The sequence below is a fragment of the Enterococcus sp. BWR-S5 genome (genome assembly GCF_016745255.1).
Lineage (GTDB): Bacteria > Bacillota > Bacilli > Lactobacillales > Enterococcaceae > Enterococcus_L.
Map to the genome: position 1 here is coordinate 1 of NZ_JADOEQ010000002.1, position 457,505 is coordinate 457,505.

At 40.2% G+C, this 457,505-nt stretch carries 410 protein-coding genes, 2 tRNA genes, 2 pseudogenes and 1 other annotated feature; of the genes and pseudogenes, 108 read left to right on the forward strand and 306 right to left on the reverse strand.

The features are described 5' to 3' along the window. Positions 1–209: 209 nt before the first annotated feature. Positions 210–1,505, reverse strand: a complete 1,296-nt coding sequence (locus tag IW510_RS02670; protein WP_202056613.1) for a PcsB-like coiled-coil domain-containing protein — start codon at positions 1,503–1,505, stop codon at positions 210–212. 728 nt (positions 1,506–2,233) lie between these two features. On the opposite strand from IW510_RS02670, the gene IW510_RS02675 reads away from it, so the two are divergent. From IW510_RS02675 to IW510_RS02685, 3 genes are all read left to right on the forward strand, one after another. After that, positions 2,234–3,883, forward strand: a complete 1,650-nt coding sequence (locus IW510_RS02675; RefSeq protein WP_202056615.1) for a hypothetical protein — start codon at positions 2,234–2,236, stop codon at positions 3,881–3,883. 269 nt (positions 3,884–4,152) lie between these two features. Beyond that, positions 4,153–4,824 (forward strand): hypothetical protein, encoded by a 672-nt coding sequence (locus IW510_RS02680; protein ID WP_202056616.1) that lies wholly within the window; start codon positions 4,153–4,155, stop codon positions 4,822–4,824. Further along, positions 4,825–5,688: a sce7725 family protein gene (locus tag IW510_RS02685; protein ID WP_202056617.1), complete on the forward strand. Its 864-nt coding sequence runs from the start codon at positions 4,825–4,827 to the stop codon at positions 5,686–5,688. It begins immediately after the preceding gene. 60 nt (positions 5,689–5,748) lie between these two features. Here the strand turns inward: IW510_RS02685 and IW510_RS02690 are convergent, their stop codons facing one another. The 9 genes from IW510_RS02690 to IW510_RS02730 form a co-directional block, all read right to left on the reverse strand. Further along, complete coding sequence (locus IW510_RS02690) at positions 5,749–6,339, reverse strand: YczE/YyaS/YitT family protein (protein WP_202056618.1); 591 nt, start codon at positions 6,337–6,339, stop codon at positions 5,749–5,751. A gap of 3 nt (positions 6,340–6,342) precedes the next feature. Continuing rightward, on the reverse strand, positions 6,343–8,247 hold the full coding sequence (locus IW510_RS02695; protein WP_202056619.1) for a BglG family transcription antiterminator: 1,905 nt from the start codon (positions 8,245–8,247) through the stop codon (positions 6,343–6,345). 77 nt (positions 8,248–8,324) lie between these two features. Further along, positions 8,325–9,770 (reverse strand): glycoside hydrolase family 1 protein, encoded by a 1,446-nt coding sequence (locus IW510_RS02700; RefSeq protein WP_202056620.1) that lies wholly within the window; start codon positions 9,768–9,770, stop codon positions 8,325–8,327. 11 nt (positions 9,771–9,781) lie between these two features. After that, positions 9,782–10,123 carry a PTS lactose/cellobiose transporter subunit IIA gene (locus IW510_RS02705; RefSeq protein ID WP_202056621.1) on the reverse strand — a complete coding sequence of 114 codons (342 nt, stop codon included), beginning with the start codon at positions 10,121–10,123 and terminating at the stop codon, positions 9,782–9,784. A 22-nt stretch (positions 10,124–10,145) separates the two neighbouring features. Further along, positions 10,146–11,408, reverse strand: a complete 1,263-nt coding sequence (locus tag IW510_RS02710) for a PTS sugar transporter subunit IIC (RefSeq protein WP_202056623.1) — start codon at positions 11,406–11,408, stop codon at positions 10,146–10,148. Between the two features lie 3 nt (positions 11,409–11,411). Further along, positions 11,412–11,717 carry a PTS sugar transporter subunit IIB gene (locus IW510_RS02715; RefSeq protein ID WP_202056624.1) on the reverse strand — a complete coding sequence of 102 codons (306 nt, stop codon included), beginning with the start codon at positions 11,715–11,717 and terminating at the stop codon, positions 11,412–11,414. Positions 11,718–12,041: 324 nt separating this feature from the next. Further along, positions 12,042–12,959 (reverse strand): pseudouridine-5'-phosphate glycosidase, encoded by a 918-nt coding sequence (locus IW510_RS02720; RefSeq protein WP_202056625.1) that lies wholly within the window; start codon positions 12,957–12,959, stop codon positions 12,042–12,044. Beyond that, positions 12,956–14,074, reverse strand: a complete 1,119-nt coding sequence (locus tag IW510_RS02725) for a carbohydrate kinase (protein ID WP_202056627.1) — start codon at positions 14,072–14,074, stop codon at positions 12,956–12,958. The genes IW510_RS02720 and IW510_RS02725 overlap by 4 nt, the downstream gene beginning before the upstream one ends. Before the next feature lie 172 nt (positions 14,075–14,246). Next, complete coding sequence (locus IW510_RS02730) at positions 14,247–14,882, reverse strand: sugar O-acetyltransferase (RefSeq protein ID WP_202056628.1); 636 nt, start codon at positions 14,880–14,882, stop codon at positions 14,247–14,249. A gap of 235 nt (positions 14,883–15,117) precedes the next feature. Between IW510_RS02730 and IW510_RS02735 the strand changes: the two genes are divergently transcribed. Next, positions 15,118–15,717 carry a hypothetical protein gene (locus IW510_RS02735; RefSeq protein ID WP_202056630.1) on the forward strand — a complete coding sequence of 200 codons (600 nt, stop codon included), beginning with the start codon at positions 15,118–15,120 and terminating at the stop codon, positions 15,715–15,717. 112 nt (positions 15,718–15,829) lie between these two features. Here IW510_RS02735 and IW510_RS02740 read toward each other — a convergent pair whose 3' ends face one another. The 9 genes from IW510_RS02740 to IW510_RS02780 all read right to left on the reverse strand — a co-directional run bounded on the left by IW510_RS02740 (position 15,830) and on the right by IW510_RS02780 (position 22,482). Continuing rightward, entirely contained in the window at positions 15,830–16,084 is a 255-nt protein-coding gene (locus tag IW510_RS02740; RefSeq protein ID WP_202056633.1) for a hypothetical protein, read from the reverse strand. A 49-nt stretch (positions 16,085–16,133) separates the two neighbouring features. Next, the gene (locus IW510_RS02745; RefSeq protein ID WP_202056634.1) at positions 16,134–16,340 is read right to left on the reverse strand and encodes a hypothetical protein; all 207 of its coding nucleotides are present in this window, start codon (positions 16,338–16,340) and stop codon (positions 16,134–16,136) included. Between the two features lie 59 nt (positions 16,341–16,399). After that, positions 16,400–16,606: a hypothetical protein gene (locus IW510_RS02750; protein ID WP_202056635.1), complete on the reverse strand. Its 207-nt coding sequence runs from the start codon at positions 16,604–16,606 to the stop codon at positions 16,400–16,402. A 59-nt stretch (positions 16,607–16,665) separates the two neighbouring features. Then, the gene (locus IW510_RS02755) at positions 16,666–16,872 is read right to left on the reverse strand and encodes a hypothetical protein (protein ID WP_202056636.1); all 207 of its coding nucleotides are present in this window, start codon (positions 16,870–16,872) and stop codon (positions 16,666–16,668) included. A 26-nt stretch (positions 16,873–16,898) separates the two neighbouring features. Next, positions 16,899–17,180 carry a hypothetical protein gene (locus tag IW510_RS02760; RefSeq protein WP_202056637.1) on the reverse strand — a complete coding sequence of 94 codons (282 nt, stop codon included), beginning with the start codon at positions 17,178–17,180 and terminating at the stop codon, positions 16,899–16,901. A gap of 73 nt (positions 17,181–17,253) precedes the next feature. Then, on the reverse strand, positions 17,254–17,898 hold the full coding sequence (locus tag IW510_RS02765) for a TetR/AcrR family transcriptional regulator (RefSeq protein WP_202056638.1): 645 nt from the start codon (positions 17,896–17,898) through the stop codon (positions 17,254–17,256). 313 nt (positions 17,899–18,211) lie between these two features. Next, positions 18,212–19,051 (reverse strand): BglG family transcription antiterminator LicT, encoded by an 840-nt coding sequence (licT, locus tag IW510_RS02770; protein WP_202056641.1) that lies wholly within the window; start codon positions 19,049–19,051, stop codon positions 18,212–18,214. A gap of 21 nt (positions 19,052–19,072) precedes the next feature. After that, a complete protein-coding gene (locus IW510_RS02775) occupies positions 19,073–20,536 on the reverse strand; it encodes a glycoside hydrolase family 1 protein (RefSeq protein WP_202056642.1) in 1,464 nt (487 codons plus the stop codon). 104 nt (positions 20,537–20,640) lie between these two features. After that, positions 20,641–22,482 carry a beta-glucoside-specific PTS transporter subunit IIABC gene (locus IW510_RS02780; protein ID WP_202056649.1) on the reverse strand — a complete coding sequence of 614 codons (1,842 nt, stop codon included), beginning with the start codon at positions 22,480–22,482 and terminating at the stop codon, positions 20,641–20,643. A gap of 364 nt (positions 22,483–22,846) precedes the next feature. Here IW510_RS02780 and IW510_RS02785 point away from each other — a divergent pair, with 364 nt between their 5' ends. The 3 genes from IW510_RS02785 to IW510_RS02790 all read left to right on the forward strand — a co-directional run bounded on the left by IW510_RS02785 (position 22,847) and on the right by IW510_RS02790 (position 27,231). Further along, a complete protein-coding gene (locus IW510_RS02785) occupies positions 22,847–23,212 on the forward strand; it encodes a YxeA family protein (RefSeq protein ID WP_202056651.1) in 366 nt (121 codons plus the stop codon). Positions 23,213–23,225: 13 nt separating this feature from the next. After that, positions 23,226–23,348 (forward strand): hypothetical protein, encoded by a 123-nt coding sequence (locus IW510_RS21435; protein WP_269091997.1) that lies wholly within the window; start codon positions 23,226–23,228, stop codon positions 23,346–23,348. A 199-nt stretch (positions 23,349–23,547) separates the two neighbouring features. Further along, complete coding sequence (locus IW510_RS02790; protein WP_202056660.1) at positions 23,548–27,231, forward strand: Ig-like domain-containing protein; 3,684 nt, start codon at positions 23,548–23,550, stop codon at positions 27,229–27,231. A gap of 357 nt (positions 27,232–27,588) precedes the next feature. Here the strand turns inward: IW510_RS02790 and IW510_RS02795 are convergent, their stop codons facing one another. The 4 genes from IW510_RS02795 to IW510_RS02810 are packed head-to-tail and all read right to left on the reverse strand — an operon-like array spanning position 27,589 to position 30,598. Continuing rightward, complete coding sequence (locus IW510_RS02795) at positions 27,589–28,641, reverse strand: tyrosine-protein phosphatase (protein WP_202056662.1); 1,053 nt, start codon at positions 28,639–28,641, stop codon at positions 27,589–27,591. Between the two features lie 2 nt (positions 28,642–28,643). After that, positions 28,644–29,939: a PTS sugar transporter subunit IIC gene (locus tag IW510_RS02800; protein ID WP_202056666.1), complete on the reverse strand. Its 1,296-nt coding sequence runs from the start codon at positions 29,937–29,939 to the stop codon at positions 28,644–28,646. A 15-nt stretch (positions 29,940–29,954) separates the two neighbouring features. Then, the gene (locus IW510_RS02805) at positions 29,955–30,257 is read right to left on the reverse strand and encodes a PTS sugar transporter subunit IIB (protein WP_202056668.1); all 303 of its coding nucleotides are present in this window, start codon (positions 30,255–30,257) and stop codon (positions 29,955–29,957) included. Beyond that, positions 30,254–30,598 (reverse strand): PTS lactose/cellobiose transporter subunit IIA, encoded by a 345-nt coding sequence (locus tag IW510_RS02810; RefSeq protein WP_202056669.1) that lies wholly within the window; start codon positions 30,596–30,598, stop codon positions 30,254–30,256. Before IW510_RS02810 ends, IW510_RS02805 begins: the two co-directional genes overlap by 4 nt. Positions 30,599–30,937: 339 nt before the next feature. Between IW510_RS02810 and IW510_RS02815 the strand changes: the two genes are divergently transcribed. Continuing rightward, positions 30,938–33,574: a sigma-54-dependent transcriptional regulator gene (locus IW510_RS02815; RefSeq protein WP_202056671.1), complete on the forward strand. Its 2,637-nt coding sequence runs from the start codon at positions 30,938–30,940 to the stop codon at positions 33,572–33,574. A gap of 99 nt (positions 33,575–33,673) precedes the next feature. On the opposite strand, the gene IW510_RS02820 is transcribed toward IW510_RS02815, so the two are convergent. Then, positions 33,674–34,696 carry an ADP-ribosylglycohydrolase family protein gene (locus IW510_RS02820; RefSeq protein WP_202056674.1) on the reverse strand — a complete coding sequence of 341 codons (1,023 nt, stop codon included), beginning with the start codon at positions 34,694–34,696 and terminating at the stop codon, positions 33,674–33,676. After that, positions 34,689–35,981, reverse strand: coding sequence for a PTS sugar transporter subunit IIC (locus IW510_RS02825; protein WP_202056676.1), 1,293 nt, complete (start codon positions 35,979–35,981; stop codon positions 34,689–34,691). The genes IW510_RS02820 and IW510_RS02825 overlap by 8 nt, the downstream gene beginning before the upstream one ends. Before the next feature lie 151 nt (positions 35,982–36,132). Here IW510_RS02825 and IW510_RS02830 point away from each other — a divergent pair, with 151 nt between their 5' ends. Next, on the forward strand, positions 36,133–36,861 hold the full coding sequence (locus tag IW510_RS02830; RefSeq protein ID WP_202056678.1) for a GntR family transcriptional regulator: 729 nt from the start codon (positions 36,133–36,135) through the stop codon (positions 36,859–36,861). A gap of 33 nt (positions 36,862–36,894) precedes the next feature. Here the strand turns inward: IW510_RS02830 and IW510_RS02835 are convergent, their stop codons facing one another. Then, on the reverse strand, positions 36,895–37,761 hold the full coding sequence (locus IW510_RS02835) for a MerR family transcriptional regulator (RefSeq protein ID WP_202056681.1): 867 nt from the start codon (positions 37,759–37,761) through the stop codon (positions 36,895–36,897). 360 nt (positions 37,762–38,121) lie between these two features. Between IW510_RS02835 and IW510_RS02840 the strand changes: the two genes are divergently transcribed. Then, complete coding sequence (locus IW510_RS02840) at positions 38,122–39,858, forward strand: ABC transporter ATP-binding protein (protein WP_202056683.1); 1,737 nt, start codon at positions 38,122–38,124, stop codon at positions 39,856–39,858. After that, on the forward strand, positions 39,845–41,644 hold the full coding sequence (locus IW510_RS02845; RefSeq protein WP_202056685.1) for an ABC transporter ATP-binding protein: 1,800 nt from the start codon (positions 39,845–39,847) through the stop codon (positions 41,642–41,644). The genes IW510_RS02840 and IW510_RS02845 overlap by 14 nt, the downstream gene beginning before the upstream one ends. Positions 41,645–41,856: 212 nt before the next feature. Here the strand turns inward: IW510_RS02845 and IW510_RS02850 are convergent, their stop codons facing one another. The 6 genes from IW510_RS02850 to IW510_RS02875 all read right to left on the reverse strand — a co-directional run bounded on the left by IW510_RS02850 (position 41,857) and on the right by IW510_RS02875 (position 47,822). Beyond that, entirely contained in the window at positions 41,857–42,114 is a 258-nt protein-coding gene (locus IW510_RS02850) for a hypothetical protein (RefSeq protein ID WP_202056687.1), read from the reverse strand. Further along, a complete protein-coding gene (locus tag IW510_RS02855; RefSeq protein WP_202056690.1) occupies positions 42,108–42,455 on the reverse strand; it encodes a hypothetical protein in 348 nt (115 codons plus the stop codon). Before IW510_RS02855 ends, IW510_RS02850 begins: the two co-directional genes overlap by 7 nt. A gap of 19 nt (positions 42,456–42,474) precedes the next feature. Beyond that, positions 42,475–43,674, reverse strand: a complete 1,200-nt coding sequence (locus IW510_RS02860; RefSeq protein ID WP_202056699.1) for a hypothetical protein — start codon at positions 43,672–43,674, stop codon at positions 42,475–42,477. Next, positions 43,675–44,061, reverse strand: coding sequence for a hypothetical protein (locus tag IW510_RS02865; protein ID WP_202056700.1), 387 nt, complete (start codon positions 44,059–44,061; stop codon positions 43,675–43,677). It abuts the gene before it with no gap. A 268-nt stretch (positions 44,062–44,329) separates the two neighbouring features. Next, positions 44,330–46,501, reverse strand: a complete 2,172-nt coding sequence (locus tag IW510_RS02870) for a HelD family protein (RefSeq protein ID WP_202056701.1) — start codon at positions 46,499–46,501, stop codon at positions 44,330–44,332. 301 nt (positions 46,502–46,802) lie between these two features. Further along, entirely contained in the window at positions 46,803–47,822 is a 1,020-nt protein-coding gene (locus IW510_RS02875; protein WP_202056702.1) for a YdcF family protein, read from the reverse strand. 309 nt (positions 47,823–48,131) lie between these two features. Here IW510_RS02875 and IW510_RS02880 point away from each other — a divergent pair, with 309 nt between their 5' ends. Then, a complete protein-coding gene (locus IW510_RS02880) occupies positions 48,132–48,731 on the forward strand; it encodes a lipoprotein BA_5634 family protein (RefSeq protein ID WP_202056703.1) in 600 nt (199 codons plus the stop codon). Between the two features lie 159 nt (positions 48,732–48,890). Here the strand turns inward: IW510_RS02880 and IW510_RS02885 are convergent, their stop codons facing one another. The 5 genes from IW510_RS02885 to IW510_RS02905 all read right to left on the reverse strand — a co-directional run bounded on the left by IW510_RS02885 (position 48,891) and on the right by IW510_RS02905 (position 52,829). Beyond that, a complete protein-coding gene (locus IW510_RS02885; RefSeq protein ID WP_202056704.1) occupies positions 48,891–49,250 on the reverse strand; it encodes a DUF1827 family protein in 360 nt (119 codons plus the stop codon). Positions 49,251–49,327: 77 nt separating this feature from the next. Then, positions 49,328–49,954, reverse strand: a complete 627-nt coding sequence (locus IW510_RS02890; RefSeq protein ID WP_202056705.1) for a class I SAM-dependent methyltransferase — start codon at positions 49,952–49,954, stop codon at positions 49,328–49,330. A 200-nt stretch (positions 49,955–50,154) separates the two neighbouring features. Further along, the gene (locus IW510_RS02895) at positions 50,155–50,508 is read right to left on the reverse strand and encodes a DUF2200 domain-containing protein (RefSeq protein WP_202056715.1); all 354 of its coding nucleotides are present in this window, start codon (positions 50,506–50,508) and stop codon (positions 50,155–50,157) included. 126 nt (positions 50,509–50,634) lie between these two features. Next, positions 50,635–51,972 (reverse strand): PTS sugar transporter subunit IIC, encoded by a 1,338-nt coding sequence (locus IW510_RS02900; protein WP_202056718.1) that lies wholly within the window; start codon positions 51,970–51,972, stop codon positions 50,635–50,637. 143 nt (positions 51,973–52,115) lie between these two features. Then, complete coding sequence (locus IW510_RS02905) at positions 52,116–52,829, reverse strand: GntR family transcriptional regulator (protein WP_202056720.1); 714 nt, start codon at positions 52,827–52,829, stop codon at positions 52,116–52,118. Between the two features lie 181 nt (positions 52,830–53,010). On the opposite strand from IW510_RS02905, the gene IW510_RS02910 reads away from it, so the two are divergent. Next, positions 53,011–54,432 (forward strand): glycoside hydrolase family 1 protein, encoded by a 1,422-nt coding sequence (locus IW510_RS02910; protein ID WP_202056722.1) that lies wholly within the window; start codon positions 53,011–53,013, stop codon positions 54,430–54,432. Between the two features lie 75 nt (positions 54,433–54,507). Here the strand turns inward: IW510_RS02910 and IW510_RS02915 are convergent, their stop codons facing one another. Further along, a complete protein-coding gene (locus IW510_RS02915; protein WP_202056724.1) occupies positions 54,508–55,698 on the reverse strand; it encodes a DUF998 domain-containing protein in 1,191 nt (396 codons plus the stop codon). A 286-nt stretch (positions 55,699–55,984) separates the two neighbouring features. Between IW510_RS02915 and IW510_RS02920 the strand changes: the two genes are divergently transcribed. Further along, complete coding sequence (locus IW510_RS02920) at positions 55,985–56,962, forward strand: choloylglycine hydrolase family protein (protein ID WP_202056726.1); 978 nt, start codon at positions 55,985–55,987, stop codon at positions 56,960–56,962. 76 nt (positions 56,963–57,038) lie between these two features. On the opposite strand, the gene IW510_RS02925 is transcribed toward IW510_RS02920, so the two are convergent. The 15 genes from IW510_RS02925 to IW510_RS02995 all read right to left on the reverse strand — a co-directional run bounded on the left by IW510_RS02925 (position 57,039) and on the right by IW510_RS02995 (position 74,905). Then, positions 57,039–58,496: an amidase gene (locus IW510_RS02925; protein WP_202056728.1), complete on the reverse strand. Its 1,458-nt coding sequence runs from the start codon at positions 58,494–58,496 to the stop codon at positions 57,039–57,041. A gap of 42 nt (positions 58,497–58,538) precedes the next feature. Beyond that, positions 58,539–59,111, reverse strand: coding sequence for a PadR family transcriptional regulator (locus IW510_RS02930; RefSeq protein ID WP_202056729.1), 573 nt, complete (start codon positions 59,109–59,111; stop codon positions 58,539–58,541). A 161-nt stretch (positions 59,112–59,272) separates the two neighbouring features. After that, the gene (locus tag IW510_RS02935) at positions 59,273–60,007 is read right to left on the reverse strand and encodes a hypothetical protein (RefSeq protein ID WP_202056733.1); all 735 of its coding nucleotides are present in this window, start codon (positions 60,005–60,007) and stop codon (positions 59,273–59,275) included. Positions 60,008–60,020: 13 nt separating this feature from the next. Beyond that, on the reverse strand, positions 60,021–60,962 hold the full coding sequence (locus tag IW510_RS02940; RefSeq protein ID WP_202056735.1) for a DUF5067 domain-containing protein: 942 nt from the start codon (positions 60,960–60,962) through the stop codon (positions 60,021–60,023). Further along, positions 60,959–63,586 (reverse strand): YfhO family protein, encoded by a 2,628-nt coding sequence (locus IW510_RS02945; RefSeq protein WP_202056737.1) that lies wholly within the window; start codon positions 63,584–63,586, stop codon positions 60,959–60,961. Before IW510_RS02945 ends, IW510_RS02940 begins: the two co-directional genes overlap by 4 nt. 28 nt (positions 63,587–63,614) lie before the next feature. Next, positions 63,615–64,340: a signal peptidase I gene (gene lepB / locus IW510_RS02950; RefSeq protein WP_202056739.1), complete on the reverse strand. Its 726-nt coding sequence runs from the start codon at positions 64,338–64,340 to the stop codon at positions 63,615–63,617. Between the two features lie 110 nt (positions 64,341–64,450). Beyond that, positions 64,451–65,164: a signal peptidase I gene (gene lepB, locus IW510_RS02955; RefSeq protein WP_202056742.1), complete on the reverse strand. Its 714-nt coding sequence runs from the start codon at positions 65,162–65,164 to the stop codon at positions 64,451–64,453. A 21-nt stretch (positions 65,165–65,185) separates the two neighbouring features. Next, positions 65,186–65,854, reverse strand: coding sequence for a hypothetical protein (locus IW510_RS02960; RefSeq protein ID WP_202056743.1), 669 nt, complete (start codon positions 65,852–65,854; stop codon positions 65,186–65,188). A gap of 22 nt (positions 65,855–65,876) precedes the next feature. Further along, a complete protein-coding gene (locus IW510_RS02965) occupies positions 65,877–66,920 on the reverse strand; it encodes a DUF916 and DUF3324 domain-containing protein (protein WP_202056744.1) in 1,044 nt (347 codons plus the stop codon). An 89-nt stretch (positions 66,921–67,009) separates the two neighbouring features. Then, positions 67,010–67,762, reverse strand: coding sequence for a WxL domain-containing protein (locus tag IW510_RS02970; protein WP_202056748.1), 753 nt, complete (start codon positions 67,760–67,762; stop codon positions 67,010–67,012). Between the two features lie 32 nt (positions 67,763–67,794). After that, a complete protein-coding gene (locus IW510_RS02975) occupies positions 67,795–68,610 on the reverse strand; it encodes a WxL domain-containing protein (protein WP_202056750.1) in 816 nt (271 codons plus the stop codon). Next, the gene (locus tag IW510_RS02980) at positions 68,611–68,967 is read right to left on the reverse strand and encodes an LPXTG cell wall anchor domain-containing protein (RefSeq protein WP_202056757.1); all 357 of its coding nucleotides are present in this window, start codon (positions 68,965–68,967) and stop codon (positions 68,611–68,613) included. A gap of 16 nt (positions 68,968–68,983) precedes the next feature. Continuing rightward, positions 68,984–72,688 carry a MucBP domain-containing protein gene (locus tag IW510_RS02985; protein ID WP_202056764.1) on the reverse strand — a complete coding sequence of 1,235 codons (3,705 nt, stop codon included), beginning with the start codon at positions 72,686–72,688 and terminating at the stop codon, positions 68,984–68,986. Positions 72,689–72,758: 70 nt separating this feature from the next. Continuing rightward, a complete protein-coding gene (locus tag IW510_RS02990; protein WP_202056765.1) occupies positions 72,759–73,481 on the reverse strand; it encodes a response regulator transcription factor in 723 nt (240 codons plus the stop codon). A gap of 305 nt (positions 73,482–73,786) precedes the next feature. Further along, positions 73,787–74,905 (reverse strand): site-specific integrase, encoded by a 1,119-nt coding sequence (locus IW510_RS02995; RefSeq protein ID WP_202056766.1) that lies wholly within the window; start codon positions 74,903–74,905, stop codon positions 73,787–73,789. 506 nt (positions 74,906–75,411) lie between these two features. Between IW510_RS02995 and IW510_RS03000 the strand changes: the two genes are divergently transcribed. Beyond that, positions 75,412–76,944 carry a helix-turn-helix domain-containing protein gene (locus tag IW510_RS03000; protein WP_202056768.1) on the forward strand — a complete coding sequence of 511 codons (1,533 nt, stop codon included), beginning with the start codon at positions 75,412–75,414 and terminating at the stop codon, positions 76,942–76,944. Positions 76,945–77,010: 66 nt separating this feature from the next. On the opposite strand, the gene IW510_RS03005 is transcribed toward IW510_RS03000, so the two are convergent. From IW510_RS03005 to IW510_RS03070, 14 genes are all read right to left on the reverse strand, one after another. After that, positions 77,011–77,652 (reverse strand): hypothetical protein, encoded by a 642-nt coding sequence (locus tag IW510_RS03005; protein ID WP_202056771.1) that lies wholly within the window; start codon positions 77,650–77,652, stop codon positions 77,011–77,013. Positions 77,653–77,729: 77 nt separating this feature from the next. Next, the gene (locus tag IW510_RS03010) at positions 77,730–78,131 is read right to left on the reverse strand and encodes a DUF2871 domain-containing protein (protein ID WP_202056773.1); all 402 of its coding nucleotides are present in this window, start codon (positions 78,129–78,131) and stop codon (positions 77,730–77,732) included. 102 nt (positions 78,132–78,233) lie between these two features. Further along, on the reverse strand, positions 78,234–78,620 hold the full coding sequence (locus tag IW510_RS03015; RefSeq protein WP_202056775.1) for an HsmA family protein: 387 nt from the start codon (positions 78,618–78,620) through the stop codon (positions 78,234–78,236). Between the two features lie 24 nt (positions 78,621–78,644). Continuing rightward, positions 78,645–79,241: a TetR/AcrR family transcriptional regulator gene (locus IW510_RS03020; protein WP_202056777.1), complete on the reverse strand. Its 597-nt coding sequence runs from the start codon at positions 79,239–79,241 to the stop codon at positions 78,645–78,647. A 417-nt stretch (positions 79,242–79,658) separates the two neighbouring features. After that, positions 79,659–81,623, reverse strand: a complete 1,965-nt coding sequence (locus IW510_RS03025; RefSeq protein WP_202056779.1) for a J domain-containing protein — start codon at positions 81,621–81,623, stop codon at positions 79,659–79,661. A gap of 327 nt (positions 81,624–81,950) precedes the next feature. Continuing rightward, positions 81,951–82,595 carry a bifunctional 4-hydroxy-2-oxoglutarate aldolase/2-dehydro-3-deoxy-phosphogluconate aldolase gene (locus IW510_RS03030; protein WP_202056780.1) on the reverse strand — a complete coding sequence of 215 codons (645 nt, stop codon included), beginning with the start codon at positions 82,593–82,595 and terminating at the stop codon, positions 81,951–81,953. 130 nt (positions 82,596–82,725) lie between these two features. Next, positions 82,726–83,793 (reverse strand): mannonate dehydratase, encoded by a 1,068-nt coding sequence (uxuA, locus tag IW510_RS03035; protein ID WP_202056781.1) that lies wholly within the window; start codon positions 83,791–83,793, stop codon positions 82,726–82,728. A 70-nt stretch (positions 83,794–83,863) separates the two neighbouring features. Then, entirely contained in the window at positions 83,864–84,319 is a 456-nt protein-coding gene (locus tag IW510_RS03040) for a PTS sugar transporter subunit IIA (protein ID WP_202056783.1), read from the reverse strand. 105 nt (positions 84,320–84,424) lie between these two features. Then, the gene (locus IW510_RS03045; protein WP_236674601.1) at positions 84,425–85,321 is read right to left on the reverse strand and encodes a hypothetical protein; all 897 of its coding nucleotides are present in this window, start codon (positions 85,319–85,321) and stop codon (positions 84,425–84,427) included. Positions 85,322–85,407: 86 nt separating this feature from the next. Then, a complete protein-coding gene (locus IW510_RS03050; RefSeq protein WP_202056785.1) occupies positions 85,408–85,914 on the reverse strand; it encodes a PTS system mannose/fructose/N-acetylgalactosamine-transporter subunit IIB in 507 nt (168 codons plus the stop codon). A gap of 164 nt (positions 85,915–86,078) precedes the next feature. Beyond that, a complete protein-coding gene (locus tag IW510_RS03055; protein ID WP_202056787.1) occupies positions 86,079–86,936 on the reverse strand; it encodes a PTS system mannose/fructose/sorbose family transporter subunit IID in 858 nt (285 codons plus the stop codon). Positions 86,937–86,997: 61 nt separating this feature from the next. Next, on the reverse strand, positions 86,998–87,843 hold the full coding sequence (locus IW510_RS03060; protein WP_202056790.1) for a PTS mannose/fructose/sorbose/N-acetylgalactosamine transporter subunit IIC: 846 nt from the start codon (positions 87,841–87,843) through the stop codon (positions 86,998–87,000). 492 nt (positions 87,844–88,335) lie between these two features. Further along, positions 88,336–89,442, reverse strand: a complete 1,107-nt coding sequence (locus IW510_RS03065) for an iron-containing alcohol dehydrogenase family protein (RefSeq protein WP_202056792.1) — start codon at positions 89,440–89,442, stop codon at positions 88,336–88,338. Continuing rightward, on the reverse strand, positions 89,436–90,455 hold the full coding sequence (locus IW510_RS03070) for a D-isomer specific 2-hydroxyacid dehydrogenase family protein (RefSeq protein WP_202056794.1): 1,020 nt from the start codon (positions 90,453–90,455) through the stop codon (positions 89,436–89,438). Before IW510_RS03070 ends, IW510_RS03065 begins: the two co-directional genes overlap by 7 nt. Before the next feature lie 1,217 nt (positions 90,456–91,672). On the opposite strand from IW510_RS03070, the gene IW510_RS03075 reads away from it, so the two are divergent. Beyond that, a complete protein-coding gene (locus IW510_RS03075) occupies positions 91,673–92,563 on the forward strand; it encodes a MurR/RpiR family transcriptional regulator (RefSeq protein WP_202056795.1) in 891 nt (296 codons plus the stop codon). Positions 92,564–92,750: 187 nt separating this feature from the next. Here the strand turns inward: IW510_RS03075 and IW510_RS03080 are convergent, their stop codons facing one another. After that, positions 92,751–93,713 (reverse strand): peptidase, encoded by a 963-nt coding sequence (locus IW510_RS03080; protein ID WP_202056797.1) that lies wholly within the window; start codon positions 93,711–93,713, stop codon positions 92,751–92,753. A gap of 253 nt (positions 93,714–93,966) precedes the next feature. Here IW510_RS03080 and IW510_RS03085 point away from each other — a divergent pair, with 253 nt between their 5' ends. Beyond that, positions 93,967–95,487, forward strand: coding sequence for a helix-turn-helix domain-containing protein (locus IW510_RS03085; protein ID WP_202056807.1), 1,521 nt, complete (start codon positions 93,967–93,969; stop codon positions 95,485–95,487). Between the two features lie 74 nt (positions 95,488–95,561). On the opposite strand, the gene IW510_RS03090 is transcribed toward IW510_RS03085, so the two are convergent. From IW510_RS03090 to IW510_RS03115, 6 genes are all read right to left on the reverse strand, one after another. Continuing rightward, a complete protein-coding gene (locus IW510_RS03090) occupies positions 95,562–96,086 on the reverse strand; it encodes a helix-turn-helix domain-containing protein (RefSeq protein WP_202056809.1) in 525 nt (174 codons plus the stop codon). A 214-nt stretch (positions 96,087–96,300) separates the two neighbouring features. Continuing rightward, entirely contained in the window at positions 96,301–97,494 is a 1,194-nt protein-coding gene (locus IW510_RS03095; RefSeq protein ID WP_202056810.1) for an MFS transporter, read from the reverse strand. 303 nt (positions 97,495–97,797) lie between these two features. Next, positions 97,798–98,442: an ABC-2 transporter permease gene (locus IW510_RS03100; protein WP_202056811.1), complete on the reverse strand. Its 645-nt coding sequence runs from the start codon at positions 98,440–98,442 to the stop codon at positions 97,798–97,800. Further along, a complete protein-coding gene (locus tag IW510_RS03105; protein ID WP_202056812.1) occupies positions 98,432–99,178 on the reverse strand; it encodes an ABC transporter ATP-binding protein in 747 nt (248 codons plus the stop codon). The genes IW510_RS03100 and IW510_RS03105 overlap by 11 nt, the downstream gene beginning before the upstream one ends. 1 nt (position 99,179) lies before the next feature. Continuing rightward, a complete protein-coding gene (locus tag IW510_RS03110) occupies positions 99,180–99,665 on the reverse strand; it encodes a helix-turn-helix domain-containing protein (protein ID WP_236674586.1) in 486 nt (161 codons plus the stop codon). 182 nt (positions 99,666–99,847) lie between these two features. Then, positions 99,848–100,825 (reverse strand): dimethylarginine dimethylaminohydrolase family protein, encoded by a 978-nt coding sequence (locus tag IW510_RS03115; protein WP_202056813.1) that lies wholly within the window; start codon positions 100,823–100,825, stop codon positions 99,848–99,850. A 486-nt stretch (positions 100,826–101,311) separates the two neighbouring features. On the opposite strand from IW510_RS03115, the gene IW510_RS03120 reads away from it, so the two are divergent. Next, complete coding sequence (locus IW510_RS03120; protein WP_202056814.1) at positions 101,312–102,682, forward strand: MFS transporter; 1,371 nt, start codon at positions 101,312–101,314, stop codon at positions 102,680–102,682. A gap of 94 nt (positions 102,683–102,776) precedes the next feature. Here IW510_RS03120 and IW510_RS03125 read toward each other — a convergent pair whose 3' ends face one another. Beyond that, the gene (locus IW510_RS03125) at positions 102,777–103,766 is read right to left on the reverse strand and encodes a sialidase family protein (protein ID WP_202056815.1); all 990 of its coding nucleotides are present in this window, start codon (positions 103,764–103,766) and stop codon (positions 102,777–102,779) included. 510 nt (positions 103,767–104,276) lie between these two features. On the opposite strand from IW510_RS03125, the gene IW510_RS03130 reads away from it, so the two are divergent. Together IW510_RS03130 and IW510_RS03135 are read left to right on the forward strand one after the other, a co-directional pair. Further along, positions 104,277–104,957, forward strand: coding sequence for a response regulator transcription factor (locus IW510_RS03130; protein ID WP_202056816.1), 681 nt, complete (start codon positions 104,277–104,279; stop codon positions 104,955–104,957). 3 nt (positions 104,958–104,960) lie between these two features. Then, positions 104,961–106,265 (forward strand): sensor histidine kinase, encoded by a 1,305-nt coding sequence (locus tag IW510_RS03135; RefSeq protein WP_202056818.1) that lies wholly within the window; start codon positions 104,961–104,963, stop codon positions 106,263–106,265. A gap of 85 nt (positions 106,266–106,350) precedes the next feature. Here IW510_RS03135 and IW510_RS03140 read toward each other — a convergent pair whose 3' ends face one another. Beyond that, positions 106,351–107,118 carry a hypothetical protein gene (locus IW510_RS03140; protein WP_202056820.1) on the reverse strand — a complete coding sequence of 256 codons (768 nt, stop codon included), beginning with the start codon at positions 107,116–107,118 and terminating at the stop codon, positions 106,351–106,353. A 150-nt stretch (positions 107,119–107,268) separates the two neighbouring features. On the opposite strand from IW510_RS03140, the gene IW510_RS03145 reads away from it, so the two are divergent. Next, positions 107,269–108,063, forward strand: coding sequence for a hypothetical protein (locus tag IW510_RS03145; RefSeq protein ID WP_202056822.1), 795 nt, complete (start codon positions 107,269–107,271; stop codon positions 108,061–108,063). A 352-nt stretch (positions 108,064–108,415) separates the two neighbouring features. On the opposite strand, the gene IW510_RS03150 is transcribed toward IW510_RS03145, so the two are convergent. The 6 genes from IW510_RS03150 to IW510_RS03175 all read right to left on the reverse strand — a co-directional run bounded on the left by IW510_RS03150 (position 108,416) and on the right by IW510_RS03175 (position 116,569). Next, positions 108,416–109,396, reverse strand: coding sequence for an aldo/keto reductase (locus IW510_RS03150; protein WP_202056824.1), 981 nt, complete (start codon positions 109,394–109,396; stop codon positions 108,416–108,418). Positions 109,397–109,410: 14 nt separating this feature from the next. Then, positions 109,411–110,256, reverse strand: a complete 846-nt coding sequence (locus IW510_RS03155) for an SDR family oxidoreductase (RefSeq protein ID WP_202056826.1) — start codon at positions 110,254–110,256, stop codon at positions 109,411–109,413. A 3-nt stretch (positions 110,257–110,259) separates the two neighbouring features. Continuing rightward, positions 110,260–111,030, reverse strand: a complete 771-nt coding sequence (locus IW510_RS03160; protein ID WP_202056828.1) for a carboxymuconolactone decarboxylase family protein — start codon at positions 111,028–111,030, stop codon at positions 110,260–110,262. A 224-nt stretch (positions 111,031–111,254) separates the two neighbouring features. Further along, on the reverse strand, positions 111,255–112,145 hold the full coding sequence (locus IW510_RS03165) for a LysR family transcriptional regulator (RefSeq protein WP_202056829.1): 891 nt from the start codon (positions 112,143–112,145) through the stop codon (positions 111,255–111,257). A gap of 217 nt (positions 112,146–112,362) precedes the next feature. Then, on the reverse strand, positions 112,363–115,947 hold the full coding sequence (locus tag IW510_RS03170) for a TrmO family methyltransferase domain-containing protein (protein WP_202056835.1): 3,585 nt from the start codon (positions 115,945–115,947) through the stop codon (positions 112,363–112,365). A gap of 184 nt (positions 115,948–116,131) precedes the next feature. Beyond that, on the reverse strand, positions 116,132–116,569 hold the full coding sequence (locus IW510_RS03175) for a GNAT family N-acetyltransferase (RefSeq protein WP_202056843.1): 438 nt from the start codon (positions 116,567–116,569) through the stop codon (positions 116,132–116,134). Between the two features lie 272 nt (positions 116,570–116,841). On the opposite strand from IW510_RS03175, the gene IW510_RS03180 reads away from it, so the two are divergent. The 3 genes from IW510_RS03180 (at position 116,842) to IW510_RS03190 (ending at position 121,160) form a co-directional block, all read left to right on the forward strand. Then, positions 116,842–118,563, forward strand: coding sequence for an ABC transporter ATP-binding protein (locus IW510_RS03180; RefSeq protein ID WP_202056845.1), 1,722 nt, complete (start codon positions 116,842–116,844; stop codon positions 118,561–118,563). After that, positions 118,563–120,392, forward strand: coding sequence for an ABC transporter ATP-binding protein (locus IW510_RS03185; RefSeq protein WP_236674587.1), 1,830 nt, complete (start codon positions 118,563–118,565; stop codon positions 120,390–120,392). The genes IW510_RS03180 and IW510_RS03185 overlap by 1 nt, the downstream gene beginning before the upstream one ends. Positions 120,393–120,497: 105 nt before the next feature. Then, a complete protein-coding gene (locus tag IW510_RS03190; RefSeq protein ID WP_202056847.1) occupies positions 120,498–121,160 on the forward strand; it encodes a MarR family winged helix-turn-helix transcriptional regulator in 663 nt (220 codons plus the stop codon). A gap of 220 nt (positions 121,161–121,380) precedes the next feature. On the opposite strand, the gene IW510_RS03195 is transcribed toward IW510_RS03190, so the two are convergent. The 15 genes from IW510_RS03195 to IW510_RS03265 form a co-directional block, all read right to left on the reverse strand. Continuing rightward, positions 121,381–122,316, reverse strand: a complete 936-nt coding sequence (locus IW510_RS03195; RefSeq protein ID WP_202057396.1) for an ROK family protein — start codon at positions 122,314–122,316, stop codon at positions 121,381–121,383. A 20-nt stretch (positions 122,317–122,336) separates the two neighbouring features. Beyond that, positions 122,337–122,954, reverse strand: coding sequence for a YesL family protein (locus tag IW510_RS03200; RefSeq protein ID WP_202056849.1), 618 nt, complete (start codon positions 122,952–122,954; stop codon positions 122,337–122,339). 61 nt (positions 122,955–123,015) lie between these two features. Continuing rightward, positions 123,016–124,671: a sugar ABC transporter substrate-binding protein gene (locus IW510_RS03205; protein ID WP_202056851.1), complete on the reverse strand. Its 1,656-nt coding sequence runs from the start codon at positions 124,669–124,671 to the stop codon at positions 123,016–123,018. Positions 124,672–124,894: 223 nt separating this feature from the next. Then, positions 124,895–125,818, reverse strand: coding sequence for a carbohydrate ABC transporter permease (locus IW510_RS03210; protein WP_202056853.1), 924 nt, complete (start codon positions 125,816–125,818; stop codon positions 124,895–124,897). A 10-nt stretch (positions 125,819–125,828) separates the two neighbouring features. After that, the gene (locus IW510_RS03215) at positions 125,829–126,734 is read right to left on the reverse strand and encodes an ABC transporter permease (RefSeq protein ID WP_202057397.1); all 906 of its coding nucleotides are present in this window, start codon (positions 126,732–126,734) and stop codon (positions 125,829–125,831) included. A 165-nt stretch (positions 126,735–126,899) separates the two neighbouring features. Then, positions 126,900–127,907 carry a LacI family DNA-binding transcriptional regulator gene (locus IW510_RS03220; RefSeq protein ID WP_442896387.1) on the reverse strand — a complete coding sequence of 336 codons (1,008 nt, stop codon included), beginning with the start codon at positions 127,905–127,907 and terminating at the stop codon, positions 126,900–126,902. Between the two features lie 178 nt (positions 127,908–128,085). Then, positions 128,086–130,236: a glycoside hydrolase family 3 N-terminal domain-containing protein gene (locus tag IW510_RS03225; RefSeq protein ID WP_202056855.1), complete on the reverse strand. Its 2,151-nt coding sequence runs from the start codon at positions 130,234–130,236 to the stop codon at positions 128,086–128,088. Between the two features lie 10 nt (positions 130,237–130,246). Continuing rightward, entirely contained in the window at positions 130,247–131,689 is a 1,443-nt protein-coding gene (locus IW510_RS03230; protein ID WP_202056856.1) for a 6-phospho-beta-glucosidase, read from the reverse strand. Between the two features lie 146 nt (positions 131,690–131,835). Next, positions 131,836–132,558, reverse strand: a complete 723-nt coding sequence (locus tag IW510_RS03235) for a MurR/RpiR family transcriptional regulator (RefSeq protein ID WP_202056857.1) — start codon at positions 132,556–132,558, stop codon at positions 131,836–131,838. Positions 132,559–132,794: 236 nt separating this feature from the next. Beyond that, positions 132,795–133,547: a type I methionyl aminopeptidase gene (map, locus tag IW510_RS03240; RefSeq protein ID WP_202056859.1), complete on the reverse strand. Its 753-nt coding sequence runs from the start codon at positions 133,545–133,547 to the stop codon at positions 132,795–132,797. A 143-nt stretch (positions 133,548–133,690) separates the two neighbouring features. Next, positions 133,691–134,332: a DUF998 domain-containing protein gene (locus IW510_RS03245; protein ID WP_202056861.1), complete on the reverse strand. Its 642-nt coding sequence runs from the start codon at positions 134,330–134,332 to the stop codon at positions 133,691–133,693. A gap of 147 nt (positions 134,333–134,479) precedes the next feature. Continuing rightward, a complete protein-coding gene (locus tag IW510_RS03250) occupies positions 134,480–135,451 on the reverse strand; it encodes a diaminopimelate dehydrogenase (protein WP_202056863.1) in 972 nt (323 codons plus the stop codon). Positions 135,452–135,869: 418 nt separating this feature from the next. Beyond that, positions 135,870–141,197 (reverse strand): SpaA isopeptide-forming pilin-related protein, encoded by a 5,328-nt coding sequence (locus tag IW510_RS03255; RefSeq protein WP_202056870.1) that lies wholly within the window; start codon positions 141,195–141,197, stop codon positions 135,870–135,872. A gap of 320 nt (positions 141,198–141,517) precedes the next feature. After that, positions 141,518–142,312, reverse strand: a complete 795-nt coding sequence (locus IW510_RS03260; RefSeq protein WP_202056871.1) for an SDR family NAD(P)-dependent oxidoreductase — start codon at positions 142,310–142,312, stop codon at positions 141,518–141,520. A gap of 18 nt (positions 142,313–142,330) precedes the next feature. Further along, entirely contained in the window at positions 142,331–143,170 is an 840-nt protein-coding gene (locus IW510_RS03265) for an aldo/keto reductase (protein WP_202056874.1), read from the reverse strand. Between the two features lie 132 nt (positions 143,171–143,302). Here IW510_RS03265 and IW510_RS03270 point away from each other — a divergent pair, with 132 nt between their 5' ends. After that, complete coding sequence (locus IW510_RS03270; RefSeq protein ID WP_202056875.1) at positions 143,303–143,659, forward strand: winged helix-turn-helix transcriptional regulator; 357 nt, start codon at positions 143,303–143,305, stop codon at positions 143,657–143,659. A 350-nt stretch (positions 143,660–144,009) separates the two neighbouring features. Here the strand turns inward: IW510_RS03270 and IW510_RS03275 are convergent, their stop codons facing one another. The 5 genes from IW510_RS03275 to metE all read right to left on the reverse strand — a co-directional run bounded on the left by IW510_RS03275 (position 144,010) and on the right by metE (position 150,323). After that, entirely contained in the window at positions 144,010–144,783 is a 774-nt protein-coding gene (locus IW510_RS03275) for a DUF1295 domain-containing protein (protein ID WP_202056877.1), read from the reverse strand. Then, positions 144,783–146,564 (reverse strand): DegV family EDD domain-containing protein, encoded by a 1,782-nt coding sequence (locus IW510_RS03280; RefSeq protein ID WP_202056879.1) that lies wholly within the window; start codon positions 146,562–146,564, stop codon positions 144,783–144,785. Before IW510_RS03280 ends, IW510_RS03275 begins: the two co-directional genes overlap by 1 nt. Continuing rightward, positions 146,564–146,974, reverse strand: a complete 411-nt coding sequence (locus tag IW510_RS03285) for a DUF2177 family protein (protein WP_202056881.1) — start codon at positions 146,972–146,974, stop codon at positions 146,564–146,566. Before IW510_RS03285 ends, IW510_RS03280 begins: the two co-directional genes overlap by 1 nt. A gap of 198 nt (positions 146,975–147,172) precedes the next feature. Beyond that, entirely contained in the window at positions 147,173–148,060 is an 888-nt protein-coding gene (gene metF / locus IW510_RS03290; RefSeq protein WP_202056882.1) for a methylenetetrahydrofolate reductase [NAD(P)H], read from the reverse strand. Further along, the gene (gene metE, locus IW510_RS03295; RefSeq protein ID WP_202056883.1) at positions 148,041–150,323 is read right to left on the reverse strand and encodes a 5-methyltetrahydropteroyltriglutamate--homocysteine S-methyltransferase; all 2,283 of its coding nucleotides are present in this window, start codon (positions 150,321–150,323) and stop codon (positions 148,041–148,043) included. Before metE ends, metF begins: the two co-directional genes overlap by 20 nt. A gap of 160 nt (positions 150,324–150,483) precedes the next feature. Continuing rightward, positions 150,484–150,729 (forward strand) — a binding site (T-box leader). 53 nt (positions 150,730–150,782) lie between these two features. On the opposite strand from metE, the gene IW510_RS03300 reads away from it, so the two are divergent. Both IW510_RS03300 and IW510_RS03305 read left to right on the forward strand, forming a co-directional pair. Further along, positions 150,783–151,730: a LysR family transcriptional regulator gene (locus IW510_RS03300; protein WP_202056884.1), complete on the forward strand. Its 948-nt coding sequence runs from the start codon at positions 150,783–150,785 to the stop codon at positions 151,728–151,730. After that, positions 151,714–152,835, forward strand: coding sequence for a PLP-dependent transferase (locus IW510_RS03305; protein ID WP_202056888.1), 1,122 nt, complete (start codon positions 151,714–151,716; stop codon positions 152,833–152,835). The genes IW510_RS03300 and IW510_RS03305 overlap by 17 nt, the downstream gene beginning before the upstream one ends. 128 nt (positions 152,836–152,963) lie before the next feature. Here the strand turns inward: IW510_RS03305 and IW510_RS03310 are convergent, their stop codons facing one another. The 6 genes from IW510_RS03310 to IW510_RS03335 form a co-directional block, all read right to left on the reverse strand. Further along, complete coding sequence (locus IW510_RS03310; protein WP_202056890.1) at positions 152,964–153,572, reverse strand: hypothetical protein; 609 nt, start codon at positions 153,570–153,572, stop codon at positions 152,964–152,966. Between the two features lie 89 nt (positions 153,573–153,661). After that, on the reverse strand, positions 153,662–153,985 hold the full coding sequence (locus IW510_RS03315; protein ID WP_202056892.1) for a winged helix-turn-helix transcriptional regulator: 324 nt from the start codon (positions 153,983–153,985) through the stop codon (positions 153,662–153,664). A 203-nt stretch (positions 153,986–154,188) separates the two neighbouring features. Next, positions 154,189–156,225 carry a beta-galactosidase gene (locus tag IW510_RS03320; RefSeq protein WP_330932573.1) on the reverse strand — a complete coding sequence of 679 codons (2,037 nt, stop codon included), beginning with the start codon at positions 156,223–156,225 and terminating at the stop codon, positions 154,189–154,191. 9 nt (positions 156,226–156,234) lie between these two features. Next, on the reverse strand, positions 156,235–157,095 hold the full coding sequence (locus IW510_RS03325) for a sugar ABC transporter permease (protein ID WP_202056894.1): 861 nt from the start codon (positions 157,093–157,095) through the stop codon (positions 156,235–156,237). Between the two features lies 1 nt (position 157,096). Then, the gene (locus IW510_RS03330) at positions 157,097–158,374 is read right to left on the reverse strand and encodes a carbohydrate ABC transporter permease (RefSeq protein WP_202056901.1); all 1,278 of its coding nucleotides are present in this window, start codon (positions 158,372–158,374) and stop codon (positions 157,097–157,099) included. A gap of 266 nt (positions 158,375–158,640) precedes the next feature. Then, positions 158,641–159,906, reverse strand: a complete 1,266-nt coding sequence (locus IW510_RS03335) for an extracellular solute-binding protein (RefSeq protein WP_202056904.1) — start codon at positions 159,904–159,906, stop codon at positions 158,641–158,643. 294 nt (positions 159,907–160,200) lie between these two features. On the opposite strand from IW510_RS03335, the gene IW510_RS03340 reads away from it, so the two are divergent. Beyond that, positions 160,201–161,220: a LacI family DNA-binding transcriptional regulator gene (locus IW510_RS03340; RefSeq protein WP_202056905.1), complete on the forward strand. Its 1,020-nt coding sequence runs from the start codon at positions 160,201–160,203 to the stop codon at positions 161,218–161,220. Between the two features lie 78 nt (positions 161,221–161,298). On the opposite strand, the gene IW510_RS03345 is transcribed toward IW510_RS03340, so the two are convergent. The 8 genes from IW510_RS03345 to IW510_RS03380 form a co-directional block, all read right to left on the reverse strand. Next, positions 161,299–162,006, reverse strand: coding sequence for an alpha/beta hydrolase (locus IW510_RS03345; RefSeq protein WP_202056906.1), 708 nt, complete (start codon positions 162,004–162,006; stop codon positions 161,299–161,301). A 179-nt stretch (positions 162,007–162,185) separates the two neighbouring features. Further along, entirely contained in the window at positions 162,186–162,989 is an 804-nt protein-coding gene (locus tag IW510_RS03350) for an ankyrin repeat domain-containing protein (RefSeq protein WP_202056908.1), read from the reverse strand. A gap of 207 nt (positions 162,990–163,196) precedes the next feature. Beyond that, entirely contained in the window at positions 163,197–163,865 is a 669-nt protein-coding gene (locus tag IW510_RS03355; RefSeq protein WP_202056910.1) for an NAD(P)H-dependent oxidoreductase, read from the reverse strand. Between the two features lie 195 nt (positions 163,866–164,060). Further along, positions 164,061–164,426 (reverse strand): winged helix-turn-helix transcriptional regulator, encoded by a 366-nt coding sequence (locus IW510_RS03360; RefSeq protein ID WP_202056912.1) that lies wholly within the window; start codon positions 164,424–164,426, stop codon positions 164,061–164,063. 106 nt (positions 164,427–164,532) lie between these two features. Then, positions 164,533–165,273 carry a tRNA pseudouridine(38-40) synthase TruA gene (gene truA / locus IW510_RS03365; RefSeq protein ID WP_202057400.1) on the reverse strand — a complete coding sequence of 247 codons (741 nt, stop codon included), beginning with the start codon at positions 165,271–165,273 and terminating at the stop codon, positions 164,533–164,535. 106 nt (positions 165,274–165,379) lie between these two features. Then, on the reverse strand, positions 165,380–166,000 hold the full coding sequence (locus tag IW510_RS03370) for a hypothetical protein (protein WP_202056914.1): 621 nt from the start codon (positions 165,998–166,000) through the stop codon (positions 165,380–165,382). 69 nt (positions 166,001–166,069) lie between these two features. Beyond that, positions 166,070–166,711, reverse strand: coding sequence for a hypothetical protein (locus IW510_RS03375; RefSeq protein ID WP_202056916.1), 642 nt, complete (start codon positions 166,709–166,711; stop codon positions 166,070–166,072). A 131-nt stretch (positions 166,712–166,842) separates the two neighbouring features. Then, positions 166,843–167,283: a hypothetical protein gene (locus IW510_RS03380; RefSeq protein ID WP_202056917.1), complete on the reverse strand. Its 441-nt coding sequence runs from the start codon at positions 167,281–167,283 to the stop codon at positions 166,843–166,845. A 180-nt stretch (positions 167,284–167,463) separates the two neighbouring features. Between IW510_RS03380 and IW510_RS03385 the strand changes: the two genes are divergently transcribed. Next, the gene (locus IW510_RS03385) at positions 167,464–167,913 is read left to right on the forward strand and encodes a hypothetical protein (RefSeq protein WP_202056918.1); all 450 of its coding nucleotides are present in this window, start codon (positions 167,464–167,466) and stop codon (positions 167,911–167,913) included. A 140-nt stretch (positions 167,914–168,053) separates the two neighbouring features. Here IW510_RS03385 and IW510_RS03390 read toward each other — a convergent pair whose 3' ends face one another. The 7 genes from IW510_RS03390 to IW510_RS03420 form a co-directional block, all read right to left on the reverse strand. Further along, positions 168,054–168,353: a hypothetical protein gene (locus IW510_RS03390; protein ID WP_202056920.1), complete on the reverse strand. Its 300-nt coding sequence runs from the start codon at positions 168,351–168,353 to the stop codon at positions 168,054–168,056. Then, positions 168,354–168,710, reverse strand: a complete 357-nt coding sequence (locus IW510_RS03395) for a hypothetical protein (RefSeq protein ID WP_202056922.1) — start codon at positions 168,708–168,710, stop codon at positions 168,354–168,356. A 9-nt stretch (positions 168,711–168,719) separates the two neighbouring features. After that, entirely contained in the window at positions 168,720–170,030 is a 1,311-nt protein-coding gene (locus IW510_RS03400; protein WP_202056924.1) for a hypothetical protein, read from the reverse strand. Continuing rightward, entirely contained in the window at positions 170,027–170,788 is a 762-nt protein-coding gene (locus IW510_RS03405) for a tandem-type lipoprotein (RefSeq protein ID WP_202056926.1), read from the reverse strand. Before IW510_RS03405 ends, IW510_RS03400 begins: the two co-directional genes overlap by 4 nt. 248 nt (positions 170,789–171,036) lie before the next feature. After that, positions 171,037–171,777 carry a tandem-type lipoprotein gene (locus tag IW510_RS03410; RefSeq protein ID WP_202056928.1) on the reverse strand — a complete coding sequence of 247 codons (741 nt, stop codon included), beginning with the start codon at positions 171,775–171,777 and terminating at the stop codon, positions 171,037–171,039. A gap of 35 nt (positions 171,778–171,812) precedes the next feature. Beyond that, the gene (locus IW510_RS03415) at positions 171,813–172,676 is read right to left on the reverse strand and encodes a tandem-type lipoprotein (protein WP_236674589.1); all 864 of its coding nucleotides are present in this window, start codon (positions 172,674–172,676) and stop codon (positions 171,813–171,815) included. Positions 172,677–173,027: 351 nt separating this feature from the next. After that, positions 173,028–175,718, reverse strand: coding sequence for an Ig-like domain-containing protein (locus IW510_RS03420; protein WP_202056932.1), 2,691 nt, complete (start codon positions 175,716–175,718; stop codon positions 173,028–173,030). A gap of 433 nt (positions 175,719–176,151) precedes the next feature. On the opposite strand from IW510_RS03420, the gene IW510_RS03425 reads away from it, so the two are divergent. The 3 genes from IW510_RS03425 (at position 176,152) to IW510_RS03435 (ending at position 178,730) form a co-directional block, all read left to right on the forward strand. Next, the gene (locus IW510_RS03425) at positions 176,152–177,090 is read left to right on the forward strand and encodes an ABC transporter ATP-binding protein (RefSeq protein WP_202056939.1); all 939 of its coding nucleotides are present in this window, start codon (positions 176,152–176,154) and stop codon (positions 177,088–177,090) included. Between the two features lie 86 nt (positions 177,091–177,176). Continuing rightward, positions 177,177–177,947 carry an ABC transporter permease gene (locus tag IW510_RS03430; RefSeq protein WP_202056941.1) on the forward strand — a complete coding sequence of 257 codons (771 nt, stop codon included), beginning with the start codon at positions 177,177–177,179 and terminating at the stop codon, positions 177,945–177,947. A 162-nt stretch (positions 177,948–178,109) separates the two neighbouring features. Beyond that, on the forward strand, positions 178,110–178,730 hold the full coding sequence (locus tag IW510_RS03435) for a DUF6273 domain-containing protein (protein ID WP_202056949.1): 621 nt from the start codon (positions 178,110–178,112) through the stop codon (positions 178,728–178,730). A 101-nt stretch (positions 178,731–178,831) separates the two neighbouring features. Here IW510_RS03435 and IW510_RS03440 read toward each other — a convergent pair whose 3' ends face one another. From IW510_RS03440 to IW510_RS03495, 12 genes are all read right to left on the reverse strand, one after another. Further along, complete coding sequence (locus tag IW510_RS03440) at positions 178,832–179,320, reverse strand: DinB family protein (RefSeq protein WP_442896388.1); 489 nt, start codon at positions 179,318–179,320, stop codon at positions 178,832–178,834. 212 nt (positions 179,321–179,532) lie between these two features. Then, complete coding sequence (locus IW510_RS03445) at positions 179,533–179,808, reverse strand: hypothetical protein (RefSeq protein ID WP_202056952.1); 276 nt, start codon at positions 179,806–179,808, stop codon at positions 179,533–179,535. A 146-nt stretch (positions 179,809–179,954) separates the two neighbouring features. Then, entirely contained in the window at positions 179,955–180,830 is an 876-nt protein-coding gene (locus IW510_RS03450; RefSeq protein ID WP_202056954.1) for a hypothetical protein, read from the reverse strand. Positions 180,831–180,848: 18 nt separating this feature from the next. Beyond that, entirely contained in the window at positions 180,849–181,112 is a 264-nt protein-coding gene (locus tag IW510_RS03455) for a hypothetical protein (protein WP_202056956.1), read from the reverse strand. A gap of 203 nt (positions 181,113–181,315) precedes the next feature. Beyond that, positions 181,316–181,801, reverse strand: coding sequence for a hypothetical protein (locus IW510_RS03460; RefSeq protein ID WP_202056957.1), 486 nt, complete (start codon positions 181,799–181,801; stop codon positions 181,316–181,318). Positions 181,802–181,862: 61 nt separating this feature from the next. Next, complete coding sequence (locus IW510_RS03465) at positions 181,863–182,363, reverse strand: hypothetical protein (protein WP_202056959.1); 501 nt, start codon at positions 182,361–182,363, stop codon at positions 181,863–181,865. Between the two features lie 16 nt (positions 182,364–182,379). After that, entirely contained in the window at positions 182,380–182,496 is a 117-nt protein-coding gene (locus IW510_RS21635; RefSeq protein WP_202056961.1) for a DUF3114 domain-containing protein, read from the reverse strand. 45 nt (positions 182,497–182,541) lie between these two features. Further along, positions 182,542–182,964 (reverse strand): hypothetical protein, encoded by a 423-nt coding sequence (locus IW510_RS03475; RefSeq protein WP_202056963.1) that lies wholly within the window; start codon positions 182,962–182,964, stop codon positions 182,542–182,544. Positions 182,965–183,032: 68 nt separating this feature from the next. After that, entirely contained in the window at positions 183,033–183,479 is a 447-nt protein-coding gene (locus IW510_RS03480) for a hypothetical protein (protein ID WP_202056965.1), read from the reverse strand. Next, positions 183,448–185,229, reverse strand: coding sequence for a DUF3114 domain-containing protein (locus tag IW510_RS03485; RefSeq protein ID WP_202056971.1), 1,782 nt, complete (start codon positions 185,227–185,229; stop codon positions 183,448–183,450). Before IW510_RS03485 ends, IW510_RS03480 begins: the two co-directional genes overlap by 32 nt. Then, entirely contained in the window at positions 185,226–185,576 is a 351-nt protein-coding gene (locus tag IW510_RS03490; RefSeq protein WP_236674606.1) for a DUF3958 family protein, read from the reverse strand. Before IW510_RS03490 ends, IW510_RS03485 begins: the two co-directional genes overlap by 4 nt. 2 nt (positions 185,577–185,578) lie before the next feature. Further along, positions 185,579–185,881, reverse strand: coding sequence for a TIGR04197 family type VII secretion effector (locus IW510_RS03495; protein WP_202056975.1), 303 nt, complete (start codon positions 185,879–185,881; stop codon positions 185,579–185,581). 427 nt (positions 185,882–186,308) lie between these two features. On the opposite strand from IW510_RS03495, the gene IW510_RS03500 reads away from it, so the two are divergent. Beyond that, a complete protein-coding gene (locus IW510_RS03500) occupies positions 186,309–186,800 on the forward strand; it encodes a pyridoxamine 5'-phosphate oxidase family protein (RefSeq protein ID WP_202056976.1) in 492 nt (163 codons plus the stop codon). 112 nt (positions 186,801–186,912) lie between these two features. Here the strand turns inward: IW510_RS03500 and IW510_RS03505 are convergent, their stop codons facing one another. The 10 genes from IW510_RS03505 to IW510_RS03550 form a co-directional block, all read right to left on the reverse strand. Beyond that, the gene (locus IW510_RS03505) at positions 186,913–187,431 is read right to left on the reverse strand and encodes a DUF1456 family protein (protein WP_202056977.1); all 519 of its coding nucleotides are present in this window, start codon (positions 187,429–187,431) and stop codon (positions 186,913–186,915) included. A 166-nt stretch (positions 187,432–187,597) separates the two neighbouring features. Continuing rightward, positions 187,598–188,200, reverse strand: coding sequence for an ABC transporter permease (locus IW510_RS03510; protein WP_202057402.1), 603 nt, complete (start codon positions 188,198–188,200; stop codon positions 187,598–187,600). A gap of 11 nt (positions 188,201–188,211) precedes the next feature. Next, on the reverse strand, positions 188,212–189,123 hold the full coding sequence (locus IW510_RS03515; protein ID WP_202056978.1) for an osmoprotectant ABC transporter substrate-binding protein: 912 nt from the start codon (positions 189,121–189,123) through the stop codon (positions 188,212–188,214). 4 nt (positions 189,124–189,127) lie between these two features. Further along, entirely contained in the window at positions 189,128–189,751 is a 624-nt protein-coding gene (locus IW510_RS03520; RefSeq protein WP_202057403.1) for an ABC transporter permease, read from the reverse strand. An 8-nt stretch (positions 189,752–189,759) separates the two neighbouring features. Beyond that, positions 189,760–190,869 carry an ABC transporter ATP-binding protein gene (locus IW510_RS03525; protein WP_202056979.1) on the reverse strand — a complete coding sequence of 370 codons (1,110 nt, stop codon included), beginning with the start codon at positions 190,867–190,869 and terminating at the stop codon, positions 189,760–189,762. Between the two features lie 126 nt (positions 190,870–190,995). Continuing rightward, positions 190,996–192,435, reverse strand: coding sequence for an FGGY-family carbohydrate kinase (locus IW510_RS03530; protein WP_202056980.1), 1,440 nt, complete (start codon positions 192,433–192,435; stop codon positions 190,996–190,998). A gap of 122 nt (positions 192,436–192,557) precedes the next feature. Beyond that, a complete protein-coding gene (locus IW510_RS03535) occupies positions 192,558–193,334 on the reverse strand; it encodes an SDR family oxidoreductase (protein ID WP_202056982.1) in 777 nt (258 codons plus the stop codon). A 246-nt stretch (positions 193,335–193,580) separates the two neighbouring features. Continuing rightward, positions 193,581–194,507, reverse strand: coding sequence for an electron transfer flavoprotein subunit alpha/FixB family protein (locus IW510_RS03540; protein WP_202056983.1), 927 nt, complete (start codon positions 194,505–194,507; stop codon positions 193,581–193,583). Further along, positions 194,507–195,295 carry an electron transfer flavoprotein subunit beta/FixA family protein gene (locus IW510_RS03545; protein ID WP_202056984.1) on the reverse strand — a complete coding sequence of 263 codons (789 nt, stop codon included), beginning with the start codon at positions 195,293–195,295 and terminating at the stop codon, positions 194,507–194,509. Before IW510_RS03545 ends, IW510_RS03540 begins: the two co-directional genes overlap by 1 nt. Positions 195,296–195,646: 351 nt before the next feature. After that, positions 195,647–197,134 (reverse strand): FAD-binding oxidoreductase, encoded by a 1,488-nt coding sequence (locus tag IW510_RS03550; protein ID WP_202056985.1) that lies wholly within the window; start codon positions 197,132–197,134, stop codon positions 195,647–195,649. A 206-nt stretch (positions 197,135–197,340) separates the two neighbouring features. On the opposite strand from IW510_RS03550, the gene IW510_RS03555 reads away from it, so the two are divergent. Beyond that, the gene (locus IW510_RS03555) at positions 197,341–198,039 is read left to right on the forward strand and encodes a MurR/RpiR family transcriptional regulator (protein ID WP_202056986.1); all 699 of its coding nucleotides are present in this window, start codon (positions 197,341–197,343) and stop codon (positions 198,037–198,039) included. A 462-nt stretch (positions 198,040–198,501) separates the two neighbouring features. Beyond that, positions 198,502–199,737, forward strand: coding sequence for an MFS transporter (locus IW510_RS03560; RefSeq protein ID WP_202056988.1), 1,236 nt, complete (start codon positions 198,502–198,504; stop codon positions 199,735–199,737). 136 nt (positions 199,738–199,873) lie between these two features. Here IW510_RS03560 and IW510_RS03565 read toward each other — a convergent pair whose 3' ends face one another. From IW510_RS03565 to IW510_RS03640, 16 genes are all read right to left on the reverse strand, one after another. After that, complete coding sequence (locus tag IW510_RS03565) at positions 199,874–201,172, reverse strand: hypothetical protein (RefSeq protein ID WP_202056990.1); 1,299 nt, start codon at positions 201,170–201,172, stop codon at positions 199,874–199,876. Between the two features lie 201 nt (positions 201,173–201,373). Then, entirely contained in the window at positions 201,374–201,982 is a 609-nt protein-coding gene (locus tag IW510_RS03570) for a hypothetical protein (RefSeq protein WP_202056992.1), read from the reverse strand. A 76-nt stretch (positions 201,983–202,058) separates the two neighbouring features. After that, positions 202,059–202,298, reverse strand: a complete 240-nt coding sequence (locus IW510_RS03575) for a hypothetical protein (protein WP_202056994.1) — start codon at positions 202,296–202,298, stop codon at positions 202,059–202,061. Positions 202,299–202,366: 68 nt separating this feature from the next. Continuing rightward, positions 202,367–203,041, reverse strand: coding sequence for a hypothetical protein (locus IW510_RS03580; RefSeq protein ID WP_202056996.1), 675 nt, complete (start codon positions 203,039–203,041; stop codon positions 202,367–202,369). A gap of 10 nt (positions 203,042–203,051) precedes the next feature. Beyond that, positions 203,052–203,291 (reverse strand): hypothetical protein, encoded by a 240-nt coding sequence (locus IW510_RS03585; RefSeq protein WP_202056997.1) that lies wholly within the window; start codon positions 203,289–203,291, stop codon positions 203,052–203,054. A 70-nt stretch (positions 203,292–203,361) separates the two neighbouring features. After that, positions 203,362–204,051 carry a hypothetical protein gene (locus IW510_RS03590; RefSeq protein WP_202056998.1) on the reverse strand — a complete coding sequence of 230 codons (690 nt, stop codon included), beginning with the start codon at positions 204,049–204,051 and terminating at the stop codon, positions 203,362–203,364. An 11-nt stretch (positions 204,052–204,062) separates the two neighbouring features. Continuing rightward, positions 204,063–205,757, reverse strand: a complete 1,695-nt coding sequence (locus tag IW510_RS03595; RefSeq protein WP_202056999.1) for a hypothetical protein — start codon at positions 205,755–205,757, stop codon at positions 204,063–204,065. A gap of 1 nt (position 205,758) precedes the next feature. After that, positions 205,759–206,112 carry a hypothetical protein gene (locus IW510_RS03600; protein ID WP_202057000.1) on the reverse strand — a complete coding sequence of 118 codons (354 nt, stop codon included), beginning with the start codon at positions 206,110–206,112 and terminating at the stop codon, positions 205,759–205,761. Between the two features lie 24 nt (positions 206,113–206,136). Next, positions 206,137–206,412, reverse strand: coding sequence for a TIGR04197 family type VII secretion effector (locus tag IW510_RS03605; RefSeq protein ID WP_202057002.1), 276 nt, complete (start codon positions 206,410–206,412; stop codon positions 206,137–206,139). A 583-nt stretch (positions 206,413–206,995) separates the two neighbouring features. Then, positions 206,996–207,862 (reverse strand): hypothetical protein, encoded by an 867-nt coding sequence (locus tag IW510_RS03610; RefSeq protein ID WP_202057004.1) that lies wholly within the window; start codon positions 207,860–207,862, stop codon positions 206,996–206,998. A 129-nt stretch (positions 207,863–207,991) separates the two neighbouring features. Further along, complete coding sequence (locus IW510_RS03615; RefSeq protein ID WP_202057006.1) at positions 207,992–208,705, reverse strand: DUF5131 family protein; 714 nt, start codon at positions 208,703–208,705, stop codon at positions 207,992–207,994. 148 nt (positions 208,706–208,853) lie between these two features. Next, the gene (locus IW510_RS03620; protein WP_202057008.1) at positions 208,854–209,315 is read right to left on the reverse strand and encodes an S-ribosylhomocysteine lyase; all 462 of its coding nucleotides are present in this window, start codon (positions 209,313–209,315) and stop codon (positions 208,854–208,856) included. 16 nt (positions 209,316–209,331) lie between these two features. Then, positions 209,332–209,973, reverse strand: a complete 642-nt coding sequence (locus tag IW510_RS03625; protein WP_202057010.1) for a class I SAM-dependent DNA methyltransferase — start codon at positions 209,971–209,973, stop codon at positions 209,332–209,334. Between the two features lie 2 nt (positions 209,974–209,975). Next, positions 209,976–211,121 (reverse strand): cystathionine gamma-synthase, encoded by a 1,146-nt coding sequence (locus tag IW510_RS03630; protein ID WP_202057012.1) that lies wholly within the window; start codon positions 211,119–211,121, stop codon positions 209,976–209,978. 1 nt (position 211,122) lies between these two features. After that, complete coding sequence (locus IW510_RS03635) at positions 211,123–212,055, reverse strand: PLP-dependent cysteine synthase family protein (protein ID WP_202057014.1); 933 nt, start codon at positions 212,053–212,055, stop codon at positions 211,123–211,125. 396 nt (positions 212,056–212,451) lie between these two features. Continuing rightward, positions 212,452–213,384, reverse strand: coding sequence for a helix-turn-helix transcriptional regulator (locus IW510_RS03640; protein ID WP_202057016.1), 933 nt, complete (start codon positions 213,382–213,384; stop codon positions 212,452–212,454). Positions 213,385–213,541: 157 nt separating this feature from the next. Between IW510_RS03640 and IW510_RS03645 the strand changes: the two genes are divergently transcribed. Continuing rightward, positions 213,542–214,033 carry a cysteine hydrolase family protein gene (locus IW510_RS03645; protein ID WP_202057022.1) on the forward strand — a complete coding sequence of 164 codons (492 nt, stop codon included), beginning with the start codon at positions 213,542–213,544 and terminating at the stop codon, positions 214,031–214,033. A gap of 110 nt (positions 214,034–214,143) precedes the next feature. On the opposite strand, the gene IW510_RS03650 is transcribed toward IW510_RS03645, so the two are convergent. Continuing rightward, positions 214,144–214,770 (reverse strand): FusB/FusC family EF-G-binding protein, encoded by a 627-nt coding sequence (locus tag IW510_RS03650; RefSeq protein ID WP_202057024.1) that lies wholly within the window; start codon positions 214,768–214,770, stop codon positions 214,144–214,146. A 336-nt stretch (positions 214,771–215,106) separates the two neighbouring features. Here IW510_RS03650 and IW510_RS03655 point away from each other — a divergent pair, with 336 nt between their 5' ends. The 4 genes from IW510_RS03655 to IW510_RS03670 all read left to right on the forward strand — a co-directional run bounded on the left by IW510_RS03655 (position 215,107) and on the right by IW510_RS03670 (position 219,311). Then, a complete protein-coding gene (locus tag IW510_RS03655; protein WP_236674590.1) occupies positions 215,107–216,600 on the forward strand; it encodes a helix-turn-helix domain-containing protein in 1,494 nt (497 codons plus the stop codon). A 184-nt stretch (positions 216,601–216,784) separates the two neighbouring features. After that, entirely contained in the window at positions 216,785–217,735 is a 951-nt protein-coding gene (locus tag IW510_RS03660; protein WP_202057026.1) for an immunoglobulin-like domain-containing protein, read from the forward strand. 293 nt (positions 217,736–218,028) lie between these two features. Further along, entirely contained in the window at positions 218,029–218,931 is a 903-nt protein-coding gene (locus tag IW510_RS03665; protein ID WP_202057028.1) for a helix-turn-helix transcriptional regulator, read from the forward strand. A gap of 80 nt (positions 218,932–219,011) precedes the next feature. Next, a complete protein-coding gene (locus IW510_RS03670) occupies positions 219,012–219,311 on the forward strand; it encodes a hypothetical protein (protein WP_202057029.1) in 300 nt (99 codons plus the stop codon). A 46-nt stretch (positions 219,312–219,357) separates the two neighbouring features. Here IW510_RS03670 and IW510_RS03675 read toward each other — a convergent pair. Next, a pseudogene (locus IW510_RS03675) lies at positions 219,358–219,585 on the reverse strand (restriction endonuclease); the annotation flags it as partial. Positions 219,586–219,861: 276 nt separating this feature from the next. Between IW510_RS03675 and IW510_RS03680 the strand changes: the two are divergent. Continuing rightward, entirely contained in the window at positions 219,862–221,121 is a 1,260-nt protein-coding gene (locus IW510_RS03680; RefSeq protein ID WP_202057030.1) for a zinc ribbon domain-containing protein, read from the forward strand. 464 nt (positions 221,122–221,585) lie between these two features. Here the strand turns inward: IW510_RS03680 and catA are convergent, their stop codons facing one another. Then, a complete protein-coding gene (gene catA, locus IW510_RS03685; RefSeq protein ID WP_202057031.1) occupies positions 221,586–222,230 on the reverse strand; it encodes a type A chloramphenicol O-acetyltransferase in 645 nt (214 codons plus the stop codon). Between the two features lie 309 nt (positions 222,231–222,539). Beyond that, a complete protein-coding gene (locus IW510_RS03690) occupies positions 222,540–224,951 on the reverse strand; it encodes a helix-turn-helix transcriptional regulator (protein ID WP_202057032.1) in 2,412 nt (803 codons plus the stop codon). A 261-nt stretch (positions 224,952–225,212) separates the two neighbouring features. On the opposite strand from IW510_RS03690, the gene IW510_RS03695 reads away from it, so the two are divergent. From IW510_RS03695 to IW510_RS03710, 4 genes are all read left to right on the forward strand, one after another. Further along, positions 225,213–226,364 carry a hypothetical protein gene (locus IW510_RS03695; protein ID WP_202057033.1) on the forward strand — a complete coding sequence of 384 codons (1,152 nt, stop codon included), beginning with the start codon at positions 225,213–225,215 and terminating at the stop codon, positions 226,362–226,364. A 34-nt stretch (positions 226,365–226,398) separates the two neighbouring features. Continuing rightward, complete coding sequence (locus tag IW510_RS03700) at positions 226,399–226,809, forward strand: hypothetical protein (RefSeq protein WP_202057035.1); 411 nt, start codon at positions 226,399–226,401, stop codon at positions 226,807–226,809. A gap of 61 nt (positions 226,810–226,870) precedes the next feature. After that, positions 226,871–230,059, forward strand: a complete 3,189-nt coding sequence (locus IW510_RS03705) for an InlB B-repeat-containing protein (protein WP_202057037.1) — start codon at positions 226,871–226,873, stop codon at positions 230,057–230,059. Between the two features lie 13 nt (positions 230,060–230,072). After that, positions 230,073–230,630: a hypothetical protein gene (locus tag IW510_RS03710; protein WP_202057038.1), complete on the forward strand. Its 558-nt coding sequence runs from the start codon at positions 230,073–230,075 to the stop codon at positions 230,628–230,630. 742 nt (positions 230,631–231,372) lie between these two features. Here the strand turns inward: IW510_RS03710 and IW510_RS03715 are convergent. The 4 genes from IW510_RS03715 to IW510_RS03730 all read right to left on the reverse strand — a co-directional run bounded on the left by IW510_RS03715 (position 231,373) and on the right by IW510_RS03730 (position 235,538). Then, positions 231,373–231,747, reverse strand: coding sequence for a DUF6960 family protein (locus IW510_RS03715; RefSeq protein WP_202057039.1), 375 nt, complete (start codon positions 231,745–231,747; stop codon positions 231,373–231,375). Positions 231,748–232,165: 418 nt separating this feature from the next. Next, on the reverse strand, positions 232,166–233,038 hold the full coding sequence (locus IW510_RS03720; protein ID WP_202057041.1) for an ROK family protein: 873 nt from the start codon (positions 233,036–233,038) through the stop codon (positions 232,166–232,168). Positions 233,039–233,059: 21 nt separating this feature from the next. After that, positions 233,060–234,043, reverse strand: coding sequence for a LacI family DNA-binding transcriptional regulator (locus IW510_RS03725; RefSeq protein WP_202057043.1), 984 nt, complete (start codon positions 234,041–234,043; stop codon positions 233,060–233,062). A 13-nt stretch (positions 234,044–234,056) separates the two neighbouring features. After that, positions 234,057–235,538 (reverse strand): sucrose-6-phosphate hydrolase, encoded by a 1,482-nt coding sequence (locus IW510_RS03730; protein ID WP_202057045.1) that lies wholly within the window; start codon positions 235,536–235,538, stop codon positions 234,057–234,059. 253 nt (positions 235,539–235,791) lie between these two features. Between IW510_RS03730 and IW510_RS03735 the strand changes: the two genes are divergently transcribed. Together IW510_RS03735 and IW510_RS03740 are read left to right on the forward strand one after the other, a co-directional pair. Then, positions 235,792–237,753: a sucrose-specific PTS transporter subunit IIBC gene (locus tag IW510_RS03735; RefSeq protein ID WP_202057047.1), complete on the forward strand. Its 1,962-nt coding sequence runs from the start codon at positions 235,792–235,794 to the stop codon at positions 237,751–237,753. Further along, a complete protein-coding gene (locus tag IW510_RS03740) occupies positions 237,743–239,356 on the forward strand; it encodes a glycoside hydrolase family 13 protein (RefSeq protein WP_202057049.1) in 1,614 nt (537 codons plus the stop codon). The genes IW510_RS03735 and IW510_RS03740 overlap by 11 nt, the downstream gene beginning before the upstream one ends. A gap of 189 nt (positions 239,357–239,545) precedes the next feature. Here IW510_RS03740 and IW510_RS03745 read toward each other — a convergent pair whose 3' ends face one another. Continuing rightward, positions 239,546–241,720 (reverse strand): alpha-galactosidase, encoded by a 2,175-nt coding sequence (locus IW510_RS03745; protein ID WP_202057051.1) that lies wholly within the window; start codon positions 241,718–241,720, stop codon positions 239,546–239,548. Between the two features lie 88 nt (positions 241,721–241,808). Here IW510_RS03745 and IW510_RS03750 point away from each other — a divergent pair, with 88 nt between their 5' ends. Beyond that, positions 241,809–242,600 carry a helix-turn-helix domain-containing protein gene (locus tag IW510_RS03750; RefSeq protein ID WP_202057052.1) on the forward strand — a complete coding sequence of 264 codons (792 nt, stop codon included), beginning with the start codon at positions 241,809–241,811 and terminating at the stop codon, positions 242,598–242,600. A 410-nt stretch (positions 242,601–243,010) separates the two neighbouring features. Here IW510_RS03750 and IW510_RS03755 read toward each other — a convergent pair whose 3' ends face one another. From IW510_RS03755 to IW510_RS03775, 5 genes are all read right to left on the reverse strand, one after another. Continuing rightward, positions 243,011–243,799, reverse strand: coding sequence for a MurR/RpiR family transcriptional regulator (locus IW510_RS03755; RefSeq protein ID WP_202057053.1), 789 nt, complete (start codon positions 243,797–243,799; stop codon positions 243,011–243,013). Positions 243,800–243,971: 172 nt separating this feature from the next. Then, the gene (locus tag IW510_RS03760) at positions 243,972–245,306 is read right to left on the reverse strand and encodes a PTS sugar transporter subunit IIC (RefSeq protein WP_202057054.1); all 1,335 of its coding nucleotides are present in this window, start codon (positions 245,304–245,306) and stop codon (positions 243,972–243,974) included. 93 nt (positions 245,307–245,399) lie between these two features. Beyond that, positions 245,400–246,404 carry a Gfo/Idh/MocA family protein gene (locus IW510_RS03765; protein WP_202057055.1) on the reverse strand — a complete coding sequence of 335 codons (1,005 nt, stop codon included), beginning with the start codon at positions 246,402–246,404 and terminating at the stop codon, positions 245,400–245,402. After that, on the reverse strand, positions 246,404–247,429 hold the full coding sequence (locus IW510_RS03770; protein ID WP_202057058.1) for a Gfo/Idh/MocA family oxidoreductase: 1,026 nt from the start codon (positions 247,427–247,429) through the stop codon (positions 246,404–246,406). Before IW510_RS03770 ends, IW510_RS03765 begins: the two co-directional genes overlap by 1 nt. A gap of 1,337 nt (positions 247,430–248,766) precedes the next feature. Next, complete coding sequence (locus IW510_RS03775) at positions 248,767–249,000, reverse strand: hypothetical protein (RefSeq protein WP_202057060.1); 234 nt, start codon at positions 248,998–249,000, stop codon at positions 248,767–248,769. A 134-nt stretch (positions 249,001–249,134) separates the two neighbouring features. Here IW510_RS03775 and IW510_RS03780 point away from each other — a divergent pair, with 134 nt between their 5' ends. Both IW510_RS03780 and IW510_RS03785 read left to right on the forward strand, forming a co-directional pair. Beyond that, on the forward strand, positions 249,135–251,810 hold the full coding sequence (locus IW510_RS03780) for a DEAD/DEAH box helicase (protein WP_202057062.1): 2,676 nt from the start codon (positions 249,135–249,137) through the stop codon (positions 251,808–251,810). Between the two features lies 1 nt (position 251,811). After that, positions 251,812–252,594: a DNA-methyltransferase gene (locus IW510_RS03785; protein ID WP_202057065.1), complete on the forward strand. Its 783-nt coding sequence runs from the start codon at positions 251,812–251,814 to the stop codon at positions 252,592–252,594. A gap of 42 nt (positions 252,595–252,636) precedes the next feature. On the opposite strand, the gene IW510_RS03790 is transcribed toward IW510_RS03785, so the two are convergent. From IW510_RS03790 to rlmH, 17 genes are all read right to left on the reverse strand, one after another. Then, on the reverse strand, positions 252,637–254,406 hold the full coding sequence (locus tag IW510_RS03790; RefSeq protein WP_202057067.1) for a DNA methyltransferase: 1,770 nt from the start codon (positions 254,404–254,406) through the stop codon (positions 252,637–252,639). A gap of 429 nt (positions 254,407–254,835) precedes the next feature. Further along, the gene (locus IW510_RS03795; protein WP_202057069.1) at positions 254,836–256,509 is read right to left on the reverse strand and encodes a recombinase family protein; all 1,674 of its coding nucleotides are present in this window, start codon (positions 256,507–256,509) and stop codon (positions 254,836–254,838) included. 5 nt (positions 256,510–256,514) lie between these two features. After that, positions 256,515–257,888, reverse strand: coding sequence for a recombinase family protein (locus tag IW510_RS03800; RefSeq protein ID WP_202057071.1), 1,374 nt, complete (start codon positions 257,886–257,888; stop codon positions 256,515–256,517). 300 nt (positions 257,889–258,188) lie between these two features. After that, entirely contained in the window at positions 258,189–261,020 is a 2,832-nt protein-coding gene (locus tag IW510_RS03805) for a DUF927 domain-containing protein (RefSeq protein ID WP_202057077.1), read from the reverse strand. A gap of 218 nt (positions 261,021–261,238) precedes the next feature. Beyond that, the gene (locus IW510_RS03810; RefSeq protein ID WP_202057083.1) at positions 261,239–261,643 is read right to left on the reverse strand and encodes a hypothetical protein; all 405 of its coding nucleotides are present in this window, start codon (positions 261,641–261,643) and stop codon (positions 261,239–261,241) included. A gap of 175 nt (positions 261,644–261,818) precedes the next feature. Next, the gene (locus IW510_RS03815; protein ID WP_202057084.1) at positions 261,819–263,618 is read right to left on the reverse strand and encodes a hypothetical protein; all 1,800 of its coding nucleotides are present in this window, start codon (positions 263,616–263,618) and stop codon (positions 261,819–261,821) included. A gap of 114 nt (positions 263,619–263,732) precedes the next feature. Then, complete coding sequence (locus tag IW510_RS03820; protein WP_202057086.1) at positions 263,733–264,497, reverse strand: hypothetical protein; 765 nt, start codon at positions 264,495–264,497, stop codon at positions 263,733–263,735. A 78-nt stretch (positions 264,498–264,575) separates the two neighbouring features. Further along, positions 264,576–265,046 carry a double zinc ribbon domain-containing protein gene (locus IW510_RS03825; RefSeq protein WP_202057088.1) on the reverse strand — a complete coding sequence of 157 codons (471 nt, stop codon included), beginning with the start codon at positions 265,044–265,046 and terminating at the stop codon, positions 264,576–264,578. Further along, positions 265,036–265,419: a hypothetical protein gene (locus IW510_RS03830; RefSeq protein ID WP_202057089.1), complete on the reverse strand. Its 384-nt coding sequence runs from the start codon at positions 265,417–265,419 to the stop codon at positions 265,036–265,038. The genes IW510_RS03825 and IW510_RS03830 overlap by 11 nt, the downstream gene beginning before the upstream one ends. Before the next feature lie 75 nt (positions 265,420–265,494). Then, on the reverse strand, positions 265,495–266,079 hold the full coding sequence (locus IW510_RS03835; protein WP_202057091.1) for a DUF1643 domain-containing protein: 585 nt from the start codon (positions 266,077–266,079) through the stop codon (positions 265,495–265,497). Positions 266,080–266,235: 156 nt separating this feature from the next. Next, complete coding sequence (locus IW510_RS03840) at positions 266,236–266,547, reverse strand: 4'-phosphopantetheinyl transferase (RefSeq protein ID WP_202057092.1); 312 nt, start codon at positions 266,545–266,547, stop codon at positions 266,236–266,238. Positions 266,548–266,650: 103 nt separating this feature from the next. Beyond that, positions 266,651–266,911, reverse strand: a complete 261-nt coding sequence (locus IW510_RS03845) for a hypothetical protein (protein WP_202057094.1) — start codon at positions 266,909–266,911, stop codon at positions 266,651–266,653. Positions 266,912–266,928: 17 nt separating this feature from the next. Further along, positions 266,929–267,249 (reverse strand): DUF960 family protein, encoded by a 321-nt coding sequence (locus tag IW510_RS03850; RefSeq protein WP_202057096.1) that lies wholly within the window; start codon positions 267,247–267,249, stop codon positions 266,929–266,931. 94 nt (positions 267,250–267,343) lie between these two features. Continuing rightward, a complete protein-coding gene (locus IW510_RS21440) occupies positions 267,344–267,472 on the reverse strand; it encodes a hypothetical protein (RefSeq protein ID WP_269091999.1) in 129 nt (42 codons plus the stop codon). Between the two features lie 121 nt (positions 267,473–267,593). Then, entirely contained in the window at positions 267,594–268,568 is a 975-nt protein-coding gene (locus tag IW510_RS03855; RefSeq protein ID WP_202057097.1) for a hypothetical protein, read from the reverse strand. 93 nt (positions 268,569–268,661) lie between these two features. Continuing rightward, entirely contained in the window at positions 268,662–269,114 is a 453-nt protein-coding gene (locus IW510_RS03860) for a hypothetical protein (protein WP_202057099.1), read from the reverse strand. A 24-nt stretch (positions 269,115–269,138) separates the two neighbouring features. Next, a complete protein-coding gene (rlmH, locus tag IW510_RS03865; protein WP_202057407.1) occupies positions 269,139–269,618 on the reverse strand; it encodes a 23S rRNA (pseudouridine(1915)-N(3))-methyltransferase RlmH in 480 nt (159 codons plus the stop codon). A 558-nt stretch (positions 269,619–270,176) separates the two neighbouring features. Here rlmH and IW510_RS03870 point away from each other — a divergent pair. Continuing rightward, on the forward strand, positions 270,177–271,475 hold the full coding sequence (locus IW510_RS03870) for a S1C family serine protease (protein WP_202057101.1): 1,299 nt from the start codon (positions 270,177–270,179) through the stop codon (positions 271,473–271,475). 225 nt (positions 271,476–271,700) lie between these two features. Here the strand turns inward: IW510_RS03870 and IW510_RS03875 are convergent, their stop codons facing one another. The 3 genes from IW510_RS03875 to IW510_RS03885 form a co-directional block, all read right to left on the reverse strand. After that, positions 271,701–273,026 carry a glucosaminidase domain-containing protein gene (locus IW510_RS03875; protein WP_202057105.1) on the reverse strand — a complete coding sequence of 442 codons (1,326 nt, stop codon included), beginning with the start codon at positions 273,024–273,026 and terminating at the stop codon, positions 271,701–271,703. A 34-nt stretch (positions 273,027–273,060) separates the two neighbouring features. After that, complete coding sequence (locus IW510_RS03880; protein ID WP_202057110.1) at positions 273,061–275,985, reverse strand: LPXTG cell wall anchor domain-containing protein; 2,925 nt, start codon at positions 275,983–275,985, stop codon at positions 273,061–273,063. 584 nt (positions 275,986–276,569) lie between these two features. Then, positions 276,570–276,977: a hypothetical protein gene (locus tag IW510_RS03885; protein WP_202057112.1), complete on the reverse strand. Its 408-nt coding sequence runs from the start codon at positions 276,975–276,977 to the stop codon at positions 276,570–276,572. Positions 276,978–277,636: 659 nt separating this feature from the next. Here IW510_RS03885 and IW510_RS03890 point away from each other — a divergent pair. Further along, a complete protein-coding gene (locus IW510_RS03890) occupies positions 277,637–278,530 on the forward strand; it encodes a helix-turn-helix domain-containing protein (RefSeq protein ID WP_202057114.1) in 894 nt (297 codons plus the stop codon). Positions 278,531–278,669: 139 nt separating this feature from the next. Here the strand turns inward: IW510_RS03890 and IW510_RS03895 are convergent, their stop codons facing one another. The 5 genes from IW510_RS03895 to pepA all read right to left on the reverse strand — a co-directional run bounded on the left by IW510_RS03895 (position 278,670) and on the right by pepA (position 281,644). Then, on the reverse strand, positions 278,670–278,915 hold the full coding sequence (locus IW510_RS03895; protein WP_202057116.1) for a helix-turn-helix transcriptional regulator: 246 nt from the start codon (positions 278,913–278,915) through the stop codon (positions 278,670–278,672). 161 nt (positions 278,916–279,076) lie between these two features. Continuing rightward, positions 279,077–279,370 (reverse strand): hypothetical protein, encoded by a 294-nt coding sequence (locus tag IW510_RS03900; protein ID WP_202057117.1) that lies wholly within the window; start codon positions 279,368–279,370, stop codon positions 279,077–279,079. A 69-nt stretch (positions 279,371–279,439) separates the two neighbouring features. Continuing rightward, complete coding sequence (ytpR, locus tag IW510_RS03905; protein WP_202057119.1) at positions 279,440–280,051, reverse strand: YtpR family tRNA-binding protein; 612 nt, start codon at positions 280,049–280,051, stop codon at positions 279,440–279,442. 189 nt (positions 280,052–280,240) lie between these two features. Next, positions 280,241–280,558: a thioredoxin family protein gene (locus IW510_RS03910; RefSeq protein WP_202057120.1), complete on the reverse strand. Its 318-nt coding sequence runs from the start codon at positions 280,556–280,558 to the stop codon at positions 280,241–280,243. Between the two features lie 9 nt (positions 280,559–280,567). Further along, the gene (gene pepA, locus IW510_RS03915) at positions 280,568–281,644 is read right to left on the reverse strand and encodes a glutamyl aminopeptidase (RefSeq protein ID WP_202057121.1); all 1,077 of its coding nucleotides are present in this window, start codon (positions 281,642–281,644) and stop codon (positions 280,568–280,570) included. A 216-nt stretch (positions 281,645–281,860) separates the two neighbouring features. Here pepA and IW510_RS03920 point away from each other — a divergent pair, with 216 nt between their 5' ends. Both IW510_RS03920 and IW510_RS03925 read left to right on the forward strand, forming a co-directional pair. Next, positions 281,861–282,196 (forward strand): peptidase, encoded by a 336-nt coding sequence (locus IW510_RS03920; protein WP_202057122.1) that lies wholly within the window; start codon positions 281,861–281,863, stop codon positions 282,194–282,196. A gap of 95 nt (positions 282,197–282,291) precedes the next feature. Then, complete coding sequence (locus IW510_RS03925; RefSeq protein ID WP_202057123.1) at positions 282,292–282,792, forward strand: LURP-one-related/scramblase family protein; 501 nt, start codon at positions 282,292–282,294, stop codon at positions 282,790–282,792. Between the two features lie 121 nt (positions 282,793–282,913). Here IW510_RS03925 and trmB read toward each other — a convergent pair whose 3' ends face one another. The 4 genes from trmB to IW510_RS03945 all read right to left on the reverse strand — a co-directional run bounded on the left by trmB (position 282,914) and on the right by IW510_RS03945 (position 286,546). After that, a complete protein-coding gene (trmB, locus tag IW510_RS03930; protein WP_202057125.1) occupies positions 282,914–283,561 on the reverse strand; it encodes a tRNA (guanosine(46)-N7)-methyltransferase TrmB in 648 nt (215 codons plus the stop codon). Positions 283,562–283,739: 178 nt separating this feature from the next. Next, the gene (gene dat, locus IW510_RS03935) at positions 283,740–284,585 is read right to left on the reverse strand and encodes a D-amino-acid transaminase (protein WP_202057127.1); all 846 of its coding nucleotides are present in this window, start codon (positions 284,583–284,585) and stop codon (positions 283,740–283,742) included. A gap of 3 nt (positions 284,586–284,588) precedes the next feature. Continuing rightward, positions 284,589–285,806 (reverse strand): ABC transporter permease, encoded by a 1,218-nt coding sequence (locus tag IW510_RS03940; RefSeq protein WP_202057128.1) that lies wholly within the window; start codon positions 285,804–285,806, stop codon positions 284,589–284,591. A gap of 2 nt (positions 285,807–285,808) precedes the next feature. Further along, complete coding sequence (locus IW510_RS03945; protein WP_202057129.1) at positions 285,809–286,546, reverse strand: ABC transporter ATP-binding protein; 738 nt, start codon at positions 286,544–286,546, stop codon at positions 285,809–285,811. A 417-nt stretch (positions 286,547–286,963) separates the two neighbouring features. On the opposite strand from IW510_RS03945, the gene IW510_RS03950 reads away from it, so the two are divergent. The 3 genes from IW510_RS03950 (at position 286,964) to IW510_RS03960 (ending at position 289,019) form a co-directional block, all read left to right on the forward strand. Continuing rightward, a complete protein-coding gene (locus tag IW510_RS03950; protein ID WP_202057130.1) occupies positions 286,964–287,392 on the forward strand; it encodes an HIT family protein in 429 nt (142 codons plus the stop codon). Then, positions 287,389–287,748 carry a YtxH domain-containing protein gene (locus IW510_RS03955; RefSeq protein WP_202057408.1) on the forward strand — a complete coding sequence of 120 codons (360 nt, stop codon included), beginning with the start codon at positions 287,389–287,391 and terminating at the stop codon, positions 287,746–287,748. Before IW510_RS03950 ends, IW510_RS03955 begins: the two co-directional genes overlap by 4 nt. A 242-nt stretch (positions 287,749–287,990) precedes the next feature. Continuing rightward, on the forward strand, positions 287,991–289,019 hold the full coding sequence (locus IW510_RS03960; protein WP_202057131.1) for a peptidylprolyl isomerase: 1,029 nt from the start codon (positions 287,991–287,993) through the stop codon (positions 289,017–289,019). Between the two features lie 222 nt (positions 289,020–289,241). Here IW510_RS03960 and IW510_RS03965 read toward each other — a convergent pair whose 3' ends face one another. From IW510_RS03965 to IW510_RS04060, 20 genes are all read right to left on the reverse strand, one after another. Beyond that, the gene (locus IW510_RS03965) at positions 289,242–290,327 is read right to left on the reverse strand and encodes a DUF916 and DUF3324 domain-containing protein (RefSeq protein WP_202057132.1); all 1,086 of its coding nucleotides are present in this window, start codon (positions 290,325–290,327) and stop codon (positions 289,242–289,244) included. A gap of 55 nt (positions 290,328–290,382) precedes the next feature. Continuing rightward, entirely contained in the window at positions 290,383–290,946 is a 564-nt protein-coding gene (locus IW510_RS03970; RefSeq protein ID WP_202057133.1) for a hypothetical protein, read from the reverse strand. A 19-nt stretch (positions 290,947–290,965) separates the two neighbouring features. Next, positions 290,966–291,544, reverse strand: coding sequence for a WxL domain-containing protein (locus IW510_RS03975; protein ID WP_202057138.1), 579 nt, complete (start codon positions 291,542–291,544; stop codon positions 290,966–290,968). Next, a complete protein-coding gene (locus IW510_RS03980) occupies positions 291,537–291,878 on the reverse strand; it encodes a hypothetical protein (RefSeq protein ID WP_202057140.1) in 342 nt (113 codons plus the stop codon). The genes IW510_RS03975 and IW510_RS03980 overlap by 8 nt, the downstream gene beginning before the upstream one ends. 14 nt (positions 291,879–291,892) lie before the next feature. Continuing rightward, the gene (locus tag IW510_RS03985; RefSeq protein ID WP_202057141.1) at positions 291,893–293,575 is read right to left on the reverse strand and encodes a hypothetical protein; all 1,683 of its coding nucleotides are present in this window, start codon (positions 293,573–293,575) and stop codon (positions 291,893–291,895) included. Between the two features lie 457 nt (positions 293,576–294,032). Then, positions 294,033–295,154: a DUF916 and DUF3324 domain-containing protein gene (locus tag IW510_RS03990; RefSeq protein ID WP_202057143.1), complete on the reverse strand. Its 1,122-nt coding sequence runs from the start codon at positions 295,152–295,154 to the stop codon at positions 294,033–294,035. A gap of 98 nt (positions 295,155–295,252) precedes the next feature. Further along, a complete protein-coding gene (locus IW510_RS03995; protein ID WP_202057144.1) occupies positions 295,253–295,867 on the reverse strand; it encodes a WxL domain-containing protein in 615 nt (204 codons plus the stop codon). Between the two features lie 12 nt (positions 295,868–295,879). Beyond that, positions 295,880–296,347 (reverse strand): hypothetical protein, encoded by a 468-nt coding sequence (locus IW510_RS04000; RefSeq protein ID WP_202057145.1) that lies wholly within the window; start codon positions 296,345–296,347, stop codon positions 295,880–295,882. A 10-nt stretch (positions 296,348–296,357) separates the two neighbouring features. Then, positions 296,358–297,869: an adhesive domain-containing protein gene (locus IW510_RS21540; protein ID WP_202057148.1), complete on the reverse strand. Its 1,512-nt coding sequence runs from the start codon at positions 297,867–297,869 to the stop codon at positions 296,358–296,360. Between the two features lie 540 nt (positions 297,870–298,409). Further along, complete coding sequence (locus tag IW510_RS04010; RefSeq protein ID WP_202057149.1) at positions 298,410–298,868, reverse strand: ASCH domain-containing protein; 459 nt, start codon at positions 298,866–298,868, stop codon at positions 298,410–298,412. Positions 298,869–299,090: 222 nt separating this feature from the next. Continuing rightward, positions 299,091–300,035: a 3'-5' exoribonuclease YhaM family protein gene (locus IW510_RS04015; protein ID WP_202057151.1), complete on the reverse strand. Its 945-nt coding sequence runs from the start codon at positions 300,033–300,035 to the stop codon at positions 299,091–299,093. Beyond that, complete coding sequence (locus IW510_RS04020) at positions 300,019–302,754, reverse strand: ATP-binding protein (protein WP_202057153.1); 2,736 nt, start codon at positions 302,752–302,754, stop codon at positions 300,019–300,021. The genes IW510_RS04015 and IW510_RS04020 overlap by 17 nt, the downstream gene beginning before the upstream one ends. Continuing rightward, positions 302,751–303,977 (reverse strand): metallophosphoesterase family protein, encoded by a 1,227-nt coding sequence (locus IW510_RS04025; protein WP_202057155.1) that lies wholly within the window; start codon positions 303,975–303,977, stop codon positions 302,751–302,753. Before IW510_RS04025 ends, IW510_RS04020 begins: the two co-directional genes overlap by 4 nt. A 420-nt stretch (positions 303,978–304,397) precedes the next feature. Beyond that, positions 304,398–304,763 (reverse strand): hypothetical protein, encoded by a 366-nt coding sequence (locus IW510_RS04030; protein WP_202057156.1) that lies wholly within the window; start codon positions 304,761–304,763, stop codon positions 304,398–304,400. A 482-nt stretch (positions 304,764–305,245) separates the two neighbouring features. After that, a complete protein-coding gene (locus IW510_RS04035) occupies positions 305,246–305,683 on the reverse strand; it encodes a hypothetical protein (RefSeq protein WP_202057157.1) in 438 nt (145 codons plus the stop codon). Between the two features lie 15 nt (positions 305,684–305,698). Beyond that, entirely contained in the window at positions 305,699–307,246 is a 1,548-nt protein-coding gene (locus tag IW510_RS04040; protein ID WP_202057158.1) for a hypothetical protein, read from the reverse strand. Next, on the reverse strand, positions 307,236–307,598 hold the full coding sequence (locus IW510_RS04045) for a DUF3958 family protein (protein ID WP_202057160.1): 363 nt from the start codon (positions 307,596–307,598) through the stop codon (positions 307,236–307,238). The genes IW510_RS04040 and IW510_RS04045 overlap by 11 nt, the downstream gene beginning before the upstream one ends. Further along, on the reverse strand, positions 307,595–307,903 hold the full coding sequence (locus IW510_RS04050) for a TIGR04197 family type VII secretion effector (RefSeq protein ID WP_202057162.1): 309 nt from the start codon (positions 307,901–307,903) through the stop codon (positions 307,595–307,597). Before IW510_RS04050 ends, IW510_RS04045 begins: the two co-directional genes overlap by 4 nt. A 241-nt stretch (positions 307,904–308,144) precedes the next feature. Beyond that, entirely contained in the window at positions 308,145–308,486 is a 342-nt protein-coding gene (locus IW510_RS04055; protein ID WP_202057164.1) for a YlbF family regulator, read from the reverse strand. A 68-nt stretch (positions 308,487–308,554) separates the two neighbouring features. Beyond that, on the reverse strand, positions 308,555–310,711 hold the full coding sequence (locus tag IW510_RS04060; protein WP_202057165.1) for a PBP1A family penicillin-binding protein: 2,157 nt from the start codon (positions 310,709–310,711) through the stop codon (positions 308,555–308,557). A gap of 1,394 nt (positions 310,712–312,105) precedes the next feature. On the opposite strand from IW510_RS04060, the gene IW510_RS04065 reads away from it, so the two are divergent. The 4 genes from IW510_RS04065 to IW510_RS04080 all read left to right on the forward strand — a co-directional run bounded on the left by IW510_RS04065 (position 312,106) and on the right by IW510_RS04080 (position 315,759). After that, positions 312,106–312,672 carry a TetR/AcrR family transcriptional regulator gene (locus tag IW510_RS04065; RefSeq protein ID WP_202057167.1) on the forward strand — a complete coding sequence of 189 codons (567 nt, stop codon included), beginning with the start codon at positions 312,106–312,108 and terminating at the stop codon, positions 312,670–312,672. Positions 312,673–312,717: 45 nt separating this feature from the next. Continuing rightward, the gene (locus IW510_RS04070) at positions 312,718–313,158 is read left to right on the forward strand and encodes a hypothetical protein (protein ID WP_202057169.1); all 441 of its coding nucleotides are present in this window, start codon (positions 312,718–312,720) and stop codon (positions 313,156–313,158) included. A gap of 112 nt (positions 313,159–313,270) precedes the next feature. Then, positions 313,271–314,029: an alpha/beta hydrolase gene (locus tag IW510_RS04075; protein ID WP_202057171.1), complete on the forward strand. Its 759-nt coding sequence runs from the start codon at positions 313,271–313,273 to the stop codon at positions 314,027–314,029. Positions 314,030–314,895: 866 nt separating this feature from the next. After that, positions 314,896–315,759: an RluA family pseudouridine synthase gene (locus IW510_RS04080; protein ID WP_202057173.1), complete on the forward strand. Its 864-nt coding sequence runs from the start codon at positions 314,896–314,898 to the stop codon at positions 315,757–315,759. A 785-nt stretch (positions 315,760–316,544) separates the two neighbouring features. Here IW510_RS04080 and IW510_RS04085 read toward each other — a convergent pair. The 3 genes from IW510_RS04085 to argR form a co-directional block, all read right to left on the reverse strand. Then, complete coding sequence (locus IW510_RS04085) at positions 316,545–316,880, reverse strand: hypothetical protein (protein ID WP_202057174.1); 336 nt, start codon at positions 316,878–316,880, stop codon at positions 316,545–316,547. Between the two features lie 97 nt (positions 316,881–316,977). Continuing rightward, positions 316,978–318,498 carry a phosphomannomutase/phosphoglucomutase gene (locus tag IW510_RS04090; protein ID WP_202057176.1) on the reverse strand — a complete coding sequence of 507 codons (1,521 nt, stop codon included), beginning with the start codon at positions 318,496–318,498 and terminating at the stop codon, positions 316,978–316,980. Positions 318,499–318,576: 78 nt separating this feature from the next. Further along, positions 318,577–319,038, reverse strand: coding sequence for an arginine repressor (argR, locus tag IW510_RS04095; RefSeq protein WP_202057178.1), 462 nt, complete (start codon positions 319,036–319,038; stop codon positions 318,577–318,579). A gap of 627 nt (positions 319,039–319,665) precedes the next feature. On the opposite strand from argR, the gene IW510_RS04100 reads away from it, so the two are divergent. The 5 genes from IW510_RS04100 (at position 319,666) to IW510_RS04120 (ending at position 322,967) form a co-directional block, all read left to right on the forward strand. After that, positions 319,666–319,986, forward strand: a complete 321-nt coding sequence (locus tag IW510_RS04100; RefSeq protein WP_202057179.1) for a DUF4176 domain-containing protein — start codon at positions 319,666–319,668, stop codon at positions 319,984–319,986. Between the two features lie 4 nt (positions 319,987–319,990). Further along, positions 319,991–320,413, forward strand: a complete 423-nt coding sequence (locus tag IW510_RS04105) for a YwqH-like family protein (RefSeq protein ID WP_202057181.1) — start codon at positions 319,991–319,993, stop codon at positions 320,411–320,413. 15 nt (positions 320,414–320,428) lie between these two features. Continuing rightward, on the forward strand, positions 320,429–320,692 hold the full coding sequence (locus tag IW510_RS04110) for a TIGR04197 family type VII secretion effector (protein ID WP_202057182.1): 264 nt from the start codon (positions 320,429–320,431) through the stop codon (positions 320,690–320,692). Positions 320,693–320,705: 13 nt separating this feature from the next. Next, the gene (locus tag IW510_RS04115) at positions 320,706–322,457 is read left to right on the forward strand and encodes a polymorphic toxin type 30 domain-containing protein (protein WP_202057184.1); all 1,752 of its coding nucleotides are present in this window, start codon (positions 320,706–320,708) and stop codon (positions 322,455–322,457) included. A 63-nt stretch (positions 322,458–322,520) separates the two neighbouring features. Next, positions 322,521–322,967 (forward strand): hypothetical protein, encoded by a 447-nt coding sequence (locus IW510_RS04120; RefSeq protein ID WP_202057186.1) that lies wholly within the window; start codon positions 322,521–322,523, stop codon positions 322,965–322,967. 217 nt (positions 322,968–323,184) lie between these two features. Here the strand turns inward: IW510_RS04120 and IW510_RS04125 are convergent, their stop codons facing one another. The 3 genes from IW510_RS04125 to IW510_RS04135 form a co-directional block, all read right to left on the reverse strand. Beyond that, positions 323,185–325,209 carry an alpha/beta hydrolase gene (locus tag IW510_RS04125; protein ID WP_202057187.1) on the reverse strand — a complete coding sequence of 675 codons (2,025 nt, stop codon included), beginning with the start codon at positions 325,207–325,209 and terminating at the stop codon, positions 323,185–323,187. A gap of 220 nt (positions 325,210–325,429) precedes the next feature. Continuing rightward, positions 325,430–326,947, reverse strand: a complete 1,518-nt coding sequence (locus IW510_RS04130; protein ID WP_202057188.1) for an ABC transporter permease/substrate-binding protein — start codon at positions 326,945–326,947, stop codon at positions 325,430–325,432. Further along, the gene (locus IW510_RS04135; RefSeq protein ID WP_202057189.1) at positions 326,940–327,902 is read right to left on the reverse strand and encodes an ABC transporter ATP-binding protein; all 963 of its coding nucleotides are present in this window, start codon (positions 327,900–327,902) and stop codon (positions 326,940–326,942) included. The genes IW510_RS04130 and IW510_RS04135 overlap by 8 nt, the downstream gene beginning before the upstream one ends. A 292-nt stretch (positions 327,903–328,194) precedes the next feature. Between IW510_RS04135 and IW510_RS04140 the strand changes: the two genes are divergently transcribed. The 4 genes from IW510_RS04140 to IW510_RS04155 all read left to right on the forward strand — a co-directional run bounded on the left by IW510_RS04140 (position 328,195) and on the right by IW510_RS04155 (position 330,959). Next, a complete protein-coding gene (locus tag IW510_RS04140; RefSeq protein ID WP_202057190.1) occupies positions 328,195–328,878 on the forward strand; it encodes a DUF1538 domain-containing protein in 684 nt (227 codons plus the stop codon). After that, a complete protein-coding gene (locus IW510_RS04145) occupies positions 328,875–329,660 on the forward strand; it encodes a DUF1538 domain-containing protein (RefSeq protein WP_202057191.1) in 786 nt (261 codons plus the stop codon). Before IW510_RS04140 ends, IW510_RS04145 begins: the two co-directional genes overlap by 4 nt. Before the next feature lie 4 nt (positions 329,661–329,664). Further along, positions 329,665–330,045, forward strand: a complete 381-nt coding sequence (locus IW510_RS04150; RefSeq protein ID WP_202057192.1) for a P-II family nitrogen regulator — start codon at positions 329,665–329,667, stop codon at positions 330,043–330,045. A gap of 206 nt (positions 330,046–330,251) precedes the next feature. Then, positions 330,252–330,959 (forward strand): GntR family transcriptional regulator, encoded by a 708-nt coding sequence (locus IW510_RS04155; RefSeq protein ID WP_202057193.1) that lies wholly within the window; start codon positions 330,252–330,254, stop codon positions 330,957–330,959. A gap of 35 nt (positions 330,960–330,994) precedes the next feature. Here the strand turns inward: IW510_RS04155 and IW510_RS04160 are convergent, their stop codons facing one another. Then, complete coding sequence (locus tag IW510_RS04160; protein WP_202057195.1) at positions 330,995–332,194, reverse strand: enolase C-terminal domain-like protein; 1,200 nt, start codon at positions 332,192–332,194, stop codon at positions 330,995–330,997. Between the two features lie 270 nt (positions 332,195–332,464). Here IW510_RS04160 and IW510_RS04165 point away from each other — a divergent pair, with 270 nt between their 5' ends. Continuing rightward, a complete protein-coding gene (locus IW510_RS04165; RefSeq protein ID WP_202057196.1) occupies positions 332,465–334,288 on the forward strand; it encodes a glucose PTS transporter subunit IIA in 1,824 nt (607 codons plus the stop codon). A gap of 97 nt (positions 334,289–334,385) precedes the next feature. Here IW510_RS04165 and IW510_RS04170 read toward each other — a convergent pair whose 3' ends face one another. The 4 genes from IW510_RS04170 to pepV all read right to left on the reverse strand — a co-directional run bounded on the left by IW510_RS04170 (position 334,386) and on the right by pepV (position 337,741). Further along, complete coding sequence (locus IW510_RS04170; protein WP_202057197.1) at positions 334,386–334,892, reverse strand: QueT transporter family protein; 507 nt, start codon at positions 334,890–334,892, stop codon at positions 334,386–334,388. Between the two features lie 203 nt (positions 334,893–335,095). Continuing rightward, positions 335,096–335,851 (reverse strand): 3-oxoacyl-ACP reductase, encoded by a 756-nt coding sequence (locus IW510_RS04175; RefSeq protein WP_202057198.1) that lies wholly within the window; start codon positions 335,849–335,851, stop codon positions 335,096–335,098. Next, positions 335,848–336,069, reverse strand: coding sequence for a DUF2829 domain-containing protein (locus IW510_RS04180; RefSeq protein ID WP_202057199.1), 222 nt, complete (start codon positions 336,067–336,069; stop codon positions 335,848–335,850). The genes IW510_RS04175 and IW510_RS04180 overlap by 4 nt, the downstream gene beginning before the upstream one ends. Before the next feature lie 259 nt (positions 336,070–336,328). Then, positions 336,329–337,741 (reverse strand): dipeptidase PepV, encoded by a 1,413-nt coding sequence (gene pepV, locus IW510_RS04185; protein WP_202057201.1) that lies wholly within the window; start codon positions 337,739–337,741, stop codon positions 336,329–336,331. Between the two features lie 142 nt (positions 337,742–337,883). Here pepV and IW510_RS04190 point away from each other — a divergent pair, with 142 nt between their 5' ends. Beyond that, positions 337,884–338,711 carry an NAD(P)H-hydrate dehydratase gene (locus tag IW510_RS04190; RefSeq protein WP_202057202.1) on the forward strand — a complete coding sequence of 276 codons (828 nt, stop codon included), beginning with the start codon at positions 337,884–337,886 and terminating at the stop codon, positions 338,709–338,711. Between the two features lie 142 nt (positions 338,712–338,853). Here IW510_RS04190 and IW510_RS04195 read toward each other — a convergent pair whose 3' ends face one another. From IW510_RS04195 to IW510_RS04205, 3 genes are all read right to left on the reverse strand, one after another. Beyond that, positions 338,854–339,576 (reverse strand): pseudouridine synthase, encoded by a 723-nt coding sequence (locus tag IW510_RS04195; protein ID WP_202057203.1) that lies wholly within the window; start codon positions 339,574–339,576, stop codon positions 338,854–338,856. A gap of 113 nt (positions 339,577–339,689) precedes the next feature. Then, on the reverse strand, positions 339,690–341,339 hold the full coding sequence (locus IW510_RS04200; protein ID WP_202057204.1) for a putative polysaccharide biosynthesis protein: 1,650 nt from the start codon (positions 341,337–341,339) through the stop codon (positions 339,690–339,692). Positions 341,340–341,597: 258 nt separating this feature from the next. Continuing rightward, entirely contained in the window at positions 341,598–342,476 is an 879-nt protein-coding gene (locus IW510_RS04205) for an Rgg family transcriptional regulator (protein WP_202057205.1), read from the reverse strand. Between the two features lie 644 nt (positions 342,477–343,120). Here IW510_RS04205 and IW510_RS04210 point away from each other — a divergent pair. Together IW510_RS04210 and IW510_RS04215 are read left to right on the forward strand one after the other, a co-directional pair. Beyond that, complete coding sequence (locus IW510_RS04210; RefSeq protein ID WP_202057206.1) at positions 343,121–343,804, forward strand: DUF3862 domain-containing protein; 684 nt, start codon at positions 343,121–343,123, stop codon at positions 343,802–343,804. 218 nt (positions 343,805–344,022) lie between these two features. Next, complete coding sequence (locus IW510_RS04215; protein WP_202057208.1) at positions 344,023–345,546, forward strand: UDP-N-acetylmuramoyl-L-alanyl-D-glutamate--L-lysine ligase; 1,524 nt, start codon at positions 344,023–344,025, stop codon at positions 345,544–345,546. 85 nt (positions 345,547–345,631) lie between these two features. Here the strand turns inward: IW510_RS04215 and IW510_RS04220 are convergent, their stop codons facing one another. The 7 genes from IW510_RS04220 to IW510_RS04250 all read right to left on the reverse strand — a co-directional run bounded on the left by IW510_RS04220 (position 345,632) and on the right by IW510_RS04250 (position 353,195). Then, positions 345,632–346,252 carry an AAA family ATPase gene (locus tag IW510_RS04220; protein ID WP_202057209.1) on the reverse strand — a complete coding sequence of 207 codons (621 nt, stop codon included), beginning with the start codon at positions 346,250–346,252 and terminating at the stop codon, positions 345,632–345,634. Between the two features lie 5 nt (positions 346,253–346,257). Further along, positions 346,258–347,124 carry a class II fructose-bisphosphate aldolase gene (locus IW510_RS04225; RefSeq protein ID WP_202057211.1) on the reverse strand — a complete coding sequence of 289 codons (867 nt, stop codon included), beginning with the start codon at positions 347,122–347,124 and terminating at the stop codon, positions 346,258–346,260. Positions 347,125–347,147: 23 nt separating this feature from the next. Further along, positions 347,148–347,543: a tetratricopeptide repeat protein gene (locus tag IW510_RS04230; RefSeq protein ID WP_202057215.1), complete on the reverse strand. Its 396-nt coding sequence runs from the start codon at positions 347,541–347,543 to the stop codon at positions 347,148–347,150. A 20-nt stretch (positions 347,544–347,563) separates the two neighbouring features. Next, a complete protein-coding gene (locus tag IW510_RS04235) occupies positions 347,564–348,853 on the reverse strand; it encodes a PTS sugar transporter subunit IIC (protein ID WP_202057217.1) in 1,290 nt (429 codons plus the stop codon). A gap of 24 nt (positions 348,854–348,877) precedes the next feature. Then, positions 348,878–349,180, reverse strand: coding sequence for a PTS sugar transporter subunit IIB (locus tag IW510_RS04240; protein ID WP_202057219.1), 303 nt, complete (start codon positions 349,178–349,180; stop codon positions 348,878–348,880). A 159-nt stretch (positions 349,181–349,339) separates the two neighbouring features. Beyond that, positions 349,340–351,433 carry a BglG family transcription antiterminator gene (locus IW510_RS04245; protein WP_202057220.1) on the reverse strand — a complete coding sequence of 698 codons (2,094 nt, stop codon included), beginning with the start codon at positions 351,431–351,433 and terminating at the stop codon, positions 349,340–349,342. A 391-nt stretch (positions 351,434–351,824) separates the two neighbouring features. Continuing rightward, positions 351,825–353,195, reverse strand: a complete 1,371-nt coding sequence (locus tag IW510_RS04250) for a DUF6056 family protein (RefSeq protein WP_202057222.1) — start codon at positions 353,193–353,195, stop codon at positions 351,825–351,827. A 648-nt stretch (positions 353,196–353,843) separates the two neighbouring features. Here IW510_RS04250 and IW510_RS04255 point away from each other — a divergent pair. Both IW510_RS04255 and IW510_RS04260 read left to right on the forward strand, forming a co-directional pair. Then, the gene (locus IW510_RS04255; protein WP_236674593.1) at positions 353,844–354,263 is read left to right on the forward strand and encodes a hypothetical protein; all 420 of its coding nucleotides are present in this window, start codon (positions 353,844–353,846) and stop codon (positions 354,261–354,263) included. Between the two features lie 37 nt (positions 354,264–354,300). Next, positions 354,301–354,882 carry a GNAT family N-acetyltransferase gene (locus IW510_RS04260; RefSeq protein ID WP_202057223.1) on the forward strand — a complete coding sequence of 194 codons (582 nt, stop codon included), beginning with the start codon at positions 354,301–354,303 and terminating at the stop codon, positions 354,880–354,882. Positions 354,883–354,932: 50 nt separating this feature from the next. Here IW510_RS04260 and ald read toward each other — a convergent pair whose 3' ends face one another. From ald to lacD (IW510_RS04325), 13 genes are all read right to left on the reverse strand, one after another. Then, a complete protein-coding gene (ald, locus tag IW510_RS04265) occupies positions 354,933–356,048 on the reverse strand; it encodes an alanine dehydrogenase (RefSeq protein WP_202057224.1) in 1,116 nt (371 codons plus the stop codon). Between the two features lie 123 nt (positions 356,049–356,171). Then, positions 356,172–357,110 carry a hexose kinase gene (locus tag IW510_RS04270; RefSeq protein ID WP_202057225.1) on the reverse strand — a complete coding sequence of 313 codons (939 nt, stop codon included), beginning with the start codon at positions 357,108–357,110 and terminating at the stop codon, positions 356,172–356,174. A gap of 118 nt (positions 357,111–357,228) precedes the next feature. Further along, complete coding sequence (gene lacD / locus IW510_RS04275; protein ID WP_202057226.1) at positions 357,229–358,224, reverse strand: tagatose-bisphosphate aldolase; 996 nt, start codon at positions 358,222–358,224, stop codon at positions 357,229–357,231. A 15-nt stretch (positions 358,225–358,239) separates the two neighbouring features. Continuing rightward, positions 358,240–359,400 (reverse strand): N-acetylglucosamine-6-phosphate deacetylase, encoded by a 1,161-nt coding sequence (gene nagA, locus IW510_RS04280; protein WP_202057228.1) that lies wholly within the window; start codon positions 359,398–359,400, stop codon positions 358,240–358,242. A 511-nt stretch (positions 359,401–359,911) separates the two neighbouring features. Further along, on the reverse strand, positions 359,912–361,078 hold the full coding sequence (locus tag IW510_RS04285) for an SIS domain-containing protein (RefSeq protein WP_202057233.1): 1,167 nt from the start codon (positions 361,076–361,078) through the stop codon (positions 359,912–359,914). Positions 361,079–361,102: 24 nt separating this feature from the next. After that, positions 361,103–361,825 carry a GntR family transcriptional regulator gene (locus IW510_RS04290; RefSeq protein ID WP_202057234.1) on the reverse strand — a complete coding sequence of 241 codons (723 nt, stop codon included), beginning with the start codon at positions 361,823–361,825 and terminating at the stop codon, positions 361,103–361,105. Positions 361,826–362,204: 379 nt separating this feature from the next. After that, positions 362,205–362,345: a hypothetical protein gene (locus tag IW510_RS04295; protein WP_202057235.1), complete on the reverse strand. Its 141-nt coding sequence runs from the start codon at positions 362,343–362,345 to the stop codon at positions 362,205–362,207. After that, positions 362,324–363,367 (reverse strand): PTS system mannose/fructose/sorbose family transporter subunit IID, encoded by a 1,044-nt coding sequence (locus tag IW510_RS04300; protein WP_202057237.1) that lies wholly within the window; start codon positions 363,365–363,367, stop codon positions 362,324–362,326. Before IW510_RS04300 ends, IW510_RS04295 begins: the two co-directional genes overlap by 22 nt. Beyond that, complete coding sequence (locus IW510_RS04305; RefSeq protein ID WP_202057239.1) at positions 363,357–364,157, reverse strand: PTS mannose/fructose/sorbose/N-acetylgalactosamine transporter subunit IIC; 801 nt, start codon at positions 364,155–364,157, stop codon at positions 363,357–363,359. Before IW510_RS04305 ends, IW510_RS04300 begins: the two co-directional genes overlap by 11 nt. Before the next feature lie 21 nt (positions 364,158–364,178). Then, positions 364,179–364,655 (reverse strand): PTS N-acetylgalactosamine transporter subunit IIB, encoded by a 477-nt coding sequence (agaV, locus tag IW510_RS04310; protein WP_202057243.1) that lies wholly within the window; start codon positions 364,653–364,655, stop codon positions 364,179–364,181. A gap of 153 nt (positions 364,656–364,808) precedes the next feature. Continuing rightward, a complete protein-coding gene (gene yajC, locus IW510_RS04315; protein WP_202057251.1) occupies positions 364,809–365,093 on the reverse strand; it encodes a preprotein translocase subunit YajC in 285 nt (94 codons plus the stop codon). A 2-nt stretch (positions 365,094–365,095) separates the two neighbouring features. Continuing rightward, positions 365,096–365,533 (reverse strand): PTS galactosamine/N-acetylgalactosamine transporter subunit IIA, encoded by a 438-nt coding sequence (agaF, locus tag IW510_RS04320; RefSeq protein WP_202057252.1) that lies wholly within the window; start codon positions 365,531–365,533, stop codon positions 365,096–365,098. A 521-nt stretch (positions 365,534–366,054) separates the two neighbouring features. Beyond that, complete coding sequence (gene lacD / locus IW510_RS04325; RefSeq protein ID WP_202057254.1) at positions 366,055–367,038, reverse strand: tagatose-bisphosphate aldolase; 984 nt, start codon at positions 367,036–367,038, stop codon at positions 366,055–366,057. 149 nt (positions 367,039–367,187) lie between these two features. On the opposite strand from lacD (IW510_RS04325), the gene IW510_RS04330 reads away from it, so the two are divergent. Continuing rightward, positions 367,188–367,472: a hypothetical protein gene (locus IW510_RS04330; protein ID WP_202057256.1), complete on the forward strand. Its 285-nt coding sequence runs from the start codon at positions 367,188–367,190 to the stop codon at positions 367,470–367,472. Between the two features lie 132 nt (positions 367,473–367,604). Further along, the gene (locus IW510_RS04335; protein WP_202057258.1) at positions 367,605–368,531 is read left to right on the forward strand and encodes a LacI family DNA-binding transcriptional regulator; all 927 of its coding nucleotides are present in this window, start codon (positions 367,605–367,607) and stop codon (positions 368,529–368,531) included. Between the two features lie 138 nt (positions 368,532–368,669). Here IW510_RS04335 and IW510_RS04340 read toward each other — a convergent pair whose 3' ends face one another. The 5 genes from IW510_RS04340 to IW510_RS04360 form a co-directional block, all read right to left on the reverse strand. Continuing rightward, positions 368,670–370,655, reverse strand: a complete 1,986-nt coding sequence (locus tag IW510_RS04340) for a hypothetical protein (protein ID WP_202057260.1) — start codon at positions 370,653–370,655, stop codon at positions 368,670–368,672. Between the two features lie 232 nt (positions 370,656–370,887). Beyond that, positions 370,888–372,015 (reverse strand): DUF4349 domain-containing protein, encoded by a 1,128-nt coding sequence (locus IW510_RS04345; protein ID WP_202057261.1) that lies wholly within the window; start codon positions 372,013–372,015, stop codon positions 370,888–370,890. Further along, positions 372,012–372,524 (reverse strand): sigma-70 family RNA polymerase sigma factor, encoded by a 513-nt coding sequence (locus tag IW510_RS04350; protein WP_202057263.1) that lies wholly within the window; start codon positions 372,522–372,524, stop codon positions 372,012–372,014. Before IW510_RS04350 ends, IW510_RS04345 begins: the two co-directional genes overlap by 4 nt. 394 nt (positions 372,525–372,918) lie before the next feature. Next, the gene (locus IW510_RS04355; RefSeq protein ID WP_202057264.1) at positions 372,919–373,644 is read right to left on the reverse strand and encodes a YebC/PmpR family DNA-binding transcriptional regulator; all 726 of its coding nucleotides are present in this window, start codon (positions 373,642–373,644) and stop codon (positions 372,919–372,921) included. Between the two features lie 319 nt (positions 373,645–373,963). Then, on the reverse strand, positions 373,964–374,464 hold the full coding sequence (locus IW510_RS04360; RefSeq protein ID WP_202057266.1) for a VanZ family protein: 501 nt from the start codon (positions 374,462–374,464) through the stop codon (positions 373,964–373,966). A 103-nt stretch (positions 374,465–374,567) separates the two neighbouring features. Between IW510_RS04360 and IW510_RS04365 the strand changes: the two genes are divergently transcribed. Then, positions 374,568–376,373, forward strand: a complete 1,806-nt coding sequence (locus tag IW510_RS04365) for a M3 family oligoendopeptidase (RefSeq protein ID WP_202057267.1) — start codon at positions 374,568–374,570, stop codon at positions 376,371–376,373. A 139-nt stretch (positions 376,374–376,512) separates the two neighbouring features. On the opposite strand, the gene IW510_RS04370 is transcribed toward IW510_RS04365, so the two are convergent. The 6 genes from IW510_RS04370 to rpsO all read right to left on the reverse strand — a co-directional run bounded on the left by IW510_RS04370 (position 376,513) and on the right by rpsO (position 384,099). Then, positions 376,513–377,823 carry a C40 family peptidase gene (locus IW510_RS04370; RefSeq protein ID WP_202057269.1) on the reverse strand — a complete coding sequence of 437 codons (1,311 nt, stop codon included), beginning with the start codon at positions 377,821–377,823 and terminating at the stop codon, positions 376,513–376,515. 282 nt (positions 377,824–378,105) lie between these two features. Then, the gene (locus IW510_RS04375; RefSeq protein WP_202057410.1) at positions 378,106–379,362 is read right to left on the reverse strand and encodes a coiled-coil domain-containing protein; all 1,257 of its coding nucleotides are present in this window, start codon (positions 379,360–379,362) and stop codon (positions 378,106–378,108) included. 225 nt (positions 379,363–379,587) lie between these two features. Next, on the reverse strand, positions 379,588–380,097 hold the full coding sequence (gene mreD / locus IW510_RS04380) for a rod shape-determining protein MreD (protein WP_202057270.1): 510 nt from the start codon (positions 380,095–380,097) through the stop codon (positions 379,588–379,590). Beyond that, a complete protein-coding gene (gene mreC, locus IW510_RS04385; RefSeq protein WP_202057272.1) occupies positions 380,094–380,951 on the reverse strand; it encodes a rod shape-determining protein MreC in 858 nt (285 codons plus the stop codon). The genes mreD and mreC overlap by 4 nt, the downstream gene beginning before the upstream one ends. Positions 380,952–381,235: 284 nt before the next feature. Next, complete coding sequence (gene pnp / locus IW510_RS04390; protein ID WP_202057278.1) at positions 381,236–383,350, reverse strand: polyribonucleotide nucleotidyltransferase; 2,115 nt, start codon at positions 383,348–383,350, stop codon at positions 381,236–381,238. Positions 383,351–383,829: 479 nt separating this feature from the next. Next, a complete protein-coding gene (rpsO, locus tag IW510_RS04395; protein ID WP_086349479.1) occupies positions 383,830–384,099 on the reverse strand; it encodes a 30S ribosomal protein S15 in 270 nt (89 codons plus the stop codon). Between the two features lie 274 nt (positions 384,100–384,373). Here rpsO and def point away from each other — a divergent pair, with 274 nt between their 5' ends. Both def and IW510_RS04405 read left to right on the forward strand, forming a co-directional pair. Then, entirely contained in the window at positions 384,374–384,937 is a 564-nt protein-coding gene (gene def / locus IW510_RS04400) for a peptide deformylase (RefSeq protein ID WP_202057279.1), read from the forward strand. A gap of 160 nt (positions 384,938–385,097) precedes the next feature. After that, positions 385,098–385,322 (forward strand): hypothetical protein, encoded by a 225-nt coding sequence (locus IW510_RS04405; RefSeq protein WP_321388815.1) that lies wholly within the window; start codon positions 385,098–385,100, stop codon positions 385,320–385,322. Between the two features lie 213 nt (positions 385,323–385,535). Here the strand turns inward: IW510_RS04405 and IW510_RS04410 are convergent, their stop codons facing one another. From IW510_RS04410 to IW510_RS04420, 3 genes are all read right to left on the reverse strand, one after another. Continuing rightward, positions 385,536–386,000: a pyridoxamine 5'-phosphate oxidase family protein gene (locus IW510_RS04410; protein ID WP_202057280.1), complete on the reverse strand. Its 465-nt coding sequence runs from the start codon at positions 385,998–386,000 to the stop codon at positions 385,536–385,538. A gap of 13 nt (positions 386,001–386,013) precedes the next feature. After that, complete coding sequence (locus tag IW510_RS04415) at positions 386,014–386,697, reverse strand: DUF5680 domain-containing protein (protein WP_202057281.1); 684 nt, start codon at positions 386,695–386,697, stop codon at positions 386,014–386,016. A 210-nt stretch (positions 386,698–386,907) separates the two neighbouring features. After that, positions 386,908–387,684 carry a Cof-type HAD-IIB family hydrolase gene (locus IW510_RS04420; protein WP_202057285.1) on the reverse strand — a complete coding sequence of 259 codons (777 nt, stop codon included), beginning with the start codon at positions 387,682–387,684 and terminating at the stop codon, positions 386,908–386,910. 440 nt (positions 387,685–388,124) lie between these two features. Here IW510_RS04420 and IW510_RS04425 point away from each other — a divergent pair, with 440 nt between their 5' ends. From IW510_RS04425 to IW510_RS04440, 4 genes are read left to right on the forward strand one after another with little or no spacing between them, the layout of a single operon-like run. Next, positions 388,125–388,436 carry a TIGR04197 family type VII secretion effector gene (locus tag IW510_RS04425; RefSeq protein ID WP_202057287.1) on the forward strand — a complete coding sequence of 104 codons (312 nt, stop codon included), beginning with the start codon at positions 388,125–388,127 and terminating at the stop codon, positions 388,434–388,436. After that, complete coding sequence (locus tag IW510_RS04430; RefSeq protein ID WP_202057289.1) at positions 388,436–388,807, forward strand: DUF3958 family protein; 372 nt, start codon at positions 388,436–388,438, stop codon at positions 388,805–388,807. Before IW510_RS04425 ends, IW510_RS04430 begins: the two co-directional genes overlap by 1 nt. After that, positions 388,797–390,200, forward strand: a complete 1,404-nt coding sequence (locus IW510_RS04435) for a T7SS effector LXG polymorphic toxin (RefSeq protein ID WP_202057290.1) — start codon at positions 388,797–388,799, stop codon at positions 390,198–390,200. The genes IW510_RS04430 and IW510_RS04435 overlap by 11 nt, the downstream gene beginning before the upstream one ends. Beyond that, a complete protein-coding gene (locus IW510_RS04440) occupies positions 390,197–390,565 on the forward strand; it encodes a hypothetical protein (protein WP_202057292.1) in 369 nt (122 codons plus the stop codon). The genes IW510_RS04435 and IW510_RS04440 overlap by 4 nt, the downstream gene beginning before the upstream one ends. Before the next feature lie 283 nt (positions 390,566–390,848). On the opposite strand, the gene IW510_RS04445 is transcribed toward IW510_RS04440, so the two are convergent. Next, a complete protein-coding gene (locus IW510_RS04445; protein WP_202057294.1) occupies positions 390,849–391,646 on the reverse strand; it encodes a formate/nitrite transporter family protein in 798 nt (265 codons plus the stop codon). A 370-nt stretch (positions 391,647–392,016) separates the two neighbouring features. Here IW510_RS04445 and rpsD point away from each other — a divergent pair, with 370 nt between their 5' ends. Next, positions 392,017–392,628 (forward strand): 30S ribosomal protein S4, encoded by a 612-nt coding sequence (gene rpsD / locus IW510_RS04450; RefSeq protein WP_202057298.1) that lies wholly within the window; start codon positions 392,017–392,019, stop codon positions 392,626–392,628. A gap of 129 nt (positions 392,629–392,757) precedes the next feature. On the opposite strand, the gene IW510_RS04455 is transcribed toward rpsD, so the two are convergent. The 6 genes from IW510_RS04455 to IW510_RS04480 all read right to left on the reverse strand — a co-directional run bounded on the left by IW510_RS04455 (position 392,758) and on the right by IW510_RS04480 (position 398,190). Further along, a complete protein-coding gene (locus IW510_RS04455; RefSeq protein ID WP_202057300.1) occupies positions 392,758–393,171 on the reverse strand; it encodes a hypothetical protein in 414 nt (137 codons plus the stop codon). After that, a complete protein-coding gene (locus IW510_RS04460) occupies positions 393,168–393,614 on the reverse strand; it encodes a LytTR family DNA-binding domain-containing protein (RefSeq protein WP_202057302.1) in 447 nt (148 codons plus the stop codon). Before IW510_RS04460 ends, IW510_RS04455 begins: the two co-directional genes overlap by 4 nt. 206 nt (positions 393,615–393,820) lie before the next feature. Further along, complete coding sequence (locus IW510_RS04465) at positions 393,821–394,510, reverse strand: hydrolase (RefSeq protein WP_202057308.1); 690 nt, start codon at positions 394,508–394,510, stop codon at positions 393,821–393,823. A 158-nt stretch (positions 394,511–394,668) separates the two neighbouring features. Then, positions 394,669–396,360: a vWA domain-containing protein gene (locus IW510_RS04470; RefSeq protein ID WP_236674594.1), complete on the reverse strand. Its 1,692-nt coding sequence runs from the start codon at positions 396,358–396,360 to the stop codon at positions 394,669–394,671. 18 nt (positions 396,361–396,378) lie between these two features. Continuing rightward, entirely contained in the window at positions 396,379–397,068 is a 690-nt protein-coding gene (locus IW510_RS04475) for a hypothetical protein (protein WP_202057309.1), read from the reverse strand. Positions 397,069–397,080: 12 nt separating this feature from the next. Then, the gene (locus tag IW510_RS04480) at positions 397,081–398,190 is read right to left on the reverse strand and encodes a toxic anion resistance protein (protein ID WP_202057310.1); all 1,110 of its coding nucleotides are present in this window, start codon (positions 398,188–398,190) and stop codon (positions 397,081–397,083) included. 684 nt (positions 398,191–398,874) lie between these two features. Between IW510_RS04480 and IW510_RS04485 the strand changes: the two genes are divergently transcribed. Both IW510_RS04485 and IW510_RS04490 read left to right on the forward strand, forming a co-directional pair. After that, positions 398,875–399,201, forward strand: a complete 327-nt coding sequence (locus IW510_RS04485; protein WP_202057312.1) for a hypothetical protein — start codon at positions 398,875–398,877, stop codon at positions 399,199–399,201. A gap of 26 nt (positions 399,202–399,227) precedes the next feature. Next, entirely contained in the window at positions 399,228–399,542 is a 315-nt protein-coding gene (locus IW510_RS04490; protein WP_202057313.1) for a YciI family protein, read from the forward strand. 85 nt (positions 399,543–399,627) lie between these two features. Here the strand turns inward: IW510_RS04490 and IW510_RS04495 are convergent, their stop codons facing one another. Both IW510_RS04495 and IW510_RS04500 read right to left on the reverse strand, forming a co-directional pair. Continuing rightward, positions 399,628–400,302, reverse strand: coding sequence for an ABC transporter ATP-binding protein (locus tag IW510_RS04495; protein WP_202057315.1), 675 nt, complete (start codon positions 400,300–400,302; stop codon positions 399,628–399,630). Between the two features lie 17 nt (positions 400,303–400,319). Next, positions 400,320–401,405, reverse strand: a complete 1,086-nt coding sequence (locus IW510_RS04500; protein ID WP_202057316.1) for an ABC transporter permease — start codon at positions 401,403–401,405, stop codon at positions 400,320–400,322. A gap of 174 nt (positions 401,406–401,579) precedes the next feature. On the opposite strand from IW510_RS04500, the gene IW510_RS04505 reads away from it, so the two are divergent. Both IW510_RS04505 and lepB (IW510_RS04510) read left to right on the forward strand, forming a co-directional pair. After that, positions 401,580–402,137 (forward strand): biotin transporter BioY, encoded by a 558-nt coding sequence (locus tag IW510_RS04505; protein WP_202057318.1) that lies wholly within the window; start codon positions 401,580–401,582, stop codon positions 402,135–402,137. A 131-nt stretch (positions 402,138–402,268) separates the two neighbouring features. Further along, positions 402,269–402,817 carry a signal peptidase I gene (gene lepB / locus IW510_RS04510; protein WP_330932574.1) on the forward strand — a complete coding sequence of 183 codons (549 nt, stop codon included), beginning with the start codon at positions 402,269–402,271 and terminating at the stop codon, positions 402,815–402,817. A gap of 77 nt (positions 402,818–402,894) precedes the next feature. On the opposite strand, the gene IW510_RS04515 is transcribed toward lepB (IW510_RS04510), so the two are convergent. From IW510_RS04515 to IW510_RS04530, 4 genes are all read right to left on the reverse strand, one after another. After that, complete coding sequence (locus IW510_RS04515; RefSeq protein ID WP_202057320.1) at positions 402,895–405,438, reverse strand: lectin-like domain-containing protein; 2,544 nt, start codon at positions 405,436–405,438, stop codon at positions 402,895–402,897. A gap of 187 nt (positions 405,439–405,625) precedes the next feature. Next, positions 405,626–406,324, reverse strand: a complete 699-nt coding sequence (locus tag IW510_RS04520) for a response regulator transcription factor (protein WP_202057322.1) — start codon at positions 406,322–406,324, stop codon at positions 405,626–405,628. Between the two features lie 311 nt (positions 406,325–406,635). Beyond that, positions 406,636–407,766, reverse strand: coding sequence for a tyrosine-type recombinase/integrase (locus tag IW510_RS04525; protein WP_202057324.1), 1,131 nt, complete (start codon positions 407,764–407,766; stop codon positions 406,636–406,638). A gap of 1,012 nt (positions 407,767–408,778) precedes the next feature. Further along, positions 408,779–409,384: a DUF1054 domain-containing protein gene (locus IW510_RS04530; protein WP_202057325.1), complete on the reverse strand. Its 606-nt coding sequence runs from the start codon at positions 409,382–409,384 to the stop codon at positions 408,779–408,781. A 343-nt stretch (positions 409,385–409,727) separates the two neighbouring features. Here IW510_RS04530 and IW510_RS04535 point away from each other — a divergent pair, with 343 nt between their 5' ends. Both IW510_RS04535 and IW510_RS04540 read left to right on the forward strand, forming a co-directional pair. Beyond that, on the forward strand, positions 409,728–410,033 hold the full coding sequence (locus tag IW510_RS04535; RefSeq protein WP_202057326.1) for a PadR family transcriptional regulator: 306 nt from the start codon (positions 409,728–409,730) through the stop codon (positions 410,031–410,033). Positions 410,034–410,037: 4 nt separating this feature from the next. After that, entirely contained in the window at positions 410,038–410,604 is a 567-nt protein-coding gene (locus tag IW510_RS04540) for a DUF2812 domain-containing protein (protein WP_202057327.1), read from the forward strand. An 815-nt stretch (positions 410,605–411,419) separates the two neighbouring features. Here IW510_RS04540 and IW510_RS21225 read toward each other — a convergent pair. Further along, positions 411,420–411,630: pseudogene (locus IW510_RS21225) on the reverse strand (helix-turn-helix domain-containing protein); the annotation flags it as partial. A gap of 557 nt (positions 411,631–412,187) precedes the next feature. Here IW510_RS21225 and IW510_RS04550 point away from each other — a divergent pair. Together IW510_RS04550 and argH are read left to right on the forward strand one after the other, a co-directional pair. Then, positions 412,188–413,393: an argininosuccinate synthase gene (locus IW510_RS04550; protein ID WP_330932575.1), complete on the forward strand. Its 1,206-nt coding sequence runs from the start codon at positions 412,188–412,190 to the stop codon at positions 413,391–413,393. Positions 413,394–413,674: 281 nt separating this feature from the next. Continuing rightward, on the forward strand, positions 413,675–415,054 hold the full coding sequence (argH, locus tag IW510_RS04555; protein ID WP_202057330.1) for an argininosuccinate lyase: 1,380 nt from the start codon (positions 413,675–413,677) through the stop codon (positions 415,052–415,054). A 78-nt stretch (positions 415,055–415,132) separates the two neighbouring features. Here argH and IW510_RS04560 read toward each other — a convergent pair whose 3' ends face one another. Together IW510_RS04560 and IW510_RS04565 are read right to left on the reverse strand one after the other, a co-directional pair. Beyond that, positions 415,133–415,621, reverse strand: a complete 489-nt coding sequence (locus IW510_RS04560; protein WP_202057332.1) for a Dps family protein — start codon at positions 415,619–415,621, stop codon at positions 415,133–415,135. Positions 415,622–415,805: 184 nt separating this feature from the next. Continuing rightward, positions 415,806–416,654: a DUF5105 domain-containing protein gene (locus IW510_RS04565; RefSeq protein WP_202057333.1), complete on the reverse strand. Its 849-nt coding sequence runs from the start codon at positions 416,652–416,654 to the stop codon at positions 415,806–415,808. A gap of 150 nt (positions 416,655–416,804) precedes the next feature. Here IW510_RS04565 and IW510_RS04570 point away from each other — a divergent pair, with 150 nt between their 5' ends. Continuing rightward, the gene (locus IW510_RS04570) at positions 416,805–417,500 is read left to right on the forward strand and encodes a prepilin peptidase (RefSeq protein ID WP_202057334.1); all 696 of its coding nucleotides are present in this window, start codon (positions 416,805–416,807) and stop codon (positions 417,498–417,500) included. A 173-nt stretch (positions 417,501–417,673) separates the two neighbouring features. Here the strand turns inward: IW510_RS04570 and msrA are convergent, their stop codons facing one another. Beyond that, complete coding sequence (gene msrA, locus IW510_RS04575; protein WP_202057337.1) at positions 417,674–418,204, reverse strand: peptide-methionine (S)-S-oxide reductase MsrA; 531 nt, start codon at positions 418,202–418,204, stop codon at positions 417,674–417,676. 119 nt (positions 418,205–418,323) lie between these two features. After that, positions 418,324–419,154 carry a MurR/RpiR family transcriptional regulator gene (locus IW510_RS04580; RefSeq protein ID WP_202057339.1) on the reverse strand — a complete coding sequence of 277 codons (831 nt, stop codon included), beginning with the start codon at positions 419,152–419,154 and terminating at the stop codon, positions 418,324–418,326. A gap of 156 nt (positions 419,155–419,310) precedes the next feature. Between IW510_RS04580 and IW510_RS04585 the strand changes: the two genes are divergently transcribed. Next, positions 419,311–420,000, forward strand: coding sequence for an N-acetylmannosamine-6-phosphate 2-epimerase (locus IW510_RS04585; protein ID WP_202057340.1), 690 nt, complete (start codon positions 419,311–419,313; stop codon positions 419,998–420,000). A gap of 31 nt (positions 420,001–420,031) precedes the next feature. After that, complete coding sequence (locus IW510_RS04590; protein WP_202057341.1) at positions 420,032–421,534, forward strand: PTS transporter subunit EIIC; 1,503 nt, start codon at positions 420,032–420,034, stop codon at positions 421,532–421,534. Between the two features lie 73 nt (positions 421,535–421,607). Here IW510_RS04590 and IW510_RS04595 read toward each other — a convergent pair whose 3' ends face one another. Both IW510_RS04595 and IW510_RS04600 read right to left on the reverse strand, forming a co-directional pair. Next, a complete protein-coding gene (locus IW510_RS04595; protein WP_236674595.1) occupies positions 421,608–424,007 on the reverse strand; it encodes a DEAD/DEAH box helicase family protein in 2,400 nt (799 codons plus the stop codon). A 26-nt stretch (positions 424,008–424,033) separates the two neighbouring features. After that, entirely contained in the window at positions 424,034–425,158 is a 1,125-nt protein-coding gene (locus IW510_RS04600) for a glycerate kinase (RefSeq protein WP_202057342.1), read from the reverse strand. Between the two features lie 262 nt (positions 425,159–425,420). Between IW510_RS04600 and IW510_RS04605 the strand changes: the two genes are divergently transcribed. Further along, on the forward strand, positions 425,421–426,326 hold the full coding sequence (locus IW510_RS04605; protein ID WP_202057343.1) for a magnesium transporter CorA family protein: 906 nt from the start codon (positions 425,421–425,423) through the stop codon (positions 426,324–426,326). Between the two features lie 216 nt (positions 426,327–426,542). Here the strand turns inward: IW510_RS04605 and rpoC are convergent, their stop codons facing one another. Together rpoC and rpoB are read right to left on the reverse strand one after the other, a co-directional pair. Next, positions 426,543–430,196, reverse strand: a complete 3,654-nt coding sequence (gene rpoC, locus IW510_RS04610; protein WP_269092003.1) for a DNA-directed RNA polymerase subunit beta' — start codon at positions 430,194–430,196, stop codon at positions 426,543–426,545. Between the two features lie 351 nt (positions 430,197–430,547). Continuing rightward, complete coding sequence (gene rpoB, locus IW510_RS04615; RefSeq protein WP_202057344.1) at positions 430,548–434,165, reverse strand: DNA-directed RNA polymerase subunit beta; 3,618 nt, start codon at positions 434,163–434,165, stop codon at positions 430,548–430,550. Positions 434,166–434,960: 795 nt separating this feature from the next. On the opposite strand from rpoB, the gene IW510_RS04620 reads away from it, so the two are divergent. From IW510_RS04620 to IW510_RS04630, 3 genes are all read left to right on the forward strand, one after another. After that, complete coding sequence (locus IW510_RS04620) at positions 434,961–435,935, forward strand: ABC transporter substrate-binding protein (RefSeq protein WP_202057345.1); 975 nt, start codon at positions 434,961–434,963, stop codon at positions 435,933–435,935. Positions 435,936–436,109: 174 nt separating this feature from the next. After that, on the forward strand, positions 436,110–437,057 hold the full coding sequence (locus IW510_RS04625; RefSeq protein ID WP_202057420.1) for an ABC transporter permease: 948 nt from the start codon (positions 436,110–436,112) through the stop codon (positions 437,055–437,057). Next, the gene (locus IW510_RS04630) at positions 437,057–437,860 is read left to right on the forward strand and encodes an ABC transporter ATP-binding protein (RefSeq protein ID WP_202057346.1); all 804 of its coding nucleotides are present in this window, start codon (positions 437,057–437,059) and stop codon (positions 437,858–437,860) included. The genes IW510_RS04625 and IW510_RS04630 overlap by 1 nt, the downstream gene beginning before the upstream one ends. Positions 437,861–437,928: 68 nt before the next feature. Here IW510_RS04630 and IW510_RS04635 read toward each other — a convergent pair whose 3' ends face one another. Then, positions 437,929–438,141: a zinc ribbon domain-containing protein gene (locus tag IW510_RS04635; protein ID WP_202057347.1), complete on the reverse strand. Its 213-nt coding sequence runs from the start codon at positions 438,139–438,141 to the stop codon at positions 437,929–437,931. 184 nt (positions 438,142–438,325) lie between these two features. Here IW510_RS04635 and IW510_RS04640 point away from each other — a divergent pair, with 184 nt between their 5' ends. Further along, positions 438,326–439,297 carry a biotin--[acetyl-CoA-carboxylase] ligase gene (locus tag IW510_RS04640; protein ID WP_202057348.1) on the forward strand — a complete coding sequence of 324 codons (972 nt, stop codon included), beginning with the start codon at positions 438,326–438,328 and terminating at the stop codon, positions 439,295–439,297. Positions 439,298–439,375: 78 nt separating this feature from the next. Here IW510_RS04640 and IW510_RS04645 read toward each other — a convergent pair whose 3' ends face one another. The 4 genes from IW510_RS04645 to pplA all read right to left on the reverse strand — a co-directional run bounded on the left by IW510_RS04645 (position 439,376) and on the right by pplA (position 444,148). Beyond that, a complete protein-coding gene (locus tag IW510_RS04645; RefSeq protein WP_202057350.1) occupies positions 439,376–440,464 on the reverse strand; it encodes a DUF5105 domain-containing protein in 1,089 nt (362 codons plus the stop codon). A 210-nt stretch (positions 440,465–440,674) separates the two neighbouring features. Continuing rightward, complete coding sequence (menA, locus tag IW510_RS04650; RefSeq protein WP_202057351.1) at positions 440,675–441,631, reverse strand: 1,4-dihydroxy-2-naphthoate polyprenyltransferase; 957 nt, start codon at positions 441,629–441,631, stop codon at positions 440,675–440,677. 12 nt (positions 441,632–441,643) lie between these two features. Next, positions 441,644–442,669, reverse strand: coding sequence for an FAD:protein FMN transferase (locus IW510_RS04655; RefSeq protein ID WP_236674614.1), 1,026 nt, complete (start codon positions 442,667–442,669; stop codon positions 441,644–441,646). 543 nt (positions 442,670–443,212) lie between these two features. After that, positions 443,213–444,148: an extracellular electron transfer flavoprotein PplA gene (gene pplA / locus IW510_RS04660; RefSeq protein WP_202057361.1), complete on the reverse strand. Its 936-nt coding sequence runs from the start codon at positions 444,146–444,148 to the stop codon at positions 443,213–443,215. Between the two features lie 392 nt (positions 444,149–444,540). On the opposite strand from pplA, the gene IW510_RS04665 reads away from it, so the two are divergent. From IW510_RS04665 to IW510_RS04680, 4 genes are all read left to right on the forward strand, one after another. After that, positions 444,541–446,469, forward strand: coding sequence for an NAD(P)/FAD-dependent oxidoreductase (locus IW510_RS04665; RefSeq protein WP_202057362.1), 1,929 nt, complete (start codon positions 444,541–444,543; stop codon positions 446,467–446,469). 448 nt (positions 446,470–446,917) lie between these two features. Continuing rightward, positions 446,918–447,328, forward strand: coding sequence for a NusG domain II-containing protein (locus tag IW510_RS04670; RefSeq protein ID WP_202057365.1), 411 nt, complete (start codon positions 446,918–446,920; stop codon positions 447,326–447,328). Between the two features lie 17 nt (positions 447,329–447,345). After that, positions 447,346–447,900, forward strand: a complete 555-nt coding sequence (locus IW510_RS04675) for a Gx transporter family protein (protein ID WP_202057366.1) — start codon at positions 447,346–447,348, stop codon at positions 447,898–447,900. A 22-nt stretch (positions 447,901–447,922) separates the two neighbouring features. Further along, entirely contained in the window at positions 447,923–448,909 is a 987-nt protein-coding gene (locus IW510_RS04680) for a polyprenyl synthetase family protein (RefSeq protein WP_202057368.1), read from the forward strand. 67 nt (positions 448,910–448,976) lie between these two features. On the opposite strand, the gene gor is transcribed toward IW510_RS04680, so the two are convergent. From gor to IW510_RS04705, 5 genes are all read right to left on the reverse strand, one after another. Continuing rightward, positions 448,977–450,329 (reverse strand): glutathione-disulfide reductase, encoded by a 1,353-nt coding sequence (gene gor / locus IW510_RS04685; protein ID WP_202057372.1) that lies wholly within the window; start codon positions 450,327–450,329, stop codon positions 448,977–448,979. A gap of 162 nt (positions 450,330–450,491) precedes the next feature. Beyond that, positions 450,492–451,733 (reverse strand): peptidase U32 family protein, encoded by a 1,242-nt coding sequence (locus tag IW510_RS04690; protein ID WP_202057373.1) that lies wholly within the window; start codon positions 451,731–451,733, stop codon positions 450,492–450,494. A gap of 19 nt (positions 451,734–451,752) precedes the next feature. Beyond that, entirely contained in the window at positions 451,753–452,673 is a 921-nt protein-coding gene (locus IW510_RS04695) for a peptidase U32 family protein (RefSeq protein ID WP_202057374.1), read from the reverse strand. A gap of 281 nt (positions 452,674–452,954) precedes the next feature. Further along, positions 452,955–455,444: an ATP-dependent Clp protease ATP-binding subunit gene (locus IW510_RS04700; RefSeq protein WP_202057375.1), complete on the reverse strand. Its 2,490-nt coding sequence runs from the start codon at positions 455,442–455,444 to the stop codon at positions 452,955–452,957. Positions 455,445–455,446: 2 nt separating this feature from the next. After that, positions 455,447–455,914 carry a CtsR family transcriptional regulator gene (locus tag IW510_RS04705; protein ID WP_202057377.1) on the reverse strand — a complete coding sequence of 156 codons (468 nt, stop codon included), beginning with the start codon at positions 455,912–455,914 and terminating at the stop codon, positions 455,447–455,449. A 178-nt stretch (positions 455,915–456,092) separates the two neighbouring features. On the opposite strand from IW510_RS04705, the gene IW510_RS04710 reads away from it, so the two are divergent. Together IW510_RS04710 and IW510_RS04715 are read left to right on the forward strand one after the other, a co-directional pair. After that, positions 456,093–456,554 (forward strand): MerR family transcriptional regulator, encoded by a 462-nt coding sequence (locus IW510_RS04710; RefSeq protein WP_202057379.1) that lies wholly within the window; start codon positions 456,093–456,095, stop codon positions 456,552–456,554. Beyond that, positions 456,541–457,203: an MBL fold metallo-hydrolase gene (locus IW510_RS04715; RefSeq protein WP_202057386.1), complete on the forward strand. Its 663-nt coding sequence runs from the start codon at positions 456,541–456,543 to the stop codon at positions 457,201–457,203. The genes IW510_RS04710 and IW510_RS04715 overlap by 14 nt, the downstream gene beginning before the upstream one ends. A gap of 52 nt (positions 457,204–457,255) precedes the next feature. On the opposite strand, the gene IW510_RS04720 is transcribed toward IW510_RS04715, so the two are convergent. After that, positions 457,256–457,329: transfer RNA gene (locus tag IW510_RS04720), tRNA-Pro, on the reverse strand. 54 nt (positions 457,330–457,383) lie between these two features. Continuing rightward, positions 457,384–457,457 (reverse strand) — tRNA-Arg (locus IW510_RS04725). Between the last annotated feature and the right edge of the window lie 48 nt (positions 457,458–457,505).

Genomic DNA, 457,505 nt, shown 5'->3' on the forward strand with positions numbered 1-457,505 from the left:
CGCTGTTTCCCTTTTCTCTAAAAAAGAACTTGAAACAAAATCAGAGGTTTCTCTGTTCTTTTGTTCCAAGCTCTATCATTTTATTCAGTTTTTTGTCCTACCAACACAATTTGACGTAGAACCAAGAAAAGTTGACCCATTTTATTCCCAACAAAAAAACAGATTCCATTATTTGGAATCTGTTTTTGATTATTATCTAACTAAATTAATTATGCTGAGTGTCCAACAATTGTACTACCGCTGTAACCAAAGCCTACGCGAGTGATTGTTGGGTTGATTTCCCAGTCACGGTGACCACTACCTGTAGCAGTTGTCATACCTGTTTCATTGTACCAAGCCATGATAACTGAGTTACCTGGTGCCCACATGATTGCGATTACTTCGTCACCACGAGACCAGTGATCAGAAGGGATTTGCCAACCGTTGCCTTCGACAACTGCCGCACGAGCTGTTGCTGTTGCTGCCAATCCGGCATCCCAGCTAACTGCACTCAAACCTAATGATGTACGTAATGCATTCAATGCATTCAACGTTGGATCTGATGAAGTAGGAGGAGTTACAGTATTGCCGCCTGAAGAACCGCCTGTACTTCCTGTACCACTGTTGTTATTGTTTGAAGAAGAACCATTTGAGCTTCCTGCACCTGTATCTGTAGCAGTTGATTGCTCTGTATCTTGTGTTGTGTCAGTTGATGTTGTTGTGTTTGCAGTTTCTGAGCTTGCTGATGTTTCAGAAGATGAACTGCTTGCTGCTGCTTCTTGAGCTGCTTTTTCTTGAGCCGCTTTTTCAGATGCTGCTTTTTGTTCTGCTGCAATACGCGCTTGTTCAGCTTCAGCGTCCGCTTTCTGTTGCAATAACGCTGCTTTTGAACCTTCCGCACTTTCCTGATCTAGCTCTAAAGAAGTCTTCAAGACAGTTAAATCTGCTTGTTTTGACACAAGGTCTTGTTTTTTCACTTCTAGTTCAGCCTTTGTATCTTCGATTTCTTGTAATTTTTCTTCATTTTCAGCTTGCTTTGTTACTACAGCGTCTTTGTCTGCTTTTTGCTGAGTAACCAAATCATTGTTAGCATTCACAATTGTCGCAGCTGCATAAACACGACCAATCGCATCAGAGAAAGACTCTGCGCTTAGAACTGCATCCATAATTGTTGTGCTTTGACCATTCACTTGTACGTCACGCGCCTGATTCTTGATGGCTTCTGAACGTTTTTCAATACGTACATTCAAGTCTTCAATTTCTTGCTTCAGCTCAGCTGATTTTGTTTCCAATGTTGTTTGTTGCGCTCTTAATTCCTGACCTTCATCAAGAATATCTGTAATTGTAGATTCTAAAGAAGCGATTTGTGTTTGAACATCGCTTTGTTGAGTTTTCAAATTTGAAATTTCACTGTCTTTTTGTTGGATCTTTTCATCAATGCTTTCTGCAAAAGCTGTACCTGGAATTACTATAGTTGTAAGTGCCAATGAACATAACAGTAATGATGCAAATATGCGTTTCTTCACTCTTAATTCCTCCGACCGATTTTTTCCATTTTTTATTTAATCAAAAATATAACTTTTTTAACGACAAATTGATTCTATCATACTCATGTTTCAGTTAGAACAAATAAATATTACAAGAATATTTCATATTTGAGGAGAAATTTCCTGTTAAAATTTTGGCGTTCCTCCTGATTCGATAAAAGAACAACCGTTATAATGCTTGCCCTGTATCGTTTTAATTACTTTTCATAAAAAAAACAACTTTTTTCACTCTATCCTTTGATTACAAATTTTTCAATATTACTTGATTCATCAAAAATCTGAGTGAACTATTTCATTCTAATCCTCTAGTCATTTTGATGCATTCTATTGAATGAATCGAAAACAACATTGCTCACACTCAATATAAATTTTACTATACCAAGCTAAAGCAGTTCTCTAATCAAAAGATACGTTAAGCATCATAGCACGATTTCCCTACTAAAACAAAAGAAAACAGCCGGAACTGAAAAACGTCCCGACTATCATAGATAGCGTATGACCAATTATTGACTATCGATTATGTCTAGAGGCTCAGAAATTACAAAAAAGGAAAGAGAATAATTGTTTTTTGTTTATTTTTAACATTTTTAAAGCAATGTAAAGGTTTTCTTTTTGAAGTTTCTATATTATTTTTGAGTCAAATTGCATTGAACTTCCGGTTTAAAATATACTATAATGGTTAGTATAAATGAATTGGAGTGAATATAATGAAAAAGTTAAGGACTATAGCGATTGTTCTATTGGGGATGCTGCTAGTTTCAGGCTGTGGAAGTCAGAAGAAAGCAGAAGATACGGGTAAAGAAACAACAACATCCGAAAAAAAGGAAAAATCGGAAGACAAGCTAAAAACAATTGTTTATGTGCCTAAAAAAGATGGCTCTGGTATGGAAACAAAATATGAGATTAAATATGACAAGGATAAAAATGTCAAAGAAGTCGTCTACGATCAAAAGATTACCTATAGCAAAAGTACTGTGACGAAAAGCGAAGTAGCTTCAAAAGCTGAATCATTTACTGAAGCGATTGAAGAAGAAGACGGCATTGTCTACAGCTATAAGGATGGCGATAAAGAATTTTCCCATGATTTTGTTTATAATATCGCAGATATTTTAGAAGGTGACAGCGGCGACTACAGCAGCTGGTTGTACGATCTGGCAGATGATGATGATAATGTTCCATTAGAAGACGTGGAGGCTTGGTTACAGTCCGAAGGATATATCACAGAAGAGGAAAGAGACGAAGTAGACGCTGCCAGAAAAGAACGAAAAGACAAGGACTATGAGATTAAAGACGGAGATGTTGCAACGCTGCTAAAAGAAGCGGGCTATACGGTTTCTTTGGGAAGCTCCAGTTCAGCTTCATATACGTATGTTACTTTAGAGAATTTAGAAGACAGAATTAACTTGGAAACCATTGTTAACGACGACGGTCAAATTCATGAAGTCAAATACTCTAATAGAGCAGATGACATCAGCAATAAAGATGTTTATTATGCCGGTGATTACAGTAAAGATATTGATTTGACTGGAAGCTATATTGATGCAATCAGAAGCATTGGTATCACTATTCCGGATTTCTACGATTTCCTAGTTGATTATGCAACGAAAAACTTTAAAGAAGCTGCTCCAAACCGAGTAGCAGCAAAAGATATCAAAGTATTAGACAGCAAAGTTGCCAAAGCCTTTCTTGATAATGGCTATGTATTCCATACAGACCCTATTCCGACATACTTCAAATTGAACATAGCGAATATTGAAGACGGACTTGAATTCCGAACAACAACGAAGGAAACCGGCGTTCATGAAATCCAGTACAGTAATTTTGAAGACGGTATAAGTGGAGAAATTTTTTACAGCGACAAGCATACATCAAACGATGCATTGCTTGATGACTATATGGCATCACTTAAAGAATTAGGTATCACAGCAGAAGAGTTTCGTGACTTCCTTAAGACGTACCAAGAACAGTACCGTGCACTAATGCCGGCAGAAACAAAAGAATCCACTCCAAAGGCTGATGAACAGACAACCACTGAAAGCAGCAATGCCGGAAACAGCAGCAGCACAGGCAGTACCAGTGTTGCAAGCGTGGAAGAAGCAATTAAGAGTGTGGATGCTAAATATGATGCAATGATTGCTAAAGCACAAGGCTATGTAGATAACCCAAGCACCTTCACAGATGCAGCAAGCTTAACGTTCTTAACAGATTACACGGAACTAATGGCTGAATATGCGAAGCTGGGCGAATCAATCACAGCTGCCGGGGATGACCTATCTTCTTCCTCAGCACTTACCATTTACACAAATATGCTGACAAAAACTGCTAAGCTGACAGAGCTATACGGTCAACTAAACTAACAGCAATATAGAGCTGGCCATTACTCAGAAATAATCTGAGTAATGGTCGGTTTTTTATTTTCAATAGGCGCAATAAGCATTAGACGAAAAAAAACTATTATCTGCAAAAAGTTCCAGTCAACAAAGAAATTATTTTATTGAAATAATCAGCTTTCCTCTTCACATAAGCGAACGTATGTTTTATAGTATAAGAATAACATTTATTCAAATCTACATTGATTGTCTACATAGCTATGCAAGTAAATACTTAAAAATTAAAGGAGTCTGTCATGAAAACATCGTTGACGATTCAAATGGAAGAAGCGTTATATTATTATTGTCGGGAAAATGGCGATATCGTCATTGAAGAGGTAGGAATGCCGGATGATCAGGGCATCGTTGATACATTAGGCTGTCGACTGTTGCCGAACAATCAATTGGAATGGCGCTGCTATGAGCTGAAGGTCAGCAAAGCCGACTTCCGTTCAAAGGCAAAGCTTTCATTCATCGGTCATTACAACTATTTCGTTTTACCGGAAGCCCTATTTGAGAAAGTAAAGGAAGAAATCCCCGCTCATATTGGCGTCATGGTCTATCATCAATATCTATCCCCGGAGGAACAGCCGTTGCCGGGCTACTTCACAATAGAGAAAAAGCCGAAAAAACAAGAGCTGCTGGTCAATGAGCAAGCATTACTATTTCGTTTGATTGGTGCTCAAGCCAGAGAAGTCGGAAAAGCGAAGCAAACAGCACGTGGCCTGCGCGTCTTCTCTACCGACCAGCTCTACAAAGAGCTGAAAAAACGCCAACCGGACTATGATCTATTTGGCGGAGGGATAAATTTTTATGACCGATTTATCGAAGATATTCAGAATCAAGCCGTCGAAGCATTGAAAGAGGAGCTGGAAGCCACACGTACTGCCTATTTTGAGTTGGAGCAGCAACTATTGGAGGAGGACTAAATGTATTATCCCTATTTCAGAGGAAAACAATATGATTTATTTGCCCTGACTGCTCTTTTGGAAAACGATTTGCTTTCTCCCGCTATTCAGCCAATCATCGAGCCGGTCAAAAATTCTAACGCATTGAAAAAATTCATCCACCTTTCTCAGGAGAAGAGCCAACCTTTCTATCTGGTTCAGAATCCTCAAGCCGGTGATTTTCTGACTGCCGAAGGAATGAAGCAACTGCATGCACTGGAAATGACAAAAGCCTTGATTGTTGAACAGCCTCTTGAAACACTAACTGAATCACCAGAGCTGTTCATCGTCACCAATTCTGCTCCGGCACTAGAAAGTGATTGGCAAAGCAATCAAACAAAAGTGCTTGTACCGGAAGAATTTCGACTATTGGAAAAAATCAAAGGACAGCGAATTCTCTCTCAAGATGTTTTCACCCGTCTGCCTCGTTCCAGTTTCTATCAGGAATGTCAGGATGAACTCTTTTCAACCACTCATTTAACCTATCAAAAAAGAAACTTTGTCGGCTTTAGCGACTTTTCAATCGATAGTCGGATTTATTATGAGCACAGCTACCCATCCAAAATTTTGAGTCTTCATTTGGTTTATTTTGATAGCGATACATTACGAATTCATCATTTTCTTTCAAGCGAAGAAGCTCCTACTCAAAAGGAAAAGTTCTTTGAAATGATGGCTGAAATCACCACATGGCTGGAACGTTTATGCGGAAATCAAGTAACTCTCGGTCTTCAATTGCTGTTGGATGCCGCAGCAATCGATAAGTTCCCCGGCATGGGTGTCATGCGCAAAGCTGCCGTTATGCACCATATGGAATTGATGGCACGCTACTTAAACAAAGCATTTTAAACCGATTGCCTACTGTAAACAAGAAAAGCTAACAGCAGACAATCGGTTTGTTTCTTATAACTATTTTTTATATTTACTGAGTATTATTAAAAACCACTCGATCATTGGTCCCAATAAAAACACTGCAAATAGCGTGCCTATCCCAACGCGACCTCCTAATGCCAAGCCTGCCGCAACGATTACAAAGTCCAAAACGATCCGCCCCTTTTTCAAGGAAAGCTTAAGAATACCGCAAACACTCAACATCATTCCTTCCAACGGACCAGACCCGAAATCAGCAGATAAATAAATCGCTGTTCCCAATGCCATAAGAGCAAATCCAAGAAAAGAGGCAATCAGACTGTTTTGAATGAATGACAGCTCTGAAAGAATTGGTTCACTCACCCGAATAGCTTCCCCAACAAATACCGCATTAATCAGACTTCCAAAACCAAGCAGCTGCTTATCATACAAAAAAGTAATCAGCAAAAATAGCAAGCTGAGCAGTTGACTCCAACGGCTAAAGGGAATGGTTGTATGCTTAACCAGTCCAAGGATTAGTGTACTTACCGAATCAAACCCCTGATTCGCGGTTACAATCAGCTGAATGGCAACGCCCATCAAGATTGTTCCCAGAAGAACAATCCATACTTTACAAACAAACTGTTTCATCCCTTATTCATCGGCAGCCACCATCAGCTTTAGTTTTGAAATAAATTCATCGTAATCTTCTGTCAAGCTCAACTGTCTGGTATTAATAGGCTCGGAGACAATTTCAATAAACCTTTCGAAGAACTCATTAAATTCTGCTGCCTCTTCCTTGTTGATTGCAACCATGCCAACCAGCTTGATAGCATACGTCGACCAAACAATTGTATCCTGTAAGGTCATAATCGCCACTCCACTCTTCAATGCATCAACCTCTACAGAATGGGGCACAGCGATGCCTGATGGAAAGCTGGTAGGCGACATTTGTTCTCTCTTCTCTACCTTCTGAGAAAAGCCCTGATTCACATAATGGTAGTCAACCATTCTCTGGTTAATCTGCTCACGAATTTCTTGTGGAGTGAGCTCAGAAGGATCGATTTGATTGAAGTATAATTCTCTGGAAATAAATTGATCAATATAACGATACATACGCTCTTTTTCTTTTTTTGCCTTTAGTGCAGATAGTCGCTTTTCAATTCTTTTACTATCTTTCTCAGTTAGAAACGGGTGGATAAATACTGCTCCTTCATATTGAGAGGCCAACTGACGATCTGTCGTCAACAAAATATCGTATAGCTCCCGGTTCATCCGCTCACGTTCACCAATTGTCAAACGAATCGCTGTTCCAAAATCCTGATTTATTTTTTTCTCCAACTGCTCCTTAAGGTCGTGATAGTCATTGACGACTAGTAGAGCGGTAATAGTATCCTGGTGCTGTTTTCGTGTTTCCAAAAAAGAACCAATGTGCAGAGCGATAAAAGAAATCTCATCATCATTAAACCAGATATCCAGTTCATCCTGAAGTAACGACGAAATGTAAACAGATAAATCATAGGTTAACGGATACCCTGTCTTCAAATCCAGCAAGCTGCTGTTTCTTGTGAAGGTCTCATAATGAGAGCGATAGTACAGACTCTGAACATGAATGGCCAGTTTGTTAAAAAATTCCGAATCATCCAGCTTGATTAGATAGGTCTTCTCTACTTTTGCCAACACCGAATGCAGGGTCTCAATAATCCGTTGATCAACAAACTCTGCCAGCTTCTCATCCTCTTTGTTCGCCAGCTCCTCATTTTGCATGCCAATAAACAATAAGGACAGCTGTTCCAGCTCTGCTTGAGAAAAGTGAATTTCATAATCACCTGCCAGCATTTCCGCAATTTCCTCAGCCAACTGGTACTCCTTTCGTTCTACCAGATTGACATACTCTTTATTCCGTTTAATGATATGCCCCTGTCGAATACGCTCAATGCTGATTGCGTAGTGGAGTACGATGTTATTTAATGAATATTGATTGATGCGAATATTTTCTTTTCGTAATACAGCCAAAATCGTCTGCTGCAGCTGTTCCAAGGAAATATACCCTATCATTTCCTGAATCGTCTGTTTTAGTTGTTCCTGTAAATCACTTTCATTATATAAAAGGGAAATCATGTAACGTCGCTTGGAACGTTCGGGTCCGCTTAGCTTGATTCGATTCTGTTCAATAATAATTTGGATTGCTTTATCTGTAATTTCCAGCTTCAATTGTTGGATATCACTTTTAAGGGTAGACTCTGAGATAAATAATCGTTCTGATAAATCAAAGATATCTACTCCTTCAGCTGAGCCTTTCAGCAGCTCTAAAAATATTCGAGATTTTCGCTCTTCATTTTCATTGGATAAAGCAGACAATTGGATTGTCGGGTTGATTTGATACCCTTGATTACTTGCCTGAATGAGGTTTTCAACCTCCTGATTCATTTTTGCAATATGATTCCGAATTGTCCGAGTCGTACAGCCGCAGTAATCAGATAGCTGTCCGGCAGTGACCCATCGCTCATGATTTTTCGTCAGGAAGGCGATTATTTCTTTTTGTTTTACATGCCACATAGTAACAGCTCCTACTACAAAGAAAGCTGATTGCTACGCTCTTTTTTCAAAGTCCCGCAACCAGCTTCTTCATTTATTTACAACAACTCACCATTCGACTCAATTACCTTTTTGTACCAGTGGAAGCTATCCTTCTTAATTCTTTCACCGGAACCTTTGCCTTCATTATCTAAATCAACATAGATAAAACCATAACGCTTCTCCATCTGGGCAGAGGAGCAGCTGACAATATCAATTGGTCCCCAAGCGCAGTAGGCAATAACCTCTACTCCGTCATACATGGCATGCTTCATTTCTGCGATATGCTCAGAAAGATAGGCGATTCGGTAATCATCATGAACTGTTCCATCTTCCAATTTGTCATACATACCAAAACCATTTTCAGCAACAATGATTGCTTTATGATACCTATCCCAATATTGAGAAAGTGTATTGTATAAGCCTTTGGGATCAACTGCCCAGCCCCATGGATTGGCTTTCAAGTTGGGATTAGGCGTCACAGAAGCTGGATTTAACGTATTTTTTGTTGAATCAACCATTTGCGAGTAATAGTAGGAAATCGCTAGATAATCCATCGTGTTCTCCTTCAGCAAGCGGCAATCCTCTTCTGTTATATCAATCGTAAGATTATTTTCTGCGAAATAATTCAAGGCGTATTGCGGATATTCACCATTAAACTGAACATCGGTATAAAAATACTCCATGCGATTCCGCTTCATTGCCAGAATCACATCATCCGGATTACAGGAGAACGGATAGGCTGTACAATCTGCCACCATCGTTCCAATCATCATTTCCGGATTAATCTTATGACCAAACGCAGCCAGCTTGGCACTTGCAACAAACTGATTATGAACAGCCTGATAGCTGGCTTCTTCGTAATTGTCCACGGTGTCGTAAGGAACAGCCGTAGAGTTGAAGGGTTCAAACTGAATAAGATTGATTTGATTGATAACAATCCAATACTTTACTTTATCCTTATAGCGCTCCAAGACAACCTCGCCGTATTTCACAAATAAATCAATCACTGCCCGATTATTCCAGCCACCATACTTCAAGGTGATTTCTACCGGTGTTTCGTAATGCAAAATCGTAATAATCGGCTCCATACCAAGCGCAATAATTTTATCGATTAAGCGGTCATAATAAGCCAAGCCTGCCTCATTCGGCTCAGTCTCTTCCCCTGTTGGAAAAATCCGTGTCCAATCAATGGAGGTTCGAAAGTTTTTGAACCCCATCTCGCTTAACAGCTCCAGATCCTGCTCAAAGGTATGATAAAAATCAATCCCATGACGTTTTGGATAGTAGCCCTCTTGATCGGCCAAATTCTCTTTGACCTCAGCCAAGCTCATGCCTTGATGCTGGGCAGCACTGATTTCTTCATTAGATTTTTCAGGGTAATACTTGTGTAAATCAGCCAAGCTGATACCCTTGCCAGCTACCTTGAAAGCTCCCTCTGCTTGATTAGCTGCAATCGCTCCACCCCATAAAAAGTTTTCCGGCATCTTGTATTCTTTTAACATCGAAACGCCTCCTAATTTTCTTTATTGAATCGCTCAAATAACTTGATTAGATGCTCACCAATCAAAATCTCGCTTTGCGCTGTCATCAAGGTATCCTGTGCATGACAGAACAATGTAGAGTAACGAATCTGCTCGCCGGAAGCCTCCAGCTGTAAGGTATCCGTTTGTAATCCATGAGCAACAACAACCTCACTGCGTGCTTCTTTAATCTCCATTTTTGCTAGGTCAAAATCCATTACTTCCAGCTTTTCCAGCGCTTGAACTAAATGGTCTCTGGCATTTCCCGCATGAACCAAAATATTCATCGAGAGCTGATTCAGCTGGTCATTTTCTTCAATATAGTCTTTTTCCATTGTGTCGTCCTCCAGTAATTGATTATGCTGTTTCTACCGCTCCTTCTTCCATCGCTTCCAGTTCTTCCTGTTTGATTAATGAATTGTCATACGCTTTGAAGAATGGTAGGAAAACCAGCCAAGTCACGATGAAAATTACGATACAAACGATAATTGCCCGCCAATCCTGTGTTGCCAAATAAGAGGTGATTGGATAAGGCATGTACCACAATAGGAAGGTTTGAGAAGGGATGTTCACAAAACCGAAATACATTGCTGCATAAGCAATACTTGGTACCAGTAGTCCATTAATCCACATCGGTACCATCAAATAAGGATTGAACGCAATCGGTGCGCCAAATACCAGTGGTTCATTGATATTGAAAATTGACGGTATGATGACTGCACGACCAATGGCTTTCAGCTGTGCCGACTTACTTAATAAGAACATCATGACAGATAATGCCAGTGTCGTTCCTACTCCTCCCATTGAAGAAAAAGCATAACAGGTTTCCTGTGTAGCAATATTTACTGCCTGACCACCAGCTGCTACTGCTTCAGCATTGGCAGCCAGTCCAGCCATGTATACCGGATAAATTGCCGGCATCATTACCCAGCCAGAAATACCAAAGGTGTATAAGAAGATTGGAATAAATACTGAGAGCACAAACCCCGGATATGACTGCACGATTTTTGCCAACGGACTGAACACCAGAATCACGACATCAAAGAAATCAATATTAAACTGGACAGTAATCAGCCAGCCAATCAGCAAAACAATTGTGATTGGCAATAAGCTATTGAACCAGCCAACAACAAAATCCGGAATAGGTGTATCTTCATCAAAAAAGGATTTTTGTGCCGCTAAATTCATCACAAAGGCGACAAATAAACCCGTGATGATAGAGAGGAACATCCCCGTTGCGCCAAATCTTGATAAAATAAATGTTATTTCGCCTTCAGCCGTAATCGTTGGAAAAATTAACATCATGAACAGCACGAGAGCGGTTGCTCCTGAAATCAGTTTTTGACCGCTATGTCCCTTCTTCTCCATCAGATAATATGGAATCAAAAATGCCACAACCAGACCGAACATTCCAAACGAAAAGGTACTGATAAGAGAGAAGTCCGGCATCCCCTTAAACACATTCTGCAAAAGCGACACAACTGTCACAAGAGAACCCACAAATACCAGAGGCAGCGCCGCCATGATTGAATCCTGAATAGCAGACACCCATGGATTTTTCACTACCTTATTGACTTTCGGTGCAAACGTATTTGTCATAAAACCCATAATTTTGTCCATTTTCTATTCCTCCAAACTTACGATCAGATCCAGTGCCTTCTCCCCATTCAATGACCCATAGGTACTTTGCGGAATCACTGCTGCCTTGACCTTTTTATCTTTTGTCTGTTCTTGGATATCCGCCAGCATATACGATAAGTGCGGACCAATCAACAGGTAATCGATTTCATTTATCCGCTCGTCCAGCTGCGATTCACTGGCAGCTTTGACAGTCAACGTCATTCCTCTTTTCTTCGCAGCTTTACGAATCGCCGCCGCCATAAAACCGCTGGATGCACCCGAACCACAAATCAATAAAATATTTTTCAATTCCTTCACCACTTTCTGTTCTTTATAGCTTTATTATAGGAATCAGGCACACCACTTACAAACCGACTTTTTTCCTAGTGGTAGGAAATTGGCTGTTATATCCAAATTTTTTGTTCCGTTATTTGCTCGAAATACCCAAATAGGTCGTTTTAACTAGAATGCTTAACAAAAAAATGAAGAAGACTCCTTTCTTTTGAGAGAAGGAACTGCACAAAAAAACAGCCAAATCGCCCCCACGATTTGACTGTCTGCTATTAAAAACACTATTTCAATACCCCTTTATACCTAACTATCTCTTAAGGAAATCAACTTTTTACCCAGCAGTTATTTGCTTAAGTTATTGAAGTCCACTGCCAATTTCGAACCGATAACCGCATTGTTCTTCACTAACGCGATATTAGATTCCAAGCTCTTACCGTCCGTTACATCCTTGATTTTACCAAGTAGGAATGGTGTAATGTCTTTGCCTGAGACGCCTTGTTCATCTGCTTCTTTAAGCGCTGTTTCAATGGCATCATTGATAAAGGCTTCATCCATAGAGTATTCTTCCGGAATCGGGTTGGCAATAATTGCGCCGCCGTCGATGGCTAAATCCCATTTTGCTTTCAATGATTGCGCCAGTAATGCTGTATCATCAATGTTGTTCTCTAATTCGATACTACTTGTTCTAGAGAAGAAAGATGGCAATACATCTGTTTTATAACCGAAAACAGGTACACCCTTTGTTTCCAGATATTCCATTGTCAGGTTCAAATCAAGAATTGATTTTGCTCCGGCACAGATAACTGCAACATTGGTTTTCGCCAGTTCTTCCAAATCAGCGGAAATATCCATTGTTGTCTCCGCACCACGGTGAACACCACCGATACCACCTGTCACAAAGATATGAATGTCTGCTAAGGCTGCACAAATCATTGTTGCAGCAACGGTTGTCGCCCCAAGTTTTTTAGAAGCCAACAGGAAGCCGATATCACGACGTGACACCTTCGCCACTCCTGTACTGCTGCCGAACATTTCCAACTCTTCATCAGAAAGACCAATTTTTATTTTTCCATCAATTAAAGCGATGGTCGCTGGTACGGCGCCATTTTCACGAACGATTGCTTCTACTTCTCTCGCTGTTTGAACATTTTGCGGATAAGGCATGCCATGAGAGATGATTGTTGATTCCAATGCAACGATAGGAAGTCCCTGTTCTTTCGCTTTCTTTACTTCTTCTGATAATACAACATATTCTTTCATTGATTCCATTCCTCCATGTCTTTGATTAATTGATTTTTTGTCAGCTCCGGTCGAACGGTATACTTCGATTCAATTGTTTTTACTGCATTAATTGTTGCTTGCTTGAGTGAGTCGCTTAAGGAGTGGTTTTCCAGCCAAGCATCAATCACAGCAGCACAGAAAGCATCTCCTGCACCTGTCACATCTACTACATTGGCAGTCGAAAGTGTCGGCTGGTAAATCAACTCGCCTTCTTTATTCCCAGCCAATACGCCATCCGTGCCCTTCGTAACAATCACATTTTCGATTCCCAGCTCCAACCACGACTGTACGACCTGCTCCCACTCCTCGTTAGAGGTTATCTGGCAGTTAAAATAGGTCTCTGATTCATCACAGTTCGTAATCAACCAGGTTAAACCACTTAACTTCTCCGGCAAATGCTTAATCTTCGGTGAAGAAACAGGAATCAAGATTATCGGCTTCTGATGCTTGTTGGCAAAATGCAACAGGTAATCCAAGCTGCTTTGTGGGCAATTTAAATCAGCGATAATACACTTGGCGTTTTGCAGCAGCTTCTCCTTTTGAACTAACAATTCAGGCTTCAAATGCAGATACGCATCCATGTCCGCCAGTGCCACCAGCAAATTCCCCGTCTCATCGAGAACAGCGGTATAAGAGCCAGTCGTTACTTGTTCCGATTGTTCTACATGGGAAAAGTCCATAAAGCCTGATGACTGCCGCTTAATCAAGTCAAAATCCGAATCTCTTCCGGCAACAGTAATCATCGAAACGTCCCAGCCCAATCTGCCTAGATTTTCCCCAATATTTCTGGCTACACCACCAACACTTTGACTGGAATTTGCCGGATTCGATGTATGAAGCTGAATGGCTTCTTTACTGTAAATCTTACGGTCAACATTGGCTCCGCCAATACAAACAATCTGTTCGCATTCATTCACCACATAAGCCTTTCCAAGTAAGAATCCCTTGTCAATCAAGCTTGATGTAATATTCGCTACCGCTGACCGAGACAGCTTCACGACATCCGCAAGCTCTTGTTGAGTGATGTACGGATCGTTTTTTATCTGATCCAGCACCTTCTTCTCATTCTCATTCAGTCTCTCTGAATTCAGCACGTGTTCCTCCTTTCCGGACTTTTGTCCTAAAGAAAAACTTTTGTCCTTTCCATTGTAATCGCTTTTCTTCTATTCGTCAAGAACAGAAGAAAATAAAAAACTGAGATCATTGACCTCAGCTAAAATATATAAATGAAACAAATAGATAAAGAGATGTAAAGCCTCAGCATTTTTATGAATCAGATGCCTGGTTCAGCCGATGAACCTCTGCCAGCTCTTCTTCTGTAAACGCACGGTTCTTATAATAATATTGTAAATCCGTGTCATTAATTTCTCGAATGACCTTACAGGGGTTGCCCACCGCAACTGAATTGGCGGGAATGCTTTTGTTCACGATACTGCCGGCACCAATGACACTATTTTTCCCAATGGTTACACCAGGACAAATCGTTGTATTTGCACCTATCCAGCAATTTTCTTCAATAACAACCGGATCACCATACATCAAGCGTCGATGGTCGGGATGTATCGGGTGTCCAACTGTCGCAATGGTAACTCCCGGTCCAAAAGCAACTTTATTACCAATAGTGATTTTGGCATCATCAATAAAGTTGCACCCCATATTCAAGTAACACTCTTCCCCAAGTTCAATATTACTGCCGTAGCAAAAATAGAACGGCGGCTCAATCCATGCCTTCACTTCTCTGCCAAAAATTTCCTCCAGCAATCGAAATCTCTTTTCCAACTCATCAGGCATCGTTTGATTAAACTGCATCATTCTTTTTTTCGCCTGTAGCCGTTCCTCCGGTAATCCTTCACAATCATCCAGAAATAATTTTCCAGCGGCAATTCGTTCCCTCATAGTCATTAGTATCGATTCCTCCAAATTCTTTTAATTTTTTATTTACTCATTACCTTATCACTTCTTAATCCTCTTACCATTTTTTAAAACGGTTTCATTAAGTATAAAAGAAAAATGAGCTGTCGTCACCCTTTTCTATAGCAGTTGGCTCATGCTACCCCTTTTATTCTTTGCTGGCCATTACAACATCTACTTGCTTCAAACAATTGGCTAAATTAAACTATAAAAAAGGAGTGGTCAAATGAAGGTCGTTCGCATCGAATACCCTACAACACTGGACAAGATTGAAGATACCACAAATGATAACATTGATGTATTTGTAACGCTGGATGACGATTTTACCTATGTGATTGAAGTCGCAACAATCAAAAACATTGCCGAGCTGATGGAAGACGGCTTTTTGGGTAGTCGCTGCCCGTTTATTATTGTTGATGAGCTGAGGGAGGAGATAATCTGGAAAGCAATGGAGGAGCATGCTCAGGAGGATGCCTTCTGGTTGAAGATGAACGCCATGGCTCATACCTTTACTACAGATGAGCTGCAAATAAAGATAGACGAAGTAAAAGAATATCATAAGGAGTTAGATGAGCTTGAGCGAGTGGCGTTCGAGGAACGAGCACTCATAATTGCTGAAGCATTAGCTGGTATTGAAACGCTTGAATCCGGAGAACTTTTCACGTTGGAAACAGTCACTCCAAGCATAAATTGGAATGAGCTATATGAAAGTCAGCGTATCTTAGCGAATAAAACGATTGTCAGAAGAATTACTGAAGATGTGTATAAAGACTTCGAGGTAGTCAGATACCTTAGCGAATTCATTCCTGAATATAGAAAGAAATAGAGAAAAAAATGGACAGGTAAACTCACTTGATTTTCAAGCCCCTACCTGTCTATTTGATCTGCCTGTAAAATAAAATTACAGCTTTTTGAACTAGCTTGTGCTTCCAAAGCTATCACATAGATCGCAGCTTCTTTTTGATTTGCTCTTCCAACAAATCGAAATAGCTCTCCATAACCGCCTGACACACCAAGTAATCAATTAATTCTTCATTGGAAATATACTCCACGATAGCTTTCATATGCTTTTTCGAGGTTTGGGTAAGGTTTCGTTCACAATATTTTTCATAGCTTCTGATGACCGTCTCACAGATTGCCTCGCTCTTACTGCTTCTTTCTGAAATTGTCTGGATAACTTCTTTATGGTTCATGATTGGTTTCCTCCTTAAATAGTAGATATATCTCTCGTCAATTCTTCGCCTAAAAACCGATTCTTTCTATAAAGCTTTCTTCTTTCTTATCACCAATTTCAAAATTGATTGAGCTTTCCTTCTCATCTTGCTCTTTAACATTCTCGGTCAAATATTCTTTTAGCCCTTCTTTATCGATTGAACTTTCTACTACCTGAGATGCTGCGCCTAAACAGATAAATGCTCCTACGATTGCTGCGATTGTTTTTGTTTTCATGATGATTTCCTCTTTTCATAAGTTTTAGTTGTTTTGATTCTTCCTATTCCTGTTAAGCGTTAGAAGCCAACCCATTCTAAAAAGCTGCGCTCTTCCTTATCTCCGATTTCAAAATTGATTGAGCTGTCCTTTTCATCTTGCTCTTTAACATTCTCGGTCAAATATTCTTTTAGCCCTTCTTTGTCAATTGAACTTTCTACTGTCTGAGATGCGATACTTAAGCAGATAAATGCTCCTACGATTGCTGCGATTGTTTTTGTTTTCATGATGATTTCCTCTTTTCTTAAGTTTTAGTTGTTTTGATTTTTCCTATTCCTGTTAACCGTTAGAAGCCAACCCATTCTAAGAAGCTGCGTTCTTCCTTATCTCCGATTTCAAAATTGATTGAGCTGTCCTTTTCATCTTGCTCTTTAACATTCTCTGTCAAATATTCCTTTAGTCCTTCTTTGTCGATTGAATGTTCTACTACCTGAGATGCTGCACCTAAACAGATAACGGCTCCTACGATTGCTGCGATTGTTTTTGTTTTCATGATGATTTCCTCTTTTCTTTTATAATTTAAGCTTTCTTATTTCGTTTGATATGTCTTATAAAGGGCATTTTTGATTTGATTTGTTCCTTCATCAAGTCGAAAAAGTTTTCCATTACCGCTTGGCACGTTAGGTTATCAATCAACGTCTCATTTGATAAATGACCGATAATTGCTTTCATATGCTTTCGTGAGGTACGGGTAAGGTTGTCCTCGCAATATTTTTCATAACCCTTGATGATTTGTTGACAGGTTAAAAAGTCACTGTTGCTTCTTTCTGCGATTGCTTGAACTACTTCTGTATGATTCATAATTAATCTCCTCTTCATTTGACCGACCGTCGGTCATTTTTAGTTTATTTTTTAAACCCAACTACTGTTGAGTTTAATTGGCAAATACTGACATGATTTTAGCTTCCGCCATTTTTCTATCTATTTTTTCTGTAATTCCAATCACCCTAAAGATGATATCAATAAAAGACTGAATTCTTCTTTTCATTGTCTCTTCATCCGGTGTCATCATCCGTTCATCCAATAAAGTTTGAATTCCCGCAATTAAGAATTGGATAGCTTCTAAAGGAAATGGTGTTTGGAATTCTCCTTTTTTGTTTCCTTCTTCAATAATCTCAGCTAGTATTGGACAAATATGTTGTAATGTTCCTTCCATTGCCCGCTGCTTCATCAAAGCATTTTCTACGTTGGGAAATTGCTCGATCATATCGCTTTTCTCGTCATTCTCATTAGGAAGCTGGGCTAGTAGATATTGGATAATTTTATCTAATGCACTAAGTTCGGTGTTTGCTGCGATTTCTCTGGCAATGACCATATCTTGCTCGATGACTCTCATTACGACAGCCTCCATCACTTCTTCCTTGGATTTGAAATAGTGATAAAAGGTTCCTTTCGCTATGCCGATAGCTTTAAGAATATCGTTGATTGTTGTCTTGTCGTATCCTTTAGAGAGGAACAAGCTTTTCGCTGTATCTAATATCTCTGTTTTTCTTTCATCGTGTTCCTTCACAGTTCTCATGTTTGACCTCCTCTCTTTTATCGACCGACCGTCGGTCTTATTATGTCTTTATAATATACTCCTTCTATATTTTTGTCAACATCTTTTTTGAACTTTTTTATTTTTCTACTCTCTATATGATTTCATGACCTAAAAACAAGAGTCTGGGACAAAAATAGTTTCCCAGACTCTTAGTGTATCCATATCCGAATAAACGGTGGGACAGAAGCAACTTCTTCGACAATAAGCCGAAATTTAGCAAAAATTTGTAATACAATTTTCGTAAATTCCGTCTTATTGCTTGAAGCTAACCGCTTCTGTTCCAACCTCTTTACTATGTCGAGTGCTTCATTAAGCGATTGATATGGACACCTAGATAAACGATTTCTTCATCAGGAATGGTTGCATGATATACCTTTTCGATATATTCCTTAACCTTTGTCGCAGTTTCCATTGCTGATGGATACAATGTCCACATTTGTCGATACAGCTCTCCCTCTGTATCTTCAAGCAGTCCATCAGAATAATATCTTTCAACAAAGAAACGGACATGGGTGATAAATCGAGTGTAGTGAATCGAATTCGTATCGATTTCCTTTTGAATCGAATAGCGAACCATGTTGACGATTCCACCAATCATCTTCGCATATTTAAAGCCATTGCCATTTTCTGTATCCTCTGATTGTGCATTAATTAGATGGAAAGCAATATTACTCGCTTCTTCCTTCGGTAATTCAATCGCATATTTCTCATTAAGCAGCTCTAATGCTCGCTGTCCTACTTGAAACTCCTGCGGATAGTAGCTTTTGATTTCCCAATATAAGCGGTTGGCTACTGTCAGACCTTGCTGTGCGCGTTCCACTGCAAAATGTAAATGATCTGTCAAGGTAAGATAGAGGTTGCTGTTGAGCTTCTTCCCCAACTGAGCTTCCGCTTCTGTAATGATGTCTCTGGTGACTTCAAAAAATTCAAAAGGAATCTCTCCCACCAGTTCAACAATTTGAACTGATTTCTGTTCCTCAACTTCAAGAAAAATCTTATCTACCTGCTCATCCGGAATCTGGTCACCGATTTTTTTACCAAATCCGATGCCCTTCCCCAAAGCAATCATTTCTTTGCCATTATTTTCAACAAGAACAACACTGGAGTTCAAAACCTTTTTTATTGAAATCACCTGTCATCCTCCCCTTACCTTCTACTCATATAGTGATGCACCATTGGTCGTAATTACTTTTTGATACCAGAAGAAAGAATCCTTCCTCATCCGATCATAAGTACCGTTGCCCTCATCGTCAGCATCTACATAGATGAATCCGTAACGCTTAGACATTTGTGACGTTCCGGCACTGACTAAATCAATAGGTCCCCAACTAGTATAGCCAATTAGATTGACACCTTCATCAATCGCTTCTTTCATTTGCTTGAAGTGCTCTTCAAAATACTTCATACGGTACGTATCGTGAATTTTTCCTTCTTCGATTTTATCTACTGCGCCCATACCATTTTCAACAATCATCAATGGTAAATTGTAGCGATCATATAACTCAATCAAAGATATTTTCAGCCCTTTTGGATCTATCTGCCAGCCCCACTCTGTCGAAGGAAGGTATGGATTCTTAACCCCCAACACTGTATTTCCCGGTGTTCTTTCAGCATCTGGATTCCCTGACTCCGCCATAGACATATAGTAACTGAAAGATACAAAATCAACCGTATGCTCTTTAAGAATAACTAAATCTTCCTCTGTCATATCCAAATGAATGCCACGGTTTTTCAAGTCCTTCAAAATCATTTGAGGATAAACACCTTTAACCTGTACATCCGCGTAAAAATTGTTTTCCAAATTTTTCTTCAGGGTCAATTCTACATCAATCGGTGCACAAGTCAATGGATACGTCATCAGTTTCGTCAGCATACAGCCAACCTGACTACCTGGAATTTTTTCATGAGCTGACTTGGTAACTAAAGCACTTGCTACAAATTGATGGTGCAATGCTTGATACACATCTTGTTCAAGCTGGCCCTCTTTGCTCTTATCAGGAATAATTCCAGCTGTTGTAAATGGATGGCGGTGAATACTATCAATTTCATTAAATGTCAGCCAATACTTCACGTATTCTCCAAAGCGATCATAGCAAACATCTGCAAAACGAACAAAATCGTCAATTACCTTGCGTTCCACCCAGCCATTGTATTTCAAACTCAGAAATACCGGCATCTCATAATGTGAAAGTGTTACGATTGGCTCGATATTTAATCGTTTCATTTCCTTGAAGACTGCCTCATAAAAAGCGACACCCTTTTCATTCGGCTCCAACTCTTCACCTGTTGGAAAAAGTCTTGTCCATGCAATCGACAAGCGTAAGGTCTTAAAGCCCATTTCGGCAAACAATGCTAAATCCTCTTTATAACGATGATAAAAATCAATGCCGCGACGTTTAGGGTACCAGTCGTCACTCAAATCAGCAACAGCTTGCTCTACACTTTCCGTCGTCACGCCCATATGTGCTGCGTAATCTTTATTGTCTACATTTGGTTTGTAGGTAGCCATATCTGCGACAGAAAGGCCTTTTCCGTCGAGATTCCAACCGCCTTCTACCTGATTGGCAGCTACTGCGCCGCCCCATAAAAAGTTTTCCGGAAATGTATGTTTGTTCATGATAAGCCCCTTTTCTTCTTTGTGGAAACAACTCAAGTTGTTGACCTGTTTCTTCATTCTTGTAATTGAATACTCATTATCTATTTCTACTAATTTCTTTATTATTATATTGTCGCTACTGCCAGCAGGTCTGAGTCATTCGTCACTTCCTGTTCGATATTGAAAGAGCTGACATTAAATTGCTCTTGGTTGGTAACAACACAAATCACAGTTGGATCAAACCCTGCTTCGATAATTTTCTGCAAATCAAATTCGATTAGCTTCTGTCCTCGTTTGACATAATCGCCGGATTTTACAAAGGAAACAAACCCTGCGCCTTCCATTTGTACCGTATCGATTCCAATATGAAACAGCAATTCTGCCCCATTTTCCAGCTTCATCCCTACTGCGTGATTGGTCTCAAACAGCATCGTGATTTCACCGGACTCAGGAGCAACCAGCTCACCGATTTCAGGAACAATACCAACTCCTGCACCAACCATTCCGCTGGCAAATACTTCATCCTTCACTTCTGTCAATGGAATCACTTTTCCAATAACCGGACTAGATAATAGTTCCACACCAGCTGCTTTTTCCAACTCAACAGCTTCTTTCGTTGTCTCTTCTACTTTTTTATCTTTGAACAATACTAAAACAGCGATAAACGCTACTACAAAGGATAGTCCTAATGTTGCGAAGGCCCAAATCAAATTCATTGAGTTTTCCTTGTCTGCAAACATTGTAATACTTGCCAGTCCAGGACCAACTAAAGCAAAGGCTTTGATAGCCATAACCCCAGCAAAGCCGCCGCCAATCAGGCTGGCTCCCATAACGCCATATAATACTCGTTTATTTAAGATTGTTACACCATACAACGCCGGTTCTGTAATCCCGAACATCGCAGAAATACCTGCTGAAATCGCTGTTGAACGTAATTTTTTATCCTTGGTCTTGATACTTACCGCAAAACACGCACCTGATTCTGCGATATTATGTGCCAGAGAAGCCGGTAAATACAGCAACTCCATACCTAACTCACTCATAGAAGATACCGCATAAGGAATCATTGCTTTGTGCATTCCTGTTACAACCATCAATGGCAAGATTGCTGCCAGTATGGCTGTTGCCAACCAACCGAATTGATTATACAATGCGACAATTGCGGAAGAGAAAACTGTTCCGACATTATAGCCCAATGGACCTAAAATCAACAACGCAACGGGTACTGTAATCAACAAGCTCATCATTGGAACGAAAAAGATTCGAATCGACTTAAGCGAGAACCTTGTAAATAGCTTTTCCATTTGCGCATAGAATAATACAGTCAAAATTGCCGGAAATACTTGAGACGCATAGGCAATGTTTTCGATATTGAAGGACATAAAGGCTGCACCTTCTGCCAGCATGGCAGTCATACCAGGCAGAATCAATGCACCAACAGCTGACACAGCTACCAACTGATTGACCTTTAATTTATTCGCTGTTGTCATTGCAACCAGAATCGGTAGGAAGTACAATGGTGCACCACCAATTAAGTCAAGAATCTGATAAGTCTGACTTTGGTCGCTCATCACACCTGATATCGAAGCCAGCATCAGCAAGGATTTCAATATTCCACCGCCGGCAATGGCTGGGACTAACGGCTGGAACACAGAAATAACAAAATCAAGAATAATTGCACCAATTTTTTGCTTTTCCTTTGGCTGATTGCCGTTATCGTTCAGTTCACCTAACATTTTTCTCACTTCGTCATAGACTTCAACCACATCATTTCCGATGATGACCTGACACTGGACATTTTGCCTTACGCCCATAACACCATCTATTGCTTCAAGCTTTTCAATATTCGCCTTACTCTTGTCCTTCAATGTAAAGCGCAAGCGCGTGGAACAGTGCTCCAGATGAGAAACATTTTCTTTCCCGCCGACCTGCAAAACAACTTGTTCAGCTATTTCTTTATAATTCATTTTATTATCCTCTTTTCCTTATCGATTTCACTTGTATTCTCTCGGCCGAAAAAAATACAAAAAGACAGGACTTAAATAAATCGACATTCCATATCTACACAAATAAGATATAGAATAACAACTTATTTAGGTCCTGCCTGCACTACCAGTCACATGCCTGTCTATTTGAGTGTATTCTATCACAGAAAAATGAAACCGTAAACATAAAAATAAAATTTTCTCAAAATTCTATCAAAACTAACAAGATAAACAGTGTGACAATCCCCTATGATTCACCTTACAAAGCTGTTAGTCTCAGCTCAGACCAAAGATGGATTTCATCTTAACAGTTTCATTGTATGATTACTTCGAAAGGATGATTGCTATGAAAAAAACATTAACTGGTTTAGGAATTTTTGCTGTTATCTCAGGTATCTTAATCTTTGGAATTAATTTTGCTATGAACAAATATATGGAAGAAAATTACGGTGGCCCCAGCTATTACACGAAAATAGATAATGATCCTGTTGCCAGCGGTATTGCTGACGGCACACAATTCTATGAGTACGATCAAGTTTCCTATGATGAAAAGGGCGTTGAAAAGACAGTCCACTTAAAAGAATACCGCCAAAAGCCTTTAAGAAAATCCGCCTATCTAAAAATGGTCGTTAACGATGAAAAGGGCGTCACCTCGTGGGAAGAAGTGAATGAAAAGGATTTGCCAAATGCTGTAAAAGAAAAATTAGCCTAGAGGAGGAAAGTACATGCTGACTATGATAATGGATATACTGACAAGCTTTATCGAATCAATGGTTCATCTTTTTATGAGCTTTTTGATTATTCCTTTTGAGGTATTTAGCGATATGTTGAATACATTATTCAGTTAAATGGAGCAAGCTCAGTTGCAACTATTGGAAAGATGTCAATAGTCGCAATTGAGCTTTTTCTTTTATTTTCTAACTCTTTATATAAGTAACCTCGTTCAATGGATAAAAAAATCTTTTTTTGTAACTTTTCTGCAGAAATAAAAAAAACAAATGTCATTGAATCTATTATATAATTATATCCAACAAAAGGAGGAAAAAAATGAAAAAGAAATTGTTTTTTGGGGTTTTATTGAGTAGCTTATTTACAAGTTTAGCTTTTGGGAACAGCGTGCAGGTTCATGCTACGTTTCCGAATGACACAGAGAAAGGCTTAATCTCCGTACAAGAACACGATGCAATCAAAGCATTTTCACCAGTCGAAACACAGGCAGTTTCCAAGTGGGACCCTCAGCAAAATCTTCTAGTTGTGTTAGTAGAATTTGAAGATGTCGCACTTTCTTCTGATGAAGAAGACTGGTATAACAAATTTTTTGGTGATGAAAAATCCTTAAAAGCCTATTATCAAGAACAAACTGGAGGTTTCATTAACATTACCCCTGCCAATGAAACCTATGGAAAAAATAACGGAATTGTAAAGGTAAAAGTCAATCAGAAACACCCAAATGCTGGGCAAAGTGTGAGCGTCTGGCCAACAATGGAAAATGTGCTGAATCAGGCAGATTCATATATTAACTTCGCTGAGTATGATACCAAGCCTGGGATTACTAATGCTGTCACACAAGATGAATTACACGTTATGGCGATTTTTGCGGGTAAAGAACTAAGCCGGAAAAACGATAGTGTGAACATTCCCGCCGTTTGGGGACACAAAGGAGATTTTGGACAATGGACTCTCACTGAAGATGGAAAATACATTCTTGACTATACCGTATTTGGTGAAAAGATGTTTTTCGACAATCAAGGGACTCTATCAACTTTAGGCGTGATTGCTCATGAGTTTGGGCACGACTTAAAACTTCCTGATTTGTATAATACAACTTACAATGGCTTAGGATTAGGCTATGGGAGCCTTATGGCTTGGGGTGGTAACAATAATCTTCCAGGAGAATATAATGGTGAGACACCTACAGGCTTCTCTGCTTATTCGAAACAGTTATTGGGACTTCCTGTAGAAACCGTTGATATTAGTAAAGAAGATCAGATTTATACTGTCAAAACCATCACAAACGATAGCGATAACCCGACTGTTTTAAGAATCAATACTGACAATCCTAAAGAATACTTTTTAATTGAGAATCGGCAATTTGAAGGATTCGATAAAGGAATGTACCGACCTCAAATTTATTCAGGCGGTATCGCTATTTATAAAGTCAATACAGCTTTTAGCGGAAACCACAGTGTTGGCAAACAGATGGTTACACTTCTGGAAGCAGAACAAAATATCGTCGGCTATTCAAAAATGGATGCCTATGAGCCTTGGTTTGGCGATCCATTTTATTATGTAGGGACCGGTCGAAACAAACAACCGCAGGCTACAATGGTCAATGGTTCAACCAATCCATCGACTAAGCTGGTGGACGGCAGTATTCCAGATTTTTCTATTGAGGTACTCGACGCCCCCGCTTCAACCATGCGCGTGAAGATTAGTAAAAACCGATCAGTTGAATCCATCGCGTTTGATTATGAGTCAAAGGAATTGGAAGTGGGTCAGACATTTGATGCAATTCCGACTTTTACTCCAAAAAATGCCACAAATCAGGCAGTTAGTTGGAAAACTTCGGATAAGTCATTGGCTTCGGTTGACGCGAATGGAACGATTACTGCTTTAAAAGAAGGCAAAGTGACCATCACTGCGACCACTCAGGATGGACAAAAAACAGCAGACTTCCAACTGACAGTGGTAAGAGCAAAAATTACGATTGAAGATATTATCGTCGAGCAGCAAATCCATGTTCCGCTAAATGAAGAAGTTGTCATCCCTGTCACATTAGTACCTGGAAATGCCTATAAAGAAGATTTGATATGGACAGTTAGTGATTCAAGCATAGCTGTTGTAGATGCAAATGGTACTTTATCTGGAAAAAAATATGGTCAAACGAAGCTAACTATCTCAACAACTGATGGAAAAATAGCAAAAGAAGTCATTATTCTTGTTGGAGATGACCATGGAAATTCAGGTATAGCACCTACACTACTTGAAGTTGGACAGAAAACTCATTTCCGAACAGATTACTTAAATGACTACGACTGCTTCTCGTTTACAGCACCAGAAGAAGGCTATTACGCTATCAAAGTTACAACAACAAACAAAGTTAATGATCAAGTGGCCGGTCTATGGATGAATGGTGCTACTTGGACAAATGATGAACAAACAGAGTTTTGGAGCGTTGGTAAATACAAAGCCGGAGAAACAAACCGGAAGAATATCGCAACATCAGCCAGCCATACACAATGTCCGCCTATAGGAACGGAAGGAGATATTGAGGTAGTGAAGCTGCCGGGAAACGTTGAAATCACTGCAACGGCGACCGAGCTGCGATTGAATGAAGGAGAAAGCAAACCGTCTCCTATCTCTGTTGAGGTTCCAAAAGAATTGCCGGGTGCCTATCTGACATTCACTTCAAGAAATCCAGAAGTTGCCACTGTCGACAGTCAAGGAAATGTGACTGCAAAGGCGAAAGGACAAACATGGATTGACGTCGCATCCAAGTTCCATCCATATAATCGGACAACTATCACTATCACCGTGGGAGACGATCATGGAAATTCAGGTACGGCAGCGACACTACTAAACGTAGGGCAAAAAACTCATTTCCGAACAGATTACTTGAATGACTACGATTGCTTCTCATTTACAGCACCCGAAGAAGGCTACTATGCTATCAAAGTTACAACAACGAACAAAGTTAATAATCAAGTAGCCGGTCTATGGATGAATGGTGCCACTTGGACAAATGATGAACAAACAGAATTTTGGAGTGTTGGTAAATACGCAGCTGGGGAAACGAATCGAAAGAATATTGCTACATTAGCCAGCCATACACAATGTCCACCTATAGGGACAGAAGGGGATATCGAGGTAGTGAAGCTGCCGGGAACTGTTGAAATCACTGCAACAGCAAAAGAGCTTCGGCTAAATGAAGGCGAAAGCCAGGCAGCTCCTATATCCGTTGAAGTTCCAAAAGAATTACCAGAGGCCTATCTAACATTTACTTCAAGAAATCCAGAGGTTGCCACTGTCGACAGTCAAGGAAATGTGACCGCAAAGGCGAAAGGACAAACATGGATTGACATCGTATCCAAATTTAATCCAGCTAATCGCATAATTATCACTATCACTGTGGGAGACGATCATGGAAATTCAGGTACAGCAGCTACACTACTTGAAATCGGGCAAAAAATACCGTTTCGAACAGATTACTTGAATGACTACGACTGCTTCTCGTTTACAGCTCCGGAAGAAGGTTACTACGCTGTCAAAGTTACAACAACGAACAAAGTTAATAATCAAGTAGCAGGCTTATGGATGAATGGTGCTACCTGGACAAATGATGCAAAAACAGAGTTTTGGAGCATCGGTAAATACGCCGCCGGGGAGACGAATCGAAAGAATATTGCTACATCAGCCAGCCATACACAATGTCCGCCTATAGGGACGGAAGGGGACATTGAGGTAGTGAAGCTGCCCGGAACTGTTGAAATCACAGCGACTGCAAAAGAATTGCGACTAACAGAAGGCGAAAGCCAACCATTTCCAATGACTGTAGACATTCCGGAGGAACTGCCAACCGCGGGACTAATATTTACCTCAAGTAATCCAGAGATTGCTAGTGTAGACAGCCAAGGAAATGTATTCGCTCAGTCAACTGGGCAAACATATATCGATGTCATATCCAAGTTTAATCCAACAAAAAGATTTATTATTACCGTCACAATCGCTTAGTATGTTCTATGCACTAACACTCCTAATGAAAATGAACTGCTTTATTACGCATGAAGCTGGTAACTATGATTATGTAGATTAATCAGGTAGCAATAAAAATAATGCGTATGACTACCGCTTCACTGATATAAAAGATGTCTTGAGTGAAGAAAAAATACTTTTAGTCTGAGCTCCTTTCTTTTTAAAACAGAATAAATAATTAAAACAGATTAGTTCATTTTTTTTGATAGGTTATTAGGAAAGAAGACAGGACAACGATTGAAAAAATAATCGTTGTCCTGTCTTCAGTTATTGACCTAGCGAATTGCATCATGGATTACCAGCACTTGCTTAAAACCGAATAAGTAACAGTTCAATCTAATACAAATATAACCCCTGTAATTTCTCAATCCCTGCTTCCGTCATCTCTAATGCTTGAATAGCGTAGTTTTCCATCGTACCATAGGTCTCCTCCATTGCTTGAAAGGCACTATCAAGGTACTCTGCTTTTGTGTGCTGTAACGAAGCCAGATAGTCCAAAACAAAAGAATCATCTGTATATTGTTTGTATATCGCCATCCGTTTTTCATTTCTTGGATGATTATATTGCTCAGTCAAAAAGTAATCGGCATAGATGGTTGCCTTATCAACACCCAGCAATCCTAGAATGATGGCGGCAGCCCAGCCAGTGCGGTCTTTTCCTCCCTGACAATGAAACAAATCAGGAACTTCCCCTCTTAGCAAAACCTGTAAGAAATCGATATAGGCTTTCTGCGCTTTTTCAGAAAGAACCAGCTCCCGCATTTGACCGACCATCTGCTGCTGCATCTGAATCAGCTTCTCTTGTCCTTCTTTTGTTTTCGACAGCTCAACCAGCTTTTCAACCTTCTGCTTATCCTTATTTGATGTATTGGAAGGCGTCTCACTTGCCTTCCGAGCTACTAACGCATGCGGATCAAAATTGTAGTGATACTTCTCACCCACAGTGATATCTGGATTTAATTCGATTTCCGCTGGAGAACGCAGGTCGATGACCGACGAAATCTTCATGTTCTTGAGGTATGTCCAGTCAGCACTAGCTAAGTGATCCGGCGCATCTGAACGATAAATTAAGCCCCATTTTGTCATTCGTCCATCAACTGTCAGGTATCCCCCAAGATCCCGACAGTTGTATAGCCCTGTAATTGGAAGCCGACGCTCAGCCCCCAGGTAGATCACCTCGTCTATTACTGTTTTATAAAATATCCTTTTCATTTTCTGTTCAGGTACAGGACCTGATACACCCTTTTTGAATGGATAAAGCTTCTCCCTTATTTCATGCTCCTCATCAGGCTCACTAGTGATATATACAGGCAGCTCACCTGTAAAATCTGTCTTCAAATCTAAAAATAATTCATCATTTTCTCTATATACTTCAATTGGTTTCATCATAATTACAGTGTACCTTGCTCAGTCTCTAAATCAACTGTTTTTTCAGCTTCTTCAAGTACCGCTTCTTCTTGCGCTGATTCCTGAAGATCCAGCTTTTTCATGAATGGCAGGTATAAAAGAACCACTGCGACAAACTGTATCAGCTGAACAACCAAACCTTGCCAGCCTCCTGCCATAAAGCCGGTCAGAAATGTCGGCAGATTACGTGGAACACTCAGACTGGTGATTGGCAGAAAACCGATGATTGTCGCGACATAAGCAATTCCGATACACAATGGTGCTGCCAAGGTTAACGGGATAAACAGAACAGGATTCAGTATCTGTGGAATACCAAATTTCATTGGCTCCGTGATACCGAAAACACTTGGTACAATCGACACTTTTCCGATTGATTTAAATTTCTCACTGCGACATACAAAGATTAGAATCACTGCTAATGCCAACGCGCGCGGTCCTTTATACGCATCTAAGAAAAAGGAGTTGATGACATTCTGTGCAGTTTCACCAGCCGCAACAGCTTCCATATTTGCATACGCCTGAGAGGCATAAAGGACAGTGATAATAGATGCGGTCACATTGCTTCCGTGAATACCGAACCACCATAGCAGCTCTGACAAGAACATAATGAACAATGCCGACCAGATTGTGCCCCCTAAGGTTTGTAGCGGCGCCTGTAAAATTGTATAGATAAAGTCATGGACATTTCCATATGACGTGTTGGAGAATAATAGACTGATAATAATTGCCAGAACAAATAAAATCGCTGCCGGTACAATTGCCTCGAAGGTCTTAGAAATAAATGGCGGAACACTGTCAGGCATCTTTGGCGAAAGCTTCATATCAGAAAGCTTTGCAAAGGCCCATGTAATAAAAATAGCGACAATCATACCGACAAAAATACCTTTTGACCCTAAGTACCCCAGCTCAATTGCCTGTACAGGCTTTTCAGCACCAACATCAAAATTAGTGATTGGTGTGACGATTAAAAAGCTGGCGACAGATAAAATCATGGATGCCGGTACATCACTTTTGATTTCTCTTGCTAAAACATAGGACATCCCTAACACAATATAAAGGGCAATAAAATTACTGGTGATCGTTGTACCAATCGTACAAGCTTGATTGATAATATCCGGAAGATTCGGAATCATCTGTACTACCATCAATAGACTACCGACAATCGTGATTGGCAATGTCAGCATCATCCCATTTGCCACGGTTTTGATAATCAGATTATTTGAGAATTTGACAATCATTTTATTCAACTTTGGTCCGAATGAACTTTTTTCTTTTGCCATGTTTACACTCCTTTTTTAGTTGTTCTCGATGACTGACTGTGCAATTTTAAACACTTTCTCACCATTCATCATGCCGTAATCCATCATGTCAATCACTTCGATTGGAATACTTGGATATTTCTGCTGTACCTCTTCCTTTTGAAAACCAATTTGCGGTCCTAAAAGAATAACGTCTGTCCCAGCAACGTAATCCTCCAGCTCGCTTAGTCCATAGGCTTCGATATCAGCTTCAATCGCTGCTTTTGCTGCATACTCCTTCATCCGATTCACTAACATCCCTGTTGACATGCCACCTGCACAGGCCAATATAATTTTCATACCTTTTCCTCCTTCATTAACCTTACACATTCCCGTAACTCCTTCAGTTCTCCATGAACTGCTGTAAACTCCTTTGCTAAATCGATTGTTGTTACCGCAGACATCAAGTGATCCTCCCCGTGAACCATAAAGAGCGTCAAATCAATCTGCTGCTTTTCGTCTGAAGCGACACTTAAAATCTTCGCATGTGTATGATGTGCTTCCTTTAGGTTCCTTTCCGCCTCAGCCATTAGACGATCACCTTCTGAAAATTCGCCCTGCTTTGATGCACGAATACTTTGCATCGCTAACGAACGAGCATTTCCGGCATAGACAATAATCTGCATCACTTCGTTTTCCATTTATTTCCTCCTCTCATCTCTACACTTTCTTATAAAGCAATTCTTGTGCCAACACACTAAAAACTAAAATAAATCTACCGCTGCCATTCTCCAGTCAATAATCTTTTTACTCTTTGTCCTCATAAGAATCGCTTTCTTATCAGCATTTCATCCCTAGTTGAAAACTTTTCAGTGGGAGTGTTCAATCCATTTTTTTCATTTCTCCGTACTTCAACTAAACGCAGCTTCGAAAGTGGGTTGTCAACGACACACTTCTCTGAAAAAGAAACACATGACTTTGACAGCCCGAAGAAAAACGCTTACAATCTAATTTATCAGAGCACACTAGGAGGAACAATCGTGGGAAGAAGCGATAGAATTTATACCTATATAAAAAATTTACCTGCGGGAACTGCCGTTTCCGCTCAGGAAATCGCCAGTCACTTACAGCTTGATCGAGCAAATGCAAGCAGTGACCTAAACGCATTGGTAAAACAAGACTTATTAACGAAAGAAGGCAGTCGTCCTGTTCGTTTTTCATTACCCAACCAGCCAAAGCAAAATGATGTTGATACATTTACTCAAAAAAATCCCAGCTTGAAAAACAGTATCGAACAAGCAAAAGCCGCCGTACTCTATCCACCACAACGTATGCATATTTTACTTAGCGGGCAGACTGGCGTTGGGAAAAGCATGTTCGCGGAAATCATCTATCGCTTTTCACAAGAAGAGGGCCGGATTGCCGGGAATGCCAAGCTGGTTACCTTCAATTGTGCCGATTACGCAAACAATCCACAGCTGATTCTCGGTCAGCTTTTTGGCGTCCGTGAAGGTGCGTATACAGGTGCGGTAGCCAGTAGAAGCGGACTGATTGAAGAGGCTGATGGCGGTATCCTCTTTTTAGACGAGATCCATCGGCTTAGCCCAGAGGCTCAGGAAATGTTATTCACTTTTATCGATAAAAAAGTATTCCATGCGCTCGGTGAGACTAGCTTTGACAGAACAGCTGATGTTCAGCTGATTTGTGCAACTACAGAAGATATAAGCTCAGCGCTTTTACAGACTTTTACTCGACGAATTCCCATGAAAATCCACCTACCTGCTTTAGACGAGCGTGGACTGAATGAACGATTGAATTTAATTAGCGGATTCTTTGACGATGAGGCTCATAACCTAAATAGAGATATAAAGGTATCCATGAATTCGTTGCGCAGCCTGTTGAGTTATAAGTGTCCAAGTAATATCGGCCAGCTAAAAACAGATGTCCAGCTGTTATGCGCGCAAGGCTATGCTCGTTCTCTTTCAGAAAAGCAACCTGCATTGACCATTACCAGCTATGATTTACCCGATACAATCAAGGAGGGGTTGTATTCTTCTGAAAAAAGAAGCGACTTGTGGAAGCTCACTTCCGCCTACCCAAGTCGCTTTATTGAGTTTCAAAAGGATCGGGAAAATCAACTTCCCTTCTCTGAAAATGACACACATGATATTTATCAGCTGATTGACCATAAAATCACGGATATGGAGAAAATTGGTTTAAATGCACAAGCCACAAAAGAAGTTGTTGATATGACGATTCAGGATTTCTTTCAAACTATAGGGACAGCAGCTACCACTAACGAGAGTGTCGTCAACCTTGTCGGAAATGAAGTATTCAGTACGGCTAAACGCTTTTTGACAGCTGCTGCAATGCATTCTGACAGCTACTCGGACAGTCTCCTTTCAGGCTTGGCAATCCACTTGCATAATTTACTGTCTCGTGTTAAAAACGGTCAGCGTATCATCAATCCAAAGCTTGAGGAAATCCAACACCAACATCCGCTCTATTACGAACTGGCGGAAAAGAATAAAAGTATCATCGAAGAAGAGTTGGCAATCCAGCTGCCTGATGATGAAATAGGCTTCTTGACTTTGTTTTTGGTTCCGCAAATTATTGATGAAGAAACCGCAAAGGTCAAAGTGTTGGTTGTTGCTCATGGGGAAGCAACTGCCTCCAGTATGGCAGACCTCGTAAATGAATTGCTGGGAAATCGTGCTGTCGTAGCATTTAACATGCCTCTTACCTGTAAACCTAAAAGTATGCTGATGGAAGTTGACGCTTATTTAAAACAAATCCAAAATAGTAATATTCTAATTTTATCCGACATGGGCTCTTTGACAAATTTCGCGGCGGAGCTTAAAAGAAGTACCGAAAAACAGGTCAAGTGTGTCGACCTTGTCAGTACGCTTCACGTGCTTGAAGCCAGTCGGAAAGCACAGCTGGGCTATACACTGGAGGAAATTTTTCTCGATATTAGAAAAATCACACACATCGATGAACAGCTCAAAACATCGCATACCATTGCTACTCAAAAGAAAAGCTTTATCCTTACAGCCTGTACGACAGGTAGCGGTTCTGCTCGACTGCTTAAAGAGCTTCTGAATAAACAGCTGAACCTCTATGATGACTATATAGAAATTCGCTCGTTTCAGATGACTGATGAAGTGATGCTTGAGAAAGAGTTGTCGAACATGAAGAAGCAAGGGGACATCCTTTGTTATGTAAGTACCTTTAATATCCCGACACTCCGCTGTCCGTATTTTAACGTTTCGCAAGCATTTAGTACAACGTCGCTGGAACGAATTCAGCAGCTGATTGATTTTGACTATACATCCACCTTAGCTATTCAGAATGTTGCACCAATGATCCAAACCTTAGATGGAACAATCCTGTTAGAAAATATCAAGAATTGGATTGTTTCCGTAGAGCGACAGTTGGCCTTGGAAATCACCTCCGAGATAAAAATTGGTTTGATGTGTCACCTTGCCAGTGTCATTGATAATTTAAAATTGGAGGGTACGCCCTTGACCGATCAGACGCTTTCTTTTGAAACGGCTCAAGAACAATCGCTTTATACGGAGCTTCGTTCTCTCGAAATGATTTATGGTATCACTTTTTCACAGGAAAATTTTGAGCACATCCTTGCATATGTCTTTAAACAGAAATTTTCTTTATAAGCTTTACAGGACCAAAAGCTGTTCCTCTACAAAAATCTAAATAAACAGCAAAAACACTCCTGAGACAGGTGCTCTCAGGAGTGTTTAATCTAATCTAAATTATTCAGCGCATAGGGCTGCAAAGTCCTCAATCGTTGCTTTGATATCCAATAGAGGATTACTTTTTATCACCTGCTCGACCAAATCAGCCGGGATACTCTCAAGACCATTCAAGCCGCCTAATATGCCGCCCAGCATTGAAGCAATCGTATCTGTATCACCACCGACATTCACGCTGGCATAAATTCCCTCCATGGTATGACCTTTTACACCGACCATCAACGAGAACACTGCAGGAATGGATTCTTGAACCAAAAAATTTGTTCCAACTTTATCACTGGTATCCTTTAGTAATTGCTCGAAATCTGCTGCCTGTTTCCCGATGCAGACCGCTTCTCGAATTTTATAACCGATATCTGGCCCTACAGAAATATGCTTATGCCGCTCTCCGTATTCTCGCCCCTGCTTCGCGCCCCAAAGAGCCGCCTCTATAACTGAATCCACACTTGCAGAAGCGTTCAATGCTTCCGTTGCACTGCAGCAAACCGCCGCTGCTGCAGAAATGGCATTACTGTTGAAGTGCGTAGGTTTACACATTGCAATCGTATATTCCAATGCTTTCTGCCAATTTCCTTTTGCCAGAATAGCTAACGGAATCGTCTTCATCGCACCGCCGTTAGTTGCAAAGCCACTGTAGTTAATCAGACCAAAAGGATCGATATCCGTTGGACGACCCGCTTTGATATTTTCTATCGCAGTTCTCGTTGTTGGACCAGCAAATTTGTCAAAGTAATAGTCATCTGCTCCCCACGCAACGATAGCCTCCTTTGCAACCTCTTCATTAAATTCTCCATGATGTGCAATGATTGCTTTCATCAAATAACAGGACATACTGAAATCATCCGTCACCGTTCCTGCTGGATAGTCTCTGGCAAAGGTATCTGGCGGTGCAGGTGTAAAGGTCTTTACGTACCCGCCAAAGGTATCAATGATTTGTTGTGTCGTTCTTAATTCAGTTGGTGCACCTAACGCATCGCCAAGTGCAGCACCATACAAGGCGCCATAGATAGTCGTTCTATTCACTACTCATCTGCTCCTTCATTTGATTTTGATTGTCCATTACCCGTAAGAAGATGTACCACATGATTGTTAAAATCACCAGCAGCACTAGCTGTAAGACAGCGCCCATCAGAGAATTCGTTACAATTGCTCCACTAATCACCAAGGGCATCGTATAGGGCAACACTACTCCCGTTGTATAAGGAACCAAGCCGACCGCCATGGAGAAATAGGAAATGACTGTCGTGATGATTGGCGTCAAAATTAACGGAATGAATAATAGTGGGTTCAACATGACAGGCAAACCAAAAATCAGTGGTTCATACACACCAAATATTCCAGGAGCTAAAGCGATTTTACCAAGGTCGCGCCAATCACTTCTTTTCTTAAAAAAGAACAGCAAGGAAATCAATATCGGAATCGATAAGTAACCGCCATTCAAAACAAAGAAATCTGTAAATTGTCCTGTTACGATATGAGGCAGCTCGGCACCATTTTGGAACGCCTCTAAGTTATCAAAGGACTGTGCATTCCAGATTGGCACCATCGCACTTCCAACAATTACATGACCGTGTAAACCAAAGAACCAGAAAAGATTAACCAACACTCCCACAATAATCGTTGCAGGAAGTGATGTTCCTAACGAAGTCAACGGCTTTTGTAGAATTTCATAAATCAGATTATTAAACGTTTCGAACGTTGTCCCTTCAAAAATCACACGAATCGCAAAGGCAGACAATAAGGCAATCGCAATCGGGATAAAGGAAAAGAAGGAATCTGATACTAGCTTCGGAACACTGCTGGGCATTTTTATCGTCCAATTATGCTGAATCGCAAAGCGATAAATCTCTGTTGAAAGAATCGAAACAATGATTGCTGTAAACATTCCCACTGCCCCAATTTCAGAAAGCGGAATAACACTGCCAATCATCTCACCGGACTCACTCACAACAGTATTCGGTGTTACCATGATAAATGACAGCAGCCCCACAATTGCACCATAAATCTGATTTACACCATAGTGCTTGGACAAGCTGTAACCAATTCCCGCAGAAACGATAAAGGAAATGACTCCCATCGTCAGAGAAAAGGTTGGTGAAACAAACTGTTGAAATTGCGTGACCTTACTATCTCCAATCAAATTAGATAAAAAAGGGAGATTCGCAATAGCTGTAAAAATAGAGCTGAAAATCGTGAATGGCAGAGAAATCAGAAATGCATCCTTGATAGCAACGAGGTACCTGTTTTTACTGAACACGTCCGCAAAAGGTAAAAGATATTTTTCCAAAAAAGCGGTAATCTTATTCATGGGTTTTCTCCTTAGTTTTTTTAGAAATCGATTTCATCTTTATTAAACCACCAAAACAAACTAGAGTCAACCAATTTTCATATTGGTACGTTCCAGTTCATTTTTATGGTTGTATGCTATAATAAAACTGATTATGTACAGGAGGTCAATCATGGAGGAATCATTGCATCAAAAAATTACAGCTAAATTGAGAAAAAACATTTTAGAAGAAGCTTATCCAACCGGAAAATTGCCGAATGAGCGTTTGTTGAGTGAAGAATTTGAGGTCAGCCGAAGTACAATGAAGAAAGCAATCGATACATTGGTTGAAGAAGGGTTATTATTTAGAAAGGCGCGTTCCGGCACATTCGTGAATCAGTTGTTTAAAAAGAACTATGATAATTTCAGCCATCAGCAAAAAGGGCCGATTGGTTTGACAAATTCATTCCTTGAACAAAATCGTCAGGTCACATCGGAGATTCTTTTTTTCGAGGTCATTCAACCTCCGGAAGAAGTACAGCAAGGGCTATTGCTGAATCCAGCTGATTTCACCTATCATGTAAAACGAGTACGCTTCTTAGACGATAAGCCAATTTCGATTGAAACAGACTATATACCAATCCAGCTTTTCCCCCATCTTTCTGTAGAAATGATTCAGGACTCTATCTACAATTCTGCTCAAAAAGAAATGGGGATTACACTGAAAAATTCCTATATCTCTATTTTTTCTGAGCCTTCCACTGAGGAAGATCAAAAAAAATTAGGCCTGTTGCCAACCGAACCTGTTACAGTAACCGAGGAGATTGTCTTCACTGATACCGGTATTCCCTTTGAATATACAACTGTACGAAATCATTATAAGAAGTTTACCTATAATACATCTGTTACTTCACTGCTATAACAACATGCACGACATAAAAAACGATTCCCTTTACTAATGGGAATCGTTTTTTTCATCTAGTGGAGTTCCAGACTGCTTTTTAACTGGAAGCATCACTTCAAATATCTGCTGCTCACGATTTGCCGTAGCAATTTCATCCTGCCACATCAGCTCCCAAATGTCGCCATCAATCACTAATTCGTGCTCTTTGAGATAATTTTTAAATCGAGTACTGAAATCAGTCAATTGATGAATCTCATCTCGGACAAAACCGGAGACATAATAACCTGATGGGCGAGTGATTAGCTGATTTTCAGCATACAGATTCAGACGCTCTTTCGGAATCCTGACCAATGCCCGATAAGGAGAAAGATGAATATGTCCCTCATCAAGAACACGACCGTCAACTAAAAAACCAATGGGATAACCACTGAATATATCTCTGGACTGAATCAAAGAGTAAAAACGAGAATATATCTGAAATGTTGACGAATCATCACTGGGTTCGATTAATTCGGACACAACAAAGTATTCCTCTTCGCGATACTCAAAGCTCAACGTTTCAAAGTCGACCTCTGCCAGTTTTTCATAACGGTTCATATAGCCATCCAATGCATCCCGTATCTGCTCCAGCTCTTGAATTTTAGCAGTTACTTTTTCTCTCTGCTTTAACAGCTCTTTTTGTGTATAGTCCGGATTACGCCGCTTAAGAAAGCTGCGAATTTCATCCAACGGCATATTCAAGGCCTTTAAAATCAAGATAGCATCAATTTCTCCATACTGGTCAAAGCTGTAATAACGATAGCCGTTTTCTCCAATTTTTTCAGGCTTAAACAAGTCAATCTGATCGTAATAAATCAAGGTACGTCGACTGACACCGGCATATTCCGCAATCTCACTGATTGATAAAAATTTTTCCAAAAAAAATCACCTCTACCTCTTGACTGTAACGTAACGTTACAGTTTATTCTATATGAATCGCACGAAATTGTACACTACGCGAAAAGCGGCTATTGCTTTAGTTTAAACAATAGCAATCTTCTTTTTCGTCGTATTCATATAAATGAATCGCACGAAAAAATCCATTGCACGAAAAATTGCCATTCGACTCGGATATTTTTACAGCTATATGGTACACATGCAAAGATAAGACTGAAGGTTCGGTAAAACATTCGATGCATTTCTATAAGCTAGTCACCTAAGTGCAATAGCAATCTTTTCTTTGTCCTATGTTTCGTTGCGTATAAATAACAAGCACTGCCGAAAAAAGGAGGAATAACTATGAATCAACTGAAATTATTTTCTAAAAATCATTCCAGAGTAGTGGTTGGTGTCGTTGTTCTGATGGTTTTACAATCTTTCGGAACACTACTGGTTCCCCACTTTGTCGCAAACATTATCGACTACGGAATACTGGAAAAGGACCGACAGGCGATTTTAATCTATGGCGGCTGGATGCTGCTGACCGCATTGCTTACGGGTGTTCTTTCCATTTTATCCAGCTATTACTCTGCGCATCTGGCCGGTAAATTCGGTCATTTTTTGAGAGAAAAACTATTTCGTAAAACACAGGAGTTGTCCGTAACAGATGTCGAAGAATTCGGCACACCGACGCTGTTGGCACGAACAACCAGTGATATCAATAACATTCAACAAATTCTTATGATGACGTTGCAAATGATTTTGCCGGCTCCTTTGATTGTTCTCGCTTCAATCATACTAACCGGAACAGTCTCGATAACCATGATTTGGATACCGATTGGCGCCATTATCCTATTCTCTGCTATTGCCTTAGTAGTCATTCGCCGAGCAGTTCCGCTGGCAGAAGTCATGCAGAAAAATGTGGATAAAATGATGCGTATCCTAAGAGAAATGTACACAGGGGTCAAAGTGATTCGAGCATTTAATAAGAGTACGGATGAGAAACAGCGAACAGATGAAGCATTTACGGATTACTCGAAGGTAATGATTCGTGTCAATAAACTGTTTGCTGTTCTTAATCCCACCGTTAACCTCGTCATGGGTCTATCAATGACAGCGATTCTTGCCTTTGGCGGCTGGCTTAGCGGTGCAGGCCAGCTTCCCGTCGGTAGTATTACAGCTATCATCGAATACACCGTCCTAAGCTTATGGTTCATGACAATGGCAGCTATGGTTATCGTTATGATTCCTAAAGCACTGACTTCTCTAAACAGAATCGAAGAGGTTTTGACTACGGATAATGAAATCACAGATGGCAGTGAACAATTCACTGAACAACCGACAAGTCTCGTCGCAGCTTTCAAGCATGTTGACTTTGCCTATGACGGTGCAGAAGAACCCGTCTTGAAGGATATCCACTTCGACATTCATCGAGGACAAATAACAGCGATTGTCGGCGGTACAGGCTCCGGGAAAAGCACCATCGCTAAAGCCCTGCTTCGCTTAAAGGATGCGGCACAAGGTTCTGTTGAATTTCTCGGTAAAGATGTTCGAGCGGTCACTCAACATGAGCTGCGAAATAGAATCAGCTATGTTCCTCAAAAGGCATTACTTTTCAGCGGAACAATTATGGATAATTTTCTTTTCGGTAACCCTACTGCCACAATGGAGGAGATTACACTCACCGCAGAGGTCGCCCAAGCAAAAGCCTTTATTGAGGGCCTTCCCAACCAATACCAATCAACTGTTGCTCAAAAAGGAAGTAATTTTTCCGGTGGTCAAAAGCAGCGTCTAAGTATTGCACGAGCATTGATTAAACCGGCAGACCTCTACTTCTTCGATGACAGCTTCTCAGCATTGGATTACCAAACAGATGCCAAGTTACGAAAAGCATTAAAAACCTATTTGAAGGATACAGCTGTCGTTATTGTGGCTCAGCGTATCTCTACAATCAAGGATGCTGATCAGATTATCGTGTTGGATGAAGGAAAAATCGTTGGTAAAGGAACGCATACACAGCTGCTGGAAACCTGCCAAACCTATCAGGAATTCGCCCTATCACAAGGAATGGAGGAAAGTACCCATGACAAAACATGAACAACAAGAATCAATGGATTCACCGAAAGAACTGAAACAGACCAGTCGCCGACTTTTAAAGCTTCTAGGTCAACAGAAAAGTAAGTTCCTGTTAATTATTTTCTCAGCTTTTTGCTTTGCCACACTCATGGCTGTCACTCCTTTAATTCTAGGCTGGGGATTGGACAATCTGATTGCTTTGATTCGTTCCGGAGACTTTTCTCTCGAAACATTCATCAGTGAATTGAAGCTGCCAGTTCTATTGCTTCTTCTGAGCTGGGGAATGATTAGTCTTTTCTCCCTTTTACAGGAGTATACGATGGCGAGTGTCAGTGAAACACTCATATTGACGCTTCGTAAGCAAATTACCGGAAAGCTGAATAAGCTACCCATCCGTTTTTACGACCAATATAAGACAGGGGATATCCTCAGTCGGACGATTCTAGACCTTGATAAGGTTTCAGAAGTCTTACAAGTTGGTCTGATGCAACTGATTACTTCAGTTATCAGCATTGTCTTCGGCGTTATCGCCATGCTGATTTTAAGTCCCCTTTTGACACTCGGCATTTTATTCATTTTGCTGCTGAGCAGTTACGTGACGAAAAAGCTGGCGATGAAAAACCAGGCTTATTTTGCTGAAAATCAACTTGCGTTGGGTGAAGTCGGAGCTAAGGCTGAAGAGTTGTATTCAGGAAATCTGGTCATCAAGGCGTACAATCAGCAGCACATGGTTCAAGAAGAAATGGATGCGCTAAATGACAGACAGTTTGAAGCCTTCCGCAAAGCGCAGTTTGTCAGCTTTGCCATCAATCCGCTAATTCGTTTCATCAATCAAATCGGCTTCGTAATCAGTGCCGTTGTTGGTGGCTTTCTGGTCATCAGCGGACAGCTTTCGATTGGTTTGATACAAGCTTACTTGCAATATATCAATCAAGTATCCGAGCCAGTCACACAAGCATCCTATATCATCAATACACTGCAAAGTGCATTAGCTGCGTTGGAAAGGATTTTTGAAATCTTAGATGCCGCTGAAGAAGTGGAAACAGCTGAACCGCTGCCAGTACCGGAAACAATTAATGGCGATGTCTCTTTTCAGCACATCGCTTTTGGCTACACACCGGAAAAACAGCTGATGAAGGATGTTAGTTTTACAGTCAAGCCTAAGCAAAGTGTAGCGATTGTCGGTCCTACCGGTGCCGGAAAAACAACGATGATTAATTTGCTGATGCGTTTCTATCCATTGAATGGCGGGCAAATCAACGTTGACAACATCGATATTTCCAGATTTTCATCTGCTGACATTCGCCAAAAATTCGGCATGGTCCTTCAAGATACTTGGCTTTATCAAGGTACAATTGCCGAAAACATCGCTTATGGAAAACCAAATGCCTCCAGACCTGAAGTCATTGCGGCTGCCAAAGCAGCTCAGTGTGATCATTTTATCCGCACATTGCCTCAGGGATATGACACATTGATTTCTTCTGAAGGAAATGAGATTTCTCAAGGACAGCAACAGCTATTAACCATTGCCAGAGCAATTTTAGCTGATCCAAGTATTCTGATTTTGGATGAAGCGACTTCCAGCGTAGACACACGTACAGAAAAGCTCATCCAACAAGCGATGGATCATCTGACCCAGGGACGAACCAGCTTCATTATCGCTCACCGTTTGTCCACAATTAAAAATGCGGACTTGATTCTTGTCATGAAGGATGGCGATATCATTGAAAAAGGTACCCATCAACAGCTGTTGAGTCAAGAATCCTTTTATGCCAATCTCTATAATAGTCAATTCGCTTCGACCTAAAAAGCAGAGGTTGTGATAAAAGCGTCTGGGATATAAATAGTTTCCCAGACTCATCATGTACTCATATCCGAATAAACGGTGGGACAGAAGCAACTTCTTCGACAATAAGCCGAAATTTAGCAAAAATTTGTGATACAATTTTCGTAAATTCAGTCTTATTGCTTGAAGCTAACCGCTTCTGTTCCAACCTCTTTTTCTATCTCATCCAAATTTCAAACTCCTTTGAACGATTCGCTATGTTTTTCCAAAGACTCCTGGGCCTTCTTTCCGAATTGTCCTTTTATTGAACTGCCGAGGCTTTCAGCCGTTCCTTGGATACTTTTCTTTAAGGACTCAATTTCTTCTTCTGTAGAGTCTTCAATTTCTTTATTATTCTTGGCGCTTTCTTGGCAAGCAGAACCAGCAGCTGACACTCGAATCATTAGCTTTTCGCCCGTCTTGCGTAATTCTTTTAATACATCATCTACCACCCAGAAGTTTCCTCCTTTTTATCTTCTTTCTGTTCCGATACTTTCAGATAATTGCGGCGATAATCCGATTCTATATCCTCTAACTCATTATCCAATTTTTTAATTTCTCTCTGGCAGTTATCTTGAAAATCGTCTCCAAGCCCAGCTAACACTCGTAAGCCATCGTAAAGGGCTGATTGGTCATCTGAAATCATTTTTATGTAGTATCTACTGGACTCAGCGATATCTTCCAAAATCTGTACGCCTTTTTGTTTTGCCTGTCGCAGCTCATCTAGTCTGTCTTCATAATGCTTCTTTTGCTTTGAATAATCTTCTTCTAACTGTTCGACCGTCTGTCTCAATCGTCTGCCTCCTTTATCCTTAAATCTGACTGGCTAACTCCTGATCGCTGCTAACTAATTTTGAAATACTGGCTTTTATCTCTGTGATAAGAGAAGTATATTCAACGGTTTGGCTGTCGATTTTAGCGATTTTCTCCTTGTATTTTGAGGCAGGTGCGTCAACGATTGTTTGCTTGGAAGCACCTCCCGATTCCAACGCCTCAATCTCTTCTGCATAACTTAGGGTTGTGCCAATATTTTGTGCCGCTTGTTCTGTTTTTTGCCAGAGTTCCTCGGCCTTCGTGATACCATCTTGATATTTCTTTTTGAGTGATGTTGAAATAGTTTCGTTCATTCTTGCAACTGTCTCCACCACAAGAAGTGCCTCACTGTCATCTAAATAAATCTGTTCATTGGCAGACAATCCACCACTAGCAGTAAATTTCTGTTTTAATTGAAACAATGCCCATTTACCTAAAGAAGCCTGATAAGCAATTTGGGACATTTTTACGGTTGGGCTACTCGTTTCTTCAAAAATGACAGCGCCGTTTTTATCGAATTTCCAGTCTTTGATACCGTGACTATCTCCATCAAACCAAAAGACAGTGCCAAAATCTGTAATTTTTTCTCGATTATTCCCATCTAAATAGTTAACAGTAGAATCATCTAATCTGCGGTAATTTTTGAATAGATGAGGATTTTCCATCATGAATTTCTTTTCATCTTCATCAAGTGAGTCATACAAAAACCAGCCATTAAAAACAGTTGTCGGAATTTTATATTTTGCGCCAACTTTGAGCATATATGCACCTTGACTGTACCCACTTAATTGAGTTACGTTATATCCTTGTGTGTTGATTACAAAATTCACGAAATCATCCGCTTGTTTAGTTTGGAGTGAACCACCGCCACTAGTGTTTTTTGCAGTAACTGCTGTAACCAAATCAACAGGGTTTTTCCAATCTGGGTTTGTGCCTGCCGAGATAATGGCTACGTTATTAATATCTCCTTGCGGATATTCTTTCGTGATAGGCGCAACCGCAAATCCTTGGTAACCGTTGTTGTCGATATCGGCTGAGGCAACGACTTTAAAATCTTTTCCTACAACTGTCAACTGATTTTCTTCTTTGCCCGTTAACTCATTGTCTGGTTTTGCAACATAAGTTATTTTTTTATCATAATCTGGGTCGGCATAATAAGCCTCTTGATTCAATTTATTTAGGACTTCATCTGTATACAATCAGATTTCCTCCTCACTCGAATCGCTATAAACGACTTTAATTTTATTTTCTGTTAGACCTTTTTCTGGAGCTTTCCCGCCGTATGTTTGTAAGGAAGTATCCTCAAAATCTGGAGGTAAAACAATACTTAGATTTTTATTGTCCTTATCCGTAATAATATTCACACTTACCCCAGTGATATTAGCAAGCCAATTTTCACTTGTAACTTCCGAAAAACGAATCTCTTCAATATCTACAAAAGTATTTTTTATCTGTTTTGCTACAACCTTTTCCCACTCAACAACTTGAGCCTCCTTTTTTTTCTGTTGAAACATATAAAAACCTCCCCCAACACTCGCTATTAGTAATAACACAACAATTGCGCTTATAATCATTTTTTTCTTCATCGAATTATCCTTAATGTTATTTTTTTAATTCGCAAACAGTAATTTTATTATACTTATAGTTAAAGTTAAAGTCTATCTATCAAAAATCGTCAGTTTTGTTAGTACGTTAGATGATTTAGATTTAACAGCATAAAAAGACCAGACAAGAGTTCATTTCTTGTCTGGTTATTTGTCTGGCTATAAATTAAATATTTAGTGTTTTAACTGTAGGCTTCATTCGGTTTTAAAGGACCAGGACATATTAATATCCCAGTCTCTTTTCATTCTTCTATTCCGCCAACAATGCCGGCAACTCTTTTCGATACGTTACAAACAGCTGTTTCATCGCACGGGAAATCGCCGTATAAAGAATTTTGATTTCTCTATCTGTTTGATAATTTTCTGCCGATACATCATAAAGCAGGACATGGTCGAATTCCAAGCCTTTAGATAAGCTGATTGGTAAAATAGCTGTATTCGGCAGCTTCAAGCCTTTATCAGCCAGCGCGGCTTCAATCGCTTCAACCTCTTCTTCATCTTTTGTGATAATCGTCAGTTGCGCATCGGCCTCATCTAACTGTTTGATAACCTCTGATATCAATTGGATAAATTCCTCCATCGAATCGAAGGACAGAAATTCCGGTTCCGTCCCATCTTTTCTAATCGGAATAATGTCCATTTTTCGCTCATCAGTCACTAATTGACTAAACAGTTTGGTAATGGAACCGCTGGAGCGGTAGCTGTACAATAAATCATAGCGTTGAACCGACAGCTCACGTTCAGTAAAGGCTGCTTTGATTGTTTCAAAGGAAATACTAGAATTGAAAATCGCCTGATTCTCATCTCCTACCATAGTGAATGCACTCTTCTCAAACAAGTCAAACAGCAGACTGAGCTGTGCCGGTGTATAATCCTGTACCTCGTCAATCAAAATGAACTTCATCGGCTCTACTTCAGCTTTCTCGACCAAATTATGTTGGATTGTTTGTAGCACGACTGCTTCATCTAACGTCAAACTATCTTGATATGTGTACTCATAGGGATGTCCCTCATAACTCTCAAAGATTTTTTCAAAGAAAAATGCGGTATCCAGCCAACGATTCTCTTCAATCGCCTTGGTGATACTACGGTATCTTTTTCGCAGCAGCTTTTTCCCATAGCTATAGAGATTGCGCTCCGTATCCTCTGAAATGATTTCGCCAAAGTATTTCTGTTGCAGCTCTTCTGATAACGATAAAATTTGATTTTGAATTTCATGGCTCTTCGCTTGCTTGAGTAAGCGGCTCTCCCAGTAGCTTTTAAGCTGTGTCTTTGTCGCTTGAATCTTGTCGATTAGGCGTGGATAGTTCGGTGTTGCATGGTAAATTTCGGCAATTTTTTCTTTTGAAATAACCGTTTTTCCTTTTCGATCCAGTCCTTTGATGAAATCATCGCTTGAAAGAAACAGCTCATCCGCTTGCTTGATGTAATCGACATACTCTTGACTGCGTAAAATATCCGTATGCTTGTCATGCTTCGCCTGGCTGATCCGATGGAAGTATTCTTCCTCTTGCTCGAGCTCCTCCGCTGAAAGGCGTTGGATGAATTGAAGAACCGTCAAGTTTAATGGGTTTCGCTCCCCTAAAGAAGGTAGGACATTTGAGATATACTCAATGAATTTTCTATTTGGAGACAAAATCAAAATATTATCGACAGTAATCGTTTGACGATACAGATACAGCAAATACGCAATCCGCTGCATAATCGTCGATGTTTTTCCGCTTCCGGCAATCCCATTAACCAAAATATTCTTATTTTTCGTATCACGGATAATCACATTCTGTTCTTTTTGAATCGTCGACGTGATATCCTTCATTTCATTGGTGGAATCCTGCTCCAAGGCCTCCAAAAGTACATCATCTTGAATCGCAACAGATGTATCAAAGAACTTAATCAGCCGATCTCTTTCTAAAATGAATTGACGTCTGTTCTCTATCGCTACCTCGATATCGTTTTTATTCACTGAATAAGAAGACGGTCCAATTGTGTTATTGTAGAACAGCTCAGCAATCGGGGAGCGCCAATCATAAATCAGATTGTTGCTCTGCTCGTCCGCAAAATTATTGATACCGATGTAAAAATCCTCTAGCTCCTCATCATCCAAAAAATCAACCGTAATTTTCCCAAAGTAAGGAGCTGACAGTAATCTTTTTACTTTCTCCAGCAGTACTGTTGCAGTTTGCAGCTTAATGTTCATCTGATCGATTTCCCGATTTTTCATTTCCAATACCGCAAAGGTGTCCAGATTATCGGTGATATTTTCAAAGTTGAGGCTGATATCACTCGTCATTCCTTTGAGTGAATTGACACCATCTTCCTTTGCATGCTCCAGAAGCTCTTCCAGCTCCACTTGCTTTTCCAACAGCTTCGTGTAGACCCTTTTCAAATACTGCTCTTCCAATTGTTTTTCTGTGATGGACATAAGCACGCTCCTTTGTTTTTCGACAGCACATTGCTAAAACAGGCACTGTCTCCTTGTCAATTTAACGTTTTAAATAAATAGATACGACACCAATGAGCGATTACCCAAGTGCCAATAAATCACTCTATCTTTTAAAACAGGTGGACTGATTAGAATACTCCTTTTTAGCAGGAAAAGCAACTATTTTCGTTGATATATGTAAAAATCGCTCCTTCTTTCTTTATACACAAAGTAATATAGTTGCAATTAAAAGGACTTTTCAGTATAAACCAAAAAGCCCTTCATTTTTCTCCTCATGTACTTAAAACGGCAAGAATGAATGTGTCGTAAACAGCAGTGACAGCAAAATTAAACCAATACTAAACCATTTATAATGAATTAATAGAGCAATGAATTCTCGAATCAAGGCTGTGGGAAGAAAATACAGCGCAGTTGGCGCACCCACTCCATCCGCCTTCAATCCAACTTTTCCGGCATATAAAGCTCCTCGTAACACATGATAGTTATTTGTCGTGAAAATCACAGATGGTCTTTGCTGACCTTGCCAATCCGCAAGAATTTTTTCTTTAGAAAACTGCATATTTTCCAAGGTTGTCCGAGAACGATCCTCCAAAATAATTCTATCTTTCGGAATATTCTGCGAGAGTAAATAGTTCCCCATTGCAAATGCCTCTGAAACAGGCTCATCCGCCCCTTGCCCCCCGCTGACAATAAAGCATGCTTCCGGATTTTTTTGATAATACTCAATCCCTTTATCCAGCCTGCTCTTTAGGAGAGGCGGCACCTCTTCGCTACGAATGCCTGAACCCAGCACAATAATATAGTCGACTTTTCGCTTGATTGGAAATTTCTGAGTGAACCACGAATACACCAGATAGGCACCAAAGAGTAAAGTAAAAAGAAGGTCTACTAAAAGAAAGGTGAAAACCAGAATAGAAACAACCAGTGGCCATTTCAACGGAGTTCCCATCACCAGCAAATAGAAGGTCAATGGAACAACAATCAGAATGTTGAGCCCGAGAACTGCGGAGAGCTTCGCCGTAACCGACCGTCCTTCCTTGGTACTCATGATATGTGTGTTGATAATAAAGTAGAGACAAGTTCCTAAAAATAGTAATAGACCGACTCCATATACACCGATAAAGATAAGACTCTCAGATAATGGAGATACAGCTGAAGCTTTGTCCAAGAGTACGTAAAGCAGAAAAAGGATGAAGAAAAAAGCACCTGTGACAAATAACGTCCCACCAATAAAGCTCCTTTTTTTCCTTATCAATATCACTCCGCCAATAGCTAGTAAAAACAATGAAAGATAAAACATGAACCTACACCCACTCCTACTATTTCTTTTATAAATCCGTTATACACATTCTCTTCAATTTTTACCATTAAATAGGAATGAACGCAATTGATTCACTTTGGTAAGAGCTAAATGACAAAATTGTTCGTTCACTGTTCGTTGAAACCCACGCCTTGATTCAATATTATCTGTAAAATAAAGCTATATAAATCCTATTAAGATTTATCACATGAAAAGTGACCGTTGCCGAAAGTTCTCGTAAAGGAAATTAGGAGTCATTGGCATTTAATTAATAGGAGCTATATATACTTAAGAAAGATAGGTGAACGAATGAAAAAGATACCATTAATGCTAATAACACTTGGAGTAATCGGCGCGCTAGGCTATGGCGGTTATTCAATGGTGATGAAACTTATGCATAAAGAAGTATATGGGATAATTTTAGTTGATAAGGATGGGGCTAAGCTGCAAGCCTTGGCACAACAGCAAGAAGCCGATATTAATCAAAAATCAGAAGTAACAGGCAAATGGGTAGCTGAAACAAAAACACTCGCTTTGACAAAAGAGCAGGCAGAACAATTGATACGACAAAAAGCATTGAAATCTGTCACTCAAAAAGGGGACGATTTTGACTTTACAGCGATTCAACAAATCGACGGTGAATTACCAATCCTCTACTCAAAAAATCCGGTCAATAGTATTACGGATGCCGTAGGATCAGAATATCCTATACAATCTAATAAATATGTCGTCCTAGGCGAATCCTCTAATGGCGTCTCAGCCATCGCTATCTTGAACGAGGCAGATTACAACAGCTTCAACGGCGAAGCCATGACGGTTCAAGCGCTCGATCAAAAAGTCGATGCCTCCAAAGCTCTGTCGAAATATACCTCCGCAGAAATGCTGCAGATTTATGATTTGAAGAAGTAAAAAGACAACAGATTCATCGAAAACCGGAACTACTCATTTTGTTGGAGCCCTTCGCGCACTCCCTTGCTGCTGAACAAGCGGCTCCAACAAAATAACGCCCTCCTCTAAAGCAAGCTACGGCTTTAGAGGAGGGCGTTGTCTGTTATTAACGTCAGTCAATTAATCTAAGGTATATTGCTTCAACAGGACAATATCCTTGTATTGCTTGTCATGTTGTTTTTCGTACTTCTCTCTTACTTCGTGCGGAATATGCAACTTGTCTGCATCTCCTTCTGCCAACAGTTTTTCTTTAACAAAATCAACCTCAGCTTCATTAATCTTTACTTTGGGATTTGCCAGCAACACAACCGTCTCTACATTGTTCTTAACAAAAATGACCGTTGTATGATTAACTGTGTATACCTTCCAATAGGTCACTGTTTTGCAGTATTCTCTTAAGATTTCATCCAAGACAGGGAACATTGTCTTCAACTTCACCTTTGCCTGAATCGGTGTTTCAAAAAGTCTCAGCTTAGCCATCCGTCATCCTTCTTTCTCGTTTTTCACTTCAAGCATAGCACAAAGAGACGGTTTTGAAAGAAATGACGCACTCATGCCTAGACATCATTATTTACATGTTCTATTTTATAAAGAATCCAGCCGGTATTTTGTTCGATATCTACCAGCTTTAACCCCAATGTATTCAGATATGCTTGAAACCTTTCTACAGCTATAAAATCAGGTAAGTAGTATTTTATTTTGGATATCTCGCAGGCAATAACAATTATTCCTTCATTTGCCAAAATACGGTTGAGCTCACCCAAGCCCTTTTCTAAATCAGACCAATGAAAGTGATTCTGATACACACAAATCAACTCAAAATAGGCCGACGGATAAGATGTTTTTATGACATCCTTTACTTCAAAAGTAATCATCGAACCTTTATACAGCTGTTTCGCCTGCTCTATTGCTTTCTGAGAAATATCAATCCCATATATTTCTGAATCCGAAAAAGCAGCCGCCAGCCTCTGTGTAGACCTGCCATTGCCGACACCTACATCCAATATCCGCTTACTACCCGTTCGAGGGATATAGGTCAGACTCCAATCCACCATCGGCAAATACACGCGATTCCACAATCGCATCATATAGACACCAACAATTCCAGTTGGCTCTTTTGATTGCTTCAGCAAATAAAAAAATAGACTTGCTAAAACAGCTATTGATAACACAACATAAACCATAGTCATAAAACTCCTTTGATTGAGGCAAACATCTTCTCTCTAGCTCAAATAACCTCACTCACATCGTATCACACCGGCTGCTTTGATAGATAGATTTTTCAAAAAATAGATTACTTGCATAGCATTTGCCTTATTTTTAATCTGAATACATAAAGAAAGCAGACCCGAAAAATACCTGGTCTGCTCCCTTCTTTTCTTCCTCACACATCACTACGAAGAATCTTTTCCATTTTTTTGCCTTTCGCCAATTCGTCAATCAGCTTATCCAGATAACGAATTTTTTGCATCAGCGGTTCTTCAATATCTTCTACTCGAACACCACAAACGACTCCTTTGATAAGGGATACATTTGGATTCATTTCAGGTGCCTGTTCGAAAAATGTCTCGAAATCATGCTGCTTATCCAGCTGTTCCTGTAGTCCGGCTTGGTTATAACCTGTTAACCAGAAAATAATCTCATCTACTTCTTCCTTTGTGCGATTCTTTCGTTCTGCTTTTTTTATGTATAGCGGATAAACACTGGCAAAGCTCATTTTATATATACGCTGTGTCATATAGCACCTCTTTCTTTTCACTGTCACTGATAGTATAACAAAAAAAGCGTCAACATCAAGACAATAGCAACAGCTGGCATTGTCTTGATGCACGCTTTTTCAATCTGTTTTACTTTTCAAGGCGTCTTATTCTGCCGCCTCTTCTTTCCCCATCTTCGCTGTAACCTTCTCATCAATTCGCAGAAACGGCAAGTAGATGAAGACACAGCCTATGATAATTAGGATTTGCAGCACCGCGGCTTTCCAGTCACCACCTGTAGCCAGAAAGGCAGAGATAATCGGCGGAGTTGTCCACGGAATCTGTACAACCACATGATTTATCAAGCCAACAGCTGTCGCAAAATAAGCAATCGTCAAAGAAAAAATTGGTGCAAGCACGAAAGGTATAATCAAGCTCAGATTAAATACAATCGGCAGTCCGAAAATGATTGGCTCACTAATGTTGAAAATTGCGGGAGCAACAGACAGCTTGGCAAAATCCTTGTAGTCTTTTCTTCTACTGAAAATAAAAATTGCAATTAGCAAAGCAATGGTATTACCGGAACCCCCCATAACAGCGAAGGTATCCTTAAAAGCCATATTGATGATATGAGGGATTTCTTCTTTATTGGCATAGGCAGCCATATTTTCCTGCATATTCTGAATCAAAAATGGATCAAGCAGAGACCCTGAGATAACTGCCTGATGAATGCCGAAGCCAAAGAACAGGTTGGCAATCGATGTGATTAGTAAAAAGCCCGGCAGTCCGGTAGTTACTTTACTTAACGGTACAGTAACAATCTGAGTGATTAAGCCATTTACATCCATACTGAACAGTTGATTGACTGCGAATGACAGAATTGAAAAGCTTGTTACAGTGATGATTATCGGAATCAAGACGTTAAATGATTTTAAAACAGCCGGCGGAATATTACCTGACAGCTTAATCTGCAGTTTTTCATTATTAGATAATTTAATAAATAGCTCAGTTGCCAGCAGACCAACAAAAATCCCAACAAACATTCCTGAAGCCCCTGTATGAGACACAGGAATCACACCACTTACTTCGATGGCCTCTCCGGCACCTTCCGGAGTAAACATTGTCTTCATCGGTGTTAATACGACAAACGTAGAAATAGCGACAAGAACTGCTGCAATATGATTTGAATAATTGCGGCTGACACACATGTGATAAGAAACAGCAGCGACAACCAATAGCGTGGTGATGCTCAACGTTCCATTTCCAATCGATATACCGATTTCCTGAATCGTCATTAATGTTTCGGGAGCAATAATTTTCCCCATAAATCCGGTAGGCTCAAGTATGACGTAATTAATCAGAGTGACAAATCCGGCAAGCATCATGAATGGCATGAAGGTGGCAAACGCATCACGTAATGTTCGTAAATGAATCTGGTTCCCCAATTTTGTTGCAACCATTCCGAATTTCTCAAAAAGCTGATCTTTTTTATTCGTTTTTTCCATGATTGATCTCCTTCTATTTTTTGTAAGCACTTACTGATTATCATCATACTACCAAAAAACAATAAAGTAAATAACTTTATTTAAAAATATATACTTTTATTAAATTCAAAAAATAAAAAGCCTGTAGAGGCTTTTTAAATCTACTAATTTTCCACAAAAACGGCTTCAAAAATAAAATCTTCGTACAGATGTCGGGTAATAGAGTACTCAAAGGGTGTACCACTGGTCAACGATACGACCTTCTCCACCTCTATCATGAACTCATCCCTTGCTATACCAAGAATTTTCGCATCAAATTCTGTCGCCTTCACGCCCTTTATCCATATATGAGAGGCTTTTATTTCCAGACCTAAATCCGCAGTAATATACGAGTACACTGACTTTTGCAGATGCTTTGGCTCTAACCCGGGAATAATTGACAAGGGCATAAACGTTTGCTCTAATGAGTATGGCTTGTGATCAATAAAACGGCTGCGGACAATGTTGTAGATGTATTCCTTCTCCCCAATCTTCAGCATATTCTGCACCTTTTTTGAAGGCAGCTCAATAGAAAAGGTATGAATCTCTGAGTGAACATGCTCTTCTCCAACAACATTGAACAGCCCGTCGCTGGGACCAAAAACCTTTGAATTATCAATTGGCTTACGCAGAACCTCTGTGCCAAAGCCGCTGCGACTATGCAGGATACCTTCTGAAACCAATAAATCCAACCCTTTTTTTACTGTCAGTTTACTCGTTTCATAATTTTTCGCCAGCACCTCACCTGATGGCAGCTTCTCACCGATTTTATAAACATCTTCTTCTATTTTTTTCTTGATATCGATATATACTTCCATATACTTTGGTAATTTCTTCATCATTTTCTCTCCATATTCTGTCATTAAAACTATACTTAATTATATACCTTTTTTTTTGTTTTTCAACACCTACACACAATAACACTCACCCTTTAACTAAAATTATACATCTTTTATAAAAAGTGTTTATTTTTAGTTTTTTTGATGGTATGATACCTCTTGAGAACGAAGGAGGGCTATCATGAATAAACAGACATTAACCTTTCCAGAGGATTTCTGGTGGGGCTCCGCCTGGTCGGCAGAACAGGCAGAAGGACGCGGTGAAACAGGAAAAGCAGAAACTGTATGGGAACGTTGGTACCAGAAAGAGCCTTATCGCTTCTATCATCGTATCGGCTCAGACGTGACGACAGACCATATTCATCGCTATAAAGAAGATATTCAGCTAATGAAAAAAACAGGCCACAACTCATTTCGTGTGTCGATTTCCTGGGCAAGAATGTTTCCTAACGATGGTGTTGGCGAGGTCAATCAGCAGGCAATCGTGTTTTATCGTGACCTCTTTTCTGAAATGAAGACACAAGGTATTAAAGTTTTCGCAAACCTTTACCATTTCGATATGCCAGCAAAGCTGCAGGACAAGGGCGGTTGGGAATCCCGTGAGGTGGTGGATGCCTATGTTCATTTTGCGGATACTTGCTTTAAAGAATTCGGCGATTTAGTCTATCATTGGTTTACCTTCAATGAGCCTTTAGGTCCAATCCTCGGCAGCTATCTTGAAGATTTTCATTACCCAAATCTCATTGATTTTAAACGTGGTGCTCAAGCAGCTTTCTTCACTATTTTGGCACATGCCAAGGCTATTGCTGCGCATAAAAAACACCAATTATCCAGTAAAATAGGTGTGATTCTGAACCTTAGCCCAACCTTTCCAAGAAGTCAAAATCCCGCCGATGTAAAGGCAGCGGAAATCGCGGATCTTTTTTATACACGTAGCTTCCTTGATCCCATGGTAAAAGGCGCATTTCCCGAAAAATTGACTGCACTCTTGAAAGAGTATAATCAGCTGCCGGAGGATATGACAGAAGAAGACTTACAAATTATCAAAGAAAATACTGCGCAGATACTGGGATTGAACTATTACGAACCTCGTCGGGTGAAAGCTCGTCTCACCGCAATCAATCCAGAAGGACCGTTTCTTCCAGAGTGGTTCTTTGAGCCGCATATCATGCCAGGGCGAAAAATGAATGAATACCGTGGGTGGGAAATCTACGAAAAGGGCATTTATGACCTATGTATGGATATCAAAAATAATTATGGAAATATTGAAGCCTTCATTTCTGAAAATGGGATGGGCGTTGCTGATGAAGAACGGTTTATGGATGAGCAGGGACAGGTAATTGATGACTACCGCATCGCATATATTCAAGACCATTTAGCTTACCTATGGAAAGCTATCCAGGAAGGCTGCAATATTAAGGGCTACCATTTATGGACCTTTATCGACTGCTGGTCATGGATTAATGCCTATAAAAACCGCTACGGTCTCGTGTCACTGGACTTATCTACCCAAAAACGAACCATCAAAAAAAGCGGAGAGTTTTATAAACAGCTAAGTGATGCCAACGGCTTCGACTATGATACCGATTTACTGGTTGACTGATTACGTTTGTTAAAATAAGAAAAGCATCGAAAGCAAGACTAGCACGGTCCTGTTTTCGATGCTTTTCTATTGTTTTCAGCTTACTTCTTTTTCAGTATTTTCCAAATAAATCGTAATTTGTTCTTTTTCTGTATTTTCAATGACCAGCTTTTGCAGATACTGGAAGAGCATCAACAGCCAGACAAAGGCAATCATAAAGGAAACCAGCTCAAAAGCTGTCAAAGAAAAATAATGTACGCCTTGGAATAACACTACAGTCAGAACAAGTAATCCCATAATGACATAAGAGGTCACCTTAAATTCTTTCGTAACCTTCGGCAGCAGCCAATGCATGCCGATAATCAAAATAATAATTAGGTAAACCAAATTGGCCGCAACCTGATTATGAATCGTGCCATAAATTGAATCATCCTGATAAGGAAATGCTCCCACCCCACCAAGATTCAACGCAACAAGAATCAACAGCCAACGAAGAATCGTCAATTTGATTCCACTATATTTTTGCTTAAGATTGACGAATAAATAGTCGATTAGTGCAATCATCAAGACGGCCGATAAAATCAATGTCAGATTGAACTGCCATCTGCTGGTCGCTTCCACGGTTCCTAAAAAACTGAAATTATGCTGCCACCATTGTTTTTCTCGATTGGTAAGCATTGCACCCAAGGCACCACCCACAATGACAATAGTCAGGATATTCGTCAAGAGCATCGGCGTCAGCTCCAAGACCAGATAAATCATCAAGTAATTAATGACTGCCATCATCACAAAGAAAAACAAGGTCGCTGTAAATAAATCAAAAGCAATTCCCGGGAACATATAGCCTAACAGTCTAGAGAGAAACAATGACCCAAGAAATAAAATAATCAGGAAGGAAATAACCAATGCAGGAAAATTTCGCCAATACAGATTTTTCGCCTGAGATTGTGTTCGACCTTTCTTCACACCAACAAATGTAATAATCAGCGTAAGAATTCCAGTTATTACTCCAACTGTACTGACCAGCTCACCAATAGAAGGACGTCCGACTAAAGGAACATAAGTATATTTCTTTAAATAGAAAAACAGAAAAAAGATAATTGTCGCAATAACCGTCGGCAATAAGAAGCCTCTCAGAGAAATCGCCTGTTTTTCCATCCCTCCCTTTTCTTTTTTTCTAATTGTTAGTTTGCCTGTCTGCACATCCAAATCCATCTCATTTTGCTGATCAATATCAATTTCTTTTAGTATCTCCTCCGGTAACTGAAACTCTGATTCATTTTTCATTGTTATCCCTTCCCTTTACCCTAAACTTTGCTCGCTCTCGAATCATTCGTTATTCGAACAGCTATCAATCACTCTATAGAATAACGTTTGTACACAAAATCTTCAAATAATTTCAACCGACTAAACCGTTATTTATTTTTTATCGTTCCTTTTTAGCAATAGTGACGACTGGTTATCAATTCATCAGGCTTCGGTTACACAACACACAACTAATTTTACCGCCATCATCTTTGTTGTGATTTTCAATAATCAAGCGTATACTTTTGGGCATAAAGGAGGGAATAGTATGTGCACTAGTATCACTTTAGCAAATGAACAAACGAATTTTCTTGCCAGAACGATGGATTTTGGCTTTGAGCTGGATGGACGACCAACCATAATTCCAAGGAACTACAGCTTTACCACTGATTTAGGTGAACAGCTCACATTTCCATTAGGCTTTGTCGGTACCGGAAGAAAGCTGAATTCCTATTTATTCGCAGATGGCGTAAATGAGCACGGCTTAGCCATTGCTGAACTGTACTTTCCCACAGAAGCCAGCTATATGAAAAAAGCCGTGCCTGAAAAAATTGCACTGGCTCCCCACGAGTTTATTATGTGGGTATTAGGAAATATCGGCTCTATCGAAGAACTGAAGACACGAATTAACGAAGTAGTTGTGGTAAATAGGGAGAACAAATTATTAGGTATTGTCCTACCGCTGCACTTCATCGTTACAGATTCCAGCGGAAATACAGTGGTTATTGAGACTCATGATGAAACACTGACAATCAAAGAAAACCCAGTTCATGTGATGACTAACAGCCCACGCTTTGAGTGGCACCTGCAGAATTTGAACAATTATCTGTTTTTACAACCGACAAATTTTGCAGCCAAATCCTTTGGTGATATGCCCGCTGCGCCTTTCGGACAAGGTTCCGGTACGTATGGCTTACCAGGTGGCTACACCTCCCCTGAAAGATTTGTACGTGCGGCCTTTTTGAGAAGCTATGTATCAAATACAGAAACTGTAGATGGTGCCTTAACCGGTATTTTTCATGTTTTAGATAACGTGACGATTCCTAAAGGGGTCAATATAAAAAATGATGGCGCCACTGACTATACACAATATCGAGCAGTATTCGATACAAAAAACCGCTGTTACTACTTCAACCCTTACCATACTCAAGAAGTATTCAAGGTTCAATTGACAGAAGAGAGATTAACTGCGTCTGAACCGATTGAACTGACAGTTTCATCTAGTTTCAGTACGACAGAATTATAAAAGAAATGGGAAAGTAATTTGCCTAGGCAAGTCACTCTCCCATTTTTTTATTTTGATTATTCTTGTTGGATTTTTTCTACGTATTTTTATAGAAGTCCGGAAGCTTGAATAATTGTTGCGATTCAAGCTGTTTACCAATTGCAAACAGCAAATCTTCTCTTCCCTTAGAAGCAATAAACTGCAGTCCAAACGGTAGCCCGCTTTGGGTCAGGTGCAGAGGCAGACTAATCGCCGGCTGTCCTGTTAGATTCGCCAGCTGCGTATACGGTGTGAGTGCCAAGCCTTTCTCAAACATATCATAAACCAGCTGTGCCAATTCAGCTTCATTTAGATTTTCGGAGTGATGGAGTGCTGTCCGGATTTCATCACTTTGAAACTCTTGATTAATTTTTGGTGCAGAATCAGCGGCCGTTGGTGTTAAAAGCAAATCATACTCTGAAAACAGGTTTTCCATCCTTAATGCGATTGCATCCCATACATTCAGAGCATGAATATACCTTTTTACGGGAATCGATTCGCCATACTGATAAAGCCCCCAAGATAACAGCTCCATATCATTAGCAGTCAGCTTACGGGACATCCCCTGTTGCATGCCGGAGAACATCGCCGACGTTTCTGCTCCGTTCATCACATAGTAGCTTTCAATCATTTCTCTACCATCAAACGGCCACGTAACCTCCGTCAGCTCATGACCTAACCTGCTCAACTCTGCAATCGTCTGTTTAAGTGCCAGCTCCGCTTCAATAGAAACCGGTGTTCCTACAGGCGATGCCGATAAATAAGCAATTTTCAGAGTCTTATTATTCGTGTGCTCCTGCCATTCTTCACGAGGCGGATGATACGGTGAAGCCTTATGATTTCCTCTAAGTGCATAAAAAAGTGCCTCAGTATCTCTCATAGAAACCGTAACTGCAAAATCGATGGCTGCTCCTTGCCAGCCACGCCAGCCATTTGGTCCAGATGGCATGGCTCCTCTTGTCGGCTTCAAGCCAATCAAGCCACAGAAAGACGCCGGTATTCGGATTGAACCGCCACCATCACTGGCTCCGGCAATTGGAAACAGTCCACTTGCCACAGCTGCGGCAGCACCTCCGCTTGACCCACCGGGAGAATGAGCAAGATTCCACGGGTTGCGAGCAGGGCCATACAACAATGGATCGGTAATATTTTTAAACCCAAACTCCGGTGAATTGGTCTGTCCTACAGGAACAAAGCCAACACTCTCCAATCTTGATGTAAAGTTGGATGTTCTTGATGCACGATGCTCTGAAAGCAATCGTGAACCAAAGGTGCTTTTCCAGCCCGCTTTTTCCTGACCGAGCATTTTTAGCGGTATCGGCATTCCAGCGAAGGGCTGATCTTCTGTTATAGAATACGCCTTTATTTTTTCAAGCTGTTCATCCAGCGTCCATTCAACCAACGCATTCAGCTCAGGATTCCTCTCCTTGACCTTCTTATCCAGCTCAGTGTAATACTCTAACAGACTAATTTCTTTTTTCTTGAACTTTTCTATCCAATATAATGCATCCTTCATCCTTTTTTACCCTCCTTCATTTTAAAATCAATTATCTGGTCATTAAGTAGCTTCATGCTTTTTTTCATCTTTCAACAAAAAAATCGCCTGCTCTACCCAATCAAGCGCCGCACGACATTGACTTTCTCCATACATGACTGTCAATTCCCAGTATTTGACGCGCTTTTCATGTGCCGCAGCAGCACCATAATGCGCAATGGCCTCTCGGTTAGAGGCAAAAGAGCCTAACGTCTTCAGACATTCTTCTTTAAAGTGTTGAAGCATAGTAAGCACTTCCTCCTCCGGCATTTCGCCGGCTAGAAATACCCGCATAAGAAATGCACTTCGAACAACCACTGCTTTCGCAACATCCGTCTCTGGTGTTGAAAGCCAGCGCTGCAGCTCCTCATTTCCAGCTTCTGTTAAGGAGTATACTCGTTTATTAGGTTTCTCTGTTTGAATGACCTCTTCGCTTTGCAGCCAGCCCTTCTCCTCCATCGCTGTTAACTCCCGATAAATTTGACTGGTTTGCGCTTGCCAAAAATGAGCAAGCGACCGCTTAAACGAGCGATCCAGCTCATAGCCGGTCATTGGTCCCGCATTCAATAAGCCTAAAAGTCCATGCTTTAATGACATTTCCCTCACCTCTCTATATTCCACAAGTTGAATATAACATAAACTAGATAGAACAGCAAATACACACTTTTTACATCAAACAAGAGCACCTATGGATGCTGCAACATCCATAGGTGCTCTTGTTTTTTCATTGTGCCTTTATTCTTTAGTTGCTCCCTCTTCTAATAGCGATAATCCTCAGTTCCTAAAAAGATATTTTGCGGAATGCCTTTATCATCATATTGAACAATCAAATATTTTCCAAAGGTCTGTTCTTCTTTACCAGTTGGTCGGCTATCATATACGCTAACTGATTGTCCGGCAAGTGATTTTTCGTCCTCCCCATTCTTCTTTTCAAAAGATTTGACTGATTTTTCAGAAGCAGAAATATCCATCAATGCCATCAAATGTTTAATAAACGCTTCTAAATCTTTCCCTAGGTAGGCACCATCACCAGTCGCTGTTCTGATTTCCGTTGCTTGGCTTGCCAATTTACTTTTTCCACTATCTTGATAATATTCGTATTCTATTGTTGATTTCATACTTACCAGATTCTCACCCTCTTTGTTCGCAAAAAAAGCAGAACGCGTAAGCCTGAACGTCCGTTCAAATGCTACTACAGCAATTTTTTCTTCCATTGTCAAATCATCCTGACTGAACTCTTCGTCAATCACTCCATTTGCAGCCTCAAAAAGTGGTAAGAGCTTCTGCCCGTATTTCTCCTCTACAACCTCTTTGATTTCATCTTCTGAGATTGTATACTCAGATTGTCCAAAATTTCTAGTCCGTTCTCCCCACCAGACAAATGCTGCATCCTCTTCCGGCAGCTCCACATCCGCTGTTGATTTTTGCTTTGAGCAAGCAGTCAACAACACAAATGCACTTAAACAAAATAGTAGCGTTATATATTTTCTCATACATTTCCTCCTATTAGTCAACTTGAATGGTTATTGGCTTCTTGTTAGGAAATTCAGTCTGATCAAAGGTAATAATTATCAGCTCTCTGCTATCCGCCTCCAGCGAATAAACGGCAGCTGCCTCGATGACTTCATTTTTATTGAGTTCCTTTTGACTGTTCTCTGCCAGATAAGCCAAGGTGTCATCAGATAGATTTTCATGACCGGCTTCCTTCAACGCATGGTCATCCTGTGTAACTTTCACAAACTCCTGCCACTTATCTATCGGGCGATAAGCTTTACGTTCCTTATTTGTATACACATACCGAATCACGAGTAATTGACCAGCTTCTTCAGTTTCAATCTTGTAACTGCTCAGCTGCATGGACAAGGTATCATTTTGAACCTTGTTGTTCAATTCTTCTGAAGAATCCTCCGTCACCTCTCCAGTAACCTTTTCGGACAGGGTTTCTACAGAATCATCAAAGGCTTCTTTTCTTTTCTCATAGGAATTATCCACTTGGCTATAAAAGAAAAATTCAAGAACACCATTCTCTGTTGATACATAATAAATATCTAACCATGAATCCTTTTCTTCGTAATCTGCTCGGAAGGTGTAATGAATCCCCGGTCGCTTATTGGCAGTAAAACTGTCCATTTCTGTGCTGTTTACATCATAGTAGTTCTTCAAATATTTCTTTGCGTGCTTTTCCAACGCTTCCTTACTTAAATCAGCCTCTTTATCCGCTCGAATGAACATGACTGAATTGCTGTTTCTATCCTTTGCACCAAATACCGATGAACCATTCAAAGTTGCTTTAGAATCTTCTTCCGCTTCCCAGCCAGCTGGCAGCTTTAATGAGTACTCACTGCCGTTAAAAGAAAAATCATCGGCACTCTCTCTTAAAGAATATTTTTGGCAGCCGCTTAATAAAAACAAGCTGCAAATAATCATCAAAAATCCTTTTCCCCTCATTCTTCCACTTCTCCTTGATTTCCAGCAATTGCTTGCTGTTTTTCATGGCGACGCCGCCAAAACAAGTAGACACTAAAAATAAGAATACAACAGACAAATAGAATGGCACCTACCTTAAAGCCCTGTGGTAGATAAACGAATTCCAATTCATGCGTTCCTGCCGGCATCGTAACCGTCAAAAAGGCTTCTTTAAATGGCTCGATCTCCACTTTTTCTCCATCAATATACGCTGACCAGCCCTTTTCATAAGGAATCGTCGTTAAGAGAACTTGCTCTTCCTTAGACTCTACTGTTGCCCTTGCTTTTCTGCCTTGAACATCAAAATCGACCCCTTTTTCCTGCATCTTCTCTACGTCTTCAGCAAATTTCTCAGTATTAAGGAATACCGCATCCGGTCGATAGACACCTATCGTTTGCATACCGCCTGTAAAGGTTAATTCAAGCTCTACAGCTGTCGTTTTTTCATGATAGCCTAAATCATAATATTGCCCAGTATCAGAGATTCTATTGGATACCGCTTCGCCATTGATTTCCGCCGTCACGGTTGTTCTTCCGAATTTCCCTAAATCGGTCGGAACGATGCTGACATAGCCCTGACTTTTTGCCGGAACCGTCACTAACAGCTTAATTGTTCTTGAATGAGCAATCTCTTCTTCCCCTAGCTCAATCACATTTTCTGATTCAGTAATAATCACATTTTGTGAATCGATAATCGGTGCATCACCAAAGCTGAACAGTTCTCCCTCAGTCTCTGATAAATAATTGAACAGCTCCGTCTGATTCTTTACAGCATCCTTTTCATAAATTCTATCATCAGTCATAATCCCCAAAGGCAGTGCATATTGGTTTTCATATAGAGTATAGTCTCCACTTTTTCCAACCGCTTCATAACCGAACTTGTTGAAGCCTTTATTGCTCGAAAGATTGTACTTCATTCCTACCAGCGTATCTGCCAACAAGGTATTGTTCTTATAATCAATCAGCAGGTTCGTTCCCAATGAGCGATACCCCAGCGCGTTCATATATTGAGAAGAGTGACGGTTTCTGATTGAAGAAAACATTGAAACACCATGATAGCCATATCTAAAGCTATCATTCGCGGAAGCAGAGGTCAGGTTCTCCATTCTGAAAAATGAATCATTGTTCTCTGTTTGCGCAACAAGTTTCTCGATATCCTCAGATTGATCCTGATAATATTGAGCATACGAATATCCCCAGTCACGGCTGATACCTGAAATCATTTGTTGTGCGTTAAAACCAGTTTCTCCGATCATAATCAGCAGTAAACCAATGTATACGAACTTTTTCCATTGTGGTTTATGCACATAAATCAACCCAACAGATAGGTAGATACCTAGCAGAATTATTGTAATGATTAACGATTCTGTCGTAATCAAACCGTATCTCTTCTTACTTGATAGAAGGACAAAGGCTAAAAAGATTCCGGCCAACGTTAGAATCACATTTATCAGGTCATTGATGTCTTCCTTAGAAAAAGCCTCTAGGCTATAGCCGGCAAGTAAAATAATCAGGAAGGACAGAATAAAACTAAATCGGAATAGGAACATATACGGCGCATGCATGCCATGCCAAAACAGATTCAACGGATCAATATAGATACTTGCAATCATCACAGCGAATAATGACCCGTAAATCAGCTTATTCTTAAGCGGAAATTTCTTCGTGACAAAATAGTAAATACAAAAAATCAGCGGAAGCAAACCAATGTAAATGAACGGCATACTCTTATATTTACTCGTATCGTAAACGCCGACCATATTCTTAGCAATTAAATCCCAGATACCAGTATCTACAGTCCAAAATTTACTAATTTGGCTCAGGCTTTCCCCATTCGTCATCAAATCAATAATCGTAGGTAGAATCACAATCATCGAAGCTCCACCAGCTAAGAACGAAGTGAAGAGATATAATCCGATAGATTTTTTATACCTTTGCCAGTTCGTAAAGGTTCGGGCAAAAAAATACATGAATGAAAAGACCCCTACCATGAATGCCATATAAAAATTCGATACGAATAGCATCAGGTAGCTGACAAACAACAACACAGGTTTTCTTTTATCCATTAAACGATGAATCCCTAAGATAATCAGCGGCAGATACACAAAGGTGTCCAGCCACATGATAACTTCTGAATAAGCAACCGCATAAGACATCAATGCATAGCTGACGCTCAGCCCGGAAATTAGCCAACGGTTCAATTTATATGTATTATGTGAAAATATCCAAAAGGATAAACCACTCGCACCAAATTTGAGCAGTGTTAAGTAATACAGCGTATCCGGCATATTATTGTTATTAAAGAAGGCTACCAAGGGCGTGAAAATCCCGTTTAAATAATAGGCTGACAGCGCCCAGTAGTTTAATCCCAAAGATCCGGACCATGTGTAAAAAATACTTTGTTTTCCATCCAACACATTTTTGAAGCTCGCATGGAAATTCGAGTATTGCGAAAAGGAATCTGAAGCCATGATTGATGCCTTACTTCCCGGGTAGACCCCTACCGTATAGTACGCAACAATCATGATTAATACAGGAATAATGAAGCTGATACTCATTGAAAAAGAGTTCTTTTTCAAAAACTCTTTTATTTTTTCAATCGTCATATAAAATTACTCACTTTCTTTCTATTTATTAATGCGGTATTCCCAGCTTGTTAAATGGAAAATACCGATAACAGACAACCCCTTCAATTTGTTCACTATTCACTAAACCAAAGTCACGGCTGTCGTTGGAATGATTGCGATTATCACCTTGGACAAAGTACTGATTTTTCGGAATCATTTTATATTGTGACAATTCTTCCGCTGCTGCATCTGATATAGTGATTTTCAACATGTTGTCCAGCATATCCCCGCTGCTCGTCGGCGCCTCCGCACGTCTTTCTGCTCCTCCTTCCTGTAAGAGAAACAAACTATTACCGACAACCCATATGTAATCTCCCGGAATTCCTATGACCCGTTTAATATAAGAAGTATTCTCCACTCCTTTTGGTTGAAAGGTGATGATTTCATAACGTGTCACCTCTTGTCTCTTCTTTAGAAGAATGCGATCATTTTCTTTGAAGGTCGGTTCCATAGATATTCCATCCACGCGATGTGCAGAAAAATTCCAGAAAAAGTAGCCAAACAGAAAAAGCACAAGAATGAGCATAACCGTACTTCCATTTGCCAGAGAATGCAGGATTTCTCTCAACGTCCTCTTTTGATTGTTTTTTTGCTTCCTTTTACGCACCTTTTTCGGAATCGAGCTTTGCTGTTTTCGTCTCCCCTTTGAAGAACTGACAGTTCTTACAGTCGACTGCCCCGTTTTCCTTCGCTTTTTTCGTGGCGTAGTTCGTTGTTGTTCTATTTTCGTCATCGTTCACTACCTTCTATATAGCCTTGTAAAAATAATCATTGCACGACAGGTGCCTTCATGATTGGCTAAGCAATGGTGCATAAAACTAATTCGCTCATAGGTTATATTTGTCAGAACTGTCTCATATCATAGAATGGAAAAATTCTAGCTTTGACTATTCCTATAATATCTTCTTCATTTACACAGCCGTAAAACCTGCTATCTGTGGCGTACTCTCTGTTATCCCCTAAAACAAAATATTCTTTGTCAGGAACTTGTGCTGACTCTAATACATCGGAGAGTTTAAAATCCGCTGTTAAGGGTTCGTCTGACTCCCCCTTAGTTACTGTAGATAAAAAACGCTCAGCCTTCAGCTCATTATTGACATACAGCTCGCCATTTCGATAGTCGATTTCTTCTCCCGGAAGTCCGATTACTCGACGAATACTTCGTTCTCCATTGGCATTTTTCATGTAGACCAGATCAAATCGTTTGATGCTTCCCCATCGGTAAACAAACAAGCGCTCCTTGTCATTCAACGTGGGAACCATGGAATAACCAGTCGTTTTCGGAAGTACAAAGACCGAAACGGTTACCGCATACAATAGAATAATCGATATACTAAAGGTCAGAGCCAGCTCTATAATCAACTTCCGTTGTTTCCTTCTTTTGTTTGCTTTTCGTTTCTCGGCATTCATTTTGCCTTTTTTCCGTGTACTTTTCCCTGACGCTTTTGCTCTTTTTTTAGGAACAGCTTTATTGCCGCTAGTTGTCTTTTTTTTCGGAAAGGTGTCCTTTTTTCCTTGCAATGCAGGTAATCTTTTTTTCTTTCTCGGCTTGTCCATAAAACTCACCTCAGGTTGTTCTTACTGCTTTTGCTTTAGAGCAGCCTCGTTAATCTTAAATTGCTTGAATATCTCTTTCTGACTGTCTTCCATTTTCTTGATATCGTTCATATAGCCGGAAAAAATATCTTCTTGCTGCAACGCTTCTACTGTCTGTTCATTCAAATTCGTTCCCAGCTGCTTCATCGTGTTAAAATACCTATTTAACAGCACCTGTTTTTCTTCCTTCAGCGTTGCCGATGATTTAGTAAATCCAAAGCTCACCATTTTCGCCGAAAGGTTCCTGATATTTTTGATGGATTTTTGTGGGTTTTCATTTTTATTGACGTTTTCAAGCTGTACCGCCAGTTCATCAAGTATGTAGTATCCTTGCACAATTGCTTCTGATTCTTCTCCGTTCAACCTATTTTGCTGATAATAGCGTGAATACATCGCTCCTCCTGAACAAAGACCTGCAAATACTAGCAGTAATAGGCCCCATGTTAACTGCTTTCTAAATGAACGTGCCAATTTTCGTTTTGCTTGCATAAAGCGTCTCCGCTTCTTTTTGTTCTTTGGCGGACGTTTTTTCTTAAACAATCGTAGTTTTTTCCTACTCTTAATAGCAATAAAAAGCAAAACCAGTCCAAAAAAAGCGAAGAGAAGTACCCCAGATACAAGGGCAACAAATGACCAATCCAAAGTACTCATTATTCCTCATCTCCTCGTCTTTTTATTTTTTCTTCTTTCTCTTCTTTTTCTTCTTCTTTTTAATGTTCATTGACACACGAACGATGACAAAAACGAGTAGAAAGACGAGTAATACGCCAACAATGATTATCGCAATGGTCTTCCAGTCGATTCCCTGCTCTTGTACTAGATTCACATCTTGGTCGTTGAATTTATCTGCTTCTTCGTCGGTAATTGTAAAATCTTGATCCCATTCCCATCTTCTATCCTTCGTACTGGCTACAATGTGTGCGTGGTAGTCCCCAGGCACCATTTTTTCTCCATTCATTGACACTGGAAAATCAACCATGCTATTAGGCGCGACACGCATACTTGCCTTTTTCGCATCATAAATCACCGCTTCTGAGCCTTTTTGGTTAATTTGAACATCCATTGTCATATCTTCCAAATAGGCAGCTTCAACATTGGAAAAGTTTACAAAAATACTATTCCGATAATTATTTAAGCCAGCTCCTACACTATTTAATTCCAGCTCCGGCAAAACAACAGTATCAGTTTCTGATAAAACCATACCAATAACATACGCATATTCATTGATTACCCCTTGCTGCTTCGCACGTTCCTCTTCGTCCGCTTGGGCCTTTAACTCAATCCCCCCCGAAATGACCCCATCATAGGTAGCTTCCGGCATATTAATTTCCAAGGTAAGAGGAACGGTTGTCCTGGCAGGTAAAGTAACCGTCTCCGGTGCCTTTACAATATCTACAAAGTCGTATTTCAATGATTTATCGTTATCGATTGCCATCGGACCATATTCTATTACCCCATTTCCATTGGTCTTTGCGCCACTTAGAGTCACTACAGCGATGACTTCCGCATCTGATTCATTGGTCAGATCAACCGTGACTGTCTGGGTTTGTCCGGCAGCCATCCGCAGATCAAAATATCCAACTTCCTTATTCATTTGGTTTTCAGGTTGATTCACCTTGTATGTAAATCCTACCGCTGCATCAGCAGTTAAGCTAAAAGAAAATACTCCTAATATGTATAAAATAGCAATGAATAATGTGTTTTTGATTTTTTTCATTCCCTGTTGCCTCATTTCTTTTTTTCATGAGAGGGGTTCACCGGCTGAATAGCCGATGAACCCACATCAGTCATTTTAATTTTTTTTGCTTATAGAGTTTCTGATAATGTCCAAGTGATTACTGCATTGTAATCCCCTGCAACAACAACCGCGTTTTGTGCTTTTGGAATTGTCAATGTTACAGATTTATCTGCATTGGCAGCTCCAGCTTTTTCACCAAATACTAGGTCATGCTGTCCGTATCCGGCGTTAGTAGCTCCGGCATTATTTGTGATAAATGGTGTTGAACCAGTTGTAGCAACAATACCTGAAGCAGCTAAACCATTTGCTCCAACAGAGTTAGCATATGAGTTAATCCAAGTATTCTTATATTCGATTGTTGAACCGTTCAATTCTTTTCCGGCAGCTGATTTAAACTGTTGTGTCAATTGAGCACTCAATTTATAGTCACGCTTGTCAGCACGTTTATCCAAGAATGATACAAGGTTGGCTGTTTTTACGTTGTTCCCATTATCATATAATGACGCATTGAAGTTTTCTTGTGATGCAGTCAATACTGAATGTGTTTCAAATTCCAATGGTGTTACAGCGAAGATACCGAATGTACCGGGATCAGTGATTGTGAATGTTGAGTTTTCAGTAATTGTTGTTCCTGTACCAGTAGAACCGCCTGAATCAGTTGATGTACTGTTATCTGTAATTGTTGGTTTACCTGTTTGTTCAGTAAATCCGATGTGGCCCTTTCCTTCAATAGAGTTTGCCTTTGTTGTACTTGGTACTGCTAAACTTACTCCGGCAAGTGCTACTAAAGCTGCTCCGCCTAATTTGTGTGATAATTTCATGTGTGTTTCCTCCTAAGATTTGTGTTTGTAATTTATGGTAGCTCGGATAAAATCCAAGTTAACACCGTTGAATAGGTTCCCGAATTGATTTTCGTCGCTGCAGGAATGTTTAATGTGATTGCACTGTTTTCATAGATTTGCTTATTGGCAAACGTTGGATCAAGCATTGCTTCACCCTTCTGATTTTGCCTTGGTGACAAGGTATTCTCCAATTGAAGCGGATTATTCTCCGATGCGCCAAAGGAGATGGACCAAGTACCTAGCCCGTTACCGGATTGTGCAGTGGCAAGCGTATAGGTTTCACCAATATTATTTATCTCAATGACTTCTTTAGAAACTAAAGGAGCATGAGTTAAATCTTCTGTAGAGTTTGCCCAAGATTTATCAAACGAAAGCATGGCACCAGTCAGCTGGCTATTTGCGGCTGCGGCATTTTGAAATTGATTGACTTGACGCAGCTCCAGCTTCCACCCAAAAGCCTCTGTGCGCTCATCTGTTACCTGGATAAAATTTCCTCTCGCCGGGGTTTCATCATGAAACAGCTGAGCATTGACTGGATAACTCATTTCTTTATTCGTAATTTTATTGACAGAAAAATTCAGCTGAGGAACAAAATCAATACGTAAATCCCCCGTCGTGCTGGGACTTGGTCCCGGATCGACAATCGTATCCGGATATTCTGGATCCCTGATACCTTCATTGCCGTTTCCATCCCTATCTCCCGTAAAGCTGATATGTCCTGACCCTTGTTTACTTGCTTCTGCAAATACTTGGTTCTCTTCGAATAAAGAACCTGAAATTCCACTAAAAACAGTTAGTGCTGCTAGGCAAAAAATAAATTTTTTCATTTATTTCTCAACCCCCTTTATTTTTCTAAAGAGAGCAAATAACAACACTGCACCAAGGATGATGCCACCACTGATTGATAAACTTTTTTCAAAAAGATCGCCAGTTGATGGATACTTCCCCTCTGGCTTTGAACCACCTATTGTATCAGGCAATTTTGACCCGCTTGTTTCAGTATCAGGCAATTGTGATCCACTTGTTTCTGTACTATCTGACGACTCTGTAGTTTCATCAAAAAATGTAATCTGACCGTTTGTTTGTACAGCTCCGCCTTCGGCATTTACCGGTTGAAAACCACTTCCACCCATTATCATCACCAGTAAGGCAGATAATAGTAGATAGCTCAATTTATTTTTCATTACTATTACCTCCTTACTATGGTGCTTCCTCTAATGTGAATTGTATGGTTCCGTCGTAATCATCAATCTGTCTAAATTGTTTATCTGACAATTTGAACTGGAAGCCGTTGGTTTTATCTTCCCACTCAGCCTTACTTACGTTGACATCACCAGTATCATTATGTTTACCGGTAATGATAGGCTCGGAAGATGTCGAGTTGATTGCGATATTTTCTGAACCATTTTGATAGTACAGAACATTCGTAAGAATAAATGTTGGGTCTTTTCTTGAATGCATATCTTCCGTCAACTTCGCTTTGATTTTCCAATTTGTTAAAGTGGAACGAGTATCTGTTACTGTCAACGGCTCTTTATAAGTTGGTCGCTCTGATTCAAATGCCCCGTAGTGCATGATCGTATGGTCATCACCAAACTCCAATAATTTTGGTGCCGAAGATAAGAACAATGTCCCTCTAAATTTATAGGTTACCGTTGTATCTTTATTTGGAATCACATACGCACCATCATTTGCCGGAAACTCATACAGCTCATAAGAAGAAAGCAGTTCGTTGAGTTTTGCCGTAACATCACTGTAGGTATTTCTCAAATCAATCGTCGTTCCAATTTTCTGATCGGCTTTAACAAACTTGGCAAGTTCCTCACCGTTATCCTTTTCAAAGATAATTGTTAGTGTGATTTCTGTAATTGGGATATAATATAACGTCACTGTTTGATCCGCTACTTTGTATTGCAATGTTGCCCATTCATCTTGTCCAGGCAGCGAGTAGGCAAAATTATATCCATCAATCGCAGGAGGCGTGCCAATATTGGCTGTTGTTCCGATTTGTCCGGTGAATTCCTTGGAGGTTTGCCCTTCATATTGAATTGCAGTCCCCTTCGTCGCATCCACGTATTTAACAGTTATTTTTCCTTGTCCAACTTTATAAAATAGCGTAACAGTAGTTGTTTCGCCAAACTTCACCGTGGACAAGTCATCTGGAGTCGAGTATAGGAAATCGTATCCCTCAACCGTTTTATCAATAGTTGGAGTAGTTCCTATCAGCCCTTCAATCGACTTATCAGCTTGGATTTTCGTTCCATCACTGGAGTTTCTATAAACGATAGTCATCGTTGCTGTTTTAGGTATTTCGTTATAATACAGTTTGACTGTCTTATTCGTTGCACCGTAGGTAACACTTGCCAACGGTTCTGAATCCGAATCTACATACGTGTAGCCTGAAATCGTCGTTGGTGTGATATTCGCTGCTGTACCAATTGTTCCGGTTTTCGTCAAATCCACCTGTTCTGATGCAGAAATCTTCGCACCACCTTTGATCCAATGTTCAATTGTGATGGTTGATGTTTTAGGTATTTCGTTATAATACAATTTGACTGTCTTATTCGTTGCACCATAAGTAACACTTGCCAACGGTTCTGAATCTGAATCCACATACGTGTAACCTGAAATCGTCGTTGGTGTGATGTTCGCTGCTGTACCAATTGTTCCGGTTTTCGTCAAATCCACCTGTTCTGATGCAGAAATCTTCGCACCGTCTTTGATCCAGTGTTCAATTGTGATGGTTGATGTTTTAGGTATTTCGTTATAATACAGCTTCACTGTCTTATCTGTTGCACCATAAGTAACACTTGCCAATGGCTCTGAATCTGAATCTACATACGTATACCCTGAAATCGTCGTTGGTGTGATATTCGCTAATGCATCAATTGTTCCCGTTTTCGTTAAATCCACCTGTTCTGATGCAGAAATCTTCGCACCGCCTTTGATCCAGTGTTCAATTGTGATGGTACTTTCGGTGGGCGCTTCCTTCGCATAAATCTTATACACGTTTTTACTAGCATCAAAGCTTACAGTAAGAGATGTGGCATTCAACGAATCGCTAGCTGTAAAATCAAGCTTGTTGTATGCTGTCTCACCCATTGCTGCCTTCAGTGCATTCTTCGCTTCAGTTTGTGTCAGTACGCTTCCATATTTCTTAGAAGCCAACTGACTGTTAGTTAAGGAATAAGATGTTCCCCCAAAAGCTTGATAGGTATTACTTACTACTGTATCCTTCAGTGAATAGTTGCCTGCAACAGTTTCACTACCGCTGCCGTTATAAGTGTAAAGTTCTACAGCTGCATCAGATAGTGGAACATATAAGTTAGGTGAGGCATTGTATGTTCCCGGTCCGGTGTTTACGGTGAGACTCGTACTACTGAACGCAGGTTCTTTATCCCCCATTTTCTTGCCGGAATAGTCATTATTGGCCGCTGTCATATCAAAGGATGACATTCCTCCATTTGCATAACCTTGAAATTTCAATTCGGTATCTGTCATAGAGGTTAAATCCGTATAGGTACCCCCAAACGTATTTTGAACAAAATTAAACTGATTTGTATTTAACGTAGAATTCCAGTTTAGAGCAGTAAGGGTACTGGATGGGTAGAGCGTCCGCTGTAAATTCACTGCAAACTGATTGTTATTCAAACCTTTGTAGTCTATTACTCCACCACGAACACGAATAGGATTGACATTTATATCCATTAATCTTTTTGCAAGATCAAGTGGTGTACCAGCATTTGAACTGTTTACCTCAATGTGTCTCCACCCTTTAGCCGTTCGAGCAGGAGTAAAGATTTTATCAACCATCGGATCATAATTCGTTGCATCGTCTCTCTTAAAGGCCACCTGAATAAATACCGGTGAAGCTTTAGTTCTGGCAGCAATCTTTGTACTGTTTTCATATTCTTCCAAGCTCTGCAAGAAATCCTGCTTCATTGCTTCAGAAGAAAATTCATAGTTTGAATACAAAATAATCACCGGCGTAGTGTACCCTGAAGTATCGTACGCATACACACCATGACTTCTAGTGTTATCTGCTATTTCAGTAAGGTATCTTACATACGCTGCCGGATTTGACCCAAATGAACTTTGACCTGCTACCCCCATAGGATTGGATGCCCCAAACCAGATAAGCATATTTGACTGCGTAGTAGACGCGTTCACACCATTCACATTACTGGTTGTTCTCCCTGCATCTCGCGTGGTAATAGCTGTAGCTCCTTGTGAAGCAGTATTTCCAGAGTAGTAACCATTAACAGAAAGTCCTTGAAACCCGTCGTTCATACGCATCGCCTGAAACTGCAGCTTCAACGCTTCTTGCACATAAGACAATGTTTCTTGTCTAGGCATACCAGTCATACCTGGAATCACCTGTCCCATCGGTCCTGCATAATCTACAAAATTCAATGTCGAAGCAAATGACCCTTCCACTATTCCAGTTTCTATATTACTCATGACCTGTGCCAAATCGTATTTCAGATTCTCATCAGGGTAATCGTTAAGCGCTATATTCCGCCCAGTGTAACTCGTTGCATCATACAGCTCCAATCCGTTAACAGTTTGGATTAACTGTTGTCTAGCCAAATCAGAACTGATGCCTGATTCCGGACTGACTGCCGCATAATAGACCTTGTCCAAGGCAGCTAGAGACCCTTCCTGCCAAGTGGTATTTCCTCTATACGGACGTTCTGGATCCGCCCCTTTTAGCGGTGTCAAAAACTTGTTTACCGAATCTCTCGCTTCTGTTAAGGTAGCTGCTGTCCATGTTTTGTAATTCGATGTACTGATATCAGCTGCGGCTTTTACCGCTTTGTCCTTTGCAGACAACCCATAGCTGAAAAGGCTAAATACCATAACAGCACACATTAGAAGCGAAAACACTACTTTAAATTTTTTCATTTTTCTGTCCTTTCTCATTTTTTATTTTCACCCCCTTTCACGGTTATTCCCGATCCCCCATGAAAATAATCTACTCGCAAATCATATAACCTACGGAGCGAACTGTTTTTAGATAATTAGGATTTACAGCATGCTGCTCTAATTTTTCACGAATTCGAAAAATCACGTTCGCAATTCGATATTTCTGATTGTTGTAGGACTGTTGCCAAATACTTTGGTAAATTTCTTCATAAGTAAATGCTTCTCCCGCTCGACTTTGCAGCAGTCGAAACAATCGATATTCACAACGTGTAAGGGAAATTTCTTTTTCTCCAACCCTCACCGCTAAATTATTGTCGTTCATTTCAAATAGTTGTTTTTCAGCTTCTTTACTTCCCGCTTGTTCTTCTGTCACTACTCGCTTTCCTTCAATAGGCTTATGAATTGTTTCTCTTCTTTTCAAAGCATTCAATACAATCAGTTCAATTTCTTTTGCCGAACAATCTGTGTCAATGTTTCCATCTGCTCCGAGTTGTAAATAGATGGTTCTCTTACGCTTGTCTCTGTTTTTTGAAAGAACCCAGACATATGCCGCCGATTGTCGTTTGATTTCGATGATTGACTGGCATATTTCTGTAACAACAGAATCCTTGTTATCTGTAAAAATTACAATGGCGTCTTTGTTCTCCAACTCATTGGACAGTTGATCGACATCTACAGCGAACACTTCAAATGCTTCTTTGCCTTTTTCTGCTATGTACGTACTAGCTTCTTTTTCTGGAAAACCGATAGTGATCATTCCTATGTTGTACATATGTCATGCTCCTCCTTGATATATTTTATTGAAAGTCCCTCTCCCTAGGACTATCTTCAAACTGTCGAACTCTTTTTTTTGAATATTTTAGAAAACAATTTATAATAACTTCAATGAGTAGGTTCTGCTTTTCTGCTCAACTATTTCTTTCAAGGGGAAATAGTTATCGATTTTTTTGACGGTACTCTTTCTTATTTCTTCTACAAATAAGAAAGAAACATTCAATTTATTGTTCTAATACTATTTATTGGTGGTCTTGACCATTTAGGTGACGGCTTATTTGGACAAAAAAATGAAATGCCCAGTTACTGAGCATTCATAAATAACTCATCAATCTTTGCCATTGCTGCCTGGCGGTTTTCGATTAGAGAATCTGTATACGTGTCTAATGTCAGTTTTGTTGATTGATGCCCCAGAATTTGACTTAGGCTTGCAATATCAACACCACGCTCAATGCATCGTGTCGCAAAGGTATGACGCAACGAGTGAAAGCGGACATCCTCCAAGCCAATCTTAGTAGTCAGTTTTTTGAACCGATAATTGATTGTTCGCGGCTCTGCTAGACCTCCATTACAAGCAATTACATATTCACCAACAGCTAAGTGCTTTTTCTCCATTAAATAGTTTTTTAGATTAAGAGCCATTGGTATTTGGCGTTCCGACCGATCCGATTTCGGCGTTCCTGCTACAACCTTGGTTTTTCCACTTACTGTTTGTTCATTGGTTATCCGTGTAATCGTCCGCTGAACATGAATAAGATTCTTTTCAAAATCAATATCCTCCCATTTCAATCCACTGATTTCACCGATTCGCATACCGGAATACAAGGCCAAAATAATTGGTGAGCACTCTCTTTCCTGCATAGCCAGCATTTCAAGCTTCCTTTGTTCTGACATTGAAAGAGCATGAATCTTTTTCGTTGTTGTCTTAGGTAGTATGACATTCTTACAAGGATTTTTACCTAGATAATTTTGTGCTGCTGCAACATCCAATGCCTTCTTTAGAATATTAAAGATATTACGAATCGTTCCCGATGACAGCTGCTGCTGTGCAAGTTGATAAACAAATGCTTGAATATCAGCTTCTTTGATTTTTTGGAGCTTTAACGAGCCAATAGACGGAATAATATGTCGCTTAATCAAACGGACGTAATTAGAATAGGTTGTAGGCTTTACTGTATGTTTAACTGTACCTGTCATCCAATTGCCGATGAAGCTTTCAAGCGTTCCATTATAGATAGAGATTGAGTAGTCGCTCAAAAGATACTTTGCTTTCACAAGAGTCAGCTTCTCTTTTACCTCCGAATAGTGTTTTCCATATATATAGCCATAAATGATTTCATTTCTTGTTGTCCGTTGTTTTATGTATCGCCCTTCCCAACGGCCATCTTTACGTTTGTAAATATTCTCTCCCTTTTTCACCATTGTCAATGTCCTCCCTGTTACTAGTTTTGACGATTTTTTTGACGGCGCAACAATAAAAAAACAATTTTTTGTTATAAAATTATTTTTTATCTAATAAATATCAGACTTCTCTCTCATTTTTTTGCAATATTAATGAAAAAATTGGAAAAACGGTCTATTGACTTCCAACTTCCCGTTCGATAATATGAATGAGAAATAAACAAAATACGAAAAATATTTATTTTTAATCTAATTAACTATTTTTGTCCCTTTCTAATTTGTAGAAGAAATAAGAAATTAATTTTTGTTTTTATCGTTTACATCACAAATTTATCATGTTTATTTTTTAGATACCAATTTGTTTTTGTCGTTTAATACAACAAAAAAAATATTGACAAAAACATCGACCCGCAGACACCAGCTCTCTTAGAAGAACTGGCACCTGCGGGTTTTTGAGCATAAAAATGGATTATTTCCTGTGTCCCATCTATTATATGGGTAAAATAATCAAGGAAGGAGGGAGTGGCATGACCATTTCTGAGTTTTTAGACCGGGAAACGAATACAAAATTGTCTTTATTACGTTTTCTCTATCTGGAAGGGCATTGGTATTCTACGAAAAAAATTGCGGACAGCACCGAAATGGATCAGCGGACTGTCTTAAAATACCTTAAGTTGCTGCAAGCTGACAGTCTACTCTATTTAGAAACAGATATCTCACCTATCCAACAAGAGAAGGGCAAAGGGCATCGTTTTGTAGGTGATGCATTGGACTATCATAGGATTTATTTTCAGCTTGTAAAAAACTCCATCAACTTTTCTTTTCTCACTGACTTATACTTTTATGATGAAATCGATGTAGAGGATTTTTGCGAGAGACATTATATAAGTGACACAGTTGCAAAGAAGATATTTAAACGGGGCAATGATTTTTTCAAGCCTTATGAGCTGCAATTAACCTATGCAAAAGGCAAAGTAACCTTTACCGGAAACGAACGTTCTATCCGATACTTTGGCTATATTTTTTTCTGGGGTTTATTCAAAGGGATTACTTGGCCATTCGAGGAAATTATAGAAGAGGAGCATGTAAAATCGTTTTTGGAAAAACAATTTTCACGATATTCAATTATGAAGACGATCTCTCATGCGCAGTGGTGCTATATCTTAGCGGTCAATATCTGCCGCATCAAAAACGGACACGAAATAACGGCAGACAACTTACCTGAGTATGCAGAAGAATTAAATCAAACATTGTTTTTTACTTCCTCTGAGGTCTTTGACTCAGAAATGCTGCTTGAAAATTTTTATGCCCTCTACCCAACAACGAGAGCAGAGTTTGACTATTTTGCGTTGATTACTCAAATAGGTGTACGTGTCTACCTGATTCCTTCCGTCCTTGATCGAGCCTTCGCTTTCCATAAACAAAATCAGACACCTATCTATACTATGTATGAATTGTTAACCGATACATTCTCGGAGGAGCTGAAAAATGCTGACAGTGAGACACAAAAGTTGGTTGATAGCTTGATTTTCGCAACCTTTATAACGGCAAGTCTTTTTCCCAGCTTCAACACGACTGTTACGGGCTATGATTTTGACAATTATCTGTCACTCACCTTCCCTTCTTTAAGGAAAGAGATGAGCAGTCGTTTGGAGGCGATGCGACAACATTCAGATTCTCCTTTATTAAAGGATGAATCACTACTCGTTTCCAGATTTTGTGAGCTCTACTCACTAGTTGGTCATCCATCGGATTTTAATCCGGTCATCCATATCAAACTGGAGACTGATCTGCCGATTGTCATGGAAAAGGTTATTTCCATGCAGTTGGCTTCTGCATTGTCTCCATTTTTCAAGATTTCAATCCTCTCTCCTATAGAGGTCCAGGAAGCTATCTCCCCCGACCTTATCATAGCTTCTACACAGATTCGAGTTGAGGAACAGAGTGTCAACATTGTCTACATCAATCCTGCCCTCGCTGCTAAAGATATAAAGCTGATTACAGAGAAAGTGAGTGTTATTAACAAAATTAAAGCAGTACAAGCATCTTATATTTCCTAAAAACCTGCAGCCAGACAAAAAAAACACCCATTATGGGTGTTTTTTTGCTTATCCGCCAATAGCCGCTTATATTTCTGCTTTTATCAGTTCAACTGTGAGTCGATATTCATAAACGAAATCATCCTCCAAAATTCTTTTTTCTATATTATCGACATCTTCTTTCATAGACTCTATCATCATTTTATCATCAGAAAACACCGCATAGCCCAAGCGAGTACCGTCTTTCCTTACCTCTCCCAACGCAGGGATAAACGTACAATATTCCTTTGCTAAATTGACAGCAGCGGCATTGCTGGTTGACGTCGAATTCTTATTGGTCATATGCTCATTCAGGGTACTGCCTGTTCTATAGCTGATTAAGAGAATCGTGTCTTGATACGTTTTTGAAACCAAGCTTTTCTTATCCTGTGGGTATTGTAAAAACACCTCAAATTCACTTTTCTCCTTCTCAGAATATATTCTTCTCTCAGATAATTCCGCATATAGAAGCTCCCCCTCAGTATTACTTATTTCAAAAAGCTGAATAGTCTGAGCACCTTTTTCTTCGAGTTCATGTACTACCTCCTTAATTTCAGAGGACAGTGCGTCTAGAGAGCATTGTTCAATCGTAATAGAGGCATCGGTATCTTTCTTAGCAACAATGAAAAAAACGAGACAGCTTGCAATCAACAATATACTTGCACCTAGTATCCAAGTTCTTCTTTTCATGTTAACCTCTCCTATTCTACCTTCTTCCCTTCTGTCTGTCGTTAATACGATTCTAAACTGCCACTAGACATCACTATTTATTCTTTTATCGAACCATGCAATACATTGAAGAAATATCCAAGACCCACAGCAAGCATAATGTGACCCAAGCCTGCAATTCCAGAAATAGCTGCATGATCTGCGTACCCTAGAACAGTCATTGTGCCGTGTACTAAGAGCATCAGTAATGTCACGCCTAAACCGATGTTATACGTGATATAGAATTTTTTATAATTTTTATGGGTGCTCAACTGGAAATTCTTTTCTAATAGTAGAACAATCAAAAAGAAAAACATTCCTAAAATCAAGGTATGGGTGTGCATCACACTCAATTGTGTGTTGCCCGTAAAATTGTTTAATTTTGTAAACTCTCGATAATACACGCCAAACACCAAACCTAAAATCATATACACCATACTTACTCGTACTAATTTTTTCATTAATCTTTCCTCCTGTAAAACAGCTTACTTTCTTTTCTTATCCATTTTAAATAATTTCCATCAACGGCTTCATTTCGCTGAAAGGTGCAGAATGACCGCTCATCAGTGATTCATTCCAATGATTACTCCGGCACTATACGGAACCAACCAGAACAGCCAAACAACTAGACTGAAGCGATGAAACGTCTGCTTCGACTGCTCTGTTCCTCTAAACAAAACATAGATTGCCCATAGTAGATGAACAGCCATTAAAACAATTGCTGCAACGCCTGTTACCTGATGAAGAGACAACGCAGAAGTCTGACTTTTTGCTTTCGCAATTGAAGACATGATTGTCGTACCTGTCGTATCAAAAACAAGCCCCAAGCCAAACAAAAGAACATGTTTGATACTCAGCTCTCCGGAATGACGCTCAGAGAATACGCCAATTGTATAGAAGACTAGCGCCAAAGTAATCGTGATAATAGCTAAAATCAAGGATGTATCCATCGTGTATTCCTTCTTCCAATTTCTTCATTTAATTCCTTTGAGCAGCCAATTACTCTTGTAGGAAAAATCTTTTAAAATCTCCTCTGTCGCCCAGTCATTGACAATAAGACTTGCTAACGAATCAACTACAAGCTCCATTACGAAATACAAAAAGCCTATCGCTTCTTCTGCCTTTTGAATCTTGAAGTTATTCAATCGTAATAGCTCAAGCCACTCGCGGACCATCCGATTCTCTTCTGTAGTTTCCATCCGTCGGTAAAGAATGGTATTCTCACCTTTTATCAATAGCTTGATTCCCTTCCAATAGTCACTATCATGAGACAGCTCACTGCAATAACGCAGATAATGGGCAATCCCATTAAAGAACTCACACTTATTTTCTTCGATGTAGTGAAAAATATCCCGATGAATAGTTTTGGCAATCTTATCAATCATATATTGATGAGCATCCTCAAGCGTAGGGAAATATTTATAAAACGCCGCTCGAGATATTTTCGTTTCTTCCACGATTTGAGCAACCTTTACCTGACTGATATGCTGATTATAAAAACTGTTCAACAACGCCGCCTCAATCATTTGACGTTTTTCTTCGGGAAGATTATAGAATGTCCTTTTCGGCATGAAACACACCTCCTTTTGTAAAAGATGAATAGTGACACTTTGTCACTCATTTTAATGTACACGTTCACTTTCAAAAAAATGAACAATCTTTATAACAGATAAAAAGCAGCCTGCAAATCCTACACCGCAGGACTTAGCCAGTGTAACCAGTGATTTATCCAGTTCCTTAAAAGGTACATGGGGCACCAAAGCAAAAGAAAGCTTGGCACGGAACAGCGAGAAATTAACAGCACTATCATAAGATTAGCATCAATCATTTGTTTTAGTTTTTTCGGAAATTAGAATAGAAAGAGCCCAGAGTGCAAATTGCACTCTTTTATTGCACAAAAAAACACCGGTGTAATGAACTTTTCTCAATCATTCCACCGGTGTTTTTCTCAAATCTAAGCTTTCTTTATCAAATATCTCTTGTTGTATTTATGCTTCCACATTGGCTAAGACCTGTTGTCTTTTATCCTCCGGCAACGTCTCCCAGCTTTCTCCATATACATGGTCCACTCGTCCATACTCATCATAGGAAATAATCAACACAACTTCCCCATTTTTATAGTCAAAAATCGTGTATTCCTTCTTTTGATTATCGAAGGAATCCTGATACTCCCAGTAAGAAGTCTCCGCATCAAGCATATAATCCTCATGTTCACGTAGAAGCTGCTTGACAGACTCCGTTGTAAACTCTAATTGATACTCCATTTTCAATTCTCGATGCTCTGTTACTAAATAGGAAAAGAAAAAGAAACTCCTTGAAGTCCAAGGACTGACATCCAGTGATTTCCTCAACATCGTGTACTCCGATTTCTCCAGCTCTGTCCAGCCTTTTCCAAAGACATCTTTGATTTTCCCGTCATCATCCAGTTGCAAAATCACAAATGGATAGTCCATCGCGCCAAACCGTAACCCGTTTACCTGACCATACTCGGCAACCAGATTTTCTTTTCCTGATACAGGATACGCGTCTGTGCCTTCAAGATCCAATGAAGACAACTGCTGAAAATCAATACTTAAAAATCTTGCTTTTTCACTTTCCGTTACGTGCTCATCAATAAATTCTTGACGACCAGCTTCATCCTCCCGATCAATATAGAAGAAATAGACAAACTTATTATGCATGACGGTACTCTTACGCAAGTCCGAGAAATTCGACGCTGAATACTCTTCAGAGGAATCTTCAAAGAATGTTTCCGGCAATACGACCTGTGATGACTTGTAAGTAGACATACGATCAGATATACTGATTAGCCTCAAGAAAAGCAGCACCACTACTACAATTCCCCAGATAGCTTTTGATGACTTCTGCTTCGGCTTCACCTCATTCACAGTGCCCGCCCTCGCCTCTCGTCGAATCATCGAAGGAGCGATTTGCTCCAACAGAGAAAATCTGCTCTTAGCCTCTGATGCTTCCTTAAGTCCGGCATACGCATGTCCTGTCAATAGAAGAAACACTGAGTAGGGTAATCCCGGCAGCTCGTCGGGTTCCTTTATCAACACTCGACCAGCCGTTTCTTTCCCTGACACCCAATCAATGTAATTACTCAAAAATATCGTTGTTTCATTTGGCACTAATGCCTGCAATTCACCAAACAATCCGGAAATTCGCCATTTTGAATGCTCCATCGTCAGCTTGGCATCCTTCACCAAGGTATAAGCAACCTGCAAGTTAAGAAGGTCTATATCCTCTGTCAGTATCCCCTGACATTCGACTAGTTTCTTTCTCCAAGTATTCCGCTCCGGTACTCCCTCTGCAAGCAGCTGGTACAATTCATAACGCGCAAAAAAATAAGGGATACGCAGCTCTTCAGAAATCTGTTGATATACCTCAAAAGAATAATCAGGTACATGCTGCATCTCTTCCCAATAAGCACTAAAAGGGGTTCTTCTTCGAACATCTTCAGCGATTTTACTAAAATCAAAGCATTCGCCTAAAAACTGAATCACTCGTTTAGACAATATCGGATAGTTTTCCAGCAAAAAACGTTGTACAATCCCTTCGATATACTCATATTCTGCTATCGACCATTCCAACTCATCTGCAAATAAAGATTGCCAGCCTGACAAATAATCAAAAAATACTTTTTCATTATATAAATCGGACAACTGCTTGGCAAAAATCTGAACAGCATCTTGTGGCGCTTCAGCAGATTGTTCTTCCAGCAACTCCTCTTCCGAAAAGCTGACTTCTTCCAGCTCGTTCTCTTCATAAGAAACGCTCACATCACCGTTCATTTCGGCTAGTGCCAACGCCTGATCGAAAGCTTCCTTCAACTGTTGAAAGGCTTCCGGTTCCTTATCGATATTCAACTGCTTGACTTTAGCAGCATACGCCTGCTTAATCTCTCTTCTCGTGGAAATCGAATCGATTCCAAGTAACTCCCAACAACTCATGTTACAGCTCCTTTTTTCTATAACATCCCCGCAAAAAAAATCTTTACTGAAAAATTGCCGGCGATTGCTTACCAACAAAACAGGCATCCTCTTCTGTTTTCATACGGGATATATACTAATAGTACACTGTAATTGTCATTTTTAGTAGATTAAATTTTCATTGTCAGCTTCTGAAACATCGTTTGCTCAACCGTATAGTTAAAAAAAACTGCAATTTTTGAGTAACGAAAATACGCCCCTAAATGGATTAAATATTCCACTTAAGAGGGCGTATCCCGTTTATTTCATCCGTTGTTTCTCGTCATTACTTCCCTTAACCAAGAATACCTAGTTGCTTTTCAGTAATTCAACCAGCTCTTCTAATTCCGCATTCGCTGTTACTCCGTCGTCCTTCAAAATCAACGCTTCTGAAATAATGAAGGAGCCGCCGACACCAAGCACATGCTTATCTGACAGATACTCAATAAAATTATTTTTATCAATTCCGCCGGTAGGTAAAAACTGTACGTCATAGAAGGGGCCGCTCAATGCCTTGATGGCTTTAAGTCCACCATAGATATCTGCCGGGAAAAATTTAACGACTTTAATTCCATATGATAATGCCCGTTGGATATCGCCTGGCGTTGCGGTTCCCGGAAAAACAGGAATATCTTGTTTCAGGCAATAATCAATAACCTCTGGGACAACCGCAGGAGATACAATGAATTTTACCCCATTTTCTATTGCAGTTTCAGCTTCCTCAAGACTTCTGACCGTTCCAGCTCCTACCGTCAGCTCACCAGAAGCTGACAGCTTGTTCATTGCTTGCGCGGCCAGCTCACTGCGAAATGTTACTTCAATAAAGCGAACCTCATTATTGATGAGGATTTCCTCCAGCTTATCCAGACAGCTTAAATCGGTTGCTGTATAAAGCGGCAGCAGTTTCGTTTCTGCCAGCTGCGAGTAGATTTCGTGATCCATGTTTGCCAACATATTTGTTCCCTCTTTCTATATAAATCCTTTAAAAGATTCATTGCACGAATAGTGGCTTTTGCCAATGGTAGAGGCAAAAGAGATAGCTAAATAACTCTCATTCTTTCATGGAATTTATATATCGACACAATCAGTTTTTCTGCTCTTTGATGATTGCTTCATGCAGCCCTTGCATATAGCCGATACCGATTGCTCGATCGTGCAGACCATAGCCCGGCATTGCATGCTCTCCCCAAATGGTTCTGCCATGATCGGGACGAATCACACCGTCAAATCCTGCATCGACCAGTGCTTTCATAATCGCGTACATATCCAGAGATCCCTCTGTGCTTAAATGAGCTGTTTCAATAAATTTCTTTTCACCTAAAAATCCGACATTTCGGAAATGGACGAAGTTGATTCGATGCCCAACCTGTTTGACCATTTCAACCAAATCATTGGAAGGATCAGCTCCTAAAGAACCGGTACAGAAGGTAAGTCCGTTGTAAGGCGAATCAACAATATCCAGAATACGCTGCAGGTCTTCCAAGTTCTTTGTGATTCTTGGGAAACCAAAAATTTCCCATGGTGGATCATCCGGATGGATGGCCATCTTCACGTCCATTTCTTCACATATAGGTATGATTTTCAACAAGAAGTATTTCAAGTTTTCAAACAAATCCTCTTCTGTCACGCCTTCATAAATTTTGACTAATGAATCAAATTTTTTCAATCGTTCTTCTTCCCAACCGGGTAAATCAAAGCCTTTGGATTGGCTGTGAATCAGCTTGAACATATCCCCAGGCTCCATGTTATCGACCACTGCTTGATCGTAAACCAAGGAAAAGCTGCCATCACTATTTTCATGAGCCAATGTCGTTTTTGCCCAACCAAAAATTGGTTTAAAGCTGTAACAAATCAAATTTACACCACAAGCTGACAAATTTCGAATCGTTTGAATATAGTTATCGATATACTTGTCTCTATCCGCTGCCCCGGCTTTGATGGAATCATGAATCGCTACACTCTCGATGCCGAGCAATTCTAAATTGCCCTTTTCAATCGATTGTTTCAATGCTTGAATCTCGTTGACTTCCCAGACATCTCCCGGCAGTTTGTTTAATAATGTCCCTACAATTCCGGTAATTCCCGGAATCTGCTTCACATGTTGTAGTGGTATGGAATCTCCCTCTCCATACCATCTGAATCCCCATTTCATCGCTAATCATCCTTCACTATTTTTTAGAGGAAAACCTTCAGTTTTCTCACTTGTTTTATCTCAGAAGCTCTTAAAAATCGTCTTCCTCTTCCTCATCTTCACTTGTTTCTGCAGCTGATGCCTGCCAAACACTGATACTGTTCAGCCCTTGCTCTAAAATACTTTGCGCCATTTGTTCACTCGCACTCGTACCAATCAACTGATGATTGATTGTTTCCAGCAGCATTGGCAGATTCACACCGCCGATTACAAAGGTCGATTCCTTCACTGCCTGTTCAAGTCCATTGACGATGAGCAATGATTGATTGTACGGACTCGCACTTACCAAATCTGTCAGAACAATCACTCCCGAACCTTTATCCACGCTCTCAATGGCCTGTTTGATTTTTTGACCGAGCTCCTGAATATCATCACCTTGATTCAGATTGACTGTAGCTGTATTACTGACAGCACCAATAATGACCTCTGCTGAATCCTTCAGACCATCACTTAGCTGTCCATGTGTTGCAATGACAATTCCAAGCATAAAAACACCGCTCCTTTATAATTAATAGCTGTAAATAGGACGATACACACAAGCCTCTGACACATTTTTCTTGCTAGTGTAAACGTGTCATTTCACCGATCCGTCCTAATTGAATAATGTAATAACCTTCTTCATATTGCTGCTGTTCAGCTGTTTTTGATTTAACATTGATTGCTCCAGATAATAGCTCTTATCTGAGCCATTTTCCAGCATCTCAGCACTGAAAATATATTTGACTTGGTTCGATGGCTTTCCTAATCCAGCTGTTTCGACTAACTTCATAGGCTCTTTCTCGCCATCTTTGATATACAAATCTGCGTCAGCACCAACGCTATCTAAGAAGTAAATCTGAGCGGAGTTCTTACAGACTTCTTGTAATACCTTCAAGCCGATATCACCAAAGCAGCCCTCATCGACAAAGGCAAAAGCTGTTTTTCTTCCTGCACCGCCTTCAATCATTGACAGCATAGCTAAGACAGAAGAAGTGTTTCGAATCAGTGTTTTTCGAGTGGACAGGCCTTTCGTTACCTTGCTAAGCAGATAGAAATAACCACCATAGCATAAGATAACCAACAAGGTTTGGAGAGAAAAGATATTGAACGTATTATCGGATTGTTTCATATACAGCCAGGTCAATAAGAGCCCCACCAACAGAGCCAGCAACGAGCTTACCAGTAAAAAACCAGTAACTGCTTTTTTCTGTTTGGACCGATCAAATATATGATAGGAACCAAATCCTTTTGGCGGCGTATCATAGTACGTACAAATGATTCGATCTGCTCTTTCGATGTCGCCAACATATAGATTGCTTGAAACATACCGCTTGTTCTGCTGATACTCAATCACTTGAATGTCTTCTCTTGTCTCAGTAATATCTTTCACTAACGCCGAAAGAAACCGTTGCTTCTGTTTCTTTGTTCGTCGCAGGCGATAGATATGCTGATAGCGAAACTGTCGGTCCTTAAAGCGCTCCGTTTGATTCATCGGTTCTACCTCATCCATCACGTTCAGTCCTCCTCACCATTTTTCTGCTCTCTATAAACACTAACAAGCGCATTGTCACTAACACTTTTCACCTGCGCTAAAACTTACAAGCCAAACTGTCCCAATACATCCTTCAATGTTGATTTCGGCGCAGATGGTGTTGCTTGGAAATAGATATCCTCGACGCCATATTGCTCATTCATTTCTTTCAGCTTTTCAGCGTCAGATTTATTCAGGTATACAGATTTAGTTACCAGAATATCCTTTTCCGGGTCCTTTTGCGCGATGCCGCCAATGTTCAATTCCTTCATCGGCACACCGTGTTTTACTAAGTCATAAATTACGCTGACTGTTTTCGCAATCAAAATGCAGTTATAGTCCTTAAACGTATATTCATCCCAGTAAAATTTTGCTTTTTCCGGTGTGATAACAATGGTTTTTTGTCCTGTACGACTTCCCGCACTCTTATACAAATCACGCATGAATTTGTCCTTTGCCACCACTTCGTCAACAACAAAAATAGAATTGACACCACTTTTTTGTGATAAAGTCATCATTACCTGCCCATGGATTAAACGCTCATCCACACGTGCTAAATTAACTGTTCCCATGATTCTTCCTCCTTCTTTTCGTGAAAATCATCCGCTGGGCAAAAGCTGTCTGCTACTGTATCTAATCACATTCCTACAGAATGCAATCAGACACAGCAGACAGTGCCTAGCTTGAGATAATTTTGAGGTACTTTTATTACATGGTCCGCTTTTTTATTTATGACTTATAAGATTCCTACCGCTGCCAAAACGATCAAGATTCCTGTCAGCCATAATAGCGCCTGCGTTACCTTCAACCCCTTCTTCGTATAGAACCAGTACACGCCCATTACAACGGCAAGCGGGAGTATCCCTGGAACAATCTGATCCAATATATCCTGTATGACAAATTCTCGACCGGATATTTTGAATTGAAGCGTTGAAGCCACTTTTACATAGTTTCCTGCTAAAATCCCCATCATGAACAAACCTAGAACAGACAATGTTTCAATCGCATTTTGTACACCCGAGCTCTGCATTAAGCCTGTTGCATTCCGTCCCATTGAAAATGCTTGACGGGCAAAGAACACACCCAGCAATACTTGATACAAGGCAAAAGCCACAAATGGGAACAAAGCTCCCAGCGGACTTCCTTGTTCAGCCCAAGGAACAGCGATGGCGATAAAGATATACTGTACAGTACCGGAGTCGATTGCATCACCAATCCCTGCCAAAGCCCCCATCAATCCGGCTTTCGTGTTGTACATCAAGTCATCCTGCATCAGCACTTCCGTGCCTTCATATTCTTCCTGTGCACGCTGCTGCTCCATAGACGACATCAATCCGGTGATTACTCCACCACCCCAACTAAGCTGTGTGTTGAAAAATAGTAGCTGACGTTTGTAAGCTGCTTTCAGTGCATCATCATTTTTATAAAGCTTTCTTAAAAGCGGCATCATTGCATAAAGTAATGATGGAGCTAAGTAACGTTCAAATGAATGTGGAATCTCGTTGGCAAAATGCCATCTAAGATACGCTTTGGTTACATCTTTTTTTGTAATTTCTTCTGGTGCGAGATTCGTCTTTTTGGTTCCCTCAGTCATTTTATTCCCTCCTGTTTAAAAAGTATCTTGGTTTTTCCTATCAATCGCTAATTATGATTGACTAGAAACCATCATCGTAATCGTCATCATCATCGCCCTCAAATGAAGCGCCTGTGGCACCGCCACTGTTATCCGCAGCAGGTACGCTTTTGCCTTTTTGAGATTGAACAAAAATCAGCGCAATAATGATACCGAAAATTGCGTAAGTAACCATTGTTACTTCCAATGACTTCATAACGATACTCATGAAATAAGCTAGGAAGAAAAAGACCATGTAGTCTTTCCGACCAATAACATAAATCGTTGTAGCAATCCCAATCGCTGCCAATCCGCCTCCGACAACCTCCAGAACGTGGATTACCACTGTTCCTTCCAGTGCAGTGATGACGTCGGCAATAACTGGTGCACCGAAATAAAGAGAAACAAATACTAACGGAACAAACAACAGGAATGAAGCAATGGTCGGATACACAATCACTGAACGAGCAATTGCTTTTGCATTTACATCCTCTACCGCTTTATCTGTGTATTTCCCTAAAAATGTGTTGATGAAAAATCTAAATTGATACAAATAGCTTCCCAGCAAGCCTACTGGCACAGCCACAGCAATCGCTGCTTCCGGCGATAGATTCCCTAATAAAGCAACTGGTACTGCAATTGCTGCAGCAATTGATGGTTCAGCCGGCATGGAGCCGCCCGGTGAAAATACGCCCATATAAATCATTTGCAGAGAAGCAGTAACAATCATGGCTTGTGCGACGTTCCCCATAACAATCCCCACGATAAGACCTGTCATCAAAGGCGAGAATCTCAACGTTAGCGTTGCTCCCCCTCCCAGCCATCTTGACATAACGGCTGCGGTCCACAATGCAATCAATAAACTCTGCATTACACTTAAAGTTTCCATATGTCTCCTTCTTTCTTTTGACGAAATCGTGCAGGTAACTGCCCGATTTCTTCTTTTTGGTGGTCCGATGTCCTCTACTTCTAGGTTCCTTTTTACACCAGAGTAGAGGCTCTCCTTCTTTCTTTTGAGGAAACTGGTCAGGTAACTGTCCAGTTTCTTCTTTTTGGTGGTCCGATAGCTATTTCCCTAGCATTCTTGGTAAAAGGGAAATAGTTCTCCTTCTTTGTTTTGACAAAATCGTGCAGATAACTGCCCGATTTCTTCTTTTTGATGGTCCGATGTCCTCTACTTCCAGGTTTTTTTTTACACCAGAGTAGAGGCTCTCCTTCTTTCTTTCGATGGAACCTATCGCTGTAACACACAGCGACTGCTTTAGCAGAGCTGATGTGGCACAGTACAAGGCAACTATTAGGAGCGTTGCTTCCTCTACGCCTTCATGGTTCCTTCTTTGATGATTTACCATTCTCATTTCACATGGAAATGCTTCGCTCTTTATCCCTTGTCTTCCATGTATTCTTCCAGCTGATAAATCGCCTGTTTTAGTCCGGCTTCCGTGATTGGTACTGGAATAAGATGGACTTTCTTTTTTGAATAAATAAATGCGACAATCTCGTCAATCACTGTCTCATCTTCTGGAAAAATATCCATTTGATGTAATGATATCGGCAGATTCAATGCTTGATAAAACGGTAACAGCTGGTCAATTAGGGACCATTTTTCTTCGATAGCCAGTTGATAGAAAATGCCATAAGCAACCTTTTCGCCATGTAAAAAGTGGTGGCTTTCCGGGATATACTTGCTCATCCCATCATGCATCGCATGTGCTGCCGCATTGCGGGCATACTTGTCACCTAAACCGCCAACCATTCCGGCCACTGCAAACACAATTTCTGATAAATGAACAAACTCATCAGACAGCTTCTGCTCTTTCATATCCCGAATTGCTTTTTCCGAGTCACGCATAATCGCTTCTTTACAAAGTACCGATGTAAAACCAGCCATCTGTAAAAATGGCTCATCCTTCAAATGCTCCTGTTGTAAAATCGCATCAGATTCATACCATTTAGCGAGGGTATCTGCCAATCCGGCAATAAAGTAATCAACAGGAGAATCAATAATTAACTCAGGCTCTGTTATAAAAAATGCTGCTTGCCTCAGAAAATGCTCTGTCTTGCCCTCTGACTCGCCATTCTCTTTATACATCACTGATAGCGGAGTCCAAGGGGCACAATTGCTTGCCAGGGTTGGGATAACACCAAAATTGGTATTCAACCGATGTGCTGCATAACCAACCAAATCTGTCAGTTTGCCGCCACCGACACCAATGATAAAATCAGCGCCCACCTTTCTCGCAGCCTCCATCACTAAATCAGTGCCATAGTAGCTGCACTCCCCCGTGTACTGATGGTAAGAGAATGAGTATCCTTCATCGGCTAAAAACGGCAGCCTAGGCTTTGCTTTCTCCCAAGATACGGTGCCATGAACAATCAAAACATGCTTCGCTTTATACTCTTCCAGCAGCTGCGGGACAATTGACAGTGCACCTGTATGGTACTCATAAAACTGCGGTCCCACCTTGACCTTCAAATCATTCAGCATGTGGACACTTCCTGTCCTGAAATGTAACTGCTATGCGGCTGCACAGCTCGTTCCGGCAATTGTCCTTTCACAATGTCTTCAACATCTCGAACGCATTTTTTGCCCATTTCTTCCAAGCATTCCATCGTATATGCTGATGTATGAGGCGTCATCACTACATTATCTACTGAAAGATACGGATGATCCTTACGCCCCGGCTCTTCCTCTAAAACATCTGTTGCAAAACCAGCAATCTTACCGGATTTTAAACCGCTTACAATTGCCTCTTCGTTAACTAAGGCTCCTCGTGCACTATTTGAGATATACACATGATCCTTCATTTTTTCAATTTCTTTTGTTGAAATCATATGATAGTTATCTTCTGTTAAATTCGCACACAGACAAATGACATCTGATGCTTCAAGCAGCTCTTCAAAGCTGACTTTTTTTGCCCCAAAACTCTGAATATGCATGTCAGATTTGTATGGATCATAAGCCAACACTTCACATTGAAAGCCATTGCGAACAATCTCTACAACTCGACTTCCTGTATTACCGACGCCAACAACGCCAACAGTTTTGTTAAACAATGTTCTGCCAACAAATTGCGCTCTATCTTCCCAATCATCTTCTTTGACACTCTGCTGTGCCTCTACAGTTCGCCGTAAAATCGTCATCAGGTTCGTGACATTGTTTTCCGCCACTGCATCTCGTTCAACAAGCGCTGGAATAATCGAAACAATGGTATCGTGCTTCTTCGCTGCTTCGACGTCAACATTGTTGTAGCCAATTCCATGCCTTGAAATCAAAATAAGTTCATCTTTATAATCAAAAAATTCCTGTGTAAAAAACGGCGTGACACTTGCAATAACAATGTTGAAACCATGAAGTATCTCAGCTAGCTCTCGCCCTGCAATCTCTCCATCTACAGTGAAATGCTTTACTTGACCAATCTTCTTCAAACTCTCCATATGCTCCGGAAATACTTTCCCAAAGCTGCTGGAATTAACAATTGCGATGTTATATTTCGACATGCTCAGCTCTCCTTTAACTGTTGTTTTTACAGTGTGTTCAAAAAAACATGTCTCGATGATGCTGCAGCTTTTTGTTCGAGAAACGATTTTAATTTTTGTTTTTTTAATCGTCGGAATCCAATTTTTCAACCAGTGAATGAATGCTTCTTACCCAATATTCTGAAAACACTCGCCACTTTTCCTCCTTTCCGCATAATACCTTTACCAATTTCTCTTATTTAATCAACTTTCGTTGATAAACAGTAGTTCTAAACATTCACTTACGAATTTACCTTTCCCCGACACCCACATCTTACTTGATAAAAAAAAATATGTAAAGGTTTCTATTAAATAAAAAATATTTTTTATTATTTCGGTAAAAACCAGCTTTAATAACACATGTAAGCGCAAACATAAAAGAGAAATTTTTGACCCTTCTGAGTGAACAAAACCAAACAACTCTTTCATCTATTTTTATTACATCGAATGACAGGAGCAACGACAGCGTTAAAAAAATGCTACTCCGGAAAATAAGTGCTTCGTTATTTTATCCCTCAACAAGAAGAGAACTACTCCTTTTCGTTTGACCTATCAGTCTTTGTTATAGACACCTGTTCAACTCGTTTCTTTTTTACGTTATTCTAAAAAGATATCAAGTATTTTTTTCAACAACTAGATACGTTTCAATTAGAGTCAAAGAAGAAAATACTCATTACTAGACAGAAATTCTAATTTTTATATTTGATTTCTGAGTGTCCAAAATTGTGCAGGTTTTGCTCGAAAATATTTTTTTCCGAAACCACTAAAAATTAAAAATTGTTTTTTTAATTTCATCACTTTTCCTGAAATTTTCAACTATCTTCCGAAAAATCATGTAAATAAGCAGAGTCATCGCCAGTGTTCATAATGAAACGGCTATCTATGGATAGCACACTGAATAACCATTTTTTAATAAAATCGTCTCTATTAATTAGCCGTCATTGTTTTATCATTTCTTATCTATTCTTTCCCAGCTGCACTGAATGGTTCATTCTCTTCTCTCAAATATTCAGAGTCTTATTCACACGGATTGCAGCAGGAGGGATAGAAAAAAACGGAAAGCCTTTACAGAGGCTTGATAATTTTAGTACACTTATAGTATTCTGAAACACTTTCTACATAAAACAAGAATGTCCTCTATTCAATAAACCTTCACCATTCGACAAACATTTGGCATAAGTCCAGACTGGAGGCATAAGATGAAAAATCATTATTTAGACCAACGAATCCGATTGAAAATGGGTTCTCTCAGCGAAACAGAGCAAAAAATTTCTGATTATTTTACACATACAGATGAAGTGCTTTCTATGAAAACTCTTGAAGAGCTGGCCGGAGAAATCGGTGTTTCACAATCTTCGATTTATCAGTTTGTAAAAAAAATCGGCTATAGCGGATTTCAAGCATTTAAAATTGATATTGCTCGCAACACCAACTATCAGCCGGCCTTTCAAAATGTAAATCACATGACAGGTGCAGATGATATCAGTCCGGAGGATTCCAGTATTGATATCGCCAAAAAAGTGCTGCAATCAAATATTTACTCACTCAGCAACTCCATTCATTTCCTGACAGAGGATTTGCTTAATGAGGTACTCGCACTGATTTACTCGGCTAAAACCTTACATTTCTTTGGTTTGGGCGGTTCAACCATTGTGGCATTTGACAGCTTCCATAAGTTTATTCGGACGAAATACCGCTGCAATCATCTTTTTGATTACCACATGCAGCTAAGCTTCGCAACAAAGCTGACCAGTGAAGACTGCGTATTTCTCTTCTCCCATTCCGGTCAAACAAAAGAAACCATAAACTTAGCACGGCAAGTCAAGAAAACACCAGCCAAGCTTATTGCATTAACCGGAAACAGCGGTTCTGAGCTGGTGGCGCTAGCAGATAAGGCAATCATCGTGCTGACGGAAGAAACAGTCTTTCGAACGGAGTCACTGGCTTCAAGAATCAGCTACCTGACTGTCATGGATATTCTCTATACAAATGTGATGCATCATAATTATGACCAAAACATCGAATCCATGAAGAAAATCAGAGACAACATCAGCACAACAAAGACAAACCCCTATAACTTTACCCTTTAAAGGTCGAAGGAGGGAGGAACAAAAATATTTTGTTCCTCCCTCCTTCAAATTTATTAAAAGACATCCAACAGTTTATGTTTTGGGGAAGATAGAATTATTGCATTGCCTTCACACACTTCTATTTACAACCAACCCGTACATCGCTTCTATCTATTAATTGTTGGATTGTCTGATAATACGAAACAGATTATTTCTTCTTTTTCTCGCTCATATAAAGAACCATCAGTAGAACGATTGACGTCACAAAAACTCCTACCGGAAATAGGCGATTACCTGTATTTTCCCCAGTTGATGGGAACGATGCTCTCTTCGAAATCGGTTTAGAACTAACAGAAGATATCCCAGTTGCTTCCGCATCAGCCCCGGGCTTGCCACCCCTTGAGTCCTTCCCTATTTTCCGACTATCTTCACCGCTTGATGTTGTGCTGCTTCCTGTTCCAGGCTTTTCATTGGATGACACACTACTTTCTTTATCGGAGCTCTCACGTGACTCGGTACTCGGTTCCGTACTGTTTTCTACTAGAGGCTCACTTGATTCGATACTCTCTTCAAGCTTCGGCTCTTCATTCGGTGGTGTACTTGACTCTATTTTCGTTTCTTCACTTGATGTTGTAGTGTCCTCTTCTTTAGGCTCATTGCTGGGTTCTGTACTGGAATCCTTCAGTACAACATCTTCAACCACCGTTTGTCTTTGACTATAAGGCGTCAGATATTGATTGTCCTCCGGCTGACCATCAGAAACTTTGACGCTAAACAGCTTAGGAGTTTGAATTGATTCCAGCAATGTGACTGTAAAAGAAAAGGTTGCCTGTTTCCCATCAATTAAAAGTGCACCGTCATAATCAATCGCCAACGCAGAATCGACATTTTCAAAGGTAACTACCGATTGTAAAATAGGATTCAGATCGCCTGAATAATCGATTGTTGCATAAACCGTGACCGGTTTTCCCACTTGCAGCTTGGCTACTCCTGAATTAAAAAGAGAATACTCGTCAACAAACGTTATTCGATTGACATTTGCCCATTTAGCTTCCATATTCACTAAAGCTGCCTCATTTGAGGCCAAAGCTCCTGTATCTGGCAAAGTGCTGCTGCTTACAGAAGCTGTTGCCAACATAGCTACCGACATCATCATTCCCATCATACTCACAGTTATTTCCTTCTTTCATACGTTTTCCCAGATAGTCGCTACCTGATAGCAATAAAATAATATAGATAACAGTTGTTTGTTTACTTTTTTTTCTATAGAAAAAAATAAATTTACAATAAATCAATAGGCAAGTATCTGTAAAATCCCTTTGCCGGCAACACATTCTTATCTCTTTTTACACTGACGTGGTAAGATGAAGTAGATGAGCTTGTTTCAGAATTCATTTCATTTATTGAAGCAGGAGGATGACCGTATGCAGACACAAGAAGCAATCAAAGACTATCTTTTAACCAAAAAAAGCGTAACAAAATTGGAAATCACACAGTTCTTATTAAAAAACAATTTCTTTATCACCGTGTCTTATCTGGCTAAGGAATTTAATATGTCTGAAAATAATTTTTTACTCTATATCCAAGAGCTGAAAAAGGATGTCGAACGGTTAGGCATTGACTCGGTAGCCATCATCACACAGCAGCGTTTTATCAAGATGGAGACCACAGCAGACAGCGGTATCGACTGTTACTATCGATTATTTGGTCTTTATTGTACAGAATCAACCAACTACATCATTATGGCTGCCCTACTGGATAATCAGCTCACTTCAGTCCTTGCCCTTAGTCGTCGGACGAATTACAGTGCCTCGTACCTATACACACGGATGAAAACAATTAGCAGTTTTTTATCCCTCTATGGTATTGCTGTTCGCTTCTCCAAAGCCGGAAAAAAGCTGATTACAGGCAGTGAATTTCAAATCCAATACTGTATTTTAGATGTCTATTGGAATATCTTTTCAAATACATCACGCCCGTTTCAAAAAGAAAGCGAAGAAACGGTTGCTTACATCCTCAACCGCTATTTTAAAAAGGGGATGCTGGCTAGCCTAAACGGAGGATTGATGGATAAGCTCTATCTTCTGTTGAAAATCTGTACGACCAACTTTCCCTATACCTCAAGAAAAGAAATTCAGCAGGTCATCAAAGAGCACCCAGACAGCCTCGTCTTTCTTGACCCGGCAATCGACCTACTTCATGCAGATGCACCATTAAGCGATGAACAGCGGATTATTTTGAACGTACTCGTTCGTCTTTCATTACCAAAAATTGAAAGTGATCAAGGAAATCAAAAGCAATATGAGATTCTTTTAGAAAAGAAAATGCCTTCTTTACTCTATTCCAAATTACTCGTTGAGAAGTTTTGCGAAAGTTTTCAATTGACGATTCCGGAAAATAAAAAAACAATGCATATTCTGAACCTTTTGCGAAACAAGCTGTACAACGAATATTTTTTCGAAAAACAACCAAATACACCCTTGCCCTCTTCCAGTCTATACAAAGAACGGCAAAGCTTTCAGCTCATCAAGGAACAAATCAAGCAATTTTATCTGGACTTTCGACAAGCCAATCAACACCTGCTTTCTAAACGATTGGAAAAAGAAAATATTGACTGGATTGTTGAAGACCTCTTTCATCTCCTTGATCGATATAGACGAGCCCGCCCCATCATCATTGGTATCAACTACACCAGAGATTATTATGTCAGCGAGGACCTGATTGGAAAAATCGAACAAATTTATACTTCCAATCATATTGCGTTTAAAAAAAGATTTATGGAAACCTGTGACATTGTCATAAGCGATTGTCCCTTACCTAATCTACCAACGCAGATTAAAAGAATTTATCTGTTGAACGAAACCGTAGAACTAGACGATTGGGAAATGATTATCAGTAAGATTGGTGCTTATATATTCGAAATCCGAGCACAGACGCTAAACTGATTGAGAAGAAACAGAGCAAAAAGGAGCTGCGGCATGCCGCAGCTCCTTAAATCAGTAGATGGCTTATTGAATAATCAATTATAGAAACCATAGATAATCAGTAAAAATAACAAAACAATGCCTAAAAATACGAGACCGCTAATTTTCATATACTTTAATTCTCTGTTCAGCTTCTCCTCAATTCCTTTTAGTCGATAAATTTTTGCTTTAAAATAGAAGGCTGAAAGTAGATTTGTGATTGCCGCCAGAACAATTATACCTAGCATCCACTGATTCTCAGAATCTCCCGCAGGAAAATAGAGCAAAATTAACAATAAAATTTCAGTAATCATAGGTCCCAACCAGTAAATACGTGTTAGCTCAGCGAGTTGCTCGCGCTTCTTGATGTCTTCTACAATGGTAGAGCCTTCAAGTAACAAGCTATCTAAAGACAACTCAAATAGATGCGCCAGCTGAATCAGACTTTCTATGTCAGGGGTTGTGCGACCATTCTCCCAATTGGAGATTGTCTTCTTTGATACAAATATTTTTTCAGCTAACTGCTCCTGCGTTAAGCCTTGTTCTTTTCGTTTCTCTTTAACTACTTGACTGATTTCCATTCTGCTCACCTGCAACTTGATTATTTAATACATACTTTATTAATCAGTCTACATATCCTCTTCGGCATTGGCAATGGAAAGCTGTTTCCACCCTTGATTTATCGCTGTTTATCGGTATTTTGAAAGCAGTCTTTAAAAAGTACTGCTCAGAAAAAAAGAACGCTCTTTTTTGAAAAGGACAGCGAGATTTCTTCATCAGCTATAGAAAAAATTGTTAATTTGTTGCTTTTCTTTCAAAGAAAATATATACCGTTACCCCTAAAAGCATAATGATAATAGCAACAATAATTGCTGCCATTCCTGCAAAAATCCCATAATTTGTGGATAAAATACCAGTAACGATTGGCATTGTAATTCCGCCGACTCCACCAATAATCAGAAGCCAGCCCATCGCCATCGGATATTTTCTGATTGACGGTCCTGCAATCGTCATAGCTGTTGGATAGATACCGCCCATTGAAGCGCCCAAACCAAAGATTGCCAGCACAATAACTGCAAAACTCTGCGTTGACAGCAGTAAAAAGTAGAACAAGCTTGCTCCTACGCTGATAAACAGCAGCAAACGACTGCGTTTCAACCGATCACCAAAAAATGTACAAAGCAGTCTTCCTGTTAAAATCGCCAACCACAATAATGATGCCAAGAGCTGCGCCTGTTGAACATTCATAATGTTGGCATCCACAAAATACTTAACCAGCCAACCTGTAATGGCTGCTTCTGCACATAAATAGAAAAAGAGAATAATGACTGTATTCCAAAAAAGCTTGTCTTTAAAAAATGCATAGCCACTTTCCTTTGTAGCGTTGCTGCGCTGCGGCTTATCCTCTTCTATTGGCATTTTTGAAAACATCCATTGTGAAACTAAAATCAGCAGAATAATCACCATACAACTGACCTGCCAACCATGAGAACCAAATAATGCCGTTGATAAAATAACAAGAAATGGTGCCAAAAATGCTCCGATTGCAAATAGACTATGGAGAAAATTCAACGCCGCCGGACTGCTATCAGAAACATCGTTGACCGTCTTATTATTAAAATTGGAGATGCTGCCGCGGCTGATTCCCGTAAAGAAGAATGCCACAAGTAACAGCCAAGGCTGTCCTGTAATCGCAATCAGAAGAAAGCCGATTATAACAAAACTACTTAAAAATAAAATGGCATTTTTACGCCCTAAATAGACCGGTAGAATCCCCGCAAGCAACCCGGCCAGCAGATTACCGGCTTGATGGCTGGAAATCAACATCCCGCTGACCGTATCATTCAACCCATAGGCTTCGCTTAAAAGCGGTAAAATTGAACCAAAAATCATTGCATATAACCCATTAACAAAAAAGATAAAGAAGCAGCAGCGAATAATATATTTATTCGTCTCACTTAACTCCTGATAAAATGAATTCTTTAACATTTTTCTTAAACCCTTTCCCATTTCGCTCATTTATGATAGCTACTGAAGCTGCATCCTTCAGCATAAGTCATCACCCATAATTTCTTATTAAGAAATTATAATTTCCAAAAAATAAATACAATATCCCTATCATAGGATGAAACGAAAAGAAATTCAACCTCTATTGCTAAAATCTAGTGAAAAGGGAGTGTTTTTCTCAACAGCAGAAGTACGTAACGCTGAAACAATGTTTTCTACAGCCTAAAAAACTGGTAGACAAGATATTAGTCTGAACATCTTGTCTACCAGTTTCAATCATACTATTTACAAATTTACTTTCGAGAACCTGTTTATTGATTTTCTATAGGCAAACAGGTTTGCAAGTCCATAAAGAACCACACCAAACACTAAAATCGGCAGCTGGCGAAGCTGGTCACTCATTGCAACAGAGTCCAACCACGAAAACTGAGGAATATAAACAACGCCTTCTGCAAAAATCGCAATAACCGTTGCTGCTGTCACCCCAACAAGAAACGGTTTGCCTATTTTATAGGCTGTTTTAAAATAGCCAGTTAGAAATAAATAATTGAATGCTGCAAATATCATAAAGCCAAAGCCATAGAAGGCGACATTTGCTTCAATCCCCACTAAATTGCCATTGGAAAGGAATAACAGGCGCAAAAAGGCAAACGGTAGAGAAATCAGAATCAAGGCTAACTGCGAACAAACCACCACCAGCAGCTTCGACTTCACGACATCTGTCTTTTTGATTGGCAAAAAGGCGGTATAGTAAATATCGTTGGTTTCCCTTACATACATGAAATTGACAAAGTTTCCGATACAGCTGAAAAGAAAAATCATGGTATATGGGTAAGCCGGTATCAGAATTAGCGGTCCCATCATCGTAAAAACGTATAAGTTAGGGTGTGCAGCCAACCGCAACTCCTTATAAAGCAGATTAGAAATCATAGTGCTTGCCCTCCATTCGAATCATAATCTCTTCCAAAGACAAATCATGGGTGTCTTCCGCTGTTTTCAAGTATTGAAAAGAGTCGATAAATTCAGCTTTAGGTGCTGCCTTGATTAAATGACCATCCTTGATATAGAGAATATCATCCGCACATTTTTCTAAATCCGATGTAATGTGAGTAGAAAAAAGAATACTCCGTTGTCCTTCTTTTACGATTTGGAGGAAAATTGAAATCAGATCATCACGTGATACCGGGTCCAGCCCGCTCGTCGGTTCATCAAAAATCAGGAGCTTCGCTTGATGGGATAAGGCTAGCGCGATAGAGTATTTCACCTGCATCCCTGCGGATAGTTCTTTGACTTTCTTTTCTGAATCTAAAGAAAAGGCAGCGAGATACTTCTGATAAACCGATTCATCCCACTGTGAGTAGAAGCGCTTGGTTACTTTCGTGATGTCTTTGATTTTCTTTTCCTTATAGAAATCAAAGCTCCCCAGAACGACACCCAACTGCTGTTTACAATATATCTCTTCTGTCAGAAAATTCTTCCCGAACATTTCGATTTTTCCCTGATTAACTGGCACTAAATTTAAGATAGATTTCAGTGTCGTTGATTTTCCAGCCCCATTCTTCCCAATCAATCCAATAATTTTCCCTTTTGGAATCGTAAAACTGATGTCACGAATAGCAAAGCTCGGATATTCCTTGGTAATATTTTTCACGTCCAATAATGGCATCTTAGTGCTCCTCCCTGTGTGGAATGAGTTTATCCACCGCTTCTCCTGTCACGCGGGTAAAGGTTGAATTTTTTAGCATTGCCAGTCCCTCTGTCGCCGGACTTGTATCCCCCAGCACCACTAGCGTATCACCGGCTTTAATTCCCAATGTGTCTCTTGCCTTCTTCGGAAGAACTACCTGACCACGTTCACCTACAGTAACGACACCGAAAATGTACTTATTTACCGGACCAATCGGCATACCGGCCTCTTCCGGATCATGACGAACGAGATCATTCAACGATACCTCATATAAATCAGCCAATGACGCACAATTGATTAGATCCGGCATTGTCTCGCCATTTTCCCATTTAGCTACAGCTTGACGAGATACACCTATCTTCTCTGCAATATGCTCCTGAGACCATTTGGTTTTATTTCTTAAATAGCGCAAATTCACTGCGACAAGATTATTTTGATTATTCATACTTTTCACACCTTTCTCCATTACTATATCCTACTTCCAGCTTCACGCCTACCAACCATCGCTAACAATAATTGTTAACAAAAGTTGCCTGTATTGGGGAACCAATAAATCCAGAGAGAGACACCTCATCCTGAAAGTAACAACAAAAAACAGCTGTGCAGAAATCCGCTCTTCCTGCGCAGCTGTCTTCAACCATTTTTTCATTAGTCACGGACCAGAGCCTGTGTCGTACAACGAAAGGACCCGCCGAAAATTCTTGATACTTGATAATCGATTCCCTCAACCTTGACTCCTTTAGCTTCAATTTGTGGGATGAGCTTCGTAAACGAACGGTCTGTGATATAAACTTTTTCATTTATAGGCAACCCATTTGTCATCAGTAAAGATGCTTCTCTCAGAGAAACCGGAATAGTGTCCCAGCTCCTCAACTGTTGAGGAATACCATCTAAAAAGGCTTCCTCACAGACAATCATCAGTCCTTCTTTCAGCAGGCTCAGCGCGCAATCCAAATGTAAGATATGCGGGTGCAATCTCACCGGAACTACGTCATAGTCGAAATGCTGCAGCAGGCGCTTGAGCCAAAGAATCCCCTCAAAATTACTCGCTAAGCCGGAGTGACCGACAAAGACCGTTTTACCTAAAACAAGAACGTCACCACCTTCAATAAAGGGACCGGCTTCACTCATTTCACCAGCTGAAATATCCGGCTGAGGTGCAGAAAAATAATAGCAATCGGCTTCCGCAGCCCATTCTGTCACAATCGGACGAATCGGCAAAATTTCATGACGACGGTGCATAAATCTTAAATTTCCTTCTATCAATAAGTTTCCAATCGTAAAGAATGGGTCTCGTGAGAAGAAGTTGCTGTAGCCGGCACCTGAAGCCTTACCGAGTTCCTTTTCAAAAGGTGTTAATAATCTTGGTCTCAAGACCTCAACACCATAGGATTCCAATACCGCTTTCATCGCCTCTTTCTCTTGCTCCCACTGCCTTTGTTTTTGAATGTCAGCTTCTGCTAAATCCAGTCCAGCACTTTCTTTTGCAAGACGTGCATTCTCTTCTGTCAAAAATGAGTCATCAAACGCAGCTCCTCCCTTTTCTGATGGAAAGCAAAATTGCGATTGTGCCAGAACCACCGAACGCAACGGGGCAAATTCGCTGACAACATTGACTTTTTTCATCCTTGTTCCCTCCTATCAAAGCTTCTCCACATTCAGAATAATGGCAAATAGAGCAAATGTCGACCATAACGTTTGGCTCTTATACTTCTTCAGATTTTACTGTTTTACAGCCAGATAGCTCCTTCCTAAACGCACATCTCGCAAACTGACATATTGCACATTTTGCTCACCTTAAGAAAATCTTAAGTCATTTTTTTCCTGTTGACTGTTTCTGCTATTTCGCTATAATCAACAGTATCGTACAGATAGCACATGTCTTAAATGTGCCGAAATAGAGGCGAGATTCTTAGGAATCTTGTCTCTATTTTTTTGTCTAGCTTCCCGAGCTAGCTCTCTTCGACAATAAGACGAGTCAGCCTCATGATAAAAAGCATCATGTGTCTGGCTCGAGCTTATTGCTCGAGAGCTGAACGAGCTCGTTCAGCTTTTCTACTTGTCTAGCTTTACGAGCAAGCTTTTTTCAAAATAAACAAAGAGGTGAAAGAAATGAAACAAACAAGATCATTCAATGTGTACCTGGCCATTCTTGCTACCGGTATACTGACATTCAGCGGTGTATTGATTGAAACAGCAATGAATGTTACATTCCCCACATTAATCAAGCAATTTACTATCAGTACCGTACAGGTACAATGGGTGACCACGATTTATTTATTGATGATTTCTATTATTGTTCCGCTGTCTTCTTTCTTAACAAAGAACTACAGCATGAGAAAACTATTTACCAGTGCCATCATTCTCTTTATTCTTGGTGTTGCCATTAATTGTATTCCCATTAGTTTTTCCCTGTTGCTTCTCGGTAGAGTTTTTCAAGGAATCGCTACCGGTATTGCTCTACCACTAATGTTTTCGATTATCTTAACAAAAGTACCTATCAAAAATAGAGGAATGATGATTGGTGTCGGCACCTTGACAACCTCAATTGCACCAGCATTGGGTCCAACCTATGGCGGATTATTGACCTCTACCAGGGGCTGGTCTTATATCTATATCTTTTTATTGCCAATACTGGCAGCAGCAGCTCTAGTCGGTTTCTATGCTATACCGGAGGAACCTGTTAAAAAGACAGAACAGCTCAATCTATCAGCTGCTTTCGCACTTGCTGTGATGTTCAGTTCTCTACTGTTATCCTTCAACTATGTTAAACATCCAGTCTTCTGGCTTATCTTAACCATCGGAATCGGAAGTGCGTTTGTCTTCTACGAATGCAACAAAAAACAACCACTATTAAATTTATCAGTCTTTACAAATCAGGCATTTAGGCGCTGTCTGTTTGGCTTTCTAGTATTTCAAGCCATGCTTTTAGGTGTCTCTTTTATCATTCCTAATTTTATGCAGATTGTTTTTGAGGTACCTGCTTCTCAAGCTGGCGGCATGATGTTTCCCGGAGCATTAGTAGGAGCTGTCTTTGCACCAATTTCCGGAAAAATTCTTGACCAGTTAGGTGCAAAAAGACCCGTCCTGATAGGCTTGCTTCTATCACTTATCGGCTGGGGCTTACTCTCCATTTTGCTAACCGGCGGCATTATTCCTTTGATTATCGCCTGCCACGTCCTTTTTATGGTTGGCCTTGGATTAGCCTACAGCAATCTGATGACTGTTGGACTGTCGGCAACTTCCAGTGACAAGCAAAGCGACGGCAATGCTATCTTTAGTACCCTGCAGCAGTTTATTGGTGCTGTTTCAACAGCCTTTGCCGCCCTCATCATGAATCTTTCACAAAAATCTGCAAGTGATTTGGCAAAAGGGACTAGTGCCGGTGCTAAGCTGACACTGCTTTGTTTATTCGGATTGCTGCTTCTCAGCTTTGTGGTTCTTTTCATTCAACTCGTTATCCAGCCAAAACGGGCAGTATAGGAAGGCTGAACGATTGACTTCAAAATGAGCCGAAGACTGAACGGTCTTCGGCTCATTTTTACTATTTTACTATCATACATTAACACGTTATTTTTTAAAGAGAGGTAGCATTCGCATCCAGTCCATCGGAATCCTCGGTTTCATCTAAAGACGGAATTAACCCTTCCGGTAGAGACTCAAGGATATCTTCAACGGTTGGGATTTCAAAGCCTTCCGGTTTTTCTTCAGACCAGGTTTTTCCACCATCTGTCGAATACTTCATTTTCCCATCCTCGCCCTTTGCAATTACACTATTTTCAGGAACTTCCAGTCCTTCCGGTACTTCTTCAGACCAAGTCTCCCCGCCATCTGTCGAATAGACGACCTTTCCATCCTGCAGCTTCATCAAGATTCCTTCTGCCACCGACATCGTAAAGCCATTCTCTATCCAATCCTCAATATCCTGTAACGGATCAGACCAGGTTTTTCCACCATCCTCTGAGTATCTCCATTTGCCATTGGACGGATCAAATTCCGATACCTGCTTGCCACCTTCACTTTGCCAAGTGACTGTGCCATCTTTTGCGATATCTACGCCTTCTGGGGCTTCATCAGTCCATGTCTTACCTCCATCAGAAGAAAATTGCCATGAATCATTCTCCCGTTTCATGATGACATTGTTGCCAGATTCATCAACAAATGGAAACTCAGCAATTTCCCCTTCTGACTTACTGTTCATCCCTTTTATTTTGTCAGATTCATAATATAAACGACCGTCATCGCCTTCATAGATACCTTCCGGAGGTGTTTCCGACCAAGTGTCGCCATCATCCGAAGAAAACTGCCATTTATTATTGTTCCTTCTAATTTTCGTTCCTTCAAGGCTGGCTTTCTTCTCTGCCGATGAAGTCACATTGATTGCCGGAGCAGCAGCCTCCTCTGCCAAAGCTGTATTTTTCCCTGCATGATAGGCTCCTAGAGCCAGTCCGGCAACTAAGATGACTGCACCGATTCTCACGCCCACAGGTATCTGCTTCAATGAACGCCATGTCCGACCAGTGAAGAAGCCTTTATTTTTCTTGCTATTGAATGGTTTGTTTTTCATATTGATTTCCTCTTTTCCATTAGTTTATTTTCTATGTCCACTATATCTATCAAACCTTTAGCGAACCTCTAATTAGAAAAGCTGAATGAGCTCGTTCAACTCTCGAGCAATAAGTTCAAGCCAGACACATGATGCTTTTTATCATGAGGCTCACTTGCCTTATTGTCGAAGAGAGCTAGCTCGGGAAGCTAGACAAGCAAAAAAGCTGAGCAGAGCGGGAATTTCTAAGCAAAGCTTGTAGGAACAAGAAGCTTTGTATCGAGAATCGAACGAAGTAAGACTCGTAGATACAATTATTCTAAAGCTTGCAAAAAGATTTTTGCCAATGATGATAAGTTCCAATGATTTTCCTGCTAAGCTTGGAGGCAAGAGAACAAAATTCAGGCTTCATTCAAGTTTGATTGTCTATACTTTCTACGGTACGACTAATTCATCCACAGAAATTTAGCAGAATATGGTAGGATAAAGTACATTAAGAAGAAAGAAATTATTTTAAGAGGAGAGCAAAAAATGAAGCTTCTGTTAGTTGAAGATGAAGAAATGATTGCTGAAGCAGTGGCTCAAATGCTGAAAAAGGATGGCTATTCTGTAGATATTGCTGCGGATGGCGAATATGGCTTAGACTGCCTGCTTTCCGGTATTTATGATATTGCGGTATTAGATATCATGCTGCCGAAAATGGACGGTATCGCTCTGCTAAAGCAGGCGCGCACGCAAGGAATCGATATTCCGATACTGATGCTGACAGCCAAAGGAGAGCTGATGGATCGTGTTGAAGGCTTAAATAGCGGAGCCGATGATTATCTTGGCAAACCATTTCAATACGAGGAACTGATTGCCCGTCTGCGAGCCCTTGGGAGAAGAAAAAGCGTCTATCACGAGGACGGTCTTCTGACAGCTGGCGATATCATATTGAATCCGTATACTTGCGTTCTGACAAAAGAAGAACAGGCAGTCAAGCTAACAAATAAGGAAGCTGCCATTCTGGAAATATTGATTGCCAATCATCCCAAATTATCTACCAAGGAAGGTTTTATTGAGAAAATCTGGGGCTTTGATTCTGAAGCAGAAGATAAGCATGTGGAGATTCATATTTCGTTACTGCGAAAAAAATTGAAGGAAATCCACAGCGATACACAAATAAAGGTTATCCGCCGCTTGGGTTACCTATTAGAATTTCCAACGAGGTGATGTATGTTAAAAAAATTCCGAAACCGATTAATCCTAATGATTATGGGCTTGATTACGATTATTCTGGTCATTGCACTACTTGCCGTTTACACCGTGACCTCACTAAGACTTCAATCAGAAAATGAGGAACGCTTAAATCGTACGGAAGAGCTCTATATCACGGATGGCGAGCTGCAATTTGACGATACACTGACGAATGAAACAACCGAGGATGGGCAATTGACCTTTAATCGAATTTCTCCCGGACTTGGTGTTTATTTCAATATGCTCGTGGACAAGGATGGGCAACTGGTTATGATTGATTCCACCGTCAAGCTCTCACAAAAACAATATGAGAAAGCGGCACAGCTTGCCTGGAAAAATCAAAAGGGCGGAGTCGTTCAGCTTGCCGATCGAGAATGGCAGTATGCTGTAGCACCCGCCGTTGCTTCTTTGATTACCGACCAGAAACAACGAATTAGTCAACAGAAGCCGACCTATCAAATCCGCTTCTTAGACATTACAGATTCAAAAAATGTTTTGGCTTCGTTACGGCGTACCTTGCTAATCGTTGGTGGACTCCTGCTGATTTTCTTTTCCCTATTGACTGTCTTTTTCTCCAATTATGCAGTCAAACCAATTGCCCAGGCATGGAAGAAGCAGCAGCAATTCATCACAGATGCTTCGCACGAGCTGAAAACACCACTAAGCATCATTCGGGCAAATACAGATGTACTTTATGCGAACAAATCAGAAAAAATTGAAGACCAAATCAAATGGGTAGACTATATTTCCAAGGGGACAAAGCGAATGGAGAATTTAGTAAATAGCCTGCTTTATCAGGCACGAGTAGACACAACAGATCCTGAACTGACTTTTACCGAAACAGAAATAGCCGAGCTGCTGCAACAGGTATTTGCTTCTTATGAATACCGGTTATCCGTAAAAAATATTTCTCTCGAAACAAATGTTACACCTACGATACTGAAAACTGAACCAACACTACTAAAGAAGCTGTTGGAAATCTTAATGGATAATGCGGTGAAATATACCGATAAAGACGGCATAATTACGGTTCGTCTGCTAGCAGAAAAAAATTCAGTCACAATCCTTGTGAAAAATTCCGGTGAAGGAATCACAGCGGAGCACTTGCCGAAGCTGTTTGACCGCTTTTATCGGGTCGATGAATCCAGACACAGTGAAAACAGCTATGGATTGGGACTGTCAATTGCTAAAGGGATTACCGAACAATTACGCGGTGACCTTTCCGTAGAAAGCCAACCCGGAGCATACACATCATTTAAAATTAAGCTGCCGAAAAAAGGGTAGCAGCCTTTCCAAACAACGAAGAATCACAAAAGAACAGTCATCCGTAAAGCGCAGCCAATTGTGCGTTACGGATGACTGTTTTTTCTCAGAACTGCATCTTAGCTCCGTATTTTTTCAGACGCATCTCACGAATCGCATGAACCTTTTCCACAATTTCTGACTCTCCGGAGTGATATGCCTTATGGACTTCAGCTGACACTGTCAGCAGATTTTGCTCGTAGTCTGTTCCATTCTGTGAAACAAAAATCAGATGATGGATAGCCAGTTCGCCATCACTTGCCGGTATGCGTATACCATGACGATTATATTGTGCCAAATCTTCACCGCTAATCTGACAGAAAAATCGATCCCGACAAGCTATTCGATAGGGCAGACTGGCCATATGACGCTTCGTAAAGGTTGCTTGTGAATAATTGCGGGAACAGCTGTCTCGGCAAAAAGAGCGTCGACCTTGCGGCAATTCTTTTCCGCACCACTTACAAATAGTTGCTGCCTCACGCAAATCACATTGATTATAGCCCAGTGCTTCTCCAAACTGCCGCTCATATTCCGCCAAGCTCAGCCAGCTGCGTTGAAAGCCCCAGTCATTTTTTCGAAGCTGACTGCCTTTGCCTTTATAGCTGTGTTTTTCCGGCAATGCCTGAACGAGCTTTGCCAACAATTGGTTTTCTTCAGCGGTGGTCGATTTGCTCAAGGGTATTTTCTTAAACATCTGATTCTCCAGTCTGTAAATCGTTCGACAGCGAAAACACAGACATACCAGCTCTTGGCCTGTCTCGGGAAACAGAACCTCTAATTTACGTTGACAGCTTGGACAATTCGCCCCAACTGCTTTCACTCGCTTATATGACATCTTATTCCAGCACTCCTACCTATGTATGTATATAACAGATTATTCCTTACTTCTCCTAGAAAAACAACCACTTGCTTTGAATCAAAATTTCCAGCCCGCCTTTACAATTAACTTATTTCGCGCTATCCTACCAAAAAAGGAGGTCTTTCCATGACAATTGATTTAACTCGTGAACAGCGACAGGAGCTTTGGCAGCAGCTGTCTCCGCTTCAGCAGGAGACATTGCAGCAGTTCAAAAGATATCGGATGCAATCATTGTTTCTGACCGAAAATTTTTTAAAGGATGAAGAATGGTTATTTGTTGATTTTAAAGAAAACCCGCTGTATCCTCACGGCGAGGAAGGAAAGCTTTTTTGCCGTTGTGGTCGTGAGTTGAAATATCAGTTCCTATTGGTTTCCGAAAAAACCGGTGAATCATTAGCTTTAGGGTCTACTCATTTTTCTCAGCATCTAGGTGTTTCCCCTAAAGTTGCGCAGCAGGTACAATCCGGTATCCATCAATTAGATCGTGGGGTGGATTTAATTTTACTAAGCGTGGCAAGGGGACTGCACTTCCCAAAACGCTATTACAATCTCTTTATTAATCGCGGACTGAAAAAGCGATGCAGCCCAGCCTTTCTTGAGCGTTTGGCAGCCTTCGCTAAAGCTGATTTGCCCCTCTATGAAGAGGACAATCAGGAGCTGGTTGACTGCCTAAAAAAATCCGGCTTTAAAATCGAAACACTTGGGTCGCCGTCAGCTACACCTCCCGTGGATAATGCCTTGAAAAAGCTGATTGCCTTGATTCAATACTATGAAATCGGTGAATTAATCGCTTACGAAGAAATCGAAGCAGAACTAAAGGTCTCATCTAAAGATTTAACTCGTTGGCTGGGACTCCTTGAAACTGAAAAATTTCCAGTTCAACTGAAAGAAGTTAATACGTGTTATTACCGAATCAAATGAACCTTCTAAAAAGTCAGAAAAGCCGCTTTGCCTTTCTAGCTCTATCCACTGGTTCATGAAATTATGCTTATCAGGCTGAGCTTTTTATCAAGCTATTTTGATTAACTCAATCTGCTTAAAAGAGAGCAATTGAAGTGCCAACTGAGTTGCTTCTCTTCATTTTTTTATCGGTCCGATTATTTCATATGCTCATTACATAATTAGTTTAATTAAGCAAAGCATCAGTGTATATCTCGTGCCCAAAATATTGAGCACTGCTCCTTTTAGGCGCCATTTCCAGCAAACAAAAAGGTATCACTGATGGATACCTTTTTTTACTTTTACTTATTCATTGTTTTTAGCCGCGCTACCTCTAAATAGCACCAACCACTCGATGAGGAATATACGGCTCTTCTAAATAGGCAATTTCATCTGCTGCCAATGTTAAATCGATAGCCGGAAGAGCGTCCAACAAATGGCTCTCCTTGGTTGCGCCAATGATTGGTGCAACAACTGCCTCCTTTTGAAGCAGCCAGGCCAAGGCCACCTGTGCACGCAGTACACCATGATTCTCAGCAATTTCAGCAACCCGTTGCACGATTATTTTATCCTGTGCTTCTGTACCATCATATTTAGACTTCGCTGTGCTATCCGTCAAAAATCGCTTGGTCGTCGCTTCCCAATCCCGTGTCAATCGACCTGCTGCTAAGGGACTATACGGTGTTACTGCAATCCCTTGATCCTCACACAATGGCAGCATTTCCCGTTCTTCCTCCCGATACAGCAGATTCAAATGATTTTGCATTGAAACAAACTTAGTCCAGCCGTTCTTCTCAGCGACTGCCTGGGCCTTCGCAAATTGCCAGGCATACATGGCAGAAGCACCGATGTAGCGGGCTCTTCCGGATTTCACGATATCATGCAAGGCTTCCATCGTCTCTTCAATCGGTGTATTGTAATCCCAACGGTGAATAATATACAAATCAACATAATCCATGTTTAATCGTTCCAAGCTCTGATCAATCTGATAAAAAAGAGCTTTTCGGGACAGACCACCGCTATTCGGTGCTTGCTTCATTTTCATGTAGGCTTTGGTCGCTACCACGATTTCATCACGCTTTGCATAAGCATTCAGAGCCTTACCAAGAATTTTTTCACTGGCTCCATAAGAGTAAATATTCGCTGTATCGAAAAAATTGATGCCCATATCCAGTGCTTTCTTTACAACTGGAAGACTTTCTTTTTCCTCCAGCACCCATTCATGAAACCCACTATTCGGATCACCAAATCCCATTGTTCCCAAACAAAGCTTTGATACGTCCATTCCAGTATTCCCTAGTTTTACATAGTCCATCCATTAACGCCTCCTCAATTATTATTTAGCGAATCAATATCCGTCGATGCTGCTGTTTCCTTTTGGTTTATAAAATCAGTGACTCGTTTTTGCAGAACCTCAATTGTACTAGCTAATGCCTGCGAGCCTAATACAATTCGTAATGGTGCAGGTTCGATGGCCGCACTCTCAATGATTCGAGCAGCCATCTTTTCCGGATCACCAGGTGCCAATCCATTTGTCTCATCCAGCATTGACAGAAACGCATGAGCCGGATTGCCGTTGTATTCAGTCATCAGCTTCGCCACCTTAGCACTCCCATAGCGAAATTCTGTACGTGCGCCTCCCGGTTCGATAAGTGTCATCCCAATATTAAATGGTGCCAGCTCCTGTGCGACAGACTCGCAGAAACCCTCAATTCCCCATTTTGTTGCGTGATACATCGAATTTCCGGGGAACGCTACCTGTCCTCCATAGGATGAAATCTGAATGAACCGTCCCTGCTGTTGTTTCCGAAAATATGGAATTGCTGCACGAATCAGCTGAATGGCACCAACTAAATTCGTATCAATAATCTGAGTCACCTCTTCATCACTCAATTCCTCCGCTGCACCAAACAGCCCATAACCGGCATTGCTGACAACAACATCAATCGTTCCTAAAGCATCAAATGCGTCTTCCACTAAGGATTTGATAGCTGCGGTATCTGTCACATCCAAAAAATATCGAAAGAAGGTATTCGGATACTTCTCCATCAGCTCCCTTACATTTTTATCCTTACGAACAGTTCCAACAACACGATCACCTTTCGCTAAGAGTTGTTTCGTCATTGCTAAACCAAAGCCGCTGCTGACTCCGGTAATTAACCATGTTTTTTGCATCGCTTACTCCTCCTCGTTATTCAATGTTTCTGCTGCTTCATTCAGACAACGCAACGCATTTAAACTGCGGGGATAGCCGATATATGGAATACATTGAGAAATAATGTTGATTAGAAAAGCCTTGTCATTCCCAATCCTCATATTTGCAGCAGCGTGTGCTGTCAGCTGAGGTTCACAGCCTCCCTGTGCTGCTAAAAAGCAAAAGGTCAATAGCTCTCTTTTTTGATAATTCAAACCGTTTCTTGTGTAATAGTCCCCAAAACAGTTGTCCGTCAGCCAGTGATTTATGTGGCGGCTTTCCTCCGGACCCGACTGAGCAAAGCCCCTCATTCCTTCACCAAAAATCGCAATTTGAACCGCTTCTCCCTTTTCAAGTCGATTCTCTGTCGTAGTCGTTCCTTGATTCGCCAAAGGCAAAGAAACTCCATGTGATACCAGTACCTCATTCGTCACTTTCAGAAAAGGAAAAACACGCCCAATTCCCAGATAAGGAACCGCTTGATACACAGTTTCCTTTATTTCTACAGGCGTAACACCAAAATTCATCGCTGCCGATAACATTGCCCGATACTCATCGATTCCCTGACAGCCGATTAATACCGCTAATATTGCCTGCATTCGTGTTTTATCCTCTAAATCATCACTAGTAACAACCTCATCAAACGTAAAATTATCAAACAGCTCAATAAACTCAGGATCTGTTTTAAGAAATGTAGATTGATAATTGGGAAACATTCGCTCGTGGTAGGCAATTGCTTTTTCTGTCATACTCATGATTTATCCTCGCTTCCTCTTATTCTGTTGCTACCCTTATTTTATCTTGTTGGAACAAAACAGCAATTTCTATTTGTAATGGTTTGCATAAGTTAAACTTATGCAAAAATCTCATTTCCAGTAGAAAGCTCATTCCTTTTCTACACTAACATTTTTACAGAAAAAAACTGTGTTAAGCATAGAAGGGATAGTTACCTCCTTAAAGCCTAAACACAGCGTTTTTTCTATTGCTTTGCCAGCAGCTGCTGAAGCAGTGCTGCAAATTCTTCAATGTAATAATTACTGCGCTTCTTTTGCCAAAAAGCACAGTATTTTCTAGTGATTGGCACTCGGTCCTTCATCAGAGGAATGCGGCGAATCGTTCCTACAGGCGGAGGCAGTGTTCCTACACTTTCAATGGGTAAGAAACCTCTATTTCCAGCAACCAACAGTCTTCCTTCATCCAAGCTTTCAGCGAATAAAAAGCTACCGTTAAAGCCCAAGGTGTTTCTATAGTATTCTTCCTCAGTTGCTTGCTGCTCCTTTGTCGCAATCAAAATGCAGGGACTATCCTTCAGCTCGGTCCACGTGAGCTCTTTCTGTTGACTTAAAGAATTTTGCATTGCTAACTCAGCGTACATTTCCGATTGGACCAATTCCAGATTCATATAGTCCTCGGAAAAGGCTCGACGTTGATCGCTTAAAACGATATCGACACTTTTCTGCAGCAGCTCATGGTAAAGCTCCTCATGCGTTCCATTGATAATACTCAGCGAAATCTCCGGATAACGCTCAGAAAATAGTGCAACGGCTTCATGAAGCTCCAATCCGCCATATACACGTAAATAACCTATCTTCAACTGCGACTCTTCACTTTCACCAATTTGCCTGGTTTCTCTTTTCAGCTTGGAGATATCCGTTAGAATCAGCTTGCTTTGACGATAGAAATGCTCCCCGGCAGGTGTCAGTTGAAAGCTCCGATGTTGTCTGAAGAGTAATTGAACCCCTAGCTCTTCCTCCAAGGATTGGATTTGCTGAGAAATGGCTGATTGGGAAATAAACAATGCTGCTGCAGCCTCTGTAAAGCTGTTATGTTCGACAACCGCAGTAAAATACTTCATTTGATTCAATAACACATCAGCCACCTCACCTTTTCTTTTTCTCTTTTCCTATTTTATCATTTTTCTGTTGATAAATGGTTCATTCGCTTCGGAATGATGGAAGTTAATTTTTTTTGCATACCTTGCAAGGCTACAGGCAAAAAAACATGAGCAAAACAGACTAAGGCGTTCCTCTCAGAAGTGTTCAGCTCACATTTTATATTTTTCTTTCCCAAATAAACTGTCTCTAATTTTAGTCGTCTCTTAGATGTGCCTTAAGAAACTGCCCCGTATAGCTATTTTCGCAAGCCGCTACGGTTTCCGGTGTTCCCTGAACAACAAGCGTACCGCCGTTCTCTCCTCCCTCTGGTCCAAGGTCGATAATCCAATCTGCATTACGAATAACTTGCTGATTATGCTCAATAATAAGCACTGTATGCCCGGCTTTGGTTAAGGTAGACAGAAGCTCAAGCTGCTGCTGAATATCGGAAAAATGTAAGCCGGCTGTTGGTTCATCCAGTACGTAAAGAACAGAACCGGTTGATTTTTTACACAGTACCTTCGCCAGCTTCACGCGCTGTGACTCGCCACCGGATAGTGTTTGAATCCCCTGACCAAGCTTGAGATACCCCAGACCAACCTCACATAAGGTTTGTAGTATTGCTGTCAGCTTTTCCTCTCCTTCAAAAAATAGTCGGGCTTCCTCTACCTGCAGCTCCAAGACCTCAAAAATACTCTTTTCTTTATAAAGTATCTCCAGTACGTGCTTCTTATAGCGCTTGCCATGACAAAGCGGACAGCTTGACGTAATATCTGCTGAAAATGGCACCTTGATTGTCTGTATCCCCTCACCTTTACAGGCATCGCATTGCCCCTCTTTGTTATTAAAACTGAAGAAGCTTGAACTTAGCTTTTCTGTCTTTGCCTGAGGTAGTCCGGCGAACAATGGACGCAGTTCATCTAACAGCCCCATAAAGGTTGCCAACACTGAACGCCTGTTACCTGAGAGGGGCGTTTGGGAAGCATGAATGACATGCTTCATATCCTCTGCGCCTTCGATACTGCTGCAATAGTGATGTACTGATTGGCTCTTGTTGCTGGCTTCTATGGCTGGAACAAGGACCTTCTCCGCCAATGTACTCTTCCCTGAACCACTGACTCCTGTGAGACAGGTAATCTGTCCCTTTGGAAAACGGATATCCAGCTTCTTCAAGTTGTTTCCTTTCGCACCCTGTACATGTACCCAATTAGTTTTTTCAGTTATTTCCGTCTGTTCAATCTGAATTTTTTGCCGTCCTGTTAAAAATTGGGCGGTTTGTGTTTCCGCTGTAACAAGATTTTTAGGCTCTCCCTGCCAGATAATTTCACCGCCATGCAGTCCGGCTTTCGGACCAATTTCAAGCAACCAATCCACCTGTTGCAAAATTGTTTCCTCATGCTCTACAACCATCACTGTATTGCCCGCTGTTTTCAACTCGTTCAAAATATGCAAAATATTAGAATAATCTCTTGGATGCAGACCTGCCGTTGGTTCATCCATGATATACAGCAAACCGGAAAGTCCGATACCCAGCTGAGCAACAAGCTTCAAACGCTGCAGCTCACCACCTGAAAGAGTTGGTAGTGCTCGATTTAAGCTTAGATAAGACAACCCAATTTTCTTAAGACGAACCGCCTGCTGATAGATTTCCTGAAGAAGACTGCGACTTAGCTCCCGTTCATGAACGGTCAGCTGATTAGGTAAATTTACTGCCCACTCCAGTAACTCCTCAATGGTTAATGCGGTTGTCTGAGGATAGCGCAGACCGGCTATCGTCACCATACGCCCTTCACGTGCAAGCCGCTCGCCTTCACAGTTCGGGCATTCTACAGCCTCCATATATTCTTCCGTAATTTGCGCTGCCGCCGCTCCTCCTTTTTTCAGCAGCCTGTTCAGTACAGGAATCGCTCCCTCTACTGCTCTGGTGATTGTACCGCTGCGACCATTTTTAGGATGCACATAGCTCCATGAAACCTCTAGCTCTCCACTTCCATACAATGCAATCTGGCGAAAATCTTCCGGCAGCTCATTCCAAGGAAGCTCGAGATTGACACCCTGTAACTCTGCCAGTGCAAGCAATTCTCCTCGCATCCAGTTTGCTGTCGGCTTTTCTCTAAAGGCTCGAACATCTCCCCAATAATCTGAAGCACCATCCAACAATGAGCGCTCCGGGCGAGCCACAACCCGTGCCGGATCAATCGCAATAGTCTTTCCTAAGCCATTACAGATACTACACATGCTTTCCGGGTTATTGAAGCTGAATAGCGCAGGGGTTATTTCAAAGAGAATCGTTTGACAATGGTAGCACATCTCACGATTTTGCAGCAAAATTGGACTGTCGTCATCAATAGACAGATAAAAAGCCCCCTTACCTCTATCAAGTGCCTGTGCTACATAATGTTCCCAACGTACCAACTGCCCTTTATGACTCTGAAAAATGATTTCCTTGTCTTTATAAGAAAGCAGCTTCAGCTCTTGCTTTACCGCTAGCTGGTGAAGGAGCTCTGCAAGTTCATCCTGACTTTTCGGCCGCACTGCTTTTCCACATTTTGGACAATGGCGATGACCAATCGTGGTATATAACAAACGCAGGCGATCTTGAATATGGGTAAATGTTCCTACCGTTGCTCGAGGATTCCGACCAATCGCACGCTGGGCAATCGCTACAGCAGGTGGCAGACCTGTAATTGTATCGACATCCGGTCTCTCTCCACTATCTGCCGTCTCTGAAAAGCGCAGACGACTTTCAGCGTACAGTGTGTCAAAGGCAAGGCTGGATTTGCCGCTGCCGCTGACACCGGCTACAGCAATTAGTTTTCCTTTAGGAATTACTGCGTGGATATTTTTTAAATTATTCTGCCGAGCACCATCGATGACAATAGCATCTGACTGCCTATTTTCAACTGGCATCTCTTCAAAAAAATCAAAACTATGAACAGGCTTTTCCTCCTTCAAGAAGGAAGTCAGCTGTTCTTCTTCGCTGTCATCCAGCGTCAATTTTTCGTTCCTCTCTTCCAGCTCCATCTCTTTATATTCAGGCCAGTGTGCCAGCCATGAAGGGACGGAATAATCTGCGATAGCATCGACCGATGGTACATAGGCTCTGACATCAATCAATGGTGTGTCATCAAAGCAATCCAGACCGGCGACTTCAATGAATTGTTCCTTTTTATCAACCCCTAAAACTTGTATAACAGTCAAAGCAATCGGATTCGGACGGACAGGGGAACGAGAAGCAAATATTCCACTGCGTGGCGCGTTTTCATAAGGTGGTTCACCTTGAACAATCCGACGATATTCTTTTTTATCAAAGCCGGAAAACCACCATAACAGCTTGACGTATTCATTGTTACCAATAACTGATAGAAAGCCTTCAAAATCCTTTGGATAGAGATAATAGTGCCCTTGCTTTTTTCGAATAATCCCTCCGTTAGGAAGTAACAGCTGCTCAAATCCACCAGCTTTTTCAGCTGTGTCTGGTTGTGCAACGCCCTCCTTCTGTTCAATGAGCAAACGATCTTCACAGGGCATGTAAGGTTTGATATCATAAATTTGATTTCCTTCCAATACTCCGCATGCTTCCGGCAAAACAATGATTCCCTTTTTTTCATCTACCTCCAGCATTCGGCAGACCCGCACGCATAATTGACCATGACCGTCACTAAAAATAAAAGTCGCATGGCTAAATAGAGATAGATTTTTCAAAGCCGCAATTAATCGTTCCTCCACCAGTCCAACAATCAAACAATCGATTCCTCTTCTCGCTGTTCCAATCGCCTTCATCTCATAATTTTTCATCGAACCCCTCCTTAAGTCTGCTGAGCTCCATCAGAATCTCAGCTGTGTACCTCATGATAAAGCCTCACATGATGTGAGGGTCAAGTCCTAAATAATGAGACCCTTCAGACGCCCAATCCCTTTTTAGCACAAGAAAAACCGAAGCAGTCAACCGAGCTGCTTCGGACTTCGTGTGTCTATTACTTTAGAATTTTTTGGTTAGCGTTTGACATGCTACTCCGTCTTCCAGATAAGTTTCCGAAGACTGGACATAACCATTTTTTTCATAAAACTCAACGGCTGTCAATTCTGCGTGAATATCCAACTGCACTATGCCTTCAGAAACAGCATATTCCTCCATCAATTGAATCAGCTTTGAGCCCAGATGACGTCCGCGATATTCTTTCAGTGTCGCCACTCTTGTAATTTGAGCGACTTTATCCTCATTTTTAATGAATCGTGCCGTTGCCACCGGGAGATTGTCTTTATAAGCAACCGCGTATGTCGTACCATCTACATCTTTTTCATCAAATTCATCAGCAATCGCAATTTCTCTTTCCAACACAAACACATTCATCCGAACAAACAGAGCTGCTGCACGCTGCCACGGCGTATTATTGAGTAGAAACGTAAATGAATCCATGATAAATCCCTCCCTAATAAATTATCGGTTACACAACTTAATCCTTATAGGTTGATTCTATCAAGCTTCGATGAACCCTGTCTATACTTAAAAGCCCATTCTGCAAATAAAATCAGTAAAATCCCGCCAATTAAACAGGTACCGAAACATTTTTAATAAGGTACTTGACTTTTAAGGAAGGTACCTGTATATTATCGTGAGTAAGGTACCTTAGTAAAAACTAACTGCTGATACAGAGAAATATTCCTGTACCAGCTATTGGAGGAAAGACAATGGGAAAAATTATCAAACGAATGTCTATCAGCAAAGCCATTATTGCAATCATCTTCTTATTGATTCAAGCTGGCTGTGATTTATACATTCCAACACTCACGGCAAGCATGATTAATCAAGGGGTTGTGGCTGCTGATATGGGGGCAATTATACAGATTGGAGGAATCATGCTGAGCTTCTCTCTCGCAAGTGTCGTCGCCGCACTTCTAAATACTTACATCTCAGCAAAAGTGGCTTATCGCTTAGGCAATGATCTGCGGGAGGCTGTCTATCGTAAAATCACCGCCTTCTCCAATGTAGAGTTCGATCGTTTCAGTGCTTCTTCACTAATTACCAGAAACACAAACGATGTGACTCAAGTTCAGTCACTGGTTGAGATGGGGTTAAAATTTTTAATTCTAACACCTATTTATCTGATTGGCGGTATCTACTTATCTTTCCGCTTAAGTCCGGCACTGACAAGCGCCTACTTGATTGTTGTACCTATCCTTCTAGGTATTGCTTTTCTAATCTTTCATTTCACCAATCCGCTGTTTGAAAAAATGCAGACAAGTATTGATAATTTGAACAGAATCTTCAAAGAAGGATTAACAGGTATCAAGGTCATTCATGCCTTCAACAAAGAGGAAGCAGAATATCAACGCTATGAAGCAGAAAACGCGTCGTATACAAAAGTTTCTATTCGTTCCAACACGATATTGAATTTCCTCATGCCCTTTATGTCGTTAGCTATGAGTCTTGTCACGATAGCTATCACTTGGTTTGGAGCTGGCTTCATCGATAACGGTTCAATGGAAATCGGTACATTGATTGGTGTGACTGCCTATACTTCTCAAATCTTGATGGGTGTCGCTCTTTTGACAAATATTGTTTCTTCTATTCCACGAGGACAGGTTTCTGCTCGACGAATCAACGAAGTTCTTGATTTGCCATTAGCTTTGGCAGATGGTGCGCAAGAAATAACGGAGGAATCCGCTGCACCGTTACTGACCTTTGACCATGTTTCCTTTCGCTATGAAGGAGCAGAAAAGGATGTGCTCGAAGCTATCTCATTTACTGTCAACCAAGGAGAGTCGCTGGCGATTATCGGCAGTACTGGTTCCGGAAAAACGACATTAGTCAATTTATTGTCTCGCTTTTATACGGTATCAACAGGAACTATCAGTCTATCAGGTCAAAACATCAATGAATTGAAGGAGAGCTCGCTTAGAAATTTAATCAGCTTGGTCCCACAAAAAAATACATTATTCTTTGGAACAGTACGTGATAATCTTCTCCTTGCTCGTCCTGAAGCAACGGATGAACAGATTTGGCAAGCACTGGAGTTGGCAAAAGCGGCTGATTTTGTTCAGTCTGCCAACGGATTAGATACTGCGGTTGAGAAAAACGGTGATAACTTTTCCGGTGGGCAAAGACAGCGTTTGTGTTTGGCTCGTGCATTTTTGAAGGAAGCAGCAATCTATATCTTTGATGACTCCTTCTCAGCACTGGATTTTAAGACTGATGCGTTGATTCAGCAAAATTTGAGATTGAACTTTCAACAAGCTGTGAAAATCATCGTTGCACAGCGAATCGCTACAGTCAGAAATGCTAACAAAATTTTGGTGATGAATGAAGGGAAAATCGTCGGCTATGGTACCCATGAAGAGCTGGCAGCAACTAATGCGGTTTATCAGGAAATCATGCAATCCCAAACGGAAGAGAAAGGAGCTGCTGCATAATGGCAAAAGCAATGAATAATAAAGGAATGGGACGAGGCGGGATGCGCCATGGCGGATTAGTTGAAAAGCCTAAAAAACCGTTGAAAACGATCCTCCGCTTAATGAGCTACATCAAAGGAAGCACATGGCTGTTAGTCTCTGCGCTGCTTTTAGCCATTGGCGGCACTGTAATGCAGGTCTTGAGTCCGCAAATGCTGGGGCAGGCGACCAGTTTGATTTTTCAGAATGTCAGCAATGGTGAGCACATTCAATTTACACGCTTGACCCAAATACTGCTGACTGTAGCCTTCCTCTATTTCGGAAAATTTATCACAGATGCCTTGCAGTCAACAGCAATGACAGCCGCTTCACAAAAAACGACCCAACGGCTACGAAACGATTTGAAGAAAAAAATCAATCAGCTGTCCAGCGCTTACTTTGATAAGCATTCTAACGGCAACCTGATGTCGATTGCCATCAATGACTTGGACAATATTGCTACGACATTGCAGCAAAGTATTATCCAATTGATTTCCAGTGTCATTTTACTCGTGGGAACGATTTGGATGATGCTGACGATTAGTTGGCAGCTTACCTTGCTGGCCTGCTTGATTTTGCCAGCCAGTGTATTGGTTACCAAGCTGTTGACACCTCGAACACAAGCAAATTTTCGTGCATATCTAAAAACACAAGGCGCACTCAATGGACAAATCGAAGAAACCTTTAACGGGCATGAAATAATCAAAAGCTTCAGCAACCAAAAAGAAGCCATCGCTGACTTTCAGAAGCTGAATGAAGAGATGTATGAAACTGGCTGGAAATCCAAGTTTTTTGGCGGCTCCATGATGCCTGCCATGATTTTTTTGAAAAATTTTCTTTATGTAATCATCGCTTCTGCCGGTGCCTGGCAAGTGGCAGCTAGTCGAATCCTGATTGGGAATCTACAGGCCTTTCTACAATACTCTTCACAGTTTTCACAACCAATCAGCCAGTTTTCAATGATTTGGAATGGTCTTTTATCCACTGTTGCATCTGCTGAACGAGTATTTGATGTTCTTGATGCAGAAGAACGAATCAGCTATGACCAAGAAGCCTTTCCTAATCACCCTGCCGACACTGCCGAAGTCCGTTTCGAACATGTACAATTCGGCTATTCTCCGGATCAGCTTGTAATGAAAGACTTTTCTTTAGCAGTCAATCAAGGCGAGCTGACAGCGATTGTTGGTCATACTGGTGCCGGGAAAACTACCCTCGTTCATTTGCTACAGCGTTTCTATGAAATATCTGGCGGTAGTATTCGAATCAAAGGAACCGATATTCGCAACCTGAGTCATGAAGCACTGCATAAAAAAATTGGGATGGTTCTGCAAGAAACATGGTTATTCTCCGGAACAATCTATGACAATATTCGCTATGGTAATCCTGAAGCGACGGATGAACAAATTTACGCAGCTGCCAAAGCGGCCTTTGTCGATGATTTTGTTCGGAAGCTGCCAGAAGGATACCAAACGATGCTGAACGAAGAAATCAGCAACATTTCTCAAGGGCAAAAACAATTGATAACGATTGCTCGCGCCTTTCTTTCCGATCCTGAAATCTTGATTCTGGATGAAGCAACCTCCAATGTTGATACTCGAACAGAGCTGCTAATCCAAAGAGCCATGCGAAAATTATTGAAGGGGCGCACCAGTTTTGTAATTGCTCACCGTTTATCAACGATTTATGATGCCGATAAAATCATCGTAATGGATCAAGGTGATGTTGTAGAAACCGGCACACATCGTGAGTTGCTGGAGATGTCCGGTGTATACGAAGATATTTACAACAGCCAATACCAAGGTGCCGCATAAATATTTAGTAAGGTACTTGACTTTTAAAGAAGGTACCTGTATAATTCGTTTCATAAGGTACCTGAACGGTATCTCATCACACTAAATAAACAGGAGGAATGCAACATGACCGATTACGAATATAGTTTTTTAGAAAAATACCTGTACCTAGAAGGATTACTGCACCGCTACTTTGCTTGGAAGAGAAGAGAACAAGGTCCGCACGCCAATCCGCATAAAGGACAAGGAAGAATTTTGAGTATCCTGAAGCTACAGCCGGAAATCACACAAAAAGAAATGACCTTTTTATTAGATATGCGCCCTCAATCTTTAGGAGAACTGTTGACGAAGCTGGAAAAAGCCGGTTTTATCACGCGTGAACCATCTGAAGAGGACCGTCGAGTGATGGTTGTAAAACTGACAGATGCCGGAGCGGAAGAGGCAGAAAAGATGAATGATACAAAAGAAGAAACCATCTTTGATGTGCTGACAGAGGAAGAGCAAGAACAATTCAGCGCAATCATCGACAAGCTGACAAAAGCAGTTGAAGCAGAAATGCCGGAAGATGCGGGCCGCTCTGGTCGTCCTGATGGTCGCGGCTTTGGTTTTGGCGGCTATCGAGGTGGTGGGCGTAGAGGCTTTGGGCCAAACGGAATGGAAGACTTTGAGCCTCGCACCGCTAAAGGCTTCCCTGGTTTCGGTCCAGGACACAGACCTTTCCATCCACATGATGGACACCACCACCCATTTGAAGGCTTTTCTGATGAACCTTTAAAAGATAACGAATAAACGCTGTTCAATCAATTTTTTACAGAAAGGGATGATGCCGATGGTAAGCATTATTATCTGGGTACTGTTCGGTGAACGTATCAACAATTATTATGAAGCGCACTAAATGAGTCACTAATTTAGTCGTATTCCTATCCATCAACTTTTTATAGTTCTTGATATAGCTGACTTTACTATAAGCAAAGACCTACTCGTTTTCTTAGCGAGTAGGTCTTTTTGCTTATCTTTTTTTCTCCAGCAATTGTTTCACTTGATAAACTGCACCAATCATACCGGCATCATTTCTTAACTTAGCTGGTTGAATTTTTCCAATCGTTTTGTCTTTTAAAAAGCGAATACTTTCATGGCGCTCTTCCAATAAATCGATTTTTTCAATCAGTTGCTGCATAAACTCTTCGTTTGCACTAATTCCTCCACCGATTAAAATCATCTCGGGATCAAAAGAACCAATCAAATTAATCATCCCAACAGCAAGATCCTGATAGTAGCGATCAAGGACAGCAACTGCAACTGCCTCACCCGCTTTGGCCCGTTCCATAATGACCCTTGCATCTTTCACTGCCACAGCTTTAGGCTCCTCTTTTCGCAGAGCCTTGTTATACTGAGGATAAAGTCCTCCAACGACTGCGCCTCGCCAATTCAACGATACAGCTTCAATGTTTCCTGAGGGAGGCAGTTCATCAATCATCATATAACCGAATTCTCCAGCCATTCCATGAGCGCCGCGATAAACCTGTCCGTTGAGAACAATTCCACCGCCAACCCCTGTACCTAAAACGATACAAAGGTAATCATCCAGCTCCTGTGCATTCCCTATCCACTTTTCTGCGATAGCTGCTGCATTGGCATCATTTTCAACAGCGGTCGGCAGTCCTGTTCGTTTTTCCATTTCTTCTTTCAAATTGATTTCATATAAAGAATGGATTGCGCCAGCAGTTGTCATGAAGCCATTCTTCTGTATAACCCCCGGCGCACTGATGCCAACTCCTTCAATTTCATATGCCTTTTTGTAGTGCTGAACAATTTCTGTCAGCTCCTGAAGGATGTCTTCTTTCCTTCTTTTTGTCTCCGTCATTGCCTGTTCAATAATCTGTCCTGTTTCATCCAACACGCCATATTTAATATTGGTCCCGCCAATATCAAAGCCTACATACATAACATCAGCCACTTTCACTTTTATTCGATTGTATCATACACTTGAAAAACTTTCGAAAAGACCAGAGAACTTCCATAAATCACTGTCCCGCCTCCAAGAAATAGCCATAAGAGAAACAGCTTTGGAAAATAGAACGGAAACACGAGCCCACCACCGACGCACAGCAGAAAAACGAGTATGCTGTATGGAATATGTCGAATCGCCAACAGCAATGCGTTGAGAATTGTTGCTGAAAGCTTGTTTTCGAAACGAGCGAATAACGGGAAAAGGTACAACGTCATCAGCGAACCAATTGTCACTAGCAGCATACCGCCATAAAAACTGATTTGACTGCTGAAAAGCAGCGCGCGAATTACTGGATAGCCTATCCAAGCAAGAATGATTAGTCCCAATATACTTAACCAGACGACTGTACTTTTCTTCCATTCTTCTTTAAACTTTTGGATAAAGGTATGGAACAGATTCCCCTCTGTATGCTGCTGCATCTTAAACGCCGTGCCGTAGGCTGCGGTGATTGCAGCACCTATTGTAACAATAGGTAAACTGCTGATAATCAACAGCAGGTTTAACAGCATAATTTGATACAGCCGCATCATATAACGATACACAAGTCCTTCTGTGCTGAACAATTGGGACATTTTCTTCATCCTTTCTACTTGTTAGATAAGCAATCATCACAGTCTCTTTCTCTATCGATTGTTAGTCCATTCCCAGCTTTTCTTTGTTCTCTTTGATTTTTTCATTTCTTACGTTATTGATATCGTCGATATTATTTTGTTTTTGGAAATCCTTATATCCATCAATCAAGGTATCGACTTCATCCTCACTTTTCGCACGCAGCATACCAACTAAAGTCGTGCTCCAATTCGTTTGGATAGCGCTCAATGCCCGAGCTTCTTGAGAGCCTGCATCCGGACCAATATTTTCAGTCGCAAATTGCGGCTGTAATTTGCCATCGCCCCATTCCTGCAGTTGTCTTACTGCCTCAACATAAGAATCATCACTTAATGCTTTGAAACGGTCATGTCCAAACTGAATAAATTCACCTACACGATAATCCTTCTGCCATTTTTCCGGATCATTTTTCTGGATATCACGTGCTTCTTCTGTATAGGCAACCTTGCCGTCTGCAAGTGTTTCATAAGTTTCCCCTTCAATTCCATAGTTCGTCAACATTTCACCATGATCACTCAGTAAATACGTAAATACTTGAATTGCTTTTGCCGGATCTTTGGCTTGGTTCGTGATGTAATTGACCATCCAGCCGGAAATTCCAGCCTGTGATAAGGTTGCTTCATTTCCTTTTGTACTTTGAATACCATCCACCGCAATGTATTGAGCATTTGGCTCTTTGGCTGCAAATTCCTGTAACGAGATGCCCTGATTGACAAAGCTGCCAATCATGACGGTTGCATATTGTCCGGTTTTCAGCTTTTCTTTGAAGCGATCGCCATCATCAGTAAAGGAATCGTCACTGACGTTGCCGTCCTCATGTACCTGTCTAAATGCTTTAATCCATTGAATATAATCTTCATCAAGATTGCGGTCATAGTAATTGCCATCCTTATCGGTATAAGGCACGCCCAGCATATCTTGTACAACTTGATCCATTGAGCCATTGGAAGAACCATCTTTCGCAAAATCATTAAAGCCAAATGGAATCAAATCCGGATACTTCTCTTTAATCAAATTCATCGCTTTGACAAAGTTTTCCGGTGTTGTCATATCCGGTTTTCCAATTCCCTCATAGACATCCTGACGAATAATGAAGGCATCACGGGCAAATACTTCGCCACTTTCAAAATCTTCCTTTGTATTGGAATAATCGGGATAACCATATGTTTTACCATCACTCAGCTTATACCAGTTCAAGGTATCTTCACGAGCCACCTCATAAAAATAAGGGTCATAGGTATCGGCCAAATCCTGTAACGGCAGTGCCCAGCTTTCTGCCTTACGAGCCACAGAGGAGTTGGAATCAAATACTGTGATGATATCCGGCATATCGCCCCCCGCAAAATAAGTGTTCAGCTTGGTGTCATCACCGGTAATAAATTCGATATCAATATCCAAGTCTTCTTTTATTTTTTTCGTTACTACATCTGAACCAAACTCTGTATTCCACCAATCTGCGTTAATATACCAGACCAGCTTGTTGTCCTTTTTCGTATCCAGCTCCCAAGCCGGTTTCGTTTTATCAATTTCATATCTTCCTTCAATTGATGGTAATTCAGCTGTCTTGCCCTTGTCATTTCCTGCATTGTTTTCCGATCCGCCGCAAGCAGCCAATGAAAATAACGCTGCGCCTGTTACCAATGAGATGCCTAACTTCTTTTCAAATGATCCTTTTAACATGATGAACGCTCCTTCTCTTTTTTCATATATAGATTCTGTAAAAATCTTCGTTGTTCAAAAAATACTTGCTACTCGACCAGAACAATATCCGTTATCTGTTCAACGCTTTTATAGAATCTACATACAGTTGTCGTTTTATTAAAGACACATCAATCATTTCGTCTTATTCCTACTCTTCGTGTTATGCATACAAACCAAGTCCTTGCTTCCGATGGAATAACCGTTATTCTTTCACCGCTCCCAGCATCATACCGGAAATAAAATGCCGTTGCAGCAGCGGATAAATCATAATAATCGGAACAGTCGTGATTACGATTGTTGCCAGTTGTACCCCTTTTGAGGTTGTATTAATGGTCAACGCTGCATTCAACCCCTGACTGGATGCGGCCTGTGACTGTGTAATGATTTCGTAGAGCTTCATCTGCAATGGATACAAGGCTTTATCTGTGACATATAGTTTCGCTGTCATGAAGTCGTTCCATTGCCACACACCGTGAAATAACGCAATCGTTGCCAATGCCGGCTTAGATAACGGCGCATAGATACTGGTGAATACCTTCCAGTCGCTGGCACCATCAATTTTAGCGGATTCTTCAAGTGATACAGGTACATCTCTGAAAAAGTTCATCAAGATGATGACATCATAGTAGCTTAATAATGCTGGGATGATGTATACCCAGAATGTATTCAGCAAGCCCAACGATTTAATTAATAGATAAGTTGGAATCATACCACCGGTAAAAAACATCGTAATGATCCCCATTGTCGAATAGAGGGTACGCCCTTTTAGATCACGTTTGCTCAAGGCATAAGCCATGATGGCACAGAATAAAGTGTGTGCCAGCACCCCAATTACTGTTTTTCCAACCGAGACCAGCAGCGAACGCCAAATGCTTGGGTCCTTGAGCACCCGATTATAATTCTCAAAAGAAATCTCGGACGGCCAAAAAATAAAATTTCCTTCAGCCAAAGCTGTGCTTGAAGCAAAGGAGGAAGCGACGATATTCCAGATAGGAACAACGATTACGACGGTAAAGACTAACAGTAAAATGACATTGACCAAATTGAATATTTTGCTGTCCTTGTCCTGCACGACATTGCTTTTTGTTTTAGAAAAAGACAGTTGTTTCTTCTTTCCCAGTTCCATAATTTTCCTCTTATAATACTGATTGATTGTCGTTCAGCCTTTTCGTCACAATATTTGTGATTGCCAGCAGGATGACCGAGATAACTGCAACCCCTAAGCCAACAGCCGTTGCATAAGAGAAATCCCCTTGCATTAGACCAATTCGATACACATACGAGTTAATGACCTCTGCTTTGGGCTGGTTCTGTGAATTCATCAAGACTAAGGTCTGATCCAGATTCGAATTGAATAAACCGCTTACAGTCAAGATTAGATTCAAAGAAATGATATTCCTCATCATTGGGATTGTGATACTCCATGTTTGCCGTAAACGGCTGGCTCCATCCATTTTAGCCGCTTCATAATAGGTCGGATCAATTTTTGACATCGTCGCGAGATAGAGAATGGTCCCCCAGCCAGCTTCCTTCCATACATCGGAAAGTGCTGCAATCCACCAGTATTTACCAACGTCCAGCATATGATTTTGTTCTGTAGCGATTCCGACAATGTTCAACAGCTGATTAATCATGCCATTGGAAGAAAACCACGTAATCAGCATGCCTCCCAAAATAATCCATGAAAGAAAATGCGGCAGATACGATATCGTCTGAATTACTCGCTTGAAGACACTATCCCGCAGCTCAAAAATCATAATGGAAATGATAATCGGCAAGACAAATCCAAAAGCCAGTTTCAGAAAGCTGATACCTAATGTATTGACAACCGACTGCCAGAAATAGCGATCCTTCATGATAATCTCGAAATTGTCCCAACCAACCCATTGTGCCCCGCTAATCGTATCAATCACGGTATAATTTTTGAAGGCAATCGTCAGTCCATAGATTGGAATAAAGCTGAAAATAATCATATAAACAATTCCCGGTATCGCCATCATCTGCAATTGCCACTGCTTGGCAAAGGCCTTCCAGAAGCTCATAAATCGTTCGGACAACGAACTCTTTTTCACCACTTTTGCTTCCACTAAAAATCCCCCTTCTGAAAATAAAAACGTTTTTATTTTATGTTAAATCCTATAGTCTATTGCTTCTGCTAAAGAAACTGATGCTTGGCTTTCTCATCCCCTCAGTCTCTTTAGCCCACTTTATAGTGTATTCAAGCGCCTCGTTGATTTACGAATCAGCAGCTCACCTTCCAGCTTGAAAGACTGACCGATTGCTTGACCATTAATCAGATTCAGTAAATGCTCAACAGCCAGTGTCCCTTGCTTGGCAATCGGATTATGAACTGTTGTCAACGCAGGCGTGAAGTATTCCAATAAATCAATGTCATCAAAGCCCATCACGCTGAAATCATCAGGCACGGCGTATCCGGAATCCAACAACGCTTTGACTGTTCCTATTGCACTTAAATCATTCCCTGCCAATATGGCAGTTGGTCGTTCACCATGATAGCCTCGAACAAAGGAACGCACACTTGAATAGGCGGCCGCTTCTTCGAAAAAGCCTTGCAGGATTAATGCCTCATCAACTTGAATATTTGCTTCCTTCAGAGCTGCTTTATATCCTGCCAGCCGTTCGTCACTATCATAGCTTTTTTCAAAGCCTGCGATAAAGCTGATTCGACGATGCCCCAGCTCAATCAAGTATTCTGTCGCTTCCTTCGCCTTAGCAAAAGAATCGAAAACAACACTGCCAATCGTCTCGTCTGAGATGTCTCGGTCAATAAATACCGCCTTGATTTTTTCCCGCTTAATTGCTAATAAATCTTCTTCTGTAATAAGATCCTCAAAGCCGATAATTCCATCCACCACGCTACCCATAATTGAGTTCAGCACAACCTTCTTATCCGTTGAAATGAACACATTCACACCGTAACCGTTTCGCTCAGCTTCACGTGCAATCGACTCCACCACCGTACTAAAATAAGGTCCGGTAATACTATTCGTATAGAATCCCAGCATCTTTGTCTGTCGTGCCTTCAACTGTTTTCCCATCAAATTCGGAACATAATGTAGTCGTTCAGCGACTTCTAAAATCCGCTCCTTTGTTTCTGGTTTAACAACATCTACACCATTTAAGGCTTTGGAAACAGTCGCTATGGAAACGCCGGCTTCTCTGGCTACATCTCTTATTGTTAGTCTATTCATTATTCTCTCCTATAGTCACGAAATTTTTACAAAGAGATTGTAGCACTGCCCCTCAGCATTTACAATGAAAAATCTATATGAACTGCACGGACTAATGCGCCACACGAAAAGTGATAATTGCCTATAAGAAAAAGCAATGGGAAGCATTTTCCATGTCATTTATTTCGTCGCATGCGTATAGCTACAAGCCTTCTGACTTTTCACAGAGCTCAAACTGCCCTGTCAATGTATTTTGGCTGTCCAATCCGACAAAGAAACGGAACTTGCCCAAATCAGGATAACGCGTTAGGTTACTATGGACATAGCCTAAATCAGCTGCTGTCAAAGTAAACGTACACTGCGCTGTTGTGTTCCCTGCAACGGTCAGCTGCTGCCAGCTTTTCAACTCTTTTACCGGACGGACCAGCTCGCTCACTTGATCCTCCACGTATAACTGAACCGTGGTATTCCCAGCTTGAGCTGAATCATTCCTAACAGTTGCTTGAATCGTCAGCGGCTCATCCTCAGTAAGCACCTCCGCAGATTGGGTGATTGCTTCAATCGAAAGCTTACTATAGCTTAGCCCATGCCCAAATGGGTACAACGGTTCATTGCCAACATCCATATATTTCGACACATATTTTTCCTGTTGATTTTGTTCTGTCAATGGTCGGCCTGTAGAGTAGGCTTGATAAGAAAATGGCAACTGTCCTACCGCTCTTGGAAAGCTCATTGGCAGCTTGCCTTCCGGATTATGCTGACCAATCAGCGTTTCAGCAATCGCACGACCACCTTCACTTCCCGGAAACCAGACTTCCACTATACTCTTCGCATAAGGCTCGATTGCTGTTAGATCCAGCGGTCGGCCATTGAAAAGTACCACGACAAGATTTTTATTGGCAGCAGCCATTCTTTTAACCAGCTTAATTTGGTACTCCGGCAAACAGATTTCTGCCTTGCTGGCTGCTTCTCCGGTTTCCTCTGAAGACTCGCCTAAAGCCAAGATAACCACATCACTAGCCTTTGCTTCTTCTGATAATTTCACGTATTCTGCTTCTGAAGGCTCTGCCCACGATTCCGCAGCTCCTACAGTCAAATGCGGCAGCTGCTCCGTTAAGCCCTCTGCAAGATCGATTGCCTGCTCTGTTTTTCCAATCCATGACCAAGCGCCCAAAATATCTTTAGAGCTTGCTTTCGGTCCCAGCAGGAAGACCTGCTGTTGTGTTCGGATAGGTAGAGTATCTGAATCATTTTTTAGCAATACAAAGCTCTTCATCGCTGCTTCTTTTACTGCAATGCGTAAGGCTCCCTCAATCGGTTTGGCTTCCTCTTGAATTCCTCGGAAGGGATTTTCAAACAGTCCCAGCTCATTTTTCAATTTCAATATACGATAGACCGCTTCGTCCAGTGCATGGCTGTCTAAATCTGAATACTCGGCCAAATGATTGATATAGCAGTCGCTCATCATATCAATATCCGTTCCTGCTTCAAACGCCTCTGCCGCAGCTTGCTGTTTATCGCCAACCACTCGATGTGCCAGCAATTCCTCCAACGCATTCCAATCAGAAATTACCACACCGTTAAAGCCCAGCTCCTGACGCAATGTTTCTTTGATTAACGGACGATTCAAGGACATGAGCTGCCCATTAATTGGGTTGAATGAGGTCATGACAAGCTTGACCCCTTCTTCGATTGCCGCTTGAAATGCCGGTAGATAATTCTGATACAGCTCGATTGGCGATAAATCGACATGGTTGTAGTCTCGCCCACCCTGTACTGCGCCATAACCGATGAAGTGCTTCACACAGGCGGCTAAACGCTCAGTTTCTGTTTCTAAATCAGTTCCTTGATAACCTCTGACATACCCTCTCGTCAACTCGGCGGACAATATCGGGTCTTCGCCGTTGCTTTCCAGCACCCTGCCCCAGCGAGAATCCATTACATGATCCGCCATCGGTGAAAAGGTGACATGGACACCCGCTCGTGTTGCTTCTAATGCAGACAGTCGTGCTACTTCCTCTGTCAATTCTGAAGAAAAACTGCTGGCCAGTGCTAACGGAATTGGAAAAATCGTTTCATAGCCATGGATAACATCTGCCATAAACAGCAACGGAATCTTCAAGCGGCTTTCCTCTAAATAACTCTTTTGAATCGTAGCGACCTGTTCTGCCGTATGTGTTCCTAAAACCGAACCGATTTGAAACAGTTTATTCTCTGACAGCTGCCATTCCGCTGCCGGCCCTGTAATTTCTCCGGACTGGTTGAAGAAATCCGGCGTGACCTGCACCAGCTGACCAATTTTTTCTGCTAAGGTCATTTCATTCATGAGTTCTTTCAGTTCACTTTTTTTCATAACCTCTCCCCTAAATATGCTCACCATTGCTGTGAATCACTTGCTGATACCAGCTAAAAGAATCCTTTTTCAAACGCTCTAAGCTACCATTACCTTGATTGTCCTTATCTACATAAATCATTCCGTAGCGCTTCTCCATCTCTCCAGACCCAAAGCTGACAATGTCGATAATGCCCCAAGGTGTATAGCCCAACAGCTCGATGCCATCTTCAAGTACCGCTGCTTTCATTTCCTGAATGTGCTGACGCAGATAATCGATACGATACTCGTCTTCGATTCTTCCCTCTTCAGTCAGCTGATCGTATGCGCCAAAGCCGTTTTCAACAATAAATAATGGCAAATTATAACGTTCGTAAATCACATTCAACATATAGCGCAAACCAACAGGATCAATCTGCCAGCCCCAATCACTTGCTGAGACATACGGATTATTCAGCATTTTGGCATTTGCAAAATCAGTGATTGGATACCCTTGAAGCTCATCCACCGTAGTGACCGTCCCTGACATATAATAGCTAAAACCGATATAGTCAACAGTTCCTTCCTTCAATGCCTGCAGCTCTTCTTCTGAGTATTCAAGCTGATACCCCATCTTTTCCCAATATTTCAAGGTATAGCCTGGTAAAATCCCTCTGGCATGTACATCACTGTAAAAGAAGCGGCGCTGCATGACCTTTAGTGAAGCCATCATATCCTCCGGGCTTGAAGTATAGGGGTAAACCGGAACATAGGCCATCATGCAGCCAATTTGAAAGTCCGGATTGATTTCATGCCCCAGTTTGACGACCTTGGCACTGGCAATTAACTCATTCAATCCAGCTTGAAACGTGATTTCTTCTTTGTTTTCATCGGCTTCAAATCTCAGTGCGGAATTCGTCCATGTATGCAAATCATGCTGTCCATCTGCCTGATTATTGATTTCATTGAAGGTCATCCAGTAGGTTACCTTATCCTTGTACCGAGTCATTACTGTTTCTGCATAATGAACAAAGAAATCAATCAGCTTTTTATTTCTAAATCCGCCATATGCTTCTGCCAGGTGATAGGGAATTTCAAAATGTGATAAGGTAATAATCGGCTCAATCCCATTTTCATGTAATTCATCAAACAATGCGTCATAGTAGGCTAAGCCCGCTTCATTCGGTTCCAGCTCATCTCCCTTTGGAAAAATCCGTGACCAGGCAATCGATGTTCGGAAAGCTTTGATTCCCAGCTCCTTCAACAATTGGATATCTTCCTTATAGCGATGATAAAAATCAATGGCTTCATGATTTGGGTAATAATGATTCGGTAGGACCCCCTGTGTAATTTCACGGGCAATGCCATTTCCACCGGCCGTCACTACATCGGCAATACTTAAGCCTTTACCATCCTCTAAATACGCTCCCTCAATCTGATGAGCTGCGACAGCCCCACCCCATAAGAAATTTTTTGGAAAACTATTCTGCTGCATCCTCTTCACTCCATCCGGTTGATGAGCAAAGTATATAATAAAAACGTTTTCAAAAACAATCACTTAACAGCCTTTTGGTTTCTGTTCCGCAAAATGGAAAAAAGAATCACGCTGGCACAGGGTGTACCAACGTGATTCTGCTTATTCTATTCGCCACATAAATCAATTAACTTTTCAATAAGATACATACACGGAATCTGACTTGTCAGGTCCTGATGCTGTTCCAACCGCTCCACGTCTACATGATAAGAAAGAACATAATCTGTCATCTTTGCCAGTGGACTGTTTTCATCACTTGTAATCGCCACAGTTGTGTAGTCCAATGCATTTCGAAATCCATTGACGATTTCCACGATTTCTGTTGTTTTACCGGTTACCGAAAGTGTTATCAGCATGTTGTCTGTCGTATTCCGCAGCTTTGAGAAGAGCGGGTAGGTGTGATCCACCAGCGCAAAGCTGTTAAGTCCTTTGATTGCTGCTCTGCGAGCTGCGTATTCACACATCGCAGCGGAGGAACCCATTCCGAAAAAGACAATATTTTCACAGTTGACCATCTTTTCAGCAACCTTCCGCAGTCTTCCTTCAATTCCCTCAGGAAACCGCTCCTTCGACAACAGCTTTTCACCATAATCAAAGCCTTTACTTTCAGAAGCGTCTTCAACCTTAAAATGACTACGAAATTCTGTAAAGCTGCTATAACCAATTTTTCGAATAAAGCGCATCACAGAAGAGGTCGATGTATGAGACTCTTTTGCAATATCACGAACTCTCATATAGGGAATTTTACTGCTGTTGCTCGCCATAAAATGATAGATGGCACGATCTGTTTCTGACAACTCATTGAAATTGATTTTACCGAAAAAAGACATCTTGGAAACCCCTTTTTTATTTTTTGTGAACGAAAACGACTGTTTCCCGCAACCTGTTTACAGGATATATACTCAGTTAGAATCCTATCATGCTTCTACCTAATCGTCTATAAAATACGATAGCAGCTGATTCACAATACAAGAATAAAGAAGCCGCAGCAGATAACTAAAGAGCATCCGCCTGTTAGTATTTGCTGCTGCAGCTATCATTTTTTATTGAACATCAGGTTTTCACTTTAGTCTTCTTGCTCCGTCATAATAACCGGGCCGTCTTTCGTGATGGCAATCGAATGCTCATACTGTGCGCAGAACCCACCATCAATCGTCCGTGCTGTCCAGCCATTTGGGTCCATCTGCATGCGCCAAGTTCCTGTTGTAATCATTGGCTCAATGGTAATTGTCATCCCCTCTTTTAAGCGCAGCCCTTTGCCCGCAATACCATAATGCGGAAAAAACGGTTCTTCATGAATCGTTGGTCCAATACCATGAGCGATAAAATCTCTGACAACACCGAAGCCTTTTGCCTCTGCATAGCTTTGAATCGCATGACCAATGTCACCAACTCTGTTCCCGACTTGTGCTTGTTCAATGCCCAGCTTCAACGCTTCTAGCGTAACCGCCATTAACTCTTGATGCTCCGGTGTGATTTCTCCGACAGCATAGGTCCAACAACTATCTGAAATCGCTCCATGCAGGTCGACACAGAAGTCAACCTTCACAACATCGCCTGATTTCAAACGATAGTTTGATGGAAAGCCATGGCATATTTCCTCATTGACACTGACACAGGTAGCATATTCATACCCTTCAAAGCCGATTTGAGCTGCCACAGCACCGGCTTCTTCTATTTTTCTATGTACAAACTGATTGATTTCATTCGTTGTGATTCCCGGCTTTATCACCGTTCTTAACTGCTTGTGAATCCCCGCCAGAATCGCCCCTGACTCTTTCATTTGTTCAATTTCTCTCGTTGATTTTAATGTAATCATTGCATTTCCTCTTTTCGTTGAGTAAGACTCTTTGGCTAGTATAAGTCAGAATGTTTTCTATGACAACTCTCTCTTTTTAAAAAGCTTTACGATACCCATTGCCTAAATATTTTTCTTCTTGCAAACACCTTTACTTAAACAATTTAGGAACGCTTCTTTATCTGGCGAACAGCAAACAGCACAATCGGCAAGTAATTAAACAAGAAGCTGATTCGCTGCCACAAGCCCAATTGATTGAGTAACGGCCATTGGTTAATCATCGGAATTCGTGCCAAGCCATAAATACCGGCAAACACTAGACTGAAAAGCCAAAGTATTAAATAGTTCCTACTTTGAGAACGGTCACCCAACTTTCGATAAAGCAGATATAGGAACAACGGAAAAATCAAAAAGCCGCCATAGCCAATACCCGAACCAATATTATGTACCCATGTTGATACCGTCCATTGCGCTTGTTGCGTATCCACGCTAAATAAACCAGTAAAAATACAGTCACCGATACCATATGCACCAATTGCGAAAGTTCCCCAAAAAGCTAACGAGGACGAGCCTTCTTTGAATGTTTGATAGACTGCCGGTAATCCTAAAACATAAAAAGTTCCAGCGACCGCCGACCAAATCAAAAAGGCCTGACGAACCGGACTGCCAACATCACCAAATAGGCTCATTACAGCGGTCAACTGGTTTAATTTGGGATAAAAAAGTCCCAGTATATACGGTGTTAAAAAATCACTGAGCACACCAATCAGCAAAAAATAAAAGCCATACCTTTTCACAATAGCCACTCTCTTCATCTCCAAACAATGATGTTTTCATGTCTTCCTACGAAACTAAACTTATTCTCAATAAAAGAATAGCACCATTCTTCATGAAATGAAAAAAAAGACGGTCAAGCGCTTGTCCTACGCCTCACCATCCTTTTCAGCTGCTGCTTACAGCAATTCTTTTCTCAATGTTGCGTCATCTATTGGTGATAGATATTTCGGTGCGATATCCAAGACCGTGAAGGCTCCAAATTGTTTTTCATTTGCCAAACGGACACATGCTCTCGCATACGCAACCAAGACACTGGCTGTAAACTCAGGATTGCTGTCTAAATGCAGATTGTACTCAATCACCTGCTTTGTCGCTTCATGTGTCGTACCTGTATGCAAAACTGTCCCACCATGGGGCATCGCTTTATGTTCTCGATTCAATTCATCCAATGAAATGAAATGGACCTCTGTATCGTAATCCGCAAAATAATTCGGCATCTCCACGATTTCTGCTCGGATTGCTGCCTCGTCAGTACCGTCTTCCAAAACTACGAAGCATTTTCTAAAATGCTTGTCTCTAGTACTCAGCTCAAGCTGTTCACCGGCTTTTAATTTTTCGATAATTTCATTATTTGGGATTGTGTATTGCGTAGCATCAACAACACCGGCAATTCTTCTGATAGCGTCAGAATGCCCTTGGCTGACCCCTTTACCCCAAAATGTATAAGTTTCTCCCTGTGGTAAAATACTTTGTGCATATAACCGATTCAAGCTAAACAAACCTGGGTCCCAACCTGTAGAAATAACAGAAACAGTTTGATGCTCTTTAGCCACTTGCTCCACCTTTGCAAAATGCTCAGGGATTTTTGCATGCGTATCAAAGCTATCCACTGTATTAAAATACGTGGTGATTTCCGGTGTTTGAACAGGCAAATCCGTCGCCGATCCACCACATAAAATACACACATCAATTTCCTCTTTTTTATCCTTTAATGCATCCATATGAAAGGCCTGTGCTCCTTCAGTCGCCACATTTTCAGGTGCTCTTCTAGTAAATACCCCGACTAGCTCCATATCCTGATTCTGCTTCAATGAACGCTCTACCCCGCGCCCTAAGTTCCCGTACCCGACAATTGCTACTTTAATCATACTTATTCACTCCTAAAATCATTTACTAAAATTATACTATATCGCACACGAAAAAAGAGACAAAACTTGCCGAATTACAAGAAAAGCGAAATGAGTGTGAACAGGCTTGGAGTAAATTAGAAAATCCATTCAAAGATGCTCTTTATCTTTGTAATGGATTTGTCTATTTACCGAAGAGCCTCACTCATGCAGCTGGACAACAAGAAAAGCGAAATGAATGTGAACAAGCTTGAAGTAACCAAGTAGGTACTACTCAACATAAACTCATTCTTCATTGTGTTTCATAGCAATTAGAAAACTGACTTTAAGCTATAAAAAAGGGATGAGACATTAATCTGTCTCATCCCTTTAAAATCAAACTGATGGCGTCAATGCCCTCGTTCCTTGAACACATGCAAATACCTTTTTCTATTTTTACCTAGCCTTTCCGGCGGAACTTCATATATATACCGCCACCAAGTAGAAGCAATAACAGACCGATACTCGTGTATAGAATAGAGCGTTGCTCACCGGCATTTAACAGCGTGCCGGTTTTCTTCCCAGTATCAGAGGTACTCGTCCCACCGCCTCCGGAATTCCCTGGTTCTTCAGACGAGCCCGGCGGTGGTGTCGTGTCGGTTGTTGTATTAACGATATCGCCAGTCCAGTCTGACGGCGAGGTAACTGTCAACTTCCCGGCTCCATCATAATCAATGACTACCTTTATCGGCTCCTTCAATAATTGATAGCCCGTTGGTGCCTTGGTTTCAACTAGGTAATAGGTTCCTTTACCTAATTCTGTGAACAAAGCCTGCCCTTCATAATCAGTTATAACAGGTCCTTGCAGTACCTTGCCCTCAGAATTCTGTAATTCAAATACTGCACCTGCCAGCACTTCACCACTCTCATTGACCTTGGTGATTGGCAAATCGATAACTTGCTCATTCACAATTGTTCCATCCCAAGCCTCAGGTTTAGTAATGACCAGCTCTCCGCTATCGTCATAAGCCACAGTGATTTCTATCGGATCAGATGGTGCAAACCCCTCAGGAGCCTTGGTTTCTATCAGACGATAGGTTCCCGCCTTCACATTTGTAAAGGTCAGGTTGCCTTCGAGGTCAGAGGTTTGAGCAGTGCCCACTATCACACCGGCATCATCTCGAAGCTCAAATACAGCTCCGGCTAATGGACGTTTTTGCTCATCCGTTTTGGTCAGATGTAGCGCTGTTGCCTGCTTATTGACGATAATCGGCAAGCCATTCTCACTGGTTTCGAAGTCTTCCTCCGGATACTCAACATGTAAGAAACCATGGTTATCCCAATAAACACGGACCGGAATCGGTGCATTCGGTACATAGCCATCCGGATATTCTATTTCTCGTAAGGCATAAAATCCCGAAGCAACTCCCGTGAAGTTTACTTTTCCGTCAGCATCTGAAACAGCTTGGTAAGAGGGGCCGCCATACAAAGAAGTCAGTTCGAACTTTACACCAGATAAAGGAATATTCCCTTGAGCCGTCTCTCCCATTTTAATAAAAGGAAACTCTATATCCGGTTTTGGTTCTTCTACATCCGGCATATTATATATCTTGCCGTCCCAGAGGTCATTATAATCACCTAAGTCAGGCGTTGCCACCAGCCTTCCATCTTCATCAACATAAACGGAAATAGGAATCGGGTCTCTTTCCAGATAACCGCTCGGTGCCTGTGTCTCAATCAGCTGATATTCACCAACTGTCAGTCCTGTGAAAACGACTTTGCCATCTGAATCGGTTGTTATCGGTCCTTGAACCAGATTTCCCGCGGTATCCCGTAATTCAAATACAGCTCCGGCCAGCGGCTCCCCTAGATAATCGACTTTTGTAAAAATAAAATCCGTTCGCAGCTGCGTATTTTTCACTTGGTATTGATTGGTCCAATCAGAAGGCTGAACAATGGTCGGTTTGCCATCCTCATCAAGATCCACAACAACCTTCACCGGATCAATTGCTTCATAGCCTTCGGGCGCATGTGTCTCAACTAGATAATACGTACCAACAGCGATTCCTTCAAAAGTAACCTTGCCAGCGGCATCTGAAGTTTTCGGCCCTTGAACCAGCTTGCCTTGTTCATCTCGCAGCTCAAACACCGCGTCCTTCAACGGTTGATTCTTTTCACCCACTTTAGTAAAGGAAAAATCTGAACGCTTCGCTTTATCTACAACAAGCCCTTGCCAATCTGTTGGTTGTAGTACCGTTAATTGATTGTTTGTATCGTAACCGATAACGACAGAAATCGGGTCAATCAAATAATAATTTTCCGGTCCACCAGTTTCGACAAGCTGATAGGTTCCTTCTGTGATTCCTGTAAAAGTTACTTTTCCGTCACGACCAGAAACAACAGGTCCAAACAGTGTATTTCCATCGCTATCCTGCAGCTCAAAAACGGCGCCTCTAAGCGGTCGCCCTTCTTCATTTTGTTTCTCAAAGGTAAAGTCTGTCAGCTTTTTATTGATGATTTTTCCATCCCACGCTTCAGGCTTTGTAACTACCAGTTGACCGCTGCCATCATAGTCTATAACCAACTCCTGTTTTTTGCTTCCTTGATAACCACTTGGAGTAGTTGTTTCCACTAAATAATACGTCCCTTTTGTGACATGCTCAAAGACTACCTTGCCCTGCGCATCCGAACGTACAGGTCCGGCAACACGTTCTCCGTTCTCATCCTGTAATTCAAATACAGCACCAGCTAAGGGTTGATTATTATCAGTGACCTTCAACAGCTCAAGGTCTAAAGAGGCTTGGTTAATTAGCTGAAGCTCTTCGTCATCTTTTTCAAAGATGCCATCCGGATACGCGACAGCCAGTGTGCCAATCTGTGTTTTATATACCCGAATAACTACTGGATCAATTGGGTCGTAGCCTTCCGGCGTTGATATCTCCTCAAGAATGTACACACCCTCCACTAAATCTGAGAACATGACCTCGCCATTTTCATTAGAGCTGGCTTCAATCACCTTGCCTCGATCCAACAGTGAAGTAAGCTTGAATTGAACATTCTCCAACGGGATGTTTTCATTGCTCCGTTCTCCCAGCTTCGTAAATACGAAATCTGCTTTCAAATCCGGTTCCAATGCGTCTGGTAAATTGTAAATCGTCGGGTCGTTCCATTCTATATAGCCATCGCCATAATCAATGAATATTTCCAGCTCATCTGTTTCCGACACTCGAACTTCTAAAGGAATTTCTCGATCAAGGACAAGATAACCGACAGGCGGCTGAATTTCTTTCAATGTATAGAAGCCAATGGTCAAATCAGTGAAGCGAATCACACCATCATCGCCGCTTGTCACTGTATCCAGCAAATTTCCATCTGCATCATATAGTTCAAAAATGGCATCTTTCAAGGGTTCATTGTCCACTGCTCGCTTCACAAATTGTAAATCAGTTTTTCTCAACGTATTGGTAATGACAAACTCATTCGGGTTTTCTGTAACCACCGAGCTGGTATAACGATCATCCACCAGTACTTCCTTTATTGAGTAAGTGAAGTCCTCACCCTGATTGTTGTAGAGCGGTAATTGCGAACTGCTTGTCATCCCCTTTGGTATAACCTCACTGACTTCCTTATGCCAGCCTTCTGAACGCGAAAGTTCGATCCCTTCACTCTCCTGCCAGCTCTCACTGTTGACGGTTGTTTCTCTTTGAATGATAACCTGAACAGTTTCCGGACGATCCGCAGAATTATCATCCTCCCACTCCTTCGTTACCGAAAGAGTTACTCCCGGTGCTTTGACTGAAGGAATTGGAAAATCTAAAAGATTCCCTGAACTGGAAGGGTCTAGCGTTGTCCGATCATTGGCAAGGTACCAAGAATCCGCCTGAAAATCGGCTGCTTCTGTGTCAATGCGTATCTGATAGGTCAGTGTGACACGCTCATCTCGTCCAAGACTTAATCCTTGAAGCTGTATCGTTCCAGCATTTTCTGAAACGGTAACCTTAGTAACCAAATCAGGTGCAGATTGCCAACTGCCATTTTCCGCCTTTCGCCAGCCTTGAAGCTGATAATCATTCGGACCAAAATCGCTGCCTTGTTTTTGCAGCAGAATATGATCCCCCATCGGGTCGGAAATACTGCCGTTGCTAATGGTTTTATCAATCTGGGAAGCAACGGTTCCCAAGGCTTCACCCAAGCCTTCCAGATTCTCATCAATTGATTTATAGTGACTGGCATTTGATGCTAGATTTTGAGCAATATATTCTCCACGACTCGAGGCATTTACACCCACAGAATACATCTCAATCCCTTGTGTTTTCAATGATACCGCCGTTCCCAATGTTAGGTTTGCCAGCTCTGCTTTCCCTAATAAAACCGAATTCTTGTCGGAGGATTCACTGATATTATAATATTTAGGGTTATCTGTCTGAAAATCCGTCACATAGGTTGCCGCAGAGTATCCATTAAGGGCTCGAATTTCTCCGTTATTCTGATATATCGGTGCATTTTCCTGCTCTAAATACGCCCGATTCGCACTACCATCTCCCACATGAATAAGCATTTTTTTCGCATTACTGCGCCCTGCTGTGTTAAAGAGGTTTTCTGCCTCATAGAGTCCCTTCTGAATAAATGTTCCGGTATGACTTTCTGCTGTATTGCTCATAAACGAAAGCAACTGTCCCTCATCTGTCAGAAATGCACCAGTTGAGTAGACATAACGGTTATAAGCAACGATGGCTATTTTCACTTGGTCTTCTCCGAGAGAGTCCTTAATCTCCTCTAGAAAATCCGATACCCCTTGTATAGCATTTTGAAGATTCTCACCAGTCATGGAAGACGAATAGTCAATAACCAAAACCACATCAATCGGGTTCTCTATCTGATTCCCCTTCACATCTAAGGTGACATCAAACAAGCCTTGCTTCGCCGCATTTTCTGCGACACTCTTTTTCAAATACGCAGCATCTTCATAGTTCACATAGCCTTCATCATCGAAAGTTACTTCATTTGTCTGACCATAAGCATAGTTATACGTGTCTCCATCTGCAATACCATTCGTTAGATACTGCCCGTTATCATTACTATAATCGAAGGAATAGGTTGTTGGTATCGCCCGTTCCAACAGATTTTGACCAATCAGCCCTGCTAATGGATTAGGAATGGCTGCTGTATGTTGAACCGCTTCTTCACTCTCCTGTGTATCTTCGCTAGAAGTTGCTGGTTCTGTTGTTTCTATCGCCTGAGAACTTGTGACAGATTGCTCTGAGGTGAAATTGGGAGCTTCCTGTGCCTGTGTTGGCACCTCCATCGTAACCTCATACTGCTCCTTTTCCAGTGTGACATTTTCCAGAGTAGCAGCTTCCGTCAGCTCCTGCAGCTGCGGTACAAATTTATAGGTATAGGCAGAAGCCGTATTAGGTGTTGTAAACGAAATTGTGTCTGTCTGTTCCTCTATAGATGGTTCTTGTGTATATTCAATCCACCCATCCTTTATTTGAGCATTATCACTGGTAACAGTAATAGCTGTCATGTTGTCTTCTTCCAATTGAAGCTTCAATGACAGTTCACGTTGCACGTCACTGGCGGCCTTCATTAACGAGACCTGCCAATGCAGCTCATCCCCTACCTCGTCATAGGAAAGAGCAATCTTCGCCTTTCCAGCTTCATCCAACACTAACTGCTGATTGTCCTCTGCTGCATAAGCAGAAATAACTGTCATTACAGAAAGAATAAAAGGCATAAATAATAGCAATACTGCCGCTAGCGTAGGTATCCGATGCATCCATTTCATTTCTAACCTCTCCTTTTCGTGCCTGAGCTTATTAGCAACTCAAAAAGACAGTAAAATTCATTATCTTCTTGCCTTCATAGTAGCAAATGATAGGGAAAATTGAAAAAGATAACTCGGCAAAAGCAGAACAAATCCCTTGTTTCCAACTATTTTTCTCCTGAGTCTACCTGTAATAGTTTTCAACTAAAAAGACAGAGAATGCTACTTCAGCCTCCCTGCCTTTCATAAAACGATAGAATCACACCTCTAACTAAACTGTTTGGTTAGGAAACGTCTCCTTTTTCTAACTCATAAGATATTCAAAATTAGACAATGCTTTCTCAAAAAATCGTCGGAACCAACCCGCCATCTAATCGTAATGCGGCACCGGAAAAGGAAGACGCATACGGACTCGCAACGAAGGCAGCGAAACGACCAACTTCTTCCGGCCGAATCAAGCGTTGAATTTGCGACAACGGTCGGTGATTTTTCATGAAATCTTGCTCCCACTCAGCTTTATCTAGGGAACTCTCGTTGTACATTTTCTCCAACATACTCTGAACACCTTCAGTTAAGGTTGAGCCAGGCATGATTGTATTCACTGTAACCTGTGTGCCCTTTGTCAGCTTGGACAGGCTTTTAGCCAAGGAAAGATTCATTGTTTTGGTCATACTGTATTGTGGCATTTCTCCCGATGGCATCACGGCTTCTTCACTGGCGATAAAAATGATTCGACCAAAGTCAGCATTCAGCATGGCAGGCAAATAAAACTTAGCCAGCGCATTTCCAGCCAACACATTAACTGAAAAGAAATGTTCCCATATTTCATCGGTAATATCAAAATAATCCATCGGTTGAAAAATCCCCATATTATTGACTAAAATATCAACTTTAGGAAAAGTCGAAAACAACTTTTCTCTTTCCGCTTCTACTGAAACATCATAGGCTGCTGCTTGAGGCTCCGTTGCCGGAAACTCCTTTTTCAGCTCTGCAACCACTGTTTTGACAGAGGCTTCTTGTCGCCCGTTGATAATGACATTTGCTCCTTCACGCGCCAATTCTGTCGCAATGGCCTTGCCGATGCCCTTTGTCGAGCCTGTCACTAATGCCGTCTTTCCTTTTAATCCTAATTCCATGTTATTCCCTCCTAAAAGCTAGAAATCAAAGCTGTCCGGATCTGGCCCTACCCGCAACGACTCATTCAGTGCATCCAAACGTTCCATATCCTCTTGCTCTAATTTAAAGTCAAAAACATCAGAATTGCTAATCATACGATTGGCATGAACTGATTTTACAACCAGCAGAATATCTTGTTGAATATCCCAGCGTAAAATGATTTGAGCCGCAGATTTATTATACTTGTCCGCAATCGCCAGAATTTCCGGATGCGACAACAGCTGACCTTGCATTAGCGGTGACCACGCCTGGATTTTGATATTGTGCTTTTTACCAAACGCATGCAGCTCTTTTTGTGATAGCTTCGGATGCAGTTCGATTTGATTAATGACGGGCATAACAGTCGCATAAGAAAGCAAGGCTTCTAAATGATGAGGTTGAAAATTGCTGACACCAATCGCTTTAATTCTTCCGGCTCTGTATAAGTCCTCCATTGCTAGCCACGATTCTTTGAACGCATCTGCTCCCGGCCAGTGAATTAAGTATAAATCAAGATAGTCTACGCCCAGATGAGCTAAGCTTTCTTCAAAAGCGGTGATTGTTTCAGCATACGTCAAGTGAGCATTCCAAACCTTTGAGGTAATAAAAAGCTCTTCGCGCCTTAAGCCAGCTGCCGCTAACCCCAAGCGAATCCCTTCACCGGTTCCAGCTTCATTGTCATAAATCTGCGCCGTATCAATCAGACGGTACCCATTGATGATTCCCTCCTTCACGACCTGAACAGTTTCAGCGTCTGGAATTTGGAACACGCCTAAACCTAATCCCGGAATCTTTGTACCATTGTTTAATGTAATTGTATCTGTCAGTGATTGAATCATCGAAACATCTCCTTGAAATTTTGTACGATTATCATATAATGAAGATACATTTATGTATAGTACCCACTTTTTTGTTCTATACATACAAAAAAGTAATTTTTGTATAAATAAACAGTTTGAGGTGGAAAATTAATGGAAGAAAAAACGTATAATATTGGTGTCGAAGCAACCATGGATGTCATTGGCGGAAAATGGAAGCCGATTATTTTATGTAATCTGCGACATGGATCGCTAAGACCCAGTGACCTGCAACGGAAAATTCCTGGCATCAGTCAAAAAATGCTTACTCAGCAACTGCGTGAGTTGGAGGGAGCCAATATTGTTGACCGAAAATCTTATAATCAAGTCCCACCAAAGGTTGAATATTCTTTAAGTCATTATGGAGAAACCTTGAGCAGTGTGCTGGACAATCTCTGTGATTGGGGCACTATGCACGTGGCAACCCTGCAAAATCAAGGGGAAAATGTTGTTCTCTTAGCCGATTCCTAAAAACAACTAAAGAGAGAAGTATCTTGATAACACGCCAATGGAAAACTTTTTTTGTTTATTGAAGCAAGGAATGTATCACGGAGTGGTTTATACAAATTTTGAAGGCCTAAAGAAGGCAATTCATTATTGAATTGATTACTATAACTATAATCGAATCAAAATGAAACAAGGCTGCAGCCTTGTTCGCTATTGAGAGTGACTGACAACATAAAACTACCAACCAGATTTCTCTAGTTGGTAGTTGGTCTAACTATTGGGTCTCAGCTCAAGTAGTCATTTTTGTGTAGTTCGCCTTATTTCTTGGAGCAAGACACTTTTAGCTGTCCTCTTTTCTCTTTAGTCTCATCCATCTATAAGCCTTTCTTTCCAAGAATCGGGAAAAATTTTGCTGTTTTGGCAGCATATTCCTGAAAGTCAGGTCTGTCTTTGTATTTTTTTTCCAGTAGAGGAACACCCGAAACAAATAACAGAAGAAGCGTGATGAGAATTGGGCTAAGAATCAACCAAAGATGGTCAATACCAGTAAAGGCGATGAGAAAGATGCCCCACCAGCAAGTTGCTTCTCCGAAATAATTGGGATGGCGTGTCAGTGCCCACAATCCACTAGTCAGCAGCTTTCCTTTGTTCGATTGCTCTTTCTTAAACTGTTCCAGCTGCCTATCCCCAACAACTTCAAAAAAGAAGCCGATAATCCAAATAAGCAAACCAATAATCTGCCACCAGCTGATTGTTTTCTTGGGATCAGCAAAACTGGTTATTATTGGCAGAGCGATGACAAACAATAGAACACCTTGCAGAAAGAATACATTGAGAAACGCCTTAATATTGACAAATGTTGTTCCCCAGCGCTTACGCATCGTGACGTAGCGATAATCTTCCGGACTGTTCCAGTTTCTTCTGGCTAAATGGATAAACAGGCGTAAGCCCCACATCGTTACTAAAAGTAAAATGAGACCTGTTTGGAAATACAACTGCCCGCTAAATAGAAAATCTGTCCAAGCAACTACAACGAAGCCCAGTCCCCATGCAATATCAACCAAGGAATATTTCCCTTTTATTTTTGAAATAGTAAACCAAAGAATAAAATACACTACTAACACCAATGCTGTCGTCCAGTAAATCATCACTCTACCTCCTTTTTAATTCCAGCTATCGCTACACTACCTACCCCTGCACTACCTGTAATGGCAGCAGAACTTTCAACAATATATTCGACCCAGAACCGCTCCATATCAAGCAATGTTCCTAAGCGTTTTGCTTCCTCAGAATTGTCCGCATGAGCGATGGCCAGTGCTGTAAGTTGATTTTTAGTTTGTAATTTTCGTATCTTTTTTACTATTTTTTTTGCACTGTGTCGCTGACTGAAGGCAATGCCGCTCAATTTCCCATTTCCCTTACTATCAAGACTGACAATTGGATATAAATGTAAACGTTGTGCCCAGCGACCAATTTTTTTGGGAATTCTTCCCGATTCCAGCATAGGTGTCAAATCAGCGACCGCAACATAAATGAAGCAGCGCTCTCGAATCTCCCTAACCTCTGCACATACTTCTTTGAATGGTATCTCTCGTTTGATGAGCTGTACAGCTTCTTGAATCAACAGTCCTTGTGCTGCCGAATTAAGTTTGGAATCAATGACCTGAAATTTTTCATCTGTTAATCCTTTCGCCTTCGCTCGTTGGTTTACCAATTGGTATGTTCCACTCAATTGAGAAGAGACAGTAACCACTAAAATCGCTTCATACTTATCTTCCAAAAATGACAAGAGTGCATCTACACTCCTCAATGTTGGTTGTGCAGTTGACAGTTTTTCACTGCCGTTTGATTTTTCTTTAATCAAAGAGCTATCAATTGTCAATTTATCCAAGTAGCTGGTCTCTCCTAATAAAATATTCATAGGCAACACATGTACTTGTTCTTCCAGCAAAAATTCTTCAGGCAAATCCGCAATAGAATCAGTTACCAGGGCAATGGGGTACTTTCGCTGATTGTTTACTTCAAACTGCAGCAGCATGTCATCTACCTTTTGCTGTGTCAGCTCACCATACTGCTCAACCACATTTAGAACACGGCGAGGATGATTCGTATGGATATGAAGCTTCATAACGCGTCGATTTCCGGCTAAAATCAATGAATCACCGGAATTTTTCAATTTCTCCTGTAAAACATCTTTTTCCACTGCAATATTTTTCACCAAAAGCTCCGTACAATAACGATATAGGGGACGTTCACTCACCATTTCTGTCTGAAAAGCAGTAATTGATAAATCTGTTTTTTCGACAACACGACTCTCTAACTGTCCAGAAAAGGCAACCGTAAAACCCTCGATGAAGAGGTAAAAGCCTTTCGCTCCCGAATCAACCAGCCGATTTTTCCGTAAAATTTCCAACTGAAACTCTGTCTGGTTCATTGCCCGTGAAGCAGCTGTTCGAGCTGAAATTAACGCTTTTTCCAATGAATGCTCTTCAAAAAAAGCTTTATGGACGGCCTCTGCCCATGTTCGTATGACGGTCAAAATCGTGCCTTCCTTTGGTTCGAGCAAGGCTTGATATGCTTCTGAAACTGCATGATTTAGCGATTGGACAAACCCATCAGCATTTTTCTCTGTCTTTTCAAAGGCTTGAGCAATACCATTCAAATATTGTGCAAAAATAATTCCTGAGTTTCCTCTTGCCCCCAACAAAGCTGCATCGGCAACTTCTGTTAGAATCACTTCCAGTGAAGAAAGATTCGGAGAGACTCCATCCAAGATTGCCTGCATCAAAGAAGCCAAATTACTACCAGTATCTCCATCGGCAACAGGAAACACATTGATTTTATTCAGCTCTTCTTTTCTGTCAATCAGCGTAGAAGCACCTTGGAAAAAGCCTTGCAGTACACGCCTTCCTTCTAACTCCTCTAACATTAGGTATTCCCTCCAAACAACAGTATATTTAGCCAATACGTAATTCCGGAAGCCGCTGCCGTGACAAACATCCCCCAGATTAGATCAATGATTGTCATCATCACAGGCCAGTCCTTCAGTGTAGCCAGATTCGTCAAATCATAGGTGGCATAGCAAATCAAGCCAAGCAAGGCACCACTACCAAGTACATACACAAGACTGCCCTTTTCAACACCTGGAACGATGACAAAAAAGACGACTCCTGCAATATAAATCAGATAAAAAAGAATGGCTGGGACAATTTTGGTCTCTCCCATCAAACCACCAATAAAATGCTGGTACATTTTTTTCGAAACAACCAATAGCCAAAAAAGATCAAAAACTAAAAAAATTCCTGCACATAACAAGTAAAATCGAATAAAAGCATTCATTGTTGTTTCTCTCCTTCAGCTGTTTAATTAAAAAAATCGTACCATACTAAAAAAATATATAATAAAATTCTGCCTGCACTCTTCTTCTAAAAACAACTTATAGGATACTTGCTCAGGAAAAAAGAATGAGGCTGCAACAAAACTCATGGAGTTTTGTTGCAGCCTCTAGAAATTCAGATATAATGTTTCTTCAACGGTCTAAAGTATAGACAATGCATCCTGTGATTTCAAATCAAACAGCGAGTGTGTCGCATTGTAAATGCATCTGGCAATCTCCGCCTGATTCATTGTGTACAAATGAATACCGGAAACGCCCTGTGTGACTAAATCAACAATTTGGTCAATGGCATACGCCAAACCAGCATCCCGTAACGCCACAGGATTATCTGCATACTTTTCCAATATGGCCAAAAATTTCCTCGGCAGCTGAACATTGGCTGTCTGAATGATTCGTTCTGCTTGTTTTTTGTTCACTACCGGCATGATTCCGGCAATGATTGGAACATCAATTCCAGCCAGCCAACACTTTTCCTGAAACTGATAAAATAGCTCATTATCAAAAAACAACTGCGTAATCAACTGGTCAGCACCAGCCTGTACCTTTTCTTTAAGATGATAAATATCGTCGAGTGTATCAGCCGATTCCGGATGTCCTTCAGGGTAACACGCCGCAGTGATGGAAAAGCTCGTGTCCCATGCTTTGATATAGGAAATCAGCTCACCGGCATAAAGAAAATCCGTGCTTCTGGGACGGCCTGGATAGATATCCCCACGCAAAGCCAAAATATTTCGTATTTTCTCACGATGCAGTGCTTCAAGAACCACATCCACTTCTTTTTTGCTTAAATAGGCAGCAGTCAAATGAACAATGCTGGGTACTTGATGCGTATTTTGAATGTGTGTCGCTATCTTCACGGTACTTTCTTCTAAAGAAAGCTGACGATTGCTGCAGGTCACACTGATAAAATCAGGGCGCAGATCCTCCATCTGATGAAGCGACGTATACAATCCATCAATGGTGGCTTTCGACGAGGGAGGAAACACTTCAAAGGAAAGACTTGGTTTGTTATTCTCTAACGGATTCATAGACGAGCGCCTCCCTCACCTGCGCAGCTGCCTGTGTTAAATTCTCTAAGCTGGCAAAGGTTTCCTTTTCCCCTCTGGTTTTCAGTCCGCAGTCCGGATTAATCCAAAGCTTTTCAACTGGTAATTTTTCTAACAGTGTCTTAATCGTTGTAACAAGCTCTGTGACTGACGGAACCCGCGGCGAATGGATATCATATACCCCCGGGCCAACAGCAGTCTTAAAGTGATGTGCGTTCAGGTCATCCAGCAAGGATAGATTCGACCGAGAGGCTTCAAAGGAAATCACGTCGGCGTCCATCTGATCGATGGCCGATAAAATATCCGCAAACTCGCTGTAGCACATATGCGTATGAATCTGTGTTTCCACCGCAACCTTACTGTGTACCAAACGAAAGGCAGGAATCGCCCAGTCTAAGTATTCCTGATACCAATCACTTTTACGAAGCGGTAATTTTTCTCTTAACGCCGCCTCATCTATCTGAATAATTTTGATGCCATGCGCCTCTAAATCCAATACTTCCTCTTGAATCGCCAAAGCTATTTGCAGTGTAGATTCCTTGATAGAGATATCCTCCCTTGGGAAAGACCAATTCAAAATCGTTACCGGACCTGTCAGCATGCCCTTAACCGGCTTCGTTGTCAGCTGCTGAGCGAAAGTCGACCAAGCAACCGTAATCGGACGTTTACGGGAAACATCTCCCCAGATAATTGGCGGTTTTACACAGCGCGTGCCATAGGATTGTACCCAAGCATTTTTGGAAAAGAGGAACCCTTCCAGATTTTCTCCAAAATATTCCACCATGTCATTTCGTTCAAATTCACCGTGGACCAATACATCCAAACCAATCTCCTCTTGAAATGCGATACAATCTGCGATTTTACTTTCAAGATACTTCTGATACGCTTCTTCACTAATCGCCGCCTTCTTGAATTTCGCACGTGTTGCCTTTACTTCCTTTGTTTGTGGAAATGAACCAATTGTTGTGGTCGGCAGCTCCGGAAGCTCCAAGGTATACTTTTGAACGCTACTACGCTCTTCAAAGGCTGGGTGACGCTGAAAATCCGCTTCGCTCAAGCCTGCAATTTTACTTGCTAACTGCTGATTTTCTACTGCTCGCGTCGCTTGAAAAAGCTGCTGATTTCTGATTAGCGGTTCATTAATCAAGGCATCGGCTGTCTGATTAACAATGGCAGCCAGCTCTGTCAACTCACTCAGCTTCTCCTTCGCAAACGCAAAATGCTGTGCTGTTTCTTTCGGAAATGCTTCCTGTTCTACCGAAAACGGGACATGAAGCAGAGAGCAGGATGTAGATAAAACCAGCTGCTCCTGCGGCAGCTTTTCGATAATCTCTAAGGTTTGACGGTAATCATTTCTCCAAATATTTTTCCCATTGACAACACCGGCAAACAGGGTTTTGTTCTGAGGAAACCCGAAAGTCTCAATTAGCTCAAGCGTCTTTTTACCTTCAACCAAGTCCAAGCCAAGCCCTTCTACATTCACTGCCAAAAGATCGGCATAAATATCTCGTACATCACCGAAATAGGTTTGCAATAAAAGCTTGACAGTTCTCGGTCCCGCTGTCAGCTCATGATAGATTTTCAAAAAGAGTGCCCGATCCTCATCCGAAAGATCCTTCACCAAGGATGGCTCATCCAGCTGTAGCCACTGCGCACCCAGACTGTCCAGCGTGGCAATGATTTCTTTGTATGCCGCAAGCACTGCGAAAAGCTGCTCCTCTTCAGTTGTTCCTTTGAATGCTGCCAATTTCAATAAAGTGAACGGGCCTAAAATCACTGGCTTCGTTTCGATGCCCAGCTCCTTTGCCTCTGAATATTCATCAAATATTTTTGTTCCGACTACTTTTACTGTCGTAGATTCCTCAAACTCGGGAGTCAGGTAGTGATAATTGGTATTAAACCATTTCTTCATCGGCAATGCAGTGACATCGCCCGCCTCACCTTGATATCCTCTTGCTAAGGCAAAGTATGTATCCAACGGTGAAAGCTGTAAATCCAAAAAACGTTTTGGAATAATATTCAGTAATACTGCTGTATCTAATGTCGTATCATAAAAAGAAAAATCATTGCTTGGAATCAATGAGATTCCTGCATCCTTCAGCAGATTCCAGTGCATTCGTCTAAGCTGCTTTCCTTTATTCACTAATGCTTCTTGTGTGCTGTCTCCTCGGAAATAGCTTTCTGTTGCAACTTTCAATTCACGATGCTCCCCGATTCTTGGAAAGCCGATAATTGTTGTTTTCATGGAATCGCCCCCTAAATAGTTATGAGAAAAACTTTACCACAGACATCAACTGCCTGACTAACTGTTAATTTTTATAACTTGTTATAGTTTAAATCTATAACAGAAAAAAGAGAGAATCATTTGACACACTGAAAAAAATTGGCTATAGTATAGAACAATATATGATGCGTAGAAAAGAAGAGTACAACTAGTAAATCGCGTACAGAGAGCTTCGGCAGGTGAGAGGAAGCAGTGAGGATCGGTTGGAAGATGGTCTTTGAGCATTCAGCAGTGAGTGAATCCACAAGCAGCTGACGGAGGTGCCCGTTACAGCAACGCAGTATCAGCAGACGCTCGTACTGGCTAAGGTCGTTATTGTGAAGTAATGACAATCAGAGGTGGTAACGCGAAATCATTCGCCCTTTTTCTTATAGAGAAAAAGGGCGTTTTTTTATTTATCTGAAAAGGAGGAGCAGGCTTATGCGTATTCAACAACTAGAGTATCTGGAAAAAATCGCTGCGATTGGTTCAATCAACGAAGCAGCAAAAAGCTTATTTTTATCACAACCGACGCTGTCCAATGCGATCAAGGAGTTGGAAACGGAGATGGGTATCTGTCTCCTTCATCGCAGCAAATCGGGGGTGTCGTTAACAGAGGAAGGTCTGGAGTTTTTATCCTATGCCAGACAGGTAATTGATCAGGTTGAGCTCTTAGAAAAGCGCTACAAGCATACCAAGCAGCGAGACTCTCGGTTGTCTATTTCTTCTCAGCACTATGCCTTTTCGGTCCACGCCTTTGTAGAATTTATTCATAGCTACGAAGACGACAGTTACCAATTTACATTGCGAGAAACTGAGACACAGAATATTTTAGAGGATGTTGCGGGCTTTAGAAGTGAGATTGGTATTTTATTTCTGAGTGATTTTAACCGGCAAATTATGGAAAAGCTGTTCGAGGAAAAAAATCTTGTATTCTCACCATTGTTTCAAGCAACACCGCATATTTTTATCAGTAAAGATAATCCCTTGGCCGCCAAAGCTTCAGTTACCCTTGAGGAATTGGACGAGCTGCCCTACCTTTCTTTTGAACAGGGCGATGGCAACTCTTTCTATTTTGCGGAAGAAATTCTAAGTACGAGAACCTATAAAAAGCATATCAAGGTCAGCGATCGCGCAACCATTTTCAATTTGATGGTTGGCTTGAATGGGTACACCTTCAGCTCAGGAATCATCAGTCGGGAATTGAATGATGACAGTATTGTTGCGATCCCCTTGGATATTTCCGATCAAATTGAAATTGGCTGGATTAAAAGTCGACGCAGTACCCTATCCGCACTTGGTGAACATTACTTAGGAACGCTAAAAAGGCATATCCGTGATTATGGGTTTGCGACGATTGAGGAGGATGTTTATGAAAAAAACTACTGAACCGACACACTGGAAAGAGGCAACGAGGCTGGCGCAAATCGGGAATCATCAGGATGATCAGACAGGGGCCGTCAGCACGCCTATCTATCTTTCAACAACCTATGCTCACCCTAAGCTGGGACAAAGTACCGGCTTCGATTATACCCGAACAGCAAACCCAACACGACAGGTTGTTGAACAGGCATTGGCTCAGCTGGAAAATGGACGTTACGGCTTTGCCACCAGCTCCGGAATGAGTGCCATTCAATTGGTCTTCCAGCTGTTTCCAAGCGGCAGCCGTTTTCTGGTTTCCAGAGATGTCTATGGGGGCAGCTATCGTTATTTCGATGCGTTGACGCAACAGGGCTATGCTCAATTTAGCTATTTCGATACACTGGAGGAATTGAAAAAGACAATTGATGCAGATACTGCCGCGGTCTTTTTGGAGACACCAACGAATCCGTTGATGAATGAACTGGATATTTTTATAGCAGCTCAGCTGGCAAAGGAGCATCAGGCGCTCCTAATTGTCGATAATACCTTTCTCACGCCTATCCTTCAAAAGCCGTTAACCTTGGGTGCCGATATTGTTGTTCATTCTGCGACAAAGTTCTTAGGCGGACACAATGATCTACTGGCAGGCGCTGTTATCACCGGCTCTGATGATTTAGGAGAGAAACTATCTTTTGCTTTGAATACCACGGGAGCTGTACTATCTCCTTTTGATTCCTGGCTGTTAATCCGTGGTCTGAAAACCTTGGATTTGCGGATAAAGCAGCAGGAAAAAAACGCGAAAAAGCTGGCTGCTTCTTTGAAAAAAGAGAAGCGCATCAAAGAAATTTTTTACCCTGAGCGGGGCAGTATGATTAGTCTCAAGCTGCAGTCACCGGAACAGGTACCCAGCTTTTTGTCTGCATTGAAGCTCTTCACCTTTGCCGAGAGTCTGGGCGGCGTGGAAAGCCTAATCACTTACCCGACTACTCAAACTCACGCAGACATCCCAAAGGCGTTACGGGAATCCTATGGTCTTACAGACGACCTGTTGCGCCTCTCCATTGGTATTGAAGCAGCAGAGGATTTGATTGCAGATATTCAACAGGCTTTGGAAAAAACCGCAGCTCCATGAAAGGAGACTGCGGTTTGACTAAAAGATAGAATTTAAACAGCGCGGAGCATACAGCTCTTCCAATGAGGTGAGCGCCGGATTTCATAAAGAATAATAAAACGATTCGCTCCTAACGTTTTCAACACAGCCTAATCAAACGGCGTAATTTTCAAGTCCTTAAAGAACCCCTGAGTCCCAATATCTACAAAAAGACCAATCGATCCTTTTGTTTCAGCTCCTAATTTCAAGTTTTCTACCCTCAGAACAGGTTCTTCTCCATCATTCACATAAAAAGCAGCCTTTTCTTCTTCGGCAACCACTTTTATTGTCAGCCATTCATCAAGACCGATGTCGGCCGGTGCTTCAAAATCAGTAATGCCCCGCTCCCTAAAGTAATCAAACGTATAGTTGGGATAGGAAAAATATTGTACCGCTCGATTTTTTCTAACAGGGTCCTCCACACGTCCATTCGTTGGTCGAACATAGAAGGATTCGAAAGACGTGTCAGCTTTGTCAATTCGAAACGCCAGTCCAATGAAGCCGCGCGCAAAGTCAGGTGCATCAGGTAAAAGTCGGCTCAGAACCTTTACCTCCACTATCCCGTTATGGAAGGATACATCTTCTAATTTGCAATACGTATTTTCATCAAACGCCATCAGCTTCTCACTTTTCGTTACTTGCAAAACCGGTTCACCTTGGAATTCTACTAATTTAGCGTTTGTGTGAACCGGAGTAAAGTCCATCAGCTCTATAGTCATAATTATCTGCTCCTTACTAAATAGTCGTTAGATTAATAGTATGACACTGGCTATGGTCTGCGAAGTAGGCACAAAAATGTGCCTATGTTTTAAAGCTGAGCTTTGTAATAATTTCCCCATTTCCTCATTGACTCAATAACCGGAAGAAGTGTCTCTCCTAGTGTTGTAAGCTCGTATTCAACATGAGGCGGTACTTTTTTCAAATCATTTCTATTCACAAGCCCATCCTCAATCATCGAATTTAAGCTTTCTGTCAAAACCTTTTGAGAAATTCCTGATAAAGAGCGTCTTAGTTCTGAGGTTCTTTTAGCCCCGCCAATAAGATCCCTAATTATCAGTATCTTCCATTTACTTCCAATGAGTTGGACAGTCGTTGCGACATCACATACAGGCATTTCTTCTTTTTTTATCATAGTGACTCCTTTGACTCGTAATTTCATAATCTATTGTACGCTATTCTGATTCATTATTTCTATTTTTTACTGACCTCTGCCATTTTCATTTATCCGTTGGACAAAAAACAACCTTTATTTCTTAACAGAAACAAAGGCTGTCTATTTTCTTTTTTCTTCTTACTCTTTGTGTTGAATGACTATACCCGCTTCTACTTTGATAGTCACGGATGCAGAACCTTCACACCATATGGCTGCAATTGAATGTGCTTACTGATTTTTTCGCCCGTAAGTAAATCCGTACTTTCCTCTGCCACCTCAATTATTTGGATTTCTTCAGAAAAGTTCATCACAAAGTAATAGCTTTCCTCTTCAAAATCGCGTGACTGAACAGACACATCTGGATGTCCTGCTACTACCCATGGGTTCGTTAGAGAAAGTTCCTGCGCTAATGCCGTATAAAAATCTGTCAGGAAATCCTGTGCCGTTCTTGCTCCAATATAGTAAGCTGTTCCGGCCCCAACCGTATGCTTGGTCACTGCCGACTGCTGTGCGTAGAAATCCTGCACATAGCTTCCCAGACTTTGCGCCCCCTTCAGCTCAATAATGCTGCAATAATCCTGAACCTCATAGCTTTTCGATTGATAATTTAGTTGGTTGCGATCCTTCGGATAGAGTGTATCCGTTTCTTTAACTGCGATACCGAATAATTTTTGCAGCTTCTTTGGCCAACCGTTGAGGTAAGTTAAATCCGTTTCATTTACATAACCGGTCACATAGGTTGAAACCAAGCGCCCTCCTTGGGTGACATATTCCGTAAACTTATCCATCGTCTCTTCTTCTATCAAATAGAGCATTGGGGCAATTACTAGGTCGTATTTACCCAAATCTGACTCCGGTGTAATCACTTCTACCGGAATATCTGCATTCCAAAAACTGCGATAGTGCTCCTGCAGTGTTTGAGCATAGCGTTTGCTTTGTTGAGAAAATCCCTGTGCATCCTCCAAAGCCCAGTTGTTTGCCCAATCAAAGATGATTCCGACTTTCGCCTTTTTATAACTTCCTTTCACTGCCTTGATTTTCTCAAGACTGTGTCCAACCTTTGTTACCTCTTGAAACACTCGATTCTCTTCACTGTTGTCATGATCCACAACAGCGCCATGGAATTTTTCCGACGAACCGCGGGACTTCCGCCATTGAAAATATAAGTTGCTATCTGAGCCGTGAGCGATAAACTGCAAGGAAGACAACAGATGCATCCCCGGACGTTTTGCCTTGTTCACATCATGCCAATTCACACTACTGGGCGTAGACTCCATGATAAGGAAAGGCTGCTGCTTCAGACTGCGGTACTGATCGTTGATAAAGCCGACCTTGCTGGCTAAATCAGCGGTTGTGCCCCAATCGTTGTGCCAAGCCGGATAGCAATCCCAGCTGATAATATCTACATGTTTTGAAAACTCGCCATAATCTAAGCTCTGAAAAGGAATCAAATCGTTCGTATCTGCCATAAAATTCGTTGTGATGGGGATGTTCGGTGTTACTCTGCGAATATCCTTGATTTCATGCTGATAAAAATCAATCGTTTGATCTGTCACAAAACGTTTCCAATCCAGATTCAAGCCATGAACCATCGTTTCTCCTAGACTTGAAGGGGATTCGACCTGTGACCAATCACTGTAGGTATGGCTCCAAAAAGGACCCCACCAAGCTTCGTTCAAGGCTTCCAGTGTTGTGTATTTCTGTTTCAACCAGCTGCGGAAATTCTCCTGACAGTAGTCACAATGACAATCACCTGAATACTCATTGGAGATATGCCACATCAATAATGCCGGATGATTGCCATAACGTTCAACGAGCTTCTTATTGATAATTGCTACCTTTTTCCGATAGACCGGTGAAGAAAAGCAATGATTGTGTCTGCCTCCATGCAGCTGTTTTTCCCGACGTTCATTGGTTCGCAGAACTTCAGGATATTTCTGTGAGAGCCATGCCGGACGAGCACCACTCGGCGTAGCTAAAATAACATTACCACCCATTTCATGAATATCTGCCATGATTTTATCCAGCCAGTCAAAACGGAAGACTCCTTCCTCCGGCTCTAAGGTACTCCATGCGAAAATTCCCAATGAAAAAGTATTCGCTTTCGCCTTTTCCATTAACGCCAAATCCTTCGCTAAAATTTCCGGATAACCCAGCCATTGATCCGGATTATAGTCTCCCCCATGAAGCAAGCGTGTTTCTAAATCGTATCGTCTCATTTGATTTCCCTATCCTTTCGTTCCTCCCGCTGTCAATCCTGAAACAAAATGCTTTTGCAGAGACAGGAAGACTAGCGCAATTGGAATACTGATGAGGATTGCCCCTGCCGCAAAGGTGGTGTAGCTTGCCCCCATCTTATCTGTTACTAATTTATACAACCCTATAGGCAAGGTGTAATACTCCGGATTTCTTAATAGAACAGAAGAAAGTGCAAAATCGCCTAAAGGACCCGTAAAGCCGTTCATCGCCACTACTGCCAGCATCGGTCTTGATAGAGGCAGGATAATCTGTAAAAAGATGCGTGTACTGCTGGCACCATCAATCTTGGCACTTTCATCCAAATCTCTGGGAATCGAATCAAAATACCCTTTTAAGAGATATGTATTCATCGGAATCTGCCCGCCAACATAAATCAATATCAGCAGCCAATGACTGTTAATCAGGCCCAACATTTGTGCCAAAACAAAAATAGCAATTAAGGCGGAAAACTGTGGAATCATCTGCAACAATAGAAACAGTGTCAGTCCATTTTTTCTACCGGTAAAGCGAAAACGAGAAAAGGCATATGCTGTCATCGATACTGAAACCAAGGAAAGCAGCATTGTAAAGAAGCTGATTTTCAATGAGTTGATATACCACTGTCCATAAAGCAGTGTTCCTTCGTTCGCAAATAATCGGCTGTAGTGTCCCGTTGTTGGATTTTCCGGAATCAGGCTAGTACTGATTAAACTGTTCCCAGAGTTAAAGCTGGCACCAATTGTCCAAAGCAACGGATAGATAATGACAACTACCATAAAGAGCAGCAGCAGATAGGTCAAAGCAAGTCTTACATGGCGTTGTCGCTTAATACTTGAATGATGCTCCTTCATCTTATGCTTCCTCCTTAAATGAGTTTGTCCGTCTGAACTGCCATACAGCCAAGCCAATGACAAAAACCGATAATAAAATAGTTAAGGCAGCGGCTAACGCATATTGACTGTTCTGCATCGTCAGTTTATAAATCCAAGAAACTAAAATATCCGTTCCACCCGCAGTAGAGCCGGGAACTGCCGGACCTCCGGCATTGAAAAGATAGATAATGTTAAAATTGTTAAAGTTAAAGGTATATTGGGTAATAAGAATCGGTGCCATCGAATACAGAACCAATGGCAATGTGATTTTGCGGAACTTCTGAAACGCTGATGCACCATCAATCGTTGCAGCCTCGTATAAATCTTCCGGAATCGACTGCAGCGTTCCAGTTGTTACAATGAATATATATGGGAAGCCCAGCCATCCTTGAATCAGCAGCAATGCCAAGCGCGTCCAGTTGGCATTTGTCAGCCACGGAATTGGAGAAATATTGAAAAAGCTAAGCAAAGAATTGTTAATCGCTCCAAAACTATCATTGAACAAACCGGCAAAAACTAAAATTGTCACAAAACCTGGAACCGCCCATGGCAATACTAGAATTGTACGGAAAAACTTCTTAAAGCGAAGCTCCTTCTGATGAACAACGACTGCCAAAAAAACACCGATTGTTACTTGTAAAGTTGAAGCAACCAACGTCCAGATAACCGTCCAGCCAAGAACATCAAAAAAGGTACTGCGCCAGATATCGACAGTGAAAATTTTCTTAAAGGTCTCTAATCCTACCCAATCAGCCAGATTAGCCGGTGCAGAATGATAGAGGTCATAATTCGTAAAAGCTAAAGCAATACTAAACAAAATGGGGAAAATCACAGAAAATACTAACAGAATAAATGCAGGACTGCTTAATAAATAGGGATAGCCCTCACTCAGAAGCGCCTGATAGCTTTCCTTTAGCGAATTTACCTTTAACCCCTGATCAATTAATTCACCGTTTTTATAAGCATCGCGTATGTTTAGATAGTAAAAAAACAAACCAAAAGCAATAACAATCAGTGCGACCAAGCCCTCAGCCAATAAGAAAATGGAGTTATCACGAGGAACCTCTGTCCCTAGTGTAAGAAGTCCCCAGATACCCATATTGAACAAATCTTTAAAAACAAATAGATACATAACAAAGAAAAAGAAAAACAATCCGGCTTTCAGTTTTTGACGATTATAAAATTGTCCAACGCCCGGAATAATCGATAAACATGCGGCTTTTTTGGCATGTGAGCCAGTGGTTTTCACAGCCTCCATTGATAAAACCTCCTTTGGAAATGGTCGTGTAATAAAGTTTCTCCATATGATAAGCTGTTGATTTCAGCTAAATAATACTGAATTAAAACAAGTAGTAAGAGTAGACTCCTAGCAAAATAATACTTCCTCCTAAAACAGGTCAGCTGCAAACACAAAAGTTCTCTTCTATTTTTTATTTACAGCTGACAGTTCTAGCGTTGCTCATCGAAACATGTGAAGACTATTTGATACTCTTTGCCCTTTGGCATGTATTACTGCCCTATTCTCTAATTTTGAGTCGCTGCAATCGCAGACTTAATTTGCTCAACAGCTTGCGGCAAAGCAGTTTTTGGCTCAGCCTTTCCAGTGGCGATTGTCTGTAATGCTGAATCGATAGGTTCCCAGACACTATTCATCGCGGTGATTCCCGGAGTCAGCTCCGCGTGTTTTGATTGTTCAGCAATCGCAGCAGCACTCTCGCTTTCCAAGATAGATTCATCTGTCGCCAACGCTTCAACAGCTGGGATTTCAGCTGTTTTCTCAAAACGAACCTTAGAATTTTCTTCATTCGTAATAAATGCAACAAACTCTTCTGCTAAGTCTGCATTCTGAGAATAGCTGCTGACGTTATAGCTTTTCACTCCTATGAATGAACTCATGTGCTCACCATTCCCAAGCAACGGCAGCTCCATCACACCATAATCTATGCCCGCTTCTTTATAGGGCTCCAAATTCCAAGGTCCTGAAATGACAGCAGCAGCTTTTCCTTCCGTAAATAGTGAATCTAACACATTGATTCCTTGCTCTCCAATAATCCCTGTTGGAAACACCCCTGAGTCATAAAATTCTTTTATGTACTCAGCCCCCTTGATTGCACCATCAGTTGCAAGTCCGATATCCTCTGGATTGTAGCTTCCATCTGCATCCGTCCCAAACACATAGCCGCCATAGCCGCCTAATACACCTTGTGCGTAATAGATTTGATCCCACAGTGCCAAAAGTCCGTAGCTGCTGTCAGTCTTCACTTTTTTTGAATAGGTTAACCATTCATCTGTCGTTTTAGGCAGTTCTTCCTCTGAAATAAGTGCTTTATTATAGTATAAAATTTGGGTCTCAACTGCTTTGGGCAGCCCATACACTTTGCCATTAACAATCTGGGATTGCATGGCCGCCTCTGTATAGATATCCTGTACAGCTTGCTCTACTGTCATCTCCTTCAGCAATCCTTCAGTGACCGCTGTCCCAATCTGATCCCCTGGAATTGTGATGACATCCGCTCCAGTTCCTGCGGGACCATCTAATCGTAAATCCTCAAGCTGATCTGCATAGGCTTTTTCTACGACTTTTATCGTCACATCATGCTCTTCTTCAAACGTCTTTACCGCTTCCTCGATACCAGCAGATTTTGATTGATCTTCCCATACGAGCAAGTCGTATTCCTTATTTCCTTTAGAAGAACCAGAATTGTCTGTCGAGCTGCTGCTCTGAGGACCACAGGCAGATAAACCCGCAGCCAGTAAGCCTAGTAACAAAATATTTTTCCCGTTTTTCATAGTGATCTTCCACCTTCCATCTTTTGAAAACGCTATCTACATTTACTATGATAAATTAATTTACTAAATAAGTAAAGTTATTTGTTAAATTAATTTCCTTTCAAGAGTAATGTTATTTACTTGTTTGAATATTAAACAATAGACCTATCTTTGTGAGAACATTGTTATCACAGCAATAAGAAGCACTTAGTAGTCATTTCTCGAAAAAATAAATTTGATGATATCCACACTAACATTTAGTAAATATATTTACTAAATGAACTAACTAATGTATACTAAATTTGAGGTGAAATTATGGTTACTATCAAACAAGTTGCAGAAAAGTCCGGATATTCTCAAGCAACGGTTTCTCGTTTGTTAAAGGGAGACACCAGCTTGTCCATCGCTGAAGAAACAAGAAAAACGATTATCCATACAGCTCTTGCTATGGGCTATGACCGTTCAAAAATAAAAACACCTATTGAACAGATTGCTGTGCTATTCTGGCTAACTGATCAAGAAGAGCTTCAAGACCTTTACTTTAGACAGCTTCGTATTTCTATCGAAAAATACGCAAAAATCAATAACATGGAAATCACCATGCTAAAGCATGAAGAAGGCATTGAGCAATTACCAAAGAATTCGTCTGGCTTCATCGGGATTGGTTCTTTTACCAGCGACGAAATTCGCCAGCTGAAAACTAGTTGTCCTAATGGGGTTTTTCTGGAAATTAATCCTCAACCGGACCTTTTCGACACAGTTAAGCCAGATACAGATCATATGACACGCAAGGCAATTGATTATTTTATCCATAAAGGCTATCAAAAAATCGGCTTTATCGGCGGTGCTTTTTTCGATCCTGACACCGGATCAGAAGAGATGGACAGCAGAGAATCTGCTTTTAGAGACTATTTATTGAAAAAAGGCTTGCTGAATGAAAAATACATATTTTCCGGCGGCCATTTCACTGTTGATCAAGGGTATCAATTAACCAGTGCATTAATTGCTTCCTCCGATGATGACCTTCCGGAAGCCTTCTTTGTCGCTTCCGATACGATTGCTGTTGGTGCCCTTCAAGCCTTCAACGAAAAGGGCATCTTGATTCCTGACCGCTTGGAACTGTTAAGTATTAATGATAATGAAATTGCGAAGTTTGTCTCTCCGCCTTTGACTACATTTAAAATAGATGTGGAGGAAATTGCTAAGACGGCCATTGATATGTTAGTGGATCAATTGATTTATCCTCGAAAGACTACAAAAACCGTGCTGTTGGGTTCGGAGCTGATTGTTCGAAAAAGCTTTATTCCGGCTGCCAAGGATGAGACGAGCAAGTAAAATTGCACAATAAAAAAGACTGTCAAGGAGCCTTCTGCAGGCGTCTCCTTTAGCAGTCTTCTTTTTGAAACCTCTTCATTAAATGCTATTCAATGAGTAATTTTTTTCTCGAACAAACGCAACCAAATCTTTGACTGCCTGCTCCTTGTTTTCTCCTAAAAACAGCTGGTGTGTGCCCCCCTCATACAAATGCAGCGAGGCTTTACAATCGCTGATTTTCCATAGATAATCCGCACTCTTGGCATGCGTTGTTTCATCTCGTTTGTTTTGCAAAATGAGCATGTTCGCCTTCAGCTCATCTTTTAACCCACGCTTCAGCCTTTTTTTCGTCAAAGAAAGCAGCTTTAAGAATTGAATACAGGCCTTGAAAGGCGTAGCAGTTGATGAGAAATAGTAGTTCAAGCGCTCTTTATCTCTCGAGAACAGACCTTGACTGATATCCGTGACAATCACTGGAAAGTTGTAGAGCTGAATAGGGGTACTGCATAATACAATTTGATCGACAGATGTCCGATTCGAGTGTTGAATCGTTAACAAGCCACCCATTGAAAAACCAATGCAGGTGATTTTTTGATAGTTTTGCTCAAGCTCGATAATTTTCTGCTCGACATCATTCAGCCAATCTGAATAGGTCGCCTTGGCAAAAGCCTGTTTCCCTTCGCCATGTCCTGTTAGACGAATCCAATAAGAATCCATTGCCTGATGCTTCAAGTGTTCATGCAGATACAGAATCTCCTGCTCATCCCCGCCAAAACCGTGAATAATCAATAATGCTCGTTCTTTCATTGTTTCTCCTTCATCCGATTTGTCTATATACTCCTAAATATAACAAGAACCACTTGTCGTTTCAACGAATCTCAGCAGTATTCCGCATTCCTTAATCATCTCTTAGTATTTTTTAGAAAATTTTTGACACGTCTATGTTGTAACCCGACTCTTATTAAGAGCTTATACTATCGCTGTTTTTAATCATATTCTGCCAAAATATTACTGATTTCTGTGTAGCCTAACTGAATAGCGTAATCCCTTGCTGTTCGCCCTGAGTTGTCTTTGATATGCTGATTCGCCCCATGTTCCAACAACACTCGTACAATTTCCTGATACAGCTCATTTCCTTCTCGCAGTCCAACCGCTTCAATCAGTGCTGTATAGCCATAATTATTTTGAAAATCAATGTCCTCGCGCCCATCAGCCAATAGCAGTCTAACATTTTCAATATGACCTTTTTCCGCTGCCGGAATCAAAGCATTCCCGCCAAAGCGATTATGAATAGATAAATTCGGCTCCGCCTGTGCCAACATATAGGCCAGTATTTCTGTTCGTCCTTGAGCTCCGGCATACAAATACGGACTATCACTAATAGCATTTTGCTTATTAATATCTGCACCAAAATCAATCAGCAGCTTAGCAATTTCTATATCATTATTATGAACAGCAATATTTAACGGCGTATTGTTTTCACTATCTACCTCAGCTATCACATAGTCAGGGTCTTCAAGGATTTCTCTAACCTGATCAATGCTCCGTTGATTGACCGCCATTAATAGCGCCCCTGCTTCAAAGTTTCTTACCACTTCTTCCACTTCCTTTTCCTCGGATGATTGACTGGTTGTACTCATTTCAGTTTCTATCGTTTCTGTGCTACTTAATAAACTGGAACTGCTCGCAGAAGAAGCTTGGCTGGAAGCAGTTTGCTGTTCTTGACAAGCTGCAAATAAAACTAACACACTCGCACCTAAAACACTTAATAAAAATTTATTCTGTCGCACCAAATTCCTCCCCTTTCACCGATGTATCCGTTACAATGGTTTTCCTCTAATCTAGTTGACTCACTCTTATTTGTCTATAAATCTGTTTGACCTCGCGCGAAAAGCATAATACTGCTTTTGTAAAACAACGCAAAAAAGCATGCGAGGTAAAAAATCAACCGCACATGTTTTTTCACTAACAATACTATACTTTAGAAACAACAGTTTCTACTCAATCACTTCGTAGATATCTGTCATTTTTTGACGTTTCTTTTCAGGTCTTTCCTGTGCGCGATAGCCAAAGCCAGCCATATAGGATACACCGAACTTCCTCAAATCAATGACTTTTTGTTCTGCAAGATAGCGTTCGACGGCTACCTTATCGAACCCTTCAATCGGGCAGCTATCAATCCCCAAGTAAGCAGCGGTAGTCATCATATTCGCCATAGCAATATACGTTTGCTTAGATGCCCAATCGAATAATTTACGCTCATCCGTCAAGTCAAAATCATTTTTTTGAAAGTTGTTGAAGAATATCGTCTGAGGTGCTGATTCAGAATAAGGCACACCGAAGACATCCTCTACCATGTGCTTGACATGAGCACTATCTCCAGTGACATTCTTTCTAGCCAATACAATTAGAAAATGACTGGCACCATTTAAGCTATTTTGTGCTCCCCAGGCAATTTCTTGCAAATCGTCTTTCACTTGTTTATTTTCAACTAGCAAAAATTTCCACGGTTCATAGCCAAATGAGCTCGGTGACAGACGTGCCGCTTCCATAATTGTCAACCAGTCAGCTTCATCAATTTTCTTTTCACTGTCAAATGATTTTGTCGCAAAACGATGATGATGTGCCTGTAGAATTTCTTTTCGTAAGCTCTCTTGCTTGTCCATTTATCTTTCCCCATCTCTATCCTTCATGGATTTTTTATTGAAATACTTTAACTGATTACAGATTACTCCCTCCTTATCAGAAAGTAAATTAGGGAAATGATTTATACCTCCTTGCTTATGAACATACTAGTTATCCTCATTTTTTGAAATCAAAAAAAGAACAACCTTGATCGAAATCTGTTGTTCTTTTCTAAATTAATAGATTAAGTTTTCTTCTGTTAGCTGTCCTACTTGGCGCTGATTATAGTCTTCGCCCCATTCATGAAGCATTTCAATCAATGGTTGCAACGAATAGCCATATTCCGTCATACGATAAATCACCATCAACGGCTTCTCTTGGACGACCTCTCGCTCAATCAGTCCGTCAGCTTCTAAATCCTTTAATTGCAATGATAGCATGCGTCGAGTAATACCCGGAACTGTTCGTTGCAATTCACTGTAGCGAAGCTCACCATCAAAAATCAAGTGATATAGCAACACACTTTTCCAACGACCGGAGATAAGCTGCAAGGTAGACTCTACAGAACAGCCTTCTTTACAATTATAAATTTTCCGCATCAACGTCCCACTCCCTCTTATGTATGAAGATATGGTAGTATGCCGGTAAGAAAAAGTAAAGAAATTTCTCTCTCGTCAAATACAGCGAAAGAGAAGCTCCTCTTTAGAATCAGCGATAATACACTTCATCCAGAAACAGGCCTTGCGCAGGTACGGTCTCTCCGGCGGTTGCTCTGACCTTATTTTCAAGCACTTCATCAATTATACTCACCGGTAACACTCCTGTTCCTATTTCCAAAAGAGTGCCCATGATAATCCGAACCATCTTATGCAGGAAGCCGTCTCCGACAAACGTGACATGCAGCAGACTTCCTTCTTGTTCAATCGACAGCTTTTCAATTGTTCGAGTTGTTGATTTTTTTGTCTTTTTTAGTGCCGAAAAGCCAATAAAGTCATGCTTGCCAAGAAGCTTTTCACAGGCTTCATTCATCAGATTCAAGTCAAGCGGCTGCGGATAATGGAAGCTGTAGTTCCGCTCAAAAGCCGAAGGAATCGTATCATTCCAGACATAGTAACTGTATTGTTTCCCAGTCGCATTATAGCGGGCATGGAAACGCTCCGGCGCTTCTTCTACGTTTTTTATAACAATATCTCGCGGCAGCTGATGATTGAGTGTCGCAAGCAGCTCTGTCAGTTCTATATCGGCATGAGTTTTAAAATTAGCAACCTGCCCTCGAGCATGAGTTCCCGCATCCGTTCTACCTGAACCGATAATTTCAATTTTTTCCCCTGTTAGCTGGGTAAGCAGGTGTTCAATTTTCCCTTGAATGGTTTTATCTGAGTTGCCTAGTCTCTGCCACCCAAGATATCTTCCACCATCATACTCTATTGTCAATTTAATATTTCGTATCATCACTCTGACTCCCTCTGTACTTTCTTAATTGCCTAATACTTTATGCTGTGCTATCGGACAGCTGTATGACTATCTTTCCATTTCAGTCGTTCATCTCTCAAAATTAAGCTTCTACGACAAAAATCCGTTGCTTTTCCATTCGTCTCGTATATCCATAACAGACCTCGAACAGCTTCTTTCCTATATACTGTTTGTATCGAGGGCAGCGTCCTCTGTAAAATTCATTCCAGTATGAAATCATTCTATCATGAATGTAAAGAAACTGTTGACTATTCATCTGACTCATCGCCTGGATGGTCTCATTTTTTCTTGGAGATAGCATTTCATAGAGTCGTTCAAGAATTTCCATTATGTATTCACCGCTGAGACTCAATAGATAGGAACAAACCCAGTCCGGCAGCTCCTCCGGATACTCCAGCAGCAGGCTTGTCACATGCTTTTCCCGAATATACCCATTATAGTGTCGAGTATAGATACAATGATAGATACACCGCTGTTCCTTCGTAAACTCTGCCGGAAACGTCACATGCTCATCCTTAAAGTAAAAACGATAGGGAAACCGGATTTTCTCCCCGTCCAGCAGCCTCATTTCTATGTATTGCTCACTAATGCCATGCCGAATCCCTTCTGACAGCTCTTGTGACAAATAAGCTGCAACTGTTTTTACATCCTCTTTCAAATGGCTTGGAAACTCTGATTTAATGATGCTTCTCACTCCTTTCAAGATTATTTTTTTCTGTAAGGCACTATCTTGCTCTTCCTTGTATTCGACTGATGAAAGTACCCTTCACTTTTAGCTCTGACTACCTACGCTCTCACTCGCGCCTGCTTTTTTTCCTACCCAGACGATGTCATCCTTCACAAGATACATTGCTTCCCCCTTGTACTCCTGTACCTTATAAGCTGAATCTTTAATTGCCTGAATTTCTTCTTCAGTGTAGAGTCCGTCTCTTATGTCCTCCTGCATTTCCCCTTCGAACCATGTTACAGCAGTAAAGCCCTTTTTCCACTCCAATAACTTTGCTGCTTCTACAGCGAACTCATTGGGCAAGCTTGAAACCGGCGTCAGCTCCTCAAAAGTTTCATCATAGAAATGAAGGGCACTTCTGACACTCACAACGACTTGAGACCACATAAAATCCTTCTCGAAAATCCATACCTTCAAATAGTACGGTTCATCAAGCTTCACCAGCTGTTGCTGCCACGACGAATAAATGTCTAACAAGGCTTGAATCACTAATCGCTTATACCATAGTGGAATCGTGTGCTTCTGCAAAGAAAAAAACGGGGCAATCCACACTTTAACATACTCTCGATTGTACTTCGCCAAAGCCTCCTGATCCAACTCCAGATAAGTATTTTTCCATTGCTCAATCTTTCGAACTTTCCTTTTCCAGCCCCTAATTTTTCTTTTTTTAAAGTCAAATCGAATCATTTTTCTGCACTCCCTCTCCACACAATTTTACAGCAATGCAATAAAAAAGAAAGAAGCAATCTTCACACTGAACATTGCTTCCTCCTTAACTTATGCATTACATAGTGAATGACAATACCAACGACTGTCTGTTATTTGCATGAACCATCAATGAACTCAATCTTATTCTTTAATTCAGAATATTTCTCTTCGTCATCAATTTCTTGGCTATCCCAACCGATTGTGGACGTTTCATAATCAACAGAGACTTTAGTGACTAACGTATTTCCGTCAAGTTCATTTTCTGCTTCAAATCCAGATGTCTCACTGATGATGTCATCATAAAATTCAGTATAGTACTCTAACAGCTCCTCAGCATCCTCTTCATTATCTGCGTCTCTATAGAACACAACATCTACTTGCTGAATGATATCGTCCTTATGCTTAATCGTCCATTCTCTTAGTCTTGGATCAATAAGCGAATCTGCTTCCTCGTCTGTATAGCTGCATGAGCTTGTTTTTACGCCATCTCCACAGCCGGCTGCTAAAAATAAAAAGGCCCCAGCGACAACAACAAATTTTATCTTTTTCATTTTTCGTTTCCTCCTCTATCGTATAAAGATTAATTATAACAACAAAATTTCCCAATAGACAGTGCGTATTGCATAATTTTCAAAAAAGAAGAGAGCAGCTTCCATTCTAAATTTCTTTGCTATAAAATAGAGTGATTGCATGTAAAAAACAAAGGAGTGATTGTTATCAGAAAAATACAAATGAAAAAGAGCTGGGTATGGGGTTGGTTGATTCTGCTGAGTTTGGTTATTACACAAGCTGGTTGCTCCACTATTTTAGGATCAAAAGAAGTCAGTAAAGAGGAAGAACGGGCGTATCAAAAAAACACCGCAAGCTTAACAACAGTTGAACCTGAGGCATTGAGTAAGCTCATCGATCAACAAGCAGGAGACGACGAGCTCTTCATCTATTTCGGTCGAGTGACCTGTCCTTACTGTCGAGAATTTGTTGTTTCACTACATGAACAGAAGCCGGAACAACAAACCGTCTATTATCTTGATACAGAAGATACGCAAACGAATGAAGCGATTCGGACACTTCGAGAAACATATGAAGTAGAAACAGTTCCCGGCTTTATTAAAGTTACAACAGATGGCTTTGACACATTCGATACAAAAAAAGGCGAGCTTTCTGAGTTTTTTAGTGAGTAGACCTCTAGCGTTGACTTTCAAATTTTCATAAAAAAGAAGTGCCTGAACAATTGCCGAAAATCGGTATTGTTCAGGCACTTTATATATATGGCATCCTCAGGTACTTCCTCGTTCTCATTCATTTACCTGCTACACCTTTGCTATTTTTTATCTAACACCTTAGACGCATCCGTTATGGATTGCTTCGCTTGTGTTACCCATTTTCCTTTAACAGAGGATGACAGACTATCCGAATAAGAAGATACCAACCCCTCTAATTCCTGCATGTAGGTCTCTTCCATCGTTTTCAACACGGTTTTTCTCGTTTCTGATGTTGCATGACTTTGACTGGCCACCCATGTACGAATTAAGGTTTTCTCTAAGCTTTTACGCGCGTTGAGTATATTCTCTTTCGTTTCTTCCACAAGGTCATTGACACCATTCATTACACTATCAAGCATTTATTCTTCCTCCTTTTTCAACGAATACAGCTCGTCTTCAAAAGCATGCTGCTCTTTGCGGTAATTGACCTGATTGGCTTCCAACCTATCCTCTAACGTCCGACTGGCATTTTTTAGGATGTACTCCGCTTCTTCCTGCGCTTGCTCGATGATTCGATAACCAGACCCCATATCCTGAGATTGCTCATAGACTTCTCTATGTGAAATGAACCGCAGCTGCTCCGCCGTATTGTCTAAGTACTGAAAGAAATCTCGCTTTTCTTCTGCAATAACATCCAGGCTTTCTTCAAGTACCCTTTGATTCTTTTGATAGACTTCCTCTGACGCAACCATTTTTTTCTTTATTTCCTGTTCCATGTAAACCTCCTAACTCAAATAGGCTGCCAGTTCTTTATCTACGGCAACTTGTTTTTGAATCGCTGTTTCAATATCGTTTAGAAGCGAAGTAAATTTCCCTTCATAGGTAGTTAATCTGGACATTGCACTCTCACATAGTTGAACCGGCTCGGTTACAATACTAGCTTCTGTCGCATTGCCGGCTGCCAACGCACTGATTTCCTCCGCCTGCGATAGATGTGCCCCGACACTGGAGGCGTCCGACTTGGTCGTCTGCCATAGCTCATTGGCATTCTCGATACTTCGCTCATACATTTTTTTCATTTCTGCGATTTTATCTTCTACCGTCATGACCATCCCTTCCGTGATGGCTCTGGCTTCCATTGCATCCAGATATATTTCCTGTGCGCCGGACAAGCTGCCGCCGCCCTTTGCAAGAAGCTCTTTTCTCATATTCTTCAGTGCAGCAAGCTGTGCATTCGTAAAGGCCTTCGCCACCTCAGCACTGGATAACACCTTGCCATTTTCATCTACTAATGTCAGTTTTCTTCTGATAAAATCCTGAGCTTCCTTATCTAAGAAAAAGGACATATCGTGCCCCTTGCCATTTTGAAGTACAAATTTTTCTCCCGGATACAGACTACCAAAAAGTCCTGCTACGCTATTCAATGGATCTTTTTCAGAAATCATATAAACCAGTCGGCCATCGTAATTCTTGATAATATTATCCAGCTCAATACCATAATAGAGCCGCAAAATGTCTTTGAAAGGATTAGAACCGATACCGCCGGCAAGGCCTTGCGCAAGATTATTTCTTAATGGCGCTGCATTGTATAAAACAATATTGGGGATGTTATTGGACATACCTAATATTGCACCATTACGTCCGCCCAATGAATGACCTGTAACTGTATCTATAAGATACCCTTTCCCCTGCAATCTCTTGATAAACTCGTCACCCTTACTGAAATAGGGAGAAGAGGCTGAGTCACCATCGAAAGCAATCGCTCCCCATTGTCCGACATCCTTTGCACTTTCCATCCAACCGTTACTAAGATTCGTTCCAGCAAAACCAACGGTAACATTCCCAGTGTTCGTATCCTGAAAGGCTACCGCACAAAGGCTGGTGCCTTTATCGTATTCGACACCGACAAGTTGGAGATTTGGCGGGAAATTGTTATTATCTTGCATTTCTACCAATTGATCAATTATTTGTTCATCAGTTAAACCATGGTACTTCCCATTTTCTATTTCATAAGAAATAGTTGAAATAGCACTAGTTGATTCCGTTTCATTTGTTATATCTTTTATCTTATCCTTCTCAAACTCGTAACCACTCATTCGCCATCCTCCTCAGTAGAAGGTTGATAGTCAATAGAATCTGAAAAATAGATAGCTGGATTTTTTGTGAATTGAATTGTCATCTTTTTATAACCAACGGAAGAACCATCTAACTGGCCCCGACCAGACAATACCAAGGTTGGTGCTTCTTCAGTGGGGATATCATACCGTTCCCGTAATTGTTGAACATTCGAATCAGCATTAGTTAACTGATATTCTAATTCATACATTGGTACCTCTGCATTGTACATTTCCCGAAGATTCTCATACTGATCTAAGTCTTTAAACTCACCATATTGCACAAAAAATTGAAAGTTTTCGATTTTTTCTTTTATATCTTCATCAGCCGTATCATCTACTAAATGAAACCCCTTTTCGTCGTAAGATAAATAATATTTTTCTTCACTTCTATTTTCTAACTCTTTAGTTATATACCTTTGGAAATAGAAACCCTTTGCTGTGCGAGAATTTCTATTCAGCCTTAAAACCATTCCTTCGCTAAATAATGTTCCATCTTTCTCTGGGCTAATAGAGATAGAAGACCTTAAAGCCCACGTCCCCTTATCATCTTCATCAAACTCAGAATCTCTATATCCTTCCATATCATAAAAATCCATTAGATTTTTCGTTGGATACATCGCCAATACTTTATCAAAGCTTTGCTCAACTTCTTCCTTGCTTTTGGTTTCGCAACCACTTAACATCCCTGTCATTAACATTCCTCCTATTACTCCTAAAGCTATGGCTCCTTTTTTCACTGTTCGTTCCTCCTACTATCTGTTTTACGTATGCCTCTTTTACCACTTGCAACTACCTCAAACAGTTGAGAGTAGCGACACAGAGAACCCATTAAGTAAATAATATCATATTTATTATTTTATTATCATTATTATTTGAGTGTTTTTCCAATTATATCTAGCTTTTTTCATTCGAAAAGGCAAAATTACTTCCTCTATCGTTAAATTAGACCCCGTTGTCTTATCATCATTAAGCTCATTTTCACAAATTAGTTATCAGTTTCTTTTTTGGAGGGCTGATAGCTAATAGAATCTGCAAACACGATAGCCGGATCTTTAGAAAACCGAATTTCCATACTTTTATAGCCAACAGAACTCCCATCCAATGCACCTCGACCTTTCAACAATAGCGTTGGCACTTTATCACTTGAAATATCATACCGTTTTCTCAACTGTTGAACATTAGAATTGTCATTTGTTAATTGATACTCTAGCTCATACAGCGGTACTTCAGGGTTATACATTTCACGAAGATTCTCATACTTATCTAGCTCTCCAAATTCCCCATACTGTACAAAAAATTGAAACTTTTCGATTTTTTCTTTTATGTCAGAAGTCACCGAGCTATCGGTTACATGAAAACCTGATTCATCATATGTCACAAGATACCTTGTCTCTTTTCTATCAGGCAAATTCGTTTCTTTTTCATAATAGTATCCTTCAGCAGTCTGCTTATTGCGGTTCATTTTGAGTACCATTCCTTCGCTAAACAAGGTATCATCCTCTTCTTTTTCAACAGACATTCGTGACTGAAGTATCCACGTCCCCTTGTCATCCTCAGCAAACTCCGAATCTCTGTACCCTTCCATATCGTAAAAATCCATTAGATTTTTTGTTGGATACATCGCCAATACTTTATCAAAGCTTTGCTCAACTTCTGCCTTGCTTTTGGTTTCGCAACCACTTAACAAGCTGGTTGCAATTATTCCTAGAATTATTACACCCTTCATCAAAACCAGTGCCTCCTAAATAAAATTCATAACTCTCAGTATGTTTGCTCTGTAGAACCCATTTGATTAACCTTTTCTGCCCATCTCCTCCACCAATCTATATCAACCTTACTTGCCGATTCTTCTTTTATTGCTGTTTGATAGCTGATTGAATCTGAGAAGTAACTATCTGTTCCCGTTATAGTTCCATCGCCGTTATCTTTTCCTTTTTCAAAGGTAAATTCAATATTTTTATAACCTATAGAACTTCCATCCAATGCACCCCGTCCTTTCAGCAACAGAGTTGGTGCCTTATTAGTTGAAATATCATACCGTTCTCGTAATTGTTGAACATTTGAATCGTCATTAGTCAATTGATATTCAAGTTCATATATTGGTACCTCCGCATTGTACATCTTGCGAATGTTCTCATATTGATCTAAAGCTTTAAACTCGCCATATTGCACAAAAAACTGAAAATTTTCGATTTTCTCTTTAAGAACTGAATCAGAAACATCTTCTACCAAATGAAATCCTTGTTCGTCATATGTGACGGGATATCTATGTTCTTCAGTCTCCTTTGTTATGTCACTAGGTATACGACTTACATAATAGTGGCCTTCCGCCGAACGGGTATTACGATTCATACGTAAGTGCATCCCCTTTGTTTCTAAAACTCCATCAGCTTCAAAGCTTATAGACATACCAGAGTCAAAAAGCCACATCCCCTTGTCATCCTCACTAAACTCCGAATTTCTGTATCCTTCCATATCATAAAAATCCATTAGATTTTTTGTTGGATACATCGCCAATACTTTATCAAAGCTTTGTTCAACTTCTTCCTTGCTTTTGGTTTCGCAACCACTTAATAATCCTATTATTCCAAGTACTCCTAAAAATAGTACGCCCTTTTTCAACATATACTCCTCCTATTTTTCCTCTTTTAGCAAACATTTATAAATTATACTATATCTTTCGCTCGTTATCTCCACCTCTAAGGCAGAAATAACATTGCCAATAACACTGTGCCGGCTTTCCATTCTCAATTAGGCTAACCAAACAGGTCATCCCACCTTTTCTTTCTCTCTACAGTTGTAGAGAATTCTATTTGGTAACAGTGACCACTATTTCAAGCTTGAATAATTATAGGTTTAGCAACAAAACAAAAAATTATCTATAAATAACTAAAAAATCGAGTAAAAAAACCATTCCTCAGCGAGAAACGGCCTTTTTACTCAATTTTCTGTCATTTCCATTTTGATGCACAACAATTAGTTTTTTACTTCAAAGGTAACGGTATTAGATAGCTTATTGTAATTCCCATAGAATACACCGAAAGAGTTTTTCGCTGTGATTGTTACTTTTCCTTTTTTCTTAATTGTAACAACCCCAGTGTTATAGTCTACCTCAGCTACGCTAGGGTTACTAGAGGTCCAAACAACATCACCATAAAACGGATCATAAATGTTTTGCGTACCGCTAACCTCACCACTCATCTGAACCTTATCGCCCACCTTCAAGGTCTCGCTCAGCTGCTCACTCGTCAAGCCCAACTCATTAAATATCGCAAGTTCGCCAAATTGAATATTTTCCTTCTTATCAACATAGAAGTTGTATTTCGTCCCCCATGCTGTATCAACAAACTTTTCTTTTATATCTGGTAGATTTTCAACCACGCCCTCTATACACCAGTAAAGCACATCGCCCTTTTTCAGCTGCATTTCATGGAAACGTGCGAACGCATACGCATGGAAACTCAGATGCAATTTGTTGTTGTGCCAGAGATAAAAATCAAAGCTGTCTTGCTTTCCATCTATTTGTATCGCGCTGCCATGAATCACATAGGTACCATCTTCCGGTACAACCAGCTTGAAGTAATCAATATCACCATCATAGTGGTCATCATCATACGTAAAACGGAACTTCCTATCATAGGTCCCATTCATCACTTCACCAACCTTGACAACTGTCGCATTTCTAAACTCATCGCCATGATCATCTGTATACACGACCAGCTCGTCGTAAATCGCCGGATTGTCCTTAGCATATACTTTGATTGTCGTTTCGCCAAAGGCTTTCCCAACCAATTCTCCTTTTTGATTGATTTCTACAATCGACGGGTCTTCACTCTCAAAAACAACGGTTTTAGGTGCTGCATTCGCTGGCTGGATATCTACCGTCAGCTTCTGGGTCTTGTTCAAATATGCTGCATAATCTACCTGCTTGTTTGTAATCTTAACAGAGGTAATCGGTACATTATTCTCGACTGTGACTGTTGCGGTATCACTGAGCTGTCCATCCTCCGTTGTTGCTGTAATCGTTGCCTGACCTGTACTTTTTGCAGTGACTGCGCCATTTCCATCTACTTCAGCAACAGCCGGATTACTACTTTTCCAGTCAATTTTTTGATTTGTAGCATCCGCAGGTCTGACTTCGGCCTTTACTTCTTTGGTTTCTCCCTTATAAAGTGTCAGCTGTTTCGGTGTCAGCTCAATGGCATTCACCGGCCGGATAACATCTGTATATGCATTAATGTATACATTTCCATTAAAGGTGGTTTTCGTATCTCGATAGTACATATTTTTCAGGTCTGTACTGTATGAAACATAGGACTCTCCTTCGTTAGCAACTACATTCGGATATGAACCTACTTCCTCTATCAGATAACTGATACGCGCTACATCTTTCGGAACGGTATACCTAACAACTACAGTAAATTCTTCCGATGCCGCTAATTCAATGGGTGTTTCCAGTTTCACCGTCTCCAAGCCGGGCACCTCTTTTGTCCCTTCCCCAATTTTCATTAACGTACTTAAATCTGACAGATTCATTCCAGCTGTTTTCAAATAAATTTCATAGCCTGTATTGTATTGCATCGTATGAATTCCGATCCCTTTTAATAGCTCTTTATGTTCACCTGTCTGAAATTTATTTGCTAAATTGTACGAACTTGAGCTGCTTGTACCGCTTTTAATAGATACATAGCTGTAGAAATCAGTATGGCTATGCTGTTTTTCATAATTATCTGTTTCTTCAACAGCTGCTGCACCATACATTTGCGAAGTAGCAATATAGAAATCTTCATAAGAAACATAGTAATAACCTTGATTCCCCCAGCTAGTTCCCCAGCTATTTTTAACAATAAAGGCACCATCATTTTTAGGTGTAGTTCCAAAATGTTCCTTTGGATAACTATCATCCCATCCTACAATCAAACTGGAATGATCAATATCATTATTGTTTTCTCTTTGCGGAACAAAGAAAGCCGATTGTTCCCGATTATAATATTCTTCACTTCCTGCCCCTTTATGATACCCACTGGCCCATTGATATGTAAGACCACTTTCCTTCATAACCTGCTCTTTAATTTTAACAAGTTTAAATTGTCTTTCCTCTTCTGAGTAATTATGAGCGAGCTTCGGCAATGCTGTCATTCCCTGAACATGGACGACTGGCTCTTCCTGTAGTTGCTCTAACCTTACAAAAGGGACATCGCCTTTAGGAACATAGGGCATAACATCTTCCGAAACAGGATTACTCCAGCGAGTTGCACCAAATAGAGGCACATACTCCATTTCTCCATTACCAAGATAACGCCAGGTTGAATTCGGATTCCCATTGACTATCCCTGTAGCATTATTCGCAAAATAATAATCCAAGTATAGTTCTGAAAAATCATGTTCCCCTTTCCCTTGCTTCATCAATGCACTTTCCATAGAAGCGGTTGCCGAAAATGCCCAGCATAATCCTCTACCGCCTTGATTTTTTACCGATGTATCCCCATCAGCTCGAGGATCATATACTTGAGGAAGTCCACTTCGCGCCTCCACTACTATAGCCGGCTGATCCACTACAGGAGTTGGATCAGGAATAGCTCCTGTCGAAGGCTCCTCTGCCAGAACTGTCAAATTTCCAGAAAAAAGCCCAATACCTAACAAACTTAACCATATAATCTTTTTCATTTATACCTTTCCTCCTACTTTTCATCATCCAAACCCTGAACTACAACACGTTCCATTTTAAACGTCTCACAAATCTTTTTAGCGAACATTTTCAAAAAAACTGCTAAAGCTAAACGTCTCTCCTTTCTAAAACCGACCACAACCAAACAAAAAGCATTACTAAAAAAACATAAAAGAAAATAAACCATTATATTATAAATAAAATTATACTATAACACACATATATTAGTCATTATTTTCTTGTTTTTATTTTAAATATATTCTAAAATTTTATTAATAAAGATAAAATGCGTCCCCTCATCGCATCCTTCTCTTTCCCATAGGCATGCATATTTATAAATAGTGATACAAATGTTAGAATAAGGAGGCATGCTAAAATCGCCTAAGCGATTTCAGGAAAAGAATACCAATAACCAAAGGAGATAGTTAGTAAATGACCTATGCACTTGAAATAAGTAATTTGAAAAAAGTCTACGCCACTGGAGTGGAAGCTTTACGCGGCATCAACCTGACCGTTGAAGAAGGTGACTTTTATGCGTTGTTAGGACCGAATGGCGCCGGAAAATCAACAACGATTGGCATTATCACCTCGCTTGTGAATAAAACCTCTGGGAACGTCAAGGTTTTCGGCTACGACTTAGACAAAGAGCTCGTCCTTGCCAAGCAGCAAATCGGGTTGGTTCCTCAGGAGTTCAATTTCAATCCTTTTGAGACCGTCCAACAAATCGTCGTCAATCAAGCCGGCTATTATGGCGTCTCTCGGAAAGAAGCGCTGGAACGCAGTGAAAAATATCTGAAGCAATCGGATTTATGGGAAAAGCGCAATGTACGTGCACGTATGCTTTCAGGTGGGATGAAACGTCGGTTGATGATTGCCCGCGCCCTGATGCACGAACCGCGCCTGTTGATTCTGGATGAACCAACTGCCGGTGTTGATATTGAATTGAGACGGGAAATGTGGGAGTTTCTGAGAGAATTGAATGAGAATGGCACAACAATTATTCTTACCACTCATTACCTGGAGGAAGCAGAGATGCTTTGCCGCAATATCGGGATTATCCAGTCCGGAGAGCTGATTGAAAACACCAGTATGAAGTCCCTTCTGGGAAAATTACAGTTTGAAACCTTCATCTTTGATTTAGCCCCCTTCGATAAGACACCGGAAATTGTCGGGTATAACAGTACCTTCGAAGACGAACGAACATTGGCTGTTGAAGTTGAACGCAATCAAGGTCTGAATGATGTGTTTGAGCAGTTGACTCGCCAAGGAATTAAGGTTCTTTCCATGCGTAATAAATCCAATCGTTTGGAAGAGCTATTCTTGAAAATTACAGAAGAAAATCGTCATGATACCGCTCATGCCTCTGTATAAACACAGACTGACACAGCGATTCATCAACAGAACGGTTTGACAATCATTCAAAAATCAATATTTTGTATAAATTAAGGAGCATACACATGTTTAATCTATATTTCACGGCTTTAAAAAGCCTTGCTGTAAAAGAAACCAACCGCTATCTGCGGATTTGGGTACAAACCCTTGTGCCGCCGGTCATCACGACCTCATTGTATTTCGTTATTTTTGGGAATCTGATTGGGGGACGAATCGGGGAAATGGGTGGATTTTCCTATATGGAGTTTATTGTGCCCGGACTAATCATGATGTCCGTTATCACCAGCTCATACTCTAATGTCGCCTCTTCCTTTTTCTCTCAGAAATTCCAAAAGAATATCGAAGAATTACTGATTGCACCAGTACCCACACATGTGATTATTTGGGGCTTTGTCATTGGCGGATTAGGTAGAAGCATATTGGTAGGAGCACTCGTGACACTGATTTCTCTATTTTTTGTACCGCTTCACGTTTTTTCATGGCTCATTGTGATTATTACATTACTGATGACTGCCATTCTATTTTCACTGGCAGGGTTATTAAATGGAATCTTTGCACAATCCTTTGATGATGTATCGATTGTTCCAACCTTTGTCCTGCAGCCCTTAACCTATCTTGGCGGTGTTTTTTATGCAATTTCTATGCTTCCGCCCATTTGGCAGGCAATTTCCAAGGTCAATCCAATTGTCTATATGATTTCAGGCTTCCGTTATGGCTTCCTTGGAACTCAGGATGTACCAATAGTCATTTCAATGGCTATCCTGGTCTTATTCATCTCCGTTCTTTATATCACCTGCTGGTACCTGATTCAAAAAGGTCGCGGATTGAGAAGTTAAAGTTGACTATGCAACCAAGAGATAGGCATTGATTTTATAAGACCGTTCATCAAAAACGCTCATCAATCAGGAGAGTTGAGCATTTATCCAGCAGCTGGAAGCTTTTCTATACGAAGAAAAATAGTTTGTCAGAGACTCAAAAGGACAGGAGGCGAGGCGGCATTGGCAGAGTATAAAATTGGTACCGTGCTTGCATTTGGTGGCTACAGCTGGCGTGTGCTTACAATTGAGAAAGACATGGCTCTAATCATGACTGAACAAATTATCGCTCAGCGCGAATACCATCATGCACCGGAAGATGTTACCTGGGCTGATTGCTCTTTAAGAAGCTACCTTAGTGGTGAATTTTATGACCAATTCACTGAATCAGAGAAAAAGAGAATCCTCCCGACAATCAACAAAAATCCAGACAATGAATGGTATGGATCAGATGGCGGTGAAGATACACTGGATACTATCTTTTTATTGTCTATTGAAGAAGCGGTTTGCCACTATTTTAGCGACAGCAGTCCTTTATTATACAATCCCGGAAAAAATCAGCGCTACTGGTTTCAGCGAAAGGATCGCAACAATTATCAGCGAGAAGCCTATTTTGAAGGCTATGGCTGGTGGTGGTGGCTTCGTTCGCCAGGAAGAGCCAACAGACGAGCTGTGTACATTCATGGTGATGGCAATATCGGCATTCAAGGAAACGGAACCTTCAACTACAACAGCAACACGCTCCATCCAGTGACGAATGACAATAGAGGCGGTATTCGCCCAGCTTTATGGCTCAAGTTATGATAGAACAAAAAAACAAGCAACGATGAGAACATTTTGCTCCCGTCGTTGCTTGTTTTCTATTTTTTTCAGCGGATTCTTCTTTTCTCATTTTCAGGTTGCTACTATTTTCCGATGACTAACCGTCTCGTGTATACGGCTTGACCGGAATGCATGACCGCATCATCGATAGCAGAAACTAAGCGAACCTGACGAGTAACAGCTGGGGTCCAACTAGTATCCACGATATCACTCAGACTTGCTTCATCTAGTGTCTTCAGGTAACCAAGGGAAAAATCCACACTGGCTGACAGATAATCAAGTAACAGCTGTTTGTCTGCCACAATGACCTTCGCCGCCTCTTCCGGGGTGTGTTGCCAGTCCTCAGTGTCATCCGGCAACGCCAATGCAAACCTCTCCGTCCAACCGTCACTTAGCCACAATGGCTGACTCTTATTAAGACCTGAAATTTGATAATCAAGCTCACGTGCTGTGTGCCAAATCAGCCATGTCACCGATTTAATTAACGGCTGCGGCATCGTGTTGGCCTCAGCCACAGTCATCTGCTTTAGCGTTTCCTCAAAACGTTCCTGTGCTCGTTCCAATATATCCATAGATAACTCTGCTGCTTTCAATCCTGCTCCTCCTTTGCCTTCTTCATAAAACGCAATTCCATCGCTACCATACTTTATAAATACTTTACTCTCTTAATCAAGTACATTCAATTATTCTACTCCCAGAAAATATAAAAACGAGCATGACAGCTGATTTAGACCATCATGCTCAGTTATGAACAAATCATTTCAACAAAAACCTACGAAATCCATTATAGTGCTTCTAAGCTTGCCAACTGAAAATCCAATTTGTAGTAACGGTAATCACTTTTAGAATACTTCGATTTTTTATCCTCCAAGTTTTCCACCAATACAGCGCGTTCTTCCTCGGTCACTTCTTCCCAATCGTCCTCATGAGTCCTGCAGTACAAACGGAAAGGCAGCTCCACTTCCATATGCACTTCCATAAAATTTTTCGGTTTCCCCAAACCATGATACTCTACATCTGTCAAAATTTCTCCCACATAATTCATGTATTTCTTACTCATCTTTTTTCCACCTTTCCTGTAAACGCTTTCTACCTTCATAAAAAATTATACGCAATAGTTGCGTCGGCAACAACTGTTTTTTTATTAAGATTGCTTTTAAAAAAAGAAACGATCAAATCGACCGCTTCTTAAAGATATATCTCCACTCAAGTTGTTTTCTTGTCTCGTGTCCTCCGAAGGCGCAGAAAAACAAAGAGAATCGCTTGCCCAATACCACCTAAAACAGCCAAAGGAAGCAGCACCAACCAACTGTATGAAACAAATGTAAAGATATGATAAACGAGCAGTGTGCTTACAAGAACGCCACAAAATAGCACAACAACGCTGCTTTTCGGCTCTTTTAAAAACGTTTTTCGGCTTCCCCATAGAAATATTTTTGACAGTTGCCAAATCAGCAGCACCAATGAGCCAAAGCCAATAAAAAGCCCAATCACTCCTTCGATCGTCCCTGATTTGAACAGATCCTTGATGCCATAGTATACATAAAAAATCGGTTCTTGGAGTCTACGAAAATAATAGTACCCATAAAAAACAAATGGAGAAAGATACTGTATTTCATAAGAAAAAAAAGCTTCCCCATCTTCATTATAAGCAGTATAAGTGACAGGCCTTTTTTTAGAATCAAACAATACTTCGACTTCATGGGTGTACTCACCTTGAATCGCTATTTTTTTGCTTCCACTAAAATCAGAAAATTGCACCTTCAACTCATCCGACAAGAGATAGGTCGAGTGTTCAAAAATATTTTCTGTTTCGATTTCATCCGTATAATATTCATCGAAAATATTATAGACACGAATATTTTCCTTGTAATAAATCGTATAATAAGAGCCTGATGTAGAAAAATCCAAGTCATTCACCGGCGTTAAAAATACCTGTTTTTCTTTTGAAAAAATAATTCTCAGATAGTCTTCATTTTCTAAATTTCCATTTGTGCGTTGCTTTCCATTACATGCCGCTAAATAATATAACGAGAATAGCAGTACAGAGAACACAAGAAATATACCCAACAACTTTTTCATTTGATTCCACCTTTTTATTTACGGGAACGACATCCAAACTACTTCACCATCGACGAAATATATTCTAAACTGATCGATAGTGTCCACAGTTTCCCATATATGATCATATTCATAATAAGACCAGCCTGTTTTCTGATCTGTTTTTTCAAAAAAATACTCTTCATTTTCTCCAAAAAAGAAATCAAAATAATCATTATTCGTATAGATCCACATGTCTATCGTGTATTCGTTGTCCTCTTCCCACTGTTTGATGACCTCTTCGTTATCATTATTGATTTTCACAGGCTTTCCAAGCCTCCACCTCACATCATTTGGCGTCATCCCCGCAATGATTTTTTCCTTAAAATCATTGATTTATAACGTCCGCCCCAGCGAACACCCCGCCAAAAGAAATCCCATCACCAGCAAAAAACTACTCATATAAATCCTTTTTGAAACAACCAACCTCTTATTTCCTCCTTGTCACCTTTTTCTCCAATAGTTCATTAATCGATGTAATTTTCCACATGCAATGGCTCAATCGTATCCTCATCATCCTCAGAATAATTCAAACCTGTCTCACGTTTGATTGCCTTCGAAAACTCCTTTTTTGTGACCATTTTTGTTGTAAATGTCAGAACATTGAAAATAACATACTCTTCTTCATCCACTTCACTATCGGCGCCTGAGCGAATCATGTACCAGTAATCTTTTTTCCCTGTTGTCTTTGTATAAATTTCCAGATTATCTTCATTCTCATTCGTTACTAAATAATACCAGATGCTATAGTCCGTCGCTGACATCGTATAGTCTTCGACATTATTGTAGACACCATCTTCCTCTCTCAATAGAAAGTACATCTCATTTTCAGACAGATGTGTCCAAATAGTCTTTTCTCGGTTGTATTCTCGCAAAAGAAATACGAATAAGGCACTACTAATAATGGTGACGCAAATACTGACTATAATCAAGACTTTTACTTTATTCGTCATTGTTTAATGTATCCTCTCTTTGCAGTGAGCAATTCTCAATTCCTCCACTGCCAGCATTCAATCATGGAAAGTACATCGTTACTACTTCATCATCAATAAAGTAGATATGCCAACCAAAATAGCGCTCTGATTCATCCTTTTCGAAACTATAATTATATTCATAACACATATCAATTTTATTTCTGTGCTCACTCAAATAATCAAACATTCTATCCGCTTCTTCTTCACTACCATAAAATCGTTCATATAAATCCGGCACTTCCTCATAATACCATCGGTCAGTCGTTGTCTCATCATCAACTGAGAACGCTTCTTCAATTTCATTAAATGAACGTAGCTCCTTATCAGGCTTTCCCAAGATTTTTTTCACTTCGGTTGAAGTCATGCCGGCTTCTATTTTCTTAAAATCATTTTCAATCAACGCTTTATCCTTCATCTCTGTACAGGAACTTAGGAGAATAATTAGTCCTAACATCAAAGAGAATACTAATTTTTTATTTAGAATAGCCATCATCTTTTTTATCAGGTTTTGATTTTTTGTAGTCATTTCCATTTTTTTCATTTGAACTTGTCCACCCTTATCTAACCTCTTTTCTAATATTATGATCCAATTTCCCTCGAGGCTTGCTATCTAGCAATTCATGAGCCGTATCATTCTTATCCCCATAGTTATAGGATTCTCCATCCTTATTCAATATCTATTATAAAGATAGCACTATATGATGGCTCAAATTCATTAGTTAAGGAAAAGACATCCAAACTACTTCATTATCTATGAAATAGATTCGCCAGTTATCCTCTTTATTTTCATTACTAAAAATATATTCATAATAAATCAAGTCTTGCTCTTTTCTTAATTTATCAAAAAAATCAGTCATTCTACTTTCATCACCGTAAAATCCCTCATAATAATTCCAGTCCCACATATCTATGGAAGATTCGTTATCCTTATAACGTTGCTCAGCAGCTAAATCATTATCCTCCTCAATTTTTTCAGGTTCTCCAAGCACTTGTTTTACCTCAGACATACTCATTCCCGCACGGATTTTTTCTTTAAAATCATTTTCAGTTAACAAAGCCTTGTCACTGCATCCTGCAAGAACAACTAACGATATAGAAATATAAACCACAAGAAATAGTCTCTCTACCCTAATTCTATACATACTATCCATCCTTTTTAAGGTATATCTCAATTGAAAAATATACTGCTCTGGTTTATTTCTGTCATTTATTAAGGAAAGTACATTGTTACTACTTCATCATCAATAAAATAGATATGCCAGTACCCGATTTCCTGCGAAATATCTTCTTCATATTGATATACATAACAAATAATATCTTTTCGATCTTTTAATATTTGATACACTGTTTGCTCATTATCTTCACTACCATAAAATTTATTGTAAATTTTCGGATTTTCTGTTTCCCATCTATCAATTGACTTCTCTGCATCTTCATCTCGTAGTTCTTGTATTTCTTCAAATTTGGTAACAATCCTCTTTGGTTCTCCCAATTGAGTTCTTACCTCATCTGTAGTTAGTCCTGCTTCTATTGAACGAAAAGAATCTTCCACCAACTTCTTTTTAGTATTAAGACATGCAGATAAGCTAAACAAACAAATAAAGAGAAAAAGGAAGATGTTTATTTTACCCTTTACCTTTGATTGAATACCCATCATCTTCGTTTTCCAGTTCATTCCAATTATATTCTTCTCTGTTTTTGGGACTTTCCCATTCATCCTTGATTTCCTTTCTCACATCGTGATCCAATTTTCCTGGTGGCTTGCTATCTAGCAATTCATGAACCTTATCATTCTTATCTCCATAGTTATAGGATTCTCCATCCATAAGCTGTTGTTCATACACTCTAGGTTTTTCTGCATTTTTATTCCTATAATACTCTGGATCGCTAATCACCAATCCATCCTTCTCATCCAAAACATTCCATTGGCTGATGAAGTTCCCATCAGGATCAAGAATAAATTCTGAGTGGAAATCTGGTGCTAAACGTTTTCTATTCACTTCATCACCAGATTTATCATAGGTTGTGTCCTTCAAGTATTTATTGTGGAGACGCCCCTTCTCTGCAATCATCAACTCTCCACCTAACCCGCCATCTGCGATAGACGCATGAACATAGGCATACAATGCTTCTTCGTCTGTACGGCCGGCATTCGCCCCACTTTTGAACACTCTTCTTATATACTCCAAGTTGTTTTTGTCAATATACATCCGCAGCTGATGGACAGATTTCACAAATTGCTTTTGTTCTCGGCTCATATTGCTATAGCCTTCCAATAGGCCTTTAGGGTATGCTTCCTGTACCGTTTTAGCTAATGTATGCAGAAAATCCCCATGTGGCGGCATATTCGGATCAAATTTATGTGTGCCTGTCATTTGAAGCATACCGTGAACGTCTATTTCACCGCCCATTTGCTTCATCAGCAATTCCATACGCTTCTCATTGATTGCTTGTTCCATACCAGCAGGAATTTTCCCGTCGACTGTACCATAGGCTGAAAACATCAGCCGATATACATCCGACCCCACCAATCGTGTCTCCACGTTAATCTGATTCAATCGGTCAAAGACATTTTTACCACCTGAGCCTAGCTTCTTGTTTACATGCTTCATATAGGCTTTAAATGCTTCTTCGTCCCAGCCGTCTTCTTTACAAAGCACCTGCTTCTGCTCACGCAGAGTCTTCAAATATTCCTGATATTCTTTGGCATTCATATCCTTCGGCCGCTCTACCTCATATTTTTTTGCAAACTGGCGATTTTCCCAACGATTGTTGACATCCTTCGTCCATGACATATCTGTACCTTCCGGCAATTTAAAGGTGCCTGATGCCGCATGCCAAGACTTTCCGGCAATCGCTGAACCTTGATTGACCGCATTTGTCAGGGTAGTGATTTCGGAAAAAAGAGAAGGGGATGACGCATGGAAATCCAACAGCTTCTGTAACTGCTCCTCTAATTTTTTCTTAACGGCTTCATGACAGGCAATCGCTGTTTTATTCGAATTCAGTTGTCGTATTTTCATGTTGTCCGCCGTATCCTTTGCTTCGATACTGCTGCGAATCGAGTAGAGCGCTTGGATTTCATTATTCAAACGCTGAATTTTTTCTTCCAGCTCAGAGGATTTTAAATCCCCGCTATCTACTTGAGCTGTATAATCCTCCGGGAATTTTTTGCAGGCTTCAGCAACCGTTTCCGATAACAGCTGACCGGCTTGGGTCAAGGGCAAAATGACTGAACCAAACATTCCCTTGGCAGACGTGTAAGCATCTGCCTCCAAGACTGTATCATTCGCAAAATTTTGTGCAGCCTTCTGCAATGCCTCATAGCCCTGTACATGAGATTTCCCCATTGCTGCAGCACCTGTTGCTTGTGTTTTCGCTGCCGCCAAATACATATCGATACTCATGACTCTTCCTCCCCATCTGCAGCCTCTCGCTTTTTCTCATAATAGAGTTCATCTAATTCATCCTGACATGCGACCTGCTGCTCTGTTAATTCTTCTCTTTCCTCATCCAAATCTTCGATAATCACTCGCTGCTCCTTTTGAAGATCCTCATGTATATCTTCAAAAAGGAGTGCGAAATCATTTCCATGGAAGCTTTCCTTTAATTCATGAAACAAACGATTCGAGGAGTAAAATTGTTCCTGATAGTCCTCCTGAACCTTCTCTAATTGACGCTTAGAAAGCTGTAAATCCTCTTGCTTTTCCAGTAAAATTCGTTCCTTTTTCTTCTTATCCTGTTCAGCTGTCATCACTAGCGACCTCCCGAACGAGGACCTGGCAATTGACCAAAGACAGTATTCTTAAGATGGTCGTCGGCAGCCGCAAATTCTGCAGCTACTGTTTGCAGGTTTATCGCGGCATTCCCGACAGATGTACTGACTTGCAGCACCGCAGCTTGTGCAGCCGCAATCGCTTCCTTGGCACTCGCATTTCCTGCAACGGTCGTTTGACCGTCCTCACTAATCGAGGTCGCTGTGTTCAAGGTATCCAATGCATTGAACAACTCTGTCGCCAATTGTCCGGCCACCTCTTTGTTACTATTGATTCCAACCATTTTATTTCCTCCTATTTATTCGCTATTCAAAGGACTGATTTTCTCTTTTTGGAGATGATTACAACGACCAGCCATTCAAATAATTACGAGATATCTCCTTATATAACTGTATTTTTTTACTTTTAAAAAAATTATAGCATGTAAAAATCTTGTATTCTACACAATAAATAAAAAATAGAAGCCTTTTAGCCGCCCGCAAAGAAACTGTAAATACATTAAGCTTCACGCCTCATTTCCTTAGTCATGAACGGCCTAGTATATAAACAATTGGATAGACAAACTCGATAACGCCTCTAGAAAATCGGTTCATCTGTTCTTGCTATTTGCATCTAAAAGCCTATAATTATATAAAATGATTGATCGTTTTTTACACAAGGCCGGAGCATTGTTATCTGTCAACCTCAAAAATGAAAAGGATGTGCTTGAAATGAGAAGAAAAGAACGGGAAATTTTAGAATTGGACAAAATCAAGGAAGTCGTAGAAAACTGCCATGTTGTACGCTTGGCGATGTTCGATGAGCCTTTTCCTTATATTGTACCTGTGAATTTTGGCTACCACTGGCAGGAAGATACCTTGACCCTCTACATTCACGGTGCACGCCAAGGAAAAAAGGTGCGGTTGCTGGGAAATAATCCTAAAGTAGCGATTGAGATGGACTGTAATCATGAATTAATCGAAGCTGGTACCGTTGCAGAAAAATATTCTTATGCGTATCAAAGTCTGATTGGATTTGGTGATGCATTCATTATTCAGGATTTGGATGAAAAGAAACAAGCATTGCAGCTTTTAATGGATCACGAAGTAAAGCATAAAAACTATAACTTTCCTCCTGATAAAATGATTGCCGCAACCGGAATTATAAAAATCGTTCTTTCTTCCTATTCCTGTAAAGAACATATTCATCCAAATAAACAATAAATATACCAAATACTCAATTTCTCATGCCACTATTAGTCAAGTACAGCAAAAGGAAAGCAAGACATTCTCACTCTGTCTTGCTTTCCTTTTTATAAAATATTTTGTCTGCTTATTAGCTTTCACTTCTGTAACGCAAGCCCAGCCCCTTCAAAAAGTTACGGGCGTATTTATCGCCGCAAGGCTTGAAATTACGGTGTCCTTCTTTTCTCAAAATTGCTCCCAATTCTCCTTTAGAAGGATAAACACCTGCTTCTGCCAAAATATCCAGCATATCTTCACTAGTCAAAGCTAAGGCAATCTTGACCTTCTTCAGCAAGATATTATTGATATGGCGGATTTCAGTGCTCTTTTTTTGCGGTTCCTCCGCCGGCTTATTTTTTGGCTCGCCTCGCTTCAACGTGATAAACCCATTCAAAAAAGTATCCAGCACTTGGTTATTAATCATCTTCATATAGACATTCTTTTCAAACGGATCATTCGCTTCTTGCTGTCGACTAGGGTCCTTCGTCAGCATCGCTCGTTCTTCTTCCTTCGAAACGGTCAGTCCGCCCAATTGAAAGGCTTCGATGATTTCAGTGTCCTTTAAATCCAATGCATATCTCAAACGCAGCAGTATATCGTTATTATTCATTTGTTTCCTCCAATTTTCCAGATGCTCTTACTATAGCATATCTTCAAGCTGGATATCAGGATACTTTTTACTGACTCTAAAATATTTTTCGCCTCTGCATTTATTTGCCAACTCCTAATTCAGCCTCCGGGTATACCAACAGCCGACAATAGGTGTTCCGCTTTTTTTATTTTATCAACCAATCAAACAGCCATTCCATCAATACCGCAATCAATGCACAGAGAAAGGCCCCCATAAAAATAATTGGCTCACCGTTCGTAATATTGATTCCTCTAAGAATGATGTCTCCTAATCCGCCGGCACCGACGAATGAGCCGATTGTCGTGATTCCGACCGCAATCACCAAGGCATTACGGACGCCGGCTAAAATAACCGGTAAAGCTAAGGGAATTTTAATCATATATAACACTTGAAAACGGCTCATTCCTACACCACGTGCGCTATCTACATAAACCGGATCAACGTTGTTCAATCCAGTATAAGTATTCGCCACAATCGGCAGCAGCGAGTACAGAACAACTGTAGCAATCACGGTGTTTTTGCCCAAACCCATTAAAATCAGGAGAATCGTCATCATCCCAATGGAAGGAATTGTCTGAATGATGTTAATCAGCCCCATCACGATTGTCGCAGCTTTCTTATTATCTGATAAAAAAACACCGATTGGAAAACCAATGAGAAAGGTTAAGACCACACCAACAATTGAAATGTAGATATGTGTCGAAAACTGACTGATGATGTAAGAGGAATTTTCATTTAAGTAATTCATCAATGCTTGAATCAATTGCTTTCCTCCTCAAAATAATTATTAGCCTCTAAAAACTGTCTGGCAATCACGACAGGCTCCACCAGCTGACTGTCTGACTCATCGTTCATTTTTTGCATCATCTCTGTATCAATCGTTCCTGCCAGTTTCTCCAAAATCTCCTTTAACTCAGGATTATCCTGCAACACCTTTTCTGTAACCACTAAGCTGCAGGTATAGGGTGGGAAAAATTGCCGATCATCCTCAAGCATCACCAAATCGTAGCTGCCCACCCGTCCGTCCGTAGAGTAGCCTAAAATAACATTCAGCTCAGCGGCTGCCAACGCGTCATACAATAGACCAATCTGCATAGGATACACACGCTTAAAGCGCATTTCATATTCCTCGGTAAATGCCTGATACCCGTCTCCTTCTCGTTTATACCAGGTCTGGTCTGTCCCCAGGCTCAACTGGTCTGCGTACTGCTGCAGGTCGCTAACCTTTTGCAGATTATATTTTTCAGCGGTCTTCTGTGTCACCATAAACGTGAACTGGTTTGAGAAGCCATAGCTGGAAAACCACTCGAACCGATAACGTTCTTGAAACTCTCTTTGGACGATTTCCAACGCTTTGTCAGGGTCCGTCTCTATAGGCAAATGCAAGGTTCCAATTAAATCCGTGCCTGTATAACGCGGAGATGCAATATCCAAATCGCCTCTCTCCATAGCAGCCTGCATCATATTTGCCGAGCCCAAATTATTTAAAAAAATGATTTCCTTATCTGTATAATGCTTCAAGAGCTCCACAACGAGGTTCCCCAAAATTTGTGATTCCGATGTGACACCGCCGGAAACAGTGATTGTCTCATCTCGATTCGAAAGATTCGAGAGAACAAAAAACACAAACAGACAAACAAAGCTAATGAGCACAATAATCTTCTTTTTCATTCAGTCACCCTCTATCTATCATCAGCTTAGATTCGAGATACCCTAAGCACATATCTGTCGTCAATGCTAATAGAGTAATAGGAATTGTTCCCATCATAATCAAATCCAGCCGATACAACGTGAGTCCATTAAAAATGAAATCCCCCAAACCACCTGCACCAATATAGGCTGCCAGTGTCGTCCAAGAAATCACATAAACTGCCGAAACCTTAATTCCCGAAAGAATGATACTGGCAGCAAGCGGCAGCTCAATTTGCAGCAAGCGCTGCCATTTAGACATACCCATTCCTTTCGCAGCATCTAAATAGGTCTCATCAACTGACTGTATGCCCACGTAGGTATTTCTCAAAATAGGCAGCAGTGAATAGAGAAACAAAGCCGCAATTGCCGGTGCCTTCCCTATTCCGAAAATCGGCAGCATAATCGACAGTAGTGCCAACGAAGGAATTGTTTGAAAGAAACCAACGATTCGAATAACAGTTTCCGATCCTCTTTTGAGGCGCGTCAAAATAGCCCCTAAAGGGATGGCAACCAGCGTACCTAAAAGAATGGCACTGAAAGATATGTATATATGTTCCCAGAATTTCAAAAGAATTTCCGCACCGTACTGATTCCAAAAATTATCCATCATCCCACCTACTTCAACTGATTATAGATTAAAGACACCAACGAGGAACGTGTCATAATCCCGACTAAATGATTCTCATCGTCCACAACCGGCAGATATTTGAGCTCCATATTCAATAAGGGGTCGACAACATCTGCTACTTTTTCCTGTTGATTGACACTGGCAGTCTCTGTTCGCATAATTTCATAGACATTCGTTACCTTGTTGATGTTCCGATCGATATCTTTGATATCAATAAAGCCTTTCAAATGATGCTCATCATCTACAACTAATAAGGAGTCCACTTTTTTGTTGGTCATTTGACGAATGGCATCAATGATTGATTTACTTAGAGAAATCGCTTCGACCTGCGTGTACATTAAATCAGCAATCCGCATCTCATTACTAATATATGATTGTTTTTTTCGCTTCCCTAATAATTCACTGACAAAATCATTGGCCGGATATTTTAGAATCATTTCCGTCGTGTCATACTGCACAATTTTTCCATGATCCATAATTATGATTTTATCAGCTAATTTAATCGCCTCTTCAATATCGTGTGTAACAAATACAATCGTTTTCTTCATTTCCTGCTGCAGTCGCTTAATCATATCCTGCAAGGCTTCCCGTGTGATGGGGTCCAGTGCTCCGAATGGTTCATCCATTAAAATAATGTCTTGATTCGCTGCCAACGCCCGAATCACACCAATCCGCTGCTGCTGACCACCCGAAAGGTTTTTGGGCTTTCGATCCAAATAATCTAGTGGCAGCTCAACCTTTTGAATCAGCGTTTCAGCGATGCCTTGTTTCTGATGCTCGTCCCATTTTAATAGCTTTGGAACAATCATAATGTTGTCCCGAATGCTCATATGAGGAAACAAACCAATATTTTGAATCACATAACCAATCTTTCGTCTAAGCTCATCCTCATTCAAACTGGTCGTATTAACGCCATTCAGCTTAATCGTACCTGTCGATGGCTCAATCATTCGATTAATCATTCGCAGCAATGTCGTTTTCCCGCTGCCGCTGGTTCCAATGATACAAATGAACTGATTGTCATCAATGGTCAAGTCTAACGGTTCAACTGCCACTGCGGCACCATACCGCTTTTCCACCTCTGTAAATTCTATCATTCATCTAACTCCCTTCACCCCTATGTATGCGGAAAAAGGCTAAAGGCCGACTGAGCGGCATTTAGTCCTTTCCATTCTGCGCTAAAATAGATGAATCGCCACCTTATTTCAGCTTTATCTGACTGTTTATTCCGGATGCAAAATCTCAAATGTTTTTTCTAAGACCTTGTCTGTGTGTGTGGTCAAGCTTTGATAAACTTCCTCATTTAACCGTTTATAAATTGCAGCATTTTCCGGAATAGGAGTAAAGACATCCTTTACCTTAACCATTTTTTCAACAGCTTCTTCATAAGAAGAATAAATACCCAAGCCTACAGCTACGTTAATGGCTGCACCAACACTGGCACTGCTGTTTACAACATTTCGCTTCACAGGCAAATTGAATATATCTGAGAAAATCTGCATCATCAAATCACTATTTGAGCCGCCTCCAGTTACAATAACCTCTTCGATCTCTTTGCCTAATTCATCAGTCATATTTGTCACGTTATTCTTCATTGTATACGCAATTCCCTCTAAAATAGAGCGGTACATATAGCGATAATCATGGTGTGCATTGAAGCCAATCATGACGCCCCGCTTGTAGGGCTCCCAAGGATTCGCCAGCCAATCCAAAATAGTCATCAGACCGTCGCTTCCGGCCGGCACATGCTGCGCCTGCTCATTTAAGTATTCTTCCTCTGATATTCCCTGGTAATTTGCTCGAATACTGATTTTTTCACCTAACAGATCCTTGAACCAAGAAACAGTCCACATTCCACGACGAATTCCGTAGCCTTCATACGCATATTGATTCGGAATAGAAGACATGATACCCCAATAGCTGACTGCGTCTTTTGGCATCTCCTTCCCAGTAACCATACTGCTGATATATGTTCCTAAAGAAACAAAGGCACTCGTATCGTGGATAAGTCCTGCACCCAAGCCTTCCACTGCTTTATCACTTGTTGTAGCAATCAACGGCAGACCTTCTGGAAATCCTGTTTTTTCACTGGCTTCTTTTGTAATGTAGCCTAAAACTTCGCCGGGCTTCACTGTCTCAAACAGCATCTCATTTGGAAGATTAAATTGCTTCAATACCTCTTCGTCTGTCGACCAATCCCATGCTGCATAATCCACCGGCCATTGTCCAAAGTGGTTACCGATATTGTCCTTAAATTCCCCGGTCAAACGATGTGTAAGATAGCCGTTTGTTGAGGTAACATATTTCACTTCCGGATTGTCATGGACATATGGTGTAGCTACCCTTTTATCCATCCAACTAATAATCGGGTGAGCCAATGAGCCATCTTCTTTTAAAAGTACACGACAACAGCGAATTGAGCCTAAGCCAATTCCTACAATATTGTTTTTTCTCAAACCAAACTGATCCATTACCTTCTTCGCCGCAATACATAACGAATCCCACAAGTCATCTCCCGGATGCTCGACAACAACTCCTTCAGCTAAGTGCATCGGACGTAGATTTTCTTTTCCTTCGCCTACGATATTTCCCTCAATATCAAAGATTACGATTTTGGTACTTTGGCTGCCGCCATCAATACCTACGATATACTTCTTTTCCATGAAGTTCTCCTTACATCAATAGTTTTCTTTATTTTTCCATTGAATAAATAGATATCCGCAAAAGCTGCTTTGACCTATCTGCTCTAGCAAATCTTGCGGATCAGATATAAACGTTTGATGAATTAGCGTACTAAGAAACCGCCATCTACTGTCAGAACATGCCCATTAACAAAATGAGCTGCCTCAGATGCCAGAAAGACCGTTGCGCCCATCAAATCAGCAACATCTCCCCAACGTCCTTCCGGTGTATGATCCACAATCCATTTGTTACGCTCTGTATCCTCAATTGAAGCTTGCGCAACTGCGGTTTTGAAGTAGCCGGGAGCAATGCCGTTCACTTGGATGTTGTATTGTGCCAATTCGTCACAGTATGCTTTCGTCAAGCCCGCCAACCCATGTTTTGATGCTGCATATGCCGGTGCCCATTGTCCGCCCAAGAAAGAAAACAGTGAACAGATATTGATGATTTTTCCGCTCTTTTGCGGAATCATCACTTTCGCTGCTTCATGGCTCATATCGAAAGCAGCTGTTAGGTTGATACTGATTGTTGGGTCCCATTTATCACGACCGTAGCTTAATACATCATCAACGGGACAAATCCCCGCACAGTTCACAAGAATATCAACAGAACCCAGCTCTTCGATACATTTTTCAATGATTTCCTGCGGCGCACCGTCCTTAGTGATATCCGCATACATATAAACAGCCTTTGCCCCACGTTCTTCAAGGGTTTGATTAAATTCAGAATCATCCGGCATAATCGATGGCATAAAGATATTTGCACCCGCTTCCGCCAGCGCCAAAGAGAATGCTTGACCTAAACCAGTGTTGCCTCCAGTAATAATTGCATTTTTCCCTTTAATCGAAAACATATCCATTTTAAAATCGTTGATTTCCATTTGACTACCTTCTTTTCTCTTTTTTAGTTATGCGTAGGACAGAACCGCCCAACGGCTTATAGCAATGATTCAGTCTATCTTTCGTCAAACAATCAGCGAAAGACAGTGTTGATACTTCCATAAGCAACAGTTTTTTTCAGGTACAACAATCAGAAAAGCTGCTCCTATATACCTGTATTCCTCTTTCTTCTCTCACCATCATCCCAAGTAACCCAGGATTGCTTAACCATCGGACAAAATGGCCGCTTACCTTTTCACTCTTGTTGTCAATCGCTCAGCAAACTCAGCAGCATCACCAATCACAACAAGATCAGCTAAATAATTCATTGGTGCTCCTTCGTCAATGTTAACTGAAATGATATCTTTGACATTTTTGAGACCTTCAACATGCTGCATTGAGCCATAAATACCTAGTGCGATATAAAGACTCGGACTAACTGTTTTTCCAGATTGACCAACCTGAATCTCTCTTGGTGCACGTTTCGCTTCTACTAATGGCTTAGAAGCTGCAACAGCTCCATCAAATACCTCTGCCAGCTCTTTTAGCTGATTGACATCGGATTGAAACCCGGCTCCGGCTGAGACAATAGCCTTAGCTTCTCGAATATCCTGTACTCCAGACAACTCCTCAATCAAGAGAACCTCAATTGACGACGCTTTCAATTCATCAGGAAGAAAGTCAATTCGTTTTGGCTCTTTAACGGTTTCCTTCATATGAAAAACATTTGGATGAACACTTGCCATTATCGGAGTTGAATCACAGATAATACTGGCCAGCATGTTACCGGAAAATGCAGGACGAATCAATCTTCTTTCTTCTCCAATCACTTCTATACTCGTGATATCAGCAGTAAGACCGGTCTTCAGCCGCATCGCGATTCTTGGTGCTGTCATACGACCGAAATCCGTCGCCAATAGGATAATACTGTCAAACTTATACGTTGTATGAATCTGTTCAACAATATCTGTCAGGACACGACTATCTTTTAGCTGAAGCTCAGGAATATCTACACAAATGAGGGAATCAAACCCTTTTATTTCCTTCGTTTCCAGATTAATTCCAAGTCCATAAGTGCATAGCTCTTCCTCGCCTGCTAGTTGGTTGGCAACCTCTACTAAATCGATTGAATCATTTACAAAATCATTGTCGATAAGAATGAGTGCTTTAAACATTATAAGTACCCCTTTTCTTGTAGAAATTGCACCACTGCCTCTATACCAGCATCATCTAAATTGACCGTCTGATGTGCCCTTTTTTCTCGTTTAGCCACGACATTCTTCCGGACTTTTGTCGGTGACCCTTTACGCCCCACTTCATCCTCTGACAGGTTTAAGGTTTCGTTTGTTACTAGAGAGAATTGTGCATCAACATTCTTGTCGATGTTTTCATATCTAACGAAACCTAAACGCAGATTCATTTGACTTGTCAGGCTTAAAACGCTTGGGTTCGGAATCTTCAGGCGAATATCCTGTTCATCCTGCCGTGCTGTCACAATCGTAAATGTCTCATTGACCATTTCAATCGCTTTAATATTAGAAAACTGGTTAAGAGACAGCAAATCAGCAATTTGTGGTCCAACATGTCCTGTTCCACCGTCTAACGTGTGTGTACCGGTAAGAATCAAGTCGTATTCCTGCAAAGATAGATACCTTGAAAGAACCAGACTGGTTGCAAGCGAATCACTTCCCGCAAATTGGCGATCACTAATTAATACCCCACGGTCCGCACCTAAACGGATAAAATCCTTCAGCTCTTTCTCCGTTTTGGCAGGTCCCATCGAAACAACCTCCACTATCGTAGTAGGCTCTAGCTTTTTCTGCTGCAAAGCCCACGCCAACGCATTCCGGTCATCCGGATTCAAAATAAGCTTCGATTTTTCTCGATTGATTTTATCAGTCTCATAATCGTACTCATATTGCTCTGTATCGGGGACAAATTTAACTAAACAAATGATTTTCATCTCTACTTCTTCCTAACATTTTAACTTAGAAAAGCTGAATGAGCTTGACCAGCTCCTGAAGCTAGACAACTAGAAAAGCTGAATGAGTCGGGAGCTCATGTGCGATATAGGGAACTGACTCCTAATTGGCTAGCTCTTCTCAATGAGAGTAACTGTTTCCTTAAACAGTTACTCTCATCCTCGCTACGCATCCCATTCTACTAGCAGTTCCTACACAAGTAGAACTCGCAGTGCTCTTTACCACTGAAGACAGTTCATCTTATCGCTGATTGAGCTGACTCATAAAGCTAGACAATGCCTCATAGGTTCCTTCGAAAACCGAAACAAACTCTTTTTTCAGCTGCTTTGCCACTATTTTTGATATTTAAAGCCTTCCTGTACCGGATAAATATTTCCAAAGCTCATAATCCCTTTTGGATCAAATACTTCCTTCAAACTTTCAAGTATATAGTACGCTGACTCATGCTCTTCTTTCGTCCACTCATTACGATATTTTCCAATACCATGATGGTGACACATAGAGCCGCCTAATTTCAAGGTCTCCTCTACAATAATTGCCTGAATTGGGTGGTGATAAATTCTCATTTCATCCTCAGGTTCACAATTGATTGTATAGTTATAAACAAAATACATATTGGTTCCGTTGATATAGCTATGCGAAGAGTGACCACCAAGCATAGTCAGGTCATGAGCACGCGGAAACTCTGTACGAACACGATTAATGACATTATTATAGATTTTAGGAATTGTCTCCCAATCAGCCGAAATCTCCGTTGTGAAGCCATCGTGCTTATCGTTATCAATCATGCCCTGGACTTCATCATCAATAGTTTGTTGCGTCCAATTTAATTGGTTGAACCAATTTCCGATCAACTGACTGTCAACCTGCTTGTAAACACCATCCTTGAACTTCTCAACGGCTTCCTCAATCCCCTGACCTGTTGCTTCAACAATCCCCTTGGGACCTTCTGCCATAAACAGAAGAACGCATTTATCTTCATAGAAATGGTAGAAATGCTGGCGTGCGTCTTCCGGCGAGTAGGTTCTCGCAACCGATGGACGATACCCATTTGCCATTACTTCCCGTAACACTTTAATCCCAGTTTCTACATCGTTAACCAGGTAACCGAAAAACTTGTTGTTTTCAGGATAATATTTAAATATCTTCACTGTTACTTCAGTAATGTAGCACAAAGTACCTTCATTTCCGATTACGATATGACGAATATCCGGACCGCCGGCACGACGAGAAACATTTTTGATTCTTGAAATATGCCCATTCGGGAAAACACATTCCAATCCAACGACCATATCTTCAATTCCGCCATATAGAGTTGAGAACTGCCCGATTGATCGAGTGGCCACTAAGCCGCCATACTGAGCTACAGGTTTCGATTGAGGCGAATGTCCTGTCGTATAACCAATTTTCCGCAGCTCATCCTCAAGATCCTGCAGTCTTACACCAGCTTCAACAGTCGCCTGCATATTGTATGGATCGATGTTCAGAATCTTATTCATTTTCGACCCGTCAATTACTAAAGCCAACTCTTTCCAATTTTCCAGACCACCTTCTGTTGCCGTCTTCCCACTTCTCGGGATAACATTGATGTCATTTTCATTCGCATACATCAGCAGCTCTTTTACTTCATTCACATTTTTTGGAAAAACAACTGCGGTCGGCAATGGATTGTCCAACACTCTTTTTGCTTTTGCATATTTCCGATAGCGGTCAGATGCCGCATCGTATAGCGTTTCGTAATCCGTTACTACCTGCTCTTCAGGAACAATCTTTTTTACCTCTGCAATAATTGCTTCCTTAACCAATGTCTCAGAATTCATTCAACTTAGCTCCAATCACTCATTTTATTCGAAAGCGCTTTCCATGAACCTCAGTATACGGACATCAAAACGTTTTTTCATTAAAATTTGATTAATTTTTCCGTATATTAAACTAATTTAACTCAAAAATGGAAAATTTTCCAAATTTGCTCTTCAATACCTTCCTGTGCTATTCTTTAGACAGACAATTATCAGGAGGTGGGCAAATGAGGGTTCAGTTGGATCGATTAAATACATTAGAACTGCAAATACATACCAAATTAAGTGATGTCAGTAAGACCAGGCCGAATTTGACGATTACTGAAGCGGCCGAGGTCGCCAATGTCTCTCCCTCAAAGATTTCAAAGCTGGTCAAAAAAATGGGCTTCATGGGCTATAAAGAGTATTTTCGTTTTCTTACAGGAAAAGAATTAATCAAGAGAAAGAAAATGAACACTGAATTTTCCCGCATTCAAGATTTTATGGAAAATTTTGATCCATCAACAACTACCTATCTTGCTGATTTGATTAAAAAATATGACAAGATTATTCTTTTTGGTTATGGTCCAACGAATATCTGTATGGAATATTTTGAATATAAACTTATCTACACCGTTGACAAACACATTATCCGAGCAACACAACCGGCTTTAATTCCGGAATTGCTCTCCGAAAACTCTTTGCTGCTCATTTTTTCAGTAGCAGGAAAATTCGCACAGTTCGATGATCTATTCGAAGAAGCAAAGAAACACCACGCAAAGTCTCTATTGGTCATTGAAGAGTTGAATTCTAACCTGACACTGGATAATAACGAAATTATTTATTTAACTAAATCTCATCAGGATGAACACCTCAATTCCCATGAAAAAACACGAACAATCTTGTTCATGTTCATCGAAGAAGTCATTCGGGCGCTTAGTAAATAACCCGCTTCTTTCAACCATACAAAAAAGGAAACGGATATTTGCATTAGCTGTCCGATTCCTTTTTTTATTGGTCTCCAGTTACACATTCTTCATATCTATATATTCACATTCATAAACTATCGTTTGGAAAATTTTCCAAAACAAGAGAACATCAAATTAATTATTATTCCTATTTTTCTTTTCTCTTCCCTCTCAAAAAACCTTTACAAAACAACAGATACTGTAGTTTTCCCAGTACTTCTTTATCTATCGGTATTTCCCACCACCTCCTATAAAATTACAAAATAATTAAAATTTGATTATTTTTTTATTATAATAAAACCATTGACGGACAAAAAGAAAACCCTTACAATGAATTTGTTACTAGAGAGAATAGAGAACTGCAGCGTAAAAGCAAGGTGCCGGACAACATCTTGTTTTCGTTCATTTTTTTGAAATTACTTACTGGAGGTTCATCTATCAATGAATAAAGCATTTATAAAAAAATATGGTACTCTATTACTCTTAGCCGCTGGCGCCGGTATTATTTTTCAGCTGCCGTATATTCGTGAGACGTTCTATGTTCCGATTCAAAAAGCAATGAATTTATCAAATGCTCAGATGGGGGTTCTTTCCTCAGGCTATGCAACTATGGCTACCTTTTCTTATTTTATCGGTGGTATCGTCGCAGATAAATTCTCTGCCAGAAAGCTTTTGACTTTTTCGTTTTTAGCAACCGGAATTCTCGGTCTTTGGTTTTCCACTTTCCCATCCTTTACGATTGCTCGTATTATTTTTATCTTAATGGGAATTTCAACGATTATTACTTACTGGTCAGCGATGATTAAAGCGACTAGAATGCTAGGTGATTCCTCTGAACAGGGGCGCTTATTCGGTTTGCAGGAAGGTCTGCGCGGCATCCTAAATGCCTTTCTTGTATTTGGTATGACTGCTGTTTATGGACGATTTGCTGATGATATTTTGGGAACAGCATGGGCTATTCGTACTTGTGCAATCGTTGTTATTATTATTGGCGTGCTTAACTGGTTTATTATTGAGGATACGGATCAAGAAGCCGAGGTCGAGTCACTGAAGGATGTCGTTATCGGCACCTTTAAACAGTTAGCCATTCCCCGTGTTTGGCTGCTTGTAGCAATTGTCTTTTTTGGTTATAGTCTCTACGGTATCTTTGGCTATATCAATACACTAGCTATCAATGTCTATGGATTATCTGTTGCAGGTGGTTCTACTCTTGGAGGTATTCGTTATATTATTCAAGCCTTCGGCGGAATCATCGGTGGTTTTCTTGCAGACAGAATTGGCTCACGTCTAAAGGTCATCATCAGTGGTGCAGTGCTTACAGGTCTTTCCTACGGTCTATTCTTAATTCTTCCTGAAGATAAGGGATTGCTGGCTATCATCTTAGCCAACTTTGTCGCAGGTATGTTCTTTATCTATCTGATTCGCAGCCAATATTTTGCGATTATTGACGATGCGGGAATTCCCGTCTCTAAAACAGGACGCGTTTCAGGAATCGTTTCCTGTTTAGGGTATTTGCCTGATGTATTTATGTATACCATGATTGGTGGCTGGCTGGATAACAACAGCGGAAAATCCGGCTTCGACATGATGTTTATCTATGCCATCGTAATGGCAGTAGGCTGTGTGATTGCTTCTATCATCCTTTCCAGAGTTATCAAGAAGGATAAAGTTGCTTAACACGCTGTTCAATACCTCCTTATGAATAACAAGAGCAATCCGGATAGCCTATAATTACAGGCTGCCCGGATTGCTCTTTTCATGTTCTTCTAGTAACGTAAAATGCCTAACATGTTTTTCTTATGAGTAGATTCGCTTATCTTTGCAGTAGGATTAAGTCTCGTACATCGTTGGGGTTCCCAGTAGGCACACTCATTACTTGACCATTAGCCAAAATCCCTTGAGTCATCTCCATCGACACCTCCGGATCACTGGCTGCCGCTGCCGGCCAATGTCCTGGTACGGAATAGATGGTAACCGTACCATTGTGATTACTTGCATAGACGACCGAGCCTTCTGCGCTATAGGCCCCACCAAGCATAATAACCTCTGTCGGATAGGTTGCACTGCTGGCGTTATATGGATTAATAGGGGTCCCCGCAGCGATTCTTGTCACATTCAACTCACTTGGTTTTGTACCAATTTTTGCCAACCAGACACGAGCAAACTCAATTTGATCGTCGGAATAACCAGCTAATATATCGGTTGCTTCGGCGGCTTGTTGCGCGGCGGCATTTGTCGCATCCTCCACTGCCTGTTGTGCAGCATTTCCTGCATCTTCTACCGCTTTTGCGGCCGCTTCCTGCGCCTCTTTCTGCTGTTTTGTCAAAGTATCCAGCTGTGCTTGTGTATCAATCATCGCTTTCATTAGCAGCAGCTTCGCTGTATAGGTCGTCTTCAACTCTTCATTTTTAACCTTTGCGACCTCTTTATTCAACGTATCATAATCACTTTGCTTCAAGGTTTCCTTTGGTAAATTCCCATCAAAGGCTTCATCCAACAGCTTATTGATTTTCTTGACCTGGGCAACTTGATCCACAGCATTTTTAATGATGGCATCAATTGCCTCTTTCCATTTGCCATCGAGCTCCTCATAATCCTCAAAGGTTTCTGTAATTGTAGAAATATCCTCTTCCGTTAAATCAGCCGTAATTGCCAGCTCTTTTTTAACTTTATCTCCTTCAATCGCAGATTCTTTTGAACCGAAAAGTGCATTTACCTCAGTTTGTATTTCTCGTTTATCCTTAGCAAGCGTAACCTGCTCCTGTAACTTCTCCACAGCTTTCTCTGCCGCTGCCGCCTTTACTTTAGAACCATACTCTTTTTCCAGCTTATTGATTTCAGTTTGCTTTTTCGAAAGACTTGCTTCTGCTTTTTCAATCATTTTTATTGTGGTATCTTTTGCTAGAAAGTCAAACTCTTCATCGTATAGAGCAGCGACAGACATATAAAGTTCTCCCTTTTTCTTTGCTTCTTTTTCAATTGTTGATAGCTCACTTTGTGCAGCTTCGATTTGTTTCCTCTCACTTGCTTGTTTCTGAAGGACGATTCCCCCGATAATAATTGCAAGCAGCGCAACTACCCCAATAGAAATTCCCAAAGCTTTTTTATTCATTGCCCTCAACACTCCATCCTTTTACAGCACCTTTTACTGCTCCCACTGTTTATAAATAGTTTAGCATATTTATCAGATTTAGCGACTCAAAGATAAGGAAAAATGAACAGTTTCTGCTAAACAGTATCATTATCTAATAGCCATTTTTCATCGATAAAAAAGAACAACCATCTGCCCTGATGATTGCTCTTAATAAAAAATCTATTCTTCAATCGTTGCGCGCCACTTCTCTCTTTGTTCCTCTCGGAAGTCCATTAGTTCTTGGTGGAAGTTGTCGAATTGCTTTGGCTTTGACTCTCCGTAACCTTCATGTTTACTGATTGTATTATCTTTGTAAACTAATAAAACTTCCCAATGTTTTTGAACAGGTAAATCAGCTTCGTCCGGACCTTCTTGTCGTGTTTCTTTTCTTTCCCCATAACTGTTTTCCCAATCCTGAATACTATATGTTTCGATTAACTTGCTCAGTCTTTCTGTATCTTGTTTTGCTAACTTCCATTCAGGAAATGTATTTTCAACCGAACTAATAGACGGGTACAAATACATCTTTTCCGTCTCAAAATCAGCTACAAAATCTTCATTATATGTTGGAGACTTAAATCCTTGCTCGATTACGACAACAAGTAGTTGAATGTTCTCCAACTTTTGTTTTTCTTCTGACTTAGGTAAATCGCCATATTGACTCACACTTAATCCATTCTCTTCTCTATCTATTCTCTTAGGAATAATTTGTCCATCTCCATAAGTCGTATAGGATGTCTCTTGTTTACTGGATTCCGAACTGCTTTCTCGAGCTGCTTTTTGCCTCATATCACAGCCTCCTATTCCTATACTGATTACACAAATTAGAAATACTCCAACTTTTTTTCTTCTCATTAGTTAACCTCTATTTCATTGCATTCGATGCTGTTTCCATATACTCAACCGATTCTGGAAGATAAGTTGTTAAATGATTGTTTCCAGAATCCCCACCTATCATATTATAGCTAAAGTATGTTCCAAAATTTTCTTTTCCTGTAGTATTTTTGGAATTTCCTTCTTTATCATAAAAAAAATAATCATCTTGCGAGTGCCTCTTTACATTGCCTTCAACATCGTAGTTAGTCACTCCACTAATTTTACCCATGCATTTTCTGCTCATATAAAAACTGGAAGACCACACACCTCCCCTGAGGTCAGTAATCTTCCTAGTTATTATTCTTCAATCGTTGCACGCCACTTCTCTCTTTGCTCTTCTCGGAAGTCCATTAGTTCTTGGTGGAAGTTGTCGAATTGCTCTGTAGTCATATATCCTTCATGTTTACTGATAGTTTCGTCTGTATCAACAAGTATAACCATCCAATGATACCCCACCCCATCGGCTGTCGCTACCCCTTCTTCTTTAGTTTGCTCAGTCCGCTTCCCATACTTACTTTCCCAATCTTGTATATTGTATTTTTCAATTAAACCTTTCAAAAAAAGCACATCATTCTCTTCCAATTTCCAATCAGGTTCATAATTTTCAATTGCAAATGGATCTAAGTACATCATCCTTGATTTAAAATCCACCACAAAATCAGCATTAGATTCTGGACCTTTAAAACCAGATGACTCATAGACAATTAAAGATTGAATTTCATCTATTTCTTTCTTTTTATTCGAAAACGGCAGTTCACTATAGTCTGAGATACTTCTTCCTCTCTCTTCTCTTCTTATATTTTTAGGTATAATTTTATTTTCGTCTATTTGACTTTGCGTATAATTTGTTTCCTCTACCATTGAATTAGTCGTCTCCGTTTCATTGGTGTCCCTAGTTAATTCTTTTGTTTTACACCCTGTTATTATTGCTCCTATCAACATGATTGATAAAAATATAAATATTTTTTTCATGCGTTCTCCTTTATTTCATTAAGTTTACAGCAGAATCCATATAATTAACCGATTCTGGAAGATAAGTTGCTAAATGATTGTTTCCAGAATTTCCACCTATCATACTATAGCTAAAGTATGTTCCAAAATTTTCTTTCCCTGTAGTATTTTTGGGATTGCCTTCTTTATCATAAAAAAAATAATCATCTTGCGAGTGCCTCTTTACATTGCCTTCAACATCGTAGTTAGTCACTCCACTAATTTTACCCATGCATTTTCTGTTCATATAAAAACTGGAAGACCACACACACCTCCTCTGAGGTCAGTAATCTTCCTAGTTATTATTCTTCAATCGTTGCACGCCACTTCTCTCTTTGTTCCTCTTGGAAGTCCATTAGTTCTTGGTGGAAGCCGTCGAATTGCTCTGGTTTTGATTCTCCATAGCCTTCATGTTTACTGATTGTATTATCTTTGTAAACCAATAATACTTCCCAATATTTTTGAGCTGATAAATCAACTTCATCCGCCCCCTCTCGCTCCTCACTCCATTTTTCTCCATAAAGCTCTTGCCACTTGTCCACTTCATATTTTTCTATAATTCTTTGTATATTGTTAACAGCTTTTTCATCGATACCCCATTCTGGCTCGTATGTTTTTATAGAATCCAACATGGGATATAGAAATATTTTTTTTGATTTTAAATCTACATAGAAGTCTTTATTTTCTGTAGGTGTTTTAATAATCGCATCATCTATTCTTACAATTGCTAACCAAACCTTGTCTACTTCTTTCGAGCCATTTGAAGCTGGTAAGCTATTATTATCTTCCAGACTATCCCCAAACTCGTCACGTATTACACTTTTCGGAAGAATTGTACGTCCATCTATTCCACTATATGTCCAACTCGTTTCTTGGTTTACAGTTTGATTGGTTTCCATAGAGCCTCCTTTTATATCCATATCAGTTTTTTCACAACCTACCATCATAAGTATAGTTATCCCTAACAAAAGTAGCCGCACTCTATTCTTCATCAGCGTTCCCTTCATTTCATCAAATTCACTACATGATCCATATAACCAACTGATTCAGGTAAATAAGTTGATAGATGCTCATTTCCAGAACTTCCATTCACCATATTATAGCCAAAATAAGTTCCAAAGTTTTCTTTTCCTGTAGTGTGTTTAGGATTTCCCTCTTTATCATAAAAGTAATAGCTGTCTTGCAGGTGCCCCTTAACGTTGCCTTCAATATCGTAGTTAGTCACTCCATGATACACATCTGATGACCCAAAACTATCAATATTTGCAAAATATTCATTTGTAAACATGTCAAAAAGTTGCTTATAAACTTTTTGAGCTTCACCTGTAAGATTATCTTTAGAAACCACTTTTGAGTTATACAGCGAATTCGTAATCGCATTCTTTATCTGCTCTGCATTTTGATAATTTCCATTTGACAATATCCCATCTAAAGAGTTACCTAAAACGTTCTTCACATCTTTTTCATTATAGCCACTTAAATTCAGTCCATTTAATAGATAATTTTCTGTAAAGAAGCTAGAATGCCCACTATCTTGTCCTGCATAGTAATCCACCGCATGTCCTAGCTCATGGAAAAAGATAAAGAACTTTCCACGACCATTTGCTCCTCTTTTGTCAGAATCGATGTCAAAGTACAGCGTTCCATCCGATGAAAACAATCCACCTCCACTTTTCTCACCATCACTAGGTTTTGTCCTCGTAATCTCAAATCGATCCAAATATTTCATCGACAGAGTTCGATACGGCTCATCTGCCGTATACATCAAATACTTGATATCCATCCTATCAGTGAAGCTCAATGGCGATAAAAATTTACCTACTCTTTGGGCATCATCCGGATGTTCTTTCTCAAATTGAAGGAGTTCGATTACCAGCTTGGCATTTTCCTTTCTCCTATCCAAATCATCCGTTCGATTGACATATGTTCTGATATCTTCCGCACGATAGCCCAGTTCCTTCATCAGCCGAATATCAGAATCCGTAAACCCACTCTTTTTTAGATTGTGAATGGCGTTTAATTCCTCTCGCTCCGACCAGCCCTTTTTCATAGTTGTAAGCCATTTTGACGTCGTCGCCATCGTAAAACCGCTCCCTGTGAAGCTGGCAGTGATTGCAGCCATCCCTTCCGATGCTGAATCAAAAAGACTGGTTGCCTCTTGAAAAAGTCCTTGTGTAGCAGCCTCAGCCGCATGCAATGCTTCCAGTTTTGCTTTCAACTCTGTAATCATTTCAGTATTTGTTTGAATCGTCTGTTCCAATTGACTAATTTGCCCACGATAATACATCCGTTTTAAATCGACTAAAGACTCAATCAGCTGTTCTGCCAAGGAAAAAGAGTTCATTTGTCTTTCATAATTTTCGATAGAAGCAGATGAAGTCGCATTCTGACGCTCCAAGCGATCAATAGATGCTGTCAGCTTCTCTTCATCCAATTCCTCGTCACCAACTTCACTTGAAAATGTTTCACTGTCTCTAACCATACTGTCATTTGCTGCAATCAAGCCTTGAATAATCGCTTCATGCGCTGCAAGTTGGTTTTTCAAGCCTTTCCAAGCTGCTCCATCCAAATTTGATTCTCCAACGAACTCACTGATTCCCGGCAAGACATTTCTCAGAGATAGATTATCTTTTTGAAATGCTTGAATCATTGCCGCTGTCTGTGTCTTGATTTCGACAGGTTTCAGTAATAACCCCATACTATTTCTCTCCTTTTGATTCTTCACTACTCATCCTTATTCGATGTTCTTCCAGTTCCGTTTCTTCCTCCTGATAGCTTTCCTTTTTCTTGGATAAAAGCTCCTCAAAATCGTCAAAGAAATGCTGTCTTCTTTTATTAATCACTTCATAACGATCCTGTTGTTCCATCAAAAGCAAAGAAAGTCGGCTATCCTGATGCCATAAATATTGAAGCTCCTCCAATTCCTTTCTATTCTGATGAATCAACATTCCTTCTTCCTCTTCACTCTGCGATATAGAATGCTCTTCTTGCTCCAATGTTTCTACTTTTTCTTCAAGCTGCTGCATGTTTTTCTTCCATTCATATTCTTCCATATCTTTACTCCCTCAACCAATTTTTCAAAAATGCTGCGCAATCATCTGTGAAATATCTTTGTCGATTGATTGAAATTCTTTTCCTAGAGAGCCAATATTTTTGGCATCCGCAGCAAGCAGCTCTTTATAAGTTGAACTGGCTGAAATCGCTTGTTCTGAAGCTGTTTTACTAATTTCAGCAGCAGTTAAATTGGTTTCTTCTGCGTAGCTTATTGCTGAATCCGCTGTGCCATCACTGGCTTTACTGCTGATCGCAGTACTAATTCCCAACGCTAAACCAACATCATTCTTTAGTGTCATTCCTTTTTATCTCCTAACTCCTGTTTTAATCATTGATTACGATACCTACTGCACAATCTATCTTTGAAATATGTCTTTCCTATTACATATTCATTTTATACAATCAGTTACAATAATCACCTATTTAGATTATCATGCAACCCTTTCACTTTCAATAAGATTCATTTTCGTAACAAGTAAAGTGTCTGAGACAGAAATAAACTTTCAACGCTCCTTACTCCTATAAAACAAATAAACGGTGCTCCAAAGCTCCACCAAACTTCGAGGTTTGGAGCAAAGCGAGAACCGTAAACAGGCTTGTAGGAACTTAACGCTTTGTCTCGAGAATCGTTAGGCTCCTAGAGACAGCTACTATCTACACGTAGAAGCCACAGACTCTCTAATTTATGAAATTGATGCTTATAAGAAGTATATATTCGGATTTTCCAGCAGTTTCAACGATGAATTACGCAGAATTGATATCACTGTTGATGCAAAAAGATAAATAAAAATCCTAGAGGGGAATTTTCCTCTCTAGGATTTTTTGTTATCAACCTATCATATTCGTTTGCTTTAATACCTAAAAACTAACGTAACAGTATACCTACCGCTCGTTAATAACTGCGCCTAACTTTTTATCTTTGACATGAAACGTAAAGACACCCCAATCACCTACAGTGGCGCTCTCTTCAGCAACCGTATCAAAGGATAAGCGATAGATACCATCATAAAAATCGGATACCTCCAGCATCGACAGTCTTCTATAAATGTCTGCTTTCAGTCTGTCAATTGACTCTTTCGTGCTGCCCTCCGCATGATTTTCATAGGTTATTTCTGTTATTACGAGCCCACATGCCATGTACTTTTTGACATCAATATCATAGTATCCGTTAAAGGGTCTATTTGCTTGTTGATTTTTGGTCACATCTTCTTTGTATAAAGCAAGATTATCTTCAAAAGAGCCCATTTCTTCGCTGGCATCGACTGAAGGAAAGGTCAGCAAATACGGCTCCACTTCTTTCAATTTAAAATCTTCTATTTCAATTTGTTTTGTAAGCTCCTGTTCAATCACCTTCGCGAAGTCCAGAGCTTCCTCCTGAAATGCAAAGCTTTGAATGACACCGGAATAGATGCCAAATTCAAATAAGTCCTCCGCCCCAATCGCAGCAGTTTCTCCTTGAAACGTATCCGTATTATGCTCAAAGAACATCGTATCACTAACGGTCACAGTCCGCCCTTCAACTATCTCAGTATAGTCAAAGACGACCCTTGTATTAGGGGTTGCATAAAGGTACCCTTCCCCTTTGACATATTCTACAGCAATTTCTCCCTCTAATCCGCTTTGGGAATAGATACCTGAGATTGTCTGTTCATATTGACTCTTACTCACCTTGTTACAACCGCTTAATGCCAATAGCATTAACAGCGACACAGATAAAAACAACAGCCTTTTCTTTTTTACATCCAACATTTAGAGAACTCCTTTTTAAATAACTCCTTGCTTGCATCAGAGTTTGTTATCTACAATCTTGTGCCAAGTTTCCACTTAACCACCTATATAAACAAACCACCAGCGACTTCACCTAGATTCACATACCGACTATTGCGGAGACCAATTAATTGCGGCCTTTTTCGCTTGAGAGAAAAGCTGTCGATAGGTCAATTGATAGGTAACCCCGTCTTTGATAAAATGCGTACTGCACTGTCGAAATTCAAAGGGCACCTGCCGCTCTACACATTGCTTCCGAATAGCCAAAACCCATTGATAGTCCATTGGACGGCCTTGCTTATGATACTCCCCACCGGCCATCACCAGTTCAATGTCCGCCAAATAGTTAGAAAGATCGATTGGCGCCAATAAGGGCTGACAAATAATATTTTTATGGCGAATAGGCAACGACTGCAAAATCGGCAAACGCTTGTCTGCTATCTGCTGGTTTTCCACAGAGACACCGATTGTTACATTTTCATAGCCCGAACCCCAATCAGCCGGCAAACACGCTTCCAGCCGTTCAATTCTTTTTGTTAAAAAGACAAATTGGCAATCGGAGCGTTCACGAATCATGTCCCAGCACTCGTCCCGCCACTCATCTGCCTCTTCGATTAAAAAATCACTTTTAAAGCAAGTAAAAATCGTTGAGCCTGAACCAATCACATAGCTGCCATTGCGCTTTTTGATTGGTGCATCAAAGCCGGCTGCTTTTACAACCGTATCCGCCTTACGTTGTCGTTTTTTCGCGCCTTCATGAATAAAGCAATACCGACAGCCTTCACTCACTCGCTTGCACCCGTTCCATGGATTCCAAAATGCCATAATGCGTATCCTTTCCTTTAACTATCATAGTGTCTCTACTTAGATTGCCGCAGCCTACATAAATATACTATTCTAAAAAAGAGCCCAAGCTTCTGCTTTGAGGCTCTCTAATAATTTTTAGCTAAAATAGTCACTACCAGCTCCGAAGCTAGTCAGCAAACACATTGCTCCATTCTTCACGCTGATCCAAAAATTCTTTGGCTAACGCTTGCGCACCTTCTAATGTATGACTAGCTGCCCAGCCGCATTGCACCGGATTGCTTGCAGGAACTTCGTTTGCCACTAAAACATCCTTCATGGTCAATTCCAAAACATCCATGACTTCATCAATATTGTCATGGTTCAACACAGTCAAATAAAAGCCAGTTTGGCAGCCCATCGGTGACCAATCCACGATATAATCTGCGTGATTACGAATCAATTCTGCAGTCAAGTGCTCCAATGAATGCAGCGCCGCCATTTCCATATGCTCTTTGTTCGGCTGTTTCAGGCGAACATCGTATTTCACGATTAAGTCTCCATTGGCACCTGTTTTTTTATCTGCCACTCGGATGTATGGTGCCTTTACCTTTGTGTGATCCAAATTAAAGCTTTCAACATTCATTTTCATATCAAATTTCCTCCATTTACTTTTTTGCAATGACCAGCCAAACAAAACGGTTCATTTGACGATACATTGTCTGAAAGCCATTCTCGGTGAAATGCTCTTCTACTTCTTCCATCAGCGGATAATATTCCCGCTCCAAATCTGCTACAAGATTGTTTTCACCCAGCGCTTTCTTCTCTGTTAAGATTTTAGCATAAGTCGCTTGGGATAGAAACATTGTATCACCGAAGATGATTTTTCCACCCTTTGGAAGCAGTTGATGATAGCGTTTGATTACTTGTCTTTTCTCAATAGCTGTCAGATGGTGAAACACTAGGTTTGAAACGATCGTATCAACCGTTTCCGGTAATTCAGGAAAGTTCTCCATGTCCCCTTCTAAAAAGGTCAGATGTTGAAGCGTCGGCTTACTTTCTGCGATTTGACGCATTTCCGGAGACGGTTCAATGGGGTAAACAGTCTTTCCGGCGGCAACTAATTTTTCTGTCAGATTCCCCGTACCGCTTCCAAATTCTAATATCGTATCTCTGGAAGCCTTAGTAATCTCGGCGAGTGTTTCCCAATAGCCGGCAAATACTTCTTGATATTCCGGATTGCTGCCATTGACCTCTTCATCATAGTCTGCTGCCCATTCTTCAAAAATCGGCATAAATTCCAAGCCCATGCTTAGACACCTGCCTTTTCAAATGCTTGTTTAAGGTCTGCTAAAAGATCGTCCACATATTCAAGTCCTACCGACAAACGAATCAAGCCATCCTTGATTCCTGCTGCCTCTCTTTTTTCTTTTGGAATAGAGGCATGTGTCATGATTGCCGGAACCTCCACCAAGCTCTCCACACCACCCAAGCTTTCGGCTAAAGTGAACAGCTGCAAGTTTTCCACAACTGCTGTCACCGCTGTATCGTCCACTAATTCAAAGGAAACCATCCCGCTAAATCCACTCATCTGTTTTTTTGCCAGCTCATAGCCAGCATCGTTTACCAGCCCTGGGTAATATACTTTGTCGACTGCCGGATGGGCACTTAAAAATTCCGCTATAGCCAGCGCATTACGCTGGTGTTCTTCCATTCGTACACCTAACGTCTTAATCCCTCGTTGCATCAGCCAGCTATCCTGCGGACCTAATACCGCACCAATCGCGTTTTGCAGGAATGCCAGCTCCTCAGCAAGCTGAGAATTATTGGTCGTCACCAAACCGGAAACGACATCACTATGTCCGCCAAGATATTTCGTCCCGCTATGAATCACGATGTCTGCACCTAATGCTAAGGGCTGTTGGAAATATGGCGTTGCGAAGGTATTGTCCACAATCACCAATAGCTCATGCCTTTTGGCGATGTCAGCTGCCGATTTGATATCTGTGATTTTCAGCAATGGATTGCTGGGAGATTCTAAATAGAGACCTTTCGTATTTGGACGGATATGCTTCTCAATGTTCGCCAAATCGCTCGTATCAATGATTGTATATTCCAATCCATTCTTAACAAACACCTTCTCAAAAATGCGGAAGGTCCCACCGTAAACATCATCGCCCATCAACAGATGATCGCCCGGCTCAAACAACGATAACACCGCATGGATTCCTGCTAAGCCAGAACCAAAGGCAAAGCCTTGTACACCGCCCTCTAAGTCGGCAATCAACTCTTCCAGTGCATGGCGTGTCGGATTGCCGGAGCGGGAATACTCATATTCCTTCGGCTGGCCGAGCCCATTTTGTTTATAGGTAGAGGTTTGATAGATTGGTACACTGACAGCGCCCGTTGTTTTGTCTTCTGAAATCCCACCATGAATTAGTTTCGTATTGATATGCATATTAATATTCCTCCCGTGAATAGATATTTTTGGATAAATAACGATCGCCCGCATCTGGAAAAATCGTAACAATCTGACTGCCAGCCGGTAACTGAGCAGCTTCTGCCAACGCCGCAGTCATAGCTGCCCCTGATGAGCTTCCCACTAAAAGCCCATGCTCTTTTGCTAATCTTCTTGTCATGGCAAAGCCGTCTGAATCACTGATTGTCGCATAGCGAGTGATAGGTAATGTTTCAAGAAAAGTCGGCATAAATTCTACACCGATTCCTTCGATTTCATGACTGTGACTTGCTCCGCCATTTAGAATAGAGCCCTCCGGTTCCACGCCAACTAAACGAATCGCTGCATTTCTTTCCAGAAGGTAACGAGCAACGCCGCTAAAGGTTCCACCGCTGCCGATTCCTGCTACAAAGCTGGTAATTTCCTCACCAAGGTCTGCAACTATTTCCGGAGCAAGTGAGTGATAATAGGCTTCCGGATTCGCAGGGTTGGAAAATTGTAATGGTAAATAGCTGTCTACGTGTTCTTTTTGAATCGCCTTGGCTTTAGCAATCGCACCAGTGATTCCTTCTTCCGTCGGTGTATGAACGAGCTCAGCACCTAACGCACGCATCAGCGCTTGCTTTTCCAGACTGAACTTTTCCGGAACGACAAAAAGTGTCTGTAGGTTCTCCGCTAATGCGGCAATGGCGATTCCGATGCCTGTATTACCGGCGGTTGGCTCGATGATCGTTGTTTCTTTTGTCAGCCTGCCGCTAGCCAGACCTTCTTTGATTAGATAGACACCCAACCGGTCCTTGATACTGCCGCCGGGATTCAAATATTCCAGCTTGGCATAGACAACGGACCCCTCAGGGATGTCAAAAAAATCGTGATGTGTGAAACGAAATAACGGCGTATTGCCAATTGCGGTTTGGATCGAATCGATGATCATAATGAACTCCTTTACGAATTTTTGGGTAACAAAAAAGGCGCTGACTATTAATCAGCACCTTGAATTTCCATTAGGTCGACACCAAAAGACGGAGAAATCCTACTCCGAGCATCAAAATAATTGAAAAATTGGGCAGTTAACAGGCATGACAAAGCGGTATGCTGCTTTTTAGCACCATACAACAACAGCAAGATTCAATTGCATTATGTTTGCTGAATGTCATGTCTCTTCCTCCAATTTTTTTCGTTCTTATGTTGGTGTAAAGGTTAGCATAGGGAAAAATTCCTGTCAATGAAAAAACTCTAGCATTTCTACGCCAGCAGTGAACAGCAGTCACTCGTTAGGCTAGAACAAAATATGGAAACCGCACGGCCGAATTTTCATTTTACCTATACATCAATTTTCGTATATCACAGCGATATCGCGGATTCTACGCTTCATTTCTTCTCGAACATGCGCGGGCTCTAAACACTCGCATTTATCTCCAAAGCTGAACAAAACATTGTAATAATAGTCGTTCTCTATGAAGGGCAGCTGCACGAGAAAATGCTCCTCACCATCTGCTAAAAAGTCCTCATACGCACAATATTCCAGCACCTGATCGATGACCGAATGATGAATGCGAAGCTTGATGTTTTTCTGCATGGCTGCCGCTTGCTCTGTAAAGTCCAGCTCCGGCTTCAGATATTCTCGCGGTGTAAATCCTTCCTCTTGTATTTTCAGGTCAGACATACGGGATAATCTGAACAAACGAAAATCCTTTCTTTCATGACAATAGCCTTGCCAATACCAGTGACTATTTTTCAGGACCAGTTGATACGGCTCCGCCTTGCGTACCGTTTTATTGCCGTAGCGGTCTATATACTCGAAAGACAGCAGCTTACTCTCCTGTAGCGCTGTTTTAATCCTATCTAAATATGGTTGCATATTCCGATTACTCAACCACGGACTTAAATCAATCGATAGTTGATTGGCTTTTAAATCAATATCCTTGGCCTGCTCCTCCGGAATAAAGCTTTTGACCTTCGCTAAGGCATGTACCAGCTCGTCTCCCCCTGTCATACTGGAAAGACTGGACAGTCCCATTAATAGACTCGAAAGCTCTGTTGTTGAAAAGACCTTTTTATCGACCTTGTATTGCTCCATGATTTCAAAACCACCGCCAACACCCGATGTCGAACGAATAGGAATCCCTGCCATGTTGATGGACTCTATGTCACGATAGATTGTGCGCAGAGACACTTCAAATTTATCAGCTAATTCCTTGGCACCGATGCGCTTCTTATCAAGAAGTATCATAATAATGCTAATTAGTCTGTCAACTCTCATGTAATCACCGCCCTCCAAAATTTCTTTTTTTCAGTATAGATTGTTGCCATACTGGTGTCAACAATTGGTCAGTATAATAAGGGTATAAATAAAACAAACACGATGAATCACAGCCTATTTTGTTCAGTCGCATTCATCAATCAGGAGGAAAAAAATCATGCAAACAAAAGCCTTAGTCGTTATCGACATTCAAAATGATATCACCAAAAATTACAAGGAAATTATCGACAATATCAATAATGCCATTGATTGGGCAGCCAGCAATGACCTGCATATCGTATATATTCGACATGAAAATTTATCCGCCGGTACAAGAACCTTCAAACCCAATACACCAGGAGCTGAGCTGGCTCCTGACTTGAAACTTGTATCTAATCATATTTTTACGAAATCTAAAGGAAACGCATTAACCAGCGAGGAATTTGCAGCCTTTATTCAAGAAAACGAAATCAATGATTTCTACCTAACAGGAGCAGATGCGGTTGCCTGTGTGAAATCAACGTGCTACAACATGCGCAAAGCAGATTATGGCGTTACGGTTCTGGCTGATTGCATCACCAGTTATGACAAACGAAAGATGGACGAGATGCTGCGTTATTATGAAAGCAAAGGGAGTCAGATTGCTCGTTTGGAAGAGCTTGTAAGCTGAGTGGTTTTGTATAAACAAAAAAAGCCGAAGAGATTGTTGCCTCTTCGGCTTTTAAGGTATTCTGAAAAACAATCGATTTTTACACAAAGCAACTGAGCGTTGATTTTTGCTTATTTAGATACTGTCTGATAAAAATCATACAAATAATCTAAACTGGTCAATTGTCGATTACAGTTACAGCTATCTGTACACACATAATTTCCTTTTTTGGTATAAGTTCCGTCTCCCGAGCTCTTTGTAGTGGAGAGAAACATCGCAACATTCCCTATACTATGGCAGATAGAGCATACATTTTTTATCACCTGTGGAGACATCACACCATACATGCCAACGAGCTTGTCCCCATAAAAGAAGTTGATATATTTTCTTTGCGTACCTATATCATCCCAAGCAAGATAGGTTGTCTCTTTCAAGTCATACTCTTCTATTTTCGGGTACTTCAATTTTTTAACTTTTCTAAACGATTTCTCGATTTGTTTACTGGAAATCGTTGGAAAAGGGGCAACATGCATTTTTAGCTTGTCATAGATTTTCACAGCTCTGGCATTCGTTAGCTTCATATCCATGTAGTCAGTATAAATCAACTCATGAAGCTCTTTTCCCAAAAGCGGCTCAATTTTTGAAGTGGCCACTGCTTGTGACGTTTTTACCACTTGCTTATCATTGACTGTTTTGTATATATTAATTAAATTTGTAATTTCTTGTTTTACTACATTATATTGATAGGGTTGTAACATGTTATTTTCCTTCTTTCTTTCAATGAATACATGATACTTCGAAGAAAAATAATCGTTTAAATCAAAGTATCATCGTTTGGATGAAACCTCGATAGTTACTAAAGATGATGTTATCATCTCAACCACCTCCTAGCTCTAGGAATTATACTACGTTTTATGCCTACAGTAAACATACAAGTTTTTTCCAGTCTAGCTCTATTCGCGCTTTTAAGAGCATCGTTTATTTCAAAAGAGAATATTCTTCGATAATGGTTTCGCCCCACCATGTATTTTCAGGTTTGATGACAGTAATAAAAATTTGACTATTTCGTGCTTTTTGTTGGTGGTCAGACTATAATGAACATAGCTACGAAGAATGGGGGGAGTACGGTGATTGAATCATTTATTGAGAAAGATGTTCTTCGACAAGTTAAATTGATTGAATACCTTTATGAGTTGGAAAAACTGACCTTACGCGAGGTTGCCAAGCGATTACAGGTGACAACGAATACAGTGAAACGAGACTTCGATAAAGTCGTCTTCCTTTTAGAGGAGCAAATCGAACATTCCGAGCTCACTAGTACAACGATTTCCATTATTTTCAACAGCTCGTTTACCCGATATGACTTAGCCAAAATAATCTATCAGGATTCGTATTTTTTAAAAACCTGTGCTTATTATTTACTTGGTGAATCCGACTACTTGACTATCGTAGAAGCAGAATTTATTTCGGTCGCCAAAGCTTTCACTATAAAAAAACAGGTGGAGAGCTATTTTAGGGCGGCAGGAATCATGGATGAAAAAAGTGCATTTATCCCTAATGAAATCCGCTATCGCTTAGTGCTCATTTCTGTTTGGATGCGGTGCGACCTATTAGATAAGCTGATTGCTCCGAGCCAATATAAAACCGCCACCGTTTTTGTCGACCAAGTCTTGTTTAAATTCGCTAATGGATATGAAAAGAACAACAGAGAATATCAATTTTTATTACTAAATACCTATTTGTCGCTTAGCCGATTTAAAGAGTTTTCTCTGATCTATGAAAAGGATGAGATTACTTATTTAAAAAATACGCCGACGTTTCATCAACTGATGGATGTCAATGAGCTGATTTTAGCGAAAGAAAAATTACCGGAAGCAGAAATTCAGTATCTGGCTTCTATCTATAAAACAATCCCTTTGAACACGAGCAATTATTTAATTGTGGAAATGAACTACCAGAGGGAAAGAGAATTGATGATTGAAAGAAATGCCATGGTGCGCCAATTAATCAAAAGTTTTGAAAATGAGTTTGGTGTCGATTTATTCGATCATATTTTATTTGAAAAACCATTTATGAATTTTATCTATTCCCTATGGCAAGAAACCCAAGCTTTTTCTGCTGAAAAGCATTTTTACCTGAGCGACCAGCAACTACATTTAGCAGAAAGAATCAAGCATGTCCTAGAAGCTTGGCAAAAGCAATTTGATTTAGATGCGGCATTCACATTCAATCAGACCACACTTGAAAAGTTTTGTTCCCAAGTAACGGCGAGCTTGATACAAAAAAGAGCGCAAAAATTTGTTTTCTTCTTTATTGCAGAAGACGAACTGTCCCATACCATTTATCGAGAAAACCTAAAGCGTTGGTTGAACCTAGACTATAACGTTATTGATAGTACGATGTATTATTCCTTAGACGACTTACCGATTTATGTCAAAGAATGGCCCAGTATCATTATCTGCGAGCGATCCCTAAAGCACGATTTCACGATTCCTGATACACTCAGCTTTTTCCCTATCTCACGAAACTCGATTTTGGAGGATACTAAAAATATTTTATCCTCTGTTTATCATTGGAAATCTGAATAATAAATCAAAAGAAGACAGTTGTACCCTGTAGATGCCTTTCCGGCACTTGGGTCACAGCTGTTTTCTTTATTTTTTCACATTTTCTGAAACTTCATGAAATAACAAAGAAAATTTCATAGAAAAAGAGTCGTATACTACTCTCGAAAAATAAACAATATACATTTTGTTAAAGGGAGTGTTTACGATGAATACATTAAAAAGAACAATGCTTTTTTCTATTGGTTTGTTGTCATCACTGACTTTTTTAGGCTTTGTAACACAAGATAATCCTTCCCGTGCGGAATCAAAAGACACGATTGCTCCCAAAATCGAGCACATTGCAGATTGCACCTTGACACTGAAAAAGGCAAAAGAGTTTGATCCGCTGGAAAATGTTCAAGCTTTTGATAATATAGATGGTAATTTAACAGAAAAAATCACATTAGACAGTTATTTAAAGAAGGATACCGTTGGAAAATATAAATTAATTTACTCTGTAACAGACAGCAGCGGCAATAAAACGACTAAAATAAGAACGGTCACCATTATCCCAGACGAAGAAACCTCTTCAAGTGCAGAGCAAGCTGCTCCCGTTGAATCAGCCCCTATTGAAACAGATGCGCCAATAGTTGAAGAGACTCAAGAAGTAACCGAAGCTGTAGAACCAGCTGTAGATAGTACACTTGTGGAAAGTGAAGCTGCACCAGTTGAGCAAAACACAGCGCCCGTCGCTGAACCAACACCAGCACCTGAACCAGTCATGTCTCAACAAAATGCGACCATCAGCTTCTTAGGTGTGACCATTCCTTTTATCGATTATAATGGCGCTAGCGCTGCACCTGCTAGCGGAGCTGGAACTTGGACAGGTACAGGAGCGGTCAATGATGGCGCGCCTACTCACTTCATCGGACATAATCCCGGTGACTTTGCGCCAGTAATGAACATCACCGTGGGTACTCCGATTACTGTAGTGGATGGACAAGGAAATGCACGCACCTACACTGTTTATGAAGTGTTGGATGCTTACGATGATGGACTCAATGCCCATGACCCTAACGACAACACTTGGGCTAGAGTAATTGATGCCGGCGGAGAACGAATTTCACTGCAAACCTGTATCACTGATTCAATCAACCGAATCGTTTTAGCAAGCTGAAAAGTTTTTTAAGAAATAAGCATAGCTAGAGAACAACTGGATGCTATACGTCCAGCTGTTCTCTTTTTTTATATTGCTATTTTTGCGTTTATCCTGAAAATGAAGACTGATTTTCCACGATTGAAAAAACTCAGTTAAAGTAATAAATCAGTTCGATGATAATCGTACCTACTCTTACTTTCTCAAGCCAAAACGCTTATGCTCCTACGGTTACTCTTCGTATGGAGAAGCTTTACCACAACCTCTTGTGATATAGTATATTTACCGAATAAAAATGATTACAGGTGAGAAGTATGCAGATAAACAGGCTATTCGAAATAGTTTATATCCTCTTGGATAGGAAAAGTGTCACAGCAAAAGAATTGACTGAACACTTCGGCGTTTCAAGACGAACCATTTGCCGTGATATAGATGCATTAAGCACAGCAGGAATTCCTGTCTATACGAAAAGGGGGAAAGGCGGCGGCATTAGTCTTTTACCCAACTTTGTGTTGAACAAATCATTACTGAATGAAGGCGAGCAAACAGAGATTTTATCTGCGTTATATGGCTTATCAAGCATTAAAACCGAGGATACTGACCAAGTCTTGCAAAAATTATCCACACGATTTAACAAAACCGTCACCAACTGGATGGACGTCGATTTTTCAGGCTGGAGCCACGAAAATGATTTCTTCAACGACTTTAAAACCGCAATCGTACAACAGCGAATTGTAGAATTTGATTATTACAACCGAGAAGGAGAGAAAACCTTTCGTCGAGTAGAACCTATACAAGTTTGGTTCAAATCTAAGGCCTGGTATCTAAAAGGCTTTTCCCTAGGGAAGCAAGACATCCGACTATTCAAAATAGGACGAATCAAGAACCTGGTTGTCACTGACCAAAGCTTTACCGCACGTGATCCCTTGCTACTATCGGATAAAGTTGATTCCCTCACCACTGAAGAACCGAATCTGATTAAAATCAAACTCCGGATAGAACCCGAAAGAGCCTTTCGGGTATTCGATGATTTTCACGAGAGTATGATCGAAAAGCAGCCAGATGGCGGTTTCATTGTAACGGTCTTCTGGCCGGAGGATAACTGGCTTTATGGATTTATTCTATCCTTTGGCAGATATGCTGAAGTGTTAGAACCGGCGCACCTTCGAACTTTCATAAAAAATGAAGCACAAACGATTTCAAAAAAATATTTATAATGTGACACACTGCTGTCACATTACCCTTGATATACTCAAATAGCAAAGCAAAATAAAATTTAGAAACGAGGAATTTTACCATGTCTAAAGCTATTTGGTTTATCACGTATACACTTAAGGAAAACGTATCAATAGAGGAATTTCTACTTGCTTCAAAAAGATGCAACGATGAGGTCCTATCGAAGCAAAAAGGATCTATTTCATGGAAAGTCCTTCGCGATGGCGATACTTGGGTCGATTTAGTTGAGTGGGAAACGGCAGAGGATGCAAAAAACGGCGAGACCGCAGGCGGAAGTAACCCCGCTGCCCGTGAGTTTTATTCGTTCATAAACATGAAAAGCTGTAAGCTCCAGCCGTTTTCTGTTGAGGAAAGTTATTGATAAAAAGATTTCTTATTTTAGATTGCTGTCTATTATGGTAGCTAAGTTAAATAAATGAACTCGCCATTCCTGTTTTTTTTTGAATAGGAATGGCGAGCTTTTTTTCAAAGTAGTCATTATCTATATGGAATTGTTTATAGACTTTCGCTACTTCTATTCCTACATCATATTGCATCATGAGCTCCGCTAACTTAATTCCATCCATCAAAACGATTCCCTGATTTTTCGCAAACTCTTGCGCTCCACTGGAAAATCTGGAGGTTGTAATAAATACATAAGGAGCAGATACGGTTGCTTGTATGAAATCAATGTGCGACAACTTATTACCTAACTGCTTTGATATTTATTTAAATAAAAAACGTTAAAAAAAGTTTATTCTAATGATATTTTTTCCGGTTCTTCCTTTACGCTAACGTCCCTTTTCTTTATAACGTCTGTTTTTTCTCAGAAACAGCTTAAAACAAACGAATTATTGAACTTCCGAGAGCATTTACCCGAAGCCACAAAAATGAGATAATAGAGCATATAAAAGGTTAGTTTGGGAGGAATAATGATGGAAAATACATTTGTTCAAAATCAGTGTTTGTCGTGTGGGGGCGCAATTGAAAATCCTGAGTATAAAAATTGTCCTCATTGTGGCACTTTATTAGATGAGGTACAGGCAAAAATAAATCAACGAAACAAAAATATTGAATTGTGTCATAATTGTGGATCACCGGTAACTTACAATATTGAAAAGCAGCAATTTTCATGTGACTATTGTCACTCTACTTTTACGCCCCAGTCGGAAAAAGATTTGGATCGAGTCGTTTTTGAAGCGGATAATTTAATCCCGTTTCAGGTGCCAAAAGGATTGGCCAAGAAGCGGTTCTTTGAATGGTTAATTAAGGGAAACAATGTTCCTAATGACATTCTTGATAGAATGGACAACATCCAACTGGAGCAAGTGTATGTTCCCTATATGGGAGCGAATATCGTCTATGAAGGTTCTTGGGGAGCAGAAATTGGCTATAATCGCTCAGAGACCTACACTCATTATGAAACAAGAGAAGGAAAAAAAGGGGAAAAATACTCTGAGCCAGTGACTCGAACACGAACAGTTGTTGATTGGAATCATCACAGCGATGTTTTTTCCGGACATACCCATAAAAGCTTTTTAGTTAACAGCGAGCTAAAAGGCTCGGTTGCAGAATTTATGAAAAAGGTGGGTGATTTGATTTTTTCAGCTGATACAAAACCATTTGATCAGCACTATACTGCAGGCACTCGCCAGTTGAAAATTTCTCCGGATAAGGTTTCAGAATCCTTACGTTCAGTTCGAGATATCGCTCAGGAGGAGGCAAATAAAACCGTACTCAGATTATTACCAGGGGATAAGAAGAAAAATGCTACGGTAACTAAACTAAGTTACAAGCTGACCTCTCACTATACCTATGTTCCATTCTGGAAAATCACCTATAAATATGAAGGGGTGGATTACATTGTACTCGTTACGGCTGCCAAAAATGAAAAAATTGAACTAGATGGTAGTAAACCAGTGAGTCAAAATGATACAAAAATAGAAAAAAGAATGATATTGAGCGGTCGAATAGGTCTCTTAGCCAGCGTGTTTGGTTTCTTGATGACACTGTTTGATGTGATTCCAAATGCAGGTCCCTTTTGGGCAGTTGTTGTTGCCGCAGGAATTATTGTTTGGATTTTCTTCGCCATTAAACGAGCGCTCTTTCACAGAGGGAATAGAAAAAATCTCAAGAAAATATTGGCTGAACATCAAGAGTACCTTGAGCTGTCAAATAAATATCCACAATAGGTTTTTAATTGGTTGAGGCAACCAGAAAAAAAGTAATGACGAATACGAGTTTATACTAAGTAAAAAAAGGCCACAAGCAAAGAGAGAGTGGGACGATAGTCAGAAAAAATCTGATTATTGTCCCACTTTTTTGATTTAAGGATACACAAGAACACTCGCCCCTTTAAGAATAAAGTGACCAAACTAGGAAAGAAGCAAGTATTTTATGTTCAAAGACTATACCATCAACCAAACTACTTTACCATGAGATGTGGAACATTTTATTCCAGAAACAGCTATCACCTTTGTAGTATTGTACAAGTATAAGCTGTATCTACTAGTAAATGCAGACAGGCAGAGCCCAATTTCTTTCCATCCAAACTTTTATAACTACTTAAACATAAAGATTATCTTGGCTGAAACTCTTCACTCAAAAAGAATCTTGTGTTCCTCTTTTGTAATTAGTCTGTGATGTTATTCCGCGACTAGTCCAGCCATAATGCCCATGTTGCAATTAACTCTTTTATTTCCTCCACGAACTTCCCAACATGATACCCATCGCAAGCCGCATGATGAACTTGGATAGCCAACGGAATAGTTATTTTTCCATTCTTTTTCATCAGCCTCCCCATTGTAAATATAGGCTTTAGGTATGTTCCTTCGGTAAACACATTTAAATTAAAGGACGTAAATTCAAGCCAAGGTAAACTGGAAATATTAAAAACATTCTCCGGCATATTTTTTTGAGGAAAAAGCTTTTGACTATCTTTGTATATCTCAATCTCTGATACACATTGACTATAAAAAGCGGAAAAATCTCTTTGATATGGTGTCCAAATACTAGAAAAAGTTTTAGTCTTTTCATTCAAAATAGTATAAGAAGGATGTAGAATTTCCCAGTAACCAATTGTTCCGTCGATTTCATCTGTTCGAAATTCTTTCATGGTTTGAACCGTTCGAGCGAGAAGATAAATTTGAACAGGATAGAGCTTTAATTCCAACTTTTTGATTTCATAATACAGTTCGGTGATATCCAAATGAACTGTCGTACTAAATGTTGTAGGTAGAACATTCATATAATGAGTAAAATATTCTTTTCTGTTCCAGTCATCTTCCATCTTTTTAAACATTATTTCGCCTCCTAAATGATTTTTGCTTTTATCTAGAAGGCCATTTTATCTGTTTTCACCATTTTCTCACCCTCATTCATATAGATTTATAATTCAGCTCTTTTAGTGCTTTTTGCTTGTTATTTATTTAGTTGGAAGTAGATTTGTCTTTCAGCATCATAATTGATATTGCTTCTCAAAGTCCTTAAGTGATTGATAATTAAGTGCCGAGTACAGCTCATTGTGTTGTAATACGTTTCAATATATTTGACTATCTCTAGTTGAGCTTAATCAATGTTGATACTGAATTGCCGGACAGCCGAATTAGGATCATTCAAAATATTTTTCAATATGATTTTCTGAAGCAAGCCGAATCGCCTCTGTTCGGTTACTAATATTCAATTTATTATATATTCTTTTTAGCACTCCTCGGATCGTTTCATAAGATTTATTTTGTAGTTGAGCAATTTCTTTCATTGTTCGCCCCTGATAAATCAAAAATAAAATAGTTAGTTCTTTAGATGTCAGATGAATCAGAACAGAATGCTTTTCTCTATTTTTTTGTAAAAATTGCTTTTTGATACTGGCTAAATAGGTGGAATAGCTATGTGCTTTTGTAGCGATAGTTGACAGCCATTCTTCTGGAATGAGGGTACGGGAAGATTGTTGATAATTTACCGCCAATAGTTTAGCTGCATTTCCAAGTTCTATAATAGGCATAAGCAAATCATTTTTATGACTCCAGCGATACACCTCTTCAAATACAGCAAATCCTTTTTCTTTATCCCCTATTTTATAGTAGGTCACTGCCTGTATCATATAAAGATAAACATTTAACAAGTGATATTTCCGCATTTTAAAAAGATGAATCGTCTCTTCAGAAAAGGAAAGCAGCTCTTCATATTCTTCATTTATAAGTAGATATTTAGCATGTAAAATTCTGTCACGACCGTAGTTCCATGGCATCATGGTTTTCAAATTGACACTCATATCTTGTATCCAATAAGCGATATTATGCTTTTTACCCAATTGAAGATTTAACCAGCTTTCTGCTAAATCAGGCATACTGAAAAAATACTGATAGTCCGCTTCAGCAGCATAAAGCTTTAGTAAATCAAAGCTTTCCATCATCATTTTATAGTTTCCTTTTGCTGCATTATATCTCATTAGTAAGAAAGCTGCACTACAAGCAATATCAGATTGGTTATATTTTAAGGCTTCTGTTATGGCCTTTCCTGCATTGCTTTCAACTTCTTTAAAGTTGCGTATGTAGTAGTTTCGTTCTGCTTCAGCAAGATAAGAGCAGCCAGCCCAATTCCCCCCTGTTGCAGTGATAATGTAAGGTTCCAACTGATTTAAATTTTGAACAAATCCGTTGAGGGAGCCCTCTTGTGTATCTATTAATTTAAGAACAGGTGTATCAGAAAAAAGATTTATATTTTGAGGTAATAATTTACTTCCTTCAGGAATTAGTTCATTGGAACGCTTAAGTAACTGGGAAACAAGGTGGGCGGGAATTGACCCGTCTGAAAAAAAGCAGACATTTACTAACAATACGTATGCTTCGCCTAGTATGGGTTTTATTGCTTCTGAGGTTTGGTCAAATTTATCGTAATGCTCACAAAATTTTTCCATCAATATTCTGGCATCGTTGTAGCGGTAAAGTGTACATAGCATATGGGCATTGACAATTTGCACTATTGGATATTTTTCAATTAGAAATGCAGGCATCTCATTAATGGTATTAATACATAAATTAGCAACCTCTCTTGAACAAGGAAAGGTAATTTTTTTTAAAAGCTCCACAATTTCAACATGGGCACAGATTTGCCGATATAAAGGGATGGCATGACAAATATCCTCATGATCCTTGTACCAATCCGCTACAAATAGACAAAATTTCTGTTTTTGTTTGTTACTAATTAGAATTTGCTTTTCTTTCAATAAAGGTACTACATCTTCTGCAAATCGATAGGATTTCGAAGTGAAGTCATAGCGAATAATCGGGCTGTCTGTCATAAATAGCTGATCATCTACACCATACCAATTATAAACAAGTTTTATGACATCCAAAGAAAAATTTTCAAGCAAAGACAGATAAACCAGACAGTCTATTTCTTTACGCATATAGGTTTTAAAATGTACTTGTTCTAGCCATTGACTCAGATAATATCTCAAACTATTAAAGGAAACAATGTTATAGCGAGAGTGAATTTCCGGAATTGTTTTAACGGCTGAAAACCATCCGTTTGTTAATTTACGTATCTGAGTAAATTGTTCTTTGGTTAAGGCCAATTGATGTTTTATATAATATTGTCTTTCTTCATCATAATTTAGGTATAGGAGTTTTTTTTTCGGATAACTGCTAGATGTGTGACGCGAAGGATTGTAGATAGCGATATACTCAAAGCCTGGTATTTGCAAACGGAGGAGTTGATCTAAAAATGTAAGAATCTGTTTATTGTTAATAACTTGAGTATTTATTAACAGGAGAGTAACGGGTTTTTGACAAGCTTGCCTTTTTAAATCATTCATAAAGACATTGTTTCTAATTAAAAGATCAGAAGGGGGTTTTTGTTGAAAAGGTTGATTAAATACTTGGCTCCATTTACTTAATGCTGTCATAAATGAAGTATAAAAATTCTCTGGTATATTGTCCTCCTGATTAAGCAAGAGCGGAATCATTTCCCTGTTGTCTTTATCTAATGTTGAACGTACCGTATGTAAATACAAATTATTCATTTCTTACACCTCCATTACATGTTTAGTATACCTTATTTTTTTATGAAAAGGAATGTCAACAGAAATATGGAAATCCTTACTATTTTGATAATATCAAATGATCACAAAGGCTTTTTTTTCAAAACATTATGGGGCTTTTTCTCCATATTTTATTTTTATATAGTGAAAGATGAAGGAGGATAGTTCTATAACAACGGAAAAGTTCTTAGGCCACTTGTAACAAAAAATGAAAAATAGTGAATTATAGGAAGGAGTAATTATGTGAAGAAAAGAATGACTTTAGTATTGACGGGGTTACTGATCTCTGGATTTACATTACCAACAACCAGCTTTGCCCACACAGAGCACGGAAGTGAGGATGGAGCAGTTGTCGATAGTGAACAAGGGGATGTAAAAGACAGTTTGACAGAATTTTATCTAAACGTTGATAAAGATGCTGTAAACCCAGATGAAGGAAAAGATATTGTCGTAGAGCCTGGAGATGGAAATGAGGACGATAGCTACATAAGCTCAAAAGATGGAAGAATTAGCTACGATATCTTCTTTGATATTTCAGGATCTTTTAAATTGGATGTGACTATTCCATTGTATGTTTGTATGTATGCTTACGGGGTTGATGGTTCAGTTATTACTCCAAGCACTAATGCTTATGCAATTGAAAATAAAAGTCAAAACAAAGAAGGTTCAGAAGTATCAATTGGCAGAGTGGTTCAAAAAACACCCTATGTTCAAATTATCAGTAATGATCCTGAAGCGAACAATGGGCTTATTGAAGGTGTTTCTTACAGTGTTCAAGACAATAGTTATACATTTTATTCCAAAGCACCTGCTGATACTGCGGCTATTGAAAATTATAAAGATGTAAGCGGTATGGGCTACAACTCTTCTGGTAATTGGTATGCATTCTTCTATAAGGATGGAACTGGATTTGATTTTAAGAAAGCCACTGATTTAGATGGCAATGTTTTCAGAAAGTCTGTTTTTCCTACAGAAACAGATTCTATTCTTCTAGAAGTTGACGTTATGTATAAAGACGTAACTTTCCCTAAAGAAGAGGGAATCTACATTGGTTTATCAAAAGATAGAGCTGGCGAAGAAGGACTAAAAGTACGTGTGACAGAAATAAAATCTCATAGAACAACTTGGACAATGAAACCAGCAAATACTCCAGGGAAAAGCTTACAAGCAGGGGATTTTGTTATGACATTGAAACCAACTGCAGCAGTTAATCAAGATGTGATAGATGTATCAGAAATTATGGGAGGAAAAGATATTACTTCACAAGGCTGGGATATTGATGCAAATGACAAGTTAGGAATTGATATTTTTGCAAAAATTGCCGGTGGTTCTGTTAATAAGACAGAACACGTACCAGTCGTTCAAGTTTCTTATAAGGTAGTTCCTATTTTTTAAAGAGGAGCGATCTTGAAATAACAGGAGGAGAAAGATGAAAAAAAAGAAAACAATAATTATGATGGTCATAATTATTCTAAACATTTTAATCTGTTCTTCGACTCATGCTAGTGCAGATTCGCCAGATGTTTCTGATAAAGAAGCAGAAGTACATTATCCACCTGAGGATGAGATGGGAAATAATCAAACAACGTTTTATCTATATATCGAAAATACTACTCCCACTAGCGAAACACCGAAAAGCGCGGATAATAGTAAAAATTCCGAAAAAAAGGAGAACGAGAAACAATTTGTGAAAACTGAAAAGAATAATAAACCTGCAACTATGCCAAACATGGGCGAAAAATCCGATTATTTATCAATCTTATTTTTCCTAATCGGATTCTTCCTGTTTATTTCTGTAATAAGATACGCATATCGAAAAAAATTTAAACAAACTTTCTAGTTTTCTCAAATAAAAAATATCAGCTATTAAAAATCAGGAGGAGCGGAGGAGAGATATATACTTGTTTACTAAAAAAAGTAAAAGAAGAAAATGGTGCTCTCTATTTTTGATTTTTATCCTCACTTTGCCTCTATCCGAAATATTTCTAACAGAATTTGCAGCGGCACAAGAGAGCGAAAGAATTGAAAGTGGATATACTTCCCCACAACATGAAAACACAGCACTATCAGAAACAGAAGACTCAAAAGTGATTGGAGAGGATGAACCTCAGGACACAATTGAATCTGCGGATTCAATAAGTTTACCTCCAATTACAGAAAATACAGATGGTACAAAAAACTTTGAACAGGACGAAAATACGCCTTTGCAAGAACGAATTGACGGATTTCTTGAAATAATGGAAGCCCAAGAAGATGAAGTAATCAACATCTGGGTCACTTATAAAATAGATGGCGTAGAAAACAGCAGTACGATTGAGGCAGGAAACATCAAAGAAAAAATTAGGGACGTCGGACCAAATACCTTCTTCAATAAGGCAATTGTAAAAGACGACCAAATTGAAGTAGAGATAGCCTATATTACACAATTCAACGGTCACATCTATTTTTCTTTTGAGGAAAACCCAGATGTCGGAATTCTATTGAAAGGCAATCAAGACATAGTGTTGATCTATGAAAGTATTTACGATATTACCTATGAATTTATAGGTGGTACTGGTTCTGTAGGAAGCAGCCCGACAAAGGTCCGCTTTGGTGAAAATTTACTTTTTCAAGTAATACCTGAAAATGGGTCTAGAATTTTGAAGGTGGAATATAAAACACCCTATATCACAGACCCGATTACAGTTACTCTTGATGCTTACAATACTACCCAAATTCCAGTTTCTTCAAACATAACTGTCATGATAACTGTCGAAAACAACATCAATTTTACGCTCAGCGAAGGTCCTGGGACGATAAGCAATGGATATATCTGTCCAAATTGTACGTATGAGGAAAACTATGGAGGCTCTTCTACTGCTAGAAGCTTGAGCGACTTGGAGTTGGTTCCTAATGAGCCGTATTCCTTTATTATATGGACAGATAACAACGATCATACATGGCATCTGAACAATTTGGTGATTAATAAGCAAGATATACCAATTCCCTCAGAGTATGTGGCAGGCTCGACTAAAACAACTGAGTTTGAGGATGGCACAACAATAACTGTAACTTGCGTATCAACACCAAATTCCAGCGACCCAAGAGATCCTCATAGTGGTGGCAGCTGGATAAACCCTTCTCCAAGAAAATGGAAATACAAAGTTGATATTAGTAGTGTAAAAACAGATCTAGTCGTAGAAGGAAATTTTAAAGATGCAAAAATTGCAGAATTGGTAATAAAAGGCAAGCATGGTATCGAGCGTACAGGCCTCGCAAAAGAAAGGCGGCCACCTTTATCAATAAATCGTAATATCTATTATTCCGTTGAAGCGTCTGCTTCCTATAATGTACATGAAACATATACAGAAACGGGAGATAGATACAGCATTAACTTACTGACCTATAAAACACTCGCAGGCTACAATCCCTGGACAGTTAGTGTTGTGGGACAAGGAACTGGGGAACGAGAACGTTTAGACCCCCTAGATCCAGATTCCGTTATTTTTGAAACTACTGCAGAAAATATGAATAAAATAGAGCCTCAGTTCCGAAAATGGAATGAATTTTTAGTCGATACCCAAAATATGAATTTGACACATGCCTTTTACTTTGGTCCGGCTAATGATAAAGATCAGTGGGTTTACCTAAATGCATCACCCTACAAATACAAAATGCAATTTGATTTAAATGGAGGCACAGTTACAGATATACCACAAGGTTACAGTAAGGAAGGCGATTTTCTTGTCCGAGATAAAAGATGCACAGTTGAAGATCGGGAAGTCTTTCATACAATAAAAGAAATACCTAAACAAACTGGCTATGTATTTGCCGGATGGAAACTGAAAACTAGCGAAGACAGCACAATTTTTCGGTCCAATGCTCGATTTGAACTTACACCAGAAGCTCTAGAACTTGCTCAGGGAGATGCCAAATCAAGTGACGATGGAATGTCCTATACGTTTGTTGCACAGTGGGCTAAAACTTCATTAGGAGAAAAGAAAACGCCTATATTTATAAGATATTACGTGATGAACTCAAATTCAAAAGATCCCAATTCTGGTAAGTACTCTTATGAAGAACAAACAGAACAATATACTGTTACCTCTGGAATTGAGGGAAATAGTGTCGGATATCTAAAAAGATGGAGTCCTGGTGAAGGATATGCTTTAAATCAAGAAAAATCAACAACCACTATTGCACAATTATACGAGGAGGGTGCCCCCGGATACGAAGACAATAATACTCTTTCCTATTATTATGATGCTTTAACTAGCTACACCGTGCATTATTATAAAATAGGCAGCACAATCTCTGTAGCAGAATCTACAACTCTGCACGACAAGCCTGTTGGCAGTATTGTAACAGAGGCTCCCATAGATATTACAGGCTATTCCACAAAGGAAAGCGAAAAAAATCTTGAGCTGGAAGTCTCAGAAAATCAATTCATTTTTTACTACACACCACATACGTATACTGTCCGTTTTAATTCTAACGGCGGGTCCGGAGATATGGGCGACATGCTTCTTACTTATGGAGAAGAAACACCTTTATCAGAAAATCAATTTATAAATGCACGTTATCAATTTACTGGTTGGAGTCTCCAAGAAGATGGAGAACCTGTCTATCAAGATACAGCATCTGTAATTAATTTAACTTCTGAAGATAGCGATACAATCGATTTATATGCTGTTTGGGAATATAAAATCGATGTTAAAGTTCCTTTGTATGTATGCATGTACGGCTACGGTGGAGATGGTTCGGTTAGAGTACCAAATAATTATGGAATTACAAATTATTCCTTATGCGATATTCAAGTCGATTCTCTGACTATAAAAAATAATTGGACCCTTCTAAGTAGCGCAGAAATAGGTAACAATCGTCGCTTAAAAGCCGGTGAGCTCTATATGACGTTGATGGGGAATCCTATAAAAGTTGGTACAACAAATATTTCCTATAATTCAGATTGGAAAATTAGCAAGGATACCTTAGATGGCGATGGCTCTTTTCGAAAGATTGGGGTAACTGCGAGGATTGCAGGTGGTGCAAGTAATGAAACAGATGAGCACCATATAGTAGATGTATCTTATACTGTCAGAAAAAGTGAGTAAAGGAGGCATTTAAATGACATTGAATAAGAAACCATTAGATAAAAGAAACGAGACTCAAAAAAGCAGCAAAAAAAGAAATGTTTTAATTGTGTTGTTTATTTTACTGATTTTACTCCTTGTTTTTATAGTATTTATACAAAAATCAAAAGAAGATAAAGAAGATTTTTATGACCCGATGGCAGATACAGGAATTCTTCCGGGGATGACAAAAGATGAAATTCGTCAGCAGCTAGATCGTTTAGTCGAAGAAGGAATGCTAAATATTTCAATCAACACAACTATCTTTTTCCCTGACAATAAAGAAGATGGTAAAGCTGATATTGTGAATATCGAAAATAATCATTACGATTTCAAAGTCAATATCGTTTTAGATGACACAAAAGACATCATTTACAAATCAGGAGGCATTCGACCAGGACAGTATATTCAATATATAAAATTGGATAAAAAACTGAAAAATGGGACTTATGGTGCAACGGCTAATTTCATTGCCTATACGAAGGATCACAAACAAGCAGGAAACGTGTCTGCCAAAGTAAAAATAAAGATTGGTACCCAAGAGGACGATTAGGAAAGAGACGTTTGTATTGGATATAAATGATTTTATGGAGAGCCTTCAATGCAAAGAACAGAAAAATTATTATTTTCACTTTGGATGCAACCAATTTCTCACCGCCTCTTCTATAAAAACAATTCAAATCTAACAATAAGAAACACCTAATTCCTAGACTATGTCAGTCAATATTATGCTGAGTGATCGTTTCTAACAATCCAAGATAACTTTTAAAGATTCTCTATTCAACTATTGGTCATCTGAGATCAAAAAAATATCACTAGCTAGAGGGCCATCACAGCTTATTCCAAATAAAAACTACCTGAGTCTCCTCATTCTGAGACTCAGGTAGTTTTTCTAAAATATAATAAGATTTCTGTATTTCCTATTTTTCTATAGAGATTCTCTCCGAAGAATCGTTAAATTGCTGGCTTTAGCAGTCTTTTTCTTGTGTCGCTTTTGTTGAATTTTTCGACTTTGATCGATTGCATCCTGTTCTACCTGAAGTTGCTTCAAAGGTTTCTAATTTATCTGAAATCGATTTAACAATTGATGTTTTAAGATTGTTATAGAAATCTCTATGTCTAGTTAAACATTCCAAAACCATTCGATACTATGCCTTCAAAATATTAATGTTATCCATAACTATCTCCTTATTTCAAAATAGATTCACTAACAATCTCAACACTTTTTGGTAATTAATTGTACTAATGCTGTGTTTTTGTAAAAAAGATAGCAGATTTTGAATAGTTTAAAATAATCATTCATTTTTTTCCAACTCGTTTTCAAAGTACCTTGTACTCTTTTTCTTTCCATTGACAGATAATAAGTAGTAGTATTCTTTTTTAGAATTGTGCCACATAATATCTTCTATCTTCCCCAATAATGCTTTTTTCTTAACCAGCACATCTTCACCAAAATTATACTTTGGTTCTGGTAAAGCCTTAGAAAGAGTATCCTTTATTCTAAAAACATTCTCACCGTATCTAAAATTATTATACCCATCGTTTCCTTTTGTAAATTCAAAAACTTTAGTATTATTTGCATTTTTTGTAAACAGTTCTCTGTCATCCGGATGAATCAATTCATCTCCGTATTCATTAAACCATGGATATGTTCCCCATATTTTCTGCATGTTCTTCTCCTTCTATTTATATTCTGAAAATCCTGTAAAATCTTTATGATATATGTTAGAAGGCAAATTCTCAAATGCCTTTTCTACATCCTTCAAAGAAGATAAATCCGGTTTAAAGTGCCCACTACCATTATCTACACTATAAATCTTACCTCCACGTATGTCTACAATTCCAGCACCTTGAACAGTTGGATTTGCACCGCCAATATCAAACCTTTGATATTATGCTATCTAAAAAAATTATCATTCACTTACGATGCGGGGAACCGTATCACAAGTGAATGATATTCAGGGAATTTTATGAGACTCTCAAAACAATAATACTCAAAAAAAGACCAGGCATCAAATTGTCTGGTCTTCGGAAAATAATCTATAGTATTTTTCTGCTTTGCCCTCGTGTATTATTCATATCCTCTAGTTAAGCTTGCAGATATAAATCCTTTGCTAAAGCCAGGCATCCAATCACACCCGCGTTGTCCTCTAATTGAGGGGTAACAATGTAGGTCGATAAGTCTGGATATTTCACATAATCATTAATGAGCTTAGCAAATTGATCTTGAACTTTTTTTCTTAATTGTTCTTGCTTCATAACACCACCGCCAAAAATAATTATCTGCGGAGAAAAAAGTAAGGTCGTATTGTACGCACATTGTGCAATGTAGTAAGCTGCAATATCCCAAGACGCATCCTCTGGAGGTAAATCCTGTCCTTTTACCCCTGTTCTGTTCTCGATGGCAGGTCCTGCAGCTAACCCTTCCAAACAGTCATTGTGATACGGACAATTACCGACAAAGGTATCCTCAGGATGACGTCGAACCAACGCATGACCCATTTCAGGATGGCTAAATCCTTCAACGAATTGTCCATCTAATAAAGCACCACCACCAATGCCTGTTCCGATAGTATAGTACACTACACTTGATAACCCTTTACCGCATCCCGCAATATATTCCCCATAACAAGCAGCATTTACATCGGTTGTCCAAGCAACAGAAATATTTGCTAACTGTTCTTTTAAATATCCAACAAAATCAAAATTCTTCCACGCAAGCTTGGGTGTAGATGTAATATAACCATAAGTTTCAGACTCTCGTTTAACATCGATTGGGCCAAATGATCCGACTCCGATTGTCGTGATTGTATCAAATTTTTTGAAAAAATCAACAACAGACCGCATCGTTTTTTCAGGTGTTTCTGTAGGAAAGGATACACGCTCAATTATTTCTAAATTTTCATTTCCCACTGCACAAACAAATTTCGTGCCTCCTGCCTCGATCGCACCGTATAACATATTGTCCACTCCTTTTAAGGCTTATGTTGTTTGACCTTGGATTAGTTTTACCGGCAATAAATAATTTTTTTCAAGTTTTTTTTCTGGATTTTGGATTCTTTGTAGTAACAAGTCCACCAAAATTTCTGCATAGTCAGCCATTGGTTGAGCAATCGTCGAAAGTTGTGGGAAATAATTCTGAATGAATTTTGTCCCATCATACCCAATAATCTTGATTTGTTCAGGTACCTTTATCTTCAACTGCTGGCATTGATTATATGCCAGTATAGCCGTTAGATCATCCGTACAGAATAAGCTGTCAATGTCTTCTGTTTCTAAAATATGTTTGATTTCTAAATTTTTCAAAGCGGTTGATCTAGCTGTTGTTTGAATCTGAAAAATTTTAGGCTCTAAGTCGTGTTTCTCTAAAAAACTTAAGTACCCGTTTAAGCGAAAATTTGTAGGCGAATTTGATTCTTGTGATCCTGTAAGAATCGCAATTTTTCGTGCTCCTTTGACAAATAATGTTTCAGTAGCCAAATAGCCTCCCTGAAAATTATCACTGCCAATGATTGGAATATTATCAGCTAAATAACGGTCAAAAGAAACAATTGGCAGCTCGATATCTTCATACTCTGCGATTCCTAGATTATGAGCACCAGCTACGATTCCATCTACTTTATTAGCCGCAAGCATATTAATGTAATGCCGCTCTTTTTCTTTATTATTCGCACTATCACACAATATAACACGGTAGCCTAAATCAAATAGTTTTCCTTCTATTCCTTCAACAAGCTCTCCAAAAAAAGGATTCGCAACAGTTGGAAAAATCAGTCCAATCAATTGTGTATTTTTGCCTTGCAACGAACGAGCTAAAGAATTTGGTTGATAATTCAGCTCTTTCATTGCCAAATTTACTTTATCAATGGTTTTTTGGCTTAAGGAGCCATAATTATTAATAACACGAGAAACGGTCGTGGGAGAAACCCCCGCTTTCTTTGCCACATCTGTTAGTTTGACAACCATGCTACTTCATCCTTTATTGGTTAGTTTTCCGCAATTGCCATAATTTCCCTTGATAGTCTCCATCACAGTCCAGATGGATCCCTGTCTGATGTGCTTCTGGAAAAACGCGCATTGTTGCAACCTTTTCACCCTCATTGATGAAGATTTCAACAATCGAAGAATCTACAAATATCTGTAAATCTAATGGTTTTTGTTCGACTGTAAACGATCGAACAAAGCCATATTCTTCTGCAAAAACAGCACCAGCCTGACTACGGTCTACCGTTATTTTACCATGTTGGGAATCAAAATTAATCGTTAATCCTTTATTTTGTTCTTTATCCGTGCATAAAGTAATTGTTCCACTGGAAAGCGGGTCAAATGACAGCATTAATTCATACTGGTTTGTCTTTGTTTCAACAAAAGAATTGGAATCTTGATTAATATCAATCCCTTCACCTACACGTAATTGCTTCATCTCTGCGACTGGGCGCTGATACAACTTTTTGTCTTTTACAAACAGCTCTTTGACACTACTTAGGCAGTGGGCCCACTCTTCTTGATCGGTTGGATAATCGATTTCAGGTAAGCCTACCCAGCTGATGGATAATAAACGGTTGTCAGGCGCTTGAAATGCTTGTGTAGCATAGACATCAAACCCTTCATCCAGATTTTTTAACGTGGTAGGATGAACCAGCCGATTCGATTCATAGTCGTAAGAGTCTCCGATAACATACGTGTTAGGATAGATATTTTCATAAAAACAACTATCCTTTTCCAGTCCTTGAGGGCAAAAGATAAGTAGAGCAGCCTCTTCTGTCACTAATAAATTGGGGCATTCAATCATAAAACCCATTTTTTTATCGGTAAAATCTAATTCTCCCTTATACTGCCACGTCAGTAAATCAGAACTCTGATAAGTAAGAATCTTGCCTTCTTCTTCCTCATTTTGAGCACCTATAGCCATCAAATAACTATCCCTGTAACGAAATACTTGGGGATCTCTGAACTCAGATGTGTAGCCCGTCGGTGATGCAGCAAGCAACGGTTTTTCGATTTTTTGAACCGCTCCAGATTCATCCATCCAAGCACCTAACTGATAGGAATGGCGAACCCAATCTGCATCACGAACATTCCCGGTATAAGCAAGGAACAATTGGTCCGAAACAGGCAAAGCAGTTCCTGAATATACACCATGACTATCATACATCCCATCTGGAAATACCTTCGTGCCTTCTTCTTTCCAATCTACTAAATTATCAGATGTCAGATGATACCAGGATTTTACCCCATGAACAGCCCCCATTGGATATGATTGATAAAAGACATGCCACTGATTATTAAAAAATGAAAAACCATTTGGATCATTTAGTAAGCCTGTATTCGGTTGGATATGATACCCTAAGCGCCAGTTAGAATTGGCGACTTTCTCTTGCAGTAGGGCAAGGTGTGTTTTATCCCACTCTTGATAGGGACGATAACGTTCTTCTTTCGTCCAAATTTTTTTACTAGACATATGTACTCTCCTCGCAAGCGCATTCTTGCATATAGTTTAACTTTAAAGGCAAATATTGTCAAACGTTAATCAATTGTAAAACAACACAACCAATAACTCCTTTGTTTAATAAATTGAATTAATTGTCATACGTTTGACATTTATAAAAAATCTGATATACTTTGGATGTGAAAAAGCGATTTCATTTCCGGATTAAGCAGACAAATAATGAGGGTTGTTAAAATCGCTTAAATGACATTTAGGAGGAACGAGAATGGATTACAAAAAAGTGGCAGAGGAAATCAATCAAGCGCTTGGCAAAGACAACATTCAAGCAGCAGCGCATTGCGCGACGCGACTGAGGTTGGTTCTAAAAGATTCAAGCAAGGTGGATCAAAAGGCTTTAGACAATAATGACGCTGTTAAAGGAACCTTTGAAGCCAATGACCAGTTTCAAATCATTATTGGTGCCGGTGATGTAAATAACGTCTATGATGAACTAATAAAAATAACACATGTTAAAGAAGCATCGACAGCTGATTTAAAAGCAGTAGCGGCAAATGGTAAGAAGAACAATCCAATTATGGCATTTATTAAAGTATTATCTGATATTTTTGTTCCGATTGTTCCAGCTTTAGTTGCTGGTGGTTTATTGATGGCCTTGAACAATGTGTTAACCGCACAACATTTATTTGGACCTCAATCCATTGTAGAAATGTTTCCAGCTGTAACTGACATCGCTAGTATCATTAATTTATTAGCTTCTGCACCGTTTGCTTTCTTACCTATCTTGGTCGGCTTCTCTGCAACTAAACGTTTTGGCGGTAATCCTTATCTAGGTGCAGCCATGGGAATGGTGATGGTGATGCCCGATTTAGTCAATGGGTATGGTGTGGCCAATGCAATTGCAGAAGGAAGCATGAATTATTGGCATATCTTTGGGATGAATGTTGCCCAAGCAGGTTACCAAGGCTCTGTATTGCCAGTGTTAGTGGTTGCTTGGATTTTAGCAACTTTAGAAAAATTCTTTCATAAACGAATTCCAAACGCATTTGATTTTACCTTTACCCCAATGCTATCCATCATTATTACCGGATTTTTAACCTTTATCGTTGTGGGACCGGTTATGAGAATTGTTTCAGATGGTTTAACCGATGGACTTGTTTGGCTATATAATACAACAGGGGCAATCGGTTTAGGTGTATTCGGACTGTTTTATTCACCTATTGTTATTACAGGTCTACATCAAAGTTTCCCGGCAATAGAAACAACTTTGCTGGCTGATGTCGCGCGTACTGGCGGTTCCTTCATTTTCCCAGTCGCTTCAATGGCAAATGTTGGCCAAGGAGCAGCAACTCTTGCCGTCATGTTACTAACTAAAAATAAAAAGCAAAAAAGTTTAGCAAGCTCAGCAAGTATTTCAGCTATGCTGGGAATTACGGAACCAGCAATTTTCGGGGTCAACTTAAAACTTAAATTTCCATTTATCTGTGGCATGATTGCTTCAGCAGTTGCTTGTGTATTTATTGGTATATTTCATGTTTTATCAGTAGCAATGGGTCCTGCAAGTGTCATTGGTTTTATCTCCATCGCACCAAAATCAATTCCTTATTTCATGATTGGTATTGTCATCAGTATTTTAGTCGGCTTTATTACAACATATGCTTACGGCAAACGTCATATGGCTGTATTCGCAGATGATGATACTCGTTCAGGTGAAGCTGCGGTTGAAATCAATGAGGATCCTGAAGCTGAAAACAGCTCTGTTGAAGATGAAGTCTTAACTGGCCCGGTCAATGGAACACCGATTTCTCTAAAAGAAGTCAACGATCCTGTCTTTGCACAAGAAATGATGGGTAAAGGAGTTGCAGTAATTCCAGAAAAAGGGATAATTTACGCGCCGGCTGACGGGGAGCTGACAATTGTGCACGATTCAAAACACGCTTATGGGTTAAAAACAAGCCATGGTGCAGAAGTACTAATTCATATTGGAATTGATACGATAAAATTGAATGGAGAAGCCTTTGAAACTAATAAAAAATATGGAGATTTAGTGAAAAAAGGAGACATTTTAGGAACAGTTGATTTAGACGCTATCAAAAAAGCTGGCTTTGATTCAACGGTGATGATGATTGTTACCAACACAAACGACTATGAATCCATTGAAGTAATTGACACATTAACTGCCGATAGAAACCAAGGTCTACTAGCATTGAGTGCACACTATGAAAACTAATTGGTGGAAAAAAGCAACGATTTATCAAATCTATCCACGTAGCTTTAAGGATACGAATGCAGATGGTATTGGTGATCTTCCAGGAATTATTCAACATTTAGATTATCTTGCTTTTCTAGGAATAGACGCCGTGTGGTTGAGTCCTGTGTATCAATCACCTAATGAAGATAATGGCTATGACATCAGTGATTATCAAGCGATTGGTTCAGAATATGGAACAATGGCGGATATGGATAGACTCATTGAAGAAGCGAAAAAGAGAAACATCCGAATCATCATGGACTTAGTTGTCAATCACACTTCCTCTGAACATCCTTGGTTTCAATCAGCACTTCACAATACAGATAGTCCATTTCATGATTTTTATATTTGGAGAAAGAGCGTTGATGGAAATCCACCGAACGCCCTTCAATCAAACTTCGGCGGCTCAGCTTGGACATTAGTTCCGGAACTTGGAGAATATTATCTTCACTTACACGCAAAGGAGCAGCCTGACCTAAATTGGGAAAATAAAAAAATGCGTCAAGAGATTTATCGTATGATGAATTACTGGATTAAAAAAGGAGTAGGCGGATTTCGTCTAGACGTGATTGATTTAATTGGAAAGGAACCCGACCAATCAATTACTAAAAATGGTCCAAAACTCCACGAGCTATTACAAGAAATGAACCAGAACACCTTTGGAGAATACGATTTGGTCACGGTTGGTGAAACTTGGGGCGCAACACCCGAAATTGCTCAGCTTTATTCAGACGAGGACAGAGAGGAATTATCGATGGTTTTCCAATTTGAGCATATCAATTTGGATAAACAACCAGGCAAACGAAAATGGGATCTAAAAAAGCTTGATCCGAAAGAACTGCACCAAGTTTTTTCTAAATGGCAAACTGAATTGGCTGGCAAAGGTTGGAACTCCCTGTTTTGGAATAATCACGATTTACCACGAATCATTTCTCGTTGGGGCGATGATCAAAAATACAGAATCCTCAGCGGAAAAATGTTAGCAATTTATCTTTATTTTCTTCAAGGAACCCCTTATATATACCAAGGGGAAGAGATTGGGATGATAAATTATCCAGTAAAGTCCATTGATGAAGTCGATGATATTGAAAGTCGGAGAATGTACGATGAACGCATTGAGTTAGGGTATACAGAAGATGAAATCATTGCTTCTATCAATGCCAAAGGGCGGGATAATGCACGCCATCCAATGCAATGGGATGCTTCTAAACAGGCTGGCTTTACAGATGGTATTCCTTGGCTGCCTGTAGGAGATGCAACTGAAATCAATGCAGCAGCAGCTTTAGATGATCCAAACTCATTATTCTATACGTATAAAAAGCTGATACAGCTCCGAAAAGAGTTACCAATAATTACTGAAGGAACATTTGAAAGTATTCCAACAGACGATACAGCAGTTTTGGCTTACATTCGTAAAAATGAAGGAGAAAAATTATTAGTTGTTGTCAATTTTTCCGGTGACCCAACTCAATTCTTATTAGATGAAACACAACAAATCAAAGAGATATTAATTCATAATTATGAAAAAGAAATCAGTCAAACACTTCTTCCTTATGAAGCTTATGCCGTTTTACTAAATTAACAACAAGAGGTTGGGCCAGAAACGTTAAGCTTCAAGCAATAAGCTGGAATTCACGAAAATTGCTCCACAAATTTTTGCTGAATTTCAGCTTATTGTCGAAGAAGTTGCTTCTGTCCCACCGTTTTTTCGGATATAGGTATAGATAGGGCGTAGGATTTGAGTTATGTTCCAGTCACTTTAGTACATATTTTATTCTATGACGGCCCAATGAATGTAGAAACAGTGGAAATCTTCTTTGATCCTAGGAACAAGAATACCGGCATGATTTAATTCACTGCCACTATATATTTTTCCTGTACTCGTATCCTTATAAAGAGCCGCATCCTCAAGATATTTCGTTTTTAGATACTGAATCGTTTGTGCTGGTTGAGCAAGCCCATTGGAATAAACAAGAAGTGCTTCTGTTTCGTTTTTAAATAGCCAAGCAGTAGAGTAAGCTGTATCAAGCTCTTTTAAGCGATAAAATTGCCCAAACTGTAACAGTCTGCGATGTTTTTTATAAAATGTAATTTGCTCTTTTATCATTTCAAGGTCTTGTGATGCTTGCTTTTCTATAGCTAATTCATAGCCAAAATTACCACTCATTGCAATTAAAAAACGACTGGCTAAAGGCGTTTTTCGACCTACTTGATGATTCGGACTATCCGAAACATGAGCCCCCATCATAATCGGTGGGTATAGATAGCTATACCCGTATTGGATTTTTGATCGACACAACGCATCTGTATTATCGCTTGCCCAAGTTTGAGGCATATAGGCAACCATCCCAGGATCAAATCGGCCGCCACCACTCGAGCAGTTTTCAAAAAGAACTTTTGGAAATTGCTTTGTTACTTCAGATAGAATACGGTAAAGCCCTAAAACATAGCGATGGCTGACTTCTTTTTGCTGATCATTCGGTAAAACAAAGCTGCCTACTTCCGTTAAATGTCGATTCATGTCCCACTTTACATAATCGATTTTATTTGAAGAAAGATACGCTGTCAGCATCTGAATAAGATGTTCTTGAACTTCCGGCAAACTCAAATTTAAGACGAGCTGTTGTCTGCCTTGTGTTTGAGGGTAATCTGGAACCTGTAGACTCCACTCTGGATGACGCTCAAACAAACGACTGTTTACAGAAATCATTTCCGGCTCAAACCATAAACCAAATTTCATCTTTTGTTTGTGAATAACATCCGCAAGGTGCTCGATTCCATTTGGAAGTTTCGCTTTGTTGACAGACCAATCGCCTAAAGAGGTTGTATCATCCTCACGTTGGCCAAACCAGCCGTCATCCAAAACAAATAATTCAATCCCCAATGCATTCGCTAGTTGAGCCTGACGAACCAAGTCTTCTTCAGTAAAATCAAAATAATTCCCTTCCCAAGAATTAAGTAAAACAGGGCGTTCCACCTGTTGCCATTGCTTAGGAATCAAATAGGTTTGATATAGCTTATGGAACGTCTGGGAAAGCTGATTAAACCCTTTGGCACTAAAGTTCAACACAACCTCTGGTGTCTGAAAAGTTGCGTTCGGTGATAATTTCCATTCAAAGGTTTCCGGATTGATTCCGATTTGAATCCGCGTACTTCCATATTGCTCTACTTCCGCTTGAGCCACAAAATTCCCACTATAAATAAAATGGAACCCATAAACGTGTCCTTGATCTTCATTCGTACACCGATCAGCAAGCCCTAAGAATGGATGATGTTGCGGACTGCTAGTTCCTCTAGTTGATGCGATTTTTTGTACACCAGTATGGAGTGGTTGCCGATGGATAGTTGCCTCATTTGTATGTGCCCCATTAAGTGTTAGTAAATCAAAATCACAACGTGGAAAATCTAGAAGCATCGAACCAGCATTTTCTATATAGATTGCCTTTGCGCCATTATTCTTATACGCCACACTCCGTGTAATCACAGGAAGATTCTCGTATATTGTATAATACAGCACCATTTCAAGCGACTGGATATGGTCTACAAGATAAATTGCTAAGGTTTGCTCCTGCTCTCCTCTTAGTGATGGCAGTCCCTCTAAAGAAGGTTTGCCTTCTAAAATTTCAAAATGATCATACACAAAATCAGTAATACGATACCCGTCTATATTCCGAAACTGATAATTGCTCACTCGGTAATCTAAGCTGCCCTGTGTACTAGTTTCAAGCGGCAGCGTATTTAACGAAAAAGTGCGTTCTTCACTGATTGGATTCGTAGCAAAGCCGCGATCAATCATTTGCAGCTGATTGACCTGATGATACCCTGTCAAACGGGGACCAAAATATCTATGGGTAAGATATTTTTCTTTTTCGATACCAATGATATAGCTAATTTCATTATTGCTCAGGTGGAAAAAGTTTTGCGATGCATCAAAATAAATCGACATATTTATCATTCCCCTTCTTTTATTATGTATATGGTATCGAGTATAATCAGAAGTAACAAGAAGAAATTATTTCAAGGAGGGTAATAAATTGCAGAATTTCGTACGTCAGTTCCATTACATTAATGAACAACACTTCCCCCTAATCCGAGGGATTGGTATAGGACAAGGAAGTACTCATTATGATTGGGATGCACGTCAGCGAAAAGAACAACTGATCGTTTTGCAAGTGACATTAAGCGGTCAGGGCTTTATACAAATCGGAGAAAAAACTGTTCCCTTAACACAAAACAAAGCTTTTTTTGCTAAAATCCCTGGGAGTTATCGCTACTTCGGTGAGAATTGGCATTTTCTGTTTATAGAATTTTCAGGAAGTATGATTCAATGGTTGGATACCTCCGTTGCAATTGTTGAATTATCGGAGGGCTTCATTGAACGGCTGCGAGGATTTATTCTTGATCTAAAAACACAAGAAGTAACTGTTACACAAAATACTAAAGCTGCATTTACTCTTTTTGTAGATATCAAAGAAGAAGTGCAAAAAGAAAGCCAACAAAAAACAGCGACCATTGAAGCAGTAAAAAAATACATTGATGAACATTATTTCGAAGATATCAGCTTAGAGTTTTTATCTGAAAAATACGGCTTATCAAAATACAAATTGATTCGACAATTCGAAGCAGCTTATAACTCGCCACCAATACACTATTTAAAGAAAGTGCGTATTCTTCATTCACTATCGCTATTATGGGAGGAGGAAACAGTGGAAATAGTCGCAAGAAAAGTCGGATTTTCTACAGGAAACTATTTTAGTAAAGTATTTAAAAAAGAGATGAGTATCTCTCCTAGTGAGTATAAAAATAGAAAAACACACTACTATTAACAACTAACTCGTTTTTAATGATATCAACCCCACACTTTTACAAAAAGGAATCATATCCGATAAAATCAGATACGATTCCTTTTATTATGCTTTTCTATCCCTTGCAATTTCCTTGTTCAAGCTGTCATAATCACTTTGCTCTACTGTATCCTTAGGCACCTTCCTATCAAACGCTTCATCAATCATTTTTTGATTTTCTCAACCTAATCTACTTGGATAGATAGCAGATAAATTTTCGTCTTTCGTAATCTGTCGTCGTCATGATATTCTCTATCTTTATTACAGGAGTCTATCGCTTACTAATCTGTGTAATTTGTCTATTTCCACCAATTTCACGGCAGTCAAAAAGCGACTGATAGATACTTCTGCCAGTCGCCGAAATCCATTTGCTATCCTAACTCACAAAATTATTAATGATATTCAACAGGTTTCTTACGTTTTCGAGCAACAAGGCACGTATAAATCACATCAAGAAGATAATCAACTGAGACACCATATTGCAGTGAGGTCAGCTCGTAATGACCAGAATAGATATAGAGGCTATCGTTACATAACAAATCCAGCTTTCTATCGACATTGCTAGTCAGAGCAACCGTATAAATATTCTTACGGCGCAGTTCCAAAGCAGCATTGACCATGACCGGATTACAGCCGGTATGGCTAACAATGATTGCTATGCTGTCGTTATCCATCAATGTGTTGATATAAAAATCATTATAGGTATTAAAAACCTGCGTATTTATCCCTAAGCTGCTTAGTTTCAAACAGGTTCCCTGACCTCGTGTGAAATTCGCATCATTTGCGTAAAAGTCAATTCTCTTCGAGTGGACTAACCGATTGATGATCCGGTTCAAGGAATTTTTTTCTATCATTTGCTGCGTATGACGCACCGTTTCTCGATACAATCCCTCAACGGTCGCGGATAGTTCCATATTAGACGCCGTGACATCCAGCTTCGTGCGATCATTTTTCTTGTTTTGAGCATGCTCACTGACATAGCGTAATTGAAACTCGTGATAGCTTTTAAATCCCAGCTTCTTACAAAGACGATTGATTGTTGCCGGGCTAGTTAACGTCAAACTTGCCAGCTCTTTAGCTGTTCTATCTAAAGCTGCCTCTTGATTTTCCAAAATAAACTGAACGATTGCTTTCTCCTGATGGGTAAAGTTCGTGCCCTCTTGCAGTTGTTGAATAATCATTTCATCACTCCTCATTTTAGGATGTACCATAACACATGTACACCAAAATACAGTGGGAAAACCCAAAAGTCATTTTCTTTGTAAGCGAAACCACTTTTATTCATTATAGCATCCTAATCCGAGAAATAATTACTGATTCATAGAATATATATATGGCTTGTATCTGTTATTACTATGCTTCATTCACTTGAATCATTTCTGGTGACGGTGTATCTTCTTTCAGCTTTTCTGCAGTATCAATACTTTGATTATAGACTTTCCAGAATGGCAGATAAATGACGAATCCTATCGCAAAAGAAATAATCGGAATAAGTACAGTCTTCATATCCCCGGTTCCTAAAGGGCCTAACAAAAACGGCGGAGTTGCCCAAGGGACTACCGCATAGAATTTTCCAAAGAAGCTCGTGGACATCAAAAGATAGCCTACTCCTGAAGAAATCGTTCCGCTTAAAATAAAAGGAATCATCAAGTAGGGATTAAGCGCAATCGGCAATCCATAAATTACCGGCTCAACGATTGTAAAAATACCTGGTGCTAACGAGGTCAACCCAATCGTTCGAAACTGTTTTTTCTTTGAGGTGACCATTAAAAAGAGCAATGGCCAAACTGCAGCAGTCCAAATCGTTAATCGTAAAAGTCCGGTTTTGCCTAAACCAGCTAAAATATTCGGCAGGTCATAATTTGAAGACCCACCAGCTAAAGCGCTTGCATTTTGATCGATCCACATTAAACCAAACGGAGTGAATAACGCTAAAAACATATTATCTCCGTGAAGCCCGACGCTCCATAGCAGCAGACAAATAAAGGTGACCAACATCGCCATCCAAACACTATCAGAAGACGTAATGATCGGCTCTAATAACGTGTTCAGCCACGCAACCATGTCAAAGTCCAGAATCGTCCGAATCAGCCATGCGAAAGCAAAGATCGTTGCAAAAGGAAGCAATGCGCCAAAAGCATTTCCAATATTCGGTGGTACAGAGTCAGGCATCTTGATCGTGATATTTTTATCCAGGAAAAATTTCAAAATTTGAACCCCAATGATACTCGTGATAATACAAACGAACAAACCGCTCGCACTGAAGGAGGTGACAGATATCCCACCAGCCTCATCATAACCATTGATGGTAAAGATCAGGAATGTCGCCAACCCTAATAAACTGCAAGTCAATGTATTCATCTTTTTCTTTTGTGCATAATGATAAGGAATTGCAACCGCACAATATAAGGACATCAAGTTCATAGTCAAGCTGTTCATCCAGGCAAACTTTCCTGCCCATGGTGCCAAGAACCCAATCAATGGCTGACCGCTGGTTCCAACATCCGGTGATCCTAATACATACAGGATCAAGAAGATAGAGCCAATCATAATAATCGGAGTAACTGATACCAAACCAGATACAACAGAGGAGATGATATCTGTACTGGCGAATCTACCTAGTGGTTCAGATATTTTATTCGTAAAATCTGTTAGTCTATCCATTAAGCTTTTCTTTTGTTTATCCATTCGGAGAACCTCCTATTTTTTAATAGCTTATTTCAGGGATTACGGACACCTTCATTTCGCAACCCCTTCATTCGCTATATTTCTTTGTAGAATTTACTTATTTTCAGCATTAGTATCCGAAGGGAAAAACACATCCGCTGTTCTTCTTGCCTGTGTCTGTATTTTCATCGTTGCTAGTGAAATATCCATCAATGCATTGGCTTCTGTGACTTTCCGATTATCGATGATATCGCAAAATGCTGCGAACTCATGGTACATTCGATGCTTCCCTTCATTCAGCTCATAAACCTTTTCAACCGATGAATCATTCATCAATAATTTGAATTTGGCTACAACATTTGCGGAATCTTCAATGATGATACAGCCTTTATCTCCTTGAATGGATGTAACGATGGGCGCCTTACAATCCTTAGCTGCAATACAAACTGCCTTAAATTCATTGTAATCCATAGTCAAAATACCAGAAGTATCAATTCCTTTTTGAATATTCGCCTGATAGTTTACCTTTTCAGTTGTGCCAAACAACGTGACCATCAGATTTATATTGTAAATATTTAAATCCATCAATGCACCACCAGATTTTTCAGGATCAAAAGCCGGTTGAGTGATTCCTTGCTTGAATGCATCATATCTGGAAGAATACTGCGAATAATTGGCTGAGATTATTTTGATTTCTCCCAATGTCGGCAGCAACTCTTTGATTTTCAATACATTCGGTAAAAAACGAGTCGAAACAGCTTCTAAAACAAATAACTCTCGTTCTCTCGCTAATTCAGCTAATTCAACGGCTTCCTGATCGTTTGAAGTAAAAGGCTTTTCACAAATGACATGCTTATCCGCCAGCAGCGCTTTTTTCGTGAACGTATAGTGCAGATGGTTTGGAACGCCTATATAGATTGTCTCTATCGCAGGATTCTTTAGCATCTCACCGAAATCTGTATAACATTTTTTGATTCCATACTCTTTTGCCAATGTCTGAATAGTTGTTTCCTCAGCAGGTGTTGCACAAATCGCTTCTAATTCCATATCACTGACTTCACCAGCAAAGCTCAGCAGATCATGCACAATCATTCCTGCTCCTAATAAGCCTACTTTCATTATTTCGCCTCCCTCGCAATGTTCATCGCTGCTTCAATAATTTGTAAAACAGCGACAACTTCCTCATCTTTGACTATTTTTTCTGCATTACCGGCTAAAACATCAAAGATATTATCATAGATGATCCCGTAGTCTCCCTTTTCTACAGGAACTTTCATGTTCACTTCTTTTCCTTCTTGATCCACATAAGCTAAGGTGCCCCATAACGCTTCAGGGTACTCTTCTGCTGGTAGCGGGTAAGGACCATTGGGTTTTTCTTTCGAAGAATTATGCCCAAGTGACGGCATCAAGAAGCTGCCCTTTTTACCATGAACTGTAAAGCTTGGATAATCCAGCTTCACATAATAGCTGGTTTTAACAATTGCCTTCAATCCGTTTGGATAAAAGAAATCAATATCATAATAATCATCCGAAATACCAGGATTATCAATACTGCGCACATCATAAACCAATTTCTCAGGAACGCCAAACTCTCCAATGATTTGATCCACCGGATGAACAGCTAATCCGTAAAGTACTCCCATTCGCTTGTTAGCAGCAATTGCCGGGCGATAGTAATCATAATGAGATTCTACTTCAATCAATTCACCTAAAACACCCGATTCAATCACTTTGCGAACTGTCCGCATATCCGCATCAAAGCGCCGATTCTGATTCGCCATTGCCAATAGTCCTTTTTCTTTTGCGAGAGCAAATATTTCTTTTGCTTCAGCACTTGTCATGGCAAAGGGCTTTTCTGTCAGAACGTTCTTGCCATTTTCTAAAGCCATTCTACTGTACATCACATGAAACTGGTCAGGCGTGTTTACCACAATCAGATTGACCTCCGAATCCTGCATCACCTCTTCAATCGAAGAAGTAAATCTGATTGTCGGATACCAACTTTCACGTTCTAAATCTCCTACTCGATCTTCTTCTCTACGATAAATATATTTAACCTTCATTTTTTCTTTCCGCTCTTCAACATATGGCAGATGGTACTGACAAACACTGTTGCCAAAACCAATATAAGCAATAACTAACATAAATCTCTCCTCCTATTTCAACAGTTATTCATACATCAGAGGGTAGGAAGCATTTTATGTCCCAAACCCAACAAAGACCATCAGCTGATTGGTACAATTCCACCTTATCATCTGGTATTAAATGCTTCGATAGCTGATTCACAAAAAGGTTAACGCTTTCAAAAATAGCGGTTATTTGTGAAAATGATTTTCAATCGTGGTTATAAAAATGAGGATAGTTGTGTAGGAGAAAGTTTGATAGGTCTTCTCTTATAGAACAGAAGAATGTTAGATAAACTGATTAAACGCGTAGGTATACTAAAGGATTCTCTATTACCATGTTGAAAAATCCTCCGAACTATAAACATAGCTAAAACCATCCAGTGTATAACGACAATCGTAAATTACTTTTACAACAACTTTTTAATTTATCTGCAATACGTCATTTTAAATTCTGCCCCCTCTACCTTCTCAAGAAAAATCAATAAAAACTAGCGTTCACTAGCAAAATAACACTATGCTAGTAAAAGCTAGTTTCAATTCATGATTATGCAAAAAGGAGGATGATTTCAGAAGGAAATACTGTAGAAGTCTTTGAATGGTCAGATAACAAAATCCTGAAGTTATTCAAATCTAATTTCACTGAAGAAATATGCAGGAAAGCATTTATGATAAAACAAGAGCTTTCAAAGTTACTGTCCAATTTACCTCAAGCCTTTGAAATGGTATCTACAAATGACTGATCAGGAATCATCTATGAAAATTTTTCAGCACCAACCTTACTTGAACTGTCATTGAAAAATCCGTGGAATATCAATCAAAACCTCCAGTGTGAACTGGAGGTTTTCTCTGCGGCTGTGAGCCTCTATTACCGGCCAGAGCCTGAAAGGCTCACTGAAGAAAAGCTCTCCCACGTGCACCACATTTACTCACGACTCCTTAGTAATAATATTAAACAAACCCCTTTCCAACCTTGAAGATTAACAACATCCACATATAAACATTTATGATACACTTTCCACTCATTCTAACTATATAACTTGTAATAAACACACTATACAGCTACATTTCCACACATAAAATTCCACCATATTAATGTCCTTCCATCATTTATGATACGGCTCCGCGTATCGCAAGTGAATGATATTTGGAGAATCCTATGACAGCCATCATTTCCTCAATTTTCAATCTGAGTCCCTATTATTCAAAAAACCACATCATTTATGATATACATACCTGTATCAAAAATAATGTGGTTAATTAGCAACACAATCTATTATGAATCTTATTCCAAATATTTCTATCTATTCTAAGTTTTACAAATTCTACAATTTAACAACGGCTAAAGTAATCATGGTCTAAATTATTTCATATACTGCAACTTCTTTATTTGTAACACTATCGACTTTTTTTCCTATGACTTTTACTAAATTTTCATTTTCCAATTCATTAAGTCTTGGGTGGGCAATATTTCTCTCTAACAAAGGAGTGTAACCTTTCCCATGCATATATTCAGCAACTTCTCGTGCTGTGGAAGGTCCTTTCACCCTTAATGCCTCTAAAACTTGCTGATGACGATTCGTTAATTTCATAGTATAAGCTCCTCTTCTTTTTATCTATTATCTATCTATTCGCACAATCTATCAAGCGTTAATGACAAGTATATGATACTATAATTCTGATAGTAGTTTTTTCACTATAGATAAAGATAGGAGAGTTACTTAGTATGAGTTCTATTTTAGAGGATTATTTCAACAGCAATGGTATCACTCAAAAAAGCGAAAAAATTTTTGTTACTGAATTTGTTCTACCAATCATTGGAATTGAAAAGCTTCATTGTTTAAAAGCACAAGAACCATTTATTGATCAATCAGGTAAGCAGCGTCGTATTGACTTCGCTTTTCATGATGAAGGATTAAATAAAATAGCCTTTGAAATAGATGGTGAATCTTACCATGCTGAAGGAGCTATTACTTCAGATGAATTTGATGATAGTTTGTTTCGACAAAACGAACTCATTATTAATAATTGGCATGTCCTTAGATTCTCTTATACACAATTACAAGATTCCAATAAGAGAGACTACGTTTTTGAAACTATTAAATTTGCACTCCAAAAATATAGGCCTGATCTCCTTCCACCAATTGAAATAACTCCAAATGGTATACAAGAAAAAGCTCTAAGAAGAATTGAATACAGCCGTTCTATTGGAAAAGATAAAGGAATTGTTGTAATGCCAACTGGTACTGGAAAGACCTACCTTTCAGCAATGGATATGAAAAAATTTTTATCTAAAAACTCTCCAAAGAACAGAGGTCTTTTTGTAGTTCATAGCTTAGAAATATTGAATCAAGCAAAAAAAGCATTCTCAAAAATATTAGACCCAGATACTGTGTTAGGAAAATTGGATGGCAAAGAAAAAGACAATATCAAGACATCAAAAGTTCTTTTTGCTTCAAAAGATTCTTTAGTTAGCCCCAAAAATCTTTCCTTATTTGAACCAGATGAATTTGATTATATTGTGATTGATGAAGTACACCATTCACAAGCAAAATCATATAAGAAGATATTTGATTATTTCAACCCAAGTTTTATGCTAGGTATGACTGCGACACCTGATAGAAGTGACCGAAAAGATATAATGGAGCTATTCGACTATCAAAAGATAGCTGAATTTACGTTTCATGATGCTATAGATGCTGGTTTTCTTGTTAATATAGAATACCATGGACTAACTGATGACATTGACTATTCAAAAATCAAATTTAATGGTAATAAGTATGATGTTCAAGATCTTGATAGAATGCTTAATATACAAAGTCGAAATGATGCTATTCTTGAAAAATATAAAGAATACATTAGTGGAGATAAGACAATTGGATTCTGTGTCTCAATAGAACATGCTGATCGAATGGCTAAATTATTTAATGATAATGGAATTAACGCTGTTTCAATTAATTCCGAAGCTCCTGGAGCAGCAAAATTAATCGAAGATTTCAGAAACAACGAATACAATGTAGCATTTACAATCAATATGTTTAATGAGGGAGTTGATATACCAAATGTTCGAGGTTTAATGTTTTTACGCCCTACTGAAAGTAAAACTATATTCACACAACAACTTGGTCGTGGATTGAGATTAGCTGCTGGAAAAGAAAGTGTAATAGTTCTCGATTTTATCGGAAACTATCATAAAGCTAATAAAATACGAGATTGGTTATCAAAAGATTCTGTTAAAATGAAAAATAAAGATGGGCAATTCACAGGAAAAACATTTTATGATTATGGTGGTCATATTAAGGTCAATTTTGATGATAAAGTTGAACAAATCATGAATCAGCAGGATGCAGATAGCGCAACCTATACCAAAGAAGACTTGAAAGATGAATACTATTCAATTAAAGATAAGCTTTTAGGAAAACGAGTTAGCCTCGAAGACTGGAAAAATGAAAGTCAAATTCCTGTTTCCTTTGTCAATAGACATTTTGGCAGTTGGCATCAATTTCTAAATGAATTGAATGAACTAACTGAATCAAGTTACCATTATCCTCAAGGCACTTCACTAGGGCACATTATGTATATTCTGTATCATCTTTCTATAGCAAGCAGAAAAGATTCCTTGATTGAAGAAAAGTATATTCGGATGACTGGTGCCCTGAGCAAAGACTCTCGTACAAGTACTATACAAAGGCAAACGAAGTATAAGATTCAAGCACTAATGGAGTTAGGAATCCTAGAAGATGCACGGATTACAAAATCCAATAGTCTTGTTCTAACGGATATAGGGAAAGAGATGGTTGATAAATTTGAACCTCTTTTACAAAAAATAAATGTACAACTTACCGAACCACTTTCTTGGAGAATGCAAGAAAGTGAATCATACTTTAATAAGGAAATTGCTAATTTTATAGCCAGTGACTTTGCTGCAAATAAAATTTGGATGAATATTTTATTACAATTCGATGCTTTTGAGCAACTGCTACATGTTCTTTATAGAGAGTTCCAAATAGAAAAGATATCAAAGAATACCCTCTATGAAACATTTTTTAATTCACCTTACGTTCTAGGTTTCATTGAATCTAATGGTATTGAAATACCTTCAGTGGAGGGACGAAGAAGAAGAGTTCCATTCTTAAATAATCTAGCAGAGAGTGTAGGTATTTTAGAAATAAATCGTTCTGAAGTAACTGTAAAAAAATTAGGGATATATAAAAAACTTTTTATAATAAATGGAAATGAATCTGAAAAAGAATTGATTGAACGAAAAGAAATAGCTAAAAATCCCCAAGTTAACAGTCAATCAGAGCAATTAGAACATTTAAAAGAACTATTTGGTTCAAGATTTGGAACTACTGATTTCTTGTTTACTAAAGAAGATATTTTAATATTTGAGGAATACTGATATGTCAAAAAACAGAATAAAACTTATAACAGACGACTGCCTCAATGTTCTAAAATCTATACCCGATGAATCAATAGACTTAATTCTATTAGATCCTCCATATAATATCAGCCTAACAGACTGGGATACTTTTACAGATTATGTCAGTTGGGCTGAGCTATGGATAGATGAAGCATATAGAGTTCTTAAGCAAAATGGGAACTGTATGATTTTTGGAGGAACACAATTTGAAGGAAAAAAAACTGGAGATCTATACGAGCTCATTCATCATGTCCGTCATAACACAAAATTTAATATAGTAAATACCATTGTCTGGTATTATAAAAATGGAATTTCAGCAAAACGTTTTTTCGCAAATAGACATGAAGAAATTATTTGGATCGTCAAAAGTAAAAAATACTATTTCGATCTAGATTCAGTTAGAATTCCCTATGATGAAGAAACTAGGGGTTTATATTTAAAAGACAAACGATTAAACCCAGAAAATGTAAATAAAGGGAAGAACCCAACTAATGTATGGGAAATCGGACGTTTAAACGGAAATTCTAAAGAAAGAGTGGGACATCCTACACAAAAACCAAAGGAGTTGATAAGAAGAATTATAAGGGGACTAAGCCCAGAAAATGGACAAGTCTTAGACTTTTTTGCTGGTTCTTGTGTTACTGGTATTGTTGCCATAGAAGAAAACCGATCTGTAACTCTGTGCGATGTAGATTCGTCATCAAAAGATTATCTAAGAAAACAATTTAATAATGCTCATTTAAATTTGGATGAGTTTCTGTAAAAAAGAGCCCGCAAAACTATTAACGTTTTGCGGGTCTTTTTATCACGCTCTGCTATCAAAATTATTATTTGTGATTTTTTTGCTCTCGATCCATTTCCGTATATCTTTATCAGATGGCACCCCTTGAAGATTATGTTTGTGAACTAGTGTAATGATTGTATCTTGCAGCTCTCTAAAAGTACGTTTTTCATTCCAGTAGTTATTTGGAATGAAATCAAATACCAACTGTTGACTCATAACTTTTTTTGAAATATTCATTGGTTTCATATATGTGATATATGCACTTTGCGGATTAGTATCATTAACACTATTAGTATGAAAGGTCGTACCTCTTTCGTTGCCTACAAAATCAACGAACTCAAATCCAATTCTATTAATCATAACATCTCTAAGAACATTCCATATTGTGTCAAACTTAGACTGAAATACTAATGTAAAATAGGCCCCAGGTTTAAGAACACGAAACACCTCAGAGAATGCTTCTTCTATCATGTTTCCCCATGTTTCAGCCCATTCTTGTTTCTTATCAAAATCCATTGGAATATTGATTTCGTTTTCCAAATCTTCTTTTTCATCCAACCAAGCGGAATAAAATAAATTGAGCTCAGCATATGGAACAATTCCACCATACGGGGGGTCAATAAAAGCGTAATCGAACAAATTGCTATCAAAAGAAAGTTTTCTTGCGTTAGACTTAATCGAAACAATATTTTTCTTTTGTTCTGGAGTCATCAAACCTTCAACAAATTGTTCACATTTAAAAAGGGTTTTGTATTTCCTTTCGAACACAGTAAGAACATTTTGTTCCTTACCAATTGGTGGAATATGGTATACATTTTTTATGCCAGAAGACTTAAAAAGACGACTTGAACTTCTAAATAACGATTCAGTGAATACAAATTTAAAAAACAACTTTGTATTATCATCTTTAATTTTCGTTTCTATATAATTGTTGATAATCTTAAGTGCGAGTAGATTTTTTTCAGAGAAGAGTGCTCCGACTTTTGAATGAATGGGAAACCCTGGCCAACCACCAACTCGTGGGTAGCTTCTGTTATATACAATTTTTTCATCAGGTTCCCATAATTCAGGATATTTTTCTAGTACAGCAGCGACATTATTGTCCCAATTTTCAATATCACTTTGAGAAACAATTCTATTTTCCTTAACTATTTTTTTTGTATTTGGATCTTTAAACTTGAGTATCACTTCAACCGGACGTCTACTCTCAACCTTCAAATCTTTGATTGCTTGCTCTGCAATATTAATTTTTGTATTACAATTTGGACACTTATATTCTGATCTGACTCCTGTCTCATTATTATTCAAATCCATCTCATTATTACAACTTGGACATTTATAAATATTGGAAGAAATAATAGTTTGTAGTACTCCAACCTCACCTGTTCCACTTTTAGTAGCATAGATCAAATCAATATCAGGTTTTAAATCTTTAATCATCTTTTCATATGTTTTCTTGATAGTATCTAATTGAAAAACACTAAAAATATTTTTTTGAATAAACTCTGCATACGGGCTATCATCAATTAAAACAGCTTTTCTATTCTCTATTGCAGCAGCTATTCCAGTAGAACCACTACCAGAGAAGCTATCAAGAATAACCGCTCCCTCTTCTGTATACTCACGTATGAACTTTTGAATATGAGGATAATATATTTTACTTGGATATGCAATTGACTTAAAAATAGTATTGGACTGCCTTCCAGAATCATTCATTCCTTCAAAGTTCTCAATCCCTCTTATTTTATTACTTTTTAGTTCTTCATTAAAAAAATTTTTTGATAATAGCATCGTGAACCTCCTTATAGGTAGAATCCAAAGCTTTTTAATACTACCAATTTTTTATTATACCATGACTTAGTTTATGATTCGATAATTTTTCATTATTAATTATGATAAGATTAATCCCTCTTATACTAAAATCAAGGTGTTTTTGCCAAACTATTATTCTTGATACTGCATTTATTAAGAGAAAAAACAATACTACCTGTTACGCACCTCCATAACGATTGCCCTAGCTATTTGAAATAGCTAGGGTTTCGTTATCTCTCTCGTCACATTACTGGATAAAATGATTTTGTAAGAGACTATCATAACTAATACAACCAAATTCCGTCTTAAACAACCTTATTTAAAGGAAATCGCACAAGTAACTATTTCTCTTTAGGTACCCGCTATCTTACTCTAAAAAGCTGCTTTCAACATCTTTTTCAGCTATCTTTAAATACTCAATGTAAATCTTGTTTTCAACACAAAAAGAGTCGCATCCGTTGATTCGGATACGACTGCTTTATAGTGTTCATTGAGTTGGTCAATTATTGTTTGATCGAATGTCATATAAAGTTTAATGTCATTCTTGTTTAATGGATCAAAGGTGATTCTGTCGATAAACGTTCGATATATCTGCTTAACCTCTCGTTTTTCCCGATTAGTAAGAAGTACATCTAATCCATTAATAATTGACTGAACATTTTTAATGGTAATCTCTTCTCCTTGATGTTGGAGAACTGTTAAGATTTCATTCTCCCGTAGTTGGTAATTTTTTCGCTTAAGAGTTAGTTCTCCCAAGCGTTCTTTTACAGAGTCAAGTAATTCTGGACTATCCTCTACAGCTTCGTACAATCTGGTCAACTTTCCATTGATTTCCTCCTTCTCAACAGAAATAACAGCTACTTCCTGTTCTAATGGTTTGATCTGGTCTACTAGCTCCTGATTCAATTCCTTAATCAGTTGTTTCAAGATGATAGGATTTTGAACGATTTCTTTTAATCGAGCTGCTACAAATGCTTCTGCCTTATCTGCTCGAATAGAGTTTGCATGACAGACACTTGCTCCTTTATTCCGAAATTGTGAACAAGAGTAATAGCGAATACGCTTTTTAATTCCTCCTTTTACTGTATTCGTTACATTACTGGCAGCCATAGGTGCGCCACATTCTGGGCAGCGTAACAAACCAGTTAGTAGGTTTTCACCGGATTGATTCCATTGAGGTGATCTATCCTCTAGTGAAATTCTCTCCTGAACAGCTTGATAGGTTTGCTCATCAATAATGGGTTGATGCTCTCCTTTTACAAGAATAGGGTTTGGATTTTTTCCTTTGCGACGTTTTGTATCCCAATTTAAGTATCGAGCATATTCCAGATACCCTCCATAAATTTTGTTATGGAGAATATCTTTAACCGCTGTTGTTGAAAAATTATTTTTCTTTACTGTTTGATATCCTTGCCGGTTCAAATAATTAGCAATCGCTCGATAACCTTCGCCCCCTAAATATTTTGCATAGACTAGCTGAATGATTTTAGCTTCTTCAGGTTCAATCAATAGCTGTTTTTTACCTGTTGCATCTTCTCCACTAATATAGCCTAAGCGCCTACCACCTGCATATCTTTTTTGATCACGTACGAGGCTTTGCATCGTCATTTGAACGTTCTCACTAATTTGATTACGTTCAAACTCAGCAAAACTTCCTAATAGTTGTAACATGAGTTTTCCAGTTGAATTAGTAATGTCAAATTGTTCAGAAATTGAATGAAGACCTATACTGTAAAGCAAAAGCTCTTCTACAGTAATAAGAGTATCTAACATATTTCGTCCAAGACGTGTTAATTTCCAAATGACAACCAAATCAAATATTCCTAGCTTAGCATCCTTCATCATTTGCTGGTATGCTAAACGATGTTTTGTCGATTTTCCGCTTTCTCCCTCATCTATATAGACCTTTACAACCTCATATCCCATTCTTTTGGCATATTCTCGTCCAACTTGTTCTTGAGCTTGAATACTGTACCCATCCGCTGCTTGCTCTTGTGTACTAACTCGAATATATAAAGCAACTCTTTTCTTATTGCCTTTGTTTTCAATATTTTTATCTGGCACCAATCCTTTTAAATTCATTGTCTTTATACTCCTTTTCTCATAATATTTTCGTTTATTGAAACAAGATAAATTCCTTGTATTTCTTTTGCTGGACTTACTTCAATGTAATCTAACTGGTCCATTACAATTTTCTGAATCGTAATTTTTTTTAACAATAACAACTCTTGTAACTTTTCTTCATATTTTTTTATATATCCAGATTGTGATTCATTAGATATCTCACTCAGTAAATGTAGTTCTTGTTTCATTTTTTCAATAGTTATTTCCCCCTTTTCAAACTGTTCAATGATTGCAGTCTTATTTCTATAAACCGCTCTCTTTTCAATATGCTCCTTTTTCTTCATTTGATGAATTTCTTGTTCTACCGCTGTCAATAACTCTGCATAAATACCATCTCGTTGAAGAAACTCCTTTAAATTGTCAATAACTGCCTGCTCAATTTGTTCAGCTCTTAGAAAAACTCCTTTACATTCTCGATTGGCGCAATGGTAATAGTATAAACGTTGCGTTTTAGCATGATTGTATTGGAACTTTGGACTTAGCCGCCTATGACAATGAGGACAATTTATTTTTTTGCGAAGGGGGTAAACCCTTTGATCTGTTTTTGTTACCTGCCGACTTTTTCGAATTGCTTGCGCTTGGTCAAATGCTTTCTTAGTAATAATTGGCGTGAAATTTCCTTGATAGCCCCCAAAAGTTCCTCCTTTAATCCAACCATAATAAAGACTATTTCCTAGAATGCTATGAACATTTCGTACAGTAAAGGGGTGCTCCTTGAAAACATACCCTTCCATTGCCAAAGCTTGTGCCAATTTTTTATAACCAAACTCCCCGGAACAATACAACTCAAATAGTCGTTTCACTGCTTTTGCTTCTTCAAGCTCTTGAACTACTTCACCTTCTATCAAACGATAACCATATGGAACTGCAGAAGATATGTACTCCCCCTGACTACGTTTGTAAGCTAATCCACTTTTAATATTTTCAATGATTGCCTCACGTTGCATAGAAGCATGAATAAAAAGTAGTTGTATAAATACCTTTTTAGTAGCTAAGTCACTTGTTTCCGAAGGAAAGGGTTCTGCAATAGATACTATTTCGATATTGTGATCATGGCAAAGTTGAAGGAATTCCAAAGCTGGTCGTGTTTCTCTATAAATTCTGTCATATCTCCAAAAATAAAGGATTCCTTGTTCATCTGAGCTTATTATCTCTTGCCTTAGTTGTTGAAATGCCGTTCGATTGCCACTTCCGCCAGATTCTCCTTGTTCACTATATCGTTGTGGTTTTAAATGACCATCTTGCTTAGCCTTATCACAAATCAACTGCCATTGAGCATCATTAGAAACCTTCAATTTATCCCAAACAGATGTCCTATCATATCCATATACACGCATAACAATCCCCCTATTTATAATTGAAACAGAGCGAGAAATAGTAGCGGACTTCGCTCTGTTCAGCTTTTTTTAATCAATGTCTTGTTCATCTAGAGAAATGCCCACGGCACCGTGTTGGCCAAGTATTTCCAAGAACTCAGCTTCTGTTAACTCCTCAAATTCATCTTCAAACATATTTTTTCACCTCCTTTTAATTCAAAGCAATGCTATTGTTAGCTTTTCACTTCTTCTTCTGGATCAATATGGTGATACAAGTATGGCAACAATTGTCGAGCTAAGATTTTGCTGAATTCTTCTGTATTATTTTTCATTTTTATTTTCCCCTTCCGTTTCTTCAAAATTCAACTCATCATCAGTAAGTGGTAGCTGAACTGTTCGTAGAGCTGGTTTTGGTTCGGTATTTTCTATAGTTTGGTTCACATTCAATTTAAAATAGTCTTTTAGTTCAAGTGGCAATAATAGCTCAAAAGTAGTTACATTCTCTTTATTGATACGTACTCTTTTGGTTTGCCGACCTTTTTCAGAAGCCATTTTTTCCGTTTCCAACAGGTGCTTAATAATATGATCACAATCAATCACATTAAATTCTTTAGCCAGCTCTTTCTTGAATATACTACTAATAATATTCACTTTAACTTGAGCATTTGTTACTGCCACTTTCCCCCATATCGGTCCGAAAGACTTGTTGCCAGAAGAACTAGTATCAATAAAGCGATGAGCATTACTAAGGAGCCATTCCACGGTCTGATCGTAATAGTCTGTACTAGCAGTCCGCTTTTCTTCGAAACTCCTTTTGTAAGTTTTAAGAAGAAGCTGTTCTACCTTTTCAGTATCTAAATCCACCTTAAGTAGTTTTTTTACCAATCGACCTGTGGTGGCTAATACCGCATAGTTATTGAGTATCCGTTGATCGAGTTGGTCCACATCTAATTGCTGTTTCAACTCTACTTTTACGGAATCAAATAATGTCTTCACTTCGCCGCTATCCATTTTTAACAATTCTGGGACAAATTGTTTTGCCGCAACACCATAGACTTGGTCAGAAAACGCTTTGATTTCTTCTGCGTGATCAGCAGAAATAGTCCACCTGATATTGGAAAACTCAACGTATCTAGAAAACAACCCCATTTGATTTTGCAAATAAGCTTTCAAAGCATTCTCTGAGCTAAGGAAGAGCAACGTCTTTATTTTCTCTGGAATGGTTAGTCCCATTTCCTTATTCATTCTCAGACGCTCCTGTCCAGATGCCCATTGAAAGATAATTGGTGTTAAATCTTTCATAGAAGCTGATCCTAATTCATCAAAAATCACTGGTGTCCCATAATTCTGAGCAGACAGTTTTATCAAGGCGTTGGCCGTCCCATTCATTGTCATAATGATATCTGCTGAATTCCCGTACAGAGAACTAATCCATTTTAATTTTGTCGTTTTTCCCGAACCAGAAATTCCTCTTAATGAGATAAGAAAAACAGAAATATCCAGATTTAATACTGTCTTTAGAAACCCGAAGACAATTGGTGCGAATCCTAACACGGTTGAAAGTGAAAATCCTTCATGTTTAACATTCAACTGGACAAACTCTTTCCATTCTCCAAATGTTCCTTGGCTATCAAACTGATAGAAGCTTTCTTTTGAAAGAACAGACTCCTGCACTTGGTCAGAACTAGAGTAGCTTTTATCCAACAAGTACACAGGATGATTGTCGTCTATGATCCACCCCAGCTCTTTGTGTTGATATACTTTTGGCGCTGTTTTCCGTTGCTCCATCAGATAGTCAACCACTTCTGACTCACGTCTAGTTTGAAAGGTAACGCCAATATTAACGAGCTGTTTAAACTGTTGCTGTTGGAATGTGGAAGCAGGTAGCCATTGCTTGATCCACTCGCCATCAAAAAAGTAACAAAGTAAATACATTACCTTATGGGTCACTTTTTCAATAGATGTCTGCTCTATGAACAATGCATCAGCAATTTTTAGAAACTGGCTTTTACTGTCTAAATAGTAAAGACCCTTTTTAGATAATTCATAATTTCCATAAGTGAATTTCTGCCCCTCATCTAAAGCCTTTGCAGTCACGGGTTCTTTGCTATTGTTTTTCACCAACGTTTTTGCTTCTTCTGGGACTGGGTATTGTTCTGCGAAGTCATGAATCGTTTTGGCTTCATCAGAAGCGTGTTGGCATTGGAACCGATTCTTTCCATCTTTTGTTACAGAGATTGATGCACCATTTTGATTGTTTGAATGCTGTTTTAACGGACACTCCTTGAAAATGTACAGTTTAACACCTTCGATATCACCATCCTTTACATAGTATTCAAAATGGTAAGAATCTAGCCAAATAGCGGTATCTGCAATGATAAAATCTTTTGTACGTTGTATTTGCTTTTTTGGTAAGGCAGTTATTTTTGTATTTTCTTTTACAATCTTCTCCAAAACTGTAAGTGGCGTATCTATCACTTCATTAGGAATTTTCATAAGAAAACTGCGTCTATGTGGCCGTTCTTCAGTAAAATCACCTTTCACTGCTGGTGTTCCAATCACTTTAGTAATTCTTGACGGATTGGGCACACTGACATCTACACGAACAAATTTATTACTGTGGCGCTGATCTAACACTTTTACAAATAATTTATTCAACTGTTTTACGCTCTCTATATCGCCATTTTCAATTGGAATTAACAAGCCATATCCATTTCCGCTATCAAATTGGATAAGCGATTTTACACCCATACTTTCAAGATACGAGTATATTTCAGCAGCAAGTTTGGCTGCATGTTCCTTTTCTTTATCCGTAGAAGACGTTTTGGTAGGTCTTTCTGGATCTAAATCGATGTAGATAAAACGTATTGCAGTAATATCTGAATCTTTTATTGGCCTGCCATCTGTAACTTCTTCAACATTGAATTGATTAAACGTGCTATAAACTGAGCCATACTGAAAGCCACCTTCATTAATAAAATCAATCATCCTTCGGCAGCCTTCCTTATCAGTCGAGAATAATTTACTAATTACTTTGTCATTTTTGTTATAGTGTGGCAAAATTCGCAGCTCAATATATAAAATTCCAAACATGGCTAACAGCTTTACATATCTTAAAACTTCATCTTTTATCATTTCAATTTTTTTAGTCATCCCTAGAAGACACTCCTTTGAATTACGGTAGAACGGTAAATAACATGTAATCCCATACCTAGTAGCAATTTCAGGGCTTACCCATATTTACCGCTCTACCGTTGTATTTTTTTATTCAGTTTATAATCATCGGTAATGCGGTATAAGAAACAACACTCTTTTTAGCCCGTAACAAAAGGATTCTTTGATTGTTACGCCGCTCTACCGCCTATTTAGTGTTAGCTAGCAATAGCAAGTTTTTCTTTTAGCCCATCTGTAATTGGTACAAAGACAGTGATATTTTGGTACGTTTGTCTAGTCTTAGGAGAGTAGACCTCTTCCGTTCCAATAATGAAAACTTGTCCTACCATTAAATTGAAGTCAATTTCTTGATTGCTTAGGTACTTAGAAATAGTCTGTCTTAACAGCGGTTTAATGTATCCCCAGTCTACCGAACGCATTTGATTATCCAGATGAAAGACCTGTGAGAATGTTTCTTGCGTGTCTATGATTTTGAAAGTAAATCGGACATCTTTGCCAATTTCTTCAAAATGTCTCATGCTTGGCATTTCCTCGTAGTTAACGAGAGTCGCTACTATAAATTTGGTTTTTTTATTGATAATACTTTCTGGTATTTGAATCATTATAAAGTCCTTTCTCAAAGCGCTTTGTATTACTTGTTTTCGATCGATGAGTTAAGAATAATACAGATCTAGCATCGAAGGGCTTCATTCCGAATATAAAAAAAGAAAGCTTGATTTCTCAAGCTTTCCATTTTTATATTTACAATTTTTTGCACTTTTTTGTTTCATGGAATTTTCAAAAAGTGTGCTTTTGACCTGTTTTGAAGCTAAAAATGACATCCACTAAATAGTCTTTTCCTTGAGCTTTTTCAAAAATACCAAAAATTTTCTCTTCAACAATTGAAGGTGAGACGTTGCCTAGACCGCTCGCAATCTCCATTTTATTTTTTACTTCCAATTCATTTTCATAAGCAATTTGCGCATCCATCATAGCGCAATCAAATAATTGCAACTTATACTTACTTAAATACTCACTATCTGAACTATTTTTCTCATCTAAATACTCCTTTTCAAGTTTTTCACGATAATTTTCGACCTTATTTTCTATAGAAAATTCTTTAACCTTCTTTAAAAACAATGAAAAGTCTTTATGAAAATTTTGGATTAACATGCTCTGTTGAAATTCTTTTCTATTATCTTTTTCACTTCTTTTCTGTTTGATTATGTGATTTTCATTAAGACCTGTTTTCCCATACAATGCTAGTTTCTGAATTTGTAATTCTACCCTTCTTCTTTCATTTCTTCCATTTATTTTAGCTATTGAAATATAGGATTGTTGATCTCCGATTTGAGGAAGAAAAATATTATTTTTTCTACAAAATTCTAGTATTTCTATTCTAGTAAAAGGAATATCTGCACCCTTTTTATTTATGATTCCTGTTGTAATATCTATGCGATCAGATAGTTCACTTCTTTCTAGCCTCAATCCATTTCTTTTACATGCTTCATACAGTTCATACAAAGTAAAACATTTATCATAATATTCTTGATACTTTTTTTCCTTCTCAATGCATGACCAATAATAAAAAGAATGTTGATTAGATAAACCAATTAAAACTTGATAATACGGCATAATAGACAGCATGCTCTTTATATATTCTTTACGGTCAATAGTCATACTATTTTCTTTTCTTAATTGCTGAAACAACTCAATTTCTGACAGTATTAACCATTTTAACCATAAAAAGAGACTTGTTCTATTATCTTTTTTCATATTCTCTAATTCATCTATATATTTTCTGTCAGCAAGAAGTATTCTAAATCCCCACATTTTCAGCAAATCTAGCAAGTTAATTGACAACGATAATTCAGAAAAAAATAACTCAAACACTTGAAGTTGTTTTTCCTTGTTAGATTTACAATCACTGCCTCTTTCTCGACTCACTTTGTCATTTAACTCATAATACAATAAGTTTTCAAATGAATAATTTCCTACTTGATACGAGGTATTCATTGTAATTTTTTTATATTCTTGATCAATCTTCTTTTTGGTTCGGTTATCTTTCTTATCATAATTCTTACTCTCATTTTCGATTCTTTGGTATAATTTCTTGACACTTCTCATCCAGACATTTAAATCCTTTAGTACAAACTCATCATTTTTACAGTTCATTTTATAAAATACGGAACTCTGTAAATTACCTTGTATAAATCTTAGGTAATAATGGGAATTATTTTCACACATTGAATCAATAGAACTAAGTAACGCTGCTTCCATAGCAGACTGAACTAAATCTATGGGTCTGTTTTTTTCCAATGCTTTTTTATTTTCTAATGTCGTGACTTTCTTTACCTCTGAATGAAGAAACACCTTAAACAATTCATATGTTAATAATGGAATTTCATATTCTCTGCTATCTTCATTAAAAAATTTCTCTTTAAAATCAATAGCAAAGAGCTTTTCTAAATAATTGATTTCCTTCTCCATACTAGATTGGGACTTGTAACCCATATAATTTCTGAGATCAGATTGCTTTTTTAAGAAATCAGTCGGGTTGCTAAATTCTAGCTTTGAAACATTTGATAAGTTACCCATACAATATCCCCCTAGTAGTTTGATACTTCATTTTATCATAAGTAAATTTAAACTAGGTATTAAACAAATAAAAAGAAGCATTACGTTAACAACACTTCTTTCTATTTTCGTTCTTTACTCTATAACCTCTACATACCCATCTTCATAAACTTTATACAGACCAACATTGGTATCGTCTGCCTTTTTACTGCTCAGGTCAATCAAGTAATAACTTCCTGTTTCATCTTCCTTTTTACCACCCTTAACAAAACAAGTATACTCATCTGCTGACAAATCAAATTTCTTTAATAAGATATCCGTAGCTTCTGTTTCATCAAACGCATTAGACAAATCAGTAGATTCAGTAATTTCATTAATCATTGATGAACTGCTGGAAGCTGTCGTGTTCGATTCTTCTCCTAAAAGTTCCTTATCATGAGGCAAATAAGTTTCAAATTCTTTTTGATAGTGCTCTTTCAGTTCTTTGGCATGGTCAACCAGTCGTTGATCACAATCTTCTTCAATCGTTTTATCTAGTTCAGTCACAATTGTCTCTAAATAGGTGGCTGCTATTTGATTACTATTGGGTATAAAGCGATCATAGTTTTTCTTAGCATTCCCTAAATAAATAATCTGATTTCTTGCCGCTCGAATACTATTGGCATAATCCGCATCATCTGTTGTCGCATCCAATGTATAACTACCGAGGCTTTGCAGTTCCTCTATGTCTTGATACGCTTTTTCATACTCACCAGCCAAAGTGATTTCTATGATGGTCTCATAATCCTTTTTCATTCGTTGGCCTTCTTTACTTAAATTGAACCCGTCTGCCTCTTTTCCACTACAACCAGTAAAAATAAACACGACCATAACCAATGCAAGCATCATTTTCTGTTTCATCTTATTAAACCCTCCTAAAATTTCCCTACTATAGTAAAGAAACAAGATAACTCCACAAAAAGCTATCTTGTCTCAACCTTATTTATTCCAAAAAAATGTCCATTCTTCTAATGACTCCCCTTGATTAATTCGCTTACCTAATTGGTATGCATCCACTGCACCAAATATACTAAATGCAATATTACTTACTACTGGAAGCAACACTCCACAAATAATAGGTGCAATAATCAACGCAATACCTTTCGTTTTTTGTCCATACCAGAGAATTGGTGGTAATCCTGGAATAAGAGCACCTACAATCGTTGCCACGGTCACATTCACTGCTCCTGAAACTGTTGTTTCTTTTGCCATTATACTTGCTCGTTTCAACTTTCTTGGGTTCACGCCACATTGTAGACAAAGCTCTTGATTTGGACCAATCTCATTACCACAACTATAACAATGATTAATTATTTTTCCTTGCCGGACCCCACAGGATGTACAGATTTCTGCCGCCTCATTGATTTCTTTTCCGCAATTTGTACAATAAATACTCTGACTATTTTCCACTTTTCTCTCCTCCATCTTTTTGCGACTGTATCCATCGAGCAACATAAGGAAGAGGTTCTTCCTTACGAGTCATTTGCCGCACCTCTTCTTTCGCTTCACTTAGAAAACGTCTAAGCTGTCGTTCTGAATAGTCAAACGAAAGCGCTAATTGTTGTATTTCTTCTTTTGAAAAGGATTTTCCTTGGTGTAACTCTTTTCGTAAATAGTCCTTAACATAGCCTGAATCCAACAATTTTGTCGGAAAACTTACTGTCAATCCTTTAAAATTTTGATACAACAATAAACAATCATCGATGGATGTTAGTTGGGCAATCGTTTTATAAATGCCATTTAGTCCATCGATATCCTCTGTTTTCTTCACATGTATTTCCATCGCTCCTTTACTAATAAACTAACCTCCTCTAAATTTTACTGGTTCCTCTTTGACATTGCCTGCTCGCCTGACAGGTTATTTGCCATTGTCTTTTACACTTTTTTTGTCATTTGGAAATAACGTCTCTTCCTCTGCTAACTGCCAGTCATTTCTGACTCGTACGTTTAATGGATGCGCAGGAGAACCCGATGAATCAACCAATACTTTAGTCATCTTCTTTTGTTTAGCCGTCAATAACTCATAGTAGATTTTTGCTTGATCCATTGCGAGCTGGTTAGTCTTAGTGATTGAACCACAAGCAAAGATAATTTGTTTCACTCGTTTTTCAGACAATACGGTTTGAAATACCTCTTGGCTATTTTCATCATTGCCGTTTTTAAATGTCGCTGTTCCTTTTGATTCAATTGAAGAAAAAAGATTCACCGCAATAAAGCCTGAGAATCCTAATTTCCGAACATTCTTTTCAATCAATAACATCGTCAAATCTTCACTATAAGGCTCAATGCTTGTCGGTCGAATCGTTAGAACGACAGCCATGGGACTACTTTTTTCTTCTTCAGCCCCTTCATACCATTGTTTTCTGAAAACATACCGATGCTTTCCACTAGCATCATCTGACCATGTTTCTGTTAATGCTGTAACCACTCTCTTTTTTATCATTACGTTCTCCTTATACACTCATTTGAATTTCAATCACACCGACAATAATAGTCGTAATGACGGTACACAATAACTTGAACCATTTCATATTAGTTTTCCTCTCTTTCTATCGCCTCGACGATTACATTTAAGATTTCAACTATCATCTGCCAAAATTCAATCGTTTTCATTTAAGTTTCCTATACTATTCCACCAAATCAATTGCCCATTTTTTAGCAGCCCTCTAATATATTCGTGTTGATTCCTTTCATTGGTAATAAAATAAGCCACATAATCTGCGGCTTCTGCATCTTGATAAATATATGAATGGACCAGTACCCTTTTGGGCAAGGTGTGACAATAGTTCTCTGGGAACAAATTTCCATCTAGTTCGGATTGTTCCAATAAAACAGATTCGTAGCCCCAGTCGTTTTCTGAGGCATTGATGTTAACCTGTTCTTTCAAAATTTCGATTGCTTTGCTTAGCATTTTTCCCCTCCATTTTCCTAGTACAATTCAGTATTTCGTATGCTCACCCGCAATTTTCCAATAAAACCATAACGATTTTACAAGATGATTTTGCAATTTCATTTTACATTTTTGGACTGCTCACCATTGCATTCATTACTTCTTCCAGCTTTACTAGTCGTTGTTCATACTCTTCACAAAACGAGGAGTACACCTTTGAACAAGCATAATACTCTTTCACAATGACCTTTTTATTGACTGGAACCGATTGATTTGAAAAGTAACGTTGAACGGCAAGTAAATACGGTTCCCATGATCGCAGCCGCTCCAGTTCATCTCTGAAATCAAGAATCTTCTGGTAGGGAATCTGTTTAATACATTCCATCTGTTCTACTCCTCTAGTTAGTATTCTTCTGGTAGCAACATTGTTTGATTCACTGAGTCATCAATGACCCAAAGTTTATTGACTTGAAATTCTGACAATGCTTCTGTGATTTTTACTTCATGATAGCTAATGAAAAATGGTTGTTCTTGTCGATGGACGATTTCAATTGCTTGGCGTTGATTGTCTCGGTTGAATTCAAAAATTTGTAGGTAATCTAGCTTTATTTCTGCTTCGCTCACTTTTTTGTCAATAAGCTGCCAGCAATATAACTGAATTTCTTTTGGTACCTGTTCATTCACTCCCCTCGTGATATAGCGATTTTCTTTAGTTTTAAACATTTATTCACTCCTTTAAGCACAAAAATAGACCAGTCATCGATTAATGATGATTGGTCTTCATAGTTATAATATATAATTATGATTTGTACTATTTCTATTTTCTCTTTTGTCCAGTATCAGAACGCTTCTTTCTCCATTCACCTGAACTTTTTCTTGTTCTATTCTCACCTGCAGTTGGACCAGTCTTTACAATAGGGCCTTTTGTATCTTTTGGACTAGGCATAGATTTTCCTCCTTGGATATATTACTATTTACTTTATTTTACTATGCCTTATCCATTTTTGATAGCCCTTCCAAAAAATAAGAATTTAATATAGCTAAAAGTACAATACCACAAGAACAGATTATCCGTCTCTATTATGATTTCGTTGATTACTTTTCAAATTTTGAAACAAATTTAGTTTAATGGCACCAAACCGTTTCAATTCCGTAAGAAAATCTACTATTAACTGCCACCTAACCAATAAATCAGACCCAGGATCAGGATAATTAATACCATTATGCATCTCCATCATCGTAATTACCATTGGAGTTAATATAGGAATTTTGTATAAATACATTTCTTTAATTTTATCATCTGCACAAAGGAAAGTTTTCAAGTCATACCCTTCTTTTATTATGAAAGTTGATTTTTTTAAATCTACAAGAGTGAAACCTATTCCATCATATTGAATTTCAGAAAATCGTATTTGTTTTCCACCAGATATATCAAGAGTCATAAAACTTTTTATTACGTTATGAGGGATATTGTCACCAATAATATCATTAGGAATTTTGGTTTTAGCATCTTGTGATAACCCAATCGGAAGATAGTAATTCATAATAATTTGGTAGTCTTCATGCGGAAAAAAATTGTTTTTCGGGTCGCTAAGATAACCTCTTACCGCATCTAAGAATGGTTTATCCATTGAATCGTTTTCTCCATTTATACTAAAAAACATTGCTACAACTTCTTTTGCAACTCTAATCGGATTTATTTTCTTCACTGAATATGTTAAACTATCCGTTCCTTTCTTTGCATTTATGTTTCCATAAAGAAAATTTCTGTTGTCTTCTGCAAACTTGATGTATTCCTTAACATACTCACTACCAAAAAAGCTATTGCATTCACCACATAGCGTATAATGTACATTTCCTTGCGGTTTTCTTTTAATCCCCTTTGGAAAATCTCCTTTTGTAAAATCCGCTTTAAGAAAATCTTCAAAATTTCCAGTTCGTGTCTTTTTATCGCCAGTATTTCCTAATCTTCTAGGTGGTACATGCTCTTTAGTAAGTTCAGTTTGTTTCTCACATAAAATACAATTTCCTTTCACCTTCATAGTCTCCTTTCAAAAGAACCTTCGCTCCCCAATTTAATGGCGATCAACATACGTTTTTTAGCTATTCTTCAACTCCATTACTTATATTACTTTTTAAAAGTAAGAAACAGGTAACGAGGAAACTGGAATATCCGTATTTTTTCTCTCTTCATCATCCAATCCTCGATACCAATACAAATCAGTTAGTAGTATCTCGGCAAAAATATCTTCGATTTCTAAATCAATTTCGCCTATACTATAAATTAGTTTTGCCTTCTTTTCTTCTTCACAGCTTAAAGCTAAGAAAATTTTACCATTAAGACTAGAGAAATCATTAACATCTTGGAGATCATTCTCCCAGTCATGCCAATTCAACATTTTTTTAACCGTTATAACTAATTTTTGTTCGCCATTAGATACAAAAACACCCTTCGTATTATTGTTTTCTAAAAAACAAAAGACTCCATCAAACTTAATTATAAGTAAATGATTTTTAAATACCGCATCTGTGATAGTCATATCGTGAAATGAAATGTATTCCATCGTCTTGTATACCCGTTTATCCATCAGTCATCCTTTCAAAAAATATCCCTATTTATGATACGGTTCCCCCTTCTGTATCCGAAATGCCCGGTATATCTGTTCCACTAAAATCAGGCGCATCAGCTGGTGTGGATAAGTCATTTTACCAAAGGAGATTTTCTGATTGCTTCTATTTAATACCTTGTCGCTGAGTCCTAGTGAACCGCCGATGACGAAGGCAAGATTGCTTTTGCCTGAGATGCCGAGCTTTTCGATGTCGCGGGCAAATTCTTCACTGCTGGGCTGTTTGCCATCGATCGCTAAGGCAAACAGGTAATCGCCATCGGAAAGCTTGGACAGGATGCGTTCGCCTTCCTTGTCTTTGACTTGGATCATTTCGGCGTCACTGAGTTTTTCCGGTGCTTTTTCGTCCGGGACTTCAATGACTTCGACTTTGCTGTAGCTTTGCAGTCGTTTTAGGTATTCGTTTATGCCTTGCACAAGGTATTTTTCCTTCAATTTGCCGACGGTTATTATTTTAATTCGCATTTTTTCACATCTTTCCGAGTTTTTCTCATAATCTTTATCAACAATTTTATCACGAAGAGTTTTCGTATTCCACAGTATTTCCACAAAGTTATACACATATACACAGACTTATCCACAGGTTCCATCCTCATTCAGGGTTATTTTTACAACTTTTTCAATACAAACACATATTCCCATACAAATTTATACACATTATCCACAAACCTGTGGATAACTTTTCGTCGTTTTTTCCACATGTTTCTTCTTTATTTTTTCATAAATCTGGGAATTTTTTTCTCATCTATATGAAATTTTACTCATGTTGTTCATAAAAAGTTCAAAGCTCTCTTGTAGACTAATAGTGTCAAGAAAAGCTATACTAGTATATGAGTCCTGATGAACTTTGTGATTAGAATCTTTTACAGGATTTATATATAATAAGAATGAAGCTGCCTGACTTTCACGAAACTGATTACTACTATTTGTCTTTTATACAGTAGCTGTCCTTTGTGCAAGTATGAGGTTAGCGAAATTCCTACTACTAGTTAATGAATAATAATATATCGGAGGATGTTACTAATGGATAGAAAAGACGTTACACCTAACTCAAATAAAAATAAAAATGGATTAATGAAAAAACTTGGAATCGGGATTGCCGGCGGATTGATCGGTGGTTCTCTAGCATTTGGCGGCTTGTACGCTGTAACAGATATGGGCAACAACAACAATACAACGACTTCAGAGCTGACGCCTGAAGACAACAGTGGCGATACAAAAGTCAGCAATGTCAATGTGAATGTAAACAGTGATATCACAAAGGCTGTGGATAAAGTTCAAAATGCGGTAGTCTCAGTTATCAACATGCAAAGTGCCAGCCAAAATACTTCTGGATTATATGGCGGATTATTCGATGAGCGGGGACAAAACGGGAACTCTGACTCAGATACTGCCGATGATGATGCAGATTTAGTAGCTGCCAGTGAAGGTAGTGGTGTGGTTTACAAGAAGGACGGCGATACTGCCTATATCGTGACGAACAATCACGTAGTTAGTGGTGCTCAAGGTCTGGAAATCGTTCTTCACGATGGCACAAAGGTTCAAGGTGAACTGGTCGGAACAGATTCTTATACCGACTTAGCCGTTATCAAAGTAAAATCTGATAAGATTGATGCCGTTGCTGAATTTGGTAACTCTGACAGCTTGAAAATCGGTGAGCCGGCTATTGCGATTGGTTCTCCACTAGGATCAGATTATGCAAACTCAGTGACACAAGGGATTATCTCTTCTGTTAACAGAAATATCACCAATCAAAATGATGATGGCGAAACAATCAATATCAATGCCATTCAAACGGATGCAGCAATTAACCCAGGGAACTCCGGTGGTCCTTTAGTAAACATCGAAGGACAGATTATCGGAATCAACTCTGTTAAAATCGTTCAATCCAGCGACTCTGTCAGCGTAGAAGGAATGGGCTTTGCGATTCCTAGTAACGATGTAGTGAACATCATCAATCAATTGGAGAAAGACGGCAAAGTAACTCGTCCGGCACTAGGCGTGACAATGGTTGACATGACGAATATCTCTACACAGCAAAGAGAACAGATTCTGAAAACACCGGAAGATTTAACAACAGGCGTCGTGATTCGTTCCGTTCAAACAGCAACACCGGCTGAAGAAGCAGGTCTTGAAAAATACGATGTCATTACTGAAATCGATGGCGAAGCAATCGAAACAACAACTGATTTACAAAGCGCTCTTTACAATAAAAAAGTAGGCGACACAATGGAAATCACTTACTACCGTCAAGATAAAAAACAAACTGCGACAGTGAAGCTGACGATTGATCAGGATGCACTGCAGCAAACACAAGAATAACATATACTATGTATCAGAGCTTGGGCGCATTCCCAAGCTCTTTTTTCTTAAAATCGAACAAATGAAAGAGACTTCCGAATCGTTTCTTCCAAAAAAAAAAATTGAACACACACAAATTTATAAATGTTGCAGCCTACTGCTTAAAATCCTCTACTGCACTTACTAAATACAGGATTTTAAACCCAAGTAATCACTTAAATACAGATGCTTCTATACAATCTATTTTTATTTCGGTGTAATATATGTCAGCTTTGCCGCTTCACTAGCGGTAAGTGTTCGAAAAGACACAATACCGATACCGAGGACATTCATTTCTGAAAGTAAAACTGAGCCATCTGGATTGATACGCTCCACGAAAGCCACGTGGCCATAAACTGGGTGAGCAGACAATACACCACGTTGAAAACAAGCAGCGGTGCCAACCTTAGGCATAGCGCTAACTAAATAGTTTCTGGATCTGCCTGTATTATCCCACTGATTACCATTCCCCATATCCAAATCGATTGAACCACCTAGCTGAGTAATTCGGTTATACACATACTGGGTACAATTCCCTGCAGCATACTGATTCCTACTGTCATAGTTTACTTGGTTATACGGTGGCAATGTAAGCTCGGTTGAGATTGCTGCTGATGTGCTGGTGCCTTCTTTTTCCAGCTCCAACTGCTCTGGCTTTTCCCTGTCATACCTATCTAGCTCATAGACTTCAATTAGTCGGATGAGTTTATTCCCATATGCTCGATCTGTTGCATAGGTTCCTGTCAAAGCCTTTGCTGCGTGTTGATACGTGCCCGCCTGGCTTTTCCAAACTTTCTGATAGATATGCTCATTCCATAGGACGCCCTGCTTCAATAACTTCGCATAATCCTCGAATGATTCTTCGTAGCTTGGGTACGAACGAAAGGCCGCTTCAATTTTATAGTAGCCCTCATCACTATCTTCATATGTTGAAAATACAACCTTCTGCCCTTCATATTCTCCTTTGATTCCAAACAGATTGTAGTGAGGCTCTTGACTCAGCTTACTTGTTCCGCTGCCGCTTTCCAGAATTGCCTGTGCCAGCATAATCGATGCAAATAAATCATGCTCTTGTGCCACCGTCCTAGCTTGTTCGCCTAACGAAAGGATAAATGCTTCCGTATCCTTTGTCTTTATAAATGTTTTATCTGAAAATGCAGAACTGTCATTTTTTGCAGCCTTTTCAGGAATTTCCGGTGCTCCCTCTGTTGAAGCACCTGTTTCAGTTTTTTCAAACGACGGTCTAGTTTCCAGGGAGGCTTCCGACTGTGATTCATCAGTCGAAGTCGTTGTCGTTTCTGTAGTTGTCTCTGTTGTCGTTTCTTGGGTTTCTGAGGATATTTCTGTTTCTTCTGTTGAGGACTCTTCAGTTTCAACAGTTGCTTCTTCTGAGGAATCCGTTGTCTCTTGACCTTCTTCCACTATCGACGGCGCCGAAGAACTGTCGGTGATGCTTTCTGAAAATGCCGAGACCGGAAAACAACTGATAATAAGCAAACCAATCGAACAGAGAGAGAAAATTTTTTTATTCATCGTACAGCTCCTTTGCTCATTTGATTGATGTGTTCTAGACAACGTCATTTTTTCTTTTCCAAATTATCACCATCCCAGCCGAAAACAGCAGAAGAACAGCAGCCAAGCTAAAGGCCAGCTCATTCTTTTCTCCGGTGCTAGGTAATGAATAAGAAGATGTTGGCGAACTGCCGTTTACTGGAAGAGATACGGTTGCTGCGGGTTTTTCTTTTTCTTTGTAAAAAACAGTCTGACCGTAGTCGCCCTTTCCGTCATGCTTACAGTAAAGGTCTGTCTTTTCCTCATCGTTATACGCCGCCTCATCAAAATAAACATTCTCGTTTTGGATTGTATTTGCCGGAATCACTGTTTTAACCAAAACCTTACCAGAGCCATCAATAATCAATTCGCCTTCAAATTCATCATAGACAGTCCCTGTCTTTTCTCCGACCAACTTAGTGACCAATGTTTTCCCTTCGGCAAAGTTCTCACTAATTGAAATTTCGTCATAAAAAATATTTTCTACCGTTGGATCAAATTCTTTGCTTTGGTTATTCACATAGGCCTGTGTGCCCATTTTAGGCTCTTCTGTTTTATAGAATAATGTCTGCCCATAATCTCCTTTTCCATCATGCTCACAATAAAGGTCTGTTTTTTCTTCGTCATTATAGGCTGCTTCATAGAAATAAACATTTTCCTTCTGGATAGTATTCGCAGGAATCACTGTTTCTACCAATACCTTCCCTGTACCATCAACAATCAGCTCACCTTCAAACTCGTCGTAGACAGTCCCAGTTTCTTCTCCAATCAACGTTGTAACCAGCGTTTTCCCTTCGGCAAAATATTCACTGAGTGAAATTTCATCATAAAAGACATTTTCTACCGTTGGATCAAAGGCTTTTCCGCCATTGTTCACATAGGCCTGTGTACTCATCTTAGGTAGTACAGGTGCATTCGTCCAATCCGTGGTCGTCTGTTGTTCATCATGAATCGTAATGAAGCGTGTTTCTGTTTCGCCTTCCGTTTGGATATAGCCATCAGGGAATTTTACTTCTGTTACTTTATAAACACCTTCCGGAAGTCTAAAGACTGTCGCAGCGGTTTCTGTTGTAAACTGGAAATGAACATTTCGATTGTATTCAGAAACACCTTCAATATAAAATTCTGCTCCCGCAAGATTGACAAACGTAAATTTATCTCGCTTGTTGAAGGTCCACTCTCCTGTTTTTGGTACATTTCTGATGGTTCCTATATCATAGGTAATTATTTTTTCCGTATTACTGCCGTACGGAATTGCAAAGGTCGTTTGTACCTCGGAAGGCTCCCGATAGCCCGCCTCAACATTTTTTTCAATTAACTGGTACTCGTTTTGCAGACCGCCGTAGAAAGTCACATTAGACGCAAAGTTGCCATCCTGATCAGTCGTCAAAGTATCAATGAGCTTCCCATGATTCCCAACAATCGTTGTCAAATCAGGTAAGGTGATTGTTGCGCTCGCTACCTTTTGCTCAAACGTAATGCCTTCAGCGAATTCTTCATAATAGACTGGCTTTCCCTGTGCCATTGTTTCCCACTCGTCTAAATATTCCTTTATTTTCTTTCCTTTTAGCTTAAATTCTTGAATCTCATTAGTAACGACAATCTCTACTGTTTTTCCTGCTTCGATTGTAAAGTCAAATGTTCCCGTTACAGTGGCATAACCACCTGGCGCCTTGACCTCGGTTACTCTGCCAGTTGTGCCATGAAGCAGTTCCCCCTTGTATTTTGCGATCCCGCTATTGTCCGTTGTAAAATGAACCGTTTCTCCTGTTGAAAGCTCCACCTTGAACTCTACGCCGGGAATTGGCAGACCTGTTACATCCGATTTTTTGTAAATTTGAAAATCGCCATTTCTGACCGTAAACTTCGCACTGATTTCCGTAGAAATTGGTGTACTATGCTCATCTTCACCTGTAGTAACAAGATTCTGATACGCAGCATCCTCTGGCACATATTTGATAACTACCTTCCTTTTCAGATTCGTAGATACGCCAATGTTTACCGTTCCATCATAGCTAGGTGAAGCGAGTAACTTGAAACTTGTTGTCTGGTCCAGCGTATGTGTGCCTGAATTCAATAGTTGGCCATCACTCGTTAATGCACTGATTTCTGGCGGTAAGGTAATAGTGTATTGTACGCCGCTGCTATCCGTTTCCGGCACATACCAGTCTGTTTCCTGACGTTGTTCTGCTTGATTGTAGGTAGCTTCCTGATAGCTATTCGGAAAACTAAACCTGCCGATTGGTGCTTCTTTACGAGCTGCCATATCCAGCAGATACGCCACATTACTGTCCGTTGTCACACGGCTGTCATTGAAAAGCTGGATGCCTTGATACGTACTTCCTAAGTGAGCGTTCAGCGCCGCAAATACATCCACGTAATTATTACCGGATACCCAATTATTCTGTAAGGCAAAATACAAAATATTGTAAAGCTCTTCGTTGTCATAGGTCGTTTTCGTGTAGTGCTGACCTGACGGAAACTCAAGATCCGGGTCAATACACCAGACTACCGCTCCATCAACGGTAATAATCGGTGTTTTGATTGGGTAATCACCGCCATACTCTTTTCTTTCACCGCCATCACTGATTCCTATTTCTCTCAAGAGACTTGGACCATTGGAATAGCTGATAATGCGTCCGTCATTTGTATAGCCCCAGTAATTCCCCACAATAGTGTTCGGTACTGACGCCTCTGTTTCCGATTGAATTGACGGTAATGGATTAAATTGCTCAAACGGCAGTTGATTCGTTTCTAATCTGTCTGTATTATCTTCCTCTGCTTGAGCATCATCAGCTTCCTCCACCTGTATCACTTCTGTCGAGGATTGTGTCGGTTCTATAGCTCCTTGCTCTGCCAATGCTTGAACCGGTGCAATCATAAACTGTGTCGTCATCAGCAAGGTTGAGAATAGTGTTACGGCTTTTTTTCGTATCTTCATTTGATTTCCTCCTAATTTTTTATTTATCCCATTCCATTTCTGATAAGTCCGGCGGTTCTCTACTTCTCTTCATAATCACTCTCCCTAACATTAAGCCAAAACAAAACAGGCCATCAAATGTTTCAATGCCCTGTTCTTTACGGATAAAAACGGAACCGGTGGAAGCACTGTTTCGCTTCCGCCGGTTCCATTTCTATCTCTATTCAATTATTCAATCCACACATATTCTTTAGTCAGCTACTCTTATTCACAACAACGGTATTATGCTCTATCTAAACAAACGACAGGCTGCCAGCTATATAGCCGCAGCATTTTTATATAAGAATTCACACGCTCGTTTTAAGCAACCGGAAACGAAAACTCTAGCAAAGTCGGATATTTTGCTCCCTCATATGGAGATCCTTGCAAAATCTTTGCATGATGGTGCAGAAGTATACTGCACTGTGACACACCAGACTTATATATGCTGGTTACTCCAAACCCTTTAGTAGTCACGCTGATTAGTTTGAAGAGGTCTCTTATCAACCTAGTCTATTCAATTATGGAGCATTCTTGCCCTCGTTCTTTTATTCCTTTTAGACAGCCTAAAGCTGCTCATAACAATAGGCATTCCTTTTCTGCAGCCATACCGTATAGTCCTGACCTTCAAGCATCGCAGCTTTGCGTTCAGTTTCAGTCAATTCGTACTTTCTTTTTATAGGTGCCTGTTTTAACCGATTTTCTGCCGTACTCAGTAAAAGTCCTGCTCTTTCCATACGCTTTCCAATAATCGTTCCCTTTCCGTCCATCAATAACTTGATTTCAGGATAGATGAGCTTTGTTGCTACGGGTTGCCCAATTTCCTGCTTTTGCCGCTCTCCTTTATCAAATAGGTAAATAAAGCGTCTGGCCTCTTGCTGATAAATCTGCCAAAAACTCTTGTTGAACAGCTGGACAGTTACATGATTTAATCGTTCTACATCTTTTTGCTGGATAGGAAATTTTTTTGCCATTCCATCACCTTTCTTTAGCCAAAAAACTTTTGCAGATAGAAACTTACCAGCTTACTCATATGACTTTATTCTCCATTTCTCAGTATAAATGAATAAGCGCATTTCTTTAGCAGCTCATTCATACAAAAAAATAAAAATCACCTTCTGCACCTGTTCTTTTTATTGTTTACTTGTTATAATATTAACATTGCAAAAAGTGCAGCAAAGGCCTCGTGCCATTTCTGCTTTTGCATGAGTTCAGAGACAAAATACTGCGATAACAACCAGATATCCAGCTGTGGCAACAACGGGTATTCTAAAACAGTAATTGTTTTTTTACTCAATTATCATTTATCCTTTTAAAGAGCTGGTAAGGCTCCCGATAAACCCTGTGAAAAAACAGGACGAATCAAAAAATAAGCAGCTGACAAAAGCTGGTTTGATTATACGTTGATACCTCTTAGCGACTTTTCCGTTGATTTTTTCTAATCTGAAAATGTCGCTTTTTATCAGCTTTCTCCAAAAAATATTTTTCTTTATTTGTAATGTTTTTCTTTTATTTGATTATTATTATAATACAAAATAAAGATAAATAAAACAGTTTTTTACAATTTATTTTTATAAATGATTTTTCTTATAAAAATGTCTCATACTTTTCCACTAATTGAAAGGGGTTTATTATGCAAATCGGAGAGATTATTCGTTTTCTACGTACACATAAAAAAATGAGTCAATCAGAAGTAGCAGCGTATTTAGATGTTCGTGTCATGAATATTTCAAACTGGGAACGAGGTATCAGCCAACCTCCTGCCGAGAAAATAAAGGAGTTTTCTCAGTTATTTCAAGTCTCGATTGATACGCTCTTTGGTCGAACGACTTTAGAAAGCTTTACAAATCAAAATATTTATGAAATTCGTGATCTTGCGTTAGAGCTTCAAACTGTCATGAATGACTTGAAAAAGGAAGATATCGATCGTATTTTTCGTTTTGTCTATGACTTGAAAATTATGAACCTTAGAAAACAATTTAACTATGATGCCTTCGAGGTTGAAAGCAGCATCAAACTGTTGCTTCAACAGTCCAATAATGCCGTCTATGAATTGGCTAAATATTGTAAGCGGCTTGTTGATGAATTTGGTGCGATTCATGGAAATAATCAGAAGCAGCTGCTATTTGATAGTGTGCTTCTTGTTGAATTGAAGCAGGAAAATACCCCTGAATTCAAAAATGTTCAGCGAGGAATTTATGAAGAGCTGCTGCCGCTTGATTTATTCATCATCGCTTGGCGTAAAGGGGATACTTCCTTAAAAGAAATGGCAGAGCGATTTAATGTCAGCTACGAATTTGTGCTTGAGGCAACAGCCTATTACAAAACAGCTCAAGGGGATACCTGCTCGGTCAATGATTACTTTATCAATTTTCAACAGACTCTTACCACAGATTGGTTAACTATCACAGAAAAATCTGATGTTGAGCTGGCAGAGCCTCGAGAAGTATTTCCAGTAAGCAAGCTGACTGAAGCTATCCTTCTAAACAGAGCTGTGGATTCTTACTCCAAAGAAGCAGGCATATAAGACCTTGCCAATCACCGTTCTTTCCAGAAAAAATACCGATACACAGAAAAACGAAGAAAGAAGGCAAACGAGCAGCCTTTTTTCTTCGTTCTTTTCTTATTTAACTCCTCTTAGGCTGGAAGATTCACCAATCTTATCCTCAGCAAGAATCTAAGAACATCTCCTTCACTTCCACATGAAAAAAATCAGTAATGACAATCCCCAGTTCCAGAGATGGACTATAGCTTCCTGCTTCAATTGCTCGAATCATCTGCCAAGAAACCACTTTTTTCCTTCCCTTTTTTTTCAAGTACAGTTGCTCTACCTCCTCTGCCAACTCCTGATAAGTCAATGCCCAACGCTCCCTAAATTCTTTCAAACGATTCTTTTTTTGTTCTTTTTTCACGTAAATTCCCTTTCTAAAAAATAATGTCTTTATTCATCCTGTAAAATTCTTTCCTATACATGGCGTTGATACAATGCCTTGTGCCTCCAAATATAGGTGCACCTGCCAAAAATCGTATTAGTCCCATGAAAAACGCAACTGCCTCCAAAAACTGTGACTATTCAGCTCTCGACATCAATTGCTCCCCCATACTCATATAATCGGACAAACAAAATAATTAGGTGCCCATTTCTTTTACAAGATTTATCTATATAAAACGCTTCGGCAAAATCAGTAGTCAAAAACACGCTGCGATAGAAATCGTGCTGCTTGGTTCTTTCTACAAAGAGCTGTCGCTTCCGTCGATGTATCATTCGAGTATAATAAGACTGAAACACCTTCGTTCTTCCTACAATCAGCTCTTCTGCAGCACCTTCAAAATACCAAAATAAAAAAACTGAGATATTCGTTATCATGTGCAAAGACACACTGTAAACAACATCTCAGTTCTTTTATCTTAAGTGCTAAAAGGCTATTCTTGATTCTTACTCCGCTGAAAACGGCTCCCCAACCTTTGCATCAAATGGCAGCTCCAAAATCCCTTTTTTCTCAGGAGCGTTCGGCACATTCAACTCTCTTGCAGAACAAATCATTCCCAGACTCTCTACGCCACGCAACTTACCTGGCCAAATCATCAGTCCATCCGGCATCATCGCACCTGGCTTTGCAACAACGACCTTTTGGCCGGCTTTGATATTCGGTGCACCGCAGACAATTTGTAGCACTGTGCCATTATCTACCTCAGTTTGTGTGATAGATAAATGATCGGAATCCGGATGCTTCTTGCAGGATTTAACAAAGCCAATCACGATTTTAGGTTCATGGTCTAACACCAGTGTTTCTGAAAAACCGTCCTTAGCAATCGCTGCATTCAACTTATCCAGTTGTTCCCGAGACAAATCGATTTGACCTTGTCCTTTAATTTCACCTAAAATGGTCGACACCTCAAAAATATTCCAAGCCACGATTGTACCATCTGTTGTAGTGACCTTCGCTGTATTGCCTTTACGTTCAACATGATTTTCCTGTCCTTGATCATCAGCTACGATAACCATTAGTACATCGCCAACATGCTCTTTATTATAAGAAAAAATCATTTCTTTGCCTCCTCATTTTTTCATTCTGTTCCATCTTAACAAAAAAGCGTGTATCTGCCTATCTGTTTTATGGGAAAATTCTTTTCTAAGTGAACCAAGCGCTCAAAAAATGACTGGGCGTTTGTCAATCGAACATGACAGCCCAGCCACTTTTGACAGGATGAACAGGAACAGTAGATTCGTTCCTTGTCAGACTGTCAAGCCCTTCAGAAATTCTGTAATTTCTGCTTTTGTTTTACGATCCTTATTTACCAGACGTCCTAGCTCTTTGCCATTATCCAAAACGACAAAGCTTGGAATGCCAAAAATATTCCATTTTGCCGCAACGTCGATATAATCATCGCGGTCAACTTCAATAAACTGATAATCTGGAAATGCTTCCTCAATTTCAGGTAATGCCGGCTTGATAAAACGGCAGTCCCCGCACCAATCTGCGGTGAAAAAGAAAACGTTCTTGCCATTTTCAACAAAACCAGCCAGCTCTTCCAGCGATTTCGGTATAATCATCTATGTGTCCTACTTTCCGTAAATAATTGTATTTACTGTTGTACGGTCTAAGCCCTTCAACACTTGAATCAGCATTTCTCTTGCTGCTTCAAAGTCTTTGATACTAAACATCGTTTGATGCGTATGGATGTAGCGGCCGCAAACCCCAATCACTGAGCTTGGTACGCCATCATTTGTTGTATGCGCAGCACCAGCATCTGTACCACCTTTCGATACAAAGTATTGGTAAGGAATATTATGTGTTTCTGCTGTATCAAGTAAGTATTCACGAACACGTGGCAAGGTAATCATGCCTGGATCAAAAATACGCAGTAATGTGCCTTCACCAAGATGACCAAAGGTGCCTTCTTTGGTTTGAATATCATCCGCTGCTGAACAGTCTACAGCAAAGAATAAATCCGGTTTAAATTTGTGGACAGATGGTTTAGAACCTCTCAAGCCAACCTCTTCCTGTACATTCGCTCCAGCGATTAAGGTATGTCCCAATGTCTCATTTTGCAAGGCTTCCAGTGCTTCTAACACTAAGGTACAGCCGTAACGATTGTCCCAAGATTTAGCGATAATGTTTTTGCCGTTCGCTGTCTTGATTGTTTCGGTTTGCGGTACGATTGTATCTCCAGGACGTACACCAAAGCTTTCTGCTTCTTCTTTTGATTCGAAGCCGGCATCAAACAATACATCTGTTACTTCCAGTTGTTTTTGTCCGCTGGTTCCACGCAACAAATGTGGCGGAATAGACGATGAGATACATGGATAATTGCCTTTCGCCGTTTTCAATGTGAAACGTTGCGCAGAAACAACATATGGATTCCAGCCGCCTAAAGGCACCACACGGAACAGTCCATTGTCCTGAATCTGTGTCAGCATAAAACCAACCTCATCCAAATGCGCAGCTATCATCACTCGTGGTGCATCATTTTCCTTCGCACGTTTGATTCCAAAAATACCGCCCAGACCATCATACTGGACTTCATCTACTAAAGGCGTCATATGCTCTTTCATATATGCTCGAACGTCTTCTTCGGCTCCGCTGGTTCCTTGAAGTTCTGTCAATTCCTTGATTCGTAAAAATGTTTTGTCATCCATTTTTTTGACCTCCGCCTTGTTTTTTCCTTGAAACAAACGAAATTTTTTTGATAAAAACTATCAATGTCGCTTATTTCTCTCATTCCTGAGATTTCTCATTTATTATAACGCAAAATTATTTTATTGAACATTTTTTTTATTTCCATTAGACTATGTTAGAATAGGAATAAGACAACAGACAGTTATTCATACTTGAAATAGACGGAGGGGTTCCTAATGGGTGAAGAAAATGAATTGAGTTATTTTAAAAACGGACTGGCAATAGGTGCCGGGCTGGGCATTGTCAGTGGTGTTCTGTCCACCCTGTGGTTCCAAAGAAACCGAACACTGGATGCAGATTTCGTACTGGAAAATATCAAGGATGCCTTTTTGAAGGAAGGTCCGATTGAGGGATCGTGGATTGAATTTGAGAAGAAGCCTTTAAGAAAATTTGCCATTCATTCGAAAACATATAATGGTGGAATCTCTCGGATAGAGGACGGCAGCTTGGTTCAGTATGCCTTTGTTGCGGATGCACAAACCGGAACCGTGATTGATGTTACTCGATTGTAATAAAAAGAGAAAGGTATGCATTCTGTTTTAGCAGAAGCGTCTCTTTCTCTTTTTGATTGTTTATATTTATAGGTTTGATTAAAAAGGAGGAGACCATGAAAAAACTATTCATTAAACAGCGTGTGTTCAGCCTTGGCGGTCATTTTACTGTTAAAGATGAGTGGGAACAGGATCAGTATATTGTTGAAGGCAGCTTTTTAGCTATCCCAAAAACCTTCACTATTTCAGATACTCAAGGACGGAGAATCGGGACTATCACTAAAAAAGTATTCAGTTTTCTGCCTAAATTTTTCATTGAGATTGATGGCGAAGAAACTTTAACGATTGAAAAAGAACTGACGCTTTTTAAATCCCGCTATCATATTGATGCTAAGGGGCTGGATATTCAAGGTGACTGGTGGAACAAAAATTTTGAAATTGTTCGAAAGGGAGAGATAGTTGCAACAATCGAGGAAAAATGGTTCACTTGGGGGGATTCCTTCGAGGTCGATATCTATGATGAGTCATTGGAGCATACCATCATCTCTCTTGTCATTGCCATTGATTTTGTTAAACAAGAGGAGAGCAACGCAGCTGCAAGCTCCAGCAGCTCGTAACAGATGTTTAGTGGGTACGCGCATTGATAGATTACGCGTTTCGTAATTTATAAAATTGAATCCGTAGTAAAAACGACAGTCACATCTTACTAGCGACTGTCGTTTTTATCGTTTTTTCTTATTATTCTTCTGTTTGAAAGCGTGCTTCCACACGATAGATTGGCTGCCCCTTTGCAGAGAATTTTTCCTCATACTCTGTCATGATATTCCCTTCATAGGTGCTTTCATGAAGATTCAGCCAGACCTGTTCAATAATCATGCCGTATTTTGAAAAGCTGCTTAGTGAATATTCAAATAAGCCTTGATTATCTGTTTTGAAATGAATTTCACCATTCGGTTTTACAATCTTTTCATCCACTGCCAAAAAGCTGCTGGAGGTAAGACGTCGTTTTTCGTGGCGTTTCTTTGGCCACGGATCAGAAAAATTCAAGTAGATTTGATCCACTTCATTTTCTGCAAAATACTGTGTCAGAGCTTCTCCATTCACGTGAAGCAGCTGTAAATTCGGCAGCTCTTCTTCTAATGCTCGTTCCAACGCAATTGACAGTACACTTACCTGCATTTCAATTCCGATATAATTGATTTCCGGATGGGCCTTTGCCATTCCCACGACAAATTGACCTTTCCCTGTTCCGATTTCAATATGAATCGGGTTCGTGTTCCCAAAACGTTCCTGCCATTTTCCCTGCCATTGCTCAGGGCCTTCAACTACATACTCCGGATGGGCAGCCAGTAATTCCTCTGCACCCGGTCTTTTTCTTACACGCATTTTCTTTCCTCACTTACTTGATGTTATTTACGGATTGTCTCTATCGTAATCTTGAATAAAAGAGGGGACAAAAGCAGCTCTTTCGGAGCGCAAGCTTTTTGTCCCGACTACTTTTCATCATAAAATTTATACTTGTTTTTTTATGGAATGTCAACTCTTGCTTCGCAACAGTCTTCAATCAATGACGGTCTATTTCCGCCAGATATGCTTGATGAAGCTGCTTAGTGATTTCACCTGGTTGTCCAGAACCGACAACGTGTTCTTCGATTTTTACTACTGGAACAACCTCAATCAGCGAACCGGAGATAAAGCATTCATCCGCTGTGAACAGCTCTGCTTCATCAAAGGTCTCTTCCTTCACAGGCAGCCCAAGCTTTTCAGCAAGTGCTAAAAGCTTCAGCTTCGTAATCCCCGGTAAAATCAGTTGACCATCCGGATGAGTATAAATCGTGCCATCCTTCACCAGCCAAAAATTCGCTGCGGAAGCTTCCGTCACTTTGCCATCACGAATTTGAACCGCATCTTCAAAGCCGCGACTTCTTGCATGCTCCAACGCCATCACATTTCCAAGTAAGCTCAATGATTTGATATCACAATGCAGCCAGCGTGTATCAGGTACAATACCTACAGCAATTCCCTTGCGCTGTTTTTCTACCGGACGATCATAAGGAATGATATTGGCGGTCAACACACCGATTACTTTTTTCGGATCAGGCAGTGCATGATTACGAGGGGAATCAATGCCTCTCGTTACTTGCAGGTACAGCTTTCCTTCTGAAATGTTCTCCACAGCAGTCAGCTCCGTTAAGCGCTCAACCAGCTCCTCCTTGGAAAATGGCAGATGAAGTTTGATTTTTTCTGCTCCGGTCCATAAACGTGTCATATGTTCTTCAACCATATACAACTGTCCATTGTAGACACGGATTACCTCGTAGAGTCCATCACCATATTGGTACCCGCGATCCTCCATATCAATTCTAACTTCTTCTCTTTCAACGATTCGATCATTCCATAGAACTTTCATGTCTTATTCCTCCATTTTTTTCAAACGTTGTGGAACATAGAACCTCGTAAAAACAAAAATTTCAGCAGCCATTGCTGCCATTACAATCAGCGCTTCCTGTAGATTCGGCAGGACAAACAATGCAATCACTCCGAAAACAACGGCGGCAATAATCAATAATACATTTAACAAGTAGCTGACCGCCTGCTTCTTTTGCTTTACAGGCGTTGGGTATAGATGCGTCATAACCATGTAATCAAATTGCGCATAAATCGGAATCAGCTGGAAGCCAAGTAAATAGATGAAGACTAACGCCACACCCAGAGACAAAACAAAATCCTTTGAGAAAAATAAAATCAGACCCGCCACACCTAGAAGTCTTAAAAATAGGCCGCTATATTCAGAACCTCTCAGAAAACTGCGCGCATATAGGTACAGATACGTATTCTTGCTTTCCTTTTTTATCTGATTCAACACAGGATCAAAGAGCTTTCTGCGTTTGATACTCCCTGTGATTTCCGGAACATCGGTAAATAGATGGATAAACCGATAAATACGATGCATCCGATTGTTTTCCTTCTTAATCATTTTCTCCCAGTCCAGAGAAACCTGTTGCTTCTTCTGCTTTAGATAAACCATAAATACCGCCAGAACCACTACGGAAATTCCTAACCCAATCAACGGGTTTACATACATACCGATGGCCAATGTTCCGGCGCTGGCAACCAACCAAATACCTTGCCACAATCGACTTTCATTTACTGAAATCTGGTATAAATCATATTCCTGCCAGCTCAGCTGGGCTGCCTTCAGCAACAGCAGCGTAATTAAATACACGAAGAATGAGGAAAATTCTTCACCGGTAGAAACAACCAGCAATGGCATCGTCATACCGCTTATTAACACAATTGCTACAGCTGGTAATAGAAAAGAATGACGAAAGGCCCGCTTGAAATAGCTTGGCATCTCTGCTTCCTTAGGTAGAATAAATACTTTGTCTGCGTCTTGGGTCAAGGTTGCCAACTGACCAATCAGAAGCGCCATCAGCCAAATGATTAAAATCAGCGGCCGTCCCCAGACGAAGTTTTCCGGCAAGCTCTTCAACAGCTCCGAGTAATAGAAACCCAAGCCGCCCAGAAGGAACACGCAGACGATAACAAAATGATCGTTAAATACATACTGCATATACTTCATCATCTTTTTCAAGTGACGGGCTGCACGCAGCTTAAACAGTTCCGACATAGTTACCCCACCTTTTCTTCCTTAGTCAGTGCAAGATAGATATCATCTAAAGAAGAATCCGGCAGATTGAACTCTTTACGCAGCTCATCCATGGAACCAATGGCACGTACTACTCCCTCGTGCAACACGACAAAGCGATCACAATACTTTTCAGCCGTTGCCAGAATATGGGTAGACATTAGAATCGCAGCTCCCTGATTGCGCATGGTATCCATCAGCTCAAGAAGGGCATGAATCGCCAACGGGTCCAGACCTAAAAACGGTTCATCGATGATATACAGACTTGGCTCAATTAAAAAGGCACACAGAACCATGACCTTCTGCTTCATCCCTTTTGAAAAATGTGCCGGAAACCATTCCAGCTTATTTTCCAAACGGAATGTTTTCAGCAATACATCCGCTCGTCTAAACGCTTCCTCTACCGGAATATCGTAGGCCATCGCCGTGATTTCAATATGTTCTCTCAAGGTCAGCTCTTCATATAATGAAGGTGTTTCTGGTATGTAGCCGATTTTCTTACGGTAGCTTTCCGGATTTTGACTCAGGGTCTGATCGTCAATAGATATCTTCCCCTTTTGAGGAGTCAGCAGACCGATAATATTTTTGATTGTGGTGCTTTTTCCGGCACCATTCAATCCAATCAGACCGACCATTTCTCCGGCCTGTACTTCAAAGTTTATATCTTTTAAAACAGGTACATGACCGTAGCCGCCTGTTAAATGCTCAATTTTCAAGCTCATGTCTTTGCCTCCAAATTTTTTAATGTTTCTATTATAACATGATGAGAAGGTAAAGTGGCTTCCCCATGTAAATTTCCGACTCATCTTTCTTACGATTTCTGTCAGCTTCTGATTCGTGTTTCTTCCAATTAAAAGCTTCCGTCGTTTCCCGATGCTTCTTTTTGTTACCTACTCGTATAGCTCCTTGGAGAGTAGTCTGCTCAGTCCTCCTTCAGCGCAAGCCTATTTGACAGAAAAATGGCTATCAGGAAAACAACCGCCTACTTTGCACTGACTTGCTTTTCTATCGAACAGTATAACTTATAAATTTATTTCAATCATAAAGAATTATTTTCGTTTCTCTATTTCGTTCTTATACTTTCTCGCTGAGATATGGTAAAGTAGAGAAAAAGATAATTTAAAGAAAGAAGGGTTCCTATGGAAGATTGTATTTTTTGTAAGATTATCAATCAAGAGATTCCCAGCTATAAAATATACGAAGACGAGGTCGTTTATGCCTTTTTAGATATCAGTCAAGTGACGAAGGGGCACACGCTGGTTGTTCCTAAAAAACATGTGACTGACATCTTTGAATATGATGCTGATTTAGCAGCAGATGTTTTCGCTCGTATTCCAAAAATCGCACGTGCATTAGAAAGTGCTTTTCCTGAGGTTGAAGGTCTGAACATTGTAAACAACAATAAAGAGCTTGCTTATCAGTCTGTCTTCCATTCTCATATTCATCTGATTCCTCGCTACAGCAAAGACGACGGCTTTGCGATGCGTTTTCCGAACAATCAAGAGAAGTATTCAAGTGAAGAATTGCAGCAATTAGCTGAAACAATTTCAAAGCAGGTGACTAAATAATGAAGGGATTTTTCAAAGGACTCCTATTTGGTTCTGTTGTTGGCGGTTTGGGCGGGCTGCTTCTTGCGCCTCGCAGCGGAAAAGAAACACAGGAGAAGATAATCGACGAGATTGACGACTGGAAATACTTATCCACTGATTTCAATGAAAAACTAACCACCTTCAAATCCACTCTTGCTGATTTTCAAGAAACAGCTGAAACAATGATTCCAGCGTTCGCTGAAGGACTCACCAAGGATATTGAGAACTTCAAGTTCCAAGCCGAACCTCGGCTAGAGCAGATTCAGGAGCAGGTGGAAAAAATCCAACAGGAACTTCCTGAAATGCCTGAAATCACAGAAGAAAAAGAAGACTAAACGCCATCTATCCAAAAAAAGTTTTATTTTTTTGGATAGATGTTTTTTTCAACCTTAAAGAAATATATACCAATCAAAATTACATTTTCTACGCGAAATGTGTCCAAAATTCGAAAATTATTTGAAACTTCAATTCGATGTTTCTTTTCTGTCTAAGATTATGGTATAGTAATAAACGTGAGAAATTCTTTTCTACATAAAACTATCATACAAAAACTATTAATTTTAGGAGAGCTGACCAAATGAAGAAAAAACTGATTTTAGCTGCAGCCGGTGCATTAAGTATCTTTGCTTTAGCAGCATGTTCTAGCAGTTCAGAAGAAATCGCTACAATGAAAGGTGCAAAAATTACTGTTGAAGATTTCTACAACGAAATCAAGAACGACAGTGACAGCCAATCACGTGTTGCAAACATGATTATCTACAAAGTATTTGAAGATAAATATGGCGATAAAGTGTCAACCAAAGACGTCGATGCAAAATACGATGAAATCAAAGAAAATGCTGAAGCACAAGGCCAAAACCTTGATGACTACTTAGAGCAATATGGTTACACTCAAAAATCATACAAAGCGCTAATCAAGCAAAGTCTTGCTTTTGAAGCTGGAATCAAATCTCATGTTGAGATTACTGACGAAGACTTGAAAACAGCTTGGGATTCTTTCCATCCGGAAGTAGAAGCACAAATCATCACTGTTGCTACTGAAGAAGAAGCGAAAGAAATCAAAGCTGACTTAGACAAAGATGGCGACTTCACAAAAATTGCAAAAGAAAAATCTACAGATACTGCAACTAAAGAAGATGGTGGTAAAGTGAAATTTGACTCTACCTCTACAGAAGTTCCTGCAGCTGTACAAGAAGCAGCATTCAAACTAAAAAATGACGAAGTAAGTGAACCAATCGCTGTAACTGACAGCACAGGTTACCAAACAGTCTACTACCTTGTGAAGATGACAAAAACATCTGCTAAAGGAAATGACATGGACCCTTACAAAGAGCAATTGGAAGAAATTGCTACAACAAATAAAACAGGCGATTCAACTTTCCAATCTAAAGTGGTTAGTGATGAGTTGAAAGAAGCAAATGTAAAAATCAAGGACGATGCCTTCAAAGATGTGTTAGCACAGTACATTCAAACTGAAGAATCAAGTACTGAAGCAACTGAAGCTTCATCAAACACAAAAGAATCAACAAAAGAAGAATCTTCAACTGACTCTTCTGCAAAAACATCTGATTCTTCAAGCGCAACAGAAGAATCTTCTTCTAAATAATTGCCAGCAAAATAGGATTCAGCGTTCAGCTGAATCCTATTTTTTTGCAAAGAATTCTACTGACAGCACCTCAAAAAAGAGCAGGTTGAGCTTCCCCTGCTCCTTCACGTTTGCCTATGCACCTTAGTAAGATAAGGTATCAGAGGAAAACACACACACATTTTTATTGTCTATTCACTGCACACGCTCCAGAATATTCAATTATTCTAACTACCCTCTATTTTAGAGAGTATCGGATGATCCTGGAATATGCGCTGAAGTATCAGCTGAAATGAGTCTCACAGTAAGAGCCTGCTGTCGTTGTTTCCTCTTCCTCAAGTAGAGTAAGAGCAGCGATACCGCCAGACCGCTCAACATCCCCAGCAAAACAAAAGGCCATGAGGGATTATTGTTTGAGGGGGCAATAGGCAGCAACGACTGATTAATTTTTTCTGCTTCTTCCTCCGTGATTACAAATGGTTCATCAAAGGTCCAATGATTTCCCTTTGCATCGGCAATCACCAAATGCAAGACATAGTCGCCTGCTTCCAGCGATTCCTCTTCCCAATCAACAGCAAAATCATAAGTAGAGTTTGGCGCAATGGACATGTCCTTGTCAAAGGTCTTCTTGCGTACTGTCTCTTCCTGCTTATTTTTGATTTCTACATCATATTTTAAGTGACCGATGCCTTCCATCGTTGGATTTTGAATTTCTGCCACGATTCCCGTTGATCCAAAGGTTTTTTCAGCCCGCACCTCGTTCACTTCCAGCTTTCGTTGAACTGGCGTGTCTGTTTCAGTTAATCTCAAGCCAATAATATAACCATAGCGGTTCACAATTTCTCCTTCTACTTCCTTCGTCTTCTTCAAAACCTGAATCCCACCAAGAATTTCTCCGTCAAATACCTCTTCAGGCATCGTTAACTGAATCGAAAAATCAATACTTGTTTGTGGCGAAACAGTAATTTCAGGAGCATAGGTTGCAATATCCGCTAATCGATATTTTTGAGAGGCATCTACTTCTATGTCGTTGCGTTCATAGTCGATAAAGCCATTTTTATTGGTATAGGCTTGATTCACATTGATTTCATAGGTCTGCTCCTGATTGGACGTATTGAAAATAGTCATCGTAATTTCCTGCTGCTGTGCCGGCTGCATTCTCAAATCATAATAAGATATCTCTTGATTCTGCTGGTTTTCCGGCAGCTTCGCCTGTACATTGAAGCCTATTTCTTCCCCTGAAACAGTTTGTACATTCAGGCAGGTGAGTAGAATCAGGCTCATTGCCAAGAGCAATTGCGTGATTGCTTGCATCGCTGTTTTTTCCACACTGAAATCCCCTTCCTTAAACGAGCCTGCAGCTCACTTTATTAAGACGCTGCTATCAATTGATACGAATAGTATCCGCCAATGTATAAGTGATTGAGCCTGTTAACACATCCTCAATGCCAAATTTGTAATCCCCCATTGCTGTGGTTTCCAGTGCTACACTCGCAACTTCCAGCTTATAGTCTCCTTGATTATTAAAATTGGTTGTCGTTTTTTCCATGACTAAATTACCGCTTCCTGTACCTGCACCAAGAATAATAGGATTACCCGTTGTTGGTGTAATCGTCAGGCTAGTCACCTCGGCACTTTCCTCCGATGCAACGGATAAGGCCGAAACAGTCGCTGTCAATTTCCAGCCTTTGTCTTTTCCAGTATAATCCTGTACATAATAGTCCTTTTCATCGGTACTGACTGTTCCTGTCAGCGTATATGCAGTCGCCCCCGGAGAAAATGTTCCTGAAAAAGTATAAGAATCGGGAACCTCCTGGATACCATTATTTGTTCCTGCCAAGACCGTGACACTGGTATCCGTATTGCCGTTTGCTGCCCATGCCGGAGCGGCAGCTCCTAAAACAGCTGCCAGACAAACACCTGCAACGATTAATTTTGTTTTTTTCATTGTGATCTCCTCCATTTTGTTAGTTATTTTCAGGCAGGTCTCTCAAGCTAATCATTTGTTGTGCACTATAACTTCCTGCCTTAGTGCCTTTTGGTAGTTGCAACGAAATGTTCTCCTTTGTCACTGTATAAATATATGTTATGGCATCAGCTGTAGCCGATCCATGGTACTGAAGTAAGGGCTGATCTGTTTGATTGGTCTCCTTCACACTGAGTGGGTGCGCCTGATAGTCTTCCTTACCAACCAGTTCACCGTTAACTCTTAGCTCGCCCTGTCCAATCTTCGTTTCTGCCTGAGCAAGATTCTCTTTGTCCTTGCTGTTTTGATACGCATACAAACGATAATATACTGACCAGCCAGAAGTTTTTTCGGCACGACCATCTTCGATTGTAATTGTCAAATCCTCTTGTGCAACAAGTATCTGCGCCTCTCCTGTCAGCTTCTGCGTACCAAATGCAGGACTGCTTACTTTTTCTAGACTTAATTGACTTTTAGACAGCTGAACCTCCATAGTTGTATTTTTTTCAGCCATAGCTTCTACGGGCAAAACAGCAAATAGACAGGTGGCCGCCAGACTAAACATCACCGTTTTATTCATGCCTACTCCCCCTATATCTTTTTAATAAATAGGATAGCCCTAAAATGAAGAGCATCGTTCCGACAAACGAGAGGAGGTAACTGGCAGATTCATTCGCTTTTAACAGACTGCCATTTTTTCCTGAAGAGGCGGATGCCTTATTTGGAGCTTGGCCTGTTGAATTCTGACCTGTACCAGTATTTTCAGTTGTTGACTGGTTCGTTGCGCTATCTTTCAGCTCCACCTGAATTTGTCCTTCGTGAACATCATGTGTCACACTCCAGACCGCTGACATGGGCTGAAATGCGATCACGACAAGTACTGCGACTAGCAGTTTTTTTATTGATAATCTCATGATCCTCATCCTTTCTATGTCCCACGACTGGCATCGACCAAGGTCCAACTCACTAAAATTGGTTCTTCGTAGACTCTACCAATTTCCGGTGTTCCATTAACCTTCAACAAGATGCCTTCATCCGTTTGCCAGCTCTTTTGAAAAACAAATGGCTGCTGAGGATCAGGAGTAGTCAATTCTGCACCAGATGTATAAACAACACTTCCTGTATCGCCTAAATCGCTTGCAGGCTCTCCAGTATTTTTCCAAACGAGTGAAAAAGGATAGGCTTCAGAACCATTGTTCCTCGCAGACACTGACAGCTTCCAAGGTGCATTAGTCCGATCGTTGTCTGAGCGACTATCCTTAACTAGGACATTCAGATTTTCCGACCGAGCAAGCGGTTCTGTCATTTCCTGACCGGCTGTCAACGTCCAGTTCATCTTATCAGTCACCGATACCCATGAAACCGTACCAACAACAGTCAGGTTTAGCGTGATCGTATTGGAGACATAGGTTTTTCTCCCTGCCCCATCCTCTTTGTATGCTTTGACCGTCAATTGATTCGTCCCATACGGCTTCCTTTTTAGGTACTCATCCAGAGAAATTGTGACTGTCCCGGAATTGACATGGTCATTTGCGCGCGTCTCAATATGCTCGTAGCCACTACCATCCTCCAGAATAAAGCCATCAGGCAAATAAGCTGCCATCGTATCTGGGTCAGACCAATAGAACGTCGTTGAAAGCTGTTCGCTGATATCGTGAGAGCTGATTGTCTTGTTTTCCTCCAGCGAGGCGTTGTTCCAAGAAAGCTCAGTTGGTTGATTGTCCTTCAAATTAATCCAATAGTAAGAAGAATCATTGTAAATCTGTTCTCCCAGCCCTTCAAGAGTTACAGATAGGTTTGTATTAAAGCTCATCAAATCAAACCCGGTAAGATTATTTTTCAGATTCAACTCAAAAGTGAAGATGATATCACTTTTGATTGGGTCACTTCCCACCGATTGATATGCGCTCATCTCTGCTCCATCACCTACTGGCGCCCATGTATTATAGGATATTTGATCTGACACTGGAATATTCGGATAGCTCCGCCTAATTTCCACCAAAGTGTTATCTGTTTTTTGATACTTCGCGCGTTTATCAAAGAACAGTTTCATCGTATAGCTCTTCACATTGACATCAGCCGGACGTGTAAAAATCACCGTGAATTTCAAGGTGTCTCCGGCTTGTGCGTAAACCAATGAAGGATTAAAATCAGGACTTTCCAGAGTAATATCTTGGGTAACGCCTCCACTAACAACAGCGATACTGTTTGTCAGCCCTGCCGATTGTCTCATAGCAAGCTCTTGTTCTTCGGCAACCTTTTCCGGTACTTCTTCAGCTTCCGGCTGTTCATAGTCGTCTTTTGGAGCCGGCTCCGACTGTTCTTCCGATTCTTCAACAGTTGGCTCGGTATATTCTGTACTGCTTTCCGGAACACCGGGTTCACTGCTTTCTTGCGTATACGATGGTTCTGTTTCTGTACTTTCGTCAGTCTCTGAGGCCCCGGAATCCATCATCCCTTCAGTTGGCGCTTCGCTGACCACTTCCTGATTTAGTGCTTCTGCAAAAACAAGAGAACATGGAAAACCAACCGATAGTAACAAAAACAAAACAACCAGTCCATTGAAAAATTTTCGGATGCCTCCTCCTTTTTTCTTCCAATTTTTTTGCACTATATTCCCCTCCTAACTCACTATGACCCATGCGACATGCAAAATTCATCTAAAGTATAGCAAACAAACGTTTTTAGATTCGGTCTAAAAAAAATAGAAAGCTTCTCTTTTTTGAATAAAAACACTCGTTATTTTAAAAGAGAGAAGACGTCATAAATATAATACTGACAAGACATAACATTTTATTTTCTTTTATTTCTCATTTCGTCATTCTATTAACAAAAAAGAAATATACCGTTTTAAAATCTTTTTTTTATCATTTTTCTATTCATAAAAGAAGGGAAATCTTCTTATTATTGCATGAATCAGCTGATAAACACTTTTAAAATAACGTTTGTTATAAAAACGTTCGATGGATTACATCTTCTCACAGCACAGCAAAAAACTGGTTCCATTCATGAGAGAAGGACTCCTCATGAGTGGAACCAGCCGTTTTCTAATGCTTCTATTGGCTTAATTATTTTTTAGGTGTTTCTGTTGGACGTTTTTTTCTTTTTTTCCGTTTCTTCGCCAATTGCTTTTTCAACTTCTTGTTTCTATTAATCATCAGAATTACTATACTTCCTAATACTATCAGCACAGCAATTAGAGCAATAGTTCCCCATGGTATTTCAGCACCTGAATCTTCTTTAATGCTAACATCTTTTTCATTAAAATCTGAGGCTTCCTTCTCCGAAATAGTAAATTTCGGCTTCCCTTCCCATTCTCCCTGATCACTGCTTACTTTGATATCTACTTGATACTCACCATTTTCGAACTTATCGCCGGAAAAAGGAATTTGAAAAGGAAACAGGGTGTTTGGCGCCATGTTTAACTGTTCTTTTGTTCCTTTCAGCACTTCTTTTCCATCCAATAAAACCTTGTAATCAATCGTGATATCCTTAATATATGCAGCTGCCTTATTTTCTATTCCAACTTCAATAACATTTCGATAATTCTCTTGTCCTGCTTTTGCACTATTAATTGTCACGTCAGGTTTAACTTCTTCTCCATCAGACCGAATGAGTAATGCAATTTCTCTTGAAAAGATATTCTTGACATTTCCTTCAACTTTTTCATCCGAATTTGCTTCAAAGTAGACCCCGCCTGCCAACAATCCGGAGAATGAGTTATCCGGCATTTTAATGGTCAGGGTAACATCCTTTGTTGCATGTGGTTCTAACGTAATTTCCTTGTCATTCAACGTAACCAAGTCTTCAATATCATAGGGTGCCGATTTTGAAGTGTCTTTATTGATACCAGAATACTCGATAACTCCAATAGCGTTTGTGATTGCCCGATTAAAGGAAGCTTTCAATGTAAGAGTTTTTTCCGTTTTGTTTTCCAGAGTTACCGTCAACGTCTCTTCTTGATTGGGGTCAAGCTTTACGTCAAAGTAAGACAGGTTCTTATCTGCTTGACTGTCTGGAACATGAATCGTCGCATCAAAACTATTTAATGATTCATTATCCACCGACTCCACCGAAGTCGCTGATTCTCCGTAAACAAGGGCTGGAAAGGTGACTAGACCCATAAAATAAATAATACTGATAATTGCGGTAAAAATAATTTGTCGGTATGCACGCTGCTCTCTCTTCATATCTTTCTCCTCCAAACTGGTAATCCAAACATTTAGAAACCGGGACAAAAATTGGACTTCTTCCTTTTGTCCCGGTCAACGCTAAACAATCATGCATCTTATAGAGGTGATGCTGTAATTGTCCAGTTAAGTGTTGTTTGATAGTTCGCTTCTGCCTTTAATGCAGTTTTAGGAACAGCTAATTGGAATTTAGTGATTGGCAATGTCGTTTCACCAGCACCTTCACCAGCATTTGCTGTCATTACAGTATTAGCAAGCAATAAATTTAGTGTTGTTGTTTTATTCGCCATACTAGTACCTGTTGGAGCTGAACTCAAATTATTTGTGATGGCTCCAGCAGTAATAGACAAAGCAGCACCAGTCAAAATGTTCAAATCAGCTGAAAATTGAGTAAGTTGAGTTACTTTAACAGACCAACCAGGAAGTAGTGTTGCCCCACGGTTGTCGTCTACCACTACAGTTCCTGTTGTTGCAGGAGACGCTTGTACTCCATCAGATGTCGCAGTCCAAGTTTCATCAGCGGCTGATTGAATTGGGTGAGAACCGAAATTCAAATTGGAAGGCAATAACCCGCCCGGGTCCATAACAAGTCCCCCGCCTGTATACCCAACAGTAGCGTTTGTTGCTTTGTCAGCATAACTTGTACTACTAAAACCCAGTCCAATTCCTAATAATGCAACAGTTGATAAGCCAATAATTGTTTGTGTTTTCATGATTTTCTCCCCCTAAGTTTTTTTAAGATTATAAACAGCAATTAAAACAAATATGACACCAACAACGACAAAGATATAATTTACTGTGTCGTTTGTTTTCAGAAAATTACCGGAACCTGACGATCCTGACGGCTTGATGATTACCTCTTCACTGCTTGTACCATCTACCGTCCCTGTACTGTCTGTTGCAGTACTGTCTGTTGTAGAGCTTTCTGTGCTTGTACTACTTGTATCTGTCGTACTGGATTCTGTTGTTGTGCTGTCTGTACTCGTACTATTCGTATCAGTGGTACTGGATTCTGTTGTGGTACTGCTCCCCGAAGAAATAGAGCTATCTGATGTGTTCCTGACTTCCTTAAAATAACGGATGTTTCCATTGGTAACAGTAGCTTGAGCCAACTGTGAGGAGACCAGGAAAATCAGAGCAAGGCTTCCTAAAATTACTAAGAAACAACTTAACTGCTTGAGCAATTTCATCATGTCTCCTCCTTTATGGACTCTCTGTTACAGTCCAGATAAGTGTGGTTTCGTATTGACCAATTTTCTTTGCAGTATTTTTCGGTACAAACAGATCGAATTTCGGCAGCGCTAAGCTAGTCGTACCACTCGCAGTCACTCCGGAAACAGCCATGAGCTCCTGTTGCGAACCGTTTATTAACTCGATATTTTGACCGCTGATGCTTCGTACACCGGTGGAGTAATCTGTTGTTAAGGTCCCTCCATAAATTCTCAATACAGGTGTACTTAACTCAACACCACTGCTATTCCATTGATTGGACTGAGCAACCTTAATCTGCCAATTCTTCACTGTCGATCGGGTATCAGTTACAGAGACCGTTCCTGTTGTTTGTGCAGCCCCGGCAACACCACCCTGCGTGGCAGTAAAAAGTTCGTCCAGCTTCGTTTGAATCGGATGGACACCAAAATTTAACGAGTCCGGTAATAACGTATTGTTCATCGCAAAAGTTTCACCGGCAAAATAGATATAGGAAAGACCATTAGCCGTACTTAGTAAATCGATATCGATGATTGATGATTTAATGACGGTTCCTACAAATTTTGCATCCAGATTACCCGTGATACTGCCTGGCCCGGAGACCAGTGTAGGCATTTGGATCGTTGTACTCCCTAATACTGATGCATCTGCTAATTGCTGTACACCGGTTCCACCCACAGCTAACAAAGGTTTTACTGTAGTAATAGCATTGACCAACGTCGGTTTCAGCAATCCAAGTGCTGCATTGATTGTTATAGCAGATGCTGCACCAATCAAACCAGTTCCCGTTACCTGTAATGCACTGACTGCACTCGACAGGTTCGTTAAAATCGTCGAAAGGTTTTGTGCCAAGATTGGACCAATGCCATCATCTAACGAAAAATAAATGGCTCGTCCATCTGCAGATAAGGTCATGGATTGTTGAAAATCAGCTGCACCAAAATTTTTAAGGGCATCAAGTAGAGCCAACTGCTTATTTACTTCTCCCAGATTCAAAGAAACACCTGTCAAGTCAGCAACTAAGCCCTTTTGAATTCGATCAATCAAACTGACCAAGTCATTGACTGCTGTCAAAGTTGCTGTTAATACGCCAACTTTACTCAAATCGACAGTAATATTCGTGTGTACCTGAGAGCTTCCATTTGCTTTAACCTTGTTTGCCAGCTCCGGCGGAATAACCAAAACACCATACTTTTTCCCAACCAAATTTGCTGAAACATCTGCCAGTCCAGCGCCGGAAATCGTAAAATTAACCGGCTGATTTGCTGCTGTCGCCTGCCATCGCTGACTGCTGGTTGTCCCACTGTTATTTACAGTGTGTATATCCGATAATATCTCCACATTCAGCACAGCTGCCGATGCTTCGTCAGAATGAAAAAAATACGATAAAACGCCCGAAAATCCTCCTGCGACGACCAAATTAATGACAAAGTAACAGACAAAAAAGTTTTTTTTACTAAGAAAGCGCTTCAACTTTTTTGGTTTTCTCCCTCCCTCAACATACACATCCATCTCTTCCTTTCATCGTCTTTTTTTAGCGCCAACTTATCTGAGTTGATTATAGGTGGGTTAAAAACATAATCATAATTTAATGCTTACAAAAAAAAACTTTTTTTTGATTACGCATAAGGAATGTTATGTTTATCCTATTAAAAAAATTATTTTATGGCACGATGACTCGTTGTTTCCTGAAAAAACCATAAGTCAACTAATCTTTTATTAAGTAAGGATTTGTTATCAAAAAATCAGCAATCCATCTGTTATTAAAATCATTGTTTTTTAATGATTTTTTGAAATTAAACATGGTTATTTTTTACACTCAAAAAAATAAAAATCTAAGAAAAATATTAGGAATAAATAACAAAAAATACAAGTTTTTTTAATGATTATTTTCTTTCCCCTTTTTTTAAATAGAACATATAGACACTTTAAACGTACACCTAGGAGTCACCAATTCTTTTTCTTGAGTAATTTTTTACATACAAAAAAAACTGGAAACAGTTTTCTCTCTGTTTCCAGCTACGTCTATAAGCTGCTATATAGTGTTCATTTTTTTCGATAAACTACTTCAAAATATTCGTAGACAACCAGATGCTCCTCTGTGAATATTTCATTGGCTTCGGTTAGCTCCGCTTCGAAAAACGGGCGGTGAACCTTTCTCCAATAGGCCAAATTTCGCTCTCCTTCGCCCTCCAGATATCCATGTAAATCTGTTATCGATTTATATGGGAGAATGTCGATTAGCTTGGCTTGAATAATCGCAGCAGCTTCCCCTCTTCCATCCAAAAGGATACTGTAATCCCCGGCTTTAGGGATTTCCTCCTGTTCCAATTCATACGCACGCTTTAATCCAGAAGTCCCTCTCTTTTCCCCCTGAAGCACTTCTTGAAGCAGTTCATCTGCCATTTCAGGTGTTCTGCCAAAGCTCCAAGCAGTATAACGGCCTTCTTTGATCTCATATTCTTTGATAAATTCATTCCATAATTTTTCTGCTGATTGATTCATTTGTCTCTCCTTTATTTACTTATTTTTCTTCGCTCTTCCTCATCACCCGCTCAGCTCTCCTGCTAATAACATAAATACCACATCACTTTCTACATTGAGACAAAAAAGCGATGCGGTATTTTTTAACAGTCGATTAGGCTTGCACCTACGAATAGATGCAAAAATAACAATTGACACCCTCATTTTCAGAACAAATAGCTTCTCATCCTTGAAGCTATTCTATCAATCCTTCTTCGGCACATAGAAGCTGCGGTTATCCATACCGAAAATTCGATCCGTGTATGTTCCCGGCTCTGTCTGTCTGATAGAGGTCAGCATCATCTGGATTGAAGCATCCATATTATCAATTTGATGCAGGATTTCCGCTTCCATGATTCTTGGTCTGACCGGAGAACCATATTCTAATAAGCCATGGTGTGACAAGACCATATGCCGTAAAATCGTTACATCTTCATCCGTTTCATCGATTTTCAATGCCTGACAGGCACTTGTAATTTCTTCATCTACCAGAACCAAATGACCGATTAAATTTCCAGCCAGCGTGTATTCCGTACTCATCGCTCCGGAGAGCTCCTTCACCTTTCCTAAATCGTGCAGAATAATTCCTGCGTATAGCAAAGGCGCATTCAACTCCTCATACTCCTGACAGATTGCTTTTCCTAAGCGTAGCATCGTCAAGGTATGGTAAGCGAGCCCGTGGGCAAAAGCATGGTGATTGCGTTTAGCCGCCGGAAAATCAAAGAACTCCTTCTGATATTTCGTCAGCAAATGACGAACGATTCGCTGCCAATGAGCATTCGCAATCTCAAATACTGTCTGGTTAATTTCTTCTACCATATCTTCTCTTTTTAGTGGTGCACGCTCCATATATAGTGCTGGTTGATTCGGTTCATCCGGACGTGCTAAGCGCAGATGAATGATTTTGACCTGCGGATTGCCTTGATATACTTCACGTTTACCATTCAACATAACGACCTTTCCAGATTCAAACCGCTGAATTTCTTCTTCAGAAGCATCCCAATACTTTCCGTCAATCGTTCCGGAAGTATCCTGAAACGTAAAGGCAATAAATTTCTTGCCGTTTTTGGCCGTACGTACATCTGCGTTTTTGATTAGTAAAAATAGCTCAAAAACTTCATCTACCGTAAGCTCACGAATTTTTTTCATCCTTGTTTCCCTCCAATTGGACCACTGATTGTTTATTCTCTTGATAATAGCTTACCATTTCTTGATCCGAAGAAAAACAAATGATTTGCTGGTTTTCGCCAAAAAGTTGAAATAATCGGGCTAAATGACGTTTTCTTTCATGATCATAGTGCAGCCAGCCGTCGTCAACCATAATAGGAAAAATACTTTTTTCTCCTTGTAATGAAAGAAAAGCAAAGCGAATGGCCATAATCAGCTGGTCCTTCGTTCCAGTAGATAAGTCATAGACAGCGAAGCGCTGCCCAGATGTATCTTTCAACTGCAGCTTACCTTCATAAAGCTGGATATCTGTATACTTCTGATCCGTTAAGAGTTTAAAATAGTTCACTGCGTGCTTTAATAATGCCGGAAGCTGTTGATCGGAAAGCTCCGTTAGTAAATCCAACACCAATTGTTCAGATAATCGATAGCCGCTCCAATCTACAGCTAACTCTTCAATCTCTGCCTCTAGCCCAGCTAACTCCTGATACAAACTGTCTAACGTGCCATCTTCAATCATCTGTTGACGCTTGTACAGCAATCGTTGCTCTTCCTTCTGTAAGTGGAGGATGTCCTCTTCAGCTGCCGTCAACAAGGCACTTTGCTCATACTTTTGCGCCAACAGCTGCTGCTCAGCAACCTCTTTCGGGTAGAGCTTCGTCACAAGCGGCTGCAATTCCGCCAAGCGTTTCCCAACTGCTTCATTCTGCGTATAGGATTGTAATTTTTCAGGTACATCCTCTATTGCAAGAATTTGATAATTATACAGCAATGGTCGTGCTGCTTCCAGTACTTGCTGTTGTTTTTCACGAACCTCTTTTAATGATTGCTTCGTATAGATATCCGCGTTATTTCCTTGGGAAAAGCGCAGCTGCTCCATCTCGTCGGCGAAGTCGCTGATAATTGTCAGCCGTTCCGCCAATCCCTTGCCAATAATCGGCAGCCATGTCACGAAACGCTCCGTCTGTCTCAACCATTGATTCGCCGTCTCTTTATCCTCTTTGATTTGACGCTGCAGCTCCTGTGTTGTACTAATCAGCAGTAAATATCGTTTGATATCTTCCTTATGATTCATCCAATACTCCAGTCGATCCATACCGCCTAAATGATTCTCTCTTGTTTGCTGCTGAATGTATGTCTGAAGGTGTTCTTCCTCCTCGTGCAGTCTGGCAATCTGGCCCTTTATCTGATAGAGCTGTTCATTCAAATAATCCAGATTTGACAGCTTTTGCTGCCATTGCTTCTTGATACTGTCCGCTGCATCCTTCTGTGGTAAAAGAAACAGGAAGGCTGCTGTTACCAAACAGAGGACACCTAGCCCAAGGACGCCCCAACGCAGAAAACCGGATAAAAGAAAGCCAACAACAAAACAAATGACTGCTGCCGCAGCAGCAAACCCGCCAATTTTTTTCCGCTGCAGTGGTTGCTGTTTATTCTTACGCTCTCGTTGAAAGACACGTTGATTCACGGACTCAAAATCCTCAAGATTTTTTTCCTGACTGCGGATATTCGCTTCTAAGGTGCGCTGATCTTCTTCAGCGGTCTGCAGCTCAACCTTTCGGCTGACAATCCCTTCTCTAAGCTCTACCAGCTGCTGCTCTTCAAAGAACAGGCGTGGCGGCTGTTCCTCTGTCCAGCCCCATTTTTGTTCATATTTACGCATATCTAAGGTATTCTGTTCCAGCGATTGAGTCATCCACTCAATTTCAGATAGGAGCTTACCAATCGTGTAACGTTTGTCGAGAAAGTCTTTAATTGCCTCCTCTTCATTTAAGTAAAACAGGTACTCACCTGATTGGTCGTGATGAGCCACACTTGATTGAATCACTCGATTCAACCGTTCCTGTTCTTCCTTCAAAAATTTATATTCCTGATAAAGAGACAGCAGCTGGTCTTTCTCATCCTCTTCAACGACAATAGCCGTGTCCAGCTGTTTTTTCTTTAGCTGCTGCCATTCTTCGAATAAAGGATAGCTTAACAGTTGTTTTTCCAAAGCTTCCAGCCGCTGCTTCAATTGGGTGACGGCAGTCCGTTGCTCAATCATTGCCGATTCTGTCTCCGTAAGCTCTGCTAAAATCTGATTGTACTGCTGTTCTTCTTGTTCCTTCCGGCGAATCTTCTCTGTCAGCTTTCCGTGCAGCTCAAGCTTCACGTTCAATGGCGGACGCAAACCCTTGCTTTTATAAATTTCCTGAGCCTGCTTGTTATAGCCTTCCCGTATTTTCAGCATTTGGTTACTACCCGAAATTCCAAGTGCCAACAGTGAGGTTTGCAGCTCATCCTCGTCCAGCTTCTCAAGCTGTGTCAGCTGTTCCTGCTGGAAAGTAAAAACCGTTTGGAACAGCTCTTTTGTTAATGGATGTAGAATTTGCTGTAGTAAGGCTTCATCTCCAACCTGTTCGCCAATATAGACTTTAGCCTGTCCCTTATTTAGTTCTTTGTAGCGCTCGATTTGAACATTTCCGTATACCGGATGCTCTAGCCAAAGACGACCGCCGTAGCTGCCTCCGCCCTTTGGAATATAATTCTTTTTCTTTTTCCCTTTAGCCGGAAAGCCGAATAGCATAGCTTGAACAAATTGATAAACCGTTGATTTCCCAGCCTCATTTTTACCGTAAATCAATTGATTCCCATCGGAAAACTCAATCGTCTTCTGCTGCCACTTGCCAAAGCCGGCAATTTCTATCGAAAGGATTTTCATTGCTGATCCTCCTCAATCGTAAAAGATTCTTTGATTCGTCGATCTGCCTGTTCAATACATTTTTCTCGCCAAGCACGGTCGATTGATTGAATTGTTGAAAACTGCGGATGCTGTAAAAGCTCTTTCGTTTCCTCCGCAAAGATTTCTGCCTGTAAGTAGTTCTTCTCCAGCTGTTCCAATAGTTGCGGAGACGCCTGTATCGGTATTTTTTGATCTTTCGTATGGCTTGCCACAGATAGCTGAAATACAAAAAGCTGCCTTTGTCCGTCGAGCGTTCTTTGCAGATGGGTCAACAACTCACCATTAGCACAAGAAACATGAAACGCCTCCTCTAGATGTTCTGTATCTGTCAATATAATTTCCTTCAACAAAAATTTGTGCTTCTGTACGGCCTCTTCAATCAGAACATTTTCTAAAAACATCAAGGCCTCTTTCTTCGTGGGATAATCGCTTAAAGAATAGTTTGTCTTTTCCCATAACACCTCGGCTGCTTCTTCAAATCGAATTGTCGCAGGACCGTTTCCCAAATTGACAATTCCTGCTCCCTGTACGCCGGTTTCTTTTTTTGAATGACCTTGCGGAGTGCCTGGATAAACAATCAGAGGGTCTGCGCTTAATATTTCCGGTTTATGGATATGTCCCAGCGCCCAGTAATCGTACCCCAGCTCCTTCATCCGACTTACTGTGAAGGGAGCATACCGAGATTCTCTATTCGCTGCTGACTCCCCATGGTAAATACCTATATGAATATCTGCATCTGCTGATCTATAGGGAAATTCTGATAGTTTATTCTCTTCAATCCACGGATGCTCATAACTAAACCCGGAAACAGCTACCCGCTCCTTATTTCGAGTGACAAAATAATGAGTCTGCACCTTCTCCTGTTCAAATAGATAGACCTCTTCAGGAAAATCGAACCAGTACCGCTCCGAGCTGTAGTAATCATGGTTCCCAAAGCTAATCATCACATGGATATCCTCTTTAATCAATCGCTCCAGCCCTTCGAAAAAATATGCTTGCGTTTGAATCGAGGTCTGACTCTGGTGAAAGGTATCTCCGGCAAAAATAACCGCGTCTACCTGATTTCTTAGCGCGCTGTCGATAAGCGTATGCAATACTCGTTTATTGGTCTCCTGAAGCCTTTGTGCTACTCGTTCCGGAAAAGCCTTAAGGCCTTCAAATGATCGATCTAAATGTAAATCTGCGATATGCAATAATTTCATTTCGGCTATTTCCTCATCTTTCGAAAGTTTCTTCTATCATATCATTTTCTGCAAAAACGGTCAGTAAAAACATACGAAAATTTGTTCGATTTTTATTATTTCAAGCTCACTGAAACCATATTTTTAAAAGAAAAATAGCCGATTGCTAAAGCCCACTTTTTAAGCGAACATTCAGCAATCGGCTAAAGGACTGGTTATTAAAATTAGAAGCCTTGTTTTTAGTAGGTTAAGCAAGTTATGATATCTTTGAACTTCTTTAAACTGTTATCAGAGTGTTATCACCTTAAATTGTTAAATCTAGCTGTTCCCTTTGAGTTTCTTCCAAATAAAATTGAGGTAAATCAGGATAGCTTTTTCTACATCAGCTAATACATAATTTCCACTTTTTATTTTCTTCTCAAGCTCCCGTGCTGTATTCATTCAAATATTTTCCGTATCATCTAATGATTTAGACCAACTTTTTTGGTAATAAATGCCGTTAACATTTTTTATTTCATCCTCTGTTAAATCAAAGGATTCTTTATCCTCCCCTAGAGACCATAATGCAGCAATAGCTACATACTGTATTTCTGATCTAGGTATTCCTCTGGTGGAAAGAGGATCTTTACCACTTGCCAAACATTTGACACGTTGTAATATTACTTCATTTTTGGTTTTGATTTTTGCAATTATTGATAATGAGTTGTATAGTATGCTGTCATTTTCCAAATACAAGTATTCCAATAATTCAGGTTCAGTAAAAATTCCATTACGGAGTTCTTTATTTATTTTCACCCAAGATTTCATAGATATTTTCCTCCATACTGTTAATTTCAATAACCAAGTAATGCTTTTCTTTCCAGTATATAATTTTCGAATAATTGATTTGCTAAGTTATAATTTCCCATCTGTTCTGCTAATTGAATTTCCTTCATGTAAGCATTAAACTCGGATTTGAATCTGTTGATATTTTGATAATTATATTCTGGTCCAGGGAATCCATTAGCTAGGTCATCTAGATAATGCTGTTGTTCGTGCAATAATCCACTATAAGAAACATCTGTTGGTATTGTAATTTGGGGATCTCGAAAATCGCTTTTAGGTGCATAACCTTTATGTGCATTATCATATTTGTAATTGAATTCTACCCCTTGATTTGATAGTTAGTAATAGCATAGGACTTTATCACTTGATTGACAGCCTTGTGATAAAGTGATTTTTTACTTATCTTTTTTAAACTGACTTAAAGATTTAACCTAAATCAACCGCTAATCAATATGGGCTAATAATTAAGATTGATTGTAACTTTCCTTCCACTGAAAATTTTGTTGAATATATTCACATAACGCAGGAATATCAGCAACACTCTTTTCACAAATTTCTTTATACTCCTTCTCTGCAAAATATTTATCGGCTCCCATAACTTGATTTTCTTCATACAATTGCTTATTCATCAAATAGAGTTTTTCAGGAACTAGGCTGTAGTTTCGAGTCTTTTTACCATAAAAACTTTCAAAAATAGTCCACTTAACATTACCAGAAAAAGAATTTACGCAATGTTTCAAATCAATATATATTTCATCAGATAATAAATCTGAGAAGCGAAATATCAGTTCTGGTATCTGGCTATATACATTATTTTTAGAATACATCTGCCTTACCAATTGTTTCATTGGAAAATGCTTATAAAAATAATCAGCAATACAAGTGTCGGTGTTTACATTCATATTTTATCTCCTTAATCACTTTATATTAATCCCATCTGGATTTAATTCTCTAATAGCTTTAAAATAGGCATTTTCTAACATAGGCACGTCATTAAATCGTGGATCATAAATATACTTACCATCAGAATATACATGATGGTATACATAATCTTTTATCTCCCCATATTCCATCCCCTTCATCCAACCTGTGTCAGAAGTAATCTCATAAATTTTTCCTTTTCCACCAGAAGCTTTGTACAAATCTTCTGCTATTTCATCACAAGCAAAACCTCTGACTTCTTTATAAAAATTCTTTCTTCGGGAAATTTCTTCAAGTACCCTCTGGTTAGCCCCACCAGCCTTAGTGTAAGCGGAATTTCCAGTACTCTTGCTTTTGTCTAATGTATAATTTTTTCCATTTTTACTACTTGAAAATACATCATTAGACCCGCTGGCATGCTTAGTATCTGCGGCATCATCCAACACATTCGCTACATTTTTAGAAGTTGAAACCTTTGTCTTTTTATTCAAATAAACCAAGCCGGCCATTAAGGCTAAATCTAACAGTCCTGTTTTATTTGCCATCCAATAGGCAGATTCTATATGTGCATTTGCTTGACCGGACCATTCCCAACCTTTAGGAAGCTGGTTCGAGTTAAGGTAATTCTTGCCATCACCTCTTCTTCGTGCGGCTAGGTCCAGTTCATAGATTTTCTCCCAGTCGACCACTTCATAAATGCCTTCTAAGTTCTTGCCGTATCTTTCAACATACTCCTGTAGCTCTTTATCAAACACTCTCACGCCGTCTTTATCGATAAACCACATGATTTTTATTTCTTTGGTTTCCGGGTCTTCATAAGGCCAAGCATACACATTATGCTTTTCAAGTTCCTTGATTTTCTTCTCATGGAATTCTTTTTCTTTTTTCTTGATATTATCAGCTCTGGTTTGCCACTTCTCTGCGATTGTTGCTGTCCAGCCTAGGTCTGATGGAATCGAGAATCCACTGCCGGTAAATGAAGTACCCGCTTGAGCGGCTCCTTGACTTACCATTGCTTCCAGTTCTGAAATAGCTGAAAAAATAGCCGGAGAAGTGCCATGGAAGTCCAATAGCTTATCCAATTTTTTCTGTAGCATATCTCTGGCATCTTCTAACAGGCCTCTCGCCTGACTATTTTGATTTAATTGTCGTATTTTGAAATTATCTGCCAAATCCTTGCCTTCAATCGTTGCACGAATGGAATCCAAATGGCTAATTTGCCCGTTCAACTGTTGAATCTTTTCTTCGAGTTCCTCTGACTTCAAGTCACCACTATCCACGGTTCCTTGATAGTCCTGTACGAATTTCTGGCAGGCTTCTCCGACCGCTTCCGAGAGTAGAATACCCGCTTTTGTCAGCGGCATCAACACAGCACTATAAAATCCTTTTGCATTTCTATAGGCCGTAGAGTTCAATCGATCCTCACCAATGAAATGCTGTAGTGCCTGTAACATATTTTCATAGGCCTGCTGATCTTGTTGGCTTTTGGCTAAGACACTGGCTGCCTGACTTTGAGAAGCTCCTACAAACATATTAACACTCATTCATAGATACCTCCTCGTTAGCAAGTATGCTTTCGCGCGCATAAGAAAGCTCACTTTGGGTATCCTCAATATCTCGTTGCTTCCTATTCAGCTGTTGCCGTTCCTCATCCAACTCGCCGAAAATATGAGTCTCACGATGCTGTAAGCCATCTAGTTGCTCGCTTAAATACCAAGTGAAATCAGTCTGTCGGAACTGCTCCTGCATCTCTGAAAACAAGGTCGAGGTGTAATGGAAAAATTCTTCGTATTCTTCTTCAAGCTGTCTCAGATGCTTTCTTCCTTCCGTCACTTGGTCCAGTTCTTTCTCCAACAACCGCTCATCCTGTTGAATATCCTCCAACGACTGCGTCATCTGCCTCCCACTCCTATAGGTGAAGGAATGGATATCAATTTTCTTACCACTTGATCTGCGGCTTCAAATTCATTCGCAATACTTTGTAAATTATTTGATGCCTGTCCGATGGCCTGCACAATGTTATTCTGACCACCCAGCATGGCTTGAATGGCTTCCTGTGCGTTCGTATTTCCACCAACCGTTGTTTGCGTATCGCTTAAAATCGCCCCGCCACCGGCAGCTCTGTCCAAGGAATTCGCAATCTTTGTCGCAACCTGTCCAGCAACCACTGAACTACTTTTCACTTCTGCTATCCCACTCATAGTAAACCTCCTTTTTTTAATTGTACATAAAAACTTTACCATAAGTGCAGATAGGCAAACAACGATATAAATAATATTTTTTTGAGATAAGAATTTATTGCTTACTTAAACAAGTTTAAAAATTAGGGGTTTATTAGTTACTGTGCAAACTACTATCAACATGTTATCACAAGTAAAGGAAAAGCCTTTAAACCCTTGAAAAACAAAGGATTTAAAGGCTTTTTTTCTCATTCCCACTCAATTAGTTACTATACAAATCACGGATTGGTGTCATGATGATGCGGTTCAGGTCATTAACAATCATACTGAATGCCTGTTCTTTTTCCATCATTTTACTAATCAAAGCAGTATTTTGAACCTCTGTCGCCAGCTGTTGTGCTTTCTCAGCATCTGCTTCAGAAAATTCTTCACCACGCATTTGTTTTTCCTGCAGCTCTTGTTGGAACGCTTGGAATTCCTTGAATAATGTGTGTGCTGCTTCATCCGCCTGCACTTCACCATAGGCTTCTGTTAATTCTTTAAATTCCTTCATCTCTCTTAATTCGCGTTCCAGCTGATTCGCTGTATCATAAATGTTTGCCACGTTTTTAGCCCCATTTCTTCCAATAGTTTCTTTTATTGTAACACTTCTGTTCCGCATTTCAAAAAAACTTATTCACCGACCAGTCCGCCAAAGAAATCAGATACTCCGTCCTTGACATTGTTCCAGCCTTCTTTGATTTGCTCGCCAATGTTTTTGGCACCTTCCTGAACCTGACCGCCGATATCCTTGACATTGTCTTGCCAATTGCTGCCATCATCTATCGTTCCGTCTTCACTGGCTCCCACTACGGCTCCGCCTGTTGCATACGCATCAGCCACTGTAAATGGTGTATTTGGTGTATTCGGCAAAATCCCGCTGGCCTGACTATTAAAGACACTTGATGCATAGCTGGCACTGGTTCCTTCTAAATAATGGGTTTCATCTGTCACTTCGTAGCCCAGCCATGTAGCTATCACCACATCCGAAGTATAACCGACCACCCATTGGTCATTTGTTTTGGTACTATCAAAGCTCGTTTCGGTTGTCCCTGTTTTCCCGGCCATTGTATAGCCATATGGATTGGCATTAATCCCGCTTCCTGAGCTGAATACGCCTAACAGCATGCTGGTAATTTCATCCGCCGTTTCCTGAGAAATAATCTGCTTTGACTTAGCATCTGTTTTATCAACAACGACTGCTCCTGTAGAATCAACAATCTTTGTAATCAAATGTGCTTCCGCCAGCTGACCGCCGTTAGCAAAGGCACTGTAAGCCGCTGCCATATCCATCGGCGAGACCCCAGTTTCAATACTTCCCAGAGCTAGTGGATAGCGCTTGTCCGCCTCGTTTAGTGGAATACCAAATGCCTTGGTTTTTTCGAAGCCTTTATCCAAGCCGATTTGATTCAAGAGCCAGATAGCCGGCGCATTCAGACTTTCACCAAGTGCCTGATACATAGGTACCTCTCCTTGGAATGTCCGACTGAAGTTCTGTGCCGGATAGTAATCCTGCAATTGGTCTTGTAAAATACTGGTTGGTGTATAGCCAGCTTCCAAGGCCGGTGTATAAACGGAAATTGGTTTTAGCGACGACCCTGGTGAACGCTTTGTTTGGGTCGCAAAGTTAAACCCGCGATACACGTGTTCGCCACGAGCACCAACAACGGCTTGAACCCCGCCTGTTTTAGGATCTAATGCTACAGAGCCGCTTTGTACCATCGCACCGTCTTCCGCATTTGGAGGAAACAGTGCATCGTTGGTATAGGTTTGCTCCATCGCCAGCTGATAGTTCTGATCCAGAGCAGTGTAAATCTTGTAGCCTTTCGTCAACAGGTCTTCCTCTTTTAGCCCGTAACGGTCCACAGCCTCATCAACTACCGCATCAAAATAATAAGGATAGCGGTAATCAGAATCTGCATCTGTGTATCCGTCACTGAGGATACTTGCCATATCAACACCAGCTTCACTGTCAGCTGTTGCTTGATCTAGCTTGTTATTTTCCACCATTAACTGAAGAACGGTGTCCCGACGATTGATTGAATTTTCTAAATTGTCGAGAGGATTATAAATTCCCGGCCCCTTCAGCATCCCTACTAAAGTCGCAGCTTCACCAATTGATACCTCGGAAGCACTAACACCAAAGTAACGCTTCGCCGCATCTTCAACACCCCAGACCCCGTTGCCGAAGTAAGAGTTATTCAGATACATAGCCAAAATGTCTTCCTTTGAATATTTCTTTTCGATTTCAATAGCCAGAAACAGCTCCTTGGCTTTTCTATCGAGCGTCTGATCCAAGGTCAGGTAGGCATTCTTTGCCAACTGCTGGGTAATGGTACTCCCGCCACCGACAATTTTCCCCATCGTGACTCGACCAAGTAATGCTCTAAATATCCCTTTGATGTCATAACCGTTGTGGCTATAGAAGTTTCGATCCTCTGTCGAGATAACTGCATCCTGAATATAAGGCGATATCTGATCCAGCTCAACAAAGGTTCCTTTTTGCCCAAACAGTTTACCGGCCTCGTCATTGTTTTTATCATAAATGATTGTGGACTGCTGAAGCCCTTCTTTTAACGCTTTAACATTTGCTGCCTTAGCCAGTGTAAATAAATAAATACTTGTTACCAATACAGCAACCATCGCCAGCAGTACGATAATTTTATTAATCTGATACTTTTTCCAAATTCGCTTTCTCCATTTGTGAAAACGAACCAGGTAGGGCTTAAGCCAAGTCCAGAATCGCTTGATGACCGAACCGGTCTTTCTCATAAATTCTTTAAAATCCATAAGTGCTCCTTTTTGTGTTCTGTAAAGCCTACAAAAACGACAGTCATACCAAGCCGTTTATTACTTAAACCAGTAAGCAATAGAAGCTTTTCACGGAATGAAAATTTTTGCAGGACTTACATAGATATTTTCACTATTTTAACACAATTTATTTGTTGATTACTAAGACCTCCGTATGATTTTAATAGCACACAACGAGGTTTTACTCATTCTACCACGATTTCCTTTCGATTTTATGTAGAAAATGTTAAGTTTTCTCAAACAATCCCTTGCTAACAGGCTGATTATAGCTTGGCCTGTATCAACCAGAGCAGTGTACCACAATCATTTTCTTCTATAAAATACCTCGTAAAAGTGATTATTTTATCTCAGCTGCTTTCTTCTAACGATTCCTATAGCTAATGCTTCAATCAGTAGTTTACTTAACCTCTTATTAAGAAACGTTACATTGTACTCACTGTTTTTTTCCTTTTTATCAAAAAAATACACATAGAAAATTCACAACCTCAGAGTAGTATATAGTCATACCAATAAACAAACCCTAACACAACACTTTTTCATTTTTAACTCCTTTTTCCCGCCCTCCCCCAAAGGGCGGGTATTTTTTTATCCACAAGAAAGTACCATTCCTTAAGGGGCTGATTATCCTCATTTCAACTATGGCAACGAGAATAAAAGAAATCACCCAGCAGGAATGCTGCCGTCTTAGAGTTTCATTAAGGAAATTTTTACACTTTCAAAATGTTTCCTACACAAAAAATTCACAACTTGATTGTATAGTTAACTCATACCAATAAACAAACCCTAACAAACACTTTTTCATTTTTAACTCCTTTCCCGCTCTCCCCCAAAGAGCGGGTATTTTTTTGTCCAGCTCCATTCATCACGATGTGTTTATTTTTCTGAAGATAAACCACACCACACATTTCTCAATCGTCTATCGATTCCACTAAAGCAAGCTTAGTCTTTCGTTAAGGAATCTTTTACACTTTCAAAATGTTTCCTACACAAAAAATTCACAACTTGATTGTATAGTTAACTCATACCAATAAAACAAACCCTAACAAACACTTTTTCATTTTTAACTCCTTTCCCGCTCTCCCCCAAAGAGCGGGTATTTTTTTGTCCTCAGTGTTGTCCTACCCAAAGTACCCATTTTCATTTATATGTCATTTTGAATAATCTTTCACGCAAACACATAGTTCCACGAAGATACTCGTTCAACTATTCCACCCAAAAATACATAGACGTAAACTCCGCCGATCCACCATTACTTAGGTTTATCCTTAGTTTTTGTATAGTTCGTTCACATATTGAGCTTGACTTATACAATAGTTTCTTTAAAATATTAATTACATTAGTTTTTTTATTAATTCGATTAACGGAGGTGAATTATGCCAAGAAATGGTGTCGATGCAGAGAAAATTGTACAGACAGCAGTTCAAATGACAGAAGAGAATGGTTTTGAAGCGGTCACACTCAAAGAAATCGGAAATAGACTCGGAGTTAGTTCTCCATCTTTGTATAATCATATTGGTGGATTATCCGAGCTTAACGAACAAGTCTCTCACTACGCTATGGAGCAATTACGTGATATCTTGGTACGAGCTGTCATAGGGTGTACCGGTATAGATGCTCTCAAAGAAATGGGACGCGCCTATATTCTGTATGCACGCGAACATACAGGGCTTTACGAAACTATTCAATGGATGAACATTGCAGCGAATGTAGAAGCGAACTCTCTTTTCTCCGAGGTAGTACAAGTAGTATATAACATTGGTGAGCACTTAGGGATGGACGAGTTGGAGGCATCCCATATCATCCGTACTGTCCGCAGCTTAGCTCACGGCTTTGCCAGTATCGAAAGTCACAATGGGTTTGCTCACGAATCCAGCGTTGAAAGCAGCTTTGAATATGCAGTAGAAACCTTTATGCTGGGCGTTAAAGCGAATCAGCGATAATTAATTTTTAATCCCTATAGATGGGACTAATAAGGAGAAGATAAAATGGAAAATGTACGAGTTTATGAACTACCGAAATGCAAGATGGTATCATCTAAATGTGGAATGTTTGGGGATACAGCTTTGGATGAATTTGACAACTGGCTATCCTCACTGCCGAGAACAGCATTTCCTCAAGACTATTTGTGGTTTGATGAAAGTCAAGGCGGTTTTGTATGGTACTATATCTACCATGATGGTTTGGAAGTCCCTGATTCCTTTGATATTGTGGACTTCTCTGGAGGTCTATACGCGGTTGCCTGTGGTAAAGACGGCGAAAATAATGAGCACACTATTGCCGCTATTATGCAGTTCATTGAAGGAAATAGCCATTTTTCCCATGATGCAAACCGCACACAATTAGGCAATGTGATTACACCGCCTACTGCGCAAGAGGCTTTGGGATATTCACAAATGGATTATTATGTCCCTATAAAGGTAGTGTAGTTTTTCGCTGTGTAATGACCGCGAAAATAATGGCTCATTACAGTAAACGGTCACTGATTCGTTGGATGGTTAAGTTGATAATAAAAAATCTTGTAACAAATAGGAGTTAAATATGGCATTAATAGAACTAAGCTACTACTCACAGGTGCTCAACCTAAGCACAAAAGTTGTTTGTATTTTACCAAACACCCCTCTTCAAGATATACCAGTTGTCTATCTCCTTCATGGTCTGGGAGGTGACAGTACAGCTTGGTCACGCTTTTCTACGATTGAGTATGATATCGAAAAAATGAACATTGCGATAATCATGCCCCAAACCTCATCGGGTGCATATACAGATACAGCTTATAGCGTAAAATACTGGGAGTATATCTCTCAAGAACTGCCCCAGACAATCCAAACATTTTTTCCACAACTCAGTACTACACCGGAAAAAACCTTTGCTGCCGGACAATCACTTGGCGGCTACGGTGCTCTGAAGCTTGGATTTGGAACTGATAATTTTTCAGCAATTGCCAGTCTATCAGGCGCCCTTGTAGATGGTGAACATTTTGACGAGGCCTTTCAATTTGCGTCAAAAGAGTTTTTTGAAGGAGTTTTCGGAGACTTACATCACTTTAAGGGATCAAGTAATGATATATTTCATCTGGTAGAAAAGAAGATAGCAGAAAACAGGCCTATTCCACAGGTTTACTTGGCTTGCGGCACAGAAGATCCTTTCTATGAAACAAATAAACGAGCAGTGAAGTTGTTTAGAAAAGGAGGCCTTCACGTGCAGCTCAAGTCATCAAAAGGTTCTCATGATTGGCACTATTGGAATGAGGAAATAAAGCATGTCCTTGTATGGCTGAAAAATCAACTAGATAAGTAAGAACATCAATGTATGTGCTTGAATCTGTTTCATCTTTCTCCGGCTTCTTAAATGGAAATTGCCGGACAAACCAAGCAACAACCAAAAAGTGTTTGCATGCAGGTCCACGACTATCGTTATACAAAAGGATTGGTGTACCATTTGCCTCCAGACATTCACAACTAAATGGATACAATTGTAGATTCCTTATCTTTTCGTTAAGGAATCTTTTACATTTTCAAAATGTTTCCTACACAAAAAATTCACAACTTGATTGTATAGTTAACTCATACCAATAAAACAAACCCTAACAAACACTTTTTCATTTTTAACTCCTTTCCCGCCCTCCCCCAAAGGGCGGGTATTTTTTTGTTCTCTATATCTATAAAAAATAAAATTCAATCTGCATATTGGATTTTCGACTAATGCTGCAGCTGTCTTTTTGGGCTATTGTAGGCAGCTTCAATTTCCATTCATTTCACAGATATCCTCAATTTTGTTTATCCTTTTCGTCATACCTATTTATGCTACAACGCTGCGATACCTCTCACTGGATGAAGGAATCTGTCTGTTCTTAAGCTTTCATTAGGAAATAGTTTACACTTTTGAAAAAAATCCTACATAAAAAATTCACATTTGCTTTGTATTATATAGACATACCAACAAATTAGTTTAAATGTTTGAACACATTTAAGCAGACAACCCTAACACAACACTTTTTCATTTTTAACTCCTTTTCCCGTCCTCCCCCAAAGGACGGGTATTTTTTTGCTTTAAAGAGCTAAAGGCACTCAGACAAGCGCAATTTCCTTATTTTTAGTTTATCTGCTACACTAAAGCAGAAGAATTTTTCTTAAAATGCTAAAAGAACTGGGGCGAGAAAAACGATGGATATCACAATCCAATTACCAGATAACTTTCAAGAAACGACTATAGATGAGCTGCTGGAAAAGGACTGGCTGGTCCCTAGAAAAGTCAGGCATTTTCTACGCACAAGAAAAAATGTCATGGTCAACGGGCAGGCAGTCCGCTTCCACTTACCGGTGAAGGCAGGAGATACCCTCTCATTACATTTTGAACAGGAGGACTATCCTACTCCTAATATACATATTGGTGATCCTTCTTTGCTTACTATTTTGTTTGAAGATGAACATTTAATTATTGTGAACAAGCCGATTGGTATGAAAACCCACCCCAATGAACCGGAAGAACGCGATACACTTCTAAATCAGCTGGCTGGGTATCTTACTCCCAAGGGACAATTTCCCTATGTCGTTCATCGATTAGATAGAGAAACAAGCGGTTGTATCGTTTTCGCAAAGAATCCGTTCGTTTTGCCGATAGTTGGTCAAATGCTGGAGCAGAAAAAGATTTATAGACGGTATCAAGCAATTGTTTCCGGAAAAATAGAGCGGCCCTCTTGGACCATCAATAAGAGCATAGGCCGACATCGCCACGATCGTCGCAAATATGTTGTTGATCCGAAAAAAGGGAAGCATGCGGTCACTCATGTGGAAAAAGTATCTTATGACCAGCAAAACAATCAAACAGCTGTTTTCTGTACACTTGATACCGGTCGAACACACCAAATTCGTGTCCACTTAAGCAACGAAGGTTTCCCTATCGTCGGTGACCCATTGTACGGAAGAACCTCCGCTAAGCGTTTAATGCTCCATGCCTATGAACTGCATCTGCTGCATCCCTTTACAAAAGAAGAAATTATTGTCCAGTCTTTACCTGGTTTATGGTAATTTTATGCTAGACTGAGCGATTCGTCTGAGATAGGAAAGTCTATCTCAGATTTTTTTCTGTTGGTGCGCCTCAGCTCATTATTGCAATCACAATAGGTAAGATATATTATGCTATAATAGAGGAAAAACAATAGGAGTATCACCAAATAATGAAAAAAATAACAATTACGCACATCCCTCTTGTACTAAGCTGTAGTATGATTTCATTCATCGCTATTTTCTCAGTCATCAATCATTTTCAGAACAATACACTATCTTTGCTATTCTTTGGGCTTGTCTACCCCATCGGGATCCTCTTAGCCTTGATAATTTTTTTAGCCCCCTATACCACATTCTATCTCGAAAAAAATAAATTAACTGCCAGCAAATTCCTAGGTCTGCGTAGAAAAACCTACGACCTTGACCACAACTCTGTCCATTTCGGGCATAAAGTTGTTCGAAGACACAGGAGAAGACGGACCACCTATTATCCTATAGAGATTGAAACAAAATCGCTGCCCAATAAAAAAACCACGTATCTTCTTTGCGGCAAAATGTCCAGTGAAAAATTCAGTCAATTTTGGAGCAGTTATTCAGAGCAACAATAGTTAGCTTTCAACAACAAAAAAGAGGAAGCACTGACTAGATGCCTCCTCTTTTTAGTACTGTATAAAAGTAAATTTTGAACATTGACTGTTATTCATATAGTATTGATTTATATGGACTGACATAGAACTTTTTTTCGAGCTGTTCGTCAGGGGCTTCTCAATAGGACTGTCTATTGTTAAAGCAACGAACAACAATTTTTAGTATAGCTTTCTATATGCGTTCATTGTACCACTGTACGTGATATAGCCTGGGCCGGAGCTTAGCGGCATATACTGCTGACGCTCTAAAGTCCCCATGTACAGGTACCCATTTTTAATGTCCCCAAACCCTAGCTTTGTAGGTGCCCAGCTGACATTAAAGAAGTAAATCTTCGTTGTTTTTTCATAGCTTGGTGCATCCGGGTAGTACCCAAAGCCTCGGCTGGCAGCTACGGCATCTGTATCCACGACTGTCGCCTCTGCCTGGTCAGCTTGAAACAAAGTAAACATCCCACATAATGCTAATCCAGCAATTACATATTTGATTTTCTTCATAAAATCCCTCCTCTATTAAACATTATAAAACAATGCCTTTTCAAAAGAAAGAGTTATTTTACAAAAAGACAACTTTTTATAAAATAAAGAAAATACTTTAATTTGATAACAACTGAATCAGGCTCGTTTGGTCCAATTCTTCATAAGATTGAAAGAAGGTCTTCAGTCGTTCGAAGACGAATCGATTTTTCCCTTCCACATCATTTTCTACTTGAAGCACCAATAGCGGTTCATGGAGACTCATCCGCAATAAAAACCATCCGCTGCCATAGGTTCCAGAGACATCTACACGAACGCCTTCATGGTTCTCCGGGTCAATTGCCATTCCTTCTGTTTTATCAACAAAAGCAGCGATGTCTTGAATTACCTGCTCACCATACGCACGAACATTTTCAGCTAAGATTTTGAACCGAATCTCCTGTGTCTCAGCAGGCTGCTGCAAATCAGCAATCAACTCGCCAAGTGACCGCCCTTCCTCTCTCAATCTAGGTAAAAGCATCAACAGCTTAGCTATCACGTATGCACCGTCATCTAAATCATAATTTTCTTTAAATGCCGCATGGCCGCTTGTTTCAATTGCTAACGGCGTTTCGATTCCTTCCTTGTTCAAATCAATCATCTTATTAATAACATTTCGATATCCTGAAATATAACGCACCTGCTGCCCGCCTTTTTCCTCAATAAAAGCTTTCAGGTGACTTGATGTTGGAGAATTTGTCACGATACTGCTGCCCGGGTACTCTTCTAAAACAATCGTAGCCAGTACAGCAATCAGATTGTTGCGATTGATTACTTCTCCTGTCCGATCCACAACTGCTGAACGATCCACATCTGTATCAAAAATCACACCTAAATCCGCTTGATTGGTCAGCACAGCCTGACGAATACTCTCCATCGCTTCTTTGTTATCCGGGTTAGGAATATGATTAGGAAACGTGCCGTCCGGCTCTAAAAACTGCGAACCTGTTGTATCCGCTCCCAATGCAGCCAACACCTTCTCAGCAAAAAATCCTCCCGCACCATTCCCCGCATCAACAACAATCTGAAATCCTTTTAAAGGAGCCGCTTCTGTCGTCTTCATCCCTTGGCGAATTTTTTCCACCATATCGGCAGCATACGCGGTCAAAATCTCTGTTTTCTCCACGCTTCCAGGACCTTCAGCCAACGGTGCATCACTCTCTGCCGCAATATAAGCAATATCCTCCTTCTCCGCTCCTCCGATCTTTGTAAACAGCTTCAGACCATTGAAATAGTATGGAAGATGACTGGCAGTAATCATAATTGCTGCATCACAGTCATATTGCGGAAATTGAGTAGCCATAAACATTGCCGGTGTCGTAGCTAAACCAAAATCCATTACATGAATTTGATGCGCTGAAAAGCAGTCAATCAGCGCCTGTTTTAAGCTATCAGCGGTGATTCGGCTATCATGGCCGATACCAATGCGCAGCTGTCCTGCTTCCTGTTTTTCGGCTAAGTGTTTTTGATCTCTCAGCCAGTGAATCATGCCAACGCCGATTTTTCTTACCTGTTCCGCAGTCAGATTGGCTTTATACTCCTCTGTATCTACAGCAATTCCCCGAAAATCCGATCCATTTTGTAACGCTTTCAAATCCATGTAACAAAAACTCCCTTCATTTTTTCTATCATTTTTATCTACTGTCTATTCATTTTATAAGGTCTTTCTACTGCCGGCTTACTCGTTTCTCATCATTGCTTCAAAGCGCTTAACAAGTACCTCTGCTTCTTCCTCTGAACGGGAAATGATAATAATGGTGTCTACACCTGCAACCGTTCCTGCAACTTCACTGTAATTAACCATATCTAAAAAATTTGTTACAACATCTGCTCTACCCATATCCGTATGCACAATCACAGTAAACTGCACTCGTTCAATCCGAATCACTGAATCCTTGATTGATTCTTTTAGCTTATCTTCCTGACTATCCGTCTTTTTTTGAGAAAAAATAGCATACTTTACTTGGCCATTGGAACCATGTATTTTCACAATACTCATTTCTCGTACATCTCTGGAAACTGTTGCCTGCGTAGCTTTCACACCGGCAGCTTCTAAACGTGCAATCAACTCTTCCTGTGTCTCTATCTCATTTTCAGTAATAATTTGTCGAATCAATCGCTGGCGCTCTGTTTTCTTCATCTACACCGCTCCTGTTTAGTATTTTCTTACATTATAGCGAAAGTCTTCAAAAAAATCAGTCCTTTTTGGTAAATTTTACTCTTTTTATCAATTTCTCAGAAAACCTTCGTTTCTATTCTGAATAAAATCACAGAGATATGCAAATGAAACACTGCGAAACAAAATTCTCAAGAATAAGAGTGCCACATACTGCTGTAAAAAAAAGCTATATAAGTAAGAGAAAGCGGGACATAATCTATGCTCTCTAATCTTAGTATGTTTTTATAGCGCTGTTTGTAAGGTCTTAAATGGTGGCATCTGTAAGGTAATTGACTTATCTTGCTTAGCTAGTTGTTTAGCAAGTGATATGGAATTTGTGCGTTCTGGTCAGTTGTCGTTATCTCTCGCTTGGCTTTTCTGTTGCATTTTCATGTAGAAACCTCCATATATATTATTTTATCTTACATATATAAGGTAAATAAAATTTAATAGTCAACTAAGATAAACATTAGATAGTTGTATTTTCACAAATTTTATAGATTGCCCGAATAACTTTTGGTATCATTAAATAAACATAATGATTATATAAACGTAATCATTAAAAATCAATGCAAGGTATTTGATTAATATATTTGAGGAGAGATCACTATGGAAACGACAGAATTTTTACCATTGGGAACAATTTGCATCGTTAAAGGAAACACCAAGAAACTGATGGTCATTGCAAGAGGTGTTGCAACGGTTATGGAAAGACATCCTCTCTACTTCGATTATGGTGCTTGTTTATATCCAGAAGGGTTGCTTGGCGATAGTCTTATTTATTTTAACCACGAGGATATTCAAAAAACTGTTCATGAAGGATATGTCAATGATGAGAATGAATTGATGCTAGAGAATTTAGCTGCTGCTATTAAGGAGTCAGATATTCCAAAAGGAAATGTCTACCAGTTGCAACAAAAAGAGGTGTAGTCAGATGGGAAAAAATGATGCAGAGATTTCTTACTTACAAGGTCAAAAAAGTCGACAACAGGCTGAACTAAGTCAAGCAAAATCAGATAAATTGGCGATAGAAGAAAAACTGGAGCGTCTGGAGAAAGCAAAAAAGAATGTCAATACGATTCAAGGAAATATTGGCACACTAAAAAGTATTGTCTCTAAAGAGAAAGATCAAGATGCTTGGAAAGGTACAAAGAAAGATACATTTGAAACAAATATGTCTGCTCTGGATAATCATTATAAAACCTATTATAACGGTGTGGATCGTCTCTATGACGCGATTTGTGATGAGATTACTAGGTTGGAAAACGAAGCAAATGAGACGGGTGGCGTAATTGGCTGGCTACAGAATAGTTTGAACAGTATCGGAAATGAGCTGGAAAAACTATTTCATTTTTAAAAGAGGAGGTTCTCTATGTTTGGCACAATACAAATTGATGAAGTTATGTTTTTGGCAGCCGTTTCAGGAATGCAAACGAGTGCCTCAGAATTAGTTTCTGGAATCGAAACGTTTCCAGATTATCAATCTGACTCTCAGACAATTACTCAATACAAAGAGCAATATGATACGTTAAAAAAAGCACTCACTAATTATCAAAATTTACTAGTACGTGATTTGGCTATGATTCGACAAGCAGGAGAGGCATTAGTCGAAACAGATAACCAATTACTAAAATAAAGAAGGTGAAAAAATGAGCTATCGCATTTGTTTTGACGATGTAACAAACATTCATGTCACAACAAGTCAGTCTTTTAATAAGTGTGGTGAAACACTGAGCAAATTGGCTGAACAAGTAACGACTTTTACAAACCTTCCCAGTTTAAAAGGAAAAGCTGCGGATAGTATGAAAGCCTATCTACAAGAAGTTCACGGTACTCTGCTAGCAAGTATCAGTGAATTGATCACAGAATATCAGGTACGATTTCTATTATACAAAGATGAATTGTTTCAGTTAGATAATGATTTACATGCAGAATTAGATGAAGCGACCTTTGACTCTCTCTTGTCTTTCTTTCCAAATTCACAGAACGGGTTTCAAAGTGAAGTAGGAGATTTAAAAAGTGTTGTTGATACAATTTCAGATTTGATTTCTGAATATGGTCCTAATGATTTAAGTATAGATAATGGCTACGGTGAGCTGATTCACTCGATCACAACTCTGAGAGAAGATGTTGGTACTTGTGAACACACACATGCTTCTAACGATTTAACCTCGTTCAAAGAGCTATTGTCATCTTTTGAAGGTCTTGTTTCTTCGTATATGGGACAATCTAAGTCAGTAGCTATCCAATACCAGTCTGGTGCCATTGCTGATATCCCTGTAGCACAGCAATTAAACACAGCTTATGCTAATTCACAGGCTAGGCGAGCTGGTTTGGAGAATAAGATAAAGGATGCTGCTGGGCGAGATGAACAACGGTTTGCACAATTAGAAAAAGAAGCAGCAGAGGAACGAGCGAATCAAGGGATCTGGCAAGCAATAGGAGCTATTGCTACTGTACTTGTGGGAACGGTTGCTATCGTAGCGACAGCTGGTATGGCAACACCAATTGTAGCAACTGCTTGGATTGCAGGAAGTGCTTCAGTCGCTTATGGTGTATCAAATTTAACCGAAGCAGGACAGCATATTTATTATGGTTCTCAAGGAGATGCAACAACTTTTGCTTTTAATCCTTTAAGAGATACAGTATTTATGGGGAATCAGAAAGCTTATGATGCATTTGGCTTTACTGCAACTTTTGTAGCAGGATCAATGATTCCTATTGGTAATGCGGTAAATATGGCGCAATCTGCAGGTACATCTGTTACAAAGGCTGTTATAATAGGAACCGGAAGAAGCGCTGTAACTGCTGCAGCTGGATATGGCGGAGGCGTGATTGGATCTAATATTGGCTATACAATCAGTAAAGACATATTTGGGACAGACCACTTGACAGCTCAAAATTGGGCAAATGCTTTTGGAATGGCAGGTTCGTTTATAGCTATGAATCGTGTGTATAAAGCAACTGGTATTAATTATAAAAAAACTGGTTCAGGTGATTTTTCAGATATTAAGGGCTCAACGTATGAGGATGCTATAAATCGAGTACCTAAAAATGCTAATGAAAGTACTTTTAAACCTAGCCAAACGATTAAAGAAGGAAGAAAGTTTAATTGGACATCAAAAAATGGAACAAAGTATTTTATGGAAGCTCATGGAAAAGATTCCTCTGTATCTTCAGCTAATAATGCCGGAAAAGGATGGGTAACGAGGATTAAACAAGGAAAGAATTATTTTGATCCGCAAACAGGAAATTGGGTTAGAAGTAATGTTTTTAACCCGAACAGTCCAAGTTATAATCCTGCATTAGTGAATGGAACTCATATTCCAATTCAGTCACCTGTGCATATATGGAATTCACCTTATCCATATATTCCACAGCCCCATGACAAAAAAGAGTAAAGATAGATAAATCAATCATATATTTTGATTTATTAAAATAATTCTACAATGAAGGAGAAATGAATGGACTTAATAAAACGTGCAGAAAATTTATTTTCGTCAAAAGCTACATTTAATCAGAAACAAGATTTTTTAACCGATATCCCAATATATTACGACTATCCATCAAAGGAAGAAATTGAACTTGCCCCTGAACTCGCTAATCAATTGATTAAGTATATTCTATTTGAGACAGATACTGATTTAAGGTATCTTGCAATTTGCGCACTCATTCCTCTATACCACATTGTTGCTGTATGCTTGACAGGTGACTTGAGCGAAATAGCGAAAAATATTGATGATTTTAGTGTGGTAGAAATTTCAGGGTTATTAACTATATTGGGGTATTCCGGGAATCAAACTTACAAAAAATATATTGAAAAATTTAGTGATACCCCTGAGTTAAAAGAGGATGTAAAATATGCTTTGGCTGATTTGGATTATATATCAAAAAAAATAAGTTCAAAATAAGCGAAAATCCTTCATGAAATATTTCAAATAAGGTTCCTTTATGGATTGTTGGAGCATTTCGATCTGATAGGATGCTTGATAGAAACAGAGTAAATGCTTCATCCTATTTAAAAGGTGCTAACAGTCAAATAATTTTATATTCAGAAAATGAAACTTTTCCATACTGCTGAAAAAAACGCAGGACAATCAGTCTCTCGACCTTGTCCTGCGTTGTTAACTATTTGAAAACAATCACCTTAGATTCACTTTTGTTGCCCTTATAATCCTTGTTAATCAGATGAACGAGTTTCTCCTGACCTTTAGGAATAGTTATCTGGAATGCGCCTTGACTATCTGTTGAAGCAGCAGCCAATAGCGTGCCATCTGCGTTTTCAATAATTATTTCGGTATTTTTTTCACCTGTCCCCTGTACAACACAGCCGTCATTTGTCTCAAGAATATTCGTGATTGTTGCAGCGACTGGTGGGGTACGGTCTGTATTGATGACCTTCGGCTCTGAAAGCAATGTAAGAGCATAATCCTTTGAGAAAAACAGCTTATAGCCCAGCTTCGCTCCTAATGCTGCTCTAATTTCTCCATCCTCCTGCGGTTGATAGACCAAATTTTTCTTTTGCTTCTTTGTTCCCTTCAAGGCTTCATCTCTTGTTTCGGCGCCTAGGCTGTAGGTCACATTCGGATACGTCGCTAAAGAATATGTGTCATTCAAAGCGGAGAAGGACAATTCGTAGGTTTCACCGGCTTTTACAGGAATCATTTGTCCTACTACGCCAAAATTATGATAATTTCTACTGTAAATACGTAAGCTTTCTCCGACTGGAACAGCAGTCACCAGCTCATTCTTCAGAACAAACTCGCCGATTTCATTTTTCCCTAACGGAGCTGAGCTGAAGTGTTGGTTATCCACGCTAACCGCCCAATTTTTTAACTGTGTATTTGTTGCTGCAAACATTGGGTTCGCCAACAAATTAACATCAGCAGCTATTTCAGGATGCTTTGTTTCCAATTTTCCACTTGTTTCTAAAAAGGATTGAACGGTTGCAACATATTGTTCAGGAGCAACAGCTATTGACACACCATGTCCCGCGCCGGCAACAGTTAGTTTTTCCTTATAGCCAATTGCTTTATCATATAACAGCTCTTGTGCTGCCTGCGGAATGAAGCTATCTGCATCACCGTGGATAAATAGTTTTGGAACCCCTGTATCATCGACTGCCTCAAGTGGTGATACGCTATAAATATCCATCCCTAAAATCGGTTTTGTTTTTTCATCATTCAGCTTCTGAATTAATTTATCTTCTCGGCCTTTCCAATCATAATTCTCAAACATCGCATTTGAGCTAAGAAATTGGGAAATAAGCCCCAAGGTGTCTTTAAACTGTTGTTCAACTGATGAATAACCGCAATCCGCAATATAGGCAATGACATTTGGATGTGCTGTCTGCTGCGAGAGAATTGTCGTTGCGGCTCCCATTGAAACACCAGCCAAAACAATTTTCTGGTCCGGTTTCATTTGTATCTCTTGATTAATCCAGCCATTTAAATCGTCTTTCTCATAATGACCAAATGTAATATACGAACCTTCGCTATTGTTGTGTGCACGTATATCAGGGATCAGCACATTGTAGCCCATATCAGAAAACATCTTGGCATGTGCCAGCATACTATTCTGCCCCGCTCGATACCCATTATGAACAATAACCGTTTGGTCAGCCCCATTATCGATATAGCGAGAATACAGGGTGATATCATTTTCTGTCGGTGCTTCATAAGCCGTTTGATAGCGCTCAGATGTATTTATCAAACCGTTGAACCATTCCACATAAGGCGCTAAATCAGCTTCATTTCCTGCTGTATTCGAACCTGCAATCATGGAATACAAGGTGTCCTCTCTTTTGAAACCAAAATCAAAGGCCAGCTCAATCACCACGCGATCAAGGATGCTGTCCATAATACTTCTCCCCAATGGATTTTTCCCAGTATAGCCCTCTACATATTGCTCCAGATAACCGGAAATCTCCTGTTTCTCTCCCTCAGTCATTGCTGCTGCACGCTCCAGCAATGAAGACGCACTGCCTTCTTGAATCGTTGCATCCGGAAAAGTAGTTGTCGTATCTTCCCCCACAAGAAATACCCCTTCATTAATTTCCTGATACGGATTTTGCTCCGCTGCTGCCGTGACAGTGCCAATAACACTCCCCAAAATTAAAGCTGAGCTTGCTGTGATTAATAACTTCTTTTTCATCCAATCCCTCCAAATTATTATTTCTTAACAAGAATAATAACAAATAAACCAACTTAAAGATATATAAATATTACTAAAAAGAACAATTAATTTAATGATACCAAAAAAATAAAGCATCGCCCTCAAACTGCTTATGTTTATGCAGCTTGGCAATGCTTCACACGATTACTATATTAGTCTTTATTTCTGTCGTAATTTCAGATTATCAACGGAACAGCGATTATTCCTTAATTAACTTATTTTCAACTAGATAATCATGAGCAACCTGTTGCGGGTCTTTTTCTTCTACATTAACCTGATAATTCATTTCGCTCATTTCTTCTTCCGTAATTTTTCCTGACAACGGTGATAACCATTCTTCCAGCTCAGGGTACTCTTTCAGTGTTTCTTCTCTAATAAGAGGCGCTCCCTGATAAGGCGGAAACAGCTGCTTATTGTCTTCCAAAGTGACCAAATCATACTGCTTCAGTTCGCTGTCTGTGGAGTAGGCATCAACAATATTGACATCCCCATTATTGATTGCTTGGTAGCGTAATGACGGCTCCATTGATTGAACAGACATATTCAGTCCATACAATTCCTGCATCCCTTTGTACCCATCATCTCGATCAATAAATTCAAGAGTAAATCCAGCTTTCAGCTGACTGGCAATCCCCTTCAAATCTTCAATTGTTTTCAGGTTATGCTCTTCTGCAAAGCTTCGTTTCACAGCAACCGCATAGGTATTCTGAAATTTCATCGGTTCCAGATAAGCCAGCTTGTCTTGCTTGGCAATTTCCTTTTTCGCATATTCATACACTTCTCTTGGATCATTCGATGTATTTGTATTTTCTGAAATAAAGGTCTCCAATACGGTTCCGGTATACTCCGGATAAATATCAACTTCTCCTGACTTCAACGCATTATATAAGAAACTGGTTTTACCGAAATTCGGTTTCAACTCAACATGGACATCACTGTTTTCTTCAATCAGCTCTTTGTACATATTGATGATGATATCCGGCTCAGCCCCCAGCTTCCCGGCAATCGTCAATGTTTTTTGCTGTCCATCATAGCTGGAATATGCAAAAGAACCAACCAACAGAACCAACAGTAAAACAAAGGAACCAACAATTTTCTTCACACTGGCTTTTTCCAGTAAATGAATACCATAATTGAATAGAACAGCCAATAAGGCAGAAGAAATTGCACCAATCAAAATTAACGAGATATTATTGCGGTCAATCCCCAGCAAAATGAAGGTTCCCAAACCGCCGGCACCAATCAATGCTGCCAAGGTGGCTGTACCGATAATCATTACTGCTGCTGTTCGAATACCGGAAACAATGTACGGCAAGGCCAACTGAAGCTCAAACTTTACCAGCTTTTCCTTTTTTGTCATACCAAAAGCCTCAGCAGCTTCTTCTAAGGATGGATCAATTTCAGTCAATCCGGTATAGGTGTTTTGTAAAATAGGAAACAGCGCATAAATCACCAACGCAATAATTGCCGGCGGTGTTCCGATACCTATCAGCGGAATCAGCAGGCCCAACAGTGCCAAAGAAGGAATCGTCTGAAAAATCCCTGTAATCTGTAAAACCACTTCAGCAATTTTTTTGTATTTTGTCAGTAAAATAGCAATCGGAATGGCAATCAAAATCGCAATCAGTAACGATAGCAATGACAGCTGGATATGCTCTACTAATGCTTGGACATAATCATCCTGTCTGGATGTAAAGGTTTCTATCAGATTAGTCATTTAGCGGCTCACCTGCTTCCATTTGTTCCTTCAAGAAACGTACAATCGTCTGAGATGTAATAACCCAATAGTCACTTTCCTGCGAAACAACGGTTACTGTCGCTTCTTCTGTCAGCAGATGAACCACCTCGGATAACGGCGTGTCCAGAGTTACTTTTGCGCCACTCTCACTAACACCAGGTTCCAGCAATCTTCTCCGCTGTAGCTCAGCTACCTGATAATCCGCCAAGCTTGGTGTATCATGCTTGAAGAATTGCGCAACAAAGTCATTTTTAGGCGCTTTTCTAATTTGCTCTGGTGTATCGACTTGAACAATGGCTCCATCCTTCATAATGCAGATACGATCGCCAAGAAGCAGTGCTTCATTCATGTCATGGGTCACAAAAATGATTGTACTGGCCAGCTCCTTGTGCAGCTCCTTAATCAGCATTTGCAGCTGTCCCTTGGAAATCGGGTCCAGTGCACTGAAGGGTTCATCCATCAAAATAATATCCGGCTTTGCAGCAATTGCCCGTAGGATACCAATTCGCTGCTGCTCACCACCGGAAAGCTCTGCCGGCTTCCTGTTCATATATTCCTCCGGGGAAAGTCCCACCTTCGTCAAAAGCTCTTTCGTTCGTTCAGTACGCTCTTCTTTTTTCCAGCCCTTCATTTCAGGTATCAGCTCAATATTTTCGGCAACCGTCATATTGGGAAATAGCGCAATCTGCTGTAACACATACCCAATTCGCAGGCGCAGGTCTTTCAAATCATAGTCAATGATTCGTTTATGGTCAAAATAAATATCCCCATCTGTCGGCTCAATTAGCCGATTAATCATTTTTAACGTTGTCGTCTTCCCGCTTCCGCTGGGACCGACCAATACAAAGAATTCTCCATCTTGAATCGAAAGATCATATTCTGCCAATACCTTCTGACCTCCATATTCTTTCGATACATGTTGAAATTCAATCATTTTTCCACCTCAATTTCTATCTACATTCTAAAATTCTCATTAATTAAGTATACGGTATCCCTTTTTTTCTTACGAATATCTTGTTTTATTTCTCAGGAAAACAAACATCCATACTGAGAAATCAATCGAGCCCCTTCCACCATCATTCGATTCAAAAAGAATATAAAAGAACGTACGTTCTTTTCCGTGTTTCTATTTTAACATTAGGTAACAATCGGAAGTCAAGTCCCTATTTACATTTATTTTAGGTTATACTAAAAATGTACACTAAATTATTTAAGGGGGAGGATACATGCGAAAATCTTTTCAAGACGTTCTAATGGCTATTACGCCAATGACTGTACTGATTGTCATTTTGTCTTTTGCATTTGCACCATTACCGACAGAAGACTTGGTTGTCTTTCTTTTCGGTGCCGGAATTATGATTATTGGAATGGCACTGTTTCTGTTTGGTGCAGATCACTCTATGATGGCTGTTGGTGAGCTTGTCGGAAAATTTATGGTCAAGAAAAAAAATCTGGGTATTATTCTCGGTTTGGGATTTTTGATTGGTATCGTAATCACAATTGCCGAACCATCCGTACAAGTTCTGGGGCAACAGGTCAACGAAATTTCTGAAGGGGCGATTTCACGGACACTGATTCTGGGTGTCGTCAGCGTTGGTACAGGAATATTTCTGGCACTGGCACTGTTACGTGTTGTTTTTAAATTTTCTTATTACAAAATGATGCTGATTGGTTACTTATTCGTTCTAATCGCTTCATTTTTCACCAGTCCCGAATTTATGCCAATCGCCTTTGACTCAGGCGGCGTAACAACCGGACCTATCACCGTTCCATTTATTCTTTCACTGGCAATCGGAGTCACTTCGATGATCAAGCAAAACAAACATGAAAATGACAGCTTCGGCATGGTGGGCGTTGCCTCACTGGGACCTATTCTGGCTGTTATGGCATTGGGGGTTATCTTCCGATGAATTTTAATACGATTCAAGCCAGACTGTTTACAGGTCTGGGGACTGTAACCAAAGAGGTGTTGATGGCCGTTTCGCCAATCATCATCATCTTCATTCTCTTAAACTTCACAAGCTTCAAGCTAAGAAAGCGCCGCTTCGCTAAAATCATGATTGGTTTTGGCATTACAGTCGTCGGCCTCATCCTATTTCTTCATGGCGTAAACATCGCTTATGTTCCTGTCGGACGACATTTAGGTGCGTCTCTTGCAGCACTGGAAAACAATTATATTCTCATTCCTTTAGGCTTCCTGATGGGCTTTCTGGTAGGCTTCGCTGAACCGGCAATCCATGTAATGGTTAAAGAAATCGAAAACATCAGTGAAGGACGAATTCGTAGTAAAATTATGCTGCTTTTCGTTTCTGTCGGTGTTGGAGCCGCTGTCGGTTTATCTATGTGGCGCTTATTAGCCGGCTTCTCTCTTTACTACTTTTTGATTCCCGGATACATTTTGGTCTTTCTTTTAGGACGAAAAGTCGATAAAATGTTCTTGGCGATGGCATTTGATAATGGCGGTGTAGCAACTGGCCCGATGTGCTCCACATTCATCTTATCCATGTGTGTTGCGATTGCCGGACAAATTGACGGCCGTGATCCTTTGGTTGACGGATTCGGAGTAGTGGCAATGATTGCCCTTGCGCCTATTCTCTCTACGCTTGTACTGGGCTATATTTACAAGCTGAAAGATGACCGTGACCAAAAACAAAAACTGGAGAGACAAAAATTATTGGAGGAAGAAGGATAAAAAGATGAAAAAACTAGTTGCATTAAATCTAGAGCTGATCGTAACGATTGTTGACGGCGGCAGCGGATCAGATGTTATTGATATTACCAAGGGAGCCGGAGCCTCCGGTGGTACAATTCTTCACGGAAGAGGTGCCGGTGTGCATGATGCCGGACGTTTCCTTGGCATTGAAATCGAACCGGAAAAAGACATCGTCCTGACACTAGTGCCGGAAGCACTGACAAACAAAGTGCTGGATGCATTAAGTGTTGAGATGAAAATTTGTCAGCCGGGCAATGGGATTGCCTTCGTTATCGATTTAGACAAGGTTATCGGCATCTCAAAAATCGCAGAGTACAGCAAAGTTGTTGAGCTGGATAACCTGCTGGATGAAGACAAGCGTTAATTAGCTATACCAAAAAGGTCTGGGATATAATCAATTCCCAGACCTTTTTTGCATGCTCATATCCAAATAAACGGCGGGGAAAAAAGCGGGCCAAGTGTCACACGGTGCCTCGAGTAACCCCAGAGGCACGCACTACACAGTTCCCATCCCTCTATTGACAGCCGTTAAATTCCACTTATACTAAAGAGGACGAAGGAGGGAACCCCTTGAAAAAAAGAGATTTCATTGTTCAGGATCTTTTAAGCAAAATCTATCAAAATCATTTTGAAGATGGAAAACTTCCGGACCAACGAGCACTTGCCGCTATGTATCAGGTCTCTCGCTTCACGATTCAAGAAGCGATTAAGAACCTGCAGGAAATCGGTGTCATCCGAACCGTACAGGGCTCTGGTATGTATATCCAAGAACGCTTGAAAAAAAATCCTTTGATTTTCAATTCATTGACTCGAACACCCTATAATCGAATCAGCTCCAAGCTGCTTTCCCTTGAAAAACGTTTATCAACAGCTGAGGAAGCCCAAGTTTTTCAATTTCAAAAGCCCGAAGAAATTTGGGTGTTTGAACGCGCACGTATCGTTGATTATTCTTTTGAGCAAATCGAGCAATCGAAAATGCCGGTTCGTTTGTTTCCTGATCTCTCAAAAAAGCACATTGAGCATTCGATTCAAGAATATGTTGAAAAGAAAGGTTATCAAATCTCTCACTATATCACCAGCTATACCCCTACATCGATAACAAGGAATCAAGCAGAACTGCTGCTATGCAAAAGAGGAACGCCAGCCATGCTAATTCAAAATCGATGCTTGCTGAAGGACGGTCGCGTTTTTGAATATAGTGAAATTACTGCCATTGACTACACCTGTACGTATATACGTCCCTTTGACAGAGAAGTCCATGAAGCAAGAAACAGCTGACCCTTTTCAGGACCAGCTGTTTTTCTTTTTTATCATTACGGCGTAACAATCGTTCCATCAGGTGTTCGACTCTGTGTCCATTCATGAGGTCTGTACACCACAGGAAACTCCTGTGCTGCCGCTTCATCAAAGGTTACGCCAATTCCCGCTTCTTCTATTGGATAAAAATAACCATTTTTAGGCTTTGGTATGTTTCCAAAAACACGTTCTGCATTTTCCTGAATCGGAATATTTTCCTGAATAGCCGCATTGTGCAGATGGATATTCAAATGCGTATTAACCGCTAAGCCAACAGGTGTGATATCTGAGGGGGTATGCCAAGCCATCCGAATCCCCATTGCATCACAGAAGTGAGCCAGCTTAATTGCCGGAGTAATTCCGCCAATTTGAGAAACATGAGCCCGCATGTAGTCAATTTGGCGCTGAATCACTAACTCTTTCCATTCCATCGGATTATTGAACAACTCTCCTGTAGCGATTGGCGTAGTCGATTGACTGCGCAGCTGTTGCAACCACTCATTTTGATCTGGCGGCAGAATGTCTTCTAAAAAGAACAGCTGATACTGCTCTGCAGACTTAGCAAATTGCAGCGCCTGATTTGGATGTAGCCGCTCGTGAACATCATGGAGGATTTGGAAGCTGTTGCCATACTTTTCACGAATTGCTTCAAACATTTTTAACGTCGTTTGCATATACTCCTGCTGATCAAAATAGGAGCCCTCAAGCGGAGCCTCAGGTGTTTGTAGATTCGTAGGACTGCCGCCATAAAAACCTAATTGGCAGCGAATATATTGATAGCCCTCTTCGCGAATTTGATCGATTTCTTTGAATAAAGAAGGCAAATCTTCTGCTACAGCATGAGTATAGGCAGGTATTGCCGTACGTGCTTTCCCTCCTAAAAGCTGATACAATGGCATGTCTGACAGCTTTCCTTTAATATCCCATAATGCCATGTCCACACCTGAAATTGCATTATTTGTCACAGGACCGTTACGCCAATAAGAATTTACATTCATCATCTGCCATAAATCTTCGATTGCATTTGCATCCCGTCCAATCAACAGCGGCTTCAGGTATTCATCAACCACTGTTTTTACAGCCAATGGTCGAAATTGGAAGGTGGCACAGCCTAAACCATCTACACCCTTATTTGTTTCGATTTTTACAACAACCAGATTGTGACGATCCGGTTTAATTGCAAAGCTTTTCACATCAGTAATTATTGTCGGTGTCATTTATCATCATCCTCAGCATCATGTTTGTTTTACACAGGCTATTGAAACACGCCGACACAGCCCTTGTCAATTTGGACTGAACTTCAGATGATAACACACATAAAACCAGTCCAATTATTTACAAAAAACCAAACAAACCCCTTTATAAAAAGGATTTATAATAAAAAACTCATTTTTAGGACTGGTTTTCAAATAGAAAAATCCATGCTATTATCAAGCTTGTAAACGGAATCAATCGGCCGAATGAAATAAATAAAAAAGGATGATTAGATGAAACATGAACAAGCTGTCTCTCAAATGATTCAAGCAATTGGCGGCAAAAACAATGTGAACAATGCTTGGCACTGTATGACCCGCCTGCGCTTCAATTTGAAGGACAAAGAACAAATAAACTATCAGGCATTGGAAAAGATTCCAGGTGTCGTAGGAACGAAGTATCAAAGTGATCAGCTGCAGATTGTCATTGGCACAACAGTTGCAGAATATTATAGTACACTGGCAAAGCTGCTGGATTTGGATCAGCAGGAAGTCGCTGATACACAGAAAAAAGGACCGGTTTCCTTATTTATGGATACCGTCTCTGGGGTATTTGGACCGATCGTTCCCGCCATCGCCGGCGCAGGTATGATTAAAGGGTTAACTGCCGGATTAGTTGCATTAAATCTGATTTCTGCGGAATCCCCTACGTATATTGTTATCAATATGCTGGCAAGCGGTGTGTTCACATTCCTGCCATTCTTTGTTGCCGCTTCAGCAGCTAAGATATTTAAAACCAACCAGTACTTAGCGATTGCGATTGCCGCAACCTTACAGTTTCCAACAATGACTGAGGCGTTAGCCTCCGGTGATGTTTCTCAATTTCTGGTGTTTGGCTTCCTACCAGTCCCCGTCTTTAATTATGCCGGCACAGTCATTCCGATTATTTTTGCAGTCCTATGCTTAAGCTATATTTATCGTTGGGTGGATAAGATACTTCCAGAAGTATTACGAACTGTTTTCACGCCGACACTTTCATTGTTTTTATCCGGGCTGTTGACATTGGTCGTTATCGGACCAATTGGGATTCATTTAGGGAATTTATTAGCCGATGGTGTCAGCTGGCTCTTCTCCATTTCTCCGGTGCTTGCAGGTATAATTGTCGGCGCCATCCGTCCGATTGCAATCCTGACCGGACTTCATCACGCAATGACACCTATCGCTTTGCAAAACTTTGCCAACCAAGGCTACGATATGCTGATGCCTATGATGTTTATGGCAAATATGGCGATTACCGGAGCCACTGCTGCAATGTATACAAAAGTAAAATCAAAAGAAGAGAAAACAATCATTGTCTCTTCCGCTGTCTCAGGCTTGCTGGGAATTACTGAACCGGCTTTATTCGGTGTTTTGACTCGCTATAAAAAGGCGTTTCTTGCAGCAACTGTCGGCAGCTCGATTGCTTCAGCGTTCATCAGCTTTTTCGGCGTACGTATCTATGGGTATATTTTATCCAGCATTTTCAGCTTACCGGCCTATATCGGCGAATATTTTATCTTTGCTGTGTTAGGGATTATTATCGCGCTGGGCTCTTCCTTTGCGATTGCCTATTTCCTTGTTCCTAAAGAGCAAATAGATGGTGAAACGTTTTCGAATGAGCTTGAACTGACCGCCGTTACAGATGGCGAGTATATCCCTTTGGAGGATGTTAACGACTCTGTCTTTTCCAGCAAAATGGTGGGTGACGGCTTTGCCATGCGTTCCCTGTCAGGAGAGGTTTTCTCACCTGTTTCAGGTAAAATCACTACTATTTTTCCAACGAAACATGCAATTGGTATTACTGCGGATAACGGTCTGGAAATCCTGATTCACATGGGTATCGACACAGTCAGCTTAAACGGTGACGGTTTCGAACTGTTTGTTCAGGAAGGACAGCTTGTAACCACTCAGACAAAGTTGGCACAGATTGATTTACAGCGATTAGCTGATGCACAAAAGGACTCAGCAATTATTGTCGTAGTGACGAACATGGATAAGGTTGCTCGTTTTAGCGGTGAATATGATTTAGAAGGTAGTCATCTACCGGGAGCACCAATGGAAAAAGTGGTTCTTATTTAAAAAAAAACGCGAAAGGTCTCAACGAATAGTTTTCTATTCGTTGAGACCTTTTATACTAAAGAAACGCTCAAATACAGCATTCCATCATAATCTATAATTAATCCGTCAAATCGATTTTCTTTCCGACAAAATAAATGATAATCCCTCCTACTGTCATAGAAGCCAGTTCGCCCAAGCCGATGGTCAGCCAGTTGAAGAAAAGCGGCGCATTGTACAAGAAGGTCAGCTGTCCGGCAATCGTGCACATGGATAAGGCAAAGAGTACCGCTGTGATGCCCATTTTCACCTTTTGACTTTTGATAGGCTTTGTCACTGCTCGGCAAATCAGCAACACAATAAATGTGCAGATGCTGCCAAAAACGACGTCAATCCAACCAAGCGGAGAGGCCATATTGGCGATTGCAACACCTAGTGTCACAGAAACAATATAGCGTTTGTTATAGAGCGCCAGATAATTGAACATTTCAGATAAACGAATCTGCAGCCAGCCGTAGCCAAACGGGGCTAGTACGATGGTAAGGGCAACATAAAGACTGGTCACGAGCGCCATCTTCGTAAGCTCGGACACACTCCATGCTGTCGTGCGGGTTTTCTCATTATTCATTTGTCATTCTCCTTTAGGCTGTCTGCCTTAATAAACTGCGACCAAAGGAAAGAGGTTGTGATGGATTTACTCTATGCGATGAATCCTCGCAAAAGTAAAATCATTTATCAACGTTTTCACGCATCAAAATAATTGATATACAAACTCATTGAAGTGCCGCAGTGCGATAAATCGCTACTTTCTATCTTACCTAAAACAATTGACTATTTCAACAACCAGCCGCCATCAATTGGAACAACGGCCCCTTGCAGATAGGAAGATGCCTCGCTTGCCAGAAATAAGGTCAGGTCAGCAACCTCCTCCGGCTGTGCCCACCGCTTCAACGGGGTTTCGTTCGCCACCCATTTCGCCATTTGAGCATCCCCTACAAAATCGGCAGCATTCATCGGTGTCTGTATTGCACCGGGAGCAATGGCATTGATATGAATCCCATCCTCGGCGTAATCCAATGCCAGCTGTTTCGTATAGCCAGCCAATGCATGCTTGGCTGCTGTATAGGCAGCACCACCGCCGCCTGCCACTAAACTGGCAATCGATGCGGTATTGATAATTGCTCCCTGCTTATGCTTCAGCATATGAGGCAGCACGAGATTCGTCAGATGAAACACCGCTGTCACGTTGGTTGCCATGACTCGTGTCCACAACTCTTCTGAGGTTTCCAGTGTTGGCAAATAATCATCTAATATGCCGGCGGTGTTAATCAAGCAATCAATGCGCACCTCGTTCTCTAAAATTTCCGAGACAATCGCCTGCATTCTTTCATGATTAGTGACATCCAGCTGATAAAATGAAAATGTCGTATAGTCATTAGCCAGATTTTCCATCGCTGACACCTGCTTATCCAAACCGATAACTCTTGCCCCTTGTGCTAAAAAGCCTTTCGCCTGTGCATGACCAATCCCTGAATTCGCACCGGTAATCACGACTAGACGATTCTTAAACTCTGTGTATTGAATCATTTCACGACTTTCCAATCAGTGGCAAGAATGTCACAAACCGTTGGCGCAAAGCTGGAAAACCCTTCGTCTGCTGTTTTAATTAGAAAATAGGGAGTGACCGGTGCATTATCATACACCTCTCCTTCCACCAGAGTAACATACAGCTCAAAGCCGCCCCAGCCTTCACGAATGATTTTCTCCCCTGCTTTTAATTTCGGTAAAATCTCTTCAAATGTCATTTTATTTCCTCCTATAAAAAACTATTCTGTTGCGACTATAGCATAATTCAAAACGAAAGGAAAATGCACTTGGTCTTGATTCTCCCATCGTCATTCAATTACATATAAAAACAGGCTCATTCGTTCATTTTCATCCTTTCTACTTTCCACATCAGCAACTCAATCAATACCACCATACTAAATGTTCTCAAAAAAAAGAAACTATTATATTCCCGAAGGACATAATAGTTTCAAACTAATTTTTACTTGTTTCCAACCCCTATTTTGCCAAGCGATACATCGCATCTGCGTAAATAGCTGCTGCACGGAACAGGTCATCCAGCTCCATAAACTCATTTGCTTGGTGCATCGTATCTGTATAGCCAGGGAACATCGCACCATAAGCAACACCGCGTTTCAGTAAACGTCCATACGTACCGCCGCCGATGACTTTTTCTTCACCTTTTTCACCTGTATGGTCTTCGTAAACGCTTAGTAAGGTTGCTACCAACGGATCATCCACCGGTACATAGTGCGGCTCTTGGTTGCGATCGTCTTGAACAATTTTCACGCCCTCAGTACCAATCGCTTTGCGTACACCCTCTTCAAGAGTATCTGCTGTTGTTCCTTTTGGATAACGGAAGTTCAAGCTAATCATATTGCCCTCTTCAACATCCTTTTCGAATTTGAATAAGCCGGCATTCATTGTCAGGCGACCCATTTTTTCGTCCTCATGAGCAACACTTAATTTTTCACCATAGAAATCTTCATGGATGAATGCAGCTGTATGAATAAATTCTTTTGCTGCGCCACCAAATGAATAGTTGTTTAGGAATGTCGCAAGAAATGTCGCTGCATTGATTCCTGATTGTGGGCTGGCCCCGTGTGCGCCTTTACCTGTCACAGTAATTGCTACTGCATTTTCATCAGAAACAAATGTCCCTTCGATTGGCTGTTTTTCAACAAACGCTTCAAAGTGTTCCTTCATTTCAGCAATTGTTACTGTATCCTTCACTAAGATTGCTGCCTCAGCTGTTCCCGGAACCATATTCACACGCAAGCCTGAATGGAAGCTGACCAATTCATCGTCACCTTCGCTGGAACCGCCAAACTCAGCGTAAAGCGTCACATTTCCTTTTTCCCCATTAATGATTGGGAACTCTGCATCAGGAGAAAAGCCAAAGTCCGGTGCTTCCTCATGCTGGAAGTAGTAATCCATATCGCCCCAGCCGCTTTCTTCATCACTACCAATGACAAAACGGATTTTTTTAGATAGTGGCAAGCCTAAATCCTTGATAATCTTAAGTCCATAATAGGCAGCCATTGTTGGCCCTTTGTCATCGCTTGAACCACGCGCATAGATTTTTCCATCTTTGATTACCGGCTCATAAGGATCGGTATCCCAGCCATCACCTGCGGGTACTACGTCCATATGTCCGAACACACCCAAGGTTTCGTCACCTTCACCATATTCAATATGACCTGCGTAGTTATCCACATTTTTTACCACAAAGCCGTCTCTTTCGCCATAAGCCAGCATGTGTAATAACCCTGCTTTTGGTCCGGGACCAAACGGAGCATCCGCTGTCATTTTATCGTCTTCACGTTCGCTGTTAATACGTAGTAAAGCCTTTAAATCTTCAAGAAGCGCTTCTTTGCGGTCCTCTACTTCTTTTTGCCAATTGATTGTCATTCTATTCGTCACTCCTATTCATTAATCTACCTTCCCATCATACCATTATCTGGCAAAAAAATAAAAAGAGTCCGGTTGTTTTTTATTTTTAAACACTGTGGGTTGACTGATATAATAAATAAAAAGGAAGGGAGCGAGGAACGTGCAGAATTTATCCAACGAACTCTTGTCACAGGTCATTCGTAAAAGACCCGAAAAAAGCCATAAAGGGACCTTCGGCAAAGTTGTGCTGGTGGGCGGTAATGCCCAATACGGAGGGGCCATCATTATGAGTGCACAGGCAGCCGTTCAAGCAGGTGCCGGCTTGGTGACCGTCGTGACCGACAAAGCAAATCATTCACCCCTACACGCTCGACTGCCGGAGGCAATGGTTGTTGACTGGGAAAATCAGCCTTTGATTGATGAGGTGCTAAAAAATGCAGATGTCGTATTGATTGGTCCGGGAATGGGCATCGAGCAGCAGAACGAGCGCATGCTTCAGTTTCTCCTCAAAAAGCAGACCGAAAACCAATGGTTGATTATTGATGGTTCCGCAATCACTCTGTTTGCCAAACACCCGCACACATTAAATTATCCTGACCAGACGATTTTTACTCCACACCAAATGGAATGGGAGCGTCTGAGCGGACTGCCTATTGAAGAGCAAACGACAGAAAACAATCAGCAGAGTCAACGTCACTTGGAGGCTGTAGTCATTGTGAAAAGCCACCGAACAGAAATCTACACACCCCAAGAGACCTACAAAAATCCACTTGGAACTGCTGCGATGGCAACTGGTGGTATGGGGGATACCTTAGCTGGCATACTTACCGCCTTTCTTGCACAATTTGACAACAAGGAGCAGGCCATCGGCGCCGCAGTGTATCTTCACAGCCTGATTGGTGAAACACTTGGAGAAAAGCGTTATGTCGTCCTTCCAACCGAACTGGCCAATCAACTGCCTTATTACATGAAACACTTCGAGCGATAAGTAGAAAAGCTGAGCAGACTGAGTAATCGTTGAGTGATATGGACACTGGAAAGCCTATCTCAAAGCCGAGAACCTTAGCCAATAAAAAATAAACCGACTGTATCAGCAAGTTAATTAGCTTGCTGATACAGTCGGTTTTCCCCTATTTAGAAGGCTCTAGGAGTTGCAGCTCTGTTGCTGTCAACGGACGATAGTCTCCCAGCTCAAGTGCCTCATCCAAATAAAGCTCACCCATTCGCAGCCGCTTCAAATAGACAACCTGCTTATCTACCGCTTCAAACATTCGTTTCACTTGATGAAATTTCCCTTCCTGAATCACCAGACGAATCTCGGACTCTCCCTTGACTTCATCTACCGCGTCCACAACCAGCTTCCCCGGCTTCACTGCTTCACCACTTTTCAGCATCAATCCTTGGGCAAACAGCTTGATATCCTCCTCGGTTACGACGCCGGAAATACGAGCGAAGTATTCTTTATCCACATGCTTTTTAGGCGACAATAGACGATGCGATAGTTGTCCATCATTGGTCAGAATCAACAAGCCTTCCGTGTCCTTATCTAGTCTGCCAACAGGAAATAAATCTTCTCGAAAATCTTCATCTGAAAGCAAATCAATAACCGTTTCATCATACTTGTCCTCAGTTGCGGAAATTACTCCCTGAGGCTTATGCAGCATGTAATAGAAATATTTTTGATAGTGTAAAGGCTCTCCATCATAGGCCACTTGGTCCTCCCATTCATTGACCTGACTTTTCGCATCCTTCACTACCTGATTATTTACAGTAATAATTCCCTGCTTTAGCAGCTTCTTTACTTCTTTTCGACTGCCGAAGCCGGTTTCTGATAAAAACTTATCCAAACGCATGCCTTTCCCCTCCATCATTGGTTCACAGCTCTTCATCCCACAATAGCAGCTGTAAATAAACGGCGGGACAGAAAATACTTCTGATATGAAGCTTCCCTGTCCCGTCAGTACAATTATTTAATTTTCACTTTTGCACGAAGCTTATTCACATTCTTCCCTAGCAATCGATCCGCCAGTCGAATTTTTAAAGTCATATAGCCATAAACGCCTGCACCAACTGCCGCCACCAGTAAGATAATCAGGAAGGCCTGCATCTTACGATCCGGGTTAAGGAACAGATATAGAAATTGTCTTGTTACAAAGGCAAACACAACCATAATCAGCGTAATGATAAAGACCAGCAGGCTCCGCCGAAGCGTCAAACTCAGGTTGAATTTGGCAATTTGCTTAATCTTACGAATCATTAAGAAACAAGAAACGCTAAAACCAATCACTGTAGCAATTAACGGTCCATAAACCTCAAACATACGAATGCTTGGATACTGAACAAGCAGCTTAACCAGCAGACCAATACCGAAATACTGCATAGCCGCACGATTTCCGTACATCCCCATCAGCATATTCGATACTAGCATATACAATGCTAGGAACAGTCCAGCATAACACGCCTGAATCAACACATTCGTCCCTAAGCTATCGGCACGATAGAATAATGTATAGAGCGGCTTCGCCAAGACAATCATCCCAAAGGTAGAAGGCAGCATCACAAATGCAAACAGCTGTAGATTGTTACTGATAAGCTTCGACAGCTCACGATAATTTTTCAAGGTCATTGCCTCTGTGATTAATGGCAGCCCTGTTGATGCAATCGATGTTGCCAAGGCGATGACCACCATGGTCAGTTTATCCGGATTGGCATTGAATACCCCGAATAACTCACGAAGCTGGCTGTCAGAATAGGTTGTGAAGGTTCGCATGAAATTAGAGAAGGTAAACTGATCCACTAATTTAAATACCGTCACACCTGAACCTACAATAATAAAAGGAATAGCTTCCCTGAACGTTTCAATCAAAAGATCCTGTGGAGAGATTTGGTGCTTATTGGCACTATGCTCCTCCAAATAGTCAAACATTGGTCGTTGCTTGTGCATATAGAAATACAGCACAAGGAAGCTGACAATCATTCCAATAAATGCCGCAAATGTCGATTGCGTGACCGCATCCACATAATTACCGTTAAGTACCTTCATAATGATAAAGGCTGTCAACAGCATATAGAAGACACGAGCAACCTGCTCAGCGATTTGTGACAGAGCAAACGGCATCATGTCCTGATTCCCTTGGAAATAGCCCCTGATAACACTCATACAAGGAAATATCAGAACCGCTAAACTTAATGACTGCATTGTAGGTATCAGCTCATCACCACCACCGGACCATTTTGCCAGTGCCGGTGCAGCCAAGTACATCACCAGTGCAAATACCGCACCAAGGACAGCCATCATCTGCAACGCTTTACGGAATAGCTGGCGACTGATCTTGTATTCATTCATTGAATTATAATGCGCTGTTTGTTTCGCTATCGCGGCAGGTATACCGGCAGTCGAAATCAGCAAAAACAATGAATAGACAGTATAGCCCATAGAAAACAGACTGTTTGCCTCATCACCATGCGCCCCCATCCAGGCATACCATGGAATAATGTAAACCGCTCCTAATAAGCGGGAAATGATATTGCTGGCTGTCATCCAAGCTGATCCTTTGACCATTTTTTCTTGATTGGATAACGTTGCCTGTCCATTGGACCCAGGTTGATTGATCATTAACTCCTCCAACTTTCTCTTAAACATACTCTTCTTATTTTAATTGTAAAATCGAGTATATGCAATGGATTTATAAAATAATTATTTGATGCTTGAGAATTACCGCTAAGAAATAACGGACGCTGCTGCTCGCAATAGTCAATCCTCAAATTCTCACTGAATATTTCCTTCATATTATACTAACATTTAGTGCTATCCTGTGAAACGTTTTCCGATAAAATCACTGGCTGAACGCCACATCTTTAAGCATTCTTTTAACTATTGTTCGGACAGCTGCGACTCATGCAGTGCACGTTCATAAGCAATATTCAAACGATTGGCATAATCAGTATGATGAACCGTCTGATGGAAAAAGGAAATGACCTGCTGACAGCGGGCAATCCCTGCGGGGTCCTCTTGCTTAATCAGCAGCAAGCCCATCAAAAACTCAGCATAAGTATCAAAAGGTAAATCATACAAATCTTTTTTCACAGGTTCGCTATTTTTGTATGCAAGTAGGATTTTATCCGCATACTCCAGCTGATTGATTGTTATAAAGTGAGCCGCAACATGCAGCAGAAAGTCAGTTACCTGATGGCGAAGCACAATATGCTTGTCCATTTTCCTTCGAAATACTTGCAGCGTACGTAGAAAAAGCTCCTCCACCTCAAATGGCATCAATCCATAAATCGCCAAAAAGAACTCGTATTGTCCCCATTCATCGACTTCTTTCAAATACGTAGTGATAATGGTTATGTCCGCATCAAGGGAGCCTGAAAAAATTTTATTATAAAGATTTTTACTAATTATCGTCAAATGATAAAAACGCTGTTCCTTTGTTTTTTCGAACAACTCTTCATAGCGGCCAATTAATTGTTTAAAAACCAATGAATTTCCGGAATGTCCGACCACATCCAAGTCATGTTCTACTTCCCGAAGCCAACTGTCAACTGTTTCACCGGGCCATTCATAAATAAACTCTTCTACCGAGGTATTCATTCTATTCAACAGCAGCACATAGTTTGACAAGCTGATGTTACTATCTCCACGCTCAAACTTCCTCAAAAATTGCGGCGTAACAATCCCTTCCGCAGTTTCCGCCACCTTGAAGCCCTTCCTCTCACGAATTTCTTTAAATACCTGCCCTAATTGCTCCATATTGTTTTCTCCCGATTTTCTGCATTTCCAAAAGAAACTATAGTTTCCTTTAGAAGAATGAACCGTAACCTGCTGCTTTCTTTTGAAAGAATAGGTTCGATACCATTTATTTCCATTTTAGTATGTGTATAATCACTTTACCATTAAAGAAAGGGCTTTGTCATACAAAAGTTAGGTACTCCAGCTATGCATCTATCTGTTCTATCTGTCACACTCAGCTTTATCGCGACATATTCCAGTCTAATGATTTTTCCATTTCTAATTTCTATCATCCGAAAAAATATCTTTCTGCTGCTATTTCTTAGTATGACCTTGCTTATCGGTACTTTTGTTCTTAGTGCCAGACGAAAAAAAGAACTCTCAGTGCCTATATCCCATCATCGTTGAGTCATTTTTCTTTTGTCGCTGTCTAACAAAGTAGTGATATCCGTGTGCTTTCGTTCCCAAAAACCAAATAGACGATAAGTCCAATCTCTGTCTGCTTCGAATGACGACAGAAATTCAATTATTGGATTTGAGGTTTTTTCTCTTCACTTGATTCATTCTCATGAAAATTAATAAAAAGTTAGAAAACAGCTTGTATTTCACATTAAAGATTTGTATGATGGAAATGCTGAATTAAACTAACGGAGGCGGGAAGAAACATGGGAAGAAAAGAAGACAGACAATCGATGAAAACACCGATAACTAAAAAAGGATGGTTCTGGTTCCTGATTCTGCTGGTACTCGCAGGAGGCGGCTTTGCTGCTGTAAAACTGATTCCAATTCCGCTGGACTTTAATTTTGGTAAAGCAGCGACACAGGAGTCCTCAGTAACAAAAGAATCTTCGGAAAATAATATCACGGCAGACGACGCTGCTGAAATCATAGAAAACTATAAATCGATTGCATTGGGCGATCCATTAGTAGAGGATACAAAAGGTGTCAGCTATGATGATGTGGTTGCCATTCTTGGCGAACCAAGCTCTAATGTAGATTCCGAAATCAGCGGAACAACATCAAAAATGGTTATTTGGAATAATTTTAATGGTGCAGCAACAATTAGTGTGACCTTTAAAGACGATCAAGCGACAGGCAAGAGTATCTCAAAAATTCCTGTAGAAGAAAAGAAGAAAAAGATTACTACTGCCCAAGTAGATGCGATTCCTTTTGACGGTACCTATACCTACGAGCAAGCTGTTCAATATTTTGGTACGCCCGATTCTCTCAGCGATTCACTAATCAATGGTGTGCAAGCAGTGACAGCCATGTGGGCAACTAACATGGAACAAGGAGTAACCTTCCATTTTGATGACAATATTGCGATTTCAAAGGAATACACAGAATAAAAAATACTTGAACAGAGGCTTATCAGCTTCTGTTCTTTTTATTTCCAACTCACTTATCAGGCAGCTTCTCTTACTCCCGTCGCAAGTCCAACGATTCGACCGTTTGGATGCGTTCTGCTGCCTTGATGTTTTTGTCTTGAAATTGTATGATAAACAGTGACGTCGCCAATCGAGCGACTGGACGGAAAACGACGGCTCATCACATGGAGGTTGATAACATGAGTATCACATTGACAGATATCCGCACCTGCTTACTAAAAGAACAGCTTTTGAAAGAGATTGTAACCACCACAGACTGGTCTTTGTCTCTTCCTGATAAATTGACTGCAACACAAATCCACGAGCTCTCTTATGACTCACGAAAGGTTTCTGAGAGTACCCTCTTTTTTTGTAAAGGTTTAGGCTTCAAAGAAGAATACTTAAAAAAAGCTGTTGCTGACGGCTTGAAATTCTATGTCTCCGAAACACCTTATGAAACAGATGCTGAATTAGGCTTCATCGTAACCGATATCCGCAAAGCCATGGCTGTTCTGAGCATGTTGTTTTTCGATTATCCTCAAACCAAGATGACTTTGATTGCCTTCACCGGTACTAAAGGGAAAACGACCGCCGCTTACTTTACAAAGTTCATTCTGGATTATACAACCAATAACAAAACGGCGATGCTTTCTACAATGAACTCTACATTAGACGGAAAAAACTTTTTCAAATCTCAACTGACTACCCCGGAATCAATGGATCTCTATCGTATGATGGCGGAGGCGGTTGAAAACAAGATGACTCATTTTGTCATGGAGGTTTCTTCTCAAGCCTATAAGGTGCAGCGTGTTTATGGACTGTTTTACGATGTCGGCATCTTTTTGAATATTTCGCCGGACCACATCAGCCCAATCGAACACCCAACCTTTGATGATTATTTCTATTGCAAGCGACAGTTGATTGCTCATTCAAAGAAAATCATCGTTAATCGCGAATCTGATTACTTCCATTTATTGAAAGAAACTGCTGAAATGACCGAAACACCAATGGTTACCTATGGCAATACAGAAGATGGAGAAACAGATTATGTATATACAAAAGATTCACAAAACTCATTGGCTTTCTCTGTAAGCTCTAAACTGGATACACTTCATCTTGCCGGAGATTATCAGCTTCGTCTTGGCGGTGAATTCAATATGGGCAATGCGCTAAGTGCCGCAATCGCTGCCGGCTTATCCGGTGCTTCCGGTGAGGATTGCAAGCAGGGAATTGCAGATACAGTGGTTCCCGGCCGGATGGAGCAGTTAACCCACACGAATGGCGCAAAGGTTTATGTGGATTATGCCCATAACTATGTCAGCCTTCAAAGCTTACTACAGTTCGTCAAAGAAGAGCATCCGAACGGACGAATCATCGTTGTATTGGGAAGCCCCGGCGATAAAGCTATTTCACGTCGGAAAGATTTCGGGGAGGTCCTGTCTGACTTGGCGGATATCGCCTTGCTAACGACAGATGATCCCGCAACAGAGGACCCGCAGCAGATTTCAGAACAAATCGCCGAACATATTGAACCAACTGTTGATTTCCAAATTATCATTGATCGGGAAAAAGCGATTCAAGCGGCGTTGACTGCCAGCCAGCCTGAAGATGCTGTCGTGATTGCCGGAAAGGGTGCTGACCTTTTCCAAAAAGTTGGGAAGGAAGATGTTCCTTACGAAGGGGATTATGCTTTAGCGGAACGACTGATTGATGCGCAACAATAAACAGATAGACTAAAAATCGAAGAGAAAAAACAACCTGAGAAGAAAGCCGCTGCAAGTCGGTTTCCTTCTCAGGTTTTAGTATTTTTTATTCCTCGGACTTTATCTGCTCCTCCAGCTTATCCAGCAGCGGGGCATAGTCAACCTTCCCATAATCTGTCACATCAAATTCATAAAGCGTCCCCAGCTCGAAGTCATCGTACTTTCTATCTGAGATAATCTTCTTAAATGCTTCCTTGGTAATGTGATTCGTTGCCAGAGAACGATCCTCCAAAACATCGCCATAATGGTAATGCGTCATAATATAGCTCAAATGACGCTCCGGTTCTCGATCTCGTTTGCAGCGGCGCTCCCATAGTACCTCAAAATCGGCGGTAAGCCTGATAGTAATTACTTCATAGCCATACGTTTCAGCTAGCGACTGCAGCTGGTCTTTTTGCTTGTCGCTGAAAGGATATTCCGACACAACTACCTTCTTCCCCGCCTCCATATAGAGGTCTAACGCCTTATAGTAGAATGGATAAACCTTGGTTTGCTCCTGTGCCGCACGTTCCTCCAAGTGATTAAAACCAATGGACTCTGCATAATACTCCTTGATTTCATCCAACGTGATGGCATACATATCAGGAAATCGTTCTCGAAGCTTATTCATCAGATAGGTTTTTCCTGTACCCGGGCTTCCTGCCAAGAGGATAAAATACTTTTTCATTGCCCTCACTTCCCCAAATTTGTCGGACTTTCCAAATTCATGAACAAACCAATCTTATGAGAAACGATTTCTTTTACTACCTCATTCGCCGGAATAACATTATGACGCAATGATTTATTGACCTCTGTCTCACCAAAGGATTCTTTTGCGGTTTTTGTCCAATTTACTAACAGCTCTGTACCGACATTAAACTTACGTATACCGTTATTTATCAGCTCCGGATAGTCCTCCTCCTTCACCCCTGTACCACCGTGGATAACCAAGGGAACATCGACAACCGCATCAATCTCTTTCAACAATGGAATATTCACCTCTGTTTTAGATTTGAATTGTCCATGATTGGTACCAATTGCAATCGCCAAGGCATCTACCCCTGTAGCCTTAACAAATTCCACGGCATCCTCCGGTTTTGTATAGACCTTGTCATCTTCAGCAACATGAATTCCTTCCTCTGTACCGCCAATTGTTCCAAGCTCACCTTCAACAGAGACACCTTTTGCATGTGCATAATCAACAACTGCTTTGGTTTTCAAAATATTTTCCTTAAATGGTAAGTGGGAGCCATCGTACATGACAGAGGTATAACCACTGTCAATGGCCTCTTTAATATCATCAAAATCACGGGCATGATCCAAGTGGAGTACGGCATCTACCATTTCTTCCTCCGCAATGGATTTCATCACATTCACCAAGACCTTCATACCAATGTATTTCGCTGTGTCTACGCTAGTTTGAATAATAATCGGTGCACCCATTTCTTTCGCCGCCCGCAACATATCCGGCAGCATTTCCAAGTTATGTGTATTAAATGCACCGACTGTAAAGTTCAATTCTTCTGCTGTTTTTGTTACTTCTTTTAATGTTGTATACATAATTAAATCCGCCTTATCTCTTTTTAGTTATTTCCGGTAATCGTTACTTTTTTCGCTATTTGACGCATCTCGTCCATTTTTCCCATATAATAATCGATGCCCTGATCGTCACCGGCTCTTGCTGCCTCAGCTCGTTTTTCGTTATACAAACTCATCAGTTTTTTATAGCCATCACCGATGCTTTGCTTACTTTCCAAGCTTTTTTCCAGCTTTTCAATGGCCTGATCTTTTTCATTCACATCGGATAATTTAAGTCCCACTTGCTCAAAAAGTTCTGCCAGTTTATTATTATCTTGGGTGGTTAAAATTTCTTGATTCAATTGTTCAATTTCTGATTGAAGTTTTTCTACTACCTCCGGAGGCAGAACTGCGATTTCTTTCTCCGGTTTTTTGTCTTTCTTTTTAAAAAGTCCGAACATTGACTTTCCCTACTTTCAGATTAGAATGCTTTCAAAATCGGGCTCAGCAGCCATGCATACAGTAGTGCTGCTACAACCGTATCTACATCTGTTGCAGTTGCATTAACAAAGCCCATTGAATTAAAAATTGTTACCAATAATGCCGGAAGCAATGTAATAAAGAAACCATGTGCAATTCCTCCAATGATTGCGCCGCGTCTCCCTCCTACTGCATTCCCGAAAATCCCGGCAGTCCCACCAGCAAAGAAATTCGTCAGCATGCCCGGTAGAATCATCGCAAGACCAAACATCGGTAATGTAAACATGGCAATGATGGTTCCAATCGTTGTCGTGATAAATCCTAATATCACGGCATTTGGGCTATAAGGGAAAAACACAGGGCAGTCTAATGCCGGAATCGCATCTGGAACCAGCTTCATCGCAATCCCTCGGAATGCCGGTACAATTTCGCCCAGCAATAAACGAACGCCGGCAAGCAATACGTACACCCCGACCACAAACTGAATCGCCTGAAGAAAAGCAAACATAATATAATTTTGATTCCCGGATAATTCAGCGGCAAACGCTTCTCCGGCAAACAATACCGTAACGATATACAAAGGAACCATAACCACCATTACTGACAAATACGTATCCTGTAAAAATTCAAAATGTGATGGCAGCTTAATATCTTCAATGGACTTCTTATTCTCGCCCTTTTCGCCAAAAATCTTAGCAACACCTGCTTCGAACAAATACCCGATTGTACAAAAATGTCCTAAAGCAATATCATCAGAACCAGTCACCTTGCGGATAATCGGCTGTGCAATGGCCGGCATGGCGATTGCAAAAACAGCGCCGACAAATCCACCTACTAAAATCAGTACCAAGCCTCGTAATCCTGCAAAATACCCAAACACAGTCGTCATTGTTGCCATCCATAAAATCGCCTGACCTGTTAAAAAGATGTATTTCCATTTCGTAAAACGAGCCAGCAAAATATTAAAGACGAAAATCGCTAAGAAGGTTAAAGCAATATCTCTTCCCAATCCTAACTCATTCATAGCCTGACCGTTGATTGCCTCAATCGAAGGAATAATCCCCTGCATTTGAAAACCTTCAGTAAAAATCTGACCAAAATACGTTAAACTGCCAACAATAATCCCTGAACCGGCGCTTAATACCTGAAAGCCTAAAAGAGTTTTCAACGTTCCTGAAATAATCTGGCCTACTGATTTCTTTTGCAGAATCAGCCCCAGCATCGCTATCAGTGCAATCGTGATTGATGCCTGTGTCAAAATGTTCTCAATAATAAAATTGATAATACCCATCTTTCTTTCCCCTCATTTCTTTTTTTAAATAACTCCCTTGTCCTGTAAGACCGGAGTAATTTTCTCTTCAATCTCAACTTTGGAAACAATATTTTTCAAATAAATCATTGCTGTATCAGGGTCAATCGTAAATTTCTCGAATTGCGAACGGAAATTCTCAGCCGTAATAATCACATCCGGCTTCATGGAAACAGCAGAAGAAATATCGCAATGGTCCAGTTTTGCTTCTACCCCCAGTTTGTTCAGTACGTCCTCTGCTGACATTTGTGCTGCAAAACTGCTGCCCAGTCCTGCACCACATACGAATAAAATATTTAGTTTGTTCATTTGTTTGGTCTCCTTTATATTTTTGTAGAAATAATTCAGGTAACTGGCTGATTCTTTTTTTCCAACGATTCGTTGTCTTTGCTCTTTGTCATTATTTTTGACCGGCTTTGTTGCACATTTTTGTGTTCTTTTGCGCCTAAATCGTTAATCTCCTCCTTTTCATTTTCCTTCTTCTGTAAAAAGCAGCTGCTTAAATGCCTGAATCGTTGTGCAATCTATTAGCTGGTTCAGCTTGGCCTCGTCATTAATCAGCTCAATCAGCTCCTTCATGATTGTCAAATGCGAATAGGAATCAACAGCCGCAAGACAGAAGATAATTTTTACCGGGTCCATATCGAGATTCCCAAAGTTGATAGGCTGGTCTATCGTAGCAACACTGATTCCCAGTTTGTTGGCACCATCCTCCGGTCTTGCATGTGCCAGAGCCAGATGCTTGCCTATCACAATATACGGTCCGTACTCGTCTACTGCGTGAATCATTGCATCAACATAACGTTTTTCAATGATATTTTCTTTCAGCAGCGGCTTTGCGACTAACTCAATTGATTCCTGCCAAGTTGCTGCTGCTTCTCTAATCATGATGTGATTATCTGTTAGGATGTCTTTTAACATTGGTTGAATCTCCCTTTTATTGATTTCTAGATTGTTGTCTTCAAACAGCGTCTCCATTTGAGAATAAATACTTCGATCAACTCGACCGCCGCTTTCTTCTACAATGGTCAAGATTTTAGTAAACAGCTCGGTAGACTCATTACCACTCGGCTCCAGCCGTAGAAGCTCATCGTTTTTCCGCAAAAAATCTTCGATTATCGGACTGTTGACCTCTGTAAGGATTGGGTCAATCACCAGTGACGGTTTGTTGCTGTAAGTAAGATTGAACGTACTGAATATCAAATCAACATCCAGCTTATCTACCAGTTCTACCTCTTTAGAACTCAAAACTGCCACTACCTCAATTTGCGGAAACTTCTCTTTTAAATTTTCCGCCAACAGGTTTCCGGTTGCTATTCCGTGATTACACACCACAACCGATTTATAAATATAGGTCAAATCACGATTGATTGCACTGGCGACGGTCGAAAAATGAATAACGAGAAAGGCACGTTCATCTTCTGTCATTCGTCCACCAACTACCTCTTCAATTGTCGGAACAAATTGAGAAACCGCTCGATAGATTGGGTAGTAATTGGTTCGAATGTTTTCTTTAAGCGGATTGAAGACCTGAACATCATTCTTTATTCGAATGATGAGCGCTGCCATATGTTTATAGAGACTCTCACACAATAGTTCTTCCTTTAGATGAAAAGGGATATGTGTCTCATGCTCTACAAATTGAATCAGCTGAATCGTCAACAGCTGTGCCTGCACCCACTCCAACGTGTTGGATATATCTCTTGTATTGAACGTCTCAATCGTGAAATGGATATAATTTCGTTCCACCTGGGGTACCTCTGTCAATTGAAATTCAGTAACAACTAAATCAATGAAGTCAGAGAAATTATCATCTTCAAAATCTGCATTTTTCCAGCTTACTGCCGAGATGAGCTCATGTCTTTTTACACGTTGAATCCAAATTAACGTGAAAAGCAATAGCTGATTTTTGTAGATATCATCTTCTTGATTAGGCAGCTTACTCGAATAAATTTCCCCCAGCTTCCTGATGTCTTCTAAATCAAAGTACGTATTGAAGATTCGTTGCACGGGTGTTACTTTCGGATCTTTATTCATGGAAAAATCAATCATTCCCAACTGTTGATTAATCAAATCATACAGCATCGTTCGAATGGATCGTTCCGGTCCCTTGTACGACAATCCTTGCTTTCCATAGCTGACAACTTCAATTCCATATTTCAGTAAATCAGCTCTCAATCGACGCATATCTTCATCTATGGTACTTTTGGAAATTTGAAACTCTTCTTCTTTTCGATTGAGATAAATCGGAGCTTTTCCGTAGGCAATCGACAGAACGATGTCAAAGGTCCGCTCCTGTCGATTCAACAAATCGCCCTTGAGATTTTGCAGCGCAGCCTCCAATAATTTCCGGTCAGTTTCACTCTGTTTTATGAAGAAGCCTTTGCTTCGGATTGTCATTATTTCAGGTAACTGATTATTGGCTAGCCATTCATTTGCTTCAAGAATCTCGGTCCGAATCGTGCGTTGACTCACATTGAAATCAGCCGCCAGCACTTCTGCTTTAATTGGATACTTTGATGAACTCACTTTTTGAAGCAACTCAACTGTTCTTGTTTTCATAAAAGTATTTTCCTTTCTGATATCAGTATATGTTTCCGCTTACAAATTAAAAAGTAGACATTTCTTCCGCTTCAATTGGAAGAAATACAAACGCCAAGCATTTGAAACTATTTCGTTAGTAATTCTATCAATTTCTAAAAGCATGGTTAAGTTTATGTATATGGACAAGCATAGCCGGAGTAAGCCACGCATCAGTTATAATCAATATACCAGAGTGTCCCTCTGGTCGAACTGCTTAATAACATAAAAAATCTCCCGGAACCCACTGTTCCGGAAGATTTTTCTATTTTTAAGTCGGTAAAAAATTCAATACTGCGGCAGCTGCTCCTATCAGCTTCTTAAGACTCGTTCTTTACAGCAATGAGTCATTGAATCCACTGCTACAGTAAAGCTACTTGTTAAAAAAGGTCAGGATAAATGCACAAATTCCCAACAGCGTCACGACGGCAGTAAACCGCTCTCGTTTCTGTCCCTCTAACTCATCTATGAGCATCAACACCAGCATGGCAGCAACCACATACGTAACATAGTATGTTCGAATACCAGATACCCAAAGTGTTGGAGAAAATCCAATGATTATCCGTGCAGAGGCACCCATCAGCAACAGCAGAACTGCTGCCATCCTCTTTTTCGGATTATCGAAGCTTAATATCAATCCAATACTCAAACAAGCAAGCAGCCCTAAAATCAGCAGCATAGCCATCCAACTAGCCGGATGCAGAAATGACAATCTAGGTCGTGCTCCTGAAAACCATTCACTTAACTGCTCGGAAGAGAAAGTTAGCGTGTTCTCACTTGCTGCATAATGAGAAAATCCCGGTTTCGTCGAGTTGCCCAGAAATATGGCAAGATTCAATACTACTGGGAAGCCTGCAAAAATCCATGCGTTGTAGCTTTTTCTTTTTGTAAACACTAAGAAGAAAACTAATGCAAATATCAAAAAGAACAAAATATTGAAATCTAAGAAAAACGGCTTTCCAAAAGATAAGACACCCAAATTTATTTTCTCAATAAATGAATAATCGCCAAAATCCGGATAGTGAGCTTTCAATTCTACTGCAAGTCGGGCACTATTTCCCGGAGACAGCAGAAACATAAAGAGCCCTACGACACTTATAATAAGAAAAGTGGTCAATTTAAAATCAAAACGGTTCGTTTTAATTAAATAAATACTTACCAAAATAGTAAACACCAAGAAGCATAAGTTTACTTGCTCTTGATTTGCCGCATAAATCAATGCGATGATACTTAACACAAAGGCCGTCGTCGACAGTTCCTCATCCTTAAGCCGTTTGTAAAATGGATAAAAGGCGACTAAAGCACAAAAAACCGCCCAATGATAATTCAATGACGTAGCAACCCAGCCGGATTCTCCCATCATCTTCAGGGGAATCATACAGTACACGCTGAAAGTAAGCAGCAATGTTTTCGTATTTATCGTTGATAGCAGGTATTTATTTAGAAAATAAACAGTACCGGTCATTATCGCTGCATTCAACAATTTCCATAGAATAAAATATTTTGATAAAAACATCAGTACAGTCTCAATGATAATTCTTGAGCTCCACCCCATGTAATGATCAATTGCTCCACCAAAATAACCGAGTCTATTGAGCCTATTTAGATAGGTCACATCATCTCCAAGCGTATTTGGCATGAAATAGCTGAACACCAGCGCACAAAAAAATAGCACACCAAGCATCCACACTATGCTGCGTCTTTCTTCCTCTTCAACCAAAACCTTTTTATCCATACGTTTCATATGTTTCTCCTCACTTTTTTTACTACTTTCCAAACTCACCCTCATATGAACTGATAAGAAGAAATTACCTGCCTATATAAAATCAGATTGCTTCTTCGATTATTCACTTCATACAATCATCCTAAATAATTCTCCCAAATATTCAGGAACATTGACTATATAACTCAGAGACAGTAGCACCGCTACCTGAATCATACAGAAACAGCATACACTATCATTTACTTATTTCTATTTTGCTCACCAACCCATAGTGGCAACACAGAAAATGAAACGAACGATTGAACCCAACTATTCAATCAACATACTGTTGTATTACATGCTTACTTTCTTTCAATACATCTATGATATCACTTTTAAATCAGTAATATTTCATTTTCTTTAAAAAACAAACCTTCCTTAATTTTCATCTCTGTCATTAGTGTTCGCCCAGTAAAAGATAATATTCTTATTGAAAAAATCGTTCATCTTTTGTCTTTACTCTCCACTTAAATACAGATTCCATAAAATCATACACCTTTTTACTCTATCCTTACAAATCAAAAGCGGCTTTTTTCCTTCTTTCTTTTGAAAAAAATCATTCCCCAGCCTCATTCCCTCACGGATGAAACATGGTATACTCGCTATAAATTAGAAATTAGGGAGGAAAAAATGATGATGCGTTGGGTATTTCTCTTTTTCAATTTGCTCATGGGGTTTGGGGCATCTTCCGGAAGCTTTCTGGCTTTGAATGCCGGAGCAAGAGAAGCTGTTGGTATTGATTCCAGTATGCTGGTCAATTCACCGTTTACAAGCTTTTTAATCCCAGGGCTGTTTCTGTTGCTGGTACTTGGAGGCGGTAACTTTCTCGTTGGTTTTCTGACACTAAAAAAACTGCCTGAATTTCCTTATTATCAGTGTTTGGTTGGTGCCATTCTCTTTTCTTGGATTATCATTCAATGCGTAATGATTTGGGATATTGTGGCACTTCATGTCATTTTCTTCTGCGTGGGCGTCATTCAGTTTACCTTGGGGATATGGGCAATCAGAAAACAACATAGTCCCGTTCCTTTCTCTGCTCACCAAAATTAGATTTTATACGCAACAACTATACATAGGAGGAATGCTTATGACATTGACACATACAGGAACACAAACAATTTATACTTCACGATTAACCCTTCGGCCATTTAAACGTGAGGATAACGCAGCGATGCGGAAAAACTGGATTGCAAATCCGGCTATTCAGAAAATGTATTCTGAACCGATTTACACAACAGAAACAGAGACTGCCACACTCTTAGACAAGTGGATCACCTCTTACGCCGGTAAAAACTTTTATCGTTGGGCTATCTGTCTGAAGGAAACCAATGAATGTATCGGACAAATTGCTTATTTTCTAGTTGATGATACCAACCATTTTGGTGAAATCGAGTATTGTATCGGGGAAGCATTTCAAAATCAAGGGCTAATGACCGAGGCCGTTACTGCTATCCTACATTATGGATTCGAACAGATTCACTTGAATAAGGTACAGGTTTGCCACAAATCGACAAACATGCCTTCTCAGCGAGTCATAGAGAAGAGCGGATTTGTTTATGAAGGAAAGCTGAGGGAGTTCTTTTATATCGACGGTGCGTATGTTGATCGTTTGTACTACTCGATGCTGAGAAAAGAATGGGCTGATTTGCAAGAAACAGCTGAACTATAAATAAAAAAACGGAAATCCTGTTTCTCTCAGGATTTCCGTTTTTTTATTTTTTACCCAATCAATGTGTCAACATCCGTATACGGCAAGTCTAAATCTGCGGCTACTGCCGGATTTGTCATCGCACCGCCGATTGTATTGACTCCTTTTTTCAATGCAGAATTTTGTTTGATGCTTTCTGTAAAGCCTTTGTTCGCCAGCTCCATCACATACGGCAATGTCGCATTTGCCAAAGCATACGCAGAGGTTTGCGGTACTGCTCCCGGCATATTGGCTACTGCATAATGAATAACGCCATGCTTCGTATATGTTGGCTGATCGTGTGTTGTTACCTTGTCGATTGTCTCGAAGATACCACCTTGGTCGATGGCAATATCAACAATCACAGAATGCTCAGGCATTGATTTAACCATGTCTTCGGTTACCAGTACCGGTGCTTTGTGACCCGGCAGCAGAACAGCACCAATGACTAAATCAGCATGCTCAACAGACCCTTGAATATTGAATTGGTTGGACATCAGGGTTTTCACTGAACCACTGAACTGATCGTCCAACTCCTGCAGACGTTTTGTGCTGACGTCTAAAATTGTAACATCTGCACCCATCCCCAAAGCAACCTTCGCTGCATTCGTACCTGAGATACCGCCGCCGATAATCGTTACATTCCCTTTACGTACACCCGGTACGCCGCCCAACAAGATTCCTTTCCCGTCCGGAACCTTCTCCAAGCATTTTGCACCAATCTGTGTTGCTAATTTACCGGCTACTTCACTCATTGGAGACAGCAATGGCAATGCGCCATTTTCAAGCTGCACACTTTCATAAGCGATTGTTTTAATTTTGCTCTTCATCAACGCTTCCGCCAATGGCTTGTTCGCTGCTAAATGCAGATAGGTGAACAGAACAAGATCCTCTCTTAAAAATCGGTATTCTTCTGCCAACGGTTCTTTGACCTTCAGTACCAATTCCTGTGCCCATGCTTCTTCAGCGGACGCTACAATCGTGGCACCAACTGCTGTATATTCTTCATCCTTAATTGACGCGCCTGCCCCCGCATTTGTCTCTACAAATACTTCATGGCCGGCCTTCACTAAGTCTAAAACACCTGCTGCAGGTAATGCCACACGGTTCTCACCAATTTTTATTTCTTTCGGAATACCAATTTTCATACGCTCTACCTTCTTTTCTGTTCATTTTTTTCATGCTTACATCGTCATGTAAAAATTATAAGGTAAGAAAAAGCGATGTGCAAGGCGATTTCCAATATTTGTGACCGAATGAGCAAACAAACGTTATTCTTCGACCTGTTCGATAGTGATTTGTTTGAAGAGGCCTGCCGCCTTCTTCGGATTAATATGGCCTGTTTTCACTTCTAACGCATTCAGCATCCCCGTCGTCATCCCCCATTTTAACAGCTCTTCATCAGAACAGCCGTCTTTAATTCCAGCTGCCAGTCCTGCCAACGTCGCATCCCCAGAACCTACAGGATTGACCACGTCAATTTTGGGAATCGTCACACGATAAAATTTTTGGTGATGCTTAGCTATTGCTCCCGCCGCGCCCATAGAAACAACAACCCAACTAATTCCATCAAATAATGGGTGCTGCAGCTGCTCAATCAAGGACGTTTTCTCTGCTTTCGCAATCCCTAACAGCTCCGCAATTTCCGTTTCATTCGGTTTAATTAAATAAGGTTTATTTTTAGAGGCTACAGCTGCCTTTAACGATTCTCCTGAGGTATCCAGCAATACACGTACCTGTTCTCTATTAGCCAATTCAATCAGCTGTTCATATAAATTTACTGATAAACCTGCCGCAAGACTTCCGGAAATTGTCACCAAAGAACATTTTTTCAATAAATATTGGTAGCGGAGGATAAATCGCTGCTCCTCTTCCTGAGTGACAAATGGTCCCTTTTCCAAAAGCTCCGTCTGCTTCCCTCCATCATGGAGAATGGCAATCGAATTTCGCGACTCTTCCTTTATCTCTGTGAAATCATGGAGAATCCCTGCTGCCGTCAACTGATCCTTGATAAATGCACCAAGATGTCCGCCGATGACGCCTGTTGCCAAAACCTCTTTCCCCAGCTCATGCAGCACACGAGAAACATTCAGCCCTTTCCCTCCTGCTGTCTTGGATACTTCTGCCACACGGTTGACATCGTCTAACTTTAAATGAGGCAATGGATAAGACATATCCACTGATGGATTCATTGTTATTGTCACTATCATTTGACATCCTCCTTCTATACAAACAGCGACTGGCGTAAACCCTTTGCCAGCCGCCAAACCTCTATTCCTATTTTCATTTTACTTTCTAGATCATTATGTGACTCTTCCCCTACAATTGCTACTCCACTTCCACCTTATCATGCCAAGAAGACGCTGTACGGTTAACCACCTCGTTCAAGGTTTCAATATTACTTTTTCCTTCTGAAAGCAACCAATCATGCGCAGCGCCTGCTCCATTTTCCACAAAAGGCTGAACACCATTTTTCCATGTCGCCCGTCCACAAAGAACACCGTTGAACGTTGAGCCGGCTTCCTTGGCAAATTCCAACGTCCGTTGGAACAAAGCTGCTGAAACACCTGCGCTTAGGAAAATAAACGGCAGAGGTGTTGCTTGACTCTGTTCCTTGAAATACATCAACGCTTCTTCTCTTGAATGAACAGTCTCAACCCCTTCATCCGCATACCCAGCCACATAGTTCATATTGACAGGGACTTCAACCTTTAGAACATCTACCTTGTATTTCTCCTTCGAAAACTCCTTCATCATTTCGATTACTTTATGAGGTTTAACTTTCGCATATTCCGGTGATGAAGCATCTGAAATCTGTGCATCGTAAGAAACCAGCTCCAAGTAAAATGGGATATCCTCCCCAATACATTCACTACCTAGTCGTTCAATAAAGACATGCTTTAAATGATTGATTTCTGCCGCTTCATCTACATCATAATAGAGTAAAAATTTAATGGCATCTGCGCCTTGTTCCTTCAACTGCAGAACCGACCAGTCTTCCAAAAGATCCGGCAGTCGGCCTGGTGTTGAAGCATCATAACCGGTTTTTTCGTAGGCCAGCAGCAAGCCCGCTTCCTCATCACGAGCCTTAGCTGCTGCCAAACCATATTCAGGGTCGAGTAAAATGGCAGAAGCAAAGGGTGTCAAATCCTTTGAGACCTGTTCCTTGAAATCACTGATTTGTTCACCGGTGGCTTCAGTGCCTAATGCTGTAATCATTTTTTTCAATGCGCCCCGCTGATCAATGGCCAACGCCTCAATCAAACCATCTTTTGTTGATAAGCGGTCTATTGCCGCTTTTTTCCCTTTACTTAATTTCAGCATCTTTCTATCTCCTTCTCAATCGTTCTCTTCATTTTTATAAACAGCTTTTCCGTCTAAATAGGTTTCCAGCAATGTCATATCCGGACGAATAACTAGAAAATCTGCGGCTAAACCAGATTGAATACTACCGCAGCAATCATCGATTCCCACACTTTGTGCCGGTACAAAGGAAGCCATTTTTATCGCTTCCTCCACTGTCGCAATGTCCCAGGCTACAACATTCTTCACGCCATCAAACAGCTGGAGGATACTCCCAGCCAGACTACCATTAGAGGTCAGACGTGCCGCACCAGCCCTCACCTCTACTGGAAACTCACCTAATGTATATTCCCCTTCCGGCATACCACCTGCCCGCATACAATCAGTAATCAACGCTGTTTTTTCAGGCGTCTTCGTTCGAATTAAGATTTCCGCTGCCGCGGGATGAACATGATGTCCGTCGCAAATCAATTCAGCCGTGGCTTCTTTTGTATGCATCGCCGCTCCGACCATTCCAGGCTCGCGATGATTCAACCCGCTCATGCCGTTGTAGGTATGAACAAAAATAGATGCTCCGGCATGAATAGCTGCTTTTGCCTGATTATACGTTGCAGCACTATGTCCCAAAGCGACTGCCACACCTTGTTTAGTAACAGCCTCGATAAATTCAGTTGCACCTGGCCTTTCCGGTGCCAAGGCAATTTTTTTAATCAATCCATTTGCCAACTGCTGCCAGTGATTAAACACCTCGATATCCGGATCAGAAAAATAATCAGGATTTTGCGCCCCTTTATGCTCCGCTGTAAAAAATGGTCCTTCAAAAAAGATGCCTCGAATCTTCGCACCCTCAACCTCTTGGTAATGTTCACCAATTGAAGCTGTTACCTCATTCAAAGTTTCAACCCCTGCCGTCAGCGTAGTTGGTAAAAAGGAGGTCACGCCACAGCTAAGCAAGCCTTTTGAGATTTCCTTAATCCCATCAAAGTCATTGTCCATCACATCATGTCCCATAAATCCATGAATATGCGTATCCACCAGCCCCGGAGCAATCCAACAACCGCTGTAATCAACAATTTCTCCTAGCGGCTTATCTTTTGTAAACTCTCCAAAGCAGCCATCAGTCACTTTCAGATAGCCAGCCGTTTCTACACCACCTTTCAAAAAGAAACGATCTGCATAAATAAAGTAGTCACTCATTCTATTTCCTTCTTTCTGTTATCGAGGCTGAGACAGAAGCGGTTAACTTCAAGCCATAAGAAGAAATTTACGAAAATTGCTTTACAAATTTTTGCTAAATTTCGGCTTATTGCCGAAGACCTTCAAAGACTTGGCTCTTTAGAGCCTAGCATTTGATGAGATCGGAACGAAGTGTAGTGTTGCTTTTGTCCCACCGTTTATTCTGATTTGTGTATAATGCAAGCCTGCTTCCTTTTCTCTCTTATTTCGTGGCTCTTAAAAAATCAACTTTTTGAGTAAAAGGGTACACTAAAAACAGTGACAGAGATATTAGCCCATTTACTAATATCCCGGCCCCTTGAACAATATGATGAGGATATGACCGCTTCTTTTTTACGACAGCTTTCACGCAAAGCTATATCTTCCATGTAACGAATACCTATTCAGAAAAATACTTTCCTGACTAATATGGGCATTCGAGGAATAGAAGCAGATAGGCCGTTTCCTCCATATTTCTCCCAATCACTGTTTTTTAAAGCTCGTGGATTGTCACCCCTTGAACAACACGATTGACGGTCCCTGTAGGAGAAGGTGTATCCGGCGTATTCCCTACCTTAATCGAGCTGTGCAGTGCCACAGTCTGTGCGAATAGAATATCCGGCAATACCAGATAGGCCTCCGGCAACAGAACCTCTTGATTCGAATAAGTAAATGGTGTTCCGGCAAAAGATGCTGCCTCTCCTTGACCAATACCTACAATCGCTGCCGCAATACCGTCACCATGAACCTCATTTAAAATATCTACATCATATTTTCTTGTATATGGGTCATTGTTGATAAAGACAAACAGTAACGTTTGCTGATCGACAAATGATTTTGGTCCATGTCTAAACCCTAGCGAAGAGTCAAACACCGTCGCAATTTTTCCCGCTGTCAGCTCCAACACCTTCAGCTGTGCTTCTCTCGTCAAGCCGCTTAATGAGCCCGAGCCCAGATAAACGATTCGATGATAGTCACGAGCCAACACTGCTTCAATTTCTGCTTCCCGCTGAATTACTTCATGTCCCAGCTCCTGCATCGCCTGAACATATGCTGTTTTTTGTTCCAAGGATTCCTGATCAAAAATCAACAATGCCGCCAAGGTCATGCAGGTGAAGCTGCCTGTCATGGCAAAGCCTTTATCATTTGATTTCGACGGCATCAACAGCAATAAGATGTTCTCTTCATTTTCAGCTGCCAATGCCAACTGACCATCCGCCGCACAGGTAATGGTGATATGGTAGAGCTGTTTGACGATTTTATCTGCTGCAGCAACTGCCGCCAAGCTTTCCGGAGAATTGCCGCTGCGGGCAAAGGATACGAGAATCGTCGGTTCCTCCGGTAATAAATAGTCGTAAGGTGCACCCACGATATCTGTTGTACCAATACTCTCAAATGAAAAGCTGTGGTTGTCGCCGTTTCGCGTTAAGTAAGGAACCAAGGTATCTCCAACGTATTGAGAGGTTCCCGCTCCGGTAAAAATCACGCGAATTTTTCGGTCAGTCGTCTTTTTTATCTTTTCGAGAAAAGCGTGGATTGCTTCCTCATTTTTTTTATAAATTTCCAGTGTTTCCTGCCATAATTCAGGCTGTTGTTTGATTTCACCTGTTGTGATATCCGCACCCATTTTTTCTAAAATGTCGGCATTCTTTTCAAACATTCAGCATGCGCCTCCTTGTTTTAGTCAGCGAACATGGCGTACCTTATAGCGGAACTTATCTGCACGAGCAACACTTAACGTGAACTCGATCACTTCATTCTTTATATTATAGGTTGTCCGAACCAGATTGAGACTCGGTGCGCTATAAGGCACATCCAACTGCTTCGCATCATTATCACTTACAATACTTGCGTAAAATTCCTCTTCCGCCAGCTTGATTGTTTCACCGTAATCTTCCGCAAACAAATCATACAACGGTTTTACTTCTAAATCTTCTCGTTTCATCGTCATAAACTTTTTGTAAGGCAGATAGGAACGTTCTACCATCATTGGCAAACCATCCGCACTCCTCAATCTCTTGATTTTGATGATTTTTTCTCCCAGAGAAAGATTCAGATGCTCTGCAAAAAACTTGTTTGCTTCCACAATTCGAAATTCCAAGATGGTTGTCACCGGCTCTTTGCCTAAAGACCTCATTTGCTCCGTGAAGCTGTACCCTCCAGTCAGATTAGTCACCTCTTGACTGATTGAAGAGACAAAGGTTCCTTTGCCGTGTTGACGATAGATATAGCCCATCTTTTCTAATTCCTGCAATGCCAAGCGAACCGTCGTCCGGCTCAGTCCGTATTTCTCGGATAACTCGCGTTCTGACGGAAGCATCGCATGCGGTTTCAATTCATTTTCAATTTGTTCTTTCAATAAATCAACCAACTGGTCATACAATGGTTGTCTTCTCTTTCTTTCCAAAGTCTTCCCCTCCCGAATAAGCAGCTTGCAAAAAGCCGATTTTGCCAGTTCAACACTCACACTTTATGTGGAAAAACAGAGTGTTGAATCTGAGTCTATCTATCATTTATCTATAAAAATCGACGATTTTTTTCCTGCTACTAGCAAGTGGTAATTACCACATGATAAGTCTACCTATTCTTTTACTGAAATACAATGGTTTGAACAGAGATTGTGAGAAAAGCTGAATGGGTCGGGAGCTCATGAGCGATATAGGAAAACGGACCAAGTGTAACGTTTTGTATCGAGGATCGCAGTAAAATGAGAACCGTAGATACATATTATAAATTTTGTATTATGTTCACTGAATACAATTTATCTTATCGCCGATTGAGCTGACTCATGAAGCTAGACAATCAGAAAAGCTGAACAGACTTGGGAGCTCATAAGCAATATAAGAAACTGCTTCCCAATCAGCTTGCCATTGGTTCTCGTTGATTCCTTCTGTTACAGTCGCTCTTACGGCCAGATAGTTGGCCATAGACCAAATCCGGAGCCGACTAATCCAATGACTAATACCAGCCCAATACATTTCAGCGGTGTCCAGCCACGTTTTGCCAGGAAGAAGTATAGCATCATCGTTAACGCCAATGGAATCATCTGAGGTAGAATACCATCCAGAATTTCCTGAATATTAATTGTTACATCTCTTGTTTCATTTTGATTGTACGTTACTTCAAAATTACCAGTAGCTAATTCTTTAACACCCAGCGCTTTTTCATCTGCCCCGGCATCTTGTACTTCATCTGTCAGCTTGCCATTATCATCTTTTTTGTAGATATATTCATCATACTTATGAACATCGGCAGCAGGCACCACCTCAGTAACAGAGTACAGCGCACTGGTTGTTCCATTTGGAATCTTGACATCTACTTTGGTTGCACCATACACACAGGTCAACGCACCTACAACGAAAATCCCCAAAATACTTGCTGCACGAGTGAACTCTTTGGCATTTTCTGTCAGCACACCGATTGCATCTGTCCCCAGCTTATACGACCAATTCATCAGGAAGAAACGTAAAGCGAACTGAGCGATGTTGAATACCAGTAAGAAAATGAATGGTGCAGCAATATTGCCGTCGATGGCCATATTTGATGTAATACCAGCAGTAATCGGAACCAACGTGAACCAGAACAAGGCATCACCAATACCGCCCAGAGGCCCCATGGCTGCTACACGAACCGCACGAATTGTCGGGATATCCGCTTTGTTTTGTTCCAACGAAAGCACAATCCCCATCACGAATGTCACTAAAAATGGGTGTGTATTGAAAAACTCAAGGTTATGACTCATAGATGCAGACAAATCATCTTTGTTGTCTCCATGAATTTTTTTCAACCCCGGAAGAATCGAATACAGCCAACCACCAGCCTGCATCCGCTCATAGTTGAAGGATGCCTGCAGGAACAACGAACGCCAGACCATTTTATTTAACGTCTTTTTATCCAGCTGATTGGCTGGTGTGGTGTTTTGATAGTTATCAGGAATGTTATATGCCATCTTCGTCACCTCCAACATTAGTAGCTGCGGACTGTTTGAATTTCGTCTGAACTTGATAATCCCAGAAAGCCAGTGCAAAGCCGATGAATGCTAGAATAATCAATGCCGGACCACTCAAGCTTGGTGCAGCCATTACAATAACTGCCATGGCAAAACCGAAGAAGTAAAAGCCCCACATATCTCTTGATACCATCACCTTAAGCAAAATGGCAAACCCGACATAACGCATCATACCACCGGCAGCACTTAGACCGCCCATCAGCCATTCAGGAATCGCATCAACCACGGTTTGTCCAAATGCCTGACCACCAATAAAGAATAAAACAACAATAATACCGAAAATACTTCCCAAAGCCAGCATTGCCAAGTAATTGATTTTATCAATTCCTTTTGTATTTCCTTCATGTGCATAATTGTCTGCTACTGTCATTACCGGAGACATCAATGAGAAAATCAATGTCACGCCGTACTGCCCTAGCAATGAGAATGGAATCGCTGTTGCAACAGCTACAGTCGGTTCAAGCTTCAGTGTGATGGCCAGTACAGCTGCCATAATCCCACCAATAACCGCATTTGGCGGCTGTGCGCCTCCAACCGGCATATTTCCAATTGTCATCAACTGATAGGTTCCGCCAACAATCAAACCCGTTTGTAAATCTCCTAAAATCAACCCAATAACCATCCCGGTTACGATTGGCTGATATAAGGACTCTAAAAAACTGAACTGATCAATTGCCGCAATAAAGGTTACTAAAAACACTAATAATATTTGCAGAATACTGTAATCCATTTTTTTATCTCCTTTCCAGCTCTAACTAAAAAGTTTCTTTGTGTCTTCTACAGGCGTTGTCGGTACACGTCGGATTTCTAATTCCACACCTGCATCCTGCAGCTTTCTGAATGCTTCTACATCCTGATCGTCAACTGCTACAGTCGTTGCTACTTGTCTTTTTCCTTCAGCCATGTGCATATTGCCAATATTGACTTTCTTAATCGGTACACCACCTTCCACCAGCGTCAGCACATCTTCCGGATTCTCAACAATAATAAAAATCTTTTGGTTTGCTGAAGCCTTATGAATGATATCAATGGTCTTCTGTAAGGTGAAATAGCGTGTTGCAACACCGTTTGGCGCAGCCATATCCATCAAACCTTGTCTGACCTTGTCTCCTGCCACCTTATCATTTGCCACCAATATCAGATTGGAACCAATTGAACCGTTCCATTGTGTTGCCACCTGTCCATGAATCAAGCGATTGTCGATACGTGTCAGTAAAATATTCGGCATGTTTCTCTTCCCCTTTCTTGCGCTATTTATTAAAAAGACTGTAATAAAAGGTCCTTCTACTTTCCGGAGCTTAACACTTCATGCTCCGAAAGCTGTTAACTGATTCTCACTAAAGCGTGACTAAGCTATACTGCTTCACTGACAATCTCAAAATCAAGACGCCTTTTTTACAACCTCCGAAATAGCAAACCTTGATACTTCCATTACTGCATTGGATTTTACTTTTACATCAACGGTCTCATCTCCCACTCTAGTTAACGTGCCGTAGATTCCATTTAAGAAAATAACTTGTTGACCGACAGCGAGCTCTTGATGAAGCTTACGGTAATGGTCTTTCTGAGCTTTGACGTTTTTATAATTGAGAAGATAATAAACAAGTGCCATCACTCCCAGAAAGACAATCATTACGATTGATGATGCTAAGATATTCTGCCACATGATTAAATCCCTTCTTCCTCATCGTCTGCCGTTGATTTCTCGTTCAAATCAAGTGTTGCGTGTACTAAGCCCTCTTTGCCAATCGTCAGAATCGCTTGGATAAACGCCTCAACAGAATCATACCCATGACGCAGTCCGCTGCCTTCGATTAATAGCGGTAAGTTTGTTCCTGCAATCACCTGTACCTGTTCCTTATCTGCTGCAGCCAGCATCGCTGTTCGAAACGGTGTTCCTCCTAGAAGGTCCGTAAAGATGACGATGCCTTCCGCGGATGACAATTTTTCTACCGCTTGAGTAATCCTCTCTTCAAAGACTTCCAATGCCTCCTCTTCATGAAAAGGTACGACTTCAAAAAACTCTTGAGGTCCGGCAATCATCTCGACCGCCCCCATCATCCCAGGAGCAAAACTACCGTGCCCTGTCAAAATACAACCAATCATTATTTCACATCCTTTCACTATAAGAAAAGCTGAATGAGTCGGGAGCTCATGAGCGATATAGAAAATTGGCTCAGTGGTGCTCTTTACCACTGAAGACAATTTATCTTATCGTCGATTGAGCTGACTCATGAAGCTAGACAATTAGAAAAGCGGAACAGAGCGGTTTACTTCTAAGCAATATAGGAACTTGGCTCGATGATGTTCTTTATCGTCGAAGACAAGTTATCTTATTGTCGAAGAAGTTGCTCTGTGCAGCTAGACAACCAGAAAAGCTGAATGAGCTTGGTCAGCTCCCAAATCCAATTAATCTTAAAAAAACCAACTGGTAGTAACCACAATATGAGTATAATAGAAAACCGCTTACAAAGTCAACCGATAACTTAGATTTATAGTCGTTTTTATGTAAAAACCAGCCTTTTATAAAATGAAAAAGGTATCTTTTTAGATACCAGTTAGACTTAAAAAAACTGCTGAAGAAGCGAAAAACACTCACTTCTTCAGCAGTTTGGACATTCTTTGAATTATTCTACTTTCTCACGCCATGAGCTGGCACTTTGTTCCACAATTCCGTTTAGTGTTTCAATATTTTCTCTTCCTTGCGTTTGGAACCATTCTTTTCCAGCCCCTTCGCCGTTCATTACATATGGTTTTACACCATCACGCCATGTGGCACGACCACAAAGAACACCATTGAAGGTCGATCCGGCCTCTTTGGCAAATTTGATTGTTTTCTGGAACAGCTCCATTGTTACACCGGCACTTAGGAAAATAAACGGCATGTCGGCAGTATCACTTTGTTCCTTGAAATAGCTCAAGGCTTCCTTTCTTGTATAAACAGGGTCTGTATCCGAAAATCCTTCCACAAAATTCATGTCTACAGGAACCTCCAGCTTTAACACGTCCACATGATATTGCGGTTTCGCAAACTCTCTTGTTGATTCAATTACTTTTCGAGGCTTGATACGAGCAAAATCCTTAGAATGGACATCTGTAATTTCGCTATCATAGGTCACGATTTCAAGGAAGAACGGAATGTCCTCACCTTCACATTCACTACCCAGACGTTCCACAAATACATGCTTCAAGTGATTAATTTTTCGATCATCATCCGGATTGTAGTAAAGTAAAAACTTGATAGCATCCGCACCTCGTTTCTTCAATCGGGTAACAGACCAGTCTTCGAGAATATCCGGCATCCGCCCTGGGGTAGAGACATCATATCCTGTTTTTTCATAAGCTAAAAGTAAACCGGCATTCACTGCACGTTCTTCAGCGGCCGGCAGACCATATTCCGGATCAAGTAAAATGGCAGATGCATATTTGGTTAGCTCTTTGGAAGCCGCCTTTTTAAAATGAATAATTTCCTCTTCTGCATTGTTTTCACCAAAACTGGCCATCATTTTCTTTAAAGAGCCTCGTTGGTCAATTGCCAATGCCTCAATAATGCCATTTTCAGAGGACAAGCGTTCCAGTGCTGCCTTTTTTCCTTCACTTAATTTCAACATATTCGATAGTCTCCTTTCAATTCTCTTACTCGCTTTGAGTATATGCCCGCCCTAAGAAAAATACAAAAGAGAAGCCTTTTTATGATTTTCTGCTTGACCTGTTACGCGTTTCAGAAAGTATAGTAAAGAAAACGAAGGAGGAATTGACCATGATTCAAGCAATTGTAGAATATAGCGATACTTTAGGGATGGATTTTTATTTTGTTACTGTCAGCATCAATAACGGTATAATGGAACTGGACAGCTTAAACAGCTATTGTAAAGCCTTCAATAAAACGATAGACTTGACTCAGCTCTCTCAATTAGCTGTACAAAAAGACGACTGCCCCTCTCTCTCTTTTTCCTGCGAAAACGAAGAGTATCGCTTTGTCGATTATGGCAATGGCGTCGTTCACTATATAGAAACCAGATTACCAACCGTGATCTACTGTTAAGCATGAAGTTTTCGTTTACGATCTTTACAGCCTTCTGACTCGACTCTTCAAGAAATGCGGTATGCTTGCTGATACCCCGTTCTATCGAAAGCTTTCAGTATCGATCAACAAACAGATGACAAGGAGACCCACATGACAACTATTCGTGATATTGCTCGGCTCGCTGATTGTTCTGTCACCACTGTTTCTCGTGTCTTAAATCGACACCCCTATGTATCTGAAGAAAAAAGACAACAAATTCTTGCGCTCATCGACGAGCTGGATTATGTCCCCAGTGCACAGGCCAGAGATTTAAGCTATGGACTATCAAAAAATATCGGGGTACTAATTCCCTATGCAAATGTGCCTTACTATGACAAAATTGTCAGCGGTGTGCTGAATGCAGCCTTTAAAGAGGAGTACAAAATCACCTTGCTGCCGACGAATTATGAGGCAGAAAAAGAAACCTATTATTTGAAGCAGCTTGCTGCTAAAGCCTTTGATGGACTCATCATTACATCAAAGGTTATTTCCTTTGAAACAATCCAACAGCATTTGAAATACGGACCAATTGTCTGTTGCGAAGATACGGGGAGCTATCCTATTTCCTGTGTTTCCTTTAACCGAGAAGCCTCCTACGTAGAAGTTTTTGAGCATTTCAAGGCTGCTGGGCTGCAGCATATTGGACTGGCAGTCGGGCGACATAAATCCATCAGTCCCAGCACAGCTTTGATGCTGAATGCCCATAAAAAAGTCTACGGACGATTTCCGGAAGATTCTTTAGTCATTTCTGATTGTCGTAACTACGAAGGCGGCGTAAAAGCCGGTAAGCTTTTTGCTCAGCTGCCGCAGTTGGATGGTATTTTCGCTAACAGCGATGAGGTCGCTGCCGGTATCCTTCAAACAATTGACCAAAAGACGATCACCATTATCGGCGAAGAGAACCTTCTTGCCGGGCATCTCCTGAATTTTTCAACCGTCGATCACCATTTAGACCGTTGCGGAGAAGAAGCATTTCGACTTTTATTTGAGCCTGCAAATACCCACACATCTATCCCTTACCGATTTATTAAACGTTAAAAACGATAGCTTTGAAGTGAAGTTCTGAGGATAAAGGTCATTCCTCAATAACGCACTTCTTTAACTATCGTTTTTTACAGTCTTGCCATGGTCTAATCCAAGCTTTACCAAGCACTAAATATGAATTAATCGAAATTGTTATAGAGGTGTTATCCTCATATTTGATAATTTAATACTGGTTGCAGTCTGAACCGAATTGCAACGAATAGCCGTTTTCAAGATATTCGTAGCGCTGAGTAATGACGTGCCAACGGTCATAATATAACTTACTCTCTGAGTTACATGAGGTTCAAAAGTATTTATTTGAGTTGTTGGTAAAATTGATTGAACAACACTACCGGATGTTTCAATTCTAAAATTGCCTGATACAGGGGTATCTATAGTCACATCCATGCTTATTTCACATTTTTGGCCGTTCGCTAATCCTAGATTGATTGTAGTATCAGAAAACGGAGCCAGGGTGGTCACTTCATTTGCCCCACCATTACTAGTAGCAGTAAAAACTTGGTCTTGATTCATCAATAGGTTATCCCCATAAACAAATTTTTTATCACTTCCCCATCCAATCCGGTTACAGTAGACAATCTTTTTATCCAAATCAATATCGATTATATCGAAAGCTGATTCAGTTAGCGTATTAATAATCCCTCCTTGACCAACACCGGAAAAGTAAGCATTTTTTGAAACAATGTAATTGATATTCTCAATATTCTTGTAATAGTCAGCGTGCAAATGCCCTGAGAAAACACCGATAATTCTATTAGCAGGTTTGCCAGTAAAGTCAATATCCATAGTTAATTGATAGTAATTGTATTCAATATTATCAGACTTAATGCCTGTTTCAATTACATGAGCCTGTTTTGAATTTTGGAACGCTTCTGTTATTTGTTTCATTGTTGTTCCGTTAATTTGCTTCGTTGTGTTCATGATGTTTTGGAACGTGTTATGTGTTAGAACAATCACATTGTAATCAGCAGGGGTATTCGCTAACGTATTATAATAATCAGCAACTTGTTTCTTTCCATAGCTGCTAGTATTTCTAACTAAAATATTAATAGCGCCAGAAGCATTGGGCACGACTTTATTGTCGAACGCATTTAAGACAATCACCCTTATTTTCTTATCAATAAAGTCCGTGTAATACATATTATCTTTATAGACTGTATCGGGATGTGTTGATTTATGGAAAAAGTTTAGCACCTCTTCATGAGAAAAGAAGTCCTTCGGTTGGTCAGCAGGAACTACCGTAGTAGGATAGACACAGTTATAATCATGATTACCAACTACACCAAAGCTTTTCTTATCACGATGAAAAAAGACCTTAGTAATGCTATACAGATCAGCAAATGATTCAGCTTTAGGAACTTCACCATCAAACCAGTCGCCTAGATGACATCTAAAATCATAATCGTCATTTAGTAGTGTTGTTATTTCTTCAAATCTATCAATATTTAATGGTGCAATCGTATTTCTTCCAATATCATGCTGATGTCTGGCAACATGAGTGTCTGTCTCATGGATAAAAGTTAACCGATTCGTTATCTCATAACTCTCCCTCTTAGTTTTTACATCGTACATGTACGCAGATAATGCACATAGATAGGCATCATGGTTTAAGCCATGATAGGTCCATTGAATCTCCTCATTCATGTATTCACTTCTAACCCCGGTCCAACGAACAGGCTGAACAGCATTTATCAAGTCATAGTATTCTCTGGCCCCGCCGGCAACACCCGTTTTGCTAATATAGTGCTGTCCAACTAAATGATTTTTAGGCATATTTTCGGTCACACCTGCAACTACTTGTATTTGAAAATTTCCGAAGGGTAATGCTTTGGGGTCAATCAATGTTGATGACCTCTGTTCTGCTGCAACATATACTGGAAGGGTAGGAGTTGGACTATTCCTTTGTTCTAAATCATCCTTGTTTTTTTCTGCTAATCTAATCCACAAACCATTTAAATAGGTGTATAAAGAGTCATCAATGGAAATTCTAAAAAAGCCTTCTTTCCCATTAGGATAAGAATTTTGCAAATCTTCTAATGTATCGTACACACCAGAGATATCAATATTTCCTTGCAACCCTTGCGTATCTGTAATTAATGCTGTTTCTTCCGCAGTCATTTTCATTCCCCTTTTCCCTTAAATCAACATGAAAAAATTTGATAAAGAATTGTACTCTTGTTTCACGAATCTATAGTATCATCATTCAACAATCAAAAAGTACGCTAAAAATCCGTCATTGTAGAGAATATATCATTCAAACCAGCTGTTACTATCACTTGAATCATCTGCTTGGTAAATACAAAAATAGAGTGGATTTCTCCACTCCATCAAAAATTAACTGTTCAACTGTCTATTCAGATTTTTCAACATCTGTATTTTTCTTACCCTTTTTTTTGGATTTTTTCCTGACGCTATACACTACAATTAGTATAGCTACGAGACCTATTAAGAAATAGATACTATTGCTTGCTGCAAATACAATCACATTTTCTGCTTTTTCTTTCCAAAATAGTTTTTGTTTCTCTAAGTTACCTGAAATCCGTGTTGTCAACGATGGGCTTTCCTGCTTCTTCTCAACCTGATTCACCTCATCGATTGAGACTTCAACCGTTACATAATCAACCTGATTATCGATGACTTTGTTGGCACGAACAAGATTTTCTCTTTCTGCTCTGACCGTTGACAGACGTTCCTGAATTTTCAGCATGTCCTCTAGCTTGTCACTCTTCTCCAACATTCCTAACAACGCAGTTTCTTCTGTTTCCAAAGCCTTGATTCGGCTTTCATTGTCAGTATACGCTGCAGAGTAGTTCTCTGTTCGTACAGTTTCATCGATGGTATCGCCGATTTTCCGCAACTTCTCCAACGTGTCCTTACTGTTGCCTTCCTTTTCAGGAATTCGAATCTTATAATAAGCGGACTGTAAATCACCAGACCAATTGCTTCTATTAGATGTTTCTATATAGCTGCCGCTTTCGTCAATCAGCTTTTCCAGCTTCTCAATATCACCGGAAAAATCCGTTGTTTGCTTGGAATAGTTATAGAATCGTGCAGTCTTTTCAGAAACAATACTTGCCTCAGCTTTTTCAGCTTCTCCCGCTCCCGCTGCTTGCGTCGCTGATTCTGTATCAGCCTCCGTCTTAGCATTTGATGGCGCTTCTTCCATCTCTATCATGCCTTCCCCTGTTGGTACGGCATTCATCGATGCAGAATTAGACGAATACTTCATCGTTTCCCGTTGTGACCAATACATCCCTGTTCCGGCAAGCAGTACAACAGCACCGGCTGCCAATACATACCATGTCCGACGACGAAACTTCGTTTTCACAGACTTTCCTGTATGAACAGCTGCCTTGATTTTTTCACTCAGTGTCAGCTTTTTCGGCTCAGCTACGGTCTCTTCTATCATTTGCGTGAGCTTCTGCTCCGGCACTTCGATTGATTCCCATTGTTGCTGCCATTCTTGATTCAGTTTCATTGCGCTCCCTCCTCAAGATATCCTTTTAGTTTCGTTCTCGCTTCGTGCAGCTTATACTTTGTTGTCCCTAAAGGCTCATTCAATACTGCACTGATTTCTTTCACTTTTCTACCATAAAAATAATGAAGAATCGTGACCTCTTGCAGATGCTGCGGTAACCTGCGTATCCCTTCGTAAATATCCAACTGTTCTTCACTTGATAAACCATGTTCGGGATCACAAACCTGTCCATCCATTTCCTCCATAAATGCTGTGTTCTTTTTTAAATGATCGAGAGACGTAAAAATCACGACTCGTACCGCCCACGTCGTAAAATATTCAGGAAATTGAAGTGTATTTATTTTATTCATAATTTTGATTACGGCATCCTGTACGACATCTAGCGCATCGGCCTCGTTCTTTACATAAAGAAATGCGGTTTTGTATAATTGCTGGTAATGCTCTTTCAGAAGTACTTCTAACGCATCACGACTTCCCTCGATTGCTTTTTCAACCAGTACGTTCTCCATTTTTTCACCTTCTTTTCCTATTAGACGATTGAACCTTCAAAAAGGTTGGAAACTTTTTTATTTTTCTATATTTTCTGCTAAATCTTTCAATTACAAAAGAACGGCTCCTTTAGGTACTTCAGCTTACCCCATACTGCAACTTCTATGTACTTTCCAAATTTTCTCTCCCTACACTTAATGGTGTATCAAAGTGATGCTCCTGACTTGTCTTCTTTTGTTTAATCCAACTTTAATTATACAGGACTCCGGGCATAAAGAAGGCTTCTTCCAAATAAAAAAACAAGTCGATTTCTGTAACAATCGACTTGTCCTCTTTTTCTCCCAACCAATTCTCAAATTCTACCAGCATCTGCTGCTTTCTATTTCCGACACTTGTTTCCCTTCATCACTTCACTCATAACTCAGCTGAAGTAAATACCTCCGAAACATCATCATCTTCTTCCAGCTTATCAATCAAGCTCTGCAACTTCTCACTTTGTTCCTCAGTAAGAGTCACAAGCGTTTGCGGGACCATCGTCAGCTCAGCTTGAGCGAATACATAGCCTTGCTCCTCCAGCTGTTCCTTTACCGCTGTGAAGTCTTCAGGAGCCGTATACAGTTCAAAGACTTCTTCTGACGTTTCCAAATCTTCTGCTCCCGCTTCCAATGCCTGTTCTAATAAGGTATCCTCATCAACAGTAAGCCCAGCTCTCTCAATGACAAGATACCCTTTTCGATCGAACATATAGCTGACTGAGCCGCTTTCCCCTAACGAGCCGCCATTTCTATTAAATAGTGTGCGGACATTTGTCCCTGTGCGATTTCGATTATCTGTCAATGCATAAACCAGCACCGCCGAACCACCAGGACCATATCCTTCATAGGTGATTTCATCATAGTGCTCATTATCCCCTGAACTACCCGCCTTCTTTATAGCACGATCGATATTGTCATTCGGCATGTTAGCCGCCTTTGCTTTATCAATAACCAGGCGCAGGGACGGATTCATCACCGGATCAATCCCACCGTTTTTTGCTGCCATGTAGATTTCTCTGGAAAGCTTTTGAAATATCTTTCCTCTTTTCGCATCCTGTGCATTTTTTCTCCCCTGAATATTCTTCCACTTACTATGTCCTGCCATAGCCTCTTCCTCCTCTACATACGTTCCTCTCAATAATCCGGCAAAAGATTTCATTACACGAAACATGTCTGTTTTTTGTACAATCAAGCAAAGGACATAACTGCACAGCCCTTATAGAATGAATATAAAAGCCTACACAAGCCTTGTGAATCCTCAAGCCGCTTTTGTCCTTACTACTTGAGTATCAGTTTCTTCTTTTACAGGAGTCATCTATTCTATCATTGTACTATTCTTTCTTATAAGGGCAAAATTTTTCTCATAAACACCTATTAAATTATTTCAAAAAACAGACACCGAAAAAACGATATCTGTCCTAAAATTATTTTTTTCTACTCTTCCAACCAATAATTATTAAGCAAAGAATGGCAGCTGTCAATGCGCCAATCGAATCTAAAGCGATGTCCTGAAACAAAGGGGAACGCCCTCCGGTAAACATCTGATGCAGCTCATCTAGTGCCGCATAGCCGGTAGCAGCTAACCAAGCAACCACTGCTGTCAACACCAATTGATTGATACGCGGCTTCAACCCAAGAATCCAGCTCCATGACAAAAGAAAATAGGTACCAAAATGAGCACCTTTTCGAACGAAAAATTCAATAAAGCTAAAATATCCTCTGGCCTGTATACTGACTTCCTCAGAAGCATAGACAAAGGAAACCCCACTTAATCGCTCTCTAAACGGTTCATCAGCCAACAGCCGTTGTAATAAGACCAGCTGCGACTGCTCTTCATATGTTTGCGAAGAACTGTAAAATAAAATCCCCATGATAATAAATGCTATAACTAAATATAAATTGCTATTTTTCAATAAACCTTTCATTTCATCACCCCATCTTATTAATATTAGCCTTTTTCGTTACAAGAAACAATGGGTTTTACGTTATAATAGATAAATAACTACAGAAAAGAAAGAAGGTTGTTTTATGAGCTATTCCCTTACTTGGGACCTAGATAGTATCTTTCCCGGAGGAAGCTCCTCTAAAGAGTTAAAAGCAAGAATGGACACGCTGAAGGAAGAAATCAGCAAGTATCAAACATGTCTTCGAAAGTGGGAGGTAGGCAACACTGACCAAAAAGAGCAGTTAAAGGAAATCATCACGTTACAAAGTGATATATACAATGGTCTCACTCAATGCAGCAGCTATATCAATGCCTTACTGTCTGCAGATACGAGTGACAATACTGCCAAAGTGCTGCTCGGCTCTCTTAATGACTTGTTTCCCGGTATTCAGCTGGGAGATACCTTACTGAAAAAGAAATTGACAGAAATCAGCGACAGCGAATGGTCATTGTTTATTGAACAACATGCATTAGAAGAAATCGCTTTTCGATTAAGCGAACTGCGGACAGAAGGACAACGGTTGCTTTCTGAAAAAGAAGAAGATATCATCAACACCCTTTCATTGAATGGACTAATTGCCTGGAGCAGCCACTATGATACAATCGTCTCCACAGTATCCATTTCCCACACTGAAAAAGATGGAACAGTCGTTCAGCTATCTGCCGGTCAAGCCTTTAATCGCATGACCAGCGATCCTGATGCGGCAGTTCGGCAAGAATTGTTTGATAAATGGGAAGCTGTTTGGTGTGAAAAAGCCCCGTTGTTGGCAGACACATTAAATCACCTAGATGGTTTTCGTCTCAGTGATTATCAGCTGCATGGCATAGATGATTTCCTAAGCGAACCGTTGATTTATAATCGCATGAGTGAGAAAACATTACAAACAATGTGGCAGGTCATCACAGAAAACAAACAGCATTTTATCAATTACCTTACTCGAAAAGCACAATTATTCGGTAAAGAAAAGATGGATTGGCAGGATCAGGATGCCCCTATCATCTTAGGCGATTTAGAGGAAAAGACATTCTCGTTTGATGAGGCTGCAGCATTCATTCTTGAAAACTTCGAGAAGTTCAGTCCTAAAATGGAGACCTTCGCAAAGGAAGCCTTTCAAAAAAGCTGGATAGAGGCAGAGGATCGACTAGGAAAACGCCCTGGAGGTTACTGTACAGAGCTTCCCGAAACGCAGGAATCACGTATTTTCATGACCTTCGGCGGTTCAATTAATGAAGTAGCTACATTGGCTCACGAGCTGGGTCATGCCTTTCATAGTAGTGTTATGTGGGATTTACCAACACTGAATCGTGATTACGCAATGAATGTTGCTGAAACAGCCAGCACATTCGCTGAGCTGATTGTTGCAGATGCTTCCTTGAAAACAGCAAAAACCAAAGAAGAAAAGATTAACCTGCTAGATGCCAAACTACAAAATGCGAATGCTATGTTTATGAACATCCATGCTCGGTTTATTTTCGAGAAAAGCTATTATCAAGCAAGAAAAGAAGGCTTACTGACGGAAGAACAGATTACTGAATTGATGCTTTCAGCACAAAAAGAAAGCTATCAGGAATCCCTCAATCAATACCACCCACATTTTTGGGCCAGCAAGCTTCACTTCTTTATTGACGATATACCGTTCTATAATTTCCCGTACACCTTTGGCTATCTATTCAGCATGGGCATTTATGCAATTGCACAGCAAAGTAATGGAGACTTTGAAGATAAATATATCGATTTACTGCGAGACACAGCTTCTATGAGCTCCGAAGAGCTGGCTCAAAAACATTTGCAGGTTGATTTAACGAAGCCTGATTTCTGGCAGCACGCTGTTGACTTGGTTATCGCAGATATTAATGAGTTTCTGACACTCACTGAAGATTATCTATAAACAACACAACAAACGACAAAACGTTAGTAGTAAGAATAACGTTTTGTCGTTTCTTTTTGATTATGGAATAAACTGTATAATTAATTACAACAAAAAAAGGTCTGGAAATCTCCAGACCTTTTTGATTAGTCAAATTAAATTACATACGTACAGCGAAGCTTGGTGGGAATGAACCTACATCTCCGTAACATACGCCTTGGCTAGGGTTAGCTGCATGAATGAAGCCGCCGCCACCTGTAGCAATCGCTACGTGCCAAGAAGCACCTGGTGAACCCCAGAAGTATAAATCTCCTGCTTGCGCTTCCGATACAGAAATACGAGTTCCCGCACCTTCTTGTGCTACTGTATAGCCACCTACATTACGACCTTGAGAAGTCATATATGCATAATACACTAAACCTGAACAGTCAAAGCTGTTTGGACCTTTTGCTCCCCAAACATATGCTTTACCAACCTGTGCCGCTGCAACAGAAACTGCTGAGCCGCCAGTTGGATCTGGCGCCGGTGTTGGTTCCGGTGTCGGAGTCGGCGTAGGTGTTGGATTTGGTGTCGGCGTAGGTGTTGGTTCCGGCGTTGGCGTTGGTGCAGGTGTTTCGTTGCCGCCTGTATTGCCAGTATTACTTCCATTACCGTTATTTGTATTGCTTGCGTCAGTACCTGTATCTTCTGCTGCTGATGCACCTGTATCTTCAGGAATAACAGCTGTTTCAGCTGCAATTGCTTGTTCTGCTGCTGCTTGAGCTGCCGCTTCTTGCTGAGCCACTAACGCTCTTTGAGCTTCTGCTTCTGCTTTTTGCTGAACCAATGAAGATTTTTGATCTTCAGCAGTCGCGCGTTCTGCTGCAAGCCCTGTTTGTAAGATTTCTAAATCAAGCTGCGCTTTGATGATGTCGCCCTTTTGAGCTTCCAAAGCTACTTGGTTTTCTTGAATTTGTTTTGATTTTTCGTCGTTTTCAGCTTTTTTAGCTTCAACGGCTTGTTGATCAGTTTTTTGTTGTTGAACTAAATCGTTGTTTGCGCCAATGATTGTCGTCATTGCTTGCACACGACTGATTGCATCAGAAAAATTATCTGCTGATAAAATTGCATCCATATAGCTCAAATTACCATTTACTTGTACGTCACGTGCCTGACCTTGAATCGCATCTTCACGTTTTTCGATACGTTTTGTTAAATCAGCAATTTCAGTTTCAAGAGTTGCTGTTTGATCTCTTAACTCGGTTTGTTGTGTCTGTAGTTCATCTGATTGCACGGCAATTCCTGCAATTTCATTCTGTAAAGAAGCGATTTGTGTTTGTACAGTTGCTTCCTGTGATTTCAACCCACTGATTTTTTGGTCCTGTTGCTGGATGTTTGAATCTACATCATCCGCGAATACAATTGTAGAAGGTCCAACTGTTGAAAGTACTAACGAGCTTAACATCAGCACTGGGATTACACTTTTCTTCACTATTCATTCCTCCGACAAATTATTTAAAGTTAACTATAACAGTAAAAAATTCTTTTTTCAATTAATGACTTCATCAGTTTAACATACTCCTATGTCATACAGATAATAGAAATATTACAAAAATGTTTCAAATCAAAAAATAGAGAGAAAATGGTGCTACAACTAACTGAATTTTGATTCTATATTTCAAAATTCAGAAAAATTCCTAAAGTTCCAACTCTATCTCCAAATTTAAAAAGCCCTGTAAGAAATGCTGTTCTTACAGGGCTTCGATTCAACTATTTAACCTGGAAAACGCCAGACAACCGCTCTGAAGTTCGCAGGTGGTGCAGGCATCCAGCCCTTTGTTGTTGACACATAGCCTGAGCCGCCAGGATTATTTGCTTCCACAATGTGAAGTGTCCCGTTGCTCACGCCAACAATCAATACTGTATGAACGCCGCCAATCCAGCCTTCCGGAGTATAGATATTCTCGTACTGAATAACATCTCCCGGTTTTATCTCAGATAAAGAAACTTGTTTGGCGCCGGAAGCTACATATCCGCTATGGGGACCGCCTACCGCAAAGTTAATCCCACCGGCATTCAACCAGCGTCGGACAGAAACCAAGCACTCACCTTGTGCCCCCCAACCAGTCGGATAACTGTTGCCTACATCAGCCAAAGCTGCACTAATTGCTGCCTGCTTCGCTGCAGAGACTTCTCCCGCACTTTCCGGTATAGAAACATCAGTGCCATTACTTACTCCGCCAGATGGTGTATCCACAGCAGTTGTTGTGCCATCTTCTTCAATCACATTCACTTTGTTTGTCTGTGCTAAAATTTCCTGCGCAAGACGTTCCGCTTCTTCTTGCTTCTTCTTCTGCGCTGCTTGCTCATCAGCTAATTTCTTTTCAGCTGCTTCTTTTTGTGAAATGTATTCAGATTTCTTGCTTTCCTCTGTTGCACGCTGTGCTTCTAAATCGTTTTTGGCAATCTCTTGCTCGATTTTCAGAGTATCCAAAGAATCCTGCTTTTCATTCAAGTCAGTTTCTGCCTGTTCCAATGCAGAAATCTGTCCTTCAACCACTTCAGTCTTCTCTTCGACCGTTGTCTTATCTTCTGTCTGCTGCTCCAGCAAATCGTTGTTCGCATTTACTAAAGTAGTCAGCCCCTGTACTTTTGTCAACGCATCAGAAATAGACTCTGAATTCAATAGTACTTCCAGATAGTTCGTCCCATTTCCGCTGACCTGAACATCTCTTGCCTGCTTTTGCATTTGGACATCTCTTTTTTGGATGCGAACGTTCAAATCGGAGATTTCGTTATAAAGAGCTTTAATTTCCTCTGTCAAAACATCCTTTGTCTCTGACAACTCTTCAATCTTTCTCGCAGTTGTTTCCAACTCTTCTTCGATTTTCGCCAAGGCAGCTTCTGCTTCTGCTTCCTTCGTTTTTAATTCATTGATTTTTTGATCCTGCTCTTTGATTTGTGTATCATAGTCTGTTGCTTTTACAGCTGTCGGCAGGCTTATTGCCGTCAGTACCAATGAACAAACCATCAAAGTAGATAAAAGGTTCTTCTTCACTAAACTATTCCTCCACGTTTATGCATAAGTGCGTATATATTTTCACGATTCGTTTAATTTCCTAATTTTACGACATTCAAATTGTAACACAGATTTATGTCATGTATATAAAGAGAATGTTACAGAACTATTTCATCGAGTCTTTTAAAATAACACGTCATATAAAAATAAATCCAATAAATATAACAAAAAAAGAGATTACTTTGTAGAAAGCAGTCTCTTTAACGGATAGAAAAATAACACAAAAATCAACATGTTAAACAATAGCGTCGGACCCAATACACGCGTGACAAAGATGATTGGTCCAACTTTTGATAAATGAAAAATGACCTGTAGTGCAACAGCTATCAGCTCATAACTAGTCACAAATATGACCATACCGAAAAAAGCAGTGGGTATATTCGTTTCTACAATTCCCTGAAAAGTGTACATCAACATAACTGTACTAACCAGGGCAACCGTATAAATACCCAACACGCCTAAATAATAACTGTCACAAATCAAACCAATAATCAAAGAGCTGATGATTACATAACGCTTAGATAGATTGGGTATCAGCAATAAATAGACTAAAAGTAGAAAATGAGCACTTGGATAATACGCATTATCCAATAATGTTTCGGCTCCCATAGTCAGCTGCCCGTCAATCAGCAACAAAAGAAAGAGCAGGGCAGGCGCAAAGTATTTTACCTTTTCCTTTGGAATCATTCATTTCCCCCTGCCGATCTTTGAATAATTGTCACAACAGTAATCCCATACAAATCTGCATAGGGTTTCACATACACTTCACGATCCAAACCATACTGATCCGGTTCAACCTTTTCTACTGTTCCTATTGGTAGATTAGCCGGTGAGTTGCCGCCTAACCCCGATGTTTGAACAACGGAACCAACAGTAATCTCAGTATCTCCGGTAAGCTGTGTTGCCACCAACGCCTGTTCCTTATCATTAAATTCCTTCAGCAAACCATAGGAATCACCATTTTCAGAGCTGACACGCACTGGAAAATGATTGGAATTTTGATTTTTTGATGTAAGCAGCTCGACTTTGGACGAAAGCGTATTGACCTCGATGACACGACCAATCAGACCTTTTTGCGACATGACTGCCATATTCACTTCAATGCCGTCAGCACTGCCTTTATCAACAACCATAACGTCCTGCCAAGTATCCGGCGAACGACTAATTACATTCGCTGTCACCTTCTCATAGTTCGTTAAGGTCTCATTGAGTGCCAGTTCAGCTTTTAATGCATCAATTTCCTTCTGGTAGTTATCATTTTGGATGGCCAGTTCATTATAACTGTCAATTTTTGTTTTCAAACGTTGATTTTCATCGTATGTATTAAAGAGGTCTGTCAATGAAGCAAGACTTCCTGCCACAGCTTTTGCCGGAGCGGAAATCATTTTATCTATAACGCTTACCCCATCATTCACAGCAGACTGAACAGGATTGTTCTTTCCGCCTGCCCGTTGCGCGGCAGTTACACTGATAACAATAACGACGATAATTACTAATACTAAAGTAATGATTATATTTTTATTTGGGTTAAATTTTTTCACTACGACACCTCAGATAGTCTTCAAACTGATAGCATTAATTTTACCACTATTTCATTGCAAACAAAAGAGCCGCGGGTGCTCTTTAACTTTTTTTATCATTTTTTACTCTATTAGTCTTACAAAAAATCTTATTACACAATCAATGTCTCTGACATCCCAATAAGAACAAAGGACGACCTACGCCAAATTCTTTTACAGAATTTATGAATAAGGAAAAACGAATAGGTTGTTTGCATTCACGCCCCATTCGTTTTTCAGAAAATCATGTTCTATTTATCTATTGTTTACTTTTCTTTGTTTTCTTCATTTAGCAACGCTTTTCTTGAGACATTGACACGGCCCTGTTTGTCGATTTCGGTTACTTTTACAAGTACTTCATCGCCAAGCTTCACAACGTCTTCAACATTGTTGACACGCTCATTGGCAAGCTGAGAAATATGAACCAAGCCATCTTTCCCTTTGATTAGGTTAACGAAAGCACCGAATTTTTCGATACGAACGACTTTTCCTAAGTAAACTTGACCAACTTCAACTTCCTTCGTCAGCTCTTCAATAATCTTGATTGCTTTCTTAATCATATCAGCATCCGCAGAAGCAATACTTACGTTTCCTTCTTGGTCGATATCGATTTTCACACCAGTTTCATCAATGATACCGTTGATTGTTTCGCCACCCTTACCAATAACATCTTTAATCTTGGCAGGTTTAATCTGAATCATTTCAATCTTCGGTGCGTACTGGCTAAGCTCTTCACGAGGAGCACTTAACGTAGAAGTAAGCTCTGCAAGAATTTCCAAACGTGCTTTCTTCGCTTGAGTCAATGCTTCTGTCAGGATTTGTTCTGTAATCCCTTGAATTTTGATATCCATCTGCAAAGCAGTGATACCGTCTTTTGTTCCGGCAACCTTGAAGTCCATATCGCCCAAGTGATCTTCCAAGCCTTGAATATCAGTCAAGATTGTATAGTTCTCGCCATCGCTAACCAAGCCCATAGCAATACCGGCAACTGGTGCTTTGATTGGTACACCAGCATCCATCAATGCCAAAATACCAGCACAGATACTTGCTTGTGAAGAAGAACCATTTGATTCCAGCACTTCAGATACTACACGAATTGTGTAAGGGAAATCTGTCTCATTCGGAATAACCTGCGCCATCGCACGCTCACCTAATGCACCATGTCCGATTTCACGACGACCCGGAGAACCGGCACGACCTGTTGAACCAACAGAAAATTGTGGGAAATTATAATGGTGGATAAATCGTTTGCTGTCTTCCAAACCTAAGCCATCAATGATTTGGTGCTCCCCTAATGGAGCCAGAGTACAAACAGACAAAGCTTGTGTTTGTCCACGTGTAAATAATCCAGACCCGTGTACACGAGGTAAGATTCCTACTTCTGAAGCTAGTGGACGAATTTCATCCAGCTTACGACCATCAGGACGGATTTTATCAATTGTAATCAACTCACGCACAACATCTTTTTCAAGGTCTTCTGCGATTTGCTTCACTTCTTTAGAAATCTGATCCAATTCTTCTGAATCAGCGAATTTCTCAGCGTAAACTTCTTTTACCTTATCTTTGACAGCGTCGATGTTGTCCTCACGGGCAAGCTTTTCTTCTGTCATAACAGCTTCCTTCATTGTACCGTAGTATGCATCGAAAATTTCTTTTTTCAAGTCTGCATCTACTTGTAGAAGCTTCACTTCCATTTTAGGCTTACCAACAGCTGCAACGATTTCTTCTTGGAAAGCAACTAGTTCCTTAATTGCATCAAAACCGAACAGCAAAGCACCAAGCATATCTTCTTCTGATACTTCTTTAGCGCCGCTTTCAACCATGTTGATTGCTTTCTTCGTTCCGGCAACAGTCAACTCGATACCTGTTTTTTCAGATTGTTCAATGGTTGGATTCAATACGTATTCACCGTCAACACGACCCACATTTACACCAGCAATTGGTCCGGCAAATGGGATATCTGAAATCGCTAAAGCTAACGATGAACCAAACATCGCTGCCATTTCCGGTGTACAATCCTGCTCCACGCTCATCACGACGTTAGTGATTTGTACTTCGTTACGGAAACCTTCCGCAAACATCGGACGAATCGGACGGTCAATCAGACGAGCTGTCAATGTTGCACGTTCGCTTGGACGACCTTCACGCTTGATAAATCCTCCTGGGATTTTACCAACTGCATACATTTTTTCTTCATAATTAACAGTTAACGGGAAGAAATCAAAGTCTCTTGCATCTTTAGAAGCTACAGCAGCACTTAAGACAACAGTATCCCCATAACGAACCAATACTGCACCATTCGCTTGTTTTGCCATTTGACCGATTTCAACTTGCAGTGGGCGACCGCCCCAAGTGGTTTTAAATACTTGTTTCTCTGACATAAAAAATCTCCTTTTCTCTATTGAGAGCAATTCTTTGATTTTACCTAAGTAATTCAGACATGAATTACTTTCGTTTTCTACTTCTGTGCCCTGGTCTTTCAAACCAACTCTCAGCGATTAACTGACAGTCCGGATAAAATCTCACGATGATGCAACATACACTGCATACGATAAACACAACGATTCTTTTCCGCCCTCAGAAAAGCGAGACGCTACTAAACAAATGGAAAAATCCGAACACGGTTAGATTCTTTCATTTGATTAGTAGAGTTCTGACCTGCTTTTCGAGGAACTTCGACTAAACACTAGCTGCTTCTTGATTCCTTTTCATGCATTGGAATGTTCCTCATTTCGGTTTCACCAAACCAAACATTTTCAATGAGAAGCCAATGATAAAATCAATGCTATGAGACACCATCAACCGATATGTCTCATAGCAAAAAAGTGAGATTCGGTGAATCTCACTTTCGCATGTTTGATTAACGACGCAAACCTAAGCGTTGGATCAGTTCACGGTAACGTTGGATGTCAGTTTTACGCAAGTAAGCTAACAAGTTACGACGATGACCGATTTTTTTCATTAGTCCACGGTAAGAATGGTGATCTTTTTTGTGAACGCGTGCATGTTCGTTTAGGTGATTGATATCAGCAGTTAATACAGCGATCTGTACTTCCGGTGAACCAGTATCTCCTTCATGACGAGCGTATTCGCTAATGATTTGGTTTTTCTGTTCTTTTGACATTGCCATGTTTTCCACCTCTTTCTAAAATATCATCTGCTTACTGAGTAATACGTTGGTGATTCGTACAACCAAGTAAAAGACGGTGTGTTTCCACACAGATTATACTTTACAGGATAGCCCCTTAAAAAGCAAGACAAAGCGTAGAGAAACGCGCGTTTTTCTATAGAAAACTCCCCATTTTTATTCGTTTTATGATACACTTAATTACGCGAAACCATCAATTGTCAGTAAAAGCACTTGTTTTTACTGTTTCGATGCTATAGAAGGAGGAATTATCCTAGTGATCACAATGAAAGATATTATCCGAGAAGGTCACCCGACGCTGCGTAAGGTTGCTGAAGAGGTCACTTTCCCGCTATCTGAGGAAAATGTTGAATTAGGAAAAGAAATGATGACATTTCTGAAAAATAGTCAAGACCCTGAGAAAGCTGCTGAGCTGGAATTAAGAGGGGGCGTCGGATTAGCCGCGCCTCAACTGGACATTTCCAAGCGAGTTATTGCGGTCCATGTACCTAGTGGCGATTTGGAAAACCCTGAGCCGACGCTCAGCGCAGTAATGTACAACCCGAAAATCATCAGCCACTCTGTTCAGGATGCGTGTCTGGCCGAAGGCGAAGGATGTTTATCTGTGGACCGTGAAGTCCCTGGTTATGTTGTACGTCACAACAAAATCACGATTTCCTATTTTGATGCTGACGGGGAAAAACAGAAGAAACGATTGAAAAATTACGAAGCAATCGTTGTACAGCATGAAATCGATCATTTGAACGGTGTCATGTTCTACGATCATATCAATGCAGAAAATCCATTTGCACTAAAAGACGGCGTATTGGTGATCGAATAGACAGCTATCTCATAGCTGATACATTCGTGGCAAGCTCTTTTATTGAATGAACAGCTTACTCCACTTTCAAAATAGACAGAATTTGGCTTTCACCAGCGAGACAAAATTTCCGCTTTTTTCCCGCACACGCGTTATACTGTCGTTGTGAGAAACGAAAGGAATGAGTATGATGCTGGAAATCCATTATCTTGTCACCAAAGACGACACTGTTGAAAGTGTAAAAAAATATGAAAAAGCAGCTGATTTTGTTGCAGCACAACAACGGGAGGTTCCCGATTTAGAGGATTACTTCCACGTGACTGAAGCATTGGTCGATGGCGAAAAGCTTACGCTTGATGAGCCTACAATCTACGGATTATTTAACAAGTTAAATCAACCAAACTAATACCGTACACTAAAAGAAGAGGTTGGGACAGAAGCAGCTTCTGTCCCACCGTTTATTCGGGTTAGATACACTAAGAGTCTGGGCATTTAATTTATGTCCCAGACTCTTCTTCTTTTTTTGTTGACTCGTAGCCAACACTTCACTCTAAAATCCGATAAACTCACTTCCAAAAATAACCTTACCATCAAAAAAAAGCAAGATGTCGCAGCTGCTTTAATCCGCTCGCGAATGCGCGTAATACTCCGCCTCCAGCTCATGTGTATCCATTTGAAAAGTCACAATATAAGGCTCCTTCTCTTTATACACCCACATCGTGATTTTCTTCGGCTGTACCTCAATCACTCTGGTAGAGGCCATGTGAGAATAATTTTCATAAGAGCCAAGGTGCTTTTCCTTATATGCTTGCGAAAAACGATCATCCTCCACTGGCGACCCTCCCAAAACTGCCGTCCCTTCAATTTGAATATTATCAACACATAAAGCCACTTGCTGATTTTTTTGTATCTGCTGATACTTTAGCAGTTTGGTACTCGTTTGAAAAACGATTTTCCCATCATAAACAACCACGCTTATCGGTCTCGAAGTAACATAGTTCTCCGCAGAGGTTGCTAGAACAACAATCCCTCTTTTGGCAACTTTTGCCAATACCTTCTCAAGCTCAGCTTCGAATATTTCCATCTTCACTCCTCCTTTATTCTTTTAAAAGTCCACCATGGAACACCAATTCATACACCTTTTCTTCGTTGAAATAGACTTCTTCCCTACCAGTAACCCATGCTAAATCACCATCGCTTTGACAATGATAGACGGACGCTCCTTTCTGAAAATGAACCGGTCCCTTGAATGGACGTTCCGGCGTGACATGAAAGAGGGCCTCCTTCAGAAATTTTGAAGAAAAATTCGAGTGTAGCACACGCCCCTGATAGCTCAGCGCCCAGACTGGATACCCTTCAAAGGTCACAACCTCTTGCCCGGAAAAAATTTCATTTCCTACATAGCTATCATGGTAGTGGTACGGCGGATCTTCATAGAGATAGTCATGGGAATATTCTCGCAGCCCGTCAATATCCTGTTCAATCCCTGAAGCATAGGTTCTGATTTTGGCTTTGTATAAAAATCGTTGCAGCTCGTCCTGATCTATCGCCACTTCTTCCAGAGGTCCTTCTCTTTTGGTACACGCTTCCGGCTTCTTCACTAAAAAATCAATTGATACATCAAAGAGCTGGCTCAACGCAATAAGGTTTGTGATATCCGGAAAAATATCCCCCGACTCCCATTTTGCTACCGCTTGCCGCGAAACACCGATTTCTTCAGCCAGCCTATCTTGAGAAAAATGCTGCATTTTCCTGAGCATTTTCAGTTTGTCATTAAACATTTGCCTTCCCTCCTTCTTCTATATTCTTTTAAGGCTTTGCAACAGCTGCTATCACTCTCTTCTACACCTCTATCCTAACAAAAGTGATGTACCGCAACAATATATCATTCGTTGCATTTCTGTCATTGTTGTTATACATTTCAGCCTCTCTCCTATTTTTGAGCACAAATAAGCCGATCAGACTGTTCATCTAATCGACTTTTTTATTATTTAAATAAAGCTCAATTCCTTCAATGCTTTCCAAATACCATCTTGGTCGTTGGTATCAGTTACCATTGATGCTTCTTTTTGTACATGCGTCTCCGCATTTCCCATTGCGACACCAATCCCTGCTTCACGCAGCATTTCCCGATCGTTATCGCCATCGCCAAAGGTAATCACATCTTCTCGTTTGATTCCTACTCTATCCGCAAGATTCAAAATGGTCGCAGCCTTTGAGCCTCCTTGAGGAAGAATATCCACACTCTCAGGATGCCAACGGACAAAACGGAACTTTGGAAACAGCGTATCGAATTTTCCTTCACAAGAACCGTCATAAAATGCCAATGCCTGATAAATATCTGCTGATTGAGCAAAATTTTCATCAAAATCCAAATCATCAAAATCAATTGATTTCATTGCAGTGACGACTTCCTTTGCTCGATGGCTATTGGTTTTCTTCACGTCATCCAGACCTACATAAGCTAGACCCAGCTTCTGGTTTTCCAGCTCTGATGAAAAACGTAACAGCTCTTCCTGATCTAACAGGTTTTGATAATATTGCTCATGATCTAAAAAGCCGGCCGCACCATTACACAAAATATAGTTCGAAAATTCCAAATCTAAAATGACCTTTTGAGCCATATATCGGCTTCTTCCCGTAGCAATCGTCACCAAATGACCTTGTTTTCTAAGCTTTTGCAGCGCTTCTCTCGTACTGTCCAATGCCTGCTTATCTGTCCCCAGCAACGTTCCGTCGATGTCGAATGCAAAAAGTTTTCTCTTCATGGAATTTCACTTTGCCTGCCTTCTTTTATAGTTTTGATTGCGTTACCCAATTAGCACAGCCTTTCTGATTTAGATACTTCACCCTAAACCGTCGCAATAGCCGCTTCACACAATCCGTAGTTTCCCCATCTATTTTACATACTTTTATGAAAAAAGCCAACCCATTAAGAATAGGATATATAAATCAATAAAAATATTTTTCTTTTAATTTCACCTCATTTTTTTACATATTGATAAAATATTGAGAATTTCTGTTTATATGATTATGGTACACTGAATCGGAATCATCTCTGAAAAAAACGGTGTTCCAGGAGCAACTACTTCGGAAACAAGCTGAAACATACCGAAAATATGAAGAATGCTATTTTCGTATGTTCCTTCTTGTTTCTCGTAGCTGATCGCTCCTGTCACAACCTCTTCAACAAGGAGTGTTTATCAATATGACAGAATTAAATAGTAAAATGAGTGTAGCCAGTACTACTGCAGCACAGATGAGTCAGGCGGCAAATACTTTGAGTGCGATTCAAGCACCTAGTGTAGCAGCTGGGCAAACAACCGTTACCGGCAATACGAATGCACAACAGACGATTAAACAAACAGCAGAAGCCCTGACTACTATCGTCGCTGCTTTCAATGCAGACATTGGCAAAATTACAACAGTTGCCAGCGAGTTTGCTCGAGTGGATGCAGAACGGGCGGAAGCCTTCAACGCGTTTGATGCGGTCAACCCGTTAGGACGGTGGATACCCTAATGACAGAAAATATAGCCGATAAAGAACTGGAGCTGAACGGACAGCTCCGATTAATTAATGAGCAGCAAGAAGAAAACTACACCTCTCTTAGAAAGCTTGATAAGTCAGAACGTTTTGTCCAAGATGCCTACGCAATGGAACAGCATTTTCTAATTGATTTGTCTGAAGTTTTCCATACTTCTGATTCCGCTCAATTCTTGCATGACAGTGAGCAAGAGCATCGTGAGTGTAAACATCGAAGCTTCACACAGTTGGAGGAACAATTTGAAGCGCTGCAGCAGGAAAAACTGACCTTAGTTGAAAAGGAAAACGACTTGCTGGATGAAAGAAGTGTATTGTTTCAAAGGGAGGATGCAGCTGATGAGTATTGATATGTATCTTTCCGAGGTCAGAAGTCAGACCAACAGTGCGGTACAATTAGCGAATGCTTACAGCCAGGCCATTGGTGCTCTCGCTGATAGCTGCCATGCGTTCATGCGTGCACCGCTATCTGGCAATACCTATGATTCAGCTAAACTATATTTCACCACCGTCTACCCGCCGTTGGTCAACGGAGTAACAATGGTTTGCGATGCTCTGACTGAAGCACATCAAAAATTCCCGAATGAGTTTGAAAGTTCAGTGGATACTTGCGATGTGAAGGAAAGTGAACTCAGTGAGAAAATCGCACAGGGAGGACAAGTACTAAAGGCCCAATATGCTGCGATTAATAGCCTGGAAAAGGCTGACCCGGCATTGGAGCGCAGCATTATGCGAACACAGGCAGCGATTGCGAAATTAGAAGAGACGCGGAAGCATCTGTATGAGTTCAACGCTTCCTCTGCCGGCATTTTTTCCGAAGTTGAAAGCTTATTAAGTCAGCTTAACCAAGGAATTTCCGAGGTAGGAAAGGGCAGCGCATGGAATGCCAGTACCGGTACTTTTGAACTGGACCGTATGAGTCTGTCATGGATTCAACCGTTGAATGAGAAGTGGAACACACGCAATCAACCAAAAATGGATAGTGAACGCAACGAGGAACTGAAAAAGTACACATTAATCAAGTGTTACGATGAAATCAACGATAGTATCACTTGGTCCATTGAGCATAATGGAAAACGTTTAGACAACGCTGAATTACAAGCTTATTTGAAAAAAGTAGGCGAATATTTAGATGAATCAGACTATGATATACTAAAACTGAGTCCCAAAGAATGGGAAACACGCATCGACAACCAATGGAAACATGGGACAGAATATTTCAACGGAACAGATGTCCCTTGGTTCTACCAAGGTCTAGGACACATTCAAGACTTCGTCGGCAAGAGACAGGCGGATGGGACTTGGGAGACAATGTGGAGTCTTGGTTTTACCTTTGCTAATATTAGGAATATTCAAATAAATACTAAAGGATCTAACTTTGGAAGCATCGATCAATTAGAGTCTCATTTTTCAAAACACGGAGGCGAATTTGGAAAAGCTTATTCTAATGCAAATGAGTATCTAGCTGGAGCAAATAATCTAATGAAATATGGTACAAAAATTCAGTATCAGTATAAAGGCGAAATAAGGACTGGCTACGTCAAGTTTATGAGAAATAGTAGCATAACTAATTCAAATGGAGTCCCAATAAAAAGTTATGCTAAGTTTGAATTTGTAGGAACAAATCGTTTTGGAGAAATTACGACTTACCATGTTGAAAGCGGTAAAACTTTTTGGAAAATGATGAATAACAAAAAGAATATCCCTGTTATCAATCCAGTTGAAAAGAGGCTAAAAAAATGAATAACACGATAAAAATAAATAAGATTGATTCACTTATTGAAGAAGAAGTATTTTTTTCTGTTAATGACCTAGAAATCGTTGGTTTTAATGTATCACCACAAGAATTAGAGGTTGGGAAAGTGTATGAAGCTGAAATAGATATATTTATGATTGATTTTTTAGAGATGCAAAATCAAGAAGGTACCCAAGATAAAAAAGTCAAACATATCAATAATTTCACTTACAACCTTTGTGGAAAGCTACTTGACGAAAATACCTTAGATGTCGGATTCTACATTACAAGCGAGTTATTCGAAGACTACCAATACTTGGTGGGCGGCTATGTCTCATTAACAGTGGATAGATTACAAGTGTATTGCGACTAAGTATTCATATTATTTGTAAGAGGATAAAAATATTTGGGTATCAGATAATAGGTACATCAGGAAAACAAGCTAATCATCAACGTTTATTTGGATGAATATCAAGAATCCTACTTCACAGATGAATTGTTCTCAAACTTAAAATATCCAAATAAACAGACTTATAAACTGCGCACCAGCACTGACAATCACCTTAATAGCTTTATCTCTACACAAATAAACGCCCACACATCAAAAAAACAGCGAACGCCTGATTTCGGCATTCGCTGTTTTCGGTCATTATTAATTAATCTAAATAGTTTGTGTCTGCATTATTTAGCCAAGCATAGCCCAGACCCATTACCAGACCACCGCCGATAAAGTTTCCGATTAAGGCAAAGACAAGGTTGTGAATGACGTTACCAACTGTCAAAGCAGCCATTGTTCCGTGTGAAGCAAAATACGCCAACGTGAATGCCGGGAAGTTTGCGATAACGTGTTCGTAGCCTAAGAAGGCAAAGATAAAGATAATGAAAATGATTGCTGCAACTTTACCTGCATCGTCTTTCATACGCATACTTACTAATACTGCCGTGTTTACAACGATATTGGCAAACATACCTTCAACAAGAATCTGTACGGTACTCTTTGTCAGTTTTCCGGAAATCGCAGTAAACATAAAGTTATCTGAAGCTAAATCTTGAAATGGAACAGTTTGAGAAACAAGGAAACCGAATAAAACGCCTCCGACCAAGTTAAACAAAATACAGGTGAACAAAATCTTTGCTGCAAATGGGAATGAAATTTTCTTACGATAGACACCAACGGTCATATAAAGCATATTCGATGTGCCCAGCTCAGCATTCATGTAAAGAATCATTACTAGAGACCAACTGAACATAAAAGCATAAAGAATTTTCCCTAAACCGTGCGCGATGTCCTCACCTTTCATTGCGATAGCGAAGGCTACTGCTGTTCCCAAGGTCAAAAACATACATGCCAGCATTGCACGAACGGCATAACGGACAACACTGCTTTGAAACAAACTCATTTTCTTGTTAATCGATTTATCGATCTGTTCAAAAAGAGGAGATACTGGTTTCATTATTTACTGCTCCTTTTCAATTGATTTTCACTATGTATTTTCAAAATATCCTTTTTTATTTTAATGACCTTGAAGCCATTTGTCCAGTGATTTTTTACTCTTATTGTCATATTTCCTCATTTTCTCATGTTTTCTCTCAGTAAAAATACTGAACCACCTTGACTTTACTGGCATTTCCAAGGTATAATATTCTTCGTGTAAAATAATGCAGCAAGAAGAATAATAGCTCGTCAACAGTTCATTGCCTCATGATGGTTCAACTGCGTAACCGCGGCTGCAAAGGTGAAGGTTGAAGAATGGACTGCACGAATATGAATTTTTCAGAAGATTATTTTACTCCAAAAAACTTAATTTATTGGAGGAATTTTTAATGTCTCGTTATACAGGACCATCTTGGAAAATCTCTCGTCGTCTAGGTATCTCTCTATCAGGAACTGGTAAAGAACTAGCACGTCGCCCTTACAAACCAGGTCAGCACGGACCAAACAGCCGTGGTAAATTATCTGAATACGGTTTGCAATTAACTGAAAAACAAAAACTACGTCATATGTACGGTATGAACGAACGTCAATTCGTGAACGTGTTCGTTAAAGCAAGCAAAATCAAAGAAGGTAAACACGGTGTTAACTTCATGATCTTGCTGGAACAACGTTTAGATAACGTCGTTTACCGTTTAGGTCTTGCAACTACTCGTCGTCAAGCACGTCAATTGGTTAACCATGGCCACGTGACTGTTGATGGCAAGCGCGTAGATATCCCTTCATACCACGTTGAAGTTGGTCAAGTGATTTCTATCCGTGAAAAATCTAAAAACGTTGTAACAATCAAAGAAGCTGTTGAAGCAACTCTTGGCCGTCCGGCTTTCGTTAGCTTCGATGCTGAAAAATTGGAAGGAAGCCTAACTCGCTTACCAGAGCGTGAAGAGCTTTATGCAGAAATCGACGAAGCACTTATCGTTGAATACTACAACCAAAAAATGTAATATCGTATCAATCAAAAACCTTGTCGAATTTTTTCGACAAGGTTTTTTTGTTAATTAACAACCTATTCAGCTTTTCTTATTGTCTAGCTTTACAAGTCAGCTCATGAACGACTTGTTCAGCTTTTCCTATTACTTATGAAGTAGCTGATTCAATTCCTGACTGCTTTTTTTCGCATCTATTTTTGCATATACATAGAAGGCTAACACATGTAAAGCAATAGACAGCACCAGCATCCCCGGCCACCATGGCAAGATAAAAGAGAACATCTCTGCTGAAAACAAGTAGACTGCCAATAGGCCAAAGGCAATATTCAACACAGAGGAAATCAATATATTCCAGAGAGGTCTAAACGTCAGGTAGTTCCACAGTGCGCTGTATACTACACCGAACATCACCCCACAGCTAGCCGCGATTCCGATTAAATTCCAAAGATAATAGATGGAGACTTCCTGTCCTCCAAAGAAAATGGTCAGTAAAAATGTAACCCATACAAATGTGACTGTAAATACTTGAAAAAATGATTGTGTTAGTTGCTTCATCATGAAAATACCCTCCTAAAGGCTTTAATATAGTGTCTGCTGATAAAATAAGTCGAGCCGTCCTTCATCAGTAATTCGATTCTTGCATTTGTAGTCGCTGAAAACTGCTTGATTTCTTTGTGATTGATGATTACTTGGTTGTTAATTCGCATGAAGCCGTAGGGCGTAAGCTCTTCTTCCACATACTTCAACCGCTTATGATACAGATACATTCCGCCACTTACTACTTTTATATTGCACCAACGATCTTCTGATTCAATACTTGTAACTGAACTAATAGGTATCTGAAGCGTACGGTCATTCCTACCATCAATGACAGATAGTCCCCTTTCCGTTTTTTCAACCGCCTGACGAAGCTGCTGCCAGTCTCTTTCCTTTTCAGGATGTGTGAGAATCAGCACTTCTTCTCTACCAAGCTGCTCCTTTGCTTTAAATATGATGTTCATTCTTTCCCCTCCTGATGACTCTATACTAAAGAAAAATAAGGTCCTATTCGACCTTTTTGCGGTTTGTTGCATTATTTATTCGCTTTGTTTCATTGAACGATAAAAAATAATCAGGATACCTGTCAAAATGACTAGGTATCCTGATTATTTTGAAAGCCTCTAGTTACAGAATCAATTGATAACGGCTCACTTAGCGAATGCTCGGATTATTCATCCTTCATTTCCTGATCGCGGTACAGCTCCATCTTCTCTTGGAAGTATGTCTCTGTTTTGCCATAAGTCGTATACGTAATCGCATTCGCTCCGGCTTCGATTGTCTCTCTAATCTGTTCATCGGTCTTCCCTCCGGAAGCAATAATTGGAAATTCCGGATATTGCGCTCTAATCCATTTTACCAACTCAACCGTTTTTGAACCACCTGCCACGTTAAAAATATCGACACCGGCGGAAATCAGCTTACTTAAATCTCGTTTGTCATTGACCACAGTATAAATGATTGGAATATCAACGGCTTCATTGACAATTTCGATTGTGTTGAGGTCGCTCGGTCCGTTCAACACGACACCATACGCGCCATGCTCCTCCGCAAATGTCCCTAATCGAGAGGAACGGTTGCCAGATGTCAGTCCTCCGCCGATTCCGGCTAGAATTGGTACCTGAGCAACTTGAGAGATCGCGCTCAAAATTCGTGTATTGGGTGTCCATGGATAAACAGCCAATACGGCATCCGCATCATTATTGGCGATAACCGCGACATCCATTGTATAAATGATACTTTTGATTCGTTTCCCATAGATGCTGATACCACTGCATTCACGAATCACCTTTGGCATAGTAATGATACTTTGGCGCAGCTCTGAAGAGAGCTCCGGCATATGTCTGTTATTTTTTTCCATTCTTTTTTCTCCTTTATTCTGAAACTGCCGCTTTTTCAACAACCATGCGAAATCACCACATCCTTCATAGGACACAGCTCAGCGGAAATTTTTTCAAATGATAACAAGAGCCCAAGCGTACTGGTGTACCTCAGACTCTCGTTTCGATCGTTTAATTTTTAAAGCTCTGCATTAAACAACTGCTTCAACTGATAAACTACATCATCGTTGTCTGCATTGATTGTTGCACTTTCGTTGATTGCAGATAGCTTCTTCAGTTCATCCAGCTGTGCATTATACCCAATCGTATTGATTGATACACCCAGACTTTTTATGATTGGTGCGACTTTATTGAACTCATAGCCTTCATTTGTTTCACCATCAGATAAAACAAAGATGATTGGGCGCGCATCGGGCACTTCCTCCAGCTTTTCCTGAATCATGCTAAGCGCAACCAACGTACCATCATAGGTCGCAGTTCCTCCGTCAGCAGTCAGGTTCTTGATTGCACCGGTGAAGTAGCTTCTTTGCTTGGAATCCATACGCTCGATCGGTAATTCGATTGTTACCTCGTCACTATACGAAACCAGCCCAACATAGGCATCATCACCAATATACTTGCCGCTGTTTAGCAGAGACTGCTTCAGAGAGTTAATTGGTGCACCATCCATTGAGCCGGATACATCCGCAACAAAGACCGCAATGATTGGTTTTCCGCCGTTTTTATTCTCTTTCCATAGCTTTTGAATTGACGTAACTGTTGCGCCATCGATGCCCTCCAGCTTGTACTCATAGTCATCCAGTTGATTGAAGCCATATTTAGAGGCAGTGTCCTGATTCCCTTGCTCAGCGATAAATTTAGTAAATTCTGAAACGACCTGCTGCTTCTCGGCAGACGCTGTGTTCATCACATACATTGGTGAATCCTGACGAATCCCCAACGGAACATATTTGTATTGCTTAAATTCTGGCGTGTTGATATACGTTTGATAGCTAATTGAAAGAATATCTACTGAGCCATTCTTCGCTACTTCTCTAAGCTGCAATGTATTGTACAGTGTGGATGGCAGATCCTTCTGAAACTCCCGCAGAGAATTTACTGCTTGTTCACTCAAAGGGTTGCTGCTGTCAAAATGATTCATCAACTGTGTCAACAGACTCAAGCCTGTGGATGAGGTGTATGGATTCGTGTACCCCAACAATAAGTCATCCTCAATAACTGCTTTTACCAAAGAGTCTACGGTTACTTCATTATACTTGCTCATAATTTCATCATAGGTTGCTTCTTTCATCAACAAGCCGCCGGTATTCCCAATGGTACGGTCAGCAATCGTTGTAAGACCTGTTCCTTGTGATTCCAGCATTTTGCCCCACAGTAGGTTGGATGGCGTGTACGCGTCCGGAACATAGCTCTCGCTGCTGATATAGTCCAAACCTGTTCCAGAAGCCATCGAACGAACAGAGACCGAAATTGTTTTTCCATCGATTTTCAAATTTTTCTTGTTGAAGGCTTCCGCAAGCTCATTGAATAAACCGTCTTTTCCGCTACCTGCTTTCTCAGGACTGACAAAAATCTCTGCATCAATCTGGTTGCTTCCCTCTACACTTAGAGGATACGTTTTATCGATATCCGGCAGCTCTGCCTTTGTGTCGATCGTTCCGCTGTCAATATCTCTTTTAGGGGAAGCGGTATCCGGATTAATCTTTTTCACATAGCTCTTCAATTCTGTTTTGGCATCCGCCTCGGATATTTTTTTGATATCATTTGAAGAATTATCAATTTTCCCATCATTTCCTGTTGTACAGCCCGCAAACAATACCACTAGCAACAAACACATTATACGGACAATTAGCCCACTTTTTCTTTTCATCTCATTTTCTCCTTTGGTTTACTCAATTGTCTTATTCAACGTTTTCAGCGCCTTTGTCATACTTTCTAAATCAGCCTTCGTTGATGGTGATTTAGAATCTAAATAATTAACTGTCTCATTTAACAGCCCCTTGACCTGCTGAACAATTTCCCCGCTGTTTTCCAGACGTTTATTGATTTCCTGACGATCTCCTTCAATTGTCACACGATTGATGATACTTTTCGCATTTTGCAGAATTTGTGTTTTGGCTTGAATCATCGAATAGTTAATTTTTTCCAAAAGCTCATAGTCATTGCTCACCTGCAGCTCCTTCAAATCTTCTAAGCAGCCGTTAATCTGACTAATTAGCTGATCAGCCTGTCTAAGTTCCGACTCATAACTAACATTCTGTTGCGCTAAGCTCGTTAATTTTGCTATAACATCCGCTTCGTCATAGTTAGGATTATGTTTTTTTGCCTGTGCCTGTTCTTTTACTGTCCGTGCCGTTTTCGCCTTTACAGTCAGTTGAACACCTACTACCAAAAGTAAGGCTAAAACAAAAATTCCTAATAAGACATTTCCTAATGTTTGATACATTCTAACCGTTTGAGAACCATAGTTTATGATTGCCTGATCGATATCAAGAAGTCTCAGCTTGAAAAACAGACCTCCGACCAGACCTATCCCAGCAAGAATGAGCAAAAATAATTGTATTCTCTTTTTATTCATTCCCATCTCTCCTTATTTTCCGGCAGAAGCCTCAATCAGCGCTGTCGCCAGCTCTGTACGCATTTTTGCCATTTCCTCCTGTGCATGTTGACGATTCTCCGCTCCTTTTTCGCGGATTGTATGAATGTCCTTCAACGCAAGAATTGTCTGTGTATTTACTTCCTTAAGCGTATCGATATCTACAATACTCTTTTCTGCTGATTCTGCTGCCTGTGAAGACACGTGATGAATCTTTTCAGCGTTTCGTTTAAACAGCTCATTGGTAATATCAGATACTGCATTATCCGCTTCTATCGCAGACAGGGTGTGCTGAGCTGACAACGCAATGACCATCTGCTGCTTCCACATCGGAATTGTATTCGTCAGTGTCGATTGAATTTTATAGGCCATTGCCTTATTTGCATTTTGGATGACCCGGATCTGTGTTGCCATTTGCTGACTAATCATTTTTGTCATATCTAAATCATGAACCTTCTTCTCAAACTGTGTCAGCTTATCCGAGAAATCAGATAATGTATTCAAGTCCTCTTGATTCTGGCTCTGTGCTTTTTGCTGCAGCTCAGGCAGTGTCGTCGCTTTCAATTCAATAATCTTTGCTTGTCCAGCCTCTACGTAGACAGACAGCTTTTGGTAAAACAGTTTGTTTGCTTCCGACATCTCTTCCAGGCTAATGATATCGTTTGTTAAGGTAACATAATGGGCTTCCAAATTATTAACAATTCTTGCAACATTGGCATTCACATCTTCAAAGCGAATCATCATTGTATTGATTTTATTCTTGCCTCGCTTGAATAATTTTGTCAATACATTTTCAGATTCTTCAGGGGTGAAGCTCTCCAGCTCAATCACCAATTCATTGATAATCTTTCCAACATCTCCCAGCTCATTGCTCTTTACCTTAACTAATGCCTGATCTGAGAATTCTGATAACTTCTTTTGCTCGGCTGCGCCATAGTTCATCACACCTAATGCATCATTGATATCGATTTGATCCTTGAGACCGGTAATCGCATTTGTCTGAGCCTCTGTCAATTGAATTGGCTCTTCTGTTTTTTTGATATCAAGCAGCTGTTCAAGCTCCTTTTCTTCCTCTTTCGGTACACCAAAAGTAAACTCATCCATTTCATTCACACCTCTCTATGTTCATTTACCCTATCCTGATTTTGTCCCTTTTATTGTTTATTTCATTGTTAAATTACTACTAAGTATCGTTACAGATATATTCCTTTCGCATTCACAAAAGCCGGATTTTTAATTTTCTGAAAAATAGATGACATTATTTCCCATCCTTTCACCGAAATGCCATTTTACATATAACTACAGTATACACAATTTAGCCGCAGTTATTAATAACCTTTTAAGAAAAATTATTGTTCTATTTTCTGCTAAAATTTTTCCCAAAAAGAATTATTATTTTCCTCAGTCTTATAGATTGACATTTAGGTCGATATAAATTACTATAGACAAAGTAACAACCAACAACCTTTTTATTTTTCATTTACTCTTAATTGAGTAATACTCCTTTTTGGCTGTCCTTCTCCTAGGACAGCTTTTTTTCTTTTAGTTTGTCCCCTTAACAATCACCGAATCTCCTCAAAAAACTACTCTCTAAAATAACAGCAATAGCAGCTTTATCGCTCTAAGAATAATGATTTAATACAAGCAAAAGTCCGAAGACCTCCCCCATGTTTACCAAAGCAAAATAAACTGAAAAACTTCTTAATTTTCTCTTTACAAAAAGAACATATGTTCCTATAATGGTAAATGAGCATCATTAAATAATGATAAGAAACAGGAGGAAAACAAATGAAATTGGTCGTTACTGAACGTCATCTAGGAGAAGGAATCTTTCCTGCATTTCCTGCCGGAGCAAAGGTCACAGAGCTTATCCCCTGTAACAAATATAAAAACTGGACAGCCGGAACAATCGACGGCTATGCTACCTATCTCCCCTTAGACTATCTTGATAAAGATACATTGATACGGGAATACAATCCTACAGAACTAGTTGCTGCTGAAAACAGTATCGTGGAATTACTGGAAGTGGTCTATGAGTGGGCATTGGTAAAAAACAATGACGGAGTTATCGGATGGCTGCCTTTTGAGAAGTTGAAATCTCTGGACTTCACATGAGATAAGCTATTGGGAGTAAATAAATAATGAAAAAATATATTGGTTCCTTACAAGAAAAAACACCTGAGTTATTGACAGACGAATTACTACTTTCTCACGTCAGACATCTCCACTATTTAGAAAAGACTGGTGCACTCCTTCTGTGCGGCCCTCTGAAGGACAGCAATCAAGCCTTTCAGCTGCTGCAAGCAGACTCACTTTTGGAGGCCCAGCTGCTTTTTTTCAGCGATCCTTTTATTCAGAAAGGTTATTACAGAAACTGTGTAATCCACGAGTTGGTCGAAGCGAACTCGGAGAATCATTTTCTGATTTCTGCCCCTGAGCTGATTGGCAGATTATGAGAAGGCAAACAAAAAAACACCCCATGAGAAAATTATCCTAAACAATTTTCTCATGGGGTGCTTTACTTTTTATAAAAGTTGAAATCTATCCCTCTTTAAGCTGCAATACACCATCTTTCATCACAAAGACCTGGTCGCATTGCTCAATCAGACGCTCATCATGTGTCACCATAATTGTTGCCTTGTTTTTTTCTTTTGTTTCCTTCGCCAAAATATCAACAACCTCAAAGGCCTTTTCAGAATCCAGACTGGCCGTCGGTTCATCTGCCAAGATAATTGAAGGATTATTATAAAGCGCTCGTGCGATAGCAACCCGTTGCCGCTCACCGCCGGATACCTCATCAGGATACTTGTTCTTCAGCTTGTCTACACCTAGCTGTTCCAAAAGCTCCTGAATCCCATTGCCTGTGCCCTTTTCTTTCTTTACCTTATCCACTAGGCGCAGCTGCTTTTCGATGGTTAAAAACGGAACTAAATTAGAGGCTTGCAAGATAAAGCCAATTTCAGAAAAACGGAGCAGGGAGCGCTTCTTTTCACTTACACTGCTGAAGGGCTGCTCATTGATTTCGACCTCGCCTTTTGTCGGCGTTTGAAGACCTCCCGCGATGGTTAAAAATGTACTTTTCCCTGAGCCGCTAGGACCGATTACCGCTGCAAAGGTTCCTTTTTTCAAAGAGAACTCCGTTGATTTTAGTGCACTAATTGTTGCATCTCCATCTAAAAAACTTTTTTCTACCTGTTTGAATTCTATTGCTTTCATTTGTCTTCCACCGTCCTTTACCCAATAGCCTTAAGAGGATCGACCTTAACAATCGTCCGCACAGAAAATAGCGCACCTAATACTGCAACAATCAGCATCGCTCCGCTGATTCCGGCAAAAAACAACCAATTTACTTTAAACGGAACCGCTGCCGGCAGAACTAAAGCTGTGCCAATCGTGCCCAAAAGTCCCAGACCGACACCAATTATTGCCAGCAGGAAGGTCTGCATGATAACAGAAGCAGAAATATAACTGCTTGATATCCCTTGTGCCTTCATCACCCCGAAAATACTGATTTTTTGAAGAGTTAACACATAGATAAAAATACCAATGACTATCGCAGCAATGATAATCAAAAAGCCAATCATAAAGCCGAAGGTAAGAACCTGCGCATTATAGCCAGGCAGTTGACTGATAAAATCCTGAATACTGTACAGTGACAAATCATCATCGGTAACCTTGACCTGATCAATTGTGTTATCCTTTCCCCGTACAACAATTCCGTTGATTCTGGCTTTGTCTGCCGGGACATCCTGTTCAAAGCGAATCACCTGAAAATCTTCGATAGATACATACAGAACAGGTGCCACGGTATAACGAGCATTTTCAGTAAAACCAACAATTTTTATTTTTTCATCACTGCCAGATAATGTCACGACATCATCCAGTTTTACACCATCTTCCTCTTTCAGTGTAATGTCCGCCACAGCTTCCTTTTCGTTTTCAAACATGCGGCCTTCCACAATATTCGGTGCTAAAAATTCATTTTTATCGATACCAAAAAAACTGATATCTACTTTTTCCTTGTTCTCTTTGCCGGTTTTAATAATACCGGCGTTCTGAGCAAATGCCGCCTTTTCCTTAGCCTCTACCTTGTCTAATGACTTAATCGGCAGCATAGACATATTTAGATTTACATTTGATTCTTCTGATAAAATAATGCCATCCGCATCCCACTTATCAATGGCCATCCGATAATCCTGAGATAAACCATACGCCAGCCCTGTTAAGAAAAAGACCAGATACGCGATTAAGAACATCACACCGACAATTAAGCTGTATCTTAATTTAGAGTGCTTGATTTCATTCCATGCTAAAAACATGCTATTCCCTCCTCAAACTTCAACAGGACGAGTATAGCAAATGGTTGCTATTCTTACAAAATAACTGCTTTCTTAAAAACTGCAAAAATTTCTCTTTACTTCTTTTAGCATATGCTTTATATTATTCGTTAACCAACAAAATAAATTAGTTTACGAAAAAAAGAGGTGCCTATCATGAACCAATCTTTACGATCCATGATTCTAGCTGCTGAGTTTGCAGCAATTATCGCTGTTCTTTCCCAATTTACTATTCCCTTCGGACTGATTCCCTTAACTGGACAAACGTTGGCTATTGGTCTTTCTGTAACAATCTTAGGGCGTAAAACCGGAACCTATGCCATTTTAATTTATCTACTGCTTGGCCTAATCGGTCTCCCCGTATTTGCCGGCATGAGCGGTGGTGTCGCTGTTCTATTTGGACCAACCGGCGGCTATTTAGTCGGCTTTATCATCAATGGTTTGGTTACCGGCGATATCTTGGAGCGTACCAGCTTCACCTACAAATGGGCTGTAATAGCCAATCTAATCGGTGCCGTTCTTACCCTTCTGTTCGGCACTATTTGGCTAAAGCTGTCTGGGCAGCTCGACTGGATTGGGGCCTTTCAAGGGGGCTTTGTTCCTTTTATTATCCCCGGAGCAATAAAAGCTGTGGCAGCTGCCTATCTCGGTATCCTGCTAAGAGAGAGATTACCTTTTTTCTCAGTAAATTCTAAAAAATCTGTTCAAAAGTAAAGAAAAACAAGCTATACTAATAGATACATATGACTGAATACGAATTGTGTACAGGTATCCAAGACCTGTATCACTGAAAATCAATTAGTTAGTGTCGTTCTTACTGATAAAAAAGGCTGGAGGGGTAAGTAGTGAATAAACTGAACAGAAAGAAAGTATTTCGTACAGCAGCAGAATTTGTTCTCTTAATTGGCTTCGTTCTTGTTTTGAGACACTTTGTATTCAATCCTGTTGAGGTATCCGGTACATCAATGGAACCGAATTATCAAGATGCAGACCGTTTATGGCAAGCGACCTTTATCAAACCCAGTCGTTTCGATGTCATTACCTTCGAAAGTCCGAGAAACGGAAAATCTCTTGTTAAGCGTGTCATTGGTCTTCCCGGAGATACAGTTTACTACGAAAACGATCAATTATATATCAACAATACCCCTTTTGACGAACCCTATCTGGATGAATTCAAAGAAGCGGCAGAAACAGAACTGCTGACGGAGGACTTCACCTTCGACACCTATCCGGCTATCACCTCTGCAACTGTGCCGGAGGATAGCTATTTTGTCCTAGGCGATAATCGACAAAACACGGATGACAGCCGCTATTTCGGCTTTGTAAACAAAAAGGACATTACAGGCGTTGTTTTCTTCCGGTTCTTTCCATTGGAAAAAATCGGTGCCCCTTAATTAAATAAAAAGAGGAGTGGAACTGATTGCTTGTTCCACTCCTCTTTTTATTTAGTTGAAATTGCTCAGCTGTATTGTTAGTAGGCATCAATCAGCTGCCAAAGAAGCTCTGCTTGATAGCGTCCCAGTTTCGTTACATTGCCTCCTGACACCTCTAATTTAAATCCATCGCCACCATCCGACCACGTGTTGCTGATTGAGACCTCACCAGCTGTTCCATTGAGCTCCTCATAAATCTCTATGGGCGTTTCCGACAATTTATACTCTGTGGTGCCTCGCTTGTACCGTATCGCTTCAGAAATTATCCTGTCAGTATCTTCCATATGAGTTAAGGGCTTGGTCAGCTCGACTGTGAGGCGCCATTTAGTTCGCGTGACTCGTTCATCAGAAATAACGAGCTCTTCATCATAGGTTGGCGATTCAACACGTGTCGTCAATCGATTGGCTTGCGAGCCGAATTGGAGAACACTCGGCGCTGAAACCAGAGACAGCTTGCCTGTATGCTTGAATACATAGTTAACTGTCACAGCCTGTGCAGGTACAGTCAGCTGTGTCTCATTTTCAGGACGCTGAATCAATGCGTAATCGTTGGCAATCAGCTCATCAATTTGCGCTTGAATATCCATCTCTGCTGCTAAATTCACCGTTGTGCCGGCAGCATATGTTTTATTTATCGCTGAACACAGCGATTGACCCTCGTCATCGATAAAAGCAACAGTGATAGCAGTCTGATTTCTCTTATAATAGAAATAGACATCCTTCGCATCCTCTGTAAAATGGCCACTGGCTTCACCGATGGTACGATCATAAGTATAGTATTGAATAGTCGATGGACTTTCTGAATAAGGCTTGCCGATAATATCCGTAATCGTTTTTGCTGTTGCTATTGGCTGACTGTTCTCATCAAAATAATGAAAGGTCACACTACTCTCGTCAGGAATCTCAACAGCAGCTTCTTCTGAGGTTCCCCACGTCGAACCGGAGACTGAGAAGACCTCTACCGATACAGGTAAGCGAGCAGCGACCTCATCTGTTACTACTTCAGCCTCAAAAGTTAGCTCGTAAGGTCTATTTTCAATAAGTACCTTATTTGACAGCTTAATTGTTTGACCTGAAAATTCCAAGTCTGTGTCACTAATCTGATTTCCTTCGAAAAACAGGGTATTTGGCTTGTAGTCTAAGCCTTCCGGCATCGTAATAATCACAGAGGCACCATCACCACTTAAAATGGCATCTTCATCGGGTGTAATCGAGTCTGTAAAACGAACCGTGTCATCCTTATAGCCCACAACCTGAGAGGCAGGGGTAGCAGTCGGATTCTGAGTCAGGTTTTGAACCTTCAAGTCATGATCCGCACTACCCGGAATCTCCAGCATAGCTATTCGAGCATCCATCCATAAACCACCGGTCGCACCGGTAAATCCCCAGTAAACCTTTGTTCCGCCAAACATCGTTTGCAGATTAGCTACCGTATAAGAGGCTTCACCAAAATTTTCAACTGTATACTTCAGTGTTCTCGTACTTGCTACCCAAGTGATGTCCAAAGCTCGCCAAGTATCGTTAGACATTCGATTTGCTGCATTGGCTGTTGTCGTCGTTTTCAGTAATCCGTTATGTGTTCGCGCACTACCCGAGGTATTATTGGCAGCCGGAATCAGTACAGCAATGTGCCCACCACGTCGATTAGCCAAACTTAGAATGCCATCACTGCTGGCTCCTGAGGTACCATAAGGATCAAACTCCAGACTCAATGCATTTCGAATATGGTTATTGCCATTACTCCCGTTACCATAGGCAGCCAATGCTGAACCGCCTTCTCCAATAGCCGCCTGTCCCCTAGGGTCATTATGAAAGGTCATCGTAATGCCATCCGCAACGCTGGTACTCGTACTACCGGAATCGTTTGTTCCATTACCTAAATAAATAAAAGTAGTAAAACGAAAATCTCTCGTCAAATCAATCTGCCGTTTTGACCAGATTGCCCCTTTTTGTCCGGTACTACCCACTATTTGCAATACCTTGTCATCATCTAAATAAACAGGTCCTGAGCCTATTGCAGGGTTAAATACAGCATTCAACGGGATTGTATTCGCCGGAAAAGCATCTGCTCCCGACCAAGCTCTTGTTTGAACATCCAAATAAAGCCCTTGCTCTCTAGAAAAATCCTTTAAGGAAGTAAAATTCAACTTTTTTTCTATTTTCGTTTCTCCCGTCGTATCGGATAAGAGAATCTTTGAATAGGAAGCACCGGCTTCTTGAGAAACATCAAAGGTTACCTCAAATGGAGCAGGCTTTTCTGCAACAAATTCAAGGATTCCTTCCTTTTTCAACGGATTGGCTGAAAAGATTACATGCTCCTGATTCTTGTTGTCGAGCGCTGCTTCAACTGTTTCCATGGTTGCGTCCGTCAGTCCTTCGTAGGACAGAGTATATTTTTCTTGTTTAGGATTGTTTATACGCACAGTTACTGATAGCATACCAGCTTCAGTTGTCGGCTGAGCGGTAATGATCGTTTCATTTTCCGATGCTTGACTTTCTTTGGCACCGCCCCAGATAAACAGCAACGTGAATAGGAGAAAGACGCATATCACACCCATATAAGAATTTTCTTTATTTTTCATTTTCCACTCTCAACCTTCTTTATGTTTTTATAAGTACGCCAAGCGTACGACCCACATGCTTCCAAAGCTAAGAAACTGATTATTTTTCTACTATTATTCCCTCAAGAACTTATAAAGTCAGTCCATTACCGCTCTACTACCGGTCTATGTATGAGAACGGGATACACTATCCCTCTCTCTTTTTCAATCAAACGTTCAACACATATCCTCTTGACCGAACTGTCTTGATATACTCCGGCTTTAGAGGGTCTTTTTCAATTTTTCTTCGTAAATGAAAAATTAGATTAGCTACTCGAAACTTTAAGTTTTCCGACTCTTCTTTGTTATTCCAGACTTGCCTGTAGATTGCCTGATAAGGGATGGCTTCTGACTTCTTTCTATATAAAAGCTCAATCGTTTTAAATTCCAGCTTGGTCAACCCAACTTCTCTGTTACCATCGACTACTACACTCAAATTGCTAGGAACCAGCTTAAACTCTTTTACTCCTGATGCTGCCTCTGCCAAAGATGGAGACATGTTTTGCAAAGCACCATGACGCAACGAATTTTTCAGTATCAGTTGATACTCTTCGGGATCAATCTGAGAGTCAACGATGCCATCTGCACCCAGTTGCAGCAAAATGATTCGCGTTGTCTTTGGCAGCTCATCTGAAAAAATCCAAATTAGGGCGCTTGTATGCTTCCTGATTTTTATCAGCAGCTCACAAACCTTCCCTACCTCCCCCTCGGAGTCACTTTGAATAATCAATGCATCCATTTCTCCAACTTCTTCAACATTGTTTTTTAACGGCATTTCCAGTAAACTAAATGACTCATCGCTCTTCAGAGCTTCCACGTGCCGATTATCCGGAAGCCCATTATTTGAAACAAACCCAATTTGATACATAACTTTTCCTCCTCCTGCGAAAACGGTGTCATATTAAATCTTTTTCAAAGCATTATTCCTTATTTACTGCTATAATTACAGCAATAGTCACGTTTGGTCCAGCTAAAAAGCAACTGTTTCTCAGCCGTTTAAAAATATTTTTTTCCATACACACCATACAATTTTTTTCTTTAAATAATTAGTTCTGAGAAAAACTTACAAAAAACAGAAAAATAAACGAAAAATAGTAGATTTGACGGTTTATTTGACGGCTTTCTTAGTTTCCGGAGAGAGTCACGACTCCTAGAAATAAAAAAGAAGCTCCGTGATATTCACGAAACTTCTCTCTCAAAATCATTTAGATTTAGTTTGGCATCTAGCTTAGACATAGCAATCTGTCTGTTTTCCCACATAGAATCTGTATATGTATCCAGTGTCAGCTTAACAGAGGAATGGCCCAGCAGCCTGCTTAATGTTGCTACATCAACACCTTCCTCAATACATCGAGTCGCAAAGGTATGCCTCAGAACATGAAAATGAATGTTCAAATTAGCCGCTTCAATAATTTTCTTAAAACGATAATTAATTACTCTCGGCTCTGCAAAACTGTTTTTGCAGGCAATTAGGAACTCCGAATTGGCCTTTTTTCTGTTTTCCAGTAGATACTCTCTCAAATTTTCTGCCAATGGGATATCCCGTCTGGATGTTTCTGTTTTAGGTGTGCTCAGAATCAGCTTTGTCTTTTGAACAGAATCCTCGCAGTTAACCCTTAAAAGCGTTCGGCGAATCTGAATCGTATTTTTTTGAAAATCAATATCACTCCATTTCAGTCCGCTAATTTCACCAATACGCATTCCTGTATACAAAGCTAAGATTACAGGCGAGCAGCTTTTCTCCTGTAATGCCATTTCCTCTAATTGCCTTTGCTGCTGTACAGTTAATGCATTGACACGCTCGTTCCTGCTTTTGGGGAGAATAACGGCTTCACAAGGATTTTCGACAAGATATCGTTCCTTACAGGCTTGATTCAAAGCATGCTTTAGTACGGTGATAATCCCTTTAATCGTTGTCGGAGATAAATCCTTAAGCTGCAAATGATAGATAAAATCATTGATATCCGCTGTTCCCAACTCGTTCATTTTTTTGTTCCCTAGAAAAGGGAGAATATGCTTCTCTACTCGGCCTGAATACGCAGCATAGGTCGTGACCTTGACACTCCTTTTTACGGTATACTCAAGCCATTGGCATAGCCAGTCCGTCAGCTTTCCTTGAAATACCAACTGTGTTTTCGTCCCTTGATTGTATTGAGATTTCAACACAGTTAATTTATTTTTTACTATATTATACTTTTTTCCATACACGTATCCAAAAATTATTTTGCCATTTTCTGTTCTATTTTTTATATAGCGGCCTTCATAACGGCCATCTTTTCTTTTATAGATATTTTCACCTTTTCTGGCCAAAAGATCACTTCCCACTATTAATTTTGACGGCTTTTGCGACGGCTTATTAATTATTAAAAACAAAATACATCAAATTTGTTGATTATTTACTGCTTACAAATGCTTTGGAACCCTTTTTTATCATTTTTTTCGCTTTTTTATAAAAAATATGAAAACAAAAAGACAAAAAAACGATAGACTACTGTGCCTATTTCAGTTAAAATACTATTGGAATCATAAAATTTTTCGTACATTATAGTAAAAACAACGTTTTTCTCAGAACTAATTATTTTATGAAATATTTTTTATTTTGTCGTCAAAAATAATATGTAGTTTCCCCTATTCAAAACACCCGTTTACTATTCAACTATTCTGTAAATCATTTAGAATAAACCGCTTTCTTCCCCATTTACGATTTTACCACATAAAAATAAATATTTTATTTCTATTTCATTAGAAAAATGATTAATTTAAAAAAATCACAAATAATATCAATTTAAATATCAGTCACCTCATGAATCAATATTTCCTTTTTCATATAGTTTATTAATTATTTGGGCAAGAAACAACAGCAACGCCCATTCCTTTCTTTTTGTACATCTCGACTTACAGAAATTACACAACTATAGGTCCTTGCATTCAGCTACTTTCATATATGGGTAAATAGAACATCGAAAGAAAGAGACTCTGACATTTGCATGTCCTAGCCTCTAAAAACCGAATATACAGCATCCTAAGCTTTATGTACTCCTAGAGAACCATGGCTAACGCCCCCGAACTATATTTCATTCGCTTTTGCTTTCTCAAAACGGAACACTATTAAACTGGAGCCTTTGGTTTCCAGACCGGAACACTCCTTCTCCATCAATTTCGTTGTAGAAGAAGCCTTGTCACGGCCTCATTTAATACTGAATATAGATTGAATGCAGTCATTTACAGTCTTTAGTAGTAGACTTTGCAAAGCTTTGTGTCTCTTTTACTTTAAAACAACTCGTATTTCTATGGTTACCTATGATAAGCAGCTTTTTTCTTCTCATTGCTCCATTGCCAGCTCATACAGCGGCAACAGCTGTTGGTAGGTTTCCAACATATATTCCCTTGCTTCTTCAGGATTTTCCAGTATCGCAGAACCTCTTTTAATGATTCGTCCGACTTGAAATTCTCCCTTCTTTATATTACAGAAACGAAGTAAGCCTCTTTCAACATCCGCCTCCATCAATTTTTCAATTTCAGGCTGTGTGTGATCCAAGGACATATAAAAATCTTCCGGCAAATGATCAAACAATTCCTGGTTATTCAAAAACGCCTCCGCAATTTTCTGCTCATTTTTAGGATTATCAATCAGAGACAACCACATAAAAACATAGTCAGGCCAAATGCCCAATTGAAAATGCGGCTCCATTTTGTATCCGCGTTTTTTCTGGCTTAGCGCTGACCATGTATTCTCCGGTGGATAGGTTGTCCGCCGACGATGCTGAGCAATATGAACAAAAAGCTCCTTCTCAAGCTTTGTTCCCAGTTCTAATGCAAAGTAATCGTCTAATTCTTGAAAAACCGGTTGTACCAACCGTCTAATCCCATCCATTCTTGCTTCCAGGCCTTCAATTTCAAATACTTCAAAACTTTTCTCTGTAAACATTAAAATGGAAATTCCCCCTTTGTTGATATAAGCAAGCTGACCCCATATAGTCCCTTATTATTCTAAGCCTTGAATAATTACATTTGCTTATTTTCTCGCATCCCATTTTCTATTGCGTATTACTATGCGAATCCATTTCTTAGTAAACTCAATAGTCCAACTAGTCAACTATCCATTTTTCATGCTTAAGAGTAACACCTCTCTAAAAGAAATACAACTCCAATAATTATCACTTTTTTTAATATTTTGAGCACTTGAAGAGAAAATCTTTTTATGTTAATATGTAGTCGAACGATATATAGCATAACTATATATAAAGAAACTATATATAAGGACTGATTCGATGAATACACCTTTAACTGAGACGACCTATTACATTCTTCTCTCGCTGATAACACCTTTACATGGTTATGGCATCATTAATAATGTAAAGGAGCTAAGTAACGGGCGAGTAAACCTGGCTGCCGGTACTCTATATGGCGCTTTAGAAACATTGAAAAAAAAGGGGTACATCGAACTTTTTAAAGAGAGCAGTTTGAGAAAGAAAAAGGAGTATACACTGACAGAAGCAGGTCACAAAGCATTAGCAGAGGATTTCAAAAGATTAAAAGAACTCGTCGCTGTAAGCCAAGAAATATTAGGAGGGTAAAACGATGAACAGAATCAGAGTATGGCTGCCTGTAAAGTCCGAAGAAAATTGGTTAAATAAGTACGCTCAAAAAGGCTATCAACTTGAAACAATCACTCCTTTCCGCCTCTTTGTACCTTTAGAAATAAGAATATATAAATTTAAAAAAACACAGTACCAGCACCTTCACTACAAAATTGATTACCGCTCCTTTGATTCAAAAGAAGCCTTCGCTGATTATTTGGCTCTTCTCAAGGAAGATGGCTGGGAGCATTTCAACCAGGATTTCAGCTATAACAATGTGACAAATGCCTTGTACTTTTATAATGTTACTGATCCTGCAAAAGTACTATTTTCAGATAACCAATCACAACAGGAACGAAGCTATCGAGCATCGGCTGCTCTGCTAAAATGGAGTCTTCTGCCTTTTCTGGCAGCCCTTTTCCTTCCCTATTACCGGAACTTGCCGCCCGCAAACTCTTTCTTATCATTCATTGGAAGATACTTCTTTGTGATAATTACTGTAGGTATGCTTCTCCTTGCTGCCTTTCTAAAAATTACCGAAGATAAAAAGAGACACATCCACCAATAATAAAAAAAGGTGTCTGGGACAGAAATAAACATCCAACTCTTCTTACACCTAAAATCCGAATAAACGGTGATCCAAAAGCTGCACTACACTTCGTTTCGATCTCATCAAATGCTAAGCTCTAAAGAGCCAAGTCTTTGAAGGTCTTCAAAAATAAGGCGAATTATACTGAAAATGTGAGTAGCCATTTTCATATAATTCGCCTTATTTCTTGAAGCAAAACACTTTTGGCTCAGCCTCTTTTATTTATGATTATACTTTCCTATAGGCAGACAATACCTTGTCCATTCGACCACCATCAACTTTTAGTACTCCGCACACAGCCAGCCCAATCATGACAAGAACCTCTACTATATTATGAAGAAGAAATTCGGTTGGGTTAATCGCCGCTCTGGTAAAAAGAATTGAAAGACCTTCTACACCAAAGCTAAAAAATAGGGCGATTACTGTTAGCCACCAGAAGCCAATGGATGTAAACCGCCACATCACGATAAGCAGCCAGCTGTAGCCAACCCACACCGCTGCCACAGTGAGCAATTGTCTCAAATCCAGCTGTTGGTTGTAGCGTTGAATAACGACCATTAACACTCCTATCAGAAGGCTGATGGCACCTCCCGCTTTAAGCAATCTTTCCTCCTCTGTATATCTCCAAATAGAAAGAATCGCTCCTGCAATCATACAACCAACAACGACGATTAACGACCAGGTAAACTTCTGAGTGTAGATGAAGTCAATTCCCAGACAAATCAGACCGCTGACTGTCAATGTACTCATAAACACTATATAAAGAACTTCCTGTATATTTTTTCTTTTTAAACTGCTGACCATTTTTTTATCCCCTTTCAATAATGTATCTAAAGAGATTGAAAAAATTTCACTTAGCTGAATCAGGCTTTCAATATCCGGATAGCTGCGTCCCACCTCCCAATTCGAAATCGTTTGTCTGGATACATGCATCTTGTCCGCCAGCTCCTGCTGTGTAAAATGATATTCCTGTCTTTTCTCTTTTAGTTTTTCCCCTAAATTCATTTGTTGTCTCCTTCTGTTTTCACTATAAGAAAATCATACCATTTTCACAAGAAAAGAAAATAAGCAATAACTGGAAACACCACGCAAAGATTCTAAGCATGTTGATATACCAGCGTTTTATCAGCAGGAAAAGAAACTTTCTTTTTAGAAAAAATCGAATCATTCACAAGGAAATATAATTAAAAAAGAGACTCGAAGCAGCAGATAAAGAACGATTCAGGCAATCGCTTCATCCATTCTTCGTCCCACAAAGTGCTCCACTGCCATCCTCAAACCAAATCATGACGGTTGTATCTAAAGATAATAATTGCTGATTTCTGTATGCGATCTTTTTTATTCCTATAGAAGGAAAATGTATAATATTCGGTCTCCTATCTATTGATAAAAACAGCTTGATTGTAAGCTATACTTGTTCCCCACCCTATATTTTATGCATATTTTATTACTAAATTACATATTTTTGCATATTTATTTACAAAAATGGTTGCTTTTTGAATTTTCAGGTGCTATGATAGATTCAATTCAATTTTGAGATTAAGCAAGGGGTGCATGTTTTGATGAAAGAAAAAGTAGTTTTAGCATATTCCGGAGGGCTTGATACCTCCGTAGCAGTTAAATGGTTAGTAGATGAAGGGTATGATGTCATTGCCTGCTGTCTGGATGTCGGTGAGAAGAAAGATTTGGAATTTATCAAGAATAAGGCCTTATCGGTAGGTGCTTCGGCATCCTACACCATTGATGCCAAAGAAGAATTTGCTCAGGAGTTTGCCTTGATTGCATTACAGGGACACACCTTCTATGAGCAGTCCTATCCTCTGGTATCTGCATTATCCAGACCGTTGATTGCGAAAAAGCTTGTTGAGCTGGCGAACGAAACAGGTGCCACAACTATCGCTCACGGCTGTACCGGTAAAGGAAATGACCAAGTACGGTTTGAAGTAGCGATTAATGCCTTAGCACCAAATATCAAGGTTATTGCTCCTGTACGGGAGTGGAAATGGTCTAGGGAAGAAGAAATCAAGTATGCGTTGGAAAAAGGTGTTCCTGTTCCGGCCGACTTGGATAATCCTTATTCTGTGGATCAAAATCTTTGGGGCAGAGCAAATGAATGCGGCATTTTAGAAGATCCATGGGCAACACCTCCTGAAGGGGCTTATGAGCTGACTGCCAGCTTGGAAAAAACGCCGGATCAAGCAGATATTATTGAGCTGACTTTTGTTGAAGGCGTACCAACAGCCGTCAATGGAGAAGAAATGCTTCTATCAGAACTGATTCTTCACCTAAATGATTTGGCTGGAAAACACGGCGTTGGTCGGATTGACCATGTTGAGAATCGGCTCGTCGGTATCAAGTCTCGGGAAGTATACGAATGCCCGGCAGCTATCACGTTAATGACCGCACATAAAGAGTTGGAAGACCTGACATTTGTACGTGAGGTTGCTCATTTTAAACCAATCATTGAAAACCAATTATCACAGGTCATTTATGATGGCTTATGGTTTAATCCGTTAACCGATGCACTCATTGCATTCCTGAAATCTACACAGAAATATGTTAATGGTGTTGTTCGGGTAAAACTTTTCAAAGGACATGCCATCGTAGAAGGCAGAAAATCAGCGAATAGTCTCTATAACGAAGACTTGGCGACCTATACATCAGCAGATACCTTCGATCAGGATGCGGCAATTGGTTTCATTAAATTATGGGGATTGCCAACTAAGGTTCACGCTGAGGTCCAAAAAAAGGTAAACAAAGAAGAATAGCATGTGTTTATAGAGAAATCCCCTTCACTGTGCGCGGTGAACAAGGGCATTCAACACAGGTTTTCGATACTTGCTTTTAGAGACACTCCTTTTGTTCTGCGGAATGAAATAAAGAGTGCAGCAAGGCTTTCATCAAGAATCACCTTCCCTTTGGATTGTAGCTTTGTGCTAAAGGGAAAGTGATTACCCCTAAGTAATGAATAGATAGACGGTTCGTCGATGAAACAGGAATAGATGAACCGTCTTTTTTTAGCAAAACAAATCATATTGAGGTGACAATCATGAAAAAATTATGGGGCGGACGTTTTGAAGGAAAAAGCGAGAGTTGGATTGATGAATTCGGTGCTTCTATCTCCTTCGATCAGGCGTTGGCAGCACAGGATATCCAAGGAAGTCTTGCTCACGTAAAAATGCTTGGGCACACTGGCATCATCAGTGAATCCGAAGCAGAAACAATCAAAAACGGTTTACTGGCTGTTCAAAAAAAATTGGCAAATAATGAGCTGACCTTCAGTGTTGAAAATGAAGATATTCATTTAAATATCGAAACCTTTCTTCATCAGGAAATCGGTGCGGTAGCCGGCAAGCTCCATACCGGTCGGAGTCGAAATGATCAGGTTGCTACAGATATGCACTTATATTTGAAAATGATTGTGCAACAAACCATTGAAAAAATTCATACCTTCCGTCATGTGTTGGTGGAAAAAGCAGACAAGCATATTGAAACAATCATGCCGGGCTACACACATCTGCAACATGCACAGCCAATTTCCTTTGCACATCATTTAATGGCTTATTATGGTATGTTGACAAGAGACCAAGAACGCTTTACAGAGAGTATGAAGCGAATCGACATCTCACCGTTGGGTTGTGCTGCGTTAGCGGGAACCACCTTCCCAATTGATAGAGAATACTCTGCTGAAGAGCTGGGCTTCTCAGCTATCTATGAAAATAGTTTAGATGGCGTCAGCGATCGAGATTTTATCTTGGAATTTTTGAGCAATAGTTCAATTTTAATGATGCACCTGACACGATTTTGTGAGGAACTGATTTTATGGTGCAGCCATGAATTTCAGTTTATCGAATTAACCGATACCTTCTCTACAGGCAGCTCAATTATGCCGCAAAAGAAGAATCCGGATATGGCTGAGCTGATTCGAGGAAAGTCAGGACGTGTTTTTGGTAACTTGTTTGGTCTATTAACTGTATTGAAGGGGCTCCCTCTTGCTTATAACAAGGATTTACAGGAGGACAAGGAAGGTATGATTGATACTGCCCATACCATCTTAACCAGTCTGGATATCATGGCAGGGATGATTGACACCATGAAGATCAATGAAGAAATCATGGAAAAATCGACAGAAAAAGATTTCTCTAATGCAACCGAGCTGGCTGATTATTTAGCAACTAAAGGAATGCCTTTCAGACAAGCACACGAAGTAGTTGGCAAGCTCGTTCTGGAATGTACTAAGAAAGGTATCTATCTACAAGAGGTTCCTTTAGAAGACTATCAGAGTGTTACACCTTTGATTGAACAGGATATCTATACCGCATTGGCTTCTCGAACAGCCGTTGAACGTCGAAACTCTCTAGGCGGCACCGGCTTCAAGCAGGTCAAAGCCGCCGTGAACAAAGCTGCAGCCCAACTAGCAGCAGAATAAGGAAAAAAGAGCGAGATTCCCTCCGATAGGAGGTGTTATCTCGCTCTTTTTCCAGCTATTTATCGTTTAAAGTCTTAATTATCTGGTTTTAGTACGTGTATCTGCATCGACTCCAGGTGCTTTGCCCAGTTTGGCTTGAAGCATCCAGATTTTCTTTTCGATATCTGTTTTGTTGGCGATAAAAATATCTTGTGTTGAATCGTCGCCTTCATCACCGGAAACATCGATTCCTTTTTGGTATAGATCAGCTAAGTAGCGGTAACCCTCTACTAATTTTTCCATACGTTCCGGAATTGTGCGATCCCAGTTACCAACTTCGTCTTCGATTCCTGTATTATCCGCAAATTCTCTTAATGTAGAATAAGGAGAGCCATCCAACGTAATCAGACGCTCAGAAACCACATCTAATTGGTCATTGATTTCGTCCATGAATTCGTCCATCAATGGGTGTAGTGTCAAAAATTCAGGTCCGCGCATATACCAATGTGTTTGATGGATAACTACAGAAAACTGACTTAAGTCTGCAACCAACTGATTCAATACTTCTTTTGTTTGTTCAAATTTCATTTCTTCATCCTCCTGCTTCTATTATGAATAAGACGAAATAAACAATTATCACTCTTTGTGTACGGCTTATTTCGCACGATTCATATACCTAATATTCTATATTAACATTGTATTATGAAATGACGCGAATGTACAACAAAATCACTCAAAATTAGAATATTTATTTTTTGATAATAATTATATTCTAGTTAGAACTGCTGCTTGAGGATTCTTGTACAGAAGATTCTTCCGTACTTTCCTGAGCTTCCTTCAATAAATCATCAATTGCGTCTTTCAACTCGTCATCTGAGGTTTCTTCATCCAACGCCGGTTGACTGTACAAGTCATCTAATAGCTCGTTCATCACTTCATCAGTGACCTCATTCAACGCTTCGTCCAGCTCCTCCGGTTTTTCTGTACCGGAGATAAAGGCCATGAAAATATTGGAGACTACTTCTTCCTGATCCTTTGGAATAAACCACTTTCCTTTTTCCTTTTCTAATTTCAAATCCATCTCAATCGAGTCATTCTCAATTTTTATTACCTGTATTCGCTCGGTTAGAATAGTAATCGCTGATTGCAGCGTCTCTTCTCCATTCAGCTCCTCCTCTGTCATTTCAGCCGTTTCGCTTGCTTCTCTAATCAAAGTACGCGTCATTTCTTTAACTGCATTAACCAAATCCAGACCTGTAATGAAATAGGTGATGGTGGCGCCATTCTTCTCTTCTTTGATTCCAGCAACCTTAAAGTTGGTCTTCTCTCTCATTTGTTTCAATAATTCCTGCGTCAAGCCGGTTACATCTCGTTCAGATACTGCTTCATCGCTTTCTAAAAGACCTTCTAAAAAGTCGTCCTCAAATTTCTCCGCATTTTTATCCAGCTCTTCCCCGGTTTTTGCTCCATCTTCAAAGGCATCAGCGAACTCATTTGTCCGTTCCTGATAGATTAGCCGATCAATTAACAGCTCCCCTGCCTCTTCAGCGGGAATGGCCTTATTACAGCCAGTAAGCAGAAGTGCAGCAAAAGCAATCATAAGTACCATTGTTTTCTTCATATGTGTGTTTTCCTCCATCTATGTACTCTGTCTTCAGTGTTTTTCCCAATTGCTTCTTATACTCTATTATTCCTAAAAGATTCAGAAAAGTCTACCTGAAATAAAAAAATTCACAATTTTTGCGTATTTTCTTTTGAAGGGAGGAAATAAATGACACCTATCGTACCATTCATTTTGGGATGTTGTCTGGGATCGTTCTTTTGTCTGATAGCTGAACGAATGCCGAAAGGAGAATCAATTCTGCTGCCGGCTTCTCACTGCCCTTATTGCAGCCATCGACTTGCTTTTTATGAACTGATTCCATTGCTGTCTATCATGACCCAAAAATTCCAATGCCGAGCTTGCTCGGCACAACTTCCAATCATCTATTTTATCAGCGAACTGGTAAGCGGGTTACTCACTATTTTCTGCTTTACTCAGGGCTTTCATCTCACCTCCCTTTATTCCTTTTTATTTTTGAGCATGGGATTGCTGCTCTCGCTGACCGACAGCTTTTATTTGATTGTTGAGCCGAAAATTTTATATTTCTTTTTTTCTGTTTTACTTCTTTGGCACCTCTGGTTTTCACTACCTATCCACCTTTGGAGCTGCCTTGCCATTACCGGATTTCTTTATGCACTAAATTGCCTTCACCCTCATTCGATTGGAGGTGGAGATATCTTATTGTTAGCTTGTTGGAGTCTGCTGCTGGGATGGGAGTCTATATTGCTCCTCCTATTTGCAGCCAGTACAAGTGCACTGTTTTACTCCCTACTTCAATGGTGCTGCTTTCGTAGCAGGGTTCAGAAGCTGCCCTTTGTTCCTTTTCTGACGATTGGTCTATTTATTGTATTTCTATTTAGATAAGGCAAAAGATATATAGAAAAATAGAACATCCATATCAACCAGAGGTCGGAATAAAAGCAATCGGCTTCGAGATGTCAGTTTCACCATTTCCCCTTGTTGAGATGCGAAAAGAGTTTGGGACTGAAATAAAGTCCCAAACTCTCAAGCAATCCAAGCAAACAATTGATTCTTATCTATTTTTTCCAGTTGTCTTTGATAAATTTAGCCCGGCCGGAGCCTTGTCTATATAGGTTGTAGTGCAGACTGTTCTTCCGATAATAATCCTGATGATACTCCTCAGCAGGATAAAACGGCTGTGCCGGTTCTATTTTTGTGACGATTGGTTTAGTGAATCGACCACTACTCTGCAGCGCTGCTTTTGAAGCCTCTGCCGTCTTCTTCTGCTTCTCACTCATATAAAAAATTACCGGACGATAGGAATCTCCTCTATCCGCAAACTGCCCAAGTGCATCTGTTGGGTCTGTTTGCTGCCAATACGTAGCTACCAAATCCTTATAGGATAAAATCGTTGGGTCAAAGGTAATTTCAACCGCTTCTGTGTGACCAGTTGTTCCAGTGGTCACCTGTTCGTAGGTCGGATTTTCTACATGTCCGCCTGTATAACCAGAAATAACAGAAATCACACCAGGCTGTTCGTCAAATGGATGAACCATACACCAAAAACAGCCACCAGCAAAAATGGCTTTTTCATACTGAGTATCCATACTCTTCCCTCCACTCTTTTCTTCATCATACCCCCTTTTCAAAAAGAAAAACAGTTAGGTGCATTCAAAAAAGAGAGCCCTCCTTCAAAAAGAAGCAAGGCTCTCTCTCCTACCAGCTGTCAGTTCAGCTGCTTATTGATAATGGAACGTGCTACTTTTTCACGCATTTGTAATTCATTGATACCGTATGCTTTCTCATAGTAGGTAATCAGCAAATCGATAGCAAATACCTGAGAGACTTTTCCAGTCAGTGATCCGCCATTCAATAAATATTCCTCAATTGCCGTCTGCAATACAACATCACTGATTTGAGCGATTGGAGACAATACATAATTCGAGATAGCGATAATTGTGGCCTGATTTTCTTTTGCAATAGATAGCGCATCATAGATATCCTTGGTTTTTCCGGTAAGACTTAAGGCAATCACAACATCCTCTTTTGAAAACAGTGACGCACTCATCGCCTGATAATGAGAGTCGGTAATTGCTTTTGCTTCAACTCCGCCTCGTAAAAAACGAGACTCCATATCTCTGGCAGTTATCCCGCTGGAACCTACTCCAAAGATATAAATATTTTTAGCCTTGTGAATATAGTCAGCCGCCGTTTTCAGCTTCTCTTCGTCAGCCAATACACTGGTTTCTTGAATCGCCTTGATTAAGCGGTTCTCCACTATGTTAACGAACGATGCTTCAGCCGAATCCGAATGGTTCGAATGGGAAGAAGGAAAACCTTCTTTGGCAATATCAATTTTCAAATCTGAAAAACCATTATAACCAAGCTTTTGACAAAATCGGACAATCGTCGCATCACCGACCATTGTTGCCTTTTTTATGTCCACCAATGTTTGATGCAAGACCTTCTCTCCGGAAGAAACAATATAATCAGCTACTTTTTTTTCGGACTTTGTCAGATAGCTGTAATTGGCATGTATATTTTCTAAATAGCTCATAGGTACACTCCGCTTTTTCATGTTTTCTCTATTTTCTATTGATTTACAATTTTTGTCAAATTTTCACACTCCTCCATATTTACTTTTATGGAGGAGTGTAGTATATTATAATCAAATTCGGAGTTTTTCTCCGAAAATAAATTTGTGGAGGAGAAAATGAAAAAGAACGAATTTTTAGCCGCAATAAAAAACGGCATTATCGTTTCCTGCCAAGCACTGCCGGGAGAACCGTTATATTCTGAACAGGGTGGAATCATGCCTCTTATGGCTAAAGCAGCCGAAGAAGCCGGTGCAGTAGGTATCCGAGCCAACTCTGTGCGTGATATCAAAGAAATCAAAGAAGTAAGCTCCTTGCCAATCATCGGAATCATCAAACGAGAATACCCACCTCAAGAACCTTTTATCACAGCCACCATGAGAGAAGTGGATGAGCTGGCAGAAACAGGTGTCCCTGTGATTGCATTAGATTGTACCTCAAGAGAGCGATTTGACGGAAAGACTGTTGCCCAAAATTTACAGGAAATCAAACAGAAGTATCCGAACATCCTTTTAATGGCCGATATTGCCACTGTAGAAGAAGGCATCCATGCTTGGGAGGCAGGAGCAGATATTGTGGGAACAACATTGGCAGGTTATACCAAAGAAAGTACATGTACGAATGGACCCGATGTTACCTTGATTCAGCAGTTAGTTGCTGCAGGTGTCGATGTCATCGCAGAAGGGAAAATCCATACCCCCGAACAAGCAGCGGCTATCCAACAAATGGGTGTTGCCGGTATCGTTGTCGGTGGCGCCATTACCCGTCCGAAAGAAATTGCTGCACGCTTTATTGAAGCAATTAGCTGAACAGCTATAAAAATATCAGAGGAGGATTTTTATGTTTAAGAAGTTTTCACAGTTAGGAAGAGCGTTTATGCTGCCTATTGCCATTTTACCTGCTGCCGGTCTGTTATTGGGGATAGGCGGTGCCTTATCTAATGCCAGCGCTATTCAGGCATATCCTTGGCTGGATCAGCAGTGGCTGCAAACGATATTAACCATCATGAGTAACGCAGGAAATGCTGTATTTAGTAACTTAGCACTTATTTTTGCTATCGGTTTAGCTGTTGGTCTGGCAAATGGCGATAAAGGAACTGCTGGTCTGGCCGGTGGGGTATCCTTTCTTGTATACACGGCAACAATCAGTGGTTTACTGCAATTGTTTTCTCCTGATAACACGATTGATACCGGTGTCGTGGGCTCAATTGCCATCGGCGGAACTGTTGCCTTTCTTCACAACCGCTATCGAAAAATCGAACTGCCTAGATTTTTAGGCTTCTTTGGCGGCTCCCGTTTCATTCCAATTATCTCTTCTTTAGCCGCAATTGTAATCGGTGTCATTTTCTTTCTAATTTGGCCACCCATCCAGCAAGTAATGACTAGTGCCGGAGAAGCGGTTGCCGGAATGGGCAGTCTGGGCACTTTCCTATACGGCTTCCTACTCCGTCTAACAGGAGCAGTTGGTCTGCACCATACAATCTATCCAATGTTCTGGTATACCTCTTTAGGTGGCGTAGAAACTGTTGCCGGTGAGCAGATTGTCGGCGCACAGAACATTTTCTTCGCTCAATTGGCAGATCCGAACCATACCGGTTTGTTTACGTATGGTACACGCTTTTTTGCCGGACGTTTTGCGACGATGATGTTCGGTCTTCCGGCAGCCTGTTTTGCAATGTATCGGGCAATCCCGAAAGAAAACCGTAAAAACACAGGTGGCCTCTATGCCAGTGGTGCATTAACATCCTTTCTAACAGGAATCACTGAGCCGATTGAGTATATGTTTTTATTTGGTGCACCATGGCTGTATGTCATCCATGCCTTTTTGGACGGCTGTTCCTTCCTGGCAGCAGATTTATTAAATATTCGCATCGGTAATTCCTTCTCCGGTGGATTAATCGACTTCTTACTGTTTGGTGTTTTCCAAGGACAAGACCGTACGCATTGGCTATATGTCATTCCTTTAGGTCTTGCTTGGGCTGCAGTCTACTATTTTGTCTTCACGTTCTTTATTAAGAAATTTAAGGTAGCGATTCCCGGAATGGAGAGCAATGAAGAAATCGAAGCGGCCACTACTCCTGCATCAAAAGGCTCGAATGCACTATATGATGATTCACTTATTATCATCGAAGCCCTTGGCGGTGAAAAGAATATCGATTCCGTTACAGCCTGTGCTACCCGTTTAAGAGTGGCAGTTAAAGACAGCACAACTGTCAACAAGGAACAGATCAAACGTCTGGGTGCTGTTGCCGTGTTGGAAATTGACGGCGGCATTCAAGCGGTTTTCGGTGGAAAAGCCGACCTCTTCAGTCAGGAAATTAACCAGATATTAGGCAGCGAATAACAAAAGACAAATAGCCTCCGATGCTTGATAAATCGGAGGCTATTTGCCTTTTTTCTTTATTATACTCTATCTGTTAATGCCATATTTTCCGCTGAATAACAGTCTCTTTTTTCTCATTGGTCAAAGTCTGCAGCCGACCTTCAATCAGCAGTTTACGTCCTTTAGGGTTTTTAGTATAGGCAATTGCCGCTGTGGGAAGCCGCTTTTGAACTTCTTTCAAAAAACGCTCCGCTTCCTGCTTTTTCTTGCCATAACGTTCTGGTATTGCGTAACGGTTCTGCCCCACAAGCAACAGATATCTCGGCTCTTCAATTTCGCCAAGCAGCTCTTTTGCCGCTTCAATAAATAACCGCTCATTGTGATAGCTGGCTGTTTTTAATTCACACCGGAAGCTGTTTGATGTCACCGTCACATCCAACTGATCCTCCACCTTAATCAATTGATCCTCCGTCAGTAAATGGCTGAGTGCCTCCAGCAGCTGTCCTTTTTGCTGACATTTTTTTCGCCAGTTTTTTTCTCGTCTTCTCTCACTAAAATAACTGGCCAATTCTCCTGACGTCAAAGAAGCCCAAAAACCTTTTTTTGGTTGCTCATTCAACGACAAGAAAGAGTTGATTGGCTCTGTTGCTTCAGTTGTTTCCTTAAGGAAAAGTGGCATTGACAAACGCGTTCCCTGAAGCAAGGCTGTTTGCCACGTTTCCAGATGCTGCTTTCTTTCTTTTGCTATGAACAATTGCTGATGTGTGTAGGTGTCAATCTGTTCCAGTGTTGCTGCTTGCGGCAAATCAAATCGTTCGCTGCCAGTTGTGATTAGAGGTAATTCTTCTATATTATTTATTCCCTCAATATAGGACAAACGTCTGGTAATAGGAGATAAATCCGGCTGTTCAGCCAGCGGAATATTAGGAAACACCAGCCCCAGATGCCAAATATTGGTCAGCTTATCCTCAGAAGTTTTTCTCAAGCCGCGCCCACGAATTTGCTGCGTCTGTACGTAAGAAGAGGAACGATTACCTAAAATCACCGTGTTGACAGCCGGACAGTTCCAGCCTTCTCCAAGTAAACTGATTGTCCCAACTAAAACCTGAATCACTTTTTGATCCAACAGCTCCGTCGTCTGTGCCAGAACCTTCGCTTTGTTTCTTTCTGTTAATGGCAGATAGTAGTATCCCTCGTACAGTGGATGATTTTGAAAAGAGGAGCGATACGCCGAATAGTGATCTGTCCCAATATGATAACTGATTAACAGAAATTCTCCGCAAATTGCCGCCAGCTCTGTCTGTGGTTGAAGCAACTCCTTCAAGTCAAGAAATATCGGTACGACACCATAAGCCCATTCCTGCTCTTCCCCCTGCAACACCTCTTTTTTGATGCGGTCCATAAAAATGACACAGGAAAACGCTCGCCCTAAATAGCTTTCTTCCTTCACCACGATATGGCTGATGGCTTCTTTTAACTGTGGAATATTCTGCTTGTACTCATTGTTCAGAGTATACTCCGGAAATAAATGCAGCACATCCTCATACAGCCATTTTTTCTTTTTCAAATAATTGAAAATTTCTAAATCCGGCTGCACCTTAAACAGATAACTATATAAATCCCTCAATGATTGTTTTGTTTGTTCAGGAATCGCTGTTCGTTTATCTAAACCAAGCACGGTCCAATGCTCTTCTTTCAACGTGTATCCCTGCTCATTCAAATAGAACAGACAGCTCAAATAGTAATCAAAGTTCTTATAAATAAATGCAGTTTCTTCTAAAGGTGTTTGTAAAAAGGCTTGCTGCAGCAGATATTCGGTAACCTCCGAATCACTACAGAGCACCTGAACAATGTGATTCTGTTCCAGTAAAAACTGTTCAAACTTCTGATTGCTTTCAGCTGTTGCCGACACAAGATAAACATAGTCCTGATAAGGAGCAAGAACCTGTTCTTTAATCAGCTCCGACACAGAAATTTCCTCGTCAATTTCCCCATTCAGTGCCAAATAACGCTGCCACTCTTTCCTATTGGCATCAAAGGGCGGCGTTGCAGTCAATGATAAGGTTTGCAGCTGAGGGGTATGCATTTTTAGCTGAAGCAACACGTCAGACCAGCTGCTTTTCAAGTGATGCGCTTCATCCAACACTAAAAACTGAATCCCCTGCTCTTCAAAATACATTGGCTCTTCCTTTTTCTTGCTATACAGCTCCTGATACGTCGTAACCGTTATATCCGTTGGTCTAAGCAGCTCATCAGACACCGTCAACAAATCATCATATCGTCGCAAAGCTGCCAGCCACTGTTCTTTTAAAATCAAGGAAGGGACCAAGACCAGCGTCTTTTTTTGCAGGCGATGAATAATCCCTACACCAAGCAATGTTTTCCCTGAACCAGGCGGCGCAATCAGATGGATACTCTGATCGTCTAAGTAATCTTCCACATTCGCAAGCACCCTTGCTTGATACGTGCGCCACTGTATCTGCTCTTTCTTCAAATGATCCCTCCTTTCTCCATTGTTCATCAATCAGACAGTTTACCTGACACTTTAATGAGCGCAGCAACATTTTCAGCTGTTCGCTCAAGATTAACAGCCGCTTCTGCCAATACCTTCTGTAAATCAGCGACCTCGTGAACGGTTGAAAAAACAGCATCAATTCCATGCTCAACAGCCTGCTCACTCCCCGCTCCCGTACTGCCGCAAATAGCCACTACTGGTATCTCCGTTGGTACTCTGCGGGCAATCCCAACCGGTGCTTTGCCTTCCATACTCTGCCCATCCATACGTCCTTCACCGACAATCACAAGATTTGCTTTCCTCACTCGCTTATCAAAATCCAACAAATCCAAGACATAATCAATTCCTGATACGATAGCTCCCTGAGCGAAAGTCGCTAACCCGGCACCCATTCCTCCTCCGGCACCGCTGCCTGGTTTATCAATAATTTTCGGTGCTATTAATGAATAAAAATTTCGCAAGTCTTCATCGGCAGCCGCCAACTCGGCTTCTTCCAGTCCTTTCTGAGGGCCAAAGACATACACTGCACCGTTTTCACCGCAAAGAGGGTTCGTTACATCGGTAATCACAGTAATGTCCATTTGTTTCAGTTGCTCTAAACAGGACGGTTTTTGAAAAGAAGCAACCTTGCCAAGATTCTCACCTACTGCTTCAAGCCGATTGCCTGCCGCATCAAAGAATATATAACCCAAGCCTTCCGCCATACCAATGCCACCATCATTCGTTCCGCTACCACCAACACCAATAAAAAGCTGCTTGACCCCTTCCTCTGCTAATAAACAAATCAACTCACCTAATCCTTTTGTTGATAAACGCAGCGGGTCCCGCTTCTCTCTGGGGATGTCTTCCAAACCAACCAAAGCAGCCATCTCAACCAAGGCTGTATGTCCATCCGTGGTATAGGCAATTTGCTTTCTTTCTCCAAAAGGACCGGTAACCTCTTTGTCGGCATAGGTCAACCTCATATTGGCAGACAACGCTGCGACGGTCCCTTCACCACCATCCCCAATCGGCAACAGCTCATAGACTGCCTCTGGAAAAATTTTTTCAAAGCCGTTTTTGATACACTGCGCGGCCTCCAAGGCAGAAAGACTTTCCTTAAATGAATCTGGCGCTATTAAAATACGCATGACCACTCCCCACTTTCTGATTTCTATATTTATAGATAGCTTCAACCCATCGATACATCAATTACATGCTCTATCTCGCCGACTCAAGTGCTCTAATTTCTATCAAACATCTCCAAGCCAACGACGACCTTCAGCTATTATTTTAGGGGGAAACAACCATTGATACAAGTAAATTTACATTTGATTATTTTTTATTCTATGCTTTCCCTCTAAAGACTGGTACACTATTGAGGGCTTTTACATTGTATCAGGAGGAACGAATATGATTACAAAAATACCATTTAATAACAAACAATCCAGCTGGATCAATATAAATACTGAGGATAAAGAGATATTGAAAAACATTTATGCGGAATATGGAATTGACGACGAAATCGTTGAATATTCACTGGACAAGAACGAACGTGCTCATTTAGACTATGAAGCAAAGACCAACACCTTTGTTCTTATCTTCAACGTACCAAATCGGCAAAAAATTGACAATCATTACGAGACAATCCCGATGACCTTCATTATTAAGGACAATCGCTTTATCACCATTGCCAACAAGAAAAATAAGTACGTTATTGCGGCGATGGAGCGCTACTTAGACGCTAACCCGGATATTACCATTTTTAAATTCCTGTTTAGCAGTCTGTTTCTAGTGACAGATTTCTTTTTCCCATACATCGAAGAAATGAATAATGGACGCAAGAAGGTAAATGACAAGCTGAAGGAAAAGACCAGCAAGCAAAATTTACTGCTGTTATCCGATTTAGAAACAGGCATCGTTTATTTCGTCTCTGCTTCCAAGCAGAATGTCGTTTTACTGGAACAGGTTAAAACGCATCAGCTCTATAAAGGTCTTTCTGAGGTTGAAAAGGAAGAACTGGAAGATGTCGTAATTGAAGCCAAGCAGCTAGTTGAAATGACTCAGCTTTCTTCACAAATTCTGCAGCAGCTGTCTGGCACATATACCAACATCTTGAATAATAACTTGAACGAGGGGATGCGTGTTTTGACCGTTCTTTCGGTGTTACTGACGGTACCAACCATCATCACCGGTTTTTTCGGAATGAATATGCCTCTGCCTTTAGAAAAAAATGCCTCTGGTTGGATGATTACAATCGTTCTCAGTGCGATACTTTGGTTTGCTTTGTCATTTGCCTTGAAGAAGATTATGAAGTAACTATCTGGATTCTATAAGTTTATAAAAAAACCGTTCAACCAACTCATAAAAGTTGGTTGAACGGTTTTTCATTATCAAGATTGCAGTGTCACAACCTTATTAGACGGTGTTTTAAAAGCAGCTTCCTCGGAAATAAGCTGAATAATCTCAAAATATAGAAAGCTATTTTGGGTTTATTCTTCTTATTTCTCAGAGCTGAACGCTTTTGTCACAACCTTATTTATTCAACTCATTTAAAGCGTCTTCTGCAGCCATTTGTGCTTCAATATCAGAGATACTGTACACATTCTCGCTGGCAACTTTGACCTCTTTTGGTTCCATGTTACGGTAGCGAGCCATACCTGTACCAGCAGGGATGATCTTACCGATGATAACATTTTCTTTCAAACCAAGTAGAGGATCTTTCTTACCGCGAATCGCAGCATCTGTCAGCACACGAGTTGTTTCCTGGAAGGACGCAGCAGATAAGAAGCTGTTTGTTTCCAGAGAGGCTTTCGTGATACCAAGTAATACTGGACGGCTTGTTGCAGGAACACCGCCGGCAACCAATGTATCGTAGTTGCGGTCTTTAAATTCAGCAATATCCAACAATGTACCAGGCAGAATATCTGTATCACCTGGATCCATGACGCGGACTTTACGAAGCATTTGGCGAACCATTACTTCGATATGCTTATCGCCGATTTCCACCCCTTGCATACGGTAAACACGTTGCACTTCACGCAGCAGGTAGTTTTCAACTGAAAGAACATCACGAACCTGCAGCAATTGCTTCGGATCGATTGAACCTTCTGTTAACGGCATACCACGGTGGATTGTATCGCCTTCTGCCACTTTCATACGGGCAGTATATGGAACAGTATACGTACGTGTATCTGTTTTCCCTTTGATAGTTACTTCTTTTTGGCGTGTTGCAGGATCTTCAGAAATATCGATAACTTCACCGGTAACTTCTGTGATGACTGCTTGCCCTTTCGGATTACGCGCTTCAAAGATTTCCTGAACACGGGGCAGACCTTGCGTGATATCGTCTCCGGCAACCCCGCCGGTATGGAACGTACGCATTGTCAACTGTGTACCAGGTTCCCCGATAGACTGAGCGGCAATTGTACCAACTGCTTCTCCGACTTCAACATCTGAACCGGTAGCAAGGTTACGTCCGTAACAATGCTTACATACACCGTGTTTTGTGTTACATGTAAATACGGAACGAATCGTTACTGTTTCAACACCAGCATCGATAATTTCCTTCGCAATATCTTCTGTAATCAAATCATCTGCACCAATGATAATTTCACCGGTTTCAGGATGGCTGATTGCTTTACGTGTGTAACGTCCAAGCAAACGTTCTTCCAGTGATTCAATGATTTCATTACCCTCTTTGATTGCTGCAATTTCCAGACCACGATCTGTTCCACAGTCGTCTTCACGGATGATAACGTCCTGTGCCACATCAACCAGACGACGAGTCAGGTAACCTGAATCGGCTGTCTTCAAGGCTGTATCGGTCATTCCTTTACGAGCACCATGGGTAGAGATAAACATTTCCAAGACAGATAGTCCTTCACGGAAGTTGGAGATGATTGGTAATTCCATGATACGTCCGTTTGGCGCTGCCATCAATCCACGCATCCCAGCAAGCTGAGTAAAGTTGGAGATATTACCACGGGCTCCGGAATCTGACATCATGAAGATTGGATTTTTTGCATCCATACTTTCAATCAGTTTCAACTGGATTTCGTCTTTTGCACCGTTCCAAACGCCGATAACACGTTCATAACGCTCATCATCTGTAATCAAACCACGACGGAACTGCTTCGTGATTGTTTCTACTTGTTTATGAGCTGCATCGATGATTTCTTGTTTTTCATGAAGAACCATGATGTCAGCGATACCTACAGTGATACCGGCATGAGTAGAATGCTTGTATCCAAGGTCTTTCATACGGTCAAGCATTTTAGAAGTTTCAGTGATATGGAATCTCTTGAAGACTTCTGCAATGATATTTCCAAGATTTTTCTTCTTGAACGGTAAAACCAGTTCCTGCTCTTTGATGTATGTTGGAATATCTGTTCCAGCTTCAACAAAGTATTTATCAGGTGTTTGAACCGTTAAGTTGTAATCTGTTGGTTCATTCAGGTAAGGGAACTCCACAGGCATGATTTCATTAAAGATAATCTTACCGACAGTTGTAATCAACAGACGTTCTTTCTGCCAATCTGTAAATGGTTTGTCTCCCAATAAGGTTGTTTGAACACCGATACGTGAGTGTAAATGGACATAGCCATTACGCCAAGCCAATACCGCTTCGTTCATGTCACGGAAGACCATACCTTCGCCTTCGCGATCGTCTTCTTCCATTGTCAGGTAGTAGTTACCCAAGACCATATCCTGAGATGGTGTTACAACCGGTTTACCATCTTTCGGATTCAAGATATTCTGAGCAGCCAGCATCAGCATACGTGCTTCTGCCTGTGCTTCTTCATTCAACGGTACATGGACGGCCATTTGGTCTCCATCGAAATCGGCATTGTAAGCTTCACATACCAATGGATGCAGACGGATTGCACGACCTTCAACCAATACCGGTTCGAATGCCTGAATACCCAATCTATGCAGCGTAGGTGCCCGGTTCAGTAGAACTGGGTGTTCTTGAATCACTTCTTCAAGAATATCCCATACTTCATCTTCTCCGCGCTCGATTTTACGTTTTGCGTTTTTGATGTTCGTTGCGATTTCGCGTTGAACCAAGACACGCATAACGAATGGTTTAAACAGTTCGATTGCCATTTCTTTTGGCAGACCACACTGAAACATCTTCAAGTTAGGTCCAACAACGATAACTGAACGACCAGAGTAGTCAACACGTTTACCCAGCAAGTTCTGACGGAAACGACCTTGTTTCCCTTTCAGCATATGAGAAAGAGATTTCAATGGACGGTTACCAGGACCTGTTACCGGACGACCGCGACGACCATTATCGATTAAAGCATCGACAGCTTCTTGAAGCATACGTTTTTCATTTTGCACAATGATACTTGGTGCATTCAAATCTAATAGACGTTTCAGACGGTTGTTACGGTTGATTACACGACGATATAAGTCGTTCAAATCACTTGTCGCAAAACGTCCGCCTTCCAATTGAACCATCGGACGAAGATCCGGAGGAATAACTGGAATAACGTCCATAACCATCCAGCTTGGCAGGTTTCCAGATGAACGGAAAGCTTCCAAAATATCCAGACGACGGATTGCACGTGTTCTCTTTTGTCCTTGAGCTGTTTTCAGCTCTTCTTTTAAGCTGGCTACTTCACTGTCAGGATCAACAGCATCCAACAATTGTTTGATTGCTTCTGCACCCATTGCTGCTGAGAATCCTTGACCATATTGGTCACGTTTTTCACGATACTCACGCTCTGTCAGCAGTTGTTTTTTCTCCAGTCCAGTATCACCGGCATCAATCACAACATAAGAAGCAAAATAAATGATTTCTTCCAACGCACGAGGACTCATGTCTAAGACAAGACCCATACGAGAAGGAATACCTTTGAAATACCAAATGTGTGATACTGGCGCAGCCAATTCAATATGACCCATACGTTCACGACGAACTTTAGAACGAGTCACTTCTACACCACATCGGTCACAGACGATACCTTTGTAACGAATACGTTTATATTTCCCACAAGCACATTCCCAATCTTTGGTAGGACCGAAAATACGTTCACAGAATAAGCCTTCACGTTCAGGCTTAAGAGTACGATAGTTAATCGTTTCTGGTTTCTTTACTTCCCCATACGACCAGCTTCTGATCTTCTCAGGTGAAGCCAAACCGATCTGCATACTCTCGAATTTATTTACATCGATCAAAAGGGGTTCCCTCCATTTCTTAATAAGAAAAGCTGAACAAGTCGTCTTACTCAGGAGCAATAAGCTCAAACGAAACACATGATGCTCTTTATCATGAGGTTTGTTTGACTTATCGTCGATTGAGTTGACTTGCGAAGCTAGACAGCGAAAAGCTGAACGAGTCGCTTAACTCTTGAGCGATAAGCTCGAACGAAACGCATGATGTTCTTTATCATGAGAGTCGTTTGACTTATCGTCGATAGAGTTGACTTGTAAAGCTAGACAATGAAAAGCTGAACAAGTCGCCTAACTCATCAGTAATTCAATACCTGGGCTATGTCTGGAAAATTGAATTTTCCAGACATGACCTCATTAATCTTGACGATCTTCGGCAGTTTCTATACTTTGAACAACATCAGCTTCAGCTGCTTCTTTCGCTGCTGCCGCTTCTTTTTCCAATTGTTTTGCGGATTGCTGTTCAGCAAACTTCGTCAATGCATCGACAGTGATCAAATCATCGTCGTCATCGTCCATATCACGCAATTCAATTTCTTGTTCTTCAATATCAAGGACACGCATATCCAGACCAAGTGACTGCAACTCTTTCACCAATACGCGGAATGATTCCGGTACGCCTGGTTTTGGAATTGGTTCACCCTTAACGATCGCTTCGTATGTTTTCACACGTCCAACAACGTCATCTGATTTGTATGTCAGAATTTCTTGAAGTGTATAAGCAGCACCGTAAGCTTCCAGTGCCCAAACTTCCATCTCACCAAAACGCTGTCCACCGAACTGTGCTTTACCACCCAATGGCTGTTGTGTAACCAATGAGTATGGTCCGATTGAACGAGCATGCAATTTATCATCGACCATGTGGGCCAATTTAATCATATACATCACACCGACAGAAATACGGTTATCGAATGGTTCACCTGTACGACCATCATAAAGGACAGTCTTCGCATCGCTGGCCATGCCGGCTTCACGAACTGTTTCCCATACATCATCATCGTTGGCGCCATCAAATACAGGAGTCGCAACATGAATGCCCAACTGACGAGCAGCCATACCTAAGTGCAGCTCCAACACCTGTCCGATATTCATCCGTGATGGTACCCCTAATGGGTTCAGCATGATATCGATTGGTGTTCCGTCTGGTAAGAACGGCATATCTTCCTCCGGCATGATTCTGGAAACAACCCCTTTGTTTCCGTGACGTCCGGCCATTTTATCTCCTTCGTGGATTTTACGTTTTTGAACGATATATACACGAACAAGCATATTTACACCTGGAGACAGCTCATCGCCGCCTTCACGAGTAAAGATTTTCACGTCATGAACGATACCACCGCCGCCGTGAGGCACACGCAGAGACGTATCACGAACTTCACGCGCTTTTTCACCAAAGATTGCATGCAATAGGCGTTCTTCCGCAGATAATTCAGTTACACCCTTAGGAGTTACTTTACCTACTAATAAATCGCCATCTTTTACTTCGGCACCGATACGGATAATACCCATTTCATCCAAATCCTTCAGTGCATCTTCACCGACGTTTGGAATTTCACGAGTGATTTCTTCAGGTCCTAATTTAGTATCACGAGCTTCTGATTCGTATTCTTCAATATGAATAGATGTATACACATCATCCTTCACCAAACGGCGACTCATGATGATCGCATCCTCGTAGTTATACCCTTCCCATGTCATGAAGCCGACCAGAACGTTTTGTCCTAAAGCCATTTCTCCTTCTTCCATAGATGGTCCGTCAGCCAGAATGTCCCCACGCTCCACTTTTTCACCAAGTGTTACGATTGGACGTTGGTTATAACTTGTTCCTGAATTCGAACGACGGAATTTTGTTACCATATATTTATCCAAAGCACCATTGTCACGACGGACACGGACTTCAGAAGCATCAACAAATTCTACAACACCATCGTGTTTACATAACAAAGCAGCACCTGAGTCATGCGCTGCTTTGTATTCCATCCCTGTTCCGACAAATGGCGAACGAGGTTGAATCAAAGGAACGGCCTGACGCTGCATGTTCGCACCCATCAAGGCACGGTTGGAGTCATCGTTTTCCAAGAACGGGATACATGCTGTCGCTACAGCAACTACCTGTTTTGGCGATACGTCCATGTAATCGACTTGATCGATGGCAATTTCCAAGTTTTCACTTTGCAGACGTGCCATAACAACATCTTCAGCGAATGTTCCATCTTCATTCAGCTTAGAGTTAGCCTGAGCTACGATGTAGTGATCCTCTGTGTCGGCTGTTAGGTAGTCAACTTCGCTGGTTACTTGACCAGTTGCACGATCCACACGACGATACGGTGTTTCGATAAACCCAAATTTATTTACTTTTGCATAGCTTGACAAGCTGTTGATCAGCCCGATATTCGGACCTTCAGGCGTTTCGATCGGACACATACGACCATAGTGGGAATAGTGAACGTCTCGAACTTCATAGCCGGCACGGTCACGAGTCAAACCACCAGGTCCCAAGGCAGATAGACGGCGTTTGTGCGTCAACTCACCCAATGGGTTGGTTTGGTCCATGAACTGTGACAACTGAGAAGAACCAAAGAATTCTTTAATACTTGCTACAACCGGACGGATGTTGATTAATTGTTGCGGTGTCAATGTTTCAGTGTCTTGAATCGACATTCTTTCACGAACCACACGCTCCATACGAGCCAATCCAATACGGAATTGGTTCTGTAAAAGCTCACCAACAGAACGGATACGACGGTTACCCAAGTGGTCAATATCATCCACATTGCCGATATCTTCCATCAAATTGAAGAAATAGCTCATTGAAGCAATAATATCTGCCGGACGAACTGTTTTCACACTTGAATCAGGATAACCATTACCGATTACGCTGATGATACGTTCAGGATCTTTTGGTGATTCCACCTTGATTACTTGAACGGTCATCGGCTCTGTTACAACACCATCTTCACTAGGATAGTAAGTCACACTGTTTAAACCATTATCGATATGCGCACCTAATGTTTCCATTACTTGGTGCGTCAGGACAGTGCCTTTTTCAACCAAGATTTCTCCTGTTTCCGCATCAATCAGCGTTTCAGCCAATGTCAGATTCAACAGACGAGTTTTCAAATCTAATTTTTTATTTACTTTGTAACGACCAACGTTTGCTAAGTCATAACGTTTTGGATCGAAGAAGCGAGCTGTCAGTAAGTTACGTGAGCTGTCAGCTGTTTTCGGTTCGCCTGGTCGGAGTCGCTCGTAAATGTCTTTCAAGCCTTCCTCTGTACGAGAATCACTTGCATTTTTGTGTAAATCCTTCTCGATTGTATTTCTAAGTCCTTCGCTTTCGCCAAAGATTTCGAAAATCGTATCGTCAGAACCAAAACCTAAAGCACGCACTAAAACAGTCAATGGAATCTTACGTGTACGGTCAATACGAACATAAGAGATGTCTTTTGCATCTGTTTCCATTTCCAACCATGCACCACGGTTTGGAATAACTGTTGAGCCGAAGCCTTCTTTTCCGTTTTTATCCACTTTTCCGTGGAAGTAAACACCTGGAGAACGAACCAACTGGGAAACGATAACACGCTCCGCACCATTGATAATAAACGTTCCCATTTCAGTCATTAGCGGGAAGTCTCCAAAGAATACTTCCTGAGATTTGATTTCGCCGGTTTCACGGTTTGTCAGACGTAATGTCACATGCAAAGGAGCCGAATAGTTCGCATCATGCGCACGTGCTTCCTCAACAGTATACTTAGGTTCTTTCAATTCATAATCTACAAATTCCAGGGACAGGTTTCCTTGAAAATCTTCAATTGGCAGAATATCCTCAAACATTTCGCGTAACCCTTCATCTAAAAACCACTGATAAGAGTCTGTTTGGATCTCGATTAAATTTGGTAATTCCAACACTTCACTGATACGCGCGAAACTTCTACGTTCGCGATGCTTTCCGTATTTTACTACGTGTCCAGCCAAGCTCTTCACCCCTCTAGATATAAGTCTGTCAAAACTCTACCCAAAATAATTACATTTAAGTTACGAATATTAAATCAACGTAACAAAAAGCATTTTTTGCGGTTTTTAGGCAAAAAAAAACCAAAAATAGAACGGCCTCATGATTAAAAAAATCAAGTGTTTCTACTTTTGTTTCCTTATTTAAAACCGGAACGGACAATATTTCGCTCCTGCTTCGTCATTTTTTAGATAGTTTTTGCATCTATATAGTTTACTTCTTTCTATAGTAAAAGTCAAGGGGTTTCTTGTTGCATGATAATCAGGTTCCCCTTTGCAAAAAAGACGATTTTTCACTCATTATTCCTACTGATTTTGTAGGATTACTAAGTGCACACTCTAACTAATCCTACTCCCTTCATTCTCCCATCAAAAAACAACCGTTCTTTAATTCGTCAGAAAATTCTAAAAATCAGTTGACATTTTTTCCTCGTCTGTATATACTGAGAACAATTCAATCTTGCGGAGGAGAATCCTTATGAGACACTTATCAGATCACGCACAATTGAATAGTTACTACTTTAGCTATTTTAGATAGGTTTGTATTCATACTTCATGGGTACAAACGACAAACTCGTTTTTGTATCTATGATGGCTAGAGCACTTTGTTTTGAACAAACAGCCGCGTAGACGATATTTCTAAGTGGCTATGAATATAAGAGATGCATTTCATCTGTTCTTATCATCCATTTAGGCATATTGTCTAAATGGATTTTTTGTTTCAATGACGACTTATAATAGAAAATGGAGGAATAAAAGATGAAAAAGAGAATAATTGGATTAGGCCTATTGGCAACAGCGGCACTCGTTCTTGGCGCCTGCGGCAATGACAAAAAGGACAGCGGCAGCAGCGATGACAGCATCACGATTGGGGTATTGCAACCTGTTGAGCACGGTTCTTTAGATGCTGCTTATGAAGGCTTCAAGGAAGGTCTTGCAGAAAACGGCTATAAAGAAGGCGAAAATGTGACCTTCGAATACAGCAACGCCCAAAACGATCAATCTCAGTTAAAAACGATGAGTGAAAAGCTGGTGAAAGAAAAACCGGAGCTGCTGCTTGGAATCGGCACACCAGCTGCACAGTCCTTACTGAATGAAACAACAGAAATCCCAATGGTTGTAACAGCCGTAACCGACCTAGTTGGTGCGAAGCTAGTCAAATCAGATGAAGAGCCTGGCGGCAATGTCACTGGAACAACCGATATGGTTTCTATTGAAAAACAGATTGAACTATTATTGAGCATCGTTCCTGATGCAAAAACAATCGGTATTATGTATAACGCCGGGGAAGCTAACTCTAAGATTCAAGCGGACTTAGCAGAAGAAGCATTGAAAAAGGCCGGAGTTGGTGTCAAAGTATTGACCGCTAACTCAACAAACGATGTACAGCAAATCACAACCAGCTTAGCGAAAGACGTTGACGGTATCTACATCCCGACAGACAACACATTCGCTTCTGCTTCTGCAGTGATTGGTGATGTGGCCAAAGAACAGAAAATTCCAATTGTTCCAGCCTCTATTGACCAAGTAAAAGAAGGCGGCTTGGCTACAATCGGTATTGACTACCACTCTTTAGGAAAACAAACAGGTGTGATGGCGGCGAAAATCCTAAAAGGCGATGCAGAACCAGCGACAATGCCGGTTGAAAGTGCGGACGAGCTTGAGCTATACGTCAATGAAGACATGGCTGCTGCTTTAGGCATTGACCCTGACAGCATTCAAGCACCTAAATAATTACTGAGCTTGGCAGCTAAGAGCGGTTACGAGAATGAAGCAGATAGCTCCTCCGCTCTTGCTCCAAGTTATAACTAAGTGATAGGATAAACATGGGAACAGATAGCTGATCCGCTTACTGATTTTCTGCTCCCTTTTATTACGATTGCTATACATAAACTTATTGGAAAGAAGCTGATTTTTTTGATAGACATTTTACTTTCTTCTACCTCACAAGGACTCTTATGGTCGTTACTGGCTATTGGTGTTTTTCTGACTTACCGTATTCTGGATATTGCTGATTTAACAACAGAGGGAAGCTTTCCTCTAGGGGGAGCCGTTGCGGCAGTCATCCTAGTGAAGGAACCTGATACTTGGCCGTCGGCTTTACAACCGATTCTTACCAGCCATCCATTAGTCCTGCCTATCTTTGCTCTTATTCTTGCTTTCATCGCAGGCGCAGCTGCTGGTTTGGTTTCAGGAATTTTACACACCAAATTGAAAATTCCGGCTTTATTGGCTGGAATCATTACAATGACCGGTCTATATAGTATCAACTCACGAATTATGGGGGCACCAAACATTTCTCTGCTAGGCGCTGAGACGATTTTTTCTCAAGCACAAAAGCTGGGAATCGATAAAGTAACCAGCGTTATTTTTGTTGGTTTAATTGTTGTCGCTATCGTTATCGGATTATTAACACTATTCTTTAAAACAGAAATCGGATTGGCTACTCGTGCAACCGGAGATAATATCGAAATGAGTCAGGCGAACGGTATCAATACAGACAGCATGAAAATGATTGGTTATATGCTTTCTAACGGCTGTATCGCTTTAGCAGGTGCATTGCTGATTCAAAACAACAACTTCGCCGATTTGAATTCAGGAATCGGGACAATTGTTATCGGGCTGGCTTCTATTATTATTGCGGAAGTACTGCTTAGAAACAGACCGTTGCTTTCTCGCATGATTACGATTGTCGTTGGTGCGATTTTGTATCGTTTCATTCTGGCTTTAGTTCTGGAATTCAATGTAGACCCGACAGACCTTAAGCTGTTTTCCGCATTGATTCTGGTTGTCTGCCTTTCTTCACCACTTATTCAGAAAAAAATGAAATTGCCTAAAAAAGGAGGCACTCGCTAATGGAAGCCGTACTGACTATCGAAAACCTGCATCAATACTTCGAACGAGGAACTGTCAATGAAAATCATGTATTGAAGGGCATCAACCTGACAATCAACAAAGGCGAGTTCATCACAATTATCGGCGGAAACGGAGCGGGGAAATCCACCCTTCTGAACAGTATCGCCGGAACTTTGCCAATTGAAGAAGGAAAACTGACCTTAAATAAGAAGGACATCACGAAACAAAAGGTTATGACTCGCTCTAAGCAAATCAGTCGTGTCTTTCAGGACCCCAAGATGGGAACTGCTGTCCGATTAACGGTAGAAGAAAACATGGCTTTAGCAATGAAACGCGGGAAGACGCGCGGCTTGGGCAGCGGTGTTCGCAAAAGTGATAGGGAATTTTTCAAAGAACATTTGGCAAAATTGAATCTGAATCTGGAAAATCGTTTGACTGCTGAAATCGGATTGCTTTCCGGAGGACAACGGCAAGCAATCACTTTATTGATGGCCACATTGATTCAGCCGGAGCTAATCCTTTTGGACGAACACACAGCGGCTCTTGACCCAAAAACCTCGGCAACCGTTATGGAGTTGACCGATAAATTAATCGAGGAACAGCAATTGACTGCCTTCATGGTTACTCACAACATGGAAGATGCCATCCGCTACGGTAACCGTCTAATCATGCTGCATCAAGGAAATATTGTTGTTGATGTCAATGCAGAGGATAAGAAGCACCTGACCGTTAACGAACTGATGGAAATGTTCCACAAAAACAGCGGAACAGAATTAAAGGACGACCAGCTGCTGCTTGTCTGATTTTTCGAAAATAAAAAAGTACGGACAGCTGTTCCAAATGGAACGCTTGTCCGTACTTTTTTCACTCATTATCCACCAATTAAGAAGTCCAGAACATTCCAGCCATCTGACGTTTGTCCTCTGTAAAGTTCTGTAAATCCACATTGAGTACAGCTAACGGTAATAAATTTTTTGTTTTGTACATCAAAGATTTTAGCAAAGTTCCCACCAGTCGCCTGAAATTGATCCGATACATAGTGGTTATTCCCGCATTTATCACAAACATATTGTTTTTTCTCCATTTTGTTCTTCCTCTTTTCTGTTGTTGTTGATAAAATTATATCAAAATCAAATGAATTACACATACATCTAAGGAATGAATTTTTACTTTTTTTCAGTGATTTTTTATAACGGATGAACCGCCCTGCCAAAAAACAGTGCCTTCTTCTAATCCGACAACCGATGAACAACAAAGGACGTGACATAATGACAATTAAAAGCAGTATCCTCTCTTTATTGATGGAAAAAGCACCGGAATTCATCTCCGGAGAAGAGATGGCTCAACAGCTGGAGGTATCCCGAACAGCTATCTGGAAAGCTATCAACGAACTAAAAAAAGAAGGTCACCTCATTAACAGTACGCGCAAAGGCTATCAATACCAATCCTCGGATATCTTATCTGTTGAAGGGATTCGGCTTCACCTCGCAGATAAAACGCCGGAGCTGGCAATCAAACTGCTGCAATCCTCTTCCTCCACGATGAAGGATGCCAAGCTGGCGGCTCTTAACGGCGAAGCTGCCAATACCTTAGTAGTTGCAGACATGCAGGAAGCGCCGAAGGGCCGATTCGGCCGACCTTTCTTTGCCAGTGAAGGCGGCGGTATCTATATGAGTATTCTTTTACGGCCAAACCAAAGCTTTGAGGAGATGGCACAGTATACGATTATTATGGCTGTTGCCATTGTGGAAGCCATCGAAGCAGCAGCTGATATTCCTTTGGAAATCAAATGGGTCAATGATATTTATAAAGACGGAAAGAAAATCTGCGGCATTCTTTCGGAAGCCATGAGCGATGTCGAATCCGGACAAATCACAAATATTGTCATTGGCATGGGTATCAATTTTTCCATCAGGCAAGAAGAATTTCCGGAAGAAATACAGGAGAAAGCAACCTCCTTGTTCAGCGACTGCCAGCCAACATTGACTAGAAATGAGCTGATTGCTGCGATATGGAATCGCTTCTATGCCATTTTAAGTCAAGACAACACAGAATTTCTTGACTACTATCGTAAAAAATCCTTTGTTCTTGGAAAAGATGTCACCTTTACTCAAGCAGGTACGCTCTTCCAAGGTACTGCCGAAACAATCAATAATCAAGGCGAGCTAATCGTCCGTTTGAAGGACGATACCCAGAAAATCCTGTCCTCCGGCGAAATCAGTCTAAGCACCATCAACTGACTTTACAGAAATAGAAAAAATCCCCTGAAAGCCATTTTATCAATAGCTTTCAGGGGACTTTTTCAATAGTTTCGGCGATTAGTTTTTATAAAGACCGCCTCGGAACGCTTCTTCCAAGTAATCATAGTTACTTGAGTAAGAGCTCTTTGTTTGAATTTCCCATTTATCGTCTTTTTTCTTTAATACCAGTTTGAATGCATCGCTATAACTTTCTGCTTCAACCGGGAACGCCGTTTTGAACAATTCAGGAAGCTTCGCCACTACAGCTTTGTCTGCGCCTTCCCAACGTGCATCATAATCTTGCTCTGTGTTCGTATCTACGTAATCCTCTTGGATACGTTCAATTTCATCTTCCATTTCATCAAAGGATAAAACATTTGCCTTAATGGCAAGCTCAGCTGAGTCTGGGAAATAGGACATGATTTCGTAAGTAATCTCCGCTACCTCTCCGTTTGCCTGCTTAAATGCTTTCCCAAGTGAACTAGCTTCCTCATCGGTTACTTTGTAGTAGTAGAAAGCATTTTTGATGCCTTTAGCAAAGTTTGAATCAAATGTGCTGATCTGAGCATCACGATCGTTGCTAACTAATGTATTATAGTCTTCATTTGTTGTTGCAAGGAATACTTCATCAATGAAGGCTGTGGCTGCATCTACTGCATCCTCACTATTATCCTCATAATCACCTGTATTTACATCTAAAATGACAGGATCAAGCTCTTTATCCAGTTCGTAAATCATTGGTTCATAATGTAGTTGATACGCTTCATCTTTGCCCACTTCAAAAATAATGTAGCCGGTTTTGCTTTTACCAGCTGAAATTTTTTCGTAAGAAAGTGTTTTGATTCCTGTATCACTCATATAGAAATCTTCTAAAGAAATCTTGTTGTCTTCCTCATCATAAAGCATAAAATCGTCTGAAGCCAAATCAATACTTTTGTCTGATTCATTTTTGATTTTAACTTTCAATGCCAGGAATCCGTCCCCTTCTGCAGCTTCTGCTTCACTGGCTTGAGGAATAATGTATTCCCCTTCCTCAATTGTGATAGAAGCAACATCCGACTTCCCGCCGTTTTCTTTTTCTGTTTTGCCTGCATCACCTGAAGTATTACACGCTGCAAGCAAAAATACTGCTGATAATGAAATAAATGATAACCCTAATTTTCTCATTTTTTTCGTTCTCCTCTTTCTTTTTCGTTTTTAACTACCAGAAATACTATATCAAAAATCCTTGCCACTAGCAATCTAAGTCAGATAATTCACACCCCAAGAAAGAAACAAAAAAAGCCAGCTACTCCCCTTCAAACAAAGAATCCTCCGGCTGCCAGCTTGCAGTCAGAGGATTCGTATTTACTTATTTTACTCCCAGAACTTTTCCAGCTATGAGAACTTCTTCAAAATAATCATACCCAACAAACCAATAACATAGCTGCCATTAAACAGAATCAAGTTACTGATGGAAAAACGGAAGCTTTTTGGCTGCGGAAGCTCCTTTTTAAACTGCTGCAAATTCTTACGAATCTTTGGAAAAGAGAAAAGCACCAATAAAATTGGCCAGTCATACACGCCAAAAACCATCCCAAATAGAATAATCCCATAGCAAAACAACTGCATCAGCTGAAACAACAACACACCTTTTTTCCGTCCAATATAATAGACAAGCGTATACCGATGGTTCTCTATGTCCGTATCCAAATCTCGCAGGTTATTCGCCAGCATGATGTTCGCTATTGTCAGCACAAGTGGCAGGGCCGCCCAAACAACCGCCAGCGTTTGCCAGATATTTCCTGTTAAAGCAAACGTTCCTTTTATAAAAGAAAGGTCCAAATAGAAAGGCGGATTTTCTCCTACATTCAGATAGACTGTCATTGCAAAAATCCCCAGTCCCATTGTTACACCGCTGAACACTTCCCCCAGCGGCATCCTAGAAAGCGGAATCGGTCCAAATGTGTAGAAAATCCCAATCAAACAACAAAGTCCGCCCATGAGCAGCAGCAGCCAACCCGTTTGAATCGTCAAAATCACGCCAATGACCGCTGTAAAGCCAATCATGACAAAAATCATGTTTCTTACCAAGACTGGTGACACACCGGAAACGCCAATAATATTCTCCTGATATTTATAAGCTTCAGATTTTGCCTTATGAAAATCCATATAGTTATTAATTGCTGTTGTCGCCATATCAAAGACCACCATCCCTACAAAAAACAGGACTGTATGTGCCCATGAGACCTGATTAAAATAGGCGATTGAAAACAACACACCCACCAAAAAGGGAAACAGACTGGCCAGCTTCGTCCGTATTTCCACTATTTCTAAAAACACCTTTATTGACATGCATTCTGCTCCTTACTTCAGCTCTGAACGATCGCCCATCGTGTAGCCGGAATCCTCGCCTAAAGCGAATGTACTTTCTATGTCTTTACTGACATAGACCTTATCTTCCTTCGTTACAAAAATTGCATCTACATCTTCCAGACCTTCTACATATTCCAGTCCCTTTTTTACACCCATAGAAAATACAGCCGTAGATAAGCCATCACCATCAATCGACTTATTTGTGATAATTGTCACACCGGCAATATCATTATCAAAAGGATAGCCCGTTTTCGGATCAAACAAATGATGATATGTCTCTCCATCAACTTTCAAATATCTTTCATAAATACCTGAAGTCACCAATGTTTTATCTCGCTCTTTCATGGTACCGATTACTGTGTTTCTTGCTTTATTCGGGTCTTGAATACCAACATTCCAGTCTTCATCCTCACCTCTTGGACTATGCCCCAGAACATACACGTTTCCACCCAAATCGATAATACTTGTGGTTACGCCGTTATCCTTCAATACCTTGACTACTTCATCAGTGATATAGCCCTTCGCAATTGCGCCTAAATCCAGCTCCATCCCTTTTTCTTCAAGATACGCTGTTTTTTCCTTGTCATCCAAGACAACCTTATGATAATCCACCAGTTTCAATGCTTGATCGATTTCTTCCTGCGATGGCTTCCGAGCATCATCAAAACCGATATGCCATAGCTGAGTGATTGGACCAATCGCCATATCAAAACCGCCGCTGGAGTCTTCACTATACTCATAAGCACGCTTCAATAGTGTATATACATCGTCAGAAACTTTGACCGGTTCTATTCCGGCTTTTTCGTTAATGGCATCAATCTCAGAGCCAGACTCGTTGACTGTGATTTTATCACCCAACTCTTTAATTCGATCAAAGGCCTGGTCAAGAACAGCCTCTTTCCCATCATCGTAAATTCGTATCTGTACATATGTCCCCAGCAGCAGTTCTTGCTTTGAATAAGGGTCCTTATTGATTTTTGTTTCTTCTTTCTGACCGCCTGAACAGCCGACAATCATAACTACTACTACAAACAGCAGACTGATTCCTACCCATAATCGTCGATTTCTCATTGTTATGCCACATCCTCATCAATATATCTATATGTATTCTATAAAATAATTCTGAAACACGCACGGTATTTTCTTTTACTATCAGTAATGATACTCCTATTTTAGCGAATTCATCAATTTTGTAAATATATTTCTTTCATTTAACAAAACACTTTCAAGTATAATGCAGAATTGGAGATTTCACTAGCAAAACCTCTTTCTGCAATGCGTAAAATTATGTAGTTTACCTTTTCCTTCTATACTTTATAAAAATGATGTCCTCACAATTTCTCAACAACAAGTACCACTACCCCTCTACTGCCTATTAAACGGCAGAAAAAACAGGACAATCCTCCTAGCGAAAGTTGCCCTGTCCTCTCCTTTTGCAAGAACGGTATTTCAAAGAATAACTAACGGTATAATGGATGGTCTCTGTGAATCAGCTGATTGGCAAAGACCATCGATATCTTGATATTTTGGGGATCAAGACAAGTGCTTCATTATAACCTCTTATTTTTTCATTACAATGTTATCAACGACGATTTCAGTTGTATCGCCTTTTTCTGCAGCGTTAATTAATTGCTCAGCGTAGATAACGAATGAATGGAAGCTGTGTGTCGCTCCGGTTACAACGTCCATTCCAGCAGGAGAGCCGTCTTCTTCGCCCATTGCTTTTACAAACTCTTCATTGAATGTAGGGATGAATTCAGATGGATCAGTACCAGCTTTTTCCTTCATCATTTCGTTGTATTCTGTGTCATCTTGTTTTGATTTTCCTTCATCGTTCACATTGTCGTAGTTAGACTCTGTTACTTTTCCGTCTTTAACAACCATTGTGAATTCAGTATGGTAACCATTTGAATTATTTTTCTCTTTCAATGTATAAGAACCGTCTTTCAGTTCTGCGCCATTGTCGATTTCGATTGTATCTGTATTTCCAGCTTGAGCCGCTTGGATTAATTGTTGTGCATAGTTTTGGAATGATTCAAATGAATGTGTCGCACCAGATACTACATCGATATCAGAAGGAGATTGTTTTGCAACAAGCTCTTCGTTGAATTTAGGAATAAATTCTTCTGGGCTCACGCCAGCTTTATCCTTCATGTTTTTGTTGTAGTCTGTGTTATCAACTTTTGATTCGCCGGCTTCATTGATGTTGTCGTATTTTGATTCTACGATTTTGCCGTCTTTTACAGTGATTTCGAATGATACACGGTAATCATTTGAATAGTTCTTTTCTTCTAGTTTGTAAGTGCCGTCTTGTAAATCCGCACCTGCTTCTTTTACAGCTTCTGTTGAAGATTCTTCCGTTACTGAAGATGAAGCTGCTGTTGATGATGCACTTGAAGATTCAGCTGTGTCCTTGTTGTCTGATCCACACGCAGCCAATACTACTGTTGTCAATGCGATTGCCGCAAAGCTCTTGATAAATTTGTTCGCTTTCATTTTTTTCCACCTTTTCCTTTGTAATAATACATTTCCCCATATGAACTTTGTTAGTAAATGCACACAAGGACCATCATCAAATCAATAGTCAAACTATCGCCTTTTGTTAATCTTTGTGAGATGAAATAGCTAACAATACTCATATAGTCACAAATTTTTTCACAAAAACTTTGTGATTCAATTAACATTCTAACGATTTATCTCTTTCTGTCAACTGCACATTAGAATAATTCGTAAAACTTATCACATTTTCATATGATTCTAATCTGAAATCGTTTATTTGCTTTATTATAGGAATTGTTATTAGACAAAAGCCTAAACTCACTATATAATGAATTCGATTGCGAAATTATGATCAATTATACTTTTATTTTTTAAGGAGCGGATTACCAATGACAAAGCAAAAAATTGTCGTTGTAGGTGCAGGGTATGCTGGCGTATCAGCAACCAAATTTCTAGCTAAAAAGCTGAAAAAAGACGACGTAGAGATCACTTTGATTGATCGTCACTCTTACCACACTATGATGACGGAGCTGCACGAAGTGGCTGGGGGCCGCGTAGAACCAAGCGCAATTCAATACGATTTGCAACGACTGTTCTCACGCAAAAAGAATGTTAAGCTTGTCACAGATACTGTAACTGGCATCGATAAAGACAAAAAAGTCGTTAAAACAAAACTGGGTTCTTATGAATTCGACCAACTGATTATCGGTATGGGTGGCGAACCGAATGATTTCGGTACACCAGGCGTGAAAGAAAACGGCTTTACTTTATGGTCATTTGAAGACTCAGTGAGAATTCGTGAACATATCGAAAAAACTGTAGAAAAAGCAGCGATTGAACCTGATGCGGAAGTTCGCAAAGCAATGCTGACATTTGTTGTCTGCGGCTCTGGATTTACAGGAATTGAAATGATCGGTGAGCTGATTGACTGGAAAGATCGATTAGCAAAAGAAACAAAAATCGATCCAAACGAAATCACATTGATGGTTGTTGAAGCAATGCCGACAATCCTGAACATGCTGACACGCAATGATGCGGCGAAAGCAGAACGCTACATGGAGAAAAAACAAGTAACACTAATGAAAAACTCTCCAATCGTTGAAGTGGCTGCCGACCATATCAAATTGAAGGATGGTACAGAAGTACCTACTCATACACTTATCTGGACAGCCGGCGTTAAAGCAACTTCTGATGCTGCTGATTTTGGTCTGGAAGCGGCTCGCGGCAATCGTTTAATCGCCAATGAGTTCATGCAGGCTAAAGGCTATGAAGACAAAAACATCTACATCATCGGTGACCTTGTTTATTACGAGGAGTTCCCGGATACACCAACACCGCAAATCGTCCAGGCTGCTGAGCAAACCGGACATACTGCAGCGGCAAACATTGTTGCAGATATTAAAGGTGGAGAAAAACACAAGTTCAAAGGAAACTATCAAGGCTTCATGGTTTCCATCGGTGCCAAATGGGGCGTTGCGAACTTATTCGATAAAATCCATCTAAGCGGATTTTTAGCGATTATCATGAAACATATCGTCAACCTGAAATATTTCTTCGATATCCGTTCAGGCTACTATATGTTCCAATACATGATGCATGAATTTTTCCATATTAAAGACGACCGAAACGTAGCAAGAGGACATTCTTCTCGTTACGGTAACATTCTATGGAGTGTTCCTTTACGTGTCTTCTATGGATTGATGTGGTTTGTAGAAGCGGCGAAGAAAGTCGTTGGTAACGGTGAATACCTGAAACCAGGTACTTGGTTTGGTGAAGGATCATGGTTCTCTGACACAGTAGTCTTCCCATTCCCATGGCTGCAAGAACAAGTAACAACCGGGGCTTCCGCCGCAGCAGATACAACAACTGCCGCAAGTGGAGCCACAGATGCTGCAGCAGAAACTGCTACTCAAGCAGCTCACTTCGGTTTGAACTATGCTTATGGTGAAGAACCGATGCTAGTATTCGATCATATGCCGAAATGGTTTGAAAGTGTAATGAAATTCATGATGCCAAATCAGGAAGTTGCTTTATTCTTCCAGAAATTCATGACAATTGTTGAAATTCTGATTGCCTTGGCTCTGATTGCAGGATTGTTCACTTGGTTATGTAGTGCAGCAACCATTGGATTAGTCGCTGCCTTCAGCCTATCCGGTATGTTCTACTGGGTAAATATATGGTTCGTCTTTGTTGCCTTTGCTTTAATGAACGGCTCAGGTCGTGCATTAGGACTGGACCGCTGGGTTATCCCTTGGCTTCAACGTACCGTTGGAAAATGGTGGTATGGCACACCAAAATCCAGATACGGAACCAAATAACATTACCACATAATTAGTAACAGAAAGAGGTCGGGACAGACGTACACAGCTCCGGAAAATAAGAAGAGATTTCCGAAAATTTTTCCTTAATTTTTGCGAAACTTCGGCTTATCTCTGCGAGACGTACTTCTGTCCCGCCGTTTGTTTAAAGAAAGAAAAGATTCACGAACTTGAACAGCTCCTGAACAATAAGACAAAACTGGCACATGGTGTTCTTTACCATGAGACATGTTTTGACTTATTGTTGAGAGGAGCTAGTTCGTGAAGCTAGACAAGAAGAAAAGCGGAATAAGCTTGAACATTTTTCCAGGAGCAAAAGGTGTTAACTGATTGTCTGACGTTCAGCATGACTTTATCAAGTGTAAATAACAGAAACAAACAATGTTTTTTACGCTGATTTTTTCTTTGAATGTGTTAAAATTAGGAACTACAAAGGAGAGGAAAGAACATGAAGGATTTCATCAAGAAAAGCTATTTGCGCCCTTGGGATATCATCATCATTTTGGTATTGGTTGTCAGTTCTTTTCTGCCCCTTGTTGTTTCTAGTATGCAAAACACAGATACTATAACAAAACAGGCTGTTCTAAAGGTAGATGGAAAGGTAATCAAGACCTTTGAATTAAAAGAAGGAGCACCTGCCTATACATACAAATATGAAGACCCCGACGGCGACTATAACCTGATTGAGGTAGACGGTGATCGGATTCGAATCAAAGAGGCGAATTGTACAGACCTTGCCTGCGTCCGACGCGGGTGGATTTCAAAATCCGGTGAAACACCCATCGCCTGTTTGCCGCACAACTTATTTATTACGGTCGAAGCTTCCGACGGAAATGAGGATGGCAGTCTGATTTACTGATGCTGCCTATACCAATCATGACAAAACTACAAAAAAACATCTATATATCCATGCTTGTCGCTCAAGGAGTCGTCATTTCACTCATTGAAAACATGATTCCTTATCCGTTTGCTTTTGCTCCGGGAGCTAAGCTGGGATTGGCAAACTTGATAACAATCATCGCCATTTTTACGATGAAAAAAAGAGAAACAGTCTTTCTTATTTCTATGAGGCTAGTCTTAGCCACGTTGCTTGGCGGTACAATTTCAACATTCTTCTACAGCGCAAGCGGAGCATTTCTTAGCTTTTTTGGGATGCTGCTAATCAAACAGCTGGGGCCAAAACGGGTCAGCATTATCGGTATCAGTGCCGTTGGCGGCTTTCTCCACAATGTTGGACAGCTGTTGACAACCTCGTTTTTTGCTCAATCATGGGCGCCGATGCTCTATCTGCCAATTTTGTCTTTTCTAGGCTTGCTATCAGGAATCGCCATTGGTATTGCCGCAAACTACCTATTGAAGCACGTACAGACGCTGAAAAAGTTTCAACTGGATTACGAACAAACAACCAAACAAAAACGGGAAATTTTTTAATAAGAACTGAAGGAGCTATCCTATGAATATCCATCAAATGTGGATGCCTTATCCTCTACTTGCAGAAGAACTGGAAGCAACACTGCACCTTATGGAGGAAGGTATCCAAATAGAAAATAAAGAGGTACGGCAAGCTATACTGGCCATGATACACTCCGGCGGTAAACTGCTGCGTCCTGCCTATCAGCTGCTTTTTGCTCAGTTTGGTCCGGCAAAGGACGAGCAGAAGGCGATTGCTCTGTCTGCATCCATCGAAATGCTCCACACGGCAACGTTGATTCACGATGACATTGTTGACCATGCGGATACTAGAAGAAACTTGCCAACCATTCGATCTCAGTTTGGCAATCAGACCGCCGTCTATGCAGGAGATTATCTGTTTATCTGCTGTTTCAAACTATTAGCAGATTACTCCTCATCATTGAAGAGTATCCAGCTAAACTCAAAGAGTATGGAAAAAATTCTTTCCGGTGAGCTCGGACAAATGGACACTCATTATGACTTGAATATGACAATCGATCAGTATATTGATAACATCTCCGGAAAAACTGCTGAGCTATTTGCTTTAAGCAGCTTCATCGGCGCTTATGAAAGCGGCTGTTCGGATCAGTTTGCCAACAAATGCCGAGAAATCGGGAAAAATATTGGTATCGCCTTTCAGATTATTGACGACGTTTTGGATTACACACAATCCTCTGACCATATTGGTAAGCCCGTATTGGAGGATGTCAAACAAGGAGTGTACTCCCTGCCTCTACTCTATGCGTTGAAAAAAGATAGGAATAAGCTCCTGCCATATCTTGAAAAACGCGAAAACTTATCCACAGTGGAAACTCAAGAAGTGTATGAACTTGTCCACAGTCTTGGTGGTGTGGATAACGCTCAAAAGCTGGCTGAAAAATATACACAGAAGGCCTTAAAGGCTATTAAAAAACTGCCGGACAATGACCTTCATACAAAAGACCTGTTGTTGGAAATTACCAGCAAAATTCTAAATCGAACAAGTTAAAAAAAGTCTGAAATTGCTCTAGCTGTTGCTGCAATTTCAGACTTTTTTCTATTTATTATTTCAGCTTTTAGCGCATCGTCACAAACTCTTCCGCACCTGTTGGATGGATTGCTACAGTATTGTCAAAATCTTTCTTTGTTGCCCCCATTTTGACTGCTACCGCGAAGCCTTGAAGCATCTCATCAACACCTAGACCAATTGCATGAAGCCCAACGATTTTTTCTTCTTTCCCCACACAAATCATCTTGATATCGCATTTTTGTCGGTACTCACCTAACGCAAAATACATCGGTGTGAACGTAGAAGTATACAGCTTTATTTGCTCTTTGCCATACTTTTCCACAGCTTCTTTTTCTGTCAGACCTACTGTTCCGATTGGCGGATGAGTAAAGACTACAGTCGGTATTGTCTCATAATCCAAGTACTCATCTGTTTTCCCATTGAACAAGCGCTCCGATAATCGACGACCTGCAGCAATAGCCACTGGTGTCAAATCAATTTTGCCAATGACATCCCCTACAGCATAGATTCCTTCCTGGGTTGTGTTTTGGTACTTATCGACCTTCACATAGCCTTTTTCATCTAGCTCAACGCTTGTATTTTCCAAGCCAAGCTGGTCTGTATTCGGCTCTCTCCCTGTGCCGAAAATGACACAGTCTGCGGCAATAGTTATGCCGTTTTCAAAACCAATGACTAGCTCTCCAGAGTCTTTTTTCTCAATAAATTTCGGTACAGAATTAGGATGAATTGTCATTCCAGCCTTTTCATAATGCTCCACGGCTTTCTCTGATAGCATTTCATCAAAGCTGCGCAACGGACGGTCATTACGGAACGCCCAGTGTGTCGTGCTTCCCAATCCCAGCACCGTTCCTGCCAGCTCGGCAGCGACATAGCCCGCACCAATCACAACAATTCGTTTCGGCAGTTCTTTCAGTGCGAAAAAGCCATTAGAATCAATCGCATGTTCTTCTCCCGGTATACCTAATTTTTTAGGTCGTCCACCTGTCGCTATCAAGATATTAGGGGCAGTATATGTTTCATCACCGGCCTTGATTGTCTGTCCATCGACAAACGTGCCATACGCCTGTACTCGTTCTACGTGGTTGCTGTCTAGTCCACGATTGTATGCTGTATGTAGAAAATCGATATAGTTTTCTCTGTTTTGAACCAGCTTATGAAAATCAAACGTATTAACAGACACGTCAAAACCGTAACCTGCCATATCACGATGCATCATCTCCATCATCGTGCTTGCCTGCCACATCACTTTTTTCGGCACACAGCCGACATTGACACATGTACCGCCGATTTCTCCGCCTTCCAGCAGTAATACCTTCGCTCCATGCATCCCCGCACGATTCGCAGAAGCAATCCCACCGCTGCCGCCGCCAATTACGATATAATCATATTGCTTTACCATTGTCTTCCTCCTCATTCACTGCTTTTATTCCAGTCATCCAGTCATAAAAACAACGAGACAAAAGCTGCCTCTGAGAAACACGGCATCACTTAAATTCAGCACATGAATTCAAGAATCTTCCATTGTCTCTTAAGCAAAATACTTCTGTCTCGATGTTACTTATTATTTTTTCTTTCGAATCATATCACCGACAGAAACTGGCTGAACAACCGGCATCGTCACAATCATCATCGGATTTGGTGCCCGATCGATTGACTCGCCATCTTCATTGTACATTACTTCTACCGTTTGATAAAAGTGATTGAACCCGGGACCATAGAATTCAATCTCATCTTCAACACTGAAATGATTCCGCTGACGAATTGTAGCCATTTTTGTTTCAGAATCATAGGCCATCACTTCGCCGATAAATTTATATTCAGGGATTTTTCTGCGCGGCCCAAAAAGCTGCTCTTCTTCTGTAGGAGTATGATAATAGAAACCAGTAGAGAGCTCACGCTGCGCCACTTTCCATAGCTCATCAATCCATTCCTGTTTGCACTCATAGTTATCCGGATCAGCCATATACGAATCTACAGCTTTCTTATAAACATTCGCTACAGTTGATACATAATGGATTGACTTCATGCGGCCTTCGATTTTGAAGCTGTCCACTCCATTTTCGATTAATTCCGGAATATGCTCGATCATAGACATATCCACCGCACTCATGGAAAATTCTTCTTCGACAGCACCTTTAGACGTCAGACTGCGTTTTTCCGTTCCAAAAGGCATATCGTACAAGTCGTATTTCCAACGGCAGGACTGAGAACAGCCGCCGCGGTTCGCATCTCTCATCGACATATGATTAGACAAGGTACAACGCCCTGAATAAGAGATACACATCGCTCCATGGATAAAGGCTTCGATTTCTACGTCGGTATTTTTACGTATCTCCGCTACTTCCTCCATAGAAACTTCACGTGCCAACACAACACGCTCCAGTCCTTCATTTTTCCAAAATTCCAACGTTTCGTAGTTTGTTGCTGAAGCCTGTGTTGAAAGATGGATTGGCAATCCCGGAGCTTCCTCTGCACATATCTCAATTAGGGTCGGATCAGAAACGATAACAGCTGAAATACCCAAGTCTCTCAACTCACGGAAAAATTCCCCTGCACCTTCTTCGTTCCCTTCATGGGTAACCATATTCGCCGCAACATATACTTTGGCGTTATGCGCTTTAGCAAATGCTACACCTTCCTGCATTTGTTCATACGTAAAATTACCGGCACGACTTCTCAGCCCGTAAGCATTCCCACCGATATATACAGCATCTGCGCCATAATGAATTGCTACTTTTAGTTTTTCCAGCGTCCCGGCTGGTGCCAGCACCTCGGGACGCTTCAATGTTCGTTCTTTTTCCATCTTTCTTTATTCCTTCTTTCTACTTAATTTCGTTTGGATCTAAATGGAAGAAGCCTGTGTCCAGACCACGGTTTTCAGGATGCAGCACTTGGATTTGCTTGCTCCATACTTGCGCCTGTTCTTCTGACCAGCTTCCTGTTTCTATTGCAGCTTTGGCTTCGACAAATAATTTAGCCACTTCCACAAAATTTTCCCCTGGGGCATAGATGCCGTCAAGCTTCCATGTTTTATATCCATATTGATACAGCTTATCTAGCTCATTTATCATGTTGATATCATTGTCTGCGAAAATATGCGTACCATGACTATCCTCATAAATGGAGTAGTGGGTTTCTTCCTTTTTCGGTTCAGATAAAAACAGTCCACGCTCCTTGCTCTTGTCCTCACCCAATTGCGTATAATTGTAGTAGTTCTGCAATAATGGGCGTTTCGATTGATGGATACAGCTTGCGCCATAGACCAACACCTCAACAGGAACCTGCAAATTTTCCGACATGGCGGTCATTTCCTCAAAGGGAACCTCACGAGCCAGAACAGCACCCGAAGCACCTTTCTTCGCCCAAAAGTTAATTTGGCGGGAGCTGGTTACCATTGTTTCGCCATCATAGATAAAGGGAATCTCTACCTTTTGCTGTTGCAAAGTGAAAATCACACCCGGATCTCCAACCATCAGCTTATCTGGTGCAGCTTCCTTCAAAAATTCCAAATATTCCGGAATCAGCTTCATTTTTTCCGGATGCATAATTCCGTTCACCGCAACGATGACTTGTTTTCCAGCTTCATGCGCAAAGTTGATAATCGCTTTTTGTTCCTCTCTGGAAAAAGAAGCCGGCAGTCTTAAGCCAAAGGTTTCTTCCCCAATATATAATGTGTCTACTCCTGCAGTCAGCAACAGCTTTGCCTGATCGATTGACTCCGCTGTAGCAATAATTTCTATCATCTAATTTCCTCCTTTAGCGACTGTTTCATAGTATCACAGGTTCACAAACTTTCCAATAGTATCAGGGACTTTCATCATTTTTTCACAAAGTTTTTATTCCCTATTCTCCGTTCTTTGAATCGCTTTTGAAACTGTAGCGCACGAACCATTTGATAACGGCAAGTGAGGCATTGAACAGCTTGTATAAGTAGACAGCTCAGTAGAAAATACCCTGCGGCAACAGTGACTGACCACTGATGCTACAGGGTATTAAAATTCTTCATTTAGGAAAGCTGACCTGCTTAATTCGCCGGCTGCAATTCCTTCTGTTCTTTAGGCGCCTTCACGCTCAAGGTAATTTTCCCTTTGCTGGCTCCAATTGTGACTTTATCACCTAGATGAATCTGACCGGAAAGCAAGGCTTCACTCAGACGATCCTCGACCTCTTTTTGTAATGCTCTGCGAATCGGTCTTGCACCATATTCAGGATCAAAGCCAACCTTACCGATAACATCAATCGCCGCTGCTGTAATTTTCAGATAAACATCCTGTTCAGTCATACGGGTAATAATCGCTTTACTCATAATTTTCACAATTTCATGGATTTCATCCTGATCCAGTGAACGGAAAACGATTGTTTCATCAATACGGTTCAGGAACTCCGGACGGAAAGCCTTCTTCAACTCTTCCAAAATACGTTTTTGCATCGCATTATGATCCTTCGTTAAATCCTGTACGTTGAAACCAACATTCTTCTCTTCTCGAATAGCCGTCGCACCGATGTTGGAAGTCATAATCAGAATTGTATTTCTGAAATCGACTTTTCTACCTTTAGAATCCGTTAGATGACCATCATCCAGTACTTGCAATAGAATATTGAACACGTCCGGATGGGCTTTCTCTACTTCATCCAATAGGATAACAGAATATGGTTTTTGACGAATTTTCTCTGTCAGCTGACCGCCTTCCTCGTAGCCTACATAGCCGGGAGGTGAACCAATCAAGCGGCTGGTACTATATTTCTCCATAAACTCTGACATATCCACTCGAATCAAAGCATCTTCACTGCCAAACATCGTTTCTGCCAATGCTTTGGCAAGTTCAGTTTTACCTACCCCTGTAGGTCCAAGGAACATAAATGAACCAATTGGGCGGTTCGGGTCCTTCAAGCCGCTTCTAGCCCGACGAATCGCACTGGAAACTGCCTTCACAGCATCGTCTTGCCCAACCACACGATGATGAAGAATTGATTCCAACTCCATCAAACGTTCACTTTCCTTTTTCTCTAATTGCTGCAATGGTACACCTGTCCATTGTGAAACAACAGATGCCACATCTTCTTCGGTTACTTTATTTGTATAGCCAGAAGCTTCTTTTTGTTCTAAAAGAAGCAGATTTTCCAACTTTTTAAGTAGTTTTTTCTCTTTGGTTCTCAAGCGAGCTGCACTTTCAAAGGACTGTTCGTGGATGGCTTCTTCCTTTTCATCAGCCAATTCCTGAATCTCTGTTCGTAATGAATTGACTGCAGATGGCTCATCCGCTAAATCCAAACGGACCTTCGCTGCTGACTCATCCATCAAATCAATTGCTTTATCCGGCAGCTGACGAGAATTGATGTATCGAACAGATAGCTGTACAGCTGCATGTAACGCGCCATCTGTGATTTCTACACCATGATGGGCTTCATATCTTGAGCGTAAGCCTTTAAGAATTTCATTGGCTTCCTCTGGCGTCGGCTCATCGATCTGCACACGAGCAAAACGGCGTTCCAAAGCTGAGTCTTTTTCGATATATTTTTGGTATTCATCTAATGTCGTCGCACCGATTGTTTGCAACTCACCACGAGCCAATGCAGGCTTCAAAATATTGGATGCGTCAATTGCACCCTCAGCTCCACCAGCGCCGATTAGCGTATGCAGCTCATCGATAAACAGGATAACCTGACCATCTTGATAAATTTCATCAATGACCTTCTTCATCCGATCTTCAAATTCACCACGATATTTAGTTCCGGCCACTAAAGCGCCCATATCCAGCATCATCAAACGCTTTTCCTGCATTGCTTTAGGTACTTCACCATTAACAATCTTTTGAGCCAGCCCTTCAGCAATGGCTGTTTTACCAACGCCTGGTTCTCCAACCAAAACGGGATTATTTTTTGTTCTGCGGCTCAAAATCTGAATCAATCGGCGAACTTCATCTGAACGGCCGACAACCGGATCAAGATTGTTTTCTCTCGCAAGCTTTGTTAAATCTCTTGCTAATGAATCTAATGTCGGTGTACCGCCTTTTGGTGCACCACCTTTTTGACTCTTTCGCTTATTGCCGGACATCGCCATTTGCGGATCATTAATACCAATCTTCTTCATCAACAGCTGTCTGATTTTAATTAAGCTCAAACCTAGATTCACCAAAATACGTGAAGCAAGGATATCTTCATCACGAAGCAGACCTAATAGTAAATGTTCTGTGCCAATGTTTGGCGCTCCCAGACGTTTTGCTTCCTCACCGGAATAGGCAAAAATCTGTTTTGCTCGAGGAGAATAAGGGAGATATGCCCCTTTAGGATAAGACTTTACAACACCATATCCCATCAAATGTTCAATTTCTTCTCTTATATCATTTTTGTCAACATTCAGTTGACGCAGTGTTTTTCCTGCTATTCCTTTTGACTCAATCACTAATGCCAGCAATAAATGCTCAGAGCCCACGGACTGATGTCTAAAGTATTTTGCTTCTTCTTGCGCAATGGCTAAAACGGCCTTGGCACTATCTGTAAATAACTCATCCATAACTATTCCTCCTCATAGCTCAAGCGTTCCAGAAAGGAGTACATCAATTGAGCTCGTAAAAAATCTTCTTTGACACCAAATTTTCCTAGTACATTTTTTGCTAACGCAGCAAGCATGATATTGCCTTCCCGCTTTGTGACAACTTTTTCTTCATATAATTTCTGAACAAAGGTCAATGCATCTTTTTCTGACAACTGATCGCCGATAAATGCTTCGATTTGCTTCAATAGCTGTGTGTTATCCAACAGTGTGACCTTTGCGATGCGAATGTAGCCGCCACCGCCTCGTTTACTCTCAACAGAATACCCTCGTTGAATAGTAAAACGGGTATTAATCACATAATTTATCTGGGAAGGGACACAATTGAATAAATTTGCCATTTCTGCACGACGAATCTCAATCTTACTATTATCTTCCAAAATCTTCTTTAAATAGGCTTCAATCAAATCAGAAGTATTTTGATTGTTCATAATATCCATCCTTCTCCCTTGACTATTACTGACCATAATTATATCGAATTTAGAGGAGTAAATAAAGAAGAAAGCTTGTACTTTACAGAAAAACAAGAAGTTTTCAGAAAAAATCGACGATTTCCTCTTGACCTTGGAGTTCTATCCAATGTTATCATTGCATCAGGAGGCTGATAGAATGACAACAGGATGGACCATTAACCAAATTGCTAAGCGAACAGCATTACCAAAAGATACGATTCGTTATTACGAAAAAGAACAGTTGCTAACACCGCAAAGAGCAGATAATAATTACCGACTCTATACAGAGGAAGATTTATTAAAATTAAAATATATCTCAGTCATGAAATATGCTCAGTTTTCGATAAAAGAGATAAAAAGCTTCATGACACTTTTCGATCAGGAGCTATCTCAAGAATGTAATCAGGACGGCACTGAGCTGCTAAATAAGAAGATTCATGATTTAGAACAGCTGATTCAGCATTATCAGTCAATCTTAGTTTTGTTAAAGCAACTGCCTTATCCTGGAAGCTTTCAACAGCTGGTTGAAGAGCTTGGAACGGGAAATGCTCGGCGCTTAGACAGTTTTATAGAACAATTATTTAATGAAATCAAGGAGGTCTCTCATGAAAACCATTAAGCACTCAGCCTCATATGCGTTACAGCTGACTACCCCAATTTTTCCAATCAATTGTTATATTGTAGAGGAAGACAATTACTGCACGCTAATTGATTGCAGCAACCGCGGGACAGTCAAATCAATTATTAAAGCCATTGAAAAAACCCAGCTGCCTCTGAAATATATTATTCTTACCCATGCTCACTCAGATCATACTGGAGACATTCAAAAAATCAGTCTCCATTTTCCGGAAGCAGAAATTTGTATTGGAAAAAGAGAGTACGAGGACAGCCAGAACGACGTACATAATATCCGCATGCCAATTAAACCAACCACGCTCTTATCAGAAGGCGACAGAATCGGCAATCTACTGGTACAAGAAACTCCGGGACACACCAATGGATCGATTACACTAATTGATCAACGAGTTGGTACCGCTTATGTAGGCGACCTGCTTCAGTCCCAGGGAGGTCTATCCATATCCGGAGATATACGCTGGCTCTTCCCCTTTCCCGCAATGGCGACAGTGGACAAACACAGGGCGATTCAATCAGTTGAACAATTAATAGAAAAGAGCTCTCCAAAGCAAATATTCTGTGGACACGGATCGGCAATCACCTATACGAAAGAGAACTTTGATAGGATTATTGCACGTGCAAAGAAAAAGTAAGGACTGAATAAAACAAAAAAAAACACCAATATTTATTGGTGTTTTACACTTATCGGGAAGACAGGATTCGAACCTGCGACCCCTTGGTCCCAAACCAAGTGCTCTACCAAGCTGAGCTACTTCCCGAAGCTATATTTAGCTATAAAAAAAGACCACTCATCTAGTTTGTAGTCTTTACTATGCACCCAAAGGGAGTCGAACCCCTAACCTTTTGATTCGTAGTCAAACACTCTATCCAGTTGAGCTATGGGTGCAAGTTATTCTCATGCCGAGGACCGGAATCGAACCGGTACGGTGATCAC

Bases quoted from the DNA above. Each gene is read 5' to 3' on its own strand.
- IW510_RS03505 (WP_202056977.1), bottom strand. From the start codon at position 187,431: ATGAATAATAACGATATACTGCTGCGTTTGAGATATGCATTGGATTTA.
- IW510_RS04520 (WP_202057322.1), bottom strand. From the start codon at position 406,324: ATGTATCAAATTGGGTTTGTTTCAAATAATGGGCTTCCGGATAATCGG.
- IW510_RS03860 (WP_202057099.1), bottom strand. From the start codon at position 269,114: ATGGATAAACGGGTATACAAGACGATGGAATACATTTCATTTCACGAT.
- IW510_RS02800 (WP_202056666.1), bottom strand. From the start codon at position 29,939: ATGGCAAAAGAAAAAAGTTCATTCGGACCAAAGTTGAATAAAATGATT.
- IW510_RS02680 (WP_202056616.1), top strand. From the start codon at position 4,153: ATGAAAACATCGTTGACGATTCAAATGGAAGAAGCGTTATATTATTAT.
- IW510_RS04235 (WP_202057217.1), bottom strand. From the start codon at position 348,853: ATGGGTATTATCAATTTTATTATTGAGAACATTTTGACACAGGCATCA.
- IW510_RS03615 (WP_202057006.1), bottom strand. From the start codon at position 208,705: ATGGCATTTTGGAATCCATGGAACGGGTGCAAGCGAGTGAGTGAAGGC.
- IW510_RS03575 (WP_202056994.1), bottom strand. From the start codon at position 202,298: ATGGGTAAAATTAGTGGAGTGACTAACTACGATGTTGAAGGCAATGTA.
- IW510_RS03655 (WP_236674590.1), top strand. From the start codon at position 215,107: ATGAACATAGCTACGAAGAATGGGGGGAGTACGGTGATTGAATCATTT.
- IW510_RS02875 (WP_202056702.1), bottom strand. From the start codon at position 47,822: ATGTTTTATCTTTCATTGTTTTTACTAGCTATTGGCGGAGTGATATTG.
- IW510_RS04640 (WP_202057348.1), top strand. From the start codon at position 438,326: ATGACAATTAAAAGCAGTATCCTCTCTTTATTGATGGAAAAAGCACCG.
- IW510_RS03570 (WP_202056992.1), bottom strand. From the start codon at position 201,982: ATGAGGCAAAAAGCAGCTCGAGAAAGCAGTTCGGAATCCAGTAAACAA.
- IW510_RS02675 (WP_202056615.1), top strand. From the start codon at position 2,234: ATGAAAAAGTTAAGGACTATAGCGATTGTTCTATTGGGGATGCTGCTA.
- IW510_RS03285 (WP_202056881.1), bottom strand. From the start codon at position 146,974: ATGAATGCTTTTATTCGATTTTACTTGTTATGTGCAGGAATTTTTTTA.
- IW510_RS04075 (WP_202057171.1), top strand. From the start codon at position 313,271: ATGGCATTAATAGAACTAAGCTACTACTCACAGGTGCTCAACCTAAGC.
- IW510_RS03175 (WP_202056843.1), bottom strand. From the start codon at position 116,569: ATGGATTCATTTACGTTTCTACTCAATAATACGCCGTGGCAGCGTGCA.
- IW510_RS04020 (WP_202057153.1), bottom strand. From the start codon at position 302,754: ATGAAAATCCTTTCGATAGAAATTGCCGGCTTTGGCAAGTGGCAGCAG.
- IW510_RS04100 (WP_202057179.1), top strand. From the start codon at position 319,666: ATGGAAACGACAGAATTTTTACCATTGGGAACAATTTGCATCGTTAAA.
- IW510_RS03745 (WP_202057051.1), bottom strand. From the start codon at position 241,720: ATGTCGATTTATTTTGATGCATCGCAAAACTTTTTCCACCTGAGCAAT.
- IW510_RS03720 (WP_202057041.1), bottom strand. From the start codon at position 233,038: ATGTTATACGGTGCGATCGAGGCAGGAGGCACGAAATTTGTTTGTGCA.
- IW510_RS04120 (WP_202057186.1), top strand. From the start codon at position 322,521: ATGGACTTAATAAAACGTGCAGAAAATTTATTTTCGTCAAAAGCTACA.
- IW510_RS03800 (WP_202057071.1), bottom strand. From the start codon at position 257,888: ATGCGTGTATATGGATATGATAGGACATCTGTTTGGGATAAATTGAAG.
- pepA (WP_202057121.1), bottom strand. From the start codon at position 281,644: ATGGATGACAAAACATTTTTACGAATCAAGGAATTGACAGAACTTCAA.
- IW510_RS04285 (WP_202057233.1), bottom strand. From the start codon at position 361,078: ATGTTTGAAAAGAATGCCGACATTTTAGAAAAAATGGGTGCGGATATC.
- IW510_RS02880 (WP_202056703.1), top strand. From the start codon at position 48,132: ATGAAAAAGATACCATTAATGCTAATAACACTTGGAGTAATCGGCGCG.
- nagA (WP_202057228.1), bottom strand. From the start codon at position 359,400: ATGAGTGACTACTTTATTTATGCAGATCGTTTCTTTTTGAAAGGTGGT.
- IW510_RS03160 (WP_202056828.1), bottom strand. From the start codon at position 111,030: ATGAGTATGACAGAAAAAGCAATTGCCTACCACGAGCGAATGTTTCCC.
- IW510_RS03225 (WP_202056855.1), bottom strand. From the start codon at position 130,236: ATGAAAAAAAGTGAACTGAAAGAACTCATGAATGAAATGACCTTAGCA.
- IW510_RS03270 (WP_202056875.1), top strand. From the start codon at position 143,303: ATGGAAGAAAAAACGTATAATATTGGTGTCGAAGCAACCATGGATGTC.
- IW510_RS04250 (WP_202057222.1), bottom strand. From the start codon at position 353,195: ATGAAACGTATGGATAAAAAGGTTTTGGTTGAAGAGGAAGAAAGACGC.
- IW510_RS03215 (WP_202057397.1), bottom strand. From the start codon at position 126,734: ATGAGCTTCTGGAAGGCCTTTGCCAAGCAGTGGCAATTGCAGATGATG.
- IW510_RS03885 (WP_202057112.1), bottom strand. From the start codon at position 276,977: ATGGCAAAAAAATTTCCTATCCAGCAAAAAGATGTAGAACGATTAAAT.
- rpsO (WP_086349479.1), bottom strand. From the start codon at position 384,099: ATGGCAATGTCAAAAGAACAGAAAAACCAAATCATTAGCGAATACGCT.
- IW510_RS04550 (WP_330932575.1), top strand. From the start codon at position 412,188: ATGAAAGAAAAAGTAGTTTTAGCATATTCCGGAGGGCTTGATACCTCC.
- IW510_RS04440 (WP_202057292.1), top strand. From the start codon at position 390,197: ATGAATAACACGATAAAAATAAATAAGATTGATTCACTTATTGAAGAA.
- IW510_RS02685 (WP_202056617.1), top strand. From the start codon at position 4,825: ATGTATTATCCCTATTTCAGAGGAAAACAATATGATTTATTTGCCCTG.
- IW510_RS04210 (WP_202057206.1), top strand. From the start codon at position 343,121: ATGGGAAGAAAAGAAGACAGACAATCGATGAAAACACCGATAACTAAA.
- IW510_RS03275 (WP_202056877.1), bottom strand. From the start codon at position 144,783: ATGATTTACTGGACGACAGCATTGGTGTTAGTAGTGTATTTTATTCTT.
- IW510_RS04420 (WP_202057285.1), bottom strand. From the start codon at position 387,684: ATGAAGAGAAAACTTTTTGCATTCGACATCGACGGAACGTTGCTGGGG.
- IW510_RS04635 (WP_202057347.1), bottom strand. From the start codon at position 438,141: ATGGAGAAAAAACAATATGTTTGTGATAAATGCGGGAATAACCACTAT.
- IW510_RS04455 (WP_202057300.1), bottom strand. From the start codon at position 393,171: ATGATGAAGCAACTAACACAATCATTTTTTCAAGTATTTACAGTCACA.
- IW510_RS03795 (WP_202057069.1), bottom strand. From the start codon at position 256,509: ATGAATTTAAAAGGATTGGTGCCAGATAAAAATATTGAAAACAAAGGC.
- IW510_RS03810 (WP_202057083.1), bottom strand. From the start codon at position 261,643: ATGATTCAAATACCAGAAAGTATTATCAATAAAAAAACCAAATTTATA.
- IW510_RS03735 (WP_202057047.1), top strand. From the start codon at position 235,792: ATGGATTACAAAAAAGTGGCAGAGGAAATCAATCAAGCGCTTGGCAAA.
- IW510_RS04160 (WP_202057195.1), bottom strand. From the start codon at position 332,194: ATGACACCGACAATAATTACTGATGTGAAAAGCTTTGCAATTAAACCG.
- IW510_RS02980 (WP_202056757.1), bottom strand. From the start codon at position 68,967: ATGAAAAATAAATTGAGCTATCTACTATTATCTGCCTTACTGGTGATG.
- IW510_RS03170 (WP_202056835.1), bottom strand. From the start codon at position 115,947: ATGAAAAATTATGAGATGAAGGCGATTGGAACAGCGAGAAGAGGAATC.
- IW510_RS03185 (WP_236674587.1), top strand. From the start codon at position 118,563: ATGGCAAAAGCAATGAATAATAAAGGAATGGGACGAGGCGGGATGCGC.
- IW510_RS03925 (WP_202057123.1), top strand. From the start codon at position 282,292: ATGAAAAAACTATTCATTAAACAGCGTGTGTTCAGCCTTGGCGGTCAT.
- IW510_RS02900 (WP_202056718.1), bottom strand. From the start codon at position 51,972: ATGGAAAAAACGAATAAAAAAGATCAGCTTTTTGAGAAATTCGGAATG.
- IW510_RS03950 (WP_202057130.1), top strand. From the start codon at position 286,964: ATGGAAGATTGTATTTTTTGTAAGATTATCAATCAAGAGATTCCCAGC.
- IW510_RS02975 (WP_202056750.1), bottom strand. From the start codon at position 68,610: ATGAAAAAATTTATTTTTTGCCTAGCAGCACTAACTGTTTTTAGTGGA.
- IW510_RS03605 (WP_202057002.1), bottom strand. From the start codon at position 206,412: ATGACACTAAAGAATGATGTTGGTTTAGCGTTGGGAATTAGTACTGCG.
- IW510_RS04565 (WP_202057333.1), bottom strand. From the start codon at position 416,654: ATGAAGAAAACAATGGTACTTATGATTGCTTTTGCTGCACTTCTGCTT.
- IW510_RS02695 (WP_202056619.1), bottom strand. From the start codon at position 8,247: ATGTGGCATGTAAAACAAAAAGAAATAATCGCCTTCCTGACGAAAAAT.
- IW510_RS04035 (WP_202057157.1), bottom strand. From the start codon at position 305,683: ATGAATGTAAACACCGACACTTGTATTGCTGATTATTTTTATAAGCAT.
- IW510_RS03460 (WP_202056957.1), bottom strand. From the start codon at position 181,801: ATGACGAATAAAGTAAAAGTCTTGATTATAGTCAGTATTTGCGTCACC.
- IW510_RS03120 (WP_202056814.1), top strand. From the start codon at position 101,312: ATGAAACAAACAAGATCATTCAATGTGTACCTGGCCATTCTTGCTACC.
- IW510_RS04200 (WP_202057204.1), bottom strand. From the start codon at position 341,339: ATGATCAATCAACCTGGGTCCAATGGACAGGCAACGTTATCCAATCAA.
- IW510_RS04145 (WP_202057191.1), top strand. From the start codon at position 328,875: ATGAATTTTAATACGATTCAAGCCAGACTGTTTACAGGTCTGGGGACT.
- uxuA (WP_202056781.1), bottom strand. From the start codon at position 83,793: ATGAAATGGGGATTCAGATGGTATGGAGAGGGAGATTCCATACCACTA.
- IW510_RS04620 (WP_202057345.1), top strand. From the start codon at position 434,961: ATGAAAAAGAGAATAATTGGATTAGGCCTATTGGCAACAGCGGCACTC.
- IW510_RS02790 (WP_202056660.1), top strand. From the start codon at position 23,548: ATGAAAAAGAAATTGTTTTTTGGGGTTTTATTGAGTAGCTTATTTACA.
- IW510_RS04225 (WP_202057211.1), bottom strand. From the start codon at position 347,124: ATGTATACAACATTAAAAGAAGTAACAAAAACAGCAGAAGAATTGAAC.
- IW510_RS04690 (WP_202057373.1), bottom strand. From the start codon at position 451,733: ATGGAAAAAGAACGAACATTGAAGCGTCCCGAGGTGCTGGCACCAGCC.
- IW510_RS04470 (WP_236674594.1), bottom strand. From the start codon at position 396,360: ATGAAAAGAAAAAGTGGGCTAATTGTCCGTATAATGTGTTTGTTGCTA.
- IW510_RS03050 (WP_202056785.1), bottom strand. From the start codon at position 85,914: ATGGGAACAGTTAATTTAGCACGTGTGGATGAGCGTTTAATCCATGGG.
- IW510_RS03495 (WP_202056975.1), bottom strand. From the start codon at position 185,881: ATGGTTGGAATCAATAGTAACAAAGAGGTGGCCGGACAATTGGCGACA.
- IW510_RS03945 (WP_202057129.1), bottom strand. From the start codon at position 286,546: ATGAGCTTGAAAATTGAGCATTTAACAGGCGGCTACGGTCATGTACCT.
- IW510_RS04410 (WP_202057280.1), bottom strand. From the start codon at position 386,000: ATGGAAATATTCGAAGCTGAGCTTGAGAAGGTATTGGCAAAAGTTGCC.
- IW510_RS02755 (WP_202056636.1), bottom strand. From the start codon at position 16,872: ATGAAAACAAAAACAATCGCAGCAATCGTAGGAGCCGTTATCTGTTTA.
- IW510_RS03740 (WP_202057049.1), top strand. From the start codon at position 237,743: ATGAAAACTAATTGGTGGAAAAAAGCAACGATTTATCAAATCTATCCA.
- IW510_RS03385 (WP_202056918.1), top strand. From the start codon at position 167,464: ATGAAAAAGAGCTGGGTATGGGGTTGGTTGATTCTGCTGAGTTTGGTT.
- IW510_RS04110 (WP_202057182.1), top strand. From the start codon at position 320,429: ATGTTTGGCACAATACAAATTGATGAAGTTATGTTTTTGGCAGCCGTT.
- IW510_RS02890 (WP_202056705.1), bottom strand. From the start codon at position 49,954: ATGGTTTATGTTGTGTTATCAATAGCTGTTTTAGCAAGTCTATTTTTT.
- IW510_RS04485 (WP_202057312.1), top strand. From the start codon at position 398,875: ATGAAATTGGTCGTTACTGAACGTCATCTAGGAGAAGGAATCTTTCCT.
- IW510_RS02720 (WP_202056625.1), bottom strand. From the start codon at position 12,959: ATGAAAGAATATGTTGTATTATCAGAAGAAGTAAAGAAAGCGAAAGAA.
- IW510_RS04360 (WP_202057266.1), bottom strand. From the start codon at position 374,464: ATGAAAGGTTTATTGAAAAATAGCAATTTATATTTAGTTATAGCATTT.
- agaF (WP_202057252.1), bottom strand. From the start codon at position 365,533: ATGATTGGTTGTATTTTGACAGGGCACGGTAGTTTTGCTCCTGGGATG.
- lepB (WP_202056739.1), bottom strand. From the start codon at position 64,340: ATGACGAAAATAGAACAACAACGAACTACGCCACGAAAAAAGCGAAGG.
- IW510_RS03630 (WP_202057012.1), bottom strand. From the start codon at position 211,121: ATGCATATCAATACGAAACTAATTCATGGTGGGATTTCAGAAGACAAA.
- IW510_RS02990 (WP_202056765.1), bottom strand. From the start codon at position 73,481: ATGTACAACATAGGAATGATCACTATCGGTTTTCCAGAAAAAGAAGCT.
- IW510_RS02930 (WP_202056729.1), bottom strand. From the start codon at position 59,111: ATGTCATTAAAGCATGGACTTTTAGGCTTATTGAATGCGGGACCAATG.
- IW510_RS03700 (WP_202057035.1), top strand. From the start codon at position 226,399: ATGAAAAAAAAGAAAACAATAATTATGATGGTCATAATTATTCTAAAC.
- IW510_RS02775 (WP_202056642.1), bottom strand. From the start codon at position 20,536: ATGAACAAACATACATTTCCGGAAAACTTTTTATGGGGCGGCGCAGTA.
- IW510_RS02865 (WP_202056700.1), bottom strand. From the start codon at position 44,061: ATGAAGAAAAAAATGATTATAAGCGCAATTGTTGTGTTATTACTAATA.
- map (WP_202056859.1), bottom strand. From the start codon at position 133,547: ATGATTACATTAAAATCAACGAGAGAAATTGAACAAATGAAAGAGTCA.
- IW510_RS03375 (WP_202056916.1), bottom strand. From the start codon at position 166,711: ATGATTCGATTTGACTTTAAAAAAAGAAAAATTAGGGGCTGGAAAAGG.
- IW510_RS03315 (WP_202056892.1), bottom strand. From the start codon at position 153,985: ATGATAAAAAAAGAAGAAATGCCTGTATGTGATGTCGCAACGACTGTC.
- IW510_RS03260 (WP_202056871.1), bottom strand. From the start codon at position 142,312: ATGGAATTAGGATTAAAAGGAAAGACGGCATTAGTGACAGGCTCGACA.
- IW510_RS04435 (WP_202057290.1), top strand. From the start codon at position 388,797: ATGAGTATTGATATGTATCTTTCCGAGGTCAGAAGTCAGACCAACAGT.
- IW510_RS04085 (WP_202057174.1), bottom strand. From the start codon at position 316,880: ATGAAGAAAATCAAATATGTAATTGCTGGATTAGCATTATGTGGGATG.
- IW510_RS04365 (WP_202057267.1), top strand. From the start codon at position 374,568: ATGAGCTATTCCCTTACTTGGGACCTAGATAGTATCTTTCCCGGAGGA.
- IW510_RS03995 (WP_202057144.1), bottom strand. From the start codon at position 295,867: ATGAAAACACAAACAATTATTGGCTTATCAACTGTTGCATTATTAGGA.
- IW510_RS03525 (WP_202056979.1), bottom strand. From the start codon at position 190,869: ATGATAGAATTTACAGAGGTGGAAAAGCGGTATGGTGCCGCAGTGGCA.
- IW510_RS03875 (WP_202057105.1), bottom strand. From the start codon at position 273,026: ATGAATAAAAAAATTTTCTCTCTCTGTTCGATTGGTTTGCTTATTATC.
- IW510_RS04170 (WP_202057197.1), bottom strand. From the start codon at position 334,892: ATGAATAATGAGAAAACCCGCACGACAGCATGGAGTGTGTCCGAGCTT.
- IW510_RS04445 (WP_202057294.1), bottom strand. From the start codon at position 391,646: ATGAAACCAGTATCTCCTCTTTTTGAACAGATCGATAAATCGATTAAC.
- IW510_RS04340 (WP_202057260.1), bottom strand. From the start codon at position 370,655: ATGACTGCGGAAGAAACAGCATTAATTACAGATACGCAAGGGTTGCAA.
- IW510_RS03650 (WP_202057024.1), bottom strand. From the start codon at position 214,770: ATGTTACAACCCTATCAATATAATGTAGTAAAACAAGAAATTACAAAT.
- IW510_RS04240 (WP_202057219.1), bottom strand. From the start codon at position 349,180: ATGAACAAACTAAATATTTTATTCGTATGTGGTGCAGGACTGGGCAGC.
- IW510_RS04580 (WP_202057339.1), bottom strand. From the start codon at position 419,154: ATGAGCTATTTAGAAAATATACATGCCAATTACAGCTATCTGACAAAG.
- lacD (WP_202057226.1), bottom strand. From the start codon at position 358,224: ATGCTGAAATTAAGTAAAGGGAAAAAAGCGGCAATAGACCGCTTATCA.
- IW510_RS02830 (WP_202056678.1), top strand. From the start codon at position 36,133: ATGGAGGAATCATTGCATCAAAAAATTACAGCTAAATTGAGAAAAAAC.
- IW510_RS03890 (WP_202057114.1), top strand. From the start codon at position 277,637: ATGCAAATCGGAGAGATTATTCGTTTTCTACGTACACATAAAAAAATG.
- IW510_RS04665 (WP_202057362.1), top strand. From the start codon at position 444,541: ATGACAAAGCAAAAAATTGTCGTTGTAGGTGCAGGGTATGCTGGCGTA.
- IW510_RS03475 (WP_202056963.1), bottom strand. From the start codon at position 182,964: ATGTATAGAATTAGGGTAGAGAGACTATTTCTTGTGGTTTATATTTCT.
- IW510_RS03520 (WP_202057403.1), bottom strand. From the start codon at position 189,751: ATGGATAATTTTTGGAATCAGTACGGTGCGGAAATTCTTTTGAAATTC.
- IW510_RS03900 (WP_202057117.1), bottom strand. From the start codon at position 279,370: ATGATAACGAATATCTCAGTTTTTTTATTTTGGTATTTTGAAGGTGCT.
- IW510_RS04415 (WP_202057281.1), bottom strand. From the start codon at position 386,697: ATGTTTAATGACAAACTGAAAATGCTCAGGAAAATGCAGCATTTTTCT.
- IW510_RS04255 (WP_236674593.1), top strand. From the start codon at position 353,844: ATGATGATGCGTTGGGTATTTCTCTTTTTCAATTTGCTCATGGGGTTT.
- IW510_RS03390 (WP_202056920.1), bottom strand. From the start codon at position 168,353: ATGCTTGATAGTGTAATGAATGGTGTCAATGACCTTGTGGAAGAAACG.
- IW510_RS02870 (WP_202056701.1), bottom strand. From the start codon at position 46,501: ATGTCCATCACAGAAAAACAATTGGAAGAGCAGTATTTGAAAAGGGTC.
- IW510_RS03665 (WP_202057028.1), top strand. From the start codon at position 218,029: ATGCAGATAAACAGGCTATTCGAAATAGTTTATATCCTCTTGGATAGG.
- IW510_RS04710 (WP_202057379.1), top strand. From the start codon at position 456,093: ATGACAACAGGATGGACCATTAACCAAATTGCTAAGCGAACAGCATTA.
- IW510_RS03790 (WP_202057067.1), bottom strand. From the start codon at position 254,406: ATGCTATTATCAAAAAATTTTTTTAATGAAGAACTAAAAAGTAATAAA.
- IW510_RS03715 (WP_202057039.1), bottom strand. From the start codon at position 231,747: ATGCAGAAAATATGGGGAACATATCCATGGTTTAATGAATACGGAGAT.
- IW510_RS03960 (WP_202057131.1), top strand. From the start codon at position 287,991: ATGAAGAAAAAACTGATTTTAGCTGCAGCCGGTGCATTAAGTATCTTT.
- IW510_RS03110 (WP_236674586.1), bottom strand. From the start codon at position 99,665: ATGGAGAAAGGTGTGAAAAGTATGAATAATCAAAATAATCTTGTCGCA.
- IW510_RS04505 (WP_202057318.1), top strand. From the start codon at position 401,580: ATGAACCAATCTTTACGATCCATGATTCTAGCTGCTGAGTTTGCAGCA.
- pplA (WP_202057361.1), bottom strand. From the start codon at position 444,148: ATGAAAGCGAACAAATTTATCAAGAGCTTTGCGGCAATCGCATTGACA.
- IW510_RS04040 (WP_202057158.1), bottom strand. From the start codon at position 307,246: ATGAGTGTTAATATGTTTGTAGGAGCTTCTCAAAGTCAGGCAGCCAGT.
- IW510_RS03015 (WP_202056775.1), bottom strand. From the start codon at position 78,620: ATGGATACATCCTTGATTTTAGCTATTATCACGATTACTTTGGCGCTA.
- IW510_RS03815 (WP_202057084.1), bottom strand. From the start codon at position 263,618: ATGGGTAACTTATCAAATGTTTCAAAGCTAGAATTTAGCAACCCGACT.
- IW510_RS03280 (WP_202056879.1), bottom strand. From the start codon at position 146,564: ATGTTAGAGGAGTTAGAAGGAAGGCGTGTACTGCAAGGCTTTTTCCAA.
- IW510_RS03530 (WP_202056980.1), bottom strand. From the start codon at position 192,435: ATGGAAAAGAAGTATATCGTAGGTATTGATGGCGGCAGCCAAAGTACC.
- IW510_RS03055 (WP_202056787.1), bottom strand. From the start codon at position 86,936: ATGACTGAGGGAACCAAAAAGACGAATCTCGCACCAGAAGAAATTACA.
- IW510_RS03855 (WP_202057097.1), bottom strand. From the start codon at position 268,568: ATGAAGGTGAAAGGAAATTGTATTTTATGTGAGAAACAAACTGAACTT.
- metF (WP_202056882.1), bottom strand. From the start codon at position 148,060: ATGAATCCGTTAGAGAATAACAAACCAAGTCTTTCCTTTGAAGTGTTT.
- IW510_RS03840 (WP_202057092.1), bottom strand. From the start codon at position 266,547: ATGCTAAGCAAAGCAATCGAAATTTTGAAAGAACAGGTTAACATCAAT.
- argH (WP_202057330.1), top strand. From the start codon at position 413,675: ATGAAAAAATTATGGGGCGGACGTTTTGAAGGAAAAAGCGAGAGTTGG.
- IW510_RS04180 (WP_202057199.1), bottom strand. From the start codon at position 336,069: ATGACATTTGAAGAGATTTTACCGAAATTAAAAGCAGGGGAGAAAATC.
- lepB (WP_202056742.1), bottom strand. From the start codon at position 65,164: ATGGACAAGCCGAGAAAGAAAAAAAGATTACCTGCATTGCAAGGAAAA.
- IW510_RS03970 (WP_202057133.1), bottom strand. From the start codon at position 290,946: ATGAAAAAAACAAAATTAATCGTTGCAGGTGTTTGTCTGGCAGCTGTT.
- IW510_RS04490 (WP_202057313.1), top strand. From the start codon at position 399,228: ATGAAAAAATATATTGGTTCCTTACAAGAAAAAACACCTGAGTTATTG.
- IW510_RS03310 (WP_202056890.1), bottom strand. From the start codon at position 153,572: ATGACTATAGAGCTGATGGACTTTACTCCGGTTCACACAAACGCTAAA.
- IW510_RS03820 (WP_202057086.1), bottom strand. From the start codon at position 264,497: ATGAAACAGAAAATGATGCTTGCATTGGTTATGGTCGTGTTTATTTTT.
- IW510_RS04105 (WP_202057181.1), top strand. From the start codon at position 319,991: ATGGGAAAAAATGATGCAGAGATTTCTTACTTACAAGGTCAAAAAAGT.
- IW510_RS04125 (WP_202057187.1), bottom strand. From the start codon at position 325,209: ATGAAAAAGAAGTTATTAATCACAGCAAGCTCAGCTTTAATTTTGGGG.
- IW510_RS03300 (WP_202056884.1), top strand. From the start codon at position 150,783: ATGCGTATTCAACAACTAGAGTATCTGGAAAAAATCGCTGCGATTGGT.
- IW510_RS02845 (WP_202056685.1), top strand. From the start codon at position 39,845: ATGACAAAACATGAACAACAAGAATCAATGGATTCACCGAAAGAACTG.
- IW510_RS04645 (WP_202057350.1), bottom strand. From the start codon at position 440,464: ATGAGAAAATTAGGGTTATCATTTATTTCATTATCAGCAGTATTTTTG.
- IW510_RS03835 (WP_202057091.1), bottom strand. From the start codon at position 266,079: ATGATAAAAAAGAGAGTGGTTACAGCATTAACAGAAACATGGTCAGAT.
- IW510_RS03265 (WP_202056874.1), bottom strand. From the start codon at position 143,170: ATGATTCAATCACTGACAGATACAATTACATTAAACAATGGTACAAAG.
- IW510_RS03025 (WP_202056779.1), bottom strand. From the start codon at position 81,623: ATGAGTTGTTGGGAGTTACTTGGAATCGATTCGATTTCCACGAGAAGA.
- IW510_RS03560 (WP_202056988.1), top strand. From the start codon at position 198,502: ATGAATAAAGCATTTATAAAAAAATATGGTACTCTATTACTCTTAGCC.
- IW510_RS03045 (WP_236674601.1), bottom strand. From the start codon at position 85,321: ATGGATGAGGTAGAACCGATGAATCAAACGGAGCGCTTTAAGGACCGA.
- IW510_RS04345 (WP_202057261.1), bottom strand. From the start codon at position 372,015: ATGAAACTGAATCAAGAATGGCAGCAACAATGGGAATCAATCGAAGTG.
- IW510_RS03255 (WP_202056870.1), bottom strand. From the start codon at position 141,197: ATGAAATGGATGCATCGGATACCTACGCTAGCGGCAGTATTGCTATTA.
- IW510_RS03805 (WP_202057077.1), bottom strand. From the start codon at position 261,020: ATGACTAAAAAAATTGAAATGATAAAAGATGAAGTTTTAAGATATGTA.
- IW510_RS03195 (WP_202057396.1), bottom strand. From the start codon at position 122,316: ATGTATGTAGGCTTTGATATTGGCGGGACCAATATTAAATATGGCGTG.
- IW510_RS04010 (WP_202057149.1), bottom strand. From the start codon at position 298,868: ATGAATCAATCAGCAGAAAAATTATGGAATGAATTTATCAAAGAATAT.
- IW510_RS03205 (WP_202056851.1), bottom strand. From the start codon at position 124,671: ATGTTAAAAGGATCATTTGAAAAGAAGTTAGGCATCTCATTGGTAACA.
- IW510_RS04535 (WP_202057326.1), top strand. From the start codon at position 409,728: ATGAATACACCTTTAACTGAGACGACCTATTACATTCTTCTCTCGCTG.
- IW510_RS03635 (WP_202057014.1), bottom strand. From the start codon at position 212,055: ATGATCATCGATTCGATCCAAACCGCAATTGGCAATACGCCGTTATTT.
- pnp (WP_202057278.1), bottom strand. From the start codon at position 383,350: ATGTCAGAGAAACAAGTATTTAAAACCACTTGGGGCGGTCGCCCACTG.
- IW510_RS03200 (WP_202056849.1), bottom strand. From the start codon at position 122,954: ATGTCCCAATTGTTCAGCACAGAAGGACTTGTGTATCGTTATATGATG.
- IW510_RS04030 (WP_202057156.1), bottom strand. From the start codon at position 304,763: ATGAAATCTTGGGTGAAAATAAATAAAGAACTCCGTAATGGAATTTTT.
- IW510_RS03770 (WP_202057058.1), bottom strand. From the start codon at position 247,429: ATGTTAGTTATTGCTTATATTGGTTTTGGCAACAGTGTTTGTCAGTAC.
- IW510_RS02985 (WP_202056764.1), bottom strand. From the start codon at position 72,688: ATGAAAAAATTTAAAGTAGTGTTTTCGCTTCTAATGTGTGCTGTTATG.
- IW510_RS04260 (WP_202057223.1), top strand. From the start codon at position 354,301: ATGACATTGACACATACAGGAACACAAACAATTTATACTTCACGATTA.
- IW510_RS04090 (WP_202057176.1), bottom strand. From the start codon at position 318,498: ATGGATTTGAAAGCGTTACAAAATGGATCGGATTTTCGGGGAATTGCT.
- IW510_RS04205 (WP_202057205.1), bottom strand. From the start codon at position 342,476: ATGGAGCAATTAGGGCAGGTATTTAAAGAAATTCGTGAGAGGAAGGGC.
- IW510_RS04025 (WP_202057155.1), bottom strand. From the start codon at position 303,977: ATGAAATTATTGCATATCGCAGATTTACATTTAGATCGATCATTTGAA.
- IW510_RS03425 (WP_202056939.1), top strand. From the start codon at position 176,152: ATGACCTATGCACTTGAAATAAGTAATTTGAAAAAAGTCTACGCCACT.
- IW510_RS03095 (WP_202056810.1), bottom strand. From the start codon at position 97,494: ATGTTAAAGAATTCATTTTATCAGGAGTTAAGTGAGACGAATAAATAT.
- IW510_RS02765 (WP_202056638.1), bottom strand. From the start codon at position 17,898: ATGAGAACTGTGAAGGAACACGATGAAAGAAAAACAGAGATATTAGAT.
- IW510_RS03140 (WP_202056820.1), bottom strand. From the start codon at position 107,118: ATGTCATATAAGCGAGTGAAAGCAGTTGGGGCGAATTGTCCAAGCTGT.
- IW510_RS03210 (WP_202056853.1), bottom strand. From the start codon at position 125,818: ATGGAACTGGGAAAGAAGAAACAACTGTCTTTTTCTAAAACAAAAAGC.
- trmB (WP_202057125.1), bottom strand. From the start codon at position 283,561: ATGCGTGTAAGAAAAAGACCGGGTGCAGAGGAATTACTGGCTGCCCAT.
- dat (WP_202057127.1), bottom strand. From the start codon at position 284,585: ATGAAAGTTCTATGGAATGATCGAATCGTTGAAAGAGAAGAAGTTAGA.
- IW510_RS02840 (WP_202056683.1), top strand. From the start codon at position 38,122: ATGAATCAACTGAAATTATTTTCTAAAAATCATTCCAGAGTAGTGGTT.
- menA (WP_202057351.1), bottom strand. From the start codon at position 441,631: ATGTCAATAAAGGTGTTTTTAGAAATAGTGGAAATACGGACGAAGCTG.
- IW510_RS02810 (WP_202056669.1), bottom strand. From the start codon at position 30,598: ATGGAAAACGAAGTGATGCAGATTATTGTCTATGCCGGAAATGCTCGT.
- IW510_RS03415 (WP_236674589.1), bottom strand. From the start codon at position 172,676: ATGTTGAAAAAGGGCGTACTATTTTTAGGAGTACTTGGAATAATAGGA.
- IW510_RS03640 (WP_202057016.1), bottom strand. From the start codon at position 213,384: ATGAGAGTTGACAGACTAATTAGCATTATTATGATACTTCTTGATAAG.
- IW510_RS02795 (WP_202056662.1), bottom strand. From the start codon at position 28,641: ATGATGAAACCAATTGAAGTATATAGAGAAAATGATGAATTATTTTTA.
- IW510_RS03710 (WP_202057038.1), top strand. From the start codon at position 230,073: ATGACATTGAATAAGAAACCATTAGATAAAAGAAACGAGACTCAAAAA.
- IW510_RS03595 (WP_202056999.1), bottom strand. From the start codon at position 205,757: ATGGGGTTATTACTGAAACCTGTCGAAATCAAGACACAGACAGCGGCA.
- catA (WP_202057031.1), bottom strand. From the start codon at position 222,230: ATGTTTAAAAAGATGGAAGATGACTGGAACAGAAAAGAATATTTTACT.
- IW510_RS02970 (WP_202056748.1), bottom strand. From the start codon at position 67,762: ATGAAATTATCACACAAATTAGGCGGAGCAGCTTTAGTAGCACTTGCC.
- IW510_RS03150 (WP_202056824.1), bottom strand. From the start codon at position 109,396: ATGGACTATGTAAAACTAGGGAATACTGGAATGGACGTATCAAAGCTT.
- IW510_RS03980 (WP_202057140.1), bottom strand. From the start codon at position 291,878: ATGAGATTATCAATAAAAAAACTGCTAGTCGCAGTACTTGTCGTGATC.
- IW510_RS03000 (WP_202056768.1), top strand. From the start codon at position 75,412: ATGACCATTTCTGAGTTTTTAGACCGGGAAACGAATACAAAATTGTCT.
- IW510_RS04270 (WP_202057225.1), bottom strand. From the start codon at position 357,110: ATGATAGTGACAATAACAATGAATCCATCAGTGGATATGTCTTATCCA.
- IW510_RS04350 (WP_202057263.1), bottom strand. From the start codon at position 372,524: ATGGAGAACGTACTGGTTGAAAAAGCAATCGAGGGAAGTCGTGATGCG.
- IW510_RS03610 (WP_202057004.1), bottom strand. From the start codon at position 207,862: ATGTTGGATGTAAAAAAGAAAAGGCTGTTGTTTTTATCTGTGTCGCTG.
- IW510_RS03870 (WP_202057101.1), top strand. From the start codon at position 270,177: ATGGATAGAAAAGACGTTACACCTAACTCAAATAAAAATAAAAATGGA.
- IW510_RS04715 (WP_202057386.1), top strand. From the start codon at position 456,541: ATGAAAACCATTAAGCACTCAGCCTCATATGCGTTACAGCTGACTACC.
- IW510_RS04305 (WP_202057239.1), bottom strand. From the start codon at position 364,157: ATGGATTACAGTATTCTGCAAATATTATTAGTGTTTTTAGTAACCTTT.
- IW510_RS04050 (WP_202057162.1), bottom strand. From the start codon at position 307,903: ATGAGTGGGATAGCAGAAGTGAAAAGTAGTTCAGTGGTTGCTGGACAG.
- IW510_RS03180 (WP_202056845.1), top strand. From the start codon at position 116,842: ATGGGAAAAATTATCAAACGAATGTCTATCAGCAAAGCCATTATTGCA.
- IW510_RS03130 (WP_202056816.1), top strand. From the start codon at position 104,277: ATGAAGCTTCTGTTAGTTGAAGATGAAGAAATGATTGCTGAAGCAGTG.
- IW510_RS03075 (WP_202056795.1), top strand. From the start codon at position 91,673: ATGAAAAATCATTATTTAGACCAACGAATCCGATTGAAAATGGGTTCT.
- IW510_RS03005 (WP_202056771.1), bottom strand. From the start codon at position 77,652: ATGAAAAGAAGAACTTGGATACTAGGTGCAAGTATATTGTTGATTGCA.
- pepV (WP_202057201.1), bottom strand. From the start codon at position 337,741: ATGACAATCAATTGGCAAAAAGAAGTAGAGGACCGCAAAGAAGCGCTT.
- IW510_RS03880 (WP_202057110.1), bottom strand. From the start codon at position 275,985: ATGAAGATACGAAAAAAAGCCGTAACACTATTCTCAACCTTGCTGATG.
- IW510_RS03100 (WP_202056811.1), bottom strand. From the start codon at position 98,442: ATGATTTCTAATCTGCTTTATAAGGAGTTGCGGTTGGCTGCACACCCT.
- IW510_RS02910 (WP_202056722.1), top strand. From the start codon at position 53,011: ATGAATAAACAGACATTAACCTTTCCAGAGGATTTCTGGTGGGGCTCC.
- IW510_RS03450 (WP_202056954.1), bottom strand. From the start codon at position 180,830: ATGAAAAAGTTGTTGGGTATATTTCTTGTGTTCTCTGTACTGCTATTC.
- IW510_RS04300 (WP_202057237.1), bottom strand. From the start codon at position 363,367: ATGGCATATAACATTCCTGATAACTATCAAAACACCACACCAGCCAAT.
- IW510_RS02940 (WP_202056735.1), bottom strand. From the start codon at position 60,962: ATGAGGGGAAAAGGATTTTTGATGATTATTTGCAGCTTGTTTTTATTA.
- IW510_RS03355 (WP_202056910.1), bottom strand. From the start codon at position 163,865: ATGGACAAGCAAGAGAGCTTACGAAAAGAAATTCTACAGGCACATCAT.
- IW510_RS04175 (WP_202057198.1), bottom strand. From the start codon at position 335,851: ATGATTCAATACACAGAGTTTAAGAATCGTCTAGTCGTGATTACCGGT.
- IW510_RS02915 (WP_202056724.1), bottom strand. From the start codon at position 55,698: ATGAAAAATGAATCAGAGTTTCAGTTACCGGAGGAGATACTAAAAGAA.
- IW510_RS02745 (WP_202056634.1), bottom strand. From the start codon at position 16,340: ATGAAAACAAAAACAATCGCAGCAATCGTAGGAGCATTTATCTGTTTA.
- IW510_RS03250 (WP_202056863.1), bottom strand. From the start codon at position 135,451: ATGATTAAAGTAGCAATTGTCGGGTACGGGAACTTAGGGCGCGGGGTA.
- IW510_RS21440 (WP_269091999.1), bottom strand. From the start codon at position 267,472: ATGCCTAGTCCAAAAGATACAAAAGGCCCTATTGTAAAGACTGGTCCA.
- IW510_RS03105 (WP_202056812.1), bottom strand. From the start codon at position 99,178: ATGCCATTATTGGACGTGAAAAATATTACCAAGGAATATCCGAGCTTT.
- IW510_RS02925 (WP_202056728.1), bottom strand. From the start codon at position 58,496: ATGAAGGATGCATTATATTGGATAGAAAAGTTCAAGAAAAAAGAAATT.
- IW510_RS03480 (WP_202056965.1), bottom strand. From the start codon at position 183,479: ATGATGGGTATTCAATCAAAGGTAAAGGGTAAAATAAACATCTTCCTT.
- IW510_RS03340 (WP_202056905.1), top strand. From the start codon at position 160,201: ATGGTTACTATCAAACAAGTTGCAGAAAAGTCCGGATATTCTCAAGCA.
- argR (WP_202057178.1), bottom strand. From the start codon at position 319,038: ATGAAGAAAACAGAGCGCCAGCGATTGATTCGACAAATTATTACTGAA.
- IW510_RS03410 (WP_202056928.1), bottom strand. From the start codon at position 171,777: ATGAAGGGTGTAATAATTCTAGGAATAATTGCAACCAGCTTGTTAAGT.
- IW510_RS04245 (WP_202057220.1), bottom strand. From the start codon at position 351,433: ATGAAAACAAGAACAGTTGAGTTGCTTCAAAAAGTGAGTTCATCAAAG.
- IW510_RS03335 (WP_202056904.1), bottom strand. From the start codon at position 159,906: ATGAAAAACGGGAAAAATATTTTGTTACTAGGCTTACTGGCTGCGGGT.
- gor (WP_202057372.1), bottom strand. From the start codon at position 450,329: ATGGTAAAGCAATATGATTATATCGTAATTGGCGGCGGCAGCGGTGGG.
- msrA (WP_202057337.1), bottom strand. From the start codon at position 418,204: ATGGATACTCAGTATGAAAAAGCCATTTTTGCTGGTGGCTGTTTTTGG.
- IW510_RS04680 (WP_202057368.1), top strand. From the start codon at position 447,923: ATGAATATCCATCAAATGTGGATGCCTTATCCTCTACTTGCAGAAGAA.
- IW510_RS04515 (WP_202057320.1), bottom strand. From the start codon at position 405,438: ATGAAAAATAAAGAAAATTCTTATATGGGTGTGATATGCGTCTTTCTC.
- IW510_RS02960 (WP_202056743.1), bottom strand. From the start codon at position 65,854: ATGAGTACTTTGGATTGGTCATTTGTTGCCCTTGTATCTGGGGTACTT.
- IW510_RS03760 (WP_202057054.1), bottom strand. From the start codon at position 245,306: ATGGATAAACAAAAGAAAAGCTTAATGGATAGACTAACAGATTTTACG.
- IW510_RS03320 (WP_330932573.1), bottom strand. From the start codon at position 156,225: ATGAGACGATACGATTTAGAAACACGCTTGCTTCATGGGGGAGACTAT.
- IW510_RS03145 (WP_202056822.1), top strand. From the start codon at position 107,269: ATGACAATTGATTTAACTCGTGAACAGCGACAGGAGCTTTGGCAGCAG.
- IW510_RS03330 (WP_202056901.1), bottom strand. From the start codon at position 158,374: ATGGAGGCTGTGAAAACCACTGGCTCACATGCCAAAAAAGCCGCATGT.
- IW510_RS03585 (WP_202056997.1), bottom strand. From the start codon at position 203,291: ATGGGTAAAATTAGTGGAGTGACTAACTACGATGTTGAAGGCAATGTA.
- lacD (WP_202057254.1), bottom strand. From the start codon at position 367,038: ATGTTGAAATTAAGTGAAGGAAAAAAGGCAGCACTGGAACGCTTGTCC.
- IW510_RS02905 (WP_202056720.1), bottom strand. From the start codon at position 52,829: ATGAAGAAATTACCAAAGTATATGGAAGTATATATCGATATCAAGAAA.
- IW510_RS04070 (WP_202057169.1), top strand. From the start codon at position 312,718: ATGGAAAATGTACGAGTTTATGAACTACCGAAATGCAAGATGGTATCA.
- IW510_RS03660 (WP_202057026.1), top strand. From the start codon at position 216,785: ATGAATACATTAAAAAGAACAATGCTTTTTTCTATTGGTTTGTTGTCA.
- yajC (WP_202057251.1), bottom strand. From the start codon at position 365,093: ATGTGGCAGAATATCTTAGCATCATCAATCGTAATGATTGTCTTTCTG.
- IW510_RS03230 (WP_202056856.1), bottom strand. From the start codon at position 131,689: ATGCAGCAGAATAGTTTTCCAAAAAATTTCTTATGGGGTGGGGCTGTC.
- IW510_RS03090 (WP_202056809.1), bottom strand. From the start codon at position 96,086: ATGGAAATCAGTCAAGTAGTTAAAGAGAAACGAAAAGAACAAGGCTTA.
- IW510_RS04355 (WP_202057264.1), bottom strand. From the start codon at position 373,644: ATGGCAGGACATAGTAAGTGGAAGAATATTCAGGGGAGAAAAAATGCA.
- IW510_RS03830 (WP_202057089.1), bottom strand. From the start codon at position 265,419: ATGGAAATACATGTGAAGAAAACAGAGGATATCGATGGACTAAATGGC.
- IW510_RS04675 (WP_202057366.1), top strand. From the start codon at position 447,346: ATGACAAAACTACAAAAAAACATCTATATATCCATGCTTGTCGCTCAA.
- IW510_RS03565 (WP_202056990.1), bottom strand. From the start codon at position 201,172: ATGAATAAAAAAGCTTTGGGAATTTCTATTGGGGTAGTTGCGCTGCTT.
- IW510_RS03850 (WP_202057096.1), bottom strand. From the start codon at position 267,249: ATGTTTAAAACTAAAGAAAATCGCTATATCACGAGGGGAGTGAATGAA.
- IW510_RS04590 (WP_202057341.1), top strand. From the start codon at position 420,032: ATGTTTAAGAAGTTTTCACAGTTAGGAAGAGCGTTTATGCTGCCTATT.
- IW510_RS04135 (WP_202057189.1), bottom strand. From the start codon at position 327,902: ATGATTGAATTTCAACATGTATCGAAAGAATATGGAGGTCAGAAGGTA.
- IW510_RS04530 (WP_202057325.1), bottom strand. From the start codon at position 409,384: ATGTTTACAGAGAAAAGTTTTGAAGTATTTGAAATTGAAGGCCTGGAA.
- IW510_RS04495 (WP_202057315.1), bottom strand. From the start codon at position 400,302: ATGAAAGCAATAGAATTCAAACAGGTAGAAAAAAGTTTTTTAGATGGA.
- IW510_RS02945 (WP_202056737.1), bottom strand. From the start codon at position 63,586: ATGACGATTGAAAAAATAAAAGAGTTTTTGAAAAAGAACTCTTTTTCA.
- IW510_RS03305 (WP_202056888.1), top strand. From the start codon at position 151,714: ATGAAAAAAACTACTGAACCGACACACTGGAAAGAGGCAACGAGGCTG.
- IW510_RS03345 (WP_202056906.1), bottom strand. From the start codon at position 162,006: ATGAAAGAACGAGCATTATTGATTATTCACGGTTTTGGCGGGGATGAG.
- IW510_RS04375 (WP_202057410.1), bottom strand. From the start codon at position 379,362: ATGGTTTGTTCATTGGTACTGACGGCAATAAGCCTGCCGACAGCTGTA.
- IW510_RS04230 (WP_202057215.1), bottom strand. From the start codon at position 347,543: ATGTTCGGACTTTTTAAAAAGAAAGACAAAAAACCGGAGAAAGAAATC.
- IW510_RS03515 (WP_202056978.1), bottom strand. From the start codon at position 189,123: ATGAAAAAGAAGATTATTGTGCTCATTAGCTTTGTTTGTCTGTTTGTG.
- IW510_RS03580 (WP_202056996.1), bottom strand. From the start codon at position 203,041: ATGAAAAAAATATTTATATTTTTATCAATCATGTTGATAGGAGCAATA.
- ald (WP_202057224.1), bottom strand. From the start codon at position 356,048: ATGAAAATTGGTATTCCGAAAGAAATAAAAATTGGTGAGAACCGTGTG.
- IW510_RS02735 (WP_202056630.1), top strand. From the start codon at position 15,118: ATGAAGGTCGTTCGCATCGAATACCCTACAACACTGGACAAGATTGAA.
- IW510_RS04695 (WP_202057374.1), bottom strand. From the start codon at position 452,673: ATGATAGAAATTATTGCTACAGCGGAGTCAATCGATCAGGCAAAGCTG.
- IW510_RS03485 (WP_202056971.1), bottom strand. From the start codon at position 185,229: ATGAGTATCGATATGTATTTGGCGGCAGCGAAAACACAAGCAACAGGT.
- IW510_RS03920 (WP_202057122.1), top strand. From the start codon at position 281,861: ATGGGTGAAGAAAATGAATTGAGTTATTTTAAAAACGGACTGGCAATA.
- IW510_RS02730 (WP_202056628.1), bottom strand. From the start codon at position 14,882: ATGACTATGAGGGAACGAATTGCCGCTGGAAAATTATTTCTGGATGAT.
- IW510_RS03040 (WP_202056783.1), bottom strand. From the start codon at position 84,319: ATGCTTGGAATTGTCATTGCAACACATGGACAGCTAAGTGATGGTCTG.
- IW510_RS04000 (WP_202057145.1), bottom strand. From the start codon at position 296,347: ATGATGAAATTGCTCAAGCAGTTAAGTTGTTTCTTAGTAATTTTAGGA.
- IW510_RS02780 (WP_202056649.1), bottom strand. From the start codon at position 22,482: ATGAATTATAAAGAAATAGCTGAACAAGTTGTTTTGCAGGTCGGCGGG.
- IW510_RS04220 (WP_202057209.1), bottom strand. From the start codon at position 346,252: ATGAAAAAGTATTTTATCCTCTTGGCAGGAAGCCCGGGTACAGGAAAA.
- IW510_RS02760 (WP_202056637.1), bottom strand. From the start codon at position 17,180: ATGAATCATACAGAAGTAGTTCAAGCAATCGCAGAAAGAAGCAACAGT.
- IW510_RS02700 (WP_202056620.1), bottom strand. From the start codon at position 9,770: ATGTTAAAAGAATACAAGATGCCGGAAAACTTTTTATGGGGTGGAGCG.
- ytpR (WP_202057119.1), bottom strand. From the start codon at position 280,051: ATGATTTTTTCTTATAATAAAGAGCATGTTGGCGATGTACTAATGGTT.
- IW510_RS03510 (WP_202057402.1), bottom strand. From the start codon at position 188,200: ATGAATTACTTAAATGAAAATTCCTCTTACATCATCAGTCAGTTTTCG.
- IW510_RS02895 (WP_202056715.1), bottom strand. From the start codon at position 50,508: ATGACACAGCGTATATATAAAATGAGCTTTGCCAGTGTTTATCCGCTA.
- IW510_RS03325 (WP_202056894.1), bottom strand. From the start codon at position 157,095: ATGAAGGAGCATCATTCAAGTATTAAGCGACAACGCCATGTAAGACTT.
- IW510_RS03395 (WP_202056922.1), bottom strand. From the start codon at position 168,710: ATGGAACAGGAAATAAAGAAAAAAATGGTTGCGTCAGAGGAAGTCTAT.
- IW510_RS03730 (WP_202057045.1), bottom strand. From the start codon at position 235,538: ATGTCTAGTAAAAAAATTTGGACGAAAGAAGAACGTTATCGTCCCTAT.
- IW510_RS04460 (WP_202057302.1), bottom strand. From the start codon at position 393,614: ATGAACATCATATTTAAAGCAAAGGAGCAGCTTGGTAGAGAAGAAGTG.
- agaV (WP_202057243.1), bottom strand. From the start codon at position 364,655: ATGCCGAATATTTTACTGACACGTATCGACAATCGCTTGATTCATGGA.
- IW510_RS03420 (WP_202056932.1), bottom strand. From the start codon at position 175,718: ATGAAAAAGATTATATGGTTAAGTTTGTTAGGTATTGGGCTTTTTTCT.
- rlmH (WP_202057407.1), bottom strand. From the start codon at position 269,618: ATGCGAATTAAAATAATAACCGTCGGCAAATTGAAGGAAAAATACCTT.
- IW510_RS04600 (WP_202057342.1), bottom strand. From the start codon at position 425,158: ATGCGTATTTTAATAGCGCCAGATTCATTTAAGGAAAGTCTTTCTGCC.
- IW510_RS04630 (WP_202057346.1), top strand. From the start codon at position 437,057: ATGGAAGCCGTACTGACTATCGAAAACCTGCATCAATACTTCGAACGA.
- IW510_RS04295 (WP_202057235.1), bottom strand. From the start codon at position 362,345: ATGGCCAACTATCTGGCCGTAAGAGCGACTGTAACAGAAGGAATCAAC.
- IW510_RS04080 (WP_202057173.1), top strand. From the start codon at position 314,896: ATGGATATCACAATCCAATTACCAGATAACTTTCAAGAAACGACTATA.
- IW510_RS03115 (WP_202056813.1), bottom strand. From the start codon at position 100,825: ATGAAAAAAGTCAATGTTGTCAGCGAATTTGCCCCGTTGCGTTCGGTG.
- IW510_RS03780 (WP_202057062.1), top strand. From the start codon at position 249,135: ATGAGTTCTATTTTAGAGGATTATTTCAACAGCAATGGTATCACTCAA.
- IW510_RS04215 (WP_202057208.1), top strand. From the start codon at position 344,023: ATGAGTATCACATTGACAGATATCCGCACCTGCTTACTAAAAGAACAG.
- IW510_RS03910 (WP_202057120.1), bottom strand. From the start codon at position 280,558: ATGATTATACCGAAATCGCTGGAAGAGCTGGCTGGTTTTGTTGAAAAT.
- IW510_RS04560 (WP_202057332.1), bottom strand. From the start codon at position 415,621: ATGAAATTTGAACAAACAAAAGAAGTATTGAATCAGTTGGTTGCAGAC.
- IW510_RS02710 (WP_202056623.1), bottom strand. From the start codon at position 11,408: ATGGACAAAATTATGGGTTTTATGACAAATACGTTTGCACCGAAAGTC.
- IW510_RS03190 (WP_202056847.1), top strand. From the start codon at position 120,498: ATGACCGATTACGAATATAGTTTTTTAGAAAAATACCTGTACCTAGAA.
- IW510_RS03765 (WP_202057055.1), bottom strand. From the start codon at position 246,404: ATGAAAGTAGGCTTATTAGGAGCAGGAATGATTGTGCATGATCTGCTG.
- IW510_RS03755 (WP_202057053.1), bottom strand. From the start codon at position 243,799: ATGATTATTCAACAACTGCAAGAGGGCACGAACTTTACCCATCAGGAG.
- IW510_RS03555 (WP_202056986.1), top strand. From the start codon at position 197,341: ATGAGGGTTCAGTTGGATCGATTAAATACATTAGAACTGCAAATACAT.
- IW510_RS02705 (WP_202056621.1), bottom strand. From the start codon at position 10,123: ATGGAAAAAGACTATATTGAAGAAAATGACCAGCTGAATCAGCTCTCG.
- IW510_RS04130 (WP_202057188.1), bottom strand. From the start codon at position 326,947: ATGACTAATCTGATAGAAACCTTTACATCCAGACAGGATGATTATGTC.
- IW510_RS03845 (WP_202057094.1), bottom strand. From the start codon at position 266,911: ATGGAATGTATTAAACAGATTCCCTACCAGAAGATTCTTGATTTCAGA.
- IW510_RS04670 (WP_202057365.1), top strand. From the start codon at position 446,918: ATGAAGGATTTCATCAAGAAAAGCTATTTGCGCCCTTGGGATATCATC.
- IW510_RS03645 (WP_202057022.1), top strand. From the start codon at position 213,542: ATGCAAACAAAAGCCTTAGTCGTTATCGACATTCAAAATGATATCACC.
- IW510_RS04165 (WP_202057196.1), top strand. From the start codon at position 332,465: ATGAAACATGAACAAGCTGTCTCTCAAATGATTCAAGCAATTGGCGGC.
- mreD (WP_202057270.1), bottom strand. From the start codon at position 380,097: ATGATTCCAAAGGAAAAGGTAAAATACTTTGCGCCTGCCCTGCTCTTT.
- IW510_RS02995 (WP_202056766.1), bottom strand. From the start codon at position 74,905: ATGGTGAAAAAGGGAGAGAATATTTACAAACGTAAAGATGGCCGTTGG.
- IW510_RS02690 (WP_202056618.1), bottom strand. From the start codon at position 6,339: ATGAAACAGTTTGTTTGTAAAGTATGGATTGTTCTTCTGGGAACAATC.
- IW510_RS03490 (WP_236674606.1), bottom strand. From the start codon at position 185,576: ATGACAGCTGAACAGGATAAGAAGAAAAAGGAACGAATTTTACTGGAA.
- IW510_RS03235 (WP_202056857.1), bottom strand. From the start codon at position 132,558: ATGTCTTTTTTCGGTAAAATCAATTTCAATGAGTTGTCAGAAACAGAT.
- IW510_RS04330 (WP_202057256.1), top strand. From the start codon at position 367,188: ATGATTCAAGCAATTGTAGAATATAGCGATACTTTAGGGATGGATTTT.
- IW510_RS03500 (WP_202056976.1), top strand. From the start codon at position 186,309: ATGAGAAGAAAAGAACGGGAAATTTTAGAATTGGACAAAATCAAGGAA.
- IW510_RS03540 (WP_202056983.1), bottom strand. From the start codon at position 194,507: ATGTTTAAAGCACTCATTCTTATCGACAATGATTTTGTAAATGATTCA.
- IW510_RS04605 (WP_202057343.1), top strand. From the start codon at position 425,421: ATGATTACAAAAATACCATTTAATAACAAACAATCCAGCTGGATCAAT.
- IW510_RS03065 (WP_202056792.1), bottom strand. From the start codon at position 89,442: ATGCTGAATGATTTGAAGGTCAAGGTGGGACCGCAGTTTTATGAGTAC.
- IW510_RS03020 (WP_202056777.1), bottom strand. From the start codon at position 79,241: ATGCCGAAAAGGACATTCTATAATCTTCCCGAAGAAAAACGTCAAATG.
- IW510_RS03625 (WP_202057010.1), bottom strand. From the start codon at position 209,973: ATGGGCTTGGAATTTATGCCGATTTTTGAAGAATGGGCAGCAGACTAT.
- IW510_RS03680 (WP_202057030.1), top strand. From the start codon at position 219,862: ATGATGGAAAATACATTTGTTCAAAATCAGTGTTTGTCGTGTGGGGGC.
- IW510_RS04140 (WP_202057190.1), top strand. From the start codon at position 328,195: ATGCGAAAATCTTTTCAAGACGTTCTAATGGCTATTACGCCAATGACT.
- IW510_RS04700 (WP_202057375.1), bottom strand. From the start codon at position 455,444: ATGGATGAGTTATTTACAGATAGTGCCAAGGCCGTTTTAGCCATTGCG.
- IW510_RS04065 (WP_202057167.1), top strand. From the start codon at position 312,106: ATGCCAAGAAATGGTGTCGATGCAGAGAAAATTGTACAGACAGCAGTT.
- IW510_RS03465 (WP_202056959.1), bottom strand. From the start codon at position 182,363: ATGAAAAAAATGGAAATGACTACAAAAAATCAAAACCTGATAAAAAAG.
- IW510_RS03600 (WP_202057000.1), bottom strand. From the start codon at position 206,112: ATGGAAGAATATGAATGGAAGAAAAACATGCAGCAGCTTGAAGAAAAA.
- IW510_RS03060 (WP_202056790.1), bottom strand. From the start codon at position 87,843: ATGGAAACTTTAAGTGTAATGCAGAGTTTATTGATTGCATTGTGGACC.
- IW510_RS02920 (WP_202056726.1), top strand. From the start codon at position 55,985: ATGTGCACTAGTATCACTTTAGCAAATGAACAAACGAATTTTCTTGCC.
- IW510_RS04150 (WP_202057192.1), top strand. From the start codon at position 329,665: ATGAAAAAACTAGTTGCATTAAATCTAGAGCTGATCGTAACGATTGTT.
- IW510_RS02825 (WP_202056676.1), bottom strand. From the start codon at position 35,981: ATGAATAAGATTACCGCTTTTTTGGAAAAATATCTTTTACCTTTTGCG.
- IW510_RS02785 (WP_202056651.1), top strand. From the start codon at position 22,847: ATGAAAAAAACATTAACTGGTTTAGGAATTTTTGCTGTTATCTCAGGT.
- IW510_RS03545 (WP_202056984.1), bottom strand. From the start codon at position 195,295: ATGAAAATCATTTGTTTAGTTAAATTTGTCCCCGATACAGAGCAATAT.
- IW510_RS03725 (WP_202057043.1), bottom strand. From the start codon at position 234,043: ATGGTTGTCAAACTAACAGATGTGGCAAAGAAAGCGGGGGTTTCTCCC.
- IW510_RS04045 (WP_202057160.1), bottom strand. From the start codon at position 307,598: ATGACGCAGTCGTTGGAGGATATTCAACAGGATGAGCGGTTGTTGGAG.
- IW510_RS21435 (WP_269091997.1), top strand. From the start codon at position 23,226: ATGCTGACTATGATAATGGATATACTGACAAGCTTTATCGAATCAATG.
- IW510_RS04060 (WP_202057165.1), bottom strand. From the start codon at position 310,711: ATGGATTTTAAAGAATTTATGAGAAAGACCGGTTCGGTCATCAAGCGA.
- IW510_RS04475 (WP_202057309.1), bottom strand. From the start codon at position 397,068: ATGAATAAAAAGAGAATACAATTATTTTTGCTCATTCTTGCTGGGATA.
- IW510_RS04115 (WP_202057184.1), top strand. From the start codon at position 320,706: ATGAGCTATCGCATTTGTTTTGACGATGTAACAAACATTCATGTCACA.
- IW510_RS03030 (WP_202056780.1), bottom strand. From the start codon at position 82,595: ATGTTGGCAAACATGGATCACGAAATCTACTCGCAGCTGGCAGAAACG.
- IW510_RS03785 (WP_202057065.1), top strand. From the start codon at position 251,812: ATGTCAAAAAACAGAATAAAACTTATAACAGACGACTGCCTCAATGTT.
- IW510_RS03535 (WP_202056982.1), bottom strand. From the start codon at position 193,334: ATGGAAATCAACGATTTTAAAATGGATATGTTTTCGATTAAAGGGAAA.
- IW510_RS02805 (WP_202056668.1), bottom strand. From the start codon at position 30,257: ATGAAAATTATATTGGCCTGTGCAGGTGGCATGTCAACAGGGATGTTA.
- IW510_RS04405 (WP_321388815.1), top strand. From the start codon at position 385,098: ATGAGTATGATGCTGGAAATCCATTATCTTGTCACCAAAGACGACACT.
- IW510_RS03380 (WP_202056917.1), bottom strand. From the start codon at position 167,283: ATGAAAAAGATAAAATTTGTTGTTGTCGCTGGGGCCTTTTTATTTTTA.
- IW510_RS03085 (WP_202056807.1), top strand. From the start codon at position 93,967: ATGCAGACACAAGAAGCAATCAAAGACTATCTTTTAACCAAAAAAAGC.
- IW510_RS03775 (WP_202057060.1), bottom strand. From the start codon at position 249,000: ATGAAATTAACGAATCGTCATCAGCAAGTTTTAGAGGCATTAAGGGTG.
- IW510_RS04705 (WP_202057377.1), bottom strand. From the start codon at position 455,914: ATGAACAATCAAAATACTTCTGATTTGATTGAAGCCTATTTAAAGAAG.
- IW510_RS04500 (WP_202057316.1), bottom strand. From the start codon at position 401,405: ATGTTTTTAGCATGGAATGAAATCAAGCACTCTAAATTAAGATACAGC.
- IW510_RS04335 (WP_202057258.1), top strand. From the start codon at position 367,605: ATGACAACTATTCGTGATATTGCTCGGCTCGCTGATTGTTCTGTCACC.
- IW510_RS02885 (WP_202056704.1), bottom strand. From the start codon at position 49,250: ATGGCTAAGCTGAGACTTTTTGAAACACCGATTCAGGCAAAGGTGAAG.
- IW510_RS04195 (WP_202057203.1), bottom strand. From the start codon at position 339,576: ATGCGTTTGGATAAGTTTTTATCAGAAACCGGCTTCGGCAGTCGAAAA.
- IW510_RS04465 (WP_202057308.1), bottom strand. From the start codon at position 394,510: ATGGAAAAAAATAACAGACATATGCCGGAGCTCTCTTCAGAGCTGCGC.
- IW510_RS03445 (WP_202056952.1), bottom strand. From the start codon at position 179,808: ATGAGTAAGAAATACATGAATTATGTGGGAGAAATTTTGACAGATGTA.
- IW510_RS03135 (WP_202056818.1), top strand. From the start codon at position 104,961: ATGTTAAAAAAATTCCGAAACCGATTAATCCTAATGATTATGGGCTTG.
- IW510_RS04430 (WP_202057289.1), top strand. From the start codon at position 388,436: ATGACAGAAAATATAGCCGATAAAGAACTGGAGCTGAACGGACAGCTC.
- IW510_RS03440 (WP_442896388.1), bottom strand. From the start codon at position 179,320: ATGGATATATTGGAACGAGCACAGGAACGTTTTGAGGAAACGCTAAAG.
- IW510_RS03690 (WP_202057032.1), bottom strand. From the start codon at position 224,951: ATGAATAATTTGTATTTACATACGGTACGTTCAACATTAGATAAAGAC.
- IW510_RS03550 (WP_202056985.1), bottom strand. From the start codon at position 197,134: ATGAATTCTGAGACATTGGTTAAGGAAGCAATTATTGCAGAGGTAAAA.
- IW510_RS02750 (WP_202056635.1), bottom strand. From the start codon at position 16,606: ATGAAAACAAAAACAATCGCAGCAATCGTAGGAGCATTTATCTGCTTA.
- IW510_RS04585 (WP_202057340.1), top strand. From the start codon at position 419,311: ATGAAAAAGAACGAATTTTTAGCCGCAATAAAAAACGGCATTATCGTT.
- IW510_RS02965 (WP_202056744.1), bottom strand. From the start codon at position 66,920: ATGAAAAAAATCAAAAACACATTATTCATTGCTATTTTATACATATTA.
- IW510_RS02740 (WP_202056633.1), bottom strand. From the start codon at position 16,084: ATGAACCATAAAGAAGTTATCCAGACAATTTCAGAAAGAAGCAGTAAG.
- metE (WP_202056883.1), bottom strand. From the start codon at position 150,323: ATGAAAACAACAATTATCGGCTTTCCAAGAATCGGGGAGCATCGTGAA.
- IW510_RS02935 (WP_202056733.1), bottom strand. From the start codon at position 60,007: ATGAGAAAATATATAACGCTACTATTTTGTTTAAGTGCATTTGTGTTG.
- IW510_RS03940 (WP_202057128.1), bottom strand. From the start codon at position 285,806: ATGTCGGAACTGTTTAAGCTGCGTGCAGCCCGTCACTTGAAAAAGATG.
- IW510_RS03975 (WP_202057138.1), bottom strand. From the start codon at position 291,544: ATGAATAAAACGGTGATGTTTAGTCTGGCGGCCACCTGTCTATTTGCT.
- IW510_RS03670 (WP_202057029.1), top strand. From the start codon at position 219,012: ATGTCTAAAGCTATTTGGTTTATCACGTATACACTTAAGGAAAACGTA.
- IW510_RS04655 (WP_236674614.1), bottom strand. From the start codon at position 442,669: ATGATTGTCGGCTGTTCAGGCGGTCAGAAAGAAGAAACAAAAATCAAT.
- IW510_RS03400 (WP_202056924.1), bottom strand. From the start codon at position 170,030: ATGAGTGGTTACGAGTTTGAGAAGGATAAGATAAAAGATATAACAAAT.
- IW510_RS03070 (WP_202056794.1), bottom strand. From the start codon at position 90,455: ATGTCGAAATATAACATCGCAATTGTTAATTCCAGCAGCTTTGGGAAA.
- IW510_RS04480 (WP_202057310.1), bottom strand. From the start codon at position 398,190: ATGGATGAGTTTACTTTTGGTGTACCGAAAGAGGAAGAAAAGGAGCTT.
- IW510_RS04015 (WP_202057151.1), bottom strand. From the start codon at position 300,035: ATGAAAAAAATTCGTGAGCTTACGGTAGATGAAGTTTTTGAGCTATTT.
- IW510_RS03590 (WP_202056998.1), bottom strand. From the start codon at position 204,051: ATGAAGAATAGAGTGCGGCTACTTTTGTTAGGGATAACTATACTTATG.
- IW510_RS03125 (WP_202056815.1), bottom strand. From the start codon at position 103,766: ATGAAAAACAAACCATTCAATAGCAAGAAAAATAAAGGCTTCTTCACT.
- IW510_RS03990 (WP_202057143.1), bottom strand. From the start codon at position 295,154: ATGAAGAGAGAGCAGCGTGCATACCGACAAATTATTTTTACCGCAATT.
- IW510_RS03620 (WP_202057008.1), bottom strand. From the start codon at position 209,315: ATGAAAATGAATGTTGAAAGCTTTAATTTGGATCACACAAAGGTAAAG.
- rpsD (WP_202057298.1), top strand. From the start codon at position 392,017: ATGTCTCGTTATACAGGACCATCTTGGAAAATCTCTCGTCGTCTAGGT.
- IW510_RS04540 (WP_202057327.1), top strand. From the start codon at position 410,038: ATGAACAGAATCAGAGTATGGCTGCCTGTAAAGTCCGAAGAAAATTGG.
- IW510_RS03010 (WP_202056773.1), bottom strand. From the start codon at position 78,131: ATGAAAAAATTAGTACGAGTAAGTATGGTGTATATGATTTTAGGTTTG.
- IW510_RS04570 (WP_202057334.1), top strand. From the start codon at position 416,805: ATGACACCTATCGTACCATTCATTTTGGGATGTTGTCTGGGATCGTTC.
- IW510_RS03155 (WP_202056826.1), bottom strand. From the start codon at position 110,256: ATGCAAAAAACATGGTTAATTACCGGAGTCAGCAGCGGCTTTGGTTTA.
- IW510_RS04425 (WP_202057287.1), top strand. From the start codon at position 388,125: ATGACAGAATTAAATAGTAAAATGAGTGTAGCCAGTACTACTGCAGCA.
- IW510_RS03430 (WP_202056941.1), top strand. From the start codon at position 177,177: ATGTTTAATCTATATTTCACGGCTTTAAAAAGCCTTGCTGTAAAAGAA.